The 461,373-nt window shown below is 57.5% G+C and carries 427 protein-coding genes, 7 tRNA genes and 9 pseudogenes (2 of these 443 running past the window's edge); 235 read left to right on the top strand and 208 right to left on the bottom strand.

What is annotated here, in order from left to right:
- Positions 1-22: the end of a DUF2474 domain-containing protein gene (locus tag HF675_RS10020; protein WP_370446954.1), read on the top strand. The gene continues 134 nt to the left of window position 1, outside the view; 22 of the gene's 156 nt are visible here — the last part of the coding sequence; its start codon lies beyond the left edge, outside the window; the stop codon is at positions 20-22.
- Between the two features lie 30 nt (positions 23-52).
- Here the strand turns inward: HF675_RS10020 and HF675_RS10015 are convergent, their stop codons facing one another.
- The 18 genes from HF675_RS10015 to HF675_RS09935 all read right to left on the bottom strand — a co-directional run bounded on the left by HF675_RS10015 (position 53) and on the right by HF675_RS09935 (position 22,103).
- Positions 53-322, bottom strand: coding sequence for a hypothetical protein (locus tag HF675_RS10015; protein ID WP_105231521.1), 270 nt, complete (start codon positions 320-322; stop codon positions 53-55).
- Positions 322-546, bottom strand: coding sequence for a hypothetical protein (locus tag HF675_RS10010; protein ID WP_105231522.1), 225 nt, complete (start codon positions 544-546; stop codon positions 322-324). The genes HF675_RS10015 and HF675_RS10010 overlap by 1 nt, the downstream gene beginning before the upstream one ends.
- A gap of 173 nt (positions 547-719) precedes the next feature.
- On the bottom strand, positions 720-1,397 hold the full coding sequence (narI, locus tag HF675_RS10005) for a respiratory nitrate reductase subunit gamma (RefSeq protein WP_105231523.1): 678 nt from the start codon (positions 1,395-1,397) through the stop codon (positions 720-722).
- A gap of 2 nt (positions 1,398-1,399) precedes the next feature.
- Complete coding sequence (gene narJ, locus HF675_RS10000; protein ID WP_187044533.1) at positions 1,400-2,125, bottom strand: nitrate reductase molybdenum cofactor assembly chaperone; 726 nt, start codon at positions 2,123-2,125, stop codon at positions 1,400-1,402.
- Complete coding sequence (gene narH, locus HF675_RS09995; protein WP_105231525.1) at positions 2,122-3,666, bottom strand: nitrate reductase subunit beta; 1,545 nt, start codon at positions 3,664-3,666, stop codon at positions 2,122-2,124. Before narH ends, narJ begins: the two co-directional genes overlap by 4 nt.
- Entirely contained in the window at positions 3,663-7,424 is a 3,762-nt protein-coding gene (locus HF675_RS09990; protein ID WP_187044532.1) for a nitrate reductase subunit alpha, read from the bottom strand. The genes narH and HF675_RS09990 overlap by 4 nt, the downstream gene beginning before the upstream one ends.
- A gap of 334 nt (positions 7,425-7,758) precedes the next feature.
- Positions 7,759-9,591: a carbohydrate-binding protein CenC gene (locus HF675_RS09985; protein ID WP_255427348.1), complete on the bottom strand. Its 1,833-nt coding sequence runs from the start codon at positions 9,589-9,591 to the stop codon at positions 7,759-7,761.
- Entirely contained in the window at positions 9,588-10,331 is a 744-nt protein-coding gene (locus tag HF675_RS09980; RefSeq protein ID WP_187044531.1) for a glycosyltransferase family 2 protein, read from the bottom strand. The genes HF675_RS09985 and HF675_RS09980 overlap by 4 nt, the downstream gene beginning before the upstream one ends.
- A 7-nt stretch (positions 10,332-10,338) precedes the next feature.
- Entirely contained in the window at positions 10,339-11,394 is a 1,056-nt protein-coding gene (locus HF675_RS09975) for a glycosyltransferase family 4 protein (RefSeq protein WP_187044530.1), read from the bottom strand.
- 1 nt (position 11,395) lies between these two features.
- Positions 11,396-12,301 carry a glycosyltransferase family A protein gene (locus HF675_RS09970; protein ID WP_105231529.1) on the bottom strand — a complete coding sequence of 302 codons (906 nt, stop codon included), beginning with the start codon at positions 12,299-12,301 and terminating at the stop codon, positions 11,396-11,398.
- Positions 12,302-12,385: 84 nt separating this feature from the next.
- Positions 12,386-13,234, bottom strand: a complete 849-nt coding sequence (locus HF675_RS09965) for an ATP-grasp fold amidoligase family protein (RefSeq protein ID WP_105231530.1) — start codon at positions 13,232-13,234, stop codon at positions 12,386-12,388.
- Positions 13,227-14,510 (bottom strand): flippase, encoded by a 1,284-nt coding sequence (locus tag HF675_RS09960; protein WP_187044529.1) that lies wholly within the window; start codon positions 14,508-14,510, stop codon positions 13,227-13,229. Before HF675_RS09960 ends, HF675_RS09965 begins: the two co-directional genes overlap by 8 nt.
- A 4-nt stretch (positions 14,511-14,514) precedes the next feature.
- Positions 14,515-16,701 (bottom strand): polysaccharide biosynthesis tyrosine autokinase, encoded by a 2,187-nt coding sequence (locus tag HF675_RS09955; protein WP_187044528.1) that lies wholly within the window; start codon positions 16,699-16,701, stop codon positions 14,515-14,517.
- Positions 16,702-16,722: 21 nt separating this feature from the next.
- Complete coding sequence (locus HF675_RS23790) at positions 16,723-16,851, bottom strand: hypothetical protein (protein WP_255427347.1); 129 nt, start codon at positions 16,849-16,851, stop codon at positions 16,723-16,725.
- A 20-nt stretch (positions 16,852-16,871) separates the two neighbouring features.
- Entirely contained in the window at positions 16,872-17,921 is a 1,050-nt protein-coding gene (gene wecA / locus HF675_RS09950; protein WP_187044527.1) for a UDP-N-acetylglucosamine--undecaprenyl-phosphate N-acetylglucosaminephosphotransferase, read from the bottom strand.
- Between the two features lie 74 nt (positions 17,922-17,995).
- On the bottom strand, positions 17,996-18,958 hold the full coding sequence (locus HF675_RS09945) for an NAD(P)-dependent oxidoreductase (RefSeq protein WP_105231534.1): 963 nt from the start codon (positions 18,956-18,958) through the stop codon (positions 17,996-17,998).
- Positions 18,959-19,132: 174 nt separating this feature from the next.
- Positions 19,133-20,035, bottom strand: coding sequence for a helix-turn-helix domain-containing protein (locus tag HF675_RS09940; RefSeq protein ID WP_187044526.1), 903 nt, complete (start codon positions 20,033-20,035; stop codon positions 19,133-19,135).
- Between the two features lie 673 nt (positions 20,036-20,708).
- A complete protein-coding gene (locus tag HF675_RS09935) occupies positions 20,709-22,103 on the bottom strand; it encodes a NarK family nitrate/nitrite MFS transporter (protein WP_105231536.1) in 1,395 nt (464 codons plus the stop codon).
- A gap of 354 nt (positions 22,104-22,457) precedes the next feature.
- Here HF675_RS09935 and narX point away from each other — a divergent pair, with 354 nt between their 5' ends.
- Positions 22,458-24,224 carry a nitrate/nitrite two-component system sensor histidine kinase NarX gene (gene narX, locus HF675_RS09930; RefSeq protein WP_187044525.1) on the top strand — a complete coding sequence of 589 codons (1,767 nt, stop codon included), beginning with the start codon at positions 22,458-22,460 and terminating at the stop codon, positions 24,222-24,224.
- A 53-nt stretch (positions 24,225-24,277) separates the two neighbouring features.
- Complete coding sequence (gene narL, locus HF675_RS09925) at positions 24,278-24,937, top strand: two-component system response regulator NarL (protein ID WP_111736911.1); 660 nt, start codon at positions 24,278-24,280, stop codon at positions 24,935-24,937.
- Here the strand turns inward: narL and HF675_RS09920 are convergent.
- The gene (locus tag HF675_RS09920) at positions 24,930-26,414 is read right to left on the bottom strand and encodes a YchO/YchP family invasin (protein WP_105231539.1); all 1,485 of its coding nucleotides are present in this window, start codon (positions 26,412-26,414) and stop codon (positions 24,930-24,932) included. The genes narL and HF675_RS09920 overlap by 8 nt on opposite strands.
- A 254-nt stretch (positions 26,415-26,668) precedes the next feature.
- On the opposite strand from HF675_RS09920, the gene HF675_RS09915 reads away from it, so the two are divergent.
- The gene (locus HF675_RS09915; protein ID WP_105231540.1) at positions 26,669-27,958 is read left to right on the top strand and encodes an acyltransferase; all 1,290 of its coding nucleotides are present in this window, start codon (positions 26,669-26,671) and stop codon (positions 27,956-27,958) included.
- 201 nt (positions 27,959-28,159) lie between these two features.
- Positions 28,160-29,413, top strand: a complete 1,254-nt coding sequence (locus HF675_RS09910) for an EpsG family protein (protein WP_105231541.1) — start codon at positions 28,160-28,162, stop codon at positions 29,411-29,413.
- A gap of 16 nt (positions 29,414-29,429) precedes the next feature.
- Here the strand turns inward: HF675_RS09910 and HF675_RS09905 are convergent, their stop codons facing one another.
- The 7 genes from HF675_RS09905 to putP all read right to left on the bottom strand — a co-directional run bounded on the left by HF675_RS09905 (position 29,430) and on the right by putP (position 42,342).
- Entirely contained in the window at positions 29,430-32,078 is a 2,649-nt protein-coding gene (locus tag HF675_RS09905) for a nitrate reductase (RefSeq protein ID WP_187044524.1), read from the bottom strand.
- Positions 32,075-36,217, bottom strand: coding sequence for a nitrite reductase large subunit NirB (gene nirB / locus HF675_RS09900; RefSeq protein ID WP_187044523.1), 4,143 nt, complete (start codon positions 36,215-36,217; stop codon positions 32,075-32,077). The genes HF675_RS09905 and nirB overlap by 4 nt, the downstream gene beginning before the upstream one ends.
- Positions 36,218-36,226: 9 nt before the next feature.
- Positions 36,227-37,015 carry an ABC transporter ATP-binding protein gene (locus HF675_RS09895; protein WP_187044522.1) on the bottom strand — a complete coding sequence of 263 codons (789 nt, stop codon included), beginning with the start codon at positions 37,013-37,015 and terminating at the stop codon, positions 36,227-36,229.
- 10 nt (positions 37,016-37,025) lie between these two features.
- Positions 37,026-37,928 carry a nitrate ABC transporter permease gene (gene ntrB / locus HF675_RS09890; RefSeq protein WP_105231545.1) on the bottom strand — a complete coding sequence of 301 codons (903 nt, stop codon included), beginning with the start codon at positions 37,926-37,928 and terminating at the stop codon, positions 37,026-37,028.
- A complete protein-coding gene (locus tag HF675_RS09885; RefSeq protein ID WP_187044521.1) occupies positions 37,925-39,202 on the bottom strand; it encodes a CmpA/NrtA family ABC transporter substrate-binding protein in 1,278 nt (425 codons plus the stop codon). Before HF675_RS09885 ends, ntrB begins: the two co-directional genes overlap by 4 nt.
- 269 nt (positions 39,203-39,471) lie before the next feature.
- Positions 39,472-40,725: a nitrate regulatory protein gene (locus HF675_RS09880; RefSeq protein WP_160030736.1), complete on the bottom strand. Its 1,254-nt coding sequence runs from the start codon at positions 40,723-40,725 to the stop codon at positions 39,472-39,474.
- 132 nt (positions 40,726-40,857) lie between these two features.
- Entirely contained in the window at positions 40,858-42,342 is a 1,485-nt protein-coding gene (gene putP / locus HF675_RS09875; protein ID WP_105231548.1) for a sodium/proline symporter PutP, read from the bottom strand.
- A gap of 595 nt (positions 42,343-42,937) precedes the next feature.
- Between putP and putA the strand changes: the two genes are divergently transcribed.
- Complete coding sequence (gene putA, locus HF675_RS09870) at positions 42,938-46,909, top strand: trifunctional transcriptional regulator/proline dehydrogenase/L-glutamate gamma-semialdehyde dehydrogenase (RefSeq protein WP_105231549.1); 3,972 nt, start codon at positions 42,938-42,940, stop codon at positions 46,907-46,909.
- A 122-nt stretch (positions 46,910-47,031) separates the two neighbouring features.
- On the opposite strand, the gene HF675_RS09865 is transcribed toward putA, so the two are convergent.
- The 11 genes from HF675_RS09865 to HF675_RS09815 all read right to left on the bottom strand — a co-directional run bounded on the left by HF675_RS09865 (position 47,032) and on the right by HF675_RS09815 (position 56,741).
- A complete protein-coding gene (locus HF675_RS09865) occupies positions 47,032-47,310 on the bottom strand; it encodes a hypothetical protein (RefSeq protein WP_232251560.1) in 279 nt (92 codons plus the stop codon).
- A 140-nt stretch (positions 47,311-47,450) separates the two neighbouring features.
- Positions 47,451-48,488 (bottom strand): hypothetical protein, encoded by a 1,038-nt coding sequence (locus HF675_RS09860; RefSeq protein WP_187044520.1) that lies wholly within the window; start codon positions 48,486-48,488, stop codon positions 47,451-47,453.
- A 284-nt stretch (positions 48,489-48,772) separates the two neighbouring features.
- Positions 48,773-49,528, bottom strand: coding sequence for a sulfite exporter TauE/SafE family protein (locus tag HF675_RS09855; protein WP_187044519.1), 756 nt, complete (start codon positions 49,526-49,528; stop codon positions 48,773-48,775).
- A gap of 36 nt (positions 49,529-49,564) precedes the next feature.
- Entirely contained in the window at positions 49,565-50,614 is a 1,050-nt protein-coding gene (gene zapE / locus HF675_RS09850; RefSeq protein ID WP_187044518.1) for a cell division protein ZapE, read from the bottom strand.
- 175 nt (positions 50,615-50,789) lie between these two features.
- On the bottom strand, positions 50,790-51,542 hold the full coding sequence (tcyN, locus tag HF675_RS09845; RefSeq protein ID WP_015672792.1) for an L-cystine ABC transporter ATP-binding protein TcyN: 753 nt from the start codon (positions 51,540-51,542) through the stop codon (positions 50,790-50,792).
- 4 nt (positions 51,543-51,546) lie between these two features.
- The gene (gene tcyL, locus HF675_RS09840; RefSeq protein WP_054306766.1) at positions 51,547-52,209 is read right to left on the bottom strand and encodes a cystine ABC transporter permease; all 663 of its coding nucleotides are present in this window, start codon (positions 52,207-52,209) and stop codon (positions 51,547-51,549) included.
- Entirely contained in the window at positions 52,209-53,009 is an 801-nt protein-coding gene (gene tcyJ, locus HF675_RS09835; RefSeq protein ID WP_105231555.1) for a cystine ABC transporter substrate-binding protein, read from the bottom strand. The genes tcyL and tcyJ overlap by 1 nt, the downstream gene beginning before the upstream one ends.
- Before the next feature lie 120 nt (positions 53,010-53,129).
- Positions 53,130-54,119 carry a D-cysteine desulfhydrase gene (locus HF675_RS09830; RefSeq protein ID WP_187044517.1) on the bottom strand — a complete coding sequence of 330 codons (990 nt, stop codon included), beginning with the start codon at positions 54,117-54,119 and terminating at the stop codon, positions 53,130-53,132.
- A 122-nt stretch (positions 54,120-54,241) separates the two neighbouring features.
- Positions 54,242-54,748 carry a flagella biosynthesis regulatory protein FliZ gene (gene fliZ / locus HF675_RS09825; protein WP_105231557.1) on the bottom strand — a complete coding sequence of 169 codons (507 nt, stop codon included), beginning with the start codon at positions 54,746-54,748 and terminating at the stop codon, positions 54,242-54,244.
- A gap of 25 nt (positions 54,749-54,773) precedes the next feature.
- The gene (locus HF675_RS09820; RefSeq protein ID WP_111736899.1) at positions 54,774-55,493 is read right to left on the bottom strand and encodes an RNA polymerase sigma factor FliA; all 720 of its coding nucleotides are present in this window, start codon (positions 55,491-55,493) and stop codon (positions 54,774-54,776) included.
- A 186-nt stretch (positions 55,494-55,679) separates the two neighbouring features.
- Positions 55,680-56,741 (bottom strand): FliC/FljB family flagellin, encoded by a 1,062-nt coding sequence (locus tag HF675_RS09815; RefSeq protein ID WP_105231559.1) that lies wholly within the window; start codon positions 56,739-56,741, stop codon positions 55,680-55,682.
- A gap of 286 nt (positions 56,742-57,027) precedes the next feature.
- On the opposite strand from HF675_RS09815, the gene fliD reads away from it, so the two are divergent.
- The 4 genes from fliD (at position 57,028) to HF675_RS09795 (ending at position 60,367) form a co-directional block, all read left to right on the top strand.
- Positions 57,028-58,425 carry a flagellar filament capping protein FliD gene (gene fliD / locus HF675_RS09810; protein ID WP_111736898.1) on the top strand — a complete coding sequence of 466 codons (1,398 nt, stop codon included), beginning with the start codon at positions 57,028-57,030 and terminating at the stop codon, positions 58,423-58,425.
- 30 nt (positions 58,426-58,455) lie between these two features.
- A complete protein-coding gene (gene fliS / locus HF675_RS09805) occupies positions 58,456-58,866 on the top strand; it encodes a flagellar export chaperone FliS (protein ID WP_105231561.1) in 411 nt (136 codons plus the stop codon).
- Positions 58,866-59,234: a flagella biosynthesis regulatory protein FliT gene (gene fliT, locus HF675_RS09800; RefSeq protein ID WP_105231562.1), complete on the top strand. Its 369-nt coding sequence runs from the start codon at positions 58,866-58,868 to the stop codon at positions 59,232-59,234. Before fliS ends, fliT begins: the two co-directional genes overlap by 1 nt.
- 302 nt (positions 59,235-59,536) lie before the next feature.
- Complete coding sequence (locus tag HF675_RS09795; RefSeq protein ID WP_105231563.1) at positions 59,537-60,367, top strand: helix-turn-helix transcriptional regulator; 831 nt, start codon at positions 59,537-59,539, stop codon at positions 60,365-60,367.
- Positions 60,368-60,413: 46 nt separating this feature from the next.
- Here the strand turns inward: HF675_RS09795 and lpxO are convergent, their stop codons facing one another.
- Positions 60,414-61,322: a lipid A hydroxylase LpxO gene (gene lpxO / locus HF675_RS09790; protein WP_187044516.1), complete on the bottom strand. Its 909-nt coding sequence runs from the start codon at positions 61,320-61,322 to the stop codon at positions 60,414-60,416.
- A 501-nt stretch (positions 61,323-61,823) separates the two neighbouring features.
- On the opposite strand from lpxO, the gene HF675_RS09785 reads away from it, so the two are divergent.
- Entirely contained in the window at positions 61,824-62,276 is a 453-nt protein-coding gene (locus HF675_RS09785) for a GNAT family N-acetyltransferase (protein ID WP_187044515.1), read from the top strand.
- Positions 62,277-62,346: 70 nt separating this feature from the next.
- Here the strand turns inward: HF675_RS09785 and HF675_RS09780 are convergent, their stop codons facing one another.
- A complete protein-coding gene (locus HF675_RS09780) occupies positions 62,347-62,796 on the bottom strand; it encodes a PaaI family thioesterase (RefSeq protein WP_105231566.1) in 450 nt (149 codons plus the stop codon).
- Between the two features lie 348 nt (positions 62,797-63,144).
- Positions 63,145-63,459: a flagellar hook-basal body complex protein FliE gene (gene fliE / locus HF675_RS09775; protein ID WP_187044514.1), complete on the bottom strand. Its 315-nt coding sequence runs from the start codon at positions 63,457-63,459 to the stop codon at positions 63,145-63,147.
- Positions 63,460-63,729: 270 nt separating this feature from the next.
- Here fliE and fliF point away from each other — a divergent pair, with 270 nt between their 5' ends.
- From fliF to fliR, 13 genes are all read left to right on the top strand, one after another.
- Positions 63,730-65,412 (top strand): flagellar basal-body MS-ring/collar protein FliF, encoded by a 1,683-nt coding sequence (gene fliF, locus HF675_RS09770; protein WP_187044513.1) that lies wholly within the window; start codon positions 63,730-63,732, stop codon positions 65,410-65,412.
- A complete protein-coding gene (gene fliG / locus HF675_RS09765; RefSeq protein WP_105231569.1) occupies positions 65,409-66,401 on the top strand; it encodes a flagellar motor switch protein FliG in 993 nt (330 codons plus the stop codon). Before fliF ends, fliG begins: the two co-directional genes overlap by 4 nt.
- Positions 66,394-67,098 carry a flagellar assembly protein FliH gene (fliH, locus tag HF675_RS09760; RefSeq protein WP_105231570.1) on the top strand — a complete coding sequence of 235 codons (705 nt, stop codon included), beginning with the start codon at positions 66,394-66,396 and terminating at the stop codon, positions 67,096-67,098. Before fliG ends, fliH begins: the two co-directional genes overlap by 8 nt.
- Entirely contained in the window at positions 67,095-68,459 is a 1,365-nt protein-coding gene (gene fliI / locus HF675_RS09755) for a flagellar protein export ATPase FliI (RefSeq protein WP_187044512.1), read from the top strand. The genes fliH and fliI overlap by 4 nt, the downstream gene beginning before the upstream one ends.
- Positions 68,460-68,479: 20 nt before the next feature.
- Positions 68,480-68,926: a flagellar export protein FliJ gene (gene fliJ / locus HF675_RS09750; RefSeq protein WP_105231572.1), complete on the top strand. Its 447-nt coding sequence runs from the start codon at positions 68,480-68,482 to the stop codon at positions 68,924-68,926.
- A complete protein-coding gene (locus HF675_RS09745; RefSeq protein ID WP_187044511.1) occupies positions 68,923-70,101 on the top strand; it encodes a flagellar hook-length control protein FliK in 1,179 nt (392 codons plus the stop codon). Before fliJ ends, HF675_RS09745 begins: the two co-directional genes overlap by 4 nt.
- Before the next feature lie 162 nt (positions 70,102-70,263).
- Positions 70,264-70,752, top strand: coding sequence for a flagellar basal body-associated protein FliL (gene fliL / locus HF675_RS09740; RefSeq protein ID WP_187044510.1), 489 nt, complete (start codon positions 70,264-70,266; stop codon positions 70,750-70,752).
- 6 nt (positions 70,753-70,758) lie between these two features.
- Positions 70,759-71,763 carry a flagellar motor switch protein FliM gene (gene fliM / locus HF675_RS09735; protein WP_015672814.1) on the top strand — a complete coding sequence of 335 codons (1,005 nt, stop codon included), beginning with the start codon at positions 70,759-70,761 and terminating at the stop codon, positions 71,761-71,763.
- Complete coding sequence (fliN, locus tag HF675_RS09730; RefSeq protein ID WP_105231574.1) at positions 71,756-72,172, top strand: flagellar motor switch protein FliN; 417 nt, start codon at positions 71,756-71,758, stop codon at positions 72,170-72,172. Before fliM ends, fliN begins: the two co-directional genes overlap by 8 nt.
- Entirely contained in the window at positions 72,169-72,564 is a 396-nt protein-coding gene (fliO, locus tag HF675_RS09725) for a flagellar biosynthetic protein FliO (protein WP_111736889.1), read from the top strand. The genes fliN and fliO overlap by 4 nt, the downstream gene beginning before the upstream one ends.
- On the top strand, positions 72,561-73,349 hold the full coding sequence (fliP, locus tag HF675_RS09720; protein WP_232251561.1) for a flagellar type III secretion system pore protein FliP: 789 nt from the start codon (positions 72,561-72,563) through the stop codon (positions 73,347-73,349). Before fliO ends, fliP begins: the two co-directional genes overlap by 4 nt.
- Positions 73,350-73,397: 48 nt before the next feature.
- Positions 73,398-73,667, top strand: coding sequence for a flagellar biosynthesis protein FliQ (fliQ, locus tag HF675_RS09715; protein WP_105231576.1), 270 nt, complete (start codon positions 73,398-73,400; stop codon positions 73,665-73,667).
- 2 nt (positions 73,668-73,669) lie between these two features.
- Positions 73,670-74,452 carry a flagellar biosynthetic protein FliR gene (fliR, locus tag HF675_RS09710; RefSeq protein ID WP_105231577.1) on the top strand — a complete coding sequence of 261 codons (783 nt, stop codon included), beginning with the start codon at positions 73,670-73,672 and terminating at the stop codon, positions 74,450-74,452.
- Between the two features lie 181 nt (positions 74,453-74,633).
- On the opposite strand, the gene flgL is transcribed toward fliR, so the two are convergent.
- From flgL to flgB, 11 genes are all read right to left on the bottom strand, one after another.
- The gene (flgL, locus tag HF675_RS09705; protein WP_105231578.1) at positions 74,634-75,599 is read right to left on the bottom strand and encodes a flagellar hook-associated protein FlgL; all 966 of its coding nucleotides are present in this window, start codon (positions 75,597-75,599) and stop codon (positions 74,634-74,636) included.
- A gap of 16 nt (positions 75,600-75,615) precedes the next feature.
- Positions 75,616-77,265, bottom strand: coding sequence for a flagellar hook-associated protein FlgK (gene flgK / locus HF675_RS09700; protein ID WP_187044509.1), 1,650 nt, complete (start codon positions 77,263-77,265; stop codon positions 75,616-75,618).
- 237 nt (positions 77,266-77,502) lie between these two features.
- Positions 77,503-78,450, bottom strand: a complete 948-nt coding sequence (gene flgJ / locus HF675_RS09695) for a flagellar assembly peptidoglycan hydrolase FlgJ (RefSeq protein WP_187044508.1) — start codon at positions 78,448-78,450, stop codon at positions 77,503-77,505.
- Entirely contained in the window at positions 78,450-79,550 is a 1,101-nt protein-coding gene (locus tag HF675_RS09690) for a flagellar basal body P-ring protein FlgI (protein ID WP_187044507.1), read from the bottom strand. The genes flgJ and HF675_RS09690 overlap by 1 nt, the downstream gene beginning before the upstream one ends.
- 9 nt (positions 79,551-79,559) lie before the next feature.
- A complete protein-coding gene (flgH, locus tag HF675_RS09685; RefSeq protein ID WP_187044722.1) occupies positions 79,560-80,264 on the bottom strand; it encodes a flagellar basal body L-ring protein FlgH in 705 nt (234 codons plus the stop codon).
- Between the two features lie 87 nt (positions 80,265-80,351).
- Positions 80,352-81,134: a flagellar basal-body rod protein FlgG gene (gene flgG / locus HF675_RS09680; protein ID WP_004961475.1), complete on the bottom strand. Its 783-nt coding sequence runs from the start codon at positions 81,132-81,134 to the stop codon at positions 80,352-80,354.
- A gap of 10 nt (positions 81,135-81,144) precedes the next feature.
- Positions 81,145-81,900 (bottom strand): flagellar basal body rod protein FlgF, encoded by a 756-nt coding sequence (locus HF675_RS09675; RefSeq protein WP_187044506.1) that lies wholly within the window; start codon positions 81,898-81,900, stop codon positions 81,145-81,147.
- A 24-nt stretch (positions 81,901-81,924) separates the two neighbouring features.
- Entirely contained in the window at positions 81,925-83,163 is a 1,239-nt protein-coding gene (gene flgE / locus HF675_RS09670; protein WP_105231584.1) for a flagellar hook protein FlgE, read from the bottom strand.
- A 63-nt stretch (positions 83,164-83,226) separates the two neighbouring features.
- Positions 83,227-83,916 carry a flagellar hook assembly protein FlgD gene (gene flgD / locus HF675_RS09665; protein ID WP_187044505.1) on the bottom strand — a complete coding sequence of 230 codons (690 nt, stop codon included), beginning with the start codon at positions 83,914-83,916 and terminating at the stop codon, positions 83,227-83,229.
- 12 nt (positions 83,917-83,928) lie between these two features.
- Positions 83,929-84,333 carry a flagellar basal body rod protein FlgC gene (gene flgC / locus HF675_RS09660; RefSeq protein ID WP_111736883.1) on the bottom strand — a complete coding sequence of 135 codons (405 nt, stop codon included), beginning with the start codon at positions 84,331-84,333 and terminating at the stop codon, positions 83,929-83,931.
- Positions 84,334-84,338: 5 nt separating this feature from the next.
- A complete protein-coding gene (flgB, locus tag HF675_RS09655) occupies positions 84,339-84,749 on the bottom strand; it encodes a flagellar basal body rod protein FlgB (RefSeq protein WP_111736882.1) in 411 nt (136 codons plus the stop codon).
- A 186-nt stretch (positions 84,750-84,935) separates the two neighbouring features.
- On the opposite strand from flgB, the gene flgA reads away from it, so the two are divergent.
- The 5 genes from flgA (at position 84,936) to HF675_RS09630 (ending at position 87,398) form a co-directional block, all read left to right on the top strand.
- A complete protein-coding gene (flgA, locus tag HF675_RS09650) occupies positions 84,936-85,586 on the top strand; it encodes a flagellar basal body P-ring formation chaperone FlgA (protein WP_187044504.1) in 651 nt (216 codons plus the stop codon).
- Positions 85,587-85,713: 127 nt separating this feature from the next.
- The gene (flgM, locus tag HF675_RS09645; protein WP_105231589.1) at positions 85,714-86,025 is read left to right on the top strand and encodes a flagellar biosynthesis anti-sigma factor FlgM; all 312 of its coding nucleotides are present in this window, start codon (positions 85,714-85,716) and stop codon (positions 86,023-86,025) included.
- Positions 86,026-86,055: 30 nt separating this feature from the next.
- A complete protein-coding gene (locus tag HF675_RS09640; protein ID WP_187044503.1) occupies positions 86,056-86,490 on the top strand; it encodes a flagella synthesis protein FlgN in 435 nt (144 codons plus the stop codon).
- A gap of 238 nt (positions 86,491-86,728) precedes the next feature.
- Positions 86,729-87,115, top strand: coding sequence for a type II toxin-antitoxin system RelE/ParE family toxin (locus HF675_RS09635; protein WP_105231591.1), 387 nt, complete (start codon positions 86,729-86,731; stop codon positions 87,113-87,115).
- Positions 87,096-87,398: a DNA-binding transcriptional regulator gene (locus tag HF675_RS09630; RefSeq protein ID WP_105231592.1), complete on the top strand. Its 303-nt coding sequence runs from the start codon at positions 87,096-87,098 to the stop codon at positions 87,396-87,398. The genes HF675_RS09635 and HF675_RS09630 overlap by 20 nt, the downstream gene beginning before the upstream one ends.
- Positions 87,399-87,402: 4 nt before the next feature.
- Here the strand turns inward: HF675_RS09630 and HF675_RS09625 are convergent, their stop codons facing one another.
- From HF675_RS09625 to flhD, 15 genes are all read right to left on the bottom strand, one after another.
- Positions 87,403-87,807, bottom strand: coding sequence for a flagellar protein FlhE (locus HF675_RS09625; RefSeq protein ID WP_111736877.1), 405 nt, complete (start codon positions 87,805-87,807; stop codon positions 87,403-87,405).
- Entirely contained in the window at positions 87,807-89,888 is a 2,082-nt protein-coding gene (gene flhA / locus HF675_RS09620) for a flagellar biosynthesis protein FlhA (protein WP_187044502.1), read from the bottom strand. Before flhA ends, HF675_RS09625 begins: the two co-directional genes overlap by 1 nt.
- Complete coding sequence (gene flhB / locus HF675_RS09615) at positions 89,881-91,032, bottom strand: flagellar biosynthesis protein FlhB (RefSeq protein ID WP_105231595.1); 1,152 nt, start codon at positions 91,030-91,032, stop codon at positions 89,881-89,883. Before flhB ends, flhA begins: the two co-directional genes overlap by 8 nt.
- 207 nt (positions 91,033-91,239) lie before the next feature.
- Positions 91,240-91,884 (bottom strand): protein phosphatase CheZ, encoded by a 645-nt coding sequence (gene cheZ / locus HF675_RS09610; protein ID WP_105231596.1) that lies wholly within the window; start codon positions 91,882-91,884, stop codon positions 91,240-91,242.
- 12 nt (positions 91,885-91,896) lie between these two features.
- Positions 91,897-92,286, bottom strand: coding sequence for a chemotaxis response regulator CheY (cheY, locus tag HF675_RS09605; RefSeq protein WP_105231597.1), 390 nt, complete (start codon positions 92,284-92,286; stop codon positions 91,897-91,899).
- Positions 92,287-92,395: 109 nt separating this feature from the next.
- Positions 92,396-93,445 carry a chemotaxis response regulator protein-glutamate methylesterase gene (locus tag HF675_RS09600; protein ID WP_187044501.1) on the bottom strand — a complete coding sequence of 350 codons (1,050 nt, stop codon included), beginning with the start codon at positions 93,443-93,445 and terminating at the stop codon, positions 92,396-92,398.
- On the bottom strand, positions 93,445-94,305 hold the full coding sequence (gene cheR, locus HF675_RS09595; protein ID WP_187044500.1) for a protein-glutamate O-methyltransferase CheR: 861 nt from the start codon (positions 94,303-94,305) through the stop codon (positions 93,445-93,447). The genes HF675_RS09600 and cheR overlap by 1 nt, the downstream gene beginning before the upstream one ends.
- Positions 94,306-94,333: 28 nt before the next feature.
- The gene (locus tag HF675_RS09590; protein WP_187044499.1) at positions 94,334-95,938 is read right to left on the bottom strand and encodes a methyl-accepting chemotaxis protein; all 1,605 of its coding nucleotides are present in this window, start codon (positions 95,936-95,938) and stop codon (positions 94,334-94,336) included.
- A 103-nt stretch (positions 95,939-96,041) separates the two neighbouring features.
- Complete coding sequence (locus HF675_RS09585) at positions 96,042-97,709, bottom strand: methyl-accepting chemotaxis protein (protein WP_187044498.1); 1,668 nt, start codon at positions 97,707-97,709, stop codon at positions 96,042-96,044.
- Positions 97,710-97,878: 169 nt separating this feature from the next.
- Complete coding sequence (gene cheW / locus HF675_RS09580) at positions 97,879-98,379, bottom strand: chemotaxis protein CheW (RefSeq protein WP_105233410.1); 501 nt, start codon at positions 98,377-98,379, stop codon at positions 97,879-97,881.
- Positions 98,380-98,409: 30 nt separating this feature from the next.
- Complete coding sequence (gene cheA, locus HF675_RS09575; RefSeq protein WP_187044497.1) at positions 98,410-100,383, bottom strand: chemotaxis protein CheA; 1,974 nt, start codon at positions 100,381-100,383, stop codon at positions 98,410-98,412.
- The gene (gene motB / locus HF675_RS09570) at positions 100,380-101,408 is read right to left on the bottom strand and encodes a flagellar motor protein MotB (protein WP_187044496.1); all 1,029 of its coding nucleotides are present in this window, start codon (positions 101,406-101,408) and stop codon (positions 100,380-100,382) included. The genes cheA and motB overlap by 4 nt, the downstream gene beginning before the upstream one ends.
- Positions 101,405-102,295, bottom strand: coding sequence for a flagellar motor stator protein MotA (motA, locus tag HF675_RS09565; RefSeq protein ID WP_187044495.1), 891 nt, complete (start codon positions 102,293-102,295; stop codon positions 101,405-101,407). Before motA ends, motB begins: the two co-directional genes overlap by 4 nt.
- Positions 102,296-102,442: 147 nt before the next feature.
- On the bottom strand, positions 102,443-103,024 hold the full coding sequence (gene flhC, locus HF675_RS09560; protein WP_187044494.1) for a flagellar transcriptional regulator FlhC: 582 nt from the start codon (positions 103,022-103,024) through the stop codon (positions 102,443-102,445).
- Between the two features lie 2 nt (positions 103,025-103,026).
- The gene (gene flhD, locus HF675_RS09555; protein ID WP_172606272.1) at positions 103,027-103,377 is read right to left on the bottom strand and encodes a flagellar transcriptional regulator FlhD; all 351 of its coding nucleotides are present in this window, start codon (positions 103,375-103,377) and stop codon (positions 103,027-103,029) included.
- A gap of 1,438 nt (positions 103,378-104,815) precedes the next feature.
- On the opposite strand from flhD, the gene ydgT reads away from it, so the two are divergent.
- The 33 genes from ydgT to HF675_RS09390 all read left to right on the top strand — a co-directional run bounded on the left by ydgT (position 104,816) and on the right by HF675_RS09390 (position 144,231).
- Positions 104,816-105,031 carry a transcription modulator YdgT gene (ydgT, locus tag HF675_RS09550; protein ID WP_105231607.1) on the top strand — a complete coding sequence of 72 codons (216 nt, stop codon included), beginning with the start codon at positions 104,816-104,818 and terminating at the stop codon, positions 105,029-105,031.
- A gap of 157 nt (positions 105,032-105,188) precedes the next feature.
- Positions 105,189-105,608 (top strand): universal stress protein UspC, encoded by a 420-nt coding sequence (gene uspC / locus HF675_RS09545; RefSeq protein ID WP_105231608.1) that lies wholly within the window; start codon positions 105,189-105,191, stop codon positions 105,606-105,608.
- An 89-nt stretch (positions 105,609-105,697) separates the two neighbouring features.
- A complete protein-coding gene (locus HF675_RS09540) occupies positions 105,698-106,732 on the top strand; it encodes an NADP-dependent oxidoreductase (protein ID WP_187044493.1) in 1,035 nt (344 codons plus the stop codon).
- A gap of 1,439 nt (positions 106,733-108,171) precedes the next feature.
- Complete coding sequence (gene tagV, locus HF675_RS09535) at positions 108,172-108,675, top strand: type VI secretion system accessory protein TagV (RefSeq protein WP_105231610.1); 504 nt, start codon at positions 108,172-108,174, stop codon at positions 108,673-108,675.
- A gap of 26 nt (positions 108,676-108,701) precedes the next feature.
- Complete coding sequence (gene tssJ / locus HF675_RS09530; RefSeq protein ID WP_187044492.1) at positions 108,702-109,229, top strand: type VI secretion system lipoprotein TssJ; 528 nt, start codon at positions 108,702-108,704, stop codon at positions 109,227-109,229.
- Between the two features lie 42 nt (positions 109,230-109,271).
- Positions 109,272-110,618: a type VI secretion system baseplate subunit TssK gene (gene tssK / locus HF675_RS09525; protein ID WP_111736869.1), complete on the top strand. Its 1,347-nt coding sequence runs from the start codon at positions 109,272-109,274 to the stop codon at positions 110,616-110,618.
- A gap of 3 nt (positions 110,619-110,621) precedes the next feature.
- Positions 110,622-111,845 (top strand): DotU family type VI secretion system protein, encoded by a 1,224-nt coding sequence (locus HF675_RS09520; protein ID WP_187044491.1) that lies wholly within the window; start codon positions 110,622-110,624, stop codon positions 111,843-111,845.
- The gene (tssM, locus tag HF675_RS09515) at positions 111,845-115,492 is read left to right on the top strand and encodes a type VI secretion system membrane subunit TssM (protein WP_187044490.1); all 3,648 of its coding nucleotides are present in this window, start codon (positions 111,845-111,847) and stop codon (positions 115,490-115,492) included. Before HF675_RS09520 ends, tssM begins: the two co-directional genes overlap by 1 nt.
- A 22-nt stretch (positions 115,493-115,514) precedes the next feature.
- Positions 115,515-116,234, top strand: a complete 720-nt coding sequence (tagF, locus tag HF675_RS09510) for a type VI secretion system-associated protein TagF (RefSeq protein ID WP_187044489.1) — start codon at positions 115,515-115,517, stop codon at positions 116,232-116,234.
- Between the two features lie 29 nt (positions 116,235-116,263).
- On the top strand, positions 116,264-117,289 hold the full coding sequence (gene tssA / locus HF675_RS09505) for a type VI secretion system protein TssA (protein ID WP_187044488.1): 1,026 nt from the start codon (positions 116,264-116,266) through the stop codon (positions 117,287-117,289).
- 130 nt (positions 117,290-117,419) lie between these two features.
- The gene (gene tssB, locus HF675_RS09500) at positions 117,420-117,959 is read left to right on the top strand and encodes a type VI secretion system contractile sheath small subunit (protein WP_105231617.1); all 540 of its coding nucleotides are present in this window, start codon (positions 117,420-117,422) and stop codon (positions 117,957-117,959) included.
- A gap of 3 nt (positions 117,960-117,962) precedes the next feature.
- Positions 117,963-119,468 carry a type VI secretion system contractile sheath large subunit gene (gene tssC / locus HF675_RS09495; protein ID WP_105231618.1) on the top strand — a complete coding sequence of 502 codons (1,506 nt, stop codon included), beginning with the start codon at positions 117,963-117,965 and terminating at the stop codon, positions 119,466-119,468.
- 23 nt (positions 119,469-119,491) lie between these two features.
- Complete coding sequence (locus HF675_RS09490; protein WP_105231619.1) at positions 119,492-120,031, top strand: type VI secretion system amidase effector protein Tae4; 540 nt, start codon at positions 119,492-119,494, stop codon at positions 120,029-120,031.
- A complete protein-coding gene (locus HF675_RS09485; RefSeq protein ID WP_105231620.1) occupies positions 120,028-120,471 on the top strand; it encodes a T6SS amidase immunity protein Tai4 family protein in 444 nt (147 codons plus the stop codon). The genes HF675_RS09490 and HF675_RS09485 overlap by 4 nt, the downstream gene beginning before the upstream one ends.
- 189 nt (positions 120,472-120,660) lie before the next feature.
- Positions 120,661-121,143 carry a type VI secretion system tube protein Hcp gene (locus HF675_RS09480; RefSeq protein ID WP_015672867.1) on the top strand — a complete coding sequence of 161 codons (483 nt, stop codon included), beginning with the start codon at positions 120,661-120,663 and terminating at the stop codon, positions 121,141-121,143.
- Positions 121,144-121,222: 79 nt separating this feature from the next.
- Positions 121,223-122,050 carry a peptidoglycan-binding protein gene (locus tag HF675_RS09475; protein ID WP_187044487.1) on the top strand — a complete coding sequence of 276 codons (828 nt, stop codon included), beginning with the start codon at positions 121,223-121,225 and terminating at the stop codon, positions 122,048-122,050.
- 12 nt (positions 122,051-122,062) lie between these two features.
- Positions 122,063-122,857, top strand: a complete 795-nt coding sequence (locus HF675_RS09470) for a lysozyme inhibitor LprI family protein (RefSeq protein WP_187044486.1) — start codon at positions 122,063-122,065, stop codon at positions 122,855-122,857.
- A 29-nt stretch (positions 122,858-122,886) separates the two neighbouring features.
- Positions 122,887-123,264 carry a T6SS amidase immunity protein Tai4 family protein gene (locus tag HF675_RS09465; RefSeq protein ID WP_105231623.1) on the top strand — a complete coding sequence of 126 codons (378 nt, stop codon included), beginning with the start codon at positions 122,887-122,889 and terminating at the stop codon, positions 123,262-123,264.
- Between the two features lie 63 nt (positions 123,265-123,327).
- Entirely contained in the window at positions 123,328-123,708 is a 381-nt protein-coding gene (locus HF675_RS09460) for a T6SS amidase immunity protein Tai4 family protein (protein WP_187044485.1), read from the top strand.
- A 390-nt stretch (positions 123,709-124,098) separates the two neighbouring features.
- Positions 124,099-124,452 (top strand): hypothetical protein, encoded by a 354-nt coding sequence (locus HF675_RS09455; protein WP_160030670.1) that lies wholly within the window; start codon positions 124,099-124,101, stop codon positions 124,450-124,452.
- Between the two features lie 78 nt (positions 124,453-124,530).
- A complete protein-coding gene (gene tagH / locus HF675_RS09450; RefSeq protein ID WP_187044484.1) occupies positions 124,531-126,402 on the top strand; it encodes a type VI secretion system-associated FHA domain protein TagH in 1,872 nt (623 codons plus the stop codon).
- Positions 126,402-127,175, top strand: a complete 774-nt coding sequence (locus HF675_RS09445) for a PP2C family serine/threonine-protein phosphatase (protein WP_105231628.1) — start codon at positions 126,402-126,404, stop codon at positions 127,173-127,175. The genes tagH and HF675_RS09445 overlap by 1 nt, the downstream gene beginning before the upstream one ends.
- Positions 127,176-127,201: 26 nt before the next feature.
- A complete protein-coding gene (locus HF675_RS09440) occupies positions 127,202-128,203 on the top strand; it encodes a type VI secretion system-associated protein (protein ID WP_105231629.1) in 1,002 nt (333 codons plus the stop codon).
- A gap of 17 nt (positions 128,204-128,220) precedes the next feature.
- Positions 128,221-129,042 carry a type VI secretion system accessory protein TagJ gene (locus tag HF675_RS09435; RefSeq protein ID WP_105231630.1) on the top strand — a complete coding sequence of 274 codons (822 nt, stop codon included), beginning with the start codon at positions 128,221-128,223 and terminating at the stop codon, positions 129,040-129,042.
- Between the two features lies 1 nt (position 129,043).
- Positions 129,044-129,622, top strand: coding sequence for a type VI secretion system baseplate subunit TssE (locus tag HF675_RS09430; RefSeq protein WP_105231631.1), 579 nt, complete (start codon positions 129,044-129,046; stop codon positions 129,620-129,622).
- Between the two features lie 4 nt (positions 129,623-129,626).
- Positions 129,627-131,513, top strand: coding sequence for a type VI secretion system baseplate subunit TssF (tssF, locus tag HF675_RS09425; RefSeq protein WP_105231632.1), 1,887 nt, complete (start codon positions 129,627-129,629; stop codon positions 131,511-131,513).
- Complete coding sequence (gene tssG / locus HF675_RS09420) at positions 131,510-132,580, top strand: type VI secretion system baseplate subunit TssG (RefSeq protein WP_187044483.1); 1,071 nt, start codon at positions 131,510-131,512, stop codon at positions 132,578-132,580. Before tssF ends, tssG begins: the two co-directional genes overlap by 4 nt.
- An 84-nt stretch (positions 132,581-132,664) precedes the next feature.
- The gene (tssH, locus tag HF675_RS09415) at positions 132,665-135,373 is read left to right on the top strand and encodes a type VI secretion system ATPase TssH (protein WP_105231634.1); all 2,709 of its coding nucleotides are present in this window, start codon (positions 132,665-132,667) and stop codon (positions 135,371-135,373) included.
- 46 nt (positions 135,374-135,419) lie between these two features.
- Positions 135,420-136,856 carry a serine/threonine-protein kinase gene (locus HF675_RS09410; RefSeq protein ID WP_105231635.1) on the top strand — a complete coding sequence of 479 codons (1,437 nt, stop codon included), beginning with the start codon at positions 135,420-135,422 and terminating at the stop codon, positions 136,854-136,856.
- Positions 136,857-136,975: 119 nt separating this feature from the next.
- Positions 136,976-138,913 carry a type VI secretion system Vgr family protein gene (locus HF675_RS09405; RefSeq protein WP_187044482.1) on the top strand — a complete coding sequence of 646 codons (1,938 nt, stop codon included), beginning with the start codon at positions 136,976-136,978 and terminating at the stop codon, positions 138,911-138,913.
- The gene (locus HF675_RS09400; RefSeq protein WP_105231637.1) at positions 138,910-139,347 is read left to right on the top strand and encodes a DcrB-related protein; all 438 of its coding nucleotides are present in this window, start codon (positions 138,910-138,912) and stop codon (positions 139,345-139,347) included. Before HF675_RS09405 ends, HF675_RS09400 begins: the two co-directional genes overlap by 4 nt.
- Before the next feature lie 3 nt (positions 139,348-139,350).
- A complete protein-coding gene (locus HF675_RS09395) occupies positions 139,351-143,946 on the top strand; it encodes an RHS repeat-associated core domain-containing protein (RefSeq protein ID WP_187044481.1) in 4,596 nt (1,531 codons plus the stop codon).
- 3 nt (positions 143,947-143,949) lie between these two features.
- The gene (locus HF675_RS09390) at positions 143,950-144,231 is read left to right on the top strand and encodes a hypothetical protein (RefSeq protein WP_071823838.1); all 282 of its coding nucleotides are present in this window, start codon (positions 143,950-143,952) and stop codon (positions 144,229-144,231) included.
- An 824-nt stretch (positions 144,232-145,055) separates the two neighbouring features.
- Here the strand turns inward: HF675_RS09390 and HF675_RS09385 are convergent.
- Positions 145,056-146,206, bottom strand: a protein-coding gene (locus tag HF675_RS09385; protein ID WP_187044480.1) for an IS3 family transposase whose coding sequence is annotated in 2 segments (ribosomal slippage) — positions 145,056-145,948 and positions 145,948-146,206 — 1,152 coding nt in all. Because the reading frame shifts where the segments join, the coding sequence is not laid out codon by codon here.
- A gap of 103 nt (positions 146,207-146,309) precedes the next feature.
- Between HF675_RS09385 and HF675_RS09380 the strand changes: the two genes are divergently transcribed.
- The 14 genes and pseudogenes from HF675_RS09380 (at position 146,310) to HF675_RS09330 (ending at position 152,523) form a co-directional block, all read left to right on the top strand.
- Complete coding sequence (locus HF675_RS09380) at positions 146,310-146,702, top strand: Imm50 family immunity protein (RefSeq protein WP_187044479.1); 393 nt, start codon at positions 146,310-146,312, stop codon at positions 146,700-146,702.
- 607 nt (positions 146,703-147,309) lie between these two features.
- Positions 147,310-147,711 (top strand): hypothetical protein, encoded by a 402-nt coding sequence (locus tag HF675_RS09375; RefSeq protein WP_187044478.1) that lies wholly within the window; start codon positions 147,310-147,312, stop codon positions 147,709-147,711.
- Between the two features lie 535 nt (positions 147,712-148,246).
- The gene (locus HF675_RS23960) at positions 148,247-148,546 is read left to right on the top strand and encodes an RHS domain-containing protein (protein WP_370569835.1); all 300 of its coding nucleotides are present in this window, start codon (positions 148,247-148,249) and stop codon (positions 148,544-148,546) included.
- Between the two features lie 77 nt (positions 148,547-148,623).
- Positions 148,624-148,686 (top strand): annotated as a pseudogene (locus tag HF675_RS23955) (hypothetical protein); the annotation flags it as partial.
- 6 nt (positions 148,687-148,692) lie between these two features.
- Entirely contained in the window at positions 148,693-149,142 is a 450-nt protein-coding gene (locus HF675_RS23950) for a hypothetical protein (RefSeq protein ID WP_370569834.1), read from the top strand.
- Positions 149,061-149,585 (top strand): hypothetical protein, encoded by a 525-nt coding sequence (locus HF675_RS09365; protein ID WP_187044477.1) that lies wholly within the window; start codon positions 149,061-149,063, stop codon positions 149,583-149,585. Before HF675_RS23950 ends, HF675_RS09365 begins: the two co-directional genes overlap by 82 nt.
- A gap of 157 nt (positions 149,586-149,742) precedes the next feature.
- A pseudogene (locus HF675_RS23945) lies at positions 149,743-149,895 on the top strand (RHS repeat-associated core domain-containing protein); the annotation flags it as partial.
- Complete coding sequence (locus HF675_RS09360) at positions 149,869-150,309, top strand: hypothetical protein (RefSeq protein ID WP_370569833.1); 441 nt, start codon at positions 149,869-149,871, stop codon at positions 150,307-150,309. The pseudogene HF675_RS23945 and the gene HF675_RS09360, both read left to right, overlap by 27 nt.
- A 1-nt stretch (position 150,310) precedes the next feature.
- Complete coding sequence (locus HF675_RS09355) at positions 150,311-150,649, top strand: hypothetical protein (RefSeq protein WP_187044476.1); 339 nt, start codon at positions 150,311-150,313, stop codon at positions 150,647-150,649.
- A 2-nt stretch (positions 150,650-150,651) separates the two neighbouring features.
- Positions 150,652-151,089: an NADAR family protein gene (locus tag HF675_RS09350; protein ID WP_187044475.1), complete on the top strand. Its 438-nt coding sequence runs from the start codon at positions 150,652-150,654 to the stop codon at positions 151,087-151,089.
- A gap of 125 nt (positions 151,090-151,214) precedes the next feature.
- Positions 151,215-151,466, top strand: a complete 252-nt coding sequence (locus HF675_RS23940; RefSeq protein WP_187044719.1) for a hypothetical protein — start codon at positions 151,215-151,217, stop codon at positions 151,464-151,466.
- Positions 151,375-151,698 (top strand): annotated as a pseudogene (locus tag HF675_RS09340) (ADP-ribosylglycohydrolase family protein); the annotation flags it as partial. The gene HF675_RS23940 and the pseudogene HF675_RS09340, both read left to right, overlap by 92 nt.
- A 47-nt stretch (positions 151,699-151,745) precedes the next feature.
- On the top strand, positions 151,746-152,021 hold the full coding sequence (locus HF675_RS09335; RefSeq protein WP_187044474.1) for a hypothetical protein: 276 nt from the start codon (positions 151,746-151,748) through the stop codon (positions 152,019-152,021).
- 124 nt (positions 152,022-152,145) lie between these two features.
- The gene (locus HF675_RS09330) at positions 152,146-152,523 is read left to right on the top strand and encodes a DUF6508 domain-containing protein (protein ID WP_105231644.1); all 378 of its coding nucleotides are present in this window, start codon (positions 152,146-152,148) and stop codon (positions 152,521-152,523) included.
- A 20-nt stretch (positions 152,524-152,543) separates the two neighbouring features.
- Here the strand turns inward: HF675_RS09330 and kynA are convergent, their stop codons facing one another.
- The 3 genes from kynA to HF675_RS09315 form a co-directional block, all read right to left on the bottom strand.
- Positions 152,544-153,386: a tryptophan 2,3-dioxygenase gene (gene kynA, locus HF675_RS09325; RefSeq protein WP_105231645.1), complete on the bottom strand. Its 843-nt coding sequence runs from the start codon at positions 153,384-153,386 to the stop codon at positions 152,544-152,546.
- Positions 153,387-153,613: 227 nt separating this feature from the next.
- Positions 153,614-154,006, bottom strand: a complete 393-nt coding sequence (locus HF675_RS09320) for a DUF4440 domain-containing protein (RefSeq protein ID WP_160031446.1) — start codon at positions 154,004-154,006, stop codon at positions 153,614-153,616.
- Positions 154,006-155,385, bottom strand: coding sequence for an MFS transporter (locus HF675_RS09315; protein WP_187044473.1), 1,380 nt, complete (start codon positions 155,383-155,385; stop codon positions 154,006-154,008). Before HF675_RS09315 ends, HF675_RS09320 begins: the two co-directional genes overlap by 1 nt.
- 125 nt (positions 155,386-155,510) lie before the next feature.
- On the opposite strand from HF675_RS09315, the gene HF675_RS09310 reads away from it, so the two are divergent.
- From HF675_RS09310 to HF675_RS09295, 4 genes are all read left to right on the top strand, one after another.
- Entirely contained in the window at positions 155,511-156,425 is a 915-nt protein-coding gene (locus HF675_RS09310; protein WP_187044472.1) for a LysR family transcriptional regulator, read from the top strand.
- A 126-nt stretch (positions 156,426-156,551) separates the two neighbouring features.
- Positions 156,552-156,995: a universal stress protein gene (locus HF675_RS09305; protein WP_105231649.1), complete on the top strand. Its 444-nt coding sequence runs from the start codon at positions 156,552-156,554 to the stop codon at positions 156,993-156,995.
- Positions 156,992-157,420, top strand: coding sequence for a universal stress protein (locus HF675_RS09300; protein ID WP_105231650.1), 429 nt, complete (start codon positions 156,992-156,994; stop codon positions 157,418-157,420). Before HF675_RS09305 ends, HF675_RS09300 begins: the two co-directional genes overlap by 4 nt.
- A gap of 110 nt (positions 157,421-157,530) precedes the next feature.
- A complete protein-coding gene (locus HF675_RS09295; protein ID WP_160030649.1) occupies positions 157,531-158,661 on the top strand; it encodes an MFS transporter in 1,131 nt (376 codons plus the stop codon).
- Here HF675_RS09295 and HF675_RS09290 read toward each other — a convergent pair.
- The 5 genes from HF675_RS09290 to HF675_RS09270 form a co-directional block, all read right to left on the bottom strand.
- Entirely contained in the window at positions 158,653-159,408 is a 756-nt protein-coding gene (locus HF675_RS09290) for a DUF4105 domain-containing protein (protein ID WP_187044471.1), read from the bottom strand. The genes HF675_RS09295 and HF675_RS09290 overlap by 9 nt on opposite strands.
- Positions 159,408-160,691, bottom strand: a complete 1,284-nt coding sequence (locus HF675_RS09285; protein ID WP_111736848.1) for an MFS transporter — start codon at positions 160,689-160,691, stop codon at positions 159,408-159,410. The genes HF675_RS09290 and HF675_RS09285 overlap by 1 nt, the downstream gene beginning before the upstream one ends.
- 2 nt (positions 160,692-160,693) lie before the next feature.
- On the bottom strand, positions 160,694-161,965 hold the full coding sequence (locus HF675_RS09280) for an MASE1 domain-containing protein (RefSeq protein ID WP_187044470.1): 1,272 nt from the start codon (positions 161,963-161,965) through the stop codon (positions 160,694-160,696).
- A gap of 213 nt (positions 161,966-162,178) precedes the next feature.
- Positions 162,179-162,541 carry a DUF596 domain-containing protein gene (locus HF675_RS09275; protein WP_187044469.1) on the bottom strand — a complete coding sequence of 121 codons (363 nt, stop codon included), beginning with the start codon at positions 162,539-162,541 and terminating at the stop codon, positions 162,179-162,181.
- 8 nt (positions 162,542-162,549) lie between these two features.
- The gene (locus HF675_RS09270; protein WP_255427346.1) at positions 162,550-163,101 is read right to left on the bottom strand and encodes a hypothetical protein; all 552 of its coding nucleotides are present in this window, start codon (positions 163,099-163,101) and stop codon (positions 162,550-162,552) included.
- Positions 163,102-163,455: 354 nt separating this feature from the next.
- Between HF675_RS09270 and fdhD the strand changes: the two genes are divergently transcribed.
- Both fdhD and HF675_RS09260 read left to right on the top strand, forming a co-directional pair.
- Positions 163,456-164,244: a formate dehydrogenase accessory sulfurtransferase FdhD gene (gene fdhD / locus HF675_RS09265; RefSeq protein WP_238404473.1), complete on the top strand. Its 789-nt coding sequence runs from the start codon at positions 163,456-163,458 to the stop codon at positions 164,242-164,244.
- A gap of 225 nt (positions 164,245-164,469) precedes the next feature.
- Positions 164,470-165,387: a bestrophin family protein gene (locus tag HF675_RS09260; RefSeq protein WP_105231656.1), complete on the top strand. Its 918-nt coding sequence runs from the start codon at positions 164,470-164,472 to the stop codon at positions 165,385-165,387.
- Positions 165,388-165,455: 68 nt separating this feature from the next.
- Here HF675_RS09260 and HF675_RS09255 read toward each other — a convergent pair whose 3' ends face one another.
- Entirely contained in the window at positions 165,456-167,771 is a 2,316-nt protein-coding gene (locus HF675_RS09255; RefSeq protein ID WP_187044468.1) for an FdhF/YdeP family oxidoreductase, read from the bottom strand.
- Between the two features lie 308 nt (positions 167,772-168,079).
- Between HF675_RS09255 and HF675_RS09250 the strand changes: the two genes are divergently transcribed.
- Positions 168,080-169,045: a Dyp-type peroxidase gene (locus HF675_RS09250; RefSeq protein ID WP_111736843.1), complete on the top strand. Its 966-nt coding sequence runs from the start codon at positions 168,080-168,082 to the stop codon at positions 169,043-169,045.
- Positions 169,046-169,080: 35 nt separating this feature from the next.
- On the opposite strand, the gene HF675_RS09245 is transcribed toward HF675_RS09250, so the two are convergent.
- Positions 169,081-169,914: an IclR family transcriptional regulator C-terminal domain-containing protein gene (locus HF675_RS09245; RefSeq protein WP_105231659.1), complete on the bottom strand. Its 834-nt coding sequence runs from the start codon at positions 169,912-169,914 to the stop codon at positions 169,081-169,083.
- 241 nt (positions 169,915-170,155) lie between these two features.
- On the opposite strand from HF675_RS09245, the gene HF675_RS09240 reads away from it, so the two are divergent.
- The 11 genes from HF675_RS09240 to benD all read left to right on the top strand — a co-directional run bounded on the left by HF675_RS09240 (position 170,156) and on the right by benD (position 179,716).
- Entirely contained in the window at positions 170,156-170,842 is a 687-nt protein-coding gene (locus HF675_RS09240; RefSeq protein WP_187044467.1) for a 3-oxoacid CoA-transferase subunit A, read from the top strand.
- Between the two features lie 9 nt (positions 170,843-170,851).
- A complete protein-coding gene (locus tag HF675_RS09235; protein ID WP_111736841.1) occupies positions 170,852-171,532 on the top strand; it encodes a 3-oxoacid CoA-transferase subunit B in 681 nt (226 codons plus the stop codon).
- Positions 171,510-172,712 (top strand): 3-oxoadipyl-CoA thiolase, encoded by a 1,203-nt coding sequence (gene pcaF / locus HF675_RS09230; protein ID WP_105231662.1) that lies wholly within the window; start codon positions 171,510-171,512, stop codon positions 172,710-172,712. Before HF675_RS09235 ends, pcaF (HF675_RS09230) begins: the two co-directional genes overlap by 23 nt.
- Positions 172,712-173,470 (top strand): 3-oxoadipate enol-lactonase, encoded by a 759-nt coding sequence (gene pcaD, locus HF675_RS09225; protein ID WP_187044466.1) that lies wholly within the window; start codon positions 172,712-172,714, stop codon positions 173,468-173,470. The genes pcaF (HF675_RS09230) and pcaD overlap by 1 nt, the downstream gene beginning before the upstream one ends.
- 3 nt (positions 173,471-173,473) lie before the next feature.
- Positions 173,474-174,589, top strand: a complete 1,116-nt coding sequence (locus HF675_RS09220) for a muconate cycloisomerase family protein (protein WP_187044465.1) — start codon at positions 173,474-173,476, stop codon at positions 174,587-174,589.
- A gap of 13 nt (positions 174,590-174,602) precedes the next feature.
- Positions 174,603-174,893 (top strand): muconolactone Delta-isomerase, encoded by a 291-nt coding sequence (catC, locus tag HF675_RS09215; RefSeq protein ID WP_105231665.1) that lies wholly within the window; start codon positions 174,603-174,605, stop codon positions 174,891-174,893.
- Positions 174,894-175,028: 135 nt separating this feature from the next.
- Positions 175,029-175,958 carry a catechol 1,2-dioxygenase gene (gene catA / locus HF675_RS09210; protein WP_105231666.1) on the top strand — a complete coding sequence of 310 codons (930 nt, stop codon included), beginning with the start codon at positions 175,029-175,031 and terminating at the stop codon, positions 175,956-175,958.
- A gap of 89 nt (positions 175,959-176,047) precedes the next feature.
- Positions 176,048-177,409 (top strand): Rieske 2Fe-2S domain-containing protein, encoded by a 1,362-nt coding sequence (locus tag HF675_RS09205; protein ID WP_105233414.1) that lies wholly within the window; start codon positions 176,048-176,050, stop codon positions 177,407-177,409.
- Positions 177,406-177,891 carry a benzoate 1,2-dioxygenase small subunit gene (gene benB, locus HF675_RS09200; RefSeq protein ID WP_111736838.1) on the top strand — a complete coding sequence of 162 codons (486 nt, stop codon included), beginning with the start codon at positions 177,406-177,408 and terminating at the stop codon, positions 177,889-177,891. Before HF675_RS09205 ends, benB begins: the two co-directional genes overlap by 4 nt.
- A 12-nt stretch (positions 177,892-177,903) precedes the next feature.
- The gene (benC, locus tag HF675_RS09195; protein WP_187044716.1) at positions 177,904-178,923 is read left to right on the top strand and encodes a benzoate 1,2-dioxygenase electron transfer component BenC; all 1,020 of its coding nucleotides are present in this window, start codon (positions 177,904-177,906) and stop codon (positions 178,921-178,923) included.
- 10 nt (positions 178,924-178,933) lie between these two features.
- Complete coding sequence (benD, locus tag HF675_RS09190; RefSeq protein ID WP_111736837.1) at positions 178,934-179,716, top strand: benzoate diol dehydrogenase BenD; 783 nt, start codon at positions 178,934-178,936, stop codon at positions 179,714-179,716.
- Between the two features lie 39 nt (positions 179,717-179,755).
- Here benD and arsC read toward each other — a convergent pair whose 3' ends face one another.
- From arsC to HF675_RS09175, 3 genes are all read right to left on the bottom strand, one after another.
- Positions 179,756-180,181: a glutaredoxin-dependent arsenate reductase gene (gene arsC, locus HF675_RS09185; RefSeq protein WP_187044464.1), complete on the bottom strand. Its 426-nt coding sequence runs from the start codon at positions 180,179-180,181 to the stop codon at positions 179,756-179,758.
- 12 nt (positions 180,182-180,193) lie between these two features.
- Complete coding sequence (locus HF675_RS09180; RefSeq protein WP_111736835.1) at positions 180,194-181,483, bottom strand: arsenic transporter; 1,290 nt, start codon at positions 181,481-181,483, stop codon at positions 180,194-180,196.
- A 65-nt stretch (positions 181,484-181,548) separates the two neighbouring features.
- Positions 181,549-181,884, bottom strand: coding sequence for a metalloregulator ArsR/SmtB family transcription factor (locus HF675_RS09175; RefSeq protein ID WP_111736834.1), 336 nt, complete (start codon positions 181,882-181,884; stop codon positions 181,549-181,551).
- A gap of 213 nt (positions 181,885-182,097) precedes the next feature.
- Between HF675_RS09175 and HF675_RS09170 the strand changes: the two genes are divergently transcribed.
- From HF675_RS09170 to HF675_RS09160, 3 genes are all read left to right on the top strand, one after another.
- Positions 182,098-182,277: a hypothetical protein gene (locus HF675_RS09170; protein WP_105231673.1), complete on the top strand. Its 180-nt coding sequence runs from the start codon at positions 182,098-182,100 to the stop codon at positions 182,275-182,277.
- A gap of 153 nt (positions 182,278-182,430) precedes the next feature.
- A complete protein-coding gene (locus HF675_RS09165; RefSeq protein WP_105231674.1) occupies positions 182,431-183,030 on the top strand; it encodes a hypothetical protein in 600 nt (199 codons plus the stop codon).
- 2 nt (positions 183,031-183,032) lie between these two features.
- On the top strand, positions 183,033-183,806 hold the full coding sequence (locus HF675_RS09160; RefSeq protein WP_187044463.1) for a DUF3307 domain-containing protein: 774 nt from the start codon (positions 183,033-183,035) through the stop codon (positions 183,804-183,806).
- Between the two features lie 11 nt (positions 183,807-183,817).
- Here the strand turns inward: HF675_RS09160 and mgtA are convergent, their stop codons facing one another.
- Entirely contained in the window at positions 183,818-186,517 is a 2,700-nt protein-coding gene (gene mgtA, locus HF675_RS09155) for a magnesium-translocating P-type ATPase (RefSeq protein ID WP_105231676.1), read from the bottom strand.
- Positions 186,518-187,134: 617 nt separating this feature from the next.
- Positions 187,135-188,001, bottom strand: a complete 867-nt coding sequence (locus HF675_RS09150; RefSeq protein WP_187044462.1) for a LysR substrate-binding domain-containing protein — start codon at positions 187,999-188,001, stop codon at positions 187,135-187,137.
- Between the two features lie 104 nt (positions 188,002-188,105).
- On the opposite strand from HF675_RS09150, the gene HF675_RS09145 reads away from it, so the two are divergent.
- Complete coding sequence (locus HF675_RS09145; protein ID WP_187044461.1) at positions 188,106-189,521, top strand: pyridoxal-dependent decarboxylase; 1,416 nt, start codon at positions 188,106-188,108, stop codon at positions 189,519-189,521.
- Here HF675_RS09145 and HF675_RS09140 read toward each other — a convergent pair.
- Complete coding sequence (locus HF675_RS09140; RefSeq protein ID WP_187044460.1) at positions 189,508-190,245, bottom strand: GNAT family N-acetyltransferase; 738 nt, start codon at positions 190,243-190,245, stop codon at positions 189,508-189,510. The genes HF675_RS09145 and HF675_RS09140 overlap by 14 nt on opposite strands.
- Positions 190,246-190,967: 722 nt before the next feature.
- Here HF675_RS09140 and rcsA point away from each other — a divergent pair.
- The gene (gene rcsA / locus HF675_RS09135) at positions 190,968-191,600 is read left to right on the top strand and encodes a transcriptional regulator RcsA (protein ID WP_105231680.1); all 633 of its coding nucleotides are present in this window, start codon (positions 190,968-190,970) and stop codon (positions 191,598-191,600) included.
- Between the two features lie 236 nt (positions 191,601-191,836).
- Here the strand turns inward: rcsA and dsrB are convergent, their stop codons facing one another.
- Entirely contained in the window at positions 191,837-192,037 is a 201-nt protein-coding gene (gene dsrB / locus HF675_RS09130; RefSeq protein WP_105231681.1) for a protein DsrB, read from the bottom strand.
- A gap of 485 nt (positions 192,038-192,522) precedes the next feature.
- Between dsrB and HF675_RS09125 the strand changes: the two genes are divergently transcribed.
- The gene (locus HF675_RS09125) at positions 192,523-193,227 is read left to right on the top strand and encodes a hypothetical protein (protein WP_105231720.1); all 705 of its coding nucleotides are present in this window, start codon (positions 192,523-192,525) and stop codon (positions 193,225-193,227) included.
- Positions 193,224-193,655: a hypothetical protein gene (locus tag HF675_RS09120; RefSeq protein ID WP_187044459.1), complete on the top strand. Its 432-nt coding sequence runs from the start codon at positions 193,224-193,226 to the stop codon at positions 193,653-193,655. Before HF675_RS09125 ends, HF675_RS09120 begins: the two co-directional genes overlap by 4 nt.
- 178 nt (positions 193,656-193,833) lie before the next feature.
- Here the strand turns inward: HF675_RS09120 and cspE are convergent, their stop codons facing one another.
- On the bottom strand, positions 193,834-194,046 hold the full coding sequence (cspE, locus tag HF675_RS09115; protein ID WP_015672942.1) for a transcription antiterminator/RNA stability regulator CspE: 213 nt from the start codon (positions 194,044-194,046) through the stop codon (positions 193,834-193,836).
- A gap of 809 nt (positions 194,047-194,855) precedes the next feature.
- Between cspE and HF675_RS09110 the strand changes: the two genes are divergently transcribed.
- Both HF675_RS09110 and HF675_RS09105 read left to right on the top strand, forming a co-directional pair.
- Entirely contained in the window at positions 194,856-195,065 is a 210-nt protein-coding gene (locus HF675_RS09110; RefSeq protein ID WP_105231722.1) for a hypothetical protein, read from the top strand.
- A gap of 161 nt (positions 195,066-195,226) precedes the next feature.
- The gene (locus HF675_RS09105) at positions 195,227-196,231 is read left to right on the top strand and encodes an NAD(P)H-quinone oxidoreductase (protein WP_187044458.1); all 1,005 of its coding nucleotides are present in this window, start codon (positions 195,227-195,229) and stop codon (positions 196,229-196,231) included.
- A 31-nt stretch (positions 196,232-196,262) separates the two neighbouring features.
- Here HF675_RS09105 and HF675_RS09100 read toward each other — a convergent pair whose 3' ends face one another.
- The 4 genes from HF675_RS09100 to HF675_RS09085 form a co-directional block, all read right to left on the bottom strand.
- A complete protein-coding gene (locus HF675_RS09100) occupies positions 196,263-197,345 on the bottom strand; it encodes an endonuclease/exonuclease/phosphatase family protein (protein ID WP_105231724.1) in 1,083 nt (360 codons plus the stop codon).
- 221 nt (positions 197,346-197,566) lie between these two features.
- Positions 197,567-197,971 carry a YidB family protein gene (locus tag HF675_RS09095; RefSeq protein WP_187044457.1) on the bottom strand — a complete coding sequence of 135 codons (405 nt, stop codon included), beginning with the start codon at positions 197,969-197,971 and terminating at the stop codon, positions 197,567-197,569.
- Between the two features lie 102 nt (positions 197,972-198,073).
- Entirely contained in the window at positions 198,074-198,322 is a 249-nt protein-coding gene (locus HF675_RS09090) for a GlsB/YeaQ/YmgE family stress response membrane protein (protein WP_054307869.1), read from the bottom strand.
- Between the two features lie 15 nt (positions 198,323-198,337).
- Positions 198,338-198,535 (bottom strand): DUF883 family protein, encoded by a 198-nt coding sequence (locus HF675_RS09085; RefSeq protein ID WP_105231726.1) that lies wholly within the window; start codon positions 198,533-198,535, stop codon positions 198,338-198,340.
- 341 nt (positions 198,536-198,876) lie between these two features.
- Between HF675_RS09085 and HF675_RS09080 the strand changes: the two genes are divergently transcribed.
- Positions 198,877-199,797, top strand: a complete 921-nt coding sequence (locus HF675_RS09080) for a Kdo(2)-lipid IV(A) acyltransferase (protein ID WP_187044456.1) — start codon at positions 198,877-198,879, stop codon at positions 199,795-199,797.
- Here the strand turns inward: HF675_RS09080 and HF675_RS09075 are convergent.
- Both HF675_RS09075 and HF675_RS09070 read right to left on the bottom strand, forming a co-directional pair.
- Complete coding sequence (locus HF675_RS09075) at positions 199,794-200,711, bottom strand: LysR family transcriptional regulator (protein ID WP_105233421.1); 918 nt, start codon at positions 200,709-200,711, stop codon at positions 199,794-199,796. The genes HF675_RS09080 and HF675_RS09075 overlap by 4 nt on opposite strands.
- Positions 200,712-200,770: 59 nt before the next feature.
- Entirely contained in the window at positions 200,771-201,544 is a 774-nt protein-coding gene (locus HF675_RS09070; protein WP_187044455.1) for an SDR family oxidoreductase, read from the bottom strand.
- A 253-nt stretch (positions 201,545-201,797) separates the two neighbouring features.
- On the opposite strand from HF675_RS09070, the gene HF675_RS09065 reads away from it, so the two are divergent.
- Positions 201,798-202,217 carry a VOC family protein gene (locus HF675_RS09065; protein WP_105231729.1) on the top strand — a complete coding sequence of 140 codons (420 nt, stop codon included), beginning with the start codon at positions 201,798-201,800 and terminating at the stop codon, positions 202,215-202,217.
- A gap of 22 nt (positions 202,218-202,239) precedes the next feature.
- On the opposite strand, the gene HF675_RS09060 is transcribed toward HF675_RS09065, so the two are convergent.
- Positions 202,240-202,434 (bottom strand): hypothetical protein, encoded by a 195-nt coding sequence (locus HF675_RS09060; RefSeq protein WP_105231730.1) that lies wholly within the window; start codon positions 202,432-202,434, stop codon positions 202,240-202,242.
- A 146-nt stretch (positions 202,435-202,580) separates the two neighbouring features.
- On the opposite strand from HF675_RS09060, the gene HF675_RS09055 reads away from it, so the two are divergent.
- Positions 202,581-204,119 carry a GGDEF domain-containing protein gene (locus HF675_RS09055; protein WP_105231731.1) on the top strand — a complete coding sequence of 513 codons (1,539 nt, stop codon included), beginning with the start codon at positions 202,581-202,583 and terminating at the stop codon, positions 204,117-204,119.
- Between the two features lie 56 nt (positions 204,120-204,175).
- Here HF675_RS09055 and paaZ read toward each other — a convergent pair whose 3' ends face one another.
- On the bottom strand, positions 204,176-206,254 hold the full coding sequence (gene paaZ, locus HF675_RS09050; protein WP_105231732.1) for a phenylacetic acid degradation bifunctional protein PaaZ: 2,079 nt from the start codon (positions 206,252-206,254) through the stop codon (positions 204,176-204,178).
- Positions 206,255-206,573: 319 nt separating this feature from the next.
- On the opposite strand from paaZ, the gene paaA reads away from it, so the two are divergent.
- The 13 genes from paaA (at position 206,574) to paaY (ending at position 217,883) form a co-directional block, all read left to right on the top strand.
- Positions 206,574-207,512 carry a 1,2-phenylacetyl-CoA epoxidase subunit PaaA gene (gene paaA, locus HF675_RS09045; protein ID WP_111736826.1) on the top strand — a complete coding sequence of 313 codons (939 nt, stop codon included), beginning with the start codon at positions 206,574-206,576 and terminating at the stop codon, positions 207,510-207,512.
- A gap of 15 nt (positions 207,513-207,527) precedes the next feature.
- Entirely contained in the window at positions 207,528-207,815 is a 288-nt protein-coding gene (gene paaB / locus HF675_RS09040; RefSeq protein ID WP_105231734.1) for a 1,2-phenylacetyl-CoA epoxidase subunit PaaB, read from the top strand.
- 7 nt (positions 207,816-207,822) lie between these two features.
- Positions 207,823-208,581 carry a 1,2-phenylacetyl-CoA epoxidase subunit PaaC gene (gene paaC / locus HF675_RS09035; RefSeq protein ID WP_105231735.1) on the top strand — a complete coding sequence of 253 codons (759 nt, stop codon included), beginning with the start codon at positions 207,823-207,825 and terminating at the stop codon, positions 208,579-208,581.
- A gap of 11 nt (positions 208,582-208,592) precedes the next feature.
- Positions 208,593-209,090, top strand: coding sequence for a 1,2-phenylacetyl-CoA epoxidase subunit PaaD (gene paaD, locus HF675_RS09030; RefSeq protein WP_187044454.1), 498 nt, complete (start codon positions 208,593-208,595; stop codon positions 209,088-209,090).
- A gap of 14 nt (positions 209,091-209,104) precedes the next feature.
- Positions 209,105-210,163, top strand: a complete 1,059-nt coding sequence (gene paaE, locus HF675_RS09025) for a 1,2-phenylacetyl-CoA epoxidase subunit PaaE (RefSeq protein WP_105231737.1) — start codon at positions 209,105-209,107, stop codon at positions 210,161-210,163.
- A gap of 9 nt (positions 210,164-210,172) precedes the next feature.
- Positions 210,173-210,946 (top strand): 2,3-dehydroadipyl-CoA hydratase PaaF, encoded by a 774-nt coding sequence (gene paaF / locus HF675_RS09020; RefSeq protein WP_105231738.1) that lies wholly within the window; start codon positions 210,173-210,175, stop codon positions 210,944-210,946.
- Positions 210,947-210,949: 3 nt separating this feature from the next.
- Complete coding sequence (gene paaG, locus HF675_RS09015; RefSeq protein ID WP_105231739.1) at positions 210,950-211,741, top strand: 2-(1,2-epoxy-1,2-dihydrophenyl)acetyl-CoA isomerase PaaG; 792 nt, start codon at positions 210,950-210,952, stop codon at positions 211,739-211,741.
- A 2-nt stretch (positions 211,742-211,743) separates the two neighbouring features.
- Positions 211,744-213,279, top strand: a complete 1,536-nt coding sequence (locus HF675_RS09010) for a 3-hydroxyacyl-CoA dehydrogenase (protein ID WP_105231740.1) — start codon at positions 211,744-211,746, stop codon at positions 213,277-213,279.
- A complete protein-coding gene (gene paaI, locus HF675_RS09005; RefSeq protein ID WP_105231741.1) occupies positions 213,276-213,716 on the top strand; it encodes a hydroxyphenylacetyl-CoA thioesterase PaaI in 441 nt (146 codons plus the stop codon). The genes HF675_RS09010 and paaI overlap by 4 nt, the downstream gene beginning before the upstream one ends.
- Entirely contained in the window at positions 213,713-214,924 is a 1,212-nt protein-coding gene (gene pcaF, locus HF675_RS09000) for a 3-oxoadipyl-CoA thiolase (protein ID WP_105231742.1), read from the top strand. The genes paaI and pcaF (HF675_RS09000) overlap by 4 nt, the downstream gene beginning before the upstream one ends.
- Before the next feature lie 10 nt (positions 214,925-214,934).
- The gene (paaK, locus tag HF675_RS08995; RefSeq protein ID WP_187044453.1) at positions 214,935-216,242 is read left to right on the top strand and encodes a phenylacetate--CoA ligase PaaK; all 1,308 of its coding nucleotides are present in this window, start codon (positions 214,935-214,937) and stop codon (positions 216,240-216,242) included.
- Positions 216,243-216,333: 91 nt separating this feature from the next.
- On the top strand, positions 216,334-217,275 hold the full coding sequence (gene paaX, locus HF675_RS08990) for a phenylacetic acid degradation operon negative regulatory protein PaaX (RefSeq protein ID WP_105231744.1): 942 nt from the start codon (positions 216,334-216,336) through the stop codon (positions 217,273-217,275).
- 11 nt (positions 217,276-217,286) lie between these two features.
- On the top strand, positions 217,287-217,883 hold the full coding sequence (gene paaY / locus HF675_RS08985; RefSeq protein WP_105231745.1) for a phenylacetic acid degradation protein PaaY: 597 nt from the start codon (positions 217,287-217,289) through the stop codon (positions 217,881-217,883).
- A 45-nt stretch (positions 217,884-217,928) separates the two neighbouring features.
- Here paaY and HF675_RS08980 read toward each other — a convergent pair whose 3' ends face one another.
- A complete protein-coding gene (locus HF675_RS08980) occupies positions 217,929-218,336 on the bottom strand; it encodes a putative T6SS immunity periplasmic lipoprotein (protein ID WP_187044452.1) in 408 nt (135 codons plus the stop codon).
- Between the two features lie 192 nt (positions 218,337-218,528).
- Between HF675_RS08980 and HF675_RS08975 the strand changes: the two genes are divergently transcribed.
- Entirely contained in the window at positions 218,529-219,227 is a 699-nt protein-coding gene (locus tag HF675_RS08975) for a hypothetical protein (protein ID WP_187044451.1), read from the top strand.
- Positions 219,224-219,652 (top strand): hypothetical protein, encoded by a 429-nt coding sequence (locus HF675_RS08970; protein ID WP_105231748.1) that lies wholly within the window; start codon positions 219,224-219,226, stop codon positions 219,650-219,652. The genes HF675_RS08975 and HF675_RS08970 overlap by 4 nt, the downstream gene beginning before the upstream one ends.
- 56 nt (positions 219,653-219,708) lie before the next feature.
- Here the strand turns inward: HF675_RS08970 and HF675_RS08965 are convergent, their stop codons facing one another.
- The 4 genes from HF675_RS08965 to HF675_RS08950 form a co-directional block, all read right to left on the bottom strand.
- A complete protein-coding gene (locus HF675_RS08965) occupies positions 219,709-221,112 on the bottom strand; it encodes an amino acid permease (protein ID WP_111736820.1) in 1,404 nt (467 codons plus the stop codon).
- 16 nt (positions 221,113-221,128) lie between these two features.
- A complete protein-coding gene (locus HF675_RS08960) occupies positions 221,129-222,319 on the bottom strand; it encodes an amino acid aminotransferase (RefSeq protein WP_160030610.1) in 1,191 nt (396 codons plus the stop codon).
- A gap of 102 nt (positions 222,320-222,421) precedes the next feature.
- Complete coding sequence (locus tag HF675_RS08955; RefSeq protein ID WP_187044450.1) at positions 222,422-222,793, bottom strand: RidA family protein; 372 nt, start codon at positions 222,791-222,793, stop codon at positions 222,422-222,424.
- A complete protein-coding gene (locus HF675_RS08950; protein ID WP_187044449.1) occupies positions 222,790-223,593 on the bottom strand; it encodes an alpha/beta hydrolase in 804 nt (267 codons plus the stop codon). The genes HF675_RS08955 and HF675_RS08950 overlap by 4 nt, the downstream gene beginning before the upstream one ends.
- A gap of 376 nt (positions 223,594-223,969) precedes the next feature.
- Here HF675_RS08950 and mtfA point away from each other — a divergent pair, with 376 nt between their 5' ends.
- The 3 genes from mtfA (at position 223,970) to HF675_RS08935 (ending at position 225,725) form a co-directional block, all read left to right on the top strand.
- A complete protein-coding gene (mtfA, locus tag HF675_RS08945) occupies positions 223,970-224,758 on the top strand; it encodes a DgsA anti-repressor MtfA (protein WP_187044448.1) in 789 nt (262 codons plus the stop codon).
- A 102-nt stretch (positions 224,759-224,860) separates the two neighbouring features.
- Positions 224,861-224,936, top strand: a tRNA-Asn gene (locus HF675_RS08940).
- Positions 224,937-225,173: 237 nt separating this feature from the next.
- A complete protein-coding gene (locus HF675_RS08935) occupies positions 225,174-225,725 on the top strand; it encodes an NADPH-dependent FMN reductase (protein WP_187044447.1) in 552 nt (183 codons plus the stop codon).
- Positions 225,726-225,841: 116 nt separating this feature from the next.
- Here HF675_RS08935 and HF675_RS08930 read toward each other — a convergent pair whose 3' ends face one another.
- Both HF675_RS08930 and nac read right to left on the bottom strand, forming a co-directional pair.
- Positions 225,842-226,144: an autotransporter domain-containing protein gene (locus tag HF675_RS08930; protein WP_255427357.1), complete on the bottom strand. Its 303-nt coding sequence runs from the start codon at positions 226,142-226,144 to the stop codon at positions 225,842-225,844.
- A 167-nt stretch (positions 226,145-226,311) separates the two neighbouring features.
- Positions 226,312-227,235 (bottom strand): nitrogen assimilation transcriptional regulator NAC, encoded by a 924-nt coding sequence (nac, locus tag HF675_RS08925; RefSeq protein WP_105231756.1) that lies wholly within the window; start codon positions 227,233-227,235, stop codon positions 226,312-226,314.
- 318 nt (positions 227,236-227,553) lie between these two features.
- On the opposite strand from nac, the gene HF675_RS08920 reads away from it, so the two are divergent.
- Positions 227,554-227,629 (top strand) — tRNA-Asn (locus HF675_RS08920).
- A gap of 281 nt (positions 227,630-227,910) precedes the next feature.
- Positions 227,911-228,561 (top strand): hypothetical protein, encoded by a 651-nt coding sequence (locus HF675_RS08915; protein WP_187044445.1) that lies wholly within the window; start codon positions 227,911-227,913, stop codon positions 228,559-228,561.
- Between the two features lie 450 nt (positions 228,562-229,011).
- On the opposite strand, the gene HF675_RS08910 is transcribed toward HF675_RS08915, so the two are convergent.
- The 3 genes from HF675_RS08910 to HF675_RS08900 are packed head-to-tail and all read right to left on the bottom strand — an operon-like array spanning position 229,012 to position 232,199.
- The gene (locus HF675_RS08910) at positions 229,012-229,968 is read right to left on the bottom strand and encodes an ABC transporter substrate-binding protein (protein WP_255427345.1); all 957 of its coding nucleotides are present in this window, start codon (positions 229,966-229,968) and stop codon (positions 229,012-229,014) included.
- Between the two features lie 45 nt (positions 229,969-230,013).
- Positions 230,014-231,597: a rhodanese homology domain-containing protein gene (locus HF675_RS08905; protein WP_187044444.1), complete on the bottom strand. Its 1,584-nt coding sequence runs from the start codon at positions 231,595-231,597 to the stop codon at positions 230,014-230,016.
- Positions 231,598-231,599: 2 nt separating this feature from the next.
- The gene (locus tag HF675_RS08900) at positions 231,600-232,199 is read right to left on the bottom strand and encodes a cysteine dioxygenase (RefSeq protein WP_105231760.1); all 600 of its coding nucleotides are present in this window, start codon (positions 232,197-232,199) and stop codon (positions 231,600-231,602) included.
- Between the two features lie 110 nt (positions 232,200-232,309).
- Between HF675_RS08900 and HF675_RS08895 the strand changes: the two genes are divergently transcribed.
- From HF675_RS08895 to HF675_RS08860, 8 genes are all read left to right on the top strand, one after another.
- Positions 232,310-233,197 carry a LysR family transcriptional regulator gene (locus HF675_RS08895; RefSeq protein WP_187044443.1) on the top strand — a complete coding sequence of 296 codons (888 nt, stop codon included), beginning with the start codon at positions 232,310-232,312 and terminating at the stop codon, positions 233,195-233,197.
- Between the two features lie 172 nt (positions 233,198-233,369).
- Entirely contained in the window at positions 233,370-234,452 is a 1,083-nt protein-coding gene (locus tag HF675_RS08890) for an LLM class flavin-dependent oxidoreductase (RefSeq protein ID WP_105231762.1), read from the top strand.
- A 24-nt stretch (positions 234,453-234,476) separates the two neighbouring features.
- Positions 234,477-235,670, top strand: coding sequence for an acyl-CoA dehydrogenase family protein (locus HF675_RS08885; RefSeq protein ID WP_187044442.1), 1,194 nt, complete (start codon positions 234,477-234,479; stop codon positions 235,668-235,670).
- Positions 235,657-236,625 (top strand): ABC transporter substrate-binding protein, encoded by a 969-nt coding sequence (locus HF675_RS08880; RefSeq protein WP_187044441.1) that lies wholly within the window; start codon positions 235,657-235,659, stop codon positions 236,623-236,625. Before HF675_RS08885 ends, HF675_RS08880 begins: the two co-directional genes overlap by 14 nt.
- Positions 236,622-237,671 carry an ABC transporter substrate-binding protein gene (locus HF675_RS08875; RefSeq protein ID WP_105231765.1) on the top strand — a complete coding sequence of 350 codons (1,050 nt, stop codon included), beginning with the start codon at positions 236,622-236,624 and terminating at the stop codon, positions 237,669-237,671. The genes HF675_RS08880 and HF675_RS08875 overlap by 4 nt, the downstream gene beginning before the upstream one ends.
- The gene (locus HF675_RS08870; protein ID WP_187044440.1) at positions 237,652-238,650 is read left to right on the top strand and encodes an ABC transporter permease; all 999 of its coding nucleotides are present in this window, start codon (positions 237,652-237,654) and stop codon (positions 238,648-238,650) included. Before HF675_RS08875 ends, HF675_RS08870 begins: the two co-directional genes overlap by 20 nt.
- Positions 238,644-239,432, top strand: a complete 789-nt coding sequence (locus tag HF675_RS08865) for an ABC transporter ATP-binding protein (RefSeq protein ID WP_187044439.1) — start codon at positions 238,644-238,646, stop codon at positions 239,430-239,432. Before HF675_RS08870 ends, HF675_RS08865 begins: the two co-directional genes overlap by 7 nt.
- 54 nt (positions 239,433-239,486) lie before the next feature.
- Positions 239,487-240,284, top strand: coding sequence for a class II aldolase/adducin family protein (locus tag HF675_RS08860; RefSeq protein WP_187044438.1), 798 nt, complete (start codon positions 239,487-239,489; stop codon positions 240,282-240,284).
- 40 nt (positions 240,285-240,324) lie between these two features.
- Here HF675_RS08860 and HF675_RS08855 read toward each other — a convergent pair whose 3' ends face one another.
- On the bottom strand, positions 240,325-241,416 hold the full coding sequence (locus HF675_RS08855) for a LacI family DNA-binding transcriptional regulator (RefSeq protein WP_111736809.1): 1,092 nt from the start codon (positions 241,414-241,416) through the stop codon (positions 240,325-240,327).
- Positions 241,417-241,615: 199 nt separating this feature from the next.
- Between HF675_RS08855 and HF675_RS08850 the strand changes: the two genes are divergently transcribed.
- The 5 genes from HF675_RS08850 (at position 241,616) to HF675_RS08830 (ending at position 246,336) form a co-directional block, all read left to right on the top strand.
- The gene (locus HF675_RS08850) at positions 241,616-242,437 is read left to right on the top strand and encodes an ABC transporter substrate-binding protein (RefSeq protein ID WP_105231770.1); all 822 of its coding nucleotides are present in this window, start codon (positions 241,616-241,618) and stop codon (positions 242,435-242,437) included.
- A gap of 73 nt (positions 242,438-242,510) precedes the next feature.
- Positions 242,511-243,329 carry an amino acid ABC transporter permease gene (locus tag HF675_RS08845; RefSeq protein ID WP_187044437.1) on the top strand — a complete coding sequence of 273 codons (819 nt, stop codon included), beginning with the start codon at positions 242,511-242,513 and terminating at the stop codon, positions 243,327-243,329.
- 2 nt (positions 243,330-243,331) lie between these two features.
- Positions 243,332-244,108 (top strand): amino acid ABC transporter ATP-binding protein, encoded by a 777-nt coding sequence (locus tag HF675_RS08840; RefSeq protein ID WP_105231771.1) that lies wholly within the window; start codon positions 243,332-243,334, stop codon positions 244,106-244,108.
- On the top strand, positions 244,109-245,182 hold the full coding sequence (locus HF675_RS08835) for a Gfo/Idh/MocA family oxidoreductase (RefSeq protein ID WP_105231772.1): 1,074 nt from the start codon (positions 244,109-244,111) through the stop codon (positions 245,180-245,182). It begins immediately after the preceding gene.
- Positions 245,183-245,220: 38 nt separating this feature from the next.
- A complete protein-coding gene (locus HF675_RS08830) occupies positions 245,221-246,336 on the top strand; it encodes an FAD-binding oxidoreductase (RefSeq protein WP_105231773.1) in 1,116 nt (371 codons plus the stop codon).
- A 130-nt stretch (positions 246,337-246,466) separates the two neighbouring features.
- Here the strand turns inward: HF675_RS08830 and HF675_RS08825 are convergent, their stop codons facing one another.
- From HF675_RS08825 to HF675_RS08775, 11 genes are all read right to left on the bottom strand, one after another.
- Positions 246,467-247,072, bottom strand: a complete 606-nt coding sequence (locus tag HF675_RS08825) for a LuxR C-terminal-related transcriptional regulator (RefSeq protein ID WP_187044436.1) — start codon at positions 247,070-247,072, stop codon at positions 246,467-246,469.
- Positions 247,069-248,703: a Wzy polymerase domain-containing protein gene (locus HF675_RS08820; protein WP_370569832.1), complete on the bottom strand. Its 1,635-nt coding sequence runs from the start codon at positions 248,701-248,703 to the stop codon at positions 247,069-247,071. Before HF675_RS08820 ends, HF675_RS08825 begins: the two co-directional genes overlap by 4 nt.
- A gap of 413 nt (positions 248,704-249,116) precedes the next feature.
- Complete coding sequence (locus HF675_RS08815) at positions 249,117-250,154, bottom strand: fimbrial protein (RefSeq protein ID WP_105231776.1); 1,038 nt, start codon at positions 250,152-250,154, stop codon at positions 249,117-249,119.
- Between the two features lie 79 nt (positions 250,155-250,233).
- Positions 250,234-251,238 (bottom strand): fimbrial protein, encoded by a 1,005-nt coding sequence (locus tag HF675_RS08810; protein ID WP_158684823.1) that lies wholly within the window; start codon positions 251,236-251,238, stop codon positions 250,234-250,236.
- A 79-nt stretch (positions 251,239-251,317) separates the two neighbouring features.
- Positions 251,318-251,839, bottom strand: coding sequence for a fimbrial protein (locus tag HF675_RS08805; protein WP_105231778.1), 522 nt, complete (start codon positions 251,837-251,839; stop codon positions 251,318-251,320).
- Between the two features lie 32 nt (positions 251,840-251,871).
- Positions 251,872-252,393 carry a fimbrial protein gene (locus HF675_RS08800; protein ID WP_111736801.1) on the bottom strand — a complete coding sequence of 174 codons (522 nt, stop codon included), beginning with the start codon at positions 252,391-252,393 and terminating at the stop codon, positions 251,872-251,874.
- 90 nt (positions 252,394-252,483) lie between these two features.
- Entirely contained in the window at positions 252,484-253,116 is a 633-nt protein-coding gene (locus tag HF675_RS08795) for a fimbrial protein (protein WP_222618810.1), read from the bottom strand.
- A 21-nt stretch (positions 253,117-253,137) separates the two neighbouring features.
- A complete protein-coding gene (locus HF675_RS08790) occupies positions 253,138-253,893 on the bottom strand; it encodes a fimbria/pilus periplasmic chaperone (protein WP_105233427.1) in 756 nt (251 codons plus the stop codon).
- 55 nt (positions 253,894-253,948) lie between these two features.
- Positions 253,949-256,480: an outer membrane usher protein gene (locus tag HF675_RS08785; RefSeq protein WP_187044435.1), complete on the bottom strand. Its 2,532-nt coding sequence runs from the start codon at positions 256,478-256,480 to the stop codon at positions 253,949-253,951.
- A gap of 39 nt (positions 256,481-256,519) precedes the next feature.
- The gene (locus HF675_RS08780) at positions 256,520-257,065 is read right to left on the bottom strand and encodes a fimbrial protein (RefSeq protein ID WP_187044434.1); all 546 of its coding nucleotides are present in this window, start codon (positions 257,063-257,065) and stop codon (positions 256,520-256,522) included.
- Positions 257,066-257,143: 78 nt separating this feature from the next.
- The gene (locus HF675_RS08775; RefSeq protein WP_105231781.1) at positions 257,144-257,665 is read right to left on the bottom strand and encodes a fimbrial protein; all 522 of its coding nucleotides are present in this window, start codon (positions 257,663-257,665) and stop codon (positions 257,144-257,146) included.
- Between the two features lie 503 nt (positions 257,666-258,168).
- Here HF675_RS08775 and HF675_RS08770 point away from each other — a divergent pair.
- Positions 258,169-259,074 carry a transcriptional regulator gene (locus HF675_RS08770; RefSeq protein ID WP_187044433.1) on the top strand — a complete coding sequence of 302 codons (906 nt, stop codon included), beginning with the start codon at positions 258,169-258,171 and terminating at the stop codon, positions 259,072-259,074.
- A 1-nt stretch (position 259,075) separates the two neighbouring features.
- Positions 259,076-259,549: a FidL-like protein gene (locus tag HF675_RS08765; RefSeq protein WP_105231783.1), complete on the top strand. Its 474-nt coding sequence runs from the start codon at positions 259,076-259,078 to the stop codon at positions 259,547-259,549.
- A gap of 53 nt (positions 259,550-259,602) precedes the next feature.
- On the opposite strand, the gene HF675_RS08760 is transcribed toward HF675_RS08765, so the two are convergent.
- The 9 genes from HF675_RS08760 to HF675_RS08720 all read right to left on the bottom strand — a co-directional run bounded on the left by HF675_RS08760 (position 259,603) and on the right by HF675_RS08720 (position 269,991).
- Complete coding sequence (locus tag HF675_RS08760) at positions 259,603-260,862, bottom strand: DUF2254 domain-containing protein (protein WP_187044432.1); 1,260 nt, start codon at positions 260,860-260,862, stop codon at positions 259,603-259,605.
- Between the two features lie 186 nt (positions 260,863-261,048).
- Positions 261,049-262,482, bottom strand: a complete 1,434-nt coding sequence (locus tag HF675_RS08755; protein ID WP_111736798.1) for a 6-phospho-beta-glucosidase — start codon at positions 262,480-262,482, stop codon at positions 261,049-261,051.
- A 12-nt stretch (positions 262,483-262,494) separates the two neighbouring features.
- The gene (locus HF675_RS08750; RefSeq protein ID WP_105231786.1) at positions 262,495-264,390 is read right to left on the bottom strand and encodes a glucose PTS transporter subunit IIA; all 1,896 of its coding nucleotides are present in this window, start codon (positions 264,388-264,390) and stop codon (positions 262,495-262,497) included.
- A 242-nt stretch (positions 264,391-264,632) separates the two neighbouring features.
- Positions 264,633-265,553 (bottom strand): LacI family DNA-binding transcriptional regulator, encoded by a 921-nt coding sequence (locus HF675_RS08745; RefSeq protein WP_105231787.1) that lies wholly within the window; start codon positions 265,551-265,553, stop codon positions 264,633-264,635.
- Between the two features lie 205 nt (positions 265,554-265,758).
- Positions 265,759-266,082 (bottom strand): PTS lactose/cellobiose transporter subunit IIA, encoded by a 324-nt coding sequence (locus HF675_RS08740; RefSeq protein WP_105231788.1) that lies wholly within the window; start codon positions 266,080-266,082, stop codon positions 265,759-265,761.
- On the bottom strand, positions 266,082-267,473 hold the full coding sequence (locus HF675_RS08735) for a glycoside hydrolase family 1 protein (protein ID WP_187044431.1): 1,392 nt from the start codon (positions 267,471-267,473) through the stop codon (positions 266,082-266,084). Before HF675_RS08735 ends, HF675_RS08740 begins: the two co-directional genes overlap by 1 nt.
- A gap of 14 nt (positions 267,474-267,487) precedes the next feature.
- Positions 267,488-268,810, bottom strand: coding sequence for a PTS sugar transporter subunit IIC (locus tag HF675_RS08730; RefSeq protein WP_187044430.1), 1,323 nt, complete (start codon positions 268,808-268,810; stop codon positions 267,488-267,490).
- Positions 268,807-269,130, bottom strand: coding sequence for a PTS sugar transporter subunit IIB (locus HF675_RS08725; RefSeq protein ID WP_054307116.1), 324 nt, complete (start codon positions 269,128-269,130; stop codon positions 268,807-268,809). Before HF675_RS08725 ends, HF675_RS08730 begins: the two co-directional genes overlap by 4 nt.
- A 231-nt stretch (positions 269,131-269,361) precedes the next feature.
- Positions 269,362-269,991: a hypothetical protein gene (locus HF675_RS08720; protein WP_105233431.1), complete on the bottom strand. Its 630-nt coding sequence runs from the start codon at positions 269,989-269,991 to the stop codon at positions 269,362-269,364.
- A gap of 76 nt (positions 269,992-270,067) precedes the next feature.
- Between HF675_RS08720 and HF675_RS08715 the strand changes: the two genes are divergently transcribed.
- Positions 270,068-271,024 carry a LysR family transcriptional regulator gene (locus HF675_RS08715; protein WP_187044429.1) on the top strand — a complete coding sequence of 319 codons (957 nt, stop codon included), beginning with the start codon at positions 270,068-270,070 and terminating at the stop codon, positions 271,022-271,024.
- Here HF675_RS08715 and alkB read toward each other — a convergent pair.
- The 10 genes from alkB to citC form a co-directional block, all read right to left on the bottom strand.
- Complete coding sequence (gene alkB, locus HF675_RS08710; RefSeq protein WP_105233433.1) at positions 271,002-271,649, bottom strand: DNA oxidative demethylase AlkB; 648 nt, start codon at positions 271,647-271,649, stop codon at positions 271,002-271,004. The two genes, HF675_RS08715 and alkB, sit on opposite strands and share 23 nt — an antisense overlap.
- 115 nt (positions 271,650-271,764) lie before the next feature.
- Positions 271,765-272,460 (bottom strand): 4'-phosphopantetheinyl transferase, encoded by a 696-nt coding sequence (locus HF675_RS08705; RefSeq protein WP_187044428.1) that lies wholly within the window; start codon positions 272,458-272,460, stop codon positions 271,765-271,767.
- A 96-nt stretch (positions 272,461-272,556) separates the two neighbouring features.
- Positions 272,557-273,786, bottom strand: a complete 1,230-nt coding sequence (agp, locus tag HF675_RS08700; RefSeq protein WP_187044427.1) for a bifunctional glucose-1-phosphatase/inositol phosphatase — start codon at positions 273,784-273,786, stop codon at positions 272,557-272,559.
- A 141-nt stretch (positions 273,787-273,927) separates the two neighbouring features.
- The gene (locus HF675_RS08695; RefSeq protein WP_111736792.1) at positions 273,928-275,391 is read right to left on the bottom strand and encodes an anion permease; all 1,464 of its coding nucleotides are present in this window, start codon (positions 275,389-275,391) and stop codon (positions 273,928-273,930) included.
- Positions 275,392-275,416: 25 nt separating this feature from the next.
- Positions 275,417-276,307 carry a triphosphoribosyl-dephospho-CoA synthase CitG gene (gene citG, locus HF675_RS08690; RefSeq protein WP_187044426.1) on the bottom strand — a complete coding sequence of 297 codons (891 nt, stop codon included), beginning with the start codon at positions 276,305-276,307 and terminating at the stop codon, positions 275,417-275,419.
- Complete coding sequence (citX, locus tag HF675_RS08685) at positions 276,285-276,833, bottom strand: citrate lyase holo-[acyl-carrier protein] synthase (RefSeq protein WP_187044425.1); 549 nt, start codon at positions 276,831-276,833, stop codon at positions 276,285-276,287. The genes citG and citX overlap by 23 nt, the downstream gene beginning before the upstream one ends.
- A gap of 3 nt (positions 276,834-276,836) precedes the next feature.
- Positions 276,837-278,342 carry a citrate lyase subunit alpha gene (gene citF, locus HF675_RS08680; protein WP_105231796.1) on the bottom strand — a complete coding sequence of 502 codons (1,506 nt, stop codon included), beginning with the start codon at positions 278,340-278,342 and terminating at the stop codon, positions 276,837-276,839.
- Complete coding sequence (locus tag HF675_RS08675) at positions 278,339-279,259, bottom strand: aldolase/citrate lyase family protein (protein WP_187044424.1); 921 nt, start codon at positions 279,257-279,259, stop codon at positions 278,339-278,341. Before HF675_RS08675 ends, citF begins: the two co-directional genes overlap by 4 nt.
- Positions 279,243-279,551: a citrate lyase acyl carrier protein gene (gene citD / locus HF675_RS08670; RefSeq protein ID WP_187044713.1), complete on the bottom strand. Its 309-nt coding sequence runs from the start codon at positions 279,549-279,551 to the stop codon at positions 279,243-279,245. Before citD ends, HF675_RS08675 begins: the two co-directional genes overlap by 17 nt.
- Positions 279,551-280,621 (bottom strand): [citrate (pro-3S)-lyase] ligase, encoded by a 1,071-nt coding sequence (gene citC / locus HF675_RS08665; RefSeq protein ID WP_187044423.1) that lies wholly within the window; start codon positions 280,619-280,621, stop codon positions 279,551-279,553. Before citC ends, citD begins: the two co-directional genes overlap by 1 nt.
- A gap of 306 nt (positions 280,622-280,927) precedes the next feature.
- On the opposite strand from citC, the gene dpiA reads away from it, so the two are divergent.
- Positions 280,928-281,614 (top strand): two-component response regulator DpiA, encoded by a 687-nt coding sequence (gene dpiA, locus HF675_RS08660; protein ID WP_105231799.1) that lies wholly within the window; start codon positions 280,928-280,930, stop codon positions 281,612-281,614.
- Positions 281,615-281,776: 162 nt separating this feature from the next.
- Positions 281,777-281,852, top strand: a tRNA-Asn gene (locus HF675_RS08655).
- Positions 281,853-282,175: 323 nt separating this feature from the next.
- Here HF675_RS08655 and HF675_RS08650 read toward each other — a convergent pair.
- The 4 genes from HF675_RS08650 to HF675_RS08635 all read right to left on the bottom strand — a co-directional run bounded on the left by HF675_RS08650 (position 282,176) and on the right by HF675_RS08635 (position 284,670).
- Positions 282,176-282,478: a hypothetical protein gene (locus HF675_RS08650; protein ID WP_187044422.1), complete on the bottom strand. Its 303-nt coding sequence runs from the start codon at positions 282,476-282,478 to the stop codon at positions 282,176-282,178.
- A gap of 142 nt (positions 282,479-282,620) precedes the next feature.
- Complete coding sequence (locus HF675_RS08645; RefSeq protein WP_255427344.1) at positions 282,621-282,992, bottom strand: hypothetical protein; 372 nt, start codon at positions 282,990-282,992, stop codon at positions 282,621-282,623.
- Between the two features lie 212 nt (positions 282,993-283,204).
- Positions 283,205-283,648 (bottom strand): cupin domain-containing protein, encoded by a 444-nt coding sequence (locus HF675_RS08640; protein ID WP_187044421.1) that lies wholly within the window; start codon positions 283,646-283,648, stop codon positions 283,205-283,207.
- Between the two features lie 251 nt (positions 283,649-283,899).
- Positions 283,900-284,670: an IclR family transcriptional regulator gene (locus tag HF675_RS08635; protein ID WP_105231810.1), complete on the bottom strand. Its 771-nt coding sequence runs from the start codon at positions 284,668-284,670 to the stop codon at positions 283,900-283,902.
- Between the two features lie 223 nt (positions 284,671-284,893).
- On the opposite strand from HF675_RS08635, the gene HF675_RS08630 reads away from it, so the two are divergent.
- From HF675_RS08630 to HF675_RS08605, 6 genes are read left to right on the top strand one after another with little or no spacing between them, the layout of a single operon-like run.
- Positions 284,894-285,943 (top strand): 2-dehydro-3-deoxygalactonokinase, encoded by a 1,050-nt coding sequence (locus HF675_RS08630; protein ID WP_187044420.1) that lies wholly within the window; start codon positions 284,894-284,896, stop codon positions 285,941-285,943.
- Positions 285,940-286,566, top strand: coding sequence for a 2-dehydro-3-deoxy-6-phosphogalactonate aldolase (locus HF675_RS08625; RefSeq protein ID WP_187044419.1), 627 nt, complete (start codon positions 285,940-285,942; stop codon positions 286,564-286,566). The genes HF675_RS08630 and HF675_RS08625 overlap by 4 nt, the downstream gene beginning before the upstream one ends.
- Positions 286,567-286,576: 10 nt before the next feature.
- Positions 286,577-288,013 carry an amidohydrolase family protein gene (locus tag HF675_RS08620; RefSeq protein ID WP_187044418.1) on the top strand — a complete coding sequence of 479 codons (1,437 nt, stop codon included), beginning with the start codon at positions 286,577-286,579 and terminating at the stop codon, positions 288,011-288,013.
- Positions 288,014-288,027: 14 nt separating this feature from the next.
- Positions 288,028-288,426, top strand: a complete 399-nt coding sequence (locus HF675_RS08615) for a RidA family protein (RefSeq protein WP_187044711.1) — start codon at positions 288,028-288,030, stop codon at positions 288,424-288,426.
- Between the two features lie 28 nt (positions 288,427-288,454).
- Positions 288,455-289,939, top strand: coding sequence for a sodium:solute symporter family protein (locus HF675_RS08610; RefSeq protein WP_187044417.1), 1,485 nt, complete (start codon positions 288,455-288,457; stop codon positions 289,937-289,939).
- Complete coding sequence (locus HF675_RS08605; protein WP_187044416.1) at positions 289,936-291,162, top strand: amino acid deaminase; 1,227 nt, start codon at positions 289,936-289,938, stop codon at positions 291,160-291,162. Before HF675_RS08610 ends, HF675_RS08605 begins: the two co-directional genes overlap by 4 nt.
- 58 nt (positions 291,163-291,220) lie before the next feature.
- On the opposite strand, the gene HF675_RS08600 is transcribed toward HF675_RS08605, so the two are convergent.
- The gene (locus tag HF675_RS08600) at positions 291,221-291,388 is read right to left on the bottom strand and encodes a hypothetical protein (protein WP_158684826.1); all 168 of its coding nucleotides are present in this window, start codon (positions 291,386-291,388) and stop codon (positions 291,221-291,223) included.
- A gap of 118 nt (positions 291,389-291,506) precedes the next feature.
- The gene (locus HF675_RS08595; RefSeq protein WP_187044415.1) at positions 291,507-292,082 is read right to left on the bottom strand and encodes a hypothetical protein; all 576 of its coding nucleotides are present in this window, start codon (positions 292,080-292,082) and stop codon (positions 291,507-291,509) included.
- A 131-nt stretch (positions 292,083-292,213) separates the two neighbouring features.
- On the opposite strand from HF675_RS08595, the gene HF675_RS08590 reads away from it, so the two are divergent.
- Both HF675_RS08590 and HF675_RS08585 read left to right on the top strand, forming a co-directional pair.
- Positions 292,214-293,116: a LysR substrate-binding domain-containing protein gene (locus tag HF675_RS08590; RefSeq protein ID WP_187044414.1), complete on the top strand. Its 903-nt coding sequence runs from the start codon at positions 292,214-292,216 to the stop codon at positions 293,114-293,116.
- Between the two features lie 68 nt (positions 293,117-293,184).
- Positions 293,185-293,541, top strand: a complete 357-nt coding sequence (locus tag HF675_RS08585; protein ID WP_105231819.1) for a DUF805 domain-containing protein — start codon at positions 293,185-293,187, stop codon at positions 293,539-293,541.
- Here the strand turns inward: HF675_RS08585 and HF675_RS08580 are convergent.
- On the bottom strand, positions 293,538-294,974 hold the full coding sequence (locus HF675_RS08580) for an EmmdR/YeeO family multidrug/toxin efflux MATE transporter (RefSeq protein ID WP_105233436.1): 1,437 nt from the start codon (positions 294,972-294,974) through the stop codon (positions 293,538-293,540). The genes HF675_RS08585 and HF675_RS08580 overlap by 4 nt on opposite strands.
- Positions 294,975-295,181: 207 nt before the next feature.
- Between HF675_RS08580 and HF675_RS08575 the strand changes: the two genes are divergently transcribed.
- Entirely contained in the window at positions 295,182-296,642 is a 1,461-nt protein-coding gene (locus HF675_RS08575) for an AMP nucleosidase (RefSeq protein ID WP_187044413.1), read from the top strand.
- Between the two features lie 45 nt (positions 296,643-296,687).
- Here the strand turns inward: HF675_RS08575 and HF675_RS08570 are convergent, their stop codons facing one another.
- The 3 genes from HF675_RS08570 to HF675_RS08560 all read right to left on the bottom strand — a co-directional run bounded on the left by HF675_RS08570 (position 296,688) and on the right by HF675_RS08560 (position 300,049).
- Entirely contained in the window at positions 296,688-298,088 is a 1,401-nt protein-coding gene (locus HF675_RS08570) for an MFS transporter (RefSeq protein ID WP_105231821.1), read from the bottom strand.
- A gap of 197 nt (positions 298,089-298,285) precedes the next feature.
- Positions 298,286-299,473, bottom strand: coding sequence for a sugar transporter (locus tag HF675_RS08565; protein WP_187044412.1), 1,188 nt, complete (start codon positions 299,471-299,473; stop codon positions 298,286-298,288).
- A gap of 171 nt (positions 299,474-299,644) precedes the next feature.
- The gene (locus tag HF675_RS08560) at positions 299,645-300,049 is read right to left on the bottom strand and encodes a hypothetical protein (protein WP_145961109.1); all 405 of its coding nucleotides are present in this window, start codon (positions 300,047-300,049) and stop codon (positions 299,645-299,647) included.
- Positions 300,050-300,529: 480 nt separating this feature from the next.
- Between HF675_RS08560 and HF675_RS08555 the strand changes: the two genes are divergently transcribed.
- Positions 300,530-300,605: transfer RNA gene (locus HF675_RS08555), tRNA-Asn, on the top strand.
- Between the two features lie 161 nt (positions 300,606-300,766).
- A complete protein-coding gene (locus HF675_RS08550; protein WP_049097176.1) occupies positions 300,767-302,035 on the top strand; it encodes an integrase arm-type DNA-binding domain-containing protein in 1,269 nt (422 codons plus the stop codon).
- Positions 302,036-302,195: 160 nt separating this feature from the next.
- On the opposite strand, the gene HF675_RS08545 is transcribed toward HF675_RS08550, so the two are convergent.
- Both HF675_RS08545 and HF675_RS08540 read right to left on the bottom strand, forming a co-directional pair.
- Positions 302,196-302,918 (bottom strand): sulfite exporter TauE/SafE family protein, encoded by a 723-nt coding sequence (locus tag HF675_RS08545; RefSeq protein WP_032105408.1) that lies wholly within the window; start codon positions 302,916-302,918, stop codon positions 302,196-302,198.
- Positions 302,919-302,929: 11 nt separating this feature from the next.
- Positions 302,930-303,826, bottom strand: coding sequence for an oxidoreductase (locus tag HF675_RS08540; protein WP_049097175.1), 897 nt, complete (start codon positions 303,824-303,826; stop codon positions 302,930-302,932).
- Positions 303,827-303,902: 76 nt separating this feature from the next.
- Here HF675_RS08540 and HF675_RS08535 point away from each other — a divergent pair, with 76 nt between their 5' ends.
- From HF675_RS08535 to HF675_RS08525, 3 genes are all read left to right on the top strand, one after another.
- Positions 303,903-304,787, top strand: a complete 885-nt coding sequence (locus HF675_RS08535; RefSeq protein ID WP_004899254.1) for a MurR/RpiR family transcriptional regulator — start codon at positions 303,903-303,905, stop codon at positions 304,785-304,787.
- A complete protein-coding gene (locus HF675_RS08530; RefSeq protein WP_049097172.1) occupies positions 304,787-305,644 on the top strand; it encodes a DMT family transporter in 858 nt (285 codons plus the stop codon). Before HF675_RS08535 ends, HF675_RS08530 begins: the two co-directional genes overlap by 1 nt.
- 235 nt (positions 305,645-305,879) lie before the next feature.
- Complete coding sequence (locus HF675_RS08525; protein ID WP_049097170.1) at positions 305,880-308,654, top strand: winged helix-turn-helix domain-containing protein; 2,775 nt, start codon at positions 305,880-305,882, stop codon at positions 308,652-308,654.
- Here the strand turns inward: HF675_RS08525 and HF675_RS08520 are convergent.
- Complete coding sequence (locus tag HF675_RS08520; RefSeq protein ID WP_187044411.1) at positions 308,631-309,818, bottom strand: MFS transporter; 1,188 nt, start codon at positions 309,816-309,818, stop codon at positions 308,631-308,633. The two genes, HF675_RS08525 and HF675_RS08520, sit on opposite strands and share 24 nt — an antisense overlap.
- Positions 309,819-309,990: 172 nt before the next feature.
- On the opposite strand from HF675_RS08520, the gene HF675_RS08515 reads away from it, so the two are divergent.
- Both HF675_RS08515 and HF675_RS08510 read left to right on the top strand, forming a co-directional pair.
- Complete coding sequence (locus HF675_RS08515) at positions 309,991-310,797, top strand: SDR family NAD(P)-dependent oxidoreductase (RefSeq protein WP_064360569.1); 807 nt, start codon at positions 309,991-309,993, stop codon at positions 310,795-310,797.
- Between the two features lie 235 nt (positions 310,798-311,032).
- Positions 311,033-311,951, top strand: a pseudogene (locus HF675_RS08510) (hypothetical protein).
- A 572-nt stretch (positions 311,952-312,523) separates the two neighbouring features.
- Here HF675_RS08510 and HF675_RS08505 read toward each other — a convergent pair.
- From HF675_RS08505 to HF675_RS08490, 4 genes are all read right to left on the bottom strand, one after another.
- The gene (locus HF675_RS08505) at positions 312,524-312,880 is read right to left on the bottom strand and encodes a helix-turn-helix domain-containing protein (protein ID WP_049097167.1); all 357 of its coding nucleotides are present in this window, start codon (positions 312,878-312,880) and stop codon (positions 312,524-312,526) included.
- Between the two features lie 112 nt (positions 312,881-312,992).
- Positions 312,993-313,856 carry an HlyD family secretion protein gene (locus tag HF675_RS08500; protein WP_004899294.1) on the bottom strand — a complete coding sequence of 288 codons (864 nt, stop codon included), beginning with the start codon at positions 313,854-313,856 and terminating at the stop codon, positions 312,993-312,995.
- Positions 313,853-314,068: a DUF1656 domain-containing protein gene (locus tag HF675_RS08495; RefSeq protein ID WP_004899298.1), complete on the bottom strand. Its 216-nt coding sequence runs from the start codon at positions 314,066-314,068 to the stop codon at positions 313,853-313,855. The genes HF675_RS08500 and HF675_RS08495 overlap by 4 nt, the downstream gene beginning before the upstream one ends.
- Complete coding sequence (locus HF675_RS08490; protein ID WP_049097165.1) at positions 314,058-316,097, bottom strand: FUSC family protein; 2,040 nt, start codon at positions 316,095-316,097, stop codon at positions 314,058-314,060. The genes HF675_RS08495 and HF675_RS08490 overlap by 11 nt, the downstream gene beginning before the upstream one ends.
- Positions 316,098-316,173: 76 nt before the next feature.
- Between HF675_RS08490 and HF675_RS08485 the strand changes: the two genes are divergently transcribed.
- The 20 genes from HF675_RS08485 (at position 316,174) to HF675_RS08390 (ending at position 333,346) form a co-directional block, all read left to right on the top strand.
- The gene (locus HF675_RS08485) at positions 316,174-316,980 is read left to right on the top strand and encodes a helix-turn-helix domain-containing protein (RefSeq protein ID WP_049096918.1); all 807 of its coding nucleotides are present in this window, start codon (positions 316,174-316,176) and stop codon (positions 316,978-316,980) included.
- A gap of 603 nt (positions 316,981-317,583) precedes the next feature.
- Positions 317,584-317,769: an AlpA family transcriptional regulator gene (locus HF675_RS08480; RefSeq protein ID WP_032936812.1), complete on the top strand. Its 186-nt coding sequence runs from the start codon at positions 317,584-317,586 to the stop codon at positions 317,767-317,769.
- A gap of 61 nt (positions 317,770-317,830) precedes the next feature.
- Positions 317,831-318,415 carry a DUF2857 domain-containing protein gene (locus HF675_RS08475; protein WP_032936811.1) on the top strand — a complete coding sequence of 195 codons (585 nt, stop codon included), beginning with the start codon at positions 317,831-317,833 and terminating at the stop codon, positions 318,413-318,415.
- Positions 318,405-318,614 carry a TraR/DksA family transcriptional regulator gene (locus HF675_RS08470; RefSeq protein ID WP_048211278.1) on the top strand — a complete coding sequence of 70 codons (210 nt, stop codon included), beginning with the start codon at positions 318,405-318,407 and terminating at the stop codon, positions 318,612-318,614. The genes HF675_RS08475 and HF675_RS08470 overlap by 11 nt, the downstream gene beginning before the upstream one ends.
- 396 nt (positions 318,615-319,010) lie before the next feature.
- Positions 319,011-319,244, top strand: coding sequence for a hypothetical protein (locus HF675_RS08465; protein ID WP_049096916.1), 234 nt, complete (start codon positions 319,011-319,013; stop codon positions 319,242-319,244).
- A 71-nt stretch (positions 319,245-319,315) separates the two neighbouring features.
- The gene (locus HF675_RS08460) at positions 319,316-319,978 is read left to right on the top strand and encodes a lytic transglycosylase domain-containing protein (protein ID WP_049096915.1); all 663 of its coding nucleotides are present in this window, start codon (positions 319,316-319,318) and stop codon (positions 319,976-319,978) included.
- Positions 319,975-320,253, top strand: coding sequence for a TrbC/VirB2 family protein (locus HF675_RS08455; RefSeq protein ID WP_049096914.1), 279 nt, complete (start codon positions 319,975-319,977; stop codon positions 320,251-320,253). Before HF675_RS08460 ends, HF675_RS08455 begins: the two co-directional genes overlap by 4 nt.
- An 11-nt stretch (positions 320,254-320,264) precedes the next feature.
- On the top strand, positions 320,265-323,012 hold the full coding sequence (locus HF675_RS08450) for a VirB3 family type IV secretion system protein (protein WP_120763963.1): 2,748 nt from the start codon (positions 320,265-320,267) through the stop codon (positions 323,010-323,012).
- A gap of 22 nt (positions 323,013-323,034) precedes the next feature.
- Positions 323,035-323,763 carry a type IV secretion system protein gene (locus HF675_RS08445; protein ID WP_090049478.1) on the top strand — a complete coding sequence of 243 codons (729 nt, stop codon included), beginning with the start codon at positions 323,035-323,037 and terminating at the stop codon, positions 323,761-323,763.
- A gap of 11 nt (positions 323,764-323,774) precedes the next feature.
- Positions 323,775-324,050, top strand: coding sequence for an EexN family lipoprotein (locus tag HF675_RS08440; RefSeq protein WP_090049480.1), 276 nt, complete (start codon positions 323,775-323,777; stop codon positions 324,048-324,050).
- Positions 324,051-324,121: 71 nt separating this feature from the next.
- Entirely contained in the window at positions 324,122-325,153 is a 1,032-nt protein-coding gene (locus HF675_RS08435) for a type IV secretion system protein (RefSeq protein ID WP_049096909.1), read from the top strand.
- Between the two features lie 89 nt (positions 325,154-325,242).
- On the top strand, positions 325,243-325,383 hold the full coding sequence (locus tag HF675_RS08430; protein WP_032936799.1) for a hypothetical protein: 141 nt from the start codon (positions 325,243-325,245) through the stop codon (positions 325,381-325,383).
- Positions 325,376-326,059, top strand: a complete 684-nt coding sequence (locus tag HF675_RS08425) for a virB8 family protein (RefSeq protein WP_049096908.1) — start codon at positions 325,376-325,378, stop codon at positions 326,057-326,059. Before HF675_RS08430 ends, HF675_RS08425 begins: the two co-directional genes overlap by 8 nt.
- The gene (gene virB9 / locus HF675_RS08420; RefSeq protein WP_064360579.1) at positions 326,059-326,946 is read left to right on the top strand and encodes a P-type conjugative transfer protein VirB9; all 888 of its coding nucleotides are present in this window, start codon (positions 326,059-326,061) and stop codon (positions 326,944-326,946) included. Before HF675_RS08425 ends, virB9 begins: the two co-directional genes overlap by 1 nt.
- Positions 326,943-328,250, top strand: coding sequence for a VirB10/TraB/TrbI family type IV secretion system protein (gene virB10, locus HF675_RS08415; RefSeq protein ID WP_049096906.1), 1,308 nt, complete (start codon positions 326,943-326,945; stop codon positions 328,248-328,250). Before virB9 ends, virB10 begins: the two co-directional genes overlap by 4 nt.
- A complete protein-coding gene (virB11, locus tag HF675_RS08410) occupies positions 328,240-329,259 on the top strand; it encodes a P-type DNA transfer ATPase VirB11 (protein WP_187044410.1) in 1,020 nt (339 codons plus the stop codon). The genes virB10 and virB11 overlap by 11 nt, the downstream gene beginning before the upstream one ends.
- Positions 329,260-329,319: 60 nt before the next feature.
- Entirely contained in the window at positions 329,320-329,622 is a 303-nt protein-coding gene (locus HF675_RS08405; RefSeq protein WP_075208278.1) for a TrbM/KikA/MpfK family conjugal transfer protein, read from the top strand.
- Between the two features lie 698 nt (positions 329,623-330,320).
- Positions 330,321-332,195 carry a type IV secretory system conjugative DNA transfer family protein gene (locus HF675_RS08400; protein ID WP_129639793.1) on the top strand — a complete coding sequence of 625 codons (1,875 nt, stop codon included), beginning with the start codon at positions 330,321-330,323 and terminating at the stop codon, positions 332,193-332,195.
- A 10-nt stretch (positions 332,196-332,205) separates the two neighbouring features.
- A complete protein-coding gene (gene mobC / locus HF675_RS08395; RefSeq protein ID WP_129639792.1) occupies positions 332,206-332,952 on the top strand; it encodes a MobC family replication-relaxation protein in 747 nt (248 codons plus the stop codon).
- Between the two features lie 106 nt (positions 332,953-333,058).
- A complete protein-coding gene (locus HF675_RS08390) occupies positions 333,059-333,346 on the top strand; it encodes a hypothetical protein (protein ID WP_129639791.1) in 288 nt (95 codons plus the stop codon).
- Positions 333,347-333,643: 297 nt separating this feature from the next.
- On the opposite strand, the gene HF675_RS08385 is transcribed toward HF675_RS08390, so the two are convergent.
- Positions 333,644-334,246, bottom strand: a complete 603-nt coding sequence (locus HF675_RS08385; protein WP_129639790.1) for a hypothetical protein — start codon at positions 334,244-334,246, stop codon at positions 333,644-333,646.
- 32 nt (positions 334,247-334,278) lie between these two features.
- Positions 334,279-336,270: a DEAD/DEAH box helicase gene (locus HF675_RS08380; protein WP_129639789.1), complete on the bottom strand. Its 1,992-nt coding sequence runs from the start codon at positions 336,268-336,270 to the stop codon at positions 334,279-334,281.
- A 40-nt stretch (positions 336,271-336,310) separates the two neighbouring features.
- Here HF675_RS08380 and HF675_RS08375 point away from each other — a divergent pair.
- Positions 336,311-337,352, top strand: a pseudogene (locus HF675_RS08375) (IS3 family transposase).
- A gap of 484 nt (positions 337,353-337,836) precedes the next feature.
- Here the strand turns inward: HF675_RS08375 and HF675_RS08370 are convergent.
- The 3 genes from HF675_RS08370 to HF675_RS08360 form a co-directional block, all read right to left on the bottom strand.
- Positions 337,837-338,781 carry an ArdC family protein gene (locus HF675_RS08370; RefSeq protein ID WP_129639788.1) on the bottom strand — a complete coding sequence of 315 codons (945 nt, stop codon included), beginning with the start codon at positions 338,779-338,781 and terminating at the stop codon, positions 337,837-337,839.
- Positions 338,782-339,428: 647 nt separating this feature from the next.
- Positions 339,429-340,652: a hypothetical protein gene (locus tag HF675_RS08365; RefSeq protein WP_227013031.1), complete on the bottom strand. Its 1,224-nt coding sequence runs from the start codon at positions 340,650-340,652 to the stop codon at positions 339,429-339,431.
- A gap of 38 nt (positions 340,653-340,690) precedes the next feature.
- Positions 340,691-342,973 carry a hypothetical protein gene (locus tag HF675_RS08360; protein ID WP_129639787.1) on the bottom strand — a complete coding sequence of 761 codons (2,283 nt, stop codon included), beginning with the start codon at positions 342,971-342,973 and terminating at the stop codon, positions 340,691-340,693.
- Positions 342,974-343,164: 191 nt separating this feature from the next.
- Between HF675_RS08360 and HF675_RS08355 the strand changes: the two are divergent.
- Positions 343,165-344,332 (top strand): annotated as a pseudogene (locus HF675_RS08355) (IS3 family transposase).
- Positions 344,333-344,403: 71 nt separating this feature from the next.
- Here HF675_RS08355 and HF675_RS08350 read toward each other — a convergent pair.
- From HF675_RS08350 to HF675_RS08340, 3 genes are read right to left on the bottom strand one after another with little or no spacing between them, the layout of a single operon-like run.
- Complete coding sequence (locus HF675_RS08350) at positions 344,404-347,145, bottom strand: AAA family ATPase (protein WP_227013032.1); 2,742 nt, start codon at positions 347,143-347,145, stop codon at positions 344,404-344,406.
- Complete coding sequence (locus HF675_RS08345; RefSeq protein ID WP_107759093.1) at positions 347,138-347,683, bottom strand: hypothetical protein; 546 nt, start codon at positions 347,681-347,683, stop codon at positions 347,138-347,140. The genes HF675_RS08350 and HF675_RS08345 overlap by 8 nt, the downstream gene beginning before the upstream one ends.
- Complete coding sequence (locus tag HF675_RS08340) at positions 347,676-350,063, bottom strand: ABC-three component system protein (RefSeq protein WP_129639785.1); 2,388 nt, start codon at positions 350,061-350,063, stop codon at positions 347,676-347,678. The genes HF675_RS08345 and HF675_RS08340 overlap by 8 nt, the downstream gene beginning before the upstream one ends.
- Positions 350,064-351,085: 1,022 nt before the next feature.
- Here HF675_RS08340 and HF675_RS08335 point away from each other — a divergent pair.
- Positions 351,086-351,547 carry a hypothetical protein gene (locus tag HF675_RS08335; RefSeq protein WP_129639784.1) on the top strand — a complete coding sequence of 154 codons (462 nt, stop codon included), beginning with the start codon at positions 351,086-351,088 and terminating at the stop codon, positions 351,545-351,547.
- Between the two features lie 452 nt (positions 351,548-351,999).
- Here the strand turns inward: HF675_RS08335 and HF675_RS08330 are convergent, their stop codons facing one another.
- The 4 genes and pseudogenes from HF675_RS08330 to HF675_RS08315 all read right to left on the bottom strand — a co-directional run.
- Positions 352,000-353,178, bottom strand: a complete 1,179-nt coding sequence (locus HF675_RS08330; protein ID WP_129639783.1) for a DUF3800 domain-containing protein — start codon at positions 353,176-353,178, stop codon at positions 352,000-352,002.
- A 62-nt stretch (positions 353,179-353,240) separates the two neighbouring features.
- Complete coding sequence (locus HF675_RS08325; RefSeq protein ID WP_107759087.1) at positions 353,241-354,668, bottom strand: hypothetical protein; 1,428 nt, start codon at positions 354,666-354,668, stop codon at positions 353,241-353,243.
- 79 nt (positions 354,669-354,747) lie between these two features.
- Positions 354,748-354,966, bottom strand: a complete 219-nt coding sequence (locus HF675_RS08320; RefSeq protein ID WP_107759086.1) for a hypothetical protein — start codon at positions 354,964-354,966, stop codon at positions 354,748-354,750.
- 47 nt (positions 354,967-355,013) lie between these two features.
- A pseudogene (locus HF675_RS08315) lies at positions 355,014-355,214 on the bottom strand (tyrosine-type recombinase/integrase); the annotation flags it as partial.
- Positions 355,215-355,284: 70 nt separating this feature from the next.
- Here HF675_RS08315 and HF675_RS23935 point away from each other — a divergent pair.
- Positions 355,285-355,467, top strand: a complete 183-nt coding sequence (locus tag HF675_RS23935; RefSeq protein ID WP_370569842.1) for a hypothetical protein — start codon at positions 355,285-355,287, stop codon at positions 355,465-355,467.
- Here the strand turns inward: HF675_RS23935 and mgrA are convergent.
- From mgrA to HF675_RS08295, 4 genes are all read right to left on the bottom strand, one after another.
- Positions 355,436-356,470 carry an L-glyceraldehyde 3-phosphate reductase gene (mgrA, locus tag HF675_RS08310; protein WP_105231824.1) on the bottom strand — a complete coding sequence of 345 codons (1,035 nt, stop codon included), beginning with the start codon at positions 356,468-356,470 and terminating at the stop codon, positions 355,436-355,438. The genes HF675_RS23935 and mgrA overlap by 32 nt on opposite strands.
- A 153-nt stretch (positions 356,471-356,623) precedes the next feature.
- On the bottom strand, positions 356,624-356,941 hold the full coding sequence (gene tmaR, locus HF675_RS08305; protein ID WP_105231825.1) for a PTS system regulator TmaR: 318 nt from the start codon (positions 356,939-356,941) through the stop codon (positions 356,624-356,626).
- A gap of 162 nt (positions 356,942-357,103) precedes the next feature.
- Positions 357,104-358,168, bottom strand: coding sequence for an FUSC family protein (locus HF675_RS08300; protein ID WP_105231826.1), 1,065 nt, complete (start codon positions 358,166-358,168; stop codon positions 357,104-357,106).
- 131 nt (positions 358,169-358,299) lie between these two features.
- Positions 358,300-359,067 (bottom strand): N-acetylmuramoyl-L-alanine amidase, encoded by a 768-nt coding sequence (locus HF675_RS08295; protein ID WP_187044409.1) that lies wholly within the window; start codon positions 359,065-359,067, stop codon positions 358,300-358,302.
- 177 nt (positions 359,068-359,244) lie between these two features.
- Between HF675_RS08295 and HF675_RS08290 the strand changes: the two genes are divergently transcribed.
- Positions 359,245-359,991 carry a S24 family peptidase gene (locus HF675_RS08290; protein ID WP_105231828.1) on the top strand — a complete coding sequence of 249 codons (747 nt, stop codon included), beginning with the start codon at positions 359,245-359,247 and terminating at the stop codon, positions 359,989-359,991.
- A 6-nt stretch (positions 359,992-359,997) separates the two neighbouring features.
- Here the strand turns inward: HF675_RS08290 and HF675_RS08285 are convergent, their stop codons facing one another.
- The gene (locus HF675_RS08285) at positions 359,998-361,107 is read right to left on the bottom strand and encodes an SDR family oxidoreductase (protein WP_187044408.1); all 1,110 of its coding nucleotides are present in this window, start codon (positions 361,105-361,107) and stop codon (positions 359,998-360,000) included.
- 254 nt (positions 361,108-361,361) lie between these two features.
- Between HF675_RS08285 and HF675_RS08280 the strand changes: the two genes are divergently transcribed.
- The 6 genes and pseudogenes from HF675_RS08280 to sbcB all read left to right on the top strand — a co-directional run bounded on the left by HF675_RS08280 (position 361,362) and on the right by sbcB (position 365,717).
- Positions 361,362-361,520: a hypothetical protein gene (locus HF675_RS08280; protein WP_172606270.1), complete on the top strand. Its 159-nt coding sequence runs from the start codon at positions 361,362-361,364 to the stop codon at positions 361,518-361,520.
- Positions 361,521-361,677: 157 nt separating this feature from the next.
- Positions 361,678-361,920: pseudogene (locus HF675_RS08275) on the top strand (DinI family protein).
- A gap of 77 nt (positions 361,921-361,997) precedes the next feature.
- A complete protein-coding gene (locus HF675_RS08270; RefSeq protein WP_187044407.1) occupies positions 361,998-363,035 on the top strand; it encodes a hypothetical protein in 1,038 nt (345 codons plus the stop codon).
- 12 nt (positions 363,036-363,047) lie between these two features.
- On the top strand, positions 363,048-363,458 hold the full coding sequence (locus tag HF675_RS08265; protein ID WP_111736761.1) for a hypothetical protein: 411 nt from the start codon (positions 363,048-363,050) through the stop codon (positions 363,456-363,458).
- Positions 363,459-363,525: 67 nt separating this feature from the next.
- Positions 363,526-363,978 carry a hypothetical protein gene (locus HF675_RS08260; RefSeq protein WP_255427343.1) on the top strand — a complete coding sequence of 151 codons (453 nt, stop codon included), beginning with the start codon at positions 363,526-363,528 and terminating at the stop codon, positions 363,976-363,978.
- 308 nt (positions 363,979-364,286) lie between these two features.
- Complete coding sequence (sbcB, locus tag HF675_RS08255; protein WP_160030564.1) at positions 364,287-365,717, top strand: exodeoxyribonuclease I; 1,431 nt, start codon at positions 364,287-364,289, stop codon at positions 365,715-365,717.
- Positions 365,718-365,750: 33 nt separating this feature from the next.
- On the opposite strand, the gene HF675_RS08250 is transcribed toward sbcB, so the two are convergent.
- Positions 365,751-366,203 (bottom strand): universal stress protein, encoded by a 453-nt coding sequence (locus tag HF675_RS08250; protein ID WP_187044406.1) that lies wholly within the window; start codon positions 366,201-366,203, stop codon positions 365,751-365,753.
- 9 nt (positions 366,204-366,212) lie between these two features.
- The gene (locus HF675_RS08245) at positions 366,213-367,001 is read right to left on the bottom strand and encodes an IclR family transcriptional regulator (RefSeq protein ID WP_105231835.1); all 789 of its coding nucleotides are present in this window, start codon (positions 366,999-367,001) and stop codon (positions 366,213-366,215) included.
- A 164-nt stretch (positions 367,002-367,165) separates the two neighbouring features.
- On the opposite strand from HF675_RS08245, the gene HF675_RS08240 reads away from it, so the two are divergent.
- Together HF675_RS08240 and HF675_RS08235 are read left to right on the top strand one after the other, a co-directional pair.
- Positions 367,166-368,770: an MFS transporter gene (locus tag HF675_RS08240; RefSeq protein WP_187044405.1), complete on the top strand. Its 1,605-nt coding sequence runs from the start codon at positions 367,166-367,168 to the stop codon at positions 368,768-368,770.
- Between the two features lie 2 nt (positions 368,771-368,772).
- On the top strand, positions 368,773-369,801 hold the full coding sequence (locus tag HF675_RS08235; RefSeq protein WP_105231837.1) for an HlyD family secretion protein: 1,029 nt from the start codon (positions 368,773-368,775) through the stop codon (positions 369,799-369,801).
- A 79-nt stretch (positions 369,802-369,880) separates the two neighbouring features.
- Here the strand turns inward: HF675_RS08235 and HF675_RS08230 are convergent, their stop codons facing one another.
- A complete protein-coding gene (locus HF675_RS08230; RefSeq protein WP_105231838.1) occupies positions 369,881-371,248 on the bottom strand; it encodes an APC family permease in 1,368 nt (455 codons plus the stop codon).
- 897 nt (positions 371,249-372,145) lie between these two features.
- On the opposite strand from HF675_RS08230, the gene puuR reads away from it, so the two are divergent.
- Positions 372,146-372,703, top strand: coding sequence for an HTH-type transcriptional regulator PuuR (gene puuR / locus HF675_RS08225; RefSeq protein WP_160030558.1), 558 nt, complete (start codon positions 372,146-372,148; stop codon positions 372,701-372,703).
- A 275-nt stretch (positions 372,704-372,978) separates the two neighbouring features.
- Entirely contained in the window at positions 372,979-374,970 is a 1,992-nt protein-coding gene (locus HF675_RS08220) for a ligand-gated channel protein (protein WP_187044404.1), read from the top strand.
- A 77-nt stretch (positions 374,971-375,047) separates the two neighbouring features.
- Here HF675_RS08220 and HF675_RS08215 read toward each other — a convergent pair whose 3' ends face one another.
- The 6 genes from HF675_RS08215 to yieE form a co-directional block, all read right to left on the bottom strand.
- The gene (locus HF675_RS08215) at positions 375,048-375,455 is read right to left on the bottom strand and encodes a hypothetical protein (RefSeq protein ID WP_105231841.1); all 408 of its coding nucleotides are present in this window, start codon (positions 375,453-375,455) and stop codon (positions 375,048-375,050) included.
- 17 nt (positions 375,456-375,472) lie between these two features.
- Positions 375,473-376,471: a hypothetical protein gene (locus HF675_RS08210; protein WP_187044403.1), complete on the bottom strand. Its 999-nt coding sequence runs from the start codon at positions 376,469-376,471 to the stop codon at positions 375,473-375,475.
- A gap of 178 nt (positions 376,472-376,649) precedes the next feature.
- Positions 376,650-377,438, bottom strand: coding sequence for an ABC transporter ATP-binding protein (locus tag HF675_RS08205; RefSeq protein WP_187044402.1), 789 nt, complete (start codon positions 377,436-377,438; stop codon positions 376,650-376,652).
- Positions 377,438-378,520, bottom strand: coding sequence for an iron ABC transporter permease (locus HF675_RS08200; protein WP_105231843.1), 1,083 nt, complete (start codon positions 378,518-378,520; stop codon positions 377,438-377,440). Before HF675_RS08200 ends, HF675_RS08205 begins: the two co-directional genes overlap by 1 nt.
- A gap of 244 nt (positions 378,521-378,764) precedes the next feature.
- Positions 378,765-380,237 (bottom strand): amino acid permease, encoded by a 1,473-nt coding sequence (locus HF675_RS08195; protein ID WP_105231844.1) that lies wholly within the window; start codon positions 380,235-380,237, stop codon positions 378,765-378,767.
- A gap of 168 nt (positions 380,238-380,405) precedes the next feature.
- The gene (gene yieE / locus HF675_RS08190; protein WP_105231845.1) at positions 380,406-381,284 is read right to left on the bottom strand and encodes a DNA-binding transcriptional regulator YeiE; all 879 of its coding nucleotides are present in this window, start codon (positions 381,282-381,284) and stop codon (positions 380,406-380,408) included.
- A gap of 220 nt (positions 381,285-381,504) precedes the next feature.
- Between yieE and HF675_RS08185 the strand changes: the two genes are divergently transcribed.
- Together HF675_RS08185 and nfo are read left to right on the top strand one after the other, a co-directional pair.
- Positions 381,505-382,581: a YeiH family putative sulfate export transporter gene (locus HF675_RS08185; protein ID WP_187044401.1), complete on the top strand. Its 1,077-nt coding sequence runs from the start codon at positions 381,505-381,507 to the stop codon at positions 382,579-382,581.
- A 158-nt stretch (positions 382,582-382,739) separates the two neighbouring features.
- A complete protein-coding gene (gene nfo, locus HF675_RS08180; RefSeq protein WP_105231848.1) occupies positions 382,740-383,579 on the top strand; it encodes a deoxyribonuclease IV in 840 nt (279 codons plus the stop codon).
- A gap of 65 nt (positions 383,580-383,644) precedes the next feature.
- On the opposite strand, the gene fruA is transcribed toward nfo, so the two are convergent.
- From fruA to fruB, 3 genes are read right to left on the bottom strand one after another with little or no spacing between them, the layout of a single operon-like run.
- On the bottom strand, positions 383,645-385,336 hold the full coding sequence (gene fruA / locus HF675_RS08175; protein WP_187044400.1) for a PTS fructose transporter subunit IIBC: 1,692 nt from the start codon (positions 385,334-385,336) through the stop codon (positions 383,645-383,647).
- Positions 385,337-385,347: 11 nt separating this feature from the next.
- Positions 385,348-386,289, bottom strand: coding sequence for a 1-phosphofructokinase (gene fruK / locus HF675_RS08170; RefSeq protein WP_111736755.1), 942 nt, complete (start codon positions 386,287-386,289; stop codon positions 385,348-385,350).
- Entirely contained in the window at positions 386,286-387,419 is a 1,134-nt protein-coding gene (gene fruB, locus HF675_RS08165) for a fused PTS fructose transporter subunit IIA/HPr protein (protein WP_187044399.1), read from the bottom strand. The genes fruK and fruB overlap by 4 nt, the downstream gene beginning before the upstream one ends.
- 247 nt (positions 387,420-387,666) lie before the next feature.
- Between fruB and HF675_RS08160 the strand changes: the two genes are divergently transcribed.
- The 3 genes from HF675_RS08160 to torA all read left to right on the top strand — a co-directional run bounded on the left by HF675_RS08160 (position 387,667) and on the right by torA (position 391,993).
- Positions 387,667-388,089: an NUDIX hydrolase gene (locus tag HF675_RS08160; RefSeq protein ID WP_111736753.1), complete on the top strand. Its 423-nt coding sequence runs from the start codon at positions 387,667-387,669 to the stop codon at positions 388,087-388,089.
- A gap of 255 nt (positions 388,090-388,344) precedes the next feature.
- The gene (locus tag HF675_RS08155) at positions 388,345-389,499 is read left to right on the top strand and encodes a NapC/NirT family cytochrome c (protein WP_187044398.1); all 1,155 of its coding nucleotides are present in this window, start codon (positions 388,345-388,347) and stop codon (positions 389,497-389,499) included.
- 13 nt (positions 389,500-389,512) lie between these two features.
- The gene (gene torA, locus HF675_RS08150; protein ID WP_187044397.1) at positions 389,513-391,993 is read left to right on the top strand and encodes a trimethylamine-N-oxide reductase TorA; all 2,481 of its coding nucleotides are present in this window, start codon (positions 389,513-389,515) and stop codon (positions 391,991-391,993) included.
- Between the two features lie 76 nt (positions 391,994-392,069).
- Here the strand turns inward: torA and HF675_RS08145 are convergent, their stop codons facing one another.
- A complete protein-coding gene (locus tag HF675_RS08145) occupies positions 392,070-392,324 on the bottom strand; it encodes a YkgJ family cysteine cluster protein (protein ID WP_105231855.1) in 255 nt (84 codons plus the stop codon).
- A gap of 299 nt (positions 392,325-392,623) precedes the next feature.
- Between HF675_RS08145 and mtr the strand changes: the two genes are divergently transcribed.
- Both mtr and yeiP read left to right on the top strand, forming a co-directional pair.
- On the top strand, positions 392,624-393,865 hold the full coding sequence (gene mtr / locus HF675_RS08140) for a tryptophan permease (RefSeq protein ID WP_105231856.1): 1,242 nt from the start codon (positions 392,624-392,626) through the stop codon (positions 393,863-393,865).
- A 131-nt stretch (positions 393,866-393,996) separates the two neighbouring features.
- Positions 393,997-394,569, top strand: a complete 573-nt coding sequence (gene yeiP, locus HF675_RS08135; RefSeq protein ID WP_111736748.1) for an elongation factor P-like protein YeiP — start codon at positions 393,997-393,999, stop codon at positions 394,567-394,569.
- A 137-nt stretch (positions 394,570-394,706) separates the two neighbouring features.
- Here yeiP and uxuA read toward each other — a convergent pair whose 3' ends face one another.
- Positions 394,707-395,900: a mannonate dehydratase gene (uxuA, locus tag HF675_RS08130; RefSeq protein ID WP_111736747.1), complete on the bottom strand. Its 1,194-nt coding sequence runs from the start codon at positions 395,898-395,900 to the stop codon at positions 394,707-394,709.
- Positions 395,901-396,231: 331 nt separating this feature from the next.
- Between uxuA and HF675_RS08125 the strand changes: the two genes are divergently transcribed.
- Positions 396,232-397,710, top strand: coding sequence for a mannitol dehydrogenase family protein (locus HF675_RS08125; protein ID WP_187044396.1), 1,479 nt, complete (start codon positions 396,232-396,234; stop codon positions 397,708-397,710).
- A 45-nt stretch (positions 397,711-397,755) separates the two neighbouring features.
- On the opposite strand, the gene HF675_RS08120 is transcribed toward HF675_RS08125, so the two are convergent.
- Positions 397,756-398,067, bottom strand: a complete 312-nt coding sequence (locus tag HF675_RS08120) for a type 1 fimbrial protein (RefSeq protein WP_105231860.1) — start codon at positions 398,065-398,067, stop codon at positions 397,756-397,758.
- Between the two features lie 320 nt (positions 398,068-398,387).
- On the opposite strand from HF675_RS08120, the gene HF675_RS08115 reads away from it, so the two are divergent.
- The 6 genes from HF675_RS08115 (at position 398,388) to HF675_RS08090 (ending at position 405,526) form a co-directional block, all read left to right on the top strand.
- The gene (locus HF675_RS08115) at positions 398,388-399,362 is read left to right on the top strand and encodes a GTP-binding protein (protein WP_111736745.1); all 975 of its coding nucleotides are present in this window, start codon (positions 398,388-398,390) and stop codon (positions 399,360-399,362) included.
- A 48-nt stretch (positions 399,363-399,410) separates the two neighbouring features.
- A complete protein-coding gene (locus HF675_RS08110) occupies positions 399,411-400,121 on the top strand; it encodes a phosphatase PAP2 family protein (RefSeq protein ID WP_105231862.1) in 711 nt (236 codons plus the stop codon).
- A 411-nt stretch (positions 400,122-400,532) separates the two neighbouring features.
- A complete protein-coding gene (mepS, locus tag HF675_RS08105) occupies positions 400,533-401,111 on the top strand; it encodes a bifunctional murein DD-endopeptidase/murein LD-carboxypeptidase (protein ID WP_105231863.1) in 579 nt (192 codons plus the stop codon).
- Positions 401,112-401,292: 181 nt separating this feature from the next.
- A complete protein-coding gene (locus HF675_RS08100; protein WP_187044395.1) occupies positions 401,293-401,946 on the top strand; it encodes a TetR family transcriptional regulator in 654 nt (217 codons plus the stop codon).
- Between the two features lie 100 nt (positions 401,947-402,046).
- On the top strand, positions 402,047-403,639 hold the full coding sequence (locus tag HF675_RS08095; protein WP_105231865.1) for a cyclic di-GMP phosphodiesterase: 1,593 nt from the start codon (positions 402,047-402,049) through the stop codon (positions 403,637-403,639).
- A gap of 84 nt (positions 403,640-403,723) precedes the next feature.
- Positions 403,724-405,526, top strand: a complete 1,803-nt coding sequence (locus HF675_RS08090) for an extracellular solute-binding protein (protein ID WP_187044394.1) — start codon at positions 403,724-403,726, stop codon at positions 405,524-405,526.
- Between the two features lie 158 nt (positions 405,527-405,684).
- On the opposite strand, the gene HF675_RS08085 is transcribed toward HF675_RS08090, so the two are convergent.
- The 3 genes from HF675_RS08085 to rsuA form a co-directional block, all read right to left on the bottom strand.
- Positions 405,685-406,029: a YejG family protein gene (locus tag HF675_RS08085; protein WP_105231867.1), complete on the bottom strand. Its 345-nt coding sequence runs from the start codon at positions 406,027-406,029 to the stop codon at positions 405,685-405,687.
- A gap of 648 nt (positions 406,030-406,677) precedes the next feature.
- Positions 406,678-407,889, bottom strand: a complete 1,212-nt coding sequence (locus HF675_RS08080) for a Bcr/CflA family multidrug efflux MFS transporter (RefSeq protein WP_187044393.1) — start codon at positions 407,887-407,889, stop codon at positions 406,678-406,680.
- Between the two features lie 33 nt (positions 407,890-407,922).
- Complete coding sequence (gene rsuA, locus HF675_RS08075; RefSeq protein WP_105231868.1) at positions 407,923-408,639, bottom strand: 16S rRNA pseudouridine(516) synthase RsuA; 717 nt, start codon at positions 408,637-408,639, stop codon at positions 407,923-407,925.
- A gap of 257 nt (positions 408,640-408,896) precedes the next feature.
- On the opposite strand from rsuA, the gene HF675_RS08070 reads away from it, so the two are divergent.
- Both HF675_RS08070 and rplY read left to right on the top strand, forming a co-directional pair.
- On the top strand, positions 408,897-410,654 hold the full coding sequence (locus HF675_RS08070) for a DEAD/DEAH box helicase (protein ID WP_111738035.1): 1,758 nt from the start codon (positions 408,897-408,899) through the stop codon (positions 410,652-410,654).
- Between the two features lie 163 nt (positions 410,655-410,817).
- Positions 410,818-411,102 carry a 50S ribosomal protein L25 gene (gene rplY / locus HF675_RS08065; protein WP_105231870.1) on the top strand — a complete coding sequence of 95 codons (285 nt, stop codon included), beginning with the start codon at positions 410,818-410,820 and terminating at the stop codon, positions 411,100-411,102.
- Between the two features lie 89 nt (positions 411,103-411,191).
- Here rplY and yejK read toward each other — a convergent pair whose 3' ends face one another.
- Entirely contained in the window at positions 411,192-412,199 is a 1,008-nt protein-coding gene (yejK, locus tag HF675_RS08060; RefSeq protein WP_015673075.1) for a nucleoid-associated protein YejK, read from the bottom strand.
- A gap of 190 nt (positions 412,200-412,389) precedes the next feature.
- On the opposite strand from yejK, the gene HF675_RS08055 reads away from it, so the two are divergent.
- From HF675_RS08055 to HF675_RS08045, 3 genes are all read left to right on the top strand, one after another.
- Complete coding sequence (locus tag HF675_RS08055) at positions 412,390-412,617, top strand: YejL family protein (RefSeq protein ID WP_105231871.1); 228 nt, start codon at positions 412,390-412,392, stop codon at positions 412,615-412,617.
- A gap of 10 nt (positions 412,618-412,627) precedes the next feature.
- A complete protein-coding gene (gene yejM / locus HF675_RS08050) occupies positions 412,628-414,406 on the top strand; it encodes an LPS biosynthesis-modulating metalloenzyme YejM (RefSeq protein WP_105231872.1) in 1,779 nt (592 codons plus the stop codon).
- A gap of 77 nt (positions 414,407-414,483) precedes the next feature.
- Positions 414,484-414,560: transfer RNA gene (locus tag HF675_RS08045), tRNA-Pro, on the top strand.
- 388 nt (positions 414,561-414,948) lie between these two features.
- On the opposite strand, the gene HF675_RS08040 is transcribed toward HF675_RS08045, so the two are convergent.
- The 4 genes from HF675_RS08040 to HF675_RS08025 form a co-directional block, all read right to left on the bottom strand.
- Positions 414,949-415,263, bottom strand: a complete 315-nt coding sequence (locus HF675_RS08040; protein ID WP_187044392.1) for a DUF1493 family protein — start codon at positions 415,261-415,263, stop codon at positions 414,949-414,951.
- Positions 415,256-415,717, bottom strand: a complete 462-nt coding sequence (locus tag HF675_RS08035) for an STM2901 family protein (protein ID WP_187044391.1) — start codon at positions 415,715-415,717, stop codon at positions 415,256-415,258. The genes HF675_RS08040 and HF675_RS08035 overlap by 8 nt, the downstream gene beginning before the upstream one ends.
- A gap of 62 nt (positions 415,718-415,779) precedes the next feature.
- Positions 415,780-416,181 (bottom strand): hypothetical protein, encoded by a 402-nt coding sequence (locus tag HF675_RS08030; RefSeq protein WP_187044390.1) that lies wholly within the window; start codon positions 416,179-416,181, stop codon positions 415,780-415,782.
- Positions 416,182-416,349: 168 nt separating this feature from the next.
- A complete protein-coding gene (locus HF675_RS08025; RefSeq protein WP_255427342.1) occupies positions 416,350-417,306 on the bottom strand; it encodes a tyrosine-type recombinase/integrase in 957 nt (318 codons plus the stop codon).
- Positions 417,307-417,619: 313 nt separating this feature from the next.
- Between HF675_RS08025 and HF675_RS08020 the strand changes: the two genes are divergently transcribed.
- A complete protein-coding gene (locus HF675_RS08020; protein WP_111736742.1) occupies positions 417,620-418,258 on the top strand; it encodes a hypothetical protein in 639 nt (212 codons plus the stop codon).
- Positions 418,259-418,598: 340 nt separating this feature from the next.
- Complete coding sequence (locus HF675_RS08015; protein WP_187044388.1) at positions 418,599-419,144, top strand: AAA family ATPase; 546 nt, start codon at positions 418,599-418,601, stop codon at positions 419,142-419,144.
- 450 nt (positions 419,145-419,594) lie between these two features.
- On the opposite strand, the gene HF675_RS08010 is transcribed toward HF675_RS08015, so the two are convergent.
- Both HF675_RS08010 and HF675_RS08005 read right to left on the bottom strand, forming a co-directional pair.
- Positions 419,595-419,670: transfer RNA gene (locus HF675_RS08010), tRNA-Thr, on the bottom strand.
- Positions 419,671-419,840: 170 nt separating this feature from the next.
- Positions 419,841-420,761 carry a LysR family transcriptional regulator gene (locus HF675_RS08005; protein ID WP_105231876.1) on the bottom strand — a complete coding sequence of 307 codons (921 nt, stop codon included), beginning with the start codon at positions 420,759-420,761 and terminating at the stop codon, positions 419,841-419,843.
- 171 nt (positions 420,762-420,932) lie between these two features.
- Between HF675_RS08005 and HF675_RS08000 the strand changes: the two genes are divergently transcribed.
- Positions 420,933-422,348 carry a M20 family metallopeptidase gene (locus HF675_RS08000; RefSeq protein ID WP_105231877.1) on the top strand — a complete coding sequence of 472 codons (1,416 nt, stop codon included), beginning with the start codon at positions 420,933-420,935 and terminating at the stop codon, positions 422,346-422,348.
- Complete coding sequence (locus HF675_RS07995; RefSeq protein WP_105231878.1) at positions 422,345-423,634, top strand: MFS transporter; 1,290 nt, start codon at positions 422,345-422,347, stop codon at positions 423,632-423,634. The genes HF675_RS08000 and HF675_RS07995 overlap by 4 nt, the downstream gene beginning before the upstream one ends.
- A 75-nt stretch (positions 423,635-423,709) precedes the next feature.
- On the opposite strand, the gene HF675_RS07990 is transcribed toward HF675_RS07995, so the two are convergent.
- On the bottom strand, positions 423,710-424,837 hold the full coding sequence (locus HF675_RS07990) for a hybrid-cluster NAD(P)-dependent oxidoreductase (RefSeq protein WP_105231879.1): 1,128 nt from the start codon (positions 424,835-424,837) through the stop codon (positions 423,710-423,712).
- 344 nt (positions 424,838-425,181) lie between these two features.
- On the opposite strand from HF675_RS07990, the gene HF675_RS07985 reads away from it, so the two are divergent.
- On the top strand, positions 425,182-426,504 hold the full coding sequence (locus HF675_RS07985; protein WP_105233441.1) for an aromatic ring-hydroxylating dioxygenase subunit alpha: 1,323 nt from the start codon (positions 425,182-425,184) through the stop codon (positions 426,502-426,504).
- Positions 426,505-426,592: 88 nt separating this feature from the next.
- On the opposite strand, the gene HF675_RS07980 is transcribed toward HF675_RS07985, so the two are convergent.
- Genes HF675_RS07980 through HF675_RS07955 form a run of 6 tightly spaced genes read right to left on the bottom strand, consistent with a single transcriptional unit; the run spans position 426,593 to position 434,282 of the window.
- Positions 426,593-427,396 carry an electron transfer flavoprotein subunit beta gene (locus tag HF675_RS07980; protein WP_105231880.1) on the bottom strand — a complete coding sequence of 268 codons (804 nt, stop codon included), beginning with the start codon at positions 427,394-427,396 and terminating at the stop codon, positions 426,593-426,595.
- Positions 427,386-428,624, bottom strand: coding sequence for an electron transfer flavoprotein subunit alpha/FixB family protein (locus HF675_RS07975; RefSeq protein ID WP_187044387.1), 1,239 nt, complete (start codon positions 428,622-428,624; stop codon positions 427,386-427,388). The genes HF675_RS07980 and HF675_RS07975 overlap by 11 nt, the downstream gene beginning before the upstream one ends.
- Complete coding sequence (locus tag HF675_RS07970; protein ID WP_187044709.1) at positions 428,624-430,582, bottom strand: (Fe-S)-binding protein; 1,959 nt, start codon at positions 430,580-430,582, stop codon at positions 428,624-428,626. Before HF675_RS07970 ends, HF675_RS07975 begins: the two co-directional genes overlap by 1 nt.
- A 40-nt stretch (positions 430,583-430,622) precedes the next feature.
- Positions 430,623-432,686: a dimethylglycine demethylation protein DgcA gene (gene dgcA / locus HF675_RS07965; RefSeq protein ID WP_105231882.1), complete on the bottom strand. Its 2,064-nt coding sequence runs from the start codon at positions 432,684-432,686 to the stop codon at positions 430,623-430,625.
- Between the two features lie 56 nt (positions 432,687-432,742).
- On the bottom strand, positions 432,743-433,273 hold the full coding sequence (locus tag HF675_RS07960) for a 4-vinyl reductase (RefSeq protein ID WP_187044386.1): 531 nt from the start codon (positions 433,271-433,273) through the stop codon (positions 432,743-432,745).
- Positions 433,274-433,304: 31 nt separating this feature from the next.
- Positions 433,305-434,282 carry a dipeptidase gene (locus tag HF675_RS07955; RefSeq protein WP_187044385.1) on the bottom strand — a complete coding sequence of 326 codons (978 nt, stop codon included), beginning with the start codon at positions 434,280-434,282 and terminating at the stop codon, positions 433,305-433,307.
- Between the two features lie 117 nt (positions 434,283-434,399).
- Between HF675_RS07955 and HF675_RS07950 the strand changes: the two are divergent.
- Positions 434,400-434,501, top strand: a pseudogene (locus tag HF675_RS07950) (hypothetical protein); the annotation flags it as partial.
- Positions 434,502-434,652: 151 nt separating this feature from the next.
- On the opposite strand, the gene HF675_RS07945 reads toward HF675_RS07950, so the two are convergent.
- Positions 434,653-435,807 carry a GlxA family transcriptional regulator gene (locus tag HF675_RS07945; protein ID WP_105231885.1) on the bottom strand — a complete coding sequence of 385 codons (1,155 nt, stop codon included), beginning with the start codon at positions 435,805-435,807 and terminating at the stop codon, positions 434,653-434,655.
- 290 nt (positions 435,808-436,097) lie between these two features.
- A complete protein-coding gene (locus HF675_RS07940; RefSeq protein WP_105231886.1) occupies positions 436,098-437,474 on the bottom strand; it encodes an L-serine ammonia-lyase in 1,377 nt (458 codons plus the stop codon).
- Positions 437,475-437,757: 283 nt separating this feature from the next.
- On the opposite strand from HF675_RS07940, the gene HF675_RS07935 reads away from it, so the two are divergent.
- The 10 genes from HF675_RS07935 (at position 437,758) to purU (ending at position 450,944) form a co-directional block, all read left to right on the top strand.
- Positions 437,758-439,413 carry a BCCT family transporter gene (locus HF675_RS07935; protein ID WP_105231887.1) on the top strand — a complete coding sequence of 552 codons (1,656 nt, stop codon included), beginning with the start codon at positions 437,758-437,760 and terminating at the stop codon, positions 439,411-439,413.
- Between the two features lie 35 nt (positions 439,414-439,448).
- Positions 439,449-441,335 (top strand): DUF294 nucleotidyltransferase-like domain-containing protein, encoded by a 1,887-nt coding sequence (locus tag HF675_RS07930; RefSeq protein ID WP_187044384.1) that lies wholly within the window; start codon positions 439,449-439,451, stop codon positions 441,333-441,335.
- Positions 441,336-441,342: 7 nt separating this feature from the next.
- On the top strand, positions 441,343-442,101 hold the full coding sequence (locus HF675_RS07925; RefSeq protein WP_105231889.1) for a 3'-5' exonuclease: 759 nt from the start codon (positions 441,343-441,345) through the stop codon (positions 442,099-442,101).
- Positions 442,102-442,197: 96 nt separating this feature from the next.
- Complete coding sequence (locus HF675_RS07920) at positions 442,198-443,289, top strand: GlxA family transcriptional regulator (protein WP_187044383.1); 1,092 nt, start codon at positions 442,198-442,200, stop codon at positions 443,287-443,289.
- 147 nt (positions 443,290-443,436) lie between these two features.
- Positions 443,437-444,753 carry a serine hydroxymethyltransferase gene (gene glyA / locus HF675_RS07915; protein WP_105231891.1) on the top strand — a complete coding sequence of 439 codons (1,317 nt, stop codon included), beginning with the start codon at positions 443,437-443,439 and terminating at the stop codon, positions 444,751-444,753.
- Positions 444,754-444,771: 18 nt separating this feature from the next.
- Positions 444,772-446,022, top strand: coding sequence for a sarcosine oxidase subunit beta family protein (locus HF675_RS07910; protein ID WP_105231892.1), 1,251 nt, complete (start codon positions 444,772-444,774; stop codon positions 446,020-446,022).
- Between the two features lie 14 nt (positions 446,023-446,036).
- The gene (locus HF675_RS07905) at positions 446,037-446,408 is read left to right on the top strand and encodes a sarcosine oxidase subunit delta (RefSeq protein ID WP_105231893.1); all 372 of its coding nucleotides are present in this window, start codon (positions 446,037-446,039) and stop codon (positions 446,406-446,408) included.
- Positions 446,405-449,431, top strand: a complete 3,027-nt coding sequence (locus tag HF675_RS07900; RefSeq protein WP_187044382.1) for a sarcosine oxidase subunit alpha family protein — start codon at positions 446,405-446,407, stop codon at positions 449,429-449,431. The genes HF675_RS07905 and HF675_RS07900 overlap by 4 nt, the downstream gene beginning before the upstream one ends.
- The gene (locus HF675_RS07895) at positions 449,424-450,068 is read left to right on the top strand and encodes a sarcosine oxidase subunit gamma (RefSeq protein WP_187044381.1); all 645 of its coding nucleotides are present in this window, start codon (positions 449,424-449,426) and stop codon (positions 450,066-450,068) included. Before HF675_RS07900 ends, HF675_RS07895 begins: the two co-directional genes overlap by 8 nt.
- 12 nt (positions 450,069-450,080) lie before the next feature.
- Entirely contained in the window at positions 450,081-450,944 is an 864-nt protein-coding gene (gene purU, locus HF675_RS07890) for a formyltetrahydrofolate deformylase (protein WP_187044380.1), read from the top strand.
- Positions 450,945-451,038: 94 nt separating this feature from the next.
- On the opposite strand, the gene HF675_RS07885 is transcribed toward purU, so the two are convergent.
- The 3 genes from HF675_RS07885 to HF675_RS07875 all read right to left on the bottom strand — a co-directional run bounded on the left by HF675_RS07885 (position 451,039) and on the right by HF675_RS07875 (position 453,210).
- A tRNA-Ser gene (locus HF675_RS07885) sits at positions 451,039-451,126 on the bottom strand.
- 244 nt (positions 451,127-451,370) lie between these two features.
- Positions 451,371-451,700, bottom strand: coding sequence for an osmotically-inducible lipoprotein OsmE (gene osmE / locus HF675_RS07880; RefSeq protein ID WP_105231897.1), 330 nt, complete (start codon positions 451,698-451,700; stop codon positions 451,371-451,373).
- 115 nt (positions 451,701-451,815) lie between these two features.
- A complete protein-coding gene (locus HF675_RS07875) occupies positions 451,816-453,210 on the bottom strand; it encodes a PepSY domain-containing protein (protein ID WP_187044379.1) in 1,395 nt (464 codons plus the stop codon).
- Between the two features lie 157 nt (positions 453,211-453,367).
- Between HF675_RS07875 and HF675_RS07870 the strand changes: the two genes are divergently transcribed.
- Positions 453,368-453,811, top strand: a complete 444-nt coding sequence (locus HF675_RS07870) for a DUF2946 domain-containing protein (protein WP_105233445.1) — start codon at positions 453,368-453,370, stop codon at positions 453,809-453,811.
- Between the two features lie 87 nt (positions 453,812-453,898).
- Here HF675_RS07870 and HF675_RS07865 read toward each other — a convergent pair whose 3' ends face one another.
- Both HF675_RS07865 and HF675_RS07860 read right to left on the bottom strand, forming a co-directional pair.
- Positions 453,899-454,315, bottom strand: coding sequence for a VOC family protein (locus tag HF675_RS07865; RefSeq protein WP_187044378.1), 417 nt, complete (start codon positions 454,313-454,315; stop codon positions 453,899-453,901).
- Positions 454,316-454,444: 129 nt separating this feature from the next.
- Positions 454,445-455,545, bottom strand: a complete 1,101-nt coding sequence (locus HF675_RS07860) for a porin OmpC (protein WP_187044377.1) — start codon at positions 455,543-455,545, stop codon at positions 454,445-454,447.
- 715 nt (positions 455,546-456,260) lie between these two features.
- On the opposite strand from HF675_RS07860, the gene HF675_RS07855 reads away from it, so the two are divergent.
- The 4 genes from HF675_RS07855 to rcsB are packed head-to-tail and all read left to right on the top strand — an operon-like array spanning position 456,261 to position 461,252.
- Positions 456,261-456,665, top strand: a complete 405-nt coding sequence (locus HF675_RS07855) for a DUF4186 domain-containing protein (protein ID WP_187044376.1) — start codon at positions 456,261-456,263, stop codon at positions 456,663-456,665.
- 54 nt (positions 456,666-456,719) lie between these two features.
- Positions 456,720-457,874 (top strand): MFS transporter, encoded by a 1,155-nt coding sequence (locus tag HF675_RS07850; protein ID WP_187044375.1) that lies wholly within the window; start codon positions 456,720-456,722, stop codon positions 457,872-457,874.
- 20 nt (positions 457,875-457,894) lie between these two features.
- Complete coding sequence (rcsD, locus tag HF675_RS07845) at positions 457,895-460,609, top strand: phosphotransferase RcsD (protein WP_187044374.1); 2,715 nt, start codon at positions 457,895-457,897, stop codon at positions 460,607-460,609.
- Positions 460,602-461,252 (top strand): response regulator transcription factor RcsB, encoded by a 651-nt coding sequence (rcsB, locus tag HF675_RS07840; protein WP_105231904.1) that lies wholly within the window; start codon positions 460,602-460,604, stop codon positions 461,250-461,252. Before rcsD ends, rcsB begins: the two co-directional genes overlap by 8 nt.
- Positions 461,253-461,306: 54 nt before the next feature.
- Here rcsB and rcsC read toward each other — a convergent pair whose 3' ends face one another.
- A protein-coding gene (gene rcsC, locus HF675_RS07835) for a two-component system sensor histidine kinase RcsC (RefSeq protein WP_187044373.1) crosses the window boundary here: on the bottom strand, positions 461,307-461,373 show its end. 2,813 nt of this gene lie beyond the right edge of the window; only the last 67 of its 2,880 coding nucleotides appear in the window; its start codon lies beyond the right edge, outside the window; it ends in the stop codon at positions 461,307-461,309.

Here is a 461,373-nt window from a genome sequence, read left to right as displayed (position 1 = left end):
AGCGGGGATGAAGTCGCACTGACCCCCGCCATCATCTCCCGCGCCGCCGGCACTATTTACCGGCGGCGCCGTTCGGAAAGTAAAACGACACCACCAGCGTCACCAACGGCAATGCGCCGATTTTCAGCAGTTCGAACATCTGCCGCAGCGGCTGGTTGTCATCCCAGTAGGCATGGGCGGCAAATACGCCGGCGCTAATCACAAACAGACCGCTCAATACTTGCCTAGCCAGGCGCAACCGCTCCATTTCGTCAAATGTCGCCGTGGCGTCAAGGTACAGCGCGCCGACGTCCACCAGCTTCTCCCGCCGTTGCGCACACATTAAAACAGCCCCTGCACCTTGCCGATCACTTCCAGTTCACCGCCGTCGGTGTCGCGCACCACGGCAAGCGTGGTGCCGTCCTGCCTTAACCAATGATGGTCGGCAAGCGCCAGTAACGAAAAGGCTTTCACAATCACCTCGGTTTTGGCTAATCCATGACGTGCGGCCATGGCGTTTAAACTGTCATCAATCTCATTGGAAACCAGTAACGGCAAACGACGCATATTCCACCTCCTGTGGCCTTGGCTAAGGTGGGAAGACTGTAACGCCATTGACGTCGCTGTTCAATTAGTGAACTGCGTAACGCTTCGCAGAAGCGACAGGTTTTTCTCGGAAAATCATCGGGAAACAGCAAAGGGAAAAAAATCCGCGCTGGCAGACAGCGCGGATGGCAGGATTAACGACGGCTGCGCACCAACTGATAACGGCGGGTCAGATACTCGACCGGCGCGCTCCAGATATGCACCAGACGGCAGAACGGGAACAGCACGAACAGCGTCATCCCCAGCACCATATGCAGGCGGAAGATCAGCGCCACGCCGTCAAGGTGCTGCGACGCGCCGCCCTGGAAGGTCACCACCGCCTGCGCCCAGCCCACCAGCTTCATCATCTCGCTGCCGTCCATATGCTGGGCGGAGAACGGAATGGTCAGCAGCCCCAGACAGACCTGCACCACCAGCAGCGTCAGGATCAGAATATCGGCGACGCTGCTGGTTGCCCGCACCCGCGGGTTGGTCAGACGCCGCTTCAGCAGCAGCGCGCCGCCCACCAACGTCATCAGGCCGCAGATGCCGCCGGCGATCATCGCCAGCTTCTGCTTCACGTCGATCGGCAAAAATGCCTGATACATCCAGTGCGGCGTCAACATGCCGAACAGGTGGCCGAAGAAAATTCCCAGGATGCCGATGTGAAACAGGTTGGAGGCCAGCCGCATCCCCTTTTTATCCAGCATCTGGCTGGAGCCGGCGCGCCAGCTGTACTGGCCGTAATCGTAGCGCAGCCAACTGCCGACCAGAAAAATCGTCCCCGCCAGATACGGATAAATATCGAAGAAAAACTGATTGAGAAATTGCATGATTAGCGTCCTTTGGTTCCGGTTAACGCATCCGACAGATCGAGATACTGCGGCGCCACCGCACCGGCGAAGCGCCGCTGGTGTGCGGTTTGCTGCGCGGAAGCGCAGCCCTGCGGTTCGCCGAGAAACTTAATCTGTTCCTCTTCCCATACCGCATCCAACGCCTGCGGCGTATCATCGCGCGCCTCTGCGGCCACCTGCTGCTGCAGCGCCTGCGCCTGAATATCGCTGCCGGACAGCGCCAGCAGAATGTCGAACAGCACGCCGTATGCGCTGCTGCGCTGATGCAGGCGTGCGCCCAGCAGCGCCAGAATCGGCGCGATGTCCTGCAACCCCTCGCGCGCCGCCTCATGGCTGCGGCTGGCGAGATACTCCAGATACAGCGGCAGAAAATCCGGCAGTTCGCGGCTGTCGATCTGCAACCCGTCGGCGCGATACTGCGCCATCAGGTCGACCATCGCCTGCCCGCGGTCGCGCGATTCGCCGTGCACATGCTCAAACAGCAGCAGCGAGGTGGCGCGGCCGCGGTCAAACAGCTCGCAATAGTCGGCCTGCGTGTCCAGCAGCGGGCGGGCGCACAACTCGCGGATAAACTGCATCAGCAGCGCGCTGTAGTGCAGATCCAGCTCGCAGGCCGGCTCCAGCGCCGCCAGCAGCTCATCCTGATGATCCCACAACGCCTGATCGGGATAGTCCAGCAGGCGGGCGATAATCCGTAATGTCATCATGAGGCATCCTCCGGACGCGCAGTTTTCTGCGACACGTCAATCGCATCGATACGGCGGCTGTTGAACAGGTTGAACTTACCGTCGCTGCCGTGGCAGCCGTCGCCGAAGCTGAAGCCGCAGCCTTTGCTTTCCGGGAAGGCCTCGCGCGCCAGCTCACGATGGCTGGACGGCACCACAAAGCGGTCTTCGTAGTTGGCGATCGCCAGATAGCGGTACATTTCCTGCGCCTGCGCTTCGCTCAGGCCCACCTGTTCCAGCGCGCTGGTGTCCACCACGCCGTCCACGCTTTCGGCGCGCTTGTAGTGGCGCATCGCCAGCATACGCTTCAGCGCCAGCAGCACCGGCGCGGTATCGCCGGCGGTCAGCAGGTTCGCCAGGTACTGCACCGGGATACGCAGGCTGTCGACGTCCGGCAGTACGCCGTTGTGCGCCAGCTCGCCGGCATCCGCCGCCGACTGAATCGGCGATAACGGCGGCACGTACCACACCATCGGTAAGGTGCGGTATTCCGGGTGCAGCGGCAGCGCCAGCTTCCAGTCCATCGCCATTTTGTACACCGGCGACTGCTGCGCGGCGTCGATCACGCTCTGCGGCACGCCGTCCGCCAGCGCCTGGGCAATCACCGCCGGATCGTGCGGGTCGAGGAATATATCCAGCTGGCTCTGATACAGATCCTGCTCATTTTCCGTCGCCGCCGCCTGTTCGATACGGTCGGCGTCATACAGCAGCACGCCCAGGTAGCGGATACGCCCGACGCAGGTTTCCGAACAGACGGTCGGCTGGCCGGCCTCGATGCGCGGGTAGCAGAAAATACATTTCTCCGACTTGCCGCTTTTCCAGTTAAAGTAGATTTTCTTGTACGGGCAGCCGGTCAGACACATGCGCCAGCCGCGGCACTTGTCCTGGTCAATCAGCACAATGCCGTCTTCGCCGCGCTTATAGATAGCACCGCTCGGGCAGGTCGCCACGCACGCCGGATTCAGACAGTGCTCGCACAGGCGCGGCAGATACATCATGAAGGTGTTTTCAAACTGGCCGTACATCGCCTTTTGCATATTGGCGAAGTTTTTATCCTGCGAGCGCTTTTCAAACTCGCCGCCGAGGATCTCTTCCCAGTTCGGGCCGTTCTCGATCTTCTTCATGCGCTGGCCGGTGATCAACGAGCGCGGCCGGGCGATCGGCTGCTGCTTGCCCTGCGGCGCGGTATGCAGATGCTGGTAGTCGTAATCAAACGGTTCGTAGTAATCATCCAGCGCCGGCACGTGCGGGTTGGCGAAAATCTTCGACAGCACGCCGACGCGGCTGCCCATGCGCGGCTCCAGTTTGCCGTTGATTTTGCGGATCCAGCCGCCTTTCCATTTGTCCTGATCTTCCCAGGCGTGCGGATAGCCGACGCCCGGCTTACTTTCCACGTTGTTGAACCACGCGTATTCCATACCTTCGCGGCTGGTCCAGACGTTCTTACAGGTGACCGAACAGGTATGACAACCGATGCATTTGTCCAGATTCAGCACCATGCCGACTTGCGAACGAATTTTCATTTGGCTTTCTCCTGCTGGCTGCCCTGGGTGTCGTCGTTACCTTCGCCATCCAACCAATCGATACGGTTCATCTTGCGCACTACCACAAACTCATCGCGGTTGGAGCCGACGGTGCCGTAGTAGTTAAAGCCATAGCTCAGCTGCGCATAGCCGCCGATCATATGCGTCGGTTTCGGGCAGACGCGGGTGACCGAGTTGTGGATACCGCCGCGCTGGCTGGTGATCTCTGACCCCGGAATATTAACGATGCGCTCCTGCGCGTGGTACATCATGGTCATACCGGCCGGAATGCGCTGGCTGACCACCGCACGGGCGGTCAGCGCGCCGTTGGCGTTGAACGCCTCAATCCAGTCGTTATCGGCAATGCCCAGATCGGCGGCGTCCTCCTCGCTCATCCAGACGATCGGCCCGCCGCGCGACAGCGTCAGCATCAGCAGGTTGTCGCTGTAGGTGGAGTGGATACCCCATTTCTGGTGCGGCGTCAGGAAATTCAGCGCCTTCTCTTTATTGCCGTTCGGCTGCCGGTTAAGCAGCGGCTGCGCGGCGCGGGTGTCGATCGGCGGACGGTAGACCAACAGGCTCTCGCCAAAGGCGCGCATCCACTCGTGATCCTGATAAAGCTGCTGACGGCCGCTGAGGGTGCGCCACGGGATCAGCTCATGCACGTTGGTGTAGCAGGCGTTGTAGGAGACGTGCTCGTCTTCCAGACCGGACCAGGTCGGGCTGGAGATAATCTTGCGCGGCTGGGCCTGAATATCACGGAAGCGAATCTTTTCATCTTCCTTGTTCAGCGCCAGATGCGTGTGATCCCGGCCGGTGACGTTGCTGAGCGCCTGCCAGGCTTTTACCGCCACCTGGCCGTTGGTCTCCGGCGCCAGCGACAAAATCACTTCCGCCGCGTCAATCGCACTATCGATCTTCGGCCGGCCGGCCGCCGGGCCGTCGGTCTTCACGTAGTTCAGCTGTTTCAGGAAATCGATCTCCGTCTGGGTGTTCCAGCTGATGCCCTTACCGCCGTTGCCGAGCTTGTCCAGCAGCGGGCCTAGCGAGGTAAAGCGCTCATAGGTAGCCGGATAGTCACGCTCAACCACCATGATGTGCGGCGCGGTTTTGCCCGGAATAAGGTCGCATTCGCCTTTTTTCCAGTCCTGTACGCCCAGCGGCTGCGCCAGCTCGGCGGCGGAGTCATGCTGGATCGGCAGCGTCACCACGTCGGTTTCCTGCCCCAGGTGGCCGACGCACACCTCAGAGAAGGCCTTGGCGATGCCCTTGTAAATTTCCCAGTCGCTCTTCGACTCCCAGGCCGGATCGACCGCCGCCGACAGCGGATGAATAAACGGATGCATATCCGAGGTATTCATGTCGTCTTTTTCATACCAGGTGGCGGTCGGCAGCACGATATCGGAATAGAGGCAGGTGCTGGACATGCGGAAATCGAGCGTCACCACCAGATCCAGCTTGCCTTCGCCGCCCTGATCCTGCCACTCCACGTCCTGCGCTTTAACGCCGCCCTGCTGTCCCAAATCCTTGCCCTGAATACCGTTTTCCGTCCCCAGCAGGTACTTCAGCAGGTATTCATGGCCTTTACCGGAGGATCCCAGCAGATTGGAGCGCCAGACGAACAGGTTGCGCGGGAAGTTCTGCGGGTTGTCCGGTTGCTCGGCGGCAAAACGCAGCGCCCCCTGCTTCAGGCTGTCGACGGTGTAATCCAACGGCGATTGTCCGGCCGCGGCCGCCTGCGCCGCAATCCGCAACGGGTTGGTGTTCAACTGTGGCGCGGACGGCAACCAGCCCATACGTTCGGCGCGCACGTTGAGATCGATCAGGCTGCCGCTGAAGCGGGATTTATCCGCCAGCGGCGACAGCAGTTCCTCGGTAGCGACGGTTTCATAACGCCACTGGCTGGAGTGGTTGTAGAAGAATGAGGTGCCGTTCATCTGGCGCGGCGGTCGCTGCCAGTCGAGGCCGAAGGCCAGCGGCAGCCAGCCGGTCTGCGGCCGCAGCTTCTCCTGGCCGACGTAGTGCGCCCAGCCGCCGCCGCTCTGGCCGACGCAGCCGCAGAAGATCAGCATATTGATCAGACCGCGGTAGTTCATATCCATGTGATACCAGTGGTTCATACCGGCACCGACGATGATCATGGAACGACCGTGGGTTTTCTCGGCGTTCTCGGCAAATTCGCGCGCGATGCGGATGATGTGATGGCGGGAAACGCCGGTAATCTGCTCCGCCCACGCAGGGGAATAGGCCTTGATGTCGTCATAGCCGGCGGCGCAGTTGGCGTCGTCCAGCCCGCGATCGAGGCCGTAGTTCGCCAGCGTCAGATCGTAGACGCTGGCCACCAGCGCCTCGCTGCCGTCCGCCAGCTGCAGACGTTTCACCGGCAGCTTATGGCGCAGCACCTGCTCCAGCGCCACGCTGTTGAAGTGTTCGCTTTCCGCGCCGCCAAAATACGGGAAACCGACCTCGGCCACCTCATCGTGTGACCCCAGCAGGCTCAGCTGCAGCTCAACCTCCTGCTGCGCCTGGCCGGCGCGCTGCTCCAGGTTCCATTTACCCTGCTCGCCCCAGCGGAAACCGATCGCCCCCTGCGGCGCCACCAGTTGGCCGCTCTTTTCATCCAGCGCGACGGTTTTCCACTGCGGATTGTTGTCCTGCCCCAGCGCGTCCACCAGATCGCTGGCGCGCAGCATGCGGCCGGCGGCGTAATAACCCTCGTCGCGCGGCTCCAGCAGCACCAGCATCGGCATATCGGTATAGCGGCGTACGTAATCGCGGAAATAGCCGACCTGACGATCCAGATGAAACTCTTTCAGCATCACATGGCCCATCGCAAGCGCCATGGCGCTGTCGGTGCCCTGCTTCGGATTCAGCCACTGGTCGCAGAGTTTCGCCACTTCGGCGTAATCCGGCGTCACCGCCACGGTTTTGGTGCCCTTGTAGCGCACCTCGGTAAAGAAGTGGGCGTCCGGCGTGCGGGTCTGCGGCACGTTGGAACCCCAGGCGATAATGTAGGAGGAGTTATACCAGTCGGCGGATTCCGGCACGTCGGTCTGCTCACCCCAGGTCATCGGCGACGCGGGAGGTAAATCGCAGTACCAGTCGTAGAAGCTCAGACAGGTGCCGCCGATCAGCGACAGGTAACGCGCGCCGGACGCGTAGGACACCATCGACATCGCCGGGATCGGCGAAAAACCGATAATACGGTCTGGGCCGAAGGTTTTTGCGGTATAGACGTTGGAGGCGGCAATCAGTTCGTTCACCTCCTGCCAGCTGGAACGCACAAAGCCGCCGCGGCCGCGGGCGATTTTATAGCTCTTGGCCTTGTCCGGATCGCTGACGATAGCGCCCCAGGCCTCGACCGGATCGCTGTGCTGCGCCTTGGCTTCACGCCACAGTTTCAGCAGGCGTTTGCGCATCAGCGGATATTTCAGGCGGTTGGCGCTGTACAGATACCAGGAGTAGCTGGCGCCGCGCGGGCAGCCGCGCGGTTCGTGGTTCGGCAAGTCGGGGCGGGTGCGCGGATAGTCGGTCTGCTGGGTTTCCCAGGTGACCAGGCCATTTTTCACGTAGATCTTCCAGCTGCACGAACCGGTGCAGTTGACGCCGTGGGTCGAACGCACGATTTTGTCGTGCTGCCAGCGGCTGCGGTAGCCGTCTTCCCAATCTCGGTTGCTGTCAAGCGTCTGGCCATGTTCGCCAGAGAACGGTTCCGCCAGCTGTTTAAAATAGCGGAACCGGTCTAAAAATTTGCTCATCCGGAGTTCTCCTGAAGGCTCTTATCGTTATTTTCCCTCACTGCCCGGCGCCTGCGCCGGGGTTCGGGTCTGGGGTCATCATGATGGACCGTCATTGCTCAATCTGCGGCCAAGGCTACTGATGCAATGGCGGCGGCAAATTGATTGCGATCAACACAACATGATGGGAAAAACGCGGGCAGGCGCGGCAATACCCCTTTTGGATAACGCCAGAAAACTCAATTTGATATTGATTTATAACAAGAAATTAAAAACGTCGCCGCCGGTGCATATCTTGCGCATTGCTGCCGGCTATTTGGGGGTACTCCTGCGCCGCAGCGGCGGCAAACCGGATTCAGCGATGCAGCCACCGATGGGTGCTGCCCAGTGGCGGCAGTGGTATCTCCAGCTCGCGGCGTGTCTGATGACGCCAGCCATCCGGCAACTGCAGACGCAGCGTCACCGGGCGCGCCTCCGGATTGGCGACCAGCAGCAGCGCACGGTCGCCACGCACGAAGATTCGCGCCGCCGCTGCGGATCCCGGCAATTTCAGCGTTACACCGTCACCCGTAAGCAAGTAAGGGCTGAAACCGTTAACCTGACGAGCCACACGGGCGATACCGCGCCACTGCGTCTCAAACGCCGCGCGGTCAAAATGGCCACGCCGCTGCTGATAAAACAGGTCGTTATAGGAATAAAACAGCAGCCCGCGCGCGCCGCCGATCAGCGCCAGCCAGGCCTGGGTGCGGACTTCATCTTCCGTCGGCGCCCGCGCAGAACGCCGGTCATCATAGGCGGCATGATCCATAATCTGAATCACCATCCAGGCGCCCTTCACCCCGCGCGCCGCGCGCACGGTTTGCTGCGTATCATGCAGGGTGCGGCGCAGGTGAGGCTCCGAACCGACCGGATAGGGATCGGTCGCCAAAATATCCGCACTGTTGAAATAGTCATCCAGCGTGGCGGTTTTATTCAGCACCTGAAACGTCGGGTGGTGGCGGTCAAGCCGCTGCACCTGCTGGTGCCTGGCCGCAATCTGCGGCAGAAACTCCAGCCCCAGCTCATCATTGATATACCAGGCCAGTAAATTAGGCTGGTTTTTCAGCCGGTTAATCTGGGCGGCGGCCAACGCCGCATAGCTGCCGCGCGTCGCCGGCGCAAAACGGCTGCCGGCATAGAGATCTTTGATGGCGTAGATAACCTGCAGCCCGTGACGCCGGCTGCGGTGAAAAAAAGCGTCGGCGTCCTTGCCAACGCCATAACGGTAATTGAGCACGCTGTTGAAACCGGCGGCGGCGATACGCGCCAGATCGTCATCGCCGCTGCGGGTGGTGTAAATCCCCAGCGGAAATATCCGTTCGCCGCGGCGACGGGTAAACCCCTGCCTGTCAATCGCCACCGTCGGCGTCGGCTGACCGATATCCAGTGCGATCTCACTGCTGCGGCTGCGCCCCGTCGGCGCTTCGGTCACCTGCTGACGCAGGCGATATTCCCCCGGCGGCAACGGCGGCGGCGTATAACCCAGCCAATAGCGCTCGGCGATATAGCGCCGCTGGTTCGTCTGGTCGACAACTTTGCGCTGCCGATCGAGCAGCACGCTGCTGACCGTCACCCACTGTGGATGCGGCGTTTCAATCAGCGTGCGACCGCCCGCCGGATAGAGCGCCGCCTGCGGCGACAGCACGCAGGCATACGCATCGTCGAACCACGCCGTCCCGGTGGTGCCACGGCGCAGATACAGCCCCAGCGTCACCCGCGCCGCCCGCCGGGGCACGCGATACAAGGCCGAGATATGCCGCCAACCGCTGTTGCCGACGATTCCCGTCGGGTAGCGCCCCTCCAGAAAACGCCCCTGTGCATCAAAACTCTGGATATACACGCTGGCGCCGCGATCCTGCGGCGCCCCCTGCAGCCCGCGCCCTTTCAGCCAGGCGCCAAACGCGATAGCCTGTCCGGGCTGCGCCGCGACCGTCTGGCTGAAGGTGTGGTAACGGGCGGCATCCTGATTGTGATAGCGCAGGCTGGCCCTGCCGCCGTGCGCCGCGCTATCCTCTCCGGCACCTTCGCCGCGCCAGCCCTGCAGCCCCTGTTCGAAACCGGGGTTTTGCAGTAGATTCGGCGCACACTCCTGCGGCGGCATCCCCTGCAGCAGCGCGGCGGCGGCAATCGCCGGCATCAAACCGCTCATTGCCGCTTCATCGCCGCATTCAACAGGTAAGCAAAAAACAGGTAACAAGATTTCTGGTACGACAGCCCCAGATACTGACGGTAGATTTTCCACTGCCAGTCCGCCGCCTGCAGCTTATTGCCGGACAGCGAGTGGTCGGAAACCCGGTAAAATGCCAGCGGTTCCGGCACGCAGTACGCCAGGCCGTTGTATGCCCGTTCCAGCACCGCCAGCCACATCAGGTAATCTTCATGCCCCACCGGCTGCTGATAGACCTTACCGGTGCGCCGCTGATTGTAGATACCGGTCAGGTTGCCGATGCGGTTGCTCCTGAGCATCGCCGGGTAGTCGATAACCTCCGCCGCGCCGCGGTAGTTCTTCACCTGATGCAGATCCTGCTCAAAGGTGTAATAGTGCGAGCACACCACGTCGTAGCGGCCGGACTGCAAAATCTCCACCTGCCGCGCCAGCTTGTTACCCAGCCACACGTCATCGCTGTCGCAAAACGCCAGGTAGTCGCCGCGGGCCATATCGATACCGATATTGCGCGTGGCCGCCACCCCCAGGTTGCGCGGGTTGCGAATATAGGTCACACGCTCATTCCTCAGCGCCGCCACAATGTCCGCCGTCTCATCGGTGGAGGCGTCGTCAATCACATACAGCTGAAAGTCGGTAAAGCTCTGGTTGAGCACGCCCAGAATCGATGCCTTGACGGATGCCGCTGCGTTATAGGCCGGCATAATAACTGATACTTTTTCCATATGTTCCTCACGTGATAATCCGTTGCCACAAGGGGTAAATACGTTCCGGCGTAAAGCGCTGCGCCTGCCGCCACGAAGCGTGCGCAAAGCGTAGCCGCAGTGCGTTATCCGCCATCAGCGCCAGCACCCGTTCGCAGAACTGCAGGCTGTCGCCGTCCGGCACCAGATAGCCGTTCACCCCGGACTCAATCAGTTCCGCCGGCCCGGTTTGACAGTCATAAGCCACCAGCGGCAGGCCAAAACTCAGCGCTTCAATCAGCACCATCGGCAACCCCTCGTAACGGGAGGTCATCAGATACAGACTGGCCTGACGGTAATAGCGCGCCACGTCCGGCGTCGCCGGCAGCAAAGAGACCTGACGCTCCAACCCCGCCTGCGCAATCTGCCGTTGCAGCGCCGGCCGCGCCGGGCCATCACCGACGATCAACAGCTGCCATGACGGCGCCTGACGGGCGATCTGCCGCCAGGCGTCAATCAACCGGTCAAAGCCTTTCTGTTCGGTGAGCCGGCCGATGGCCAAGGCGACGTTGCGCCGTTGACCGCAGTCGGGCGGCTGCGGCGTAAACGGCGAAACGTTCTCGATCACCAGGCATTTATCCTGCCGGATCCAGCGGCCGATCCGCGCCCGATCTCGGTGCGTCAGCAAAATCACCCGGTCGCCCAAGGCATAAATCAGCAGTTTCAGCCAGCGCATCGGCCACGGATACTGCTGAAAACTGACGTGTTCACTGAGCAGCAGCCGGCTATCGGGACACAGCAGGCGCAAATACGGCGTCATCACCACCGACAAACGCCCCATCGAGACGACAATGATGGCGTCGTAACGCCCGCGCCGCAGCGCCCACGCCAGCCGCCATGGCCAACACGGTGCCCGGCTGCCGATCGGGCGCAGCGTCACCGACTGCGACAGCGGAAAAAACGCCCGCTCGCCGCCGAAAGAGAACAGCGTGACCCGCATGTCGTCGCTGTCAGCCAGCGCATTGGCCAAGCCGCTGGCGACGCGTTCGGTTCCGCCTTTCCCGGCGATATTCTCAATAACAATGGCAATATTGCGTGACGTCATTTCACCTCCGAAAACCGTTGCGGGCATGGCGCAGCAGACGACCGCCCAGCGGAAAAAGACCTAACCGCGTCAGGCAGTCGCCGTACAGCTTGATCAGTTTGAATTTGCCGCTCAGCGAGTGCTGAAGAGTGCGCGAAGAGTAATAACTGAACGCCTGCTGATTCTCGCTGTAGAGGGAAGCCAGCAGATGTTTGCAGGCGAAGCCGCTGATATGCTGCGCGCTTGAGGACAGGAACGCGTCGATAAACAGATCGCTGGCTTCCAGGTTCAGTCGCGTGCTCATCCGACTGGCGCGGCCAACGTCCAGATACACTCCTCCGCCGGCATCGTGGGCAATCTGCGCCCCCAGATTGGTGGCGTTGACCAGAAAACCCCAGTCCTGGTGCTTATACAGAAATTCGGGAAACAAAAAGCGTCGATCGCTTTTTTTACGCATGCTGATGGTGGAAGAACGGATGTCGCCCATCTCCAGGAACAGGAAATCTTCCCCGGCGCTGCCGCTCTGATACTGGAAGGTATAGTCGCGCACCGATACGCCGCTCACCTCGGCGTAATTACCAAAAATAATGTCAATACTGACGTCTTCGTGGTATTTCAGACGGCGGATAATATAGTTGGTGGTGAAGTAGTCGTCGGCGTCGAGAAAAAACACCACCTCCGCCTCCGCCAGCCGCACGCCCAGATTGCGCGATACCGCCGCATTGCTCTTTTGCTTCTTCTCATGCAGCATTACCTGACTGTGGGCGCAGGCAATTTGCCGCACCTGAGCGATATCAATCGCATCCGAGCCGTCATCCACCAGAATCACCTGGTAGTCGAATCCCCGACAGGCGGCAAAAATGCGGGAGAGCGTCTTCGGTAAAAATCCTGCGCTGTTATAAATTGGCATAACAATTGAGAAATCCATTTCTTACCTCAAGGATAATGGTGGGTAATCGCGTTTATCTGCGGTAACGGAGGGCATGGAGCAATGTCGGCGGCATGCCCTCCGTTACTCGGTAAAGTAGCCGCCCCATTCCTGCTCGATGCGCTCCGGCATCAGGCGGGATAAACCTGCGCCGGGCGTAAACGTCAGCTCGCCGAAGTAGACCCGCTCCCCCACCTGATAAAAATCGACCCGCAGATAGGAAAACTGCTGCGCCGTCAGGCGCGCCAGGCGCAGCATGTCCGCCAATTGCGACGGTGCGGCCAGAGGCTGCTCGGCGTTAGGCAGGACAAGGCGAATTTCCGTACGGTTCCAGTTTTCATCGAAAACATCCCGCCGGTGTTCGCCAAAGCGCTGGTAATCCACCTGAATAAAAATGCGAATCACGCCATCGCGGTTGAAGCAGTGAAACTTGAGATCGTGCGGCACCTCGCCGTTTTCCAGCAGCAGCCGTTCGACCATGATGCATGGCTCAATATCGCGGTAGTGCCGCTCACGGCTTTGCTGATAAAAATTGGCGCGCATCCAGCACCGGGTTTGATCGTAGAGTTCGGCGTAGCTGACCTGTTCCTTATCAAACACCAGCCGGTTATAACCGCTACCGTGGTTGGCCTTGAGCACGAACTGGCGTGGCAGACGGCGAAATACGTCATAACTCAGTTCCGCGCCGTGCGCGTACAGTTCAATCAGATAGGCGTCACCCCAAAGCCCGGCGATAAACTCGCGCACTTTGTATTTATCCGACAGCATGGTGTAAACGCTGCGCGGATAAATCTTGCGCCGCATCAACTTCTCGCTATAGCCGCGCGGGTGCGCCAGACGCGGCCACCGCTTAAAGTACATCGCATATTTCACCTGATGGTGCAGCGCATCGGGCAAACACCGAACGATCCCTTTCAATAAACGATTAAGCATGCCGCCTCCTTAGCGTGCGAATAAAACGTGGCAGAGCGTAATAACAGGTCAGTTGCAAACGGACGATCCGTCCGCCGCGGAAAAAAGCGTTTAACACAAACAGTGAGAAAAATTCAGCCAGCAGCGTCGACAGCGCCGCGCCGGGCAACCCGTAACGCGGGATCAGCATGGCGTTCATCACCACGTTGGCCAACGCCACCAGCGGCATCTTCAGCGCAATAAAACGGTAACCGGCCAACAGCACCATGCTGCGATACGCCACCGTCCCCAGCACCGAAAACAGCGCGGTCAGGGTACTCATCGCCAAAACATCGGCGGCCGGGCGGAATGCCTCGCCATACAGCCACGTCACCAGCGGCGTGGCGTAGCCGCCCAGTATCAGCAGCGCCGGCAGAGAAATCAGCAGCGCCAGCAGGCACAGCAGACGGATACGGTATTCCCGTTCCGGACCGGCGGCGCAGCGGGCAATCCCCGGCATCAGCGACGTCACCAGCGCCAGAGGAATAAAGATCCAGCCCTGGCCCAGCGTTACGGCGGCGCTGTACCAGCCTACCGCCTGCGGCCCGAGCAGATTGCCGAGCATGATTTGATCGATGCGGGTATAGATGACGATCGACAGCCCGGCAGCGGCCAGCGGCAGACCGACACGCAGCAGGTAGCGGCCATAGCGCCGCGTCGCGCGCGCGTTAAACGGCGCCGGCGGTGAGCCGCGACGAAACAGCCACAGACGCGTCAGGTAAGGCAGCGCGCTGGCGATAAGATACGGCACGGCAAACCACACCAGCGGCAGCGCCGCGCCGATCAACGCCAGCCGCAGGACGATCGCCAGCGCTAACGCCAGGTTGTTAATCAGCGTATTGCGCTTCGCCTGCAGTCGGGCATCGTAGTAAATCTTGTAAACGTCCTGGACGGAAAAATAGGCGCTTGCCAGCAGCAGCGTGCTCATCCAGGTTTGCGGCGCCGGATGGTGATAAAAACTCCATAACCACAGCGGCAGCGCCAGCAGTAAAAACAGCCGCCGCCGCAGCTGCATAGAGGCCATCATCAGCCGGACGCCGCTGTCAGGGCGGCGGGCAACGCGGTTGAAGATCACGCTGTCGGCGCCCAGCTGCACCAGCGGCACCACAATAGCGATCGTCGCCAGCAGATAGTTCAGCGCGCCGAACTGCGCCGGCCCCAGATAACGCGCCACATAGACGGAAACGAACACGCCCGACAGGCTGAGCGATACCCGCTCCAGCATCAGCCAGAACGCATTGTGCAAAATCGCCTTCATAGGGCTAGGTCCTGTGCACCGTGTCGCCCTCTTCCCGGTGGCTGGGGTAGGCAAAGTTGTAATAACCGACATCGGTAACGGCCTTTTTCACCACGCCGTTGAGAATCACGCCTTTGACGGATACGCCGTTCTGTTCAAAGCGGCGCAGGCTGGCTTCAACCTGTTTTATGCTGTTAACCGCGAAACGCACCACCATCAAAGAGGTTCCCGCATGATGGCCAATAATCGCCGCATCGGTGACTGCCAGGATCGGCGGCGTATCAATCAGCACGATGTCGTAACGCTGTCCTGCCCAGCGCAAAAAGTCCGTAAAACGCGGGTGCATCAGCAGTTCGGAAGGGTTTGGCGGCACCTGACCGCGCGGGACAAAATCCAGATTGGCCTGCGCCGTGGTGCGCACCGCCAGGCTCGGCTCAGTGCGGCCGACCAGCACGTCGGACAACCCGTGCCGTGCGTCGTTGCTCAGCCAGCGATGCAAAAACCCCTTGCGCATATCGCCGTCAATCAGCAGTACCTGCTGGCCGGCCTGAGCCAGCACCGCCGCCAGATTAATGCTGGCGAAACTTTTCCCGCTGGCCGGACTGGCGCCGGACACCATCAGGATATTGTTGCTCGCCTCCATCATCACGAAGTGCAGACTGGTGCGCAGACTGCGGAGCGCTTCAACGGCCAGATCCTCCGGCTGTTCCAGCGCCAGGATCGGCAGCCGCTCACCGCCGGAGCGCGTCAGCAACAGCTGCTGACTGCGGTTGCGCTTCGTCTGCCATAATGACAGCGGCACCGTGGCATACACATTGATACCGCGCTTTTCCAACACGGCGCTATCGTCAATGCCCCGGTGAAAAGCACCGCGCAACAGAACCACCGCGGCGGCAATCGTCCCGCCGCTCAATAGCGACAGTATGACGATCAGCATTTTTTGCGGTTTTACCGGCTTAATCGTCGTTTCCGCCGCATCGATAATGCGGATGTTCCCCACCGTACCCGCCTTGCTGATGCTCAACTCCTGCTGTTTGTTCATCAGTTGCATATACACCTGCTGATCAACCTGTACATCACGCGTCAGGCGCAGCACCTCCTGCTGGGTTTTCGGCAGGTTCTGCACCTGTTTGCCCAGACGCTTTTTTTCCTGCTCCAGCGTGGCGCGTTTTTCCAGCAGGGCGCGATATGCCGGGTGCGCGCGGGTATACAGCTTGGAAATCTCCGATTCTTTGAAGGTCAGTTCATTAAGCTGCGCCTCCAGCTGCACCAGCGTATCCAGCACCGACTTGGCCTCCAGCGACAGGTCCACCGAATTATTCTGCCGGCGGAACTGATTGAGCTGGTTTTCCGCCTGGGTCAGCGAAGATTGGGTCTGCGGCAGCTGACGCGCCAAAAACGCCAGCATGCGCTGCGCCTCTTCGGTTTTGCGGTCGACATTCTGTTGCAGATAGTTTTCGGTGATGCTCTGCAGAATCCGTCTGGCGTACTGCGGATCTTCATTCTCCAGTTTGAAGGTCATGATGCCGCTCTCTTTACCCGCCAGGGTGATGCTCAGATTGCGGCGCAGATCGTCGATGGCCTGCTGACGCGCCAGCTTTACCACGCTAAACGTCGCGCCCGGCTCGGCGGACAGCGTCGTCACGCGCAGACGCCATGCGCCGTCCTGCAGCATCTCCCCCGCCCGGCCGCGCAGCAGCGTCCGCCCGTCCTGGCTCAACGTAAAGCGCTGGTTCTCCCGCACGCTCAGGGTCAGGACTTTCCCCAACATGTCCGTCGGCACCGCCAATTCGGCAATCGCCAACTGTGGGACCGGCCGGCCAAGCAAACGCGCTACGCCTTTGCCCACCAGCGGGAAAGCATCCGCGCTGACCCGCACCGTCAGTCCCAGGCTGTCCACGGTTTTCCCCAGCACGTAGCGGGAGTTAACCAGCGCAATCTCATCCTGCGTAGCGGAAAACTGCTCGCCGGCATTGTCCAGCGATTGGCGCAGCAGCGACGCGCCGGTGGTCGGCTGCTCCACCTGCGCCATCGCCGTCGCCTCATAGATCGGCGTCGCCAGCAGCGCGTACAGCAGTCCCAGCAACGCCGCCAAGATGGTCGCCAGCGCCAGACGCCAACGGTTATCCCACAGCAGGCCGATCAGGCGCTCCCACTCCAGTTTCTCTTCCACATCGGCCACCGCACCGGGTTGTGCACTATTTTTTATCATCGCTGCTCCTTGCATCGACCATTACCTTTTACCAATTACGCAGCCGCAGCGCGGCCCAGCTTCACCGGTGATATAGTGAAATGCGGCGAAAGTGGCATCCACCGACGGATCCTCTACAGCCCGCGCCAGGCGGATAAAATCAAAATTCATGCAAGCATCCTGCTACAAAATTAACGGTCGGCTGCCGGCGAGCCGGCGGCCATTGTTGTCCGCCGAGGTTCACGTACCAGCAGGAAATAGCCGCCGGAACACAGCATAAATGCCGCCAGCATCAGGCTTTCCTGCCACGCCATCAGCTCGCCGGACAGGCCGACAACGGCCAGAGCCAAAGCCAGCAGACCGCTTACCGCCAATGCCTGGCGGGCGCTAAGACCACGGCGCATCAAAATATGGTGCAGATGATCGCGACCGGCTCGAAACGGGCTCTGACGCCGGGCGATACGACGCAGCATGACGCTCACCATATCCATCAACGGCATGGCAATCAGCCACAGCGCGCCGACCGGACGCATCACCGCACCGTCGCCCTGCGTCGCGCTCAACAACAGCCACAACACGGTAAATCCCATCACCATGCTGCCGGCATCGCCCATAAAGATTCGGTTGCGGCGCCCAAAAAAACCCAGGTTAAACAACAAGTAGGCCGCCAGGGTGACAATCAGACTCAGGCACCAGAACGCCGTGTCCAGACGGCCGCCCAGAGCGAACAGCACCGCCAGTCCGGCCAGCGTCACGCAGGACTGTATGCCCAACTGACCGTCAATACCGTCGACCATGTTGTAAGCGTTAATCGCGCCCCACACCGCCAGCGGCGTCACCAGCAAGGCGCCGTAGCCAAGCTGCAACGCTTCGCCGCCCCATAGGCTGCCCAGCGAAGAGAGCCGCATGCCGGCCGCCAGCATCATCACCAGCGCCAGCCCGCCCTGTACCGCCATACGCGGCGCGACCGACAGCTCAAAGCGGTCATCCAGCACGCCCAGCAGCAGCAGCGCCGTCACGCAGCACAGGTAGACCGCCATATGAGGCACGCCGTCCGGCTGCCAGAGCGAGAACAGAGCCACCGACAGATAAATCGCGATGCCTCCGCACAGCGGAATATGGCCCTGATGCTGTTTGCGGGCGCTGGGCTTATCGACCAGCGCCAGTTTCAGCGCCACTCCCCTGGCGATCGCCATCAGCAGCAACGCCAGAAAAAATATCACTCCCAGTTGATAAACCATTTCTCCCCCCTTGCTCCCTGAAATGACGCCGCCTGCCGTCCTCCGATTTCCTGGTGCGTCAGCGCACCATGGCATCAGCGCGCGCGAAACTCATGCCTGATGGTTTTGGCAATCGCATCCTCCAAAGGCACCGGTGCAACAAAATCAGTGCGCACATCGCTTTTGAACTGCGTTCTGGCGCAAAACTTCTGCACGCGGATGCGGCTGACGGGAAACTGACGCCGGGTGACTTTACTCACCAAATCCAGAGCGCCGGCGCCGCACAATCCCAGCCAATAAGGGATGCGTAACGTTTTGCTATTTTTGCCCAGCGAAGCCGACACCGTGGTCACCAGCTGATTCATGGTCAAATCGGGTTTATCGACATAATTGCAGATCTGATAGGCGGGCTGTTGATCGAGCGCGTGTTCCAGCCGGGCGGCGATATTCTCGACATACGCCATCGACTTGAAATTATTCCCGCTGCCAATCATGACAAATCGCCCGCCGGCAATTTGGCGCAGCAGGTTATACACATTGCCGCGGTTGCCTTCGCCAAAGACCACCGTCGGCCGGATTATCGTCAATTTGTTTTGCTTATCCGCCTTGCGCCAGGCTTCATAAACATATTCCGCTTCCAGTTTGGATTTGCCGTAGTGGTTAAAAGGATCAAAGGCGCCGTCTTCGCCGGTTTCCTGCTGGACAAAGCCATATACCGCCACCGAAGAGGTAAAAATGATCTGACGAATACCCAGCGCCGCAGCCTGTTGGCAAAGGTGGCGTGCGCCCTCCACATTCACTTGATAATAAAGCGAACTGGGCTGCACGTTATCCTTGTGCTCCGCCGCCAGATTGATCGCCACGTCACAACCGTCCAGCGCGGAGCGCAGGGTTTGCGGTTGCGTGATATCGCCGTATTGATAAAGTTCGGGGTAATCCTCACTCGGATTTTTATCAATAATGCGCAGCGTGAGATCGCTGCGCGAACGCAGACGTTTGACTAACCGTGTGCCAATAAAGCCGGAGCCACCGATAATAGCTACTTTACGCTCATCCATAATATTCACTCAGCCTGTTATCGTTATTTCCGCCAGTGATTCTGGCAGAAAGCCAATAGCGATTAACTATCGGACACAGACTGAACAAATTAACTTCCCCTTTCAAATAACAAAAAATAAAATAGCAGTCGTCACGCCATGTAAAACAGGATTAAAAGTGAAATTTCTCTTTGTCTAATTCTCTCTTTCGCGAGAAAAAAATGAGTTCATCAGATTGTCCGGCAGGGTAAGCTGAATTTCGCTGCTCTCCTTTATTTCATCATAACGATATTGCTGCCGGAACCGCCCCTTCTTGGGATCAATGCATTCAATCGTCACCTGCAAGGACTTATTTCCCTGATACATGCACAGCAGCGAGCGCGACGAAGGTGCATCAGGATTATCGGCATTGCTGAACTTTAACGTCAGCATCACCCGCGTCGGGCTGTATATACGGCTTCCTTCCGCGAGCGGACGCGCCTGACTTCCCAGGTAAAAGAAAACATTTGCGATAACCGCGAATAACGCCAGCACGGACACCAGTTTGACGCCGCGGGTAATCAACAGGGAAAAAGTCCCCGTTTGTCTCTTTTGCGGTTTAAACGGCTGCGTATGCCAAAGCGGATGCTGAGCCGCTATTTTTTCTTGATTCATCTCAGAATCGCGCTCGGCGCTTATTGCCATATCCTCAGAAAAACTCCCCCGACCAACACTTTCAGATGATTCCTGTTGAATATCCTCTTCCACCAAAGATTCGTGCTCTAAAATAGCTTCATCATCATGGCTGTCATCGCTCAAGAAATTAAATATTGCACGGTTTTCAACCCTGTAACCTAAGCGAGGGATGGTTCTGATAATGGTATGATCGCTATCGCCGATCTTCTGGCGAATGGATTTAATGGTCTGATTTATCGTTGAATCAGAGCAGTAAGTACCTTTCCATATGCTTTCTATAATCTCTGCCCGAGTCACCAGTTCGGGGGAGTTGGCAACCAACAGTGAGAGTATTTGATACTCCTTCCAACGTAGGCGGGTGCTTTTCCTGGAAGGGATCAATACATTGAGATTCCTAATCGTTATTCTTTTATCGAGATCCACGTTAATTTCCTTAATGAGCCCACTCCTGCACGCGTGATATAGAAATAAGAAAAAACGACAAAGAAATCAAATCTAAACTTAACAAGTTGGCGAATTTATATTTTTACCCATATGAAAAGTCAATTTCACTCATGCTATTTATACATATCCATATAATTTAAATGCCTTTTTAACCCCTGGTGGAAAACTGTTTCCCTGCGCAATCACCCGGCACAACACCGCACCCAACCAGATGAATTAAAAAAGAAAAGCAGACCAACACAAACAAAAAACAGACAATGAAATCATAAAATTTCATCATAAAATCAATCAAGTGAAAACAATAAGCATTCGGCATTTCGACCTAATCCTATTGTAAAGCAATCGTGAAAAGTGGCATGAAAGAAGAATGAGACTAATCTCATTGAATGAGTGCCGGACAATTAATTTAAAATGGGAAATTCTGGGGAGTTTTTACTATTTATATTACAGGGAAGGAAGCATGGAAATCATTAGAATAAATAATCTGACACCCAATCCATTATTAAATAACATAATTAACCATTGGGTGTTGGCGCATGTTTTCTTAGGAAGAATACCCATCCTGTTATTTAATATTATTGATATTACAGGGCTTAATCATATTGTTGCAGGTATCTCTCCTAGCGCGGAGATACCTGCAGGGAAAGGCGTATTATCCGCGCGGCTTACGCCCGTATACCAGCCAGGTAATCACCACGCAGAGAATATAAAACACCAGGAATACCTTCATCGCCCCGGCTGGCGAGCCGGTCATTGCCAATGAGGTGCCAAAGGCTTTGGGGATAAAGAATCCGCCCACCGCGCCAATAGCGGAAATAAAACCCAGCGCGGCGGCAGAGTCGGTCACCGCTTCGCGCTGTGCCTCTTCATCGCTGCCGCCGGCGGCCTTGACGCGGTCGACGGTAATTTTACGGAAAATCACTGCGATCATCTGGAAGGTGGAGCCGCTCCCCAGCCCTGCCGTCAGGAACAGCAGCATAAAGACGCCGTAAAAGGCGATAAAGGAACCGGATGAACCGGCGTCCGGCAGCGTCAGGAACAGCAGCCCGGCAAATACCGCCATCAGTACAAAGTTGATCAGCGTCACGCGGATGCCGCCAAAGCGATCCGACAACGCACCGCCGACCGGACGCGCCAGCGCGCCAAGGAACGGGCCAAAGAAGGCATAGTGCAGGATCACCACATCCGGAAACTGGGTTTTCGACAGCATGGCGAACCCGGCGGAAAAACCGATAAAAGAACCGAAGGTGGACAGATACAACAGGCTGAGCAACCACAGGTGCCCGCGCTTCAGGACCGGCAACTGCTGGCGCAACGACGCCTTGGATGCCGCCAGGTCGTTCATGCCGAACCAGGCCGCCAAGGTGGCGACCAGCAGAAACGGCACCCATATCCAGGCGGCGTTTTCCAGCCATAGCTGGCTGCCGTCCGGCTGCTGATGGCCGCTGCCGCCAAACAGCGTAAACATCCCCAGCGTAATCGCCAGCGGAGCCGCCAGTTGCATCACGCTGACGCCGAGATTGCCCAGGCCGCCGTTCAACCCCAGCGCACCGCCCTGCTTCGCTTTAGGGAAGAAGAAGCTGATATTCGCCATGCTGGAGGCGAAGTTGGCGCCGCCGAAGCCGCACAGCAGCGCGATAATCACAAAGATGTGGAAAGGCGTAGCGGGATCCTGCACCACCATCCCCAGCCACAGGCAGGGGACGATCAGCAGACAGGTGCTGATCGCCGTCCAGCGCCGGCCGCCGAAAATCGGTATCACGAAGGAGTAAGGCACGCGCATAATCGCGCCGGATACCGAAGGTAACGCCGTCAGCATAAACAGCTGATCGGTGGTGAAGTTAAAACCGACCTTGTTCAGATTGACGGCAACGGCGCTGAACAGCATCCAGACGCAGAACCCCAGAAGCAGACAGGGAATCGAGATCCACAGGTTGCGGTTGGCGATACGCTGCCCACGCTGCTGCCAAAACTCGCTGTCCTCGGGCCGCCAGTCCTGAATAACCGCGCCCGTTTTTTTGTTTGATGACGTTGCTATGTGCGACATAAATAACCTCGAAAGCACGCTGATAATTGCGCTCACCCTAGAGCTCCCCCCTTAGTGCAAAGTTGACATAAATCAAGCCGGGTGCAGGTAGCCGTCGCCGCAAAATGCCCCCAACTCTATTAGGGAGTAAACGCCAAATCGTTTAAATGGTTTTTATATTCAACCAGATAGCCATCGCTCAACACGCAGGAAAGCCGGTGTGCCGGAGGCGGGGAAACTAATGGTTACTTCGTTATAGGTATGGGGTTATCTGCAGGGATAATGAAAAATAGCGCCAAATTGTTATCGGAACGGCTCGCCCGTCTTCCGATTGTTCCTCACTTCGCCGTCGTTGTTTTCAGGAATCTGCGCCGTATGAAATCATTACTGGCTCCGCTCTCCATCGTTAATCAGGTCGCCGTGCTGATGCTGCTGCTGGCGCTGCTTGGCATCGGCGGCATGAGCATCTCCGCCTGGATGGCGCAAAGCATTCAGGGCAATGCGCATGCCATCAACAAGGCGGGATCGCTGCGTATGCAGAGCTATCGTCTGCTGGCATCGTTACCGCTGGATGCGCGCAGCGAGAAGCTGATTGCTGAACTGAACCGCGATGCCGACAGCGAGGATTTACAACGTTCGGTGGCGCAGGAAGGCCTTACGCCGCAATTTTATGCGCTGCGCGACTACTGGCAGCACACGCTGCAGCCCCGCCTGCGCCAGGCGCAGCACCCCGCCGACGCCGACGCGCAGGTGGCGCACTTCGTCGGCCTGCTGGACGCGCTGGTATCGGATATCGACCGTCAGACCGAACGCCGGCTGCTGGCGGCAACGCTGGTGCAGTGGGTGTTTATCGCCCTGACGCTGCTGCTGCTGGCCGGCACCATCTGCTACCTGCGCCGCCGCCTGCTGCACCCCTGGCGTCAGCTGGTCACCATGGCGATGGCGGTCGGACGCGGCGATTTCAGCCGGCGCTTCCCCCAGCGCGGGCGGCAGGATGAAATGGCCTCGCTCGGCGGCGCCTTGAACGGCATGTCGGATGAACTGTCCACCATGTACGCACGTCTGGAACAGCGCGTGGCGGAAAAAACCGCCGATCTGCAGCAGAAAAACCAGGTTTTGCGCTTTCTTTATCACGCCAGCCGCCAGTTGCATACCAGCGATCCGATGTGCAGCCGGCTGATGCCGGTGCTCAGCCAGCTGCAAACCCTGACGCCGCTGCGCGCCATGCAGGTCAGACTGTACGAAAACAACAGCCAGGAGCAGTTCCAGCAGCTCAGCAGCCATGAGCCGCTGCGCCCGGAGCACTGCCACAATCCGGCCTGCCGCGCCTGCCTGAGTGACGACGACATAGTGGATGAAGGCCCGACGCTCAGCTGGAGCCTGAGCGATAAACTGGGTAACTACGGCCTCCTGCTGGCGCAAAGCCGGCAGCCATTAAGCGATGAACACCAACAACTGGTCAGTACGCTGGTCGAACAGCTTACCAGCGTATTGGCGATTGAGCGGCAGGTCGACCATCAGCAGCAATTGATTCTGATGGAAGAGCGCGCCGCCATCGCCCGCGAGCTGCACGATTCGATCGCCCAATCCCTGTCGTGTCTGAAGATGCAGACCAGCTGTCTGCAGATGCAGGGAGCGGGCCTGCCGGCCGACAGTCTGACGCTGGTGCAGCAGATGCGCGAGGAGCTGAATACCGCCTACCGCCAACTGCGCGAACTGCTGACCACGTTCCGTCTGCAGCTGAGCGAGCCAGGCCTGCTGGCGGCGCTGCAGAGCACGGTGCGGGAGTTCAACACACGCCTCGGCATCGACATCGCGCTGGATTATCAGCTCGGGCCACGCACCGTCCCGGCTTACCAGGCAATCCACCTGCTGCAAATCGCCCGCGAAGCCCTCAGCAATATTCACAAACACGCCAAGGCGACGGAAGTCCGCATTCAGGTGACCAACCGTCAGGGGGAAGTGACGCTGACCGTCAGCGATAACGGCTGCGGACTGCCGCCCAACAGCGAACGCCCCGACCATTACGGGCTGATAATTATGCGCGATCGCGCCAAAAACCTGCACGGCCGCTGTGAGATCGTCTCCGGAGACGCAGGCGGAACAACGGTCAGCGTGGTATTCCGCCCGGAGATCCCCTGATATATCAGGGAATAGCGCCGGTCGCCGGCCATTGAACATTTACAGGAGAAGTTATGACCACCGAAACTGAAGGTGCCGCCACCATACTGCTGATTGACGATCACCCCATGCTGCGCAACGGCGTCAAACAGTTAATCAGCATGGATTCCCGCTTGCAGGTCATCGCCGAAGCCAGTAACGGCGCGCAGGGCGTTGAGCTGGCGGAACAGTTTGACCCGGATCTGATCCTGCTGGATTTGAATATGCCCGGCATGAACGGGCTGGAAACCCTCGACCAGCTGCGGCTGACCGCCCTGTCCGGCCGGGTGGTGGTGTTCAGCGTCTCCAATCACGAAGACGACGTCGTCAGCGCGCTCAAACGCGGCGCCGACGGCTATTTGCTGAAAGATATGGAGCCGGAAGTCCTGCTGAAGGCGCTGCATCAGGCCGCCGCCGGTCAGATGGTGCTGAGCGAAACCCTAACGCCGATCCTGGCCGCCAGCCTGCGCGACAACCGTCCGGCCGCCGAACGCGATATCCAGCAGTTGACCCCGCGCGAGCGCGATATTCTGAAGCTGATCGCCCAGGGGTTACCGAACAAACTGATCGCCCGCAAACTGATGATCACCGAAAGCACGGTGAAAGTGCACGTCAAACACCTGTTGAAAAAGATGAAGCTAAAATCCCGCGTCGAGGCCGCCGTATGGGTGCTGCAGGGAAAAACCGTCAGTTAAGCGCCGGCACCTGCGGCGTCTGCAGCATTTTCGGCTCGGACAGTTCGTCTTCCCGGCCGCCGCCGGCGCTCAGCGGCGGCGTCAGCTGCAGCGTGATCCAGTTGGAAGTCACGCGCTGCTGTTTTTCATCTTCCAGCGTCACCGACAGCCGGTAACGGTTTTCCGCTCCCGGCGTATCGTCCCAGGCCGGCATAATCACGCTCCAGCCGTGCGGATCGGTATTGTTGCGCGGCGGCGTCAGACTCAGGGTTTGGGTATCACCCTGCCAGCTGACGCGGGTAATCTTGTTGCTGGCGCGAATATCCACCACCAGCTGCAGCGTTTCACCCGGCTGCAGGTTCCACGGCGGCGTCGCCAAAAACACCTGCAGCGTCTTGCGTTGTTTAAACTCCAGCACCGGCACACTGTTGCGTTCGATCGGATCGTAGCGGCTGCCGCGCAGCGACTTGGCCTGCGCCACGTATTCCGGCGAGATCTGCTTCGACAACGGCACGCCGAAACGGTAATTGACCGACAGCTCCACCCTGTCTTGCGTTTCACCGCCGTCGCCCAGCTTGTGCTGCGCCTTCAGCGTCATCAGCGGCACCGGCGTATAGTTCAGCCCCAGCTGCATGGCGCGCGGATCGCGCTGTTTATTGCCGCTGCCGAACAGGTCGACATTGTCGCCGAGATACTGCTCATAGCTCAGCGTAGCGCCAAGCTGGCGGTAAAACGGCAGATAACCCTGGGTGGTAATATCATAGCCGCGCGCCGGACGGCTGAGGAAAACACCGTCGCTTTGCTGCTCACGCATCGCCGAAAGCGGCTGATAGTAATTGGCGGAAAAACGCAGGTAATCCCCCCAAGCTTCGGCGCCGACGCTGGCGCGGTTGCGCTGGTTCTCCAGATCGCTGTCAAACACCGTGTTGTAGCCCAGCAGCCAGTCGCCGCTGACCCAGCGCTGACCCAGCCCCAGATTGGCCAATGAACTGTCGGTGCGCTGCTGGAAACCGAGCTGGCTGTAGGTCAGCAGACCGTTAACATCGTACAGCGGGCTGAACAGTTGCCCTTTACTGCCGGAAAAGTCGCCGTCCGAAGTCAGCGCCAGCGAGACATTCGCCGTTCCCAGCGGCGACAGCAGTTCCTGCGCCTGCTGCTGCAGCAGACCGGTCGCCTGGCCGATGGCGTAGTTCTCCGCCTGGGTGCGCAGCTGCTCCCTCGACACCTTATTCAGGTTACTCTCACCAAAGGATTTGGCCTTGGTCGCCCACTCTTTTTCCCGCGCGCTTTCCAGCAGCGTGCTGCCGCCCAGCTCCGGCAGGTCGGCGGCGGCGTTTTTATTCCGGTTCACCACGGAGTCGGGCGCCGGCGGCGACTCTGCCGCAACAGGCAAGATGGGAAGCAGAGGAACTAACAGACACAGCAGCGAAACCCGGCGGGCCGCACTGCCGTCAGCGATAGGTCTAACTTTGCGGAAATGTTGAATCAAAACTGCCATTAAACTCGCACCACGTCCCCGTCCACGGGAGAGGGTAAACTCAATTTTTGCTACGGTTACTCCGAACCGCAGACAGCCAAAGATGTATTCACTATAGCACAGGCCCGCGCCCGTTATCCGTGAGTCGCCGGGGTAAACGACGATACCGCAGCATAGTCCGTAGCCCCCAGAAAACAATCAGATAAAACTCAATCGGCAATGGCATGAAACCTGCTATGCTTCGAACCACTTTGACGTGCAGAGCAGGAGGCTGAGTGAGCCAGAAACAACCAAGTAAAGAGCGCTTTATCGGCCTGGAGTGGCTGAGATTTCTGCTGGGGTGCTATGTGATGGTGTACCACACCGCCCACCAGTACCCGCAAATCCGTAGTATTCCCATGCTGCCGGAATTCACCAGCATGGGCTTTTTCGCCACCAGTACCTTCTTTATCCTGTCGGGTTTTCTGCTGAGTCACGTCTATTTCAACGGCAATCAAATGCGCGAACCGGCACGCACTTTCTGGGCCAAACGCTTCTTTAACCTGTATCCGATTCATATTGCGGCCTTGCTGATTGCCATCCTGACGGTCACGCTGATGCAGTGGTGGGCGATCCCGCCGGAAGGCCCCGCCGCCAGCCTGCGCTTTGTGATTTACGACACCAATGAAGAGCTGGGGCGGACCAACCCGGAAATGTTCCGTCACTATATGACCAACCCGCAGCTGGCGTTTAACACGCTGCTGCAACTGCTGATGCTGCAGGCCTGGAACCCCTACTTCCTGACCTTTAACGCCCCGCTGTGGTCACTGTCTACCCTGTTCTTCTTTTACCTGCTGTTCCCGCTGCTGGCGCCGCGTCTGCTGGCCGTACGCAATAAAAAGCTGTGGTTTGTGCTGCTGTGGGGGCTGTATCTGCTGCCGGCTATATGGGTGATCTGGCAGCAGCAATATGGCATGCCGTATACCGGCCTGTTGCAGCGCGGCCCGCTGTTCCGTCTGCCGGAGTTTCTGGCCGGCATCGTCTGTTACGCCATCTTCCGTCAGCGACGCGCCGATGCGGTGCCGCACGGCGCCGTCTGGCGCTGGGGCTGCGTCGCCTTTATCGCCGCCTGCTTTGTCATCGCCACCTTCCTGTTCACCCACGGCGGTGCCAAATACTGGTACTTCCTGCTGCATAACGGCCTGCTGCTGCCGGCGCAGTGCGCGCTGGTCTATCTGAGCGCGCTGGCCCGCACCCCGGCCAGCCGCTGGGTACAGCACTGGTCGCCACGGCTGGGGGCCGCTTCGCTGTCGATCTTCGCGCTGCACGTGCCGCTGTTTAACCTGTTCCGCACCGTTGAACAGTGGCTGCGCGGCGATCCGCTGGGCTGTTTCAGCAGTTGGAGCGCCTGTATCGCCGCCGCCGGCGAGGTGAAACTGTCGATTACCGGCTATCTGCTGTATCTGTTGCTGAGCGTGATGCTGTGCCTGCTGTTCCAGGAACGTTTCGTCGTGCCGCTGCGCAACGCGCTGACCCGCCGCTTCCTGCCGGCCAAGCGCCAGCCGGCCGGCAACGGCGGCGCATAAGCGCGGCGCGCTCGCCTTTTGCCGATTTATTCGCCCCATTTCACTGAATTTCATCTCTCCCGTTTTCCTTCTTCACCCCGCAGCCAACCGGCAGCGGGGTGAAACCTGCGTCATTTCACCAAAACTCACATGCGCGCGGGAAGCGACGAATGTTAGCCTGCACTACGCATTCAGGGACATTCGGGCAACGGAGAACCGCTTATGCCAAACTCATCCGCCGCGGCCGCAGGCATGCCGGAAACGCGCTTTCCCGCGCTGGGGTGGCTGTTGCCGCCGCTGGCTTTGTGCGTCTGGTTCGCGCCTTATATCTCGCTGGTGGCGGGCTGCGGGCTGATCGCCGCCGTGATGCTGCTGCGCCAGCGGCCCAGCCGCAGCCTGAGCCTGGCCGCCTTTCTGATCCTGACGCTGATATCAGCGGTGCCGCTGGCGACCAAAACGCTGGAGCCGCGGATGAACGACAAGGTGAATTACTACCTTGAGATGCTGCAGGCCAGCGGCTACGGCCTGACGGAGTGGCTGACGCAGTTTTCCGGTGCGGACTTTCTCTCGCACCTGCTGTTCAAGCTGAGCGCCATGCTGTTCGGCAGCGGCAACGCCGCCTTCGCCGCTTTCTTTATTGTCAGTTTCTCGCTGCTGGCCCTGGGCGTCTATCGTCTGACGCGGGTCTACTTTGCCGTCATCCTGTTTCTGTTCTGCTGTCAGTACAATTTTCAGGGGCTGTACGGCAATCTGCTGCGTCAGGGGCTGGCGCTGTCCTTTCTGGTGCTGGCGGCGGCAGAGCAGCGACGCGCGCCAATGCTGCTGTGGATTATCCTGGCCTCTCTGAGCCACTTTTCGTCCTACCTGTTTCTGCCTTTCCTGCTGCTGCCGGCGCGCTGGCGCACTATCGGCACCCTGCCGGCGCTGGCGGCGTTCGCCGCCTGCTACCTGGGCGGCGCGCTGCTGATGCCTAAACTGCTGGCGCTGGTCGGCAACGACTTTCTGGCGACGCGCGCCGAGGCCTACGTCAGCGGCAGCTTCGGCAATAATCCGCTGCGGAAAATTCAGATAACGCTGCTGTATATCGCCGTGGTGGAGGCGCTGTATCAGTTTTCCCGCTTTTACTTCCGCCACCGCGACCACCCGGCGCTGCAGAGCGCCTACGCGGTGCGGCTGATGTTTCTCTATACCTGCGCCATCTTCTTCGCCACCAGCAGTTTTGAAGAGGTCGCTAACCGCTACTCGTTCAATATGATGATTTTCGTGCTGATCTTCATCGTCATTATCTGCGGGCAGTTGAAAGACGCCGTCAGCCGGGTGCTGCTGACGCTGCTGTGTTTCAGCCTCGGCGTCGCTTCCTATCTGTACATCAATCTGATTGGCGTACAGCAGTTTTGGTACGGCGATCTGCAGGCGCTGCTGACCGACAGCCTGCCGGCGGTGTTCGCCAAGCTACAGATCAGCGGTGCGCTGTAGCCAAAACGCCCGGCCTTCAGGCCACCTGCCGGCCGGCGTGCTGCGCCAGCAGCTTCTTCAATTCCGGCAGACAGGAGCCGCAGTTGGTGCCGCACCGCAGCGCTTCGCCCAACGCTTCGGTGCTGCCGCAGCCCTGAGCGATCGCCGCCATAATCTGCGGCTCCCCGACGCCAAAACAGCTGCACACCGTCCGACCCTGCGCCGCCTGCCCCGGCGCGGCGCGACCGGCCAGCAGCGCCAGCCGCGGCGGCCCCGACGGCGGCGCCTGCTCAAAGGCCGCCAGGATTGCCGCCCGATCGAGCGCCAGCGCCTGCCGGCGCACGTAAAACGCCAGCTGTACCTCGCCCCGCCGCCAGCCGATCAGGTGATAGCCGTGCTGCGACAGCGACGCGCTCTGTAGCGTCAGCCCCTCCAGGCCAAAGTGCTGTTGCAGCCAGGCTTCCCAATCCGCCACCGGCTGCTGGCCGGCCATAATAAAATGCGTCGCCTGCGTCTGCGTGACCCGGCTCCAGTAGATGCCTGCCGGCGGCGTCGCCGCGCCGCGCAAAAAGATCTCTGCCTGCCAGCAGGCAGGCCAGCGGCTGACGCGTACCGGCGCATGCTTGCTCTCCGGCTGGCCGGACAGCGCGTCGACCACCGGCGGGATCAGGCTGTCCACCCGCCCCTGCGCGGTGAAACGGTCATTCCAGTGCATCGGTACGAAGACGCTGCCGCGCCGCTGGTCCGTCGTCAGCTGCGCACGCGCGATCATCCAACCGTGGCGCGTGGCAAGGCGCGTCAGCTCGCCGTCGGCAATGTCCAGCGCCGCCGCATCCTGCGGGTGCAGCGCGCAGAATGGCTCGCTGATATGGCGCATCAGTCGCGCCGTTTTGCCGGTACGCGTCATGGTGTGCCACTGGTCACGAATGCGTCCGGTATTCAATACCAACGGGTAGCGCAGCGTCGGCGCATGCTGCGGCAGACGCGGAGCGATCGGCAGCAGCCGCGCTTTGCCGTCGGGGTGGAAGAAACGCCCGTCGGCAAACAGCCGCTGACACCCCGTCGGGTATTGCGCGTTCACCGGCCACTGCAGCGGCGTCATCTGCCGCCAGGCCTGGCGGTCAAGCCCGGCCAGCCCGCTGATATCAAACGCCCGCGTCCCCTGATTCTCAAAACCGGACAGCGCCGCATGCTCGCTGAAGATCTCGGCCGGATGGCGGTAGTCGAACGCCGCGCCGTAGCCCATGCGCTGCGCCACCTGGCTGAGGATCCACCAGTCGGCGCGCGCTTCGCCCGGCGGCGGCAGAAAAGCGCGCTGGCGGGAAATGCAGCGCTCCGAATTGGTCACGCTGCCCTCTTTCTCCCCCCATGCCAGCGCCGGCAGGCGGATATGCGCCAGCGCGGCGGTATCGGTGTCGGCCATCACCTCGGACACCACCACCAGCGGGCACTCTTTCAGCGCCTGACGCACCCGATCGGCGTCCGGCAACGACACCACCGGGTTGGTGCCCATAATCCATACCGCCTTCACCGTACCGTCGGCCACCGCGCGGAACAGATCCACCGCGTTCAACCCCGGCCGGCGCGCAATGTTCGGCGCCTGCCAGAAACGCCGTACGCGGTCGACCTCTTCCTCGCCAAAGCCCATGTGTGCCGCCAGCTGGTTAGCCAGCCCGCCCACTTCGCGCCCGCCCATGGCATTCGGCTGACCGGTCAGCGAAAACGGCCCGCAGCCCGCCCTGCCGATGCGACCGCCGGCCAGGTGCAGGTTGATAATGGCGTTGCATTTATCCGCTCCGCTCGACGACTGGTTCACCCCCATGGAATACAGCGTCAGCCAGTTTTTCGCCTCCGCCAGCAGGTGGAAGAAAGCCGTCACCTGCGCCAGCGGCAGCTGACAGTATTGCGCCACCCGCTGTGGCGTCCACGCTTGCGCCGCCTGCAGCGCCGCCGATGCGCCTTCGGTGTGGCATTGTAAAAATGTCTCATCCAGCAAGCCCTGCTGCGCCAGCCAGTGCAGCGCGCCGTTAAACAGCGCGGCGTCACTGCCGGGACGCAGCGCCAGATGCAGATCGGCGTCGTCACAGCTGGCGGTGGCGCGCGGGTCGATCACCACCACCTTCATCGCCGGCCGCTGCTGACGGGCGCGCATCAGGCGCTGGTAGAGGATCGGATGCGCCCAGGCGGCGTTGGATCCGCACAGGATCGCCACATCCGTCAGTTCAACGTCCTGATAGCTGCAGGGCACCGCATCGCCGCCGAAGGCGCGTTTGTAGCCCACCACCGCCGACGCCATGCACAGACGCGAATTGGTGTCGATATTGGCCGCGCCGATAAAACCTTTCATCAGCTTATTGGCGACATAGTAATCCTCCGTCAGCAGCTGGCCGGACGCGTAAAACGCCACCGCCTGCGGCCCGTGCTGCGCAATGATCTGCGCAAAGCGCCGGGCGACCGTCTCCAGCGCCTGGGGCCAATCGACCTGATGACCGTCAACCTGCGGCTGCAGCAGCCGCCCCTGCAGATCCAGCGTTTCCGCCAGCGCGCTGCCCTTGACGCACAGCCGGCCGCCGTTGGCCGGGTGCGCCGCGTCGCCGCTGACGCTGATACCGTCGCCCTGCGTCGTCACCGCCACGCCGCAGCCGACGCCGCAATACGGGCAGGTGGTGCAGTGCAGCGCGCTCATAACGCCGCCCCCGCCATCTCCTGCGCCTGTGGCTGCAGCGGGCCAGGCTCGCCGTACACCCACACCCGCTCCTGATCCACCCGCACCGGCCAGACCTCGAGGCGCACATTGCTGTCCTCCAGGCTGACGCCGTCACGCAGGCGGAAGCGCTGCTTGTACAGCGGCGAGATCACCACCGGCTCGCCCGCCGCGTCACCCAGCAGACCGCGCGCCAGTACGTTGGCCGAACTGCCCGGCTCGCGGTTGGCCAGCGCGTACACGCCGGCGCCCGGCAGGTGAAACAGCGCCACCTGCCGTCCGGCCACCCGGGCGGCGATGCCGCTGTGCAGCGGAATATCGCCCAGCGCACACACGTCTTCCCACTGCGCCCCAGGTTCCCGCGCCGGCTGCACCTCAATCACCTGAGCGCGCACCTCGGCCGGGCGGCGCTGTCCGCGCTCCGGCTGCCACACTACCGCCTCGTCCGGCTGGTCACTGTTGACGAACGCGCGGAACTGGCGCAGTTTCTCCGGGCTGGCCAGCGTGGTTTGCCATTCGCACTGGTAGCTGGCGATCACCGTCTGCATCTCGTTTTCCAGTTCCGCGGCGATGCCGAGGCTGTCCTCCAGCACCACCTGCCGCAGATAGTCCAGCCCGCCCTCCAGATTATCCATCCAGGTGCTGGTGCGCTGCAGCCGGTCAGCGGTGCGGATATAGAACATCAGGAAACGGTCGATGGTGCGGATCAGCGTAGCGCTGTCCAGATCGCTGGCAAACAGATCGGCATGGCGCGGTTTCATGCCGCCGTTGCCGCACAGGTAGAGGTTCCAGCCCTTGTCGGTGGCGATCACCCCCACGTCTTTGCTCTGCGCTTCGGCGCATTCACGCGTGCAGCCCGATACCGCCATCTTGATTTTGTGCGGCGAACGCAGCCCCTTGTAGCGGTTCTCCAGCTCAATCGCCAGCCCGGTGGAATCCTGCACGCCATAGCGGCACCAGCTGGAACCGACGCAGGATTTCACCGTGCGCAACGATTTGCCGTAGGCGTGGCCGGTTTCAAAACCGGCCTCCACCAGCTGTTGCCAGATCTCCGGCAGTTGCTCCAGGCGCGCGCCGAACATATCCACCCGCTGGCCGCCGGTTATTTTGGTATACAGCTGATAGCGCTGGGCGATCTGCCCGATGGCGATCAGCCCCTGCGGCGTGATTTCGCCGGCCGGTACCCGCGGCACGACCGAATAAGTGCCGTCCTTTTGAATATTGGCGAAGAAGCGATCGTTGGTGTCCTGCAGCGGCAGGTGCTGCGGCTCCAGCAGGTATTCATTCCAGCAGGAGGCCAGAATCGACGCCGCCAGCGGCTTGCAGATTTCGCAGCCGTGGCCGCGGCCATGTTTTGCCATCAGTTCGTCGAAGCTGCGGATATTACCGACCCGCACCAGGTGGTACAGCTCTTGGCGGGAATAGGCGAAATGTTCGCAGACGTCTTTTTTCACCTCGACGCCGCGCTGCGCCAGTTCATGCTCCAGCACCTGTTTCACCAGCGCCGCGCAGCCGCCGCAGCCGGTGCCCGCCTTGGTGCAGTTTTTCACCGCCGCCAGATCGCCGCAGCCCTGTTCCACCGCCGCGCCGATATCGCCCTTGCTGACGTTGTGGCAGGAGCAGATCTGCGCGCCGGCCGGCAATGCGGCCACCCCCAGCCCTTTTGGCGCCCCGCCGGCGGCGGCCGGCAGGATCAGGCTTTCCGGCGCCGCCGGCAGCGGCAGATCGTTCAGCATCATCTGCAACAGCGTGCTGTATTCGGCGCTGTCGCCCACCAGCACCGCCCCCAGCAGTTTTTTGCCGTCGGCGGAGACCACCAGTTTTTTGTAGACCTCCGCCGGTCCGTCAACCCAGCTGTAGCTCTGACTGCCGGCGCTACGGCCGTGGGCGTCGCCGATTGACGCCACCTCCACCCCCAGCAGTTTCAGCTTGGTGCTCATATCCGCACCGCAAAACTGCGCGACGCCGCCGGCCAGCGTATCCGCCAGCGTGCGCGCCATCTGATAGCCCGGTGCCACCAGACCAAAAATCTGCCCGTTCCACAGCGCGCACTCGCCGATGGCGAAAATCGCCGCATCGCTGGTGCGGCACTGGTCATCAATCACGATGCCGCCGCGTTCACCCAGCGCCAGATCGGCATCCCGCGCCAGCTGGTCGCGCGGGCGGATGCCGGCGGAAAACAGGATCAGGTCGGCCTCCAGCCGCCCGCCGTCGGCAAAGTGCATGCTGTGACGGTGTAACAAACCGTCCTCTATCGCCCGGGTTTCCTTGCCGGTATGCACATTAACCCCCAGCGCCTCGATTTTTTTACGCAGCATGGCGGCGCCGCCGTCATCCAACTGTACGCCCATCAGACGCGGCGCGAATTCCACCACGTGGGTTTCCAGCCCCAGCTGACGCAACGCGTTGGCCGCCTCCAGCCCCAGCAGGCCGCCGCCCACCACCACGCCGACCCGGGCGCTCTCCGCGCTGGCCGCAATGGCCGCCAGATCGTCCAGCGTGCGGTACACCAGACAGTCCGGCCGCTGGTTACCGGGGATCGGCGGCACAAACGGATAAGAACCGGTAGCCAGCACCAGTTGGTCATAGGCGGTTTCCCGCCCTTCGCTATCCGTGACGCACTTGCGCTGACGGTCGATGGCGCATACCCGCAAGCCCAGCCGCAGTTCAATGCCGTAGCGGTCAAAAAAGCCATCTTCCACCACCGACAGCGACTGCGCGCTGCGGCCGGCAAAGAATTCGGACAGGTGCACGCGGTCATACGCCGCCACCGGTTCTTCGCCAAACACCACAATGTGGTAGCGCTGATGCAGCTCGCGCGCCACCAGCTGTTCCAGGAAGTGATGTCCCACCATGCCGTGACCGGCGACCAACAATACGGGTTTGTGCATATCGCTTTTCCTCTCGTTCGCCGTCACTGCGGCTTCACACTCTGTCCTGCCGAACAGCAGCGCCGCCGGATCCGTCACCGGGCGGCCCAGCCGTTGCAGATAAAATTGCGCGTCGCCGGCGTCGCCATACAGCAGCACGCCGTGCAGTACGCCGTCGCGCAGCAGCAGGCGGCGGTAGTGCTGCGCCTGCGGATCTTCGGCGTAATGAACCTCATCGCCCTCTGCCGGCTGTACCTCGCCGGCGCACAGCATGTCGATGCCGCTGACCTTTAAGCGAGTGTTCAGCGGCGCGGGCCGGAAGGGTTCACTCGCCTGCCCGGCTAGCCGCTGCGCCAGCAGCGTCGCCTGCTGCCAGCACGGCGCCACCAGACCGAAGGTGGTTTCCCCCAGCTGGCTGCACTCGCCCACGGCGTAGATCGCCGGATCGTCGGTCTGCTGGTGCTCGTCCACCATGATGCCGCGCTGACAGGCCAGCCCGGCCTGCTGCGCCAGCGCGATGGCCGGCCGCACGCCGGCGGCAATGACCGCCAGATCGCAGGCCAGTTCGCGCCCGTCGCTCAGTCTGGCGCCCTGCAGTTCGCCGTCGCCGTAAAAGGCGCTGACCTGCGTCGCCAGATGGCTGTCGATGCCGCGTGCCGCCAGGTTGTTCTGCAACATGCCCGCCGCGCGCGCATCCAACTGACGCTCCATCAGCCACTCGCCCCGGTGCACCACCGCGCTGCGCACGCCGCGGGCGGCCAGCGCCGCCGCCGCCTCAATCCCCAGCACGCCGCCGCCCACCACCAGCGCCCGCGCCCCCGGACGGCAGCGGCCGAGCATCGCCTCGACGTCATCCAGCGTGCGGAAGCCGTACACGCCGGGCAGTTCAATCCCCGGCGTCGGCGGCAGCCACGGCCGCGAACCGGTGGCGAACACCAGCAGGTCATAGGCGACGCTGCCCGCGCGGGTGATAACCCGCCGCGTCTGCCGATCCAGCGCCAGCGCCGTTTCGCCATGCCGCAGCGCGACGCCATGCTGGCGATACCACGCCAGCGGATGCAGCAGCGCGTCGTCGAAGGATTTCTCGCCCGCCAGCAGCGGCGACAGCAGAATACGGTTGTAGTTGCCGCGCGGCTCCTCGCCGATCACCGTGATGGCATAGCGCTGCGGCGCCAGCCGGCACAGCGTCTCCACCAGCCGCATGCCCGCCATGCCGTTGCCGATCACCACCAGGCGTTGCTGCGTTGCCATACTCATCTCCTACGCCGCCTTGGCGTGCTTTTCGTACAAAAACGTCAGCACCTGCTGGCGGTAACGGTGATAGGCCGGGTCATCCGCCAGCGCGACGCGAGAGCGCGGGCGCTCCAGCGCTACCTGCAGAACTTCACCGACCGTGGCGGCCGGGCCGTTGGTCATCATCATCACCCGGTCAGACAGCAGCACCGCTTCGTCGACATCGTGGGTGATCAGCACGATGGTGGTATGCAGCCGCCGCTGAATATCCATCACCGCATCCTGCAGATGAGCGCGGGTCAGCGCGTCCAGCGCGCCGAACGGCTCATCCATCAGCAGGACTTTGGGCTTCATCGCCAGCGCGCGGGCAATGCCGACGCGCTGCTTCATACCGCCGGAAATTTCATGCGGCCGTTTATGCAGCGCATGGCTCATATGCACCAGCGCCAGGTTATGTTCGATCCAGTCGCGCATTTCAGCGCGGGTCATCTGGCCGCGGAACACCTGATGCACCGCCAGCGCCACGTTCTCGTAGGTGGTGAGCCACGGCAGCAGCGAGTGGTTCTGGAACACCACCCCACGCTCCGGGCCGGGGCCGTCGATCTGGCGGTTATCGCACAGCAGCACGCCGTCGCTCGGCAGCGTCAGCCCGGCAATCAGGTTCAGCAGCGTGGATTTGCCGCAGCCGGAGTGGCCGATCAGGCTGACGGTTTCACCCGGCTGAATATCGATGCTGACCTGATGCAGGGCGACAAACTCGCCCTGCGGCGTATCAAAGCGCTGGCTGACGTTCTGGATCTGGATAATCGGTTTCATCGCGGGCTCCTTAATGGCTCTGATAACTAAAACGCTTTGCCAACCACATCAGCCCCTGCTCGAGCAGCAGGCCGACGACGCCAATCACCAGAATGGCGACGATGATGTTTTCGACGTTGAGGTTGTTCCACTCATTCCAGATCCAAAAGCCGATGCCGACGCCGCCGGTCAGCATCTCCGCCGCGACGATCACCAGCCAGGCGATGCCGATCGACAGCCGCACGCCGGTCAACACATACGGCAGCACCGCCGGAAACAGGATCTTGCGCATCACCGTCCACTCCGACAGTTTCAACACCCGCGCCACATTGAGGTAATCCGCCGGGATACGCGTGACGCCCTCGGCGGTATTGAGGATCATCGGCCAGATAGAGCAGATGAAAATGGTCCAGGTCGACGCCGGTTCGGAACGCTGGAACAGCAGCAGGCCGATCGGCAGCCAGGCCAGCGGGCTGACCGGACGCAGCAGGGAGATAATCGGCCCCAGCATATGCGCCATAAAGGCGAAGCGGCCGACCAGAAAGCCGACGGGAATGCCCACCAGCGCCGCCAGCGCAAAGCCGCCCGCCACGCGCTGCAGCGACGCCAGCACGTTCCAGCCCAGTCCCTGATCGTTCGGCCCGGCGTAATAAAACGGGTCGGCAAACAGCGTCAGCGCCGCCTGCCAGGTAGCCAGCGGCGTCGGGATGCCCTCGCTGTTTTGCGCGACAATCTGCCAGACGGCGATCGCCAGCAGCAGGCCCAGCAACGCCGGCAGCGCACGCCGCAGCAGCGGCTGCCAGCGCAGGCGGCGGCGCGGCGGTGTCTTGGTTTCCGGAACCGGGGCAGCCGCAGTCTGCACCTCTTTCAACGGGACAATCTGCGCGCTCACCGGCTCGGCGGCGGCGTCGATACGTTCAGCCAGATTTTTCATTGCCTACCTCTCACGTCACGTTTAACAGCAAAACTGTTGGCGTACGCCGCCGGGTTGCTGCCGTCCCAGCGTTTGCCATCGATCAGGGTGCTGGCGCGCATCGCGCTGGCCGGCAGGCTGACGCCGCCGACCGCCGTCGCCGCCTGCCGGTAGATATCGATACGGTTAATGCGCGTGGCGACCGCCAGGTAGTCCGGTTCGGCCTTCAACAGCCCCCAGCGTTGCTGCTGGGTCAGGAACCACATGCCGTCGGACAGATACGGGAAACTCACCTCGCCGTCGCGGAAAAAACGCATGGCATGCGCGTCCTGCCAGCGTTTGCCCAGGCCGTTCTGGTAGTCGCCCAGCATGCGCCCGGTAAGAAACGCCGCGCTGGTGTTGATGTAGGCACGCCCCGCCAGCCGGTTGGCGCTTGCCACACGGTTGGCGTCGGAGGCGTCGATCCAGCGCGCGGCATCCAGCACCGCCGCCGTCAGGGCGCGCGCGCTGTTCGGGTGGGCGCGCACCCAGTCGTCGGTGGTGCCCAGTACCTTTTCCGGATGATCCGGCCAGATTTCCTGCGTGGTGACGGCGGTAAAGCCGATGTTTTCGGCAATCGCACGCTGGTTCCACGGCTCGCCGACGCAAAAACCGCTCATATTGCCGATCTTCATGTTCACCACCATCTGCGGCGGCGGCACCACCAGATTGCGCACGTCGTTGTAGGGGTGAATGCCGGCGTGGGCCAGCCAGTAATTCAGCCACATGGCGTGAGTACCGGTGGGGAAGGTCTGCGCGAAGCTGTAGGCGCCCTTTTCCTCGCGGTCGATCAGCGTTTTCAACGCGGCGGCGTCACGCACGCCGGCCTGTTTCAGCTGGTTGGCCAGGGTGATGGCCTGGCCGTTATTGTTCAGCGTCATCAACACCGCCATATCGCGCTGCGGGCCGGCGGCGCCCAGCTGCAGGCCGTAAATCATGCCGTACAGCGCATGGGCGGCGTCCAGCTCGCCGGACAGCAGCTTGTCGCGCACCGCTGCCCAGCTGGCCTCTTTGCTGGGAATAATTTCGATGCCGTATTTCTCATCAAACTTTTTCACCGCCGCCATCACCACCGAGGCGCAGTCGGTGAGCGGAATAAAGCCGACGCGCAGCCGTTTTTTCTCCGGCGCGTCCGACCCTGCCGCCCAGGCGACATTGAACAGACCCGGCGCCATCATGCTGCCGCCCAACGCCGCGCTGCCGAGCAGAAAGCGGCGGCGCGACAGCGCCATTCCCGGCGATTTGGTGTGCGTCATCAACAGCTCCTCATCTGGGTGCGAAAAACAAAAAAGGCGTCCCGTCGGCGCGCTTCACCCACGGTGAAACGCACAGAAAGGACGCCTTTATCCAAATTAATCAGGTCATCAACCGCCGTTGGCTGATAACGCATAAAACAATGCAGTTTACGTGCCAATGTTTGTCAGTGCCGGCTGGCGCGGGCCAACGCGCACGGCGACCACGCGGTATGGCGGCGATTGCACAACGGCGAGGCATCGCCTGCACTGAGGCCGTGCAAATCCCTCGGCTATTTCCCCGGCAGGATATCCGCCACCGCCAGCATGGCGCGGGCAATATCAATCAGACGCTTATTCTGGTCCATCGCCATTTTGCGCAGCAGCTGGTAGGCGCTCTCTTCCGTCAGACCGCGATACTGAATCAGCAGGCTTTTGGCGCGATCGATTTCCCGCCGCTCCTGCAGGGTGGCGCGCGTCGCCGCCAGTTCCTCCGACAGCGTTTGCAGGCGCTGCGACTGCTGCCGGATCATCGCCATCAGCGAACGCCCCAACTGCGGATTAACGCCGTCGTCGAGCAGTGCGTCGCCGTCGGCCGCTGCGCTGACAAACACCGTATAGCCCTGCTCCGGCGCGGGCCACGTCGGCTCCTGCTGCGTCAGCGCCCGCTGCGCCGCGGCCAGGCTGGCGCGGCAGCCGTCCATCAGCGCAACCTCCAGGCGATCCTCAATCTGTTTCATCGCATCAATGCGCGCCGAGGTGATATCAAACCAGCGCAGGCTGAGATCGCCGCCGGGCTGCCGCTGGGTGCAGGCAACGCGCCGCAGGCGTTCAAACTCGCGATCGTCCTGCTGCTGCAGCCGCCGCCACTGCGCCAGCGACGCGGGGTCGGCAAACTCGGCGAAGGTGTGAAAACAGCGATCCTGTCCGTCCATCAGCTGCGGCAGCCGCTGCTGCGCCGCGTCGTCAAACTGCCCGGCGGCAAAGCCCGCCGCCCCCAGCGCCCGCTCCTGCCCGGCCAGCTCTTTACCCTGCATAAAGCTGAACATGGCGATCAGCCGGCGCGCCATGGCCGGTTCCAGGCAGGCATCCGTCGCTTCATACACCAGCGCCAGCAGGCTGTGAATGATCGCGTTAAAATGCTGCATCGCCTCGGCGGGCGTCAGGCTGCGCGCATCCGCCTGCTGACGCAGCGCCGGCAAAGCGGTGAGATGCTGCAGCGCGCCGGCGATACGGCCGAACAGCCGGCCGGCGGCCGCCAGCGGCGCGGTGGTGGCATCCATCTGCGCCAGCAGACGTTGCACCGCCCGCTCGGCCTGCGCCACATCGTCGCGCCGCGCCGCCAGCCGATCGCCGAACAGCGCACCCTGCGAGCAGAGATAAATATTTACCGTGCCCCGCTCGCGCTGCAGCATATGGATCAGTTGGCTCACCTGTCCCACCAGCTGCCCCATGTGCAGCAGCTGTTGCAGTACGGCGATCTCACAGCGTTTCGACGCCAGCAGGAAATCGGCGGCGCTGGGCGGAAAGGCGGAATTGCGGCTCATGGTGCAGGCTCCGTTCAGCTAGAATAGGCGGAAACCTGCAAAAGCCGTGCCGGGGCGTCATCGCCGGATACGGCATAAAAAAGGCCTCCACAGTGGGAGGCCGTTGGTCATCCATGCTGTCGTCAGCAGGCGTTACACGGTTTTAAATTCCGCTTCCGCCTGGTCGAAACGTTTGGTCATGGTGGCTGAAGGCTTGCGGCCCATCAGGCTGACCAGCACGATCGCAATGCTGGCGAACAGGAAGCCAGGGATGATTTCATACAGATCCAGCCAGCCGTACTGTTTCCACACCAGTACCGTGATCGCACCCACCAACATGCCGACCAGCGCGCCGTTGCGCGTCATGCGCGACCAGGTGACGGAGAGCAGCACCACCGGCCCGAAGGCGGCGCCGAAGCCGGCCCAGGCGTAGCTCACCAGCCCTAGCACCCGGTTTTCCGGGTTGGCGGCCAAGGCAATGGCGATCAATGCCACCACCAGCACCATAACGCGGCCGACCCACACCAACTCACGCTGGCTGGCGCCTTTGCGCAGGAAGGCTTTGTAGAAATCTTCGGTAATAGCGCTGGAGCACACCAGCAGCTGGCAGCTCAGGGTGCTCATTACCGCCGCCAGAATTGCCGACATCAGGATACCGGCCACCCACGGGTTGAACAGGATCATCGCCAGTTCGATAAACACCCGCTCGCCGTTTTCCGATACGTTGCCCGCCTGCGCCGGGTTATTGGCGAAGTAGGCGATGCCGAAGAAGCCGACCGCGATGGTGCCCGCCAGGCACAGGATCATCCAGGCCATGCTGATGCGGCGCGCGCTGCGGATGGTGCGGTGAGAGTCCGCCGCCATAAAACGCGCCAGAATGTGCGGCTGACCGAAGTAGCCCAGCCCCCAGCCGAGCAGTGACAGGATCGCCACCAGATTCAGCCCTTTGAGCATATCCAGGTTGGCCGGGTTCTTCGCCTCAATCACCATCATGGAGGTATCAATGCCGCCGACGGCCAGGATCACGAACACCGGCGTCAGGATCAGCGCAAAGATCATCAGGCCGGCCTGCACGGTGTCGGTCCAGCTCACCGCCAGGAACCCGCCGATAAAGGTGTACAGAATGGTCGCCGCCGCGCCGGCCCACAGCGCGGTTTCATAACTCATGCCGAAGGTGCTTTCAAACAGGCGTGCGCCGGCAACGATGCCGGAAGCGCAGTAGATGGTGAAGAATACCAGGATCACCACCGCCGAAATTATCCGCAGCAGTTTGCTGTTGTCTTCAAAGCGGCTGGTGAAGTAGTCCGGCAGCGTCAGCGCGTTGTTGTTGGCTTCGGTATGCACCCGCAGCCGGCCCGCCACCAGTTTCCAGTTCAGATAAGCGCCGATCGCCAGGCCGATGGCGATCCAGCTTTCGGAAATGCCCGACATGAAAATCGCGCCCGGCAACCCCATCAGCAGCCAGCCGCTCATATCGGATGCGCCAGCGGAGAGCGCGGTCACCACGCTGCCCAGGCTACGGCCACCAAGGATGTAATCATCGAAGTTGTTGGTCGCCCGGTAGGCGAGTAAGCCGATCAGCACCATCCCGAAGATATACACCAGGAAGGTCACCAGCATAGGTGTGCTTATTGTCATTCAACTCTCCACTTTCATTTTCCCCTTCATCCTTCGCCGGCAACGCCGTGAATTCTTTCGGGTGTTTTAATTCGCGCTGTAGTGCGGTGTCTGTCGCCTGCCGACGCGTCGGAACGAAACGCCGTCGGCGCAGTGCGTAGTCAATCTCGTTTTTGCCCGGTATTGTCAGACCGCTGGCTATCCTAGATGACCTTTTTGCCATTCAACAACACTTTTAACAACAAAGTTACACAAAGTTCACCCTGCGTCACATTTAACCAGGTTATCGGTTGCACTCCCCCTACGCACCCGTAGTTGCACCCCGGCAGAATAAACCATAAAAATTCAGGGGTGACCGGTTATACTGCATATTCCCCGGCAGACACTGAATAACGAGCAAAAACCATGCCGTTTCCTGCGGCCAAAAAATCGAGTTAACTCACACTTCGTTAATCAGCCTGATTTAACAAGGTTGCACAAAGTTGCAACATGCAGGATATTGTCTGCCTTCAGACATACACAACATATTTCACGAGCCTATCCCCGCAGGCTAAAAGCGGCCCGGAATTTGTATAGCCTGCCGGGATAGGTTCTAAACACACAGGAGCTGGATGGTATGGGCACGACCACAATGGGCGTCAAGCTTGACGAGGCAACGCGCGATCGCATTAAAAACGCTGCACAACGCATCGATCGCACGCCGCACTGGTTAATCAAGCAAGCCATTTTTAATTATCTCGAACGTCTTGAGAGCGGTTCCGATATCCCTGAAATTCCTGCAGTTAATGCCGCCAGCAGTGGCGACGCGGACGACATTATGCCGCAACCGCAGGAAGAGTCCCACCAGCCGTTCCTGGAATTTGCCGAACACATCCTGCCGCAGTCGGTCACGCGCGCCGCCATTACCGCCGCTTACCGCCGCCCGGAGCAGGAAGCGGTGCCGATGTTGCTCGAACAGGCGCGATTACCGGCCGATCTTGCACAGGCCACCCACAAGATGGCCTACGGTATCGCCGAGAAGCTGCGGAACCAAAAGAGTGCACACGGACGCGCCGGCATGGTGCAAGGCCTGCTGCAGGAGTTCTCGCTTTCGTCACAGGAAGGCGTGGCGTTGATGTGTCTGGCGGAAGCGCTGCTGCGCATTCCGGACAAACCGACCCGCGACGCGCTGATCCGCGACAAAATCAGCACCGGCAACTGGCACTCCCACCTGGGACGCAGCCCGTCGCTGTTCGTCAACGCCGCCACCTGGGGGCTGCTGTTCACCGGCAAACTGGTGTCCACCCATAACGAAGCCAACCTGTCGCGCTCGCTGAACCGCATTATCGGCAAGAGCGGCGAGCCGCTGATCCGCAAAGGCGTCGATATGGCGATGCGCCTGATGGGTGAGCAGTTCGTCACCGGTGAAACTATCGCCGAAGCGCTGGCCAACGCGCGCAAGCTGGAAGACAAAGGCTTCCGTTATTCTTACGACATGCTGGGCGAAGCCGCGCTGACCGAGGCTGACGCACAGGCCTATATGGTCTCCTACCAGCAGGCGATCCACGCCATCGGCAAAGCCTCCAACGGCCGCGGCATTTATGAAGGCCCGGGGATCTCGATCAAGCTGTCCGCCCTGCACCCGCGCTACAGCCGCGCGCAGTACGAGCGGGTAATGGAGGAGCTGTATCCGCAGCTGCTGTCGCTGACCCTGCTGGCGCGTCAGTACGATATCGGCATCAATATCGACGCCGAAGAGGCCGACCGTCTGGAGATCTCGCTCGATCTGCTGGAAAAACTCTGCTTCGAACCGCAATTGGCCGGCTGGAACGGCATCGGCTTCGTTATTCAGGCCTATCAGAAGCGCTGCCCGTTTGCCATTGACGCGGTGATCGACATCGCGCAGCGCAGCCGTCGCCGCCTGATGATCCGTCTGGTGAAAGGCGCCTACTGGGACAGCGAAATCAAACGCGCCCAGATGGACGGCCTGGAAGGCTACCCGGTCTACACCCGCAAGATCTACACCGACGTCTCCTACCTGGCCTGCGCACGCAAGCTGCTGTCGGTGCCGAACCTGATTTACCCGCAGTTCGCCACCCATAACGCCCACACGCTGAGCGCGATTTATCATATGGCGGGCAACAACTACTATCCGGGGCAGTACGAGTTCCAGTGCCTGCACGGGATGGGCGAGCCGCTCTACGAGCAGGTGGTGGGCAAAATCGCCGACGGTAAACTGAACCGTCCGTGCCGCATCTACGCACCGGTCGGCACCCATGAAACGCTGCTGGCCTATCTGGTGCGTCGTCTGCTGGAAAACGGCGCCAACACCTCGTTCGTCAACCGTATTGCCGACACCACGCTGTCCCTCGACGAGCTGGTGGCCGACCCGGTGCTGGCGGTGGAAGCGCTGGCCGCCAGCGAAGGTCAGATTGGCCTGCCGCATCCTAAAATTCCGTTGCCGCGCGATCTGTACGGCGAAAAACGCGTTAACTCCAGCGGTCTGGACCTGTCGAACGAACAGCGTCTGGCTTCCCTGTCCAGCGCCCTGCTCACCAGCGCCGCGCAAGAGTGGCGCGCCGATCCGATTATCGACGCCGACGCCGATCAGGGCGTGGAACAACCGGTGATTAACCCGGCCGAACCGAGCGATATCGTCGGTTACGTGCGTGAAGCCACCGAAGGCGAAGTCAGCCGCGCGCTGGACGCCGCCGCCGCCGCCGGCCCTATCTGGTTCGCCACCCCGCCGGAAGAGCGCGCCGCGGTGCTGGAACGCGCCGCCGAGCTGATGGACAGCCAGCTGCAGAATCTGATTGGCATTCTGGTACGCGAAGCGGGCAAAACCTTTAACAACGCCATCGCCGAAGTGCGTGAAGCGGTCGACTTCCTGCATTACTACGCCGGCCAGGTGCGCGACGATTTTGCCAACGACAGCCACCGTCCGCTGGGGCCGGTGGTCTGTATCAGCCCGTGGAACTTCCCGCTGGCGATCTTCACCGGGCAAATCGCCGCGGCGCTGGCCGCCGGCAATAGCGTGCTGGCCAAACCGGCGGAACAGACGCCGCTGGTGGCGGCGCAGGCGGTGCGCATTCTGCTGGAGGCCGGCATTCCGCACGGCGTGCTGCAATTGCTGCCGGGCCTGGGGGAAACCGTCGGCGCGCAGCTGGTTAATGACGAGCGCGTGCGCGGCGTGATGTTCACCGGCTCCACCGCGGTGGCCGGCATTCTGCAGCGCAGCATCGCCGGACGTCTGGATCCGCAGGGGCGGCCGACGCCGCTGATCGCCGAAACCGGCGGCCTGAACGCGATGATCGTCGACTCCTCCGCCCTGACCGAGCAGGTGGTCACCGACGTGGTGGCTTCCGCGTTCGACAGCGCCGGCCAGCGCTGCTCCGCGCTGCGCGTGCTGTGCATTCAGGAAGACGTGGCGGAACACACGCTGCAGATGCTGCGCGGCGCGATGGCGGAGTGCCGCATGGGCAACCCGGAACGTCTGTCCACCGATATCGGCCCGGTGATCGACGCCGAAGCCAAAACCGGCATCGACCGCCACATTCAGACCATGCGTTCCAAAGGCCGCAACGTGTATCAGGCGGCGCAGAACAACGCGCAGGATGAGAAAGAGTGGCCGCGCGGCACCTTCGTCAAGCCGACGCTGATCGAGCTGGAGAGCTTCGACGAGCTGCAAAAAGAGATCTTCGGCCCGGTGCTGCACGTGGTGCGCTACCGTCGCGCCAACCTGGAAGCGCTGGTCGATCAGATCAACGCCGCCGGTTACGGCCTGACGCTGGGCATTCACACCCGTATTGATGAAACCATCTCACGGGTGACCGAGCGCGCCAAGGTGGGCAACCTGTACGTTAACCGCAATATGGTCGGCGCGGTGGTCGGCGTTCAGCCGTTCGGCGGCGAAGGCCTGTCCGGCACCGGTCCGAAAGCCGGCGGCCCGCTGTACCTCTATCGCCTGCTGGCTAACCGTCCGGAAGACGCGGTGCAACGCACGCTGGACCGTCAGGATGCCGAGCGCCCGATGGAAGCCAGCGCACGTCCGGCCCTGCTGGCGCCGCATCAGGCGCTGGAGAAATGGGCGGTGGCGGAGAACCTGCGCGATCTGGCGCAGCTGGCGCAGCGCTATGCCGAGCTAGGCCAGGGCGGTACCGTACGTCCGCTGCCTGGCCCGACCGGCGAACGCAACACCTATGCCCTGCTGCCGCGCGAGCGCGTGCTGTGTCTGGCGGATAACGACGCCGACGCGCTGACGCAGCTGGCTGCCGTATTGGCGGTCGGCAGCCAGGCGCTGTGGCCGGAAGCGGAGCTGCAGCGCACGCTGTACCGCCGCCTGCCAAACGAGGTGCAGGCGCGCATCGCCTTCACTAAAGACTGGCAGAGCGATAAGGTGGAGTTCGACGCCGCCATGCATCACGGCGACGCCGATCAGCTGCGTATCCTGTGCGAGCAGATCGCCCAGCGCAGCGGCGCCATCGTCTCCGTGCAGGGCTTCGCCTACGGCGAAACCAATATCCTGCTGGAGCGCCTGCTGATTGAACGCTCGCTGAGCGTCAACACCGCCGCCGCCGGCGGTAACGCCAGCCTGATGACTATCGGCTGATTAGTTACCACTCGGTAAGACAAGCCCCGCCTTTGGCGGGGTTTGTCTTGATGGTAGTATCGTTTGACGCCCGGGATACCCAAACCTCAGGTAACGCGTTATGACGCTCTCTTAATTCAAGCTTAGGCATTAGGATCGACGCCCGCGAGTTTGGCAATCGCCAACATGACGCCGCCAACCGCAATCGTGTTCATCCAGATAAAATGCATCCAGTAGTATACTGTGATCCATCCCGTCAGTTCGCGAGGCAGGGACTGCATAAAGGCATAAGCATCTGCGGGTGCAAAGGTATCTTTCCCGATTTTTATTTTTTTATCTTTTAGCAACTGATAAAAAAACACGGTCGGGAAATAGCTGCCAAAGTAGCCAAAATATACCGCAAGTTGATTAAAATCGTTCATATATAAACCCTCCCTTTCGTATACAGCAACGAGGCGTTCATACTTTTTGCGGTTTATCCCGAAAAAAATCATGGTAAGGAAACCGACAAAGCAAGCTAGGAAAAATATTATTGCTCCGACATATCCCAACATCAAAAACATTAGCCACCCACTATTTTATAGATAAAATCACCGCCAAATTCGCCAATCGCGCTACCCACGGCTCCACCAGCCAGACTTCCACCAGAAGCTCCGACTATCGCACAGGCCAGACCCGCGCCGCCAGCCATGGGGGCACTGATCACTCCCAGCGCGACACAGACACCACCGCCGGCCAACGCCCCCCAGGTGCCACCAAAGGCTCCTAAAAAAGCACCGCCGATGAATGAGCTATACCCTTTTAACGCGACACGACCACATTCGTTTTCACGGTCGACCGTACAGGAATTATAGATATCATTGGTGGTACTGGTCGCAGCAACGCCCAACCCCACCCAGCCGGCGTTGCGCATAAACCTGATGGCTCTGCTGGTGCCGTCCAGGTAGGTCGAATAGCCATGAATCGCGCCAACGCCCACCGTCGCCCATTCATGCACGATGGAGCGGCTTGATAAATTTAAGGCCCTTTTCATGCTTTCATACGGATGCAAATTCAGGATTTTGCGCGGCAGACGATTAAAAATAGGCTTATCCAACATCGTCTTCAGTTCGTTGAACAAGTGGTTACGCTCGACAAAAAACTGCTGGCTAATCAATGTTCCTTGCGTACGAAACTGGTTCTGGTAGGTGCTCTCAATCTTCTTGAGAATCTCCTCAATACGACTGAAATAACGCTTTCCGGCATCGCTGGCCGTTCCCAACCCCATGCTGCTGCCATTGAGGACGGTTGCGATAGTCTCATAATGACGATGAAGAAAGTTTGCCTGTTCCGCATCCACCTGCGACATCGCCTGATTAACCTGATTTTTCGCCTGGCGTAACTGCTGTAGGGCTGGCCCTTGTCGGGCGTTGTTCGGGTCGGCAACGATCAGGATATGTCCGGGTTTCACCCAGGGCGTATCGGCATTAAGCTGCATAAAATAACGGGCGGCTTCGCTGCGTGGGTTTCTGAACAGAATATTGCCTTGTGAAGAGAGCGTACCCGGCGTTTCAACGACGCAATAACCGGGCTCAATACGTTGACGGGGAGGAAAGGCCATTAATAAGACTCCTTGTCATAATGACGCCATAGGGGGTATGTGAGTGACGTACCTTAAACGATCTCTGTCCAAGGTTCCAACGATTACAATGGGCATATATCACAGAATACAAAGCACAGAAAACACCAAGGAAAACAGCTGCGTGTTACGGTTTCAGCTACTGACAGCCCCCGTAATCAAGGAGAGTATGGCGGTAGAACGAATACCTGTGCGGGAGCGAGTTCTAACCATCAGGCGGCTTTATTTTCAGCCCCGCCCTTATTGGTATGGAACATGGTCAGTATTCACAGCGAGGTGGTCAGATAGCGGAAGATCAGCATACTGCCCGACGCCAGCAGGATCACATTAATCAGCTTCAGGAACTGTTCGCGCGACATGTTCAGCGTGAAATAGCGGCCAAGCGTAATGCCGAGCAGCATGCCCGGCGCCAGGGCTAACGCCAGCAGCAGCAGATCGGCATCAAAATAGACCCCGGCCAGTGCAAAGATCGCCACGCGGGTCAGCGTGCTCAGGCCGATCAGCGTGGTTTGCGTAATGCGCATCGCCTCTTTGCTTTCAATCCGTCCGCTGAGGTAAATCGCGTAAATAAAGCCGCCGCTGCCGAACAGCGCGCTGAACACCCCGCCGAGCAGGCCAAACGGAACGGAAGCTCTGGCAGAGAAACGGCGATCCGGCTTCAGCCCGCTTAATGCGTAGGCGGCATACAGCACCACGAAAATCCCCAACGCCAGCAGCAGAATGTCAGGCCGGGTTCTCAGCAGAATGAGCGCGCCGATCAGGCTGCCGGCGATCATCAGCGGCACCAGCCGTTTTAATTCCGGCCATTGTGCATTGCGCCCGTCGCGGCTCACATTGACCATCGCCGCGCACATATCCAACAGCGCCAGCAACGGCACGATTTTCGCTACCGGGATATACAGCGCCATCACCGGGCTGGCGATCAGCGCAGTGCCGAAGCCGGCAATGCCGAAGATGACATAAGCCACCAGTAGTGCACCGGCCAATACCAGATAGTGGGAAAGCTGCAGTGCGTCTTGCATGTCAGTATCCGCCTAATTGTATGATCGTGGCCGGCGCTATACCGCGGGCAGGTAGTGTTTCAGCTGGCTCAGGCGGCTGCGGGTGCGCTGGATATCATCCAGTTCGACGCCGTCGGTCATCACCGCCAGCGGATAGTCGCTGATCACATACAGCCGGCAATTCTGGTCGTAGAGCACGTCAATCACGTTGATAAAACGCTGCTGCGCCGCCGGAGACTGGGTCGCCAGCGCCGGAACATCCTCAATAATCCAGCAGCGGCAGCGCTCGCATAACGCCAGATAGTCCATCACCGCCGTAGGCGCCGCGCACAGCGCGGCAAAGGAAAAGTGCAGAACATCCCCGGCGGGAGAAAGCACCGTCAGGGTACGGTAACCGACCTCAAGGGCATGCGGCAGGCCGTCAGGCTCCGGCAGCCCGCACTCCCGGCGCTGCGCGGCATTGCCGGGACACAGATAGACGCCCCGGCAAAACGGCGTGCTGTCATTCGCGCCCAGCGAACGGTAGTCCTGGCCGCCGGCCAATGCGAAGATCTCCATATGCTGTTTTATCAGGGCGATCGAAGGCACAAACCGTTGGTGATAAAGGGGATTGGCTAACAATTCATCCGGTGGATAGTTGGAAGTCACCACCAGCAGGATTTTCTGGTGAAAAATAAAGTCCAGCAGGGGTTTGATTAACATTGCATCGCCAATATCGTGCAAATGAAATTCATCGAAACACAATAACCGGCAGTCGCCCAACTGAGCGCTTAATACCTCGGCTATCGGCTGCCCTTGGGTATCCTGCGCGGCAAGTCGTTGATGCAACTCGCGGAAAAAATGATGAAAGTGTACGCGGCGTTTATCTTTTATCGGCGCCGCGTCATAAAAAGCGTCAAGAATAAACGTTTTTCCCCGCCCTACTTTTCCCCAAATATAAACGCCGTCGCGGTGAGCGTGACCGTTCTGCGGATTCAGGTTGGCAGCAATCAGCGCGTTTAAGCTGGAAATAACCTGTCGTTGATCGGAATCAAGCGTAAATTTATTCGCCCTGGCTTTGGTTTCCATGATTGCCGGGAAATCAAAAGGCGTCCCAATGCTCGTCATAGCATTGCTCCATGCATAACGGGCGGAATTGTCATCGCAATACCGGCCCTGTCGGTAATGTTATTTTTAGTTAAGTGAAGGATAGAGCCTGCGTCCGCGCTTTGTTCCGCAGAATATATATTGTGTGATTGAATTCACAGCACGAAGCCGGGCGTATCAGCGCCCGGCGCTCTATTTACTGGTTGATAAACTTATCGAGGAACTGACGGGTGCGCTGGTGCTGAGGGTCGGCAAACAGCGCCTTCGCCGGCCCCTGTTCGACAATACGGCCGTTGTCCATAAAGATGGCGCGGTCGGCGACGTCGCGGGCAAAGCTCATCTCGTGGGTGACGATCACCATGGTGCGCTTCTCTTCCGCCAGCGCGCGGATGGTGTTGAGCACCTCGCCCACCAGCTCCGGGTCCAGCGCCGAGGTGGGTTCGTCAAACAGGATCACTTCGGGCTGCATCGCCAACGCGCGGGCGATCGCCACCCGCTGCTGCTGGCCGCCGGACAGCCGCTTCGGATAGGCCTGCTCTTTACCGCTCAGCCCGACCTTCGCCAGCAGTTCGCGGGCGCGCTGCTCAGCCTTGGCGCGCTCCTCACCCTTCACAATCACCGGCCCTTCGATGATGTTCTCCAGCACCGAACGGTGCGGGAACAGATTGAAGTTCTGAAACACAAACCCCACCTGCTGACGCAGCTCGCGCACCTGGCTCTTTTGCTTACCGAGCGAACGCGCGCTGTCGATCTCGATATCACCCACGCGGATGGTGCCGGAATCCGGCACTTCCAGCAGGTTGATGCAGCGCAGCAGCGTAGTCTTCCCCGAGCCGCTCGGCCCGATGATCGCCACCACTTCGCCGGAGTTCACCTCGAGATCGATACCGTGCAGCACCGTATGGCCATTGAACTTTTTCACCACGTCCTTTACTTCGATGGCGCTCATGGGCTTATTCCTTATCCTGACGGTTAACGTGCGATTCCAGACGGTTCTGCAGCGCAGACAGCAGCGTCGCCATCAGCCAGTAGATCAGCGATGCCGCCAGATACATGGTGAACACCTCCAGCGTGCGCGAGGTGATCAGCTGCGCCTGGCGGAACAGCTCCGGCACCTGAATGGTCGCCGCCAGCGAGGTGTCTTTCACCAGCCCGATAAAGCTGTTGCCCAGCGGCGGCAGCGCGGTACGCGCCGCCTGCGGCAGAATCACCCGGCGCAGGGTCTGCCACGGCGACATGCCGATACTGGCGGCGGCTTCCCACTGCCCTTTATCGATCGAGGAGATCGCAGCGCGCAGGGTTTCCGACGTGTAGGCCGCCGTGTTGAGCGACAGGCCGATCAGTGCCGCCGGGAACGGGTCAAACTCAATGCCGAACTGCGGCAGGCCGTAATAAATCATAAACAGCTGGGCAATCAGCGGCGTGCCGCGGAACAGTGACACGTAAATACGCGACAACCACGACAGCGGCCAGAAATGCGAAAGGCGCATCAGCGCCAGCAGAAAACCGAGAATCAGCCCCAGCGCCATGCCGCCGAGGCTCAGTTGCAGCGTAAGTATGGCGCCCTTCAATAAAAACGGCGCTGAATCCAGCGCCAGTTGGATACTCTCTTGCATTATTTCGTTACGTCCGCGCCAAACCATTTGTCAGAGATCTTCGCCAGCGTGCCGTCTTTCTGCATCTCGGCAATCGCCTGGTTAATGGCGTTCAGCAACTCCGGGTTATTTTTGCGCACCGCCACGCCGGACTCCTGACGGGAGAACGCCGGGCCGGCGACCGCCAGCGTGTTACCGGTTTTCTTCACCAGATCCAGCGCCGCCAGACGATCCACCAGAATCGCGTTGATGCGGCCTACGCGCAGATCCTGATATTTGGTCGGATCGTCGTCATAGGTGCGCACGTCAACGCCCTGCACGTTTTCGCGCAGCCATTGCTCGTAGTTGGTGCCGAGGCCAACGCCGACCTTTTTACCCTTCAGGTCTTGCGGCTTGCTGATTTGCCCTTCGTTGCCCTTCTTCACCAGCGCCTGAATACCGGACACGGTGTACGGCGTAGAGAAATCATATTTTTTCTTACGCTCGTCGGAAATAGTGACCTGATTGATCACCACGTCGATACGTTTGGAATCCAGCGACGCCAGCATACCGTCCCATTTGGTCGGGCTCAGTTTGGCTTTAACGCCCAGATGCTGCGCCAGCGCGTTGGCGAAGTCCACTTCGAAGCCGGTCAGCTTGCCGTCTTCCCCCTGGAAACTGAACGGTGGATAGGTGCCTTCCAGGCCCACTTTCAGCGTACCGTTGTGTTTTACCTGATCCAGCAGATTGTCTGCCGCGAAGGTGTTTGCACTCAGGCCGGTGGTCAGCGCCACCGCCATCATCCCCAGAACCAGCTGGCGTCGAACGTTAGAAAAGAGCATAGCTACCCCGTATAGAATGTTATCTTTTTTGATTTCAGGACTTTAACAGCCTGCATGGCGGTATAAAGGAATATTACCTAATAAATATAGTTCAGAATGGAATATCACTACACCCCCGGCCTACACCTGCGGGTGATAAGCGAACAGCGCCGGCGCACCGCCGGTATGCACAAACAGGATCGGGCCGTCATCGCGGAAGCGCCCTTGGGCAATACCGTCGATCAGTCCGGCCATCGCCTTGCCGGTATACACCGGGTCGAGCAATAGGCCTTCCTGCTGCGCCAGCAGTTGCACCGCCGCCATCCCTTCGTCATTCGGCATACCGTACTGCGGCGCGAAATAGTCATCCCACAGCGTAATCGGCGCCAGCGCCTGTTCCAGCCCCAGCGAACGGGCCAGCGCCTGCTGAATCTGTTCGACTTTCGGCAGCTGTTCTCCGGCGCGGCGTGAAACGGTGACGCCAATCAGTTCGCTCTCCGGCAGCAGTTGCTGCAGCCCGACTGCCAGACCGGCGTGGGTGCCGGCGCTGCCGGAGGCCACCACCACGGAGCTGAAGGCAACGTCCTTGCCCTGGCTGGCGATTTCCAGCGCGCACTGCACATAGCCCAGCGCGCCAAGCGCGTTGGAGCCACCCACCGGCACCACGTAAGGCCGGACCCCCTGCGCTTCCAGGCGCGTCGCCAGCGCCTCCAACTGCTGCTGCGGCGCGTGCAGTTCATCGCACATCACAACTTCCACGTTGAACAGATCCAGCAGCAGGCGGTTGCCGTTGGTCAGGTAGTTTTCAGCTTGAGTATTGATGGGATTTTCCAGCAACGCCACGCAGTGCAGGCCAAGTTTGGCGGCGACGGCGGCGGTCTGGCGGACGTGGTTGGACTGGATGGCGCCGGCGGTCACCAGCGTGTCGGCTCCCTGCTCGAGTGCATCGGCGGCCAAAAACTCCAGTTTTCTCAGTTTGTTGCCGCCCAACGCCATCGGCGTGACGTCGTCACGTTTAACGTATATTTCACGGCCAAGGTAGTCAGAAAGGCGGGACAGTTTCTCCAGCGGCGTGGCGGAGCCAACCAAATCGAGGCGCGGGAATTGCGCCAGTTGCTGTTGCAGATTCACAGCTTACTCCCAGTAAAGCGGTATTAACGTCTGACAGCTAGGTGTAACAGAAGTGACGTCAATAATCACTTATTATCGATCGCGGGAGCGCCGACGGCCGCCCCGGGGCGACCGTCACAGGCTTAGTAACTCTTCTGCCAGGCGAGGTACTGGTCGTATTTGCGCAGGGCAATGCGATAGTTGTTATGTCCGGCGCTGGGCAGGTCGTCAATCAGGTGATGGCAGCAGCCGTTGCTGAGTTTCTCCGCCGGATAATTGCGCGCGCACAGCATTTCGTCCAGCCGCCGCAGGCGCACCACATATTCACGCACGGTGCTGTGGCTCATTTCGGTCTGTTCGAACAGATATTGTTTGAACGCCATAATGTCGAAGTAGCTCGGGTGGCTGTTGCAGGAGATTTCGCTGCAGAAACGGCATAGTGCGGTCAGCTCCTGCTGCACGCTCTGCCACACCTGTTCATCGATCGGCTGGTCCATGCGGGCGATGGCTTCTTTGTTGATGATTTTACCGCGAAACACCAGCGCCATGCGGTCCAGCTGTTTACCGCACTGACCGCAGTGGGTCTGAGTGTGTTTGTAATCTTTTACATAACGGCTCAGCGGCCGCTTTTTCAATACTGTTCCAGACATTAATGAGGGCTCCTGTTATCGCCGATCAATCATTAGCCAAACGGGCGCGCAAGCGTTTGATCGCCTGGCTGTGTAATTGACTGACGCGTGATTCGCCAACGTCCAGCACCGCGCCAATCTCCTTCAGGTTCAACTCCTCCTGGTAATACAGCGTCAGCACCATTTTCTCGCGCTCCGGCAGAGCCTCGATGGCGCCAATCACCCGCTGACGCAGGCTCCCCTCCAGCAGCTGCTGCAGCGGATTGGCCTCCTCATGCCCGTCCAGCATCAGTTCGGCGCTTTCGCCCTGCTCCTCCCGCCACTCGTCGTAAGAGAACAGCTGGCTGTTATTGGTATCCAGCAGGATCTGACGATAATCGCTGAGCGAGATATCCAACGCCTGCGCCACTTCCTGTTCGGCGGGCGGGCGCCCCAGTTGCTGCTCCAGCTGCTGCATCGCCTGCGCCACCTCGCGCGCGTGACGCCGCACGCTGCGCGGCACCCAGTCGCGGCTGCGCAGTTCATCGAGCATCGCGCCGCGAATGCGCTGCACCGCATAGGTGGTGAAAGCCGTTCCCTGCAGGGCGTCGTAACGTTCGACGGCGTTCAACAGCCCGATACCGCCGGCCTGCAGCAGATCGTCAAGCTCCACGCTGGCCGGCAGCCTGACCTGCAGACGCAGCGCCTCATGGCGCACCAGCGGAACGTAGCGCAGCCAGAGAGAGTTTTTGTCCATCACGCCTTCGGCGGTATACAGATCGCTCACTATGTCTAAAACCTGCGGGTAAAGGAGTCAGCGCTATTATCCGCAGCGGCGGTAATGACAATCGACGGAACAGCCGCAGAAAACGGGCCTTATTTGCCCCATGCGGCAACGCACCGGTACGCAAGGATAAAAAAACCCCGCCGAGGCAGGCGGGGTGGTAAGCGACGGTTAATCGGAGAGAGGTGATTAACGCAGCAGAGACAGCACGTTCTGAGTTGACTGGTTAGCCTGCGCCAGTACGGACGTCCCCGCCTGCTGCAGGATGTTGGCGCGGCTCATGTTGGACACTTCGGTCGCGTAATCGGCATCCTGAATACGGGACTGGGAAGCAGACAGGTTGTTGACGGTGCTGTTCAGGTTGTTGATGACAGAATCGAAACGGTTCTGTACCGCACCCAGGGAAGAACGCAGCTTATCAACCTGAGACAGGGCTTTATCCAGGGTATCCAGCGGCGTTTTCATGGTGACGGCGGTACCGCCTTCGGTGACTTTACCGTCTTTATCCACGGTCGCTGACGCGTAAGTTTTCTCGCCGGTGGTCGCATCGGTGGTTTCAACGAACATGCTGTCTTTACCGTCCGCATCTTTACCGGTGATCAGCGTTTTACCTGCCGCCAGGCCGCTCTTCGCCGTATCCGGGTCATAGCTGACATCTTCACCGGTAGACGCCTTGATGGTCGTGCCCTTGGCGACTTCGCTGCCTGCGGTCGGGCCTTTGACGGTCACGTCGAAGCCTTCCAGACCCAGCTGCTTGGCGTCGATTTTTTGCAGATCGATATTGATGGTTTCGCCGTCGTTCGCACCAACCTGAATGGTCAGAGACTGATCTTTACTCAGCACTTTCACGCCGTTGAAGTCAGTTTGTTCAGAGATGCGGTTAACTTCTGACAGACGCTGGGTGATTTCGTCCTGGATGGATTTCAGATCGCTGTCAGAGTTAGAGCCGTTCTGCGCCTGTACGGTCAGACGACGGATGTTCTGCAGGTTGTCGTTCACTTCGTTCAGCGCGCCTTCGGTGGTCTGCGCCAGGGAGATACCGTCGTTGGCGTTGCGGGACGCCTGAGTCAGGCCTTTGATGTTGGCGCTGAAGCGGTTGGAGATCGCCTGGCCGGCCGCATCGTCCTTCGCGCTGTTGATGCGCAGACCGGAAGACAGACGCTCGATCGCGGTACCCAGAGAAGACTGAGATTTGTTCAGGTTGTTTTGCGCCATCAGCGACAGGCTGTTGGTGTTAATTACTTGTGCCATAGTGTGAGTTTCCTTACGAATCAGTATGAATGCACGGGGTCATTCATATTCACAATTAAAGGTTCGGGCTGTTGCCCACGGCGTCAATCACCGTCCACTCAGGTATCGGCGTTGCCCTTGCAACCTTTAGATTTTTTTTATTTTTTTTTCATGCCTGGCCAATGACGCAAATAACACGCTTTTTCCCTCTTCTATTGCCCTATCGGTTTTTGCTTTTTTGCATAAACTTTTCCACCGCTGGGCCGATAACGCAATAAGCGAATACATCAACCAAGGAGCACGACCCATGGCATCGATCAGTTCATTAGGCATCAGTACCGGCATGGATCTGAATGGATTACTGGACAAATTAAGCCAGGCGGAGCAGCAGCGTCTGACGCCCTACACCACACAGCAAAGCAGCTACAACGCCAAACTGACCGCTTACGGCACGCTGAAGGGCGCGCTGGAGAAGTTCGACAACCTGAGTAAAGAGCTGGCTAAACCCGAGTTTTTCACCAATACCACCGCCAGCAAGCACGATCAGTTTAATGTCACCACCAACGCCAAAGCGGTGCCGGGCAACTACACCATCACCGTCGACCAGCTGGCGCAGCCGCAAACGCTGACTACCGACGCCAAGATTGCCAGTCAGACGGAGAAGCTGGGCACAACCGGCGCCGGCGACCGCTCCCTCACCCTGACCACCGGCAACCCGCCGAAAGCGGTGAACATCCCGCTCAGCGACGACCAGACCTCGCTGGTGGAGATGCGTGACGCCATCAACGGCGCCAAGGCGGGCGTCAACGCCAGCATCATGCGCGTCGGTGATAATGAGTACAAACTGGCCATCAGCGCCAGCACCCCGGGCGCAGAGAGCAAAATCTCCGTGCAGGTGAATAACGACGACAAACTGGGCGCGGTACTGAACTACGACGGCGTCAGCGGCAAAGGCGCGCTGCAGGAAACGGTGAAAGGCCAGGATGCCAAAGTCACCATCAACGGCACGCAGATTCAGCGCAGCACCAACGCTATCTCCGATGCGCTGCAGGGCGTGACGCTGGATCTGAAAACCCTCACCAAGCCCGGCGAATCGCAGAATCTGGTGATTGAAGCCGATAAAGGCGGCTCCGCCGATAAGATCAAAGAGTGGGCCGACAGTTACAACTCCCTGCTGGATACCTTTAACTCGCTGACCAAGTACACGCCGGTAAAAAGCGGCGAGGCGCAGTCAAACAGCAACGGCGCGCTGCTGGGCGACAACACCCTGCGCGGCATTCAGTCATCGATCAAAAACGCGCTGAGCGCCGCGCAGGACAACCCGGAGCTGAAGGGGCTCGGCAACCTGGGCATCAAGACCGATATCAAAACCGGCAAGTTGGAAGTCGACAGTGAAAAACTGAAAAAAGCGATTGAGGAAAAGCCGGATCAGGTGGCGAACTTTTTTGCCGGCAACGGCAAAGACAGCGGCATGGCGACGGAGATTCATAACGAAATCCAGAACTATATCAAGGCCGGCGGCATTATTGAGAACTCTACCAAGAGCATCAACAGCAGCCTTGACCGGCTGAATACGCAAATCACCCGCGTGACGGAAAGTATTCAGAACACCATCGACCGCTATAAACAACAGTTCGTACAGCTGGACACCATGATGTCGAAACTGAACGGCACCAGTAACTACTTAACTCAGCAGTTCTCTTAACACAGATTAACCACAGGTAAATAAAACAGCATGTATAACCGTAGCGGAACACAGGCCTACGCACAGGTCGGTTTAGAAAGCGGCGTCATGAGCGCCAGTCCGCATCAGTTAATCGTAATGCTATTCGACGGGGCGCAAAATGCCCTGTCGCGCGCGCGCATACTGATGGAACAAGGCAATATCACCGGTAAAGGCCAGGCGTTGTCCAAGGCGATAAACATTATCGACAACGGCCTGAAAAGCGGGCTCGACCACCAGCAGGGCGGCGAGATCGCCGCGCAGCTCGACGCGCTGTACGACTATATGAAACGCCGTCTGCTGCAGGCTAATCTGCATAACGACCCGCAGGCGCTCGACGAAGTGGCGAAGCTGCTGGAAAATATCGCCGACGCCTGGCGACAGATTGGCCCCAATTATCAACCCGCGCAGGACGCCATTTAATGGAACGCCAACAGCAACTGTTATCCGTCTATCAGCACATTGCCGGCCTCAGCGCACAAATGCTCGCGCTGGCGCAAAACGGCGACTGGGATCGCCTGGTGGAACTTGAGCTGACCTACGTCACCGCGGTGGAAAAAACCGCAGACTTTTCTGACGTGATGGCTTCATCCATGGCGCTGCAGGAACTGCTGCGCCATAAGCTGCAGCAGATTCTGGATAATGAAACCCAACTGCGCGCCTTATTGCAGCAGCGCCTGACAGAGCTAAAGTCTTTAATCGATCGGTCAACGCGGCAAAGCGCCGTTAACGCCGCCTACGGGCAATTCCACGACCGCGCCCTGCTGTTAGGGGAGCCGCAGAACCCATAATCGCCCTACCCGATTCCCGCCGCAGGCCGCAGCGTTGATAACGCTTTAACGTCCGGCACGGTTTTCGTTTATCCTGTTTACTTTATTCACGGTGGCAACGGTTTCTTTGGCAGACGCCGTTTAGCCGGCGGGAAAAACAATGGATAAATATCATCCCGACATGGACGTTTTCTGTTCAGCAGGAAATTAATTTTTGGCAGGAAATAAGCAGAACTGCGCGTCACCGCGTATGGAAAAAAGTTGCTCCAATGGGCGGCAACGCGTAAAGATATTCTCAGAGACTGGCTGCGAAGCGAATATCGATGGAACGCACAATTAATCTTTGTCCCGGGATCGGTAGCTCGGCGCATATTATTCAACATACTGAATTATTACTCCCTTCAGTGTATTTCGAACAACCTCACCTGTACCTGATCCAGGAGGGGTGCAAACGCATCCGTTGGCAACAGCAGGAAGTGGTGGCGAACGCCGGCGATCTGCTGCTGATTGATGGCGGACAGACCGTTGACATTATTAACAGTATTTCCGATAAGGGCCGCTTCAGCTGCCATTTGATCACCTGCGATCCGTTGCTGTTCAGCGCTTCGCCTGCGCCGGTTGATTTATCTGCAGCCAGCGCGTTTTCCGGCGTCCGGACGCTGCCGGATATCCCCTGCGGATTTATTCACAGCTTTGAAACCACGCACCTGGCACTCACGTTACACCACAGTTTTCCTCAGGCGATCACCCGCCATAAACTGCTGGAAATTTTGCTCTGGCTGGCGCAATACGGCATCAAATTTGTCCACGGCGAAGTCAAAGATCTGACGCAGCGCGTACGCCGCTGCCTGGCGACCGATCCGCACAGCATCTGGAGCGCGGCAAAGGTGGCCGCCAGTTTATCGATGAGCGAAGTGGTGCTGCGGCGTAAGCTGTCAGCAGAAAATACCGCTCTGCGCAACCTGATGATCGACGTGCGCATGAGCAGCGCGCTGGCGTTGCTGCAATCCACCGACTGGCCGATCTCCGCCATTGCCCAACACGTCGGCTATGAGAGCGCCTCCCGCTTTGCCGAGCGTTTCCGCAAACGCTTCGGTTTCGCCCCCACCGCCATCCGCGGGCATCAGCGCGTTATGGAGGCGGCGACCGGCTGAGAACATCACGCCATTTGCCCTAGGACAGGGCAAGTGGCGTGATGGCTTAACTCAGGCTCGGGATAATAATGGCGGCAAAGACGGCGGCAATAACCAGCCATTTCAGCAGATAATAGCCGCGACGGTGGCGTTTTTTCAGCCGTTGCCCTGCATCGCGGATTGCATTGACGTATTTGAAAATACGGTTAATAAAACCGGTGCGATCCTGTTCGTCATTAGGCGAACTGGCCGCCGACATCAGCGTCTTGCCGACCCAGTGGTTCACCGCCTGCGCCCAGCCCCATTTCATCGGCCGCTCGATATCGCAAAACAGGATGATGCGCGTCTGATCCGTGCCGTTTTGCGCCCAGTGCACGTAGGTTTCGTCAAAAATCACCGCCTGACCGTCACGCCAGCTGTGGCGCTGGCGATCCACTTCAATAAAACAGCGGTCGTCATTCGGCGTCACCAGCCCCAGGTGATAGCGCACCGATCCGGCATAAGGATCCCGGTGCTTGCCCAGATGGCTGCCGGCGGGCAACTCGGCAAACATCGCCGCCTTAACCGACGGGATCTGGTTTAGCAACGCCACGGTGTTGGGACACAGTTCCAACGCCGAAGGATGGGTATCGCTATACCATTTAAGGTAAAAACGCTTCCAGCCGCGCTTGAAAAAGGTATTGAACCCGGCGTCGTTGTGGCTTTGCGCCGCCTTGATATGGTCCTGCAAACGCAGGGCTTCCTCGCGAATCACCTGCCAGCTGTCAGTCAGGTGCTGCAGCTCGGGAAAAGTCTGCGGCGCAAAGTAAGGCTGTTTGGCCGGCAGGCAGGAGAAACCGGTCATAAACATGTTGATCGGCCCCATAAAGGTGGAGTGATCGAAAAGTTGTCTGCTAACTTTTTGTTTTTCCTGCCCGCGGGAGTGGGCGTAAATAAAGCTGATAATAAAAATGCCGATGATAATTACTGCAACCATAGAATCCGTCCTATAGAGTCGTTCTGTCAAAATCGCAGGAATTATAATTTCACGCCCAAAAAAATTTAATTATTTTGTGCCTTTTAGTTAAATGAATGTTAAACAAATAGTTTTTAGCCGCTAATCTCACGTCGACGGCGGGCCAGTTAACGGCGGAGAAGGCAAGCGGCCATGTCGCCATGGCCGCGTAAACGGTTACTGTGTAATCATGAGATAAATTAATACAATCAGAATAGCTATTATCACAAAACTTATTCTACGCCATCCGGCTTCACTTTTTAAACTCATACTGTTCCCTGTGTTAACTGCATCAAATAATAACGCCGATATTTTAATTCATTACATTTTAAATAACCATCGCCTGTCGTTTTTTTTCTTCGCGAATATTTAATAAGTCGATGAAAATCACCTTGCAGCCAAAAATATCGTGTTTTAATTCCATGCATAACAATTTTCAATTAGAATGCCATTTCAAATAACACATTAATCCTGCTGCTTACTATGAAAATAATATCCGTACGGGAACACCCGGAGTTAGCCGAAACCGCCATCGCCTATTTTCAACGCCAGTGGGCCACGCCAGAAACGATAATGATGTACCGCGATGCCATTATCCATGCCATCAACGCTGAAAATCCGCTGCCGCAGTGGTATCTGCTGATGCAGAATCAGGAAGTTATCGGCTGTGCAGGGTTAATCACCAATGATTTTATCAGCCGTGGCGAGCTTTATCCCTGGCTATGCGCGCTGTTTATTGAAGAACAGCATCGCGGCCAGGGGCACGCCACCCGGCTGATTCAGCATATCGCGGCGCAGACCAGGGCGCTGGGGTTTACTCAATTGCACCTGTGCAGCGACCTGACAGGCTTTTACGAAAAACTGCAGTTCGTTTCCAACGGCATCGGCTACCATCCGTGGGGAGAAAGCTCGCGTATTTATACGCTGAAATTATAGTTCAACTTGATTAATCAACATATTATGACGCCGGCTCACTCTATGCCGCCGGCCGGCGCCAGAAAATCACCTACCCCTGCCAGGGAATCGGCATCCTGCCGTACTTACCCAGTTTGAATGTCGCGCTGCCTGTTGCAATCAGATCGCCCTCGGCATTATGCAAAAAACCCTCGGTAAACACGATGGAACCTGTCTTGCGCACTATTTTGCCAATGCCTTTGATCTTTCCCGGCTGCGCCGGACTGATAAAACTGGTTTTTGATTCAATCGTTACCGCCAGCAGCGGCGTCGGCAGCGTAATATAGACCGCCGGCCCCATCGCATCATCCAGCATTGCCGACAGGATCCCTCCCTGAATACAACCCAGCGGATTGGTCAACACCTGTTCTGCGTCGTACTCCACCTGAACTTTCATCGCATCATCATCATAGTGGACGAATTTCCATCCCAACATCTTTGAGACCTGCGACAGAATAACGTCACCTTTAACTACGCGTAAAAAGTAGGGATCGTTCTGCATGGCAACCACCTCCAGTTATGAAAGAGTACTCTGGAAAATACATAAAAATTATTTCACTTTCATACTTAGGATAGTTGAGCAAAAAACAATCACCAGTTTCTTTTTAACACGTTCGAATCATCCAGAATGGCCATAAAAAACAGTAAGGGGCACAGGCAACTTCGGTGCGTTCAAGAAAAACGGCTTATGCCATAAATGCGTGAGTTAACCCAAAGAAAAGATGTGCGCAGTGGGGCCAAGCGACTATTTCCGCCACCGAGTGGCGGCGCCGACCAGCGGACGGTTTATTATCTGGGACTCTCACCTTTCCTGCCATGGCATCACCCATCTGTCAGCCGTCTTATCCCGCTACACCTGCATATTCATAATATCCTGATACGCCGCCACCAGCTTGTTGCGCACCTGAATACCCAACTGCATCGACACCGATGATTTCTGCAGATCCACCATCACATCATTCAGACTGATGCCCGGCACGCCCCGCTCAAAATCCTGCGCCTGTTTGCGCGCCGCCTGCTGGTTATCGCTGATTTTACCCAGCGCGGCCTTCAGCTCACCGGCGAAGCTGACGCCCTTCGCCGGCTGCGCCGCGCCTGAGCCGCCGGCCTGCAGCGCCGTTGCCTGCAACTGCTGCAGCACGCCTTCAATCCCCTGAATCGCCATTCCGTTCCCCTGTTAGTGGTTATCGTCACCGGGTTGCTGTACGCCCGACACAATTTTGATGATGCACACCCTAGCACAGGCTTTTGCCGCTAAAGCGGTTAATTAACTGCAAAAAACGCGGCTTATCGGGCCATCAAAATCATCGTCCGGGGCAAATAATGGCATGCCCAAAATGGGGACAGTTTTAACCCGTCAAGTTATGTGCATCATGGAGTCTGTTTTGTCACCACACAACGCTAAGCATTTTGTTCAGCCAGGTAAGGGGCCAGCATGAGCGCCTCAATCACCAGCGGTGAAAACCGTGAAAATGGCCTTCAGGCCCAGTGGAACCGCCTGCGCGCCAATCCTAAAATCCCGTTGCTGATTGCAGCCTCCGCTGCGATAGCCATCGTGGTGGCGCTGTTGTTATGGGTGAAAAGTCCGGATTACCGCGTGTTGTACAGCAACCTGAACGACCGGGACGGCGGCGCGATCGTCACGCAGCTCACGCAGATGAACATCCCCTACCGCTTTGCCGATAACGGCGCGGCGCTGATGGTTCCCGCCGATAAGGTGCACGAAACCCGTCTGCGTCTGGCGCAGCAAGGGCTGCCGAAAGGCGGCGCCGTCGGTTTTGAACTGCTCGATCAGGAAAAATTCGGCATCAGCCAGTTCAGCGAACAGATTAATTACCAGCGGGCGCTGGAGGGCGAACTGTCGCGCACCATCGAATCGCTGGGGCCGGTGCAGAATGCGCGGGTGCATCTGGCGCTGCCCAAGCCGTCGCTGTTTGTGCGTGAGCAAAAATCCCCTTCCGCCTCGGTCACTCTGACGCTGCAACCGGGCCGGGCACTGGATGACGGCCAAATCAACGCCATCGTCTATATGGTCGCCAGCAGCGTGGCCGGCCTGCCGCCGGGCAACGTGACGGTGGTCGATCAGGCCGGCCGGCTGCTGACGCAGTCCGACGGCAGCGGGCGCGATCTTAACGCCGCGCAGCTGAAATACGCCGGCGAAGTGGAAAGCCGCTACCAGCGCCGCATTGAAGCGATTCTGGCGCCGATCGTCGGCAGCGCCAACGTACGGGCGCAGGTAACCGCACAGATTGATTTCGCTACCCGTGAACAGACCGATGAACAGTACCAGCCCAACCCAACGCCGGAGAAGGCCGCCATCCGCTCGCGTCAGCTGAGCCAGAGCGACCAGATCGGCGGCCCGCAGGTGGGCGGCGTGCCGGGCGCACTCTCCAATCAGCCAAGCGCAGCGCCTGCTGCGCCGATTGAAACGCCGCCGGCCAATAACGCCGATGCCCAGACCAAGGCGCAAACCAATGCTGGCAACAACGCCGTCAGCGGGCCGCAAAACAGCCGCCGCGATGAAACCACCAACTACGAAGTCGACCGCACCATCCGCCATACCCAGCACCAGGCCGGTACGGTACAGCGCCTGTCCGTGGCCGTGGTGGTCAACACCCTCGGCACGGATAAAGACGGTAAGCCAGTCATGATGGACAAAGCGCAGCTGGCGCAGGTGGAATCGCTGGTGCGCGAGGCGATGGGCTACTCCAGCGCGCGCGGCGACTCATTGAACGTGGTCAACTCGCCGTTCAGTGATGTAGAGGTCGGCGGCGGCGAACTGCCGTTCTGGCAGTCGCAGCACTTTATCGATCAACTGCTGAACGCCGGCCGCTATCTGCTGATCGCGCTGATTGCCTGGCTGCTGTGGCGCAAACTGGTGCGTCCGCAGTGGCAAAACCGTCAGGCGCAACAGCAGGCCACCGCCGCAGCCACAGCCGCACCGGCCCACGCCGCCGAAGGCGGCAGCAACCCCAGCAATGAGGAACTGGTGCAGCGCAGGCGTTCACAGCAGCGCGTCAGCGCCGAAGTTCAGAGCCAGCGCATCCGCGATTTGGCGGATAAAGATCCGCGCATCATCGCCCTGGTAATCCGCCAATGGATGAGTAACGAATTATGAGTCTGACAGGTACAGAAAAAAGCGCCATCCTGCTGATGACGCTGGGAGAAGACCGCGCCGCCGAGGTATTCAAACACCTCTCGTCGCGCGAAGTGCAACAGCTGAGCGGCACCATGGCCAGCATGCGGCAGGTATCGCACAAACAGCTGGGCGATATTCTGACGGAGTTTGAGGACGATGCCGAGCAGTATGCCGCGCTCAGCGTCAATGCCAGCGACTATCTGCGTTCGGTATTGGTAAAGGCGTTGGGCGAAGAGCGCGCCTCCAGCCTGCTGGAAGATATTCTCGAATCGCGGGAAACCACCTCCGGGATGGAAACGCTCAACTTTATGGAGCCGCAGAGCGCTGCCGACCTGATCCGCGACGAACACCCGCAGATTATCGCCACCATTCTGGTGCATCTGAAACGCGGCCAGGCGGCGGATATTCTGGCGCAGTTCGAGGAACGCCTGCGCAACGACGTGATGCTGCGAATCGCCACCTTCGGCGGCGTGCAGCCGGCGGCGCTGGCGGAGCTGACCGAAGTACTCAACAACCTGCTCGACGGCCAGAACCTCAAGCGCAGCAAAATGGGCGGGGTGCGCACCGCCGCCGAAATCATCAACCTGATGAAGACCCATCAGGAAGAGGCGGTGATCGACGCGATGCGCGACTACGACGGCGAGCTGGCGCAGAAGATCATCGACGAGATGTTCCTGTTCGAAAACCTGGTGGAAGTCGACGATCGCAGCATCCAGCGCCTGCTGCAGGACGTGGAAAGCGAGTCGCTGCTGATCGCCCTGAAAGGCGCGGAGCAGCCGCTACGCGAGAAGTTTCTCAAGAATATGTCGCAGCGCGCCGCCGACATTCTGCGCGACGATCTGGCCAACCGTGGTCCGGTACGGATGTCGCAGGTGGAAAACGAACAGAAGGCAATTTTGCTGATCGTCCGTCGTCTGGCGGAAAGCGGCGAAATGATTATCGGCGGCGGCGAGGATACCTATGTCTGACAGCAGCTCCCCACTCGCCTGGCAGCCGTGGCAGCTTAACGATTTAGCGACGCCGATGCCGCCGGAGGAGGACGCGACGGAAGCCGCGCCGATGCCGGCGGACACGACGCCTGATGAGGCGGAAAGCGAGCGGCAGCATCTGGCAGCGCTGCGCCTGCAGGCGCAGCAGCAGGGCCATCAGCTGGGCCATGACGAAGGTCGGCAACAGGGCTATCAGGAAGGCTATCAGCAAGGCCTTGCTGAAGGGCGCCAGCAGGGCATCGAACAGGGCGAACAGCAGCAGCAGCCGCTGACCGAACAGTGGCGGCAGATGGTCGGCGAATTCCAGCATACGCTGGATGCGCTGGACAGCGTGATCGCCGCACGCCTGATGCAGCTGGCGCTTACTGCCGCCAAACAGGTGCTCGGCCAGCCGCCGGTCTGCGACGGCACCGCCCTGCTGGCGCAGATCCAACAGCTGATTCAGCAAGAACCGATGTTCAGCGGCAAGCCGCAGCTGCGTGTGCATCCCGATGATTATCCGCGCGTGGAGCAGCAGCTCGGCGTAACCCTGAGCCTACACGGCTGGCGGCTGCTGGCCGACGGCGATCTGCACCCCGGCGGCTGCAAAGTCAGCGCTGAGGAAGGCGATCTCGACGCCAGCCTGGCCACCCGCTGGCACGAAATCTGCCGCCTGGCGGCGCCGGGGGACGTATGACGACGCCCCGCCTCAGCCGCTGGCTCAGCGCGCTGGATACGCTGGAGCAGCGCATTCAACATGCGCCGCCGGTGCGCCGTTACGGCCGCCTGACCCGCGCCACCGGGCTGGTTCTGGAAGCCACCGGCCTGCAGATGCCGCTCGGCGCCACCTGCCTGATAGAGCGGCACTGCGCCGGCGAGATCCAGGAAGTGGAAAGCGAAGTGGTCGGTTTTAACGGCCAGCACCTGTTTCTGATGCCGCTGGAAGATGTGGAAGGCATCGTGCCCGGCGCGCGGGTGTACGCCCGTCTGGCGCCGGAGGGGCAAAGCGCCGGCAAACAGCTGCCGCTCGGCCCCGCCCTGCTCGGCCGGGTATTGGACGGCGGCGCCAAACCGCTCGACGGTCTGCCGGTGCCGGAGACCGGCTATCGCGCGCCGCTGGCCACCGCGCCGTTCAACCCACTGCAGCGCACACCGATCGAACAGGTGCTGGACGTCGGCGTGCGCACCATCAACGGCCTGCTGACCGTCGGCCGCGGCCAGCGCATGGGGCTGTTTGCCGGCTCCGGGGTGGGTAAAAGCGTGCTGCTCGGCATGATGGCGCGCTATACCCAGGCCGATGTGATCGTGGTCGGGCTGATCGGCGAGCGCGGCCGGGAGGTGAAAGACTTTATCGAAAATATTCTCGGCGCCGAAGGCCGCGCCCGTTCGGTGGTTATCGCCGCGCCGGCCGACGTGTCGCCGCTGCTGCGGATGCAGGGTGCCGCCTACGCCACGCGCATTGCCGAAGATTTCCGCGATCGCGGTCAGCACGTGCTGCTGATTATGGACTCCCTGACCCGCTACGCCATGGCGCAGCGGGAAATCGCGCTGGCGATCGGCGAACCGCCGGCTACCAAAGGCTACCCGCCGTCGGTGTTCGCCAAGCTGCCGGCGCTGGTGGAACGCGCGGGCAACGGCATCAGCGGCGGCGGTTCCATCACCGCCTTTTATACCGTCCTGACCGAAGGCGACGACCAGCAGGATCCGATTGCCGATTCGGCGCGCGCCATTCTCGACGGCCATGTGGTGCTGTCGCGCCGGCTGGCGGAATCCGGCCACTATCCGGCCATCGACATCGAAGCGTCCATCAGCCGTGCGATGACCGCGCTGATCGACCAGGAGCACTACCGTCGGGTGCGCGATTTCAAACAGATGCTGGCCAGCTACCAGCGTAACCGCGACCTGATCAGCGTCGGCGCCTATTCGGCCGGCAGCGATCCGCTGCTGGACAAGGCGATGGCGCTGTATCCGCAGATGGAGGCCTATCTGCAGCAGGGCATTTTCGAACGCAGCGGCTATGACGAAGCCTGCCAGCAACTGCAACAGCTGATCGTTTAACCACACGGGAGCCAGGCACGATGAAATCAGACTCGCCACTGCTGACGCTGCGCGACCTGGCGCAAGAGGCGGTGGAACAGGCCACTCAGCAGCTGGGCCAGGCGCGTCAGGCGCAGCAGGCGGCGGAGCAGCAGCTTTCCATGCTGCTTAATTACCAGGATGAATACCGGCAAAAACTCAACGCCACGCTGAGCCACGGCATGGGTTCCGCCAGCTGGCAAAACTATCAGCAGTTTATCGCCACGCTGGAACAGGCCATCAGCCAGCATCGCCAGCAGTTACAACAGTGGAGCCAGAAAGTGGAACAGGCGATGAAACAGTGGCAGGACAAACGGCAGCGGCTGAACGCCTTCGACACCCTGCATACGCGCGCGCTGCACGCCGAACAGCAGCGGGAAAATAAACGTGACCAAAAACTGATGGATGAGTTTGCTCAACGTCGTTCACACAGGAACAGTAACCTATGAACCTCACCCTTCTGCCCGGCCTCACGCCGGCAGGCGACGCCGCAACCGACGGCCTGGTGCCGGCTGCCGATAACGATGCGCTGTCATCGGCGTTCGCGCAGCTGCTCGGCGAGCGTTTTCGCCCCGCCGGACAGCGCTCGGGCGTGCCGCAGCCTTTGGCCGCCGATGCGGAGCCGACGCCGGGCGATGGTGCGCTCAGCCAACTGCTGAACGTCCCGGAACAGTTCGAAACGCTGGCGAACCTCACCGCACGAGCGCCGGCCGACGCGGCGGTGGCGCAGGATGATACGTCGGAACCCCCGACCGTATCCGCACTGAAAACCCATGACGCGCCGGATGCCGCTACCTTACAGGCGCTGTTGGCTATGCTGCCGGCGATTGCGGCACCGCAGCCGGATGAACAACGCGCCGTCCCAGCGCCCGCGGATAACCGCCCCCCCGGCAGGCCGTCCGCCCCGGCGGTCTCATTGATCGGCGCATTGCATGACGATGCCGCGCCGTCTGCCGAGCGCGTCGCTACGCCGGTAACGCCTCGTCAGACGCCGGCAGCGCAAAATAGCGAGGCCGACGCCGCGCCGCTGGCGATCAAAACGGACCTCTTCACCGCCGATCGCGTACCGCTGAGTACCGATAGCGCATCGTCGCCGGCGCCGCAGCACGCCATGACGCCAGCCCCGCAGTTCACCGCATCACAGCCCGCAGCGGCGGTAGCGGCTCCGGCCGCGCCGCTGCTGAACGCGCCGCTCGGCAGCCCAGAATGGCAGCAGGCATTAAGCCAGCAGGTGCTGATGTTCCACCGCGGCGGCCAGCAAAGCGCCGAACTGCGCCTGCATCCTCAGGAACTGGGGTCGCTGCAGATTACGCTGAAGCTGGACGATCAGCAGGCGCAGCTGCACATCGCCTCGGCGCACGGTCAGGTGCGCGCCGCGGCGGAAGCCGCCATACCGCATCTGCGCCATGCGCTGGCGGAAAGCGGCATCAATCTGGGCCAGAGCAGCGTTGGCGGCGACGCGACGCCGCAACAGTCGCAGCAGCAGGCCTCACAGGAGCACGGCCGGTCGCCTTCCTACCGTGAGCAGCACGGCGGTGCGGATCTGCCGGCGGAAGCGACGGCCGCTCCGCCAACCCTGCAGGCGCTGGCGCGGGCGGTTGACGGCGTCGATATCTTCGCCTGACGCAGCGCGGCAAACGCCGAAGCTGACACGTTTTTCCCCGTCTATTCAGGCTATTGCATGCCGGGATAGACGGGATAATAACGCCATCTTTATCTCCCCTATTTGTCAGGGGGACGCACGGGCGAGCTCTGCGCGTGCCAATAACAGGAATTTGATTAAGTAATGTCACAAAATACCCTGCCAACGGCGCCGAAAAAGCGCCCGCTATTGGTCATCCTGTTGCTGCTGATCACCGTCGCCGCCTGCGGTGCGGCGGGTTACAGCTGGTGGCTGCTGCAACAAAAAGGCCACGGCGACGGCACCGCCGCAGCCAAACCGCAGCCGCCGGCGGCGCCGGTATTTATGCCGCTCGACACCTTTACCGTCAATCTGCTGACGCCGGACAACAACCCCGACCGCGTGCTTTACATCGGCCTGACGCTGCGGCTGCCGGATGAGGCGACGCGCCGCCGGATGAACGATTTTCTGCCGGAGGTGCGCAGCCGTCTGCTGATACTGCTGTCCCGTCAGGAAGCCGCGCAGCTGGCCAACGAACAGGGAAAACAGCAGCTGGTGGCGCAGATCAAAGAAGTGCTCAGCCCGCCGCTGGTTAACGGCCAACCCAATCAGGTGGTCAGCGATGTGCTGTTCACCGCCTTCATCCTGCGGTAATCCACTATGGGCGACAGTATCCTTTCTCAGGCGGAGATCGACGCATTACTCAACGGCGACAGCTCAGGCGATGAACCTGCGGCGATGGTCGGCAACGAGAGCGAGGTCAAGCCTTACGATCCCAATACCCAACGCCGGGTGGTGCGTGAACGTCTGCAGGCGCTGGAAATCATTAACGAACGTTTTGCCCGTCAGTTCCGCATGGGGCTGTTTAACCTGCTGCGCCGCAGCCCGGACATTACCGTCGGCCCGATCAAGATCCAGCCGTATCACGAATTCGCCCGCAACCTGCCGGTGCCGACCAACCTGAATCTGGTGCATCTGAATCCGCTGCGCGGCACCGCGCTGTTCGTGTTCGCCCCCAGCCTGGTGTTTATCGCCGTCGATAACCTGTTCGGCGGCGACGGCCGCTTCCCGACCAAAGTGGAAGGCCGCGAGTTTACCCCGACCGAACAGCGGGTGATCCGGCGCATGCTGCGGCTGGCGCTGGACGCCTACGGCGACGCCTGGAGCGCGATTTATAAGGTGGACGTGGAATACGTCCGCGCCGAGATGCAGGTGAAATTCACCAATATCACCACCTCGCCGAACGATATCGTGGTCACCACGCCGTTCCAGGTGGAGATCGGCGCGCTGACCGGCGAATTCAACATCTGCATCCCCTTCTCGATGATTGAGCCGCTGCGCGAACTGCTGACTAATCCGCCGCTGGAGAATTCACGTCAGGAGGACAACCGCTGGCGCGAAACGCTGGCGAAGCAGGTGCAACACTCTGAACTGGAGCTGATCGCCAACTTTGTCGACATCCCGATGCGGCTGTCGAAGGTGCTGAAGCTGCAGCCCGGCGATGTCTTGCCGATCGACAAACCGGAACGCCTGATCGCTCATGTCGACGGCGTGCCGGTGCTGACCAGCCAATACGGCACCCTGAACGGGCAATATGCCCTGCGTGTTGAACATTTGATTAACCCTATTTTGCATGCTCTGAGTGAGGAACGGCCCAATGAGTGACCCGAAACAACCGTCTGGCGAAGAAAAGGAATCCGCCGACTCCCTGTGGGCTGACGCGTTTAACGAACAACAGGCGGCGGAAAAGCCGGGCGTCACCACCGAAGGCGTGTTCAAAACGCTGGAGGCGCAGGATGCCATCGGCAGTCTGCAGGACATCGACCTGATTCTGGATATTCCTGTCAAACTGACGGTGGAGCTAGGCCGCACCAAAATGACCATCAAAGAGCTGCTGCGCCTGTCGCAGGGTTCCGTGGTGGCGCTGGACGGGCTGGCCGGCGAGCCGCTGGATATTCTGATCAACGGTTATCTGATCGCCCAGGGCGAAGTGGTGGTGGTGGCCGATAAGTTCGGCGTCCGCATCACCGATATCATCACCCCGTCCGAACGCATGCGGCGCCTGAGCCGATGAGCGCGACCGTGCAGACCCACACCAGCCAGCCTGCCGAACCAGTCTTGCCGGCCGGTTCGGTGCTGACTCAGGTCAGCAGCGCGCTCGGCGGCGTGCTGCTGCTGATCGTGCTGGCGGGCTGGCTGTTTCGCCGCCTGGGTTTTACGCCGCAAAAACGCCGCGGCGCGCTGCTGAATCTGCGCGCCAGCTGCCAGGTCGGCCAGCGCGAACGCGTGGTGGTGGTGGAAGTGGACAACACCTGGCTGGTGCTGGGCGTCACCGCGCAGCACATCACCCCGCTGCATACCCTGAGCGCGCCGCCGGCCGCGCCTGATGCCGCCAGCGCCACGCCGCCGGCGGATTTTCGCCAGTTGATACGCAATGTCCTGCAACGCCCGGAAAAATCGGCATGAATGCACCCCAACGCCCTTCCTGCGCGTCGCCGACGCGCCTCACCCGTCTGAGCCGCTGCTGTGCGCCGGCGCTCACCGCCCTGCTGCTGATCAGCCCGCCGGCGCTGGCGCAACTGCCGGGCCTTATCAGCCAGCCGCTCGCCGGCGGCGGCCAGAGCTGGTCGCTGTCGGTGCAGACGCTGGTGCTACTGACTTCGCTGACTTTCCTGCCGGCGATGCTGCTGATGATGACCAGCTTTACCCGCATCATTATCGTGCTCGGCCTGCTGCGCAACGCGCTGGGCACCCCCACCGCGCCGCCGAATCAGGTGATGCTGGGACTGACGCTGTTTCTGACCTTCTTTATTATGTCGCCGGTATTCGACAAGGTGTATCAGGACGCCTACCTGCCGTTCAGCCAGGACAAGATCGCGCTCGACGCCGCCATGGAAAAAGGCGCGCAGCCGCTGCGCGAATTTATGCTGCGCCAGACGCGGGAGAGCGATCTGGCGCTGTATGCCCGGCTGGCCAATCAGCCGCCGCTGGCCGGCCCGGAAGCGGTGCCGATGCGCATCCTGCTGCCGGCGTACGTCACCAGCGAGTTAAAAACCGCCTTCCAGATTGGCTTTACGGTGTTTATCCCCTTTCTGATTATCGATCTGGTGGTGGCCAGCGTGTTGATGGCGCTGGGGATGATGATGGTGCCGCCGGCCACCATCTCGCTGCCGTTCAAACTGATGCTGTTTGTGCTGGTCGACGGCTGGCAGCTGCTGCTGGGTTCGCTGGCGCAGAGCTTTTATTCCTGACCCCGTCCCCTCCGGCGCTCAGCGCCGCACTATGCGGAGAGAAACGCAATGACTCCTGAATCGGTAATGGCGCTGGGCGTCGAAGCGATGAAAGTCGCGCTGGCGCTGGCCGCCCCGCTGCTGCTGGCGGCGCTGGTCAGCGGCCTGGTGGTCAGCCTCATGCAGGCGGCGACCCAGATCAACGAAATGACGCTGTCTTTTATCCCGAAAATCCTGGCGGTGGTCGCCACCATCATTATCGCCGGCCCGTGGATGCTCAACCTGCTGCTGGACTATATGCGCACGCTGTTTGGCAATCTGCCCAACATTATCGGTTAACCATGCTCAACCTCGACAGCTCGCAGTTCACCCTCTGGCTCAGCCACTATTTCTGGCCGCTGCTGCGTATTCTGGCGCTGATCGCCACCGCCCCGCTGCTGAGCGAAAAGCAAATCAGTAAAAAAGTGAAGCTGGGGCTGGGCGGGCTGATCGTCATGCTGATTGCGCCGACGCTGCCGGCCAGCGAGATACCGATTTTCTCCGCCGCCGGCCTGTGGCTGGCGCTGCAGCAAATCCTGATCGGCGTGGCGCTCGGCCTGACCATGCAGTTCGCCTTTGCCGCGGTGCGCACCGCCGGCGAAGTGATCGGCATGCAGATGGGCCTGTCGTTCGCCACCTTCTTCGATCCCTCCGGCGGGCCGAATATGCCGGTGCTGGCGCGCTTGCTCAATCTGCTGGCGATGCTGCTGTTTTTATCCTTCGACGGTCATCTGTGGCTGATCTCGCTGCTGGCGGACAGTTTCCACACCTTGCCGATCGGCACTCGGCCCCTTAACGGCAACGGCTTCCTGGCGCTGACTCAGGCCGGTTCGCTGATCTTTATCAACGGCGTGATGCTGGCGCTGCCGCTGATCTGCCTGCTGCTGACGCTGAACCTGTCGCTGGGGCTGCTCAACCGCGTCACGCCGCAGCTGTCGGTATTCGTGATCGGCTTCCCCGTCACCATGACCATCGGCATCCTGACGCTCGGCATGATGATGCCGATGCTGGCGCCGTTTTGTGAACATCTGTTCGGCGAAGTGTTTAACCGGCTGGCGGATGTGCTCAGCGGCATGCGCAGTTAGCCCGCCGATTCCGCGCATAAAAAAAGCCCGTTGCTCCAAACCTTAGTGGGAAAAAGAGCAACGGGCCAAACGACTGCGCCCGGTTTGTAAGGGAATGGTCGCCCCGCGTCAGCACGGGACGTTCCCTTTCGCGCAGCCAAATCGGCATGCGCCGCCAACCGGCGGCGCACAATGGTCAGCGTTAGCGATTCATCTGAAACAACGACATGCCCTGCATATCGCCGAAGGTCTTATACGAAGCCTGCAGCGCGGCCTGCTGCTGGAAATAAGACGAGATAGCCTCGACAACGTCCACGTCGACCAGCGCGCTCATCTGGACCTGATTGTTCGTATCACGGACTTTGCCGATATTATCCAGCGTCTCAATTTCCTGCATCTGCGTACCCAGCTTGGAATTGACCGTCAGCACGTTGTTGTAAGCGTTATCCAGACCGCGCTGCGCCTTGTCCAAATCCGCCTGTACCTGTTGACGCGTCGCGTCGTCGGCGTCCTGCAGCGGGGTATTGAGCGCCTTGAGCGCCAGATCGATACTGTCAAACACGTTGCTCACCGGCGCGCTGCCGTCCGGCTCCGGCTTCGGGTTGCTGGTCAGCGACATAAAGATCGCATCACCGGTATAGCCGACGGTCATGGTGCGGTTGGCGTCAACCTTCTGCTCAATCGCCCGGCTGCTGCCCTGATACACCACCTTGCCGTCGTCCTGCTGGACAAACGGCGGCTGGTCGTCCTTAAAACCGCCGAACATATAGCGGCCGTTGCCGTCCGAGTTGTTCGCCTGGCCCAGCAGCTGATCTTTCAGCCCCTGCAGCTGAGTCGCCAGCGAGGCGCGGTCGTTATCGCTCAGCACGCCGTCGCCGGCGTTAACCAGCAGGCCTTTCATATCCTTGATGCTGCCGGCGGCGCTGGCGGTCACTTTCTCCGCCATGGTGATACTTTGCAGGGCGAACTGACGCGCCAGCGCATACTGGCTGTTTTCCGACTGGGACTGCGTCAGCATCACCGCCTGCGAGGCCGCCAGCGGATCGTCGGACGGCGTCAACACCCGGGTGCCGCTGGACAGATGCTGGGCGGACTTCATCCACAAAGACTGCCGGTCGGTCAGGCTCTGCATGTTTTGCTGATACATCATGCTGGTGCTCATACGCATAGTCTGGGTTCCTCAATCAACGGATGGACAGGAGAGCATCGAACATCGAGCTGGCGGTCTGAATCACCTGCGCGTTCGCCATGTAATACTGCTGGAAACGCAGCAGTTCGCCGTACTCCTCGTCCAGGTTGACGCCGGATACCGACTGCTGTTGTTCCGTCAGCTGCTTGACGATATTGCCCTGCGCAACGCTGTTGGTTTTTGCCGTGGCGGTCTGGTTGCCGACGTTGCTGACCAGGCTGGCATAGGCGCCGCTCAGCGTGGCCTTGCCGTCCACCAGCTTTTGCGTCTGCAGGCCGCTCAGCTTTTTCACGTTGTCGTTATCGCCGCTACCGCCGTCCTCGCTGCCGGCGGCGGCCAGCTTGCCGGCGTCGCTAATCACCACCTTCAGGTTGCCGGCCACATCGCTGACGGGCTTGACGGTGAAGCTGTCGTTCTTATTGGCCGTGCCGTCGATGCCGACCCGCAGTCCTTCAAATTCCAGCGTCGGTTTACCGTCAGCGTCGGTGCCGGGGGTGGCGTTCACTTTGACGTTGTCCGACAGGCGCGTCACCTGCCAGTTGCTGCCGTCAAACTCGACGCGGTAATCGCTGGCCTGCACTTTGCCGGTATCGGTATAGCTCACGCTCAGTTCGGCGTCGCCGCTGTTGCGACTGTTTCCCACCACCCGGCCGCCGCTGAAGCTGAAGAAATCGCCGCCCGGTTCGCCATGAATATCAAAACCGGCGCGGTGCTGCTGGTTAAAGCTGTCGGCCAGCGCCAGCACCATCTGCCCCAGCTGGTTGCGTGCCCCGTCCAGCGCCTCACTGCGGAACTTCAGCACGCCGCTGACGCTGCCGCCGGTAATCTGCCCGGTCGGGATCTCGCTGGCGCCGTTACCGCGGTTATAGCCCAGCGTCAGCCGCGCCGGATCCTCGCTGGAGGGAACAGCCTCCACCTGATAGGTATTACTGCCCTGCACCAGCGTCAGGCCGTTGGCGAAAGAGACGGTGTACGTGTCGCCGTCCTGCTGCGTCACCTGCACATTGACGATTTGGTTCAGCTCGGTCACCAGTTGGTCGCGCTGATCGAGCAGAGCGTTGGGTTCGCTGCCGCTGCTGCCGCGCAGGCGGGTGATTTCATCATTCAGTCGGGCAATCTGCTGGCTGTAGTTATTAATTTGTACCGCGCTTTCGCTCAGTTGCTGATTGACGCCGGCATCCAGATCGCGCAGATATTTATCGGCATTACCGATCTGGTTCACCAGGCCGTTGGCCTTGCCCAGCACGGTGTTGCGCGACGCGTCATCACCGGCGTTATTGACCACGTTCTGCAGGCTGGTGAAAAAATCCTGCATATTGGTCGACACGTTGTTGGTTTTGTCCGCCAGCAGGTTATCTATCTGCGAAATTTTTTCATAATAGGCGCTGTGGGCGCCGGCCTGGCTCTGCGCGCCACGCAGCTGATTGGTGATGAACTGGTTATATTCACGGTTCACGCTGGTGACCGTGACGCCGTTGCCGATAAAGCCGGCCATGGTGCCCATACCGCCGTTCTGCGCCAGAATGGCGGTCTGACGGTTGTAGCCGGCCACGTTGTAGTTGGAAATATTATTACTGACGGTGCTCAGCGCCACCTGCGCCGCATTCAGGCCGCTCATCGCGGTATTGATTAAGCTATTGGACATAGAGATTCCTTGTGCTGCGGCGCCGGAGGCCCACAGGGTTTCATCAGGTTGCTGAACGACGCCGCCCAGCCTGTCTGGGTTATCGGCCGGGCGGCGAAGAACTTGAGGGAAAACTCACGGCGGCGCGGCATGTGGAAAATACGTGACAGGGTTGGTGAATCGCTATTAAAAGCCTATTGCCAGGATACTTTGCCGGCAGACGTGACATTTAATCTGACACATCGCCGGGCATGGTGATCAGAACAGATCCTGCAAATCGTGGCTGTAGGCCTTCGCCACCTGCTCACCGGCGCTTCTCATCTGCGCAATCACGCTGACCAGTTTGCGGGCATAGTGCGGATCGGTGGCATAACCCGCCTGCTGCAGCGCATGCGCCGCCTGTTCCGGCGTGCGGGCGGCGGCGACGCCGGCGTAACGCGGGTTGCCGGTCAGCAGTTTGACGTAGTCGGCGATCGCCTCCACGTAGGAGCCGTACACGCGGAAACGCGCCTTGATCTTCTTCGCCGCCCCCTGTTCAAACTCGGTAGTGGTAATTTCCGTCACCGGCCCGCGCCAGCCGCTGCCCGCCTTGATGCCAAACAGGTTATGGCTCGGCGAACCGTCGGCGGCCGGGATTTCACGCCGTCCCCAGCCGGATTCCAGCGCCGCCTGCGCCACGATCAGCTGATGGGGAATACCGCTCTGCTGGCTGGCAAGGCGCGCCGGCGTTGACAGCCGGGCGACAAAGTTGCCGTTGTTCAGCGGTGCAGAATTCCCCGGCACCGACGGCATTGGCGGCAGCGCGCGCCGCACCAGTTGCTCCAACGCCTGACGCGGCAGAGCCTGCAGCCTGTCGCCGTCCAACGCCATCGGCACCGTGCCGGCCGTTTCGCTCGGTGGCCTGCCGGCGCTGCCGAGCTGGCGCACCATCATATCCGCCAGCCCCAGCCCCTTCTGCGACATCTGCTGGGCGATCTGCTGATCGTACAGCGAGGTATACAGCCGGGTCTGGTCGCTGCTCAGCATGCCGTCTTTCGGCAGCGCCGCGCGCATGCTTTTCAGCATCATCTGCACGAACATGCCCTCCACCTGGCGGGCCACCTGCTTCAGGTTGCCCTGCGGGTCAGCGGCGGCGGCGCTTTTCAGCCCGTTCAGCGCCTGGGCGTCGTAGGCCGCGCCGGCCATACTGGTGACGTCTCTGCTCATCAGATAATTTCCAGTTTGGCGCGCAGGCAGCCGGCGCTCTGCATCGCCTGCAGGATGGACATCAGGTCGATCGGCGTCGCACCCAGCGCATTCAGCGCGCGGACTACGTTATTCAGATTGGCGCTGGCGTTGACCTTCTGCAGCGAACCGCCCTGCTGCTGCAGCGAGATCTGGGTATTCGGCGTCACCACCGTCTGACCGCCGCCGAACGGCGTATCCGGCTGGCTGACGCTGTTTTGCCGATCCACCACCACCGACAGGTTGCCTTGCGCCACCGCGCAGGAATCCAGCACCACATCACGGTTCATCACCACCGAGCCGGTGCGCGAATTGATGATCACCTTGGCGTCGATCGCGCCGACACGCACATTGATATTCTGAATATCCGCCAGAAAACGCACCTGAGAGCTGTTGCCCTGCGGCACCAGTACCTTGATGGTGCGCGCGTCCAGCGGCGTCGCGGTGCCGTAGCCGCGCTGGCGGTTAATCGCGTCGCTGATCTGCTGCGCCAGCGTAAAGTCTTCATTGTTCAGCTGCAGATTGATTTCGCCGCCCTGACCGAAGGTGGTCGGCAGCTCGCGTTCGATGGTGGCGCCGTTGCTGATGCGCCCGCCCGCCAGGTGGTTGACCTGTACGCTGCTGCCGCCGGCCGCCGCGCCGGCGCCGCCGACCAGCACGTTGCCCTGCGCCAGCGCGTATACCTGGTTATCCACCCCTTTCAGCGGCGTCATCAGCAGCGTGCCGCCACGCAGGCTTTTGGCGTTGCCCATCGAGGAGACCACCACGTCGATATTTTGCCCGACGCGCGAGAACGGCGGCAGCTTGGCCGTCACCATCACCGCCGCCACGTTTTTCAGCTGCATATTGGTGCCCGGCGGCACGGTGATGCCCAGCTGCGACAACATATTGCTCAGGCTTTGGGTGGTGAACGGCGTCTGCATGGTCTGGTCGCCGGAACCGTCCAGCCCCACCACCAGTCCGTAGCCGATCAGCGCATTGTCGCGCACGCCCTGCACCGTCACCAGATCGCGGATCCGCTCCGCCGCGGCCGGCAGGCTGAGGCTCGCCAGCAGCGCGGCAATCAGTAATTTCTTCAGCATCGCGATTCCTTAGTACGGGGAGAGATTGAGGAAGAAGCGCTGCAGCCAGCCCATGGTCTGCGCTTCGTTGATATAACCGTTACCGACGTACTCAATGCGGGCGTCCGCCACCTGGGTCGAGGTCACGGAGTTATTGCCGCTGATGGTGCGCGGGTTCACCACGCCGGAGAAACGAATAAATTCGGTGCCCTGATTGATGGCGATCTGCTTTTCCCCCACCACGTGCAGGTTGCCGTTGGTCAGCAGCTGGTTGACGGTTACGGTAATGGTGCCGTTAAAGGTGTTGTTGGCGTTCGCCCCCCCTTTGCCGCCGAAGCTGCTGTCGCCGGACATTTCCATATCGGCGCGCGCGTTGCCGAACAGCCCGCTGAGGTAGCGCGGTGCGGTGGCGACGCCGAATTTGCTGGCGCCGTTGCGGCTGGCGTTGGCTGACGAGCTCTTGCTGGCGCTGACGTTTTCCTGCAGCACGATGGTCAGGGTATCGCCGATATTGCGCGGCCGCCGGTCTTCAAACAGCGGCTGATAGCCGTAGTTCATCGGCTGTACCGTCTGAAAAATCGAGCCGTTCGGCACCGGCGCGGTGGCCGGCGCCGGCTGCGCGCTGGTGGCCCCGTCGACCAGCGGTTTGTGCGGTATGTAGGCGCAGCCGCTGAGCGCCAACAGCGCCGTGGCGGCCAGCGCGCGTTTGCCCTGCGATGGCCGGCGCGCCGTCAAAAGAGTGGTTAGCACAACAAATATCGCCTTTGTTTACGAGAGAGTTAAGCGGGCGCAGCAGGCTGCGCCCTGATGCGTCCGCATCGGTTACAGCTGCGTCAGTTTCTGCAGCATCTGATCGGAGGTGGACACCGCCTTACTGTTGATTTCATACGCGCGCTGTACCTGAATCATGTTTACCAACTCTTCCGCCACATTGACGTTGGAGGTTTCCACATAGCCCTGATACAGCAGCCCGGCGCCGTTCAGCCCCGGCGTGCTCTCATTCGGCGCGCCGGAGCTTTCAGTTTCCTGGTACAGGTTTTCACCGACGCTCTCCAGACCGCTGTCGTTGATAAAGGTGGTCAGCGTCAGCTGGCCGACCTGCTGCGCCGCCGTCTGCCCCTGCTGGGTCACGCTGACGATGCCGTCGCGCCCCACGGTAATGCTCAGCGCGTTGGCAGGAATGGTGATCGCCGGCTGTACCTGGAAACCGCTGGCGGTCACCAACTGGCCGTTCTGGTCAATCTGGAACGAGCCGTCGCGGGTGTAGGCCTGACTGCCGTCCGGCAGCATTACCTGAAAATAGCCCTGTCCCTTGATCGCCACGTCTTTACTGTTGTTGGTCTGTGACAGATTGCCCTGACTGTGCAGGCGCTCGGTGGCCACCGGCCGCACGCCGGTGCCGATCTGCAGGCCCGACGGCAGCGTGGTCTGCTCGGAGGACTGTGCCCCCGGCTGGCGCATGGTCTGGTACAGCAGGTCTTCAAATACCGCACGCTGGCGCTTGAAGCCGTTGGTGCTGACGTTCGCCAGGTTGTTGGCGATCACGTCCATATTGGTCTGCTGCGCGTCCAGACCGGTTTTGGCAATCCATAATGATGGGATCATGTTGTTTTCCTTAGCTCACTGACAGCAGCGAGTTGGCGCGTTGTGCATTCTCATCCACGCTGTGGATGACCTTCATCTGCATTTCGAAGCGGCGGGCGTTGGCGATCATATCGACCATGGTTTCCGTCGGGTTGACGTTGCTGCCTTCCAGCACGCCGGGCATCACCCGCACCTGCGGGTCGTTCGCCAGCTGGTTGCCGCGCTGCTGCCGGCTTGCCGGCGTCAGATGGAACAGCCCGTCATCGCCGCGCGCCACCTCAGCAGCCTCCGCCTTGACCAGCTTCAGCCGGCCGATCTGCGCGATGGTGTTCGGCGGGTCGCCCGGATTGAGCGCCGAGATGGTGCCGTCGGCGGCGATGGTGATCTCAGACTGCGGCGGCACCTCGATTGGCCCGCCGTCGCCCAGCAGCGGCCGCCCCTGCACCGTCAGCTGCCCTTCGGCGGAAATCTGGATATTGCCGTTGCGGGTGTAGGCTTCGCCGCCATCGGCCAGCCGCAGCGCCAGAAAACCATCCTGCTGCAGCGCGACGTCCAGCGGGCGCGCGGTGTAGTTCAGCGCCCCTTGGCGCATATCGGCGCCCGGCGTCGAGGCGGCGACCAGCGTACGCGTCGGCAGGCTCGGCCCGTCGACCGGCACCGCGCGCAGCGCCGCCAGCTGGGCGCGAAAGCCCGGCGTCGAAACGTTGGCCAGATTGTTGGCGGTGATCGCCTGCTGGTCCAGCGTCTGACGCGCCGCCCCCATCGCGGTATAAATCGCGTGATCCATAGCTTGGTTCCTTTAACCCCGCCGTCAGCGCAGGCTGACCAACGTCTGCAGGATGGAGTCCTGCGTCTTGATGGTCTGCGCGTTCGACTGATAGTTGCGCTGTGCGACGATCATATTGACCAGTTCCTGGCTCAGATCGACATTGGAGGACTCCAGTGCGCCGCTGGTCAGCTTGCCGAAGCCGCCGCCGCCCGCCACGCCGACGCGCGCCTGACCGGAGGCGCCGGTTTCCTGCCACACGTTATCGCCCTGTGACGCCAGCCCTTCCGGATTGGAGAAGTTAGCCAGCACGATCTGCCCCAGCACCTGTTTTTGCTGGTTGGAGTACAGGCCGACCACGGTGCCGTCCTGCTCAATCTGGAAGTTGGTGTATTCGCCGGCGCTGTAGCCGTCCTGCGACACTTTACTCACCGAGTCGCTGCCGACGTTCTGCTGCATGCTGCCGGCAAAGCTGAGGGTGAAGTCCTGCGCCGGCGCGCCGTCTTTGGCCGACATCGGGATCGTCAGGCTGAACGCCGTGGCGCTCGGGTTGCCGTCGGCGTCCAGGGTTTCAGTCAGGGTGCCGCTGGTGTTGAAGTTCAGGCTGCCGGCCTTGTCGGCCGGAGCGCCGTCAACGCTGCCGTCCTGGGTGTAGACATCCCATTTGTTGTCGGCGGTTTTGACGAAATAGGCGTTAATGTTGTGCGCATTGCCCAGCGAGTCGTAGGTGGTAATAACGTTGACGTAGTTATAGGAGTCCGTTTTGCTTGGATCGAAGGTCGTATTTTCCGGCACCTTGTGGGTGGACTTCAGGTTGGCCACCATCGCGCCGGAAGTGGATGCTCTGGCGTTCATCATCCCTTCAGGAATGCTCAGCGGCTGCGGATCCGCCCCCTGCTGAATGGTTGGCGGCGTACCAGCTGCCGGGTAGCCGGTCAGCTGCAGGCCTTGCATATTCACCAGGTTACGGTTTTCATCCAGTTTGAACTGGCCGTTGCGGCTGTAAAAGATGCCGCCGTCGCTGTCCTGCAGGCGGAAGAAACCACTTTCGGTAATGGCGATATCCAGCGCGCGGTTGGTGCTGGTCGGCGTGCCGCCGTTAAAATTTTGCGTAATACCCGCCACTTTTACCCCCAGCCCGACCTGCGAGCCGGCGAACATATCGGCAAAGGATACGCTGCCGGATTTAAACCCGGCGGTGGCGGAGTTGGCGATATTGTTGCCGATAACGTCAAGGTTGGTCGCCGCCGCATTAAGGCCGCTGACTGCCTGAGAAAAAGCCATGTGTAGTCTCCAAAAAACAAATAGGTAAGTTAAAACAGCCGTCGCTGAATCTGGCGCTGCGTGTTATAGGATCTGGCGCACATCTTCCAGCGTGGCGCTGCCCGCCAGGCCGAGATCCAGTTTGGCGCCGTCTGCGCCGCGGGTGACGCCGTTCACCATGGCGAAGCGCAGCGGGTTCGCCACCAACTGTTCACCGTTGCCCTTGGCGTTGATGGCGACGGTATAGGCGCCGTCCGGCGCGTTGCTGCCGTCTTCCAGCTTGCCGTCCCAGGTAAAGGCGTGCACGCCGGCGCCCAGGCTGCCGATCTCGATGGTGCGCACCGCCTTACCGGTGGCGTCACTGATGGTGGCGGTAACGCTGCTGGCGGCGCGTTCCAGCTCGACGCCGAACGGCGTGGTGCTGACCTGACCCTCTTTACTGCCCACCAGGATGTCTTTGCCCGGCACCATTACGCCGTGGCCGATCAGCGCGCTGGCCTGCAGTGACTGGTTGCTGTTGATCTGGCCGGAAATCGATCCCAGCGTGGTGTTGAGTTTTTCGATGCCGCTGACGGTGTTGATCTGCGCCAACTGGGTCGTCAGTTCGTTGTTCTGCATCGGGTTGGTCGGGTCCTGGTTTTTCAACTGCGCCACCAGCAGGGTCAGGAAACTGTTTTGCAGATCCTGGCTGCTGTTGCCGGCCGCGCCGCTTCTGGCGTTGGCGCCGGCGACGGTGTTGTCCAGTGGTTCATTGGTGGTTGCGGCAATGCCCATAAAAAGCTCCGGTTATTGGCCCAGCGTGAGGGTTTTCATCATCATCGACTTGGTGGTATTCAACACCTCGACGTTGGCCTGATAGCTGCGCGAGGCCGAGATGGTGTTGACCATTTCACCGACCACATCGACGTTGGGCATCTTGACGTAGCCGCGGGCGTCCGCCAGCGGGTTGCCCGGCTGATACACCCTGCGCGCCGGCGCCGGGTCCTCCACCACCTGCGCGACGCGTACGCCGCCGGTAGGCTGGCCGGACGCTGAGGCCACCTCGAACACCACCTGTTTGGCGCGGTACGGCTGGCCGTCCGGCCCGGTGACGCTGTCGGCGTTGGCCATGTTGCTGGCACTGACGTTCAGCCGCTGCGACTGCGCGCTCAGCGCCGAACCGGAAATATCAAAAATGTTCAGTAGTGACATACGCCTTATCCTTGAATCACCGACAGCATGCCTTTGATCTGACCGGTAAGCAGCGTCAGATCGGCTTGGTATTTCAGGCTGTTATCGGCAAAGTTGGTGCGTTCGCGATCCATATCCACCGTGTTGCCGTCGCTCGCCGGCTGGTCCGGCACCCGGTATAACAGCTCCAGCTGCGGCGGCTGCAGGTTCTGCGCCGGAATATGACGCGCCGAGGTCAGGCTGAGCGCCACGCCGCTGCCGCCGGGGCGGCCCTGCGCCATCACCTTGTTCAGTTGGCTGGCAAAATCAATATCCCGGGCCTGATAACCCGGCGTGTCGGCGTTGGCGATATTGCCCGCCAGGATCTCCTGGCGCTGCGCGCGCAGGTTCAGCGCCTCCTGCCCGAAACGCAGGCTGGCGTCCAGTTTGTCGAGCATGCTCCCTCACGAGGTTAGAATTTGGAGCCGACAGCATAAACGCCGCCATTGCCAACCTATCGCCAGAATAAACGTCAAATGCGTCGCTATTTGCCCGCTTAACCGGCGCGGACTCCGGGTACACTGGACGCCATCAGACAGGTCGCCGCGGCGGCGCGTGCGACGCTAACCTCCGGGAGGCCGGGATTGCGATTATTACTCATACTGCTGGCGCTGCTGCCGGGCCTGCCGGCCTATGCCGACGATCTCGCCGGGCAAATCGACCGTTTTATCCAGGCGCAGTTTGCCAACAGCCCGGTGACGGTCAACGTCGAGGTGCGCACGCCGAAGGCGCAATGGCCCGCCTGCGCCACACCGCAGCTGGCGCTGACGCAAAGCGTCCGCCTCTGGGGCGCCGTCACCCTGTCCGCCCGCTGCGGCAATGAACGTCGCTTTATCCAGACGCAGGTTGCAGCGACCGGCCGCTATCTGGTGGCCGCACGCGCGATCCGCGCCGGCCATGCGCTGACGGCGGCAGACGTAAAAGTCATGCGCGGGCGGCTGGATACGCTGCCGCCGCGTGCACTCAGCGACGCTCGCCGCGCCCTCGGCGCCGTCAGCCTGCGCAATATCGGCCGTGCGCAGCCGCTAACCGCCCCGATGCTGCGCCGCCCCTGGCTGGTGAAAGCCGGCCAGCCGGTGCAGGTACGGGTACAGGGCGAAAGTTTTACTATCAGCGGCAACGGTAAGGCGATGAACAACGCCGCCGCCGATGACAACGTGCGGGTGAGAATGACCTCCGGGCGGATCGTCAGCGGCCATGTCGGCGAAGATGGCGAAGTGCGTATCACGTTATAAAGAACGCGATTAAAGGTTTGCGCCGGCCTGCCGATAGTTACACTATCAACGACAGCGGCCGAGCGCGCCGCCCAGAGTAATAACGACTTCCGTCGCCGCAGACGCGCGATGTAGATGGAGATGGGACATGAGTATCGATCGCACCCAACGGCTGCAGGCCATTACCGCCGTGCAGCCCCGAGAAACCTCGGCGGAAACGCCGCTGAAACCGCGTAAAAACGCCCAGGCGGAAAACGGCCAGAGCGGTACGCAGGTCAGGCTCAGCGACGCGCAGGCGCAGCTGATGCAGCCCGGCAGCCAGGATATCGACATGAACCGGGTTGAGGCGATCAAGCAGGCGATTCGCAGCGGCGATCTCACTATGGACGCCGGCAAGATTGCCGACGCGCTGCTGCAGGAAATGCAAAACGACAGCCAGTGGACATCCGGACCGCGCTGAACGTACAGAGAGAAAAGGTAAACAATCACCATGGAAAGTCTGGCACTGCACCTGGACAAGCTACTGGAAACGCTCAGCGAGTTGGAGAGCGTGCTGGCGGAAGAACACGCCCTGCTGTGCGCCGGCACGCTGCCGGGGCCTGCGCTGCAGCGCGTTACCGATGACAAAAGCCAGCTGCTGGCGACGGTCAATCATCTGGAACAGCAGCGACAGCTGTTGGAAAACGGCGGCGGCCCGAAAGCGCCCTATGCCGGCCATGACGGGCTGACTGCGCGCTGGCGGCAGGTTCAGCAGCAAAGCCAGCAATTACGTGAGAAAAATCAGCATAACGGCCTGCTGCTCAGCCGCCATATCGACCACAACGCTCAGGCACTGGCGGTGCTGAACAAACAGAATAAAAACCTGTACGGGCCGGACGGACAGTCGCGCGGCGGCAGCCTGCTGGGGCGCAAAATCGGCGTTTAAATCCAAATCCCTCTTCGCGTCGTCCGGCTGCCCCATAACGCCGGACGAGGTTTACCATTTTGCGCAGCCGTGCGCATTCCTTTGATAAATGCTGCTATATCGTCATTTTTAAATTCATCACGCCCCGCATAATCCCTCTATTCCTCTGTGCCTCCCCCGTTTGACGCGGCATGATGAGCGCGTTGTTAAACCGCTTGAAATATACCCACCAAGGGTATAGATTTCACAGGGAGCGTGAATGACGGATATCTACCTGACCAAAACGTTTCAGGCTTTTGCCGCGCGTGAACGCATCAGCGACGCCACCGTGATCAAAGCCGCCAGAGAAATACGGCATGAAAACTACGAGGCCAACCTCGGCGGCTGCGTGTACAAAAAACGGGTCGCGAAACACGGCGGGGGAAAACGCGGCGGCTACCGCCTGTTAATCGCCTTCCGTGAGGAGAACCGGCTGTTTTTTATGCGCGGGTTCGCCAAAAGCGAGAGGGAGAACCTGAGCCGCGACGAACTGGCTGCATTAAAGTGCCTGGCGGCTCTGTATCTGGATTTCTCGCCTTATAGACTTTATCAGTTGGTTAACAACAAGGAATTAAAGAGGCTGTGTGATGAGCAAAATTCTGTCTGAGATCCACCAGGAAGTGCAGGGACTGCACCAAACGGGCTTCGTCGACGATGTGACAATGCGCACCTTCGATATGCTCTGTTTACACCCGGTTAAACACTACTCGCCCGCCGACATCCGCGCCCTGCGTGAACGTGAAAACGTCAGTCAGCCGGTGTTCGCCCTGCACCTCAACGTCAGTAAAAAAGCGGTGCAAAAGTGGGAGCGCGGCGAGGCAAAACCCAACTCCGCGGCGATGAAGCTGCTGTCGCTGGTTGAACGCAGCGGACTGGCGATCCTCGCCTGAGACATTACTGATAATTGACAATCACCTGGTTGCTGAGCACCCGCAGCGGAGGAAACAGCGCGCCGCGCGTCTGCACAACATAGCTGAAGCGCAGCTCGCTGGCCGCCGGCGCGTCCTGCAACGCCAGCGTAGTGCCGCTGGCGCCTGCGAGCGGTACGCAACGTCCCGGTATGCACAGCTGCACCTGTAAACCAGCCGGCGGCGGTGATGTCAGCAGATAACGCCAGCTGACGCTGACGATGCGCGCCTCATCGCTCGGCAAGACATTCGGCGGCCGCAGCGCGGACGACTGCGTGCTGATACCACCGTGGCTCAGCGTCGCCCCCAGCCCGTCCGCCGCCCAGGAGCCGGAGACCGCCTGCGCCGCCTGAACGCCGAACAACCACAGCAGCAGCCACAGACGCCTCATCAGACGCCGCCGATGGTGGCGGTCATGCGAATTTGGCGCTCATCATTGATTTCCAGATTCGACAGCACCACCAGCTGCGGCAGACCGCGGCGCAGAAAGCGCGACAGCAGCGGCCGCAGCGCGTGATTGACCAGCAACACCGGCGGCGCACTGTGCATTTCCTGACGCTGCAGCGCCTGCTGCGCCTGTTCCAACAGCCTTTCGGCCAGCCCCGGCTCCAGCCCGCCGCCGTTCTGCAGCGCCTGCAGCAACAGACGCTCCAACTGGGTATCCAGGCCAATCACCTGAATTTCACCGTTGCCCGGGAACCACTGCTGGGTTATCGCCCTTCCCAGCGCGACGCGCACCACGGCGGTCAATTCATACGGATCGCTCTGCGTCGGCGCATGCTCTACCAGCGTTTCAATAATGGTGCGCATATCGCGAATCGAAATACGTTCCGCCAGCAGATTTTGCAGCACCTTGTGCAGCGTGGTCAGCGAGACCACGCCGGGCACAAAGTCCTCGGTGAGCTTCGGCATATCCTGCGTCACGCGGTCCAGCAGTTGCTGCGCCTCCTGACGGCCAAACAGGTCGCTGGCGAACTGGCCGATCAGATGATTCAGGTGGGTAGCCACCACGGTGCTGGCCTCCACCACCGTGAAGCCCTGAATTTGCGCCTGCTCACGCAGCGCGCTGTCGATCCACACCGCTTCCAGACCAAAGGCCGGATCGACGGTTTTCTCGCCGGGCAGTTCCCCCGCCGCATTGCCGGGGTTAATCGCCAGCCAGCGCCCCGGATGCGCTTCACCGCTGCCGATTTCCACGCCCTTCATCAGAATACGGTAGCGGGCCGGCGGCAGCTCAAGATTGTCGCGGATATGCACCACCGGCGGCAGGTAGCCCATCTCCTGGGCGAATTTTTTGCGGATGCTGCGGATACGCCCCAGCAGCTCGCCATCCTGCTGGAAGTCCACCATCGGGATCAGCCGGTAGCCCACTTCCATGCCCAGCGGATCTTCCAACTGAACGTCCGACCAGCTGGCCTCCAGCGCCTGCGGGTTGTCCTGCGGCGCGGCCGGTGCTTCCGCCTGACGCGGCGCCTGCTGCTCACGGCCGCGCAGCCACCAGGCCAGCCCCAGCAGCCCGGCGGTAAACAGCAGGAACACCAGATTCGGCATGCCCGGCACCAACCCCAACAGCCCCAGCACCCCGGCGCTGAGCAGCATCACGCGCGGGTTGTTGAACAGCTGGCCGACCATCTGCTCGCCAACGTCCTGATCGGTCGCCACGCGGGTGACGATCACGCCTGCGGCGGTAGAGATCACCAGCGCCGGAATCTGCGCCACCAGCCCGTCGCCGATGGTCAGCAGCGTGTAGCTCTCCGCCGCCGCCCCCAACGGCATACCGTGCTGCACCACGCCGACCAACAGGCCGCCGACCACGTTCAGCACCATAATCATTAGGCCGGCAATCGCATCGCCGCGCACAAATTTACTGGCGCCGTCCATCGAGCCGTAGAAATCCGCCTCCTGCGTCACCTCGGCGCGGCGTTTTTTCGCCTCTTCTTCGCCAATCAGTCCGGCGTTCAGGTCGGCGTCGATCGCCATCTGCTTGCCCGGCATGCCGTCGAGCACAAAACGCGCGCCCACTTCGGCAATCCGCCCGGCCCCCTTGGTGATCACCATAAAGTTAATCAGCACCAGAATAATAAACACCACGATGCCGATGGCGAAGTTGCCGCCGACCAGGAAGTGGCCGAAGGCTTCCACCACCCGTCCCGCCGCCGCAGAGCCGGTATGCCCTTCCATCAGAATGATGCGGGTCGAGGCCACGTTCAGCGACAGGCGCAGCAGGGTCGAGAACAGCAAAATGGTGGGAAATGCGGCGAACTCCAGCGTGCGCTGGGTAAACATCGCCACCAACAGCACCATAATCGACAGTGCGATATTGAAGGTGAACAGCAGATCGAGGATAAACGACGGCAGCGGCAGCACCATCATCGACAGAATCAGCAGAATCAGCACCGGGCCGGCAAGCACCTGCCACTGCGTATCTTTAAAATTCCCCGGCAAACGAAGCAGGGAGGCCAAATTAGCCATCAGCGTTACTTTCTCCAGCAAAATCCAGTGCGTCCGGCACCGGTAAATGTTCAGGTTTTTTCGGGATCAGCCCCCCTTCCCGCTGCCAGCGGCGTAGCTGGTACACCCAGGCCAACACTTCGGCGACCGCGGCATACAGGGTAGTGGGAATATGTTGGCCAATCTCGCTGTGACGGTACAGCGCGCGCGCCAGCGGCGGCGCCTCCAGCAGCGGGATACGGTGTTCTCCCGCCAGTTCGCGGATGCGCAGCGCAATCTCGCCGGCGCCTTTCGCCAGCACCTTCGGCGCGCTCATCTTTTTATCGTTGTACTGCAGCGCCACCGCGTAGTGCGTCGGGTTGGTGACGATCACGTCCGCCTTCGGCACGTCCGCCATCATGCGGCGGCGGGCGGCGGCGCGCTGCTGCTGGCGAATCCGCCCCTTCACGTGCGGATCGCCCTCCTGCTCCTTAAACTCGTCGCGAATATCCTGCTTGGTCATCTTCAGCTTTTTGAAGTGGCTCCACAGCTGATAAAACACGTCGAACGCCACCATCGGCACCAGGCCAAGCACCACCAGCAGGCCGCAGAACACCACCATCTGCAGCGCGTTGGCCATCGCATCCAGCGGCTGCTGCGTCACCAGATGCAGCATCGCCGCCCAGTTGTGCCACAGATACAGACCGGTCACCCAGCCCACCAGCAGCGCTTTAAGCACGCCCTTCAGCAGCTCCGCCAGCACCTGGCTGGAAAAGATGCGTTTCAGGCCGGACAGCGGGTTCAGCCGTTTGAGATCGAACTTGAGTGATTTGGCACTGAACAGCAGCCCTCCCAGCAGCATCGGCGCGGTCAGCGCCACCAGCACCAGCCCCGCCAGCACCGGCAACAGCGCCCACACCGCCTGACGCAGCAACGTGGCCAGCTGGCGCAGCATCTGCTTATCGTTATTCACCATGGCGTGATCGAAATGCAGGCCGCCGGCCAGCATCTGCGACAGCTCTCGGGCCATATTGCTGCCCCCCAGCCACAGACACGCCAACCCCACGATCAGCATCAGCATGGACGTCAGTTCGCGCGAACGCGGGATCTGCCCCTCTTTCCGCGCTTTTTCCAACCGATGGGGCGTGGGGGCCTCGCTTTTTTCCAGATCGCTGTCTTCAGCCACTGCCTGTTCACCGTGCCGGAAAGGAATAAAATTGCGGTCAGCATGACAAAAAAATGCGGAGTTTATTGATGGAACAGCGCGGGAAAAGGTGAGTTATTTCGGGGATGGGGAACGACCGGACGCGGAGATTACGGTCAGTTTTTCCGCCGCAGAGCATCGATTACACAAAAAATATCACCGGACGCGGCGACCCGCGCCCGGTATCCCTCAGAAACCGAGGCTGTCGAGCAGGTCGTCCACCTGCTCCTGATTGGCGATCACGCCGACGCCGTTCTGATCGAGCTGCGGACCGTTGAGTAAACTGTCATTCGGCCGCTTATCTTTAACCGGCTGCTCCGGAATATTCTCCATCAGCACCATCAGCAGCTGTTTTTCGATCTCCTGCACCACGCTCATCATGCGTTTGATGACCTGACCGGTCAGATCCTGGAAGTCCTGCGCCATCATGATTTCCAGCAGCTGCGCGTTGGTAAAGGCGGTGTGCTCCGGCACCTGCGCCAGGTACTGACGGGTATCGCTGACCAGCACGCGCGCCTCCGCCAGCTCGATCGGATTGGCGAACCACTCATCCCAACGCCCCTGCAGCGCCTTCGCGCCGGTTTCCAGCTCCGCCTGGCGCGGTTGCGCCGCTTCAACGCAGTTCAGGGCGCGTTCCGCCGCCTGCGCCGTCATGGTCACGACATAGTCCAGCCGGTCGCGCGCATCCGGTATCGCCTCCGCCGCCTGGGCGATCGCCTGGTCAAGTCCCAGCTCGCGCATGCTGTCGCGCAGCATCCGCGTCAACTGGCCGATACGGGCGATAATCTCCCCCGCGCTCGCCGCATCGCTGGCAGGCATCGGAATATTTGTCATGGCGCTTTCTCCTTACATGCCCAGTTTTTCGAAGATCTTATTGAGCTTCTCTTCCAGCGTCGCCGCCGTGAACGGCTTCACCACATAGCCGCTGGCGCCGGCCTGCGCCGCCGCAATAATGTTCTCTTTCTTGGCCTCGGCGGTCACCATCAGCACCGGCAGTTTCGCCAACTGTCCGTCGGCGCGAATCGCCTGCAGCAGCTCCAGGCCGTCCATGTTCGGCATGTTCCAGTCGGAGACCACAAAGTCAAAACCGCCGGCCTGCAGTTTGCCCAGCGCGTCGGCGCCGTCCTCCGCCTCTTCCACATTATTGAAGCCCAGCTCTTTCAGTAAGTTCCTGACGATGCGACGCATGGTTGAGAAGTCGTCCACCACGAGAAATCTGAGATTTTTATCTGCCATAGTTAGTCCTAAGGTTTAATGCTCATTATTGAGCCAATTGCAGCAACAGCCGCGCCGCCGCTACTCCGGCGACGCCGGCTAAATCCGTTCGCCCCCGACGCAGGCGGCGTCAGATACGCAGCGCCTGCCCTCCGGCGATTTGCGCCAGCATGCGCTGGCTTATCCGTTCCAGTTCCACCACTTCGCTGACGCCGCCGCCGGCGATAGCCTCGCGCGGCATACCGAACACCACGCAGCTGTTTTCATCCTGCGCCAGGGTATAGGCGCCGGCGCGGTGCATTTCCAGCATGCCGGCGGCGCCGTCGTTCCCCATGCCGGTCAGGATCACCCCGACCGCATTGCGCCCGGCGAACTGCGCCACCGAGCGGAACAGCACGTCCACCGCCGGCCGGTGCCGGTTGACCGGCGGTCCGTCATGCAGCTTCACCTGATAGTTGGCGCCGCTGCGCGCCAGCTCCAGGTGACGATCACCCGGCGCGATGTAAGCGTGCCCCGGCAGCACGCGCTCGCCGTCTTCCGCCTCTTTCACCGTAATCTGGCACAGTTTGTTCAGACGCTCGGCAAAGGAGCGGGTGAACCCCGGCGGCATATGCTGCGTGATCAGCAGCGCCGGACTGGTGGCCGGTAACGGCTGCAGCACCTGACGAATCGCCTCGGTGCCGCCGGTGGAGGCGCCGATGGCGATCAGCTTTTCGCTGCTGAGCAGCGGCGTATGGCTGAGGATCGGCGGCGCGGCGGCGCGCGTACGCGACGGCAGGCGCGCACGGGCGGCGGTGCGAATCTTTTCGGCGATCAGCTCGCTGTACGCCAGCATGCCTTCGCGGATGCCCAACTGCGGCTTGGTGACGAAATCAATCGCCCCCAATTCCAGCGCCCGCAGGGTAATTTCCGAGCCTTTGCCGGTCAGCGATGACACCATCACCACCGGCATCGGCCGCAGACGCATCAGCTTTTCAAGGAATTCCAATCCGTCCATGCGCGGCATTTCGACGTCCAGCGTCAGCACCTGCGGATTAAATTTTTTGATGAGATCGCGCGCCACCAACGGATCCGGCGCGGTCGCCACCATTTCCATATCCGCGTGGCTGTTGACAATTTCACACATCAGCTGCCGCATCAGGGCGGAGTCATCTACGCTTAACACTCTGATTTTACTCATTACCTCTCCTTGGTCAGGCCATACACGGTCTGCCCGCGCAAGTAGACATCCCGGCTGATCTGGCTGAAGTTTTCGGAATGACCGGCAAACAGCAGCCCGCCAGGCTTCAATAGGGGAACAAACCGACGCAGAATCTTTTCCTGCGTCGCCTTATCGAAATAGATCATCACGTTGCGGCAAAAAATAGCGTCGAACTGCCCCGGCAGATCCCACTGCGGCGCCAGCAGGTTCAGCGGCTGAAAGTGCACCTGCGCCGCCAGCTCCGGCCGGATACGCACCAGCCCCTGATGCGGCCCGGTGCCGCGTAAAAAGTAGCGCTGCATCTGCCCCGCCGTCAGCGTGCGCAGGTCCTCCTGCCGGTAGATGCCCGCCTGCGCCTTCTCCAGCACCTGCGTATCAATATCGCTGGCCCATACCTGAAAGCCGCCGCCCCGTTGCCCCAACGTTTCGCTCAGGGTGATGGCGATGGAATACGGCTCTTCGCCGGTCGAGGCGGCGGTACTCCAGACGCAGTAGCCGTTCGGGCGCGTGCGGGCATGTTCGGCCAGAATAGGAAAGTGGTGAGCCTCACGAAAAAACGCCGTCAGGTTGGTGGTCAGCGCATTGATAAACGCCTGCCATTCGGCGCAGTTGACGTCGCTCTCCAACTGCGCCAGATAGCTGCCGAAATCATTGATGCCCAGCAGGCGCAGGCGGCGCACCAGGCGGTTGTACACCATTTCCCGTTTATGCTCCGCCAGCACGATGCCGGCGCGCTGATAAATCAGCTGGCTGATACGGCGAAAATGCACGTCGGACAGCGGCAGACGCTGCGCCATCTGCGCCAGCGGCGTCGCCGCGCCATGGGGTAAAGGCTTCATCGCGTCTTACCCGGAAAAGAACTCGGTTTTATGCTGTTTGACAATCTGGCGTCTCCTTTTGCCTCTGTAACCACTCTGCGGCCGGCACGCTGACGTGCGCGTCCGCCAGACGAAATACCGACACCGCATCCGCCAGGGCGATCGCCTGCTCTTCCAGACCGCTGGCGGCAGAGGCCGCCTCGACCACCAGCGCCGCATTCTGCTGTGTCACCTGATCCATTTGCGTCACCGCCTGCGTCACCTGTTCAATGCCGCGGCTTTGCTCATCGGACGCGGACGTAATTTCCCCCATGATGTCGGTAACCCGCGTTACCGAACGCACGATGTCCTGCATGGTGGCGCCGGAGTGTTCCACCAGCGTCGACCCCTGCTGCACCCGCGCCACCGACTCATCGATCAAATCTTTAATCTCTTTCGCCGCCTGCGCGCTGCGCTGCGCCAGACTGCGCACCTCACCGGCCACCACGGCGAAACCGCGCCCCTGTTCGCCGGCGCGCGCCGCCTCCACCGCCGCGTTAAGCGCCAGGATATTGGTCTGGAAGGCAATAGCGTCGATGACGCCAGTAATGGCGCCGATTTTCTGCGAACTGCCGGAGATAGCGCACATGGTATCGACCACCTCGCCCGCCAGCTCGCCGCCTTTGGCGGCGATGGTCGACGCATCGCGCGCCAGTTGCGTGGCCTGGCGCGCATTGTCGGCGTTCTGTTTCACCGTTGAGGTCAATTGCTCCATGCTGGCGGCGGTTTCTTCCAGCGAGGCGGCCTGCTGCTCGGTGCGGGAAGAGAGATCGTTATTGCCTGCCGCAATCTCCTGCAGCCCGATCAGCATGGCTTGTGTCCCGTCCTGCACTGCGCCGACGGTATTGGCCAGCGACTGCTGCATCTGCCGCAGCCCGGCGAATAGCGCGCTGATTTCATTGTTGCCTTTCACCTCCACCGGCATCGCCAGATCGCCGGCGGCGATGCGTTCAAAATGGCGGCGCATGGTTTTCAGCGGCCCCAGCAGCACGGTCTGCTGCCACCAAATGGCGCTGCCGGCGACGACGAACAGCATCAGCACCGCGCCCGCCAGCATCCAGCCGCCCAAGGCGTAGGCCCGCTGATTGGCCTGCTGCGCCTGCGCCATCTCGCCCCTCAACTGCTGCAGGTAATGCGTGAACTCCGTGTCAAACTGCGCCTGTATTTGCTGCGTGGGCTGCGCCATAAAAGCCTGCAGGTTGCCGCTCTCCAACAAACCGATCAGCTCCAGCAGCGCTGCGCGCAACCGCTGATAGCGGGCCGTCAGGCGGCGTTCACTCTCGCCGGCGGGCGCAAGCGTCTGAAACTGACCAAAACCCTGCTCGGCGCTCTGCAGCGAACGGCGGGCGTCATCCATCAGGGGGTTCACCTGCTCCTGCGGCAGCTGCAGCGCAGCACGGGTGCCGGCGCGGTTCAGGCTATTGCGCGCCTGCAGCAATGCAATCCGGCTCATCGTCAACACGTCACGCTGTTGACTTCCCTGCGTTATCACCTCAAAGCTGCGGCTGTCGGCGCGGAAGGCGCTGAACGACAGACCGGTGCTGATCAGCTGCATCAGACAAAAACAGAACATCAGCAGATACAGGCTGATGGAAATACGGACTCGGTTAAACATGATGAATCTCCTTTCATCCGGACGCGGCCAGCCGACGACGGAACAGAGGCGCTTTCTCCGCAACCGCCGCGCTACAGCATGCGGCGGTTACGGCACCTCAGAGTCAGAACGTTTCCCAGTTATCCTGCGTCTCGCCGACGCTGGCTTTACGCGGCGTAATGCTCGGGACAGCCGCCTTGCTGATGACCGGCGCGTTGACGGCTTCCTGACCGTTGTTATGCAGGCGGAACACCGCGACGGAGCGCGTCAGCAGGCTGACCTGCTCCTCCAGCGCCGCGGCCGCAGAGGCCGACTCTTCCACCAGTGAGGCGTTCTGTTGCGTGACGCGGTCCATTTCCGCCACCGCCTGGCCGACCTGGTCGATCCCACGGCTCTGCTCGTCGGACGCGGAGGCGATTTCTCCCATAATGTCGGTGACCCGCGTCACCGCATTGACGATATCGCCCATGGTTTCGCCGGCGCTTTCCACCAGTACCGATCCCATATCGACACGGCTGACCGAGTCATCAATCAGTCCTTTAATTTCTTTTGCCGCCTGCGCGCTGCGCTGCGCCAGATTGCGCACTTCGCCGGCCACCACGGCAAAACCGCGCCCCTGTTCACCAGCGCGCGCCGCTTCCACCGCCGCGTTAAGCGCCAGAATATTGGTCTGGAAGGCAATGCCGTCGATCACGCTGGTAATATCAGCGATTTTCTGCGAACTGCCGGCGATATCGTGCATAGTCTGCACGACGTCGGCGACTACCTTGCCGCCCTTCTGCGCGGTTTCAGAGGCGCTCAGCGCCAGTTGGCTGGCCTGGCGCGCATTTTCCGCATTCTGTTTCACCGTGGCGGTCAGTTGCTCCATGCTGGCGGCAGTTTCTTCCAGCGAAGCCGCCTGCTGTTCAGTGCGGGAGGAGAGATCGTTATTACCGGCGGCGATTTCCGACGCGCCGCTGTAGATAGCGTCGGCCCCCTGACGCACGCCGCTGACGGTGTTAGTCAGTTCGGCCTGCATATGCTGCAGGCTGGCGGCCAGCACGCCCATCTCGTTGCGGCTGCCGACGTCGATCGACCGGGTCAGATCGCCGGCAGCAATGTGTTTGATATGTTCGATAATGCGGTTAAGCGGACGTACCAGAATATGATGAATACCGCTCCATACCAGCACGATCGCCGCCAGCACCACCAGCAGCACGGTCACCAATGTCCAGAGCGCCGAACTATAAGAGCGTTCGTTGGCCTCTACCGCATCGTGATACAGCTCGCCGTTTTTCATCAGATACGCGACATAGACCTGTTCGAAGGCATCCTGGTAGCTTTGAGTCGGTTGGTCGAAGAAGGCGTTGATTTTGCCGGCGTCCAGCAGTTGGATCAGCTCCGACAGCGCGCCGTATAAAATGTGATACTGCTGCTTAAGCTTTTCAGCAGCCTGCCGGTCCTGTCGCTCGCCAAGCGGGACTTTTTCGTAAGCGGCGTAACGCTGCTGCGCCTCGCCGAGCGCGCTGCGGGCCGATGCCAGTAAATCCTGCACGCTGGCGCCGCTGCCGATTTTATTGGCATCCATCATGTAGCGGATGCCCGCGCGGTTCAGCGTATTGCGGGCCTGCAACAGGCTTACCCAGCTGCCGTTCAGTTCGGACTGCTGCTGTCGGATAGTCTGCAATACGGTGAAGTTTTCCTTATCGCTCTTGAGCGAGGAGAAGAACAGTCCGCCGGAAATCAGCTGCAACGCACCAAACAACACCAGCACCAACAGCAGGCTGGTCACGACTTTCATACGATTAAACATGTGTCCCCTTCTTGGAATGCCACTCGGATAAATCCCAAAACGTTATCTGTCTGGGTTATCGGCGGCGCCGAAGAGAACTTTATGGTTGCGGGTAACTATTTTGTGTGAGTCGGTTACCGCCGTTGCACCGCTCGGAGACGGCGGCACAACGGCGACGGCCATCTGTGAATCAGGCGCTTTTCACCACGCTGTCGACCAGCGACATCTCTTCGCTGCTCAGCAGTTTTTCAATATCCACCAGGATCAGCATCCGTTCACCCAGCGCCCCCAGCCCGGTGAGGTATTCAGTCGCCAGCGTGACGGCAAATTCCGGCGCCGGCCGGATCTGCTCGGCGGTCAGCGACAGTACGTCGGACACGCCGTCCACCACAATACCTACCACCCGCTGGCTGAGGTTGAGCACAATCACCACGGTGTTTTCATCGTAAGAGACGTCCTGCTGGGCAAACTTCACCCGCAGATCGATAATCGGCACGATCACGCCGCGCAGGTTGGTCACCCCTTTAATAAACGCCGGCGTATTGGCGATGCGCGTCACCTGGTCATAACCACGGATCTCTTGCACCTTCAGAATATCAATGCCGTACTCTTCATTACCCAGCGTAAAAATCAGGAACTCCTGCCCTACGGTTTCACCAGCCATTTTGCTGACGCTTGCCAATCCAGCCATATTCATGCCCTATCCAAGTCGGTTAACGAGTTACGCCGCCGCCTCCGGCAGCAGCTTTTCACGGTTCAGCGTCTGCAGCGCCGACACATCGACGATCAGCGCCACGCTGCCGTCACCCAAAATGGTCGCTGCGGAAATGCCCGGCACCTTGCGGTAGTTGCTTTCCAGGTTTTTCACCACCACCTGATGCTGGCCGATCAACTGATCCACCAGCAGCGCGTAGCGCCGGCCGGCGCTTTGCAGTATCACCACGATGCCCTGCGTCGCTTCGGTTTTCGCGCCGGCAACGTCGAAGATGCGGTACAGCTCAACCAACGGCAGGTATTCGCCGCGCACCTGCAGCACCCGCTCGCCGCCGGCCAGCGGATGCAGATCTTCCGCCTGCGGCTGCAGCGACTCCATCACCGCGTTCAGCGGCAGGATAAACACCTCGTCATTCACCTTGACCGACATCCCGTCCAGGATCGCCAGCGTCAGCGGCAGCAAAATACGGATAGAGGTTCCCTTGGCCGCCTGCGAATGAATTTCTACATGGCCGCCCATCTCCTGAATGTTTCTCTTCACTACGTCCATGCCGACGCCGCGGCCGGAGACGTCGGTCACCTGTTCCGCAGTGGAAAAGCCCGGCGCGAAGATCAGCATACCAACCTCTTCGTCGCTCATGCTGTCGCTGACCGCCAGTCCCTGCGCGGCCGCCTTGGCCAGGATTTTTTCCCGGTTCAGCCCGGCGCCGTCGTCAGTCACCTCAATGCAGATATTGCCGCCCTGATGCTCCGCCGACAGAATCAGGTTGCCGACCTCCGGCTTGCCCGCAGCCAGACGCACCTGCGGGTCTTCAATCCCGTGGTCCAGGCTGTTGCGCACCAGGTGGGTCAACGGATCGATAATGCGCTCTATCAGGCTCTTATCCAGTTCGGTGGAGCTGCCCTGTAACGTCAGCTCTACCTGCTTGTTCAGCTTGCCGGCCAGGTCCCGCACCAGCCGCGGGAAGCGGCTGAACACGTACTCCATCGGCATCATGCGGATCGACATCACCGACTCCTGCAAGTCACGCGCGTTGCGCTCCAACTGGCTCATGCTGTTGAGCAGGTCGCCGTGCGCGACCGGATCCAGCGTGCCGGAACGCTGCGCCAGCATCGACTGGGTGATCACCAACTCGCCGACCAGGTTGATCAACTGGTCCACCTTCTCGACCGCCACGCGGATGCTGCTGGACTCCGTCGCCGCTTTGCTGCGCGGCTTCGGCGCGTCTGCCGCCGGCGCCGCCGTTTGCACCGCCGGTGGAACAGGCCCGGCCACTTTTGCCGCCTCAGCCGGCGGGGCTGCGGTCGCAGCGAAGGCAATCTGCTCAGGCTCCAGCACAAAGCAGAGCACCGCGCTGATATCCTCTTCGCTGACGGACGTCAGCAGCGTCACCGACAGGCTGTTTTCACCCTGCTGCGGATCGCGCACTTCGCCGAGGTTACCCAGTTCTTCCAGCAACAGCGGGATTTCGTTCGGTTTCAGATCGGTCAGTGAAATATGCAGCCCGCCGGCTCCGGCTGACGCGGACGGCGGCATCGCCGGGGCGGCCACCTCAGGCTCCGCTGCCGGCAGTGCGGGAGCGCCCTGTTGCGCTTCCAGCGCCAACTGCCGCAGCGCCTGACAGATATAGGCAAAGCTGTCGGCATCGGGTTGTTGTGACGTTTTATAGGCGTCCAGTTGCTCCTGCATAATGTCTTTGGTTTCCAGAAACAGGTTGATAATCTCGGTGCTCAGGCTCATTTCCTGGCGCCGCGCGCTGTCCAGCAGGTTTTCCAACAGATGGGTGGTTTCCTGCAGAATGCTAAAACCGAAGGTGGCCGCACCGCCTTTAATCGAATGGGCCGCGCGGAAAATGGCGTTCAGCGGTTCGATATCCGGCGCCAGCGGATCCAGCTCCAGCAGGTGCTGTTCCATATCGGCCAGCAGCTCGTCTGCTTCATCGAAAAAGGTCTGATAAAAAGCGCTAATATCCATACTCACGGGATCACCTCTACTGTGAGACGCTGTGGGTTAGTCGATGGGCCTGCCGCCGGCGCCGGTGAGACGTCCGTCGTCGGCGCCTCCGGCGCTGACGGCTGAACCGCCGCTTCTCCAGCCGGCGTCTTTTGTGTCGACGCGGCAACAGGCTGCGGCGCCAGTTGCTTCAGCGCCTGCGGCCGGCTGATTTCCGCCGCCTCGCTTTTGGCGTTTTCATGCTCGATGCCCTGCTGCGTTTGTTTATTCAGCACCAGGATCGTGATGCGCCGGTTCATCGAATCATCCGCCCCGTGCTGCTTCAAACTCATGGTGGCGGCCATGCCCACCACGCGCAGCACTTTGCCTTCCGCCAGCCCGCCGGCAATCAGCTCTCGCCGTGAGGCGTTGGCGCGATCGGCGGACAGTTCCCAGTTGCTGTAATAGCGCTCGCCGGTGGCGTACGGCAGATCGTCAGTATGGCCAGACAGGCTGATTTTATTGGGTAAGTCATTCAGGATCGGCGCAATTGCCCGCAGAATATCGCGCATATAATTCTCCACCTGCGCGCTGCCGGTTTTGAACATCGGCCGGTTCTTGCCGTCGATAATCTGGATGCGCAACCCTTCATCCATCAGGTTAATCAGCAGGTGCGGCCGCAGCGCCCTGAGGCGCGGGTCGGACTCAATCAGCTGATCCAGCCGCTCGCGCAACTTATTGAACCTCCGCGCTTCCGCCTGCTGTTCGGCGTTCGGCTGTTTTTTTACCAGCCCGTCCTGCCGGGTGGGATCCTCGCCGCCGCCGGGAATCGGGCTGCTTTCGGCACTGCTTTTGTTGCCGCCGGTCAGCGCCACTTTCAGCGGCGTACGGAAATATTCGGCGATTTGCGTTAACTCCTGCGGACTGGCAATGGCCAACAGCCACATCACCAAAAAGAACGCCATCATCGCCGTCATAAAGTCGGCATAGGCGATTTTCCAGGAACCACCGTGATGCGCGTTATGGTGCGCCTTACGCTTGCGAACCAGGACGACCGGGTGATTCTGCTTCATGCCTGCTCTTCTTCCGCTGCCTGCTGCGCCGGCGCCCTCACCTGACGCACATGTTCTTCCAGTTCCACAAAGGACGGCCGCTCCGTGGTGTACAGGGTTTTACGGCCGAATTCGACGGCAATTTGCGGCGCGTAGCCGTTCAGGCTGGAGAGCAGCGCCACCTTGATGCACTGCATCATTTTGACGTTCTCCGCGCTCTTTTGCCGCAGCAGGGTGGCAAGCGGAGAAATAAAACCGTAAGCCAGCAGGATCCCAAGGAAAGTCCCCACCATCGCATTGGCGATCAGCGCCCCCAGCTCCGCCGCCGGCCGGTCAGCCGAGGCCAGCGCGTGCACCACGCCCATCACGGCGGCGACGATGCCGAACGCCGGCAGTGAATCGCCGACCATTGCCAGACTGCCGGCCGGCACCTCGCTTTCCTGCTCGAAGGTTTCAATCTCTTCATCCATCAGCGCCTCAATTTCAAACGCGTTCATATTGCCGCTCACCATCAGCCGTAAATAGTCGGTAATAAATTCCACCAAATGGTTATCGGCAAGAATGCGCGGATAATTAGAGAAAATTTCACTCTCCTGCGGGTTATCAATATCGAACTCCAGCGACAGCATCCCCTGCTGGCGTGATTTGGACAGCAGGCGAAACAGCAACGCCATCAAATCCATATACAGCGCTTTGTTGTATTTTGAGCGGCGCATCAGCGTAGGTATGGCGCGCAGCGTGGCCTTGATCGCTTTACCGTTGTTGCCGACGATAAATGCGCCAACGCCGGCGCCGCCGATAATCAGGAACTCCGCCGGCTGATACAGCGCGCCGAGGTGGCCACCCACGATCATATAGCCGCCAAATACCGTGGCCAGAACCACTACGTAACCCAAAATAACTAACACACGCATTCCTTAATTAAACGAGGTGGATGGAGGACGGGAGCAATGCCAAACGCCATCGTAGCGGCGCAACAGCCTGCGCCGACGGGAGCCGCCGGCTCCCCTACGTATGGGTGATAAATTGATGCCGTAAGCCGGAGGAACCCCGGCTTACATTGCGCGTTTAACCGGCTCGTCCAACAGTTGTGGAATAATATCGGCCAGTTGCGGCGAAAGTTTACGTCTTTTTACGGCGCGGGATGGGGGTTGGCATAAACTGCAGACGAAATTGCTCAGCGGCTGATGCGCATGAGTGATAAACGTACCGCCGCAGCAGCTGCAGGCGGAAAGCTGCAGCATATCGCTGTCGACAAAGCGCACCAGCGTCCAGGCGCGGGTCAGCGCCAGCAACGGCGGCTCGCCCGGCTGCTGGGGACACTGTTCCAGATATAAACGGTAGGCTTTGATCACCGCCTCAACGCCCGTGCATTGCCCGCTTTTGAGCAAGAAACAATAGGCGTTATAGAACATCGACGAGTGAATGTTATGTTCCCAGGTCATAAACCAGTCGGTAGAGAACGGCAGCATGCCTTTCGGCGGCGGACTGCCGCGCAGTTCCTTGTACAGCTTGATTAATCTGCCGCGGCTGAGCTGCGTCTCGCTTTCCAGCATCTGCAGCCGTGCTCCCAGAGCGATCAACTCCATGGCAAGCTGGATATCCTTGGCTTCCTTGACAATACTCTTATCCGCCATCTTCAAGCCCTTTTCTTCATCGCGCCGTCCTGCTTACCGGAGAGCTCTTGCAATAAATGGCTTGAGAGCAAAATCCCGGTGTGGATCTGCTGCAGGTCATCAACACGCGACTCTTTTGTCAGCTGTGTGATGGTTTGATGATCGTTAAAACGGAAATGGCACACCAGCTGGTTGGTCTCCGCCAGCTTGACCATTTGCGGTAACGTTAATTGCGACAGGGCGTCGGCCATATCCTCATCAATCCCCAGACGGAACATTGCCGATGCTTTTTCATCATTAATCAAACGCTGTGCTAAAAGTAAGTACGACAAATTGATGTCGTATATATGCTTAAGTAATTCAGACGTACCCATATTTCCCATCCCGACAGACTATGTTTAAAAACATACGCTGGGTGATAATTTTATCGCCCGTGACTTGGGTTTTCTCGAAGTTGGCAAATGAATCCTGATTATCATCCGTGAAAAGAGAGTGCCGATTTCACGCTCCCGGAACGTCATTCAGTAAATAATTCGCTCTCAAATCCATGTGAATAGGTATGCAACACCCTGCTCCGCTGGTTGCGAAATCACGGTGAAGCTTTTTTACAAGTTAATAAGATTATTCCTAAACAACAGCAACTCTACCCCCGATCCGTTAGCACACACAACGCAAGCATACGGCAATTTTAAATACAATGTGACGTAGATCACAAAAATGCAGCCTTTTTAACTCAAATATCAGGTTGGCAGCATTTTTTTTGCACATATCAACGCGCAAAAAAGCGCCACAAGTAAAAAAACGTCTGAAAAGAGATATTTATCAGCCAAAAAAATAGCTTTTTTAGATCAATTCGAACAAAAGCGTCACCAAACCAAAATCACAGAACAAAAATCTGCACATCTCGGATAAATACAGAGTAAATAGCTAGTTAACAGCAATCTAACCATCAGCACGCTAACAATTAGCCGCATCAACTATAAGGTTGTTTGTAGGTAAGATATCGCAAAAAGTGCAGATTTCAGTGAATCACTATTCGACAATAGCGAATAGTCTTGGCAAAGCGCCGGGCTAGTGCGGGACAAAAGCCAAGAGATGTAACAAAGCATATCCACCGACGCGGGCCATCTGCATAAAATAAATGTATAGAGCGCGTTAATCTAACCATCGGCAGGATGGTTTAATCCTTTAATTGTTTTTTTATATTTCCGCAAAAAAACAATCTGAAAAACTGCGCCAGATTAATACGTTCGCGGAGTTTTGTATTTTCCCGTCTTTTATGCCAGGTGTATATTTCCTTTATCCCTGCCATTCATCGCTCAAAACCAACGGCTCAGACACTCGCCTGTTTATCGTTTTCCCGCCGATGTGCCAGGCCAGTGTTCGACACCAAATGTCCCCCGAATAGCCGGACGTTTTCTCACTCGGGGTTATCGCGGCCCCCAAGCAACGCAAAACAGGTTGCCGGCGCATCCCGCCCATCGGCACAGATACGCCACACTTCCCCGCCGCCTTCCGGAAATATTCAACACGCCATGACTGACATAAATCTGAAAATGCAGCCTGAACGCTGCCGGCCAGCTTAAGACTAGGCTGAATTCATAAAAAATCGGGCGTTGCCGCATTGCTGACAACGCACGGGCATATTACTATTCTGGCGCTTATGCGCACTTGGCGCGTTATTTTTCACCGGTGCTCGTTTTTCACCATAGTTTCTACTTTTTAGTCTGTCGTCCATACACGGCAACGGTGCAATCACTCTACATATGTGATTTTTCCTAATCACAACTATTAACAGGCTATATTTAAATCATGACAACTACCCTAGAATACCTGATGACATTTCGTAAATGCTCCAGCCTGGACAGCCTGGAAAAGGTTTACGACAAGCTACACTACTCGATTGATAATGATACAGAAATGAGCAACATGTACCGTGCGGCAGACCACCGGCGCGCCGAGTTGGTTTCAGGTAAACTGTTTGACCTGGGAAAAATTCCTAAAACATTATGGGCCCGCGTGCTTTAATTTTTTCCTGCGAATCATAACGTGCGCAACCACCGTTATCTTTAATTGCTCAATAAAGGCTTTTTGGAAAATTTATTGTCGCGCGTGATGCAAAACACGGTTATTTCCCTCATCAGCTTCTACGATTATTTATCGGGACAATAGATGGAGAGGAAATATGGGATATCAAAAGGTGCTGGTTGCCGTCGCCGTGGCCGCCGACAGTCAATTATTAGTGCAAAAAGCGGTCTCCATCGTCCGTCCCTACAGCGGACAGCTCACGTTGTTAAGCATGGTGGCGAACCCTGAGCTTTATAATAGCTTCGCCGGCCCGATGCTCGGCGATCTGCGCAACCTGATGGAAGAAGAGACCCGATTGTTCCTGGAACAACTCCGCCAGCAGGCCGGCTATCCGATCGCCGACTTACTGGTGGTGCAGGGAGAACTGGGGGACGGCCTCAGCTACGCCTGCCAGCAGCGCAGTTTTGATCTGGTTATCTGCGGCAATCACAGCGGCCATCTGATGAACAAGCTGAGCTGTTCAGCCGCGCGGTTTATCGATACCAGCCGGACAGATGTGCTGATCGTCCCGCTCTGACCCGGCGCGGCGCGGAGCACTTTCCGTTGGTTGTTCCCCATCGCTTCTGACTAGACTAGGGGCTGGTACCCGCAGCTCAGGAGCGTTTTATGTCTCAACAACCACAAAACAATCGCCGGATCGTGCTTGCTTCACGGCCGCACGGCGAACCCACCCCGGAAAATTTACGTCTGGAAACGACCGACGTACCGCAGCCCGCCGCAGGCCAGGCGTTACTGCGCACTGTTTATCTGTCGCTCGACCCTTATATGCGCGGCCGGATGAGCGATGCCCCTTCTTATGCTCCCCCGGTAGAAGTTGACGACGTCATGGTCGCCGGCGCCGTGTCGCGCGTCGTCACCTCACAACATCCGGATTTTAAACCCGGCGACTGGGTGCTGGGCGCCACGGGTTGGCAGGACTACTCACTTACCGACGGCAGCAACGTGCGCAATCTTGGCGCACACCTGGAACACCCCTCACGCCTGCTCGGGGTATTAGGCATGCCCGGTTTTACCGCCTATATGGGATTACTGGACATCGGCCAGCCGCAGCCCGGCGAAACCGTGGTGGTTGCCGCCGCCAGTGGGGCGGTCGGTTCGGTGGTCGGCCAAGTGGCGAAACTGAAAGGCTGCCGCGTGGTCGGCATCGCCGGCGGCGCAGAAAAATGCCGCTATGTGAAGGATGAGCTGCAGTTCGATGATTGCATCGATCATCGCGCCGACGATTTTGCCGAACGGCTCGCCCAGGCTTGCCCAAATGGCATTGACGTTTATTTTGAAAATGTCGGCGGCGCGGTGTTCGACGCGGTAATGCCTTTACTGAACGCCAGGGCGCGCATTCCCGTCTGCGGCATTATCGCCCAATATAATGCCACTGACCTGCCCAACGGACCGGATCGCCTGCCAATGCTGCAGGCGCTGATCCTGCGTAAACGCATTCGCATGCAAGGTTTTATCATTTTTGACGACTATGCGCCGCGCTTCACTGAGTTCCTGCAGCAAATGGAAACCTGGGTCAATCAGGGCCACATAAAATTCCGCGAAGATATCATCGACGGCCTGGAGAACGCCCCGCAGGCCTTTATCGGCCTGCTCAGAGGGAAAAACTTCGGCAAACTGGTTATTCGCGTCGCAGAAGAGTAATCAATATCATGCCGCTGGGGGCGCTCGCCCCCAGCATGGGTAAACCTAAGATTTAGCTCAACCCATTAACTTTTTTACCAGAAAAAACCTAGAATCATGCGTTCAGCCCACCATGGCATGAGTGCTTTACAATCAAAAATCGCCATCCCCCCCCCCGCCACCAATGAGATTTATCTGAAATAATATTCGATTAATTTATGTATTTCTCTATATTTATCATGTGAATGGTAAGGATAGAAAATCAGCGAAAAGTTAATTTTCGTTAAAAAATAGTTTTAATTAAGAGGGTTAAGAGACACCTGACTCATAAGCTTTTGGTATTACCAATTCACCAAACCATACACATGGAAAATGGGATGCATTTTAACTCGCTGTTTATATTGCATAAAAATAAAAAATTGCGTAAGTTAGCTTCACCAAAATGGGTTACTCGCGGTCATTTTGCAAATGCCTGTGGCTATTGTAAACTGCAGCCAGACCCGTGGATGTGTAAAGATTGTTAAATATTCGGATAATAAAACGCTCTATTTGTGACAGATACGCCCTCGGGATCGCGCGTTAATCCCGTGCGGTAGCCATGCCTGAACGGCAAAAATAGTATGTGTCTGCTTATCATTAAACATGGCGCGAATTGAGGCACACGGCGCTGCCAGACGCCAGTCTGAGCGGCACCTGCAACGTTCAATCGCTCGCTAATCATTAAGCAAAAATCATCACATTATCCGCTGTTTTCCAGCTTAATAACGCGTAACCGTCGCATGCAACAAGGCTCGCTATTCCCCGGTCCCTGCGCCCGAACGGATGTGCGCCTGATGCCATGCATACGCATAATCATTTGTTTTAGGGAACGTTACCTTTTATTTCCCTGTCGTTTACATAATTTCTTGTGACGTAGCCTGATATCTATAAAACCTAAAACGGGACTGTTTTGAGCGGTGCTGCGTGGCAGCGCGCTGATATCCACAGGAAGCCTTACACACACAATGAAAGCTACCACTACCATGTTGTTACGCTACGGCGTCTCTCCTTGTCTGGGCCACCAGCAGGAACATTATCTTCTGGGAAGCCGCCGTTTTTACCTGGGTAAAAACGGCGGCTTCTCCGTGCCTGCTGCCCACACCACCGCAGGGAAAACGCGACGACCAGGCGCTGCCGTTTCACGGCGGGATGCCGGCAGCCGTTTTTCCCGCCGGCCTCGTCCTGCCCTGCCGCGTTACTCCCCACCCCTGACAGAAATGCATCCGCACTGGCGCCATCGCGCAGGCCTAAGCCCTTTGCCGCACCGGCACTCGGCGGCGCCAGTCCAGAACCATTTCCCTATGGCAACGCGCGTCGTACCCCGTCATCCACATCGCCAATGCGCAGCCGCAGTGACGATGAACGTTGATTAATCACCGCGCTTCTAGCCGACAGACAACAAAAGATATAAAGAGGATATTGTGAAAATACGGATTACGATGACACTGCTTTCCGCCCTGATCCTTGCCGGTTGTTCGACGCCGCCGCCGCCGCCGGTCATCAGTTCAGATACCCTGGTCACCAGCGAAATCAACGGCGTGAAGCTGCAGCACCGTATGGCGATCGCCGCACCGAAACAGTTCAAACCGATTAATGAAGAGTACCGCAGCCTGTACGCCGCCAGCGTCATGACCCAGCCGGGTTACGGTGGCGCCACCGTTACGCGCCTCGACAACGCCGCTTCCTTCTACGCGCTCGGCGAAGTGGAAAACGACTGGCTGGCCATCTCCGCCGTACGCGGCGGCGACCTGATGGGTTATATCCAGAACAACGCCGGCGTGCCCGAAAACAAATACAAATCAACCTTGCGAAAAGACCGACCGCGCCGTGCACGTGCCGCCGCCAAACCGCAAAACTGCGTTCAGGTCGGCAGCGACGGCAAAGCCTGTAAAGACGCCAAATCGGCCACCTGGATCCTTGAGTAGTCCCCTTTCGCTGGGAGTCATTGATAATGAAATCATCATTCGCCCCGCGTGCGTGGGGTTTTAGCCTGCTGATGCTGGGCGCGCTGCTGCTCAGCGGCTGTATGTCTTCGGCAAAAAGCGTGCCGTCGCGCTACAGCCTGACGTTTGACGCAGTCCCGCAGGTCAATGCCACCGCCGGCCAGCGCCCCGCGCCGATCAAGGTGCGCGTGCTGCTGCTGCGTTCAGACGCGGAATTTATGGATGCCGACTTCTTCAGCCTGCAAAACGACGCCAAAAGCGTACTGGGCAACAGCCTGCTGGACAGCGACCAGTTTTTCCTGACGCCTGGCCAAAATGGTAAAAAACTGAACGGCCAAAGCACTCTGGAAACGCGCTATATCGGCGTAATCGCCGAATACCAGAATCTGGACGGCAAAGCCTGGCGCATTTCACTGCCGCTGCCCGCCCCGACCGAAACCAATTTCTATAAGGTCTGGCAATTCTCGCCGGATGAGCTGCAAGCGCACGTTGTGGCCGATGTTAACGGTCTGCGCATCGTCAAAGACGAAGACTGATTATTTGGGGCGGGCGCGCCCGCCCTCTACATAGGTGTGATGATGAAAGATGCTCATAAAGTGGTCTGGAGTGAAGGGATGTTTCTGCGTCCCCACCATTTCCAGCAGGCGGAAAACTACCTCGAAAGTTACGTGCGTAACTGGGGACAGGCGCATAACGGGTGTTTCTGGGGCTTTTTGACCCTTGAGCTGGATCAGACCCTGCTGCGTCAGGGGAAAATTGCCCTGACCGCCGCCAGCGGCATTATGCCGGACGGCACGCCATTCCGTTTCAACGGCGCACAGCAGGCACCGGCCCCGTTGGCCATTGCCGAGAACAAAACCGGCGAAAATGTTGTACTGGCATTGCCGACGTACCGCGCCGGCCGTGAAGACGTTATCTTCCAGGAGTCGCCGGACGCGCTGGCGCGCTATCTGGCTTACGAAAATGAGGTGGACGATCTCAATGCGGTCTCCGTCGGCAGCGCAGCGCTGCAGTTCGGCAACCTGCGCCTGCGCCTGATGCTGGAAAGCGATCTGAACGCCGAATGGACCGCCATGACCGTCACCCGCGTGCTGGAAAAACGCGGCGACAACAGCCTGCGCCTGGAGCCAGACCTGATTCCGCCGACGCTCAACTGCCAGAGCAGCCCGGCACTGAAAACTTTTATCAACGATCTGCAGGGCCTGCTGCAGCAACGCAGCCAGCAGATGAGCCAGCGTCTGCTGCAGCCGGGCCGCGGCGGCAGCTCCGAAATGGTCGATTTTATGCTGCTGCAGCTGGTGAACCGCTATCTCGGCCAGGTCAGCCATGCCTGGCACCTGGAACATCTGCACCCGGAACGCCTGTTTGCCGAATGGCTGCAGTTCGCCACCGAGCTGTCCAGCTTTTCACCGCAGCGCACGCCGGAAGGCCGCCTGCCGGTGTACGATCACGACAACCCGGCGCTGTGCTTCGGTAAACTGATGCTGCTGTTGCGCCAGGGGCTGTCGGTGGTGCTGGAAGACAATGCTATTCAGCTGACGCTGGTCGAACGCTCGCACGGGCTGAACGTGGCGACGGTGCAGGACACCAAAATGATGCGCGACTTCGGCTTTGTACTGGCGGTACGCGCCGACGTCGCCGCCGACGTGCTGCTGACCCACTTCCCGGCGCAGATGAAAATTGCCCCGGTGACGCGCATCCGCGATCTGGTGCAGCTACAGCTGCCGGGCATCGGCCTGCGCACCATGCCAGCCGCGCCGCGTCAGATTCCGTACCACGCCGGCTATACCTACTTCGAGCTGGAGAAAGGCGGCGATCTGTGGAAACAGATGGAAAAGTCCAGCGCCTTCGCCCTGCATCTGGCAGGGGAATTCCCGGGTCTGGATATGGAATTCTGGGCTATTCGCAGCCATACGGACCGATAAGCTATGACACAGGAAAACATCCAGGCCGCGCAGTGGGATAACCCGTTGGTGGCCGCCGCCAATCCGCTGCTGAATGCGATCTCGCAAATCCGGCAGTCGGCGACGCACGCCAATCCGGCGCAGCTGCGTCAGCAATTGATCGATGAAGTTCGCCGTTTTGAAGTCCGCGGCCAACGCGCAAATCTGCCGTATGAAGTGATTATCGGCGCGCGCTACTGCCTGTGCACCGCGCTGGATGAAGCCGCCGCCCTCACCCCTTGGGGCAGCAACAGCGTCTGGTCGGGCAGCGGCCTGCTGGTCACCTTCCATAACGAGACCTGGGGCGGCGAAAAGTTTTTCCAACTGCTGGCCAAGCTGTCGCAGAGCCCACGCGAGCACATTAACCTGCTGGAGCTGGTCAACTACTGCCTGCTGCTGGGCTTTGAAGGCCGCTACCGGGTGATGGAAAACGGCCGTTCGCAGCTGGAAACCATGAAACAGCGCCTGCTGCAGCTGATTCGCTCGGTGCGCGGTGGCTATGCTCCGCCGCTGTCGCCGAACGCGGTCGATATGCCGGTGCAGCAAAAACTGTGGCGACCGCTGGTGCCGCTGTGGGCCTGCGCGGCGCTGACCGGTTTCCTCGCCTCGCTGCTGTTTATCGTACTGAACTGGCGTCTGGGCGATGCCACCAGCCCGGTGCTGGCCTCCATCTACCAGACCAACCTGCCGCAGGTGACGATCGGCAACCCGGCGCCGGCCGCGCCGCCGGTGCTGAGCCTGAAAAGCTTCCTGCGTAAGGAGATCGCCGAAGGCCTGGTCGTAGTGCGTGATGAAGCGCAGCAAAGCGTGGTGATCCTCAAAGGCGATGGACTGTTCAACTCTGCCGCCACCAGCGTACGCCCGGCGTATATCCCGGTCATCGACCGCATCGCCAAGGCGATGAACGGCGTCAGCGGCAAAATCCTGGTGACCGGCTATAGCGACAGCCAGCCGATCCGCAGCGCCCGTTTCGCCTCGAACTGGGAACTTTCGCTGGCGCGCGCAGAAGCCGTCAGCGAACGGCTGCAAAAACATCTTGATAACCCTCAGCGGGTGAAAGCGGAAGGCCGCGGCGAAAGCAACCCGGTCGCGCCGAACAACAGTAAAGAGAACCGCGCATTGAACCGCCGGGTTGAAATTACGCTGTTGGTTGCGCCAGAGAATACTCAGGCGGAAATCAACGGACTGCAGCAAGGAAACGGAAAGTAATGCTTAGTACGTTATTCTCCATCATCACCAGCCGCCTGTTATGGGGTTTTGCCGGCATCAGCGCCATGGCGTTCATCATCTGGATGATCGGCCCGCTGGTGGCCATCGGCGATTACCGTCCGCTGGAGCCGGAACTGAACCGCATCATTACTATCGCGGTGATCTATCTGATTTGGGTGCTGTGCCGCATTGTACCGCGCATCTACAGCGCCTGGTTCAACCGTAAGCTGCTCAGCAACCTGCGCGCCAGTGAGCAGGCGCCGGCCGACGACGCCGACGCCAAGGCGGAGCCGCAGCAGGATCAACTGCTGGCGCAGCGCTTTGACGAAGCCGCCCAACTGCTGAAAAAAGCGCGTTTTGCCCCCGGCCAGGGGGATAAACACCGCTGGATGACCCGCTTCAGCCGCCAGTATCTGTATCAGTTGCCCTGGTATGTGATTATCGGCGCGCCGGGCGCAGGGAAAACCACCGCGCTGGTGAATTCCGGCCTGCACTTCCCGCTGGCGGATCGCTTCGGCAAATCGGCGCTGCGCGGCGTCGGCGGCACCCGCAACTGCGACTGGTGGTTCACCAACGATGCCGTGCTGCTGGACACCGCCGGCCGTTACACCACTCAGGAAAGCCAGCGGGAAGAAGACGCCGGCGAATGGAAAAGCTTCGTCAACCTGCTGAAGAAATACCGCACCCGCCAGCCGATCAACGGCGTGATGGTGACCATCAGCGTCGCCGACCTGATGACGGAAAGCGCCGAAGCACGCAATGCGCAGGCCAGCGCCCTGCGCAAACGGCTGATTGAACTGCACGAACAGCTGGGCATCCACTTCCCGGTGTATGTGATGGTGACCAAAACCGACCTGCTCAACGGTTTTATGGCCTACTTCAGCGGCTTTGACAAAGCGCAGCGCGACCAGATCTGGGGATTCACCTTCCCGTATGAGCGCTCGCGCCAGCCCGACTTCAACCTCAGCGGCGAATTTGAGCAGCAGTATACGCTGCTGCAACAGCGTCTCGACGCGGCACTGCCGGATACGCTGCTGGTGGAACACGATGCCCGCCAGCGCTCGGAAAGTTACCTGTTCCCGCAGGAATTCGCCGCACTGCGACCGTTGCTGGCGCAGTACCTGGACGTGGTGTTCGCCACCTCCAGCTTTGAAACGCGCTTCACGCCGCGCGGTATTTACTTTACCAGCGGCACCCAGGAAGGCCTGCCGTTCGACCGGGTGATGGGCGAACTGAACCGCTATCTGCAACTGCCGTCAGCCGGCAACGGCCAGCGCAACGGCGCGCAGACCTCCTGGGACAGCGTCAACGACGATGCACCAATCCCGGCGGCCAAAGGGCAAAGCTTCTTCCTGAAAGAGACGCTGGAAACGGTGATCTTCCAGGAGTCCGGGCTGGCCGGCAGCAACCGCTGGTGGGAGTACCGCAACCGTGCGCTGCACTGGGCCGGTTACATCGCTCTGGCGGTGGTGCTGGCGATTCTGGGGATTTTCTGGTTCACCAGCTACGGCAATAACAAGGCCTATCTGGCCGAAGTCTCCGCCAAGGCGCCGTCGGTGGAGCGTCAGGGCCAGGGGCTGACCCAGCTGAACTCCGGCGATATGTTCGCCCTGCTGCCGTTCCTGAACAGCGTGCTGCATCTGCCGGACAGCCAGAACTTTTCGCTGGACGATCCGCCGTTCACCTACCGCATGGGGCTGTATCGCGGCGATCAGGTCAGCGACGCCAGCAACGCGCTGTATCAGAAAACGCTGCAAGAGCTGCTGCTGCCGCAGGTGGCGCAACAGATCGCCACTACCCTGCGCAACGATAACCACAGCGACGCCGATTTCAGCTACGAAGCGCTGAAGGCTTACCAGATGCTGTATCTGCCGAAGCAGTACGACGGCAAATTCCTGCGCGCCTGGGTAATGCTCAACCTGCAGCGCAATCTGCCGCAGGGCAGCACCCAAAAACAGCTGCAGCAGTTGGAATGGCACCTGAGCCAGCTGCTCGACGGCCAGATTCAGGCTTCGCCTTACGCCAAGGATGAGGCGCTGGTTAGTCAGGCGCAGGCCGCCATCAACCGCGCTCCGCTGTCGCAGCGCGTGTATGGTCGTCTGAAGCGTCTGTTGCTGAATCAGACCGAGATTAAACCGGTTCGTCTGGTGGATCTCGCCGGCCCGCAAACCGAGCTGGCGTTCTCGCGCAAAAGCGGCAAGCCAATCACCGACGGCATCCCCGGCCTGTTTACGCCACAGGGATATTGGAAAGCGTTCGACAGCAATATCGACAAAGTGACCGATACGCTGCGCCAAGAAGATGTCTGGGTGCTGAACACCCAGACGCCGGAGCAGAAAAGCGCCGATCTGACGAAAACCGTACGTCAGCTCTATATGCAGGATTTTATCGCCGTCTGGGATGAACTGCTGGGCGATATTCAGCTGGCCCACATTGGCAACCTGACGCAACGCATCAGCAGCGCACGCCTGCTGTCCGGCAACCCGTCGCCGATGCGCAACCTGCTGGTCAACGTCGGTAAAAACGTCACGCTGCGGGAAGAGAAAGAGGGTAAGGAAGCACGCTCGCTGGCGAATAAAGCCGGCGAATCCATCAACCAGAGCGCCAACCGTACGCTGGAAGCCCTGTTCACCAACCGCCCGAGCAACGCCGACGGCGACGTCTCCGCCCAGCCGGAACAGGTGGTGATGGCGCACTTCGCACCGCTGCTGGAACTGGCCCAGGGCCAGGGCGAAGGCAGCAAAGCGATTGTGTTTGACGGCGTTCTGAAACAGGTCGACGAGCTGTACAGCTATCTGACGGCAGTTCAGGGCGCAGCCAACAGCGGCATGTCGGCGCCGCCGAGCGACGTGATCCCACGCCTGCAGGCGGAATCCGGCCGTTTGCCGACGCCGTTTAAACAGATGCTGTTATCGCTGGCGATCGGCGCCAGCAGCGATACCCAACGCAAGGAGATGGAGAACGTAAAAAAGCGCATCAGCTTTGAGGTCGGCAGCTTCTGCCGACAGGCGATAGCTGGCCGCTATCCCCTCTCCTCGCGTTCAAAACGTGACGTCACGCCGGATGACCTGGCGCGCATGTTCGCGCCCAACAGCGGGCTGATGGACAGCTTCTTCCGTGAAAACCTGCAGGGCAAAGTGGACACGACCCGCGCCAACTGGCGTTTCACCCCGGGCGTCGATGGCAAAACGCTGCCGGGCGGCGAAGGTATCTTGCGTTCGTTCCAGCAGGCGCAGCGTATTCGCGACGCCTTCTTTGCCAACGGCACCGCTACGCCGTCGTACCGCGTGACGGTGCGTCCGGTGCGGATGGATAACGATATTCTCAATATGACGCTGGATATTGACGGGCAGCTGTTCAAATACAGCCATGGTCCGCTGGTGCCGCTGGTGGTCAGTTGGCCGGGCACCCGTAATACCAATCAGGTGCACCTGCAGCTGGCGCTGGCGAACGGCACCACCGCCAGCCTGCTGACCAGCGGCCCCTGGGCGCTGAATCGCATGGTCGATATGGCGAGCCTGTCGGCCGGCGGCAGCAGCCTGAGCCGTCAGGCGACGTTTAACCTCGACGGCCACCGCGTCACGCTGGAATTCACCGCCAACAGTATCCGCAATCCGTTCCAGCTGCCGGCATTCTCTTGCCCGTAGCCCCGAAAGGACATTCATCACCATGAGCAACGACCAAAGCCCGACAGCGAGCATCGGCTGGTATGGAAAGATTCCCACCGCCGGTGATTTTTTACAGCGCCGCCTGCCCGACTTAGTGGTCAGCAACTGGGCCCAGTGGTTTCACAACGGTTTAGTCAACCAGAAACAAAACTTGCCCGATAACGCCAGCAACCCGTTCAGCAATGCGCCGGTGTGGAATTTTGTGATTCCCGCAACGCTCGGCAGCCAATATATCCAGATGGGCTGCCTGCTGCCGGCGCGCGACCGCGTGGGGCGCCACTACCCGATCTGCGCCATCCGTCTGTTTACGCCGGAAGAGTGGCATATCCAGCAGTTGAATATGGCGGCGGAATGGTATCGGCAACTGGGCCACACCCTGCTCAACGGCGTGCGCAACAGTTTTTCCGCCGAGCAGATCGACCAGAGCCTGCTGAACATACCGGCGCTGCCGACACCGCCGGAAGAGAGCGAGTCCGAAATCCTGTCGATTATCGGCTTTCGCCATCCGGATCTGCCGGGGCTTGGCTGGCAACAGGCCGCCGACTGTTTCGACCCGGCGCAGTACACCAGCTTTTGGTGGACCAATCAGGCCGATGGTCATCCGCTTTATACCCATGTACACAGCGGTAACCTGACGGTGCAGCTGTTCTCGCTGCTGTTTGAGCCTAACGGCTGGGCGCGTCCCGGCCGCGGCGGGCAATATCCGCAAATGTTTGATTAACAGCGTTTTCATTTATCTAGAGACTGTGTATGGCTATCGAAACCCTGCTGACCCCGATTAACGCGGATTCTCCCTGCGGCGACAATCTGGAATATGACGCTGACTTTTTAGCGATGGAGCAGGCCTGTGCCGGCAAGGCTGAGCAGCAGTTCGGCGACACCATTATTCCGGCTGAAGCGCCAGATTGGGTGCAGGTGGAGCGCCTGGCGACCGCACTGCTGGAACGCACCAAGGATCTGCGGGTAATGCTGCCGCTGACGCGCGCCTGGACACAGCTGCGCGGCCTGCAAGGCTATGCCGACGGCCTGACGCTGATTCATCAGGCGCTGGATCGCTACTGGGAACCGTTGCTGCCGCAGCTGGAATTTGACGGCGAAGCCGACCCGCTGTTCCGCATTAACGTGCTGGCGGATCTCGGCGACAAGTCCGCCCTGGCCGGCTGTGTACGATCCGCCTGGCTGCTGAAAAGCGCCGCCGGCGAGATTATGCTGCGCGATGCCTGCTCGCTGCTGGACGGCAGCAAGCAGGAGTGCCCTACCTTCCCCGGCGGCCGCGCCCGCCTGCAGGATGAGCTGGGCCAGCCGGAACAGCCGGCGGTGGCACTGGTGCGCACTATCCTTCTGCAACTGGCCGCCATTCGCGACATCGTGACGCGCCACTTGGGCGAAAGCGCGCTGCCGGAAATGCACACCCTGCTGAAAATGTTCAACGTGATTGCGCAGGCCGGCGGCACCACGGCGCCGGACGTCGCAACGCCGGAAGCACACGACGAGCAGCACGCCGAGCAAGCCGTCAGCGCTGTACCAGCCGCAGCGGCGGCGCTCAACTGGCGCAGCGCGCAGATTCAGTCGCGAGACGATGCCCAACTAATGCTGGAAAAAGTAAAAAGCTATTTTCAGCTGAATGAACCGAGCCATCCGGCGCCGCTGATGATTGACCGCGTGCAGCGCCTGATCGCTCTGGACTTTATGCAAATCGTCCGCGACCTGGCGCCCGATGGTCTTACCCAACTGGAAACCATTCTTGGGCGCACTGATAACGACGACAACCACTGAAACTGAACCCCGGCTTGTCGTTTTTCGTTTCGACCACTATCGTTGCCTGTAGTAACAGAAACAGGCCAGAATTTGAACGACGCCGTTACCGATGGCAATCGTTCCTAATCGTCATTAGATGGAGTAACTCATGGCAAACTCGAAATCCCGCAGCGGACAGAAGTTCATCGCCCGCAACCGCGCGCCGCGCGTCCAGATTGAATATGATGTCGAAATCTACGGCGCAGAACGCAAAATTCAGCTGCCGTTTGTAATGGGTGTGATGGCGGATTTGGTCGGTAAACCGGTAGACCCGCAGCCGAGCGTCGACGAACGCAAGTTCCTCGATATCGATATCGACAACTTCGACGAACGCATGAAGTCGTTGAAGCCGCGCGTGGCCTATCAGGTAGATAATACCCTGACCGGTGAAGGGAAGCTGAACATCGATCTGTCCTTTGAAAGCATGGACGACTTCTCCCCTGCCGCCATCGCCCGCAAGGTTGATTCGCTGGGCGGCCTGCTGGAAGCACGCACCCAACTTTCCAACCTGCTTTCCTACATGGACGGTAAAAACGGCGCCGAAGAGCTGATCTCCCAGATTCTGCAAAACCCGGAGCTGTTGAAATCTCTGACTAACGCGCCGAAACCGGCAGAGAAAAAAGACGACAATAACGAGCGTGAGGATTAATTGATGAGCAACTCGCCTCAGCAACAACAAGCGTTACAGACTAACGAAACCTTATCCAACGACGAGTTCAGCGCACTGTTGAACAAAGAGTTTCGTCCGAAGACCGATCAGGCGAAAGAAGCCGTCGCCAACGCGGTGAAAACGCTGGCGCAGCAGGCGCTGGAAAACACCGTGACCGTTTCCTCTGACGCCTATCGCACCATTCAGGCGTTGATCGCGGAGATTGATGAAAAGCTGTCGCAGCAAATCAACAAAATCATTCACCATGAAGATTTCCAGAAGCTGGAAGGCGCCTGGCATGGCCTGCATTATCTGGTTAACAACTCGGAAACCGATGAGCTGCTGAAAATTCGCTTTATGAGCATCTCGAAGAAAGAGCTGGGCCGCACGCTGAAGCGCCACAAGGGCGTGGGCTGGGACCAAAGCCCTATCTTCAAGAAAATCTATGAAGAAGAGTATGGCCAGTTCGGCGGCGAACCGTTCGGCTGCCTGGTGGGCGACTACTACTTCGACCATAGCCCGCAGGACGTTGAACTGCTGGGTGAAATGGCCAAGATCAGCGCCGCGTCCCACTGCCCGTTCATCGCCGGCACCGCGCCAAGCGTGATGCAGATGGAATCCTGGCAGGAGCTGTCCAACCCGCGCGACCTGACCAAAATCTTCCAGAATACCGAATATGCCGCCTGGCGCAGCCTGCGCGAGTCGGAAGACGCGCGCTACCTGGGCCTGGTGATGCCGCGCTTCCTGGCGCGCCTGCCTTACGGCATCCGCACCAATCCGGTTGATGAGTTCGACTTCGAAGAAGATACCGACGGCGCAACGCACGGCAACTACACCTGGACCAACGCCGCCTACGCGATGGCGACCAACATCAACCGCTCCTTTAAAGAGTACGGCTGGTGCACCGCGATCCGCGGGGTGGAATCCGGCGGCGCCGTAGAGAACCTGCCGTGCCACACCTTCCCGAGCGACGACGGCGGCGTGGATATGAAGTGCCCGACCGAGATCGCCATCAGCGACCGTCGCGAGGCGGAACTGGCGAAAAACGGCTTTATGCCGCTGGTGCACCGCAAAAACTCCGACTTTGCCGCCTTTATCGGCGCACAGTCACTGCAGAAGCCGGCGGAATATTACGACGCCGACGCCTCAGCCAACGCCCAGCTGTCTGCACGCCTGCCGTACCTGTTCGCCTGCTGCCGTTTCGCGCACTACCTGAAGTGCATCGTGCGCGACAAAATCGGTTCCTTCCGCGAACGCGACGATATGGAACGCTGGCTGAACGACTGGATCATGAACTACGTGGACGGCGATCCGGCCAACTCCTCGCAGGAAACCAAGTCCCGCAAACCGCTGGCTGCGGCGGAAGTTCAGGTGGAAGAGATCGAAGATAACCCGGGCTACTACAGCGCCAAGTTCTTCCTGCGTCCGCATTACCAGCTGGAAGGCCTGACCGTTTCCCTGCGTCTGGTGTCGAAACTGCCTTCGCTGAAGAAGAATGACGCGTCCTGATGCGCCGATGACAGGCTGCGGTAATGCGCAGCCTGATTAAAATAAGGATATTGTCTATGGGCACGAGGCCACGTTTTCTTGCAGCATGGGCTGCTGCAAAAAATATTTATGATCCCAATGATCCGTTGGGAAAAGTAAAAAATACTATCGGCGGTGCTGTAAAACGCAATTTCGATATCCCTGTAAATAAAGGCGGATGGGAAAATAGTTGTGCAGTAAGAATGAGTTACGTTCTTAACTACACGGGCCACCCCGTCCCCAGGATAAGTCAGTTAACCGTCTCTGGCGCAGATAAGAAATGGTATTTTTTTCGAGTCAGGGACTTGATTGCCTACCTTAACACTACATGGGGAAAGCCAGATTTAATAATGAGTTACCCGCAATTGCCTGTAGCTCAACTGGCTAATAGGAAAGGGTTAATTCTATTCGAAATTACGGGCTGGAGTAACGCCGGCGGACACGCAACCTTTTGGAATGGTTCTCAGTGTTCCGATCATTGTTATTTTAATGAGGCTAGTGCTCAGTACTCGACCACACATGCTAACTTCTGGGAATTACCATGAGTAAGTTGATAATAACCAGTCTCACTACGGTCTTAGTAAGTCTTTCCCTGCAATCATTTGCTAAAGATGCCCAGGACCCGGTAGCATTTATCAAGCAAATGCCTTATCAGCAGGCGGTCAAAGAACTGGCATTATCCCGTTGCTTATCTCAGGTTTCTGATTCAGACAAAACTTTTTCTATTGACGCTGCTAGAACGGCTAATGCAATAAGAGACTGGATACCGTTTGATATAGAGTCTGGAGATGATAGAATCAACGCGCTTATTGATAAATTCAAGTCAAGAACCAATGAATTTCATAGCGAGTCTGAAACTAACAGTCAGGGTGTTACCCTGAACTGCCTGCGGTTATATCACAGCCATGAATTAGATGGTTTGTCCCGCACGTTAATCGTCGGCAATCCAACTCACTCATGGGAAACAGATAACCCGCATAAATAATTATTGAGTTATTACTATTTAGAATAGTATCTCGATAAACAATACCGATAGTTTTCGGTATTTCATAAGGTGCATGGCACAAGGAGCGTTAAATGGTAGTGCATTGCCAACTTTCCAATTCCTGCTGCTATTACCTGATTTTTCAACGCAACGTTAATATTATTAACCCTTAAAAAGAGTGAATAAACTATGGCTATTGATATGTTCCTGAAAGTTGAAGGCGCCAGCGGTGAATCTAAAGATTCCAACCACAAAGGCTGGACCGACATTACTTCTTTCTCCTGGGGCGCGTCCCAACCGGGCAACATGAGCGTGGGCGGCGGCGGCGGTGCCGGTAAAGTGTGCTTTAACGACCTGCACGTTAACGCGCTGGTTGATAAATCCACCCCGGCTCTGCTGAAGCACTGCTCCAGCGGTAAGCACCTGACCAAAATCGAACTGTCCGTCTGTAAAGCCGGCGGTACTCAGGTTGAGTATGTAAAAATCACCCTGGACGACGTACTGGTTACCGCTGTGCAGTACACCGGTTCAGGCGGTGAAGACACCGTCGGCGTAACCTACTCCTTCCAGGCGGCTAAAGTTAAACAGCAGTACTGGGAGCAGAGCGATAAAGGTGGTAAAGGCGCAGAAAGCAGCGCAGGTTGGAACATCAAAGAAAACCGCGAAGCTTAATCTCAATATAACCTCCCCCTTGGGGGAGGTTTATTCTTGTCCAACTTAAATTTATCTATTAACTTAAAAATAAATAACAATGAAAGCTATCAGGAAAGGTGATAAAGGATCTCATGTAAAATCCCTACAAGAGATGCTTATCGGACAAGGTGCGAATATTTATGCTGATGGTATTTTTGGCGGAAAAACAGAATTCGCAGTCAAGAAGTTTCAGCTTAAAAAAGGTTTACATATCGATGGAATTGCTGGCCGAAAAACTTTTTCAGCTTTAGGCAAACCATCAGTAGTACGGGCACCACAACCCCCCATTGGAGGGAAGTCCGGGCGTCAAGGGACGCGAGCAATGACCACATCACAAAGTGGACTAAGGTTTATATTCAATATTGAATCGTGGCGAGGCGTAAGTAACCATCTTCACTGGCCAGGTGGCGCAAGTGGAGTAACCCTTGGCCCAGGTTATGATATGAAAACGCGTTCTGTTAACTCTATAAAGAACACAATGATCGCCATAGGATTAGATAGTACAACAGCAGATAAGATCAGTAAGGCCTCTGGTTTAAAACACCAAGACGCCAGGATTTTTTCACAAGAAAACCATAATTTGGTTGCTTTAACTGCTGCGCAAGAAACCTCATTACTTAAATTTATCATCCCCGCGTATGAAAAATTAGTGAAAAGTAAAATTCATGTACCCTTAACCCAACAAGAGTTTGATGCGTTAGTTTGCTTTTCCTATAACCCCGGAGGGAGATTTAATAATGTTGCTTCATTAATCAATCAAAATAGAATATCTGACGCAATGACAGAAATAAAAAGAGCAATAACCTCTGCCGGAAAGGTAATGAAAGGTCTTATCAATAGAAGAAATTACGAAGTTGATCTATATCTAAATGGAAATTATCGATAAGGATAATACCTAATGAATTCATTAGAATTACTAGCCTGCGGATTTATACTTTCTTTCAGCGTATGTGCTGCGGACAAAAACAATAATACGTCAATAGTCTCCCCTATTGAAGGTCAATGGCAAGTTAACCAGGCAAATATCAATAACGATGCCACACGTACGCTTAGTTATCAGTTTAACGATCCGCGACTAGTCGGTAGAGTCATTACTATTAGCAATAATAAAATCCAAACAAACTTGCCAGAAGGCAGTAACTGTCTCACCCCAAAACTTGCTGAAAAGACAATCAGCCTTGACCAATATATTACCGACACGATGGGCGGCGAACACACCATCACGGCTAAAAGCTATGAATTAAACGAGGATGGTAACAAGCATGTTTTGGCCCAAGAAATAACTTGTGCCTCAGGCTCATTCGGCCCTGCCGACAACGCCATGAATGCCCGCATTGCCGTACTCAACGCAAATAAATTACTGGTCAATTGGTATGATGGTTCGTTATTGCAGCTTAACAGGTTGCCTGCAAACCCTAAACCCGTTGCCTCATTCGAGTGCTCTAATGCTAAAAGCAACGTTGAGAAAGCGATATGTTCGGATTTTAATTTAGCCGCTTATGATAAAAGTGTCGCTCGTGCCTGGTTGCTGGCTAAAAAACAATCCAACAATATCGGTGATAAAAACTTATCCACATCATTGATGAAATCACAAAAATCATGGTTACAGCAAAGAGATAAGTGCATGAATGACAAAAATTGTCTGACTGAAGCAATGTCGACTCGTATTGACTCACTTTCATCATATTGGTAAGGCTAAATATAACGTCTGAACATTTTGTTATGAAAACAAAAATAAGCCGCTTTCTATTTATCTGTTTTTTATTTTCTTCAAGTGCATCATTTGCAAATGATATGAAAATAGAAAACCTACCACAAAATAAAATATATGACAATTGGCTAATCAGTCGTTGCATCGGTGAATTTACTGACTCAGAAAGCACCCGGCAAGATGCATTCCGCTCTGCCAGTGCTTATCTTGAATTTAGTCAACTACCGATCGAGGCCTTTGACAGCAGCGAAGTGCTGATACATCAGTACCTGCAAAAAAAGAGTAGCGGTTCAGTGCCTGGAAGCTATAACACATTGGCCTGTCTTTCATTACCAACATCAGAACAAGCCAAAAGTATTTTCAAGAAATACGCAGTCATCAGTAAATAAAATAAACACTTTACGGTGGCGGTCAGCATGGGAAATGACAACGTAAAACATGGAAAGATAGTTATGAAAAATAATAAATTATCGTTTCTTAGTTGCCTTAGCCTGGCCTGTTTCTTCACCTCTTTATCTGTTTATGCTGCACCGCGATCTTACCACGGTGATGCAGTGAGCTATCTGAAGAATTACGCTATCAGCGTTTGTATTGCCAAAGGCTATTCGGCAGCAGAGGTTAAAAACGACGCGGCCGCAGCGGCAAGAGGCTATAGTGAGTTTGGCGAATACTCACTTGAGGCACATAGCGCGGTGCGCAGTCTGGCTCAACGGTTTCTTGCCAGGCATTATGACAGTATGTCCGGCGAATCGATGACGCTAACTAAGTGCATTGACCTCTATCACAGCCGGGAACTTGATAGCATCATCGAAAAATATAAAGACAAAAATTAATGGATTGGTAATGAACAATGACGTCACTATCTCCACCTTTAACTACTCATATGGATTTGTATTTTCATATTTTACCATCTCCATAGCGTTGTTTGTTTTACTTTTCCATTTAAATAAATACGTCACAAAAAAGCATAGCCATTCACTTTTTATTTTATCGACAGTTATTGTTGTTATTTGCGGAGCCGTGCAGTTCATTGTTTTTGGTGACGGCAATTACTTCTTTAGTCTTTTCTACCCCGTTGAACTTATCAAATACCAAGTCGTGCAGTACGGTGGGTTATTTTTTACCATCGCCTACTCTGTTCTACTGCCACGAAACACGTATTACAAGAAGCTAAAGAGTGATAGTAAAAAAAACCAACATAAAAACAAAAGACAAGGCTAACAATGACAACACCATTATCAACTTACCCTTACTCCTACGGATTCCCTGTTAGCTATTTTTTTATTTCCATTGCAGTACTGCTGGGACTCTACTTTTTACGAAAAAAAACCATACGCCTGCACTGGTTTCCGTTATTTATTGCGCACTTTGGCGTAACAATCGTCTGCATTGCGTTGCAAAGCGCCATCTGTCTTGATGGCGAAGCTATTTTTGACCACATTTACCCGGCTATCGACTTCCCCGATTACCCTGAAGTCTGGTACGGCAGCATATTCTTTATGGTCGCCTATTTTCTGTTACTGCCCCCTGTCACTAACTTTGAAGGCACGTCCGAAACACGGCAACCAAAACAGTAACAACCTCTTTATTCATCACTACCCGCAGCCATGGGCGTGAAAACAGTTTGCATCAAACCTAATCAGCAGGAATGCCTTATGCGATTTTCTATTGTAAAAAACAAAAATGGCCAAAACCCGCCGCAAAGCAGTTGCGACTTCCTGCCGCCGGGCGGCACCATCGGCCGCAGCGTGGACAACAACCTGGTTCTGCCGGATGAAGAACGCGCGATTTCCCGCCTGCAGGCCATTGTGCATATTTCCGCTGACGGCGAGTGCCGCATCACCAACCGTGGCAACGTCACCCGCGTCCTGCTGAACGACATTCCGCTGGAGCGCGGCCGTCAGGTGGAGCTGCAGGATGGCGATATCCTCGGTATCGATGATTATCAGATCCAGGTCAACGATCTGAATCAGCAGGCCGCGCCGGTGCAGCCGGCAGCCGCTGCGCAACCGGTGCCTCAGGCACCGGTGGCCGATGCCGCGCCGGCCGCCAAGGCAAACGGCGCCGCGCCGATCCCCAACGAAATCTGGGACAGCCTGGTGGAAGAGTTCACACCGGCAAGCGCCGCCGCGGCCGTACCGCCGAAAGCGGAGCCAACAGCGCAGCCCGACCATAACCCGCTGCTCGATCGGCCACAGCGCGAACTGAACCCCAGCGACCCGCTGGGCCAACTGGACGGCGATGTCGATCTGCACCAGCTGCAGCAAAAACAGACTGACCCGGCCGAACTGTTCAAAACCGACAGCACCTTCGAGCGCGACAATATCCTGACCGATACCACGCCGAGCACGCTGCTGGCGGAAAACCAGCCGAAACCGGCCAAACCGGAAACGTCAAAACGCCCGCAAGCGGCGGTGACGGAGAGCGGCAATAAAGATGAAGAGCTGGATCCGCTGGCGCTGTTCGGCGGTTCTTCCGCGCCCAGCACGCCTGGCGCATCAAACAGCAACGATCCGCTGGGGCTGCTGATGGGCGGCGCCGTACCGCTGACACAGCCGGAAGCAGCACCAAGCGTGGCCGCACCTCAAACGCCGGCAGCCCCGGTTGAACCGGCAAAGCCTCAGCCTGCACCGCAGCCGCAGGCAGCGCCAAAGGCCAAGCCGCAACCGCAACCGCAACCGCAACTACAACCGCAACAACAGGCTCAGCCAACACCAGCGCCGAAGCCACAGCCGCAGGCCGCCGCACCGCAGGAGCCGCCACGCGCGCAGCCGGAACCGCTCGTGCCGCCTGAAGCCGCGCCGCATGTGGAACCCCAGCAGCGTTCTCGCCCGGGCAACCGGCTGGGTATCGATCCTATCGCCTATCAGAACGCCCGCGCTCAAGGCTCGGCGGCGTCTAACGGCGACGTGCTGGAAGGCCCGCTGCTCAAAGCGTTGCTGCAGGGCATCGGCCTGGACGACCTACAGCCGCAGCCACATTTTGATGAGCAGCAGGTGCGTCAGGTCGGTCGCCTGCTGAGCCTGTTCTCTCAAGGCACCGTCGCCCTGCTCTCTTCGCGCTCTATCCTCAAGCGCGGCGTGAAGGCAGAGATGACCATGATTCTCGACGAGGCCAATAACCCGTTCAAACTGCTGCCGTCCGGTAAAACCGTGCTGATGCAGATGTTCGGCAGCCAGATGCCGGGCTTTATGCCACCGGAGCAGGCGGTGCGCGATGCGCTGATCGATCTGCAGGCGCACCAGTTGGGGATGATCGCCGGCATTCGCGCCATCATCGCCGCCATGCTGCAGTCCTTTAACCCGGACCGTCTGGAAGAAGAAGCGCGTAAAGAAGGCTCCGCGCCGCGGCTGGCGCTGCCTTCCAACCGTAAAGCGGCACTGTGGGACTATTTTGTAAAAAATTACCAGCAGACCTCGGGCGAGATCGAAGATGACTTCCATACGCTGTTTGGTGAAGCCTTCCTGCATGCCTATGATGTTGAAGTGAATCAGTACAAAGACTCCCAAACCAAACCGGACGTGTAATGAATATCACCATAGCCTCTACCTCTAATCAGGGCGGCCGCGCCTCAAATCAGGATCAGACCGGCGAAGTGGTTGGCAACCGTGCAGCCTGTTTCGTGGTGTGCGACGGCATCGCCGGTTTTCCCGGCGGCGAAGTCGCCGCCAAACTGGCGCGCGACACCATCCTGGACAATTTTAACGGCGAAAAACATCTGGATGCGCAGAGCATCCGCCAGCATATCTCGCAGGCGAATGCGGCCATCCACCAGCAGCAGAATCAGTCCGAAGAGTACAGCAAGATGGGCACCACGCTGGTCAGCCTGTTTATCGACCGGGATTACCAGCTGGCCTACTGGGCCCACGCCGGCGACAGTCGCCTGTACCTGTTCCGTCGCGGCTACCTGCACGCGGTTACCACCGACCACAGCCTGATCCAGCAGATGCAGGACGCCGGTTACCAGACCAGCGGCATCAACAGCAACCTGCTGTACTTTGCGCTGGGGCTGAGTGAAGAGCGCGACGCTACCTACAGCGACGTACTGCAGTTAGAGGACGGCGACGTTTTCCTGCTGTGCACCGACGGCTTCTGGCACAGCTTTACCCAGGCCGAACTGGAGCAATCGCTGCATATGGTCAACTCCCCCAGCGAGTGGATCGCCCTGATGCAGCAAGCATGGAAGAAAGACAACAACAGCGATAACTACAGCGCTATCGCCGTATGGATTGGTTCACCGCAAGAGACCACGCTGCTGCATTCGCTGGCGGATGCAGAACGTTTCCTCACGCGCGACTGAACCGCATAACACAGCTAAGGTTAACGATGAAATATTGGATGCCCGGTGTGATCGCCCTGATGGCGGTACCCGCCGTTCACGCGGCAAATTACCGGCTGGTGTATTCTCCCAGCCAGAAACTCGAAGTCTTTATCGACAACGTCAAAAACAACAAACCGGAAAGCTGGTGTGCGCCAAGCATCCCGCTGCGTATTGTTTCCGCTAACGCAAAGGACGCCGCCATCCTGGACGGCTTCCTGCCGCGGGTCGGCAGCCTGCTGGCGAAACAGTGCCCCAAAGTCAGCCAGTTGCCGTGGACGCTGACCGATAAGGCCGGCAACACGCTGGCAGCCGGCGATGCGCTGAAAAACCAGCGCTGGAAGCCGCAGGTTAAAACGGCGCCGCAGGCGCAGCCGGAAACAACGCCGGAAGCACAGCAGGCAACCGCCATGCCGCCGGCCGCGGTCGCCGTCAGTTCACCGCAGGCCGATGCCGCGCCGGCGCAGGTGTTCGAGCTGCCGAAAGGCTGCAAGTTCCGCACTTACTGGCAAGGCAACGACGCCGGCAGCGCGATGTTCGTACCTGCCGGCGGTAACCTCACCTGCCAAAGCGACGGCTGGCTGAGCGGCAGCGATAAAGTCCAGCTGCAGAGCAATGGCAAAAGCAGCTCGCCGACCATCAGCTTCCTGCAGGGCTACCCGCTGATGAATATTGACGTGGCCGGCCAGACGCTGACCGTGGTCAGCGCCAACCGCCAGCGCATGGTGCTGGCCAATCCGCAGGTTGCCGGCAGCTATTTGGTGCTGCCGTTTGACGCCGCTCAGCACGCCTGGTTCTTCAGCGGCACGCTGATTGCCGAGTTCCCCCGCCAGCAGGCCGCCGATGCCGATCGGGTGAAACAGCGCGTCGCCAAAGTGCGTGAAACCTGGCTGCCGCTGCTCAGCGCCTATCGCGAGCCGCTCAGCGTACGGCTGGTGGATCAGCTGGCCGCCGACCGGGTTGACCCGGCCAGCGGCAGTTATCTGACCGTCCAGAACGCCGCCCACTGATTAAGAGGTATTTTGTTGTGAAATCATTAACCGACGTATTGCAAGGCGGCTCCGTCAGCGCAGCCACCCAGGCGGTGGAAGCCGATATCAAAGCGCGCCCGGCCGACGCCGATCTGCGCGCCGCGCTGGTGCAGCTGCTGTGCCTGAGCGGCAACTGGCAGCGCGCCAAAGCGCAGCTGAAATCCTGGCAGGCGCTGAAACCGATGGCGCAGCCGACCACCCTGCTGCTGTTGCAGTCGGTCGAGGCCGAACTGCAGCGCCAGGCGGTGTTTGCCGGCCAGGCCGCACCGGCGCTGCTGAAGCAGGATCAGCCTTGGATCGGACAGATGGTCAAGGCCCTGCAGCTGGACGTCGCCGGCGACGCCGCACAGGCGCAGGCGCTGCGCGACCAGGCGCTGGAAGACGCGCCGGCCAGCGGCGGCAGCCTGCTGCTGGCGGACGGCGATGATGAAAAAACCGTCGCCTTCGACTGGCTGACCGACGGCGACGGCCGCCTCGGCCCGGTGTGTGAACTGGCGCTCAACGGCGTCTACTACTGGCTGCCGTTCTCCGCCATCGCCGAAATCCAGTTCCAGGCGCCGCAAAGCGCCATCGATCTGGTCTGGAGCCACGCGCTGGTGCGCCTGACCGACGGCCGCGAGCAGGTATGTCAGCTGCCGGCGCGCTATCCGCTGGCGGCAGACAGCGACGACGCCCTGCTGCTCGGCAAGCGCACCGAATGGCAGCCGCTCGGCGACAGCCCGCACTATCTCGGTTACGGCCTGAAAACCTGGCTGAGCGACAGCGACGAGTTTCCGCTGCACAGCCTGCGCCAGTTGAGCTTCGATCAGGACGCCTGAGATGAACGACAAGCACCTATGGGGCGCTCATAACGGCGACGATCTGCGCCGGCAGGGCTATCGCCAGCGGCAGGACAGCGAGCGCCTGACGTCACGCGACAAGATGCAGCCGGTGCTGCTCGACCTGCTGACCGATGATGAACCGCATAAAAAACAGGAAGCGCAGATCCGCAATCTGGTGTCGCACAGCGAACTGCGGCGGCGCGTGCTGCGCGATTTGCAGTGGCTGTTTAACTGCGTCAACAGCGAATCCAATCTCGACCTCGGCGATTTTCCTCAGGTGCGCCGCTCCACGGTGAATTACGGCGTCGCCTCGCTGGCGGGCAAACGAATGTCGGACATTGAATGGCAGGATATCCAGCGCGCGCTGACCGAATCGATCCTGAATTTCGAGCCGCGCATTCTGCCTGAAGGCCTGCAGGTGCGCTGCATCTCCGACACCGGCTCACTGGAGCTGCACAACGTGTTATCGATTGAAATCAAGGGCCGCCTGTGGTGCGTGCCCTATCCGCTGGAGTTTCTGTTCAGAACCGACGTCGACCTGGAAAACGGTCACTTCGATCTGAAAGACATAGGGTAAGGCGATGGACAGTAAACTGTTAGAGTATTACAACCGCGAACTGGCCTATCTGCGCGAGATGGGCGCGGAGTTCGCCGAACAGTACCCGAAGGTCGCCGGGCGTCTCGGCATGCGCGGCATCGACGTGGCGGATCCTTATATCGAGCGTCTGATGGAGGGCTTCGCCTTCCTGACCTCGCGCGTACAGCTGAAAATGGACGCGGAATTCCCGCGTTTCTCGCAGCGGCTGCTGGAAATTATCTATCCGAACTATCTGTCGCCGACGCCGTCGATGGCGATTGCCGAACTGCAGCCAGACAGCAGCAAAGGCGACATCAGCAACGGTTTTACCGTACCGCGCGGCACCATGATGGACAGCCAGACGCTGAAAAAGAACGGCATCACCTGTAGCTATACCACCGCCCACGACGTCACGCTGCAGCCGGTGCGGCTGGCCAGCGTGGAACTGGGCGGCATTCCGGCCGATATTCCGTTTTCCTCCCTCGGGTTGCAAAACCGCGGCTGCGTCAGCGCGCTGCGCATCCGGCTGGAGTGCTATGACACCGTCACGCTGAACAGTCTGGATCTCGACAACCTGATGTTCTACCTCTCCGGGCCGGATATGCAGGCGCAGCAACTGCTGGAGCTGCTGATGCAGCACAGCGTCGGCATGCTGTGCCAGACGGTGGAAGCGCAGCCGCAGCGGCGCGTGCTGGCGGATGACGCGCTGCGTCAGGAAGGCTTCGCCCCGGAACAGGCGCTGCTGCCGAACGACCTGCGCAACTTCGACGGCTACCGTCTGCTGCAGGAATACTTCGCCTTCCCGGCGCGCTTCCAGTTCTTCAGCATCAGCGGGCTGCAGCCGCTGCTGCGCAGCGTGCGTGAAGGCAAGAAAACGCTGCGCCAGTTTGAGATTGTGGTACTGCTGGACCGCCACGACGCCGCGCTGGAGCGGGTGATTGACGTCAGCCATCTGGCGCTGCACTGCACGCCGGTGATTAACCTGTTCCCAAAGGTGGCCGAACGCATCACCCTCAACGAAAAAAATCACGAATACCATCTGGTGGTCGATAATATCCGTCCGCTGGATTATGAAGTGTTCTCGGTGCAAAGGCTGGGCGGCAGCGCCAGCGAGAAACGCTATGAGCAGGAGTTCCGGCCGTTTTACAGCACGCTGAGCGAAGACGACGGCAACTACGGCGCCTACTTCTCGCTGCGGCGCGAACAGCGCACCCTTTCCTCTCACGCCCGGCGCTACGGCACCCGCACCGGCTATGTCGGTTCCGAAGTGTTCGTCTCGCTGGTGGATGAGCGCCAGTCGCCCTGGCACAGCGATCTCAAATACCTGACGGCCGACGTGCTGTGCACCAGCCGCGATCTGCCGTTGATGCTGATGCAGCAGGACCAGGGCAACTTCGTGATGCCGGACTCTATCCCAATCAAGCGGGTGTTCCTGCGCAAAGGGCCGACGCCGCCGCGGCCGGCGCTGGCGGAAGGCATGATCACCTGGCGGCTGATCAGCCAGCTGCAGCTTAACTACCTGAGCCTGATGGACGGCGATCCGGAACAGGGCGCCGCCAGCCTGCGTCAGCTGCTCGGCCTGTACGGCAACCTGAGCGAGCCGGCAATCGCCAAACAGATTCAGGGCGTGCGCAGCTGCAACCTGCGGCCGGTGTACCGCCGGGTGCCGGAGCCGGGGCCGATCGTGTTCGCCCGCGGCATCGCCATCGACCTGACCGTTGACGATCAGGCGTTCTCCGGCAACAGCCCTTATCTGCTCGGCAGCGTGCTGGAACGGCTGTTCTCACGGCTGGTGGCGATGAACACCTTTACCGAAATGACGCTGTCCAGTCAGCAGCGCGGTGAAATCGCCCATTGGCAGGCGCGCATGGGCAAAAGGACGCTGATATGAGTGAAAGCGTAACCGAACTGCCGGCCGGCGACGCGCCGCAGATCAACGCGCTGCACCGCCTGCCGGACGACTTCTGGCTGCGGCTGCGCGCCGCGCCTTACCGTTACGATCTGTTCCAGCTGCTGCGCCGGCTGGACGCTCAGGGCGGCCAGGCTTATCTGCTGGGGCGCGCCCCGCTGCCGCGCCATGAAATGCTGCGTCTGGGGCAGGAGCCGTCGCTCTCTTTCGCACCGTCGACGCTGGCCAAGGTCACGCCGCGCAGCGGCAGCCCGCTGCATGAGGTGTCGATCCTCAGCTTCGGCCTGTTCGGCCCCAACGGCCCGCTGCCGCTGCACCTGACCGAATACGCGCGCGAACGGATTTACCACCATCAGGACACCACCCTGACGGCCTTCGCCGACCTGTTTCATCACCGCCTGACGCTGCTGTTTTACCGCGCCTGGGCCGATGCGCAGCCGACGGTGTCGCTCGACCGGCCCGACAACGGCAGCTTTAATGACTACCTGTCGAGCCTGATCGGCAACGGCCAGCCGGCGCAGCGCCAGCGCGACAGCATCAATGCGCACGCCAAGCATTTTATGGCCGGTCATCTGATTCGCCACAGCCGCGACCCGGAAGGCCTGAGCAAAATTTTACGCGGCTATTTCCAGGTGCCGGTGCGCATCGTGGAGAACGTGCCGCACTGGCTGCGCGTCGACCCGCGAGAACAGGCGCGGCTTAAGGCCGGGCGCGGCGCACCGCGGCTGGGCGAGTCGGCGTTTCTCGGCGTGGCGGTGCGCGACGTGCAGCACAAGTTCCGCATCGAGCTAGGCCCGATGTCGCAGCAGGAATACGACCGTTTCCTGCCCGGCGCCGAACTATGCGAACAGCTGCGCGACTGGGTGCGCCAGTATCTGGGCATCGAATTTGTCTGGGAAGTCCGGCTGATTCTGGCAAAAGAACAGCTGATCGGCACCCAGCTCGGCGGCGCTCAGCGGCTGGGGCTCAGCAGCTGGATGGCCGCCGAACGGCGTCAGCACGACGCCGGCGATCTGACTTTCAGCCCGGAACCGCTGGAAGATATTTAGCAGGGCGCGCACTGCCGCGTCCGTCAATTACATCGATATGTTTAAAACGCAGGCAGGACTTGCCCTGCCCCTACGAGGAAAACCATGTCAGAAATCAGCCGCTCGGTACTCTTTGGCAAACTGGATAGCCTGCTTTTCACCTCCCTGGAAAGCGCCACGGCTTTTTGTAAGCTGCGTGGCAACCCTTATGTTGAACTGGCGCACTGGCTGCATCAGCTGATGCAGGCGCAGGATGGCGATCTGCAGCAGATTATCCGCCACTTCGCCCTCGACGAAGACCAACTGACGCGCGATATCGTCGACGCTCTGGATCGCCTGCCGCGCGGCGCCAGCGCCATCTCCGATCTGTCCGAACATATCGACAGCGCGGTCGAGCGCGCCTGGGTCTACGGCTCGCTGAAGTTCGGCGCGCACGCCATCCGTGGCGGCCATTTACTGCTGGGGATCCTGAAAACCTACAGCCTGCGCCATCTGCTGAAAGCCATTTCTGGCCAGTTCGAACGCATCAACGCCGATCTGCTGATGGACCAGTTTGCCGCCATTGTCGGCAATTCGTCGGAAAACGCTCAGGCACAAAGCGCCGCCGGCGAACCGGCCGCCGTGTCCGTACCGGGCCAGTCCGGCGGCAGCGTGTTGGCGCAATATGCGCAGGATATGACGGCGCGCGCGCGCAACGGCGAAATCGATCCGGTCAGCGGCCGTGACGAAGAGATCCGCCAGATCGTCGATATCCTGATGCGCCGCCGACAGAACAACCCGCTGCTGACCGGCGAGGCCGGCGTCGGTAAAACCGCCGTGGTGGAAGGCCTGGCGCTGCGCATCGTCGCCGGCGACGTACCGCCGCAGCTGCGCGACGTGCAGCTGTACCTGCTGGATATCGGCATGCTGCAGGCCGGCGCCGGCATGAAGGGCGAGTTCGAAAAACGCCTGCAGACGGTGATTGACGAAGTCCAGTCCAGCCCGACGCCGATTATTCTGTTTATCGATGAAATTCATACGCTGGTCGGCGCCGGCGGCGCGCAAGGCACCGGCGACGCCGCCAACCTGCTGAAGCCGGCGCTGGCGCGCGGTCAGCTGCGCACCATCGGCGCGACCACCTGGGCGGAATACAAAAAATACATCGAGAAGGACCCGGCGCTGACCCGCCGCTTCCAGGTGGTGCAGGTGCACGAGCCGGACGAAGAGAAAGCGCTGCTGATGCTGCGCAGCACCGTCAGCCCGCTGGAACAGCACCACCGCGTGCTGCTGCTCGACGAAGCGGTCGACGCCGCGGTGCGTCTCTCCCACCGCTATATCCCGGCGCGTCAGCTGCCGGATAAGGCCGTGGCGCTGCTGGATACCGCCTGCGCCCGCGTCGCGGTCAGCCAGCACGCCGAGCCGGCTCAGGTGGAAGATTGCCGCCACCGCATCGACGCGCTGCAGATTGAACTGGATATCGCCCGCCGCGAAACCAAGGTCGGCATCGGCGATCCGCAGCGCCCGGCGGCGATCGAAGCGCAGCTGAGCGAGCTGCAGCAGCAGCTGACGCAACTGACCGAGCGCTGGCAGGAAGAACTGGGGCTGATTGCGCAAATCATCGATCTGCGCGCCCGACTGCATCAGCAGGAAGCGGAACCGGACGACGACGCCACAACCGACAGCGACGCGGAAACGCCGGCGGAAACCGCCGAGGCGGCTGAAGCCGCAGAACCGGCGCCGTCGGCAGATGAACTGCGCGCCCAACTGGCCGTGCTGCAACAGCAGCTGGCTACGCTGCAGGGCGAAGCGCCGCTGATCTTCGCCGCGGTGGACGCCAATATCGTCGCCGCCGTGGTCGCCGACTGGACCGGCATCCCGCTGGGCCGCATGGTGAAAAACGAAATCGAAGCGGTGCTGCAGCTGTCCGACACCCTGAACGAGCGGGTCATCGGTCAGCGCCACGCGCTGGACCTGATCGCCCGCCGCGTACGCACCTCGCGCGCCCGGCTGGACGACCCGAACAAACCGGTCGGCGTCTTCCTGCTGGCCGGCCCGTCCGGCGTCGGCAAGACCGAAACCGCGCTGGCGCTGGCGGAAACGCTGTACGGCGGCGAGCAGAACGTTATCACCATCAATATGAGCGAGTTCCAGGAATCGCACACCGTATCGACGCTGAAAGGCGCGCCTCCGGGCTACGTCGGCTACGGCGAAGGCGGCGTGCTGACCGAAGCGGTGCGCCGCCGTCCTTACAGCGTGGTGCTGCTGGACGAAATTGAAAAAGCGCACCCGGACGTGCACGAAATCTTCTTCCAGGTGTTCGATAAAGGCTGGATGGAGGACGGCGAGGGCCGCCATATCGATTTCCGCAACACCATTATTATTCTGACCTCCAACGTCGGCACCGACTTAATCGCCGGCCTGTGCAGCGACCCTGACCTGATGCCGGAGCCGGAAGCGCTGAGCGGCGCACTGCGTCAGCCTCTGCTGGAGGTGTTCCCGGCGGCGCTGCTCGGCCGTCTGCTGGTGGTGCCTTACTACCCGCTGACCGACGCCACGCTGGGCAACATCGTGCGTCTGCAACTGGGCCGCGTCCAACGCCGGATGGCAGAAAACCACGACATTACCACCACCTTCGACGACGCGGTGATCGAACAGATCGTCAGCCGCTGCACCGAGGTGGAATCCGGCGGGCGTATGGTCGACGCCATCCTGACCAACACCCTGCTGCCGCAGATCAGCCATACCCTGCTGTCGGCCAGCGCCAACGACCAGCGCTACCGCCAGCTGCATATCGCACTGCAAAACAACGAGTTTATTTGTCAATTTCAGGCTTAACGCCCCGGCCGCCGCGGCGGCCAGTTGATCACAGAGAGTAGTCACTATGTCCGGAAACGGGATCAAAAAACCGAACTCAAACAGCCTGCCGATCGGCTATCGGTTCAACGAGTTTGAGATCAAGGAAGTGATCGGCGAAGGCGGCTTCGGCATCGTCTATCGCGCCTACGACCACCAGCTTGAACGCACCATCGCCATTAAAGAGTACATGCCGACCCAGTTGGCCCAACGCAATGACGATCTGACCCTCAGCCTGCGTGGCGAACGTTTCAGCAAAACCTTTCAGGCCGGCCTGAACAGCTTTATTCAGGAGGCGCGCCTGCTGGCCCGTTTCTCCCACCCGGGGCTGCTGCACGTGCTGCGCTTCTGGGAAGAGAACGGCACCGCCTATATGGGCACCCAGTTCTACAGCGGCACCACGCTGAAAAACTTCCGCCTGCAACAGCCGGCGATGATTGACGAGGCGTGGATCCGCCGGCTGCTGCCGCCGCTGTTCAGCGCGATCGACACCATCCATCAGGAAGGCTACCTGCACCGCGATATCTCGCTGGATAATATCCAAATCCAGGAGAATCAGCTGCCGGTGCTGCTGGACTTCGGCTCGGCCCGTAAAGAGATCGGCAACCTGTCCGACGAAACGGAAATCATGCTGAAGCCGGGCTACGCGCCCATCGAGCAATACACCGAAAACAGCGACGGCGAGCAGGGTCCGTGGACAGATATCTATGCGCTCGGCGCGGTGCTGCATACCCTGATCGTCGGCAACCCGCCGCCGGTCAGCGTGGTGCGCAGCATTGAAGACAGCTACCAGCCGTTGAGCGAACGCCGCCCCGAAGGCTACTCGCCGGAGCTGCTGCGCGTAATCGACCAGACGCTGGCGCTGAAACCGGAAGAACGGCCGCAAACCATCGATGAAATGGCCGAGCTGCTGCACCTGCCGGTGGCCGACGAAGCGGAAATCATCAGCACGCCGGCCGCCGCGCCGGAACCCCCGCTGCCGGCCAGCACTCCGGCGACCGGCACTGCCGCCGCCGGCAGCATAACCGTCGGCGGTATGACGTTCTCCCGGCCGATGATGATCGGGGCGGGCGTTGCCGCGCTGCTGGTGATTGGCATCATCTCCTGGCTCAGCAGCTCTCCGGACGACGCCGCGCCGACCGCAGCGGCGGAAAACGGCGCGCCGGCCGACAAGACGCTGTCACCGCAGCAAAGTGCGCCGCAGCTGGACAGCGCTGCGCAGGAAGCCGCACCGCCGCCTGCGCCGGTGGCGATGGTCTATTTCAAACTGCGCCCGGGTGAAAAAGTGACGCTGGACGGCAAAGTCCAGTCGCTGCAGCCAAGCACTAACGGCTTCGCCAGCCTGGATCTGGCGCCGGGCACCTATCAGCTGGAAATCCACCGTAACGACGATAGATTGCGCCGCCAACAGCTGACGATCGAGCATGCCGGCACCTGGCTGGTCGCGCCGACCGACGCCGGTTAATTGTCCCCTATTCCGGCGCCGTCAGACGGCGCCGTTTTACCTCCACGCGATTGACATCACTACCCCGGTCCAAGGCCACGCCGCCGTAACGAGGAGTGTCATTCACCAAGGATGTTTCTATGTTAGACCGCATCACAGCTTATACGCCGCTTGGCCCTGAACAACTGCTGTTTCGTTCTCTGGAAGGCACCGAAGCCCTGTCCACACCGTTTGATTTCCGCATCGAACTGCTGAGCACCGACGCACGTCTGGACCGCAAGGCGCTGCTCGGCCAGCCGCTGACGCTGGAAATCCCGATCCCCGGCCTGCTGCGCCCGCCCCGCTATCTCAACGGCAAGATCACCGCCATCGCCGTCAGCAGCGAAGAGATCAGCGGCACCCGCTATTCGGTGTACGCCCTGCGCGTACAGCCCGACCTGTGGCCGATGCTCAAGGATCGCAACTTCCGCATCTTCCAGGAACAGACCGTTCCGGACATCGTCAAAGCGCTGCTGGCCGAACAGAACATTCAGCTGGAAGACCAGCTGACCGGCGAGTATCGCCAGTGGGGCTACTGCGTGCAGTACAGTGAATCCACCTTTAACTTCATCAGCCGCCTGATGGAGCTGGAAGGCATTTACTACTACTTCAAGCACGAGCAGGACAAACACACCATGGTGCTGGCCGATAACCCGCACCATCACCAGCCGTTCCCCGGCTATGAAACCATTCCGTACCACGTCACGCCGTCCGGCGGCGTCACCAGTGAAGAAGGCATCAGCCAGTGGACGCTGGCCGATCAGGTGACCCCCGGCATCTACAGCGTGGACGATTACGACTTCCGCAAGCCCAACGCCTGGCTGTTCCAGGCGCGGCAGAACCCGGCTTCGCCGGCCCCCGGCCAGATTGACGTCTATGACTGGCCCGGCCGCTATACCGAGCATCAGCAGGGCGAGTTCTACGCACGCGTGCGTCAGGAATCCTGGCAGGCCGAGCATCAGCAGGTGACCGGCACCGCTACCGCGCTGGGCATCGCCCCCGGCAACACCTTTACGCTGATCAAAGCGCCTTATATGTCCGATAACGGCGAATACCTGACGCTCTCCGCCCGCTATACCCTGCGCGAAAACAGCTACGCCAGCGGCGATACGCAGGGCAGCCTGCACCGCATCGACTTCACCGTCATCCCGGCCGATGTGCAGTTCCGCCCGGCGCAGAGCGCGTCGTGGCCGAAAACCCACGGCCCGCAGACCGCCCGCGTGGTCGGCCCGCAGGGCGAGTCGATCTGGACCGACAAATACGGCCGCATCAAGGTGAAGTTCCACTGGGACCGGTTGGCCAAAGGCGACGACACCAGCTCCTGCTGGGTGCGCGTCTCCAGCGCCTGGGCCGGCCAGGGCTTCGGCGGCGTGCAGATCCCGCGCGTCAACGACGAGGTGGTGATCGACTTTATCAACGGTGACCCGGACCGGCCAATCGTCATCGGCCGCGTGTACAACGAAGCCAGCATGCCGCCGTGGGCGCTGCCGGCCGCCGCCACCCAGATGGGCTTTATGAGCCGCTCCAAAGACGGCACGCCGGACAACGCCAACGCCCTGCGCTTTGAGGACAAGGCCGGCTCCGAGCAGGTGTGGATCCAGGCCGAACGCAATATGGATACCAACGTCAAGAATGATGAGAGCCACTCCGTCGGCGGCCACCACAACTTTATCGTCACTAAAAACCATGAAAGCCAGGTTAACGGCGAATACCGCCAGTCGACCCAGTACAACCGCAGTGAACTGGTGGGCGGTGACTATGCGATGAAGACGCAGCAGCAGATCATGCTGAGCTCCGGCGAAGGCATCACGCTGGTAAGCGGCGACAGCAAGCTGACGCTTAATCCGAACGGCACCGTCTCGATTCAGTGCACCCAGTTTGAAATCAACGCCAGCGCGCAGGGCGAAATCAACACCGGCGGCACGCTGGATCTCAACATCAAAAAACCGGCCAAAGGTAAAACGCCGACGCCAACCCCGGCGGAGATCACGCAGGAAGTCGCCAAGGTGTTCAACAGCTCTTCGGAGGGCAACGCATGACGCAGCAGACCCGTTACGCCCTGTCCGAAGGCACCCTGACGCTGCCGGAAGCGGCGCAGGATACCAGCGTCACCATCCTCAAACTGCCGCAGGCGCGCGCCACGCTGGTGGTCACCCGCGCCTATGACGTCAAACCGGGACAGGAAGAAGCCTACCTGCAGCAGCAGTTGGCCAAGGTGAAGCGCGATATGAAAAAATTCAGCGCCCGCGCCGTGGAAGACAGCAGCTTCGGCCCGCTGCCGGCACGGGCGGTCAGCGTGCGTTTTGAAAACCAGGGCATCGCCATCGAGCAGCAACTGCTGGTCGTACGCCTGGAAAGCCACCTGATGGTGCTGACCTTCAGCACCAGCGCCGCCTTCGCCGCCGAGGCGCAGGCCACCTGGGAACAGATCCGCCAGGGATTTATTCCGGCCGGCAACGCAGCGGAGGCGTAAGCGATGTCTGATTTAACCGCCGCGAGTCTCGGCGACCCGCTGGTGCACAGCTCGCTGCTGGCCGACTTTGTCAGCGGCCTGGTTGAGGGCGCCATCTATGCCGGCATCTACGCCGGCGCCACCGCGCTGATCTCCTCCGGGCTCGGCGCACCGGTCGGTTTCGCCCTAGTCGCCGGCGCCATGGTGTCCGGCATTCCGGAGAAAATCGGCACCGCCGCCGGCGCGCTGGTGGATACGCTGATCGGCACCGGCCCGCCCGACGCCTTTATCACCAGCGGCTCCGACAACGTCCATATGAACGGCAAACCGGCGGCCCGCGCCGCCGGCACCGTCGACCACGATTTTCTCAACAGTCCCGACGTTGGCGCTGAAGAAGGCCCGGGCCTGATCGACAGCGCCCTGGCGGTGGCCGGCGGCATCATCTCCAGCGTGATGCATCCCGGCCCGCTGATCGACAAGATCGCCAGCATCGACGGCGAATCGGTGAAAAACTGGCTCGGCGACGTCTGGGACGACATCACCCAGCCCACCGTCGAGAGCGCCAGCCCGTACGCCACCCCGGCCAACAAAGACACCGTCGCCTGCACCAAGGGCCATATGGCGGAGAACGTCAACTTCCTGGCCGAAGGCTCGAAGAAGGTGCTGATCAACGGCCACCCAGCCGCACGCAACGGCGACCGCAGCACCTGCGAAGCCAAGATCGAGGTGGCGGACAACCCGCGCGTACGCATTGGCGGCGACGGCATCGTGGTGCGCGATATCCGCAGCGGTAAAAACGCGCTGGCCTACTTTGCCGGCGGCCTGATTGGCGGCCTGGGCAAGCAGGGCCTGGCGCTCAGTCAGTCGCTGTTCCGCCGCGTAATGCCCCGTCTGGCGCTGAAGGATGCCGGCTGCGCTCTGGCCGCCGTGGCCGCCGCCGATCTGGCGGGCAACGCCGCCGGCGCTGCCGTGGGTACAACGCTGGTGGCCGCCACCCAGACCGGCCATCCGGTGCATATCCCCACCGGCGCCAAAATCCTCGCCGGCGAGGAGGAGCTTGACTTCACCCTCCCCGACCGCATCCCGCTTTACTGGCAGCGCCTGTACAACAGCCGCAACCGCGCCGCCGGCATGCTCGGCGTCGGCTGGATGCTGCCGTTCGAAACCCGCCTGCTGCGCATGCTGGACGACAACGGCCAGCCGCAGTTTATCCTGCGCGACGCCTCCGGCCGCGAGACCGGCCTCGGCAACGTCACCCCCGGCGACGTCATTCGCTTTACCGAAGACGGCTTTACCCTCTACTGCTCGCTGCAGGGCGTGATGCTGCTGCAGACCGCCGAGGGCGAACACCAGCTGTACGAGCCGGATCCTGCCCGCGTCGGCGAATGGCGCATCGCGCGCATTTATGACCGCCACGAGAACTGCCACCACTTCGCCTGGAACAGCGCCGGCCAGCTGGTCACCATCTCCAGCGACAACCAGGCGCTGGAGGTCGAGCTCAGCTACGACGCGCGCAACGGCCGTCTGCTTGCGGTGCATCAGCACGTCGGACAGGAAAAACGCCTGCTGGTGCAGTATGACTACAACCCGCAGGGGCAGCTGATTGCGGTGCGCGACGCCGACGCCATCGTCACCCGCCGTTACGGCTGGGATGACGCCAGCGGCCTGCTGGCCTGGCACAGCTACGCCACCGATCTGCGCGTCAGCTACCGCTGGCAGCGCGCGGCGGACGGCGACCACTGGCGCGTCAGCGAGTATCTGGTGCTGGACGCGCAGCTGCAGTGTCTGGAGCACTGGCTGCTGGAGGCGGACGAAGCCGCACGCCGCGCCAGCGTCACCTGCCTGTCCGGCGGCACCACCGAACACCGCTGGGACAGCCTGCTGCGCATTACCGACTATACCGACAGCTACGGCGCCCGCTGGCGCTTCCGCTGGGCCGCCCTGCGCGAGAACCTCAGCGCCGTCATCACCCCCGACGACCAGCGCTGGGAGCTGGGCTATGACGAGCGCGGCAACCTGATACTGGTGCGCGACCCGCTCGGCAACACCACCCAGACCACCTGGCACCCCGCCTGGGCGCTGCCGTTAAAAGAGGTGCTGCCCGACGGCGCCTGCTGGCAATACCGCTACAACCCGTTCGGCGACGTGGTGGAGATGACCGACCCGCTCGGCAACGTCAGCCGCTTTACCTGGAACGACCAGGGCGACCTGCTGACCCGCACCGACCCGCTCGGCAATACCCAGCAGTTCTGGTGGAACGCCCTCGGCCAGCTGACCCGCGACGAAGACTGCTCCGGCCACCAGAGCCGCCGCGAGTATGACGACGCCGGCAATCTGCTCCGCACCTGCGATGCCGAAGGCAACGCCACCCGCTACCGCTGGAGCGCCGCCGGACGTCTGCAGGCGCTGGTGCGTCCCGACGGCCGGGAAACCCGCTACGACTACGACCACGCCGGTCTGCCCTGCCGCGAGAACATCGACGCCTTCTCCGAACGCCGCGTCGAGCGCAACGTGCGCGGCCAGATAACCTGCGCCGTCGACCCGGCCGGCATCGAGACACGCTATCAGTACGACCGCTTCGGCCGTCTCACCGCGCTGGTCAACCCCAACAACGAGCGCTGGCAGTTTGACTACGACGCCGGCCACCGCCTGCTGGCCCAGAGCGACTTTGCCGGCCGACGCAGGCAGTACCGTTACAACCCGCTGGGACAGGTCAGCGCCATAACCGAGTACCCGCTGGCGCAGGACGGCGACGCGGCGCAGCCGCTCCACACCCGTCTGAGCTATGACGCGCTGGGCCGCCTGACCGCCAAAGAGACCGCCGACAGCCGCACCGAATACCACTACCAGGCGCGAACGCTGGAAGTACGGCGCACCCCGCTGGCGCTGTGGCAGCAGGCGCAGGCGCGCGGCGAGCAGCCCGACTGGCCGGAGACGCTGCGCTTTAGCCGCGACGCCGCCGGCAACCTGTGCGCCGAAGAGAACCACAGCGGCCGCTGGCAGCACAGCCATGACCCGCTCGGCAACCTGAGTGCCACCCAGATGCCCGACGGCAGCACCCTGACTCAGCTGCGCTACGGCAGCGGCCATCTGCTGCAGACCGCCCTGCTGGCCGCCGGCCAGCGGCACGACATCGCAGGCTGGCAGCGCGACAAGCTGCACCGGGAAGTCGCCTGCACCCTCGGCGCCGTCACTCAGGAGACCCGTTACGATAGTGTCGGACGCATCACCCTGCGCCGCGCCAGCAGCGAACGCAGCCACCCGCTGGTGTTCGAACGCCGCTACCAGTGGGACCGTCAGGACCTGGTGGTGCAGCAGAAGCTGATTGAGAACGACAACCTCACCGACGGGCCGCAGTTCCAGCAGCGCCGCTTCGGCTATGACGCCCGTGGGCAGTTGACCCACAGCATCCTGCCGCAGCGCGAGGAGCGTTTTTACTACGACGCCGCCGGCAACCGCAGCGATGGCCCGGCCGTCACCGTCTGGCGCAACCTGCTGCAGCGCCTGAACGGCCACCGCTGGGGCTATGACGGCTTCGGCCGGCTCAGCTGGCGCCGCGACGGCAATACCGGCGTCGAGCAGCGTTTTCAGTACGACGCCGAACACCGCCTGACCGCCGTCACCTTCGACGGCGACAGCCGCCATCAGCGCGCCGAATACCGTTACGACGCGCTCGGACGCCGCACCCGGAAAACCCTCTACCCGCACCACGGCGAGCCGCAGACCACCCTGTTCCACTGGAACGGCCTGCAGATGGTGGGCGAGCACAGTCCCGACCAGCCACAGCGCAGCACCCAGTATCTGTACAAGGAAGACAGCTACGAGCCGCTGGCCCGCGTCGACCGCCACGGCGACAGCAGCGAGGTGTACTGGTACCACAGCGAACTCAACGGCCTGCCGGAGCGCATGACCGACGCGCAGGGTAAAGTCGTCTGGCACGGCCGTTTCTCCGCCTGGGGCGCCACCGACGCCGAGAGCGGCACGCTCGCCACGGCGCAGAATCTGCGCTATCAGGGCCAGTATCTGGACAGGGAAACCGGGCTTCACTACAATCTGTTCCGCTACTACGATCCGAACTGCGGCAGGTTTACCCAGTCAGATCCGATCGGACTGGCGGGCGGGGAGAATACCTACGCGTATACCCCGGATCCGATTAGCTGGGTGGATCCGTTGGGGTTGATAAAGTGCCACACACCTCCTAAAGGCAGAAAAGTTAATCGAACAATTTACAGATTTGAAGAACCAGACAGAATAAATACTACTTGGACCACACATAAATGGAATATTATGGCTTCTCATAGATATACTGATGAAGGTTTAGGTGGTGTATATGGCGCAAACTCACGTAAAACCGCGTTATCTGAGGTGACTCACTGGAATGTTGACCTATCTCGTAGGATTTTAATAAGTAAAAAAGTTCAATTAAACAATGTGCTAGACTTAACTCGTTCTAACGTAAGAGATAAGTTAGGGGTTTCCTTAGGCGATCTTACTAGTAATGACTATACTATTACACATCAAATTGGTCATTGGGCGAAAACACAAGGTTATGATGGTATACTTGCACCGTCAGCAAGAAATCCTACTGGTTCTAATTTAATATCATTTTTGGGATTTTAGATAATGTCTTCATTAGAGTTTTATTACGCAGGCGATGAAAAATGGAAAAGGTATGCTGACTTTTACGCCGAAGATTATTTAGACGACAATGCTCGTATGATTGCCAAAAGGTTGAACGGAAACCTTGACTTGGCTGTTGTTATTTATGGTAAAAGAGGAGTAAAAGAATCTCTATGGTGGATCGAACAAAGTGTCCCTGCATTAGAAGGACTAAAACCTATTGATTGCCTTAAAAAACCTGAACTAATAAAACGTCTTCGCGAATGTGTAATGAGAATGCCATAATTTACCTCTCCCTTATAGAAGAAATCCAACTAGAGCTGGATATTCCCATGAGGAAAATATGAGTGGAAATTAGTAACTTCTGTCTTTGTTAAAAGCGAGCGATTTAACATTTTAACATAACCAGTTATTAAATGGAAAACAAACAATAAAATTGTGACAGTAAAAATCGATTTCTATATGGAACCTATTTTGTTCTCCACGAAAAGTCAGTTTCTTTCCGGCACAACTCAAGAAATAACTAGTCATGAGGTGATATTTGACGAAGATAAAGCCAATGCTTTGTTGTTTAGTCAACCCCCACCCGCTGAATATATTATTTGGGGTGATTTTTTCCGAAGAAATATCAGAAACCCTATTAAATGAAAAGTATCAAGAATCACAATAGGCAATAAATAACCACACACTAAAGGCTAAGGAAAGCTAACTAAAGGAACACATTAGAAAAAGAAAGGAATTTTTAAAAAAAAGACCGGCTTACCTGTAAATAACAAACACGATGACTTAAAAAAGAATTTAGCGATGAGACAATATATATTCTCAATATGACATCAGCTCAGAGATACTTATTAGGTGAGGAAAAAGTATCTATTCTTAAATCAATTTTTGATATATTCAAAACTGGATGTTTACCTTGTGACGTAAAGAAAGAAAAAAAAGAAATAGTAATATTCAACCCCATAAAACTAAAAGATTAAAAATCATTATCTGCCCGCCGCGCCAGCGTCACCTGCCTGTCCGGCGGCACCACCGAACACCGCTGGGACAGCCTGCTGCGCATTACCGACTATACCGACTGATCCTACCCACGTAATGTGGACACGGCCCTAAGCGAGGTTTTGGTTTTCAAACTGTTCCGGGCTAAGACCGCCACAGGCACTGTGACGACGCCAGCGATTGTAATCGCACTCGATATAATTAAACACTGCCGTTCGCATTATTTCCCGGCTGGCAAAGTCCTCCCCGTGGATACATTCCACCTTCAGTGAGTGAAAGAAGCTTTCCGCACAGGCATTGTCGTAACAACAACCTTTAGCGCTCATACTGCCCTGCAGATTATGCCGTTTCAGTAAGCTCTGGTAATCCGTTGAACAGCACTGGCCACCTCGGTCTGTGTGCACGATGACATTTTCCGGGCGTTTGCGCCGCCATAACGCCATCTGCAGTGCATCGCAGGCAAGCTGTGCCGTCATCCGTGAGGACATCGACCAGCCAATGACTGACCGCGACCACAGGTCAATCACCACCGCCAGATACAGCCAGCCTTCACCGGTGTGCAGATACGTGATGTCACCCACCCACTTTTGATTCGGACCGCTGGCGTAAAAGTCCTGCTTCAACAGATTCTCGGATAGTGGCAGACCATGCTCACGGTAACTAACCGGGCTGAACCGGCGCGAGGCTTTCGCCCGCAGCCCCTGACGACGCAGACTGGCGGCGATAGTCTTGATGTTGTACTCCGGCAGTTCATCAGCAAGACGAGGCGCTCCATAACGCTGTTTTGCCTTGGCAAAGGTCTGTCGAACCGCATCATCGCAGACAAGTCGGAACTGTTGACGCCGGTTTATCTGGTGACGACGCTGACGCCAGGCATACCAGCCACTGCGGGCGACGTGCAGTACCCGGCACATGGCTTTGATACTGAACTCAGCCTGATGCTTTTCGATAAAGACATACTTCATTTCCGGCGCTTGGCGAAGTATGTCGCGGCCTTTTGGAGAATGGCCAGTTCCTCGTCCCGTTCAGCCAGTTGGCGTTTGAGGCGGGCATTCTCAGCGGCGAGTTCGCTCTCACGTTCAGAGGACGTTGCCTGTTGCTGCCGCTTGCTACGCCAGGTGTAAATTTGCGACTCATAAAGGCTGAGTTCGCGGGCGGCTGCAGCCACACCAATGCGTTCAGCCAGTCTCAGGGCTTCGTCGCAGAATTCAGGTGTATGTTGCTTGCGTGGCTTTTTAGTGGTTGATGCTGGTTTTGTCATGTGAGTCACCTCTTGCTTGAGAGTTTACTCACTTAGTCGCGTGTCTACTATTGCTGGGTAAGATCACATATGATCACTATGAATTTCTTCGAGGATTATAATTATGTGGTTTGATTACGCCCATGGAAAAGAAAATATTAAATTCATGTTTAACAATGAGTTATCTTTAGATGAATCTGAACTTGAAAGCTTTCTATTTTATGACCTTTCAAAAATAAGAATATGTTTCAACACGAGGAATATCCCCAAAAAAACGCCAGACAAATGGAAAAAATTAGAATTTAATGGACTATCTATAAAATTAACACTTGTAGGTATAAAAGAACTAAACCTGCAAGGTAAACGAATTGGTTTTACATGCACACCAGAAATAAAAAAACCAGATAATAAAATAGTTTTTACCGTCAATAACGACGAGGGGAGGTATTTATTATGTTCTGCCGAATTCATTGTCATAAATTCAATTGAACCATATTTAGATGAACGATGGAAATGATATAATTCTTCAATACTGGGGAGTATTTTAACTTCCCATTTTCTTATCGTTTTATTTTATTTATCTCTCTAAAAAACATTCCCGATCCTTCATTGTTTAATCTCTGTTCATTAAATTAAACTAGCGTATCTTTAATCCCCCCTGAGCACTCTCTGCTGGAAGCAGACGATACCACACGTTTCGTCAGTATCATCTGCCTACCTATCTAATCGCATACCCTGGATCCGATTAGTTGGGTGGATCCACTGGGAATGGCTAGGTGTGCTCCCAAAATTAATGCTAAACATGTTTTTCATGGTGAAAGTTTGAACATCCAGATGGTCATTCTGAATGCAGGTTTACCAAACATACTAAAACATCATGACTCTGGTCATGTTCACTCCATTAACCGTAAAAGTTAAGGGGTTATTTTACATGGTAGATAATGAGAGAATAATAAATTTCCCAGTTCCAGATTGGAATAGGATAGTTTCTGATAGGTTTGATAGTATCATAACTTGCGTTTGCTATCAGTATGACTTCGATATCGATTTTTATGGGCCGTACGGATTTGATTCACCTGTAGCCAAAGAAATTATCAATGACTTCATCAAAGGCGCAAGTTTTTATGACGCCACTGACAAGCGTTTATGCAAAGCCAATAGCATTAATAGAAAAGGATTGTATATCTTCCCACAGGATGTGGACGATAGACAAAGAAATTGAAAATTACGCTATAACCTCTAAAAAAAACGAGCTGAGAAAGAAAAGAGGTTTAGCTGTAAATGATACATCTGAAAAGCCTATTTTATTTAACATAACAGATGAAAGAAAAATTCCCGACAGTGTTATATCTTACTTAATTTGTGAAGATATCCCATTATTTATTGTTAATCATTACATGCCTGAGGCAGGAAGTAGTATTTTGTTTTTCACTGAAAAATTAGCTGAGAACTTTTTAAACCATGCAAAAAAAAGAGGCATTGTGGTTTATACGGTGGAAACAATAAACTCATTAAAATCATGGTAGCATCCTATTCAAAAGTAAAAACACTTGGGAACAGGAAATGTCACTTGTGAAAATAGAATAGTTACAAGCAAAAAAGATCCTCGCTGGACATTTTCTGCTATTCAACCAAATAGGTAGGCAACGCAAATATAGCATTTAGTCAAAAGTTCTTGGGTAATAAAATTATGACAGTAAAAACCGATTTCTATATGGAACCTATTTTGTTCCCCACGAAAAGTCAGTTTCTTTCCGGCACAACTCAAGAAATAGCTAGTCATGAGGTGATATTTGACGAAGATAAAACCAAGACTTTGTTGTTTAGTCAATTCCCACCCACTGAATATATGATTTGGGGTGATTGTTTCCGAAGAAATATCAGAAATCCTATTAAATAAAAAGTATCAAGAATCACAAGAAGCTATAAAGAACCACACACCAAAGGCTAAGGAAAGCGAACTAAAGGAACACGTTAGAAAAAGGGCGCCGTACCCGGAAAACCCTCTACCCGCACCACGGCGAGCCGCAGACCACCCTGTTCCACTGGAACGGCCTGCAGATGGTCGGCGAGCACAGTCCCGACCAGCCGCAGCGCAGCACCCAGTATCTGTACAAGGAAGACAGCTACGAGCCACTGGCCCGCGTCGACCGCCACGGCGACAGCAGTGAAATTTACTGGTACCACAGCGAACTCAACGGCCTGCCGGAGCGTATGACCGACGCGCAGGGCAAGGTCGTCTGGCACGGCCGTTTCTCCGCCTGGGGCGCCACCGACGCCGAGAGCGGCACCCTCGCCACGGCGCAGAATCTGCGCTATCAGGGCCAGTACCTGGACAGAGACAAATCAGCCAACGGCTGATTTGAACAGCGCTTCAGCGCTGGCCCCGAAGGGGCGAGCCTCATGTATGAGGCGAGTATTCCGGGCTTCACTACAATCTGTTCCGCTACTACGATCCGAACTGCGGCAGGTTTACCCAGTCAGATCCGATTGGACTGGCGGGTGGGGTGAATGTATATCAATACACTCCTAATCCATTAACATGGGTAGATCCTTTAGGTTGGAGTTGCACACCTAAATTTAGTAGTAATTTCGAGAAAAAACTTAAAAAACATGCTCAGGACATATATGAAACATCGAGAAAACTAGGTGTTCCCGTAGCAAAAGGAGACAAAGATGGGATGAAAAATTTCATTCTTAACATTGTCGAAGATAATACTAACCTAGCAAATCCTAATTTCAAGTGGAATACAATTGACTCTACAAGAGCCTATATCAAAGGTGATGCTATAGTATTAGTTAACAACTCAAGCAATGAAATATTGACATTCCTTCACAAAGAACGCACGTCATCATATTTACAAGAGATAATAAAATGGAAAAAAGCAATTATCACCATTCATTTTTTAAAAAAATATCAAACAACCTCTATGGAAAAGAAATATTACAAACCATAGAGGTAAAGGATGAGGACGGAGATGTTATTGACAATGTTATATTCATTGAAACCAAAGATAATGGGGTGGTCGGATTTTACATTAACGGTTCCAATCCATTAATTAGCACGAATAAAATTGATGAATTTGATTCATTTAACCTGTATGCTTTATATGAAAAATTAACAAGTACTGAAAAAAACATCCCCAGTCATTTTGAAGTGGATTATTTAGAAGTATTCTTTCACCCTGAGTACAATGAGTTGCTCGCCATTTATTTAACCTCTCATGACTTTTTATCATCTTTACTGATTGTGTTTTTAACTGATGAAATTAATATATTTTCAGATATCAATAAAGATGAAATAATTAACGTAATAAAAGATAATTTAATTCAGTTCAAAGATTCAAAACTTCTATCCTTCCATAAGGAAAAAGGTAACGAAAGCTGGATTGAAAGTTGACTACCTGCTGGGACACCAAAAACGGCACGCTCGCCGCAGTACAGAACCTGCGCTATCAGGGCCAGTATCTGGACAGGGACAAATCAGCCTAAGGCTGATTTGAACAGCGCTTCAGCGCTGGCCCCGAAGGGGCGAGCCTCATTGATGAGGCGAGTATTCCGGGCTTCACTACAATCTGTTCCGCTACTACGATCCGAACTGCAGCAGGTTTACCCAGTCAGATCCGATCGGGCTGGCGGGTGGGGAGAATACTTATATTTATGCGCCTAACCCACAGTCTTGGGTGGACCCATATGGATTAAGCTGCAAGCCATCTGCACATGAAAATAAAGGAAATATTGTATACCGAGCACTTACTAAACATGATGCAGAACGTATTGCCGCAGGTAAATCAATACAAGGTAAAGCAATGGATGGAACTTGGATTGCGGCTGAACATGTTGCTAACCAACCCTTATCGCTCAATTCCGCTGCTGCTGGAGGACCATGGAAAAATAGCCCATGGATATCAACCACAAAAAACATGGATATAGCTAAGGCATATGACAGTGGTTTTGGAATAGTTCAAGTTGATTTAAATAAAGTCAATGCACTACAAGTTCAAGTATGGGAACATGCTCCTAGAACTACTGGGATTGATGGTTTAGCCTATCATCGGTTAATTTGGGCACAGGAAGTTACTATATTGCAAGAAATCCCATATTCAGCAATTAAGGTTATATAATATGTTAGTAAACAAAGACAATGCGTTAGAAATATTAAAATCCGATGTGACGGACTTTCTATACCCTTTGAAAATGGGTGGTGAGTTCAACATAGGCAAATACAAAAAACTTATTTTCACTCTGGATGACATAACTAGACTTTATAAAACAGAGAATTTAATCCCCAAGAAATTATTAAGCGAAATTTATCTTACCGCAGAAGGAATAAGTAACGAGCCTCCTCACATAAAAAACTTCGATCTTGGTTCCATGGCAGAAGAGATAATGGAAAAATATTATATGTTATTATCAGGGAAATCCGTAGATGATCCTAAACCAGAAGTAGGGAGAATAATATAACAATGACAATAAGATTCTATAAAACCAACGAGCCATATGGTTTTCTCTCTAATTTTTCCAGACACGATTTCACACTTGACGGAGAGGAATGGGACACTGCAGAGCATTATTTTCAATCAAGGAAGTTTTCTAAACAAAGCATTAAGGACAGAATACGCTCAGCAAAGTCGCCAATGGATGCCGCACTAATTGGCAGAGATAGAAACAATACTTTAGCTGGTGACTGGGAAATAATAAAAGACGATGTCATGAGAGTGGCCGTTTTTGCGAAGTTTAGCCAGAATGTTTTTCTAAAGGAAGCTTTACTATCAACCGGCAATAGTATTCTTATCGAGCATACTAAGAATGATTCTTATTGGGGGGATGGTGGAAATGGAACAGGGAGAAACATGCTAGGAATTATTCTTATGGAGGTGAGAGAATTATTGAGGAATAAATAATTTTTTATGAGGTAAGGATACGTGTACAAAAGGAAAATTCAACACTATCCTCCTCTAGATAAAAATGGCTTCATTCTACTGTATGCAAAGAGCGCTGGCAGTTTGACTACGACGCCGGCCACCGCCTGCTGGCCCAGAGCGACTTTGCCGGCTGCCGCAGGCAGTACCGTTACAACCCGCTGGGACAGGTCAGCACCATAACCGAGTACCCGCTGGCGCAGGACGGCGACGCGGCGCAGCCGCTCCACACCCGTCTGAGCTATGACGCGCTGGGCCGCCTGACCGCCAAAGAGACCGCCGACAGCCGCACCGAATACCGCTACCAGGCGCGCACGCTGGAAGTACGGCGTACCTCGTTCCAGTGGCTATGTCATTGATACTCTCGAAGCCGCCATGTGGGCCGTATGGAATACTGATAATTTCCGTGATGCTATTTTACTGGCTGCAAATCTCGGTGATGATGCAGACAGCGTGGCAGCAACCGCTGGGCAACTGGCCGGGGCGCTTTATGGCTATTCGGGTATTCCTGATGAATGGCTTGCCAAACTGGCTCAACGAGAAAGAATCTCGCAATTAGCCGAGAGCCTATTTGAGTTATCGCCGAATTGAAACCAGCATAATCACGCTAAAAGGGTAATAATAAATGGAGGTAAAAAGTGAGTTTTAAAACGTTACACTCTCAACCTTGGGACTTCACGGTATACCTAACCGAAACCGGGGAATATATTATTAAAGTTATGTTTTCAGAAGGTGATTGCAAAGTAGACATTGAGCGATATTATGATTTAACTACTGAGATTGGCCCATTAAAAACAAACGATTTTATATTCAATGAATTATCCCACGCGATAAGAAATAATCCATCATATTATAAAGATAAGGAAATTAACCCAGGAGAAATAAAAAAACGTCTTCACAGAAAATTCGGTTGATATCTTCGCTTACGAAGAACACGACATTGTCGCCGATCCGGCAGAACCGTGCTTATACTGAAAAAAAGTGGTTAAACTCCTTATAAACAATAAACATCCCATTAAAAACACGGACATCTCCCCCATGACCCCCATCCCCCCACTGAGTAAAGAAGACATCGACGCCGTGCTGGACAGCGCTGCGGGCGTTACGCCGCCGCCGGACGCCCAATGGCGATTTGACGATGTACCTCATGAGCCTCTGCTGCGCCATATTCAGGCCCTGAGCCACAGCCAGTTTCTCTTTGTCTACGACTGGACGAATGAGTTTTCCCGCGGGGGCGATCCGCGTTTCACCTGCCGGCGCACGCTGGCGCAGGCCGACCTGACGCTGCTGCGCAAACTAATGACCGCCCATCTCCGCATGGATCGCTTCTGCGAAAATCACCTTGCCAGCCTTATCATCTGCGGATACTGGCAGGCCTGTCTGGATCGCCTGCAAGAATTGCGCCGGGCAATGTAACCCGCCGGCGCCCTGCCCCATCAGTTGCCGATCTCGGTGCGCACATCCAGCAACTCCGGGAAGAAGGTCAGCTCCAGCGCCCTTTTGAGGAAACTGACGCCGCTGGAGCCGCCGGTGCCGCTCTTAAAGCCGATAATCCTCTCCACCGTTTTCATATGCCGGAAGCGCCACAGGTGGAAACTCTCCTCAATATCCACCAGCTTCTCCGCCATTTCATAGGCTTCCCAGTAAGTCTGCGGATTGTCATAAATGATTTTAAACACCGGCAATAAATCGGGGTTGCGCTGGTAAGGCTGCGTCCAGTCCCGCTCCACGCAGGCCTGCGGCACCGGCAGCCCTTTGCGCGCCAGGTACAGCAGAAACTCATCGTACAGGCTCGGCGCGTCCAAAATCGCTTTCAACGCGGCGTATTTCCCCTCGTCGTTGCGGAACACCTCCAGCATCGCCGCATTCTTATTCCCCAGCAAAAACTCAATCGAACGGTACTGATGCGACTGAAAACCGGACGAATTGCCCAGCACATTGCGAAACTCGACGTACTCCGACGGGGTTAAGGTTTCCAGCACCGCCCACTGTTCGAACAGCAGACGCTGGATCTGCTTCACCCGCGCCAGGATCTTGAAGCAGTGGCTGAGTTTATCCTGTTGTACCAGCTGGCGCGCGCCCTGCAGCTCGTGCAGCATCAGCTTCATCCACAGTTCGGAGGTCTGATGCTGCACCACAAACAGCATTTCATCATGGTGCTGCGGGTTGGACAGCGGGTGCTGGCAGTCCAGCAGCTGGTCCAGGCACAGATAGTCGCCGTAGCTCATACGCTTGGAAAAATCGGTAACAACCGTGCTCTCTATTTCCCGTTGATTCATCTGTTCTCTCCGCGCAGTTTCAAATATGAAACAGGGTTCCGATTACTAAACTGAGAGAAAACAATAGCCCATACGTGCAACAACTGCTTAACAATAAACGAGAGTTACCTCGCAAAATGTACGCCAGCTACCGGCGTCCGGTGTTCACTTTTCTTGACGCTTTCGGCTACGCCGCCCGCTCCATACCCGCCGTGGCTCAAACCATCGGCGTTACGCGGGCAGCGCGCTTACAGGGGAAGCATGGTTTCATGCAGATGGCGCCATACCACCCGATTATCCGCCCCCAATTCAAACACCACGGTCGAAAAGCGCAGCGTCGCCTCCTGGCCCGGCAGTTGCTGCCGCTCCTGATAGGTCACGGTCGCCCCGGCGGCGCTCTCTGCAATCAGCTGCATGTTGTCAATTTCAATCTCCAGCCCCGGCCGCGCGCCGCACTGGGCGCGGAAAAATGTAGTCAGCGAGGGGAAATCAAGCAGTGCGCCGCCCGGCGTCACCATCGAATAATCCAGGCTGAAACGCGCCAATAAATCGTCACACATGGCCACCGGACTGTCGCCATCGCCAAGCCAGCGGCGAATCAGCGTATGGGCATCTAAAACTTCCTGAAAATAACGGTTCATCATTTCTCCTGATTAAGCATAAGAATAACGCTGCGATTGGCGATCCGCAGGCAGAGCAGAACGGGGATGACGGTGCTGACCGCCGCCAGGACAAAACATAGGTGGTAAGCCCGCGCTGCCGGCATACCGGTCATATTGAGTAATACGTTAAGCAATAAGCTGATTAGCGTGACGCCGAAACAGAAGCTGAGCTGGCGGTTAATGTTCCACAGCGCGCTGGCATCCGCCAGTTCAGTATCGTCTACCTGTATAAACGCCGAACTCTGCGCGGTGCTGCTGCACAGACTGCCGCCAAACCCCATCAACGCGTAGGCGGAGGCCGCCAGCACCACGTCATCGCCGCTGCCAATCAGCGACAGTAAGCCGATACCGCTCCCCTGCACCAGACAGCCGATGATAAACAGCGGGCGCGGCCCAAGCTGATTAAACGTTTTGCCCGTAAGGGAGATAGCGGCAAGCGCGGCGATCGCCCACGGGAGCATCATCACCCCCACCAGCGTGGCGTGCATACCCAGCTGATTTTGCAGATACAGCATCGCAACCAGGCTGACGCCGGTAAAAATGCCGGGAATCAGCTGATAAATCAGCATCGCGGTTCGCAGCATCGGCTCCTGCATCAGGCGCAGGTTAAGCAGCGGCTGCGTTTTGCGTAATGAAGCGCGCACATAACCGCCCATCAGCGCCAGACCGGCAAGCAGTAGCATCGCCCCCACGCCCAGACGGCCAGACTCCCCCATGTTGGTCAGCCCTAACAGGATCAGGCTCAGCGCCAGGCAACCCGAGATAAGGCCGCTGAAGTCCAGCCGTTCGGCCGCGCCGGCCTCGGCGTCGGGCTTCAGCCAGCAGGCGGCGAGAATTAATGCGGCGAACGCCAGGGGCAGGCTGGCCAAAAATACCCAGCGCCAGCTAACGTTGTCGACCAGCGCCCCGCCGATAGCCGGAGAGAGCGCCGGCGCCATCAGCGCCACCAGCATCACGACGGCAGAGAGCCTGGCCCGCTCATGGCTGCGGTACAGGGCGTAGGTCATGGTCTGGCCGACCGGGATCAGCAGCCCCCCGCCCAGCCCCTGCAGCACGCGCCAGGCTATCAGCTGTCCAATATTGCCGGCGGCGGCTACGCCGCAGGTGCCGATAATGAACCCCCCCAGCGAGAGCATCAACAGGCGCTTTGATCCCATCCGTTTTGCCAGCCAGCTGCTCAGGGGAATAACCAGCGTCAGTCCCAGAATATAGCCGTTGCTCACCCACGCCAGCTGACTGACCGGCGCATCAAGCTGCCGACCGATATCCGGATAGGCAACGTTGGCGATAAACATGTTGACCAGATCGATAAAAAATCCCAGCAGATAGACGCTGGCGACACGCACCCGGTAATTCATAGGTTTTCCATAAAAAACAGCACAGTGCGCGTAGTATAAAATCATAAAAAAAAAGATAAATCGGCGCCTGGCGGTTACACTGTCAAAATTATTTTGACAATTATTCACCCACGCGAGGAAAACCCATGTTGAATATGCAGCGCCTGGAGATATTTGTGGCGGTGGTGGAAGCCGGCAGCTTTACCGGCGCGGCGCAGACGCTGGGGCTGACCAAGGCGGTGGTGAGTTTTAATATCAAGCAGCTGGAGGAAAGGCTGGGCGTCTCCCTGCTCACCCGCAGCACCCGGAAAGTTGCCGTCACGGATGCCGGCGAGCGTTTTTATCTGCGCTGTCTGCAGCTGCTGCAGGATGCAGAAAAAATTCTGGACGATGTGCGCAGCGACCATCGCGGCCTGCACGGCATACTGCGCATCACCACCACGCCGGAATATGGCGCCAACGTCGTGGTGCCCGCGCTCTCGGCGTTTGCCGCTCTGCATCCGCAGCTGCGCATTCAACACGTCTCCTCGTCAAAAAACGACGATCTGATCGCCGGGCGTTTTGACGTGGCGATACGCCTTGGCCAGCTGGCGGACTCGACGCACCATGCAAAACTGTTGGAGTGGTTTGATATTTTCCCTGTAGCCTCAACGGATTACTTGACGACGCATCATGACGGGACAATCGCGGACCTGCAGCAATTGCAAAACGCGCGCTGGATCGCCCATAGCCGTCTGGCCACGCCGCTGAGTTGGCAGGTGGTGACGCCGGCCGGCGACAGCGTGCTGTTCCGGGCCAGCACCCCTGCCACAATCATGGCAGACAGCGCGGCGGCACTGCTGGCGTTTGCCCGCAGCGGCGCGGGCGTAGCGTTACTGCCCGCCTGGCTGGTGCGGGAAGATATCGCCAGCGGCGCCTTAACCCGGCTGCTGCCCGACCACCGTTTTCCCAGACAGGGCATCTACGCTCTCTATCCCAATACCCGCCATGTCTCCGAGAAGGTGCGGGCGTTTATCGATTTTCTGCAACGCCGTATTGACGCTCCCGATGCCCCCCTTTAGCGCTGCGTTTGCAACGGTCGCCGGGCCGCAGGTAATTTCTGTACTAAACTAATTACATACCCCGCCAACAGCGGATGGATGCGTGGGACCGCTCTCTGCATTGGGTCAGAACCCCAAGGAGGCGCCATGAGCTACCAACATATCGTGATTGCCGTCGACCTTAACGGCGACAACCGGCAACTGTTAGCAAGAGGTGCGGCGCTGGCCGACGCCTGTGATGCCAAGCTGTCATTAATTCACGTCGATATTCACCACGCGCCCTACTACTCGGCGTTGGGCCTGCAGACCTACCACTACAGCGGCGAGGTGCCCGCCGAAGTCACCGCCAGCAAGCAGCTAGCCGCCATTGCCCAGCAATCGTCTTATCCGATACCGGATTCGATCGTCGTGTCGGGCGAACTGCTGCCGGAACTGAGAAAAGAAATCGACGCGCGCGGTATCGATCTGATTATTTTCGGCCACCATCACGACGTGTGGAGCAACCTGTTCTCCACTACGCGGCAGGCGATTAATCATCTCGACGTCGATGTCCTCGTTGTACCGTTAGTGACCAATCAGGAGGCCTTATGAGCAGCTACCAGCATATCGCCGTCGCCACCTCACTGCTGGATGAGGAACGCCTGCTTATCGACAAAGGCATCGCCCTCGCCTCGGCGCTCGGGGCGAAGCTGTCGCTGATTTATGTCGATGAGCATCACGCCTCTTACTATTCGGAACTGGGCCGCCCGGTGGCGAACTTCTCCGAAACCCAGTTTGAGGAGAAGATCAGAACGGAGATGCAGCCGCTGCTGCAGGCCGCCTCCTATCCGATCGCGGAAGTTATTATCAGACGCGGCGAGCTGGCTTATGAGCTGAAATACGCCGCCGCAGAAAAAGGCATCGATCTGTTTATCTTCGGCCACCATCAGGATCTCTGGGGCAACCTGTTCTCTTCCGCCAGAAACGCCATTAATACCCTGCATACGGATATTCTGGTGGTTCCCATCAGGAAATAACCGCGCGCCGCGCCGGTGCATCGCCGGCGCGCCTTTCTCCGCACTTGCTATACTTTTCACACCTCACACCGTCACCCCTGGCCGCTCTCTGCAGAAAGGATCGATCGTCCATGCAACAGGCGCACCGTAACATTCTGTCCGTCATTTTTTCCGTGTCGGTCTTCAGCCTGACCTACGGGCTCAGCGCACCGCTTATCGCGCTGCAGCTGGCGGATAACGCCTATGGCGAGACCACTATCGGGCTTAACGCCGCCATGCACGCCCTTGGGGTATTCGCCGTCGCCCCGTTCCTGCCGCGGCTGTTCCGCCGCTTCAGCCCGCTGGCGCTGATGTGCGCCTCGCTCAGCGCCATCGCGCTGCTGTTTCTGCTGTTTCCCTGGCTGCCGCTGCCGGCATGGTTTGTGTTGCGCTTCGGGCTGGGCATATTTACCGAAATCATTATGGTGCTGACCGAAACCTGGCTGAATGACGCCACCGTCGAGCAGGCCAGAGGGAAAACCATGGCGCTGTATACCGCCGGGATGTCGCTGGGGTTCGCTTCCGGTCCGCTGATCCTGACGATGATGGGCAGCGACAGCGCCGGGCCGTTTGTGGTTGGCGCGCTGATCGCCCTGGCCGCCGTGCCATTGATCGCCAGAGCCGGTATGGTGCGGCAGCCAGGCGAAGAGCTGACGCCGATCGGGCTGCGGCAGAGCCTGCAGCTGGCCCTGCTGGCGATCGTCGCCACCGCGCTCAACGCCGCGATTGAAGTGGCGGGAATGAATTTTCTGTCACTGTACGCCATCAGCCTGGGGTGGAGTGAATCACGGGCGACGCTGCTGATCTCGGTGCTGATGTTTGGCGCCATCGTACTGCAGCTGCCGCTGGGCTGGCTGGCGGACAAAGTGGATCGCCGCCGCCTGATGACGCTGCTGGCGGCAATTTCAGCCCTCGGCGCGCTGGTGTGGCCACTGCTGCTGACCACGCCGCTGCTGGCCTACTGCCTGCTGTTTGTCTGGGGCGGGGTCTTTGTCGGCATCTATACCGTCGCCATCACCTGGGTAGGTTCACGGTTTCGCGGCGCGCAGTTGGCGGGCATCTATGCCGCCATGTCGGTCGCCTGGGGCGCCGGCGCCCTGCTCGGCCCGCTGCTGGGAGGCGCAGCGATGGAAGCCGCTACCCATGGTTTGCCGTATATGACCGCGCTGCTGTGCGCGCTGTTTACCGTGCTGTCGCTCAGCCGCCGGACGGCATCACGTTGAGCGCCCGCGGCGGATCGCCCGGGAAAACTCGCCGTCAATCAGCGCGCCGGGCGGACGCTGCAACCGGCTGCGACGCCTTAGATCGGCAAACGGCAGCCGGCTGTCCAGCAGCCCCATGCGGTAACAGTAACGGTCGGCAAAGCCGCTGAGCAGCAGCCGCCAGTCATACTTGACCGCCGGCGATACCACCCGGCCGTGACGCAGAATATTGGTGGTGCAGTTATTGCACAGTGTGTGATACCACTCCGGCTGTGCATTCACCTGCTCAATACGCAGCAGGTAATCACGCAGCAGCAGCCGACGTTGCTCGGCCGTCAGCGTTAATCCATACAGCCAGACCCGTTCGTGGCGCACATCGCTGCGCACGCCGATCAGATCGCGCTCGTCGGCCACGACATAGATCACCGGGTAGTTGCGCCAAAATCCCCCCATGGCCGACCACGGCTGATCCTCCCTGCGACGGGTCTCAATCGAGATCGCCAGCCACTCCCCGTTACTAAAGCCAAAACTGAGAAATACGTGGGCAATGGCGTTGCCGCCCCAGTAAGAAAGCACCAGATCGGTGGCGTTCAGTTCACTCAGGCGAAAGCTGCGATCGTCCCACGCCGGCAGCGGTTCAGCAACGCTGCGGTAGCGAAAATTGCGTACGTTGCGAATCTGAAAGCGGTCATTATCCAGCCAGACCACGCCGGCCAGCCGGGCGTATTCCGCCAGCCAGGGCGCACCGTTTTCTACCGGGCGAAGCATCAGGAAGCGTCATCCTGACGCCGCCGGCGTCGCCATGACAGGCGCGCCGGATGCACAATGGCATGCAGCGCCCGGGCATAGTCCAGCGCCAGGCCGGGCGTCCAGGCCATGGTGGTGGCGCGCTTGCGCAACTGGGCGGCAATCCACAGTTCGGGAATAAAAAACAGGCGTAAAAACGTCAGCCAGCCGCCGCGGGCAAAAACGCCGTCCAACGCCGCCTCCAGCCCGTAGGCCACGCTGCTGGAACAGTTACGCCAGGTCAGGTTGTACACCTCCGCCTGGCGATAGCTGGCCCAGTAGCGCCGTAGCCCTTCGGGATTAAAGTCGTGGAAGACAATCTTGCGGTCGGACTCACACCACGCCGCCGACTCGCTGGCGTAGCTCTGCTGGTACTGCCCGGCGACGTTGTTCTCCTGAATTGCCTTCAGGGTGTTGAAAAATTCCGACGGCGAGCGGTCGATATCCACCGCCGGATAGAGGCTGATATACAGTTCCGGCGGCATTTCCAACGCCGCATGGCCGGTAGAAATCACGCCGTTGGCGTCAACCGCAGCGATATAGCGGTTAAACACCGGCCGGCGGATCGGTTTACTGGCTGCCGAGCCTTCCGGCGTCCAGATATGCACCACCAGCGAGCCGTCATAGGGCAACGGATCTGATTCCTGCGGCGGCGCTGCCGTTTCCGGCAGCAGCCCGCCCGGTGCCAGCAAATTAAACACCGCCGCGCCGTCGCGCAGGCGGAATGCACGCCAGGCCAGCCGCAGGCACTGCAGGCCGCCGGCCATCATAATCGCGCCAAGAAACTGCGAAACGGTGCCATGATGGTGCGTCGGGTACGGGAAGAAAAGAAACAGCGCGAACAGCAGTTGCGCAACGCCGGCGGCAAACGCCCGCCGCCAGCCGTGATAGCGCACCACCCAGGCCGAGGCCATCACAAACAGCCCGGTAATAAAGAAGGCAAAACCAAAAATGACCGCCAGTAACAGATTACTGCTGTTACGCCCGGATAAAATCAGCAGCGCAACAAAACAAAAAATGCCGCCTTTAAAATAGAGCACCGCCTTTTGCGCACCGACGCCGCCAGGGGCCAGCATCAGCGTCGCCAGGCTCTCAATCAGCAGCAGAATGCCAAAGATATGCAGAGGGAAATAGCGAATGCCCTGCAAACCGTCAATAAATATGGAGACGCCCAACCCGCCCCACAACAGCCCGATTACCGCCAGCAGCGGGGCATTCCTTCTTACGAAATCAGCACCGGATAGCAACAAGGCAAGCTGTAACATATTTACGCCCCCTGCGGTGAGTGAATAAAGACTTTGCTGTGCGGCTCTTCGCTCCAGTAGCCGACAATCACCACGCCAGCAGGCCCGCGCAGGCCGAGCAAACGGTTTTCGCTGACCGCAATCCGGTTTGACGGCGGCAGCGCCAGATGGAAGCGGAAGGTTTCACTGTTGCCCCCCTGCTGCAACACCTGCTGCCAACGCTGCTGCATGGCGCTGCTGTCCTCTGCCGACAGCAGCGCAAACAATTGTTCGACATTGCTTATCGCGGCCAGTTGTTGGCTCAGCGGGGTATGGATGTTTTCATCCCACGTCAGCCGCCCGCTCTGCGGCTCCAGATGGTAGGCCGCCTTCCCCTGTCCGGGGCCGGCCATGCGTTCCTCCGCCTCTGACGCGCTTACCGCCGCACGCTTTTGCACATAGACAAAACTCAGCAGCAGCGCCGTGGCGGACAGGTAACACTGCGCCAGCAGCAACGATTCACCGTCGCGCAGCCCGGGGATAAAAAATGGGCCATAGCGCTGCCAGGAGTAATAAATCACGATGATGCTAAAACACAGGAAGGAAAATGCACCGAACCGGTTGCCGCTCATCACCGGAATCGCAATCATCAGCATCACCGGCAGGCAGGCCAGGGCAAACTGTAGCGCCGTTCCGTGCGCTCCGCCGATCGGCTGATGAAAAACGTACCAGGCACTCAGGCATAGCAGCAACCACAGCACACCGCCGGACAGCAGTTGACGAACGCTTAATGGCCCGGAACGCCAGCGCAGCCCCATCAGGATGGTGGTCAGCAAAATGGTGCCGACCACATTGGACGCCCACCACGTCCAAGCGGCCTGCACAAAATCAACCTCGTGCCTTAACGCCAGCCAGCCACCGCCCAGCAGACCGGAGAGCACGCTGGTGCCCAACGTCGCCAGCAGCCAGACGCCCACGCTGCGCAGTTGATCTTGCGGTGAGGAAAAATGCCTGACGCACCACGCCACCGCCAGGCTGTTACTCAGGGAGATCGCGGATAGAATCAGGGAGGTTTCCAGCGTATGCCGCAACGTGGCATCCAGCAGCACCCGGGTAAGGAACAGCACCAGAAACAGCATCGGCCAATAACCCCGGCCGAAGATCAGAAATGCGCTGACCGCTACCCCGGCAGGGAACCAGACGGCGGCGACCCGGCTGACGGGCGCATCCATATACAAAGAGATATAGCCGGTAAGAAAATAGAGCGCGCACCAGAACAGTAAAGCCAGCAACGAGCGCCCGGACAGGTAAGACACGTCGTGCCTCCAAAAGCAAAATCAGCGTGACTTAAGAATAGTGCAGCATGGGGCAAATGGTAGGAAGGCACCCCGTTCGTAAAGCCGTAATCCGGTATACAGGCGAATACATTCCTGTAACGAGAGCACGTTTTTGTCTGATGGCTGGGTGATATCAGGCAACATGAACGGTAGCAGCAAAAAACGGCTCCGCAGAGCCGTTCTCATTAGCATTTAGGTCCAGTCCTCATCACCATTTTCATGGAGCCAAACAATACCACCAGGACAATCATCTTCATAAAACCAAACATCTTCATGCTTGGCTTTCCACTCATCTTCTGTTTTAGGAAAGGCCGACTTATATTGAGCTATTAGCTCCTCAGCACTCCCGTTCAAAAACTCCCCACACTTACCTAATTTAATCTTATTATCTTGCATTAGTCGAAGAACAATCTCAAAAAACAGTAATTTCTTTTCTTCATACGTCAAGTTTTCCCTATTAAAATTTTCGGGTATCATTGCCGACCATACCGTACCAATTGATGCTCCCTCCAACTCCGAGCTAAACAGTCTATATTCTTCATCGCTATATAACATAATCGCCCTCAACGGAATTTAATTCCCATTCTTTTCTTCACTTTTCCCTGCAATGCTTTTAATTGTTCATTACCAATTATATCAACAGTCCAGCGGGCCTTAGTTTCTTCTTTACTGCTAGATACACTTCTTAACGTTACTTTTTCTCCTGTCCTCTCGTTTAGCACTGCAGTCCAAATCATCCCGTTTTTCACCTCCAGCAATGGATTACTACCAGCCAGTGATTGCACATAATCGAAGATCTCCTGTTTTGACAAACCTTCTGTAGCAAACACTTTTGTATTACCTTGTTTATTACTCCCGCCTTCTCCTAAAATCTGCTCAAACTGTTTCCCAAACATATTTAATTTACTCTCTGCCTGTTTGGGATCAAACACCTTCACCAACTGGTCGGTATTTGTTTTCTGGATATCGCGCAGATAATCAACGGTTTTCGTCGACAGACCGCCCCCAGCCGTCGACTCTCCTTTGATAAACTCAGCAACAGGTTGGGTGTTAAATGCCTTATTTTTAAAGGACTCATCGGTGACTTTCACCACCTGCTGCGCCAGCTTCTTCACGCTATCCTGGGTTTTCCCTACGATCAACGTGCTGCCGGCAGTAACAGCGCCTGTACCTATAATAGCATCCGGCGCAACAATATCCGCCGCATAGATCCCCGCCTGATTAAGACACAAAGTAAGAAGCGATGATGACAGCGTACTGCTTGATGATTTTATTCAGATTATAAAAAATAAAACTGCTGATGCCGGATAATAACAATCCGCCAATATTTTCGGGAATCCCCACCGTCATCCGTGTATAATAAAACCTCGACCGTTTAGTCGCGTCGTTATCTGAATCACAGCCGGCAAGAAGATATGATGAATAAACATTTAATAACAAATGCGCCTGAAAATAACACCGATACGTGCATGGTTAAACGCCCGGTCTGGCAGCGCGATAATCTGCAACAGGCGGAAGAAGACTGGCTGGCGGAAGAGGTGCCGGTCGCGCTGGTGTATAACGGCATTTCCCACGTGGTGATGATGGCAACGCCAAAGGATCTGCCGGCCTTTGCCATCGGTTTTTCCCTGTCGGAAGGCATTATCACCTCAGCCGACGAGATCTATGATATTCAGCAGTACCCTGCCTGCAACGGTATAGAAGTGCATATCGAACTCTCCAGCCGGCGCTTTATGCAGCTGAAAGAGCGCCGCCGCAGCATGACCGGGCGCACAGGCTGCGGCGTTTGCGGCGTGGAGCAGTTGCAGGAAGTCACCCGCCCCATCGCCCCGCTGCCGTTCAGCCAACGTTTTGATTTAACACAGCTTGATGCCGGGCTGGCGCAGCTGAAAAGCTATCAGACCGTCGGGCAGCTGACCGGCTGCACCCACGCCGCCGCCTGGCTGCAGCCGGACGGTAACCTGAGCGGCGGCTATGAAGACGTCGGCCGTCACGTGGCGCTGGATAAGCTGCTGGGATACCGCAGCCAGCAGGGCTGGCAGGCCGGCGCGGTGCTGGTTTCCAGCCGCGCCAGCTATGAAATGGTGCAAAAAACCGCGATGTGCGGCATTGAAATTCTGTTCGCCGTCTCCGCCGCCACCAGCCTGGCGGTTGAGGTGGCCGAGCGCTGCAATCTAACCCTGGTCGGCTTCAGCAAGCCGGGGCGCGCCACCGTCTATACGCATCCGCAGCGTCTGTGGCGCTCCGGCAGCGCATAGGCTCGCTGTTTCCGGCCCCCGACAGGGCCGGTTTTATTTTGTTTCGGAGAAAAACATGACCTCTGGCGTAATAAATTAATCAGGAAGCTTTCCGTCATCCGGATGGATAATAAAAATCCGTTGTTGATTAAATAGCTTATTCTCAATGACGCCACCATCCGTTAAAATACAACCTATTATTCATCCCATAAAATATTTCAGTAAAAATCAGGAAATATTGACCTTATGATCATTCGTCCAAACCAGCACTGGTTTTTGCGCCTGTTTGACTGGCGCGGCTCGGTGCTGTCAAAAATAACTTTTCGTCTGGGCTTAAATGTCCTGATGTCGATTATCGCCATTGTCTTTTATCAATGGTATGAGCAATTCGGCATTCATTTAACCGTTGCCCCTTTCAGTTTGCTTGGGATCGCCATCGCCATTTTTCTCGGCTTCCGCAACAACGCCGGCTACAGCCGCTTCGTCGAGGCGCGCATGCTGTGGGGCACGCTGCTGATCGCCGAACGCACCCTGCTGCGCCAGTTGCAAAACCTGCTGCCGGAAGAGAAAGCGCTGCATCGCCATATCGCCCGGTATCTGATCGCCTTCGCCTGGAGCCTGAAGCACCAGCTGCGCCACACCGATGCGACCGCCGATTTGTACCGCATTCTGCCGAAGCCGGCGTTTGCAGAAGTGAACGCCAGCCCGATGCCGACCAACCGTATCCTGCTGCTGCTCGGCCATGAAATCGGCCGGCTGCGTCAGGCCGGCCGGCTCAGCGACATCACCTACAGGATGCTGGATAATAAACTCGACGAACTCGCCCACGTACTCGGCGGCTGCGAACGCATCGCCAATACGCCGGTGCCGTTTGCCTATACCCTGATCCTGCAGCGTACCGTGTACCTGTTTTGCTCCCTGCTGCCCTTCGCGCTGGTGGCCGACCTGCACTACATGACGCCGTTCGTCTCGGTATTTATTTCCTACACCTTCCTGTCCTGGGACTCGCTGGCCGAAGAGCTGGAGGACCCGTTCGGCACCACCGCCAACGATCTGCCGCTCAGCGCCATCTGTAACGGTATTGAACGCAGCCTGATGGAAATGAACGATCAGCAGCCGCTGCCGGCGCTGCATAAGCCGGATCGCCACTTCAACCTGACCTGAGCCGCCAACGATAAAAAAGCCTGTCGAAACAGGCTTTTTTATCATCCGCCGACGGCGCGGAAAACAGGTTATGCAATCCGCTGAGTTGATCTGCTCATGGTGCGGGTAATTTTTACCGGAACGGATTTTGAGGTAGGCGTACCGGTACCGTCGCCGATGCTGTTCATCGGCACCAGCGGGTTGGTTTCCGGGTAATAGGCGGCCAGGTTGCCACGGGGAATGGCGTAGCTCACCAGTTTGAAGCCGCTGACCGCTCGCTGCACGCCGTCGTTCCAGATGGTTTCAATATCCACCAGATCGCCGGCCTGATAGCCGGCCGCGGCGATATCCTCCGGGTTCATAAACAGCACTTCGCGCTGGCCGTAAACGCCGCGGTAACGGTCATCCAGGCCGTAAATGGTGGTGTTGTACTGGTCATGGGAGCGTAACGTCTGCAGTACGAACGGCACGTCCTGCTGCGTCGCCAACTGCGGGAACAGCGTGGCCGGCAGCGGCGCATAGCTGAACTGCGCCTTGCCAGACGTCGTCGGGAAGCGCAGCTCGGCGGCCGCATTGCCCAGGTAAAAGCCCCCCGGCTGCTCGCACTTGTGGTTAAAGTCGCTAAAGCCCGGAATGGTGGCGGCAATATGGTCGCGGATCTTGTTGTAATCTCCGGCCAGTTCCAGCCAGTTGATGGTCGGCGTATTGCCGAACGCCGCGTTGGCGATGCCGGCGACGATCGCCGTTTCAGAGCGCTGGCTGTCAGACAGCGGTTTACCAATACCTTCGGAGGCGTGCACCATGCTGAAGGAGTCTTCCACCGTGATGAACTGTTTGCCACCGGCCTGAACATCCTGCTCGGTGCGCCCCAGCGCCGGCAGAATCAGCGCGTCTTTTTTGCCGGTCACCAGGTGGCTGCGGTTAAGTTTAGTGCTGATATGCACGGTCAAATCGCAGTTGCGCAGCGCCTCTTCCGTACGGCGGCTATCGGGAGCCGCCGCGGCCAGGTTGCCGCCCAGCGCGATCAATACCTTAACCTCGCCGCGCAGCATGGCGCTCAGCGCATCCACCGTATTGTGGCCGTGGGCGCGTGGCGGCTCGAAGCCAAAGTGCGCGCCCAGGCTGTCCAGAAAGGCGGCCGGCGGCTGCTCATCGATGCCCATGGTGCGGTTGCCCTGCACGTTGCTGTGGCCGCGCACCGGGCACAGACCGGCGCCCGGTTTGCCCAGTTGGCCGAACAGCAGCTGCATGTTGACGATCTCACGCACCGTCGCCAGCGAATGTTTATGTTGGGTAATGCCCATCGCCCAGGTGCAAATCACCCGTTCTGCGTGCTGATAAATCTCTGCCGCCTCGCGGATTTGCGCCTCGCTCAGGCCGGACTGCCGCTCAATAAACGCCCAACTGGTGGTCACCACTTCCTGCAGATAGCGCTCCACGCCCTCGGTATGGTCGGCGATAAACTGCGTGTCGAACAGACCGGGTTCCCCGGCGGCGATGCGCGCGTGGTGGGTTTCCGCCAGCGCTTTCACCATGCCGCGCACCACCGCCATATCGCCACCCAGGTTCGGCTGGTAATAGCGGTGGCTGATTTCGCCGGCCATCGGCGTCACCACTTCCAACGGTTTTTGCGGGTCGGCAAAGCGTTCCAGCCCGCGCTCGCGCAGCGTATTGAAGGTGACGATGCGCGCGCCGTGTTCTGCGGCATGGCGCAGGCTGTGCAGCATGCGCGGGTGGTTGGTACCGGGGTTTTGGCCGAAGACAAAGATGCCGTCCGCCTGGTCGAAATCCTCCAGGCGGATGGTGCCCTTGCCAACGCCCAGGCTTTGCCGCATGCCGAAGCCGCTGGCTTCGTGGCACATGTTGGAACAGTCGGGGAAATTATTGGTGCCCAGCACCCGGCCGAACAGTTGATACAGCCACGAGGCTTCATTGCTGGCGCGTCCGGAGGTGTACAGCTCCAGCTGGTTCGGATTCTCCATCCCCTTGATGTGTTTGCCAATCAGGGCAAAAGCGTCATCCCAGCTGATGGGTTCATAATGATCGGTGGCGACGTTATAGCGCATCGGCTCAGTCACCCGGCCCTGATACTCCAGAAAATAATCGCTTTCCAGATAAAGGCGGCTGACGCGGTGCGCGGCGAAAAATTCGCGATCGACGTGACGCCGCGTCGCTTCCCAGGTCACCGCTTTGGCGCCGTTCTCACAAAAGCTGAAGGTGCTTTTATTATCGTCACCCCAGGCGCAGCCCGGGCAGTCAAACCCTTTGGATTTATTCATCCGCATCAGGTTGACCATGTTCTTCAGTGCTTGTTTACTGTCAAAAACAAACCGCGTGGTGGCCTCCAATGAGCCCCAACCGCCCGCGGCCGCTTTATACGGCTTTATTTTTGATTTGAATTTCATAATTGTCTCGATGTCTTTTTAATAAATAACCGGCCGCTGGCTAATCAATTTTTTATTTGTGTCCGGCTATTTTCTGCGATGTAAAATCATTTTACCTCTGTATAACATACCGTCAAATTGGTTAACTTTATGGCGCAATAGATACGGTCTATCACACACAATATTGACCTATCTCACTGTATTTAAAGGAAACAATCTGAAGCTCATGATGTGGGGAAATATCCAATCGATATCGTGACGATTTTGGCGCTCGCTACTTTTTACTTCTAAAATATCAGTGGCATTCTCACTTTTACGGCAAAGGACTCATGAACAACCATAATTATGATTCACAAGCAGTTTTTAGCCCGATAACGCGCAGCGCCATTTTTATTGTCGCCACCCTTAACCCCGCCCCTGAACACTACGATACGGTACGCGACTGGTGCGCCGACATCGCTGCGCTGGTGCGTTCGGTCGGGAAAAGAGCGCCGGCCGGAAAATTATCCTGCGTCTGCGGCTTCGGCTCCGGCGCCTGGAATACGCTGTTCGGCCAGCCGCGCCCCGCGCAACTGCACCCGTTCCGCGAAATAGGCGCCGGCGGACGCGTCGCCGTCGCCACGCCGGGGGATATTCTGCTGCATATTCGCGCCGATGATATGGATCTCTGTTTTGAACTGGCGACCCAGTTGCTGGACAAACTGGGCGACGCCGTCAGCGTGGTTGATGAAGTGCACGGCTTCCGCTATTTCGATCAACGCGCGATGATCGGCTTCGTCGACGGTACGGAAAACCCGGAAGGCCGAGAAGCCGTTGATTTTACGGTGATTGGCGAAGAAGACGCCGAGTTTAGCGGCGGCAGTTACGCGCTGGTGCAAAAGTATCTGCACGATATGACGGGCTGGAACGCCCTGAGCGTGGAGCAGCAGGAAGGTATTATCGGCCGCCATAAACAGTCCAATATTGAACTGGACGACGATGTGAAACCCTCCTCCTCCCACAGTTCCCTCACCACCCTTGAAGATGAACACGGCAACGAGGTGAAAATCCTGCGTGACAACATGCCGTTCGGCCGCCCGGGCATGCGTGAATTCGGCACCTATTTTATCGGCTATGCGCGCTCGCCGGAACCGATTGAACAGATGCTGGAAAACATGTTTATCGGCCGGCCGGAGGGCAATTACGACCGGCTGCTCGACTTCAGCCACGCGGTGACCGGCAGCCTGTTCTTTATTCCGTCGGCGACGCTGTTGGAGCAGTTATCAACGCGCACGCTCCCCGTCAACCTGCACTGATTCCGGTAACGGCGTACGCCATAAAAAGTTAACCTCTACAGCAGCAGCGCCAGCTCCATCGCCGTGCGCTGCAGCAGCGGCAACACGCGCTCACGCAGCTCCTGCGCCGACACCTGCGAGGCATTGACGCCGACGTTCATCGCCGCCACCACGCCGCCTTTGCGCGAATGCATTGGCACCGCGATGGAACGCAGGCCAATCTCCAACTGCTGGTCGTTAATCGCATAGCCCTGGCGCCGCACCCGGGCCAGCTGTTCGCGCAGCTGCGCCTCGCTGACGACGGTATGCGCCGTCAGCGGCTCCAGCGTCACCCGCGACAAATACGCCTCCAGCTGCGCTTCATCCAGCGCGCTGAGCAGCACCAGCCCCATCGACGTGGCATAGGCCGGCAGGCGGCTGCCGCGCCCGAGATCGATAGTCATAATGCGCTTTACCGAGGCGCGGGCGATATACAGGATATTGTCGCCGTCCAGCGTCGCCACCGAACAGGACTGATTAAGCTGCTTGCTCAGGTAATCCAGTGAATTCTGCGCCGCCTTCGCCAGTTCCGAAGAGGACAGATAGGCGTGCCCCAGGGTCAACACCCGCGGCAGCAGCCGGTAGTGGCGGCCGTCGGGGCAGTGCACAAACCCCAGCGCCTTCAGCGTGTACAGGCAGCGCCGCACCGCCGCGCGCGGAATGCCGGTAATCTGGCTGATTTCCGACACCGACATCTGCGAATACTGCGGCTTGAAAGCCTGCAGCACTTCCAGCCCGCGCGCCAGCGACGCCATAAAGTTGGGGTCGCCCTTATATTTATCATTGCTCAGCTCGCCGATCTCCTGCAGCCGCTGCAGTTCGCCGTCGCCTAATTCCGGCATATCGCTCATTCCGCCTCTCCTTTTCGTTAATAATCATGCAAATAGCGTCTTACGTCAGCGTATGCAACCACCTGCTACAGCAAATGGGTGAATTAGTTAGCTGCATCACAAAATTAACATCAAAATAACAAACCGTCCGATAATCGCACAAAGATCTGATATTCGCACTTGCTGGTGATTTTTTCCTCCCCTAAGTTGAATTCAAGCCAGGCCATATGGCGTTAAAGAATCAGCCTACCAAGGAGAAGAAATGATTAATAAAAGCGTGCAGTCCACCGACGCCGCCGTTGCCGATATTCCCGACGGCGCCAGCGTGATGGTGGGCGGCTTCGGTCCGGCAGGCCAGCCTTATGCCCTGCTGGACGCCCTGATCCGCCGACGCCCGCGCAACCTGACGGTAATCAGCAACAACGCCGGCAACGGCGATTTCGGGCTGGCGGCGCTGCTGAAAGCCGGCTGCGTACGCAAAATCATCTGCTCATTCCCGCGCCAGTCCGACTCCTGGGTGTTTGACGACCTCTACCGGCGCGGGGAGCTGGAGCTGGAGCTGATCCCGCAGGGCAACCTGGCGGCGCGCATTCAGGCAGGCGGCGCCGGCCTCGGCGGTATCTATACCCCGACCGGCTACGGCACCCAGTTGGCGGCAGATAAAGAGGTGCGCGAAATCGACGGCCGGCACTATGTGTTCGAACTGCCGCTGAAGGCCGATTTTGCCCTGATCCGGGCCGAGCGCGCCGACCGCTGGGGCAATCTGGTCTATAACCAGACCAGCCGCAACTTCGGCCCGATCATGGCGATGGCCGCCGGCTGCACCATTGCCGAGGTCAATCATCTGGTGCCCCTGGGTGAGCTGGATGCCGAAGCGGTGATCACGCCGGGGATTTTCGTGCGGCGCGTGGTCAGCGCACCGTCCACCCCACAACGGCTTTCGGCCTGAGGAACCATCATGTCAAAACTGACGCATCAACAGCTGGCCGAACGTATCGCGCGTGATATTCCGGAAGGGGCCTACGTCAATCTGGGCATCGGCATGCCGACCCAGATCGCCAACTATCTGCCCGCCGATAAAGAGATCTTTTTACACAGTGAAAACGGCATCCTCGGCATGGGGCCGGCGCCGGCGGCCGGAGAAGAAGACCCCGAACTGATTAACGCCGGCAAGCAGCCGGTGACGCTGCTGCCGGGCGGCTGTTTTTTCCACCACGGCGACTCCTTCGCCATGATGCGCGGCGGCCATCTGGATATCTGCGTGCTGGGGGCCTATCAGGTGTCGGAACGGGGCGATCTGGCCAACTGGAGCACCGGCGCGCCGGGGGCAATCCCGGCGGTCGGCGGCGCGATGGATTTGGCGATCGGCGCGCGTCAGGTGTATGTGATGACCGAACACCTGACCAAAAAAGGCGAGTGCAAAATCGTCAGAGAGTGCAGCTATCCGCTGACCGGCGTCGGCTGCATTACCCGCATCTACAGCGACCTGGCGGTGATCGACGTCACCGACCACGGGCTGGTGGTGCGCGAGATTTTTGCCGGCCTGACGCCACGCCAACTCCAGGAGGTCACCCCGGTTGAGCTGACTTTTGCCCTGCAACACGGAGAACAACACGATGACTCACGCTTATCTGTGTGACGCGGTGCGCACCCCGTTCGGCAAGCTGAACGGCACCCTGGCCGGGATCCGCGCCGACGATCTGGCGGCGCTGCCGCTGCAGGCGCTGCAGCAACGCCACCCGCAGCTGGACTGGAGCGCGCTGGACGATGTGCTGCTCGGCTGCGCCAATCAGGCCGGCGAGGACAACCGCAACGTGGCGCGCATGGCGCTGCTGCTGGCCGGGTTGCCGGTTTCCGTACCCGGCTGCACCGTCAACCGTCTGTGCGGCTCCAGCCTGGATGCGACGGCGATGGCGGCGCGCGTGATTAAAAGCGGTGAAGGCGACCTGCTGATCGCCGGCGGCGTCGAGAGCATGTCGCGTGCGCCGTTCGTTATGGGCAAAGCGGAAAGCGCCTTCAGCCGCGCCATGCGGCTGGAAGACACCACCATGGGCTGGCGCTTTATCAACCCGCAGATGAAAGCGCTGTACGGCGTCGACTCCATGCCGCAAACCGCCGAAAACGTGGCGGAGCAGTTCCGCATCAGCCGGCAGGATCAGGACGCCTTCGCCCTGCGCAGCCAGCAGCGCGCCGCCGCCGCGCAGGAAAGCGGCTTCTTCGCCAGCCAGTTGATCGCGGTAACCATTCCGCAGAAAAAAGGCGAGGCGCTGAGCTTCAGCCGCGATGAACACCCGCGCGCCACCAGCCGTGCGGCGCTGGAAAAACTCAAGCCGGTGGTGCATCCGCAAGGCAGCGTCACCGCCGGTAACGCCTCCGGGCTGAACGACGGCGCCTGCGCACTGCTGCTGGCCAGCGAACGCGGTATGCGCCGGCACGGCCTGCAGCCGCTGGCGCGCATCGTCGCCAGCGCGGTCACCGGCATCGAGCCGTCGATTATGGGTTTCGGCCCGGCGCAGGCGGTGCGTAAAGTGCTGGCAAGCGCCGGCCTGCGCCTCGAACAGATGGACGTGATTGAGCTGAATGAGGCCTTCGCCGCGCAGGCACTGGCGGTGACCCGCGCCCTGTCGCTGCCGGACGATGCGCCGCAGGTTAACCCACACGGCGGCGCCATCGCTCTCGGCCACCCGCTGGGCGCCTCCGGCGGCCGGCTGGTGATGAATGCCGCCTATCAGCTGCAGCAAAGCGGCGGACGCTACGGATTGTGCACCATGTGCATCGGCGTCGGTCAGGGCATCGCCATGATTATCGAGAGGGTGTGATGGAGATTGAATACCGCCTTGACGGCCCGGCCGGCGCACCGCTGCTGGTGCTGTCCAATTCGCTGGGTACTACATTGGATCTGTGGCAGCCGCAGATGGCGCTCTTTACCGCCCATTTCCGCGTGCTGCGCTATAACCAGCGCGGCCACGGCGGAACGCCGCTGCCCGCCGCCCCGCTGACGCTGGAGATCCTTGGCCGCGACGTCGTCGCCCTGCTCGACAGGCTGGACGTTGAACGCGCCCATTTCTGCGGCATTTCGATGGGCGGGCTGACCGGCCTGTGGCTCAACCGCTATCAGCCGCAGCGCCTGCAGCGGCTGGTGGTGGCCAACAGCGCCGCGCGCATCGGCAGCGCCGAAGGCTGGCATCAGCGCGCGCAGACGGTGCGCCGTGACGGCCTGGCGGAGATTGCCGCCGCATCGCCGGCGCGCTGGTTCAGCGAGGAATTCCAACGCCGCGAACCGCAGCAGGTGGCGGCGCTGGCCTCGCAGTTGGCGCAGGGCAACGCCGCCGGTTATGCCGCCTGCTGCGACGCGCTGGCGCAGGCGGATCTGCGGGCCGAAGTCCGCCACATGCCGCAGCCGATGCTGGCGATCGCCGGAGAGCTGGATCCGGTCACCACGCCGGACGACGCACGCTTCCTGTTGGCGAACGCGCCGCAGGCGGAACTGGCGACCCTGCCCGCCTCGCACATCAGCAATATTGCGTGTCCGGCGCTGTTCGCCCACCGCGTACTCGACTTTCTGACAGAGGTATAACCCATGACGCTGTGTATTGAACGCATTGAAAGCTGGCTGCTGGATATTCCCACCATCCGGCCGCACAAACTGTCGATGGCGACCATGGGCTGCCAGACGCTGACCATCGTTCGCCTCACCTGTGCGGGCGGCCTGGTCGGCTGGGGCGAAGCCACCACCATCGGCGGCCTGAGCTACGGCCCGGAAAGCCCGGAAGGGATCAAGTCCGCCATCGATACCTATCTGGCGCCGCTGCTGACCGGCCAGCAGTTTGACGGCCTGACGCCGCTGGTCAATCTGATGAACGCCAGCGTCAAAGGCAATACCTTTGCCAAATCGGCGCTGGAGACCGCGTTTCTCGACGCGCAGGGCAAAGCGCTGCATCAGCCGCTCAGCACCCTGCTCGGCGGCGCGCAGAGCCGGCAGCTGCCGGTGTTGTGGACGCTGGCCAGCGGCGACACCGAGCACGATATCGCCGAGGGGCAGCGCCTGCTGGCGGAAGGCCGCCATAACGCCTTTAAACTCAAGATCGGCGCCAGACCGCTGGCCGACGACCTGCGACACACCGCGGCGATCGTCCGGGCGCTGGGGGCCGACGCCAGTATCCGGGTTGACGTCAATCAGGCCTGGGACGCCGCCAGCGCGGTGCGCGGCATGGCTGCGCTGCAGGAGATCGGCATCGATCTGGTGGAGCAGCCGGTGGCGCTGTGGGACCGCGCCGCGCTGACGCAGCTGAGTCAACGGTTCACCCTGCCGATTCTGGCCGATGAAGCGGTAGCCGACGCCCATGACGGCTACGCGCTGGCCGCCGGCGGTTTCCGCGGCGCCTATGCGCTGAAAATCGCCAAGGCCGGCGGCCCGGCGCAGGCGCTGAAACTGGCGCACGTCGCCGATGCGGCCGGCATCGCGCTGTACGGCGGCACCATGCTGGAAGGCAGCATCGGCAGCGTGGCGTCGCTGCACGCTTGGTCAACGCTGAAGCTGGCCTGGGGAACGGAAATGTTCGGTCCGCTGCTGCTAAAAGACGACATCATCGCCGAACCGCTGAATTTCGCCGACGGACAGGTCACGCTGCCGGACGGCCCGGGCCTCGGCATTGAGGTCGATGAAGACAAACTGCGTTTTTATCAGCGCACCTAGAGGAGCCTGCCTGATGTTGTTCAAAGTTGAAATGTCCGTGCAACTGCCGTCCGATATGCCGGCCGCCGTCGCCGATGAGATCAAACTGCGTGAAAAGCGCTATGCGCAAGAGCTGCAGACGCAGGGAAAATGGCGCCACCTTTGGCGCGTGGCGGGAAAATACGCCAACGTCAGTATCTTTGACGTGGAAAGTAATAGCGAACTGCACGATATCTTATCGGCGCTGCCGCTGTTCCCGTATATGGAAATGCATATTGAGGCCTTGTGCCGGCATCCGTCATCCATTTACGACGACGATAAATAAAGCAGAAATAATTCATCTCCACGGGTTAGCCGGTTATTTTCGGCGCCGTAAACCCGAGCTCAGCCCGAATAATTGCGATGCGCCGCTGCCGGCCATCGCCGTTATTTACGGCTCTATTATAATGAGGAGTCTGCAATGTCCGTATCCTTCAATCAGTCTGAAGACGTCAGCAAGCTGCTGGATATCAGCAGCGGTTTAACCGGAAACGACGGCGATCCGCGTTTTAAAGCCATCACCCGCCAGCTGCTGGGTAATATCTGTCAGTTGATCGACGACTTTGATATTAGCGCCGAAGAGTTTTGGCGGGCGATTAACTATCTGCATCAGCTCGGCGGCCGTCAGGAAGCGGCGCTGCTGGCGGCCGGCCTGGGGCTGGAGCACTATCTGGATATGCGTGAGGACGCGCGAGAACGCCAGCAGGGTCTGAACGGCGGCACGCCGCGTACCATCGAAGGGCCGCTGTATGTCGCCAATGCGCCGCTGAGCGACGGCTACGCACGGATGGACGACGGTACGGACAGCGGCGAAGTCATGTGGCTGCACGGCCAGGTCAGCGACCAGCACGGCCGCCCGCTGGCCGGCGCCATCGTCGATATCTGGCACGCCAATACGCTGGGCAACTATTCGTTCTTCGATAAGTCGCAGAGCAATTACAACCTGCGTCGCCGGGTGCAAACCGACGCCGACGGCCGCTACGCGGTGCGCAGTATTTTGCCCTCCGGTTACGGCTGCCCGCCGGACGGCCCGACGCAGGCCTGGCTCGATCGCCTTGGCCGCCACGGCAACCGGCCGGCGCATATCCACTTTTTTGTTTCCGCTCCCGGCCACAAGCACCTCACCACTCAGATCAACCTGAACGGCGACCGCTACCTGTGGGACGATTTTGCCTTCGCTACCCGCGATGAACTGATCGCCGATCCGATCAAAATCAGTGATCCGGCGCTGGCCGCACAGCGCGATCTGCCCGGCGAACATACCGAAATCCGCTTTGATTTCATGATTTACGCCGCCGGCGACAGCGCAGAGGAACAGCGAATTAAACGCCCGCGCGCGCTGGAAAGTTAAACCGGAAAAAGAACAACAATAATACCTGCGCCATGGGGAATAAATTTCCCCAGGGCACCCTACGCAACGTGATTAACGAGGTCATTAGTATGAACTCATCAACAACTGCTATTTATTCCACGCTGGAACAGAAAATAAAAAATGCATTGCGGGTAGATAAAGAGCAAGGCGTCTACCAGTGTCACCGCGGCATATTTACCGACCCGGCGATATTTGAACTGGAAATGAAGGCTATTTTTGAAGGCAACTGGGTATATATGGCGCACGAAAGCCAGGTCGCCGAGCCGGGCGACTATTATACCCTGACGATGGGCCGCCAGCCGGTGATCATTACCCGCGACAAGCAGGGAGAACTGCATGCGATGATCAACAGCTGCTCGCACCGTGGTGCGATGCTGGCCAGCCGCAAAAAGGGCAACAAAGCCACCTTTACCTGTCCGTTTCACGGCTGGACGTTTAACAACGCCGGCAATCTGCTCAAGGCCAAAGACGAAAAGAGCGGCGGCTATCCCCCGTGCTTCAAACAGGCCGGCTCGCACGATCTCAAGCACCTGCCGCGCTTTGCCTCTTACCGAGGGTTTCTGTTCGGCAGCCTGAGCGACAAGGTGCTGCCGCTGGAGGAATACCTGGGCGATACCCGGCAGGTGTTGGACCTGATTGTCGATCAGGCGGAAGACGGCATCGAACTGCTGACCGGCGCCTCCTCGTATACCTATGACGGCAACTGGAAGCTGCAGATGGAAAACGGCGTCGACGGCTATCACGTCAGCGTGGTGCACTGGAACTATGTCTCGACCATGTCGCGCCGCAGCCACGACGCCAGCAGTACCCAGACGCTGGACGCCACCTGCTGGTCGAAAAGCACCGGCGGCGTCTACGGCTTCGAACATGGTCATATGCTGCTGTGGACCCGGGCGCTGAACCCGGAGGTGCGGCCGGTATTCAAACACTTCCGCCGCCTGAGCGACCGCTTCGGCGAGACGCGCGCCGATTTTATGGTCAACCATACCCGCAACCTGTGCATTTACCCCAACCTCTACCTGATGGATCAGTTCTCCACCCAGCTTCGCGTGATGCGCCCCATCGCGGTGGATAAAACCGAGGTCACCACTTTCTGCTTCGCGCCGAAGGGAGAAAGCGCCGAGGATCGCGCCCTGCGCATCCGCCAGTATGAGGACTTCTTTAACGTCAGCGGCATGGGCACGCCGGACGATCTGGAAGAGTTCCGCGCCTGCCAGCAGGGCTATCTCGCCGGCAACATGCCCTGGAGCGATATCAGCCGCGGGGCCACGCGCTGGCTGGAAGGCCCCGACGACAACGCGCAGGCGATGGCGATCCGGCCGCTGATGAGCGGCGTGCGCGCCGAGGATGAAGCGCTGTATGTCCCCCACCACCATCACTGGCAGCAGACCCTGCTGCGCAGCCTGAACGACACCGAGGTGCAGTCATGAGCCAGCAACAACGTATTGAGCAGTTTTTATACCGCGAGGCGCGGCTGCTGGATGACCGCCAGTGGGATGAGTGGCTGGCGTGCTACAGCCCGCAGGTCGAGTACTGGATGCCCTCCTGGGGCGAGGATGACCGGCTCACCCGCGATCCGCAGCGCGAAGTATCGCTGATTTACTACCCGAACCGCGAAGGGCTGGAAGACCGCGTCTACCGCATCAAGACCGAGCGTTCAGCGGCCAGCACGCCGGAACCGCGCACCACCCACCATATCAGCAACGTGGAGCTGATCGGCGAAACGGCGGATGCAGTGGACGTACGCTACAACTGGAGCACCTACAGCCACCGCTATCAGAAAACCGATCTGTTTTTCGGCAGTTGCCGCTGCCGCATCGCGCTTGGCGGCGAACAGCCGCAGATCCTGAGCAAAACGATCCGTCTCAATAACGACTACATCAGTCATGTGATTGATATTTACCATGTTTAATGGGAGGCGATGATGAGCTATACCGTTGCGCTTAACTTTGAGGACGGCGTCAGCCGTTTTATCCAGTGCAATCCCGATGAGACCGTGCTCGACGCCGCCTATCGCCAGCAGGTCAATCTGCCGATGGACTGCGCCGACGGCGTCTGCGGCAGCTGTAAATGCCATTGCGAACAGGGCGACTACCAGTTGGGCGATGACTACCTGGATGACGCCCTCTCCGCAGAGGAAGCCGGACAACGCCAGGTGCTGACCTGCCAGATGGTGCCGCAGTCCGACTGCGTGATCGACGTGCCGATGGCCTCCACGCAGTGTAAAACCGGCTGCGAAACCTTTTCCGCCAGCGTGGTAAGCGCCACCGCGCTGTCGGACAGCGCGATTGAGTTCAGCCTGCAGTTGGATGACGCCCACGGCGGCGTCGCCTTTTTGCCCGGCCAGTACGTCAACATTGAAGTGCCGGGCAGCGACGCCCGCCGCGCCTATTCGTTCAGCTCCCTGCCCAACGCGCCCCGGCTGTCGTTCCTGCTGCGCAACGTGCCGGGCGGCATGATGAGCAGCTACCTGAGCGGCCGGGCGCGCCCCGGCGATAAAGTGCGTCTGCACGGCCCGCAGGGCAGCTTTTATCTGCGCAGCGTGACGCGGCCGCTGCTGTTCCTCGCCGGCGGCACCGGGTTGGCGCCCTTTCTGTCGATGCTGGAGCAACTGACGCAGGACGACGTCCGGCAGCCGGTGCGGCTGATCTATGGCGTCACCCACGACTGCGATCTGGTGAAGCTGGAACAGCTGGACAGTTATCGCGCACGGCTGAGCGATTTCAGTTACCTGACCTGCGTCGCCAGCGACGCCTCGCAGGCGGCGCGCAAAGGCTATGTCACCCAGCATCTTGATGACAGCCAGCTGCACGACGGCGATGTGGACGTCTACCTGTGCGGCCCGCCGCCGATGGTCGAGGCGGTGCTGCACGACTTCCGTCAGCGCGCCTTCACGCCGGCCAGTTTCCACTATGAAAAATTCGCCCCCAGCCAGACGGCGTAAGGAGTCGCTGATGCTACAGCAACGTTTTAGCAACAAGGTAATGGTCATCACCGGCGCGGCGCAGGGGATCGGCAAAGCGGTCGCTGAACAGGCCGCGCGGGAAGGCGCGAAGTTGGCGCTGATCGACCGCGCGCCCTATCTGCAGGAGGCGGCCGCTGCGCTGCGGGAGCTAGGCTGCGACGCGCTGGCGATTCATGCCGATCTGGAACGCTGGGAGGAGACGCAGGCGGCCATCGATGAGGCGCAGCAACGCTTCGGCCGGCTGGATATACTGGTGAACAACGTCGGCGGCACCATCTGGGCGCGGCCGTTCGCCGAGTATGCGCCGGCGCAGATTGAGGCGGAGATTCAGCGTTCGCTGTTTCCTACGCTGTGGGGCTGCCGCGCCGTGCTGCCGCACATGCTGGCGCAGGGCGGCGGCGCGATCGTCAATGTCTCTTCGGTCGCCACCCGCGGCGTCAACCGGGTGCCCTATTCGGCCGCCAAAGGCGGGGTGAATGCGCTCACCCGGTCGCTGGCGTTTGAGTACGCCGACGCCGGCATCCGCATCAACGCCACCGCGCCGGGCGGCACCGAAGCGCCGCCGCGCCTGACGCCGCGCAACCGGGACACGCCGACACCGCAGGAGGAGGCGTGGTATCAGCAGGTGGTCGATCAGACCCTAAACAGCAGCCTGATGCACCGCTACGGCACGGTAAACGAACAGGCCGCCGCCATTTTATTCCTTGCCAGCGACGCGGCCAGCTATATTAACGGCACCGTGCTGCCGGTGGCCGGCGGCGATTTAGGCTGACAGACCCGGCAGAGCGGGCCTCCGCTCTGCCGTCCCGCTCTAACGCCGCCGCCGCCCGTGCTCATCAACCACCCTTTCTCCGTCTTCCTTGATAAACTCGCCTTGCTGTGCGTCCGGTAAGATATCCAGCACCACCTCCGACGGCCGGCACAGCCGGGTGCCGAGCGACGTCACCACGATCGGCCGGTTAATCAGTATCGGCTGCTGCAGCATAACATCGATCAGCTGTTCATCACGCCAGTGCGTCTGCGCCAGTTGCAGCCGTTCATACGGCTCGACGTTCTTGCGCAGCAATGCCCGCACCGGGATGCCCATATCGGCAATCAGCCGGCACAGTTCGTCACGGCTCGGCGGTGTTTCCAGATACAGTACGATCGTCGGTTCGACGCCGCTGTTGCGGATCAGCGCCAGCGTATTGCGCGACGTGCCGCAGGCCGGATTATGGTAGATAGTAATCGTTTTCATGGTTGCCCCTTTTTACGATGAGACCGACAAACGCAGCGCCAGGGCGGCTAAGGTCACGAATAACACCGGCAGCGTCATGACAATACCTACGCGGAAATAGTAACCCCAGGTGATATTGATATTCTTGCGCGCCAGCACATGCAGCCAGAGCAGCGTCGCCAGGCTGCCAATCGGCGTAATCTTCGGCCCCAGATCGCTGCCGATCACGTTGGCGTAGATCATCGCCTCTTTAATCACGCCGCCAGCGCTGCTGCCGTCAATCGACAGCGCGCCGATCAGCACCGTCGGCATATTGTTCATCACCGAAGACAGGAAAGCGGTGATAAAACCGGTGCCCAACGTCGCCGCCCACAGCCCCTGTTCCGCCAGGCGGTTCAGCACTGCCGACAGCAGATCGGTCAGCCCGGCGTTGCGCAAGCCGTATACCACCAGATACATCCCCAGCGAGAAAATCACAATCTGCCACGGCGCGCCACGCAGCACCTTGCCGATAGCGATCGTCCGGCCGCTTTTCGCCACCAGCAACAGCACCAGCGCGCTCACCGCCGCCACCAGACTGACCGGCACGCCCAGCGGCTCCAGCACAAAAAAACCGACCAGCAACAGCAGCAATACGCCCCAGCCGGCGCGGAAAGTCGACACATCGCGAATGGCCTCATGCGGCGCCTTCAGCAGCGCCACATCGTAACGGGCCGGAATATCCTTGCGGAAAAACAGGTGCAGCATCGCCAGCGTGGCGATAATGGCGGCGATATTCACCGGCACCATCACCGCCGCATAGTCATTAAAACCAAGCTGGAAGAAGTCTGCCGAGACGATGTTCACCAGATTGGAAACCACCAGCGGCAGGCTGGCCGTGTCGGCAATAAAGCCGGCGGCCATGACAAACGCCAGCGTCGCCGCCGGACCAAACCCCAGCGCCAGCAGCATGGCAATCACTATCGGCGTCAGGATCAGCGCCGCGCCGTCATTGGCGAACAGCGCCGCCACCGTAGCCCCCAGCAGCACGATATAGCTGAACAGCCGCCGCCCTTGTCCTTTACCCCAACGCGCAACGTGCAGCGCCGCCCACTCAAAAAAGCCGGACTCATCCAGCAGCAGGCTGATGATAATCACCGCGATAAAGGTGGCGGTAGCATTCCAGACGATGTGCCACACCACCGGAATATCGCCAAGCTGCACCACCCCGCTCAGCAGCGCCAGAACGGCGCCCAACGAGGCGCTCCAGCCGATGCCCAGCCCCCGCGGCTGCCAGATAACCAATACGATGGTCAGGATAAAAATCGCGCCCGCCAGCCACATACGTACTCCTTGTCTCTTGGATTTCATATTCGAAATTTCAAATATGAAAAGTTAAAATTTTTACGTTAGCGGCACACCGTCCGCCCGTCCGCGGCGGCGCGTTTTGCCAGATTGCTCACCTGCTCCTGCTGACTAAGGTAAGCCTGCTCGATAATGCCCGCCGCCCAGGCCGGCATATGCGGCGAAAGCCGGTAATAGACCCACTTGCCCTCACGGCGGTCCAGTAGCAGGCCGCTTGCGCGCAGCATCGCCAGATGACGGGAGATTTTAGGCTGCGGCAGCGTTAAAACCGCCGCCAGTTCACACACGCACAGCTCTTCAGCCTGCCGCAACAGCAGCACCATCGTCAGTCGGGTTTCGTCCGACAGGTTTTTAAACAGTTGTAATGGCGTCAGCATCATTCCGCAGGCTCCTTATCCCATTGCCCGGCCAATCTTAACCCTGCACGACACGCTGTCAACGACATATATGGAAATTCATATGTTATTGAGCGGCCGCGCCGCACATCGTGAAAGTTTCAGCTATCGAATCGATACGGTAAAGCCGCTGTTCATGTTCTAAGCAGCACTCTACAATCGCCGCACTGACAACCAGACATCGCCAAGGGGGGCGCCATGTACAATTTTTCACGTTATCAGGCCAAAGAATTGGCATTAGCCTATATGAGCGGCAAACAGCACGATCTCTCGCCGCAGGCATTCCTGCAGCAGCTTAAGCAGACGGAAAAGTCATTCGAACATCTGCTCAAGTATGGCGCAGAACAGCCGCGTGAAGTGATGATGAAAAGCTTCTGAACCTTGGTACGCCTGGATTTACTCATATTTCCCATACATAAAATTCGTCTCTGGATACGAATATTATAAGAATTCGTATCTGAGTACGAATAATTGACAAATTCGCCTTCAGATGCGAATTTAAATGTCCGTTCGTTTTCTGGACAGCCTACTATGAAAGCGCAAATCAGCGTTATCACCGGCGATCTCGTCAACTCACGACGTGTTGACACCCCACGTTACATCGCGCAGTTACGCACCGAACTCACGGCGCTTCAACAGGCCGGCCTGCTGACGCAGTTTGAAATTTTTCGCGGCGACGCCTTTCAGGCCGTGGGCCAGCCCGAGTCCGGCCTGTGGCTGGCCGTCTACCTGCGTACCGCCTTAAAAGCGCAACATGATGCCGCGCTCTGGGACGCGCGCATCGCCGTCGGCCTGGGCAAACGCCGGGGCCGGGGCGACGGTTACGGCAGCGCCTTCCTCAATTCCGGCAACGCGCTGGACCTGATGACAAAAAATTGCAGGCTGGCTCTGAAAATTGACAATGAACGCGCCAATGCCATTGTCAGCGATCTGCTACCGATGCTAGATCATACCCTCAGCCGTTTGTCACAGGCAGAAGCGCAGGTCGTCCAGGCACGCATGCTGACAACGACCAACGCGCAAGCGGCCGCCGCGGTGCGCAAGGCAGCGTCAACCGTCTCCGCAACGCTCAAACGCGCGGCCTATGATGAAATTATCCGGTTCATTGATGCAATTAACAGGATCATTTAAGTATGGCTTTAACCTATGCGCCACTGTTGATCTGGCTGCTGGTGCTCCATCTGCTGGCGGACTTCCCTTTGCAACCGCGCGCCTGGGTGCAGGATAAGGCTCAATACCGCCACCGGTCGCGTTTTTTACTGCTGCACGCCCTGCTGCACGGCGTCGTGGCGGCCTGGGCCGTTGCCGGCTTCGGTCTGCTGCACGGCGGCGTCTCGTCGGCGGATGTGCTGCTGGCGCTGCTGGTGGTCGGCATCAGTCACTACGTGATTGATCTGGCCAAGGTGACGCTGATGGTGCCGATGAAGCCGGCGGCAAGCTTCCTGCTGGATCAGGGCCTGCATCTGCTGGTGATTATTCTGCTGTGGCTGGCAATCGTGCCGCATGTCGCTACGCTGTTCGAGGCGTTATGGCAGCGTTTCGACGGCTGGCGCGTCGGCCTGGCGGCGCTGGGATACGGGCTGATTTATATGCCGATGGGGCTGCTGATCGGGCAGTTGCTGGCAAGCTGGACGCCGCAGATGCAGCCGAACGCCAAGACGGACAACGATTCTTTGCTGCGCGCCGGCAAACAGATCGGCTATCTGGAAAGAACGCTGATCCTGACCTTTGTGCTGCTGGGGCATATTCCGGCCATTGGCTTTCTGCTGGCGGCCAAATCTATTTTCCGCTTTGGCGATCTGCGACAGAGCGACGATAAAATGCGTACCGAGTATGTGATGCTCGGTACGCTGTTTTCTTTCACCCTGACGATTATGCTGGGGCTGCTGATTACCCTGTTATGGTAACCGACCGCCGCTTACAGCCAGACGCCAAACCGGCGGATATAGAAGCGCTTCATCAGCTGCGCGACCACGCAGTAGCTGACCAGCGTCGCCGCCAGCCACGGGAAATACTCCCACGGTAACGGCTGCAACCCCACCCAGGCGCCGAGCGGCGAGAACGGAATATAGATGCCAATCGCCATGATCAGCCCGGTCATCAGCAGCACCGGCAGTGCCGCCGTACTCTGGATAAACGGAATCTTCTGGGTACGCAGCATATGCACCACCAGCGTTTGCGACAGCAGCCCTTCAATAAACCAGCCCGACTGGAACAGCGCCTGATGCTCAACGCTGTTGGCGGCAAACACAAACCACATCAGCGCATAGGTGGTCATATCAAAAATCGACGACGTCGGGCCAATCCAGATCATAAAGCGTCCGATATTTTTGGCATCCCATTTGCGCGGCTTACGCAGAAACTCCTTATCCATTTTGTCCCACGGTAGCGACAGCTGTGAGATGTCATACATCAGGTTCTGAATCAGCAGATGAATCGCCAACATCGGCAGGAACGGGATAAACGCGCTGGCGACCAGTACCGAGAACACATTGCCGAAGTTGGAGCTGGCAGTCATATTCAGATATTTGATGATATTGCCAAAAGTCTCGCGCCCCTTGATGACCCCTTCCTCCAACACCATCAGGTCTTTTTCCAACAGGATGATATCCGCCGACTCCTTGGCAATATCGGTGCCGCTGTCTACCGAAATACCCACGTCGGCATCGCGCAGCGCCGGGGCGTCATTGATGCCGTCGCCGAGAAAACCGACGGTGTGGCCATTCGCCTGCAGCATTTTCAGTACGCGGGACTTTTGCAGCGGCGTCAGCTTGGTGAACACGGTGCGCAGCTCCACCTCCTGCGCCAGCTGACGATCGTCCATCAGCTCGATTTGCGGCCCGGAAAGCGGCACCCCCGGCTCCAGCCCGACATCGCGACAGATTTTGCAGGTAATCACTGGGTTATCGCCGGTCAGCACCTTCACCGCCACGCCATGTTCCTGCAGCGCGCCGATCGCCGCCTGCGCGCTTTCTTTCGGCGGATCCAGGAATGTCAGCAGCCCCCGGATCACCAGATCGCGCTCATCCTCCACGCTGAGCGGCAGCGTGCAGCCCTGTACGCCCAGTTCGCGCGTCGCCAGCAGCAGCACGCGGAAGCCGTCCTCATTATATTGATTGGCCAGCGCCAGCAGCGCCGCACGACGCGTCTCATCCAACGTAACCCGGCAGTCGCCCTCCTGCACATGGCTGGCGATAGCAAGCATCTCCTCCACCGCCCCTTTGCAGATCAGCAACTGTTGCTGCCGTTCGTCCTGCACCACGATCGACAGGCGGCGGCGGATAAAATCAAACGGCAGTTCGTCCACCTTGCTGTAACGCCCCAGGGCCTCTATGCCCGTCTTACCGCGGCCAAAACGCACGATTGCCTGATCCATCAGGTTCTTCATGCCGCTCTGGTGAAAGCTGTTCAGCCAGGCCAGATGCAGCACCTGGCTATCCGAAGCGCCGCTGGCGTCCAGGTGATGCTCGAGAATGATGCGATCCTGCGTCAAGGTGCCGGTTTTATCGGTACACAGCACGTCCATCGCGCCAAAGTTCTGGATGGCGTTAAGCCGTTTAACCACCACCTTACGCCGTGACATGGCAATAGCGCCTTTTGCCAGGTTGGAGCTGACAATCATCGGCAACATTTCCGGCGTCAGGCCGACGGCGACCGCCAGCGCAAACAGCGCCGCCTCCCCCCAGTCGCCCTTGGTAAAACCGTTAATCAGCAGCACTACCGGCACCATCACCAGCATAAAGCGGATCAGCAGCCAGCTGACGCTGTTGACCCCACGATCAAACGCCGTCTGCGCCCGGCTGCCGACGATCGATTTTGCCAGCGAACCAAAATAGGTTTGTCCGCCGGTGGCCACCACCACCGCGCTGGCGGTGCCGCTGGCGACGTTGGTGCCCATCAGGCAAACATTGGCCATCTCAAGCAGCTCGCTTTCGCTGGCGGCCTCGGCATCGCAGGACTTCTGGCTGACGCTTCCCAGCGTGTCATATTTTTCAATCGGAATCGCTTCCCCCGTCAGAATAGCCTGGCTGATAAACAGATCGCGCGAGCTGAGCAGCCGCACGTCCGCCGGCACCATATCGCCGGCCGACAGCTGGATAATATCCCCCGGCACCAGCTCACGCAGCGGAATTTCCACCACCAGCGATTGGGCGCTGAAGCTGCTGCGCCGCAGCACCGTCGCGGTGGTGCGCACCATACTTTTCAGCGCCTCCGCCGCTTTATTGGTGCGGTACTCTTGCCAGAAGCGCAGCAAACCGCTCAGCGCCACCATAATCAAGATGATGCTGACACCGGTCAGATCGGTTTCGTCACCCTGCTGGGCCGGTAGCCAGTAGTCGGTAAAGAAACTGATCGCCGCCAACACCATCAGCACAAAAATAAACGGGTTATTGAAAGCGCTGACCAACTGCCACAGCGCATGCGGCGCTTTTTCATGAGCGACCTGATTTGCCCCGTAATAGGCGAGCCGCTCCTGCGCATCGTCCTGCGTCAAACCAAGACGATTACAGTTAAGCTGCGCCAGCGTCTGGTCAATGCTGTTTGTCGCCTCTTGCGCGATGGCATACGACTCATGCCCCTGCGGACGGCGATGAGTTTTGTTGCTGAAATAAGTCATAATGCTATGCTCTTATTTTTATTCTGCGCACAAGGGTTCCTCCGCCGAAAATAAATTAACGACGTTACGCAGAAAGAATTTTATTTAATAAGACTTACCCGACGTGAATGTTATTCCGCCGGTAATGCAGACAATAAAAATCCGGGATGATCGTCCATGACGCCTCCTTATCACCCAGCGGGTGAAGCACATTGATCAGAATGAACCGGCCGGGCTGCGCAGAGCATGGCCGGACGCACGCCGAGCGATGCTCAGCGCAGGTGCGAAAGGAGGCCTGGAGGGAACAGGCTGAAGCGGAAAAGTGCCATATCGATATCCGAATTCAATCATCCACGACGCGCAGGCGGTGGATACGGCGTTATTATTCGGGAATGCACAACGCAGGAATACTGGGAAGATGCTGCCCGCCAAAGTCGGCAAGCAACATATCAGAAGAAGATAGTTCAGCTTGCCTTGTTTATTTTATCGCAACTAAAACTGTCCAATTAATTTCTCCTGATAGATTTTGCACGAAGTATAATAATGCGGAATTATTAAGTAAAGCAGGTTTTATTAAACGAAGCGTCAACCTGACGGCGAAATAATTACCGGCGCCGATAATCTGCCGGAAACGGCCGTCACAGCTGTTGCTGCAGCCACGCCAGCAGCCGTTGCACGGCAGGGTTATCATTGGCCTGCGGCCAGACCAGGTAGTAATCGACGCCTTCCGGCCGCCAGGCATCAGCCAACGCAACCAGCCTGCCGGCGGCAAGCATATCCCTGGCCAGCAGGGTCTTCACCAATGCAATACCAAATCCCTGCTCTGCGGCGCGCAGCAGCAGCCCCGCATCATTGAACAGCGCCAGCGTTTGCCCGCACGCCTCCCTTCCCCTTGCCTGAAACCATGTACGCCACGGCGTCACATCATGCTCCAGTAACGGCAGTTCTTCGCCACCTTGCAACAGCGCCGCTTGCCAGCGCTGCGCCAGGTCAGGAGCCGCAACCGGAATAACGTCACCATCAGCAATCCGCTGCGCCTGCACGCCGCGCCATTCGCCAGCGCCGATGCGAACCGCCGCGTCAAATCCTTGGTGGGCCAAATCCTGCACCGTCAGGGAGGCGTCAATATCCAACACGATATCCGGATGCGCCGCCTGAAACGCGGGCAGACGCGGCAGCAGCCAATAATGGGCAAATGACGGCAATACGCTGATGCGCAACCCCTGACCGGCAGCAACGGCGCGCGCCCGCAAGACCCCTTGCTCTAGCGCTTGCATCGCCGGCTCTGCGGCCGCCAACAGCTCGCGACCGGCACCGTTTAGGCGTACGCCGCGACCGCGACGTTCAAATAACCGGTATCCCAGCGCCTGTTCCAGCTGCCGAATCTGCTGACTGACGGCCCCATGCGTCAGATGAACCTGTAGCGCCGCAGCGCGCAAATTTTCCAACTGCGCGGCGATAATAAAGGTCGGCAAACACTGCAGAGGCAAGCGGTCAAATTTCACTGGTTAGCCTTTCTATCCAAAAGCGTCATTCTTTCTCGATTTTCACCGGCTGACAACCTGTTTACTCTACGCTTAACACTCTCCACTCTGACCCGGAGCCGATAATGCACCCAACGCTGCAACAAGATTTAACCCGCTTTCCACTGATCCTTGATCACACCCGCCGGCTGGCAGAAACCTTTCTGGCCGGCCTGAATGAACGCCCCGTCTGCCCGCCGGCGGCAGCGCAGCAACTCAAGCCCGGCGACGATCGCTTATCTGCAGAGGGCGTAGGCGCCCAGGCTGCGCTGGAGCACTTTTGGCAACATTATGCCGACGGCCTTTCCGCCAGCGCCGGACCACGTTACTTTGGTTTTGTCACCGGCGGCGCCACGCCCGCCGCGCTGGCCGGCGACTGGCTGGTTAGCGTTTTCGACCAAAACAGCCTGCTCAGCCATGACACGGTAGCCGCCGCCATCGAGCTGGCAGCGATTGAACAGCTAAAAAGTTTACTCGGCCTGCCGAAGACATTCAGCGGCAGCCTGGTCAGCGGCGCAACGATGGCCAATTTTTGCGGACTGGCGATTGGCCGCCAATGGCTGGGCGCCCAGCGCGGCATCAACGTGGCGCAGCAGGGCGTGGCGGCGCTGGGCGCGGTGCAGGTGTTGGCCGCCAGCCCCCACTCCAGCAGTGAGAAAGCGCTCGGCATGCTGGGCATCGGCCGTGATGCTCTGGTGCCTATCGCCCCCCTGCCGGATTCGGAAGCCATCGACCCCGATGCGCTGGCGCGCCATCTGGCCGCACACCCGGCCACGCCGACCATCGTACTGGCCAGCGCCGGTACGGTGAATACCACGGCGTTCGACAATATTTCCCGTCTGCTGGCGCTGCGCGAACGCTACGGGTTCTGGTTGCATGTCGATGCGGCATTCGGCGGCGTCGCCGCCTGCTCCCCCGCCTACGCCCCATTACTGGAAGGCTGGCAACAGGCGGATTCCATCACCGTCGATGCCCATAAATGGCTGAACGTGCCCTATGACAGCGCCATCCAGTTTACCCGTCATTTGGCGTTGCAGATGCAGGTGTTCCAGAACGTGTCGGCTTATATGGAAGCGCCGGCCCTGCGCCCGGATCATTACCTGCACCTGACGCCCGAAAACTCAAGGCGCTTTCGCGCGCTGCCGCTGTGGATGGCGCTGAAAGCCTATGGCCGCGATGGTATACGCGATATGGTTGAACGCAATATCTTGCTGGCTAAACAGTTGGGCGATGGCCTGACGGCCAGTGAGGGATTCTGTCTGCTGGCGCCGGTCAACCTTAACGTGGTGTGTTTCGCACTGACGGGAATCAGCAGCGACGCAGAAGCGGAGCGCGATAACTTTTTGGCGCGGCTCGATCGGCACGGCATTATACGCTGTACCGCCACCCACTATCAGGGCCAGCCGGCGATCCGCGCCGCGCTGGTTAACTGGATGACCGAAGAAAGCGATATCGCACTGGCGCTGGATTCGTTGCGGGCATGCCGGTTTACAGCGAACTGACTACGGCAGAATGGTCTGCATGCCACGTGGAAAACGCCTGCAGCCGCTGCCTTTGCCGGCCATCATCGTCAATGTTGCCGGCAGCGAGCCAGGCGTTAAAGGCAGCACGACGCTGCGGCCACTCATGGTCCAGCATTGACAGCCAGTCGGTATCCCGGTTGCGCCCCTTAACCACCACGGCCTGGCGGAAGGTGCCTTCCAAGCTAAAGCCAAAGCGTAGTGCCGCCGCACGCGACGGCGCATTAAGCTGGTCGCATTTCCACTCGCAGCGGCGATAGCCCAGATCGTCAAAGACGTGACGCAGCATCAGAAAAATCGCTTCGCTGCCGCTCGCCTGGCGCTGCATCCGCGGCGACCAGTTGATCATGCCCAGTTCAACCACGCCATTGGCCCGGTCAATACGCATAAAAGCGCAGGTGCCAAGCGCTCTGCCGCTGCGCTGATCGATCACCGTCATGGTTTTTCGATCGCCGGCCTGAGCCTGGCTTTGCAGATAACGGGTAAATTCATCCGGCGTTTGCGGACGTTCATAGGGAAGGTAAGTCCAGTCGCGCCCATCTTCAGCCAGTTGATAGGCTTGAAACAGCGCTGCGGCATCGCGCTGGATATCCAGCGGCTCCAGCCGGCAAAAACGCCCGGACAGCGTCTGTGCTCCCGGTTCTCCGGCTGGCTGCCACGCGGGTAACGCATCGCCGACACATTGACCAAACAGGTTATTCCCCATCGTCGTTGACCTCTCCCAGTAAATTGGTTAGCTCAAGCAAACTAAGCGGAACGCCCATAGGACGCAAGCGCTACGCAGAAAATTTCGCCGGCAATAGTTCAGAAAAACCAATAGGTAGGTATTCCCTCGTCACTTTTCCATTAACGAATCATCAACAAAGCGCTAATTCTTTGTTCCATATCGCATTGCGGAACGAAAAATACACCGAAAATATTAAAAAAATGTGACAAGCAAAGAAGCGCAATGATACAAAATGAAAAGATTACCATTCTCAACAATACGATGAGCCATGCTAACATAGTGAATTATAGGAATTTTCCCCTACAAACAACGATCGGGAAGGCAAAATGCGCATAAAAAATGGACGGTTATCAGTCAAAAAAACAACACATGAATTTTTTTTAAGAATTTTCCTAGCAATCTGAAATTTAAAATCGTGACATGATAAACAGACTCAATGAACAGGCGAGCGGTGCTTAAGATGCCTTAGGCTGTAGAGCATGTGTGGTGCTCTGGAGGCATTGGTGAAGCCTTGTGCTGACTTAAGCCAAACTTATGAATTCATCTGTTTGATAAGGTTAGTCAGAAAATATCATTGAGCCGTTTCGCTTTTGTTGGTAGAACATTCTTAATTAGTGATATTTTGATTTTTTTGCCTTTTTGGCTTTCAGGCTTTTTCTCATTATTACCGCGGTAAAACGGATTTAAGTGGGGGTGCAACTATGCCAACGATCATCATGGACTCATGCAGCTATACGCGATTGGGTCTAACGGATTACCTGACATCGAACGGTGTGAAAAAACGGCAAATAAACGCCGCGACCGACATTGATAATCTGCACGAAAAGTGCACACGTTTGAAACCCAGTCTGGTATTTATTAACGAAGACTGTTTCATCCATGAGAGCAACGCAACGGAACGCATTAAACGGGTGATCTCACTACATCCGGATACGCTGTTCTTCATCTTTATGGCCATCACCAATGTGCATTTTGACGATTACTTATATGTTCGTAAAAATGTCATCATCTCGTCAAAATCCATCAAACCGGAGACGATGAACCAGCTGTTGAGCCACTACCTGGAACGCAAGCCGGCAACCCGCTCTGAAAAAACCGCTCTCGATCAAACGCCGGTCACGCTAAGCCAAACCGAATCGAATATGTTGCGTATGTGGATGTCTGGGCAAGGTACAATCCAGATCTCCGACCAGATGCAAATTAAAGCAAAAACGGTCTCTTCTCATAAAGGGAATATCAAGCGCAAGATTAAAACGCATAATAAACAGATCATCTATCACGTGGTGCGTTTAACCGATACGCTGACCAGCGGAATATTTGTTAATAGCCGCTAATGGCGAGAATATCACCGCAACAATCGGCGATAAGCAGGTTTAAATAACCATCAGATTACGTATAGCAACGTATTTCGCCACTAAATATGAAACGCCTGACTGCGACATTTTTTGCCGCAGCGGGTTATTCATTTTTATCGCCGCCTGTGCTGACATACGGATACGCAAGTTATCATTACGCAGAGTGAAAATAACCGACAAAACTACTTTCCGGCCAGCACAACTGGTCAGCGCAGCTAATATTTTTCCGGATTGCGCGGCTCAACGAAGGTGCCGTCACGGCTGTCGATTTCATTGAAGAACCACACGCCAGCCGGGTAATCCTCCAGCGCCACCAGATACATCGTCCCCTCATTAAAAACTTCCACCGCCAGAATGGTTCCCTCGCGCCGTGGGCCGCCGTCGGTCTTCACCGTTACCGCATCGTTGACTTTCATCGCTAACTCTCCTCATTCGTTGCTCTCAGTGTATAACACCGTGCGCCACTGCCTGGCATCCGGCCACTATTTTATCTGTCGCCGTGACTTTTCGCATTCTTAACACTCTGCCAGCAGAATCTTACACCGCCGGCAGGTAGTCTGTATCACGGTATCTCCCCCCAGAGAGGTGCCTGCAAATGAAGAAGTAACAAGGAACTTTTGCCCGCCGGCACCGGCGGGCTTTTTTTCATCGGCAAATCTCATTTTCAAACCCGGCAACGCCCACATTAATCATAATAAAAACAAATAGTTCTACAACACCTTAAATGATTATCGTAGCGCAACGGATACATACTGGTGCAGATATACAGGCAGCAGATATGTTGCTACGGTGCAGTCAAAAAATTGTGATGTCGTCGTATAAAATTGAGATGTGAGGGAATTGATAAGCACCATTCCATCCGGTTACATTGAACGTACAATGGAATAAAAGGATGCCAAGGATGAGCAAAAGGTCAGACATCATTGATGGTTCGCAAGCCCCTTTCCAAAATAGAGGCTTAGTTTATACGGAAGTACTTGGATGGGTGGATCTTGGACATGCACAAGGTACAGATATTCGTTATCTCCTGAATAAAATTGCGCAAGGAGAAGCATCGGGGAAAGAGTTTTACGATGTCACGTATTCTCAGGGCATGACATCACGATGGGGCCTTGTTCGCTCAGGGAAGGTAATGACGTGGCAGGTCAAACATGGCCGCCACGATTATGAACAGAAAAGCATCGCTCTGGCGATGATGATGTCGATGGCATTAAGATTTGAGTCGTTCCAAAGCTCATTTCCTAATAATCTGGTGACCGACAGCGGATTCAGTGGTGAAGATCTGGTCTCTGACCTGTTAGGGTTTTATCGCGTAGTATCTGTCCATAACCCTTTCCACCTGTTACGTCCAGTCAGTAAAGCAAAAGCCCTAAGGCGCTGGGATCATTATGGCAAAATCGGCAATTGGAAAAACAAGACGTTTCTGCCCCTCCTGTTCCCCGATCCAGAAAAATTCCCTAACGCTAAACCGTATAAAAGCGTTCTTCCCTCGTTTATGCGTACGGTCGTTCCTTATAGCGATTTTCAGTCTGGGAACGTGATGCTTCCCCAGCATGATAAAACCTTTATAGTTTTAGGTGCCGACAACAACAGGAGTGGTCTGTGAGAAAAAGTGTAGCTGTAGCGATGGGCGTAATATTAGCCGCCGGTATGGTACTGACAGCGGTCTTGCCATACGTGAAGATGGAATTTGCCAGCAGCGCCCACTATACCGAACAAGATACGCGGGAGTATGAATATTACACACCGGACCTGCTAAAAAAAATACCAAAAATTTCAAAAAATTATGAGTTTAATTATAGCAATATCAGTGGTCCGCAGGCGTTTGTATTTGGTATACAGTTCAACGGCACAACCGATACCAGCAAGATTCGCGACTACCTGACTTCTGAAGGTTATGAGCCACAGAAGCAATGCCAGACAGAAGCTGAATGCTGGCGCTCTCCACACAGCAAAGATGTCGTATCTTTTTATCAATCAACGGAATTAAATTTAGTGAGTGTCGAAATTTATCGCAGTGAGTATACCGAGTAACCACGGTGAAGCAGGGGTTGGATTCGACTTCCCAAGTTTACAGGCTTGGCCTGCAGGCGATCGATTGGTTATGCGAAGCGCCACTAGAGAGGTGCTCATCATCCAACAAAAAATCTTTTCCACCAAACACAAAAAAACCCGCCTTGGCGGGTTTTTAGTTAATCAGCGTGGATGCCGATTAGATAGCGGTAACGTTAGCCGCAGATGGACCTTTAGCGCCGTTCTCGATAGAGAACTGAACGTCCTGGCCTTCAGCCAGAGTTTTGAAGCCGTTACCCTGGATTGCAGAGAAGTGTACGAACACGTCTTTGCTGCCGTCTGCAGGAGTGATGAAACCAAAACCTTTAGACTCGTTGAACCACTTCACTTGACCTTTGATCATGTTGGACATGTCGATTTCCTTTAATAAAATATGTTAGCCGCCATCGGCAGCGTTAAATAGCCGGTTATCAGTTACTTATGGAGGCACCGGAAAGGAAATTCGTCAAAGAAGGCTATCAGGGATAACGCTCTAAAATTGAACTACTTTACTCAAAATGTCGTGCATAAATAGGTCTGTACCACAGGCCAACTGCATTAACGCACGATGGGCATTTAATAGCAACTCTTTTCGTCATTGACGACGCCAAAGAACATCATTTGTTCATATTTCACGCCTTATGCGCGTTTTTAGCGCACTGTTCGTTATTTTTACAGATATATTGCCGACGACTGCTTTCAGAGTTATCCCTATATCGTCTCACCGAACAAGACCATAAAATAATAATAAGTTCACCACTCCTCCTGGTGATGGACACTACAAGCTGTGTTGTAAATTTTATGCGCCTCCCTATAGGCGCTTTTTTTTATCCCCGTATCCCGGCCCCGCGCTTCAGGAATCTTCTCATTGCTGTTCAGAGTGACTTCCGTCACAAATATGCCCCTTCCAGGGCACTTTACCGAGGTCACGTTATGGCGACTGAATACTTACTACTCTTGGCCGGTTTGGCTGGCGTCTCAGGCTTTGCGATGTATAAACACTTCAAAAACGTTAGAAAAAGCAGTTTGGTGCGTCCAAACGACCGTTAATCGATGAATAACCGGGGAAACGCCCCGGTTTGCCTCCCCCGCCGACGGTAACATTACCGTCACACCGTCGTCACAATAAAGCCATATTATAGTGAGCGCCCTATCCTTATCGGTTTATTCCAGGGATCGTCTATGGCTACAATAAAAGCAGTTAACCATCAGCAGGCGGAAACGTTAATCCGCTCCGGCACGGCGAAAAAAATTGAGCTGGCGTACGATATCGGCAGCGATGATTTCTTTCAGCTCGCCAGTTTATGGTGCGATCGCGGCGCCAAAATCACCAAGGGAAAAGAACACTTCGTTGTTTCATTGAAAGGATTCCGCATTCCTCCCAATGATTAATCCTACGCCGCCTTCCGGCGGCGCTTTCCTCGCCTCAGGCGTCCATCGCCCTTTCTTCTACATCCACCGCGCCGGCTTGCGGTAACATTCTTATCATGATGTAACGTAACGCTTATCTACACTGAGAGAGTAGCGTCACCCCATTCAATAAGGAGAACCGCATGACCGTCACACACCTGCCCGAGCAGATGCGCGTTATTGAGATTACCGCCGCCGGCGGCCCGGAAATGCTGCAGCCCGCCCAGCGCCCGCTGCCTGTGCTGGCGCAGGGCGAAATACTGGTGAAGGTTGCCGCCGCAGGGGTTAACCGCCCGGATGTGCTGCAGCGGCGTGGACACTATGCGCCGCCGCCGGGCGCATCCGATATCCCGGGATTGGAAATCGCCGGGGAAGTGGTCGCCGTCGGCGAGGGCGTCCAGCACTATGCGCTCGGCGACAGCGTCTGCGCCCTGATCGCCGGCGGCGGCTATGCCGAATACTGCAAGGTGCATGAAAGCAATGCGCTGCCGGTTCCCAAAGGCTTCAGCATGGCTGAAGCCGCTGCCATTCCGGAGACCTTCTTCACCGTCTGGGTGAACGTCTTTCAGCGCGGCCACCTGCAGGCCGGTGAAACTGTTCTGCTCCACGGCGGCACTTCCGGGATCGGCACGGTCGCCACCCTGCTGGCCAAAGCGTTTTGCGCCCATGTGATCACCACCGTCGGTTCAGAAGAAAAACGGGCGGCCAGCCTGGCGCTCGGCGCCGATGTGGCGATCAACTACCGCACGGAAGACTTCGTCGAACAGACGATGAAAGCGACCAACGGTAAGGGCGCCAACGTGATTGTCGATCTGATCGCCGGAGAGTACCTGGCGAAAAACTATCAGGCGGCGGCGATGGAGGGGCGCATTGTGCAAATCGGCACCCAAAACGGCGTGGTGAAAGAGCTCAACCTGATGCCGCTGCTGCTGAAGCGCCTGACGCATACCGGCTCCACCTTACGCGCGCGCAGCGTGCAGGATAAAGCGCAAATCGCCGCCGACCTGCAGCAAAAAGTCTGGCCGCTGCTGGAGCGCGGCGCCATCAAACCGCAAATCTTTCAGACCTTCCCGCTGGCGCAGGCGGACGAAGCGCACCGGCTAATGGAATCCAGCGCGCACATCGGCAAGATTATGCTCACCCTATAACCCTTGCCCCGCCCTGAGGTGGGGCAAGGCATCAGGCGCCGGGGGCGTGGACGTCCGCCGGCGTGGCGTCGGTGCTGGCCAGTTTCTCCTGAGCCAGCGCCTCATCCTCGCTCTCCCGCTGCAGGCTCTCTTGCTGTGCGCCCTTCTTCGGCGAGTACACCAGTTCGGCCATGATCGGGAAGTGGTCAGAGCCAATCGAGGGCAGGCGACGCAGGCTGCCCAGCACAAAATCATCGCTGTGAAAAACGTGGTCCAGCGGCCAGCGTAAAAACGGATAGCCGGCATGGAAGGTGCTGTACATGCCGCGACCGCGGCGCGGATCAAGCAGCCCACTGATTTTCAGGAATAACCGCGTGGTGGTGGACCAGGCGACATCGTTCAGATCGCCGGTGACGATCACCGGCGTTTTGGCATCGACCACGCTTTTTCCCACCAGCACCAGTTCTGCATCGCGGTCTTCCGATTCATCATTCTCCGTCGGGCTGGGCGGCATCGGGTGTACGCAGTGCAAGCGCACCTGCGGCCCGTTATCCAGTTGTACCAGCATATGCATCGACGGAATCTCCTTATCCACCAGATACTGAATCTCTGCGTCGACAAGCGGCAGGCGCGAATAGACGTGCATGCCGTATAGGTTGTCCTGCGGGCATTTCAGCGTATAGGGATAATCCTGTTCCAGCGGCGCCAGCTGTTGCTCCCACCAGCCGTCGGTTTCCACCGCCACCAGCACGTCCGGCCGCTCTGACGCCGCCAGCGCCAGCAGCTTTTCCGCATGGCGGTTCGGCGTCAGCACATTGGCGACCAGTATGCGCACGCGCGGCTTTTTCTCATAACCGGTAAAATCCAGCACCTGCGGCTTGCTCAGCGGCGTATAAGGATAAATCCAGCGCGCCTGATAAATCACACAGGCCAGATTGACTACCGCCAGGCCCCAAACCCACGGCGATGACCAGGGCAGCAGCGTCACATTCAGCAACAGCGTCAATAACGCCAGCGCCAGTATCTGCAAACGGGGGAAATCCCATACGCGGACCCACCAGGCCGGATGCGTTGAAATCGGCGCAATAGTCACCAACGCCAGTAAACACGTCAGTATTGAGATAATCCCTGTCACGCAACGTTCCTCTTTTTTAGTTAATCGTCGGCGGATTTACGCACCGACCTGCCGCACACATCTATGCGGCAGCCAAAAGGTTGCCACAAACGACCTTGTTTCCGCCAGCGGCGGTGCAAGGAATATTTTGCGTATAAAGCGAGGAAATTCTGTAAACCGTCTGCGGCGCAGACGCGGATGGCAGGAGAGAAACATGCCCCGGCAAACCGGGGCATCAAGGCTTAGCTGAACAGTTTACCGACGTAGTTGGCCAGTTCGTCCTGTTTCACTTCACCGTTTGGCGAGGCTTTATCCGCCAGCGTCGGCAGCAGCTGCGCCACGGTTTCAGACGTCTGGTTGCTGTCAACGCCCAATTTGGCGGCCAGCTGCGCAATCGCATCGCTGCCCAGCGCCTGCTGAACGTGGTCGCCGCTGATGGCCTGGTTTTCACCGTTGCCCAGCCAGGAACCGACAATATCGCCCAGCTGTCCCTGCTGCAGTTTGTTCAGGATTGCCTGCAAACCACCCTGCTGCTCAACCCACTGCAGAATGGCCGCGATATCGATCCCGCCTTTACCGCCATTACCCAATGCATTACCCAGCACGTTGCCTAAAACATTGCCTAATGCGCCATCTAACAAACCCATAGTATTCCCCTTCTCAGATCGCCGGCCATACGCCGGGCGATCGTCACCTGTAATTAAACGAAAAAGGGCCGCCGTGGGCGACCCTCATTGATCAGCACCGGATTAGCTTCTGATCTTTCTGTAGACAAAAAGCACCACCAGGGCACCGATCACGGCAACCACAAAGCTGCCCAGGTTAAAGCCATCGACGCGGCCCATACCGAAGAAGGTACTGATCCAACCGCCGACAACTGCACCGATAATACCCAGGATGATGGTCATGATAAAACCGCCGCCATCTTTGCCCGGCATAATCCACTTAGCCAGAATACCGGCGATTAAACCAAAAATAATCCAAGAAATGATGCCCATTTATACTCTCCCTATTTACTTTTTGCCTAAAAGGAAACCGACGACCAGTCCAACAACGGCGCCGGCGCCAACCCCAGCCCACGGGTTGTCTTTTACATAACGACAAGAACAATCGACAGCGTCCTTCACACAGGCGCGCACTTCACATGCGCACCCTCTGGCGCTGCCGCATGCCGATTCTACACGATCTTTACTGTCATTTTTAACAAACATTTCAATTCCTTAGCATAACATAATCTGGAAGCCCCGCATCACACCGCGTGTGAGCGCGTCTTTCCGCCTTATGTTTCACCTGCTCCGCCGCCCGCATACGCCGCCGGCAGCGACAGGGTGCCCAACGAAACGACGCGTTTGCACTTTATTACTATAGTCAAAAATCAGCGCGTTACCTATTTCACATCATCTGAATCGTCGGGCGGATTCACGCGCCCCTGACGTCAGGCGTGCAATGGCATTAAAGGGAAAAAGTCGATCGGTTGATTCAAATTATATTATTATCATTCACCAAATCCATCTTTGAGAAAAAACACGTAACAGCAGGAAGTTGAAAGCAAATGTTATTAAGCCCAACTTTTGAGCGCTCTTTCTTGCGCCCTCGATACTGGCTGCTTTGGATCGGTCTCGGCATACTCTATTTGTTAGTTCTTCTCCCCTACCCGCTTATTTATCGCCTCGGCCATCTGCTCGGCAGAATCGCCAAACGCTTTATGCCGCGTCGGGTAAAAATAGCCCGACGGAATCTGGAACTGTGCTTCCCCGACATGCCCGCAGCGGAACGCGAAGCCCTGGTGACCCACAACTTTGAGTCGGTCGGCATGGGTCTGTTTGAGGTCGGCATGGCCTGGTTCTGGCCCGACTGGCGGATTTCCCGCTGGTTTGCCGTCAGCGGCCTGGAAAATATGCAAAAAGCGCGCGAAAACGGCAGGGGCGTCCTGCTGATCGGCATGCATTTCCTGACGCTGGAACTGGGCGCACGCATCTTCGGCATGCAGAACCCGGGCATCGGCGTGCATCGCCCGCATAACAACAAGCTGATGGAGTATGTACAGACCTGGGGCCGCCTGCGCTCCAACAAATACATGATCGACCGTAAGGACGTAAAAGGCATGATTCGCTGTCTGAAACAGGGCGAAATCATCTGGTACGCGCCGGACCATGACTATGGCCGGCAGAGCAGCGTGTTTGTGCCGTTTTTTGCCGTGCCGAACGCCGCCACCACCACCGGCACCTATCTGCTGGCGCGCATGGGCCGGCCCGCCATCGTACCTTTCGTGCCGCGCCGTCTGCCGCACGCCAAAGGTTATGAGCTGATTATTCAGCCGCCGCTGGACAATTTTCCGCTGGATGACGACACCAAAGCGGCCGCCTACATGAATAAAGTGGTAGAGGAGCAGGTTTTACTCGCCCCTGACCAGTACATGTGGCTGCACCGCCGTTTCAAGACGCGCCCCGCAGGCGAAGCGTCCCTTTACTAGTTTGCTGATTGCGCCGTTTCACAAAAAGGCGCAATCAGCCGGCTAAACCAGTCCGCAAAGGCGCTGAAACGCGCCGTGCGCTGGCGACGGTGCGGATACAGCAGCGCAAGATTCATCGCAGGCGCGCGCGCCTGCGGTAAGACTTCCACCAACTGTCCGGCATCCAGATAGTGCTGCACGTCAAAACGCGGGATTTGAATCAGCCCCATCCCTGCCAGACAGCAGCCGATGTAGTTTTCTGCATTATTCACCGTCACCCGGCTGGGCAGCGCTTTCTCCTGCGCCGCGCCATCCTGTCGCCACTGCCAGACGTTCGCGGTCATCAAATTCGGCTGAGCATAGCCCACCACCCAATGCGCAGTCAGCTGTTCGGTTCGCAGCGGAACGCCCTGCCGCTGCAGATACGCCGGGCTGGCGCAGTTGATCATGCCCAGTTGCCCCAGGCTCTGGCCGATCAGGCTACTGTCGTGCAGCTCGCCGACCCGCACAACGCAGTCCACGCCTTCCTGCACCAGATCGATATGGCGATCGCTGGAACTGAGAAACAGTTGAATATCGGGGTAACGGGTAAAGAAGTCCGGCAGCGCCGGCACGATGATGCGCCGCGCAATGCGGCTGGGCACATCCACCGTCAGACGGCCGCCGATCGACGCATCCGGCGGCAGAAAAAGCCGATCCAGCGCCGCCATCTCATCCAGCAACATGCGCGCGCGTTCCAGCAGGCGCTCGCCGTCGCTGGTCAGCTGCACCCGCCGCGTGGTGCGGTGGAACAGCCGGGCGCCCATCTCGCTTTCCAACTGTTGGATCGCCGAGGACACCGTAGTTTTCGGCATCAGCATGATTTCCGATGCGCGCACAAAACTGCCCACTTCGGCGACCTGGATAAATACCCGCAGTCTCCCTATTTTATCCACCGGCGCCTCACGCTGCGGCTGCGGCGTCACGCCGCAGCCAGGTTGAACGATATCGTCAATTAACGGGTAGTATAGCCGCCGTTGGCGAACAGCGTTTGCCCGGTGATCCACCAACCGTCGGTCACCAGGAATTTCACGATCGGCGCAATATCTTCAATATCGGTCAGGCCGGTTTTGGAGAACTTGCTCAATGCCGCCGCGCTGCGGTGATAGGCTACCGCTTCCTCGCTTTCTTGCCCGTAGAAGAACGGCGTATCCATAGGGCCAGGACCGATGGCATTGACGCTGATTCCCCGCTCGCCGAACTCTTTCGAGGCGGCGCGGGTGAAGTGCTCTACCGGCGCCTTACTGCCGGGATACACCGCATAAAACGGCGTATAGGCCGCCAGCAGCGAACTGACAATGGTGACAATCCGGCCGTTATCCGCCAGATGTTTCCCCGCCTGCTGAATAAAGAAGAACGCCGCCTTGGCATTCACGTCAAAGCTGGTGTCGTAATCCGCCTCGGTCACTTCGGCGATCGGCTTTTTAATCACCAACCCGGCGGTATTGATCGCGATATCCACCTTGCCGAACGCGCTCACCGCCTCTTCAAACAGCCGGGCGACGTTGTCCGGCCGGGAAAGGTCGCCCTGTACGGCGATCGCCTGCGCGCCTGCGGCCTTGACCGCCGCCAGCGTCTCTTCCGCCGCCGGGCGGCTGCTGTCGCTGTTATAGTGCACCACGACCGCCGCCGCGCCGTTTTGCGCCAGATCGCGCGCCACCAGGCCGCCCAGGTTCTTCGCCCCGCCGGCGATCAGGACCACTTTGCCATCAAGAGATTGACTTCCCATAACCATAAACTCCTTTAGTGAAGGTGCCGTTGAGTATAGGAAGTCTTATCGCGCAGATAATCAGCGAAAATCGGGATGCACTGTCCCGCTTTTTCGTTTAATCATGGCAAATGCGCAGAGCGTGATCCCCCGCCCGATCTTCTCCCTGCCAGCCGCTACACTAACCAATCACGCTCTGCAACAGTTGCCGGGCGTAACCATTTTATCAGCGCCCTCAGGCGGTGGGGGCTGAAGATAATCCGAGGGCAATACCATGCAGATTCAACCCTATCTGTTCTTTAACGGTAACTGCGAACAGGCGATTAATTTTTATGTCGAGCAACTGGGCGCCAGGCTGGAAATGCTGATGCGCTATAAAGATCTGCCCGCCGAGGCGAAACAGGACGACATGCCGGAGGTAGACCCGCAGGCGGTAATGCACGCGCACCTGCTGATTGGCGACGGCGCGCTGATGGCTTCCGACGGCTGCCCGCAGGAAGACGGCGACAACGGCGCGCACCGGGGCTACTCGCTGTCGCTGAACCCCAGCAGCGTGGAGCAAGGTAAAGAAATTTTTAACAAACTGGCGCAGGGCGGCACTGTCACCATGCCTTTTCAGCCTACGTTCTGGGCCAAAGGTTTCGGCATGCTGACCGACCAGTTCGGCGTCAACTGGATGATTAACGTGGAATAAGCCCATAGGCCTGCAGCGGGCGTCAGCGCGAGTGATGCCAGCTGTAGGCCGCCATGGCGAACAGCACAAACAGCAGCGTAAACAGCAGCAGCGCCAGCCGCCAGTAAGGCGATTGCCGCCGGCGCACGGCGATAGCCATCATCACGGCCAGCGCTCCCAGCGTCAGCGGATAATAGACCGACAACGTCAACAGCGTAATGATAATGTAGTCCGACACCTTGTCCCCCTTCCTGTATTAATCAGTTAACTTGTACTAAATTTATTCCTTCCACGTCCGCCCGTTCATTCGGCCGGCGGGCAGGTTTCAACGCGCATCGCCCAACGTTTTGTTCGCATTAATCACTACCCGAAAATCAGGATGATATGACGCCACCGTCCTCAGAGTCAGCAAAGTCCAGAACTTCGCCGTTGCTGTTTCAAGCCGCCGTGTTCGTGGTGATCGTCGTCGTTACGCTGATCGTGTTTAACGTCTGGCAGAGCTGGCATGCCCGCAAACTCGATCTGCAAAGTGCGGATAACGGCACCTCTAATCTGGCGCGCTCGCTGGCGCAGCATGCCTACGACACCTTCAAGCAGGTGGATAACGGCCTGCTGGATTTGAAAGAACGCGCCGAACACGACGGATTTGGCGCTCCGCAACAGCGTCGCCTGCAAAAAGTGATGCATGACCAGGTCACCAATTCGCCGCAGCTGCACGGCAGCTTTATCTTTGACGCGCAGGGGCGCTGGGTGGTGACCTCGTTCGGCCTGACCGGCGCCCACGCCAATAACGGCGACCGCGCCTATTTCCAATATCATAAGAACCACAACAATAATAACTTCTATATTGGCAAAGTAATCCGCAGCCGCTCCACCGACGATCTGGTGATCCCCATCTCACGCCGGCTTAACCACCCGGACGGCAGCTTTGCCGGCGTGGTGCTGTCGACGCTGTATGTCGATTATTTCCGCAACTTTTACGATGACTTCGCCCTTGAGGACAACGATGCGCTCAGCCTGCTGCTGGCGGACGGCACCATTTTGTACCGCCGCCCTTACGCGCCGAATAACATCGGCAAGAACGTCGCCCTCGGGGTGCTGTTCCGGCAGATTCTGCCGTATTCGGCGTTCGGCAACGCCACGCTGGTGTCGCAGTTTGACGGCGTGGAGCGTATTTACGGCTACTCCCGCGTACCGCATTACCCGCTGGTGATCGCCGCCGGGCTGTCGAAACACGATGTACTGAGCAGTTGGCGCAAGGACACCGGCCTGTTCGCCCTCGGCGGCGGCATACTGCTGGCGATATTGCTGGCGCTGGGCATGGCGCTGATCCGGCAAATCAACCACAGCCTGCAGACGGAGGCGGAACTGGTGCGCACCCGCGATCAGCTTACGCAGATGAACCAGACGCTGGAGGAGCTGGCGCTGCTGGACGGCCTGACCGGGCTAGCCAACCGCCGCCGCTTCGATATGGCGCTGGCCAACCATATCAATCACGCCGTACGCTATCAGCGCGATCTGGCGCTGCTGATCCTGGATATCGACTATTTCAAACAGTACAACGACATCTACGGCCACGTCGCCGGCGACCGCTGCCTGCAGCAGATCGGCCGGCTGCTGAAAGAGATGCCTAACCGCGTCGGCGATCTGATCGCGCGCTACGGCGGTGAAGAGCTGACGATCATCCTGCCGGATACCGATCTGGCAGAGGCGATGAGCTGCGCCAAACGGGTGCTGGCGCATGTGCGTCGGCTGCAAATCCCTCACGAAGGCAGCCCGCTGGGCCTGATTACCGTCAGCATCGGCGTCGCCATTCAGGCTCCCGGCGACGCCGACAGCACGCCGGTCGCGCTGATCAAACAGGCGGATGCGGCGCTCTATCAGGCCAAGAAAAACGGTAAGAACCAGGTGTGTCACGCCTGAGGCGGCGCCAATAACAACGGGGCCACAACGGCCCCGCGTAAGGAGAGAAGCGGCGCTTACTGCGCCTCTTGCTGCGGGAAGTCGCCCTGCTGCCGCGCCACCAGCGTTAAAATGCTGTACAGCGCCACCGCCTGCTGATGCTGATTCAGCACCTGCACATCCCACACCACCACGCCGTGCGGCCTATCCTCCGCACTTTTCTGCGGCTTGCGGATCTTTTTCTTGCAGGTCAGCCGCACCTGAATGGTGTCGCCGATCTTCACCGGCTCGATAAAGCGCAGATTTTCCATGCCGTAGTTGGCGATCACCGGCCCGACGCCCGGGTCGACAAACAGCCCCGCCGCCGCGGAAACCACAAAGTAGCCATGGGCCACGCGCTCGCCGAACAGCGACTCCGCCGCGCCGAGTTTATCCATATGGGCATAGAAATGGTCACCGCTCAGACAGGCGAAATTGACGATATCCGCCTCGGTGACCGTACGCCGCGCGGTCAGCAGGCTTTCGCCGATCGGCAGCTGTTCAAAATACTTGCGGAACGGATGAACCGGCGATTCCAGCGCCTCGGCGCCGCGCACCCACTCTTGGCCGATCGCCGCCAGCATGCTCGGGCTGCCCTGCAGCGCGGTACGCTGCATATAGTGCTTCACCGCCCGCAGGCCGCCCAGCTCCTCGCCGCCGCCGGCGCGTCCCGGCCCGCCGTGCATCAGCATCGGCAGCGGCGAGCCGTGGCCGGTGGACTCTTCCGCCGCCGCACGGTCCAGCACCAGCATCCGTCCATGGGCGCAGGCGGCGGCGCGGATAAAGCGCGTCGCCACGGCGGCATCGGCGGTGACCAGCGAGCCGGCCAGGCTGCCTTGCCCCAGCAGCGCCAGCTCAATCGCCTGCTCGCCGCTGTCGTACGGCATCAGCGTAGCGACCGGGCCAAAGGCCTCAATATCGTGCACCGCGCTGTTACGCAGCGGCTCGGCGCAGTACAACAGAGTTGGCGGGTAGAATGCGCCCTGGCGATCGTCATCGCCCTGCGCGCTGAATGACTGCAGGCTGGCGCCGCATAGCGGTTCACAACCGTTGTGCAGCAGCAGTTCAACTTTCTGCTGCACATCATCCCGCTGCTCCAGGCTGACCAGCGCCCCCATCCTGACCTGCTCCAGCCGCGGGTCGCCAACCTTCACCGCGGCCAGGCGCTGCAACAGCGCCTGTTTCACCGCCTCAACCTGCGTCGCCGGCACCATCACCCGGCGGATGGCGGTACATTTCTGCCCCGCCTTGCTGGTCATCTCACGGCAGACTTCTTTAATAAACAGCGCAAACTCCGGCATCTCCGGCGTCACGTCCTCTCCCAGCACGCAGCAGTTCAGCGAGTCGGCCTCCATGGTGAACGAAATCGATTTTTCCAGCAGCCGCGGGTGGGCGCGCAGTTGCCGGCCGGTCTGCGCCGAGCCGGTAAAGGTCACCGCATCCTGATAGTCCAGATGGTCAAACAGATCGCCGACGCCGCCGCAAATCAGCTGCAGCGCCCCGTCCGGCACCAGACCGCTGTCGATAATCAGCTGCACCATCGCCTGCGTCAGCTGCGCGCTGGCGGTGGCGGGTTTCACAATCGCCGGCATACCGGCCAGCCAGGTCGGAGCCAGTTTTTCCAGCATGCCCCAGCAGGGAAAGTTGAAGGCGTTGATATGCAGCGCCACGCCGGGGCGCGAGGTCAACACGTGACGCGCCATAAACTGGCCCTGTTTCGATAACGGAATCGGCTCGTCTTCCGGCCACAGCGTGTCGTCCGGCAGCTCGCGCCCGGCCAGGCCGGCGTAGGCAAACAGCGTAGCGATGCCGCCTTCAATATCCACCCAGCCGTCGCTGCGCGTCGCGCCGGTCTGGTAGGAGATCTCATACAGCGTCTCTTTATGCGCCAGCAGATACTTCGCCACCGCCTTCATCATCTGCGCGCGCTGCTGGAAGGTCATCGCCGCCAGCGCTCGGCCGCCCTGCTCCCGCGCATAGTTCAGGCTGTCGGCCAGCGGCAGCCCCTCAGAGCAAACCTGATACAACGGCTCGCCGGTGAGCGCGTGACGGATCTCGCGAGCCGGCCCCTGGCCGTATAGCCAACGCCCCGAGAGGTAACTGTTCAACTGCTGCATGCGGCTTCTCCTGAATTCATAAAGTGACGTCATAAAGCGTAATTACGTATCACATATTTTCCAGTCATCGCCAAGTTAAAATTTAACAAAAAACAAACAACGGGAGTGTAAAGCTGGCCGTACGTCAGCAGCCGTGCGAATTTACGGCACAAAAAGCAAATATAAATCAATAAAATAAGAAAATTAGTTGTGAGGGCCGTCGCAAAACCCTAATAACCTTGTTTGATCTTTAGGTTATCAACTTGTAGCTTTATGGTTATTAAAGTGATTCACATTTTTATTGTTCACTTTAAAAATACGAATCATCAATGAGGTAACCATGACCACCGACGCACAACATCAGCAGCATTTCGACGCCAAGCTGGCCGCCGATATCTCCATCGAGGCCAAAGACTGGATGCCGGACGCCTACCGGCAAAACCTGATCCGTCAGATCGGCCAGCACGCGCATTCGGAAGTGATTGGCATGCTGCCGGAAGCCAACTGGCTGACCCGCGCCCCGACCCTGCGGCGCAAAGCGGTGCTGCTGGCCAAGGTGCAAGACGAAGCCGGCCACGGCCTCTACCTGTACAGCGCCGCCGAAACGCTGGGCTGTTCGCGTCAGGACATCTACCAAAAGATGCTCGACGGCAAGATGAAATACTCCTCCATTTTTAACTACCCGACGCTGAACTGGGCCGACGTCGGCGTGATCGGCTGGCTGGTCGACGGCGCGGCCATCGTCAATCAGGTGGCGCTGTGCCGCGCCTCTTACGGCCCGTATGCCCGTTCAATGGTGAAAATCTGTAAAGAGGAGAGCTTCCACCAGCGTCAGGGCTATGAGGCGGTGATGGCGCTGGCGCACGGCAGCGAACAGCAAAAGGCCATGCTGCAGGACGCCATTAACCGTTTCTGGTGGCCGGTGCTGATGATGTTCGGCCCCAGCGACAACGACTCTCCGCACAGCGCGCAGAGCATGGCATGGAAAATCAAACGCCACAGCAACGACGAGCTGCGGCAGAAGTTTGTCGACAACACCGTTCCACAGCTGGAAGCGCTGGGCATGACCGCCCCCGATGCGGATCTGGCCTGGGATGAGGCCAGCGGCCACTACCGCTTCGGCAACATCGACTGGAGCGAGCTGTTCCAGGTGATCAAGGGCCAGGGCCAGTGCAACCACGAACGCCTGCAGGCCAAGCGTCAGGCTTGGGAAAACGGCGCCTGGGTGCGCGAAGGCGCCATGGCGCATGCCGAAAAAAACCGCACGCGAGCGGCTTAACAAGAGGATTCTTCCATGACTCACGCCGAATGGCCGCTGTATGAAGTATTTATCCGCAGCAAACAAGGGCTGGCGCATCGTCACGTCGGCAGCCTGCATGCCGCCGACGACCGGATGGCGCTGGAAAATGCCCGCGACGCCTACACCCGGCGTAACGAAGGCTGTTCCATCTGGGTGGTGCAGTCCTGCCACCTGATCGCCTCGCAGGCCGAAGACCGCGACGCCTTTTTCGATCCGTCGGAGGACAAAATCTACCGCCACCCGACGTTTTACACCATTCCCGACGGCATCAAGAACATGTGAGGCGGCCATGACGCAACGCGATCCCCGTATTACCTATCTTTTGCGTCAGGGCGATACGCCGCTGATTCTGGCGCAGCGCCTGTGCGCCTGGTGCGGCCACGCGCCGGAGCTGGAGATCGATCTGGCGCTGGCGAATATCGGCCTCGATCTGCTCGGCCAGGCGCGCAATATCCTCAGCTACGCCGCGACGCTGATCGGCCCCGAATGCAGTGAAGACCAGTTGGCCTTCGGTCGCGACGAGCGCGAATTCCATAACCTGCTGCTGGCCGAACAGCCAAACGGCGGCTTCAACGATACACTGGTGCGCCAGTTCCTGCTGGATGCCTACCACCTGCTGCTGCAGCGCGAACTCAGCCGCAGCCGCGATCCGCAGCTGGCGGCCATCGCCGCCAAATCGCTGAAAGAAGCGGAATACCATCTGCGCTTCAGCCAGGGCTGGATGATCCGCCTCGGCGACGGCAGCGAAACCAGCCATCAAAAAATTCAGCAGTCGCTGGATGCGCTGTGGCGCTTTACCGCCGAACTGTTCCACGCCGATGACACCGAGCTGATGCTGGCCGAGCAGGGCATCGCCGCCGATCCGCGTCAGCTGCAGGCGCCGTGGCAGGAACTGGTGAACGATACGCTGCGCCAGGCGACGCTGACGCTGCCGGAGCAGCCGGCGTTCCGCCTCGGCGGCAAACAGGGCCAGCACAGCGAGCACCTCGGTTTTATCCTCGCCGAGATGCAATTCCTGCAGCGCGCCTACCCCAACTGCAACTGGTAGCGAGGTGACTGATGATCCTCCCCCACTTGGAGCCCGCCGAAATCCCGCAGATCTGGCACTGCCTACAGCAGATCAGCGACCCGGAACTGCCGGCGCTGTCGATTACCGATCTGGGCATGGTGCGCAAGGTGGAGCGCGACGGCGACGGCTGGCGCATTATCTTTACGCCAACCTATTCCGGCTGCCCCGCCAGCGAATTTTTGCAGGACGCGATCAAACAGCGGCTGGCCGCCGCCGGTTTCAGCCCGGTGACGGTCGCTACCCAGCTCGATCCCGCCTGGACCACCGACTGGATGAACGCCGACGCGCGCGCCAGGCTGCGCGCCTACGGCGTCGCGCCGCCGCAGGGCCATACCTGCGATAGACCGGACAGCCACGGCCCGGTGCAGTGCCCGCGCTGCGGCAGTGACAATACCGAGAAAATCAGCGAGTTCGGCTCCACCGCCTGCAAAGCGCTCTACCGCTGCTGCGCCTGCCGCGAGCCGTTCGATTATTTCAAATGCATCTAGGAGCGCAGAACATCATGACGGTTTTTCATCGCCTGAATGTCGCCGCTATTGAACGCGAAACGCCGGACGCCGTCGCCATTACCCTGCGCGTGCCCGACGAACTGAAAAGCGCCTACCGCTATACCCCCGGCCAGCACCTGACGCTGAAAGCCAGCCTCGACGGCGAAGAGCTGCGCCGCTGCTACTCCATCTGCAGCGCGCCGCAGGACGGGCTGTTGCAAATCGGCGTCAAGGCCATTCATCAGGGGCGTTTTTCCTCATTTGTCAATCAACGGCTCAAGGTCGGCGACGCGCTGGAGGTGATGGTGCCGCAGGGGCGCTTCGGCTACCAGCCGCAGGCGGAGCGCCACGGCAACTATCTGGCCATCGCCGCCGGCTCCGGCATCACGCCGATGCTGTCGATTATTAAAGCCACGCTGCTGCTGGAACCGGACAGCCAGTTCACGCTGATCTACGGCAACCGCAGCAGTCGCTCGGTGATGTTCAAAGAAGCGCTGTCCGATCTGAAAAACCGCTACCCGCAACGCTTCCAGCCGCTGTACCTGTTCAGCCAGGAGAGTCTGGACAGCCCGCTGCTCAGCGGCCGCATTGACCGCGAACGCCTGCAGGCCATCGGCGCCACGCTGCTCGACTACCGCGACTATCAACATGCGTTTATCTGCGGCCCGGAAGCGATGATGGACGACGCCCACAGCGTACTGGAGCAGGCCGGCATGCCGGCCGGGCGCATCCACAGCGAACGCTTCAACACCAGCGGCGTCAGCGCCAGACCGGCCGATGCCGCCAGCCGCAACGCCACCCGGGTGGCGATTCAGCTCGACGGTCGCCGGCAGGAGATCGACGTTACGGCGCAGGACGACAGCATTCTCGACGCCGCGCTGCGTCAGGGGGCGGACCTGCCCTACGCCTGTAAAGGCGGGGTCTGCGCCACCTGCAAATGCAAGCTTACCGCCGGCGAAGTCGAGATGGGCGTCAACTACAGCCTCGAGCCGGACCAGCTGGCCGCCGGTTACATCCTCAGCTGTCAGTCGTGGCCGAAAGGCGACGGAGTGACGCTGGATTTCGACGTTTAGGAGCCGCCGATGACTACCCCCTGGATATTGCACGAGCGGCAGGGTCGCGTTCTTACCCTGACGCTGCACCGCCCGGAGGCGCGTAACGCGCTCAGCACCCCCTGCCTGCAACAGCTGATCGAACGGCTGGAACAGGCCGAGGCCGACGACGACACCGGCGCGGTGGTGATCGCCGGCGGCGCGCGTTTTTTTGCCGCCGGCGCCGACCTGCGTGAACTGCAGCAGCAAGATCTGCCCGCCACCCTGCGTGACCCGCGCCCGCTGCTGTGGCAGCAATTGGCCCAGTTCAGCAAGCCGCTGCTGGCGGCGGTCAACGGCTATGCGCTCGGCGCCGGCTGCGAGCTGGCGCTGGCCTGCGACATCGTCATCTGCGGCGAAAGCGCCCGCTTCGGCCTGCCGGAAATCACCCTCGGCCTGATGCCGGGCGCCGGCGGCACTCAGCGGCTGATTCGCTGCGTCGGCAAATCCCGCGCCAGCCAGATGGTGCTGAGCGGCGAGGCCATTGATGCCCGCCTGGCGCTGCAGAGCGGACTGGCGAGCGAGGTATGCGTCGACGCGCTGACGCTGGAGCGCACGCAGCAGGTGGCTGCACGTATCGCGCAACAGGCGCCGCTGGCGTTGCGCGCCGCCAAACAGGCGCTGCGCCAGGCGGAGGAAACCGGGCTGACGCAGGGGCTGGCCATGGAGCGCCAGCAGTTTGCCGCGCTGGCCGCCACCGAAGACCGCCGTGAAGGCATTGCCGCCTTCTTCGAAAAACGTACCCCACACTATAAAGGGCGCTGATCCATGGACAACAACCTGATTCTCACTCACCTCGACGCCGGCGTACTGACCATCACGCTGAACCGCCCCGACCGGTTGAACAGCTTTAACGATGAGATGCACCACCAATTGGCGGAAGCGCTGACCCTCGCCGAACGCGACGAGGCGGTGCGCTGCGTCCTGCTGACCGGCGCCGGACGCGGCTTCTGCGCCGGGCAGGATCTGAACGATCGCACCGTCAACGCCGACCAGCAGGCGCCGGACCTCGGCCTGTCGGTCGAGCGTTTCTATAACCCGCTGATCCGCCGTCTGACCGCGCTGCCCAAACCGATCGTCTGCGCGGTGAACGGCGTAGCCGCCGGCGCCGGCGCGGCGCTGGCGATGGCCTGCGATATCGTTATCGCCGCCGACAACGCCAATTTTATCCAATCTTTCTGCAAACTCGGGCTGGTGCCGGACTCCGGCGGCAGCTGGTTCCTGCCGCGTCTGGCAGGCCACGCGCGCGCAATGGGCATGGCGATGCTCGGCGATAAAATCAGCGCCCGTCAGGCGCAGGAGTGGGGCATGATCTGGCAGGTGGTGGACGGCAGCGAACTGGAGGCCCATACCCGGGCGCTGGCGCGCCATCTGGCGACCCAGCCGACCTACGGCCTGGGGCTGATCAAAAAAGCCATCTACAGCGCCGCCACCAACACGCTGGACCAACAGTTGGATCTGGAGCGCGACCTGCAGCGCCTTGGCGGCCGCAGCGACGACTATCGCGAAGGCGTCAGCGCATTCTTCGCCAAACGCCCACCGGTCTTCAGCGGAAAATAATCATGAACGCAATTCCCCTTACCTCACCCGTTGCGGTGATTGGCGCGGGCACCATGGGCATCGGCATCGCGCAGGTGGCCGCCGCCGCCGGGCATCCGGTCACCGTGTTCGATATTGACCGCGCCGCCGCCGAGCGCGCCTACGAGACACTGAGCCAGCGCCTGATGCGCCGGGTCGAGGCCGGCAAGGCGGATCGCCGCGCCAGCGAACAGCTGCTGGCCCGCATCCGCATCGCCGAGGCGCTGGAAGAACTGGCCGACAGCGCGCTGGTGATCGAGGCCGTAGCGGAAAAGCTGGCGGTCAAACAGAGCCTGTTCCGCGAGTTGGAAGCGATTTGTCCGGCCGACACGGTGTTCGCCAGCAACACCTCGTCGCTGTCGATTACCGCTATCGCCGCCGCGCTGCGCCACCCGCAACGCATGGCCGGCATGCACTTTTTCAATCCGGCGCCGCTGATGCAGCTGGTAGAGATCGTCACCGGGCTGGAAACCAGCGCCGCGACGTGCGATCGCCTGAGCCAGCTGGCGCAGCAATGGGGCAAACGACCGGTTGTGTGCCGTTCGACGCCGGGCTTTATCGTCAACCGCGTCGCCCGGCCGTTCTATGCCGAAACGCTGCGGGCGCTGGAGGAGCAGCTCGCCGATGCGGCGACGCTGGATGCCGTGCTGCGCGACGCCGGCGGCTTCGCCATGGGGCCGCTGCAGCTGACCGATCTGATCGGCCAGGACGTTAACTTCGCCGTTACCCAATCGGTGTTCGACGCTTTCTTCAACGACACGCGCTTCACCCCGTCGCTGTTGCAGCAGGAACGGGTGGCCGCCGGCCATCTGGGGCGCAAAAGCGGCCGTGGTTTTTACCGCTATGGCGACGATGTCGATGCACCGCAGGCCAGCTACGCCGCTGCCGCTAACGCCGGCCCGGCTGCTCGGGTCACGCTGCACGGCGACTGGTCGCCGCTGGCGGATTTCGCCGCGCTGCTGACGGAAAATGCGGCGTCGGTCAAACAACCCGGCCAGACCAGCCCGCTGGCGATGATCGATGATGTTACCTTTATGTTAACAAATGGTAAATCAGCCAGTCAGGTCGCCGAAGACATCGGCACGCCGGTGGTGCTGTTCGATCTGTCAGCCGACTACCGGCAGGCAAATACCCTGGCGATCGGCTGCGCGGCGCAAAACAACCCTCAGGACAACGCCAAAGTGATTCAATGCTTGCAGTCGCTGGGCAAACGGGTCATCACACTGCCGGATTATCCCGGTCTGCTGGTGATGCGCACCGTCGCCATGCTGGTCAACGAGGCACTGGACGTGGTCAACAAAGGCATCGCCAGCGCGGCCGATACCGATAACGCCATGCGTTTCGGGGTTAACTATCCGCGCGGGCCGCTGGCCTGGGGACAGGCGCTGGGCTGGAAACAGATCCTCGCCACGCTGGAAAACCTGCAGCGCTTCTACCTTGAAGAACGCTACCGCCCGATGCCGCTGCTGCGCCGCTGCGCCGCCGGTCACGCCCTTCCCCCTTCAGGAGCCGAACAATGAACGCCAATACGCCGCGCGCGCTGGCGCAACGCTGCGCCGAACATATGTTTCAACAAGATAGCTGCGCCCAGGCGATGGGCATGCGTCTGGATGCGGTCGACTGCGGTTTTGCGCAGGTCAGTATGGAGGTCGGCCCGCAGATGCTGAACGGCCACCGCACCTGCCACGGCGGCCAGCTGTTCAGCCTGGCCGATACCGCCTTCGCCTACGCCTGCAACAGTCAGGGGCTGGCGGCGGTCGCCGCCGGCTGCAGCATCGACTTTATCCGCCCAGCGCTGGCCGGCGACCGGCTGATCGCCAGCGCCGAAGTGCGCCATCAGGGAAAAACCACCGGGCTGTACGACGTGGAAATTATCAACCAACAGGGGAAAACCGTGGCCTGGTTCCGCGGCCGCGCCCATCGCCTTGGCCATCAGGTCCTGGAGGAACAGCCATGAACCACGCCTTCATCTGCGACGGCGTACGCACGCCGATTGGCCGCTACGGCGGTGCGCTGGCGACGGTGCGCGCCGACGATCTGGCCGCCCTGCCGCTGCGGGCGCTGATGGCGCGCCACCCGCAGGCCGACTGGACGCAGGTTGACGATGTGATCCTCGGCTGCGCCAACCAGGCCGGGGAAGATAACCGCAACCTGGCGCGCATGGCGCTGCTGCTGGCCGGACTGCCGCAGAGCGTTTCCGGCACCACCATCAATCGTCTGTGCGGCTCCGGCCTGGACGCGCTGGCAATGGCCGCCCGCAGCATCAAGGCCGGCGAAGCCCAGTGGGTGCTGGCCGGCGGTGCAGAGTCGATGACCCGTGCGCCGCTGGTGATGGGCAAGGCCGACAGCGCCTTTAGCCGTCAGGCGCAGCTGTTCGACACCACCATCGGCTGGCGTTTCGTCAACCCGCTGATGCAGCAGCAGTTCGGCACCGACTCGATGCCGGAAACCGCCGAAAACGTCGCCGCACAGTTCAACATCAGCCGCGCCGATCAGGACGCCTTCGCCCTGCGCAGCCAGCAGCGCGCCGCCAGGGCGCAGGCCGCCGGCATTTTGGCGCAGGAAATCGTGCCGGTCAGCATTGCGGGGAAAAAAGGTGCGCTTATCCAGGTCAGTGACGATGAGCACCCGCGCCCTGAAACCTCGCTGGCGCAGCTGCAGGCGTTGAAAACCCCGTTCCGCCAGCCCGGCACCGTGACCGCCGGCAACGCGTCCGGGGTTAACGACGGCGCGGCGGCGCTGATCGTCGCCTCGGAGGCAATGGCGCAACAGCAGGGGCTGACGCCGCGCGCGCGCATTGTCGCCACCGCCGCCTGCGGCGTGGAGCCGCGTCTGATGGGCATCGGCCCGCTGCCGGCCGCCCGCCGGGTGCTGGAAATCGCCGGGCTGAGCCTGGCGCAAATGGACGTGATTGAGCTTAACGAGGCGTTCGCCGCCCAGGCGCTGGCGGTGCTGCGCCAGCTCGGCCTGCCGGACGACGCCGAGCAGGTCAACCCCAACGGCGGCGCCATCGCACTCGGACACCCGCTGGGCATGAGCGGCGCCAGAATGGCGCTGGCCGCCATGCACGAACTGGAACGGCGGGACGGCCGCTATGCGCTGTGCACCATGTGCATCGGCGTCGGTCAGGGCATCGCCATGATTATTGAACGCGTCCAACACTGAGGCCAAAATAATGACAACCAATCCCCAGCCCCTCGACACCATTGAATTCGCCTCGCGCGATGAGATTGAAGCACTGCAGCTACGGCGCCTGAAGTGGACCCTGAACCACGCCTACCAAAACGTGCCGATGTATAAACGCAAATTCGATCAGGCCGGCGTCCACCCTGACGATTTACGCCAGCTGAGCGATCTGGCGCTGTTCCCCTACACCACCAAACAGGATCTGCGCGATAACTACCCGTTCGACACTTTCGCCGTGCCGATGGAACAGGTGGTGCGCATCCACGCCTCCTCCGGCACCACCGGGCGGCCGACGGTGGTGGGCTATACCCAGCGCGATATCGACAACTGGGCCGACATCGTCGCCCGCAGCCTGCGCGCCGCCGGCGCCACGCCGCGGGATAAGGTGCACGTCGCCTACGGTTACGGCCTGTTTACCGGCGGGCTGGGCGCCCACTACGGCGCAGAGCGGCTGGGGGCGACGGTGATCCCGATGTCCGGCGGCCAGACGGAAAAGCAGGCGCAGCTGATTCTCGACTTTAAGCCCGACGTGATTATGGTCACCCCGTCCTACTGCCTGACGCTGATTGACGAGCTGGAGCGCAAGTTGGGCGGCGACGCGCGCGGCTGCTCGCTGCGTATCGGCGTGTTCGGCGCCGAGCCGTGGACCGAAGCGCTGCGCCATGAAATAGAAAGCCGCATGGGCATCAAGGCGCTGGATATTTACGGCCTGTCAGAAGTGATGGGGCCAGGCGTGGCGATGGAGTGCGCCGAAAGCGGCGGCGGCCCCACCATCTGGGAAGACCACTTTCTGCCGGAAATTATCGACCCGGACAGCGGCGCGGCGCTGGCGGACGGCGAGCACGGCGAACTGGTGTTCACCACGCTGACCAAAGAGGCGCTGCCGGTGATCCGCTACCGCACCCGCGATCTGACCCGCCTGCTGCCGGGCGACGCGCGCCAGATGCGGCGCATGGGCAAAATCACCGGTCGTTCCGACGATATGCTGATCATCCGCGGCGTCAACGTCTTCCCGTCGCAGCTTGAAGAGCAGATTATGCAGTTCGAGCAGCTGTCGCCACATTATCAGCTGCAGGTCAGCCGCGCCGGCCACCTGGATACGCTCGCGGTGCGGGTGGAACTCAAAGAGTCGGCGCTCAGTCTCAGCCACCAGCAGCGCTGCGATATCTGCCATCAGCTGCGCCACCATATCAAATCGATCGTCGGCGTCAGCACCGACGTCAGCATCGCCAACTGCGGCGATATTCCGCGCTCGGAAGGCAAGGCGCAGCGGGTGGTCGACCTGCGTCCCCGCTGACGCCGCCGACGCCAGGGATGGCGCCGCCGCTGGCAGCCGCCGGGGGATATGGTAATGTGGTGAGTCACCGTAGCCTAACTCGTGGAAAAATATGGAACAAAAACTGGATGACTTTATCCACCATGCTTTAGAGGCTCAGCCGATTAGCGGCACGTCGCTGATTATTTCCCTGTATGGCGATGCGCTGAGCCATCGCGGCGGCGAAGTGTGGCTGGGCAGCCTGAGCGCCCTGCTGGAATCGATGGGGTTTGGCGATCGCTTTGTGCGCACCTCGGTATTCCGGCTGCAAAAAGAGGGCTGGCTCGACGTGGAGAAAATCGGCCGCCGCAGCTATTACCGTGTAACCGAACAGGGCATGCGCCAGTTTCGCCACGCCGAATCCAAAATTTACCTGAGTGAACAGCCGGAATGGGACGGCAAGTGGGAGCTGTTGCTGCTGGAAACGGCGGAAAAAAGCGAGCGCGCGCGGCTGAAGAAGGAGCTGGGCTGGCTGGGGTTCGGCCAGTTGGCCAGTAACCTGATGGCGGCGCCGACGCACGCGCAGACCGACGTCACCGCCCTGCTCGGCGAGCTGAACGCCAGCGAACAGGTGATCTACTTCCGCGCCGACTACCCCTACGCCCGCTCCGAAACCACCCTGCGCCAGCGGGTGGCCGACTGCTGGGCGCTGGAGCAGGTCGCCGGTTATTACCATGAGTTTATCGTCTCTTTTCGCCCGCTGATGGCGCTGCTGCGCGAGGCGGACGACGCGGTGCTGACGCCCCGGCGCTGCTTCCAGATCAAGCTATTATTAATTCACTTCTTCCGCCGCGTGGTGCTGAAAGACCCGCTGCTGCCGGATGCGCTGCTGCCCGCCCAGTGGGAGGGACAAATCGCCCGCAACCTGTGCATCAATATTTATCAGCGCGTCGACCGCGCCGCGACGGAGTATGTCAGCGCGCTGGCGGAAACCACCATCGGCGCCCTGCCGGCGCCCGCCGCCGGCTATTACCGGCGCTTTGGCGGCCTGCCGCGCGATAACGTCACCTATTGAGGAGTAGCCACATGCCTGTGTATCAAATTGACGGCCTGACGCCGGTGGTCGACCCCAGCAGCTATGTTCACCCGACGGCGGTGCTGATCGGCGATGTGATTATCGGCAAAGGGGTGTATATCGGCCCCAACGCCAGCCTGCGCGGCGACTTTGGCCGGCTGGTGATTGAGGACGGCGCCAATATTCAGGACAACTGCGTGATGCACGGTTTCCCGCAGCAGGACACGGTGGTGGAACAGGATGGTCATATCGGCCACGGCGCCATCCTGCACGGCTGCCGCATCGGCCGCAACGCGATGGTCGGCATGAATGCGGTGGTGATGGACGGCGCGGTCGTCGGTGAAAACACCATCGTCGGCGCCTGTTCGTTTATCAAGGCCGCGGCGGTGTTCGACGCCAATAAGCTGGTGCTCGGCAGCCCGGCGCGGGTGCTGCGCGAGCTGAGCGAACAGGAGCTGGCCTGGAAACGCGTCGGCACCCAGGAGTATCAGGATCTGGTGACGCGCTGCAAAACCACCCTGCGGGAAGTCGCGCCGCTGAGCGAAGCCGAGCCAGACCGCCAGCGCCTGACCTTCGGCGATCGTCTGGTGCCGAAAAGCCAGCTGTAATCCGCCGGCGGGGTTAACGCTGACCCTGCCGCCACGGACGCCCCGTCACCCTGCCCTGGCCACCTTGAGCACGCCCTGCTCGCGGTACAGTCTGAACGACGCCGAGTAGCTGTTCCCACCGGGTTGCCGCATGTCCTTAAAGAAGGTCTCCACCTGGATGCCGTATCGGCCCCCCGCGTTAAACGGATAACCGAAATCAGGAATACAGCGGCCGGAAAGTACAGGAATAGGCGCCACGCTGGCGTCTGCAGCCAAGTATTTGCGGAAAATGCGGCCCTCAGCATCAACGATTTGTAATCCGTTCAGGTATTCATTTTTCCCTGCCGGGATAGACACGCACAGACGGTTATCTTTAATAGTCACGTCGGCAGGCTGGATATCCAGCAGCCTGGACTCGCAGGCGACCAGCAGCACAGCGCTACAGACCACAATGGTTAATTTGATATTTAGCACAATGGTGAGTCCTTATCCGAATTTATAAATTTTCCACATTATTTTCAGATAATGTATTTAATTTTTTTATTTATCTGAGAAATAATGAGAGCGAGTCGATATTCAGGTTCAACGAAAGAGAAAATATATTGCCATGCGTTAGCCTAGCCGTATATTAAAACCTATCTATCAAACAGGAAGATAGGATTAAGGATGAGTAAAAAAAAGGACATCATTGATGGACGGGATTACGGTAGATCCAACGGATTGATTTACACCGAAGTTCTTGGATGGATTGATTTAGGTCATGCGCGGGGCAATGACATCAGGGGATTGATGCGAAAAATTAACGCTGGTGAATCTTCCGGACAGGATGAATACAATGTTACGTATTCACAATCGATGACCGATCCCACCTACACCATTAAAATGGGTAAATTCATTACCTGGCGCATTAAGAGGGGGCGTTCATATAATGAACGACAAAGTATTGCTCTCGCGATGATGACAACACTAGCGCGAAAGTTTGAAGCATTCCAATCATCATTCCCCATCAACCTAGTGACGGACAGCGGTTTTAGTGGTGAAGATCTGGTTTCCGACTTACTGGGTTTCTATCGCGTGATGTCTATTCACAACCCATTTCCACTGCTGCGCCCTGTCAGTAAAGCAGAAGCTCTAAAACGTTGGGATCACTATGGTCCGATTGGATCGTTCAAAAACACCTGTTTCTTGCCAATATTATTCCCTGACCCGGTCAGATACCCCCATGCCAAACCACGTCTGGGAGAATTGCCCCCTTTTATGAAGACAATCCGGCCTTATAGCGATTTCAAATCTGGCAACGTTGTAGTAGCGTCTCGCAATGGCTCATTTATCGACAGAGCACGAGGGGGAATCTTGCCATTATGAAAAAGTCGTCGAAAATCGTTGGCATCGTGGCAGTGCTGATTGTCGCGGGGTTGCTCTATTCCTGGCCGTTAATCCAGATGGAGTTTGCCGGCAGTGCACACTATACCGAGCAGGATAAGCGAGAGTATGCATTTTATACCCCAGATATCCTGAAAAAAATGCCACGAATCTCCCCCCGTTATGACTTTGACTTCGCCAACATTACAGGTCCTTCAACGCATGTGTACGCCGTAAACTTTTACGCGACTGAGGATACCAGCAAAATTGATAATTACCTGACATCCATTGGCTACCAGCGTCAGGATAACTGTAATATTGACAATGAATGCTGGAAAGGCAAAGACCCCGTGGAAACGGTCATGGTCATGAAACTGAAAAGTGAAAAAGGTGTCGTTGTGCAAGTAGTCTATGATTTCACATCATAATTTTCCGGTATCTTAACGGACACTTCGCGCCTCCTGCAGGAGGCGCTTCCGCCCCGCTACTCCATGCCCGGCGTCGGCCTCACCGCGTGGGCCGCCGGCCGGCGGCGCAGGCGATACAGATAGATGCCCGCCAGCAGCAGGGTAAACGGGATGCCGAACCACAGCGTCATATGGAAAAAGTCGGTAAAGGCGGTGGAGATCATCAGCGCCAGCATCAGCCCCGCCCCGAGCAACGTGGTATAGGGGAAGCCCCACATGCGGAACTTCAGATGCGTCCCGCCGTGATGGCGACGGAAAAACAGGTGAGTGATAAAAATCATCAGCCAGGTGAAACAGGCGCCGAACACCGATATCGACATCATCGCGGCGAAAGACTGTTCCGGCGCCACCAGGCTCAGCACAATCGACACTACAATGCCGATGCATGACATCGCCAGCGCGTTGAGCGGGATTCCGCGCTTGCTGACCCGCCCCAGCGCCGCCGGCGCCTGCCCGGCGCGCGCCAGCGAAAACATCATGCGGGTAGTGATATACAGCTGGCTGTTCATCGCCGACAGGGCGGCAATCAGCACGACAAAGTTGAAGATACCGCCGGCCGCCGGCAGGTGGATGACGTTCATCGCCACCAGAAACGGGCTTTCCCCGGTACCGGACTGGCGCCAGGGCACAATCGCCAGCATCAGCGCAATCGACAGCATATAGAAGATAAACAGCCGTAAGATGGTGCCCTTAAAGGCGCTGCGTACCGCCACCACCGGATTTTTCGCCTCGCCGGCGGCAACCGCAATCATCTCAATGCTCAGGTAGCTGAAGATCGACACGATCACCGCAAACCACATGCCGCTCAGGCCAAACGGGAAAAAGCCGCCGCCGGCGGTAAAGTTGTGCAGGCCAAAGTGCGGGTTGGCGGAAAAGATCAGGATGCCGACGCCGATGGCGATAAACGCGCCAATCGCCAGCACCTTGATGGCCGACAGCGCATACTCCACCTGGCCGAAAGACTTCACGCCGACCAGATTAATGACGACCACCGCGGCGGAGAACAGCAGCACCCACGGCCAGGCCGGCGTATCCGGGAACCAGAACTGCATATACATGCCGATGGCGGTCACCTCGGTGCCCACCGCCAGCACCACGCACGACCAGTAGGAGTAACGCACTAAAAAACCGCACAGCGGGCTGAGGTAAAACTCCGCGTAATCGCCGAACGAACCGGAGGTCGGGTGCTGCGAGGTCATCTCCGCCAGACAGCCCATCAGCAGCAGCGCCACCACGCCGCCAATCAGGTAGCTCAGCAGTACGCTCGGCCCGGCCATCTGTATCGCGTAAGCGCTGCCGAGAAACAGGCCGGTGCCTATCGCGCCGCCGATGGCCAGCATCGACATCTGCCCGGCCGTCAGCTGCTTTTTCAGCCCGCCCTGCCGCCGGGCGATTTCATCAAAACGCGCCTGATCTTTCATCGTTAATCCACCTTGTTCACACGCTGCGGGAAACGGCCAGAATGGCGTCGGCGACATAGTCGATATTGTTCAGGTTCAGGCCCGGCAGGCACATGCGGCCGGGCGCCACCAGGTAGATGGCGTAGCGCTGCCGCAGCGTCTCCAACTGCTGCGGATTGAGGCCGGTATAGCTGAACATGCCGCGCTGGTCGCGAATGCGCCGGTAGTCCAGCGCCGAACCGCCCTGCTCAAGCCCGCTGGCCAGCCGCAGGCGCATCTGACGGATGCGATCGCGCATGGCGTCAAGCTCGCTGCGCCACAGGTGACGCAGTGCATCATCCGTCAGAATGGTTTCCATAATTCGGCCGCCGTGGGTCGGCGGGCAGGAGTAGCTGCGGCGGATCAGGGTTTTCAGCGCGCCTTGCGCATTCGACGCCGTCTGCGCATCGCCGCAGCACAGCGTCAACGCCCCCAGCCGCAGGCCGTACAGCGCCGCGTTTTTGGAAAATGAGTTGGCGATCAGGCAGTCCAGCCCGGCCCGATGCGCCGCGCGCAGCGCATAGGCGTCCTGCTCCAGCCCGTCGCCGAATCCCTGATAGGCGATGTCAAACAGCGGCAGCAGGCGACGCTGCTGCATCACCTCAATCACCGTGCGCCACTGCGCCGGCGTCAGATCGGTGCCGGTCGGGTTATGGCAGCAGGGATGCAATAACACCACCGCCCCGGCCGGCAGGCCGTTGAAGCACTCCAGCATCGCCTCAAAGCGCAGCTCGCCGGCGATATCGTCAAAATAGGGATAGCTGTGCGTTTGCAGGCCGGCGCCGGCGAAAATCGCCCCGTGGTTGGCCCAGGTCGGGTCTGACAGCCAGATCTCCTCGCGGGAAAGATAATCACGCAGAAAATCCGCCGCCAGCTTTAGCGCCCCGGAACCACCGACCGTCTGCACCGTCGCCAGTCCGCATGCGGAGACCTCCTCGCCCAGCAGCAGACGCTGTACCTGCGCGGCAAAGGCCGCGCTGCCTTCAATCGGCGGATAACCGTGCGGATGACCCTGCGTCAGTAAGCGTTGCTCCGCCTGTCGCACCGCCTGCATCAGCGGGATATTGCCCTGTTCGTCGTAATACAGGCCGATACCTAAATTAACCTTTTGCGGATTATCATCCCGTAAATAGGCCTCCATTAACGACATAATAGGATCGGCGGCGGAAGGTTGCAGATGTGCGAACATAGTTATCCTTAGCCCATCATTAATGGGCCGGCAGGTAAATGGAATAAATAACGCCGCCAAATAAAAATGGCACGGCGTTAATAAGCAGATTATTTAAATAACTTAATCGCAGGCGCTGACGGTAATTTCTATTTTCATTCCCGGCACCACCAGTTTATCGACAATGACCGTCGAACGGTTGGGATAAGGCGGATTAAAATAGCGTTTATATATTTCATCGAGCAGTTTGACGTCATTCACGTCGGTCAGATAAATAATCACCTGCAGCACGTTATCGCTGTGGCTGTTGGCGGCGCGCAGCGTTTGCGCCAGATTATCGAACGTCAGCGCTATCTGCCGCTCCGCCGCGCCGGTTTCAATCGTGCCGTCCGCACGCACCGGGCCGTGGGCGGTAAACAGCATGCCGCCGCCGCGTGTCGCCCATGAAAAGGGCTGCCCGATATCCGGCAGCCCGGTGTCGACGATGGTTCTCATCGGCCATCTTCCCCCTGTTGCAGTAGATGAATCAACGCCCCGTCGGCGGCAAACAGCACGTCCAGCACGTTGTAATGATTGGCGCCGTCCACCGCCTGCAGCCCGACCGACAAGCCCTGCTGACGCAGCGCCTGGCAGTAGTGTTCGCTTTGGCCGATCAGCTCCGGCAGCTCCTGCGCGCCGTAGAACAGCGTCATCGGCGTAAGCCGTGCGGGAATATGCCGCGCCGGGCTGAGCGCGGCGATTTCGGCCGCCGTCAGCTGCAGGCGGTGGTTGACGTAGGTAGACAGCAGCGGCTCCAGCTCAAAGATACCGCTGATCGGGAATACCGCATCCGCCAGCGGATGCTGCTGCCAGCGGGCAACCAGCTGCCCGCCGGCCGAATGCCCGGCCAGATAGACCGGCCCGCACGGCGGTCGCTGCGCCAGCCGGCGTTGGATCTCGCTCAGCGCCGCGCCGATTTCCCCGTCGATATCCGTCAGCGTCGCCTGCGGCGCATGGCTATATTCCACCAACACCACATCCAGCCCCAACGCCAGAGGCAGCGTAGCGATAAAGGCAAAATCTTCTTTATTACAAAATTGCCAGTAACCTCCGTGAATAAATATCAACGTGCCGACAACCGAATGGGGAGAATATAGCCAATCAATGGTTTGACGCGGCAATTCTCCATAGGGAATATCACCGTCAAAATTGAATCTTTGATAAATCTCGCGGCTGCGGTGCTGAAATGAAGCCAGAATTTCCGCCTCATTATCCACCGTAGTGCCATTATCATAACTCCCCGGCATTAGTTTCATATATTGAACTTTGTTTATTATTTAATATATGGATTAACTATTAGCAACCGGTCAAAATGTTGTCAAGAAGTGAACAAACGCAATGCGCGTCCGGTAGAATAAAATAAATGATTGCGCGATAAAGTTTTACCGGTGAAACTTTTTTCCGCAAATCAGCCAATAAATACCTGCGACATCGCGTCGTCATCATATTGCTTAACTGTGATTGCGGTCGCTGACTAAAACAGCGCTAAGTGTTTGAATGGTCACTATACGCATTTTTGCCCTGGCGGCGATGCCTCTCGCTTAAAACACTTGCTATCACGGCTGATTTTGCGGCATTTTTACTCAAGCAAGCCTGACGCTACCGAACCTATAAGCATTGATGAGTGCCCTGATGATTAGATGGCCATGGAAAACCACGCCCTCCCCGGCGCTGACGCCCGCCCAATGGCAGGAAGCGCTGGCGATTCCGTTGCTGATGCCGCTTGATGACGATGAATGCCACCGACTGGCGGCGCTTGCCGAGAAACTGCTGCAGCAAAAGCGCATCGTGCCGCTGCAGGGGCTGCCGCTGACGCCGCTGATGCAGATGCGCATTGCCCTGCTGTTCGCCCTGCCGGTGCTGGAGCTGGGCGTCGACGTTCTGGACGGCTTCAATGAAATCCTGCTGTATCCTTCCCCGTTTGTGGTGGAAGAAGAGTGGCAGGACGATCTGGGGCTGGTGCACTCCGGGCCGGTGGTGCAGTCCGGGCAGAGCTGGGAGCAAGGCCCCATCGTGCTGAACTGGCAGGACGTGCAGGACTCGTTCGATCTGTCCGGCTTTAACCTGGTGATCCACGAAGCGACGCATAAGCTGGATATGCGCAACGGCGGCGTCGCCAACGGCGTACCACCGATGCCGCTGCGCGAGGTGGCGGCCTGGGAGCACGAACTGCACGGCGCGATGGACGCCATTCAGGACGAGATCGATCTGGTCGGCGAGGAAGCCGCCAGCATCGACGCCTATGCCGCCAGCGATCCCGCCGAGTGCTTTGCGGTGCTGTCGGAATATTTCTTCAGCGCGCCGGATCTGCTGGCCCAGCGTTTCCCCACGCTATACCCGCAGTTCTGCCGCTTCTACCGCCAGGATCCGCTGGCGCGGCTGCAGCGCTGGCAGAGCGAACACGGCGGCGGCGAGGCCTAACTACGCCCGCCCTGCTCAGTTGCTGAGCAGTTGAATCAAAAGCGCTAAATTAGCGTTGACACACCCGGAGCGGCTGGATATGATGCGCCCCGTTCACACGATTCCTCTGTAGTTCAGTCGGTAGAACGGCGGACTGTTAATCCGTATGTCACTGGTTCGAGTCCAGTCAGAGGAGCCATATTTAGAGAAGCCCGCTTAAGGAAACTTAAGCGGGCTTTTTGCTTTCCGGAAACTCTCCCGCCACGCAAGCAACCGCTGCGCATTATGCGCCGTAAATCAGCCGCTCTGCTATGCTGTATCCCGCAACCACCGTTGCCGACCAATCGGTGCGTCTGGGCAAGACTGCCGCAGTATGTTGAGCCAGTCCGCCGCGATTCGATGTGATACCCGTAACCGGGTTGGGAGATGCAGTTTTATGAGCAACACATTTCATGTGTTGGGAATTTCAGGCAGCCTGCGCGCCGCCTCGTTAAACACCCGCTTTCTGCAGGCAATGGACCGATTACGGCCTGAGAACGTCAGCTTTACCCGCTACACGCACCTGGATGCGATCCCGCTGTTTAATGCCGATCGCGAAGATCATCCCTGTCCGACCCTGACGCACTGGCGCAGCGCCCTGGCCCGCGCCGATCTGGTGCTGCTGGTCAGCCCGGAATACGCGCATGGCGTGACCGGCGTGATGAAAAATGCGCTGGACTGGATCGTCGGCAGCGGTGAACTGCTCGATAAACCGCTGGCTTTTCCCAATCTCTCCCCGCGCGCGCGGCTGGCGCATTCGCAACTGGCGGAAACGCTGCAGATTATGGGCTGTCGTCAGCTTACTACCTGCAGCCCGCAGGCCACGCTGGCAGCACCGTATGTCTTGCCGGACGCCGATGAACAAACGCTGGCCGCCCACCCGGAAATCGGGCCTCGGCTTCAGGCGCTGTGGCGCAATATTGCAGAGGAACTCTCGGCGTTACGCTGAGGTACGCAGGAAAAGATAAAACGACAGGTAGGGGTCTGGGCCTGTGGGATCTCGACGCGGGGGATAGACATGACCTGCGGATTGCCGGACAACGGCAATCCGCAGGGTATTTTTGCTTAGAACGAGACCGTCAGCTGCGCGTTAACCGAGTTGGCCTGCAGCTGCGAGCCATACTGCCCCTGATAGGACACCCCAACCCGCGTCGAACGCGTCAGCGGCACGTCCAGACCGACGCCCACCACCGCCACGTCCTTATCCACCGGCGCGCCCTTGGTGGCAAAGCTGTCGCCGGTGGCGAATACCATCCGCGACAAAGTGTCCATTGTCGCGTAAGCGTGCTGCCACCGTGCCGTGTGACATAACCCGCCACTCACTCCTCTTGCCGCTGACCAAACCAACAACGGCACGAATACCTGCATATAGGCCACGCCGACAGTGCCAACCAGCGTCAGTGCCACTGCCAACCGAGGTCAAAAAGAAGGCTGGCATAGGGACGGGGAATGCGCCACACGGGCGCAATAATTCAGAAAAGGCGTGCGAAAATCTCTCATACGGCGAGAGATTGAGGTGAAAAGTCAGCCTCGCGTTACTGCACCAGCGTCAGCGCGCGTTTCGGCTGGCCCGGTGCGGCAATCATCGCCAAGAGTTGCGCTTTCACCGCCTGCGCCGCTTCAGACAGCGGCTGCTGAACGGACACGCACAGCGCCAGCGGCAATGCCAGCGACGGATTGCTGATACGCGCCATCCAGGCTCTGGCCGGGCCGGTCAGCGCCCGCGCGGCGGACTCCGGCAAAATGGTCGCCCCCAGCCCGCCGGCGATGGCGGCGCTGAGCATGGTCGGCGATTCGATCTCGCCGACGACATTCAACGCCAGTTTGCGCACCGCCATCGCGTCTTCAATCTGATCGCGCACGCTGTCTCCTCGGTGCGGTAAAAACAGATTCAGCCGCGCCAGCGCCCGCAGATCGATATAGTCGCCGGGATTAGGCACCGAACGTGACGCCACCAGATACAGATCCTCTTTCGCCAGTACCGTGGTATTAAACCCCTGCGGCGCCTTGGTGCCATAAATAACCGCCATATCCAGCGCGCAGTTGGCCACCTGATCGGTCAGCGCCGGGCCGGTATCCTCATGCAGGCGCAGCAGAATGCCGGGGTGCGCATCGCGCATCGCCTGCAGCAGCGGCATCGCCAGCTGCGCGGCGGCGCAGCCGGAGGCGACGCCAAGGGCAACCTGCCCGCTGACCGCCAGCCCGATGTTGCTGACGGCGGCCTGAGTCTGCTCACACATGCGCAAAATCGTCTGCGCATGGGCATAGAGAATGTTGCCCGCTTCGGTCGGCATGACGCCGCGCTTACTGCGAATCAGCAGTTGCTGCTGAAGTTCGCCTTCCAGCGTCGCCAGCTGCTGGCTTAACGCCGGTTGCGCAATATGCAGCACTTCCGCTGCCTGCGTCAGGCTGCCGATATCGACGATTTTGACAAAGTATTTAAGACGTCTGAAATTCATGGAGCCCCCGTTATGCGCAAAAAACAACGCTAACCCCACAGCAAGATCCGGGCCATAATCGGGGGAAAAAGCCAATGACGCCGCCAACAGGCTAAAAAGGCAGGGAAAACCGGCGCACTCCGGCCGCCGCCGCCCGCCGCCGAAGGCCGGCTACGCCGGCGCGCTGCACCAAAAAGAAGCAGCGCCGCCCGCAGAAACACACCCAATCACTCAATAATGCAGCAGGTTGGGTATTCTTACAGCAAACGCGTCAAAATGCGTTTTTTCATGCTTTACAAGCCCCTGCCGCCTCGCTATTATTCGCCCCGTTCACACGATTCCTCTGTAGTTCAGTCGGTAGAACGGCGGACTGTTAATCCGTATGTCACTGGTTCGAGTCCAGTCAGAGGAGCCATATTTAGAAAAGCCCGCTTAAGGCAACTTAAGCGGGCTTTTTGCTTTTCTATATATAGACTATCCCCTTCAGTCAGCCTACGCGCTTTATCATTCACCCGGTCAATTGCTCAATCGTAAACGGTGATTGATTCATTGTTACCGGTATTTCCAGGGTCAATTAATTGCCATATTGATAGTTCATTTATTTTCAGTGCGTGAAAAAATTACAAATTAAAATTGGAGTTGTTTTTATTTTATTTTTGTTTTAGTCTAACGAAAATAGATAAGAAGGGAATCTTAATGAGTACTTACAAAGAGATAGCAAAACGCATCGCGAAGATTATTGTTTCTCCCGAAACGGCAATTGGTTTTGTGCATGGTGTATTATCCGTACCTCAAGACTTAGGTTATCTGGCCTATGGTTATCTGAATACAGAATCCAGATATAACAGAGACACGGAACGCATCAGGTTAATTAAGGCGGTTCGCTTTGGCATTCTTCAGAATGAAAGCTTTATAAACACAATAGAAACCATATTAAAAAAATTCAATCAATACGTACCGAAAAACAAAAGAGATAACATTTACGCTAAAATCGGATCGTCTATAGTGGGTCGTACAGTCACCAACTCCATAATATCAAAAAAAATAGCAATATCTATAGCTCAACGTAGTACTCTTATGATCGCTCTGCGAGGTGGCATTGTCGGCAATACGCTCTTAGCAGGAGGCATGGCAGAACGTAGCATTTATACGTCTCAAAGGCTTCAACGCACTGAACCAAAAATATATAACGCGTTGCGCCCAAAAAATTATGACTTCCTTTATTTTCTTGTTGAGCCGGCTTTACATCCTTTTGTTGAAGCATTAAGAGTGAGAAGAACGCAGGGAGAAGGAGCATTCAATCAGATTCTAGAGCTTGTAGAGAAAGAGGTTAATTATGGGAAATGATAAAAAAGGAAAGTTACCAATCGGAAAACGCATATTCCATAGTTTTCTGGAGTACTCTGTTTCTTTACTTGGCGGAGTATTAGTTTTTTTATGTATCTATTGGTTCTTCCACTTTGAAACATGGCATGAAAGATTTATATATATTGCTGTTAGTATAGCCGTTGTATATCTTATTGTTAAGCTTCTACCCGAAAGACCAGAAGAGTAAAGTTTTAATCGTTTAGTTTTATGAGCGCTCAACGTGGGCTGAGTTATATTTTAGAACTCAGCCCACGTTGAGCGGCTGTTTCACGGTTGAGTATTCTGCAAGCAGCGCATGCGGCATACTTACAATTCAATCAGCGAGCGTGAAAACACCTCCCGGTGCATTGTGATGTCCTCCGCCGTATCGGAAAGATGGGCGGCCAAACCCGGAAACAGGCATCGCCACCACTGAGTCCCATCCGCTGTTCATTTAACCAAGCTAAACTCCTTATCGATCAGGTCATTAACCGTCACGCGATTTGGCAGAATCTTTAACTGATAAAACAAATCGGCCACGGGCTGCAGCACCTGAATGTCCTGTTGATTGACGCTATGCGCGCCCTTTGACGTCCGACCCGCAATGTGCCGGGCGGTTTTCAGCGGTAAACGCGTCAATTGAGCGTAAACCTTGGCGTATTCCTCCGGATGATCGATCGCCCACTGCCGTGCTCTGGCGACGCGTTCGGCAAAATCTTTGATGGCCGCTCGCTTGTCCGCATCGGCCAATGAGCGCGTCGTGGCGGTCAGGAAACCGAGCGACGGCGTTAATCCCTGACCATCGCGCAGCAGGCGCGCGCCGCTTTGCTCCGCAACGCCCAAATAGGGATCAAAAACCGCCCAGGCCGCCACCCTGCCGGTGCTAAACGCCGCGCTGGCATCGGTGGGCATCACAAACTGAACCTTCACATCTTCCCGCTTCAGCCCGGCCTCCTGTAATGCCGCATACAGCAAGTTTTGCGAGATGCTGCCACGCGCGGAGGAAACCACCACCGTTTGCCCTTTCAACTGCTGAACGCTGTGCAACGGCGAATCCTTCGGCACAATAATCCCGTTAGACTGGCCATAGCCGACGTTGGTTTGAATCAGCTTAAAATCCACCCCGCCCGCCGCCGCCATTAATACCGGCAGATCCCCGGCATAGGACGTATCTACGGCGGCCGCGCGCTGCGCTTCAAACAGCGGCGCCGCCCCCTGGAAATTGGCCCATTGATACTGATAAGGCGCATCTCTCATCACGCCGGCGGCCTCCACCAGGCTACGCAGCCCGCGGGCCTGATCGCCCAGCACCAGTTTGGCGTCGCCGATCGCCCCCTGTGCCAGCGGCGCCGTCAATAACATGGCGCCCAGCCCCACAACCCTAAGTAAAACAGAAAACTGCGCCATACTTTTCCTCTTTATCAGTGACGGTGATGCGTATTGTCCGATGGGTCAGAGCACGTTAAAGCCATGGGTTGCATCACGCGCCAGCTGTTCCACCAATCCGAACTCCCAGTCCAGATACGCTTGCATCGCGTCACGCGGATTGTCGGTGCCTTCATACGGGCGGCGATAGCGATCGATGCGCGGCGCGGCCAACCGCCCTTCGCCCTTTTCCAACGGCCGGTTTTCAGCTATCCACGCCTGGGTGCCGCCGGCAAGCAGCTGCACCGGCTTGCCGGTCAGCGCGGCCACTTCCGGCACGGCATAGCGCGCCAGCAGGCTGCTGCCGCAGGTCACAACATAGCGTTCCGCCGGCGGCAGTTTTTCCAGCGCCAACGGCAACTGTGAACGGATGACCCAATACGCACCGGGAATATGGCGCGCCACATAGTTGGCGCTGGTGGTGAAATCCAGCAGCACCGTGCCTTCCTGCGCCAGCAGTGCGGCCAACTGCGCCGGGGTGATGTCATCCGTCGGCGGCGACGGCGGTAGCTGCGCCGCCGGGCCGCCCTGCTCGGTAAAGTCGGCGGCGGACAGCAGCCCGTCCACCACCGCCGCCTCCCAGCCCATCTGTGCCAACCAGGAGGCGCTCATGTTGGCGCGCACGCCGTCATCATCCACCAGCACCACGCGGGCGCCGCGCACGCTGGCATAGTGATCTGTTTCCTGCACCAGTTGCCCGCCCGGCGCGCTATCACTGCCCGGCACATGCCCGGCGTGATACTCCTCGGGGCTGCGCACATCAAACAGATAGGTGGTGCGCGTCGTATCCTGCCGCCACAACCCAAACGTCTCGCGATCGATACGCACGACACCGGCCGCGTCCGCCACCCGCCGGGCCTGTTGCTGAGCCTGCGCCCGATTCTCCACGCCGTCCGGGTAGCGGCGCTGCTGTTGGCTTTCCAGCGCAAACCCCGCCAGCTCCCAGCCGATCGTACCATTGCGCAGCGCCGCTACCGGGTTGCTGATGCCGGCATTGATTAACGACTGGGTACCGATAATGCTGCGGGTACGCCCGGCGCAGTTAACAATCACCTGCGTATTGGGATCCGGCGCCAACGCGTTGATCCGCAACACCAGCTCCGCCCCCGGCACGCTGGTGCCGGTGGGGATACTCATGGTTTGGTATTCATCAAAACGGCGCGCATCGACGATCACCACATCGGCATGCTGATCGATCAGCGCCTTAACCTGCTGCGCGGTCAGCGATGGCGTATGCCTGCGGCTTTCCACCAGCTCGCCAAAGGCCTTGCTTGGCGTATTGACGTCCTGGAAAAGCTCGCCGCCACCGGCTTGCCAGCCCGCCAGACCGCCGGCCAGCAGAGCGACGTCGCCATAGCCGAACTGCCGTAACCGCGCTGCCGCCTGTTCGGCCCGCCCGTCACCGTTGTCGTAAACGGTAATGGGGGTGCCACGGCGCGGAATGCGCCGGTAGGCCTCCAGCTCCAGCTTGCTCAGCGGAATATTGACGGCAAACAGCGGGTGGCTTTGCGCAAATTCAGCCTCTTCGCGCACATCGATCAACGCCAACTCCTGGCGGGCCAACAACGCGGCGCGCAGGGTGGAAAAATCACGGTAAACAAAGGCAGACATACTTATACTTCCTTAGAAAGATCCCAGATATTAGGCAGTTGGGTGTTCGAGTAGCCGGAGATAAAAGGCTTCACCGCGCCACTTTCGCCATACACCGCCCGCTTGACGGCACCGATATTGCCGCCGTACACATGAATGCTGATTGATACGCGATCGTTAAACGCATTACTGACCTGGTGAATATCGCCCTCCTGCTCGGACAGTTTCACCACCTGCCCGGCGGTTAACCGCTCGGCGCCGCCTTCGGGCCGAGGCACGCCCTGGCCGTCGAGCACGTAACGCTGGTTGATTTCGGCGCCGCGCAGCATGCCAATCAGTCCCCACACGCGGTGATCATGGATCGGCGTAACCTGCCCCGGCCCCCAAACGAAGCTGACGATGGAAAAGCGCTGGGCGGAATCAACGTGCAGCAGGTACTGCTGGTAATGCTGAGGGTGTGGGCGGGCGTACTCCTCGGCCAGCCAGTCATCCTGGCTGACCAGTTCGGACAGCCATTGCGCCGCCTGTTCCAGCCGCGCCGTATCGCCCAGCGGCTGTTGATGCAGTCGGGCCAATTGTTCGATGAACCCGCGTAAACGGTCTAAGCGTAATGGCACTGTCATAGGGTTTTCCTGTCTGAAGCCGTGCCTATCACGCTAACAAAGAAGTTTTTATTATCTAAATGCATTTTTGTAATAAACTAAAATGCATAATTCACATAAAGAGAGTTTTCATGCGTACAGACGACATTGACGCACTGCTGGCGGTGGTGCAATTCGCTTCTCTTAGCCAGGCCGCGGAATACCTTGGCATTAGCCAATCCGCCATGACCCGCCGTCTGCAAAGCTTTGAACAGAGCCTGGGCGCCACGCTGCTGGATCGCCAAACCAAACCGCTTAAACTGACGGCCATCGGCCATCGCGTCTATGAGCAGTGCCTGACGATCAAACGCGAAACCAAGCGGTTGGAAAGTTTGCTTAATCAGGATGCGGAACCGCGCGGCCCGCTGCGCCTGGGAATTCCGCAGAGCCTGAGTGAAATTGCCTTACGCCCGGCGCTGCTGGCCCTCGGCGAACATTACCCGCAACTGCGCCCGCAGGTGGTCTGCGGTTGGGGCGGGCAGCTGATAAAGCGCCTGGAAAACGTTGAGTTGGACAGCCTGCTCGCCATGGGGCCGGCTCAGCAAACCTTTGATGACAGTCTGACGGCCAAGGCGCTGTGCCCGCTGGAGGTTGTGGTGATCGCCGGCAAAAACCTTAATCTCAACGCCAGCCGTCTCGGCCGTTGCGCACACCACGGCTGGGTATTGAACCCCGACGGTTGCGGCCTGCGCGCCGGCTTAAACCGCGACCTGCAGTCGCAGGGGCTCGGGCTGAAAATCAACGTGGAAACCGCCGGCGCGCAGTTGCAAATCAGCCTGGTGGCCCAGGGGTTGGGGCTCGGGCTGGTGCCCCGGGCCGCATTAACCCATAGCCCGCATCAGGACGAGATCGCCATTGTTGAGCTGACCGACTTCCAGCCGAAGGTCCAGCTGTGGCAGGTCAGCAGCCCGGGACTGGGCAACCTGCAGCGGCCCACTACCTTTTTTGCCGAGAAGATCGTGCAGTCGCTTCGCGATTAATGAGATTAAAAATAACAAGTTAGAGTTATAATTAACTTTTCGCATATTAAGATATGATAAAAATGCATTTAGATCATTAGAGCATCGCGTATAGGGTATAAAAACAACGCTGCTATCGCCAAACCTTTGGCCGGCAGCCCAACCCTATCACGCATCCTGGCAAGGAGTTCTAATGAGCGTCCAATTTTTAGGCATGATCGGCCACCGCCTGTCTTCGGAAATCATCCCCCCGGCAGGCCCGATATTTGACCGCGACTACATTGTGCGCTTTGCGCAGACCCACGAGGCCGCCGGTTTTGACCGCCTGCTGGTCGGGCATTGGTCCGATCAGCCCGACGGTTTTTTAGTCACGGCGCTGGCCGGGCTATCCACGCAAAAAATCAACTTCTTACTGGCACACCGTCCGGGCTTTGTCTCGCCGACCCTGGCGGCGCGCAAATTCGCCACGCTGGAACATCTGCTGAACGGCCGCCTGGCGGTGCATATCATTAGCGGCGGCAACGACGCCGAGCAGCGCCGCGACGGCGACTACCTCGATCACGATCGGCGCTATGCCCGCACCGATGCGTTTTTAGACGTTGTGCGTCAGGTCTGGACTCAGGAACGACCGTTTGACGCCGCTAACGATTTTTACCAGGTCGAGCAGGCCTTTTCGGCAATAAAACCGCTGCAACAACCCCATATCCCGATCTTTTTCGGCGGCTCATCAGACGCAGCAATCGCCGTGGCCGGCAAGCACGCCGACGTGTTTGCCCTGTGGGGCGAATCGCTGGCGCAAACCCAGGAAACCATCCAGCGTGTACGGGCCGAAGCGGCCAAACACCAGCGCCACATCGACTTCAGCGTGTCATTCCGGCCGATTATCGCCGACACCGAAACGCAGGCCTGGGAAAAGGCCGAAGAGATCCTGCATGTCGCCACCGAACATGCCGCGCAAACCGGCGTGAGCCATAAGAACAAGCCCAACAGCGTGGGCGCGCAACGCCTGCAGCAAACCGTGGCGCAGGGCGACGTGGTGGATAAACGTCTGTGGACCGGCATCGCCAGACTGGTCGGCGGCGGGCACAATTCCACTGCGCTGGTGGGCACGCCGGAGCAGGTGGCCGATGCGCTGCTTGATTACTACGATCTGGGCGTGCGCAACTTCCTGATCCGCGGCTTCGATCCCCTGAATGACGCGCAGGAATACGGTAAAGCACTGTTGCCGATCGCCCGTGCCAAAATCGCCCAACGCAACGCCAAACAAAGCGCCTGATGGCCTACGGAAGAGGCACCACGTATGAGCTCCGTTCAGTCTATCCCTCTCCTTGCGCGGCGACAGCGCATACCGGCGCCGCTCGCGCAGATCGCCGAGCAACTGGCGCAGCAGGCCGCAGCGCTGGATCGCAGCGGCGAGTTCCCGCACGCCAATCTGGCCCTGCTGCATGAATATGGGCTGCTGGGCCTGGCCTGTGAGCAGCGTTATGGCGGCGCCGACGCCAACCTGCCCACTCTGCAGCAGGTTGTCAGCGCCATCGCACAGGGCGAACCGTCAACGGCGCTGATCGTCTGCATGCAGTACCTGCACCACCTGCGCCTGGCCGCCAATCCCAAGTGGCCGGAAGCGCTGCGCAGCGCAATCAGCCAAAGCGCGGTTCAACACGGGGCGCTCATCAACAGCCTGCGGGTCGAGCCGGAACTGGGTTCCCCGGCGCGCGGCGGCCTGCCCCGCACCGTGGCGACCCGCACCTCGGCCGGCTGGCGGCTCAACGGCCACAAGCTCTATACCACCGGCATTGACGGGCTGAGCTGGCTGGCCATCTGGGCGCGCAGCGATGATGCCAACCCGCAGGTGGGCACCTGGCTGGTGCCGCGCAACAGCCCGGGCATCACCATTAAACGCAGTTGGGATCATCTGGGCATGCGCGCCAGCGGCAGCCATGAGGTGATCCTGCACGATGTGACGGTGCCGTTGAGCCATGCGGCGGATATTTACCCGGCCGATCGGCCGCCGCCGCCGGATACGGCGCAGATCCGGGCCGCCGCCAATGCGCACGCCGCCCTGCTGCCGGCCATCTATGACGGCGTTGCACAGGCGGCGCGCCGCTGGCTGATCGCCTGGCTGCAACAACGGACGCCGGCCAGTCTGGGCGCACCGTTAGCCAGCCTGGCCCGCGTACAGGAAACCGTTGGGCAAATCGACGGCCTGCTGCTGGTCAATCAGAGCCTGCTGCGTCAGGCTGCGGCGCAGGCATTCAGCACGGAACAAGCCAATCTGGCGAAAGTGACCATCACCGAAAATGCGATAGCGGCGGTGGAAAAAGCGCTGACGCAGAGCGGCAACCACGGCCTGACGCGCCATAACCCGCTGGAACGCCACTACCGTAACGTACTCTGCGGACGGGTACATACCCCACAAAACGACAGCGCATGGATCAAAGCCGGCCAGGCTGCGTTAAGACCACAGGACGATAATCAACATGTTGCGTATTAAATCCCCCCTGGGCGCCCTATTGCTGCTCGGCCTGGCAGGCCTGCCGCTGCTCGCCGACGCACGTATCACCTTGCATATCGCCGATCAAAAAGGCGGGATGCGTTCACAGCTGGAAGCGGCCAACGAACTCGCCAACCTGCCTTACGATATCAAATGGGCCGAGTTCCCCGCCGCCGCCCCGCTTGCCGAAGCGCTGAACGCCGGCGCGGTCGACGCCGGCATTATCGGCGATGCGCCATTGCTGTTTGCCCTTGCGCAGGGCGCACCGGTGAAAGCGGTCGCCGTGGATAAAAGCAATCCGGCGGGCACCGCGGTGCTGGTGGGCGAGAACTCGCCGCTGAAAAGCGGCCAGGATCTGAAAGGAAAGCGCATCGCCACCGGTAAAGGTTCGATCGGCCACTTCGTGGCGCTGAAGGCGCTGCAACAGGCCGGCCTGACGACCGCGGACGTACAGCTGGTCTTTTTAGGCCCCGTGGATGCCAAGATCGCGCTGCTCAGCGGCTCGGTCGACGCCTGGGCCACCTGGGAGCCTTACACCACCCAACTGGTTAAAACCGGGCAAGGGCATGTGCTGGTCAGCGGTAGCGGTCTGCTGCCGGGAAATACCTTCCTGGCGGCCACCGATGCCACGCTGCGCGATAGCGCCAAACGCCAGGCGCTGCAGGATTATCTCCGCCGCCTGGCCAATGCGGAGCGCTGGGCCTACGCCAACCTCAACAGCTACGGCAAAACGCTGGGAAAAATTATCCGTTTCCCGCCCGATATCGCCCGCGAGCAGTTCGCCAACCGCCAACTACGCTGGCAACCGATTGACGCACAGACCGTGCGCCAACAGCAGGCCACGGCCGATTTCTATCAGGCTAACGGGCTGATCCGGCAACCGCTTGACGTTACTCATACCTTTGATAAGGGCTTTAGCGTGCCGCCGCAAACGCCACAGGAAGGTCAGCCATGAAACACCTTGCCCAGTATTCACGCCGCAGATTTCTCAGTTTGGGAGGCAGCCTGCTGGCAGCCCCCGCGTTGGCCGCCCTATCGCCGACGCTGTTCGCCCATGATATGACCGCCATGCATCAGGAGGGCGGCAACGCACTGCGCCTGCCCGCGCCTTATAAGTTGAAACTCGCCATCAACCAGAGCGCGGTATGTATTGCTCCCGTCACCGTGGCGGAGCAGCAGCACTTCTTCAGCAAGTACAATTTGGACGTTGAATTTGTCAACTTCGGCAACTCGACCGATCTGCTGTTGGAAGCGATCGCCACCGGCAAAGCCGACGCCGGCATCGGCATGGCGCTGCGCTGGCTGAAGGCGCTGGAGCAAGGTTTTGACGTCAAGCTCACCGCCGGCACCCACGGCGGCTGCCTGAATCTGCTGACCGCCAAAAATGCGCCCTTTACCAGCCTGGACAAGCTGAAAGGACAAACCATCGGCGTGACCGATATGGCCGGCCCGGACAAGAACTTTTTTGCCATCCTGCTCAAACGCCATGGCGTAGACCCGATCGCCGACGTGCAGTGGAAGGTTTATCCCGCCGATTTATTGAGCGTCGCGTTGGATAAGCAGGAAATTGCCGCCATCAGCGGCAGCGAACCCTTTAGCTACCGCTTATTGGCGAGCGGCAAATACCAACTGCTGGCAAGCAATATGACCGGGGAATACGCCAATCTCAGCTGCTGCGTGGTTGGCGTCAGCGGATCGCTGGCGCGTAAACACAAGGCCGCAGCGGCGGCGTTAACCCAGGCGCTGCTGGATGCCCACAGCTACGCGGCAGAGCACCCGGAAAGCGTTGCCGACGCCTTTATGGCCCACGCGTTAAACACCAATGTCAAAGAAGTGGCCGGCATTATCCATGGCCAGGCCCACGGGCATCACGCAGTGGGGGAAGCCTTCGTCAAAGAGCTGACCCAATACGTCAGCGATTTACAGCGGGTACAGGTAATTAAACCCGGTACCGATGCCCACCAATTTGCGGAGAGCATCTATGCCAACGTATTTGCTTGATAGCACTCTGAAAAGAGAGAAAACCGCCGGCGAACGGATCTGGCTTACCGGCCTGCTGGCCGCCGCCGCGTGGCTGGCGGCCGGGCTTATCACCACCTATTGGCCTGACGCCAGCCGCCAATGGCCATACAGCCGGGCCTGGTCCTGTCTGCAGCTGACGCTCGGGGTGGCGTTGCTGGCCCTGGCGCTTGGCTATCGGCGCTGGCGCGGCCGCGGGCAGCGCTTACAGCGCGCCGGGCAGTGGCTGATCGCGCTGCCGCTGTTTTTCAGCCTGTGGGAGCTGCTCACGGCGAAAACCGGGCTGCTGCCGGTGCCGTTTTTCGCCCCGCCGCAGGCGCTGATTGAGGTTTACCTCACCGACTGGCCGCGCCTGCTGAACAGCCTGTATCACTCGCTATCGTTACTGTTGCTGGGGGTCGCGATCGGCACCCTGAGCGGCTTTGTCAGCGGCGTGGCAATCGGCTGGTCGCAGCGCATCGGCTATTGGCTGCACCCGATACTGCGCATTCTCGGGCCGGTGCCCTCAACCGCCTTGCTGCCGCTGTGCCTGTTTATTTTCCCCAGCAGCTTTGCCGCCAGCGTGTTCCTGATCGCGCTGGCGACCTGGTTCCCGGTTACCGTGCTCACCTGGTCGGGCGTCGCCAACATCGATAAAGCCTACTACGAGGTGGCGCGCACCCTCGGTGCCAGCCAGCGCTTTTTAATTTTCCACGTGGCGATCCCCGCCGCCCTGCCCAGCGTGTTTGTCGGCTTGTTTATGGGGCTGGGGGCGTCGTTTTCAGTGCTGATCGTTGCTGAGATGGTCGGAGTGAAAGCAGGCATCGGCTTTTATCTGCAGTGGGCGCAGGGCTGGGCGGCCTATCCCAATATGTACGCAGCGCTGCTTGTGATGGCCTTTCTGTGTTCAGGGCTGATCGGCCTGCTGTTTTTCGTCCGCGATCGGCTGCTCGGTTGGCAAAAAGGAGTGATGAAATGGTAGCGCAAGCCGCACAGGCCCGGATAAACGCCAGAGGGACGGCGGTTGACGTGCGCAACGTCAGCCACCGCTTCACCCTGGGGCAACGGGAAATAGCCGTGCTGGATAACATCAGCCTGAACGTTGCCCCCGGTGAAAGCGTCGCCCTGCTCGGCCCTTCCGGCTGCGGGAAATCCACGTTGCTGCGCCTGCTGGCCGGGCTGGAACCGCTGCAGACCGGCCAACTGCTTGCTGACGGCCGCCCGCTCGGCGCCCCCAGCCCCGAGCGCATTCTGGTTTTCCAGGATCCCACGCTCTACCCCTGGCGGACGGTGCGGCAGAACGTGCTGCTCGGGCCGCAGGCGCAGGGGCTGAGCGGCCAGGAGCAACGGGCCGACAGCCTGATTAGCCGTATCGGCCTTAACGAGTTCGCCAACGCCTACCCGAAGCAACTCTCCGGCGGCATGGCCCAGCGCGCCGCGCTGGTGCGCGCGCTGCTCAACGAGCCGCGCCTACTGTTGCTCGACGAGCCGCTGGGAAAACTGGACTCGCTGACCCGCATCAGTATGCAGCGCGAATTGATTAACCTGTGGCAAAGCCAGGGCTACACCAGCCTGCTGGTCACGCACGATATTGAAGAAGCGCTGCTGTTGTGCGATCGGGTGATCGTGCTGTCGCCGCGTCCGAGCCGGATTCTGGCGCAGTTTACGGTGCCGCTCGCCTACCCGCGCCACCGGGACGCCCCGCTGCTGATTAAACACCGGCAGGACATTCTGAAAATTCTCGGCCAGGAGATCGATTGGTAACTTTACTGCCAATCGCGGCCAACACCGATCAAACCACCGCTAACGGGAGTTGTTATGTCTTTACTGTCTGTCCCTACCCCCCCGATCGACCCGGTAAAAAACGGCGTCAGCCAGGAAGAGTGGCAGGTGCGCGTCAAATTGGCAGCCGCCTATCAGTTGGCTGCCCTGTATAACTGGACCGATCATATTTATACCCATTTCTCGGCGCGCGTACCGGGGGTGGAAGAGCACTTCCTGATTAACGCCTACGGCCTGTTATTCAGTGAAATCACCGCCTCCAATCTGGTGAAAATCGACCTGGACGGCAATATCCTTGCCGACCCTACCGGGCTTGGCATTAATCAGGCCGGCTTTGTGATCCACAGCGCCATACACCGCGCCCGGCCCGATCTGCAAGCCGTGCTGCACACCCACACCAAAGACGGCGCGGCGGTCTCGGCGCAAAAAGAGGGTCTGTTGCCGCTGTCGCAACATGCGCTGGCTTACTATTCGCGTATGACCTATCACGAATACGAAGGCGTGGCGCTCGATCTGGATGAGCAGGAACGGCTGGTGAACGATCTGGGCCACAGCAACGTGATGATTTTACGCAACCACGGCCTGCTGGCCGGCGGCGTGAGCATCGAACACGCGTTCCGCGAGCTGCACGGTCTGGAGCGCGCCTGCAACATTCAGGTGGCGGCGCTCGCCGGCGGGCGGGACAATTTACACTACGCGCCGCCGGCCGCGATCGAAAAGGTTAAGGCGCAGTCTGCGCGTTTTAGCAGCGGCACGGATGAGATCACGCAAAAACACTGGGCGGCGGCCATCCGCCAGTTGGAAGCCAGCGGTTTATCCCGCTTTAACCAGTAACTTTTGGCGCTCTTTCTCCGTCAGCCATGAGACATCGCCGTCAACGGCCCGCGTTCCCGCTCTTGTCGGCGCAAGGCACAACAGAGCCGCGCACCAGCAGTCTGGCGGTAAACTCAACCCGATCGGTCAGCGGTTCCTGCCGTATCTGGGCGATCACATGCCGGGCGGCTTCTCGCCCCATTTCATACACCGGCTGCGCCACCACGCTCAAGGGTGGCGTGACGATCTCGGTCCACGGGAAATTATCGTACATGATAAACGACAGATCGTCGGGTATGCGCAATCCCCGCTGCGTCAACTCACGCAGCAGCGACATGGCGATAAGGCTATCGGAGGCCACCAGCGCCGTCGGCGGAGAAGCGCTCTCCCACAGCTCCGCCACAATGCGCGCAATCGAAGCGTCATCCACCGCATTCGCCTTGATCAGCGACGTGTCAAACGGCACGCCGGCTTCAAGAAACGCTTTCTCCATCCCCGCCAGACGCTGCGCTACCGGCGTCGGGCCTAAATCTTCAGGATAGCGCCAGGGTTCCTCACAGCGCATGCTCGTCACATAGGCAATACGCCGGTGGCCGCCATCCAGCATCAGCCGGGTCGCTTCCTGCGCGGTATCGGTAAAATCCACCGAGATGGTGGCAACGCCAAGGCCATGAACCGCCCGGTCAAACAGCACCAGCGCTTTACCGTCGGCGATAATCTGCGCCAGGTGCTGATTATCATTGGCGGCGGAACTGCACGGCACGACGATGATGCCGTCCACGCGTTTTTCCATCATCACGCGCACGGCCTCCTGCTCTTCCTCAAGCTGCTCATCGCTGTTGCTTAACAGCAGATGATAGCCGGACTGTCGGGCGACATCGGCAATGCCGCGCAGCGCCAGGCCAAAGTGCGGGTTTTCGATATCGCCGACGATGACGCCTATCGTATTGGAACGCCCCGTATTCATACTGCGCGCCAGCTCGTTCGGCCGGTAGCCGAGCTTTAACGCCGCCTGATGCACCAGCTTATGCACCTCTTCACTCACTGCGCCATAGCCGCCCAGGGCGCGGGCGGCCTGCGCCTTGGAGACGTTGGCTTCCCGGGCGACATCAGCCACGGTCGGCGATTTGGTTTTAGGCATCCTGTTTGTCATAAGTATTCCGAATCACAAGTTAATAACGTGAAGATTGACGCTGCGTAAACGGTGTGCATATTATCATAATAACTGATTGAGACCGGTCTCACAACGATGAGACGGCTTAACAGACACCTGCGCCGATGCTGACAATACAACACCATAATCCCGTCACTTCGGCAGTCTCTGATGTTTAAACAATAATGACGGATGAGCTATGAAATCGCACAAATACCTGCACAACATGACGGCCATACTCCTTGGCTCAGCAGTTCTCCTTAGCGCGCCATACGGCGCTCTGGCCGCCGATAATGATAATCCCTACGGGCTGATCCAGCCCGGCCACCTGCGGATAGCCAGCCTCGGCGATGCCAAACCCTATACGTTCACCGATAAAAACGGCCAGTTCACCGGCTTTGACGTGGAGTTTTTCACCAACGTGGCGCACCGGATTGGGATCAATCAGGTCGATTTTATCGGCCAGGATTTTTCCGCCATTCTGCCCGCCGTAGCCAACGGCCAGTACGATGCCGGCGTCGCCGCTATTGGCATTACCCCGGCCCGGGCAAAGACCGTCGATTTCTCTACCGGTTATCTGGCGGGCTACCTCACCGTACTGACCCGTAAAGATTCGGGGGTGAAGGATGTCGCCTCGCTGGCGAAAAAACGCCTTGGCGTCGTCCAGGGGACACTGCAGGAAAGCTATGCCGTCAAGCACTTTACTCAGACCGACGTCGTGCGTTTTCCCGATAACAATGCCGCCGTCTCGGCGGTGAACAACGGCACCCTGGATGCCATGTTCCTCGATTACGAAGCCGCAAAAAGCTACAGCGATCGTTTTCATCTGGTTAACGCCGCCAATGTTCCCTCGTTTGATGCCCCCGCCGGCATCGCGATCGCCAAGAACAAGCCCGCCTTCAAGGCCGCGCTGGATCAGGCGATCAACGACGCCATGAAAGATGGCACCTGGAAGACCCTGTATCAGAAGTGGTTCCCGGGTTCACCGATGCCGAAGCAGTATCTGCCCGACGGGCAGTAACTCCGCGAACGTTCACGTTCTGAATGCCACCGGGGGTGAGCCGCGCTCACCCTGAAGAAAATGAGGCACGGTTATGGACCTGTTAACCATTCTCTCGCGCACCTTCTTTGATATCCCGTCGATGCTGGAGGTACTGCCGCAGCTGATCGGCACCGGGCTGATAAATACCATCATCATCTCACTGTCGGCGACGGTGCTGGGCACGCTGTTTGGCTTACTGCTGGCCCTGATGGGGATCTCGCCGTCGCGCTGGCTTCGTCTGCCGGCCCGCATTTATACCGACCTGTTCCGCGGGCTGCCGGCGATTCTGACCATCCTGGTGATTGGCCAGGGCCTGGCCCGCTTTAGCTACCAGCTTTTCGGCCCGACGCCCTATCCGCTCGGTATTTTTGCCCTCAGCCTGATCGCCAGCGCTTATATGGGAGAAATATTCCGCTCCGGTATTCAGAGCGTAGAAAAAGGACAAATGGAAGCTTGCCGGGCGCTGGGCATGAGCTACGGCCGCGCCATGAGGCTGGTGATTATTCCTCAGGGGATACGCCGGGTACTGCCGGCCATTGTGAATCAGTTTATCGCGATTATTAAAGACTCATCCCTGGTCTATCTGCTTGGGCTGATGACCGACCAGCGCGAGCTGTTTCGCGTCAGCCAGGATGCGGCCGTTCTGACCGGCAACCTTTCGCCGCTGATGCTGGCCGGCCTGTTTTATCTCGCCATCACCGTTCCGCTGACCCATATGGTGAATTATGTGGATGTGCGCTTCCGCACCGGCCGCCGCCGTTTAACAGCGCCGAAAAGCGGTCTGAAAGAGGTCGATGAAGTTCAACACCACGCCGACACCACGCTGAAAAACGGTTCGGCTAACACGCTTATCACCGAGAGAGGTCAGTAACCATGAGCCAGTCAGTGATTCATGAAACCCACCCGACGCCGCAGCCCACCTACCACGGGGCCGGGCTGGAACTGCGGGAGCTTACGCTGGCCTATGGGCCGCTGGAGGTGTTGCGCAAGGTCTCGCTACGCGTCGAACCCGGCACCACCACCTGCATTATCGGCCCGTCCGGCTCCGGCAAGTCGACGCTGCTGCGGGGGATTAACCGCCTGCATGAACCAAAGTCAGGGGACGTGCTGCTGTCGGGCAAATCGGTGCTGCAGGACAAGCCGGATGCGCTGCGGTTGCGTATCGGCATGGTGTTTCAGCATTTCAACCTGTTCCCGGACCATAGCGCGCTGGAGAACGTGGCGCTGGCGCCGTGGAAAGTCAAAGGGCTGCCGAAATCCCAGGCGATGTCGATTGCACAACGGCGGCTGGATGAGGTCGGTCTGGGCCAGCGCACCGATCACCGGCCGCGGGATCTCTCCGGGGGCCAGCAGCAGCGCGTGGCCATTGCCCGGGCGTTGGCGATGGATCCTGAAGTGATGTTATTTGATGAAGCCACCTCAGCGCTTGACCCGGAGCTGGTAAAGGGCGTTCTGACGCTGATGGCGGATCTGTGCCGCTGCGGCATGACGATGGTGGTGGTTACGCATGAGATGGGTTTTGCCCGCAGGGTTGCCGATCAGGTGGTGTTTATGGATGAAGGCGAAATCGTTGAGTACGGCTCGCCGGAAAATATCTTTGAACGCCCGCGGTCGGCCCGCCTGCAGCGTTTTTTATCGGAGGTACTGTAAATGGCATACAAAAGCATCGCCACCGGCCTGATTCGGACAGCGCTGGTCGGTTTTGGCATTTCCGGGCAGGTCTTTCACGCGCCCTTGCTGGCCGCCAATACGCGGTTCCGGCTGGACGCTATCGTCACCGCTAATGAGGAGCGCATCGGCAAGGCGCGGCAGCGTTATCCGCAGGCGCGCCTGCTCGCCAACTGGCAGGCGTTATTACGGCATATCGATAGCGGTGAGCTGGAGATTGACCTGATCGTGCTGGGGACGCCGCCCGCGCTGCACGCCGAACAGGCGCGCGACGCCACGGCGCGCGGCATTCACCTGGTGGTCGATAAACCGTTTGCCGCCAATGCCGCGCAGGCCGAGCAGATGCTCGCCGACGCCCGGCGTGCGAATACGCTGCTGACCGTGTTTCATAACCGCCGCTGGGACGGCGATTTCCTGACGCTGCAAAAGCTGCTGAGTGAGGACGCGGTTGGCGCCGTCCGCACCTTTGAGTCCCGCTTTGAGTGGTGGCGTCCGCAGGGGTTCGGCAACTGGCGCGACCGGACTCCGCTGGCCGAAGGCGGCGGCCTGCTGCTTGACCTCGGCAGCCACCTTATCGATCAGGCGATTCAGCTGTTTGGCCCGGTACGGCAGGCCTCCGCCGAATTGGTTCGCTACGGCCGCCAATCGGACAGCGATGACGATGCGTTTGTCTCACTGCTGCATGAGAACGGCGTACGTTCCCGCCTGTGGATGAACGGCCAGGCGGCGCAGAACGGACCGCGCTTTCACCTGCTGGGCAGCCGGGGCGGCTATACCTGCTGGGGCCTGGATAACCAGGAGCCGTCGCTCGCCGCCGGTCTGTTACCAAGCGACTCGCAATATGGCGTCACGCCGGAGCCGGACTGGGGGACGCTGAGCAATGGCGAAACGCGCCATGCCGTACCGCATCAGCGCGGGAATTACCCCGCGTTTTATCAGCAGCTGGCCGGCGCCCTGCTGGACGGCGGCCCTTCCCCGGTTGATGCCGGAGAAGCGCTGACGGTACTCCGGCTGATCGACGATCTCCATCAACGCTTTGCCGTCCGCTGCGCCTGAACGGCGTGAATTTTATCTTTGCAGAAAAGGAAACAGACATGCCTGTGAAATCTGAACGTAAAACGGTTGTGGTGCTTGGCGGCGGCGTGCTGGGCGTCTCCACCGCCCTGCAGCTGGTGAAAAAAGGCGCACAGGTGACGCTGGTCACCGAAGCCGCGCTGTGCTCCGGCGCTTCCGGCCGCTCGCTATCATGGTTAAATTCGGCCGGGGAACGCTCGGCGGAATATCACGCGCTGCGGATGATGGGCATCGATCGTTACCGGACGCTGTTCGCGGAGGATCCTGCCCGCGACTGGCTGCGCTTTGACGGCGGGCTGTTCTGGGCAGCCAACGACACGGCGGGTACGCTGGCCCGGCACGCCTATGAAAAGGCGCACGGTTACGATTCGCATGTGGTTGACGCGCACGGTATCGCGGAGATTGACAGCGCGGTGAATCCGGCTGCGCCGGCTGAGTGCGCCATCGTCAATCCGGGAGAAGGCTGGGTTAGCCTGCCCGACTTAATCCGCCATCTTCATCAGCAGTTTCAGGCACTTGGCGGGGAGGTGATCGAGCATGCCGGCAAAGCGGAGGTTATGACCGATAAGGGGCGGGCCTGCGGTATCCATTGCCAGAAAGGCACCTTTCGTGCCGATGCGGTCCTGGTGGCCTGCGGGCCGTGGACGCCGGATGTCGTCGCGCCGCTGGGCGTCGCTATTCCCAATGGTTCGCCGGTTTCGATGCTGGCGATCAGCCAGCCCGTCGCGCAGAGCATCAAGCTGGTGATGAATACGCCGCGCGCGGCGGTGCGCCCGAACCCGGGGAGCACCATTGCCGTGGATCACGATTGGTATGAAGAGCAGATCGTTCCACAGCCTGATGGCGGCTACACCATTGCCGAAAGCGTGGTCGATCAACTGATGGAGGAAGCCGGCGCACTCATCGGTCGCGGCGCCCCGCTGCACGCTCAGAGTTGGAAGCTGGGGCTTAAACCTATCCCGGGCGATGGCGAGCCGGTACTCGGCGAACTGCAGAAAGTGCCCGGATGTTTCGTCGCCTTTACCCACTCCGGCGCCACGCTGGCGCTGATCGTCGGCGAACTGCTGGCCGACGAGATTGTTGACGGTAAGCAACACCCGATGCTGGCGACATTCCGCGCCGAACGTTTCCACTGACGATCAACCCGCCTTCACCGGCGGGGAATCAGAAATGCGTCCAGCGTCAGATTATGCGTATGACACCAAACCACCGGGCGGTAAACAGCCGGAGGGTTTGGTGTTTGCCTTTTCTCGCCAACGGCCAACGTTACGCCACAGGCTGGTGCTTCAGGCCGCCGTTCTGCAGCCAGTGATAAAGGTCCGACGTGCTCTTCAGGTGCATCTTGCGCATCATCGAGCGTTTGTACAGGCTGACGGTTTTTACGCTGATTTGTAAGCGCTCTGCAATGTCGTACGGCGTTTCCCCACGGCCAAGGCGGTGCACGATATCACGCTCGCGCTGCGTTAACGCATGCTTGTCACACCAATAACAGCGGTGCGCAAAATCGTACCGCATCTCACAGGCTTCCAGTGCGGCGTCAACCTGGCACATAATTTTTTCCAGTGGGTCGCGGCGGTACAGGCGGCCGGTTTCCCGCTGGCAGGCCGGCAGCATCAGCATCGGCACCTCCGGCCGATCGCGCAGGGTCAGGTACGCCGTAGACAGTCGATAGTCCGGACGCGGCAGCCGGCAGAACTGGCCGGCCACACCTTCGCCGGCGGCAATAATCACCAGATCGGCCGGTGAAGCCGTACTGTATAAATGGCAGACTCCGACGCTGCGGGCGCTAAAATGCTGCTCCAGCGCCAACCTTAAGCCTGCGGCAAAAAAAAGATTGGAGTCGTCGATATAAATGGAGAGTGTCCGGGTCATTGTGTTCCCTCATCAGATGCCACGGGTTGAAAACGCGCGTCCATAGGAAACAGCAGCGCTGCCTCGCGGCGTTGCTGTTCTGCCGGCACATCTTGTTGCTGATACTGCAAAATCTGGATGAATGTGGCGTACACGTTGGCATCGATGCGATGCTTCAAATAACGCTCCGCCCAAGATGCATACTGCTGTAAACGCCGTTCATCCCCCGTCTGGTTAAACGTCAGCAGGGAAGACATTTGCCGGTCAAACTGACGGCGATCGCGATACGCCCAGTAGGTAAACGGCGACATGGCGTCCACATCCTCCATCTGCCTGAAACCGCCCCTTTCCGCCTGCGTCAGCGTATAGCCGCCGCTTAACGCGCCCGCCATCATCACCAGGGTCACCACCGCCAGCAGCTGCGTTCCCCAGGCGATCGGCGCGCGTAAGCGCGGTGACAAACGCCGTCGGCGCATAACCGGCATGGCCCGTCGCTCCAGCATCGCCAGCAGGATTAAAAACGCTATCCAGTGCGGAAACGACAGATAAAAGGGATATTCCGTCTGAGTGTGCAGCAGCAGCGGCAACAGCACGAGAAACAGCGCGATGCCTTCCGCACGTCTTTCCCCCTGCGCCAAACGCAGCGTGTGCCGCAGCAGGACGATGCCGCCGGCGATGAGCAGCGAGACGCCGGCCAGGGCGATTACACCGCCTTCCACCCACCACAGCAGCAGCTCGTTATGCGGATGACGGGCAATTTCCGTCACCACGGTCGGCATCGCCTGATGTACGCGGAAGTGTTGAAAGCTGTACTCAAAACCGCCGTATCCCCAGCCTGACCACGGTTTCTCTGCAATCATCGCCAGCGTGTCGCGCAGCATGGTGTAACGCGCATGGTTGGAGGCGGTATGACTGACATAGCGCAATCCCTGTTCCGTCAACAGCCCCTGCCACAGGGCCAACAGCGCCAGCCCCGCACCCAGCGTGATTAACAGTGCCGCAATCCGGCTACGCCGCGGCGCAATGCGCCACTGCGTCAGTAGCATCAACGCCGCCGCCACGCCTCCCGCCAGCCAGCCGGTGCGCGACTGAACCCAGACCAGCACCGCCGGCAACAGTAACAGCAGCGCGGCCAGCAGCCCGCTGCGCCAGCGTTCAGTAACCAAACCGGGCTGGCCAAACTGCGGCTGTAGCCACAGCATCAGCGTCAACGCCACGCCCATGGCGATAAAGCTGCCCAGCACGTTCGGCTGTTGGAAAATACCGTAGGGGCGACCGCCGGGCACATAATCCATCCACGCCTGCGCCACACCCGGCCAGAACAGCTGAAACAGCGTCAGCGCCGCCTGCAGCGCCACTGCGCACAGCATCATATGCAGCAGAAAACGACGAAAACGCAGCGGCATGCGGTATTGCGACAAGATCAAGTAAAACAGCAGGCCTCCCGCCAGCCCCGCCAGGCGCCAGCCGGCATGCGCCAGCCATTCCGGCTGCGTATAAGTCAGCGGAATAAACAGCAGCGCCGCGCCGCCAATAAACAACCTGCTGACCGATGTTAACGTCAGGTATTTATGCTTAGGCAGGCATTGCCAAATAACCAGCGTTACCGCAGCCATCGCCATCCAGGCAAGACTATTTAGCGGTAAATTCAAACCAATTCCGCCACCGTTTGGCAGGTAAATTTGCATGACAATGATGAACCACAGGCAAAAAATCATTGCTGGCAGCCGCTGATAGGCCAAAAAAGAGGTAGAACAATGTTCTAAATACAAGCGCGCCATCCTCAAATAACTTCCGAAAAAATAATCAATAGCTCACCTAAAAAAACAAACCCCACTGAACAGTGAGCATTAATAATAAAAGGTGGCAACAACACTACCTGCCACGGCAACGTTTACTGACCTCCGCCAGCAGGAATTATCCGGACAAATAATATTTTACAAGTCAATATTGATAGGGTACGTATTATGTAACTCCCCTCGCATCCCCTGCCGACAAACACGGACGGCAGTGTGTCAATTCACAATATGACATAGCTATTTTGTGTGCTTTCATTCACATTTCATTAAAGAGACTGAATAACCAGCGTGGCCGAAGCATTAAATACACCGCCTTTTAATTCAGCCTGAGGGTTTCTTACCGGCATCAAGGTGATGTTTGCACGCCCCAAACCGTCTTCCAACCGAATGGGAAATGCCCCCATTGGTTTGACCAACCTCTCATTGTTTTTTAGCGCAAAGCCTAACTCAGCATTGTCAGAACGGATTAAATCCGATGAAAACATTGACGTATCCGCCACCAATTTAATTTTAACATTCTGTGTCAGGCTGCTGTTGCAGTTAAAGGACAACGTAATATCTTTACTATACCCTTCGCCTTTTTTGTCAGAACTGGAAGCAGGGATCAGCGCAGTTTGCAACATGCCGAAGTTAACGTTAATGACATTTCCTTGATTAATAGAGCACTCTGACGGCACCGGGATTACCTGCCCCCCGGGCCGCGTCCGCGCCTGTACCAGCGGCTTACTGGGTCGGGATGGCCGGGGTACAGAAATATCATTGGTATACATGACCCGATAAACAGAGAACAGTTCGGTATTTGAGGGGACGACAACGGCACCACCAATAATATTCCGCCTCAACATTAAATAAATATATCCCTGACTGGTCGTAGAGAACATCATCCCACGGGTTCCCTGCCCGACAGGAGGAACCGTAAAAGCTTTCAACCCAGGAGGGGCTAAGGGAAAATACTCATAGGCCGCACTCCCCGTCTCGGCACTGGAAATGCGAATGTCTACGTCCTCATTTAATTTAAAGTAACCAGGGTTAAGATCAGACGGCGCCAAGCCGCTTCCCATATCGACATAGTGCGACATCATAAGACCGGAGCCTTCCATGTTCCGGTTACAAACAGCAGGAAACCTGTCGGGAACCGTTGAGTAGCGCATCCGTGCCGAAGCGCCTTTCTTATTACTGGAAAACGACGCAGAGGACATCGTCACCACCGCAATATTAACCGGATCCCCCCAGCAGGTATTATCCGGCTCCGCATGGGAGCATAGCGAAAACACCGCTAGCAAAATGAATAAAAAATGCCTCATTTAAGTCTACCCTCAGAAAAGTAAGGCACTCATCATCAACTCAATATCAAGCATGTCGACGAAATCACATTCAGCACGTTCAAATAGACAGAATAACTAACGTAGCCGAAGCGTTAAACCTACCGCCTTTTAGCTCACGATAAGCATCTTTTACCGGCGATAAAGTAATATTCTCATTATCCACTCCGTTTTCCAATCGGGCAGAAAATGACTCCATGGGTCTGATCAAAACTCCGTTATGTTTTAGCGCGAACCCCAGTTGATAATTATCAGAGCGGATAAGATCTGAGGAGAAGTCCGCGCTGTCTGCCACCAGCCGTACCTGAATATCCTGCGTTAGGCTGGTAGTACAGCTAAAATGCAACGCAATATCTTTGCGGTACCCCTCATCATCGCTGCGACTTGGAACCAAATTCGTTTGTAACGTATGAAAATTAGCTTCAATGGTGTTCCCCTGATTAATCGAACACTCCGGCGTCACCGGTATTACCTGCCCGCCGCCTTTGGTGCGTGCCTGAACTATCGGCCGGCTTGGGCGCGGCGGGTAAGGTAGCCGATCCATAACCCGGTAGGCTGAAAAAAGCTCGGTATCTGACGGTACGACAATAGCGCCGCCAATAACATCTCGCCTTAATTTTAGTTCCACGAGCCCACTACCAGCCACACTGAACCCAGAAACCTTTATATTCTCCCCATATGACTTGGGAGACGTCAAGCCAGCCAATCCATCAGACGGTACCAAAGGGAAGTATTTGCTTATTGAGCCACTCCTTATCCTAATATCCACATCATCAGTTAATTTAAAATAACCAGTACTCATTTCAGAGGGTACAAGCGTCGGCCCCATGTCAACATAATGGGTCATGAATACATAATTTTCGCTTCTATTACAAACCCCATCAAACTCTATAGGGTCCGTTTGATACCTCATTGTTGCTGCAGCCCCTTTTTTATTACTGGTAAAAGGCGCGGAGGCTATATCCACCACGGCAATATTCACCGGGTCGCCCCAGCAGGTATTATCCGGCTCAGCGTGGGCGGATAACGCCGCCAGGGTTGATAACAATACGACCAATAATCTCATGCTCTGCATGTCCCTGTCCTTTTTATACCGCGCTCCCATCTGTCATAAGCGCGTGATATGAAATATCCCCACGTCCCGCTCAGGGATAATCAATCATCAGCGTCAGCGCTGCGCTAAAGCTGCCGAGCGTAATCGTATGGTTCTTCAGCGCGTCAGGCTCAGCCTGCACGTAACCCATCAGGTTAAAGGTATTGCTGCCGTCATGCAGTTGGTGGCGGTAAACCTTATTGATCGGCAACGGCTTCCCTTCGCTAGATTCCAGCCCGATAACCACGCCTTTTGCCAGACTGCCGCCCGCCAGCTGCAGCAGGCCGGGCAACGGGCCGCTTTCAGCCCCTTTCAGGGTGATTTCCACCTGATCACCCAGCTTGGTGTCGCACTGCGTCAAACGGATGGCAAACGCCTTACCGGCCGTGCGCTGGTTAAGGTACAGGTATTTATCCACCACGTTGCCGAAGTCGAGCTCGATCTCCGCATCATCAGGCTCCAGCATGCAAGGCTCCGCCACCAGTGAGCCGTGGAAATACAAATTCTCTTTGGCCTGCAGCGCAGCACATGGAATGAGCAGGCTTAATAACAGCGCAACGCACTGGGTACGCATGGCAGCTCCTTTTCGCCAATTCTTCGTAAACATTATTGGTACTCGACCAGCAGCGTGGCAGAGGCGTCAAACGCCCCTTCCGGCAGCTCGGCACCCGCTTTTTTTACCGGCACAGCCTGCAACTTCAGCGTCGGGACAGGCGTAATCCGCACCGGCTTATTCAGCTCCAGCGGTTTACCATCCAGCAGCATGTGAATGCCCAGATCGGTCACGGAGCTCTGGATCGCGGCTTTATCAAACGCCGTTGCCTGGCCGTGCACCTCCAGCCAGAGATCCCATTTCAGCTGGCTTTCATCGCACTTCAGCGGCGCTTCAACCTGCTTTAAGTAATTCTTACCGTCCACCCGGTTGATCCCGATCTCGCCAAACGGCACGTCGATCACCTTGTTGTTATTAATCTGGCACGGCGGCGGCTCAACCAGCGTGCCATAAATTTTGATTTCCGTGCCGCCGCTGCCGCCCGGCACAGCCAGAGCGGGGGAAAAAATCGGCGCCAGCAGGCATCCCCCCATCGCCAGCCAAAACCCCCTGCTGCGGCTTAAATAACTGTGCATATACCCTCTCCATAGGCTTGAGAAAATAGCCTGCGTCCTTTTGCCATCGGCTTTTAATCACTGGCTATGCGCTGACGGCGTTTGTACCGCTCAGTCATAATTCAGACTGAAATTAACCTGGCTGCGATACGCGCCGGCCTGCAGCGGCGCAGCGGTGCGCTCCGGCATCACCCGGTAAGTCAGAACGTCCTGACCCGGCGTCAGAAACTGCGGCTTACCGCGGAAACCCAGGCGAATATCCCGCCCTTTCGCATCAAGCATGCGCAGGCCTAAACCGGAAACGCCCTGCACTTTAATCAGCTGTGCATTGTCAGCATCCGCCGACGCGATAAAACGCACGCTGACCACCGGCTGGTTGGCGTCCCAGCTCAACATGCCGCCGCGCTCGTCCCGGCTGCTGCCGGTGGTGCGAATGCAGTCGCGCAGCCGCAGTTGGAAAGCGACCGGTTCGCCACGGTCGCCGGCCTTTTGCAGGCGTCCGGTGCCGGTATTGCCCAGCGATACCGCCTGCTCGGCAGAATTCATCTCCAACCGACAGGCGCTTTCCGTCAACACGCCGTGCACGTGCAGCACGCCGTTGGCGCCTTCCACCTGCCAGTTATCCGCCGCCGCGGCGATGCCCGGAGCCAGTCCCGCCGTGCAAAGCAACAGTGCGGCGAGCGGTAGAACCTGACGTGTCGGGCATAAACGGGCTTTACCCGACAGACTGCGTTTGATGGTCATTCCCTTGTCCCCCTTACCGGTTTAGCTGCGGTGATTTTCCGCCACGGCCTGGCAGTCATTGCCGGCGCAGCGGAAAGTCAGCTGCGGACGACCGCCGTAATCGTTGATATAGGTCAGCACCGGCGCGCTGCCCAGCGCCGCCGCGCTGACCGACATCTCGGCCGCACCCAGCGGCGGCACCATAAAGGGTTCAAAACCAGCCGCGCTCTTGCCGTTCTTCTGGCTGCTAGCGTCCACCAACGTGACGTAATATGGCGTCGGGTTATTCACCGTGTAGCGATCGCCGTGCCTGGTCAGCGTCAGCTTCTCCTGCCAGGGCTTGGTCAGCGCCTCCACGTCCTGCATAATCGCGTGCGGGCGGTAAAACAGTTTGACCCGCGTCTGCAGGGCGATCTGCAGCGTATTGGGCTTATCGCTCTTGGGCGGAATTTCACGCAGGTTGAAATAGAACAGCGTTTCCCGGTCCTGCGGCAGCTGTTTAACGCCCGGCAGCGCCTGGATTTTCACCTGGCTCGGCTTACCGGCCTCGATGCGCTGCACCGGCGGCAGCACCACCAGCGGATCGCTGATCTTGTTGCCCTGCTCGTCCTCAATCCACCCCTGCGCCAGATAGGGCAGTTGCTGGTTCTGATTGCTGACGTTCAGGCTGACGGATTTCGCGCCGCCGTCGAATACCACCCGGGTGCGATCCAGAGCGATGGCGGCATTGGCCTGCTGCATCGCCGCCGCGCCGCTAAACAGGCAGGCGGACATCATCAGCAAAGTACTTGGTTTCATTCCTTTATTACTCCATTCAATCATCATAAAAACCGTCATAGACCGAAAGTCCGCGCTACTTCTCCGCGTTGACCGCCTGTTCCAGCGGCTGGCACGGTAGCAACAGGTTGTTGAAACCGTCTTTCGGCAGCGGATCCGGCAACGAAATGGCGCACTGCGCGTCACCGTTCCAGAACACCCGCATTTTTTCGCCCGCCTTGATGCCGCTAAGGTAAACCTTGCCGCCGTCGTTAACGATGCCGGTCTCCTGCTTGCGCAGATTAAACACCGTAGCGCCGAACGGCGGCGCATCGCCATTCGCCAGGCGAATGACCGCCATGGCCTTTTCACCGGCAATCACATTAAAACGCCGGAAACCGATCGCCCCTTCCGTCAGGGTCGCCTGCACCACCGAATTGCTGGCATCCGCATTGTCCGCCAGCTTGTTCAGATCGATACTGGCCTTGTTGCGGTAGTAGCTGTTAATGTCGGTCACCACCGCTTTACCGAACATATTGCTGCAGCTGGTGCTGCCGTAGCCACGCACCGGCACATCCGCCACGCCGCCGGTATCCAGCATCAGCCGCGTACCGCCCATCGTGCCGACGCGGTGCAGCGCGCCGCCTTCCATCGTCAGCGTGACCCCGCCCTGAGCGGACAAACCGAGCGCGGTATATTGCCCTTCCTGGTAGCTGATATTGCCGCTCAGCTGCGCGGCATCGGCTTCATGGTTTATATAACCGCTGACCGAGGCGCCGCTGCGCGTCTTGCCGACGCTGACCTGATAGTTATTGTGTTCATCAATGCGGTCGTAATAGCTCAGGCTGTTGCTGTTATCCCCTTTCGCCAAGGCGGCGTTGTAGCTCAGGCTGCCGCTGTTGCCCCAGGGAATCGACAGCGACAGGTGGGCGCCGTCATCTTTGACGCCGTCATAGGTATTGCGGTAAGCCGACAGCGACAGGCTCAAATTACGCATCGACCACAGATCGAAATAGTGCGATACCGTCAGGTTGTAGCGGTCGTTCGCCGCCCGATCCCAGTAGGTCTGGTGGTTGTAGCTGATAAAGGTGCTGACCCCCAGATCGCGGAACTGCTTGTTAAAGCTGAGGGTATACATCTCTTTACTGCTGCCGATCTGATAGCCGTAGTAACGCGCATCCAGATATTCGCTCATGGTCATAAAGTTCTTTTCCGAGAAACGATAGCCGGCGAAGGTGATATTGCTGTCGTACTCATCAAAGTTTTTTGAGTAGTTCACCCGATATGAACCGCCGCTGAACGTCCCCTCCTGCGGGATATGCGCACGCGACTGAATCACGTCGAACGAAATCGCCCCCAACACCCACAGATCGCGGCCGACCCCCAGCGACAGCGCGTTATAATCGCCGCCGAGGATGCTGCCGCCAAACAGCGACCAGCCGTTGCTGATGCCCCAGGAAAACTCGCCGCTGGCAAACATCGGCCCGCGCGTGCGATGCCGCCAGTCAGAGGGCTTGCCCGCCGCCAGTTTGTAACGCACGCTGCCCGGTCGGGTCAGGTACGGAATGCTGGCGGTGTCCATCTGGAACTTTTGCACGCTGCCGTCCTGCTCTTCCACCCGCACGTCCAGCTTGCCCGACACCGCGTCATTAATGTCCTGAATGCGGAACGGCCCCGCCGCCACCTGCGTTTCATACAGCACGCGCCCCTGCTGGCTGACGGTGACCTTGGCGTTGGTTTTCGCCACGCCGACCACCTCCGGCGCATAGCCGCGCAGGTTGGGCGGTAACATATTGTCGTCGGATCGCAGGTTGGCGCCGGTATAGCGGAAGCTGTCGAACACGTTCGAATCCAGGTAGTCTTCCCCCACCGTCAGGCGCGAGCGCCAGGACGGCAGGGCGCGGAACGCGTAGTAACGGCTCCAGTCCAGCTTCTTTTCCGTCCCCTGAGCGCTCCCGCTCTGGTGGCTGATATTGCCCTGCCAGTCGGCACGCAAACGCCAGGCGCCGATGTTCAGGCCGGCGGTGCCGTTGCCGCTGAAGTCGTAATCGCGCGCGCCGTCCCGCTGCTGGCGGGTGCCCTGCGCATTGACGTTGTAGTCAAACAACAGCCCGGCAATACCGTCATCCCACAGTGAAGGCGGGTCCCAATCCTCGGAGGTATATTCCAGGTAAGCCTGCGGCATGTTTAGATAGAGCGACGCCGCCGACAGATCGCCGGTGGCCTCCATTCCCTTCAGGCTATGCATATCCAGGCATTCGCCGTTGTGCCACCACGTCAGTTTCTTGCTGATGTCCTCTTTCAGCCCCAGTTGCGCCACCTGCGTCGGGGAAAGACAGGCCTGACTGCCCTTATCGTCATCGTCAGGCGCATAGAACATAACCTGCTGTTCCGGTAATTCATGTTTATTCAGCCGAATCGTCATGTTATATGCACCCGGCATAATATATCCGCGACGCGAAAATTGGCTGAGGTCAATATTATTTCGGTCATTCAAATCCAACACATCGGTGTTAAATTCAATTGCGTCGCCTGCCAGTACATAACCAGGCAACCCGTTAATGGCTAACGCAATTAATATCCCTATCGTTTTCGGGCGAAAGAGTGCCCCAGCAGAAAACCAATCCATATCTGCAGACCTTTCGTAATATAAACTTATGACGACGAATCAGTAATAATCGAGCTTGAATCTGATGGTTGAAAAATAATCGCCGGTACGCAGCGTTTTTTTATCCCCAATCAGCCTGATGAAATAATTCAGCTGCATATTTCCCGAGTGAATGTCGCTCTTTGGCATCGCTACGCCAGGCGCGGCAACATTGCCTTGTTCGTCGCTGATTTGGATGGCCAGACCCCGTGCCTCGCCCTGCAGGCCGAACCCGTTGCCTTCCGTCGGCCCGTCAAACGTGATTTGAAAATATTGCCAGTCAGGCAGCCTTGAGGTGTATCTTTCCAGCGAACAGTTAACGAGGAGCACGCTAAAAGGAATGGCGCTACCCTGCCCCTGACTGACAATCTGACTGACGGGAACCGTCCCCATATCGACCGTTTGATCGCGTTCTCCGGCCGCAATCGCGCAGGCGCTGTCAATAATCGCCCCGCCCATATGCACCGTTCCCCGGCCGGATAAACCGGCAAACGCGACAGGGCCCATGGCCAGCATGCCCAACAACAATAAAAGAACCACAGTTATCCAGGGTTTCAACCAACGCATCACGTTTCCACCACACAATCCTTTATGGGATAACATGCGGGTATCGCTACCCGCATGTGTTCATTTACGTACTGGCTATTACTGGTAAGACATGGTGAAGTCAGCAACGCTGGTGAAATCACCCGGGACCACGGCTGCAGACGCGCCGTCACCCTGCAGGTAAGCGCCGAAACGCAGAATGTTTTTACCTTCGGTCAGCTTGTGTGCGGCAGTCGCAGTGCCCAGTTTGATTGGTTTACCTTCGGTATCCACCAGCGCGATGCTGGCGCCTTTCGCGGTGCCGTTGATTTCCAGGCGGCCGTCGCTGTTTTCAACGCCGGTAAAGGTCAGAGAAACGGTGCTCTTATCTTTTTCCAGCTCGCAGTTTTCCAGCAGTACCTGGAACTCTTTCTTGACGGATTTACCGCCGTCTTTCAGTACCACTTTAGAGATCTGCCCCAGGTCGACAGTTTGATCGACGGTTTCTGGCGAGATGGAACATGGCGCATCAATAATCGCTCCTTTGAAATTAACCACCCCTTGCCCCTGATTGCCTGCGTGCGCCATGGTTGAAGCACCGAATACCAATACGCTGGCCATCATGATTTTGTTTAATTTCATTTGTTAAATTCCTTATTAAATTCCAATGTAATGTCATGGTTGTGCATTATTAATGCGCATTGTCATGCCTCCCTGCCTTCTCTGCATATCGCCTCATTTTTACGCAATGAAAGTGATATGCATTTAGAATCAACCTATAAACAGAAGAATTTTCTCATTCCATTATTAGAGAATTTTTACCTCTGAATGTCAGGAAACAGACTCCCATCAAACAGGTATACAGGTCTGCCGTGACAGCGATGACAATGATAGACACACCGACAACAACCAGCAAAACATGCCTTAAACAAGTAAATATATAGTTTTTTTACACTACAAAAACATAAACACATAGATTTTAATAATGGACACTAAGTTTTTATTTATGCCATAGAGTTTTTTTAACCAGGCTAAAGTTTAGCTGGATTATATTAAGTGAAAATATTTACCATAGTGACTTGACGGTCATTTGCCGAGTGTATAACCCTATAAACATTATTATAACTAGGAATCATCCTATCCTTATGAAATACATAATAAATCTGATTATCGTTTATACACCATCGGAAAAAACGCTCGCTTTACATAACGACCCGTCGCAAAAAGTGAATCTGTCGAATCCGGCTAATCGCTTACTGCTGGAGTTAATCAGGTACAATGGAAAAACGCTGGAGCGAGAAACGTTATTGCATAACGTATGGGAGGAGTATGGTTTTACCGGTTCCAACAGCAACTTAAACACCTATATCAGCGAACTGCGGAAATCATTTTCCAGCCTCAGTGAAAACATAAAAATCATCACCACCGTCCCTAAGGTCGGCTTTCGTCTGGAAGCAGAAATAGAACCGGCATTACACCCTGATGCACATGCGGAAACGCGTGCCGACGCCGAGGTGGTCGCTCAACGCACCACCTCACCGCCACAGGAAGAGCGGGAAATGAGTGAGGATGAAAGAAACAACGCTGATCGACAGTACAGCGGCGTTAATAATAAAGCGGCTCCCGTAGAGGCATCAACACACACGCCGCCGGCAGTGCCAAACAGCTCCCGCCAGCGCAGCTATAAACTCGGTGTGGTCATGGCCATGGCATTCGCGTTAATCGCCTGGCTGGGGTATGCGTATTTTCACACGCCGCGACTGTTGAAGATTGTATCGGAGCCCTATTCCTATCTTTTCACCCTTGGCGGTTGCGAGGTGTACTCGCTGGACTATAAAAACGCCTACAGCAAAAAAACGCTGATCGCCATGGCCAGACAGGATATTGCCCGGGAAAAACTGGACTGCCAACACATCAAAAACGTGCTCTTTTATAAAAAAATGTGGGCCGAGGATAAATTCAACGAAGTCACCTTTATGGGCATCTGTTCGGTCACCACCACGGAAAAATACGAACGTTGTTTCACCATCAAAAATTTTGCAGGGAACTAGCATGAAGAAACTGGTCTGTTTTATGGTTAGCCTGATAGCGCTGTTATCGGTTCCCTCTATTCCTGCCAATGCCGCCACGGCGCTGCTGCATTGTGAAGCCGAAATGCTGATCCGTAAAAACGTGACGGAAAACGATCCCATTTCACTGCATGCAAATGCACACTACTTCTTCGACCCGGCAGGGAAAGGCTATGTGGATATTATCGGCACCGTACAAAATAAACGGCAAGCCGCCCATCTGGACAGGATCATTTACTTCACTTACGCCCGCGCCGCGCGCGATGGTTTTTACACCGTGAAATTTACCCACAGCCGGCCCAAACCGCTCGACAATACGCCGCAGGCAATGCTGGATTATTTTTATGAGATCGGCAAGGAAACGCCCGGTTACCCGGTGGATATCTCAAAACTGAACGAGAACCTGATCCTGTTCAGCCATTTGTCCTTCCCCACCATGCTGTGCCAGAAGATCTGAATCTCCTTCGCGGCCGGGCTGACCGGCCGCTGCCTGCAACGGGGAGAAGCGGTTCAGTGATTGTCTAACCCCGATTGGCGTATCCATGCATGGAGTCTGGCGCAATCTTGCTGCGACACCATCTGTTTTTCAGCCAGTTGCGGAATGATGGCGACATATCTGCGCACGTCCGCAGCAAACACGGCCGTATTCATCCGATCGAGCGCCTGTAATCCTTTGAGCAAACGGAGTTGTACCTCAATCAGCGCTGCGCCGTCGCGAGCTATGGGATTCACAATGTCATCGAAGAGATCTGCCGTCACGATCGGTTTGACCCACACGTTGTGATAGATCACCGCGTCAGATTCCGGCTTGTTTCTGCCCCATACCGCCAACAGTCTCACCGCGCGGCCGATAACATCAATCGCCGTGCCAGGATCGTTAACGGCCGGTGACAACGCGCGAGAGGCGATCTCCGCCAACACAGCAAGGCCAAAGCGAGGATCCTGATCAAACGAGCGCTCCGCTCCGATGGTGATGGCAGCCAATAGTGCTGCCGTCTCGAGGTCAGTATCTGGTGCAACGATCCAGCCCACAGGATGCCCCGGATGCACAAAGGCGCCGGTCTGGCAGGCCAAATAAAGCTCCCCTTCAATTTCTTGCAGCCGGTCATCCAGCATCTGCATATCAATATGCTGAATATACCCAATTTCTGTCGGATAGAGCGCGATGGCATCCGCAGGAGAGTGCTGAGGGGATAACCACGCTTTGCCCCCCATGTAAGGGATGTTAACGCGATTTTCCAGCGCATTGCGCGCCGCCTCTTCCACCCGCGACGTCGTTTCCCCTACGCGCCCCAATAATGAAAGATGCTGGATCCAGCGCAAGAGCGTGATAACGATTAATGCAATGACCAGCAGCGTAACAACGAATAATACAACCCGCCCCCGCTCCCCATAGGCGCCCATACTCAGCGCCACAATCCCGACCAGGCTGAACAGGAAGGAGCCGATAAAGGTCGCCAGGACGTTTTGCGTGGTGCTGTCTTCCATCACCAGCCGCGTCGCGCGCGGCGTCACGCTGGTGGTTGCCGAGCTGTAGGCGGACACCATGATATTTAATGAAAATGTCGTTACCGCCAGCATGCTGGACGCCAGAATATTGAGGATATTATCTACCGCATCGGCGCCGACCATGCCGCCGATGCTGGCAGGAATAAATGGTTTAATGACGATGGAAACTAACGCTGAAATGACGGCCAGAAGCGCGAATAAGCATGCGCGAAACCAGAGTTTGCGCGTTAACTGGCTAAACAGCCAATGCCATTTTGACATGGTAAACAATCCGTTGTGAGCACATGCTAATCACTATAGCCCAGACTGTTTCATCTGCACCACGTTTCGCGCCGGCCAGAATCCCGTCGTTTTATGCCGTTATCACCACCGGGAGATAAAAAAACCTGCCGCCGGGGCAGGTTTTTCAGTATGACGTCCGCTACCAATAGCGAGGTGGCTCCACGATTAAAGGGTTTCACCGTTAGAGGCAATCACCCCCTGATACCAGTAGAACGACTTCTTGCGCGAACGTGACTGATCGCCGGTGCCGTCATCATGTTTGTTCACATAGATAAAGCCATAGCGTTTGCTGTACTGGCCGGTGGTAAAGGAAACGCAGTCGATGCAGCCCCACGGCGTATAGCCCAGCAGCTCCACCCCGTCATAGCTGACGGCCTTGCCCATTTCGGCGATATGCGACTTCAGGTAGTCGATGCGGTAATCATCATTGATGCTGCCGTCGTCTTCCACCTTGTCGTAGGCGCCGAAGCCGTTTTCGACGATAAACAGCGGCTTCTGATAACGCTCATACAGCTCGCACAGCGCATAGCGCAGGCCGACCGGGTCAATCTGCCAGCCCCAGTCGGAGGCTTTGACGTGCGGATTCGGTACGCTGCCCTCAAAGCCGGAAATGGCGTCACCCTCGCCGCCGGCGGCCTGCACCGCGTTGGTCATGTAGTAGCTGAAGCCCAGATAGTCGCAGCAGCCTTCGCGCAGAATCTGCTCGTCGCCCGCTTCCATCCTGATGTTGAAGCCGCGTCGCTGCCACTCGTTCAGTACGTAGGACGGATAATAGCCGCGCAGCTGCACATCGGTGAAGACATAGCGTTCGCGCATGGATTCCTGCGCATACATCACATCTTCCGGCTTACAGGAGAACGGATACAGCGGCACCATCGCCAGCATGCAGCCGATCTTCATCGCCGGGTTGATGCGGTGGCCGATTTTCACCGCCAGCGCGCTGGCGACAAACTGGTGGTGCAGCACCTGATACATGGTCTCTTCAGGATTATCATGTTCGGTGTACACCACGCCGGAGCAGCAATAGCCGAACAGCGGCGCGCGCCAGTTGCGCTGGTTATTGATCTCGTTGAAGGTCATCCAGTACTTCACCTTGTGTTTGTAACGTTCAAACACCACCTCGGCGAAGCGGACAAAGAAATCGACTACCTGACGGTTGGTCCAGCCGCCATACTGCTGCACCAGATGCAGCGGCATTTCGAAATGCGACAGGGTGATGACCGGCTCAATATTGTGCTTGAGCATCTCGTCGAACATGTCGTCGTAGAAACGCAGCCCCTCTTCATTCGGCTCAGCCTCATCGCCCTTGGGGAAAATGCGCGTCCAGGCAATCGAGGTGCGGAAGCATTTGAACCCCATCTCGGCGAACAGTTTGATGTCATCTTTGTAGTGATGATAGAAATCCACCGCCTCATGGTTCGGGTAATATTTGCCCGGCACCACTTCCTGGGTGATCTCGCGTGGCACGCCGTGCGCGCCGCCGGTCAGCACATCACAAATGCTCGGGCCTTTGCCGCCCTGATCCCAACCACCTTCAACCTGGTGTGCGGCAACCGCGCCGCCCCAAAGAAAATCCTGCGGAAATACGCTTTTCATCATCGCTCCTGTTTGTTACCCAATCTGCATAACCGGCTGCCCGCAGGCAACCTCTCTGTTTACGTCCAGCAGGCGCACCGCAAACTCATCGCTGTTCAGCACCACAAACGGCGTGGTCACGTCATACCCCGCCGCTTCTATCGCCTGCTGCTCAAAGCGGATCAGCGGGTCGCCCGCTTTCACCTGCTGGCCCACCGCCACCAGCGTGTCAAAATGCTGCCCCTGCAGCTTGACCGTATCCAGCCCGACGTGGATCAGCAATTCGGCGCCGTTGGCGCAGGTCAGCCCGACCGCATGCCGGCTGTCGATCACCGAGGAGACCACCGCGTCGCAGGGCGCCAGGATCTGACCGTCCACCGGGCGGATCGCCACGCCTTCGCCCAGCAATTTCTGCGCAAAGCTGGGATCGTTCACCTGCTCCAACGGCACATAATGCCCCGCCGCCGGGGACAGCAGCGTCACCGCCTGCGGCTGCGCCGCCGGCTCATCAGCCGCAGGCGTTTCTGGCGTCTTTGGTGCCGCAGGCGCCGCGCCGCCCGCCGCCAACGGCGGATCGTCAAAGCCCACCGCGTACACCATCGCCATGGTGCTGATTATCGCCGTAGCAACGCCCGCCAGTTCGCCGATAAACGACATCGGGTTCTCCGGGCTGATAGCGTTTACCACGGTCAGCAGGCTGGGTAATCCAGCATAAGCATAGTAGTAACTGCCGAAGAAGCTGGTGACCAAAGCGCCCAGCGCGCCGCCGATACAGCCGCAGATAAACGGCTTTTTCAGGCGCAGGGTCACACCGTACAGCGCTGGTTCAGTAATGCCGAACACGCCAGTGACGCCGGCGGAAAGCGCGGTAGTTTTAAACTGCGGGTTGCGTGATTTAAAGCCGACGGCCAATGCCGCCGCCATCTGCGCCACCACCGCAATGGTCTGGAAAGCCTGAAAAGAGTCGCGGCCGTGCGCATCAAAGTTGGCCATCACCACCGGCGTAATCCCCCAGTGCACGCCGAAGATCACCACCATTTGCCATACGCCGCCGATCAGCGCGGCGGCCAGCGCCGGCGCGGTGTCAAACAGCCAGTTGTAGCCGCCGGCAATGGCGAACGCCGCCGAACTGGTGATCGGGCCGATCAGCAACAGCGTAAACGGCACCATAATCAGCATGCAGACCAGCGGGGTAAATAATTCGTTGACGACGTCGGGGATCGCGCGGCGGGCATATTTTTCCACGTATGACAGGCACCAGATCATAAAGATCGGCGGCAGCACCGACGAGGTGTACACCGTTTCCGCCAGCGGCAGGCCGAGGAAGTGGATCGCTTCGCCCTGCGCGATACGCGCGGCGATGGCGCCCCACTCAGGATTAATCAGCGCGCAGCTGCACAGCACCGCGATAAAGGTGTTACAGCGGAAAAAGCGCGACGCGGTAATGGCAATCAGCACCGGCAGAAAGGCAAACGGCGTCCAGGACATAAAGTTGAGCACCTCGAAGGTGCCGCCGTTCGCCAGCTGCGGCGCAAAATGTCTGGCGACGATCAGGCCGCCCTGCAGGATGCCCGCCGCCGCCAGCACAAACACGATCGGCGCGAAAATCGCCGACATGGAGCCGATGACCGCGTCCAGCAGCCGGACTTTCGCGCCTTCGGTTTTTAGCTGGCTCTGATCGACCAGGCCGGAAAAAGCGTCAAACACCTCCGCCACATGTACGCCGATCACCACCTGAAACTGTCCGCCGCTCTGCACCACCATGATGACGCCCGGCAGCTGTTTAATCCGCTCCGCCGCCTGCGGCGGCGTCTCCTTCAGCACCAGCCGCAGACGGGTGGCGCAACGGGTAAAACTGACCAGATTATCCTGCCCGCCGACCTCCGCCAGAATATCGCCGGCCAACTGGGCATAGTTTCTTATTTTCGTCATTATTTTAATACCTTATCGTAAAGGTTATGACTTCCGCCTACGTGTTTCTCAAAAATGAAACCGGTTGCAGAATAAGTGGGAGGCTTCTTTTCTGCAACCGGTTTCAGTGAGAAGTGTGTCAGGGATAACAGTTTGCGGCGCGCGGCCATGAGCGACGGCGGCAGAGCGGCGTCGCTGCGGGAGACACAAAAAAATAGCGGGGAGAAACGGCCGCCCGCCAGAACGACGGGGGCTGCGGCGCGTCAGCGCGCCGTCAGGCTGCCGCGCAGTAAACCAGGCTCTTCTGCGCCGCTCAGCAGCGCCAGCGCACGCTGCGCCAGCGCATCCAGCGAATACTCAATCGACGGCACCGTCGGCGCGCCGGGCCACTGCAGCGAACCGTCCAGACTGAACACCATCACCTGCGCCGGCACCTGACGCTGATACTGCGCCAGCACCGTCAGCGCCTCCTGCGCCTGACAGTCGTCGGTCACCAGCAGCGCATTAAACGGCATCGTGCTGTTGAGCAGGCGCTGCAGCGCAATGCGCGTCACCGCTTCGTCTTCCACCACCAGCTGGCGGTTATAGGGGATAAGGTGCGTTTCCAGCGCGTGGCAATAGCCCTGCAGCACCTGTTCGGCGGCGTCGCCGGCGGCAAAGTTAATCAGGGCGATCTGCCGCCGCTGCTGGCTAGCGAGGTAATGCACCGCGGTTTCTGCCGCAAACTGGTGGTCAAAACCCACGCTTTTCGCCGTGGACGCGGTGACGCAGTCCAGACACACCGTGCTGTCCGGCAGCGGCGGCAGCGCAAAACGCGCGCCGACCACGATCAGCGCATCGCACCAGCCGCTGCTCAGCTCCGCCGCCGCGGCCGCCAGCGCGGCGGCGTCGTTGGCGAAACGCAGCAGCAGATGCTTCTGCTGACGGCTCAGCTGCTTCTCCAGCGCCTGGAGATAACCGGTCGCCTGCTGAATATGTTCCGTGGCGCAAATCACGCCGATACAGCCGGTGCTCTGGCTGGTGAGCGACTGGGCGACGGCGTTCGGACGATAGTTCAACGTTTCCACCGCCCGCAGCACCGCCTGCCGGCTCTCTTCCTTTACCCCGCGACTGCCGCTCAGCACCCGGGACACCGTGGCTTTCGATACCTGCGCCAGGCGGGAAACATCATTGATATTGGCCATAACTGCGGGTCTTCCTGCTGATAGAGAAAAACGGGCCGGCGGCCCGCTACAGACGACTGATAAAGCCAACTATTAGGGAGAGCGTGACGATGGGGTCGTAGCGGCGTAAGCCGCCGAAGCGCCCCTCGTTACGCTAGGCCCGGGTATCACGAATCATCAGACGACGTTGTCATCAACCTCAAACGGGCCGGCGGCCCGCTAGTGATTATCCCTGAGCCGATGGCCGTTGTCGTTGATAAAGTTCGACCATTTCGGCAATCAGTTCCCGCGCCAGTATCGCATTCATCAGATGATCCTGCGCATGCACCATAATCAGCGTCATCGGCGTTTTGCCCTCACCGCCGTCCTGCTCAATCAGCCGGGTCTGCACCCGGTGTGCGGCGCGGGAAAACTCATCGGCCTGCTGCAGCTGCGTCTGCGCCAGTGCAAAATCGCCGTCACGCGCCGCCTGCAGCGCGCTGAAACACAGGCTGCGCGTCTGGCCGGCATTAACGATAATCTCCATCACCGTACTTTCCAAATCGTCCATCAGCGTTGCTCCTCAAAACCGTTGGCGGCGGCGGTTGCGGCGAACCATTCGCCGCTTTTCTTGATAGTGCGCTGCTGGCTCGCCAGATCCAGCTGCACAAAGCCATAGCGGTTCTTGTAGGCGTTGCTCCATGACCAGTTATCGATAAAGGTCCACATATGGTAGCCCAGGCAGCGGCTGCCCTCGCTGATGCCCCGGTGCACCCACTGCAGATGCTCGCGGATAAAATCGATGCGGTAGTCGTCCTGAATCTGCCCGTTCTGCTCAAAACGCCGTTCATCCTCCACGCCCATGCCGTTCTCGGAAATAAAGCAGCGTGGGTTGCCGTAGTTTTCCCGCAGGTTGGTCAGAATATCGTAGATGCCCTTTTCGTAAATCTCCCAGCCGCGGTACGGATTCATCTTGCGGCCTGGCATCGCATAGTGGCTGAAAAACCACTCCGGCATAAACGGACTGTCCGGATTGACCAGGCTGTCGCGGCACTGAATGCGGCGCGGCTGGTAATAGTTGATGCCCAGCAGATCCACCACGCCCTGCGCCAGCAATGCGGCGTCCTCCGCCTGGCATGGCGGCAGTTGGTCATGCTGACGCAGCAGCGCCACCAGCTCCTGCGGGTAGCTGCCGCGCAGCGCCGGGTCGAGGAAACTGCGGTTAAACATCAGATCGGCAACATGCGCCGCCTGCACATCGGCCGGGTTGGCGGAGCGCGGATAGGAAGGCGTCAGATTGAGGATGATGCCGATCTCCCCGTCCTGCCCGCGGGCGCGGTAGTTCCGCACCGCCAGCGCGTGCGCCAGCATGGTGTGGTAGGCCACCGTCGCGGCGCGCCTGAAGTCCACCACGTTCGGGTAGTGGAAGTCATACAGATAGCCGCCCTCCACCGGCACAATCGGCTCGTTAAAGGTAAACCAGTGCTTGACCCGGTCGCCGAACAGGCGGAAACAGACATCGGCAAACTCGGCATAGGCCTGCACCACTTCACGGCTTTCCCAGCCGCCCTGCTGCTGCATCGCCAGCGGCATATCAAAGTGAAACAGGTTGATAAACGGCGTAATGCCCTGCGCCAACATCTCGTCAATCACCTGGTTATAAAACGCCACCGCCTGCGGATTAACCTCGCCGCGCCCCTGCGGGATCAGCCGCGCCCAGGAAATGGAGGTGCGGAAACTGTTGTGGTTCAGCCGTTTCAGCAACGCGATGTCATCGCGCCAGCAGCGGTAGAAATCCGAGGTTTGCTGCGGGCCGACCTGCTGGTGAAAACGCTCCGGCTGCAGCCGGAACCACTCGTCCCAGATGGTGGCGCTTTTGCCGAAACTGAGGCTCTCGCCTTCACTCTGCGGCGCCGAGCTGGCGCTGCCCCACCAGAAATCTTGCGGGAATGCATATTTCATCACGACCCCTTACGTCAGGAATTAACGGCGGCTTCTCCGCCCTGTGGTTGTTGTTTTTCCTGCTCCTGCTTGAGCAGCGTGCGCTCATAAGCCTTCAGGAACGGGTAATACATCAGCGCCGACAGCACCATGCAGAACAGGCACATCAGCAGCGGGCTTACCGCCCAGTTCGCCGCCCATGAGGCGCCAATCGGCGCCGGCGTGGTCCACGGCGTCAGCGACACCACCTGCGCTACCCAGCCCAGTTTGGTGGCGATATAGGCGAAGGTGGCGTTAATCATCGGCACCAGAATAAACGGCAGGAAAAACACCGGATTCATGATGATCGGCGCACCGAACAGAATCGGCTCGTTGATATTGAACACGCTGGGCACCACGCCCATCTTGCCGATACTGCGCAGATGCGCCGCCCGGCTGCGCAGCAGTAAAAACGCCAGCGGCAACGTAGAGCCGACGCCACCGATCAGCAGGTAGTGGTCCCAGAAGCCCTGCAGGTAGATATGCGGCAGCGGCGCGCCCGCCGCCAGAGCGGTCTGGTTCAGCGCCAGGTTGGTCATCCAGAACGGGTTCATGATGCCGGTGACGATCAGCGCGCCGTGAATACCGGCGAACCACAGCAGTTGGCAGATAAACACGGAAATCAGGATCGCCGGCAGCGAGTCCGAGGCGGACACCAGTGGCTGCAGCAGATGCATAATCGCCTGGGGAATGATCATGCCGGTGTAGCTCTGCACCAGCAGATTAAGCGGATGCAGGGTGGCGACGATCGCCACCACCGGGATCAGGATCTCAAACGATCGCGCGACGCCAGTCGGCACCTCCTGCGGCAACCGGATGGTGATATTGTGCCGCTTCAGCCAGGCGTACAGTTCACCGGCATACAGCGCGGTAACGATAGCGGTGAAAATCCCCTCGCCGGAGAAATACTGCGTATCGATCACGCCGTCGCGGTACGGCGCCGCCACCAGTAAAAACGCCATCAGCGCCAGCAGGCCGGTCATGATCGGGTCCAGTTTATGGTGCCGCCCCAGACTGGCGCCGATCCCCACCGAGATAAAGAAAGTCATCACCCCCATGCTGAGGTGAAACGGCAGCATCAGCTGTTCACGGTATTGCAGTGAAAAATTCAGCCAGCCGCGGGCGAACGCCCAGCTGCTGTCGGCGGAGAACGGCGGAAAGATAAACACCAGCATAAATGAGCCGATGATCATAAACGGCAGCGCGGAGACAAAGCCGTCGCGGATGGCAATCACATGGCGTTGCTGGCCGACGCTGCCGGCCAGCGGCGTCACCTTCTGCTCGATAAGGTTGACCATCGCCTGATAGAGAGAGGTCATGCCGGCTCTCCCTGCTGCGCGATCAGCGCCAGGGCGAAATCCAGCACCTTATCGCCGCGCTGCATGCCGTAATCCATCATATCGATCGCCGCGACCGGAATGCCCTGCTCCGCCGCGCGCGCAGACAGCGCCGGCAGCATATATTTCACCTGCGGCCCCAGCAGCACCACCTGATAGCGGCTGAACTGCTCATCAAATTCCCCCGCGCTATAGGCGGCAATCTCCACCGGCAGATCGCGGCTGGCGGCCTCCGCCGTCATTTTCTTTACCAGCAGACTGGTCGACATCCCCGCAGAACAGCAAAGCATAATTTTCTTCATTGTTATTACCCCAGTGATGGTTGGATGCATTTCTCACCGCCATTGGAAACGATATGGAAACCGGTTTCCAACACCAATAAAAAGGAATGAGAGCGTTCTCAAGCATCAGGAATAAAATAAGGGAAACGGCGTGAGGCGGCTCACAAGTTACGCAAGCGGCAGGCATGGCGGCATAAAAAACCCGCAGCACGTGCTACGGGGCAGAAAAATTACCGGCGAAATGTCGCGCCGTTATCTGAGATCGTAATAAACCACCAGTTGGCCTTTTTTCATTTTCAGCGCGCTGATGGTCACCTCACCCAGCTCAGCCAGCGAGCGCACGTGGGTGCCGCCGCAGCCGTAGGCCGGCAGATCGCCGAAGCCGACCTGGCGAACGCCGTTTTCCTGCCGCTGACGGCGCGGTAAATCGGCGGCGATCAGGCGCGTCAGCGCCTCCTGCAGCCATGCCTGCTCCAGCGCTTTCACACCGTCGCCGGGCATAAAGGTAATGCGCCCTTCCCCCGGCCAGTGATGCGCCTTCACCGGGCGCCAGCCCTGCGTTTCCCCCAGATAGCCGATCAGATGGCCGGCGGAGTGCCAGCGCGCATGCAGTACCCGCAGCCGGCCGTCGACCTCGATATCGATGGCGCCCGGCGGCTGCGGGCGCGCCACCACGTGCAGAATATCCTCACCGCGCGGCACCAGCCGCAGCAGCGGTTCGCCGTTCAGAGTGCCGCCGTCGGCCGGCTGTCCGCCGCCCTGCGGATGAAACAGCGTAGCATCCAGCTCCAGCGCATAGTTGCCGTCCTCCAGCGGCTGGCAGGCCAGCACCTGCGCCTGCAACTGCAGTGCATCGCTGTGATAGTAATGTCGTTCTGTCATCGTTTATTCCCCGGTTAATTGACCCTGCACCCAGTATATTCATGTCATAATCAGAGGATAATCCGTTATCAGAAGAATGGACTTTTGCGCTGTGATCACAAATCAAGCCACCGCATTACTGGCCGAGATGGCCGTATTCGTCCAGGTGGCGGAAAGCGGCAGTTTCTCCGCCGCCGCCCGCCAGTTAGGCGCTTCCCCCTCGGCCGTCAGCCGCAGCGTCAGCAAGCTGGAACGGGCGCTGGCGCTGCGCCTGCTGCACCGCACCACCCGTAAGCTGCGCCTGAGCGAGCAGGGAGAAACCGCCCTGCAATACTGCCGGCAGATGCTGGCGGCGGCCGACGCGGTGCTCAGCCTCAGCGGACAAAACGACGCCGAGCCGGAAGGGCTGGTCAGCATCAGCGTGCCGAAAGCGGTCGGCCGCTTTGTGCTGCACCCGCATATGCCGGCATTTTTGCAACGCTACCCCAAGGTGGACGTGCGCCTGCGGCTGGAAGACCGCTATATGGATTTGATTGACGACGGCGTGGATCTGGCGCTGCGCATCACCGACAGCCCGTCGCCGGGGCTGATCGGCCGTAAACTGATGAATATTGAGCACCTGCTGTGCGCCACGCCGCACTATCTGGCGCAGCACGGTACGCCGCAGCAGCCGCAGGCGCTGACGCAGCACAGCTGCATCTATCTGGGAGAGACGCCGAACGACGCGCGCTGGCGCTTCCGCCGGGCAGGCAAAACGCAGATGGTCAACGTGCGCGGGCGCTATGCCGCCAACCACACCGGCGTGCGGCTGGATGCGGTCAGACAGCATATCGGCATCGGCAGCCTGCCGTACTTTACCGCCCGACAGGCGCTGGCGGACGGTGAACTGGTGCAGGTGCTGCCGGACTGGGAGTTTCTCAGTAACTATCGCGGCGGGCTGTGGCTGCTGTATGCGCCGACGCCGCACCTGCCTGCCAGGCTGCGGGTGTTTATCGACCATCTGGTCGCCTGCCTGGCGCAGCAGCCGCAGCTTACAGCGCCTTGCGCAAAGTGATGTTGATGCGGTGCGATCCCACCAGCGAGTGGTAGCCCTCCTTCACCGGTAAAATACCGTGGAAACACAGGCGCGACGGACCGCCCCACACCACCACGTCGCCGTGCGCCAGCGGAATACGCCGCGCCCGGTCGCTGCGCTGCAGGCCGCCGAACTGAAACACCGCCGGCAGCCCGAGCGACACCGATACGATCGGCGCGCCGAAATCGCGCTCGTCTTTATCCTGATGCAGCGACAGCTTGCTGCCGGGGTCGTAACGGTTAATCAGGCAGGAGTCCGGCGTAAAGTGGCCAAAGCCGGCCTGCAGCGCAGCCTCGTCCGCCAGCGCCAGCAGAATGGGCGGGATCGCCGGCCAGCGGCGGCCGCTGCCCGCGTCGCGTTCGGCGTAGCGGTAGCCGCGGCTGTCGCTGGTCCAGCCGTTGCCGCACCAGCTCATCGCCACCGACATGGTATAGCCGCCGGGCGTGGTCAGATGCCGCCACGGCACCTGCGCCACCACGCCGCGCACCGCCGCCAGCAGCTCGGGGCCGTGGTCGCGGACAAATCCGTGCAGCACCACCGCGCCGGGCGCTATCTCCTCACGCCACGGCGCCGGCAGCGCGTCTTCAAAAAGGTCGATCGTCATCGCCAACACCTGTTTATTTAAACAGTGTTTATTTAAACAGTGTTTATTGTAGCGGCGAAAATACGCTTGTCCAGCGCCGCCGCAACCGGCGGCGAAATGCATTTAGTTGATTGATTTAAAAGAAAATAAATGTTGTTACGTTGTCACCATCAAGCGTAAAGCGTCCGCCAAAACGCCGCCCGGCCGGGCACTGCGGCGTTAAATCCTGCAGCAGCGCCAGCGTAAAGGTCTGCGCCTGCGGATCCAATGCGACGATCTGCGCATCGAGAAAATCAAAGTAGCGCTGCACCTGCGGATAAAGCGCCTTGAACAAGCTCTCTTTGGCGGAGAACGTCAGCGTCAGCGACAGGTTGAACGGCAGCGGCTGTTGCCGCAGCCACGCCTGCTCTGCCGGATTGACGATCCCACTCCACAGTTGCTCGGCGCGCTGCATCGGCATCTGCGTTTCCACATCCAGCCCGACGCCGCCGCTATCGGCCGCCGGCGCGACGGCGCACAGCGCGGTATCCGCGTTGTGGCTCAGCGCGCCGACGATACCGTCAGGCCAGACCGGCGCGCGATCGGCGCCGCGCGCCACCACCCGTTGCGGATGCCCCAACGCCTCCAGCGCCTGGCGCGCCAGCAGACGCCCGGCCAGATACTCCGCGCGGCGCTTCGTCACCGCCGCGGACAGATGGTCGGGGAACGGCAGCGCCGCCTGTTGCCACAGTGCGTCATGGTAGGCCGTCAGGCTGAAACGGCCGCGGATAACCCGGCCGGGAAAGTCGCTGACCGGCAGCCAGCAGATATCGGTAAGAAACGTAGTGAGCACGGCGGTTCCGCAGTTTAGGATCGACGGGGAGCAGTGTAATGCGAGTGACGGGCGGGCGTACAGCCCCTCTCTCGCCGGAGAAAGGGGCGATGGCCGTTACAACATTGTTTTCATCGCTTTTTCAAAGTCGCTCCAGCTGCAGAAGCCGTCTTTATCGGTCGGGCAGCCTTCCAGCGCCATCGTCACCCGCTGCGGCGGATGCTGCAGCGTCAGCTTATCGGCGTTGCGCAGCTGCTCGGTGGACTGATAGACATACTCAATCTTCAGCAGGTCGCGATCGCCCTGCTTATCGTGCCAGCGCTGGAACACCAGCTTGCCGCCGATCGGCGTTTTTTCATACTGCTGCGGCAGCTGATAAGGTTTGAACTGCATCGCCGACAGCAGAGAGGCGATATTGGAATCATGCCCCACCAGCACCGTCAGTTTGGGCGCCTCGCCCTTCTCCTTACCGATCAGCGCCGAGCTGATGTAGGTCAGCAGCGGCTTGGCGACGTTCTGCGCCACCACCGTCGAAGTGAACAGCGAATCCTGATAGCCGTCTTTCAGCTGCGCCAACTGCCGCCACTGCTCCGGCGTGGTCACCTTGCCCCACGCCACCTGATCGGCCGGGAAGCCCTCGTAATACTGCAGCATAAAGGCGTCCACCAGCGAGTTGCCCACCCGCAGCGGGCCGGCGACGCCCGGCTCTTTACCCGGCACCGCGCTCATGGTGCTGGTTTCTGCGGTCAGGTCGCACTGCTTGTCGGTTTTACAGGCGCTGGAGTCGGCGTAGTCGGTGATTTTCGCCAGCTGCCGGTAGGCGGCATCCAGCTGCAGCGAGTGCAGTTTGTCGTTCATCGCCTTCAGCGCCTGCTGGTTAAACTGCTTGCTGTTATCGGTAATAATCGGGTTAAAGGTCGGGTCCATAGTCCCCATTTTATCCTGATGATGCACCGCCACGTCACAGCCCGGGAACGCGCCGTTGGTAAAGAACTGCGCGGTGGCCACCGTGCGCTGCAGGCTGTTGGCGTACACGTAGACGCTGCCCGGTGTCGGACAGCCCTGCTGCGGCAGCAGGCCGGCCTGCTTCAGCCAGGCGTTGAAATAGTGCCCCATATACACTTCCAGCACCCCGCCCTTGGTGGTCAGCTCACCGCCCGGTGTATCCCACTGCGGCCAGGCCTGCGGCGTTGAGTTAGCCAGCACGCTGCCGTTGTTGGCCAGCGGCGCGCGCAGGTTGTGGCGGCTCATCACCAGCACCTGCTCCAGCTGATAGTCGGCGGTTTCCGCCAACGCCGAGGCGGAAAACAGCAGCGGCAGGCAGAGCAGCATCTTGTTTTTTTTCATCGCGAAGGGTCCCTGTTGTGTGTGTTTTTAATCAGTTAGCCTGACCGGACATCATGGCGGGGTTCGGCAAAAAAAGGTGTGAGGAGGGTCACGCGCGGCGCAATACAGCGGCGGCCCGCTAACGGGCCGCCGGCATCACGCTTAATACCACAGGCTGAGGATCGGCCAGCCGATCAGCAGCAAGGCGGCGATATACAGCACGCCGAGGATCGCCCCCAGCCGCCAGTAGTCTTTCGACTTCACATAGCCGCAGCCGTAGATGATCACCCCCGGCCCGGTGGCGTACGGCGTCAGCACGCCCATCAGGCCGATCGACAGCACCAGCAGAATCGACAGCTGCTCCATCGGCACGCCCGGCAGCCCTTTGCCCACCGCCAGAATCACCGGCAGCATGGTGGCGGTATGGGCCGACAGACTGGCAAACAGATAGTGGGCGAAGTAGAACACCAGCACCAGCGCCACCACGGTCATCGTCGGCGAGAAGTCGCTCAGGTGGGTGCTCATGGTGGTGGCGAACCAGTCAATAAAGCCGGAGCGCGTCAGGCCGTTGGCCATCACCACCAGCGTCGCCAGATTCACCAGCGTATTCCAGGCGCTGGAGTATTGGGTGATCGCCTTCCACGACACCACGTGCAGCGCCAGCATCAGCGACACCGCCAGCAGGCACACCGCCGTGGCGTTCACCACTTTACCGCCGAACACCCACAGGCACAGGCTCAACAGCACCAGGCCGATCAGCGTGTACTCCTGACGGCTCAGTTTGCCCATCTCCGCCAGCGCGCCGTCGGCCCAGCCGGCCACCTCGCTGCTGTGGGTGACGCCCGGTTTATACAGGTAATAGGAGAGCAGCGGCGCGACAATCAGCAGCACCAGCCCCACCGGCAGAAACGCCATAAACCACTGCATCCAGCTGATATGTACGCCGGCGATTTTGCTGACAAACTCAATCCCCAGTACGTTCGGCGCCGCGCCGGTGACGAACATCGACGAGCTGAGGCTGGTGCCGACCACCATCATCCACATCAGGTAGCCGCCGATGCGCCGCGACGACGGATCATTCGGGAACGAGTCAAACAGCGGCGGCAGGTTTTTCACCACCGGGAACACCGTGCCGCCGGTGCGCGCAGTGTTGGACGGAGTAAACGGCGCCAGCAGGATATCGATAATCACCACCGCATAGCCGAGCGTCAGCGTCCGCTTGCCCATAAACTTCACCAGAAACAGCGCGATGCGCCGCCCCAGCCCCGTGACCTCGTAACCGAGCGCAAAGATGAATGCGCCGAACACCAGCCACACCGTGGTGCTGGAAAAGCCGGCCAGCCCCCACTTCAGCGCCTCTTTGCCGGCCTTAAAGCCCGGCCCGGCCAGTTCCTGCGGGCTGAACAGCACCCAGGGCGCAGCCAGCACGCCCACCGTTACCGCAATAAAGCTGATGGCGGTCGCCGGGATCGGCTCCAGGATCATGCCGATAATCATGGCGACAAAAATGGCGAAATAGCGCCACGCCTGCGGCGGCATACCGGCAGGCGCCGGTATCAGCAGCAGGATCGCCAGCACCACCAGCGGCGCCAGCGCCTTGGCGAATTTTTGTTTCAACGGACTCATAGAGGTTCTCCTGAACGCAGCATTATTATTCCTGTAAGGCCGGTGGCGATATCTGCGCCAGCAGCCAGGTGACTATCAGCAGGTCGGCGCAGCCGCCGGGGCTGAGATGACGGGCCGTGCACTCGGCGTCAAACTGGCGCAGCCGCGCGATACCGTCTCTGCCGCCGGCGCCGCCCTGTGCCAGCAACTGCGCCGCGCGCTGCTGCAGCCAGCGCAGCCCGGCCATGCCGCCGCGCGCGGCGACATTGGTATCGCCGTTGTGCGCCATCAGCCACAGCAGGCAGTCCTGCAGCGCGCTCTGCGCGTTATCGCCCTGCCGCAGCCGCCGCAGATAGCGTGGTAATGCGCCGTGCAGCACCAGCGGGAAGCCGGCTTCGGCCTCGCCGCGCGCGCCGCTCAGGCCAAACCGGCGGTACAGCCGCTGGCCGGCGCTCTGCCCGGCGTTGTTGCGCTGCAGCTCGCGCACCGTCAGCCCCTGGCAGATAGCCGCCACCTCCGCGCACAGCGCAGCGGGCGTCGGCGACGACAAACGGCCGAACGCGCAGCACAGCAGCCCGAGCGCAAACACGCTGCCCTTGTGGGTGTTGACCCCGCCGGTGACGTGGAACATATGGTTTTCGCAGGCCAGACCAAGCGGCCGCAGCCGCGCCAGCACGCGATCGGCCGGCAGCGCCGCGTCCTGCCGCCCCTGACGGATAAAGCGCGGCAGCCAGACGCCGATGGCGCGCGCGCTGCGATAGAAATGGCCGATATGCATATCCTGATGCGCCCCGTTGTTGTCGCGGTCGACCAGTCCGGGCTTCGGCGTCAGGTTGACCTCGGTCAGCAAGGCGCGATAGGCATACAGGGCAAAGCGCCGTTCAGCCGCAGACAGCGGCGGCGGACTGACGGAACTAGCGGGCAGCGAGTGCAGCATTGAGCGTCTCCTCCATGGCGGCCAGCAGCCGTTCAACGTCGTGGCGGCGCTGCCGCGCACAGACGCGCGCCGGCCGATCGCACAGCAGACAGCGCCGGGCAGGCAGCCCGCCATCGTCGCGCGACAGAATGCGCCCCTGCGCGTCCAGCACGTCGATATCCCACAGCCGCCCGGCGGGATGCATATCCTCCAGCCGGATGCAGCACTGTTTCACCTGCCGTGCCGCCGCCTGCAGCGACAAAAAACCTTCGCCGCCGCTGGGCAGCCCCTGCACCTCGGCGCGCAGGCAGCGCCACCCCTGCCGCCGTTGCTCGGCGCGCAGCGCCTGCCAGCCGAGATTGAAGATGCGCCGCGTCAGCGGGCTGTCTTTCAGCGCGCCCGGCGCCAGCGGCGTCAGCACCACCAGCGTCGCCGGATGGCGCGTCAGCCAGGCCTGCTGACGGTCGCGCCGCCGCTCGCGGGCGGCGAGCAGTTCCGTCAGGCCGACGGCGCGGTTGGCGGCCTGTTCGGGGGGGAGGATCGTCATACGCTACTCCGCCACCTGACGCACCACGTCAATCACCGAACCGTCGCGGTAGCGCACTACCGCCACCACCTTGTCGCTGAAGGCGATCGGCTGCGGTTCACCGGTCAGCGTCAGAGCGCGCTGGCGCAGCCAGCCGATATCAACCACCGCCAGCCCGGCGTCGCGCAGCCGCTGCGCCAGTTCCGGGCGCGCCGGGTTGACGGCAATGCCGTGATCGGTAACCAGAATGTCGATGCTGGATCCCGGCGTGACGCAGGTGGTCACCTCATCCACCAGCGTCGGGATGCGCCCGCGCACCAGCGGCGCAACGATAATCGCCAACCGCGCGGCGGCGGCGGTGTCGCAGTGGCCGCCGGAAGCGCCGCGCAGCACGCCGTCGGAACCGGTCAGCACGTTGACGTTGAACCCGGCGTCAATTTCCAGCGCGCTCAGCACCACCACGTCGAGCCGATCCACCGCCGCCCCTTTCGAGGTCAGGTTGGCGTACTGATTGGCGCTGATTTCGATATGCTGCGGGTTGCGCGCCAGCGAGCCGGCCGCGGCGCGGTCAAAGCTCTGCACGTCCAGCAGTTTGCCGATCAGCCCCTTCTCGTGCAGATCCACCATGGTGGAGGTGATGCCGCCGAGCGCAAAACCGGCGCGCACGCCGCGGGCGCGCATCTTGTCTTCCAAAAAGCGCGTCACCGCCAGCGACGCGCCGCCGGTGCCGGTCTGCAGCGAAAAACCCTCGCTGAAGTAGCCGGAGGCGGCGATCACCTCGGCGGCGCGGCGGGCGATCAGCAGTTCGCGCGGGTTGGAGGTCATGCGGGTGGCGTCGGCGCCGATCTTGTCGGCATCCCCGACCCGCTCCAGCTGTACGATCAGATCGACCCGATCCTGCGCCAGGCTGGCGGGATGATGCGGGTACGGCACCAGCGCCTCGGTCAGCAGCACCACGGTATCGGCGTGCTGCGCATCCACTTTGGCGTAGCCGAGCGAACCGCAGCAGGCGTCGCCGCTGTAGCCGTTGGCGTTGCCGAACTCATCGCAGGCCGGCACGCCGAGAAAGGCGACGTCGATATGCAGCTCGCCGGACTCAATCAGGTTGACCCGCCCGCCGTGGGAATGAATCTGCACCGGCTGTGCCAGCAGGCCGCGAGAAATCTCTTCCGCCAGCGGGCCGCGCAGGCCGGAGGTGTAAACACGGCTGACCACGCCGTGGCGGATATGCTCCACCAGCGGCGCATGGCACTCGCTGAGCGAACTGGAAGCCAGCGTCAGGTTGCGAAAGCCCATCGCCGCCAGCGTGTCCATCACCTGATTCAGCGTCAGATCGCCGCCGCGAAACGCGTGGTGGAACGAAATGGTCATGCCGTCCTGCAGGCCGCTGCGGCGCACCGCCTCCTGCAGCGAGTCGCAGCGCTTTCTGTCGCGCGGTTTGGCCGCCTGCTGATTGGCTTTTGAACTCTCCTGATAGACGGCCAGGCCGGCCAGCTGCTGCAGATCGATCGGACCTTGTTGACGTTTCATTGCGCCTCCCCGCTGTGCGTTGCTTCTTCACGAATGCCGGACAACGCCGCGCGTTGCAGCACCAGACGCGCCCGCTCAATCACCGGGCTGTCGACCATCTTGCCGTTCAGCGACACCACGCCGCGCCCTTCACGCTCCGCCGCTTCGGCGGCATTCACCACCCGCTCGGCGTGCGCCACCTCTTTGGCGCTCGGCGCGTACAGGTTGTGCAGCAGCTCTATCTGCCGCGGATTGATCAGCGACTTGCCGTCAAAGCCCAGCTGCTTGATCAGTGCCGCCTCCTGCAGGAAACCGGCCTCGTTGTTGGCATCGGAATAGACGGTATCGAACGCCTGAATGCCGGCCGCTCTCGCCGCCTGCAGAATCGAGCAGCGGGCGAACAGCAGCTCAATCCCCTCCGGCGAACGTTCGGTGCGCAGGTTGCGTACGTAATCTTCCGCGCCGAGCGCGATGCCGATCAGGCGCGGCGACGCCTGAGCGATGGCAGCGGCGTGGGTGATGCCCGCCGCCGACTCAATCGCCGCCAGTAGCCCGGTGCTGCCCTGCGGACGACCGCACGCGCGCTCGATGGCGCTGATTTCACGCTCCATATCCAGCACGTCCTGCGCGCCGTCGGTTTTCGGCAGCCGCACCACGTCGGCGCCGCCGCGCACCACCGCCTGCAGATCCGCCAGGCCGTAGGCGGAATCCAGCGCGTTGACCCGCACGATGGTTTCCACCTCCTGATACAGCGGGTGCTGCAGCGCGTGGTACACCAGACGGCGCGCCGCGTCTTTTTCCCGCAGGATCACCGAATCTTCCAGATCGAACATCAGCGCGTCGGCCTGATAGATAAAGGCGTTGCTGACCATTGCCGCGTTGGCCCCCGGCACAAACAGCATGCTGCGGCGCGGACGGGATTTACTCAGCGTTTTCATCGCTCACCTCCCAGGGCAGTTGGCCGTCGTCGCTGGCGCGCATCAGCGCGGTTTCCAGCCGGGCGCACAGCACGCAGTCCAGCGCGCCTTTGTCGTCGACCATCACCTGTACCGGCTCGACGCCGTACTGGTTCAGCACCTGCAGCAGCGTGTTGCGGATCGCCGCGCCGAACTGTTTTTCCACGCTGCTGGCAATCAGCAGGTCATGCTGCGGGCCGTCGCAGGGCGCGATGCGCACCATCACATCGCTGGATTCCAGCGTGCCGGCCATTGCTTCTCGGATTATCTTCATCATTCACCTGATTGTGCGGACTCAAATTCCGGCGACGCCGCGTTAGACTGGCGTCGTGCCTGCAGATCCTGCAGGTAGTAAAGGGTGTCTTCCGGCACCAGCGGCGCGGCGGCGTGGAAATCGCCGGCGGCCAGCAGTTTGCGAACCCAGGAGGCGGAGATGGCGGTGCCCTGATACTGCAGCCGTTCAATCTCCACCAGCTGGATCGGCGGGCTGGACAGCGCCGGCGTTTCCAGCCAGTGGCGCATATCGCGGTTATATTTCGCCGTGACGGCGCAGAAAGGCTCATTGCCGACAAACCGGTGGGTAATGCCCAGCGCCGGCGCCAGATACTGGCGGAAGATTTTTAAATCGATTTCGGTGTAGCAGTCGTCGGCCACCCCCTGCTCCTTGATGAAGTAACAGGGGAAGGTGGCGCGCGAGATCACATACTGCGAACCTTCGTGTACCGTCAGGTTGGCGATGTCGCGGCTGCCCTGCATCACCAGCCGGCGCCGGTCTTCATAGGGAAAACGCGAGGTGTCTTCACGCACCAGAAACAGGTGCAGCCAGTCGCACTGTGCGGCGGCGCGGCGGATCAGATACTGGTGACCGCGGGTGAACGGGTTGGCATTCATCACGATACTGCCGATCACCTCGCCCGGCCGGCGCTGCGTTGCCAGCCGCGCCGCATAGCGCTGCAGGCGGCACGGACTGTCCTCCATCAGCACCACAATGCCCGGCACATCGGCGATCGGGTAAAAGCCGCACTGGCGGAACAGGCCTTCGTTTTGCGTTTTGGTATAGATAAACAGCTGACTGTGATGGCGTTCGTACGCCAGGTTGACCAGCTCGGTCGCCAGCGACAGCGCCAGCCCTTCGCCGCGTAGCTGCGGGCTGATGGCAACACATTTAATAATATTGCCGGCGATGCCGCCGCAGGCCATCAATTTATCGTTCTGCGTAACGGTAATAAACACTTCCACCGTCGTATCAATATTCAGGTCATTGGCACGCAGAAATGCGCGAATATCGGCAATGGCCTGATGTTCCGTTCTGTAGACTCGATTAAATATGGCGCCCGCCAACATAACTCGCTCGCTAATATAACAATTCAAATACAAACACCGGGTAAAGTTAACAATCAGGTAAAATAACACCTTAAAAACCACCACCTTACGCCGGAGATAACAATAAAGAGGTAAGCTAAAAATTATGGTAAAGGGAATTATTGCGGCAATAATTGACCTAATTCACAAAGCGTTGGCGATTAATAAGTTATTTAATGGTTTTTATTTACTTAATTATTTTTATCGTTTTTATTGATCTGGCACGGCGCTCCAATGCCAGAAGATCCATTACCTTCAGCTTAAGCGTTATTTCATCAGGGGGAGCATATGGAATGGCTGAATATCTTAATCGTTGAGGACGAAACGCCGCTGGCGGAGATGCACGCCGAGTTTATCAGGCAGCACGGCAACTGCCGGCAGATGTGGCTGGCGGGCAATCTGGCGCAGGCGCGCGCAATGTGCGAACGCTTTAAACCCGATCTGATCCTGCTGGATAACTTTCTGCCCGACGGCCGCGGCATTGAGCTGCTGCGCGAGCTGACGCTGCAGGGCTACGGCGGCGGCATTGTATTTATCACCGCCGCCAGCGATATGGATACGGTAGCCGAAGCGCTGCGCTACGGCGTGTTCGACTATCTGATTAAACCGCTGGCCTACGACCGGCTGGCGCAGACCCTGCAACGCTTCAGCCAGCGGCGGCAGGCGCTGAAGGGCAAAACCCGCGTCAGCCAGCAGCGCATTGACGAGATGTTCAATACCTATGCCCGCAGCGAGCGGCAGGCGACGCTGCCGGCGGGCATCGACGCGCTGACGCTGACCAAGGTGCGCGAGCTGTTCGCCGACCCGGCCATCCGCCACACCGCCGAAAGCGTGGCGCAGCAGCTGGGGCTGAGCCGCACCACCGCCCGCCGCTACCTGGAGTTTTGCAGTGCGCACCAGCAGCTGACGGCGGAGATGGTATACGGCAAGGTCGGCCGGCCACAGCGGATTTATCGCGGCGTCGCCGCATCCTGACGGCTGCGCCCCGATACAGGGCCGGCATTTTGGCGGTGAAATGCGCTAAATCTGCAAAAAACTCAAGCAATTGCGCATTCTGTAAGCAAACGGTCACAGAATGCGTATTCCCCCTTTGACATGCCCGCAGCGGCTCGCTATGATTCGCCCCGTTCACACGATTCCTCTGTAGTTCAGTCGGTAGAACGGCGGACTGTTAATCCGTATGTCACTGGTTCGAGTCCAGTCAGAGGAGCCATATTTAGAGAAGCCCGCTTAAGGAAACTTAAGCGGGCTTTTTGCTTTGGGGGATCGACTAGACGGTGGTGGATATAGTGGAACGGTGTGGACCGGAGAAAATGGTAAGAGTTGCACTCCTGGCCCGAAGAATCACCGGGCGTACTGTGGTTATCTATCAATGAAACGTCTATTCCTCCCTATAATAGGAGCGGTTCCTTCCCCCGAAACAGGGCAATAGCCAGCTCCCATCCTCTGTACCATTATTATTCTCCTCCTGAGTGATAACAGACTTGCCAAATCCGTAGACTATTCCCTTGAAAATACTTTTCATTTCTAACTCAATTACGTAAACAGCAATGAGGAAAGCCCTAAAATCATTACGATACTCATTATCAGCTGAGTCAAGACAACAAAAAATGCAAGAGCACCAAGCACTGTGATTTTTCTACGAAGGATGAACGTAATACCGGAAAGAACAGCGCCGAACAGAACCGTTTTAAGTATGTAAGACAACGGCACTATTGCCGTATGGCCTGTATGTATGCCTGCCAGACCAATAAGACCGATAAACAGGCCTCCGCAAAAAAAATATCCCCAGAACGTCATTGGCAAACTTAGTTGTCCCGTTACCAATTTTTTCAACACAATTGCATCCCTTTTATAATGTAGTGTGTTTAAGTTTTCACACCTAATCATCTTTACTGTAAACTTGCACTTCAGCCAAACTTTCGTTTATTCAGCAAAGTTCCTGTCTCACCTTCTCTCATGATGAGAAGAAAAATTATAGTCACTTTGCTTTATCTGCGGCTTTACGCCTTATTTCAATCATACGCACATAAAAGTCATGAAGTTCCCCATCCTGTTTGGCAACTATTTCAGGAGATAATGGTTTACGCTCTTCTTTCCATTTTAGATTCTCTTTATTGCACTGCTCGTACGCAGTGTCAACTATCTCAACTGCGGGTTTATCTGTGTTAATAAACGGGATGGTTTGGTCATTGAGGCAACTTGATAGAGGAGTACCGTATTGCTCGGCTGATACGCCACTCACGAATGCCCCTAGTAGCCAACACATATACTGAAGATTTCTTCTCATTTTATCCTGCTTTTCAATACACCAAAACGTAGCAATTACGAAACTAACATCGTCGCGAGCCATCTGCTCCTTGAGCACAGTAATTTACTGCAATTTTAGCTAAGTCGTCTATCGACTATACAAAGGGCTTCGAACCGAAGCTCTGACAATCTTTGCTGCCTATTCCGGGATTAGAGCCTGCGGATGCATGATATGCTTGGAATGATACGGGGAAGACATACGTCCACTTCTGACACTTTCCCATCCTCGACGTCAAATATCAACTGCCTCCCCGCTCACCTCTCCCCCGCCGGCACCGACAGCGGCACGCCCTTCTTGCCGGCGTAAAACACAATCAGCACCGCGCCCTCTTGGGTGGTATAGCCGCGATGGGCAATATCTACCACTTCGGGCAACACCTCGCCGGCGGTGACCTGCCGCTTTTCCCCGCTGGATTTCTTCTCTATCGTCACCACGCCGCTCTGTACATAGGCGGCATTCGGGATCGGATGCTGATGCCAGTCCAGGCTGCTGTTGGGAGCAATGGTGATCTTCAGCACCGAAAGCTGCGGAGTGCCCTGCGGATAGGCGGAATATCGCGTACCGTCCCAGGAACGCTCCGATTCCAGCAGCGTTTCGCTGTCGACGCCGCGCTTATCGCCGTGCGCCTGAGCAAAAAAGGTGGGAAGGGATAACATCGCCGCGGTGCACATTACCAAGGTGTGTTTAGGCCAACGCATAGCGCAATCCTTATGTTATACAACCTGATAAATAACGCATGAAGCGCCGGCGGGCCTTCAGCGCATCCGGGAAACACTGCCCCGGCTTTACACAGTATGTACAAATATTGCGCTAACGGTAGTTTCTGCCGCCTGTACTGCGGCCATCAACATCATTCAGCACGTCCTGCCGGGCGTTCTCGTTAACCATGCCGACCCTTCGCAAACGGCACGGCGTTAACCGTGCCGCAAGCATCCGCAGCGGGAAAAACCTATTTCCCCAGGTAGCCTAGACGGCGGGAAATCAGTGAGCAGACCTGCTCCAGCTCCTGGTTAACCCGCTCGATTTTACGCTGCATACGGTGCGTCGGCCCCGCGACGCTCAGCGCGCCGACCACGCTGCCGGTATAGTTGAAGATCGGGTGCGCCACGCAGGTCAGCCCCTCTTCGTTCTCTTCGTTATCGAGGGAGTAGCCTTTCAGGCGAATATCCGCCAGCACCTCATACAGCGCCACGCGGTCAACCAGCGTTTTCTCGGTAAACGCCGTCAGCGGTTTGCTCAGCACGCGGTCGATTTCTTCCTGCGGCTGGAAGGCCAGCAGCGCCTTGCCAATCCCGGTGCAGTAGGCCGGCAGACGCGCACCCAGCTGTGCGTTGGTCTGGATGGAGAGCGTCCCTTCGCTTTTGTACAGGTAGACCACGTGGCCGTCGTTGTAGACGCCCAGAAAACAGGTTTCTTCAGTTTTGGCGGAAAGCTTCTTCAGGTACGGAATGGAAACCTCAACCAGGTTCACATTCATTAATCCTTTTATCCCCAGTTCCAGACTTTTCAGATCCAGATGATAGCGCTCCGTCGCGCTGTCCAGCATCACATACTGCCGCTCCTTGAGGGTTTCCAGGATGCGGAATCCGGTCGTTTTCGCTATCTGGGTACGCTTTACCAACGCCGCCAGCGATATGCCTTCGGGATGGTCTCCTATTTCTTCCAACAGCGTTAAAACCTTATCAATGCTGGAAGAGTTCGTGCTCTCGCCACCTGACATCCCGTTACTCCCATTCGAAAAATTTCCGTTATTGTAGCCGTAATGCTACATCCTACAAAATTCGTTTGTTTTCAGTACATTGACATCCGCACCTGACTTTCGCCGCCTGCTGTTTGTGACCCCCTTCACCAATCAGCAAAAAACGGAATGACATTCCTATTTATAAAAAATAGTCTAAATAAAAGGAATGACGTTCCGAAATTTTAGCCACTAAGGAAGCGACATGTTCATCGTCACCATTGATTCCGGTACCACCAATACCCGGGTGCGTATCTGGCAGGATAAAAGGATCATCGCCGACGCCTGTGCAGCGGTCGGGGTGCGCGACAGCGCCAAAAGCGGCAATCTGGCAACGCTCACCGCCGGGATTAAAGACGCCTTGGATCGTGCGCTGGCGCAGGCTGAAAACTGTACGCTCGATCGCTGCGCGATCGTGGCGTCCGGCATGATCACCGCCGATGTCGGGCTCTGCCCGCTCCCCCACCTGAGCGCACCGGTCGGCGTTGAACAGCTGGCGAACGGCGCGGTGGCGCGGCATATTCCGGCCATTGCGCCGCAGCCGATCTGGTTTATTCCCGGCGTAAAAAACGCCCTGCCGCAGGTTAACCTCGCCAACCTCGATATGATGGATGTGATGCGCGGTGAAGAGGCGGAAACCTTCGGCCTGCTGGCGTTACACGCCGTGCACGGCCCTGCGGTGATCGTGCTGCCCGGCTCACACTCAAAGTTCGTCAAAATCGACCGTCAGCAGCGTATTGCCGCCTGCGCCACCACCATGGCCGGCGAGTTACTGGATGTGCTGACCCACCACACCCTGCTGGCCGGTTCGCTGGACCGGCAGTTCGCCGCCCGTCTGGAGCTCGACTATCTGCTGCAGGGCGCCGAAGCCTGCCGGCGTACCGGCCTGTCGCGCGCCTGCTTCTCGGTACGGCTGCTGGATCTGTTTACCGACGCCACCCACGACCAAAAGGCCAGCTATTTACTGGGCGTCACGCTCTGCGCCGATATTCAGGCGATGAAACAGAGCCGGGCGCTGGCGATGACGCCGGATACCCGCGTGGTCATCAGCGGCAAACCAATCCTGCAGCAGGCGCTGGCCGCGCTGATCGCCACCGATCCCTTTTTCACCGCCGACGCGCTGCTGGTGGATGAGGATCCCGCCCGGCCGCTGTCCAGCATCGGCGCCATCGCCGTTATGGAAATCATCATGCGTCAGGCGACACCGCACAGTGCGGCGCCGTCTGACGTCGTCGCATCCGGAGATCCGTTATGAAAATGAACCTTACGCTGCCGCTGGTCGCCATTCTGCGTGGCATTACGCCCGATGAAATTGACGATCATCTTCCCGTACTGATTGAGGCCGGTTTTCAGGCGATTGAAATCCCGCTGAACTCGCCGGCGTGGCAAACCAGCATTGCGCACGCGGCCAAACGCTATGGCGGACAAACGCTGATCGGCGCCGGCACGGTGGTGAATGTCGCCGACGTTGACCAGCTGGCGGCGGCAGGTTGCCAGTTTATTGTGACGCCGGCGACGCAGCCTGCGGTAATCCGCCGGGCGCTGCACCACGCGATGCCGGCGCTGCCGGGGTGCGCGACGCCGACGGAGGCCTTCAGCGCCATCGAGGCCGGCGCCCGGCAAATCAAACTGTTCCCCGCCGGCCAGTTCGGCCCCGGCTATGTGCGTGCGCTGAAATCCGTGCTGCCTGCCGATATTGCCCTCTACGCCGTCGGCGGCGTCACGCCGGACACGCTCGGCGCCTACCTGCAGGCAGGCTGCAGCGGCGCCGGACTCGGCAACGACTTATACCGGGCCGGACAAACGCCGGAACGCACCGCGGCGCAGGCGCGGGCCTTTGTGGCGGCATACCGCTCCCATCCCCATCAGAACGCTTAAAGGTATCACTATGAAACATCACTACCTGTTTAAAAACGCCACCGTGATTGACGGCTCCGGCGGCGCCGGTTACGTCGCCGACGTAGCCGTCAGCGACGACCGCATCACCCGTATCGCGCCGGTTATTAATGACGATGCGGACGTCACGCTGGAGTGTCGCGGCCGGGTACTGTCGCCCGGATTCATCGACGTCCACACCCATGACGATCTGATCGTGATCAAGCACCCGGAATATGTTGAGAAAACCTCGCAGGGCGTCACCAGCATCATCGTCGGCAACTGCGGCATCAGCGCCGCCTGCGCGGTGATGAAAGACGACGTGCCCGACCCGCTCAACCTGCTGGGAGAACTGGCGGAGTTTCGTTACCCGGATCTGGCCAGCTATCGCCGCAAAGTGGACGAGGTCACGCCGTCGGTGAACGTCGCCACGCTTATCGGCCACACCACGCTGCGCAACAACTTTGTGGCGTCACTGAACGAGCCGGCGCAAAGCGCCAGTATCGACGATATGCGCGCCGCCCTGCGGCAGGCGCTGCAACAGGGGGCGCTGGGGCTGAGTACCGGCCTGTCCTACGGCAACGCCGTTAACGCCTCAACGGAAGAGATCTGCGCGCTGGCGGAGCTGCTGGCCGAACATCAGGGCATCTACACCACGCATATGCGCACCGAATATGACGGGATCATCGACGCCATGCATGAGGCATTTCACGTCGGCCGTCACGCCCGGGTGCCGGTGCAGATCTCCCACCATAAGTGCGCGGGCGCCAAAAACTGGGGGCGCACGGTAGAAACGCTGGCGCTGATAGAGAAGTATCAGCAACGCCAGGATATCAGCTGCGATCTCTACCCGTACCGCGCCGGCTCCTCCAACCTCGATCCGCAGCAGGTTACGGCGGACTACGACATTTTGATCACCTGGTCCACGCCGCACCCGGAAATGGCGGGCAAAACCCTGCTGGAGATCGCCGCCGCCTGGGATAGCGATATTCACCACGCCGCCCAGCGGCTGATGCCCGCCGGCGCCATCTATTTCCAGATGGATGAAGCCGATGTGCGCCGCGTACTGGCTCACCCCAGCGCCATGGTCGGCTCCGACGGCCTGCCGTGCGATCCCAACCCCCATCCGCGCCTGTGGGGCACCTTCCCGCGGGTATTGGGCCACTACAGCCGCGATGAACGGCTGTTCCCGCTGACGACCGCGGTGCACAAGATGACCGGCATGTCCGCACAGCGCTTCGGCATGCGGCAGCGCGGGCTGATCCGGGAAGGATACTTTGCCGATCTGGTGGTGTTCGACCCGGCGCGCATCAACGACGCCGCCACCTTTCAGCAGCCGAAACAGCGGGCCGAGGGCATTGAACAGGTGTTCGTCAACGGCGTACTGACCTACAGCCAACAACAGATGACCGGCCGGCGCGCCGGGAAATTCCTGAGCAGAAACCATTAACCCGAAAAGAGGACATCATGATTAAACGTTACGGAATTACCGGCTCCACCGGCACCGGCGGCCAGAACCTGCCGTTCGCCAAAGCGGTCAGCGCAGACGGCTGGCTGTACGTCTCCGGCCAGACGCCGATGGTCGACGGGGAGATTATCGACGGCGGCATCGTCGCCCAGTCCACCCAGGCGATTCAAAACTGCCTCGACATCATGAGCGAGGCGGGCTTCGGCAAGGAAGACATCGTGCATATGAAGGTCTTTCTGACCGACGCGCGCTACTTCCAGTCCTTCAATAAGGTCTTCCGCCATTTCTTTGCCGAGCATCCGCCCGCGCGCGTGTGCTGCGTGGCCGATCTGGTCGTCGACTGCATGGTCGAGGTCGACATCACCTGTTTTAACGCCAAATACAAGCAGAACTAACGGCATTATCACTACGTAAGGGAATATTATGGAACACAACAATTTCCTGATCTGGTTTTTACTCTATGCCTTCGTCATGATGGCGATCGGCTGGTACGTCACCCGCCACCAGAAAACGGGGGAAGACTTTATCCTCGGCGGCAGAAAGCTGCCGATGCTGCTGACCCTGGGCTCCACCGTCGGCACCATGGTCGGCACCGGCTCCAGCATCGGCGCGGTGAGCTTTGGCTATACCAACGGCTGGGCCGGCATGCTGTACGGCATCGGCGGCGCAACCGGTATCCTCCTTACCGCCTGGCTGTTCGGGCCGGTCAGGAAACTGCGCTTTATGACCATGAGCGAGGAGATCTGCTACTACACCGGCGGCAGTCGCATCGTGAAGAACCTGGTGGCCCTGCTGATTTTCCTCGCTTCAATCGGCTGGCTGGGCGCACATATCCTCGGCGGCGGGCTGTATCTGGCCTGGGCGGCGGATATCGATATCACCGTAGCCAAGATCATTATCGCCGTCGGCTTTATCTTCTATGTCGGCATCGGCGGGTATAAAGCCGTCTCCTGGATCGACACGCTGCAATCCATCGTGCTGTTCCTCGGCTTTATCGTGCTGGCCGCGCTGTCCGTCAGCTACGTCGGCGGCTGGGACACCCTGGTCGCCAACACCGATCCGCAGGCCTTTACGCTGTTCGGCATCGGCAAGCTCGGCCTGTGGCCGGCGCTCTCTCTGGCGATCGTCATCGGCATTGGCGTACTGGCGACGCCGTCTTACCGTCAGCGCATCTACTCCGCCGCCTCGACGCGCTCCATCCGCCAGTCTTTCGTGATTACCGGCGTGCTGTACATGGGCTTTTCATTCCTGCCGGCAATTATCGGCATGGCAACGCACGTGATGAACCCCGAGCTGGAGAACCCCAGCTTTGCCTTCCTGTTCGCCACCAACGCCCTGCCGGCCGTGCTGGCCATGGTGGTGCTGATCGCCGGCATGTCTGCCAACCTGTCATCCGGCAGTTCGGATGCAATTGCCGGGGTTTCCATCATTCTGCGTGATATTTACACCATGGTGACAGGGAAAATGCCGCCGCCGGAGAAAGCCATCAATCTGTCGCGCATTTTCCTGCTGCTGGTGATTCTGCTGGCGCTGATTTTCGCCCTGACGTCGAATGACATCATTGGCTATATCACCAAAATGATTTCAATGATTATGTCGGGCATGTGCGTCACCGTGCTGCTGGGTAAATTCTGGCTGCGCTTCAACTGGCAGGGCTGCATTGCCGCGCTGCTGGGCGGCAGCCTGACCTCGCTGACCGTGATTCTGATCCCGGCCTGGTCACAGGCGCTCGGCAACCCGGTGATCCCGGCGCTGCTCGTCAGCCTGGTGGCCGCCGTTGCCGTCACCCTGCTCACCCCGAAAAATAAACTGTCACGCGAAGAGGTGCTACAAATGATCACCGACGAACGGGAAGCCACCCACACCGACACCAAACCAATCGGACCGCTGGCGGGAGAAAGCAAATGACGGCCGTCAATAGCGCAAAGCATAAATCGGCGCCGATGCATGTTTCCGCCGCCGGCATCAGCAATCTGCTGCATGAAGATGTCTGCCTGCCGGCCGCCGTGATTCAGGCCGGCGCGCTGGAAAATAATATCCGCTGGATGCAGCGTTATGCCGATAAGCGCGGGGTTTCACTCGCGCCGCACGGCAAAACCACCATGACGCCGTGGATTTTTCGCCGGCAGCAGGAGGCCGGCGCCTGGGCAATTGGCGTCGGCAGCGCCTGGCAGGCACATGCCGCCATGGCTGCGGGCATCGAGCGGGTGCTGATGGCGAACCAGCTGGTGGGCAAAGCCAATATGCAACTGGTGTCGCAGTTGAAACAGCGCTATCCGCGCTGTGATTTTCTGTGCTGCGTCGACAGTGTGGACAATGCCGCCTCGCTTGCCGCCTTTTTCCACGCTCAGGGACAAACGCTGGACGTGCTGGTGGAGCTGGGCGTGCCGGGCGGCCGCTGCGGCTGCCGCAGCACGGCGGAGGCGCTGGCGCTGGCGGCCAAGATCGCGGCGCTGCCGGGCCTGCGGCTGCGCGGGCTGGAGCTGTATGAAGGCGTGCTGCACGGCGACGATCCGCAGCCGCAGATAGAAGCCTTACTCAGCGCGGCGGCGGCGCTGGCCTGCAATATGGCGGTGTATGTCGACGGGGAGTTTATTCTGACCGGTGCAGGCACCGTGTGGTATGACGTGGTATGCAACGTCTGGCTGACGGCAAAAAAGCCGCCGCACTGCCGCATTGTGATTCGCCCCGGCTGTTATATCACCCATGACAACGGCATCTATCAGCAGGCGCAGGATGCGCTGCTGGCGCGCGACCGCATCGCCTGCGATCTCGGCGGCGATCTCAGCGCCGCTCTGCAGCTGGTGGCCATGGTGCAATCGGTGCCGGAGGCCCGGCTGGCGATTGTTAATTTTGGCAAGCGTGACTGCGCCTTTGACGCCGGGCTGCCGCAGCCGGTCGCCCATTACCGGGCGGGTAAGGCGCTGCCGTTCAGGCCCGGCGCCTATACCAGCAGCGAGGTCATGGACCAGCACTGTATGCTGAGGCTGGCGCCTGACAGCGATGTGCAGGTCGGCGATATCCTGATCTTCGGCACCTCCCATCCCTGCCTGACCTTTGATAAATGGAAAACGCTGTTGCTGGTCGATGACGACTACAACGTGCAGGCGGAGCTAGATACCGCCTTTTAATCAGGCAGTCACGCACAGCTCATTCCAGTAGCTGTAGCGCATCGCGCGGCGGTAGCGATTATTTTCCATAATGACGCAGCAGCGAAGGATGGAACTCAAAACCGTACAGCTGGCTGGTGGCCAGCATGGTTTCCAACAGTGCGGCGCTGTCGCCGGGCTGCTTCGTCTGCTGCGGTTCGGCCTGTACCCCACGGCTGAACCGCAAAAAAGCCAGTAAACGCTTCATGCTCCCCTCCTCAGTCAATGATTGACGCCTGAGAGAAGTAAAACGCTTACCGGCCCGGAAAGGAAATATGCATTTTTGCGTTGCTTAGCTGAAAACCGGGTTAACCGCTGCGCCGGTGTCAGCTTTCACGGTCGCGTTCGACAATGCGCACCAGCAGCGCGCCAAACAGAACCATATCCACCAGCAGCGCCAAAGCGAAGTTAAACCCGCCCGCCGCCTGCCACTGCAGCCACTGCGTCGCCGCCAGCGCCGCGCCGCAGATCAGCGCCAGCGCGGCGCGCCCCCAAACAGGATGTCGCCCCGGCGGCGCGCTAGCGCGATGGCGCTGGTAGACCGCGCCCAGACCGGCGCCGGTCAGCCAGGCGCCCGGCAGCAGCATCGTCCATTCCAGCCGTCCGTGCAGCGCCAGCAGGATCCATAGCAACCCTGCGGCAGCGATCAATAAGCCATAGCGCGCCACCACCAGCGGCGACGGCTGCGCCAGCGGACGGTAACGCCCCAGCGCCACACCGCAGGCAAAGGCCAGCGCCAGGCTGAGCGGCAGCGCAACACCGGGCAGCGGCTGCGCCCAGCCATACTGCCGGAACAATAGCAGCGCCGCAGATAGCAGTACGCTCAGCACGATCGCCCGGAGCACCGCACCCGGCGGCGTGATCGCGCCTGCGTCCGGCTGTTTGGCTAACGGTATCATCATCGTCCTCCTGCATCATACGCAATAATCATGAGATAAACTCACCCTCAGTGAGCAACTGCAATAAGCTTATCTCGCGTATAATCAGGTAATCAAAGTCATAGATTTCATTCATAGATGAGAATAACTCAGCCATGAGAAAACCACGCTTACCGCCGCTGGGCGCCGTACGCGCCTTCCATGCCGTTGCGGGCTGCCTGAGCTTTAAGCTGGCCGCCGAACAGTTGGGCGTCAGCGCCACCGCCGTCAGCCATCAGATCAAACTGCTGGAGTCGATGTTGGAATGCCGGGTCTGTGAACGCAGCGCCCAGGGCGTCAGCCTAACCCATGCCGGGGAATTGTTATACGGCGCAACGCAAAGCGCCTTCAGCGCGCTGGAGACCGCCACCGCGCAGATTATGCAGGCCGCTCAGCCGCCGGCGCTGACGGTCACCACCACCTCCAATTTTCTCACCCACTGGCTGGTGCCGCGCCTGGCCGATTTTAAAGCGCAGCTGCCGGCCATTGATTTACGTCTGCACACCAGCGTTGAGCGGGTGGATTTAACCCAGCGCACCGTCGATGCCGCCATCCGCTACCGCGAAACGCCGGAAACTCACCTGCACAGTACCCTGCTGTATGAAGACCGCTTTATCCTGGTGGCCAGCCCGTCGATCGGCATCAAAACGAAGGAAGATCTACACACCGCCACGCTGTTTCACGTGGAGCAGCGGCACGTTCCCGCCGACTCGCCCACCTGGCAAAACTGGCAGCGGCGCTACGGGCCTGACGGGCTGGACTGCAACGGCGGGTTGATTTTCAGCGATGAAACGCACGCGCTGCAGGCGGCGGTGGCTGGACAAGGCGTGGTCATCGCCAGCCGGCTGCTGGCGAACGATCTGCTACAGCGAGGCGTGCTGACCGCACCGTTTGACGAGTCGCTGCCCGGCGCGCGCTATTATCTGGTAACAACGGAGGAAGCGGCGCAGCGGGCGGATATTATCGCGCTGCGGCACTGGTTATTGCAGCAAATGGCGGGGCAACCTGCAGATAAATGATAAACGCTTGCCCTTCCCCTTCATGATCTATAAGTTATTAACTTATTGATATATAAAATATATCCATCATGGAGGATGCTATCATTTACCTGTTAAATGTGATCTATCAGGGATATCGACAGTCGTTCAGCATCAAAGGCCGGGACAGCCGCGCATTCTATATCACGCTGGTGGTATTTCAGCACCTGTGGTTTGTGCTTTACCTGGCTGTCAAGGTGGTGATGAATTACCCGCTTTCATGGATCGTGGTCATTATCTTTGTGCTGCCGCTGCTGGCCAGCAATATCCGCCGCCTGCATGACGGCGGCTACAGCGGCACCTGGTGTTTCTGCTGGTTTGTGATGCCGCACCTGGCGCTGATTGGCACCATGTTTCTGTCGTCGCTCAATAACAACAATCCCTACACCCGCTACCCGCAAAATTAATCCCGGGACGCATTTTCCTTATTGCGCGGGTACTTCCACAGCCAGCGGCCGCTAACCATACGCCAGTAGAACAGCGCGCCGCGTACCGCCCAGTCCATAAACATCCCCAGCCAGACGCCGGTCACCCCCATGCCCAGCACGATCCCCAGCGTATAGCCGGCTACCACCCGACAGCCCCACATGCCCAGCATCGACACCCACATGGCAAAACGCGCGTCGCGCGCGCCCTTCAGCCCGGCGGGCAGCACCCAGGAGGCGGCCCAAATCGGCATAAAGGCGGCGTTCAGCCAGATCAGCACCTTCACCACCTCTTTCACATCATCCTGCTGGGTATAGAACGCGGCAAACAGCCCGGCGAACGGCGCGCTGCCCCAGGCCAGCAGCGTCAGGCCAAGGGTCGACAGCCAGAAAATATGCCGCAGCTGCCTCTCCGCCTGGCCAATTTGCCCCTTGCCCAGCCGCCGTCCCACGATAATGGTCGACGCCGAGCCCAGCGCATTGCCCGGCAGGTTAATCAGCGAGGCGATCGAGAAAGCGATAAAGTTACCGGCGATCACGCTGGTGCCCATGCCGGCCACAAACATCTGCGTCAGCAATTTGCCGCCGTTAAACAGCACTGACTCAATGCTGGCGGGAATGCCGATGCCCAGCACCTCTTTCAGGATCGACAGCTGCAACCGGCTGAAATAGCTCTTCAGGGTAATGTGCAGCGACGGATTAAAGCCGATCGCCAGCACATAAATAATCGCCACGGCGCCAATATAACGTGACAGGGTCAGCCCCAGTCCGGCCCCGATGAAGCCCAGACCGTCCCAGCCCGGAATGCCATATATCAGCGCGCTGCTGATAATAATATTGAGGATGTTCATGCCGCCATTGATCAGCAACGGAATTTTGGTGTTGCCCGCGCCGCGCAGTGCACCGCTGCCGATCAGCGCAATCGCCGCCGCCGGGTAGCTCCACACGGTGGTCTGCAGATAGGAGAGCGCCAGCGCCTTTACCTCCGGCGTGGCGGCGCCGGCAATCACATCAATAATCTGCTCGCCAGCCAGGTGGATCGCCGCCGCCAGCAGCAGCGCCACCACCGTCATCAGCACCAGCGACTGACGCGCCGCCGCGCGCGCCCGCTGGTGATCCAGTTTGCCCAGGCTGAACGCCACCACCACCGTGGTGCCAAGATCCACCGCGGCGAAAAAGGCGATGATCACCATGTTGAAGCTGTCCGCCAGCCCAACCCCGGCCATTGCCTCCTTGCCCAGCCAGCTCACCAGAAACGTACTCAATACGCCCATCAGCAGGACGCAGGTGTTTTCCAGCAAGATCGGCACCGCCAGCGGCACGATCTCGCGCCGAAACAGCACGCGGTAACTTTTCCGTTTGGGGTACCACGGCGTGGCGATCACCCGTTGACGAAGCTGCGCAAATAAGTTCAACATTGCTCCATGGCATAAAACGAAACTCTGTTTTAAATCATGTTTGATCCCTGCCGATCCTGCAAAGTTTTTTGTGCTGATTGCGCATGCCGGGCGCTGGCGGGCTGGCACCCTGCGCCACGGCGCTGATATGGATTTGTAACATATTGAGAATATGCTACTTTCTAACAATACCCGCAGTCGGACATCAACACGTTCAGAGGTACTATGGCTCATAGCAAAACAGGCAGTCACCACGCGGTCGCAGACGCGCTGGATCAGTTGGAAGCCCTCTACCAGGGTGCGGTCGAAGCGCTGCGTACGGCGATCGGCGATTTTATTGATAACGGCACGCTGCCGGACGCGCAGGCGCGGGCCGCCGGGCTGTTTGTCTACCCGGAGCTGCGCGTCAGCTGGCACGGCACCGCCCCCAGCGAAAAGAAAACCCGCGCCTATGGCCGCTTCACCCATCCCGGCCGCTACACCACCAGCGTGGCGCGGCCGGCGCTATTCCGCCACTACCTGGAAGACCAACTGACGCTGCTGGTGGAAGAATACGGCGCCGCCATCGAGGTGGCGCCCTCGCAGCGTGAAATCCCCTATCCGTATGTGATAGACGGCTCTACGCTGGAGCTGGAGCGTTCGATGAGCGCCGGGCTGGCGCAACATTTTCCGGTGCCGGAGCTGGCGCAGATCGGCGATGACACCGCCGACGGTCTGTCGCAGGCCAGCGACACCTTCCCGCTGTCGCACTTCGACGCGCTGCGCGCCGACTTCTCTCTGGCGCGCCTGCGCCACTACACCGGCACGCCGGTGGAACACTTCCAGCAGTTTGTGCTGTTCACCAACTACACCCGCTATGTGGACGAATTTGTCCGCTGGGCCTGCAGCGAGATCGCCGATCCGGACAGCCCGTATCAGGCGCTCTCCTGCGCCGGCGGTATCTACATCACCGCCGATACTCTGTCGCCGGAGCAGGCCGTGTCCGATCTGGCATGGAAAAACAACCAGATGCCGGCCTACCACCTGATTGGCGCCAACGGTCAGGGCATTACGCTGATTAATATCGGCGTCGGCCCTTCCAACGCCAAAACCATCTGCGACCATCTGGCGGTGCTGCGGCCGAACGCCTGGCTGATGATCGGCCACTGCGGCGGCCTGCGTGAAAGCCAGTCGATTGGCGATTACGTACTGGCGCACGCCTACCTGCGCGACGACCACGTGCTGGATGCGGTACTGCCGCCGGATATCCCGATCCCCAGCATCGCCGAAGTACAGCGGGCGCTGTACGACGCCACCAAGCAGGTCAGCGGCATGCCGGGGGAAGAGGTCAAACAGCGGCTGCGCACCGGCACGGTGGTCACCACCGATGACCGCAACTGGGAGCTGCGCTACGCCGCCTCGGCGCTGCGCTTTAACCTCAGCCGCGCGGTGGCGGTCGATATGGAAAGCGCCACCATCGCCGCACAGGGCTACCGCTTCCGCGTGCCTTACGGCACGCTGCTGTGCGTTTCCGACAAGCCGCTGCACGGCGAGATCAAACTGCCGGGGCAGGCCAACCGCTTTTATGAGGGGGCGATCTCCGAGCACCTGCAGATCGGCATCCGCGCCATCGACCTGCTGCGCGCCGAAGGCGAACGGCTGCACTCCCGCAAGCTGCGCACCTTTAACGAGCCACCGTTCCGCTGACGGTAAACGGCCCGGAAAATCCGGGCCGTTTGTTTTTATCTGCGCTTAAATCGCTTCCAGGTCGCGGCCACGGGTCTTCGGCCCGAAAATACCAATCACCCCCATCACCATCAACATGCTGAAGACGATAAAGCCGATGACGCCGGCCGACCCGCCGTACTGCAGGATCACGCCGATAATAATGCTGCTGAACGCCGTCGATAAGCGGCTGAAGGAGTAGCAAAAACCCACCGCGCGGGCGCGGATAAAGGTGGGGAACACTTCCGACTGATAAGAGTGGTAACTGTAGGTCAGCCAGGCGTTCGACCAGGTGATGAAAATACCGCACAGCACCAGCCACAGCGGGTTGCTCTGCCAGGCGAACAGCGAGCCGAAAATAACCGTCACCAGGCAGGAAAGAACGATTTGCCACTTGTTTTCCATCCGGTCGGCAAAGCGGCTGCAGATTAACGAGCCCAGCGGATAGGCCAGCGTGATAAAAAACGCATACAGCAGGCTGTGGGTCACCGAGGCGCCTTTGCCGGACAGCAGCGCCGGCAGCCAGTTGCCAAAGCCGAAAAAGCCGATCGCCTGGAAGAAGTTCATCACTACCAGCATCAGCGTACGGCCGCGGTAGCGCGGCGACCAGATATCGCGAAAACGCCCCTGTCGCCCCTCTTCCGCCGCCGGCGCGTCGCGCTGCGGAAACGGCGGCGCATTCGTCACGCCGCAGCGCTGCTCCATGCCCGCCATAACCTGACGTGCCTCGCCATAGCGTTGCTGCTGCACCAGCCAGCGCGCCGACTCCGGCAGGCCTTTACGCACCAGCCAAATCACCAGCGAGGCCAGCGCGCCGATAATCACCACGTAGCGCCAGCCGGTCAGCCCGAAAATGGTCTGCGGCACCAGCCACCATGACATCAGCGCCACCGCCGGCACCGATAAAAACTGGATAAAGAAAGCAAAGGCGAACGCGCGGGTGCGTAAATGCGCCGGGATCCATTCGGTGAGATAGGTGTCGATGGTTACCAGCTCGATGCCCAGGCCGACGCCGACCAGAAAGCGCATCAGCAATATCCATTCCGCCTGATTTTGCAGCGCCAGCAGCAGCGAAAATGCGCCGTACCAGGCCAGTGCAAACATAAAGGTCGCCCGCCGCCCGAAGCGGTCGGCATACGGGCTCAGCAGGCTGGCGCCGACAAACAGGCCAAGAAAAGTCACCGAGGCAAACGCCGCCTGATCGGAGACGCCGAACACGCCGTCGGCGCCGAGATGGAAAATGCCTTCGGCGATCATTGCGCCACTGATATAGCCGGTCTGAAACAGATCGTACAGCTCAAAAAAACCGCCTAACGACAACAGGGTAATAAAGCGCCATAGCCCGGCCGAGGCGGGCAGCGCATCGATTCTGGCCGACAGGTCCTGCTCATGAATCGGCGATTGCGCATCGGCCCGCCGGTTATCCATCACAAAAGTATCACTCACCCGCAACCTCTCGATAACATTGACATAGGCTGTCTATGCTAATGATTCGCGGACGGAGTTAAATTTTTAATTAGCAGGCTAAAGAAGTTAATTAAGCATAAAAAACTGCGGGGATGCGGTTTGGCTGGGGGAAAATTTAACCGGCTGACGAAGGGGGTTCGCCAGCCGGTCTATGCGGCTCAGGCGCGATGATGCTGCAGGCGCTCGCTGCGGTAGAAGTTCAGCACGCACCACCCCAGCGCAATCAGCGCCAGCGGCGCGCCGACCAGGCCGACGTTCGGCATGCCGAGATGCAGGCTGACCTGGTTGCCCAGCAGCGCCCCGCCGCCGATGCCCAGGTTGTACAAACCGGAGTAAATCGACATCGCCACGTCGGTGGCGTCCGGCGCCAGGCTCAGCACCTTCGCCTGCATCGACAGGCCGATAGCCATAATCGCCATCCCCCAGAACGCGCACAGCAGCGTCAGGTGCAGCTCACTGTCGGCGGCCGGCAGCAGCAGCAGCAGGCACACCGCCAGCAGACCGATCGCGCTGATAAACAGCCCGGACGGGAAGCGTTCGCTGTAGCGGCTGAACAGCAGGCTGCCGATAATGCCGGTCGCGCCGAACAGCAGCAGCATCAGCGTGGTGAAGTTATCGCTCAGGCCGGCCACCCGCTGGATAAACGGCTCGATATAGCTGTAAGCGGTAAAGTGCGCCGTCACCACAATGATGGTCAGCATATACAGGCTGACCAGCGCCGGGCGCTTGAACAGTACCGGTACGCTGGCCAGCGAGCCGGAGTGCTCGCTCTTCAGCACCGGCAGCAGCCGCCACAGCATCAGCAGCGCCAGCGTCGCCGCCACCGCGATGCCGATAAAGGTCATCCGCCAGCCCAGCAGCTGCCCGACGACGCGCCCCAGCGGCAAGCCGAGCACCATCGCCAGCGCGGTGCCGCCCGCCAGCATGCTCAGCGCCTGCGCTTTTTTGCCCGCCGGCGCCACGCGGATCGCCAGCGAAGCGGTAATCGACCAGAACACCGAGTGCGCCAGCGCCACGCCGGCGCGGGAAATCACCAGCGTGGTGAAGTTCCAGGCAACCGCCGTCAGCACATGGCTGGCGATAAACAGGATAAATACGCCAATCAGCAATTTACGCCGTTCGATTTTGCTGGTCAGCAGCATGCACACCAGCGAGGCGGCGGCGACAATCCAGGCGTAAATCGTAATGATCAGCCCCACCTGCTCGGTCTGCATGGCAAAACTTTGTGCTATATCGCTCAGTAAACCAACCGGAATAAACTCGGTGGTATTAAAGATAAAGGCGGAAACGGCAAGCACGACAACGCGCAGCCAGGCTGTGCGGCGGGAAGCGGCGACTTCGTTCATGAGTAAACAGATCCAGAACAGGTGGGTAGCAATGGGGATATTTTATCCAATTGCCGGAAAAAACGCGACACTCATCACACTTTTATGCCGATTTTTTTACTTACGCCGTCTATTCGGCGCAGGAGAGAAGGATGACGTCCGGCAGCGAACGTCATCCAACCGCGCCGTCCGTCAGATGTTTTCCACCCGCTCAACCAGCGCCTGAGTTAACGCCGTACGAATGTCATTGCAGGCTTTGCCGATGCGGTATTGATAGCCGGAGTCCAGAATGCCGTTGATCTCACGGCTCAGATTGGCGCGCACCTGCGTATAGAGTTTGGCCTGCGTCAGAATCTGATTTAATTCGGTGTTTTTGCTCTGATAGGCCGCCGGCGAAACCTGCTGCAACGCATTCAGTTCTTTCATGCAGGTATACAGGGCGGCGTCGTTGCCCACATTCACTGCCGGCCGGGTTGATAACATGGAGGATGTTTCCGTGGCTTGCGCCTGCTCCGCCTTGGCGACGGAACGGTTGCCAGCCTGCTGACAACCCGCCAGTAACGCGCAAAACGTTACTACTGCGATGGTTCTTTTCATAACTTTCCAAATCCCAGAAATGCGGCAACGGCAAACTATATACGCCGTCAGACGTGCTGTTATAGGTATCAAACCGCTAGGCAAGCGCGTAGCGGCTTGTTTATCAGGGATATTCCCAAACAAGCCGTCATGCTAACACAGAAAAATCCCAACAAACAGTAAGGTGAAATGAAAAGTATTAATATAAAAATGGCTATCGTTTTTTTGTTAACTCTCTGGAAAGTAGCTAAAAGTCAGCAGGTCACCGGTCAGGCCGCCGCCTGCCGCTCCGCCATCGCCTGATAACCGCGCCTTCGTTAACGGCAACACGCCAGGCGATGGCAATAACAAGGTTTCTGCACGCAAAAACCGCACGGTTCAACATTAAGATGCTGAAAAATGGCGCAAATTGTTTATTAAGCCAGCGAACGCACCGTTTAACCCTCCTGACGCTTTGACAAAGCCCTTCCGGCTCGTTACTATGCGCCCCGTTCACACGATTCCTCTGTAGTTCAGTCGGTAGAACGGCGGACTGTTAATCCGTATGTCACTGGTTCGAGTCCAGTCAGAGGAGCCAATTTCCTGTTTGCATGCATCTTTGCGAATCCTTATCTGATATTGATTCAAGAGGTTAGCGTGAAAACTCTTCCCGGTGCATTTTGATTTTACCCTCCGCATCGGGAAAAATTGGTGGTCAAATCTGGGGTCAGGTTAGTTCGATGACGGAGTGACCCCCAAATGTCCCTTAACGACTCAAAAATCCGCAACTTAAAACCATCCGCAAAACCCTTCAAAGTTTCTGATTCTCACGGTCTGTACCTTCTTATCAAACCAGGCGGCTCACGTCACTGGTATCTTAAATATCGTATAAACGGCAAAGAATCCCGCATTGCACTGGGTGCCTATCCTGCCGTCTCCCTGTCTGATGCCCGCCAGCAGCGCGAAGGTATCCGTAAGATGCTGGCGCTGAACATCAACCCGGCACTGCAGAGGGCTGCTGAACGCAGAGCCTGCACACCAGAGAAGGTGTTTAAAACAGTGGCGCTGGCATGGCATAAAAACAATAAAAAGTGGTCGCAGAACACCGCTGACCGTCTGCTTGCCAGCATGAACAACCATATCTTTCCTGTAATTGGTCATCTGTCCGTCACGGAGCTTAAACCCCATCATTTCATTGACCTGCTGAAAGGCATTGAGGAAAAGGGCCTGCTGGAAGTCGCGTCCCGCACGCGGCAGCACCTCAGTAACATCATGCGCCATGCGGTCCATCAGGGATTTATCGACACCAACCCGGCAGCAAATCTTGATGGCGTGACGGCTCCCCCCATGAGACACCACTATCCCGCCCTGCCGCTGGAGCGGCTGCCTGAACTGATTGAACACATTGAAGCATATCATCAGGGCCGTGAACTGACCCGGCTTGCTGTCCTGCTGACGCTGCATCTGTTCATTCGCTCCAGTGAGCTGCGCTTTGCACGCTGGTCAGAAATTGATTTCATAAACAGAATTTGGACGATACCCGCCACACGCGAAGCCATTGTGGGTGTGCGTTATTCAGGGCGCGGTGCAAAAATGCGCACTGCTCATATCGTGCCCCTCTCACAGCAGGCTATAGCTATTCTGAAACGGATTAAGGAAATATCCGGGGCTTACGAACTGGTCTTCCCCGGCGACCATAACCCGTACAGGCCGATGTGCGAAAACGCGGTTAATAAAGCACTGCGCCTTATGGGATTCGACACGAAACAGGACATCTGCGGACATGGCTTTCGGGCAATGGCATGCAGTGCCCTGATGGAGTCTGGCTTATGGTCGCAAGATGCAGTGGAACGCCAGATGAGTCACCAGGAGCGCAACACCGTGCGTCTGGCTTACATTCATAAGGCTGAGCATCTGGAAGCCCGCAAGGCGATGATGCAGTGGTGGTCAGATTATATCGATACATGCCGGGTCGCATACGTACCACCTTTTAACACAGGGCGGGATAAAAACAACGAAGCTGCATGACCAATAACAAAAAGCTGTATCAGCATACCCTGGTACGGCTTTATTCATTTCTGATGGCTTGCCAACCCCTCCACCCCGACCCGACCCGTCGCTGCCTGTAGAAAGCTGTTACACAACAACAACAACAACACGCTTGCGCCGTCAGCCCTGGCGTGCCATTTCATTTGAGAGCAAGGATCATCCCTACTGCCCCAGCGACGAGAACGGCATCAATGAGAAGCTCGAACGTATGCGTCTGGAGTTTCTGGACGAGACGTTTCGCAATCATCGAACCGACGAACAATGCGATGCCGATGGCAAGTCCATGTGTGAGGACAGGCTGCGCGAGTGCGCCCGATATACCGAACGTAGCTAGCTTACCAGCGTAGAGCAGGATTGCGCTTGCCGCCTCTGATCCCAAAAATACGCCTCCACTCATTCCGTACCCGGTAAATACCGGCACGCTGAGCGGCCCGGTGGACAGCACGAATCCGGTCATAAACCCGACAATCGCCCCGGCCAAACTCATGTGCCAGAGATTCAAGTGGAGGTTCGATCGTCTGATGAGACGGCGCAGCGGGATCATCGCAAGGAAGAAAGCTGCTAGGAATACCTCCACTGTGCCAGGAGAAATCGTAAGTAACGTGTGCGCCCCGAGAACAGCCGCAGGAACTCCCGCCAACGAATAGGCAAACACCGGTCGCCAACGAATCTCATGCCACCAGACAATCACCCGTCCGATGTTGCCGAAAAGGGAGGCGATCGCCATAACAGGCACAGCAATCCGTGGCCCGTACGTGGCGACGAGGACGGGCAGCATGATTAACGACGAGCCAGTGCCGACGACACCGCTGAGTACTCCGGCACCGAGAGCGACGAAGAAGAGAAGTAAGAGTGCAATCATCGGCTTTAAGATCAACCAGGGCCATCGCTCGCAGCCGCAAGAAGCGGCACCAGGATGTCGCTGATCGGCGTTGGAATGCTGTGAACCCGGCCGCGACGCGCAATGACGCCGTTGCGGATATCCCATTCAAGCGGTCGGCCAGCTTCTCGATCCGTGAGGATGGAGGTGCTCATGTCTGCAGGAGCCGCCCGGAACTTATCGAGGATCTCCTGCGGCACTTCGTCTCCGAGTTCAGCGCCCTCTGCACGTGCCACGGCCAGGCATTCCTGCAGATAAGCCAGCGTAAGCCTGGCGATATCAGCACGGCCAAACATGCCTGAGCGGCGGTGCGTGAGTGCCATGAGTCCAGCCACCGCATTCTGCATCAGCTTGCGCCAGGCCAGGGAGCTGAAATTCGCGGCCAGATCTACGGAGCACCACGTGCCTTGCAGCGCTGCGGCCACTACACGGGAAGCTGGTGCGTCTGGCACGCTGAGGCGCGCCTCACCACGCAAGCGTACCGAGCCATCGGACTGCGCTTGCGCAGGGAACCACACGACAGCGGGAACAATCTGTCCGGGCAGAGAGTACGTAGCGAGCCTGTCCAACTGTTCGACCCCATTCTGGAGCACGCATATAACCGTCTCCGGGCCAGTCAACGCCCTGAGCCATTCTGCTGCCGCGTCGATTTGTGTGGACTTGACTGCCAGAAAGATAAGATCAACCGTGCGAGTGATTTGTGCCGGATTCGTCTGTACCGGACCGGGTACGGTGATAAAGCGGTTGCCATCTTGCAAGGTCAGGCGATCGCGGGGAGTACGTCCACACAGCAATGGTGTGCGGTCGACTTCGTGTAACGCCGCCGCGACTGTTGTGCCGATGGCACCTGGACCTAAAACAGCAACAACTGTATTGATTTCAGTGTTCATGAATGCGGACTCCTTGCAACAGAATCTAATTACGTGGTGGTTGTGCCCTTCCCAAAGGACATGTAATATATTACATATGAATAAAGAAAATGGTAATAGAATTTCAGAAGGTGAGCAGCGGTTACAGCAATGGCTTGGCAGCATTCACGCCCGAAGCGGCGACCTCGCTGCAAGTGAGGCTAAAGTTGTCGATCTCCTGCTTGTCGATCCTTTATTTGTCGGTACAAGCACGGCAGCACAGGTTGCCACCCGTGCTGGTGTATCACCGCCGACAGTAATACGCGCTGCACGAGCGATCGGGTTCACCGGGTTCACTGAACTTAAGATAGAGATTGCCCGGGCTCGTGGCACTGCCCAATTCTTTGCCCCGCCTGAAGTTCTTACAGCGGATGCGACGCTGGCATCAGTGCTGGAAACATCAATTCGTGCTGGTGTAGACGCACTGACTGCGCTCAGCGGTGCTATCGAAATCTCCGCACTTGATGAGGCGGTCGATTTAATCCAGAGCGCACGCCAGGTATTTGCATTTGGTGCTGGTCCCTCTGCGACGGTTGCCGCTGATGCGGTCTTTCGTTTGCGGACGGCGGGTGTGATAACCGTCAGTATCCAGGATTATTTATCAGCGATGATTGCTGCTCGTCTACTCGGTCCAGGCGATGTCATCATCGTCGTCAGTTCAACAGGGCGCACATCATCCACACTCTCCATCGCTGATGCAGCATCCTCGGCAGGAGCATCGCTTATTGCAATAACTAACCAGTACGATACCCCACTGGCAACACTCGCCAACGTTTCGCTCGTTGTTGGCGGAATGCCACTCCCGGCACAGATGGCCGCTGCCGGGAGTCGACTGGCCCAGCTCGTCGTTATTGATACGCTGGTCGCTGCTCTCACTCTGCGGGATAAAGAACAAAGTCGCCGGGCTGAACGGGCGGGTATTGATTTGCCCGATATGTCCTGATGCAGTTCAGCACGGTAGCAATGATTCTTACTGCTGCGGTAGCTCATGCAGTATGGAATATAGCCTCAAAATACAAGAGGGAAGACACTCTTGTGTTCGTCTGGGCGTACAGCTGTGCCTCAGCATTGCTGTGGCTCCCGTTCAGCCTCATTCTGATAGTTGAGGGACAACAGGAACTCGACTGGAGACTCGCTGTCGGCGCAGTTATCTCGTCTGCACTTCATATCGCTTATTCTCTAATCTTGCAGGCTGGCTACGAGCGCGCCGAACTGGGTGTTGTTTATCCGATTGCCCGAGGAAGTGGACCAGTTCTGACGATACTGTTTGCAACCCTTCTCATGGGAGAACGGCTTTCACCAGGCGCTTTACTCGGCGCTTTTATCGTTATCGCTGGTATTTTCGTTGTCACCGGCAATCCGTTCAGGAGCGGAAGCCGACCACTACAGGGAATGCTTTGGGGGGCAGCGACAGGCACCGCCATCGCTGGCTATACACTCTGGGACGGTTATTCGGTAATCTCTCTGCACTTGGATCCAGTGCGCTACTACGCCAGCACACTCCTGCTACAGAGTCTGATTCTTACCCCTGGTGCGATGCGGCGACGAAATCGCATTCCAACTGCTGTACGTGTGGATATCATCCCAATCCTTATCATTGCTGTATGCTCTCCCCTTGCCTACATCCTTGTACTGACAGCCATGCAGAGCATGCCACTGGCACTCGTCGCTCCTCTCAGGGAAACATCCATTATTGTCGGCTCCCTTCTTTCGTACTGGCTGTTTCGTGAAAATCATCTGGCACGCCGGATTGCCGGTGCAGTGGTGGTGCTGACCGGCATCGCAATAATTAGCCTTTGATCGCTTCGTTGGATGCCAATCGTCGTCTTATTGTCAGCGTGGATCGTTCGTCGAAGTTCAGTTTTCATCACCAGTTTGATCGCAAAGCTATGCCACATAGCACTATTGGCTTTATAATCATTAACGGTAAAAGTGGTATTGAATAGTGATACTCCGATGCAACACATTCAACATGTAGCCTGATTCTGATAACCGCTTTCGTTAGAAATGGCTTACTCCATAGCGAGAGTTCGTGATGCTCAAAACAGAAGATCTCAACACTATGATATCAATTGATGAGATTCACTTTGCTGACTGGCAAATCTGGCCACAGCTAAGGATTCTGTTACATCGGGGTAAGCCAGTAAGAATTTCTGCCAGAGCTTTTGATGTTCTGGTTGTTCTGGTGAGTGCCAGAGGTAAAGCGGTAAGTAAAGAATCTTTACTTACGCAAGTGTGGGGAAATGAAATCGTCGAAGAAAATAATCTTCAGGCACAAATTTCAGCTATACGCCGCATACTGGGACATGACCGCCATCTACTGGTTACTGAATTTGGTTGTGGTTATCGCTTTAATATCAACAAATCGCCAACTGAACCTCTCTCTAAATCAAAAATACCTGAGCCCGCTATTACCCCTTTTCTAGCGTCGATTCTGGGGCGTGATAAAGCTGTGCAGGAATTATGCGCCTTATTGGATCAATACCGTCTGGTGACGATTACAGGCTCAGGGGGCGTGGGTAAGACTCGTCTGGCATGGGAAGTCGTCAGTCTTACACACACGCATTTTCCTGATGGAATATGTGTGGCTGAACTGGCTCATATCACCGAAGCATCCAGCTTGCTATCCGTTATTTCACAAGCGCTCCATCTTCCATTAGCTGCCATTCATAATGATGCCGATTTACGGCAACAGCTTGCACGGCGTCGATGTTTACTGCTGATTGATAACTGTGAACATGTAATTAATGAACTTGAACCAGTGATTACGTTGCTCCTGCACCTGGCTCCCCATATCAAACTGTTGTTGACTAGCCAGGTAGCGTTGCAGGTTGCCGGCGAGCAACAATATCTACTACCACCATTACAAGTTCCTGAGAGCGAAGAGGCTGATACCCACGAGTTACTGACTTTTTCCAGTGTCCGCCTCTTTATCGAACGCGGGCAGGCAAATCGACATGATTACCATCCATCAGCCAGCGAACTGTCTTTGATTGGCGAGTTATGCCGTCATCTTGACGGTCTGCCGTTGGCGATTGAACTTGCGGCCTCCCGTCTGCCAGTCATGAGTGTCAAAGAGATCTATAGCCGACTGGAAGACCGTTTCCAGCTATTGAGCAATACGCACAGATCTCTGGAGCCCAGACATCAGAAAATACTGACCGCGCTGGAGTGGACTTATCAGTTGCTCAACACACGTGAACAACGATTATTTTGCTCTCTGGGGATCTATACCGATATGTTCAGTGCGAAATCAGTAAGCGACCTTCTGCTGATTAAAGACAAGCATCGCTGGCAGGTTGTTGACGATCTGCAAAGATTACTGTCTTTATCCCTGATTCAGGTCAGTACTCAGGTACCAGAGACCCGTTTCCGCCTGCTGGAAACCATGCGCCAGTTCGCATGCGATAAACTCAGGCAACAGGGTGAATATACTGTTCTTGAGGCCCGTTTTGCCGGTTATTATAAAGTTCTGGTAGAAGAGGCCCAAGGTGATTGGTTTATGCTGCCAACGGGACAGTGGCGTGAACGTTATAGCCATATGCTTAATGATTTGCGGAGTGTATTACAGCAAACGTTGACTGAGGGGGCCGATCCTTCTAAGGGGCTTAAGATATTACAAGCGATGACCCCTTTTTGGATTGAATATTCACTATACGATGAATGTCAGCGCCATATTTATCCTCTGCTTTATGAAAATACTTCGCAGGTAGTATTAACGCTACGCCAGAGAATGAATCTCAGCGCTGTAGCAGGTAAGGCGTCAACCTGGGCAAAAGGCCCTACGCCTGAAACACATTCAGCCTGGAAAACCGCGCTGACAATTGCAGAAAAGCTCGACGACAAAGAAATACGTTTACAGGCTCATTACGGATTATGGTTGTATTATCTGCGTACTGGCGAGTTGGATAAAGCGCTTGAGCATGCGCAATCTATGTGCGAGCTAGCACGGTCCATTACCGACGAGGAGGCGATGGCAACCGGGCTGCGTATTCTCGGTGTATCCCTGCATTTTTTGGGCCGTCATGATGTCGGGCGTGATTATCTCCAGCAATCTCTTGATTGGTATGAACATGGTGAATTAAGCCACTCTTTCCGTTTTGGTCTTGATCAAGCGAGCGCCGGTCAGGCCTTTCTGTCTCGTTTACTCTGGTTACAGGGTGAGTATAAGGCCGCGAAACAGATGGCATGGCGCGGTGTTAAAAAAGCCGCTCGTTTGCAGCATGTCTGTTCTCTTTGCTGTGCACTGGCTGAAGGCGCTTGTATGACAGCAGCACTGGATCGTAATCCGCGTTGGGTTATAAAGGCCGCAAACTGGCTTATTCATCTGGCAAAAAGGCATGATTTATATTTCTGGAAGACATACGGCGAGCTGTTTCTTGTTTGGGCCAAACAGTTCAGTCATACCGATGTTAGTCAAACTACACTGTTTAGCTCGTTGCGGGCGATGGGATTAGACTGGCAATATTCCCCCTTGTTGTCAGAAATTGATACCGGGGTATCACTGAGAGCCACCCGCCAAGATCATGAAAACTGGTGCACGCCAGAGCTGATGCGTCTTTCTGCCACTCAATTACCTCCTCAGAAGCAACGCCTGCTGTTGGAGAAGGCCCTGGACAAAGCGCGTCAGCAACAGGCTCATGGCTGGGCCCTCCGTATTGCTTATTCATTGGCGACATTGCAGGCTGAAGCCGGGGAAAAATGGGCTGCTAAACAATTGATACAGGACGCTTTACATGATGTTGATGACTCAGACAATGCGACGGATGTAAGAAGTGCTATTGCGCTATGTGCCCGAATAGGGACCTGAATATTTACGTTTTACGGCTATTAACATCCCCATGATCACGAGTCCGCCCCCTGCTGAAGAAATCAGCGCCCAGCTATGAGTTGTCTCCCATAACCAGGTGGCAGTCAGTGAGCCACATGCTCCGCCAATAAACATAACGCACATAAATAATGTATTAAGACGGTTTCTGGCATCCGGACGCAAAGAATAAATCGTGTGCTGATTAGCTATCAGTACACATTGCTCACCCGCATCCAGTAGTAGAATGCCCACCACCATACCCACAATACTGTTCCATCTCCAAAAAACAGTCCAGGCTAGCAGCATGAGTATCACACCAAAAACAACCATTCGGAATGGTCCCTGACGATCGCTGAAACTTCCCGCCAGAGGCGCACACAGAATACCGATTAACCCCAAAGCAGCCAGGGCGCCGGTTATCCCTGCACCGTAATCGTAGCGATGAGCTAACCAGAAAGGGAGCACGGTCCACAGCACGCTGAAGGAGGCAAACAGCATTGCTTGTGTAAGAGTTGCACCACGCACCTGCGGCTCGTTTTTCCACAGCAGTCCTAATAAACGTAATACCGCCAGATAGTTAAACTTTGGCGTTGACAACGACTGAGTAGGCAAAATGCGTAAGATGAAAAATATAGCCAGCAATGTCATGATCGCGCCGGATAAAAAGACGCCACGCCAGCCGAAATACTGACCAATAAGGCCTCCGATAGCCCGGCCAGCAAGGATACCTGCCAGGACACCGCTCATCACCGTACCAACGGTTTTACCTCGTGCAGAAGTTCTTGAGAGCGAGGCGGCAAGCGGCACTATCTGTTGAGCTACTGTTGCAGCCATCCCGGTAAGGAAGGAGAAGAACACCAACACTGTCGCCGTTGGGGATAACATCATGCCGATCATTGCCAGGAAAAGCACCTGCGCTTGACGCAGGATAAGCCGCTGACGTTCAATATAATCGCCCAGGGGGATCAGAAAGAATAAGCCCACCGCATAGCCTACCTGGGTGACCATGGGGATCAAAGAAACAGCTCCCCATTCATTGGGAAATGATCCGGCAATTAAATTCAGGACAGATTGATTAAAATAAATATTAGCCACAACAATACAACAAATAATCCCCAGCATAAGAATCCTGGTAGAAGAAAGCTCGTGATTGTCCGAACGCATTGACCACTCCTGGCACTAAACTCAATATTGTCTGGAGTATAAGCAAAGGCGACACCCAACTCTTTGACCGCTTTTTTCAGACATCTGAATTCTGATGCACAAGCTCCTGAAAAAGAGATTTGTTACTAATACTGCTCATGTTATTGACTGTGCTTAACTTGAGGAGCAACAAATGGATTTAAAACTGACTGGAAAAGTGGCTCTGGTAACTGGAGCCCGTACCGGAATTGGTTTCAGCATTTGTGAAGAATTGGCCGTGAATGGTGTGCATTTAGTCATGGTGGCCAGACGAGAACCTGAGCTGATTCTTGCTGCGAAAAAAATTTCAGAGAAATACGGTGTTTCGGTGCTGCCTATTGCCGGGGATGTGACTGATCCCAAACTACCTTCTTTAGTGGTTGAACAAGCGGAAAAAGTTTTTCAGCGTATTGATTTACTGGTGAACAATGCCGGAAGAGCCCATGCGGGCACGCTGTTAACCACTTCGGAAGAAGACTGGCAGATAATGACTGAGACCAAATTCTCCGCCATGCGACGTTTTTGTAAGGTAATCATCCCCGGGATGCAGAGACGAAACTGGGGGCGTATTGTCAATATCTCATCCATTGGCGGTATCTACCCTAATCCGCAACTTACCGTCTCACACGCACTGAGCGCCGCTATCAACAACCTGACCCGTAGTTTAGCACTTAGCGTGGCTCCGGATGGCATTCTGGTCAATGCGATCGGAGTGGGTGCTGTCGCGACGGATAACTGGGCGCAGAACATGCTACCGAATGTTCGCAATCGTCGTCCTGAACTGGCTGACAGAACAGACGAAGAGGTAATGGCATTACTGGGTAAAGAGAAAACGCCTGTGGGCCGCTTTGGACTTCCTGAAGATATTGCTGCAATTGCTGCGTTCCTACTTTCTGGGAGGAATCAGTTTGTTACTGGACAGACAATTGAAGCATCAGGCGGAGCAGACAGATTTATGTAATGTCTTCCATTCAACTTAAATAATGTTTGAGAATTGAATTAGTTTAACCTGATATTTGTTCTTCTTTTCAATCACTGCGAAATATGAGGCCGGATATGGGGGGCTGAAACGCTAAGAAGCCCCCGCGCCAATATAATCCAAATATTATAACGTAATAAATCCCGCACCATGAAATTAATTTCACTGGAAAATTCATGGTATTTTTTTAAAAAAATAGAAATAGAGGCAAACCACTATGTCAAAAAAACAAACACTATCAAATACAAACTATAGTTCGCCTGACTGGCTGACTATCCGTGAAGCAGTCGAAGTGATAAATAAAAAAGGACTGAAAATTAAAAAAAAGTGACATTTACAAGCATGCATTACATGGCAGCATTCATCTCTCTATTTACTTTCAGTCGCCAATTACATTACGAAAAATACAGAGGTCGGGCTACAAAGTAAGGCTCAGACCATGTGATATGTCATCAATAAATCGTTTATGCCTTCTTGACAAAAAAGCGTTTATTGAAGGACATAATTTTATTGTTAGCACTACTGGCAAATATATCATCCCCACAGAGAGAGTTATTGACACTCTATTGATTGGATATGAATATGTTCTAGTACAAAAATTACTTGCCCAATCTCTTAAAATACCATTACCTGTAACAGGAGCTATTGATTTTAATCATGGCATAACAGTTAGCTTACAAGGAGAACCATTTCAACTATTCGATAAAATGACATGGGAAGAAAGAATAACACAAAAAATTATGCAACTCCCTAAAAACATTTCACCATATGTACATAAAGAGATATTCTCAAAGAGGATAAATAATTACCTGGGGAAAGAGTATTTCCCGGCTCATATTTTACCTCGGGATGCCTGGTTTGTTATTCGACACACTGAACTTGATAAAGTCATTGACATCATAACCAATAGCAGAGTGCCCCCATTATCTGCAACGCGAATATCAACACCACTATCTCGTTTTTTCTGGCTGGTCTGTAAAAACAATGAAGTCATCCGTCCATTAATTAGTAAACCGTACAAACTACTATCTATTTTCGAACAATGGGCATCTGACGAAGGCATTACCGACAGGCTCAGTGGTGATACGTTAAAAACTGCACTCGTACGCGGTTCCCCCACATCAATGTCGGATTGACGCAAGTGAATTTTACCAAACCCAAATGTCCGTATTAAGGACCCTAAAATCAGTAATACGGACATAATTAGTTTTTTTGACTCTTTTTTCCTTGTCACCTCAAGGGATATTATATTTCTGCATTACGGGTATAAATACATATCATCAATTACCAAGCATTAGAAATGTAAAAACAAAATAGTACTTAAATGCTCACAACCCCACACATACATAAAGCCACTCCTTATTCAAGGAGGATTTAGCCGACCTGCATAGGTTCGATCGAATCCAAAATGCGAAAAATAGATTAACCTTAATTTATCCAACCATTAAATACACACATGGGTTCGTAATTATATTCCAATTAATTAATCCAAAATTTACTCACCAATACATTACACATGCAAAAACACGAAAACATACATTGCACAGAAAGACTTAGATTCATTTACAATGAAATAAATGAGTGATTTCATTTCGCTCAACAAATATATAACTGAGGTACTAAGGCCATGATTACTAGATGAACCCGTCCATAATCCAGATAGTTACTAAAGATTTAAAAACTCATCCTTATGATACGAGTAATTACCTTACTCCCTAGTAGACTTGCTTTTAATATTTACGGCCTTTTTTCTATACCGGTGCGGGGGGACATTATACCTTTTCCGAAATGCCCTGGTTAATGATTGCTGAGAGTCAAAGCCAAATCGCATCGCGATGTTTATCAAAGGTTCATTTGTTGTGATAACAGCCTCTAAAATAAGACATAATTTTTTCTCTCTGATAAAACCTCCCAGGCTCTGCCCTGTTTCAGAAAAAAACAGTCTCTGCAAATGCCATTTTGAATATCCGGACCTGATAGCCACATCATCAATTTTTAGTGGCATCTCTATATTTTTGTTTATCCAGATAATTAAGTCATTTACAAAATCTTTTCTGTTTTTCATAACCGAAACCTTAGAATTACTCTACTAGAAATACATTTTCATCAGGCATATAGATCAAGAGCTGACAATCCCTAAGTTCTGCATAAATCCTCAATAGAAACCATACTTTTTATTATGGTGTGATGGATATACTCGCAGACAGTCCAGCCACCAATTCAACTCCCTCCGGCAATCTGTCAATATGAATCCGAACCGGGATACGCTGCGCGAGCCGCACCCAGCTAAAGGTTGGCTCGACATTAGGCAGGCCAAGCCCCCCGGTCTCGTCATTGTTATCATCTATTCCGCGTCCGATACTCTCAACATGACCCGTGATCACCGGCTTAAATCCCATCAGCGTAATGTGTGCAGTATTTCCCGTGCGGATATGTTGCAACTTAGTCTCTTCAAAATAGCCAACCACCCAAAAACTATTGGCATCAATGATGGAAACTTTAGTTTCTCCCGCTGTGGCATAGTCACCAGGGCGAAGCCGCAAATGTGTGACATAGCCCGTAACCGGTGACCGAACAATAGCATGCGATAAGTTAAGCTCTGCAAGGTCCAGCGCAGCCAGTGCACCGTGGTAATTAGCCGCAGCGACGCTGGCTGCGCTGGCTGTTTGTTGTAAATCCTCGCTGGAAATCACCCCTTTAATCTGAGAGCGTCGCCTCGCCGCATCCTGGCGCATCAGCATTTCATGACGTTTCGCCTCAACATCAGCCTGGGCGCTGACCACTGCCAACCTCAACCAGTGCGGGTCAATGGAATAGAGCACATCGCCCCGATTAACCCACTGATTATCGCGGACGGCCACATTCAGAACCGGTCCAGAGACATCCGGCGCAATCTGGACCACATCCGCACGAACCCGACCATCGCGGGTCCAGGGGGTTTGCACATAATGTTTCCAGAGAATAAAAGCCAAAAGCGTAGCAACCGCCACAGCGCTGAGCGTCAGCAAATAGCGGCCCAGTAGAGAAAGTAACGATTTCATTTTAAAAACCCCAGTTCGGTCAGTCCCTGCAATAACAGGTAAAAAGTAATAATAAAGATGGAAAAATCGATCATCGGGCGAAACGGCAAGCGACGGTAACCCTTGCTTAGCGAGAAAAGCTGCACGAGTAATAGCGTACAGGTGAGCGCGACGAGGGAAATTAACAGTAGACCGGGTACAAAAACGCCCTCAATATTGAAATCATTGATCATCGACAGGCTCCATTTCCTGAGTGCTTAATGCGCAGTACAGATCAACCAGTTGATTAACATGATGCCGCGATAGTTCATCTGCTACGGACAGGCTACGCTCAGTCAGGCTGACAATCCGTTCAAGTAAGGTGTTAATATCCGTCGAGTGTGTAAGACAATTGAGAACCTCTTTTATTTCTTTGTCTGCATGCGCATCCCATCGGCGTAATCGCATTACACACAGGCCTATACGCAGGGTGTGCAAAAGATGATTCAATGCCTGTTCTGATGACTGTCCGCTGCGCGGCAAACGTGGCAGTATCAACGCAGCCCGATCGATCATCAGGTTGATCCAGAGAGTTTCATCAGTATTCAACACACCTTTCACGCTGCGGTTAATATCGCGCTGGCATAATTTAAGCAGGCGATTTATTGCCGCATCTGCCTGCACAGTCTGCAGAAAGCCCATGCTGAATACCGCAAAGCCAGTTGCAGAAAATAATGCGATAGAGGTATTCACCGCCACGGCAAAATCCCCGCTGTAATGAGCACCCAGCTCGCACAAAATAGGCAGCGTCAGTGTGATCCCCATCGCCATAAACGTGGTGGGCGGCCTTGCCTGGAGCGATCCGGCAAGCAGATATACCGGAGCTAGAACCACTACCAGCACGATAAAATCACTGACTTGCGGTAGGAGAAAGAAGCTGTAAATCAGGCTTATCACAACTCCCCAGAGGGAACCAATGATGTATTTCACAATATGCGGGGCAGGCGTATCGAAGCTGCCAAACAGTGTGCAACAAACGCCAAGGATAGATACTGCCGTACCGCCATCAGGCCATGCCGAGAAAATCCACACCATGCAGCCGCTCAAAATGATGGTGAAAGCGCCCAATGCGGTGCGGGCAGCAGTAAGAGGATCGCGGTGGAATACATACCCTTTCACGGTATTCATTTCTGAGTGCGCAGGCATCTGATTCGCGTGATGAATGGCATCCGAAAGACGATAGCACTGCTGCACGAGGACAATGGCCTCTGTCAGGTAGCGCATAAAACTTACATGCAGTGCTTCTACAAACGTCAACTCATGTACGACATAGCGCTGCAGTAATTTTTCACTGCGTTTTTTGAGCTCTTCCCCCTCGCTTTTAAATTTTCCTTCATCTTTGCAGGCCAGCCAGACCTCAACATCATCCATTAAAATTTGCACATCGAAAGGTATCTTCGCTATCAGCGCTAAACGGTCACGTAACTCACAGTTAACAATGACTAATCGCGCAAGCCTGTCATGAAGCCTTTTTCTCGCTTGCCGGACCGGTACAGAGAACGCAAAATCATAAGGGATATGATGGCTGATGCCCTGCAGGAACTGCAATGCCAGTGCCATATGCAGCGGCGAGGAAACAGGATCGGGTTTGCCTGTTAAAGTCTCTGCGATACGCTGTCGCGCCGCGAGCAGCGTCTGCGATAATTTACTGTTGAACTGGCCTGAGATGCGCGCGGGCAATACATAGCGATGGATAAGTGCCGCGCAGAAGATACCGATCATGATTTCCTGTACCCGAGTGATAGCGATTTCAAAAATCGCGCCAGGATCGGATACAGCAGGGAAGCCAATCAGACTCGCAGTGTAACCAGCAAGGACAAAACCATAGGCCCGGGGCGTACGTTCCAGCAAGGACAAATAGAGGCAGAATGTAATCCAGCCTGCCAGTATCACGCTGCAAAATACGGGGGAATTCACGAACGTGGGTACAATTAATACCGTCATGCCAGCGCCAATTACCGTTCCCACCAGACGATACAAACTTCTGCTTAGCGATGCTCCGACGGAGGTTTGGGAAACAATATATACGGTGATAATTGCCCAGGAAGGCCGCTCCAGGCCAATTGATAATGCAATATAGTATGCGAGCATCGCAGCGGTAAAACTCTTCGCCGAATAGAGCAGAGCGTTCGCATCATTCAGTAGTGAAGGAGAAGCCATACCGTGAAGACGATGGCATATCGTGTGTAAAAAAATGAAAGTAACTCGCGTTAATTTTTTCATGCCGGAAATTATTACCGGCTTGCATATCTACTTAAATACTCTATTCTGTCAAAAAATACCTAAATGTTGCCAATCTATGTTACCCCCACTTGCCAATACGCTGTTCGATCCGGATACCACCTCCTGCCCCGCAGTCGCGCGTCATTTGGATTTTGTCGATTACGCGGCCGAAGTGCCTGTGCATACGCACCGCAAAGGGCAATTGATTATTGCCCTCTATGGAGCGGTCATTTGTCGCGCCGAAAATGATATCTGGATCGTGCCGCCTGATTGTGCCGTCTGGATCCCTGGGGGAGTGCCGCACAGCGCAAAAGCTACTTGGAATGCGCATCTCAACTATCTTTTTATCGAGCCTGGAGCCGCCGAGCTGCCGGAGCGATGCTGCACTCTGGCCATTTCTGGTCTGATCAAAGAACTCATTGCCCGTTTAACCCACGAGGGCGTCGGATACCCACCAGAAAGCCATCTAGCCAGACTGACCAGAGTAACACTTGATGAATTAGCCACCATGCCTCAGCAGAAACTGAGCCTCCCTGTGTCGTCGCATCCTAAAATCCGCGCCATGGCCGATGCTCTGGTCAGTCAACCTGATGACCGAAGCACATTCAAAACATGGGCAAAAAGACTGGCGCTTAGCGAGCGTTCTCTCGCGCGTTTAATGCTGCGCGAAACCGGGTTGACGTTCGGACGCTGGCGTCAGCAACTGCAACTGATAATTGCTCTCCGGGAACTGGCTAGCGGCGTTTCGGTTCAGAATGTTGCAGCTAATCTGGGGTATGAATCGGTTAATGCGTTTATCACCATGTTCAAAAAAACCATGGGCAGTACACCCGCACACTATTTTGCCGAACGGAAAACAAGCGCACACTTAACCGATATTTAGCGACATCAGGTTTTCCAAGAAACCAGAGGTGAGTCATAGAGCTGCCATATCCGTCTCCCTATGCGGGGGATCACACTACAGAATCTTTACCGCATGGAACCTCCAGCCAGGACTATATTGCCTCAGCCGCCTTAACGATAAAAAGAATCAAAGGACGGTATTATATCTGTTGGATCGGTCTATACATGATCGGGAAGCACAATCAATTCAGCATTGTGTTAAGGAAGTAGTTGAGCATATATGTTTCGACCACACAGAACACTTCTATGGCGATGCTTCATAGCGCATTACCGCCACAGTGGTAACGCCCCCCCCCCTGACTGAAATTCACAATGAATGTATTTAACCGCATCTTTTTATTGTCCTCATTATCACGCTAAGTCATGACACCATTGCAGCAGCGAAACGCTGAAAACTACACAGCAGCACAACTATCCTTCTCCACATCCTTATACAACTAATAACTTATTATTTATTCACTACAAAACCGTACTAAGGATCTTCCCATCAGTAATAAGGTGCTATCGGCTTTTCCTAAGCTTACTGCTGTGTTCTTTTATTTTCTCTGGACATGCACCAGTCATTCCACAATAGGAGAATACAATGACATCACATCAGTTGTTACGTTTAAAACAGGTCGAAGAAAAAACCGGTTTGAAACGCTCTCAAATTTACTTGTATATGAAAAATGGTTCGTTCCCACGTTCAATAAAAATTGGCCCGGCCAGTGTGGCCTGGCTCGAATCGGAAATTGATGAATGGATCAACCTTAAGTTAGCCGGACGTTAGATCAGTTAAAAATGTCCGTTTATTTGCTCAACTTTTCCATATGGATTGAGGAGATAACAGAATGATTCCATTAATTAATTACACCATCTTAACTGATGCATTGCACGCTCTGAAAGAAGGCAATATTCGTCACTGTAAATCCCTCGGATTTACTTTCGACGAAATGAATGCTCTTAATCAGTTATCACTCGATGAACTGTTTACGGTCAGCCGGGCGGCAGTTCCCTTTGTTTCGGTCAGTGTCCGCCATGATGTTCTGCATCATTTACTGGCGCAGGCCCGCCAGGAATACCAGCATCAACAGGAGATTAACCGTGCTATCCGCCTGGGTGGCTCTATCTCGTTGCTCAACCACTATTTTGGCCTGACATCAAATGAAGTCTGCCTTCGTCGCCGGTTGCTGAGTGTCAGCGTGCCGTATGGGCGGACGCCTGAACCAGATGAAGAGACAGATGCCGAAATCTGGAGGCAATGGCAAAAATGTCGGGTGGATAACCTTGAATCCTCCGACGCGCTGGCCGCCATGATGCAGGTGACGGAAAAGCTATTGCCGGACGCCGAAGGTCTGTCTCTCACCACCATCTGGAAGCGCATCACACTCTGCGAAAAGGAAGCCGCCAACAGGAGGGCATCAAATGCCGGATGAGATCGACCGCGATCAGGAGTTCAATGAACAACGACTGGAAGAGATGATTGAACAGAGCCGTTTCAAACCAGGAACAACACCATCATTATTCCACTGCCGTTTATGCGGTAAACCTATTCCTGAAAAACGACGGCAGGCACTACCAGGCGTAACAACCTGTACGGAATGTCAGGATAAACTTGAACGCCGTCGTTGTTAAATGTGAACCAAAAGACGTATGAGTAATAAATGCTCATACGTCTTTATCTGTATCAGAAAGTAAAAATAAATCCCCATAATTTACTTCAACTTCCTTTCCTGCTCTCCAATTTCTTTATTTATCCATCCGACTAACTCTTTCATTTTTGTTTTGAGTTTATCGTTTATGACTCGATCCAGCCCCCTCATGCTGAACACGCCATTACAGAATGGTTGCCCTAATGGACGTTAATTCGTCCGGGCCGGGTATTGCTCTTTAATAATACGGAACGGGCTGTCACAAAACCACAATTCAGGGTGCCGCTGAATGTTCTCGCTGACCCGTTAAAACCGGAATGCAGAATCGGGACGTGATCGAAAAATATTATTTTCTACCATTTTATTAAAAGGGCTCATCATGAGAAAACCCGATTATTATGCATATGTTGCCCAGGAAAGTCAGCCGGATACTCAGGGCGAGAAAAATACGTACTGGACAAAAGTCGGCGTTGCCTTTGCTCACCACGGTAAAGCCGGTCTGAATATTGTCCTGACGCCCGGTATTGCCGTCTCCGGCAAACTAGTCCTGCTGGAACCTCGCGAGGAAAACAGTCCGCAGCAGAGTACGGCTCCTGTCGAAACCGCGCAGTAATCCCTTTGATTCTGACTCCACAGCATGCAGCGTCTGCAGACCCTGCATGCTGTCTGCTTTCTGAGGCCATCATGCTTTCCACCACTGCCTTTCTGGCGGCGGCCATGCAGTGCGCCGCCAGCATTCATCCGTCCACGGCACTCGACGTGGCGCGGGTGGAATCCGGTTTTAACCCGTATGCCATTGCCGAGATTGTCCCGAACTCCGGAGAATCTTCCGGCGATAAACACGTTAATTCTCACCAGCCAGCCAGTCGGGGAGAGGCAGAGCATATTCTCCGCAGCCTAATGGCTCAGGGCCGCCGTTACTCTGTTGGACTGATGCAAATCACCAGCACCAATTTCCGCCATTACGGCGTCACGGCCAGCGACCTACTTAACCCTTGCATCAATCTGTCGGTATTTGAGCGCATTCTCGCCGACTGTTACCGGCGCGGCGGCACCCTGAAACGAGCACTCAGTTGTTACTACTCCGGCAACTTTGAAACCGGACAGCGACCGGAATCCGCCTTTAACCAGACCAGCTACGTACAGCGCATTGGCTATGTCGTCCCGTCCACGCGGGAAGACCGGCACCGTGCCCCTGACCGGAGTGTACAGCCCTCTGTCCGTTATCCCGCCGTTGTGCTGCGCGGCGAGCCTGCCGGTGCCACTGCGCCGATCCTGACTTCTCTGCATTATCCCGGTGCCGTCATTCGCGGCGCTATCCCTGTTATCCCTGATGAGGATAAATGATCATGCGTAAACGCCGTTACTCCGTTGTTGCTTCCGTGCTGCTGCCTGCCCCACTGCTGGCGGCGGACAGCGGATTTAACAAGGCCAATGAGACACTGAGCAATACTTCGACCGGCCTGCTGGGACTGGCCGCCGTCACCATCACGCTGGCGACCATGTGGGTGGGCTACAAGGTGCTTTTCGACGGCAAGAGCCTGCACGATATGCGTAACGTCATCATCGGCGCGATCCTGATTGTCGGCGCGTCCGGCTTCGGTGCCTACTGGGTGTCATAAGCGAGGTAACGATGGCTACGCTGAATAAAGCACTCACGCGGCCTGCCGCCATTATGGGTATTCCTCTTGTGCCGTTCGTTCTCGTCAGCGGGGCCATCGTCCTGCTGGCGGTCTATGTCAGCTATTACCTGGCACTGTTGCTGATCCCGGCCTGGGCGGAAATGAAAAATAAAGCCCGGAAGGATATTCATTATTTCAGTCTGCTCTGGCTGGCATTTAAAACCCGTGGGCGACTTTTCACCAGTAAGCATTTTGGCGCGAATGCCCTTCTGGCAAACCAGTACGATAATGTTGATGTGTCGGAGTTTATTCAGAAAATGAAATTAAACGAGCGTATTACGCTGGATAAATATATTCCGTATTCCTCCCATATTCACCCTTACGTCATCAGAAACCGTCACCGTGATTTGGTTGCCACCTGGGAACTGGGCGGTACAGTCTTTGAATGTGAAGACGAACATCACCTGACCCTGATGGCCACGCATCTGAACAATATTATCCGCTCGTATGAAGGTCTGCCGGTAACATTTTATATTCACCGGCTCCGTGAAAAATACCATGATGCTTTTGAAGCCTGTTCGGGCATACCCTTTTCTGATGACGTGACCCGGCGGTATTACCAGCCGGTAAAAGAAAAACCGTTCTGGCGGCACCGGCTGTTTTTCACCGTCTGCTACGCGCCGTTCTCTGCGATTGAGAAAAAAACCATGAAAGCGCAGTCGCACGGTAAACGCCAGCCAGCTCTGGATGACGCGCTCAAAATCATGCAGGAATACCGTGAAGCACTGGAATCTTCATTATCCCGCTATATGGCAACGCCGCTGGGGATATATGAAGAAAACGGGCGGGTATATTCCTCACAACTGGCGTTCTTCCACCGCCTGATCACCGGCCAGTGGCAGAAAGTGGCCGTAACGCGCTCGCCGTTTTATGAAACGTTAAGCACGCCGGACGTGTTTTTCACCACCGACACCGGTGAATGCCAGACGGTCAGCGGTTCCCGCTTCTTCCGCAGTCTGGAGATTAAGGATTATTCCCCGGAAACCCACACCGGCATGCTGGATGCGCTGCTGTACGCCGAAAGCGAGTATGTTCTGACGCAGTCCTTTACCTGCATGGCACGGGATGAGGCACAGCATCATATCCGGCTGGCGGAAAAACGGCTTAACTCCACGGACGACGACGCGACTTCCCAGCGCGAAGAGCTGATTGTCCTGCGCGACCTGCTCCAGTCCGGACATGTGTCATGCGGTAAATTCCACTTTTCCCTGCTGGTCTCCTCAGACAGTGCCGGACAGGTGGTGAAGGACACTAACGTTCTGGCCCAGCCCTTCGCCGATTTGGGTATTATGACGACGCTTTCCACCCTGTCACTGCCAGCTGCATATCTGGCGCAACTGCCGGGCGTCTATATGCTGCGTCCCCGACTGGTGGCCGTCAGCAGCCAGAATTTCGCCGATATGGCCTGCCTGCATAACTTCCATCCCCACAAACGTAGCGGCAATCCGTGGGGGGAAGCCATCGCCATCCTCACATCTCCCGGCGGTGGCGGGTATTACCTGAACCTGCACGACAGCCAGGCCGGACGGGATGACACTGGTGAGAAAACGCCGGGGAATACGGCGATTATCGGGAAAACCGGCTCCGGCAAAACCCTGCTGATGACCGTCATGCAACAACTGATGCAGAAATACCGTAACCCGGCGTCGTTTGCGCCTTCTGCCACCCTCAAACGGCTGACCACGGTGTATTTCGATAAGGACCGGGCGGCGGAGATGGCGATCCGCCAGGCGGGCGGGCGTTATTTCCGTATCCGTACCGGCGAGCCCACCGGCTTCAACCCGTTTGCGCTGGAGCCAACCCGCCGGAACATCAGTTTTATCAAACGGCTGGTGCGCATGCTGTGCCGCCGCAACGGTAAGCCGCTCGATCCGCGCGATGAGGAGCGGATCAGTGCCGCCGTTGACACCATCATGCTGGACTATCCGCCGGAGTACCGCCGGTTCGGGATCACCCGGCTACTGGAAGTGCTGCCGGAGCCGCCGACCACAGACGCCCGCACCAACGGGCTGCGTATTCGCCTGAAACAGTGGGCGCAGGGGGGCGAGTTCGGCTGGGTGTTTGATAACGAGGCCGATACATTCACCATCAGCGATGTCGATAACTTTGGTATCGACGGCACCGAATTTCTGGATGATGACGATATTCGCGGCCCCGTGACCTTTTACCTGCTGTATCGCGTGACCAGCCTGCTGGACGGTCGCCGCCTGGTGATGTTTATGGATGAGTTCTGGCGCTGGCTGGCCGATGTCGAATTTTCCCGCTTCTCGCTCAATATGCTGAAAGTCATCCGCAAGCTGAACGGTATCTTCGTTCCGGCAACACAGTCACCGGATGAAATCGTCAAACATCCCATAGCCCCGGCGATTATTGAGCAGTGCGGTACCCAGATTTTCCTCGCCAACCCGAAAGCCAGCCATGCGGATTACGTGGAAAAAATGAAAGTACCGGAAAGTGTTTATGACACGGTCAGGAATCTGGATCCGGGCGAGCATTATATGGTCATCCTGAAAACACCGCTTCGGGCCGGGGAAACCCGCCCGTTTATGGCGATGGCGAAAATGGATCTGTCCGGACTGGGTAAATTCACCCGGCTTCTCAGCGGCAGTGAGGACAACCTGAAAATATTCGATGCCATTTATCAGGACGGTATGCGACCTGATGAATGGAAAGATACGTTTCTTGACCGGGCAATCTGAAAGCCAACCGGAGGTAATATCAATGCGTTCCAGGAATCACCTTCTGGCATTATCGTTATTTTTCTCAGCACAGACGTTCAGCGCCGGAATACCGGTTTTCGACGCCGTGCAGAATACCGAATCCATTAACCAGTGGATGCAGAAACTACAGCAATGGGAAGATACGGTTACCCATTATAAAAGTGAACTTGATGCATATAAGAAACAACTGGCTACCGCAACCGGCGTGCGGGATATTCAGGGTTTTCTCAGTGATGCCCGAAGCCTGAAAACCGATATTGATAATCTCCGTAAGAATGATATTTCACTGGATGATCTGCTGACCACGCAGAACAGTTCATATTCTGCTGAACTGCAAAACCTTTACAGTAAATACAAATCGTTCAGCGTATGCAGCCCGGAACAGGAAGGAATAAAATCCCAGTCTCTGGCCGACAGTTGTAAACAGATGATCCTCAATCAGGCAATGGCGATTGAGAATACCACTGACGTTGAAAACAGGATCAACAGCACACTCAGCGACATATCAGACTTATCTGACCGTATATCGAATGCGCAAGACTCGAAAGAGTCTCAGGATCTGGCTAACGCCATCGCGGCGAAAAGCGTACAGTTAAATGCGCTGACGAATCAGTGGGAGATGTCTGTCAGACAGGCTGAACAGCGAACGACATTGCTGGAACAGCAAAGACAGAAAGCCTTTGAACAGCAGCAGCTAACGGCACCTGTTGCTGACCTTAATAATTTATAAGGAGGTTATCCGTGCTCAGATCCTTATTCACCTTATGCATACTCTCAGGCGTTATCGTGCTCTCCGGCTGCAAGGAAACCAAATCCGAAGCCTGGTATAAACAGCATCCTGACGAAACTTATGCGGTTTATACGCAATGCCTGAAGGATGGCGAGGCAAGCGATAACTGCGAATTTGCCCACCGGGCAGCACTTATGTTTGCACAGGAAGGCCAGCCCGGGGTTAAGGAGAAATTTGAGGCGATATTTCAGCAGGAAGCTGAAAAACGAAATGCTGTGACACAGTAATTTTTCCTTCAGCAAAACAGGGAATTCTCCCTGTTTTTTATTTCCTTTCTTTATATATCAGGTGAGGCACCATGTCCGGTGGTATTTTTGTTGGTATGGACAAAAACATCATGAATGGACTGAATGCCGTACTGGAAGGCCAGTCTTCCACTTACGGCACGATGATCAGCGTCATCATTGTCAGCTCTTTTACCTTATTTATACTGTTTCGCGGTTATCAGACGCTGGCTGGCAAACTCCGGACCCCGGTTGAAGATATCGCCTGGGATGTGGGGCGAATGCTGCTTATCACCACCTTTGTGTTAAACCGGGATGGCTGGCTGGATATGGCGGTAGCGGCTATCCAGGGACTTAAAGACGGTATCAGCGGCGATGATAACGTCTGGGCGCTGCTCGATACTGTCTGGGAAAAGGCACAGGCGCTGGGGCAAAAGTTATTTAATATGGACACCTCAACTTACGTCAAACTGAATGGCGGCCTTGCCGAAGTTCTGGTATGGGGCGGCTCTATTGTCCTGCTGATGGCAGCCACCTTTGTCAACCTGCTCGCCGAAATCACCATCCTGTTAATGACGACCACCGCGCCGCTCTTTATTTTCTGCCTGCTGTACGGTTTTCTTAAGCCGATGTTTGATAACTGGCTGAAAACGATTTTCGCGGCAATATTAACGGTCATGTTTTCCGCCTTATCCATCCGTATCGCCATTAATTACCTGAATAAAATACTGGATGCCGCAGCAAAAACATCCGCTGAAACCAATATGGTCACGCTGGCAGCGCAGTGCCTGCTGGCCGGGATAGCGGCGGGTGTGGTGGTCTGGTTCTCCGCGAAGCTCGCCAGCGCACTCAGCGGGGCCGCCGTACAGGCGGTGCTGCAGGGTGCAGCCATGAGTGGCCTGAGCGGACTGGCGAATAAATCCGCCAGTCTTGCCGGGCCGGGTGTAAAGGGAGGTGCCCGCCTGGCTGCGAAAGGCGGCATGGCCGTCGCCGCGGCGACAGGCAGGCTCACCGGCGCAGGCGTGGGTAAAACCGTGAGCGCCTGGCAGAAACGCGCCGCCGCCATCGAAAGTATGAAACGCCTGAACCGGCAGCGTTACCGTTAATCCTCCCGGCTGTTAATTTCCTTTCCCCGTCACGCCGTGCCCAGCGCCACCGGTGCGGCATTCCTGCATCCATACGATAAGAGGCTTCCATGAAATTCAGCATCTTTCTTCTGATGCTGTGCGCGCTCACGGGCTGCGCACGGCATCAGGGCGACCTCCCGCCGGTATCCGGCGAACCCGAGCCGGTGAATTCCCCCGCCATCATTCAGGAGCTGACTCACCATGTCTGATATTCAGAACATTGTTAATGTTTCCCGCTCTTTTGAATCCATCCTGCTGGAAAAGGAAGAGCGTTCCCGAAGAACCGCCTGGCGGGTGGCCGCTGCCGGACTGATTCTGGCTGCAATGGCGATTGCGGCCATTATTATTCTGCTGCCGCTGAAAACTACCGACACTGAATTATGGTCAGTGGATAAACAGACCGGGCGCTATGAATATATGACCCGTGTGAAGGAGCGGGATATCTCGTCTGAAAAAGCACTGGCGCACTCTCTGGCAGCACACTATGTCAGACTTCGCGAGGGGTATAATTATTTCTCCCTCCAGCGTGATTATGACGACGTACAGTTATTTAACAGCGACAGCGTGAACCGGGACTATCTGGACGGGTTTAACGGTGACCAGGCACCGGACGTTATTTTTAATAAGGCGGAATATGTTGTCTATATCGACATTATTTCCAATGTTCATACGCCTGCCACCGGGCCGGATAATCTGGCAACCCTGCGTATCAAGCGCACTATCCGCCGTATTGCTGATAATTCCGTGAAAACGGATGTGTGGAATATCCGTCTCACATACCGCTACGTCCCGCACCGGCAACTGACCGACAGCCAGCGCGAAGTGAACCCGCTGGGCTTTATCGTCACCAGCTACCAGCGCGACAAAGAGCTGAGGGGGGAATGATGCTGAAATACATTCTGCTCCTCACGGGTTTACTGGCGTCATGCGTGGCATGGAGCGCGGCGACACCGCGCGGCAGCGCGTATGACAGCCGGATGCAGAACGTCACGTACAACAGCCAGAACGCCACGGTCGCCAGTACCCGACCCGGCTACGTCACCATGCTGGTGTTTGATGATGATGAAACCGTTATCGATGCGCAGGCGGGTTTCCCCAGAGGCTGGACCGTGACGAAAAGCGATAACCGGGTGGGCGTCAGCCCGAACCCGATTACCCAGCCGGTCACGGACGCCAGCGGCAACAACGTCAGTCAGGTGTTTCTGCCGACGGCAAAAGACTGGAAAACCAACCTGTTCGTGGTGACATCGAAGCGCGATTACAGCCTGGAGCTGAACGTGCTGGATAAAGACTCGCCCGCCCAGGCCTTTGTTATCCGCTACCACTATCCCGATGAGCAGCGGAAAAAGTCAGCGGCCACCAGCGCCACCCTCCAGCAACGACAGCAGGAAACACTGGACCGGCAGCGGATAGCGGCGGCATTCGGGCAGACAACCACGCCGCGCAACTGGCGCTATACAAAACGGGTGGCCGCCGGTTCCGCCGCCATCGCCCCGGACTTTACCTGGGATGACGGTCGTTTTGCGTATATCGGTTTTTCTCCTGCGAAAACCCTGCCTTCCGTTTTCCGGGTGGTTAACGGCCAGAAGCAGGCGGTCACGCCCGGAACGGTTAAACGGGGCAACTACACCGTGATGGTGGTTCCGGCATCGCCGCAACTGGTTCTGCGTTACGGCAGCTCGGTGGTGGGGATCGAAAACGACGGATTCGGGCGTATCCCGCTGACCAACAGTGACACCGTTTCGCCGTCCGTTACGCTGGAGGAAAAATGACCGACAAATCTTTCCCGGACGAACCGGAAAAAACCACCGCAGAACGGGAAGCAGAAGCCCGCGAACGCGCCCGCGCGGCAATGGCATATCAGGAACCGGAGCAGAAAACGCCGCCCGGTCAGCCGGAAGTGACCCGCTTTCGTAAAGCTTCTGGTCGCCGCACGCTGATCGTCAGCCTGCTGAGTCTGGTACTGGTCATCGCGCTGGCATCCGGTGGCGATCGTCTTCTCAGCGCCCTGAAAAGGGGTGCTGAGAAAGAATCTGACACTGCGCCACCGCCCGCCTCCGGGACGGTGCAGCAGGAGCGTAAGAATCTGGGCATGGACAGTAACCCGTTTGGCCTGTTCGGCCCAGGGAGGCAGGAAAGCGCAGGCACTGCCAGTCAGAGCGCCCCGGCCACTCCAGCTCTGCCGCCCGGGCCGCCCGCTCTGAACAAGGCGGCAGCACTGGCAGGCGGGCTGAACAGCGGCAGTACAGGGTCAGGCGACGATATGCGCACGCCCCGAAGCGGATCGCGCAGCAACGCGGAAACGTCGGGCAGCCCGTCAGCCTCAACGGCGTACACATCCTGTCAGTCGGTACTGGTCAGTGGCGAAGATGGGCGCCTGCGTTGCCCGGATAGGGTCACACCGGCAGCCAGCAGTAACAGCGACAATCCAGGCCTCGCCAGCGTTACCGGCGTGAAGCGGCTTGGCCTCAATCCCGATCTCTATATCCCGGTGGATCGCTATATTCCGTGTTCGATGATGCGGCGCTTCGTATCCGATGTTGGCGGTCAAATCTCCTGCCTGATCGGTGAGAATGTCTGGAGCGCCAGTAACCATGTGAAGCTGATCCCGGCAGGAACGGTCGCCCGTGGCGTCTACCGCACCGGGGCACTGCAACACGGACGCAGCCGGATGTTTGTGCTGTGGACGGAGCTGCGCACGCCGGAGCCCGGCAGCCTGCAAATCCCGCTCACCGATACGCAGGCCACCGGCCCGCTCGGTGAGGCGGGGATCGCGGGCTGGATCGACAGCCATTTCTGGGAGCGTTTCGGCAATGCCCTGATGCTCAGTACCGTGCAGGACGTGGCGGTGGCGGCATCAGATGCCGCACCGGGTAAAGACCGTAATACCGACTATACCGAAAACACCCGCGCTGCCACGGCGGAAATGGCGAAAACGACGCTGGAAAACAGCATCAGTATCCCGCCCACCATGTACCTGAACCAGGGTGATGTGATCGGCATCATGACCGGCACGGATATTGATTTTTCCTCTGTTTATCAACTTCGACTGAAAAAGAAATGGTATGAACGCTGAAAACCTGTCACTGGATTTTATGAAAAACCGGCTGTTTGGTGATTTTCTCGCGCAGGATGGCCTGACAGAAATTGCTGTTAACCGACCGGGTGAGCTGCATACAAAAATTCGGGGAAAATGGCAAAAACAGGCATCTCCCATCACGTTACGTCAGTGTCATGCTTTTGCCAGAGCGCTGGCGTCCTGGCATGACGATAATATCGACGATACATCACCCATCCTTTCAGCAACATTAGGATCCGGCGAACGTATTCAGGCGATTATTCCCCCGGCCTGCGAGCGTAATACGGTGTCCATTACGCTTCGCAAACCCTCGTTTGAGCAGAAAACACATCAGTCATGGATTGATGCGGGATTTTATCAGCACGTGGCTGGTCAGGAAAATACGGAAAGTCAGGATAATGCACTGATCCGGTTATATCACAGCGGGGATATTCCCCGTTTTATGGAAAAGGCGGTGGAATACGGCAAAACGATTTTTATTGTGGGTGAAACCGGCTCCGGCAAAACCACCTATATGAAAACGCTGCTGTATTATATTCCGCTACATCTCCGTCTGGTAACGATTGAGGATAATCCCGAAATCCGTTTTTATCACCATGCCAATTATGTTCATCTTTTTTACCCGGCGGATGCCGGGGATAACGCCATTGTCACACCCGGCAGGCTGATCCGTGCTAATTATCGTATGAACCCTGACCGGATATTACTGGCGGAAATTCGTGGACGGGAGGCGTGGGATGCGCTGAAAATTGTCGGCTCCGGGCATGAAGGGTTAATAACCTCCCTGCATGCGGGCAGCCCGGAAGAATGTATTGAAGGCATCATTGACCGCTGCTATGAAAACCCGGACTGCCGGAACATTCCTTTTGATGTGCTGTTACGCAAGGTACTTAAAAGCATCGATGTCATCGTCAGCATTGATATACACGGCGATGTGCGACGGATGCGTGACATTTACTTTAAGCCAGTTCATTTAAATGGCATGAAAGAGACATTCAGACATTAACTCCGGCAAATAACATTACTCAAGATACGTAACCTTTCATTAATCATAATGGTAACTGAAATGAAAAAAACAATATTATCCGTATTATTACTCTGCGTTATGGCGTCATGTCCAACATCTGTACTGGCTGCTGATGCCTGCAAAGTGGTGTTATGTATGTACGGTAAAGCAACCGGGAATGGCGGCAGCAGTGAATGTCACACCGCTGAACGGGCATTTTTTAATATCGCAAAAAAGAACAGGCATGGTTTTCTACCTGACCATACGGCTGATGCCAGAAAATCGTTTTTACTTGAATGTGACTCGGCAGACCCGGCGGCTATCAGTCGGGTCATCAGTAAATATGGCCGCGTTCGTGGTTAATACTGGCGAGACGGGCACAGAGCGTGACGGTTTTCAGGTTTTTACGGCTTCTGTTTTTCGCGGATTAAGGAGCGAAGAAACAGGGGCCGTAAAAATGAGGCAGCGGACAGAAATATTTTCGCGGGTTAAGGAGCGAAAATAATTCAGGCACCGCCCCTCACCTGCAAACAGCCGCGCCCACGCGGATTTTGCAGGCCGGGGGGAGCCGGATAAATTTCGCCGCCCCAGCGAGCGAAAAGCTGTCGCCCACGACAGCGATTTATCTGGGGGGCACAGCCCCGCACACCGTCGCGGCTAAGTCTCCGGCCAAAAGCCGGTAGCGTGGCGCGACCACCCTCTTTAAAGGTCAGCTTCCCTTTTATTCCCGCTGCGAGGAACGAGCAAAGGGAAGAAAAAGGCGAAAGCGACCGTCTTAAAGGGGGTGGTCGCGCGTAGCGGGCGACGGTGTGCCGCCGTTGACGTTGGGGGTTTGGCGCGGCGTCCAGCCACGACATTACCCCCATGCGACATATCATAAGGGCGTCCAGCCCGCATGTACTGGCGCACGCCGTGTCGTGCAGGGAAGCATGCTTTCCGGCACATGGTCGCATAGCGGCCACCTTCTTTACCCCATACGCTCGCCCCGCCTTTTCGCCCAACACCGTGGGGCGAACTGATGGGGCGATGTCATGGGGCGAACTGCTGACGAAGGAGGCATCGTGATTTTGAATAAGCTGGTCGTTTCACTGTCGCCGATAGTGAATGGCGCGCTGAGCTTCATTGCTTTTATGCAACAGCATCAGCTGATGCTGGCGCTGTTATCGGGGCTGACGATGCCGTTTTTCGCGTCAATGAAAAGCGATGAACGGCAAAAAGCCCCGTTGTGGCAAAAGCTGATTATTGTTTTTTCCATGCTGTGTTTTCTTTCCGGTACGATGGCCCCGGTTGTTATCTGGATTTTTCAGTGGCTTTATAAAGGCCGTGTAGTCGCCAGCATTTCCGTTCTGGCATGGCCGGTGCTGATTGCCTTTACCGTAACGGGTTTTATTTTGCATATTTTGCTACGCAGAGTATTAACACCTGAATTAGACAGAATAAAGAAACACCTCGTCAGAAAAACAACGCTTGAACGGGAATTGCGCACCGATGTCCGCACGGTAAAATCACTGCTGCCGGAAACGCTGCATTATGACCCGCTGGATTATATCGACCTGAACAAAGGGTTATTTATCGGCATGGACCGCGATATTCAGCCAATGTACCTGCCGTTAAACGACTGGCAAAAACAACACGCGGATATTATCGGCACAACAGGAGCTGGTAAGGGCGTTGCCACCGGCATATTACTATATCAAAGCATTCTGGCCGGTGAAGGCGTATTTGTGATGGACCCCAAGGATGATGAATGGGCACCCCACCTTTACCGAAAAGCTTGTGAAGATGCCGGGAAGCCCTTTGCCTTAATTGACCTGCGAAACCCCCAATACCAGTTAAACCTGATTGAAGCGATCACCGCCGATGAACTCGAAGAGCTTTTTGTTGCCGGTTTCAGTCTGGCAGAGAAAGGTCAGGAATCTGACTTTTATCGCATTGACGACCGGAAAGCAGCACGAATAGCCGCGCAGTATGTCACCCGAAATACTGCCTCAACCATTCGGGATGTTTATAACGGCGACTACGTTCAGGGTATTGCAGATAAGATAAAGGCCTTTTTCGGGAAAATTGAAGAGCTGGCCCTACTCAATGCTATCAATGCCCCCACCGGATTTTCGCTTAATACGATATTTGAGGAAGGCGGTTGCTGCTATGTGATTGGCTCAATGCGCAACAGCAAAATCATTACCGCGCAGCGCATGTTGCTGGTTCGACTATACCAACTGGCAGAAAGGCGCGAGCGTGTGAAGGACGTGCCCCGCCCCATTGCTATTTATCTTTCCGAACTGAAATACCATTTATCCAGGCCCGCGCTGGAAGGTTTAGGCGCGGCACGCGATAAAGGCGTGCACATTATTATGGACCATCAGTCGATTGCCGATTTAAAAGACTGCCCGGCAGATTTGAAAGGTGATGCCGTTGTCGGCGCGGTCGTTGAGAACGCTAAATTCAAACTGGTTTATCGGGTCATGGATCCGGACACCGCTGAATGGGTGGCAAGGATGTCCGGCACCATATTAGTCGATGATGAGGTCCGCAAAGCCAAAACCGATGCCGTACTGACAGAGACTATCGACGATGAACGCACCATCAGGCAGGCGGAGCGTTTCTTTACCGACAGCAATATGATCCTGAACCTACCCGATTTTGTCAGCTTCATCTTTACGACAAAAACACTCCCGTCTGCTTCGCTGATTTCGCCCATCAGGGTGAGAAAACGCGAGCTGGAAATCTGTGCCGTATCGCCCTCGATTGCCGCCACCGCCGCAACGGTAAACATCACCCTGGATTTTAGCGAGGAGGAAACTTCCCCCGGACCAGCATTAACGCCGGATATCACCACAACGCGGCCTGATCTTTTTTTTGATGAGGTGGGCGAAAAAAACACGACAACACCAAATGCCGATAAAGAAGAAAACCCGTCATTGCTGGATTTTTAAAGGGGGAATGATGCTTATCACCGCATACAGCGAACGCCAGACGCGGCACCGCGAAAAAATACAACGACTTCTGAATTTTCTGAAAGAAGATACGTACAGTGACTTTAAAACGCTGATGCTGCTATTCGGCTTCAGAGACCATAAATCGCTATATTCCCTGCTTTCAAAAGTCGAGGGCATGGGGTTAATACAAAAGCATGTCCTGGTATCGCGCACGATGAAGATTTCATTGTGGGGCATAACCAGTGACGGACTGGCCGTTGTATTAACACCCGACGATGCGCTTTTCCCGGCGCGGTTTGAGCCTTCAAAAATCACCGGCTGGACCTTGGAACATCACCTTGATAATCAGGCAGCCCGGATCATCCTTGAGCAAAAAGGCGCATCCGGGTGGATAAATGGCGACCGCACAACCTTCCTCAGCCGGTATCAGGTCGGTCATCGCCCGGACGGGCTGATCACCCTGTCCGGCGGCACCGTGATCGCCATTGAGACCGAGCGTCGTCTGAAAACCAAAGCCCGATACCAGTCAATCATCGCCAGCCATTTACTGGCCCGCACCCGTAAAGACTGGATTTACGTTTTTTATATTGTGCCGGATCCGCAGAAAAAGCGCGGCCTTGAACGGCTCTTTGACAGCATCCGGCACGTCATCGTTAACCATCAGCACATCCCGTTGGAAACCCGCCACCGAAATGTCTTCCGCATCTACACGCTCGACGAGCTAAAACAGCTTGATGTAGGCCACTGCATATAGTTCTTCTGTATCACTTACAGTCCCAACCCACCCAACCAGCAGCGCAACAACCTGAAATAATCCCCCTCGAAATACTCCCCAATATCAGAACAGACAGGACACCAGAATGAACAGAGAAACTGACCGACTTGCGGACGTACTGACCGAAATGAGCGCAAAAGCGCTGGTGACTTGGATGACGCATTCCGCTTTGCAGGACATACCGCGCGAAGCATTACTGGTTCGCGGCCACGATTTTGTGTATGCCCTACATGCAAATTTTGTGCTGCTGCGTGATGTTCTGTCAGAAACGATGGAAGATATTGAGCAGCAGAGCCATGACCTCGAAGAAAGACTGAATAGCCTGGAACAACGCCTTCAGACGCTTCAGAAAGATACTGATAATTTATATTAGCTCACCTTTGACCTAGCACAACTACGACATAGGGCCAAACCTAATCTGACAGGCAGCTTTGTGCCAAGAGCGGAAATTGATGACCAAGTTTAAGTACCTCATCGGTGTGAATGAAAATGGAAATTATCTGGCTGCCGGTGAACGTGATAATTTCATAGAAATCCCGCTGCATTCAGGTTAGAGGAAAATTCTACTTATGCCTGCATTGTTCTTTCGGGGGGGTACCCCTGCACCAGAAAATTAACAAATATAGCTAATTCAATCGGTGACAGGATAATGCCCCTCCCTCTGTATATTCTAACAATTAATAAACTTACAATCTGTTTTTATGTTCAGCAAGTCTAAAAAATCTTCCTCTGATATTTTTCGTCTCAATCCAATTTTAAAAGTAGAATTGCTACCATAAAATAAGTCGTAGTGATGCAAGGGATGTATGTCTTTTTTACCATGTTTTTCATAGTTAATCCTATCATAGTCATACCTTAAATATCCATCTTCCATCATGAGTAACTCTCTCAAAAAACTCCAATAACTCTCATTACAACTATCCTCTTGATATAAGGATATTTTCTCAATAAATTCCAAGCTACAGCCACTATAAAAACTCGGCTCATTTATTAATGATATAACCTCAGATGTAATTCGATTATCAACTTCCATCTCGTTTCTAAATTTGAATGAGTAGCATTCATTTTTCTTAATGTAAAATGGGAACATAATTGAGAAATATTTATCAGATTTCACAAAAAATATTCTACTCATTTTATCAATTCTAACTATAATCTTACCCTTAGCGTTGCTTTCTTTAATTGTCGGATTGATAAGCATATACTTAATACTATTCATCAATAGTTCTATTATCTGGATTTTATTTTTAATCGGCTTAAAAAATCTATCCATATAAGATTCATCTATATCAAATGAGTACTCAATCATCTGCAGTAGTACTTTTTGTTATCGTTAATAAATTCAACAATCCCATCCTCATCAAAATCGTCTTTATAACTTTCAGGTAAAGACTGGATGAATTTCTTCCAATATTTCTTTTCAATCCCTTCTCTTGTTAAAATATCATTAATAAAATCATAGAAGGAGACGTTAGATTGACTTTTAACCTTAACAATACGCTTCTGTATTCTTTCTTTTTCTTCCCTACTTGGCTCTTTTGTTTTAATTACATCTTGTGTATTAATTATATCTAAACCATCAAGTTGGCATTGGATTTTTTCATACTTTTCAACCAACAAATAAGACTGAAGAAATGAACGGGTTAACATTGTGTAAAGACTATTCCTATATGTATAATTATCTTTAATTTCCTTTGTCACACAAATAACAAAAGGGAATTCCAATCCTTTGACATTATTAACATTTGAAATAAACAATTGATTGGGTATTTTTTTCTTAGTCTCTACTGCTTTATTAACATCCCATTTAAGCTCAGTTCTAATTTTAAACTCTAAACGATCTATATAATCATAGATGTAATTATCTTTATCTAACATGATTATAGCAATATCATTTGATTCTACCGTCGGATTATCATTTTTAATACGCTTTAAAATATCAATAACTTGTGACTCATTTATATGTTTCATGATATTCATGTTCGATATTTTTGTCTCTTCTAAATCCTCAAACCTCCGAATAGAATCACGAGAGAGTGTCACTTCTTTGTTTGCTTTATTGATAGTATAACCACTACTTTCCCACTCACTATCTTCTAACCAATTGAGTTTGTTTTCCTCAAAAAGCCCCATTCCAATAGCATGTGCAAACATTAAAATCCGAGGTGCCGTTCGGTAACATTTGTTAAGTACATAGTCGACATTTTCAACTTCTTTCTTGATGTTATTTTCAAAAATATCCTGAAAAATATCACCAGCTACGTATACCTTGTGTCTAGTAATCTTTTCACACAACTCAAAAAATACTTCAGGAAAGTCTTGTTTTTCATCAATTAAAATATAATCAAATGCATATTCTAAGTCTTCAATTTTATTAATTTCAATTAATGCCTTAGAAAAAATCTCATGGTAACTAGTGTTTTTGCTCCACCTTGAAAAAGAAATGCCATAAAAATCACAGATATAACTATATAACCCAGAGTCTTTATCTTGCTTAGAACCCCACGCTCTATCAACCCACAACTCATTATTCCATTTGATTTGTTTTTCGACTTTCATAAAGTCAAAAAACGTTGGAATCCTATCTTTCAGTGTATGAGATAATGCTTTATTATGACACGTAAAGAAAATTTTAATCTTATCTTCCGATGCATATATTTCTTTTAGTTTATGCATTAAAAGCTCGGTTTTACCAGTGCCAGATAAACCTTGGATTGATATTCTTTTATTTGGTAGTTGCTTGTATATAAATCGAGTTTGCTCACCATCAAATAAAATTATATTATGTTTTACTTTTTCAAGAAGCGTTGTTGGAGTTTCAACTCCGACCTTATCTATATTATTTATACTACCCGTAATTAATGATATCAAAAGCTCACACTTCCTATAGTCAGCCTCATCAAGTTGATTCTCTTTCAAAATTTCTGAGCAATCAAAGTCGTTATCTAGCGTAACCTGGCTCGTGAAACCTTCTTTTAATTTTCGAGCTCTTCCTATATGTTTTTGATATCTATATTTATCAGATATAGAGTTAACATCCTCCATAAAATCTTCGTAATATTCATCAAATTCATCTTCATCATTTTTTAAATCAATGAATATTATTTTGTGCTTTGGTGAAAGTATTACTATAGTATTTTCTGAATAAGAGTAGCTATATTTGTTTTCACCTAATGGAGCTGTTATTAAGTATAACTGTTCAGTTGGGTTTTGTTCAGCATACTCCTCGATATTTTGAATAACATTTGTATTCAATTCACTCTTTTCTATATGATTATAAAATAAACTATTTGGCATGCTGCTAGTCACCTGATTATGTTAATAGTAACCACCGTAAGTGGTGGATAAACCTATAAGTTATTATCTAACAATTTTAGGGAACTTCCAACCAAGTGTGTGCAGAAAGATGGGCATTTCTGAGGCCACCTTTTACAACTGGAAGAAGAAATTTTCCGGTCTGGGTGTGACAGAATTGCGCCGTCTGCGGCAACTGGAAGATGAAAATCAGCGGCTGAAGAAATTGGTGGCCGCTCTGAGTCTGGACAAGGAGATGCTGCAGGAGGTGCTGAAGCAAAAGTTCTGAGGCCGGCTCAGAAGCGCCAGGCGGTACATTTTCTGCGTGAGGCTTATCGCATCAGTGTCCGTCGAGGATGCGGGTTGCTGATACTGAGCAGAACTGTCTATCACTGGCAGAGTCGGCGTGATGATCGGGCAATAACCCTGCGCATCAGGGAAATTGCGGAAACACGAATACGCTACGTCCGCGCATTCATGTCCTGCTGCGACGGGAAGGCTGGCTGATAAACTATAAGAAAACACACCGGATTTACTGTCTGGAAGGCCTGAATCTGCGCAGGAAACGTCCCCGCAGACATATCAGTGCGGCACACCGTCAGCAGCGTCCGCCCGTGACGCACATCGATCAGTGCTGGAGTATGGACTTCGTGTCGGATCGTCTGTTTAACGGACGGCACTTCCGGGCGCTGACTGTAGTGGATAATTTTAGTCGGGAATGTCTGGCGATCCATGAAGGAAAATCACTGAAGGGTGAGGTTGTGGTCAGTGTAATGGATGCACTCAATAGGTATCACGGCAGTGAGTTTATCTCGAAAAGTCTGGATAAATGGGCGTATGAACACGGTGTCACGATGGACTTCTCCCGACCCGGCAAGCCGACAGATAACCCGTATATTGAGTCATTTAACGGTAGTCTGCGGGATGAGTGTCTGAACATTCACTGGTTTTTGTCACTGGAAGATGCACAGGACAAACTCGACAACTGGCGCAGGGAATATAATCATGAGAGAACCCATTCATCATTAAATGACATGACTCCGGCGGAATTTATCCGAAGTATCCAGAAAGATGAAGATCTCTGATTTAGCACTGTACTGATTTTGGGCCAGGGTCATACCCGAGCTCGTTACAGCTTGTCGTTGAGGAGGAACATCTTAAAAATATAAAGCTGCCGCATTGGGTTGGGCTTGTGTAAGTCGATGCTAACGTCTAACCATTTAACTTCCGCTTCTCGCTGTGGGTTCAACGGGCCGATGCAACACTAGGTTTACTTTCAGAATGAGCTGGAATCAATGATTTCGTCAGGCCTGCTTTTAGCTCTAAACTGACTGTCATATTTGGTTGTGTGCTGTACGAGAAAGCTGTACAGCGATATGAGCTATTGCAATTAATCACATGGAGTAACTACACATCAATCCCTTCTTGGGGTTGTTTTAATTCCACTGCAGGAACATGACTGTTCGGTGCTCGCCCTGTCTGCGCTCCGCCTCACTCATGTCCCTACAGCGTTACTGTTTTAAAAGCCCCCTACACGCAAAGCCCCATTCCTTTGCAGTGCATTCCCACTCAAAGCTTATCCATCAAATAACGATGCGCTTTGGATGCCGCGCTGGCGGCCTTGAAAATATAGCGCTTGTCGTTCTTCAGTGCTTTCAGCCAGGAAGCGATATAGCTTTCATGCTGCACCTCTCCAACGATCCCCAGATCCGCCACCAGGAACGCGCTTCCCAGTTCGGCGATCAACTCCTCAAACGCATACCCCTCACTGCCAAACTTCCCTTTCATTTCACGGTTCAGCCGACTTTTTGCCCCGCTCCAGTGAATCAGCTCATGCAGGCCGGTGGCGTAGAAATTGGCAGCGTCGGTAAAAAGACAACGTTCCGGTAAACGGATTTCATCGGTTGACGGTGCAAAAAAGGCGTTTTGTCCCTTCTCAATGATGGTTGCACCACTGTTACGGAAAAGCGCTTCCGCACGCGGTAACGGCTCAAAGATCTCTGCCGGACAAACGGCTTCGTCACTCAGAGGCAAACCATCAATTTGCTCAACATTAAACACGGTGAACGTCTTCAGCATCGGGATATAGTCAGTTTCTCCGTCGTCATTTTCCTTTTCCAGCGTGGTATAGAAAATGGCGGTAGTGCCGTGTTCTCCCTTGCGCACCTGCCCGCCTTCCGCTTTTGCCTGCTTGTAGGTCATCCAGCGCGAATCACTGAATCCCTGTTTTGAGGCACTGCACCATAGCAACATGATATTCATTCCACTGTAAGCAGCACCAGTCGCGTAGTTTGAAGGTAATCCTGACATGCCTGGTACGCGCTGCCACGGGCAGGACCACGGCTTAACACCTGTTTCAAGGGCAGAAATGATGCTGTCAGTGACTGTCTGATAAATATCGGTTTCGGTTCTGGAAAACTTCGTTTTTGAGGAGCCTGACTGCTCCAGCGGGGATACGCTGGTCGCCGTTGCGGTGCTAGGGGCGCTAGTCTGGTTATGCAGGGAAATAGTCATGGTTTTTTCTCCGTCAGTGGTGTGATTTCCGTCTTCGTATCGCCTGACGGTTCGCTTTTCCGGCATCGTTCCATCCCGCAAGGGCGCAGCATGCGTGCTATTTACCCTTGCGGGATGGGTTGTGTTGGGAAACGATTAGCCGGAAGCTGATACGGGAACGGAAATCACATGGGAGAAAAACCAGATTCTAAATACCCATTCGTAGCGCCCCTTGCTCCGTATCGGTGAAAGAGGTTAAGGCTAGAGATTTGTAGTGGTTTGATTGGCTTAGGGATAAGGTCTAGCTAAAAAGTAAAATAAAAAGCAGGGGTGTTAACTCTTACAGAGCCTGCGACATGTAGCAGCTGTAGCAAATGTATGAATAGTAGTTTTTTGAAAAAAAACATCTAACCCTATAATTTTATAATCAATATACTCTAGACTTATTTTAACATTCTTAATTTGCTCGAGAAGTAATTATTTTGAGTTTCAGTTCCATATTGGATATGAATGACAACAAATAAAAAATGTGATTTATTTCAAACCCTGGACAAGAAGATCGCCCCTCAAATTCCAGTTTGTATTTTTTTAAATATAATGATGTTTGTTTCGATAAAAACTATCCATTCTCAGCTCTTATCGGAATTGAATCGCCAATTTAATTTCAACTATTTTTGGATATCTTTAAAGAAAATAGAGCACCTCTCAATAATCGATGGCAACATTTCATCTATTAAATCATTTCTAAAAGTATGTTTGGAGTAAGGCCGAGGTACTATTATACAAGACAACTCCTGTAATGTGATAACTGAGCTTGGAAAAACTGCATCTGAACCAGCTAAAATTAAAGCCTCACGACCTAAATGTATTACTGAGTCAATACAATCTGCACACATTGCTGCGCTCTCATAATCCACTGTTTTTTTCTCAGAGTTGAATAGAGGCACTTTCTTTATTTCAAGTACCCAAGGATTTTTCTTCGAAGCTCTGACACACTCAATTTTAATTCTTTTGCAACAAGGGCACACCCATCGCTCATCATATCTATTCCAATATTTCCCCCTAGTAGAGGAAAGGTGGGAAATCTCATTTGATGTTGGCTCACGTTTAGCGATAAAACTTTTTTTCATCCTCCAAGAGTTAGTTGCTCCTTTAAAAACTTCAGTGTTATACAGTAAACTTTCAGGCCAATACTGATCAAACTCTAACAATCCATTAATCCTAAAAAAATGCCTGGCTAAAGTTTCTGTCTGTTTAGCGGTTTTTTCTGATGGTTGATACCAGTCTTGTTTTTCGGCAGCTATAGTTGCAAATTTTCTAGCCATATCCATGCGAATATTAAATACAGGCTCTACCCTCTCCCACATTTTTTTTGCGGCCTCAGCATTTATTTGATGTTCGCGATTACTGGCAACATGAATAAATTCCGATATCTCCGTTGGTGAAAATGAAAAAAATCGATGGCATTTAACTAAGCGCTTAGCATCAGCATCGGCTTTATTACAGTCAGAACATATTATCGTATTGTCATAGGCTGATAAAGAAAATGCTGTCTTTATGGCAAATCGTTCAGAGAGAGCATCCGCAACAATAGTTTTCTTCTTTGTTGATAATTCCTCAAAGAGGGACTTTACGACCTCTTTCATATGGTCATGATGTTCATGTAGTTGGCAGCTTAAAAAATTATTTTTATTCAGCCTCACTATTTCTGATTTTTTCCTTCTGCAGCAGGGGCAAATCCACTCTACCGGGGTCATAACCCACCATTTATTAAGATGTGCCCCATCTGCTTTAAAAAGGGAAACTAAACGCTTTGTTGACAATGTGAATTCTGAATCAAGACCCGTAAGGTCTCGCTGTGCAAGAGAGAGTTTAAATATTTCCCAATCCATTTTAGACCTCAATCATTACTAATAATCATGCTAAGATTTTACTCGTCAACATCGTCGAAAATACTTCGTCCTGAAGACAAATTTGTACTCTGGGCTTCTTCTGTTTCTAATTCTTCGTAATCCACTGCCTCGGATTGCTTCTGCTTCAACATATCTTTCTTAGCTTCGATTTCACGGATGAATTGTTCAGATTTTTGCCATTCATCTTCATCATAAAAATCCGCACAATAAAGTTCATTATTCTCGTCACGAAATCGCTCCAAAAGGCGTATGACATCGTAGAATGCTTCGTCTACATCATCATCTGTACCCCAGGAATCCTCTATATCTTGGATTATTTCATTCATGTTAGAGTAAAACCCGACTTTTTGGACTGAAAGCCTGGCTGCATTCTCTTCTTGCGAGAGTAAAACTCCGACAAAGTCGGCATCGATGAAACAATCTGAATGGTTTACTGTGGCAAGAACGCTCAGCCTGTCCAGTACTTTTATTCTGAGCTCATCACCCAGTAGACCATTTGCATTCAGCCTACCCAATATTGTAAGGCTATTATCGTATCTTCTCGCAGAGTTTATTAAATCAAGCAAATTAGCCTTTGTCTTGTTGTTATTGAAATAAAGTCCCAAGAATTCAGGTGAACACCTGCTTGCCAAAAATGAGAGTATTGGCTTACTGATGGAGGCTCTGTTGCCACTAGGATCGATGATGTCCAGAACGCTGTTGAACATACTATGTGGCACAACCAGTTTTATCCCCTCAATCCCCATATCCCCACAACTGATTTCCTCGATTAATCTTTCCTTTGTGACTCCGGAAAGGTAGATATCGATGAGTTCTGGATTACCCGAAACATCAGTTGCGAAAGCATCGCGAATGGTTGGATGGCGGAATTTCCAGTAGTGTTCGTCTTGTGTTTTGCTAATTCTGATGAGTGAATCATCTAATGCTGACAATGCAGCTTTTACGTCGCCAAGATTTGATTGCATGGACGTGATGATATTGGTTGTCTGAGGGTTTTCTAACCGCAGTGGGATTGGTAGTTCCCCTCCATTAGCAAATACGAGGGCTAAGGCCGCTCTTTCAGCGGGTGCAAGCCCACCAATAATGTCTGCCATGATCCCCGTGGGATTTGAGAAAAAATCAACGACCCCAACTTCGTTAGGCACAAGCTTATTCGTGAACTGTGGATTGGCGAATCTCCGGGCAATTTCCGGAAGAAATTTGGGCACTGTTACTACTGACGGTAGAAAACTCTTAATTGCCCTTCGAAATGCTTTAGTCTGTTTCCCAAGCTTCAGGTGGTTGTACAGGATCATGGCTTTTTCAGGATCGGAGAGTTTCTCAACTTCAATTGTGACTCGGCTGTCTTTAAACAACTCGAATTTATTTGTATTTAAGCGATTCTGGGCTGCACGGAAGATATAGCTGCGCGAAGTGAAAATCACTCGCGCTCCCTTATGTATAGCAGCTTTCAACTTAGGGAGCCTTTGATTCCACTCTTGGACTCGGTTAAAGTCACAATGATTAGATCCAAAAGCATCGTCAACCCAAAAAAATTGTCCTGGATCGTCTGGGTTCCATTGCCTATCCAAATCTTCCGGCGAACTTAAAATCAGCGTTTGCAACCCCCACTCATCAGCCGCTGAGAGCGCTAACAAATTAGCTATCATAGTCTTACCACTTGCAGGTTCACCTATAAGCATCACGAATCCGTGATCCCTGAGAGCGTGTGCACAACGTCGGTATGCCTCTGTGGGGACGAAGCATGCAAGATCTGGTGCAATCGAATCGAGAACACTTTTTGCTTGCCGGAATGCCTGATTTGTAATTATCTGGGAAAGGTCACCAAGACCATATATTCGGGGTACCATACGCCTAAGACTTGGGTGTAAGGATATGCTGTGGTTTATCCATTCGGCACCGTAAATCCTTGCGAACTTTGCACCAGCTTTCCGCATGTCCTCTTCCATCAAGGCGGCTGTTTCAGCGGAAACTGAACAATTAGTGAATAAAAGGTATACATCGGCCAGCCCTTTACTCACAAGCCGCTCAATCTTAGGAAGTTCATCACTAACAACTCCCTTTGAAAGCTTCATATCTTGCTTGCTGGAATGTTTACATTGAGTAGTAAAACTAATGCTGATGTCATCGCCGAAACCAGTTCCAGACCAAGTGCCATAGAAAGCCCCATCGCGGCCGCCATCAACGCCGTCAGAGAATACTTGAAATGTCTGCCCAAAGGTCTCTTTCAAGATACATGATACGAGATCCTCGAAAGCCTTCCATCCAAGTTTGTGGAGGTCGAACTGGATTGATTGCATTGTTTTTTTAGAATTTCGGATTTAATAGATACTTATTTTAAAGTGTATGTTGGGGATGTCTAGGGATTGATTACAAGAAGCGAGTAAGGTAAGTGTTTACCTAAACAAGAACTGCTGTTTGTTGTGGTTTACTGAATTTGGCCACCTGAACAGAGGTGATATGCTCATCTCAGAACAAAACAGGTGTCCCAATGAAAAGAAGAAATTTCAGCGCAGAGTTTAAACGCGAATCCGCTCAACTGGTCGTTGACCAGAACTACACCGTGGCAGATGCAGCCAGCGCTATGGATGTCGGCCTTTCCACAATGACGCGATGGGTGAAGCAGTTGCGCGATGAGCGGCAGGGAAAAATACCTAAAACCTCTTCCATTACTCCGGAACAAATTGAAATACGTGAGCTGAAGAAAAAGCTACAACGTATTGAAATGGAGAATGAAATATTAAAAAAGGCTACCGAGCTCTTGATGTCAGACTCCCTGAACAGTTCTCGATAATCGGGAAACTCAGGGCGCGTTATCCTGTAGCCACTCTCTGCCATGTGTTCGGGGTTCATCGCAGCAGCTACAAATACTGGAAAAACCGCCCTGAAAAACCAGACGACAGACGGACTGTATTACGAAGCCAGGTGCTTGAGTTACATAGCATCAGCCACGGTTCGGCCGGGGCAAGGAGCATCGCCACCATGGCAACCCAGAGAGGCTATCAGATGGGGCGCTGGCTTGCTGGCAGACTAATGAAAGAACTGGGCTGGTCAGCTGCCAGCAACCCACTCACCGGTATAAACGTGGCGGTCATGAGCACATCGCTATCCCGAATTACCTTGAAAGACAGTTCGCAGTGACAGAACCAAATCAGGTATGGTGCGGCCACGTAACGTATATCTGGACAGGCAAACGCTGGGCATACCTCGCCGTTGTTCTCGACCTGTTCGCGAGAAAGCCAGTGGGCTGGGTAATGTCGTTCTCACCAGACAGCAGACTCACCATGAAAGCGCTGGAAATGGCGCGGGAAACGCGCGGCAAGCCGGCCGGCGTGATGTTCCACAGCGTTCAGGGTAGTCATTATACGAGCCGGCAGTACCAGCAGTTACTGTGGCGATACCGGATCAAGCAGAGTATGAGCAGGCGTGGAAACTGCTGGGATAATAGCCCAATGAAACGCTTCTTCCGGAGCCTGAAGAATGAGTGGGTGCCGGTGACAGGTTATATTAACTTTAGCGAAGCAACTCATGCGATCACAGACTATATCGTTGGGTATTACAGCTCGCTAAGATCGCATGAATATAACGGTGGGTTACCCCCAAACGAATCGGAAAACCGATACTGGAAAAACTCTAAAGCGGTGGCCAGTTTTTGTTGACCATTACACTGTTAAACCCGCGGCGATTCATTCGGGCCTGCACCTCACAGGCCAGACGTTTACGCTCAGTGTTAATACTGCTCAATGTCAAAAGAGACGCCCTGACGAGGGTTACCATTCATGGTGATAATGCTCAGCAATGCACGATCGCCTGAGAGGGCCGAGAATTTTTGTCTCAGGTGGCGCCTCAGCGGGTCGCTTGCCGTCGTTAACACTAACCCAAGCCCCTTCTCCTGCATCGTCAGCATCCTGAAAATGTCCGTCATAGCCACGCGGTTCATATCATCCAGGTGAGCGACAGGCTCATCAAGGAAGAAGGTGCCCCCCAAGGTCCTTGCTCTGGCAAGATACAGGGACAGTGCAAGATCCTGCCGCTGCCCCTGACTGAAATAATCCTGCGTAATAAGTTCATCATCCGCTTTGTCACCTGTCAGTGCCCGCCATCTCAGCTTGCCGTCCTTTGCCACTTTCAGTCCATCGTAAACTTCATTGGCATGCATTCGTGAAAACATCTCCGAAGCAGGTTCGATGAGATTCTTAAGACTGAGGCTGGTCAGACGTTCGATTTCGGATGCTAGCTCATCACGGGCCTGCTCACCTTCCCGCTTTCTGCGTGTGTGTTCACCTATCCTGCGCTCCAGCGTCTCAATGCTGGTGCGAAGCGATCCCGCGCGACTAATAGTTCTGTGCAGATCCACGGCCCTCTGAGCCAGTACATATAGCGTCTCTAAGTGATTCAGGCGGTTCTGCATGCCTGCATGCGCCTCTTCACACTGGAGCAGATTCGCTTTTGTCAGGTCTGCAGCACTGACTTTTCTCCACTGAGTTTGGATGAACTGAAGGTCCGCAAGAACGGCAACAAGCTGTTCTTCTGCGGCCGTTATTTGTTGCAGGCTTTTAGAGACGTCTTCCCCGGTCTGCTTCAGCCCCATTTCGGATACCTGCTGCGCCAGCCGCGCCGTCCGGAGGGCGATGTCAGTATCATCCTTTATCTCCGCCAGCGAAGACTGCACAGACTGGCACCGGTCGTAGACGGATAATTCGACCACTGCGTCTGTATCCGTCTTTAGAAATGCTTCCGCGGCAAGTAGCCTCTCCCTGAACGCCGCATAACGTGCAGACAGCTCCAAGTGAGCAATAAACTGAGATAACTGTTCGGGTGACGATGAGGTTATTCCTCTCTCCTCAAAAAAGACACCATTGCAATGCGCCCTAAATGCCTCACTGAGCTTGCTCTCCGCTACGGCAAGGGATGCTGAAAAGGCGTCTGCATCACGCAATAAGCCTTCCTTTTCCCTGAGCGTCTCTTCCATGCCCGCATAATCACTGCGCATTTGCTCAAGCTGCACATTCAGCGCCTGTGCTTCAGGGGAAAGCCTGTCGCGGGCCGTACGTAACGCAGTTAATAAACGTTCATTTTTAACCCAGTCATGCGTGCAGAGCGGGCAACAGTTCCCCTGTACCTGACTGACAAGCTGCAATCCCAGTGCGTGCAGTTCAGCGGTCTGATCATCCAGCTCCCTGACCGAGGATGTCATCCGCTTAAGTTCATCCGCTGCCTGTTGTGCTTTAACACGTAACGCAACCACCTCATCCCGCGACACGCGCCTGATACGAGACTGCCATTCCTCACGAGCCTCTCCTGAAACATACACGCTGCGTGCCACCTCAAGGTAGCGACTCAGTTCTTCGTGATAGCCCTGCAACGCGCCTGACGGGATACCCTTTTCAAAATAGTTTTCAAGCAGCTGCGTATCCGTGAAACGGAGATTTGCGCTGACGCCCGCCTGCTGCATTATCTGAGCATAATCCTGCGCCGGGGAGCCTTGCGCAGCCATCCATTTCAGCCGCGTTTCCAGTTCCCGAACCTGACCGTCGTCACGCCGTTTTTGCTCCCCGGCATGCTGATGCCTCTGGTTGGCATCCTGCCATGCGCTGCGATGCACAAGGATTCGGGTGCGTAACTGCTGCTCCTCTCCGGATGCATGCTCAAAGGCTTCCCACCGGGCTGACACATCAAGACAGACGGCTCCGTAACTTTCCGTCTCACGTCTGTATTTCGCAATATCCGTTTGCGCACGCTTAAGGAAAGTTTCATGATTTGAACTGTCCTGCCCAGAATCCAAGCTGACGGCAAGCTGCGAAATCAGCTCAGCCGCATCTGATGCAGGTTCATTTGCTTTTTCAGCCTCATTGACGGCGCGGAGCTCTTCCCGGAGACGGTCTAGCCGCTGTGTCAGTTGGCTGACACCGGGCAGATACTGGAGATAACTGTTGATGGACTGCTGTAGGGGTATGAGATGTCCGTACCCCAGAATGTTGGCAAAGACCTGTGAACGCTGTTCGGCTTGCGATTCATCCACCAGCAGGGATAAGGCATTAGAATAAAGCCACCGGCTATTGCGAAGCCAGGCCTGCTTTGTCAGAACCGCCTGGGGACGGTTCTTGCCCGCACCAATTTCCTCCGGAGAGAGCAGGCTAAGAAGAGACAGGGTGTTGCATTGAGTGATGACCTGTCCGTCGGACTTCTCCAGTCCCTTCAGCGTGCGCGTTAGCCGGTACTGCTGCCCGCTAATAATGCAGTCTGCGGCAACAAAGGTTTCTCCATCCCCCCACTTACAGGTCAGCGAACTTTCTGAAACGTCAGGTAATATGCCCGTCAGTAACCACTCCACCGCCTGACAAAGCGTGCTTTTTCCCGTACCATTTGCGGCATAAATAACGGTCAGTCCCGTGTTAAGCGGAATGGTCACCTCTCCGGGTATTCCCCTAAACCGGCTGATCGTCACGTTTAATATCTGAAGATTATACATCGCTGCTCTCCCACTTACTTCCATGGTTCAGGGCGATAGCACGCGGGGAATTTCCCGACTCAAATTCAGCCAGAAGCGCTTGCGTGCTGCCTGTGACCCTAAGGTCTACGGCAGAGATTCCCCGCTGCTCCAGCGGGGCAAGCCCCAGCATTGTGACGCGACCGGTGCGTTTCCACTCCCCATTTTCCATCCACACGAAATGCTTTCTGACCAAACGGGTATTCTGCTCAACTTCTGTAATCAGGCCGTCAGGGACACCGTGAACTGACGGCATCGCATATACTACGCTTGCATCGATGACCCTGCCCTTGCCTTCACGAGCCCGGGCCATCGCGTCCGCAATCTTCTCGCTGACGATCAATTCTCTTTCCATCTGGTCAGGCTTCGCGTTTAGAGGCCACAGCAGCATGCAGGCATATTCGGATTCCCAGTAAAGACTGCCTTCAGACATACCCGTAAGGTATTCCACCGGCAATGTTTTCCTGAAGAATCCGGCAAAGGCCGCTTTTGCTTCAAATTCAGCAATCAGACTATCCATTTTTTACCGTCCATATACTGCTCAGATAGCACTCAAGCTCAGCCGGATCGTCATTTCGCGTCCGGCTGAGCAGAGGATTAAGGGGGAAAAGCCAGGCTCTGCGCGTTGAACGTGGCGCAGCGAAGGAGTCAGCCTCCGCCGCGGGTTCAGCAATATTGGCGCGAGTCAGATCCTGTCGGATTGAACGACCATGTGAAGGCAGGTCCTCTTCCACATCAGCAAACACGCTCAGGTCGCAATGCTCCCCCCCATCCTGTATCCACCGGGTCAGTATGGCGTCAACCTGCGTGTCACTCATTTCATCAGGTAACCATCCCATCACGGACTCAGGTGTCCCCACACCGTTCCATAAAAGATGACCCGTCACGGCATGATTACCGTTCCAGCTGACGCTGGGGTGCATTGAAAGGTAGCTTAGCGCTCTGATCACTTTACGCATGCCCCGGCGCTGTTGAAGGAATGTGTTCACCTGCGGATAGACATAGGACCTGGGCCCGCTCAGTGCATAATGAACAAAATAGCCGGCATAGGGGGGGTTACATGTCACCAGCGCGTGCCGAAATGCATTCACCCCCTCCTGTACAAGGAATTGCGGGGGATCAGTGAAGGGATCCAGCAGCACCCGCTGAAGCTCAAGCTGTATACCATCGCCTACCTCGTAAAAACACCCATTGTGCCATTGCCACATGTAACAGGATGTCGCGGTAAATTCATCACCCGCCGAATTAAACCTAAGGCAAAACATCGCAGAGGTCACGCTCTTATCCCGGATTAACAGGGCCGGTATCGGCCCGTTATCGGCGTGCAAAAGATCATCACCTGCACTGGCTGGGTAAATGCCTGAGGCATAACGTATGCCGTCCGTAATCTCCACCTGTGACTGATGGCAGAAAATGACCCCTAGAAAACGCTTCTGACGTAGGCTCTCAAAACGGCGGATTTGTGCGTTAAAATGCTCCTGTGTCAGCGCACAGGATGATGAGACCAGAAGGACGTTGGGTCGCCGGTGACCGTCATCAGCAATGCTCAGAGAGAGACGGTCATCCAGTACCGTGCCGGAAGAACCGGCCGGAGTGTAATAATCGGTGTTCAGAACGGGCCAGAGATTCACATCATTAAACGCCAGGCGAAGCGCGCGCCCTGCATAACTCAGAGCGGCATTGCAGTCGCAGGTTTCCAGTAAAATAAACCGGTGAATATCGCCCACACCGGACTTTACCCAGCACCAGCCCGCCTGATACTGAGCCCTTCCCGGGTAAAGGCCCTCGCTGTCAGCAGAAAGCCAGCCGTCGTTTTTCCAGGCGTTTAGCACGGTACCGGGCACGATGCCGCAGCCTGCCTGTAAAATAACGGTGCCCTGACATTCACTGATAAGCGCATCAATGGAGCACTGGTCAGCAGGGTCAAAAGCATTCGCGGGGCAGACCAGCATGACCGGATAGTTTCCGGCCACCTCGGGCATTTTATCTTTTAGGAATTCGCCCAGCATACGCACAGAAAGTCTTTCGCCCGCCGGAAAAATAAATGCGTTCAGCCGGCCTGCGGATAACAGGTTTTCATTTCCGTAATGGGTATAAACGTTTTCTGCATGCATGGCGCGTACATCCGCCGCAATAGCGCCCTCTGGATAAACCTCCCGGAAAAAATCCAGAACGCTCTTTTGAGAAAAATACACTTCACGGCGAAAATAGATGCCCATGAGGTTGTCGGACGCACGCACAAGTGGCGAGAGCGATTCACGGGTGTAAAGCTCAATATTCAGTCGCTCAAACTGCGGATGCACCATGTCATATAATGCCTGTCCGGTTTTTTCCTTAAGCAGCGGGGATTTTCTGAGCAACGCATATTTGTCGCGGACGGCAACCAGTGCTTTGAGGTAATCCGTTTTTCGGCCGATAAGATCGGCCAGCGCAGTAGGGTTTCGCTGGAAATACTGCTGTGTTTCGCCGTTAACGTTATCAGAAACTACGAGAATATAGCGAAATGGGAGACCGTCAGGAGGAAGCAAATCACTTATCACCAGACTGCGCAGGCAGATTTTTATCCACTCATCGCGAACTTCTGGCATGGTAAACGCTTTCGAACTGTACCGTTTACATTGCACGATGCCCGCAATCACTCGGTCTTTCATCAGCTGAACGTCGATACCGTTATCGGATCCATCGTTTATCCGAAAGGCCGTGTCATACCAGTCCCAGGTCGCCTCAACCTTTTTCTCATCAAATAAATCCCGGACGATTAATTCGAATGCTCTGGGGTCAAGCGTGCCAAAAGGCAACTGTCCGCAGTCATGAGCATAAATATCCCGGGCGTTGTTGTGAGCCAGCGCTCTCTCTCGATCATCGTCTTCATCGCTGTAAATACGAATACTGGCGTCCATTCACCATCCCTCAGACAACGTAGTCACTATTTTTGTGTCATTTTAAGATACTTTACTCCCACTTAAGCCGGGCACAAAGCCTGAAATGCTAAGAATTTCATCGCCATCAGTAACGGGGGTATTTACCGCACGCCATGTTTTAATGCCTGGCAGGGCTATCCCGAAGGGATGAGCTCCAGATTCAAAAATACACTTGCTGAGGCCTGCTGAATCAGAGGGGAATGTGCGTAAGCGTTATTTTCAGGAATTTCAGGCGCGTGGCTGGCAGGTCCTTGCGAGATTCGCAGTTGCCCAATGTTAAATCAATACGTTGGAGCGAATTCGGGTTAAAACCTGTGAGAGCCCGGGCGGCGCGACTGACCTTTCAGCTTCTACCTCCAGGCAAATAAGGCCGGCGAGAACGACTCACGAATCCAGCTCACAGGGGAATAAGTCATCAGAAATCGTTAATTTGTTATTCGTTATTGCACCCTCTTTTATCAGCAAAGACGTTCGTTTAAATTGAGAGCCTGAAACCGTATTTAGTCAGCACGCATTGAATCACCATTGTGATTACCAATCACTTATTAATCGCAAACAGCAATACTTAAGCAACAAATGATAGCCGGAGAGTGCGGGATGACGGATTAAAAACATCAAAACTATTAACTTCAGATAAAATTAATTTCTTTGATTTTCTAAATATAGAATAACACCACTTTTTTTATTAATGAGTCACAAAGAATATTTTTTATTTTCCTGCATAACCAGATTACCTCTAAGCAGGACATTATCCGTATAGTCTGGAACGATAATTATCCGCGTATACGCGTCAATAATCACCACTAACTGGTATATAAACTGCGGGCGATGCTGGAACGTCACGATTTGCCCGCCAGACTCATCTTTACAATCCCCAATCATGGGCTCAAACTGAATGAACCCCTGTTGCACTCCCTGGCAGGGGTCTAAACCGTTATGACCGACGACGGGAATAAAAGCCTGCCGTCATCCGCGAGCTTCCCTCTGCATGCTAAAATTCAATGACGCGTATGTTCTCTCACCATTCGCTTTGCCATCATCTGCTGTGGCTGCTTATGGCCCTTGTGCTGGGCGTGAGCATTCACAATATTATCCGCATCCTGCCCGTGGTCGCGTCAACGGATATACCTATCCTTCCCGTGCCCATTTCAGGCCATCACACAGTTAGGATTTCACCATGCCGAGACTCTCTCTTTAATGAAAAAAATGCCTGGTCTCCATTTTTTGTTGATGAAATGACGCACGAAGACCCGCGATTACCCGACGCACCGATCAGTGCCCTGCTTTTCAGCGTCAGAGGGCTCCTCTATGAGGACAAGAACACAAAATGTCTGATTATCCTTGCATCCGGCGCCGCACAGTTTATCGTTGCCGAAGGCGATGGACTTCTGGACAGCGAGGAGGCTGTCGCCCGTATTTTCTCTGACCGCGTGACCATTATAAAAAGGGGGGTTACGGATTGACCTGCTCCCCGCTGTTAGACACATTTGAGTCATTTAAGATGGCTCAAAAAGTGGTTGGTCCGGTTTACCGGGATGCTTACAAAGAAACCGGAAATCTCAAAAGTGCCTGGAACTAAAGCTGGGATACTTACAGGGTCAGTTTAGGGATCGGAAATGTTTGTACGTTAAGCACATTTTTTAACCAATCCAGATACGTAAGGGATTGATTTAGCGTCAGTGGCTATCGCTTTTAGGTTATCCGATTAAGACAAAATCCCCTCAAAACGCTGTATAGCGCGGGAGTACACTCTATTGCTACAGGTAAGCCTGTTCAAAAAACAGGCTTACCGTGCAATAATTCTACATATCCAAACTGACCCCTAGTAATACCACCCCATTGGCGCTTAAACTCACTGCAAGCCCGGACAACACTCCCACAACTGAAAAGTCTATGGGTACGGTACAGATGAGTGTTAATTGTTGTTTTGAGGCTGACATCCCTGACGTTGTTTCTCTAATAAATTATGAATAGTCTTGGTAAAGCCACTTCTGAATGCCGGAGTATATAACTCTCTTGCTTCTGAATTAAGTAATTCAAGATTATGAAAATCAATTTCTCTTTTTAATTCAGTTCCATGATAAAAAGATATATGCGGGATCGCCGGGACATCGAGCCTTGGAGAATGAATGAGTAACGGGCCAAGGTTCCTGGATGCTTTTACCACATCATCAACATTCCCTCTCAAGAAGCGATTGACAGCTGAAACAATTACATCAGCAGCTTGTAATCCTGATGATTTCGATGAATTACCGAAAATACTATACTGTTTTAGAATCTTACCAAACTGAAAGGGAAAAGAAGCATCTGCAACAGAAGAATGGTTTACACCAAATACTTTCATGCGTCGTTCCACTTCATCTTCAGGCATTCCAATACCAGCATCACTCACGCCAAAGTTTCTCTTGAACACCTCCATTTCTTCTGGCAAGTGTGGAATACCACGTGGCTCTCTGTAATAATCCAATTCAACAGTTTCAGGCATAAACTTTGAATAAAGCCATTCAAAGCTCAGAGGTGCGTTGTTTTTCCTGTCAAAAACCCATTCAAAGCGGGATAATTCTCGCGGATTACGGCGCAGATAAAAGGTAATGGTTTTATCCAGCATATGTGAAATCAAATACGACTGAATAACAACCTGATTATATTCCTGAATGCTTAAAGAATTGATGAGATTTTTTGTTTCTTCAAAAGAATGGTTAACCTCGGAAAACTCATCAGGCGTAAGGCCACCCCTGATTTTTTCAATATATCTAAGTCTGCCATCAATCTGTTGTTTCATGTGGAGACGGGTTAACTCATCATCTAATGATGTACGATTGACGGTCATCGCATGAAACGTGCAATCCAGTTTCAGTAAAGCGGTGATAAAATCGGCAAAGCAATCATGAGAAGGGTCTGGCCTTTTGAGATGTTTAATCTCCTCAGAAGAAGGCACGTTCAGTTTCGACTTAAGCTCCATTAATGCAGCACTGACTTTTTTTTCATTCTTATGGGGTACAGTTAACGCTCCAACTGTACCCCATGCTTTATCAATGGTGGCTAGATCGTTACTTGAACTGAATATCCCTGACTCATCAATATATATTTTCATTATAAATCCCTTTTAAATAACGTTATAAGACAGTCAAAAAAATATGATAGTTACAGTCATTCTTACTTACCGAGTGACTTTAGCATCTCATTCTTTTTGTTCAGCAGTTCTTGACAGAAAACTTCATACTTTTCATCATCTAAGAACTCATCTATTACCTGAATGATTCTCTCATTATTAGTTGAGTTTAAATGTTTCTTGATGACTGCCTGCTCGAAATCCCGCCACCACCTACCCTCATCAGACATCGCAGCCTGATCGGGCAAGCCATTAAACCGTTCTTTATTCTGATAAATTTTATCAATATCGAGAAGCGCAACAAAGTTAGGCTTTAAATGCAGAATATGTGAGTTCTTATAAAATTCAAAACGCTGGATTGCTCTTTTGGTGTGATCATCATTTTCAACTATAAAAATTGCTTGCTTCTTACTTTCAGTAAGTAACTCCATTAATCTCTCAGACTGGTACAGACCTCCTAACGCAATGGCCTTCAAATCCGCGACATTAATTTTTTCCTGCAAAGCTTTATTGCTAATGAAGCAGTCGATAAAAAGCTCATCTACCTTCCCCTCAACAAACAACGTTATTTCATCTGACGTAACGCTGTTCTTTCTTTCTTCATTGGCACTTTTCAGTATTTTTGCAACGCCAGGAATAGATGTGGCCCTTGGGAAAAGAGGAAGCCACCCTTTACTGTTGCTCCAGATGACTGGAAGCGTTGTATTTGGGGTGTTATGGTCAAACGCCAGTAAGCCACCCAGCTGAGAAAATCCCAGTGTGGATGTCGATACGACCCTGTTATATTTTTTTATGATTTCCAGTGATGCATTACGCTCCGATACCGGCATATCTTTATAAAATACGCCGTCAAGATTAGCCACAGTATCTTTTGAACAATATTCCAGAGCCGTAACAACGGTGGCGCCTGTTTCTTCAATTACATGTTTTATTCCATCTTCATAACCTGCAACCGTCAGAACAAATAAATTACGGGATTTTGTTAATGAATACACCTCTTCAGCAACCCGCTTAACTTCATGAGCAATGGTTTTTCCTGATCCAATGACATCATCGACCAATACGATATTTTCAATCTTGGACAGGTCTAGTTTATCTTCATCATCATTTGACACGAAATCCTTTTCTGATAAACCTACCGTTGTCCTGTAATGATAAGCTATCAATGAGCCACTTTTGGCCGTGTTTCCTATTGCTGCAAAAAGGGTATTATATTTCTCCATCGGAGAACCTTTTTCCGATATTTTCCTTATTAATTTTGTGTGTGCAACTTCCAAAGCCGACCTGATGCTGTAGGAATCAAGAATATCAATATTGTTGAGAATTCTGACAGCTAGGGGATAATGTTCAGCATCGAACTGCATAACCCATTTGATTGCATGATCCAGTGAAACCTTGACGGGCCATGAATCTATTATTTTTTCGATTTGTCCGACTAAAACGTTTAAGTTATTAGGTAATGCGTTGATCATTATAATTCCTGTATTTTAATTGAATGTACCAGGCTACAAAGCTCATTATATATCAGGCCTGCTGCGCAGAGTTAAGCACTCACTTCAGCGAACATGGATACCCTGCCCACCTTGACTTTTCGTCCGCCGCCGCCTCCCACTCTTTAAACAGCAGGTCGATTGTGCTCTGTACTATCGTGCTTACTATAACGTCGTCCTCTGCATCCCGGAAGTATTCGTCCCTTATTTCAATCTCGGCCTTGAGTCGGGCTATTTCATCGGCCAGCTCGTCGTCAGTCATCCCTGCATATTTTGCCATCTGCGCTCCTTTTCCTTTCGTATTTATCCTCACACACCATTAATTCTTCAGCGCGTGGCGATCAGCGCCCGCGCGTCCTCCGGAGTCATCGAGAACCGCACGCCGAGCTGGCGCGTCACGTCCAGCGCCATCACCCGGCAGTACCACTCGGTGCTTTTCTCATCCTCATGGCCCATCAGCGCCTGGATCACCTTCTTTGGCACGCCGTGCTGCACCAAGTGCATAGCAAACGAATCCCTGAACGTTCTCGTGCACAATGAGGTAACGATCACCACCTATGGTAGAGCGCTCAAATTAGTTTTGCGAACCCCGCAACTATTGGTGGTCATTTTGGTGGTCTTGACAGAAAGGGAATTCAGGTTTAGCTTGCTTATTAGCCAGTTAATGGCAAAGGCGATCCCAGTCAGAGGAGCCATATTTAGAAAAGCCCGCTTAAGGCAACTTAAGCGGGCTTTTTGCTATCCGGCGTTTAGCGATCGGACGATGCCTGCCAGAGATTAAGCTGGCCGTCGGCCACGTGCTCATCAATCTGCTGCAGCTCCGCCGCGCTGAACGTGAGGTTGTTCAGCGCCTGGCAGTTTTCCTCCAGCTGCTCCGGCCGGCTGGCGCCAATCAGCACCGAGGTAACTCGATTGTCCTTTAACAGCCAGCTCAGCGCCATCTGCGCCAGCGTTTGCCCGCGCTGCTGCGCCAGCTGGTTCAGCAGCTGAATGCTTTGCAGGTTCTGCGCGGACAGCATGCTCTCTTTCAGCGAACCGCCCTGCTCGCGCTTCATGCGCGAATCCTCCGGAATGCCGTGCAGATACTTATTGGTCAGCAGCCCCTGTGCCAGCGGCGTAAAGGCGATGCAGCCCGTCCCCTGCTGTTCCAGCGCATCCAGCAGGCCGCTGCTTTCGACCCAGCGGTTCAGAATGCTGTACGAGGGCTGATGGATCAGCAGCGGTATTTTCCATTCCCGCAGCAGCGCCGCCATTTTGACGGTACGGTCGGTGGAATAGGAAGAAATCCCCACGTACAGCGCCTTGCCGCTCTGCACCGCCTGCGCCAGCGCCGCGGCGGTTTCTTCCATCGGCGTATGTTCATCCACCCGGTGCGAATAAAAGATATCAACGTAATCCAGCCCCATGCGCTTCAGGCTCTGGTCGAGGCTGGCCAGCAGGTATTTGCGTGAGCTGCCGCTGCCGTAAGGGCCGGGCCACATATCGTAACCCGCCTTGGTGGAAATAATCAGCTGATCGCGATACGGCAGAAAGTCCTGCTGCAACAGCCGGCCGAAATGGCTTTCTGCCGAGCCCGGCGGTGGACCGTAGTTGTTTGCCAGATCGAAGTGGGTAATTCCCAGATCAAACGCTTTACGCAGCAGCGCCCGCTGGGAAGAGAGACTGTGACCATCGCTAAAGTTGTGCCACAGTCCCAACGACAGCGCAGGCAGCTGTAGCCCGCTGTTGCCGCAGTAACGGTATTGCATCTGGTCATATCGGGAAGCATTTGCACAATAAGTCATGAGTGATCCCTACGCATTGTTTAATATTAAAACATTGTTTCAATATCAGACTAAAGCGTGGTTCACCGGCTGGCAACGGGTAAAGCACATAACTTTGAGGCAGGTAAAATAAAGCAGGCCAGATCGTAGATCTGGCCTGTGGGGAACGTTGGGTTACTTCACTTCGCCCATGGCTTTCAGCTTTTTAGACAGCTCGCGACGCTCTTTCGACAGATCGGCATTTTTGATGATGTAGTCATCAACGCGATCTTCATAGTCGCTGCGCATATTGGCGATGATGGCCTGAATGTCTTCGATGCTCATGCCCGGCTTGATGTACTCGCTCAGGTTGTCCAGCAGCAGTACACGCTTCTGGTTATCACGGATTTTCTTTTCGTTATCGACGATTTCGCGCTGCAGCTTGTTTTTACGGCGGAACATACGCACAAACTCCAAAACATCCTGGAAACTCGGCTTAGTTGCATTATCCATCTTTATACCCTTGCTTTAGTAATACACAGATTCATTTGCTTACGGCCACAATGTTCTCAAGATACAGGTTTGTGGCGGTGCGGCACAACTCCCAATACCGCTATCTTACCCACTTTAGCGTCGCGGCCAAAACCCGAAGCGCACGCTTAATGATCTCACACACTATTCCGCGCTGTCGGCGGTACAGACTTTAAGCAGATCGCCCAGTTCTTCCAACTGCTGCGCCAGCTGCATACTGAGCCACACATAGCCGTAAATCGGCGCTTCAACGTGCTGCCCGCCGGCTTCCTGCATCAGGGTTTTCAGTTCGGCGGAGATCTCCCCCAGCTCGCCAATGGTTTGCTGTGGCAGACCGGGGCCGCCGTGCTCCATCATCGCCGCCAGCGCCTCTAGCGAATGCAGCGTCAGCAGTTGAGCACTGCGCAGCTTTTTAGCGTTCAGCATAATAAAGTGCGTTTCACGCGATGCCCAATAGGCATCGGCCAGCAGTTCCAGCGTGCACACCAGATTGCGGCTCAGGGTCTGCACCGCTTCAAACACTTCGACGGAGATATGGCTTTCCTTACTGCTGGGGGCAATCAGGCTGCGCAGCTTCACCACCTGATTCAGCAGGCGCTTCAGGCGCAGCTCCAGCCGCGGCCTCTCCACCACGTTCGGCGACAAATAGGCGCCATAAACCTGCCCGGCGGTGCGAAAACACTCCGCCATCTGCATCCGCCACAGAATATAGGCGCGCTGCGGATAAATGCTGGTGAACAGCAGCGCCAGTATCGAACCGAAGATGACATCGCCGCTGCGCCACAGCGCGGTTTGCATATCGCCGCTGCCTTCGCCGCACACCACCGCCAGCGTAATGCCGATCAGCAGCGCCATATAGGGCCGTTTACCCAGGGTAAAGTAGCCGCAGACGAACATCACCACCCCGCACCACAGCAGCATCAGTGGCAATGAATAGATTGCCAGATACAACGCCACCAGCCCGGAGGCGGCGCCGAACACCGTGCCGGCAATGCGCTGCAGCGCCCGCTGCGACACATTGCCCCAAAACGATATCGGCCCCATCACCACCACCAGCGTAATCAGCGGCCAGGTGCCTTCCGGAACCTCCAGCAGGCGGATCAGTAAAAAGGTGAGAATAAAGGCCAGCCCGATGCGCACACCGTGCACAATGCGGTAATGACGGTATATCAGGTGTTCAAATGAGGAAATGCCACGATCCAGACGCACGGTGAGCCCACTTACTGATAACGGAAAACCCTCAGTGTAGCGGAGCCAGCACAAAAATGGATAACCGGGAATGTAGAAGAATATGTGCCGCAGCGGGAAACCGGGCGCAGCCGCTACGCCCGGCTTAGCTATTATGCAACGTATTTATCCACCAGCGCCTGCAGGATCGCCGCGGTTTCCGCATCCATTACGCCGTCATATTTCTGCGGACGGAAATGCAGCTGAAACGCCCGCACCAGCTGGCGGTAGCCTTCGTCATCGCCGGCGGCGCTGACGTCATAACCATATTTGGCAAACAGCGCCAGCAGTTGCTGCCGGTCAGGCAGCCCCTGGTTGCAATAGTAGTGCTGATAGCGCTGACGCGTTTCTTCCTCATACCAGGCGCCGACGCCGGCCTGATACAGCTGATGCCACGGGAACTGCGGACCGGGGTCGCTCTTGCGGCCGGGCGCAATGTCCGAATGCGCCACCACGTTGACCGGAGAAATGTCCGGGTAGCGCTGCAGAATATTGCACGTCAGCTGGATCACCGCCTCAATCTGCTGCGGCTCAAACGGTGGGAACGTGATATCTTCGCCGTCGCCGCTGGCCAGATTAACGATCTCAATGCCGATCGAGGTGTCGTTCAGGCTGTTGCGCGCGCCCCACTGGCTGACGCCGGCGTGCCAGGCGCGCTCCTGCTCATCCACCAGGTTAAAGATGCGCAGCCCGTCGAACCCGGCCGCCTGATAGCTGGGATCCTGCGGATCCGGCACCAAATAGTGCGCGCTGACGGCGTTGCCGGTCAGCGAGGTGACCGAGTCGGCAAAATTTTGCGCGGTATAATGCAGCACCAGAAAGCGCACGCGGCGGTTAAAGCTGGCCACCGAACGGTAGCTGTTGTAATCGATAGTGAACATCGCAGATTCCCTCTTTGCGTTAGCTGTCCAAAGGTATTCGCATAGCATCATGATACGCGAAGGCTGGGTGGTATGAACATCACCACGCTTTATTTTTAGCTAAACGCTAAATTTTTAGCAAGAATTTTTAGCGGATAAAATATTTACCTTTTTGCTAAAGAGTGCGATTATCCGCCCATGGAAACCAAAGAAATAAGACGCAATAATTTGCGCGACCTGATGGCCCGCTACGCACGCAACGGCACCAACCAGAACGAGTTCGCCGCCCTGGTGGAGTCTTCCGCGCCCACGCTGAGCCAAATTATCGGGGACAAATCTTCACGCAATCTTGGCGACAACCTCGCCAGGCGAATTGAAGCCAGGCTGAATTTACCCAAGGGCTGGTTCGATGTTTTCCATGAAAAGCAGCTGGCCAAACCCTTTGATAACGTCGATACGGCGTCAGACTTTCAGCCTGCCCGCCTGAAGCCGGTGGTGTGGGAAGACACCAATCAGGACAAGGAAGAGTTTGTGGAGATCCCCCTGCTGGATATCGATTTCTCTGCGGGCGACGGCTGCTATGAAATCGTCGACCGCGAAGAATTTTCGCTGATTTTCCGCCGCTACTATCTGCACAAGATGGGCGTACCGGTGAATGCCGCGCGGATTATCCGCATCTCCGGCTCCAGCATGGAACCGCGCCTGCAGGACGGTGACGTGGTCGGCATCAATACCGACGATTTACGCATCCGTGAAGGCAAAACCTACGCCATCCGCCACGGCAATCTCCTGCGTGTCAAAGTGCTGCTGGAGCAGCCGGACGGCGGCGTGATTATCCGCTCGCTGAACCGTGAGGAGTACCAGGATGAGTACCTCAGCTATCAGCAGCGTAAAGATCAGCTGGTGGTGCTCGGCCGGGTGTTCTGGTCATCCTCATCCTGGTAAGCGCGCTTATTTGAAGTCCACCGCCATCTGCTGCGGAATCGACTGGCCGCGGGTGCTGGCCACGCAGTGTGCAAGATAGTCGGTAAAACGCGGCGGCTGCGGCATCCCCAGCTTCAGCAGTTTATCATTGCTAAAACGCACGTTGAGCATGGCGAACGAGCCGTACAGGCGCATCGCTTTCAGCATCAGCCGTTCGTTGCACGGGCCGAAGATATCCTTAAGTTGACGGCGCATCTTCACCAGCGCCTCATAGCTGACCTGCGCATAGTGTTCGCCAACCGGCGCCTGCTCCAAAGCGCTGGCCATGGCGCGGTCGATATCGGCAAAGCTGACGCTGCGCTCCGCCCCGGCGGAGATATGGTACACATCGTTCTCCAGCCGTTCGCCGTTCAGCAACATCACCAACGCATCGGCGCAGTAATCCGCCGGGATCACGTCAATTTTGTCCTGTAGCGAACACATAAATTTGCGCAGCATCAGCGCCATGCTGAATACCCAAAAAATGCTGCTGGATGGCTGGCAACCAAGGCGCGTGTGGCCGACGACGATCGACGGCCGGGCAATAACCAACGGCAGCTGCGGCAGTTGCTGACGCATCAGCTGTTCAATGGCAGATTTGGAACGGGTGTATTCCACCAGATGCTCGGCGTCTTCGGCGAACTCGCCGCTTTCTGCCACCAGCGTGCCCGGTTCCGGCGTACAGGACATGGCGGTGCCGACGTGTAAAAAACGCTGCAGCCCTTCCACCTGCGCCATTCTGCTGGCCAGTGCCAGCGTACCCTCAACGTTAACTTTCCAGATCAGCGGGTTATTGCCAAATGACGCCACCGCCGCACAGTTAATCACGTGCGTCACATTATTCAAGCGCACATCGCTCAGGAAACTTTCCGCGTCGGCCAAATCCCCCAACAAAATACTTTCCGGTGTAATTCTATCTAATATTTCAGGCGTCAGGTTAAACTTGGCCATATTATTTTTAATCCGAGCCAGCCCCTGTTCTTTATTTTCAGCGCGTACCAGCAGCAGATAGTTTATCTGCTGGTTTTCAATTAATAATTTTTCCAGAACCGCACCACCCAGAAAGCCGGTAGCGCCCGTCAGCAACAAAGTTTTCATTTCGTTTTACTCGTAGAAGGATAGAATAAAACGGATTTTAAATGGCAATAATTAAACGCATCATCAATCAACTATGCGGAGAGAAAACAAATATCGCCGTTAAGGCTTCATTAAGGTTTGAACTGAAATCCATACAATATCTTTAGTTACACTCTTATATTCACACTCAAGATATTTAATCGGTTCGTTGAAGGATTATTTATATTATCTCTGTCTTAATACGCGTGATTTTTCCCTTTTATTTCGGAACCACTATGAGTTACAACCAAAAAGTCTGGTCAGCGGTACTCTTGATGTGCGCCCTGTTCTGGACAGCAATCATCGGCACGTTCTGCACGTTGAATGACCATCATCACCAGCCAGGAAGCTATGCCGAGCAAAAAAACAGCGTTGCCAAGCATCCGACATGTTAAGAATAATGCATTGAAATTAAACCTATTTCATCATCCGCTCTTTTCCTGGCTCTCTTTTATCTACGCATAGAAGTATGTGCACTCTGCTCTGCTTGACGGAAAGACACTTTACGGATAAGAATACTGTACACAATCACAGTAACCTAAAGATGATGATATGTTTGTAGAGCTGATTTTTGACCAACGTAATGTGCAGGGATTGCCGGGCGCGGCCGGGATTATCAAGGACGAACTGACAAGGCGGGTGCACAAGATTTTTCCCGATGCCGAAGTGAGGGTAAAACCCATGTAGGCCAACGGCCTGAATACGGATGTCAGCAAGAGCGACAAAGAAAAACTGAACCGCCTGCTGGAAGAGATGTTTGAAGAAGCCGATCAGTGGCTGGTTAGCGACCTGTAGCCGTTGAAATATTAGGTAAGGTTAGTTTAAGGTACATAGGCTAAAAGTCCCTATCGACTATGACAAGGAGTCACCCCATGGCCTTACCTCCCCGTCAACGGATTGAACCTGGTTACTGCGTTGTTGAAACCCCTGGTTCGCTCACTTCGCAGGCAAACATGCTGTTCAGAAACCCAAACAGCGAAGCCGCCCGCTATTACCTGCAGCTTAATGCCGATACTCCATGGGTGAAGCCGGGACATATTCTGATCGTTGCCGATCCGCACAACCCCCACCAAGGCCCAGCCCTACACCATTTACGCCGGGCCAAAAACCAGGTGAATAAAGCGATGGCGCAGGTGGATGCCGAACAAGCGACATTTCTGCAGCGCAATTACGACACTCTCGCCACCATACTTAATGGCAGCAGCACCGGATTAGGCATCGCCAGTGATTCAGGGAAACGCTACTTTGAACGAATTGATGAAATATTGCGGAAAGTAGAAACTACGTATCAGAACCAGTTCCGCACCCAAGGTACGCTAATCGGTCAGCAGTTTTTTGTCGAACGGAATCGCCTGTTTGGGGAGCTCAAAGTGATGCTGGATAAACCTGTATTCAGCCGACTAACGCGCAAAATCCTGAATCTGCGTCCGTATGACAGCATCAAAAGCGCCCTGAATTTGTCAAGCCGCTCAATTGTCCATGAGTGGTCTACGGTTGGCGTGGGCGCGATTAGAGGTTATTCGACTTATCTGGATGGAACCAGCAGAGCCATTAAATTTATGAAGAATGCTGGATGGGTGGGTTTGGCAATATCAGCGACCAGCACGACCAATGACGTGTATCATGCCTGTACAACCGGCCGCGAGAATGAATGCGGTCATGTTGCCTTCAAAGAATACGGCGCCTTTGTTGGCGGAGTAGGATTAGGTTCAGCTGGAGGTACCTGGGGAGCTCTGGCTGGGGGTGGAGTTTGTGTTGCCTTAGGAATTATCAGTGCCCCTATGGCCGGTAGTGCCGGCGTAGCATGTGCCATCATAGGCAGTGGTATTGGAGCATACGCTGGGACCACCGCAGGTGAAGCTATTGGTAGAGGTGTAGGACGCGGCATGGCCGATATCTTGTTTAAGTAACATAGGTAAATTATGAGTGATGCAGTTAGAAATTTTGGTACAATAATAGCCTTCCTAGGGATGTTGCTCTTTATTTTTAGCATTGCCTATTTTTCTTACATAAAAAAAGATTATAACAACACGATTTCAAAATATTTATCACATGGTTTGTTTATGAGGCGATTTGATATGCTTGCCGCTTCCGCGGGATATTTTGGCAGCATGATCGTTACCATATTTTTTTGGCAGCTTCTGACCCGAAAGCGCATTCAACTGTCCAAAAATGAGTACCTTGGGAATGAATCTTACGATTTTGTCAATGCTTTACCAGAGAGTGAAACACGTTGGATTAAACGCTACTTTCACCTCTTTTTAATCTGGTCATTTTCAATGCTCTTGGGAGGGGTGCTGATGTATCTACCCGACTGGCTACCTATCTCGTGACGGAGACTAAAACCATTATTGCTATCTGGTAGGAGGGCTGTTAACGGCTATATGGGCAGAAAGTATAGTGATTACGCTGCCGATATTGTTTAAAAATAATGATGAGATATCGCCAATGAGTTTCTATTTAATGCTTTTCGGGACAGTGCTTGGTTTCTCTGGTACTACTTTTTTCATATTTATTATGGTGTACTTCGGTTTCACAAAGAAAAGATATGAGGATATTTTATCCCGGTATTTATCCAGTGGTATTATCATGCCGGATGTTTACGTTGTTTATTCCAAGGGCGGTTTTTTTACAAGCCTATTTGTCGTTGGATTTTTCAGGAAGCTTCTCAAAAATAAAACTATTAAGTTGGGGAGGGGTACCAAAATGCCAAAAATCTCCTATGAATATGTGCAATCATTACCCGAACCTTTGAAGGCATGGATAAATAGGTATTATAGTATGCATATGGTAGCGGCCACTTTAATTTCCGTTGGTTTTACCCTTATGTTTATTGATAGTCTTGCCTCATAGCCTTCAAAAATCCCATGAGTCGTTTTCAATACTTGGAGGAGGTCTACTCATGCACATACCCGAATGGTTTCATATTCCATAGCACGATGAACCTCTCAGGCACGTCAAAGGCCCTCCTACCAATGTTCGGGCGCTGCCCCATACAACCTATCGATAATTCCTTTTAGACTGAACCTGCGCAGCAAAACCGGCCGCATTCCCCTTCTGGACTGCCCGAAGATGGTTTACCATGTAGCAAACGCAGCGGATCAAGGGTGAAACACCTTTAAATCTGTCAATCAGATGACAAACGCGGACAAGCTCAGACAGTGAAAAACAACAGCAGACAGAATACGTTTTACATCCACGACTATGAGACCTTTGGCAAAAGTCCGTCGCTGGATCGTCCAGCCCAGTTTGCCGGCGTGCGCACTGATATGGACTTCAATATCATCGAAGAGCCGCTGGTGATCTACTGCACCCCGGCGGATGACTACCTGCCGGATCCGGAAGCGGTGATGATTACCGGCATTACGCCGCAGGAAGCGCTGGCCAAAGGCGTTTGCGAAGCCGAGTTTGCCCGTCAGATCAACGAAGCCTTCAGCGTTCCCGGCACCTGTATCCTCGGCTACAACAATATTCGTTTCGATGATGAGGTCAGCCGCAATATTTTTTACCGCAACTTCCACGATCCTTACGCCTACAGCTGGCAAAACGGTAATTCACGCTGGGATCTGCTGGATGTGATGCGCGCCTGTTACGCCCTGCGGCCAGAGGGAATTGTCTGGCCGGAAAATGACGAGGGCTTCCCCAGCTTCCGTCTGGAGCACCTGACCCGCGCCAACGGCGTCGAGCATGAACAGGCACACGACGCGATGTCAGACGTGTATGCCACCATTGCCATGGCCAAGCTGCTGAAGCAGGCGCAGCCGCGCCTGTTCGACTACCTGCTGCAGCACCGCAACAAGCACAAGCTGAATGCGTTGATCGACATTGCCGAGATGACGCCGCTGGTGCACGTTTCCGGCATGTTCGGCGCGGCACGCAGCAACACCAGCTGGATCGCGCCGCTGGCCTGGCACCCGGAGAATAAAAATGCGGTGATCGTCTGCGATCTGGCCGGCGACATCTCCCCGCTGCTGGATCTGAATGCCGATCAGTTGCGCGAACGCTTATATACCCGCCGCGACCAGCTGGCGGCCGATCAGCCGCCGGCGCCGATCAAACTGGTGCATATCAATAAATGCCCGGTGCTGGCGCCGGCCAAAACCCTGCTGCCGGAAAATGCCGAACGGCTGGGCATCGATCGTCAGGCCTGCCTGGATAACCTGCAGATTCTGCGTCAGCACCCGGAAGTCCGCGAGAAAGTGGTAGCGCTGTATGCCGAAGCGGAGCCCTTCACCCCGGCCGACGACGTCGACGCCAAACTGTACGATGGTTTCTTCAGCGATGCCGATAAAGCGGCGATGAAAATCATTTTGCAAACCAAGCCGCAAAACCTGCCGGCGCTGGATCTGGCCTTTGGCGACGGCCGCATGAAGGAGTTGCTGTTCCGCTACCGCGCACGCAACTATCCAAACACGCTGGACGATGCCGAACAACAACGCTGGCTGCAGCACCGTCGGGAAGTGCTCAACGCCGAGCGGGTGCAGGCCTATATTCTGCAGTTGGAAGCGCTGTATAACCTGCATGAAGGCGACAACGCCAAAATGGCGCAGCTAAAAGCGCTGTTTGATTATGGTAAGCAGCTGGTCGGGTAAGGCAGGAGTGCGGTGGGCCTGGCCCACCGCAGGTTATTCGTCAATGCGCACGTCGATCAGCACCGGGCAAGGCGCATGTTCAATCACCGCCACGCTGCACGAACCTTTCAACAGGCGGTTAAAGGATGACATCTGGCGACGCCCCATCACGATCATCGCCGCCTTCTGCGCCTTCGCTTCCGCGACAATCGCTTCCGCCGGCTCGCCGACCAGCACCTTGCCGCTGGCACTGACACCGGCCTCGCTCAGCACCGCCAGCGCCTGCCGTACCACCGTTTCGGCCGCCTGCTGCTCGTCATTGGCATAGGCAAAGTCAGCCGGGTCTTCGCCGCCTTCTTCATCGCCGTTCACAACCAGCGCGTAACCCGCATCGATGCAGCATACCGCCAGCGCCTGCGCCTGCAGCGCCCGCGCCTGTTCGGCGGCCAGGGCCAGCACATATTGCGTCGCGTCCGAATTATCCATCGCCACCAACAACGTTTTCATCTCAGGCTCCTATTCATCACGCAGCGCCGCCTTGCCGATTTCATCGATCAGCGCCTCTTTGCACTTCAGAATTTCAGTCCGGTAATGCGCCTCATTTTTCTGCAGGCGCGGGCCGGGGATCAACAGACTGATGGAGAAACGCCCCAGGATGGTGTCGATCGCCACCGCCATGGTGGAAATGCCTTCCAGCGTCTCACCGCGATCGTAAGCCAGCCCAGTTCGGCGAATCTCCGCCAGACGCGTCATCAGCGCGGGAAAATCACGCACCGTTAAATCAGTAATCGCCGGGTAGGCCTCACCCAGCAGCGTGCGGGCCGCATCGTCGTTATCCAGCGCCAGCAGCGCCCGGCCGCCGGAGGTGCTGTACAGCGGCAGGTTCATACCCAACCGCGGCACCACGCGCAGCTCGCGCTCGGCAACAATATAGTGCACCACCGCCAGCTGCAGGCCGTTGGCCCGCGCCAGCGACACGGTTTCCCCGGTCGCATCGCTCAGCGCCTGCAGCCAGGGCTGGGCGATCGCCACCACGTCGGTATGCACGTTGGTAATCAGACGCAGCAGCGCCGGCCCCAGACGTACCCCGCCGACGCTGCCGTGGCTGCGTACCAGTTGAGCATCGTCCAGCGCGCCGACAATACGCTGCACCGTAGAACGCGGCAGATCGACCCGCTGGGCGATCTCGCCCAGACTCATACCGTTTGGCTTTTCGCCCAACGCGTTGAGGATCTTCGCTGCGCGAGCGATGACCTGAATACCCCTCGTCCTTTCGTCGTCGCGGGCTATTGGCGATTCAGACATAACACTTTCCCTTTTCGTGCGGTTCACGTCCATTGTAACACTCATACTTTGACGCGCGCACTGTACCACATTGCAATACAATGCATCACAATATAATATAAATCGCGACTTGTATCACAATACAGTACACCGCATCGATTAATTCCCCTCTCTGGAGTACTCATATGACAACCCAGCCTGCGGCCGCGCCGCCGCCGCACCCTTTTACCCTGCGTTTAGCGCTGGGGTTAGTCGGCGTGCTGATTGCCGCGTTGACGTCCGGATTGAACGATCGTATCTCCAGTCTGGCGCTGGCGGATATCCGCGCGGCGATCGGTATTGATTATGACACGGGCAGTTGGATCACCTCCGCCTATCAGGCCGCCGAAGTGGCGGCGATGATGGTAGCGCCCTGGCTGGCCGTCACCTTTTCCCTGCGGCGCTTCGCCCTGATCGTCATCACCGGCTTCGCTGCGGTGGGCATACTGCAGCCCTTCGCCACCGGCGCCGCGCCGTTTATTACCCTGCGGGTGATTCAGGGACTGTTCGGCGGCGCACTGCCACCGCTGCTGATGACGGTGGCGCTGCGCTTTCTGCCGCCCAAAATTAAACTCTACGGTCTGGCCGCCTATGCGCTGACCGCCACCTTCGGGCCTAACGTCGCCGCATCGCTGACAGCGCTGTGGACCGACAGCGTCGGCTGGCAGTTCGCCTTTTGGCAGGCCGTGCCGCTGTGTCTGATCGCCGCGCCGCTGATAGGCTGGGGACTGCCGCAGGACCCGCTGCGGCTGGAGCGGCTGAAGCAGGCCGATCTGTTCGGCATGCTGACCGGCTGCAGCGGCATTGCACTGCTGATCCTGGCGCTCACCCAGGGGGAACGGCTGGACTGGCTGAATTCGCCGTTGATCGGCGCCATGCTGCTGGCCTCCGCCGCGCTGCTGGTCGTTTTCCTGATTAACGAGTGGTTCCATCCGCTACCGCTGTTCAAGCTGCAGATGCTGGAACGCAGAAACCTGGCTTTCGGCCTGCTGGCGCTCGCCGCGGTGCTGACGCTGTCGCTGTCCGGCTCGTCACTGCCGTCCGCCTATTTCGCACAGGTGGAAGGGTTCCGCACCACCCAGTTTGCGCCGCTGGCGCTGGCCGTCGGCCTGCCGCAGCTGATTATCGCGCCGTTTATCGCCATGCTGCTGAACTGGCGCTGGGTCGACAGCCGCTGGATGCTGGCCTTGGGCGCCGGCGCGATGATGCTCTCCTGCCTGCTGGGCATGCAGCTGACCGCCGAATGGGCGCGGCAGAACTTCTGGCTGATCCAGACGCTGCAGGCGTTCGGCCAACCGATGATGATCTTGCCGATCCTGATGGGCTCAACCAGCGTGGTGGCGCCGCCGGAAGGGCCGTTCGCCTCCGCCATGTTCAATACCGTGCGCGGTTTTTCCAGCGTGGCGGCCGGCGTATTCGTTACCCACTTCCTCAACCGGCGCGAGCAGTTCCATTCACACATTCTGGTCGACCAACTGGGCAACCGCCCATGGCTGATGACCGCCGCCACCGGTGACAGCGCCGGCTACAGTACGCCGCTGCTGCCCGACGGCACCGTCAGTTCGGCGGAAAACCTCGGCCATTTTTCAACGCTGGTGAAACATCAGGCGCTGATCCTCGGCATCAGCGATGCCTATTTACTGATCATCGGCTGCGCGCTGTTGCTGGTACTGCTGACCCTCTGGCTGCCAAAACGCGTCTATCCGCCACAAACGCTGTTACCTTTAGCTCCTAAAACATCGAGACCATAACTATGAGTTTTACACCTGCCAAACGGACATTCATCCTGGCGCTGCTACTGCTGTTGTTGCTGGCCTGCGCCTTTGCCATCTGGTCATTCAGCAACCGTCACGACTACAGCACCACCGATGCAGTGGTCACCGCCGACTATACGCTGGTGGCCCCCAAGGTGTCCGGCTATATCCGCAGCGTCAACGTCGAGGACAACCAACAGGTTAAAGCCGGCGATGTACTGGCGACGATCGATGACCGCGATTACCGCGTCGCGCTGGAAACCGCCGAAGCCAGCCTGCAGCTCAGTCAGGCCAAGCTGGCCAGCATTCAGGCCCAGCTGGAACAGCAGCAGGCCAATATCGCCCAGGCCGAAGCGGCCGTCAGCGCCAGCCAGGCAACGCTGAACTACGCCGGTCAAAATGCCGAGCGCTACCGCCGCCTGCTGAAAAGCCATGCCATTTCTGCCGATGAACAGCTGAAGTCCGCCTCCTCGATGCAGAGCGCCGCCGCACAGGTTAAGCAGAATCAGGCCGCCGTCGTATCCGCACGCAAGCAAGTCGGCGTACTGCAGGCCAGCCGGCAGCAGGCAACCGCCGATATCGCCGCCGCGCAGGCCAGCGTCGATCAGGCACGTCTGAACCTCTCCTATACCCGCATCGTGGCGCCTATCGACGGCATGATCGGACAGCGGGCGGTGCGTCAAGGTGCCTGGGTCAGCGCCGGTACGCGGCTGCTGGCGGTCGTGCCGCTTGAGCAGAGCTATGTGCTGGCCAATTTCCTGGAAACCCAACTGTCTAACGTCAGCCGCGGCCAGCCGGTCACCATCAGCGTCGATGCCCTGCCCGGCGTCACCCTGCGCGGCCACGTCGACAGCATCGCACCGGCCACCGGCGCCACCTTTGCCGCCATCAGCGCCGACAACGCCACCGGCAACTACACCAAAGTGGTGCAGCGCCTGCCGGTGAAAATCCAGCTGGAACCGAACCAGCGCGACGTCGCGCGCCTGCGCGTCGGCATGTCGGTAATCCCGCGGCTGGAAATGCGCTGATTTCATCCGCCAATCTGCGGGCACAAAAAAGGGCTGAACACTGTTCAGCCCTTTTTTATTCAGCGGTAACGCTTACCGTTTACGCCACGTCTTCACTCGCCTGCGGCACCGGCAGACGGAAGCTGCGGGTGACAAACGCCAGATAGATCAGGCCGATAGCGCCCCAAACCAGGCCCAGCGTCATCGAGCTGCTTTCCAGGTTCAGCCACAGCGCACCGACGGTCAACGCGCCCAGCACCGGCAGAATCAGATAGTTCACGGTATTTTTAACTCCGTGGTTCATCTTATCGCGGATGTAGAACTGCGAGATCACCGACAGGTTAACGAAGGTGAAGGCCACCAGCGCGCCGAAGTTGATCAGCGCCGTCGCGGTCACCAGGTCAAACGACACCGCAGACAGGGCGATCGCCCCCACCAGCAGCACGTTCATCGCCGGGGTACGCCATTTCGGATGCACATAGCCAAAGAAACGCTCCGGGAACACGCCATCGCGGCCCATCACATACATCAGGCGGGATACGCCGGCGTGCGCCGCCATACCGGATGCCAGAACGGTCACGCAGGAGAACACCAGAATCACCGACTGGAAGAACTTGCCGGCCACGTACAGCATGATTTCAGGCTGGGACGCGTCCGGATCCTTGAAGCGGGAGATGTCCGGGAAGTACAGCTGCACAAAGTAAGACACCACGATAAAGATCACGCCGCCAATCAGCGCCGTCAGGAAGATGGCCTTCGGGATCACCTTCTCTGCGTCTTTGGTTTCTTCAGACAGCGAGCTGATGCCGTCAAAGCCGAGGAATGAGAAGCACAGAATGGTCGCGCCGGTAATCATCGGCACCACGTGCGCATTGTCGGACCAGAACGGACGGCTGCTCACCAGCGTACCGGCGCCTTCGCCGTGATACACGCCGTTGATCACCAGCCCCAGGAACACCACCATGATCGCCACCTGCACCACCACGATAATGGAGTTCAGGTTCGCCACCAGCTTGATGCCGCGCAGGTTGAACAGCGTCATCAGCGCCACCAGCGCCACGACAAAGATCCACGACGGCACGCCCGGGAAGATCGCTTCCAGGTAAATTTTGGCCAACAGGATGTTGATCATCGGCATGAACAGGTAATCAAGCAGCGATGACCAGCCCACCATAAAGCCGACGTGCGGGCCAATCGCCTTCTGCGCATAGGTATAAGCAGAACCGGCCGATGGGAACTTCTTCACCAGTTTGCCGTAGCTGAGCGCAGTGAACAAAATCGCCAGCAGCGCGAAGGCGTAGGCGGTGGCGACGTGACCGTCGGTCAGGCCGGAAACAATGCCAAAGGTATCAAAGATGGTCATCGGCTGCAGATAAGCCAGGCCCATCATGACCACAGGTACCAGAGTAAGGGTTTTACGCAGTTGAGTGCGCTGTGCCGGAGCGGCGCTGACGATGTTATCGGACATTGTTCAGCCCCCCCTTACCTTCAGACTTGCGGAGAGTAGACACGCTAAGACTCAAGGTTGCGGGGAAACTTCGCAACAGGCGACTTAATTCTAAAAGAGGGGTAAGGGGAGCCGGGATATGCATCAAGGAAACCTTGGCTGCTGGTCCGTAATCGCCGCGGGTGCAGCGGAAACCGGCGGGCACCGGTGCTGTATTGAAAAATTGCCCCATCTTTCTTTTCCTCATGAGTCACGACCAATGAAGTTTTTGGTTGATCGTGCACAAAACTGTTTATCTATCCGGCTCGGAGTCCGGCCTCGCTTGTGTATGAAACGCTCGGTTTACAAAACTAGATGCAAAAAAATAACCGACGCTTTAAAACGTCGGCTATCTCTGCATTACGGGTATTTTGCATCAGAAAACCTCTGGATGACAAGATCCAGAAGCCCTCCAACTGCAAATTATTTTTGGCGATCGCACTAAAATCCTTCGTTTAGATGGATATTTCAGCGGCTGACATCACCTTAAGTTATTTCTTAGGTTTTACCTTACACCCTTTCAATCATTTTTCAACACCCAATCGCCGACGACGGTGCGTAGCTGCGCGGCAAATTGCCCGTCCCGCGCTCCGCGCTCAAAATAACGGCCGCACAGAGAAACATACTATTAACATAGCAAGGGAGCGAATGTTACAATGGCGCATGATTTTTCATCAGCTGCACCAATAAAACCGTTAACGTCGTTTTCATCTATATTCTTGCCGTCTTATCGGAGACAAGCATGGGCAATATATTTTCCATCCTTTCCTCCGTATGATGGATACATCTGATATCCGGGATATCACAATCGTGCGGCGCATTTCCGCCGTATAACGGTTTTATCTCTGCCTGTCGCAGCCACCAGAAGGAAGTACCGCTATGAGCGAAATCCCCCTGGCGCCAGGAAAGCGCCTGTCGCAAATCCGTCAGCAGTTAGGCCTGTCGCAGCGGCGGGTCGCCGAGCTGTCCGGCCTGACCCACAGCGCCATCAGCACCATTGAGCAGGACAAGGTCAGCCCGGCGATCAGCACGCTGCAAAAACTGCTGAAGGTCTATGACCTGTCGCTGTCCGAGTTCTTTGCCGAACCGGAGCGGCCGGATGAGCCCAAAGTGGTGATCGAGGCGGAAGACCTGATCGAAATCGGCAGCCAGGGCGTTTCGATGAAACTGGTGCATAACGGCAGCCCGACGCGTAACCTGGCGATGATGCTGGAAACCTATCAGCCCGGCTCCACCACCGGGGAAAAAATCAAGCATCAGGGTGAAGAGATTGGCACCGTACTGGAGGGCGAAATTATTCTGACGATTAATGGCCAGAGCTACCCGCTCAGCGCCGGCCAGAGTTACGCCATCAACACCGGCATCCCGCACAGCTTCAGCAATACTTCGGCCCGCGAGTGCCGTATCATCAGCGCCCATACCCCTACCACCTTCTAAATCTCTGCCCTGCCTGCGCCCTCTTCTGCTGAAGAGGGCCGCCGTATTGCTGCCTACGTCTCTGCGCCACGCACTGCACCGTATCAAAAACCCTGATCAAATATACAAATGATACGGATTATCATTTGCATTTACATTCTCTATTATTTCCTTACAATAGCCTCACGTTTTCACGCGGGCCATTGAATTCCCCGGAATTTAATGGGTTTTCATTTGTACTTACTCTTTTGGCAGACAACGTTGTTCTGCCGCTCTGGGCCAGGAATTGCTATTTCATGGAAAAGCCAAGCTATAACAAACTCACCGCATTCATTATCGCCGCGCTCACCAGCCAGGCCGCCCTCGCCGCCGATCCGGAAAGCGCGCAAGACACCATGGTGGTCACCGCTTCTGGTTTCCAACAGAAGATCCAGGATTCCGCCGCCTCCATCTCGGTGATCCCACGTCAGCAGATCGAAAATAAAGCCTATCGCGACGTGACCGACGCACTGAAAGACGTGCCGGGCGTGGTGGTCACCGGCGGCGGCAGCAGCAGCGATATCAGCATCCGCGGCATGTCGTCCAAATACACCCTGATTCTGATCGACGGCAAACGCGTGGATACCCGCGGCACCCGCCCTAACAGCGACAACGCCGGGATTGAGCAGGGCTGGCTGCCGCCGCTGGAAGCCATCGAACGCATCGAAGTGGTGCGCGGGCCGATGTCCTCGCTGTACGGCTCCGACGCGATGGGCGGCGTGATTAACATCATCACCCGTAAAACCTCCACCACGCAGGGCTGGCGCGGCTCGGTGCACGCCGACGCCACCTTCCAGGAAAACCGCGACTCCGGCGACCTGTACCAGACCAACGCCTACGCCTCCGGCCCGCTGATTGAAGGCCTGCTCGGCCTGCGCGTCAACGGCCTGCTGTCCCACCGCGCCGAAGACAAAATCGTCAACGGCTATAATGAACAGCGCATGCGCAGCGGTACCGCTGTCTTCAGCCTGACGCCGGATGAGCAGAATGAGTTTGAGTTTGAAGTCGGCCGCTCGCTGCAGGACCGCAACAGCACGCCGGGCAAATCCACGGCGACGGAAAGCTGCCGCAAAGGCAGCTGTAAACCCAACCAGCCAAGCGACAGCCTGTATACCCGCACCAACTACTCGCTGACGCACAACGGCTATTACGATATCGGCAATACCACCAGCTATATCCAGCGTGAAGAGACCAACAACCCGGGCCGCAACATGAAGATGTACAACACCATCTTCAATACCCAGAATCAGTTCGCGCTGGGTGACCATATGCTGAATATCGGCGGCCAGTACCGCTATGAAAAACTGAGCGACAGCGGCAACCAGCTGGAATCTGCGCAGGGCGTCAACCAGCTGACCCGTTGGAGCTGGGCGCTGTTCGCCGAAGATGAATGGGCAATGACCAATGATTTCAGCCTGACCAGCGGCATCCGTATGGACCGCGACCAAAACTACGGCAGCCACTGGACGCCGCGCCTGTACGGCGTCTGGCATCTGGCCGAGCAGTGGACGCTGAAGGGCGGCGTTTCCGCCGGCTACCGCTCGCCGGATCTGCGCCAGTCGTCAGCCAGCTGGGGCCAGGCCACCGGCGGCGGGTCGAGCAAAGGCATGATTGTCGGCAACCCGGACCTGAAGCCGGAAAAGAGCCTGAGCGAAGAGATCGCCCTGCTGTGGGATAACCAGCAAAATCTGAACGCCGGGATTACCCTGTTCAACACCGACTTCAAAGACAAGATCACCGAAGTCAGACGCTGCGAGGATGAGCCGGGCTGCTCTCTCGGCGGCACCGATTACGACTTTATCAGCGACCGCGTCAACGTCGACAAGGCCAATATGCGCGGTGTAGAAGCCACCGCCGGCTGGAAGATCGCCAAAGACTGGCAGCTGACCGCCAACTATACCTATACCGAATCGGAACAGAAAAGCGGCCAGTTCCAGGGCCAGCCGCTGAACCAGATGCCGAAACATATGTTCAACACCGTGCTGGACTGGCAGGCGGCGCACGATCTCGATGTGTGGACCCGCGTCAACTTCCGCAGTAAAACCTCGGAGTACCTGAGCCGCACCTCGATGGCCAAAAGCACGCCGTCCTATACCTTTGTCGACGTCGGCGTCAGCTATCAGGCGGCGAAAAACCTGCAGCTGACCGGCGGGGTATATAACATCCTCGATAAAACCGTGGATTACGAGCACTACAACACCACGCTGGACGGCCGTCGCTATACCGTAGGGATGAGCTATAACTTCTGATGGTAATATCAGGCTCGGCAACGGGCCTTTTTATCGCGTATTGATCTCCCTTGTCCCATCAGAGAGGAACAAAAATATCAGTCGGGGGAAAAACTAACCAAGGCGGCGCAAATCGCCGCCAGTACGAAAAACAGCATGCTTGACAACCAGAGGTAATACAACTTATGCACCCAACCAGTTAGAGCCGTAGGTTGAGACTTGATAAAACGATAAGCGGCCAAAGGTATGTTTCCACCATCATCCATACGAACACTATTTCCCGCCAATAAACGTTTAAAGTATAAAGCCATAGGAAAACAACCAAAAAAACCAGCCAGTGAAAAGAAAGCGTAAAGGCCAGGGAAAGAAAAACCATTAGCCTTGTATAGCTCAATCAGCTCCGTATATTTTTTCTTTTTGATACCAAAATAAAAAAATGAACAGATAAACAGCGCGATAGCCAACCACGCAAAAATAGCACCTACTGATTTAGCGTCAAGCTCCATATTGCCACCTTAATTATTTAGAAAAGCAAATCACCCATTGCTTCCCCAGCTTTACCACCAGCATAACCTGCAACTAAAGAGCCAATAGCAGCACATGCAAAGCCTCCGACACCTGCGGCGGGAGCGCTGATCGCACCTAAAGCAATACACACCCCCGTTCCAGCAAAAGCCCCGGCGGTTCCTCCGCCAATAGAACCAATGGTACTGAGTCCGAATTTCGAATATTCCCGAACAGCTACCTTCGGACATTCTTCTTTACGTCCAACGGTACAGGAGTGAGTTACTTCATTAGTTGTATTCGCAAAAGAAAGCCCAATCCCGACATATCCCCCGGCTTTTAAAAATTTAGCCGCTCGAGCTGCGCTATCGAGGTACGTTGAATAACCCTTTATCGCACCGACACCTACCGTTGACCACTCATGCACTATTGATTTACTTGATAAATTAAGTGCTCTCTTCATGCTTTCATAAGGCATTATCTTTACTGCCCTTCGGGTCAGCTGTTGCAGAACTGGTTTATTAATTAATCCTTTCAATTCATTAAATAAAGCCGCCCGTTCGACATAGAATTGTTGACTAACAAGGGTTCCCTGAGAACGGTATTGGTTCTGATAGCTTATTTCAATTTTCCTCAGAGCGTTTTCAATATGAGAAAAATATTTATTCCCAGCATCACTGACTGTTCCAAAAAGTTTATCTCCAACGCTTGTCAATGCAGCAATAACTCCATAGTTTTTTTGTAAAAACCCAGACTCATCACAACTTAATTCATTGATATTTCTATTTACATGCTGTTTTGCCAATCGTAAAAGCCGTAGTGTATTCTGTGGGATATCTCTGGCGGGGTCAGCAACAATTAAAACTTGCCCTGGTTTCAGCCATGGAGAATCTGCATTTAGCTGCATGAATAGCTTCGATGCTGAAGACATACGATGGCGAAATAGCATATTTGTCTGGAAGGATAATGTCCCTGCCTGCTCGACAATACAGTATCCCGGGGCTAAAAAACGCGACATATCATACCTCCTTGTAATGGATAATTACTAAAAGTATACATGGCTAGTAACACACCAGCCACCGATCACAGCAACCATTTAATCCCTGTATTACCCATGGTTAATCTATAAAGAATAATACTATTTAATATCATAATCCCGGAGCCAGTATAACCTTTAATGGTCACTTTCAAGATAATCAAATCACCGGCGCCTTCACCAACCCATCAATCAATACCTGCGGCGTTCCCTGCGAGCAGCGCTCGATACGCCCGCGCACGCCGTACACCTGCGCCAGACTTTGCGGGGTGATCACCGCCTCCGGCACGCCATCGGCAATCAGGTCGCCGTCCTTCAGCATCAGCACATGGTCGCCGTGACGCAGCGCGATATTGATATCGTGTACCACCACCACCGTGACGATATTACGCTTGCGGGTTTCACGCCGCACCAGATCCATCACGTGGAACTGGTAGTTCAGATCGAGCGCGCTCAGCGGTTCATCCAGCAGCAGCAGCGAAGGCTGACGGATCAGCGACTGCGCCAGCCCCACCAGCTGTTTCTGCCCGCCGGAGAGTTGGTCCAGATAACTCAGGGCCAGATGGGCGATCCCCAACTGTTCCAGCAGCGCCATCACCTCGGCTTCGCTGCCGGCATTGCTGCGGCCGCCGGACGCGCGCTGGGCGACGATAATCGACTCCAGTACGTGCAGATGCACCCCGGCCGGCAGTGACTGCGGCAGATACACCACCTGTTCGGCGCGACGGGCGAACGGCATCGCCATCAGATCGTTATCATCCAGCCACAGCTTGCCCTGCGCCGGGTTCAGGCCGGCCAGCGAACGCAGCAGGGTCGATTTGCCGCTGCCGTTCGGCCCCAGCAGCACGGTAATATCGCCGCGCGCCAGACGCGGCACCGACAGGTCGTTAATCACCGGGCGTTTGGGATAGCCGGCGGAAAAATGCTCAATGCGCAGCCCCTGGCTCATCAGACGTTCCCCCGGTGACGCAGAATAATGCTGAGGAAGAACGGCACCCCCACCAGCGAGGTCACGATGCCGACCGGAATAATGATGCCCGGCACCAGGTTTTTCGACGCCACCGAGGCCATCGACAGCACCAGCGCGCCGATCAGCGCGCTGGCCGGTAAATAGAAGCGGTGATCTTCACCAAAAATCAGGCGCGCGATATGCGGCGCCACCAGGCCGATAAAGCCGATCGGCCCGACAAACGCCACCGCCAGCGCGGAGAGAATGCTGATGCGCAGCAACGTGGTCAGTCGCAGACGGCGTACGTCAATGCCGAAGCTGACGGCGCGGTCTTCACCCAGACGCAGCGCGGTCAGTTTCCAAGAGCTCATCATCGACAGCGGCAGCAGTACGGCGAACACCGCCAGCAGGATGCCCAGCTTTTCCCATGAGGCGCGCGCCAGGCTGCCCATGGTCCAGAACACCAGCCCCTGCAGCGTATCCTCGCTGGCGATAAACTGCATCATCGACACCAGCGCGTTAAAGGTAAACACCAGCGCAATGCCGAACAGCACCACGCCGGAGGTCGCCACCCGCGTCCAGCGGGTGATGCCGTCCAGCATCAGCGCCGCCAGCAGCGCAAAGATAAAAGCGTTGGCCGAAATAAACCACTGGTCCGGGATCCCCGGCAGGCCGATGCCGAGCACGATCGCCAGCGCCGCGCCGAAGGCCGCCGCCGATGACACGCCAAGGGTAAAGGGACTCGCCAACGGGTTGTTCAAAATGGTCTGCATCTCCGCCCCCGCCAGCCCCAGCGCCAGGCCGACCACCACCGCCATCAGCGCATAAGGCATGCGGATGTCCCAGACGATCACCCGCGTGCCGGCGTCGGCGCTGGCCGGATGAATCAGCGTCTGCCACAGGCTGGATAAGGACAGGCCGGACGGCCCCATGGTGAAATCCAGTACCAGCGAAGCCACTATCGCGATTCCCAGCACGCCCATAATCAATAAACGGTGGCGGAGGATATGCTGATAACGCCCCATAACCTGGACGCCGGATTTGCCGCTCGCGTCGGGTAAAGGATCGGTGGTTACGCTCATGATTTCGGGTACCTGTTACGACGACATCACCGCCCGCGGCGGCGATAAAAGAATCTGGAAAGCATCATTTCGGGGATGCTGCGGACGTCAACAATAGAGCAAACGATAATACTTATCAATCACGTCGATGACTATGCCGCGTGAGGAGGAATTTGTAACGATGTATGCATCAGAAAAGGAAAAATGTCAGGCGGGACAAAGAGTAAAAGAACGCGGCGCATAACGCCGCGTTCCGCAACAACCCTTATTTAAACGTCGGGAATTCCATATCGCGGTACTTCACGAAACGGCTGCCGCGCACCAGCTTATAGCCGAACCAGATGATCAGGAACAGCGGAATGCCGATATAGGTGGCGGTAACGCCGTACCAGTCGATCTTGTCTTCCAGGAAGGCCTGATAGTTCTGCCCCAGCGTGATGATCAGGCACAGAATAAAGGCAAAGACCGGGCCCAGCGGGAAGAAACCGGAACGATACGGCAGCGCATTCAGATCATGCCCCTGCAGCATATAGCCGCGGCGGAAACGATAGTGGCTGATGGCGATCCCCAGCCAGGCGATAAAGCCGGTCATACCGGAGGTATTAAGCAGCCACAGGTATACCGACTGGTTGCCGAACATTGAGCTCAGGAAGCACAGCGCGGCCACCACCGTGGTGGCATACAGCGCGTTGCGCGGCACGCCGCCTTTCGACAGTTTACCGAAAATGCGCGGCGCCTTGCCCTCACGCGCCAGGGTAAACAGCATACGCGTCGAGGCGTACATGCCGGAGTTGCCCGCCGACAGCACCGCCGTCAGGATTACCGCATTCATCACCGCCGCCGCCGACAGCAGGCCGGCATGCTGGAACACCAGCGTGAATGGGCTGACGCTGATGTCTTTGACATCGTTACGCAACAGGCTCGGATCGGTATAAGGAATAATCAGGCTGATGATCAGGATCGCAAAGATATAGAACAGCAGAATACGCCAGAACACCTGACGCACCGCCCGCGGGATGTTTTTCCCCGGATCTTCCGACTCACCGGCAGCGATGCCGATAAGCTCAGTCCCCTGGAATGAGAAACCGACAATCATCGCCACGCCGATCATCGCCGAGAAACCGCCGGCAAACGGCGCGTCGCCGATGCTCCAGTTCTGCCAGCCGGCATGCTCACCGCCTTTCAGAATGCCGACAATCATCAGAATGCCGATGATAATAAAGATAATTACGGTGGTGACCTTGATCAGTGAGAACCAGTATTCCGCTTCGCCGAACCCTTTTACTGAAATGTAGTTCAGCAGGAACATGACGCCGAGGAACAGCGCGCTCCAGATCCAGCCCGGCGTATCGGGGAACCAGTAGCTCATCACCAGCTGCGCGGCCACCAGGTCGACCGCGATGGTCACCGCCCAGTTGTACCAGTAGTTCCAGCCCAGAGCGAAGCCGAAGCCCTCTTCCACATATTTGGCGCCATAGGTGGAAAACGAACCGGCCACCGGCATAAACGCCGCCAGTTCGCCCAGGCTGGTCATCAGGAAGTAGACCATCAGGCCGATCAGCGCATAGGACAGCAACGCCCCGCCGGGGCCGGCCTGTGAAACGGTAGCGCCGGAGGCGACAAACAGACCGGTACCGATAGAGCCGCCGATGGCAATCATGGTTAAGTGCCGCGCTTTTAACTCGCGGCGGAGTCCGGGTTCTTGCTGCCCCGATGTTTTTATATCCTGCTGAGCCATTCTTACCCTATCTGCTCGTCCAAAAATTGAGGGCGGATTGTAGCAAATACCCGCCGGCGCACTAGTAACATTCCAGTGATATAAGATAGCTTCATAATTCAGAGGCAATTATTAGCAACACCCCTAATACCCTGACTTCCTGTCAGTTATGTGACGCAACACAGATTTTTATGCTTCGGCAGGCGGCAAACAGTAGCTGAGAAAACGCTGCAGCGCGTTGGAGATATGCTTCTGGCGATGATGGATCAGATACAGGGTACGGATCATCGGCGGCAGCGGCACCGGCAGTTCCACCAACGCGCCGCTCGCCAGCTGTTCGGCGATCACCCGGCGTGACAGACAGCTGATACCGATGCCATGACGCACCGCATGTTTGATGGCCTCAGAGTTGCCCAGCTCCATCACCAGTTGGAAATGCGGCAGATGCGCCAGCAGCAGATGGTCCAGCACTTCACGCGTTCCCGAACCGCGTTCGCGCAGGATCCACGGCGCTTCGGCCAGTGCCGTCAGGGTCAGCGGCTGCCGGGTCAGCGGGTTGTCGGGCGCGGCAAACACCACCAGCTCATCCTCCAGCCAGGGCTGAGTCACCAGTTCCGGCATATGGCACGGCCCTTCGATCAGCCCCAGGTCAACGCGAAAATCCGCCACCGCGCTAATCACGTCCTGACTGTTGCCGACGTTCAGCTCCAGCGGCGTGGCCGGAAAATCCTGCCGGTAGCGCGCCATCATCGCCGGCAGCATATAGTTGCCGATGGTGCTGCTGGCGGCAATGCGCAGCGCCCCGCCGTCGTGGCGAAACAGTTGCTCAATCTCACCCGCCTGTTCCAGCAGCGCCAGCGCCTTGGGATACAGTAGACGGCCGTGCTCATTCAATACCAGCCGCTTGCCTACCCGGTCGAACAGCTGCACGCCGAGTTGCCCTTCCAGATCGGCCAGCGCGGCGCTCACCGCCGACTGGGACAGCGCCAAGACCTGCGATGCCTGCGTTGTGGAACCGCTTTTCAGCACTTCGGTGAAGACGGCCAACTGACGTAAAGTGATATGCATAACGGTCCCGATAAATATTAATTAAGCATTGGGCGGCACGGCCAGCACTATAACAGTGCTGCACAATAGCCAGGTAAAAGTCTTATACCTGTTTCTAGTTTACACACTGCCCTCTCCTTCTACCACTTATTCAGATTGATTATAACCATATAATCAATTTCTCTTTTATAGCGCCACGCCCTACTCTTGTCCGCAGAGAATCAGAGAAAGGACCTGAGCAATGGCGACTGAAACAACAACAACCTATCCTGAACGGCGCTTCCCGTTATTGGGCCTGCCGCGTCTGGTGCCCGGACTGGCACTGACCGCCACGTTAACCGCGCTCGCCGTCTGGGCGGGCGACGTACCCTGGATAGCCGGGCTGGGCCTCGGCGCGCTGACGCTGGCCATTCTGTTTGGCATCGTGATAGGCAATACGCTGTATCCCTGGCTGCAACCCAGCTGCCACGCCGGCGTACAGCTGGCGAAACAGCGCCTGCTGCGTCTGGGCATTATCCTGTACGGCTTTCGTTTAACCTTTCAGCAAATCGCCGACGTCGGCGCCACCGGCATTCTGATCGACGCGCTGACGCTGAGCAGCACCTTTCTGCTGGCCTGCTGGCTGGGTAAAAAGGTGTTCGGCATCGACAGCCAGACCGCCATGCTGATCGGCGCCGGCAGCAGCATCTGCGGCGCGGCGGCGGTGATGGCCACCGAACCGGTGCTGAAAGCCGAATCCAGCAAGGTAGCCGTTGCGGTATCCACCGTGGTGGTGTTCGGCACGCTGGCGATCTTCGCCTACCCGTGGCTGTATCATTTAAATCTGCAGTACCAGTGGCTGCCGTTCAGCCAGGAAACCTTCGGTATCTATACCGGCTCGACTATTCATGAAGTAGCGCAGGTGGTGGCCGCCGGTCACGCCATCGGCCCGGACGCCGAAAACGCCGCGGTAATCGCCAAGATGATCCGCGTAATGATGCTGGCCCCGTTCCTGCTGCTGCTGTCAGGCTATATCAGCCGCAGCAGCGGCGCCGGAAAAGCGGAAAAATCCGCCATCACCATCCCGTGGTTCGCCGTGCTGTTTATCGCCGTTGCCGGGTTCAACTCCTTCAACCTGCTGCCGGCCGCGCTGGTGCAGCAGTTGATTACCGCCGACACCTGGATGCTGGCAATGGCGATGGCGGCGCTGGGCCTCACCACCCATATCAGCGCCGTACGTCAGGCGGGGGTCAAACCGATTCTGCTGGCAACCCTGCTGTTTATCTGGCTGATTGTCGGCGGCGGCGTGATTAACCAGGCCGTGCAGCATCTGTTCTAATCGCCTCCCGGCAGGTCCGTAATTCGGGCCTGCCCCCTTCCTGCCATTCAAACCGCCGTCCATCAATGCCATAATGGCAGTGCGACACCCTCGCCGGTTCGACCGCTTCGCTCAGGAGACGGCAGGAACTGGCGCGGGGTTAACACAGGAGATTGCAAATGAAGTTTGTCGGTGCACATGTCAGCGCGTCAGGCGGCGTGGATCAGGCGGTTATCCGCGCACACGAATTAGAGGCGACCGCGTTCGCCCTGTTCACCAAAAATCAGCGTCAATGGAAAGCAGCACCGTTGTCTGCCGAAGTTATTGATAAATTTAAGAGCGCCTGCGCGCGTTATGGCTATGGCCCGGGGCAAATTCTGCCGCACGACAGCTATCTGATTAATCTGGGGCACCCGCTGACCGAAGCGCTGGAGAAGTCCCGCGCGGCCTTTCTCGACGAAATGCAGCGCTGCGAACAGCTGGGGCTGACGCTGCTGAACTTCCACCCCGGCAGCCATCTGATGCAGATTGATGAAGACAAGTGTCTGGCGCGCATCGCCGAATCCATCAATATCGTGCTGGATCAGACTGAAGGCGTGACCGCGGTGATTGAAAATACCGCCGGCCAGGGCAGTAACCTGGGGTTTAAATTCGAGCATCTGGCGGCGATCATCGACGGCGTGGAAGACAAAAGCCGCGTCGGCGTCTGTATTGACACCTGCCACGCCTTTGCCGCCGGCTATGACCTGCGCAGCGAAGAAGCGTGTGAACACACCTTTAAGCAGTTGGGAGAGGTGGTCGGCTTCAACTATCTGCGCGGTATGCACCTGAACGATGCGAAAAGCGAGTTCAACAGCCGCGTTGACCGCCACCACAGTCTGGGAGAAGGCAATATCGGCAAAACGGTGTTCAGCTATATCATGCGCGATGCGCGCTTCGATAATATTCCGCTGATCCTTGAAACCGTCAATCCCGATATCTGGGCGGAAGAGATTGCCTGGCTGAAAGCCCAGCAGTAACCGGCCGCAGCGATAAAAAAACCGGAAGCCAAAGGCTTCCGGTTTTTTATGGCCGCAGATCTGACTCAGGCTTCCGCTTTCACCGCCACGTCGGCGCGTTTGACCAGCGCGTAGGAAATACCCGCCAGCAGCGTGCCGGCAACGATCGCCAGCAGATACATCAGCACCGGTGAAATCGCGCCCGGGATCAGCAGGACAAACAGGCCGCCGTGCGGCGCCATCAGCTTGGCGCCGAACATCATGGACAGCGCGCCGGTCAGCGCACCGCCGGCGATGCAGCACGGCAGGACGCGCATCGGGTCACGCGCCGCAAACGGAATCGCCCCTTCACTGATAAAGCACAGCCCCAGCACCAGCGCCGCCTTGCCGCCTTCCTGCTGCGACTTGTCGAATTTACGCCGCGCCAGCAAGGTCGCCAGCCCCATTGCCAGCGGCGGTACCATGCCCGCCGCCATAATGGCCGCCATCGGCGCATAGACCGAGGAACTGAGCAGCGCCACGCCAAACGCGTAGGCCGCCTTGTTGACCGGGCCGCCCATATCGGTGCACATCATGGCGCCCAGAATCGCCCCCAGCAGCACCGCGTTCGCCGTACCCAGCGACTGCAGCCAGTGGGTCAGGCCTTCCATGATTCTCGCGACCGGCGTACCGACCACATAGATCATCACCAGACCGGTGATCAGGCTGGCAAACAGCGGAATGATCAGGATCGGTTTCAGCGCTTCCATACTCGGCGGCAGACGCAGCTTGCCGCTGATGGCTTTGGCGACATAGCCCGCCAGGAAACCGGCGATAATCCCGCCGAGGAAGCCGGCGTTGGTGCTCACCGCCAGCATGCCGCCGATCAGGCCCGGCGTCAGGCCCGGACGGTCAGCAATGGAGAAGGCAATATAGCCGGCCAGTACCGGCACCATCAGCGCCAGCGCCGAACCGCCGCCAATCTGCATCAGCGCCGCCGCCAGCGTGCCTGGCTCTTCAAACGCCTTGATGCCGAACATAAAGGACAGCGCAATACACAGGCCGCCCGCCACCACCATCGGCAGCATATAGGAGACCCCGGTCAACAGGTGGCGATACGGCCCGTTGCCCTCTTTCTTCTGCGCACCGGTAGACTGGGCGGCGCCGCCTTTCTGCGGCTGAAACACTTCCGCTTCCGCCAGCGCCTTGTCCAGCTCCTGCGCGGTTTTCTTCAGCGCCAGCCCGGTAGAGGTGCGGTACATCGGCTTGCCGGCGAACTTGTCCAAATCCACTTCGATATCAGCGGCTACCAGCACCAGATCCGCCTCGGCCACCTCTTCCGGCGTAATGGCATTGCCGGCGCCGACGGAGCCGCGGGTTTCCACTTTCACCCACCAGCCACGTTTCTTCGCTTCGCTTTCAATCGCCTCGGCGGCCATAAAGGTGTGCGCCACGCCGGTCGGACAGGCGGTCACCGCCACGATACGTTTTTGTCCGCTGGCCTGCGCCGCAACCGGCGCGGCGGCCGGCGCCTGATACGGCGCCGCGTCGCGTTTGGCCTGCGCCAGGAAGGCGTCGGCATCACGCACCGCGTGTTCAACATCGCCCAGATACACGGCCTTGCCGCTCAGCGCTTCGTCCGCCGGCACGGCCGCCCCGGCGACCACCACCAGTTCGGCCTCCGCCGGCGCATCAACCAACTGCAGGCCGGCTTTGGCCGCCGCAGCGCTGAGCATGCGTTGCGCCAGGTGCCCGCGCGCCTGCCCCTGTGAACTGTCAATTATCAGCAGCGTTTTCATTCTGCCTCCTGCTATTGATTAAAAGGTTTCAGGTCGACGCGCGCCATCATCGCGGCCAACTGCGGACGATCGGTGATGCCTACGTTGCTCTGGCTCACGGCCAGGGCGGCGACCGCGGTCGCCAGGCGCAGGGTGTGCTCGCTGGATTCGCGCATCAGCAGGCCGTAGATCAGCCCGCCAACCATCGAATCGCCGGCACCGACGGTGCTGACCACTTCGCAGGACGGCGGCTTGGCGATCCATTCGCCGGAAGCGTTCACCCACAGCGCGCCTTCGGCGCCGAGAGAAATCACCACGTGAGCGATGCCCTGATCGCGCAGCGCATGCGCCGCCTCCACCACATCCTTCAGCGTCGGCAGCGGGCGGCCGGCCCAGATTTCCAGCTCGCGGCGGTTAGGCTTCACCAGCCACGGCGACGCTTTCAGCCCGGCGACCAGCGCCTCGCGGCTGCTGTCGAAAATAATGCACGGACACTGGGCGCGCAGGCGGGTCATCCAATCGGTAAAGGCTTCCGGCGCCACGCCGGCCGGCAGGCTGCCGCTGACCGCCACCATATCGAACTGGCCGAGCCAGCTCAGGGAATCCGTCACAAAACGTTCCCAGTCCTGCGGCGTCACCTCAAAGCCGGAAAAGTTAAAGTCGGTCACTTCGCCGTCTTTTTCCGTCAGCTTGACGTTAATGCGGGTGCGGCCCGGCACCACCTGAAAACGGTTGGCGATGCCCAAATCGCTGAACAGCAGTTGGAAGCCGTCCTGATTATCTTTGCCGAGGAACCCGCCGACGGTCACGTCGATGCCCAGATCCTTCAGCACCTTGGCTACGTTAATGCCTTTGCCGGCGGCGTGCAGACCGGCGGTTTTCACCCGGTTGACTTCGCCGCGCTCAATCTCGGGGCAAAAGCCCACCAGATCGTAAGCCGGGTTTAACGTAATGGTTGCGACTCTTCTGCTCATGCCACACCCTCGCCCAGTCCGCTGCCGATGGCTTCACCAATCGCCGTCAGCGCCGCTTCAGCATCTTCTCCGCTGGCGGTAAAGCGCAGGTGGTGACCTTTCTTCACCCCCAGCGCCACCACTTTCATCAGGCTGCGTCCATTGGCCGGTTTACCGCTGCCGTCCAGATTAGTGACGGTAATATCGCAGTTAAACTGTTTGATCACGTTCACCAAGGCGGTGCCCGGACGGGCATGCAGACCGTGTTCGTTACGAATCACATATTCGGCGGTCAGCACTTCGCTCTGTTCCTCCACCTCACTGGTCAACAACGCCAGCACGCCGGCGGCATCCGCCTTCAGCAGACGTTCAGCTTTTTGCGCCAGCAGCAGATCGCTGAGGTAGTTCAGCACCGTCAGCGGCTGCTCATCGGCGACCGCCACGGTCAGCAGCAGCGCTACCGGCTCGCCGTCTTCGGTAAACGCCTGTGCCGGGCGGCTGACCGTCGCCGCGCTACTCAGGTTGCCTTCGTTGCTGTCGCTCAGCCAGATGCCCTGCCCCAGATTCAGCGGCTTGCGGGTAATCACATCGCTGACGAAGTTTGCGTCCACCGCGCCAATCTTTTGCAGACGACCGGCGTTCAGCGCCTGCAGCGTCATCAGGCTGTCGGCGCTGACGTCCAGCGCAATCAGCGAAGCGTCAAACTGGAATTCAGCCGCCTGTTTCTCGCCCATCAGCAGGCTGCGCAGCTCTTCCGCGCTGGTGGTCTGCGCCAGCTGCTGCGCAACGTTGTCATCGCTCAGCACATGGGTCAACTGACGCAGCAGTGCCAGGTGCTCATCGGAACGGGCGGCGATGCCGATCACCACATAGGCGGTCTGACCTTCACCCCACTCAATGCCCTGCGGATACTGAAAGACCTGTACGCCGGTGTTCAGCACCAGATCGCGCGTGTCGGTGGTGCCGTGCGGAATGGCAATGCCGTTACCCAGGTAGGTGGAGGTTTGCAGCTCGCGCTGCAGCATGCCGTCGACATAGGCGGCGCTGACGCAGCCGGCCTCGGTCAGTGCGGCCGCCACCTGCCGGATGGCATCCTGTTTGCCGCCGGCGGCGGCGCCCAAGTGGATGTCTTGCTGTGACAACTGGAACATGGTTCTCCTCTCCTGCTGAATTGAATCGTTTCAGCTTTATTGAGAAAAAGGAGCGTTATCTATCGAAAAACAATCGGTCTGATAACGCTGAAACGTTTCAATCAATATGTGAGGAGCACTAGCTGAAAGCAAGCTTTGCCGCGTTTGATATGATAGATTTTTGAGCTTACGCACATTTTTCCCTCGCTCCGCACGCGCGAACGGGCGGAAAAGGCAAATTGCTGAAGTTTAGCTGAAGGAGAAAAGCATGGCGGTGTTAACGGGCATCGGGGTGATTATCGTCAACCCACAGGGGGAAGTCTTGGTGGGCAAACGCTGCGGCAGACACGCGCCCTACTGGTCGATTCCCGGCGGCCATCTGGAGGCCGGCGAAAGCTTCGAACGCTGCGCCCAACGCGAAGTGGCGGAAGAAACCGGGCTGCATATCGCTACACCGCAGTTTGTCGGCGTATGCAATAACCTGCAAACCTGGCGCGAAGAAGGCAAACACACCGTATCCATCTGCCTGGTCACCGCACACCCCGGCGGCGAAGCGGTGCTGAAAGAGCCGGAAAAGTGTGCCGAATGGCGCTGGTGCCGGCCGGAGGCGCTGCCCGAGCCCCACTTTGAAGCCAGCCGCATGGCGATCTACCTCTGGCAGCACCAGCTGGCCTACCACGCCCCACGCTGATCGCCGAACATCACGCTTTGGCAACAAATCCGTGATACCCGCGCCATCTGTTTCGTCACCGTTGTTCACAACAGCGTGATATATCAGCGATATATCGCGCTGCTTTTTCCTGAAAGTGTCACTTTTACCGCTAATAACCCTAATGTGTTAGGTGACTTTAATGATAACCTTTATAATCTCGCGGTTATAACGGCCGAAAGAGCCGGTTTTCAACGCGTTTTTATCGGGCATTTCATCATTATAAGCGGGTTTACTATGAGCAAAAAACTGACGAACAATGAAAAGCGACGCCGGTGGGGATGGTTATGGCTGTTACTGCTTGGCATTGTGCTGGGCGCGGCGCTGCTGGCCGCCACCGCCACCGTGTTCCATAAAACCAGCGACAGCGAATTTTGCGTCTCCTGCCACAGCATGCAGCAGCCCCTGGCGGAATATCAGGGTAGCGTACACTTCCAGAACCCTAAAGGCATCCGCGCCGAATGCGCCGACTGCCACGTGCCACATCAACCCATCGACTATTTATGGACCAAGATCCGCGCGGTCAAAGATATTTATGGTGAAATGACCGGGGTGATCGATACGCCGGAGAAATACGAGGCGCATAAACTGGCGATGGCGCAGTCGGTCTGGAAGACGTTGAAGGACAATGATTCCGCCACCTGCCGCTCCTGCCACAGCTTTGACGCCATGGACATCACGGCGCAACGCCCGGAAGCGCGTCTGCAGCATCCGGTCGCCATCAAACAGGGCGAAACCTGTATCGACTGCCATAAAGGCGTCGCCCACATTCTGCCCGATATGAGCGGCACCACCCAGGCTGGCGCAGCCGAACTGGCGCAGGCTGCAGCGGCAAGTTCGCCAAGCGCCACCACGCTGTACACCATCGCCACCGAGCCGTTCTTCCTGCAGCCGCAGGATAGCCACAACGCCGGCAACCTGATGCCGTCCACCGAGGTGCACGTGATCAAACAGGACGGCGACAAGGTGCTGGCCCAGGTCGACGGCTGGCAGCAGGACGGCGTCAGCGAGGTATTTTATGCCGCGCAAGGCAAACGCATCCTCAGCGTATTGCTGGGTGAAGAGGCGCGTAAACAGCTGAAAACTAGCGATACCCTGACCGATGCGGAAACCGGCCTGGTTTGGCATCAGGTTTCCCTGCAGGTCTGGCTGCCGCGCAAGCAGCTGATTGATGACCAGCAAAAAATCTGGCGCTACAGCGCGGAGATGATGTCGGCCAACTGCACCGGCTGCCACGGTCTGACCGCCCTTGACCGCTTCAACGCCAACCAGTGGATCGGCGTAATCAAAGGCATGGCGCCGCGTACCTCATTGACGCAGGAACAATTGCGCGTGCTGACCCAGTACGTACAGAAACACGCCAGCGATATGCCACCGGCGGCCAAGTCTTAAGGGAGATACGAAGATGAGCAAATATTTACAACAGCCGTTAACCCTCAGCCGCCGCCGCTTTCTGACCGGTGTCACCGCGCTGGCCGCCGCCCCGCTGCTGGCGGGCCTGTGGCCAAAATCCGCGCTGGCGCAGGCCATCAGTCAGGCTCTGCCGCAATTTACGGCGCTGCGTCAGGCGCAGAAAGGCATTCTGACCGGCGCCCACTGGGGCGCCTTTGAGGCCATCGTGCAGGACGGCAAAATGGTCGGCGTCCAGCCGGTAAAAGACGACCCTTACCCGAACGAGCTGATCGCCATGGCGCCCTATCAGGTGCATGCGGAAAACCGCGTGAAATACCCGATGGTGCGCAAAAGCTGGCTGGAAGGCGGCCCCGGCAGCCGCACCGATCTGCGCGGCCATGACGAGTGGGTGCGCGTCAGCTGGGAGAAGGCGATTGAGCTGGTGTGCGGCGAAATCACCCGCCTGCAAAAAGATCACGGCCCGCAGTCGATCTACGCCGGCTCCTACGGCTGGAAGAGCGTCGGCATGCTGCACAACAGCCGTACGCTGCTGCAGCGGCTGATGAACCTGACCGGCGGCTTCCTCGGCTATGCCGGCGACTATTCTACCGGTGCAGCGCAGGTGATCATGTCGCACGTGGTCGGCTCGATGGAAGTTTACGAGCAGCAGACCACCTGGCCGAACGTGGTGGAGCACAGCCAGCTGGTGATTCTGTGGGGCTGCAACCCGATGGTGACGCTGAAAAACAGCTGGAACGTGCCGGACCATTACGGCCAGACCGGTTTTGCCGCGCTGAAGCAGAAAGGCACCCGCGTCATCAGTATCGACCCGGTGCACAGCGACAGCGCCAAATTCGTCAATGCGCAGTGGATCGCCCCACGTCCCTATACCGACGGCGCGATGTTGCTCGGCATCGCCCACACCCTGCTGACGGAAAAGCTGCATAACGCCGACTTCCTGAACACCTATACCGTTGGCTTTGACAAATTCAGCGCCTACCTGCTGGGCGATGACGACGGCGTCGCTAAAACTGCCGACTGGGCCGCCGATATCTGCGGCGTGGAAGCCGAGGCGCTGCGCCAACTGGCGCGCGATATGGCCGGCCACCGCACCATGATCATGGGCGGCTGGGGCATTCAGCGCCAGCACCACGGCGAACAGCAGCACTGGCTGCTGGTGACCGTGGCGGCAATGCTCGGCCAGATCGGCCTGCCGGGCGGCGGCTTCGGCTTCAGCTATCACTACTCCTCCGGCGGCAGCCCAACGGCCAAAGGCGGCATCGTCGCCGGGATTTCCGCCGGCAACGCCCCGCGCAACTCGCCGACGCCGATTCCGGTGGCGCGCATCGCCGACTGCCTGGCCAATCCGGGCAAAACCATTCAGTTCAACGGCGCAGACGTCACCTATCCGGAAGTGAAGATGGTGTATGTGGCGGGCGGCAACACCTTCCACCAGCATCAGGACACCAACAATCTGATCAAGGCCTGGCAGCGGCCGGACACCATCGTGGTCAACGAACCGTACTGGACCGCCACCGCCAAATATGCCGATATCGTACTGCCGGCCACCACCAGCTATGAGCGCAACGACCTGGAAATGGGCGGCGACTATTCGCAGCTGTATGTGTTCCCGATGCACCAGTGCGTACCGCCGCAGCACGAGGCGCGCAGTGATTTTGATATCTTCGCCGCCATGGCGGCCAAGCTGGGCGTGCAGGAAGCCTTTACCGAAGGCAAAGACGAAACCCAGTGGCTGAAAGGCATGTATGACGATATGAAACAGCAGGCGCGCAACGCCCGCGTCGCCCTGCCGCCGTTCGATATGTTCTGGCAGTCCAACAACTATGTGCGCTTCCCGGTGCCGGAGGCCAACACCCAGTGGGTGCGCTTTGCCGACTACCGGGAAAACCCGCTGCTGAACCCGCTCGGCACGCCGTCCGGCAAGATAGAGATCTACTCCGACGCCATCGCCAAAATGCACTATCAGGACTGCCGCGGCATGCCGAGCTGGATGCCGCCGCACGAATGGTATCGCGGGCCGGAAGCGGAAAAATACCCGCTGTCGCTGAATACCGCGCACCCGGCCAACCGCCTGCATTCGCAGCTCGATAATACGCCGCTGCGCCTGAAACTTGCCGTGGCCGACCGCGAAGCGATCATGATCAACCCGCAGGACGCCAAGGCGCGCGGCATCAGCGAGGGCGATCTGGTGCGCGCCTTTAACGACCGCGGCCAGATCCTGGTCGGCGCGCGGGTCAGCGAAGACGTGCGTCCGGGTGCGGTGCGCATCAGCGAAGGAGCCTGGTTCGATCCGGCCGATCCGTCGCAGCCTGGCTCCCTCTGCAAGAACGGCAACGTCAACTGTCTGACGTTCGATATCGGCACCTCCAGCCTGGCGCAGGGCAACTGCGGCCAGATGGCGCAGCTGGAAATCGAGAAGTATCAGGGAGAACCGCCGAAAAACACCGCGCATGCGGTGCCGGCCGGCGCCTGATGCGGCATTAGAGGGCAGAGAATCACGGGGCGCTGGTGACGGCGCCCCGTTTTTTATCTGCCGCACACTGAACATGTTAAGGGGCGGTGTCCGCCTCCAGGCGAGTAAGATAGATCAGCGCCTCATCCCGGCTGTCGGCGCACATCTCGCGGCTGGGCTGCAGACCGGCGCAGACTTTCGGGCGCAATGGCGAGTGGAACAACCCGCAGCGCAGGCGCTCATCCAAATGGATACAAGGAGTATTGGCCGGCTTGCCATCCGGCATGCCCGGTATCGGGCTGGATATGGAAGGCGCGGTACAACAGGCCCCACAATCAATACGGCATTCCATACGCAACTCCCAGTAACGGTAAAGGCGCGACGATACCAGAAGCGCCCCGGCAGCGATACAGCCCCCTGAGTTTTATTGCGCGGATGGCGGCGGCGCGCTGCGTCGGCATCCGGTAACCACTGCGGGCACAATGCGATGTCAGCGCCGCTGACTCGGTTCGGTATGCAAGATAGCGCCAGGTTGCCCGCCAATCATGCACTCTTTATGCGTAATAAGCCCTTTACATGCACCTCACCACCGCGTACCATCACGCTAGTACAAAAGAACCAGCGCGCTAAACGGCCACACCAGGAGCCAGTATGTCTGCGGACAGTATCCAGAAAATTTCCCGCCCCTCAGTACTTGGCGGCGCCATGATCATTGCCGGCACCGCCGTCGGCGCCGGTATGTTCTCCATCCCTATTGTAACTTCCGGCGTATGGTTCAGCGGTTCGGTCGCGCTGCTGATTTATACCTGGGCCTGTATGCTGATTTCCGGCCTGATGATCCTGGAAGCCACGCTGCACTACCCGGCCGGCGCCAGCTTCCATACCGTGGTCAAAGATCTGCTCGGCAACGTCTGGAGCGGTATCAACGGCCTGTCGATCGCCTTCGTGCTGTATATTCTGACCTACGCCTATATTTCCGCCGGCGGCTCGATTATCGCCCATACGCTGGGGAACAGCGTCGGCGCGGGCCAGACCGGCGCCGGCCTGGTGTTTGCCGTGCTGGTGGCCTTTATCGTCTGGCTGTCGACACGCGCCGTCGACCGGCTCAGCACCATTCTTATCGGCGGCATGGTGATTACCTTCGCGCTGTCGGTCGGCAATATGTTCACTCAGGTACAGCCGGCGGTGCTGTTCGATCTGCATAACAGCGACGCCAGCTACATGCCGTATGCGCTGGCCGCGCTGCCCTATCTGCTGACATCGTTCGGCTATCACGGCAACGTGCCGGGGCTGGTGAAGTATTACCATAAAGACAGCCGCGCGGTGGTGCGCAGCCTGGTGTACGGCACGCTGCTGGCGCTGGCGATTTACATCCTGTGGCAATATGTGATTCAGGGCAATATCGCGCGCGACGCCTTTAAACAGGTGATCGCCGAAGGCGGCAATATCGGCAGCCTGCTGAAGCAGATGGGCAACAGCAGCAGCCAGACCGTCAGCCAGCTGCTGAACGTGTTCTCCTATATGGCGCTGGCCAGTTCATTCCTCGGCGTATCGCTCGGCCTGTTTGACTATATTGCCGACTTTTTCAAATTCAGCGACGACGGCTGCGGACGGGCCAAAAGCGCGCTGGTGACCTTCGCGCCGCCAACGCTGGCGGCCCTGCTGTTCCCGAACGGTTTCCTGTACGCCATCGGCTTTGCCGGCCTGGCGGCGACGGTGTGGGCGGTGATCGTGCCGGCGCTGATGGCGCGCGCCAGCCGCCGCCGCTTCGCGCAGTCAGACTATCGTGCGCCCGGCGGCCGCGGCATGATTGCCTTTATTATTCTGTTCGGCCTGATTAACGCCGTCGCACACTGTCTGGCGCTGCTGGGCATGCTGCCTGAATTTAAATAACCCTGCCGGCGGGACGGCGCGCCGCCCCGCCTTTTCACCGTTTTATTTTAGCGCGCGATACTTGCCTGCAAGCCGCGGCGCGAGTAACTTGTCGCAACTTCCCAAGACTCCTCACAAACAGGTTTATTTTTATGGCAAGAGCTAACGAAATTAAACGCGGCATGGCGATCAACCACAACGGTAAATTGCTGCTGGTGAAAGATATCGACGTACAAAGCCCGAGCGCACGCGGTGCCAGCACGCTGTACAAAATGCGCTTCTCCGACGTGCGCACCGGGCTGAAAGTAGAAGAACGCTTCAAAGGCGACGATATCCTCGACACCATCTCGCTGTCGCGCCGTAAGGTGACCTTCTCTTACATCGACGGTGAAGAGTATGTGTTTATGGACGAAGAAGATTACACGCCGTATATCTTCAAAAAAGAGCAGATAGAAGACGAACTGCTGTTTATTCCGGAAGGCGGCCTGCCGGGGATGCAGGTACTGACGCTGGACGGCCAGGTGCTGGCGTTGGAACTGCCGCAGACCGTGGATATGGAAATCATCGACACCGCGCCGGGCATCAAGGGCGCTTCCGCCAGCGCGCGCAACAAACCGGCGACCATGGCTACCGGCCTGGTGATCCACGTGCCGGAGTATCTGAGCAACGGCGACAAGATCAGAATTCATATTGCCGAGCGCCGCTATATGAGCCGTGCCGACTAAAAACCCTGCGTCTTTCAAGCCGCAGCGTCGTTGGCTACGTCCGCTCCCCCCAGTCACTTACTGATGTAAGCTCCCGGGGATTCACGGACTTGCCGCCTGGCTGCGACTTGAAATCCATTGGGTTTTCCCCCGACCTTTTACGGCAAGAGGTCCGGGAAAAAGCGTCGTTTGAGCGCCAACTCCACGCCGCGAATTTCCGCCAGCCCTTTCAGGCGACCAATGGCCGAATAGCCGGGGTTGGTTTTCTTACGCAAATCATCCAACATCTGATGACCATGATCCGGACGCATCGGAATCGGCCGGCGGTCGCCGGCGCGCAGCCGCCGCTGCTCTTCGCTCAGGATCGCCTCAATCACCGCCACCATATCGACATCCCCCTGCAGGTGCGCGCCCTCGTGGAAGGTTTTCGGGTTCTCTTCGCGGCAGGTGGCGCGCAGGTGGGTGAAGTGAATGCGATCGCCGAAGGTTTCAATCATCTTGACCAGATCGTTATCGGCGCGCACGCCGTAAGAGCCGGTACACATGGTGAAGCCGTTATGGAGGCTGTCGACGCACGCTTTCAGCCACTGCATATCCTCAATGGTAGAGACGATGCGCGGCAGGCCGAGGATCGGACGCGGCGGATCGTCCGGGTGCACCGCCAGACGAATGCCCACCTCTTCCGCCACCGGCACGATCGCCTGCAGGAAGACGGCCATATTCTGCCGCAGCTGCGCCTTATCAATACCGTCATACTCGGCCAGACGCGCGCGGAACTGCTCAAGCGTGTAGCCCTCCTCCGCCCCCGGTAAACCGGCGATAATATTACCGGTCAGTTTGGCGATGTCCGCCTCGCTCATCGCGGCGAAATACGCCTGCGCCTGCGTCTGTTCCTCGGCGCTGTAATCCTGTTCCGCGCCGGCGCGCTGCAGAATATGCAGATCGAAGGCGGCGAAAGCGATCTGATCGAAACGCAGCGCCTTGGAGCCGTCCGGCAATTGATACGCCAGATCGGTGCGCGTCCAGTCAAGGATCGGCATAAAGTTGTAGCACACGGTATCGATACCGCAGGCCGCCAGATTACGCAGCGACTGCTGATAGTTGGCAATGTAGCGTGCAGCATCGCCGCGCTGGGTTTTAATATCCTCATGCACCGGGATACTTTCCACCACCGACCAGACCAGCCCCTTCTCCGCCAGCAGCGCCTGACGCGCCTTGATCTCGTCGACCGGCCACACCTCCCCGTTGGCAATATGGTGCAACGCCGTCACCACGCCGCTGGCGCCTGCCTGACGCACATCATCCAGAGAAACCGGGTCATTCGGCCCGTACCAACGCCACGTTTGTTCCATACCGTATCCTTATTGCGCTTGCCGATCGCCGGTGGTGAGGCAGATCGCATATTTTAGAGAATGTTGTTATACCAACTTGCGATAGATGTCATTCATCTTTAACTTACTCTTTCGTAGCCGGCTGTCAAAATGCAAACTTCGTTTGATTGATCCATCTCACGCTTCCCAGTTTATTTGCCATGACAGCGGCGTAATGACTAACGTTGCAGCGGCGGCTATGGCACTCTGGATGCAATGCCGTCCGCACGCAGCCTCACCGATAACGCACGGCCAACTGGTCTGATAGCTTTAGCGCTGCCGGCCAGCCTTTTACTTTGCTACGGAGCTTTGCATGAACACGATCGCCAACCAGCCGCTTCCCGCCGATGTCCAACAGCCGACCTACGACCGCAGCGCCCTGCGCAGCCGCATCGTGCATATCGGCTTCGGCGCATTTCACCGCGCTCATCAGGCATTACTGACCGACCGGGTGCTTAACCGTCAGGGCGGCGACTGGGGGCTGTGTGAAATCAGCCAGTTCAGCGGCGACAAGCTGTTTGAAACGCTGCGCCGGCAGGATCACCGTTATACGGTGCTGGAAAAAGGCGCTGCCGGTAATCAGGCGATCGTCATCGGCGCGGTGCATGAAAGCGTCCACCGTAAACTGGAAGGCGTGGAGGCGGTGCTGGAAAAACTCGCCGAACCGCAGGTGGCGATCGTGTCCATGACCATCACCGAAAAAGGCTACTGCATCGAACCCGGCAGCGGACGACTGGATCTGCAGCATCAGGCGATTCGCGACGATCTGGCCAACCCCGGCCAGCCGAGCAGCGTGCCGGGACTGCTGGTTGAAGCCCTGCGCCTGCGCCGTCAGCGCGGCCTGCCGCCATTTACCGTATTGTCCTGCGATAATATTCCGGAAAACGGCCGCGTCGTGCGCCATGCGGTGATCGATCTGGCGCAGGCGCGCGATGCCGACCTGGCGGAATGGATCGCGGAGCAGGTCACCTTCCCCAGCACCATGGTCGATCGCATCGTGCCGGCGGCCACGCCGGAAACGCTGGATGAAATTGCAACCGCGTTGGGCGGCGTCAACGACGAGTGCGCCATCGCCTGCGAGCCGTTTATTCAGTGGGTGGTGGAAGACAATTTCGTCGCCGGCCGCCCCGAGTGGGAGGTCGCCGGCGCACAACTGGTGGACGATGTGCTGCCGTTCGAACAGATGAAGCTGCGTATGCTGAACGGCAGCCACTCCTTCCTCGCCTACCTCGGCTATCTTGGCGGGTATCAACATATCAATGACTGTATGACCGACGCCAGCTACCGTCAGGCCGCCCGCCGGCTGATGCTGGCGGAACAGGCGCCGACGCTCAGCGTCAGCGGTATCGATCTCGCCGCCTATGCCGACCAGCTGATCGAACGTTACAGCAACCCGGCGCTGCAGCACCGCACCTGGCAGATCGCCATGGACGGCTCGCAAAAACTGCCACAGCGTATGCTGGATTCCGTGCGCTGGCACCTGGCGCACGGCGGCGATTATACCGGCCTGGCGCTGGGCGTTGCAGGCTGGATGCGCTATGTCGGCGGCATTGACGACGCCGGGCAACCGATAGACATTCGCGACCCGATGCTGAGCACCCTGCAGCAGGTGGTCGGCAGCACGCCGGACGACGAACGCCGGGTACAGGCGCTGCTGGCGTTAAACGCCATTTTCGGCGAGGCCTTGCCGGAGAGCCAGGCATTTGTCGAAGCGGTGACGCAGGCCTATCTGTCGCTGCGCGATCGCGGCGCGCGCCAGACGGTGCAAGCGTGGGTCAGTAAAGGGGAATAAGAACAATCGGCCATGCCGGGCGACTGCTCCCGGCATGGCCGGACGTTAACGATAGTCCACCGTCATCATGGCGAGTTGCTGCTGCTGGTCCACCCAGCGAATTTCTGTAGTGCCTAAATTCCGCGGCAGTTCTTTGCGTGTAGTATCGAAGTTTGGCAGGGTGTGCTGCAGGCTTTGATAGTCGCGCCCGTTACGATAACATTCCGTCCGCGCCGCCGTTGCCGTAATATTCAGCTCGCAAGGGCTTTCCACCACTGCACCAATAAAATGGACGGTGCCGCCGAGCGCACCGACATCGCCGGCCGCCATCCATAAACACAATGCGCCTACGGCAGTGACAAACCTATGGGTATTCATGGCCACCTCATATTTTTATTAAGCCAATTTAAACATAGGAGATATCCTTGGGAATAATCTCAAGAACAGACGTGAACTTTGTCGACTGCTTGCTCAATTAACAGAAGAAAAACAAGCTAATAACAACAAAAAACACACTGACTGTAATGATTTTCCTTAGGAAATTTCTTGTATCGCAAGATGGATTTTGAAACCAGAAAGGCGCATTTTTATCTGCAATATTTGTGATTCAGCACACGTGCCCGGGATGGCCGCCGATAATCCCATCAATAATGTTCAATAATTGTACTGTTAAATAAATTAACATCAGGAATCTATTTATGACGAAAACCAACCTGATCACCGGCTTCCTCGGCAGCGGCAAAACCACCACCATTCGTCATCTGTTGGCGAATAAGCCGGAAAATGAACGCTGGGCGGTATTGGTCAATGAGTTTGGAGAAATCGGAATTGATGGTGCGCTGCTGGCCGATTCCGGCGCCGTGCTGAAAGAGATCCCCGGTGGCTGTATGTGCTGTGTCAACGGGCTGCCGATGCAGGTCGGGCTGAACATGTTGCTGCAGCAGGCTAAACCCGATCGGCTGCTGATTGAACCCACCGGGCTCGGCCACCCGAAGCAGATCCTGTCGCTGCTGACGCAGGAAACCTACGGCGGCTGGATCGATCTGCGCGCCACGGTTTGTCTGCTGGATCCGCGCCAGCTACGGGAAACGCGCTACCGCGATAATGAAAACTTCCGCGATCAGCTGGCAGCCGCCGACCTGATTATGGCGAACAAACGCGACGTCTGGCAGGACGCCGATCGCGACGCGCTGCAAAGCTGGCAGGAAAATGCCGCCGCCGGCCGGCCGGTATACCAGATTGAGCGCGGGCAGATGGACGTCGCGCTGCTCGACCTGCCGCGCACCAACCACGCGGAATTACCCGATGGACAACATCACCATGCGCACGCCGCGACGCAGGGGCTGGCCGCATTGCGTCTGCCGTCCAACGCGCGCTGGCGCCGGGCGCTGAACCAGGGGCAAGGCTACACCGCCTGCGGCTGGATTTTTGACGGCGATACCGAGTTTGACACCATCGGCATGATGGAGTGGATCCGACTGGCACCGGTTGACCGCGCCAAAGGCGTAGTGCGCATCGCTGAAGGCACGCTGGTGATCAACCGTCAGGGGCAGGATCTGAGTATTGAAACCCGCCCCGCGCCGCCGCTGGATAGCCGCATTGAGTTGATTCACAGCGAGGATGCCGACTGGAATGCGCTGCAATCGGCTTTGTTTAAGATTCGTTTAGGCTGACGGCTTTACCGTTATTATCGTTTTCTGACTATCGACACAGGTTATTTCATGACGCGCCGTAATCTTCCCCGTATTCTGCTCCTTAATATCCTGGGCATCGCCTTATTTTTGTCCTGGTATTTACCTGCCAACCACGGGCTGTGGTTTAAAATGGATTCGGCCATTTTCTTCTTCTTTAACCAGCACCTGGCCAGCGACCCAACGTTTTTGCACCTGGTCGCCATTACCAATAACCGCGCCTTTGACGGCATTTCACTGATCGCCATGGGGCTGCTGTATCTCCATTTTTATCTGAAACAGGACGCCAGCGGCCGCCGTCGTTTGCTGGTGACCGGCGTGGTGATGCTGCTGACTGCGGTAGTGCTGAACCAGTTAGGGCACCTGCTGCCGGTAAAACACCCCAGTCCGACTCTGACCTTTGACAATATCAATCGCGTCAGCGAGCTGACCGGCATCCCGACCAAAGATGCCTCCAGCGACAGTTTTCCCGGCGACCACGGCATGATGCTGATTATTTTCGCCTGCTTTATGCTGCGTTACTTTAGCGTCTGGGCCTTTATGGTCGCCCTGGCGATCGTTGTGGTATTTTCGCTGCCGCGGGTGATGATCGGCGCGCACTGGTTCACCGATATTGCGGTCGGTTCGCTGTCCGTGGTGCTGGTCGGCGCCAGTTGGTGGCTGATGACGCCGGCCAGCGACGCCCTGATTGACGGGTTAAATCGCCTGTTGCCCGGCAAACACCGCCCGGGCCGGTCATAAGTCAACGTTATCTTCCCCCGCAACGCATCCGCTGTGGGGGAAATCCCCCTCAAATCGTCCGCATCGTTGCCCCCGCCTCCGACCTTATTTCGCCCCGTCGTTACTCGTTAAAATCGCCTGAGCAGGTTTGGTTTTTTTTATCTGAAGTTTTACATTATGTTACATCGCGAACTCACACAAAAAAGTCAGAGAAAAAGGCTCGCAATCCCCTATATCTTCCGGTAATCTCTTTAACGTTTGCGCCCGTTTTATCACTTTTCGGTATTAAAACCGTGAAAAGTGTGCGTTACAGCACATTTTTTTGCCGTTTTCCGATGGCTGATAAACCGGGATGCGGCTCAGCCTCGTTCAGTTTGGCATTTTTCAGGTAGCGACATTCGTCGTTAAGGACTTCAAGGGAATTCGAGAACAATGGTCAAATCTCAACCTTTTCTGAGATACATGTTGCGGTTGGTACCCGCAATGGCGGCAGCGGTCCTGCTCTCCGCATGTAGTTCGACTCACACGGCCAATCCGGATAGCGCGCAAACTGAGATGCGTGCAGTTAATGACAAAGACGGTCTTTTACTGCAAGCCTCTCAGGATGAATTCGAGGCCATGGTGCGTAATGTTGACATCAAGTCAAAAATTCTGGACCAGTATGCCGACTGGAAAGGCGTTCGCTACCGTCTGGGCGGCGAAAGCAAACGCGGCATCGACTGCTCTGCCTTTGTGCAACGCACCTTCCGCGAGCAGTTCGGCATGGATCTGCCGCGCTCGACCTATCAGCAGGAAGATATGGGCAAGAGAGTGCAGCGTAGCAAGCTGCGTCCGGGCGACCTGGTACTGTTCCGTTCCGGTTCCACCGGTCGCCATGTCGGCATCTATCTGGGTAACGATCAGTTCGTTCATGCGTCGACCAGCAATGGCGTGATGATTTCCAAACTGTCCAACGTTTACTGGAACAAGCGCTACCACGAAGCGCGGCGGGTGTTGACCAACAACAGCTGACCTAAAAGAAGTCCTGAATACCAAACTGAACGCTGTAACGCCGCCCTCCGGGCGGCGTTTTTATTCCTGCCGCCGCGGTGAAATTTGCACTTTTGTCCGCCGGATTTTACAGTGGCGGCTGACCTCCCGCGCACGACGCCAGCAATAGCCCGCCGCGACGGCATACTTTACGGAGCCTATTTTGAGCACACCTCGCGAAACATCCGCAAAAAACACCCGCAAAAATGACCCCGAAGGGCTGAAGCAACGTATTTTCGCCAGTGCGCTGGCGGAGTTCTCCGAGGCAGGCCTGAAGGGCGCGCGCCTGGAGCGCATTGCCGAGCTGGCTGACACCACCAAACGCATGGTGGTTTATCACTTCAAGAATAAAGAGTCGCTGTATATCGCCGTGCTGGAATACGCCTATGCGCATATCCGCCAGGATGAGATGGCGCTCAATCTGGCGACGCTGCCGCCGCAGGCCGCCATGCAGCGCCTGATTGAGGCCAACTTCGACTATCACATCGCCCATCCGGCATTTATCCGCCTGGTCAGCCTGGAAAACATGCAGCGCGGTCAGTACGCCCGCCAGTCGGAAAAGTTGAAATTACTCAATATCAGCGCGCTGCAGACGCTGGAGGATATTTTACAGCGGGGTAAACGGTCGGGATTATTCTCCGAAAAAATGAACGCGCGCGATGTGCACCGTATTATCAGCGCCCTGTGTTTTCACCACGCCGCCAACCAATATACGTTCGATACCTTATTTGAAGGCAACCGCACGGCGGAAGAAAAATTGGCCCACTACCGACAAATGACGGTGGAAGTGGTGATGCGTTATTTACAGTGCGAATAAATAAACCGCACGACGCCCCACTCCTTTGTGCTCAAAGCGGCGCGAATAAGATATAGTAAAAGCAGAACAAATTATTACGCCGTGCTCAGGGGGCTGGCTCATGGGTTTAAAAAAGGCATTTACCCGCCATCTATCACATCGTCGGCGTAGTCTGGTTAAAAGTTGTATGGTGGCTCTGGTCTTTTTTATCCTTTTCAGCTCGGTAACGCTGTCCCTGATCTATCACCAGCGCGCGCAATTTCATCACGAACTGGCACAGCGCACGCAACGGTTCACCATTAATTATTTAAATACCCTGACCGGCGTGATGCGCAATATACTGCCGCTGACCCAGGAAAGTTGTCGGTCGGCGCAGCCGAATATCGGCTATCGCGCCGCTTTTACCCCCGATGTTCGCACTTTTCTGCTGATCAAAAACGGCGTCGCTTATTGTTCATCCGCCACCGGCGATATGAGGCTCGGCCTGAAAGCCATTTCACCGGAAATTAACTGGCATCAGCCGCTGGATATGAAATTGCAGTCAGGCACGCCAATGATCCCGTACCGGCCGGCGGTGATGATCTGGCTGCGTAAACCCGGCAGCAGCGCCGACGGCGTCCTCGCCACGCTGGATATCGATATGCTGCCCTACTTACTCAGTGCCCCCGGCTCCAAAAGATCCGGCGTGGCCGTGATTATGGGCACCCGCGCCTTAACCACCTTCTCTACCGATCTGATCCCGCTGAACCGTTTGCCAGATTATCAGTCCGACCGATTATCCATCCCCGGCTATCCGCTGGCGCTGCTGTTCTATAATCAGAAGCTCACCAGCAACGATATCCGCCTGACGTTGCTTGCCGGGTTGATCCTGTCCCTGTTGATCGGTGTGCTGTGCTATTACGCCATGCTGCTGCGGCAAAGCCCGGAACGCGCGCTGATACGCGGCATAAAGCGCAATGAATTCTTCATTGAATATCAGCCGGTATTCCATACCGCCAGCAATGCCGTTTCCGGTCTGGAGGCGCTACTGCGCTGGCAACACCCGACAGAGGGACGCATCCCGCCGGATCTGTTTATTCCCTATGCCGAAAGCGAAAACCTGATCGTGCCGCTGACGCGCCACCTGTTCAAACTGATTGCCGACGATGCCGCCAGGCTGGCCCAGGCGCTGCCACCGGGCGCCAAACTGGGGATGAATATCGCGCCTTCGCATCTGCGCGCTCCGAGCTTCCATCAGGATGTGCTGGAGCTATTAACCCAGTTGCCGCAGCACGACCTTACGCTGGTATTCGAAATCACCGAGCGCGATATGGTGGAGGAAGACTGCGCACAGCAAGAGTTTGACTGGCTACACCGCCAGGGGATCGAAATCGCGATTGATGATTTCGGCACCGGCCACAGCGCGCTGATCTATCTGCAACGCTTTAGCATGGACTACCTGAAAATCGACCGCGGATTCGTCAATACCATCGGCCGGGAGACCGTCACCGCGCCGGTGCTGGATGCGGTGTTGGCGCTGGCGGATAAACTGAAGATGCGTACGGTGGCCGAAGGGGTGGAAACCACCGAACAGGTTCGTTTCCTGCAGCAGCGCGGAGTGAGTTTCATGCAGGGATACTACTTTAGCAAGCCGTTGAAAATAGATGATTTTGTTGATTTTTGTCAAACGAACTCGGTCTATAATAGCCTGACCGGCGAAACCACCGGTCCCTGAGTTTTTTACGCCCAGCGCCTCAGCCGCCGGTAAGACGCGGATACGCCGGGTACCCAATGGATACAGCAGGAGCCTACCGTAAAAATGTCCATGCGCGTTTTTGCTGCTCTGGTGCTTTCAGCCCTGAGTTTAGGTGTACACGCCGAACAGCTTAATGAGAGCTACGCTTTCGCGTTGCTCGGCGATCCCAAATACTCAAACGATTTCAGCCACTACGACTACGTCAATCCGGCGGCGCCCAAGGGCGGCGATATCCGGTTGGCGGCCATCGGCGGCTATGACAGCTTCAACCGCTACGCCAGCCGCGGCGTACCGGGTCAACGCACCGGCGAGCTGTACGATCCGCTGTTCGCCACCTCGGATGACGAACCGGGGAGCTACTACCCGCTGATTGCCGAATCGGCGCGTTATCCGCAGGATATGCGCTGGATGGAGCTGAATATCAACGCCCTTGCCCGTTTTCAGGACGGCAGCCCGATTACCGCCGCCGACGTGGCGTTCAGCTTCAATAAGTTTATGACTGAAGGCGTGCCGCAGTTCCGGGCTTATTACCGGGGCATTACCGTCAAAGCGATCTCCCGCCTGACGGTGCGCATTGAACAGTCCAGACCGGATCGCGTGCAGATGCTCAGCCTGCTCGGCCTGAAAGTGCTGCCGCAGAGCTTCTGGCAAAACCATAAGCTCAGCGAACCGCTCAGCACGCCGCCGCTCGGCAGCGGGCCGTATAAAATCAGCGGCTATCGGCTCGGCCAATCTATCACCTATCAGCGCGTGCGTAATTACTGGGCCGCAGGTTTGCCGATCAACCGTGGCCGTTTCAATTTCGATACTATCCGCTACGAGTACTACCCGGACGAGCAGGCAGCGCTGGAGGCCTTTAAGGCCGGTGCCTATGATTTCCGCAGTGAAAGTTCGCCCAAAAGCTGGGCCAGCCAGTATCAGGGCGACAATTTCACCCGCGGCTATATCGTCAAACGCGACGACGTCAGTCAGGCGGCGCAAAACGCACGCTGGCTGGCGTTCAATATTCAGCGGCCGCCCTTTAACGACCGTCGGGTGCGTGAAGCCATTACGCTGGCCTTCGACTTCGACTGGATGAATAAAACCCTCTACAACAATGCCTACCAACGCGCCGACAGCTATTTTCAGAACACGCCTTATGCGGCCAAAGACTACCCGAACGCCGAAGAACTGGCGCTGCTGGCGCCGCTGAAGGGCAAAGTGCCGCCGGAAGTGTTTACCGGTATTTATCAGCCGCCGCGCTCGGACGGCAGCGGCAACGATCGGCAAAACCTGCTTAAAGCGGCCCAGCTGTTGAAAGAGGCCGGCTGGGAACCCGGCGACCAGCGGCTGGTTAATGCCCAAGGTCAACCGCTGACCTTTGAACTGCTGCTGCCAGACAACAGCACATTCCAGTATGTACAGCCGTTCCAGCGCAACCTGCAGCGGCTGGGCATCAGTATGAAGCTGCGCAACGTCAGTGCAACCCAGTACGCCCAGCGCCTGCGCAAGCGCGATTACGATATGGTTGCGATAGTCTATCCGGCCATGCCGTATCCCAACGCCGATTTACCGTTTTATTGGAGCAGCGGCAGGCTTGATGCCGGCCATAACGCCTCCGGCGTCAGCGATCCGGCGGTCGATACACTGATCGCGCAGATCGTTAAAAACCAAAATAACGCGAAAGCGCTGCTGCCGCTCGGTCGCGCGCTGGATCGGGTGCTGACCTGGAACCATTATATGCTGCCGATGTGGTACTCCAGCCACGTTCGCTACGCCTTCTGGGATAAGTTTTCCTCCCCGGCGATCCGCCCTGCCAACGCTATCGGTCTTGATGACTGGTGGTTCGACGTAAATAAAGCCGCGCGTTTACCGGCGCAGCGGTAAGGCCCGGGCCAACGCTGACTTGGGGCGTCCTGACGGGCGTTCCTGCACATGGCAGGCGCGTTAAACGCATGCCGGTGCAAAACAGGTGCGGTGCAGGGGAACGGAATCAGTCTGCCGCAGCCAGTATGCGGCAACGGCTGTGGAGAAAGTCAGCGGGGTCAGAAAGGATATTGCGCGCTCATCGGTTCGGCGATCGCCGCACCGACATTTTTCAGGCGACAGATGGTGGCGCTCTCGTCCCGGCTGTGAACGAACAGACAAGGCTCCCCTTCCCATTCCACCACGGCGCAGTCGACCTGAATTTCCTGCAGGGAAAGTTTAAGCTGTTGCATCACGCGCCAGGCTTCATTGCCATCGTGACTGAGCAGTTTCAGGCCAATCAGGTTGTTATCTTCGTCGATACCGTTCAACGGCAGCGGCTCAACCTTAACGCCGGTGAACCCCGATAGCCAACGGTAACTTTGCGGCAAGCGATGCACTACCGAAAGTTGGATACTGTCCACATGAAATCCCTAGTTTGAAAAGTTGAAACATTTTTTTTACATCACCGGGTAACTAAGTTATAGCCGCTCAATACTGACTCTGCTGCGAATTGCCCGCTTTCATCAGCATATTGTGTCACAAACTATTAACAGAAACCGGCACTTGCTGATTTGTCGCTGTTTTTACCCTTGACGGGCGTGCCTCTTGGCTTATTTTGCGACTCAGCTCGCATTTTTGCGTTATATGTAACCCTTTCCGCTCACAATCTCAACTCTTTTTTATTGCATTGCGATTACCTTTACACCGCCATAATTTTACATGCATTAAACATTTTTTCATCTCCGCGCCACGCCGACTCCTAGCTAACCTTTTGATTAACAAACCAACAAAAAACAAACTGCCTCTTCGCCACCGCCGTATTCCCAGCGATTTATCACGTCAGAATCGTGGCCGGATAGACAGCCAGTTTTAACAACAGGTCGCGCCGCGCCACCCGCCCAACAAGTTAGCAAGCTTATATTTAGCAACAAATTAAACGTTGCTTGCTGAGGGAGATTATGATGATGCGTAAAAATGGCGCCGGCAGGACGATAAGCCGAAGCGGCATATTGGTGGGGTGCGTGGTGCGGCGGCAATAGCGGGAACCGGGATGGCGGTTCCCGCTTATTTTATCCGCGAGAGGAGGATGCCGCGCCAGCGCGAGGCCGGCTGGCATAGAGATACAGCAACATGGCGATGATGCTGCACAGCGCCATTGACGACACCATCGGCCAGGCGCTTTTACCCGGCATCAGTGATAACAGCGCGCCGACCAGCGCACCGATGCTAAAGCGCAGCGTACCGGCCAGCGAAGAAGCGGTGCCTGCCATGTGCGGAAAATCGTCAAGAATCACCGCCATCGCATTGGAAGAGATCATCGCGATACAGCCCAGATAGACCGCCACGCCAATCACCAGCGCCCAGAACCCCAGGCCGGCCGCGCTGACTATCAGCAGCCACAGCCCCATGGTCAGTTGTACGCTCAGCCCCAGCCGGAACATCTTCACCGCGCCGACGCGCCGCACATTACGGCTGTTCACCAAGGTGGTCAGGAACAGAAACACGATATTCAGCGCAAAGTAGTAGCCAAAATGCTGCGGTGATACGTGGTTCAGCTCGATATACACAAACGGGCCGGCGCTGAGGAACGAAAACATGCCGGCAAAGGAGAACGCGCTGGCCAGCATATAGCTCAGCACCCGCCGATGGCGGAACAGCGACGCAAAATTCCCCAGCGTGGTGCGCAGGTGAAACTTTTGCCGCCGCTCTCTGGGCAAGGTTTCTTTGATAAACAGCGCCACCAGCAGCGAGCCGATCAGCGCCGCGGCGCCCATGGTCCAGAAAATCGCGTGCCAGTTGAACCACAGCAGCAGCGCCCCGCCGATCATCGGCGCCAGCAGCGGCGCGATGGTCATCACCAGGATCACGAAGGACATCATGCGCGAGAATTCATCCTTGGTGAACATATCGCGCATCAGGGCGTTGATCACCACGCTGGCCGCCGCCGCCGACAGCCCGTGCAAAAAGCGCAGGTTAATCAGCTGCTCCACCGACTGCGCCATCGCGCAGGCGCAGCCGGCCAGGGCAAAAATCAGCGTTCCCCACAGAATCACCGGCTTACGCCCGATGCTGTCCGACATCGGCCCGTAGAACAGCTGGCCGACGGCAAAGCCGAGCATATAGGCGCTGAGCGTCATCTGCACGCTGCCGGATGCAACGCCGAACTCCTGGGCGATCACCGGCATGCTGGGCAAATACATATCGATGGCCAGCGGCATCAACATGGAAAGCAGACCCAGAATAAAAATCAAACCGAGATGAGATGTCCGGTTATGTTGCACCTTCAACGACTCCTTAGTCAGCCGCGCTTATCATTAGTTTTGCTGCAAGTGTGGCGCGCCCACGCTGGCAATCTCTTCTTCCGTCAGCGGGCGGTATTCGCCCGGTTCCAGATCCTCATCCAGCGTAATCGCGCCGATCCGCTCGCGATGCAGCTCCACCACCCGGTTGCCCACGGCGGCAAACATGCGTTTGACCTGATGATAGCGCCCTTCGCTGATGGTCAGCCGCACCAGACATTCTTCCAGCTGTTCCAGCTGCGCCGGGCGGGTCAGATCTTTTTCATTATGCAGTTGCACCCCTTCTGCGAAGCGCTGTGCGGTGTCCGCCGCCAGCGGCTGCTCCAGCGTCACCAGATAGGTTTTCTCGCAATGGTGACGCGGCGAGGTGATGCGGTGCGACCACTGGCCGTCATCGGTCATCAGCACCAGTCCGGTGGTATCAATATCCAATCGTCCTGCGGCATGCAGTTTGTAGGCGACCGGCTCGTCGAGGAAATACAGCACCGTCGGATGGTCCGGATCGTCGGTGGAACACACGTAGCCCTGCGGTTTGTTAAGCATGAAATAGCGCGGGCCGTTCATTTGCTCCAGCACGTTGCCGTCAAACGTCACCGTCATCTCCGGGGTCAGCTTCAGCGCCCCGCTTTTTACTACTTCGCCGTCAACCGTGACGCGTTTCGCACGGAGTTCACGCGCCACCAGCGCACGGCTGATACCTAACTGCTGAGATAAAAACTTGTCCAGTCGCATTGAGTCTGCTTTGCCTGTCGTTGTCAGATCGCTTCGATCGTATTGCTAAAAAATATGACGTCCCGCCCTTGCACCAGGTGCAATAGCCGGTTCGAAGAGGGTGAATCAGTAACATCGCGTGGGGAAACAGCGATTGCTGTCCGCTGATTATAGCCACGGAAAGGTTGCCGTAACAGGGCAATTTTGTTGCAGGTCGCAACCCATGCCGGCAAACGGTACTATAAGCGCAATTTTTTTGCGGCCAGAGACGTTACAACATGGCATTTACCCTACGCCCCTATCAGCTGGAAGCGGTCAACGCCACCATCAGCCACTTCCGCCAACGCCCGGAGCCGGCGCTGATTGTCCTGCCTACCGGCGCCGGCAAAAGCCTGGTGATCGCCGAGCTGGCGAAGCGGGCGCGCGGCCGGGTGCTGGTACTGGCGCACGTCAAAGAGCTGGTGGCGCAGAACCACGCCAAATACTGCGCTTACGGGCTGGAAGCGGATATCTTCGCCGCCGGGCTGCAGCAAAAGCAGAGCGGTGGCAAGGTGGTGTTCGGCAGCGTACAGTCCGTCGCACGCAACCTGCCGCTGTTTGACGGTGCGTTTTCCCTGCTGATTATCGACGAGTGTCACCGCATCAGCGACAACGACGACAGCCAGTATCAACAGATCATCACGCATCTGCAGCAGCGTAACCCGCAGCTGCGCCTGTTGGGGCTGACCGCAACGCCCTACCGGCTGGGCAAAGGCTGGATTTATCAATACCACTACCACGGCTTTACCCGCGGCGATGGCAGCAGCCTGTTCCGTGACTGTATTTACGAGCTGCCGCTGCGCTACATGATCAAGAACGGCTATCTGGTGCCGCCGGAGCGGCTCGATATGCCGATTGTGCAGTATGACTTCAGCCGGCTGCAGGCCAACAGCAGCGGTTTGTTCAGCGAGGCGGACCTGAACCGCGAGCTGAAGCGTCAGGATCGTATTACGCCGCACATTATCAGCCAGATCGTGGAATATGCCGAAACGCGCAAAGGGGTGATGATTTTTGCCTCCACCGTTGAACACGCGCGTGAAATCCACGGCCTGCTGCCGCCGGGCGAAGCAGCGCTGGTCAGTGCGGAAACGCCGCCGGCGGAGCGCGACGCGCTGATCGAGGCGTTCAAACAGCAGCAGCTGCGCTATCTGGTTAACGTCGCGGTGCTGACCACCGGCTTTGACGCGCCGCACGTGGATTTGATCGCCATTTTGCGCCCGACCGAATCCGTCAGCCTGTACCAGCAGATCGTCGGCCGCGGCCTGCGGCTGGCACCGGGCAAGGAAGATTGTCTGATCCTCGATTACGCCGGCAACCCGCACGATCTGTTCACCCCGGAGGTGGGTGTACGCAAGCCGCACGGCGACAGCCAGCCGGTGCAGGTCTTTTGCCCCGGCTGCGGCTTCGCCAACCTGTTCTGGGGCAAATGCACCGAAAGCGGCGAGATTATCGAACACTACGGCCGCCGCTGTCAGGGCTGGCTGGAGGATGATGACGGCAACCGCGAGCAGTGCGACTACCGCTTCCGCTTTAAAAGCTGCCCGCACTGCGGCGCGGAAAATGATATCGCCGCCCGCCGCTGCCATCAGTGCCAGGAGGTACTGGTGGATCCTGACGATATGCTCAAGGCCGCGCTCAAGCTGAAAGACGCGCTGGTGCTGCGCTGCGGCGGCATGGAGCTAAGCAGCGGCCGCGATGATAAGGGCGAATGGCTGAAAGCCATCTACTACGATGAGGACGGCGCCAGCGCCAGCGAACGCTTCAGGCTGCAGACGCCGGCGCAGCGCAAAGCTTTTGAGATGCTGTTTCTGCGGCCGCACCAGCGGGCGCCCGGCGTGCCGTTCAACTGGCAGCAGGCGGCCGACGTGCTTAATCAGCAGGCGCTGCTGCGCCACCCCGACTTTGTGGTGGCGCGCAAACGCGGCCAGTTCTGGCAAATCCGGGAAAAAGTGTTTGATTATCAAGGCCGCTTCCGCCGCGCCGACGCCCTGTACTGATGCGCGCCCTGCCCGCCGCCGCGGGCAGGTTTTCGTTGCCCTGGCGGCGGCTTTCCGTTAAAATGCCGCCCGCTTTACCTGGGTCCGCCCGGGTGGGTCGAATTATCGAACCTGTTACTGGGTCGCCTGTAGCAGGGTACATTTTCTTTTAAGAGAAAAAATAATGTTCACTATCAATGCAGAAGTACGTAAAGAGCAGGGTAAGGGTGCGAGCCGCCGCCTGCGCGCAGCCAGCAAATTCCCAGCTATCATTTACGGTGGCGAAGAGGCTGCAATCGCTATCGAACTGGACCATGATTCTGTAAAGAACATGGAAGCTAAGCCAGAATTCTACGATGAAGCTATCGTGCTGGTTATCGACGGCAAAGAAACTAAAGTGAAAGTTCAGGCAGTGCAACGTCACCCGTTCAAGCCTAAACTGGCTCACATCGACTTCGTTCGCGCTTAATCGCACAACGTTATCGAGCTTTAGTATTTCGGGACGCCGAAGTAAAAAACGCCGCAATCGCGGCGTTTTTTATTGTCTGTTATCCGGCCTTATTTCCCGCCGTTCAAACGACGCTGCAGCTGGTCACGCAGGTTCGGCGGCGTGCCGCGAATGGTCAGCGTATCGGTCGCCGCATCCCAGAAGATGCGCTCGCCCATCAGCATGGCGTCAAAGTTGATACTGATGCCGCCGCCGCTGCCGGCAAATTTGGTCAGCTGGCGCAGCGTACCGCGATCGGCCGGGAAGCTCTCTTCCAGCTCATAACCCTGCTCGCTGGAAAACTGCAGGAAATCTTTTTCTCCCACCGGCGCGATTTCCGCCGACAGCGCCTGCAGCTCAATCTCCTCACCCGCCTGCAGCTGTTCGTTACAGTAGCTGTACACCTGCTGACGCACGTTCTGACGCTCATTTTTATCCAGTTGTCCCTCGGCGCAGTAATCGTCCACCGCCTGCAGCAGACCGCGGTTTTGCGCTTTGGTATCCAGCCCTTCGGACGCCGCCAGGAAATCCATAAAGAAATCGGAGACCTTACGCCCCACCCGCCCTTTCAGGAAGGTCAGGTAACGTGTGGATTCCGGGTTGGTTTCCCATTCGGTCAGATCGACGCGCGCCACGATATCGGCATGGTTAATGTCCAGATAATGCGTGGTGCTGATATCCAGCTCTTCATTAACGCGCATGCTGTTGCAGCTGTTCAACACCGCAATCAGCAGATATTCCACCGCCAGATAGCGGTACTGACCAAACAGCACCACGCTGCTTTCCGCAAACGGATATTTGGCCAGCTCATCGCGCAGCCGACCGGTCGCCGCACGGCTGAAGGCGAGGAAATCTTCGTCGCCTTTGCGGCAGGTGCGCAGCGCCTGCGCCAGTTCGCTCTCTTCATTGAACAGGCCATAAGCTTTGCTCTTGGCGCTGTATACGCGGTGCAGCTCCGCCATCATCTCTTCCACCGCCGCGTTGGCCGGCAGCAGGGAATCGCGCAGCACCACATCCAGCGTTTGTTCGTCGCGCTTTACCAACTGGTGCAGAGCGATCTGGTCAATATCCAGACTCATGATAAATCCTCCCGTTCTTTGAGCGCGTATTCAAACACTGAAGGCCCGGTGCTGCAACTCGAAAGATGGCGTTCGGCAACGCATTGCCGCAGCGTCAGGCAGAAAGATAAACTGAATTGATAAAAGAGCGGAAAATCACGGCTCTATACGGTAAGATATGGGACTTTGTCAGGTTTTGAGCTCAATTTTTATGCCACAATCATCGCGTTATAGTGACGAACACGTTGAACAACTGCTCGCTGAGCTGGTCAATGTTCTGGAAAAACACCATACTCCCACCGATCTGTCTTTGATGGTGTTGGGTAACATGGTAACCAACTTGATTAACACCAGCGTCTCTCCCGCACAGCGGCAAACGCTGGCAAAATCGTTTGCTGAGGCCCTGCAGGCTTCAATTCATGAAGATAAAGCGCATTAATACTTAATTTATGGTGACAAACCGTCAGCGTTATCGTGAAAAAGTCTCCCAGATGATCAGCTGGGGGCACTGGTTCGCCTTGTTCAATATTCTGCTCAGCATTGGGTTGGGCAGCCGCTACCTGTTTGTCACCGACTGGCCGGCCTCGCTGCTCGGCCGCGTCTATGCCATGGTCAGCGTGTTGGGACACTTCAGCTTTATCGTGTTCGCCAGCTATCTGCTGATCATCTTCCCGCTCACCTTCGTGGTGATGTCGCAGCGACTATTGCGCTTTATCTCCGCCACGCTGGCGACCGCCGGGCTGACGCTGCTGCTGGTCGACAGCGAGGTCTTCACCCGCTTCCACCTGCACCTCAACCCCGTGGTGTGGGAACTGGTGGTCAACCCGGACCAGAGCGAACTGGCGCGCGACTGGCAGCTGATGTTTATCTGCGTGCCGGTCATTTTCCTGATCGAGATGCTGTTCGGCACCTGGAGCTGGCAGAAGCTGCGCAGCCTGAACCGACGCAGCTTCGGCAAACCGTTGGCGGCACTGTTTATCGTCTCCTTTTTTGCCTCGCACCTGATTTATATCTGGGCGGACGCCAATTTCTATCGCCCTATCACCATGCAGCGCGCCAACCTGCCGCTGTCATACCCGATGACCGCGCGCAAGTTTCTGGAGAAGCATGGTCTGCTCGACCCGCAAGAGTTTGAGCGACGGCTGGTGCAGCAGGGCGATCCGGAAGCGGCAACGGTCGAGTATCCGCTTAACGATCTGAGCTACCGTGATAACGGCAGCGGCTACAACCTGCTGATGATTGTGGTGAACGGTATCCGCAATCAGGATGTGGCGCAGGATATGCCGGCCCTCACCCGCTTCGCGCAGGAAAATGTACGCTTCACCGATCATTACAGTTCAGGCAACCGCGCTGACACCGGCCTGATGGGGCTGTTCTACGGCATTTCTCCGACCTATCTGGACGGCATTCTGGCCTCGCGCAAGCCTTCGGCGTTGATTAACGCGCTCGGCGCGCAGGGCTATCAGTTCGGCCTGTTCTCCTCAGACGGCTTTAATGCGCCGCTGTATCGTCAGGCGTTGCTGACCGACTTCTCGCTGCCTGCCCCGCAGGCGCAAAGCGATGCCGCCACCACGCAGCAGTGGCAGCATTGGCTGACCGCTCAGGGCGGCGCTATGCCATGGTTCTCGTACCTCAACTTCCGCGGCGGCGACGCGCAGGACGCGACTCCGACAGCGCCTGACGACTTTATGCAACGCTACCGCAGCGGCGCGCAGGATGTCGATGCGCAAATCGCCCAGGTGCTGAACACGCTGAAAGCCCGCGGCATGCTGGAGAAAACCGTGGTGGTCATCACCGCCGAGCATGGCGTAGAGTTCAACGACAGCGGTAAGGATCAATGGGGCGCGGGCAGCAGCTTCAGCCCGCTGCAACTGCAGGTGCCATTGGTGATCCACTGGCCGGGTACGCCGGCGCAGACCATCAATAAGATGACCAGTCACAACGACGTGATGCGCACCTTGATGCAACGCTTGCTGCACGTAAAAACCGCTGCCAACGACTATTCCCAGGGCGAAGATCTGTTTACCGCCCAGCGCCGCCATAATTGGGTGACGACCGGCGACAGCAAGCAGTTGGTGATTACCACGCCGGAACAGACCATCGTGCTGGATAATAACGGCAGCTACCGTTCATACGATAAGAACGACCGTGAGATAAAAGATGAAAAACCGCAGCTGGCCCTGCTGCTGCAGGTTCTGACCGATGTAAAACGCTTTATCGCCAACTAAGTTGCTTAAAACTATAGCAATCGGGCGTCAGCGATCTTGCATTGCCATCGGGAAGAGGTAGACTGATTGCATCGCGTCGGCATGTAGCGCAGCCTGGTAGCGCACCGTCATGGGGTGTCGGGGGTCGGAGGTTCGAATCCTCTCATGCCGACCAAACATTCCAGATAGGTCAAGGGGTTAATCGAAAGGTTAGCCCCTTTACTTTATGCACAACACTGCACATGTGCAACAGTCAAATGCACACGCTTTTCCAAGCCTCCCTGCTCTTCGAATCAACTCATGACGGTTAACGGGAAACGTCACAAGCTCCGTTCCCTCTCTCACCTGTCGCTCTGCTCCAGCTTCGTCCTATTCGCTAATGCTCATAGGCAGCTACCAGGCTGCGCTACATGCCGACACACTAACGCAATGTGAACGCATAGAGTTAACCCATTGAAGATAAAATAAATATCACCCTCTAGAACGCCCTCGGAAGGCCGTAGAAAGGTTTAATAGGTTAAGGCATAGTTGCACAACCCGGTAATGAAGCTTTCAGGGAGAGGCTAATCATAGAGCCACCGGCCAGCCTTGGCAGACTCAATCAGCATATCGACAGTTAACGCCGCCGGCTTATGACGATCTGTTTGCATATGTTTGGGGAGAATCGCATTGGGTAAGAGCCAAAGCCCCGAGTTTGGAAAGTATTTGCGAAACTCAAAACGAGTCATATCAACATGCAGTTTATCTGCGTACTCTTCCAGAAAATCATAAGCATCTTCAGGGAGTACACTCTTTTTACCTGTACTCAGCGACGCATCATTCGTCATTTCCCAGAAGTGTTTTCTGAGTAACTCGTGGACGTCATTAATTTCATTCATTCCCGCCCCCCCCTTTCCCAACGATAAGCTCATAACGATGGATGACATTACGTGTTACTATAGCTAAATCATAGGCTGTCAGAACTGCACCAATCCAAGGAAGCCAGCGGCCAACATAGGCACCAATACTTGTGGTGTAAGCCCACTCGCCACGCCTTAACTTGGCCCATGTAATGGTTTTTTTAGCTTTCTTAAACCTTTGTTGAATTAGCGTACGTGAGGCTATAGATAATGGGCTGGTTCCTGATGTACCTTTACCAGAGGCCTTACCGATCTTCCCCTTTACAGGAATCACGGGCAGGCTGACCAACATTGAGGCGATAGCCAGTAAGTCAACCATCCCGCTGAACTGTTTCTGAAACTCATCGAGAATCAGCCACAGGAGAAGTTCATCTTTGTCGAGGCTCATTCCGTTGAAAAAATACTTCCCACCCAACTCTTCAACCGTATCCATCTTTCCACATCCTTGTTTATAAATTCACCTTTATAGTAATGGCAATCTCTTGTTCAAGGCAATCAAAGAGATGCCCCCAAAATCCCAAAAACGATAAAAATCACAGCGATAAGCCCTACAGATCTATTCCGGGTCTCGATGAGAGAAAGGATAGAGGATACGCCAAGCAACAAGCTAAGCGCACCTAAGAAATTCAGAACAGTTATCGAATGAAATGAAGGGTTTACATACACACCAAAACACAACACCGATACTGCCATCAGCACAGCTTTTAATGCATTCCACCTTAATAGGGCTTGAATCTCTTTTTCCGCCCCGCTGGATTTAGCCAGCATTGCAACATTCATCCACACAGAGGGCAACGAGTACAGCACACACAGCCCTGACAACAAATACAGAACAACATCAATCATTATCAACCTGACCAGATTAAAGAAGGGGACTAAAGATTCAGGATCAGACATCCCCCCATACGCCGTCAAATAGGTTGAATAGATCGATAACGGAAAACCGATCGTTAAAATCGATCATGTTGCTACAGATACAACAAAGGCGGGGATAACGCCCGACCTTTGACTATCAATCAGTTACTCCATTAAAGCCGCTACGCTACTCGCCTTGATATGGCTGTATCAGGCTAACATAGTGATGTCCTTATGCCCTGAGATACATTGCAGCTGTATCGTATTGAGGCCTTTCTCTGCATATCGGGTGATGCAGGTATGGCGCAGGGAATGGAAGCATACACCTTCAATCCTTGACTCCCTGCAAGCCCTTCTGAATGCCTGACTCACTGAGTAAGGACGTAAGGTAAACAACTTGGTATGCCTATACCGTTCCTCTTCCTTCCCTTCACACAGAGATTTAAGCAAGTCTAACGCAGCAGAAGAGAGAGGCACATCCCGTGCTTCTGCGTTCTTCGTCTGATGCTCGGACAAATGGATCACCCTTTGCCTAAAGTCAATCATGGCAGGCGTTAACGCTAATATCTCCCCTCTACGCATAGCCGTCTCCCATGCAAGAATGATGATAGCTTTAGCCTCACTCATCCCCTGTAATCCACCAGACAGCTTACTCCTACAGGTTTCCACCCTCTCCAATATCATCTGGTATTGCATTTTATCCCTCGGCTTACCTGCTTCCGGCAGCCGTACAGGCTTCACTACGTCATGACAGGCAACACCTTTCTCTGAGGCAGCCCAACGCAGAAACCTTGAAAGGAGTTGTAGTTCAAGGCGTACCGTGCCGTTAGCCGCTTGCTTCAAGCGCTCTATCTTGTACGTAGCAACGTTCTCACTAGTCATTTTCTCCAAAGGAGTAGAACCAAAGAACCTATCAAGATTCACCAACCGGTTACGGATAGAGTCATAGCCTCCCCTTGGTTTCCCGTTCTTGGTTAACACCTCTTCCAGATAAACCGGGGACAGCGCCTTAATGGTGCTTTCTGATTTCTTAAACTTCTCTTCACAATCAGATGACCACTTTTCAGCCTCTTCTATTGTGAAGAATGTCTTGGTTTGGGTGGGATGCCCTTTGATTCTTATTTGAGCATTCCACTTGCCTGAAGGGAGTTTTCGGATGGTAGCCATGTGCATTAATCCTGCTGTGTACATGACCTATCTGTTTGAATATACTAACCATTACACGCTCTTTATGAGTCATGGGGTGTCGGGGGTCGGAGGTTCGAATCCTCTCATGCCGACCAAACATTCCTTTAAAAACCAACCTTTTATGGTTGGTTTTTTTATGCGTGAATTTTCAGCGGTGTAAAACTGGTGTAGAAACAGACCCCCAGCATGCTTATCGGGCCACTAATCATGAGTAACATACCTAACCTGTGATCATTGAATGCCTATGCTTTATTGGCTATGTTATGCACAGGACAATTTACAAGGAAAAGTGATGGATGCAAAAATGATAGCGCTGGGTATCATCGATGGAATCGAATCTGTTCCTGAAGGTATTGCTCTCAGTGTGCGTAGGACCTGGGAAGGATCTGGCCTTGCTGGCTCAGATTTAAAACGGCGTAATCAGTTAGAGACTGAAAGGTTTTTCAGGGTTATAAAAATGGGGTATGGCATAGAAGCTCCCCTGCGCGAACTAATCAGTATCATTATCAATGACTGCTACAAGCATATGGATCAGCAAACCCAGAATACCCTTAACCAAAAAGTAACCCACGCTAAAGGGTTCGCCGGCGGCCGAATTGGCACCCAAGGAGCCCTAACGTTTTACATAGCCCACAATATTTTCAAGAAAGTTGCTGCTGGCTTCATGTTCCGCAAAGTAGTTCAAGCCGGATTATTCTTCAGCATAAACACGATAATGCTCCAAGGATTTATCGAGCAGGCAGCGGTCGCATCAAGACATTTACGCAACAAATACCCAGCTACATACCACAAACTAACGCCCCGTAATTTGGATATGCTTTATTTCTTAGCCCAAGAGTACCTGGAGCCATTCGTTGCATATGCAAACATCCACTCGAAAATGTTCTGCGCAGGTGTAAATCATGAGCTCACTCAGATCCTTGGGAAGTAAGTTAGGGAAAGCGGTGGGAATATCGGCGTTGTATGCAATTGAGATAACCGTAGCCACAGTGTGTTCTATTGCCGCGTTCGGTTCCTTATTCTGGTTCGGCGAGTGGTGGAAGGGCCTACTGGCGGCCGGTGGGTTCTTTGCAATTACCGTAATTGTGTTCGCCATATGCGGTTACGCCAGAGGCGAACGATAAGAAATCCCCCCTCTTCCCAATCATTTCTGCCCGGCATAGCCGGGCTTTTCATATCTATACCAAGACAGAAACGATCATTCAAACCGATCGTTTTTTGATAATTAATCCGCCAGATCGATTACTCTCCCATTCCTCAAGGAAATACAGATGACTAATCAAAGAATTATTCTGACCGGTGGCCCGGGATCGGGCAAAAGCACACTGATTGACGCCCTGACCCGGCGCGGCTATGCATGCACCACGGAATCAGGCAGAGCCATTATTCAGGAACAAGTCGCCAGTGGCGGTAATGCGCTGCCCTGGGAAGAGCGCCAGGCGTTTGCCGAACTGATGCTGAGCCGGGAGATACGTGCATGGCACAGCGCCGGCAATGCCGACGCCCCATACTTTTTCGACCGCGGTATCCCTGACGTGGCGGGCTATCTAACGCTTTGCCAGCTTCCCGTACCTGCTCATCTGGAGCAGGCGATAGCGCACTTTCGCTATGCCGAGCGTGTGTTTATCGCCCCGCCGTGGCGTGAAATTTATGCTCAGGATGCAGAGCGCAAGCAGTCGTTCACCGAGGCGGAGATGACATACCGGGTAATGCGTGCAACCTATCAACAATACGGTTACCGGCTGCTGGAACTGCCGCGCGCGTCGGTCGCTGAAAGAGTAAGTTTCGTGCTCGCCGCCCTGCGACATTCAGACTGAGATTAACGCTATACCTGCCCCTTCTGCATGATCTCATCACCACACAACCGCATCCCTTTCCTGCTGTTAACCTTCCAGATTTCCCTTTTCCTGCCATCTTCTACGGGTTTCTCTGCTATACCTTTTAAAGTGAACCCTAACGCCCTATGCAAGGAGGTCTGATGCTACGTTCAATCCCGCTATTATTAGCGCTGCTGATGCTGGCGGCCTGTTCATCCGGAGAAGGGCCGCCGCCGGAAGATAACGGTGGCCCACCGGTATCTCACTGTAGCGACGCACAATGCGCACCTTCCGTCGGCCCTCAGACTTATTGATCCTATGGCAACGCGGAATTTATTATCGTGCGTTTTATCGACCTTGTTCCGACACATAGACATAGAATAAATCCCCTACCCCGTTTCTCCGTCGGCAAAACGCAAAAAAGCCACCTCATTGAGGTGGCTTTTTAATTGGTGCCGGCTACCGGAGTCGAACTGGTGACCTACTGATTACAAGTCAGTTGCTCTACCTACTGAGCTAAGCCGGCGAATTCTGTCGGAAAACGTTCCGTTTCCGTGCTGCGCAATATAATACAGCGCCCTGCCGACAAGCAAGCCTAATCAACGGGCTATTGCACCAGTTGTTTAAAAAACACGCGGCCGACGGCATTGCCGGGGAAAAGGCGTTTTTTTACCCGGTTTCCATTACGTTATCCATCTATAGCGCATAGCGCCGGCGTACGGCGCTATCCTCCTGGTTCAGCGTGTCGCTGACAAATTCAACAAACAGCTGCAGCGCGGCGCTGCGCTGCCGGCCCGGCGGCAGCTGTAACTGCAGCGTACGCTGGCTGAGCTGGTCAACGCCAAAAGATTTGATGGTGATGGGCTGTTGCAACAGCGGCAATACGGTGAATTGGCTGCAAATAGACACCGCGCGCGGTGAAACCTGCAAAAAATTGAACAACGCGGCAAAGTTATCGCAGGTCAAAACCGGCTCAATAAAGGTGCCGCTCATCTGGCAGCAGATATCAAACAGCTGGCGTATGGTGGTGCTCGGCTCCGGCAAACACACCGGATACTGACACAGGTCGGTCAGCGCCACCTGCTGATTCGCCAACGGATGATCGCTGTGCATCAGCAGCAATACCGGCGCCGCCCACGAGGCAAGCACGTCCACCCCCTGCTCGGGGTGCAGGCTGAACTGCAGCGCCAGATCGCATTCGCCGTTGCGCACCAGACGCGCCAGGGTTTTGCTGTCCGCCACCGTCAGCACAAAAGTCACCGCCGGATTCTGCTGACGAAAACGGGCCATCAATTGCGGCAGCAGCGAAAAGGCCAGGCCGTTGGAACACGCCACGCGCAGCGCCGTGCGCCGCACCGCTTTCAGCCCCTTAATTTCCGCCATCGCCTGTTCAATATTCAGCAAGCTCTTGCGCAGGTGATTCTCAAAAATCTGCCCGGCTTCGGTCAGCACCATACCGCGCGCATGGCGCTCAAACAACGGCGCCCCCACCTGCGCTTCCAGGCGCTGAATCTTGCGGCTGATGGCCGATACCGCCACAAACAACTGTTCGCTGGCGGCACTCAGCGAACCGCTGCTGGCCACCGCCAGAAAAAAACGCACTTCACTACTGATCATCCCGGGGCCTCCTGGCGGCGCATGCTTCACAACAGGGCAAACAAGCCTTGTTATAACAGCAAAGCTTGTTTGTTAAATAGACAATTGTGGCAAACCTCAATTTTAGCTTAGATACCCGCATAACAACGAAAACCAACACAACATCAACAACAAACACAACGGGAAGCAACCATGACGGGTGAACAGGTGGTACAACAGGCAAACGCCTATTTTGACAGCGGGGCTTTTCGGCAGGTGCTGGCGCGCCGTATTGCCCTGCAAACGGAAAGCCAGCGGCAGGATCGCGATGCGCTGCTGATGCAATACCTGCAGCAGGAGATCATGCCGCCGCTGCGCGCGCTCGGCTTTGAACTTCATCTGTGCGATAACCCGGAAGCGGCCAACCGACCGTTTCTGATCGCCGTACGCATCGAGGATCCTGCGCTGCCGACCCTGCTGAGCTACGGCCACGGCGACGTCGTCTTCGGCGATGATGACAACTGGCGCAGCGATCTCTCCCCGTGGCAGTTGCATGAGGAAGGCGATCGCTGGTACGGGCGCGGCAGCGCCGATAACAAAGGGCAGCACAGCATCAACCTCGCCGCTCTGGAACAGGTGTTTCAGGCGCGCGGCGGCAGGCTGGGTTTTAACTGCAAACTGATCTTCGAAATGGGGGAAGAGATCAGCTCTCCGGGACTGGCGGAGATCTGCCGCCGTCAGCGAGATCTGCTGCAGGCCGATCTGTTTATCGCCTCCGACGGCCCGCGGCTGAACGCCATGCAGCCGACGCTGTTCCTCGGCTCACGCGGCTGCGTCAATTTCCGCCTGAGCATTCGCGCGCGGGATAACGCCTACCATTCCGGCAACTGGGGCGGCCTGCTCAGCAACCCCGGCATCCAGCTTGCCAACGCCCTCGCCTCGCTGGTCAATCAGCACGGTCAGCTGCAGGTCGCCGCATTACAGCCGCCGGCGCTGGATGACGCCATGCGCGCTATTTTGCGCGAGCTGGATGTCGGCGGCCAACCCCACGACCCGCAGATTGATGAAAACTGGGGTGAAACAGGATTAACGCCCAGCGAGCGGCTCTACGGCTGGAATACGCTGGAAGTACTGGCCTACCAGACCGGCAATCCGCAACGGCCGATGAATGCCATCCCTGCCAGCGCCACGGCGGTCTGCCAGCTGCGCTTTGTGGTCGGCACCGACTGGCAGCGGCTGGTCGAGCACCTGCAGGCCCACCTGCAAGCGCACGGCTTTGGCAATGTCGAGGTGGAGTGGCTGCGCGGCTCCCCCGCCACCCGCCTCGATCCTCAGGATCCGCTGGTACACTGGGCGCTTGATATCATGCAGCGCACCAGCGGTAAAAAACCGGCGTTGCTGCCTAACCTCGGCGGTTCGCTGCCTAACGACGTGTTCGCCGATATTCTGGGGCTGCCCACGCTGTGGGTGCCGCATTCCTATCCGGCCTGCGGCCAGCACGGCGTAAATGAGCATATGCTGCAATCTATCGCCCGTGAGGGGTTGCAGATTATGACGCGTCTGTTCTGGGATCTCGGCGAGAACGGTGGTGACGTGCTGGCGCAGCGCCGGCGGGAGGCGACACGATGAGTACGTCCGCCCACACGCCGGTTGCCGGCAATAAGCCGCATCTCTACAAAACGCTGTTCGCCACCTGCATCGGCAACGCCCTGGAATGGTTCGATATCGCCGTTTACGGCTTTTTCGCCAACTATATCGCCCATGCCTTCTTTCCCACCGAAGATCCCGCCGTCTCAATGCTGCTGACCTTCGGCAGCTTCGGCGTCTCCTTTCTGATCCGCCCGCTGGGCGCCGTAGTGCTGGGCGCCTACGCCGACCGCGTCGGACGTAAAAAAGCCCTGCTGGCGTCAATCAGCCTGATGATGCTCGGCGGCGTTATCATCACCTTTATGCCGTCTTACGCCACCATCGGGCTGGCGGCACCGCTGATGATCCTGCTCGCCCGTCTGATCCAGGGTTTCTCCGCCGGCGGCGAGTTCGGCAGCTCAACCGCGTTTCTGGTAGAACACTTCCCCGAACGCAAGGCGTTTATCGCCAGCTGGCAGTTTGCTACCCAGGGGGCCAGTACTCTGCTGGCCTCGGCGTTTGGTCTGGGCATGACCTACTGGTTGAGCGAAGCGCAGATTCAGGAATGGGGCTGGCGCATTCCCTTCGCCTTCGGCCTGTTGATTGGCCCGGTAGGGCTGTATATTCGCCGTCACGTCCATGAGCCGGCCAGCTTCAAACAGCATGTGAAAGCCAGAGCGCCGCTCAAGACGCTGCTGGGCAGTCAAAAACGACTGCTGCTGTTGGCTATCGGGCTGATGGTGATCTCCACCGCCATCAACTACATGCTCAACTATGTGCCGACCTACGCCACCAAGAACCTGCATCTGCCGGGGTCGGTGGCCTTCAGCGCAACGCTGCTGGCCGGCGTAATCCTGACGGTGGTGACGCCGCTGGTAGGGCTATGGGCGGAAAAAGTCGGCCGGCTGCCGTTGATGTGGGGTTCGCTGCTGTTGCTGGTGGTCAGCATCTACCCGGCGTTCCGTCTGGTGGTCAACCACACCACGCCGCTGACCCTGATGCTGCTGGTCGGCTGGATGGCGCTGCTGAAATCGGTGTATTTCTCCACGGTGCCGTCGGTGATGGCGGATCTGTTCCCGATGGAAACCCGCGCCAGCGGTATGGCGATCGGCTATAACGTGGCGGTGACGGTGTTCGGCGGCTTTGCGCCGCTGATTTGCACCTTGCTGATCAGCATGACCGGCACCAGCCTGGCGCCAAGCTACTACCTGATGATGGTGGCGCTGCTGAGCGGCTGGGCGTTGCTGAGCAGCCAACACCAGCTGCGCGGCGTCGCGCGCGCATCATAAATCACACCCCGGGCTGACCGCCCGGGTTTTTCCCGTCAGCCAAGAGAAACTGCGCCCTCCGTGGCCGCATCTGCCTTAATACTCCACCACCACGTCCCCCGTCGGCACGCTGCAGCAGGAGAGAATATAGCCCTCTTCGACATCCTCATCGGTAATGCCGCCGTTATGCGCCATCTCGACCGCGCCCTCCAGCCGCTTCACCTTGCAGGTGCCGCAGATGCCCATGCCGCAGGCTTTGGGGATGTGCAGCCCCAGTTTGGCGGCGGCGGCGTGTACGGTTTCCCCCGGCGCGATCTGTACGCTCTTGCCCGTGCTGGCGAAGAACACCTGAATCAGGTCGGAACGCGGTATCGCTTCGGCCTCTTCGGCCGCCTGTTCGGCATCCTGCTGCGCCTGCTCTTTTACCGGCTCCGGCGTCGCGCCGAACGATTCCTCGTGATAGCGACGCATATCAAACCCGGCTTCCTGCAGCATGTTGCGCACCGCCTTCATATAAGGCGCCGGACCGCAGCAGTAGACTTCGCGCTCCATAAAATCGGGGGCCATCATTTCCAGCATCGCGTGATTAAAGAAGCCGCGATAGCCGCCCCAGTTCTGGCCTGACTCATAGCGTTCGCAAATCAGGTTCAGCTTAAAGTTGGCGATGCGCGCGGCCATATTCTCCAGATCGCGCTGGAAAATAATGTCTCGCGGCGTACGCGCGCTGTGAACAAACACCATATCGACGTCGGCGTTGGTATCAAAATACCAGCGCGCCATCGACATCACCGGCGTAATGCCGACGCCCCCCGACAGAAACAGCACCCGGTCGCTCGGGTTATCGATACAGTTAAACTGGCCAACCGGACCATGCACCGCCAGCTCCATCCCCTCGCTCATGTTGTCATGCAGCCAGTTGGACACCTTACCCCCCGGCACCCGTTTGACCGTGATCGAGAAACTGTAGGGCACCGACGGCGAGCTGGAAATGGTGTAGGAACGGAACACCTGCTCGCTGTCGATCTCCAGCTCCAGAGTGACGAACTGGCCGGGCTTAAAGAAGAACATGATCGGCTGCTCGGCCATAAAGCAGTAGGTTTTTACATCCCAGGTTTCCTGAATCACTTTGACGCAACGCACAGCATGACGACCGTTGATCCAAGTCTGGGTGGTTACGGGCTCAAAAGCGCCGCTATTTACTACCGAAATAGTCTGGTTGGTCATAGGGAATGCTTCCTGTGGGCCAGGTGTCGATGGATAGCACGCGATGATTCGGCGCGGCCGCAATACGGACTGAATTTTCAGTTCAACCCCCCTTTGCCATTTACTTATTCACGACATCGAGATATCTGAAAAAACCACCGGACAACAATACTTTCCCTCGACGTCTCTAACGGAGGGGATCGATGTCGCAGCCAGAACATTCCTTATTCTCGACCGGGTGCAGCATCTGATCCAACAGTGACCCATTTCTCCAATGGGGTGACCGGGAACGGGGCGTTGTTGCAACCAGGATGCGTCCGCGCGCGGGCGCGAAACACTTTGATCTGAATGAGAAGAGCAACATCATGAGTCATAACGATCTGCTGAATATCACCTGCGCCAGCATTACCGATGCGCGCGAACAGATGGCCGACTTGCTCAAAAGGCGCCAGCCGAACTATTCGCTGCCGCAGCCGCTGTATAACGATCCGGCCCTATTCCGCATTGATATGGAGGAAGTGTTTCAGAAAGAGTGGCTGTTCGTTGGCATGACCAGCGAAATCCCGAAAAAGGGCGACTACTTCACCCTTGAAATCGGCCAGAACCCGGTGCTGGTGGTGCGCGACGCCGACGGCGCGGTCAACGCTTTCCACAATACCTGCCGCCACCGCGGCTCGCGCATCTGTCAGCAGCCACGCGGCAAGGTAGCGAACCTGGTCTGCCCGTACCACCAGTGGACCTACGATCTGAAGGGCAACCTGCTGTTTGCCGGCACCCATATGGGGGACGGCTTCGAGCCGCGTCAGCACGGCCTGAAGCCGGCGTTTTGCCGCACCGCCGGTGGTTTTATCTTTGTCTGCATCGCGGAGCAGCAGCCGGAATCCGACTTCGATGACTTCCTGGCGACGCTCGAAGAATATATGGCGCCGTACGACGTGGAGAACACCAAGCTGGCGACCGAATCCGAGATGTATGAAAAGGCCAACTGGAAGCTGGTGCTGGAAAATAACCGCGAATGCTACCACTGCGCAGGCAGCCACCCGGAACTGCTCAACACCCTGCTGGAGTGGGACGACACCAACGATCCGCGCGCCACGCCGGAGTTTATCGACTACTACAACCAGCAGGCCGAACGGTGGGATCAGGAAGGGATCCCGCATCGCCACCAAAGCTTTGGCCAGCGCAACCGCATCGTGCGTATGCCGCTGAAACCGGGGGCCAACGTGATGACCATCGACGGCAGCGAAGGCTGCACCAAACTGCTCGGCCGCATTCAGAGCCGCCAGTTGGGATCGATGCGCATCCTGCACCTGCCCAACTCCTGGAACCACATGCAGAGCGATCACTTTATCGTGTTCCGGGTGCTGCCGATCTCGGCCCAGGAGTCACTGGTGACCACCAAATGGTTTGTGCATAAGGATGCGGTGCCGGGCGTCGATTACGATCCGGAGCGCCTGCGCCAGGTCTGGGATGCCACCAACGATCAGGATCGCGTTCTGGGTGAAGAGAACCAGCGCGGCATTAACTCCATCGGCTATCAGCCCGGTCCTTACTCCGAAACCTACGAGTTCGGCGTGATCAACTTCCTGGAGTGGTACAGCGATACCGTGCTGAAAAATCTGGGCGAGACGGATAACAGCGAGCACTACCCGATCGGCGTGCCCGACGTCGAACGACAATATGGCTGATTCCCCTTTGCCCCGGCCCTCTCGCCTGAGAGGGCCGGGCAACGGTACGATCTTTTCTTGGTATAAAAAACAACCTGAACAACACGCCTCACCGGCCGCCGCGCACCACGCCTTCCTCCAACAGCAGATCGAATATCGCCTGCGCCATCTCAGGCGCCGGCTTATCGCGCAGGATACGGCCGCCGTCGCCCTGCGACTTCGCGGTCGCCGCCTTGAAACGATCGGCGGCGGTTTTCGCCTTCACCACCTGCAGGCGCTTCGGCCGCTTGCGGGCCGGCGCTTCGCTCCACTGCGCTCTGACCTCATCGGGACAGGCAATGCCTGCCGGCGTGCTTTCCAGCCGCGCCCGGCTGGCGGGGCCAAATGCGCTCTGGCGCGGCGCCGGCGCCGCCATATCAACGCTGGCGATAAACGGCAGCGGCACCCTGAGCGCCCGGCGCTGGCCGCGCGGCAACGCCTGCAGCAGCTGCGCCTCGCCGCCATCGACAGCGACAATATCGGCAATGCCGGTCACCACCGGCATGCCCAGCGCCTCCCCCAGCAGGTAAGGCAGCATACCGGACGATTCGCCGCTCTCGGCCCGTACGCCGGTCAGGATAATATCCGGTTTGTCCTGGCTCAGATAACGGCACAGCGCTGGCACCACATCCGCATTCTCCTCCTGATCCAGAACCCGCAGGACGTCCAGCCCCATCCCTGCATAGCTGCGCAGCGCCTCGGCATGAGGATCGCCCGCATGAAGCACCTCCAGCCCGTCAGACGCCAGCGTCATCCCCAGCTCGACGGCCCGGGCGTCCTGCCCGGCGCGGCGCTCGCGCGCAGAGCCGGGGTGCTTGCCAATCGATACCAGCGCGGTCACGCGCAGGTCTGCATGATGCTTTTCAGGCTGCATGTTCAAACTCCCCCTGATGGTGCTCCCTGACCAGCCGGATCAGCTGGGCCATAATCTCGCTGCTGTCGCCAATCACGCTGAGCGCGGCGCGCTTTACCATATCGCAGCCGGCATCGGTGTTAATGGCGATCACCTTGTCGCACTGCCCGATGCCCTGCAAATGCTGAATGGCGCCGGAAATGCCCACCGCCACATAAACCCGGGCGGTGACCCAGGTGCCGGTAGCGCCAACCTGACGCTGGCGCGGCATATGGCCATCGTCCACCGCCACCCGGCTGGCGCCTTCCGTCGCGCCGAGCGCTTCGGCGCACTGGTGAAACAGCGTCCAGTCCTGCACGCCGTTGCCCGCCGAAAGGATAAACTCCGCCTCTGCCAGCGCCACCGCGTTGGGATCCACCGCCACCTGCCCGTCATCACGAATGCGCGCCGCCACGCTTACCGTCTGGTGCAACTGCACCGGCAATGCCTCGTGGCGGGTTTCGTCAACCGGTTCGGCGCACTCCGATGCCAGCAGCAGCATACGCGGCGTGGCGCGGATAATATCGGTGCTGCCGCCGGCGCCGCGGCAGACGCTCTGTGCGGCATCAACCCGCCAGGCCTGCGTCGCCGGCCGTTCGCCAAGACGCGCCGCCAGCCGGCATCCCAGCTCAAAGCCGCCGGCTACGCTGTCCGGCAGCAGCCAGTGACGTGGTGCAAACTGGCTGTCGACCTCGTTCAGGGCGGCGACCCGCAGCTCCGGCGCATACGCCTGATAGCCGTCGCCGTTCAGTTCCAACAGCCGGTCGACGCCGGCGGTATCAAACGCCTGTTCGCGGTGATCGCCGAACACCACGGCCAGCACCGCTCCGGCGCCGCCGATTTCGCGAATCAGCGCATGGGCCTGACCCAACACATCCCGGTCGTGATCGCTCAGCCGGCCACCCACCATATCGGGCACTACCGCAATGTAGTATTCCACCTGCTCCACCCGGTGCAGCGGCAGCGCCGTCGTCTGCAGCGCGCTGACCGTCCGCGGCCCGGCGCGGCCGACCGGCGCGCCGACATTCATCCGGTCAATGCGGCGGAGGCCGTTCGGGCCGATAAAACCTACGGCGTGCGGGTTGCGGCGAATCAGCCCGGACGGGCCACGTGATTCGCCCGCCGGCATCATCATGGCCGCATGCTGCGGGTGCAGGCGGTTGCGCGCAATCCATTCGGCGCGCGGGTCTCTGCGCAGAATCTCGCTCATCAGGCTACCTCCATCGCAGGTTGTTCACTCTTGCGCCTGGCCGCCGGCGGTGCGCTCGGCTCCACCAGCGCCTCGGCCACCAGTTCGGCAATATCCTTCACCACCGGACGCGGCTCCACCACGCCTTCAAGCATCGCGGTGCACTGCTGACAGCCTACGGCGACCAGTTCGGCGCCGGTGGCGCGGGCATCCTCCATGCGCATATCGGCAATCCGCCTCTCGCCGGGGATATCGGTAATCGGCGCGCCGCCGCCACCGCCGCAGCAGCGGGAACGAAAGCCGGAACGTTCCATCTCGGCCGGCTGAATACCCAGTTCCGCCAGCAGCTCGCGGGGGGCTTCATATTCGCCGTTATAGCGCCCCAGATAGCAGGGGTCGTGCCAGGTCACGCTGCCGCCCTTGTAGTCATTCAGGGTCAGCAGCTGCGCCTTCACCAGCTCATTGATAAAGGTGGTATGGTGCAGCACTTCGTAATCCGGCTTCTCGCCTTCGGGGCTGAATTCCGGGTACTCATTGCGCAGGCAGTGAAAAGCGTGCGGATCGGTGGTGACGATGCGGTTGAAGCGGTATTTGCCCAGGGTGGCGAGATTACGCTTCGCCAGCCGTTGGAAGGTGGCGTCATCCCCCAGACGGCGCGCCACGTCGCCGCAGTCCAGTTCTTCGTCCCCCAGCACGGCAAAGTCCACTCCCGCCGCCTTCAGGATCTTCACAAAGGCGCGCAGAATGCGCTGGCTGCGCATATCGAATGCGCCGTCGGAGACCCAGAACAGCACGTCCGCCTGCTTCACCTCTTTCATCACCCGCAGGTTCTGATCCGCCGCCCAGTGGGTGCGGCTGCGCGGGTTAAAACCGTTCGGGTTGTCGGTCACGATCAGGTTATCCAGCACTTCGGCCCCCTTATTCGGGGTGCTGCCTTTCTCCAGCGTCAGGAAGCGGCGCATATCAACGATGGCGTCCACGTGCTCGATCATCATCGGGCACTCCTCAACGCAGGCGCGGCAGGTGGTGCAGGACCACAGCGTCTCCGGACTGATCAGCCCGGAGACGATAGGCTGATGCGGAGCGCCGCACGCCTTGCCGACCTCGATGCCCGGGTAGGGGCTGCCGGCAAAGCGGGCGTCCGAGCCGCCGGCCAGGCCAACCACCATGTCCTGAATCAGTTTCTTGGGGTTCAGCGGCTGCCCGGCGGCAAACGCCGGACACACCGCCTCACAGCGGCCGCACTGCACACAGGCGTCGAAACCGAGCAGCTGGTTCCAGGTAAAATCGGCGGGCTTCTCCACCCCCAGCTTCGGCGCAGCCAAATCCACCGCTTTCAGCGCGGTGGAACGTCCGCCGCCAAAGCGCTCCGGCCGCCGGTGAAATGCCAGGTGCAGCGCGCCGGCAAAAGCGTGCTTCATCGGCCCGCCCCAGGCCATGCCGAACAGCAGTTCCCCCAGCCCCCAGACGATCCCGCCGGCCAGCAGCGCCGCCAAGAGCCAGCCGCCGCTGCCTTCAGGCAGGATGCCCGCCGCGGGCAGCGTGGCGATAAAAAAGCTGGCCGCGAAGACCAGCAGGCTTTTCGGCAGCCGCATCCACGGCCCCTTCGACAGCCGCGCCGGCGGATGGCGACGGCGGCGATAGACAAACAGCGCCCCGGTCAGCATCAGCGCCAACGCACCTAACAGCGCGCCAGCCAGCCAACGGCTATGGATGCCGAACAGGTGAACCGCCAGGATCAAAAGCATCGACAGCACAAAGCCGCCCGCGGTCGCCACGTGGGTGTTCGACATCACCTTATCCCGCGCCACCACATGGTGCAGATCCACCAGATAGCGGCGCGGCATCGCCATCAGCCCGGCCAGCAGGGCCACTTTTTCCGGCCGGCCGGCGCGCCAGAGGCGGATCCGCCGGATCATACCGACCGCCGCCAGCAGCAATGCCATCACCAGCAACACGGGGAGTAATCTGTCGAGTATCATGGTGTCCTCTCTCGCAATAAGCCGGGTGGGCGTTGGGTTACAGATCCTTGCACAGGCGCAGTGCGTCGTAGATCGCCGCATGGACATTGCGCTGCGACACACAGTCCCCCAGCCGCCAGAGGATCATGCCCTCGCCCGTCTCTGCCAGTACCGGCTGCGCCTGAGCGGCAAACAGCGCCTCGTTATCGATCTGCCCCTGATTGCGCGATTCCGCCTTCAGCTGGTAGTACAGCTCTTCGTTTGGCCGGGTGCCGTTTTCGACCACCACCTGGTCCACCACCCGCTCCTCTTTCTGGCCGGTGTACTCGTTTTCCAGCACCGCCACCAGCTTGTCGCCTTCGCGGTATACCGCCTCCAGCGCTAGATCCGAGGTCATGATCACCGCCTTTTCATACAGGCTGCGATAATAGGTCGGGAAGGTGGTGCCGCCGATGCCGACGCCGGGCTTGATATCATCGGTCACCAGTTCCACCAGCGCCCCTTTGGCGGTCAGGTAGTCGGCGGTCGACATGCCGGTGAATTCACAGATGGTGTCGTAAATCAGCACGTTTTTACCCGGCTCGACGGCGCCGGTCAGGATGTCCCAGCTGGACACCACCCGCCCGTCGTCCGCGCCCCACTCCGGGTTTTGCTCCAGGAACGGACGACCGCCGGTCGCCAGAATGCAGACATCCGGCCGCAGATCGCGCACCGTGGCGGCATCCGCTTCGGTATTCAACTGAATCGCCACTCCCAGCCGCTGCAGCTCCATCGCCAGCCAGCGGGTAATACCCGCCATCTGATCGCGCTGCGGCGCTCTGGCGGCGATCGATATCTGCCCGCCCAGCTCCGCGCCGCGTTCCAGCAGCGTGACCTGATGACCGCGCTCGGCCGCCACCCGCGCCGCCTCCATCCCGCCGGGACCGCCGCCGACCACCACCACCTTGCGCTGCGGGCCGTCGCTCTTGGTAATACTATGCGGCAGCCCCATATACTCGCGCGAGGTCGCCGCGTTCTGGATGCACAGCACGTCCAGCCCCATATACTGGCGGTCGATGCAGTAATTGGCGCCCACGCACTGGCGAATCTGGTCAACCTGATTCAGTTTGATCTTGGCGATCAGGTGCGGATCGGCGATATGGGCCCGGGTCATGCCGACAAAATCAACATAGCCCTGCTCCAGAATGCGCTGCGCCTGGTTCGGATCCTTGATGTTCTGAGCGTGGATCACCGGCACCGACACCACGTCTTTGATCCCGGCCGCCAGGTGCAGGAACGGCTCCGGCGGGTAGCTCATATTCGGAATAACGTTGGCCAGCGTGTTATGGGTATCGCAGCCCGAGCCGACCACGCCAAAGTAGTCCACCATGCCGGTTCCGTCGTAGTAGGCAGCGATCTGCTTCATATCCTCATGGCTCAGGCCGTCAGGGTGGAACTCATCACCGGTGATGCGCATGCCCACCACAAAATCCGGGCCTACCGCTTCGCGCACCGCCTTCAGCACTTCCATACCGAAACGCATGCGGTTTTCAAAGCTGCCGCCCCACTCGTCGGTACGCTTGTTGACCCGCGGCGACCAGAACTGATCGATCATGTGCTGATGCACGGCGGAAAGCTCCACGCCGTCGAGGCCGCCCTCTTTGGCGCGCACCGCCGCCCGGGCGAAATCGCCGATCACCCGCCGGATCTCTTCCACCTCGATGGTTTTGCAGGTCGCGCGGTGCACCGGCTCGCGAATGCCCGACGGCGACATCAGGTTGGGCCAGTTTTCACCGTCCCAGCGTGAGCGACGCCCCATATGGGAAATCTGGATCATGATCCTGCCGCCGTGTTTGTGCACCGCATCGGCCAGGTTCTGGAAATGAGGGATGATGCGGTCGGTCGACAGGTTCACCGAACTCCACCAGCTCTGCGGGCTGTCGATCGACACCACGCTGGAGCCGCCGCAGATACAGAGGCCGCAGCCTCCTTTCGCTTTCTCTTCGTAATATTTGACATAGCGATCGGTGGTCATGCCGCCGTCGGTGGCATACACCTCGGCGTGGGCGGTACTGACGATGCGGTTACGGATGGTCAGCTTATTGATATTCAACGGCTGGAACAGGAGATCAAACTGGGACATGGCAACACCCTGATTCAATGCTTAAACCCAGGCCGCCCGCAGGCGGCCATCGCGTATTACAGCGGCGTTACCTCAAACACGCCGTAGTCACTTCCCTCTTCGGCAGCGCTCCGGGTCTGGACCGCCCGGGTTCTGACCGCATAGCCCAGGCTCTGGGCTACCTGATCCATGGCGCCGGCGAACCAGCCGGTAAACATGTAATCGACTTTGCGGTTGACCTTGCCGTACTGATAAACAAACGCGGAGTGTTCCAGACGGATACGGGCCGTGCCCTGCTCCAGATTGAGCGCCTCGATGATAAACAGCCCCCAGCCGCGCTGGGAGAGCCGTTTCATATAGTGCTCAAACACCGCAGCGCCGCTGATGCCGTGGGCTTCCGCCTCCTTTTCACACCAGTAGTAGGCGGATTTGTAACCCGCCTTATACAGGATCGCCGCATAGCGTTCTGCGCCAATCTCTTCTTCAATCGCCATATGGTTGTTGACGAAAAAGTGACGCGGTACGTACAGCATCGGCAGCGCATCGCTGGTCCAGACGCCGGTTTCATCGTCCACCGCAATCGGCAGTTCAGGTGCATGTGAGCTCATGGTTTCTCCCGGACAATCTTCATCTTGGCGGTTATTCGCCCCATACCTCAGCCAGAACGCGGACCCAGTTCTCGCCCATAATCTTGCGCACTTGATGTTCGCTGAATCCGTGACGCAGCAGGGCCTCGGTCAGATTGGGGAATTCACCGAGGGTGCGGATCCCTTCAGGGTTGATGATCTTGCCGAAGCTGGTCAGATGGCGGGCGTAACCTTTGTCATGGGTAAGCCACTCGAAAAAGGCCTGATCCTGGCCCTGGGTGAAGTCGGTGCCGATACCGATCTGATCTTCTCCCACCAGGTTGAAGATGTATTCGATGGCCTCGACATAGTCGTCGATGGTGGAGTGAATGCCGTTTTTCAGGAACGGCGTAAACATGGTGACGCCGACAAAGCCCCCGTGATCGGCAATAAACTTCAGCTCCGCATCGGACTTATTGCGCGGATGATCCTTCAGGCCGGAAGGCAGACAGTGCGAATAGCAGACCGGCTTTTCCGACGCCAGAATCACCTCTTCAGAGGTTTTGGCGCCGACGTGGGAGAGATCGCACATGACGCCGGCGCGGTTCATTTCCGCCACCACTTCCCGACCATAGCCGGACAGCCCGCCGTCGCGCTCATAGCAGCCGGTGCCCACCAGGTTCTGGGTGTTGTAGGCCATCTGCACCACCCCAACGCCAAGATCCTTGAATATCTGCACGTAGCCGAGCTGATCCTCAAAGGCATTAGCATTCTGGAACCCCATCAGCACGCCGGTCTTGCCCGCCGCTTTGGCGCGGCGAATATCGTCGGTGGTGCGCACCTTTATCACCAGATCCGAATTCTGCTCGAGCAGCGCGTTCATCGCGACGATATTGTCCACGGTGCTCTGAAACCCTTCCCAGACCGACACCGTACAGTTCGCCGCGGTCAGGCCGCCGCGCCGCATATCCTCAAACAGCTCGCGATCCCACTTCGCAATCACCAGACCATCGATAATAATGGCGTCGTTGTGCAACTGTTCTGCGTCCATCTTTTCACCCCCTGTCTGTAACGGCCAGAGCGGCCCTGATGTTCGACAGCATAGGGTTAACCCCACAAAGAAAGTGTTCTGAAAACGTCACCTGACTGACCCAGAGCGCAGCCGGCGCCGAGCTATCTGGATTTTGAGGGTGTCAATGAACCGGAGATCGCCCGCGAAGGCGACGCCATCATCCTGCGGCCGGTAAAGCCGAGCTGGGGTTCGTTCCTGTAGGAAGAGAAAGCAGATGCGGACGTTATGACGGAACGTGGAGGACGCGTCGAGCCATAGGCCACGCCCACATGCTGGAAGACTGGGCTACATAGCCGCCGCCCGCCCGTTGCGGGCAGGCGGCAGCAGAATAAGCATGATGTTCAGCACTTCAGGGCGGCGAGCTCCAACCCAGCGTCACCGAACCGTAGGTCGGCTCAAAGCGAGCCTCGCTCAGGGCGCGCACCGCCACCGCCGACGCCACGCGCTCCTTCTTGCCGTTCAGGCCGGGCAGCGCAGTGGTCACCAACTGCGGCAGGGTTTCGCTCAGCACCTGGCTGCGTATACCGCGTCGCTCCTCGCGCGGCGGAATGCCAATATGCTCGCGGTAGCATTTGCTAAAGTGCGGCGTCGAGACAAAACCGCAGGCCAGCGCGATTTCGATAATCGACATCGAAGTCTGCTTCAGCAGTTGCCGCGCCCGGAACAGGCGGAGTTTCATATAGTAACGGGAGGGCGAGCATTGCAGATACTTCTGAAACAGACGTTCAAGCTGGCGCCGGGACAGCCCCACATAGGTGGCCAGCTCGTCCAGATCGATCGGCTCTTCGATATTGGCCTCCATCAGCGACACCGCCTCCACCAGGTTCGGCTGCGCGGTCCCCAGAACGTGGCGCAGCGGGATGCGCTGGTAGTCCGACTCGTTGCGCACCCGATCGCAGATAAACATCTCCGAGATCGCCGCCGTCAGCTGATAGCCAAAATCGCGCTTGATCATGCTGAGCATCATATCCATCGGCACCGTGCCGCCGCTGCAGGTCATGCGGTCGCGCTCGATAACGAACAATTGATTGGTACATCGCACTTTGGGATAGGCTTCCTGCATCGAGGCGATACACTCCCAATGCGCGCTGCAGTGGTAACCGTCCAGCAGCCCGGCTTCCGCCAGCAGATAAGGGCCGGTACAGACGCCGCCAATCAGAATTTGCTTGCGCGCCATCGCCTGCAGCCAGCTCACCTGTCGTCGGCTGTAGCTGCGGGTAATATTGACGCCGCCGACCACGATCAGCACATCCAGCGCGCTGGAATCGGCCATGGAGCAATCCGGCGTAATGTGAATGCCGTCGCTGGCCATCACCACGCCGCCATCCTCGCTGATGGTATGCCAGTCATACAGCTCGCGGCCGCTTAACTGGTTCGCCATGCGCAGCGGCTCAACCGCCGTCGCCAGCGCCATCATGGTGAAATTGTTCACCAGTAAAAAACCAACGGTATGCGTCTTATTGTTATTGATAGAATCCCGGGATGATGCATTTGTTTCAGACATATGCTCTTGCCTCTGTGGTCTCTCGTCAGGAGAGGGAACAAACGGGTCTGATACTTCTTCACTTCCACAGAAAACAATAAGGCAACAAATGTGCCACTTCCTTTTTACATTTAAAATGTATGCGCAATATCTCGATAATCATTCATCGATAGTGATTTAGCGCCGCTGTTGCGATTAAAAAAACAGAGGTGGCACGGTTTATGCTGATCGGATAAGGCCGGGGTAATCCCCTGCCACCCCATGCTTTTTTGGTGCATCTGCCCAATAAACGGGCAGACATCAGGCAACCTTCAGCACTCTATCGCGTTCACCGCCAGACCGCCGCGCGACGTCTCCTTATACTTGTCCTGCATATCCCGTCCGGTATCGCGCATGGTGCGGATCACTTTATCGAGCGAAACAAAGTGCTGTCCGTCTCCCCGCAGCGCCATCTGCGCGGCGTTGATCGCTTTCATCGCGGCGATGGCATTGCGCTCAATGCAGGGCACCTGCACCAACCCGGCCACCGGATCGCAGGTCAGCCCCAGGTTATGCTCCAGCGCAATCTCCGCCGCATTTTCCACCTGCTCCGGCGTACCGCCCAGCACCTCGGTCAGCCCGGCGGCGGCCATGGCGCAGGCTGAGCCGACCTCGCCCTGGCAGCCCACCTCTGCGCCGGAAATCGAGGCATTTTTCTTACACAGCGCCCCTACCGCCGCCGCTGCCAGCAGAAAGTCCACCACGTCCTGCTCCCGCGTCTGCTCGCTGAAGCGCATGTAATACATCAACACCGCCGGCACGATACCGGCCGCACCGTTGGTGGGCGCTGTCACCATACGCCCCCCTGCGGCGTTCTCCTCATTGACCGCCAGCGCATAGAGATTGACCCAGTCCATCGCCGACAGCGTGGTGCCAATCACATTCGCCCCTGTCGCCCGCTGCAGGGAACGATACAGCCCGGGAGCACGGCGCTTGACGTTCAGCCCGCCCGGCAGGACGCCCTCATTCTCCAGCCCCTGGGCAATACAATCCTGCATCGCCTGCCAGAGGGCGGCGATACCGGCGCGGATTTCGGCTTCATCGCGCCATACCTTTTCATTTTCCAGCATCAGCTCACTGATTCTTAACCCCTGCCGCCGGCAGTGCGCCAGCAGTTCCGCGCAGGTGTTAAAGTCGTAAGGCAGTTCCACCTGCGGCACCAGATGCGCGCTCGCGGTGGCCTCGCTCTCATCCAGCACAAAACCGCCCCCTACCGAATAGTAGGTGTTCTCATACGCCACGCCCTGCGAGTTGAAGGCGGTCAAACGCATGGCGTTGGGATGATATGCCAGCACTTCATCAACGAAATGCAGATCGCGGTTCCAGTCAAACTCCACGCCAGCCCCGCCGGCCAGGGTCAGAAAGCCGGTTTCGCACACCGCTCGGATCGCGGGGTCGATAGTGCGGGGATCGACCGTTTCCGGCGACTCGCCCATCAGCCCCATCAGCGTCGCCTTATCGGTACCGTGCCCCACGCCGGTGGCGCTCAGGGAGCCAAACAACGCCACCCTGACGCGCGTCACCGCATCCCGCACGCCCTGCTCGCTTAACTGCCGGACAAAGCGCTGCGCGGCACGCATCGGCCCTACGGTATGTGAACTGGAGGGGCCGACCCCAATCTTGAACAGATCAAAGACGCTGATACTCATTACCTTCTCCCGAGAGCCTGAAATGTCAGCGTCCATTATCGCTGCGGACGCAGGTCAGGAAATGCCGATTCACGACGTTTTCAAGCGTCACACCGACCGAAAATCACCGCCGCTCCTCGTCTGAGCCGCATGTCGCAAATCGACCCCGTCAAGACGTTGACAGGCATTTCACACCGCCATCCCGTCGCTATCATCCGTCTTGGACGGGCTGACTAACCAGAGGCCGTGTCCAGCCCCACGCAGAGTTCAGGCAATCACCAACCATTCCCTAGGAGGAATCACTATGCCGGATTCAAAAGATCCGATGGTACCCGATGGTGAGGTTAACCCGTACGATACCGACTATCAGGTGGGCCAGGACAATATCGTGGTCAGCGTCGGCCCTTTCGGGCTGGATATTCATAACCGCGTCTTCGTCATCTCCGGAGTGGCGATCGTTATCTTTGTCGTCTTGACGCTGGCGTTTCACAGCCAGATGGAACCCATCTTCAGCAGCGTGCTTAAATGGCTGACCACCAACCTGAGCTGGTTCTTTCTGAGCGTCGGCAATATCTTCGTGATTCTCTGTCTGGTGCTGGTGTTTTCCCCGCTCGGCAAGGTGCGGCTGGGCGGCACCCTGGCCAGACCGGACTACAACTATCTGGCCTGGTTCTCCATGCTGTTCGCCGCCGGTATGGGGATTGGCCTGATGTTCTACGGCGTTTCGGAACCGCTGTCGCACTTCTCCAGCGCGCTTGGCGGCGTCAGTATCGAAAACGGCGTACGCAGCGACACCGCGCCGCTGGCCGCCGCCGCGGGCGACCCGGATGCCGCCCGCCAACTGGCGATGGCCACCACCATCTTCCACTGGGCGCTGCACCCCTGGGCCATCTATGCGATGCTGGCGCTGGGGCTGGCGCTGTTCTCCTTTAACAAAGGGCTGCCTCTGACCATGCGCTCGGTGTTCTATCCGCTGCTGGGGGATGCGGTCTGGGGCTGGCCCGGGCATATCATCGATATTCTGGCGGTGCTGGCCACGCTGTTTGGCCTGGCGACCTCGCTGGGACTGGGCGCTTCCCAGGCCGCTTCCGGGCTGAACTACCTGTTCGGCATCCCGATGGGCGAAACCACGCAGATCCTGTTGGTGATCGGCATTACCGCCATTACCCTGCTGTCGGTGGTGGCGGGGCTGGAGAAAGGCGTACGCCGCCTGTCGGAAATCAATATGATGCTGGCGGCGCTGCTGCTGCTGTTCGTTATCATCGTCGGCCCGACCCTGGCGCTGCTGACCGGCTTCTTCTCTAATCTGGCCTCCTACCTGCAGTACCTGCCGGCGCTCTCCAACCCCTTCGGCCGTGAAGACGGCAACTTCGTCGCCAGCTGGACCGCCTTCTACTGGGCCTGGTGGATCTCCTGGTCGCCGTTTGTCGGCATGTTTATCGCCCGCGTTTCCCGTGGCCGGACCGTGCGCGAATTTATTATCTCGGTGCTGATTGTCCCGTCGCTGGCCTGTGTGATGTGGATGACCATCCTCGGCAATACCGCCATCCATCAGTTTTTTGACCTGGGACACAAGGCCGTTGCCGAAGCGGAACTGCCGCTGCAGCTGTTTACCATGCTCGACACGCTGCCGCTGGCGCAGATTACTTCACTGATCGGCATTCTGCTGGTGGTGGTGTTTTTCGTCACCTCGTCGGACTCCGGCTCGCTGGTGATCGATATCATCTCGGCGGGCGGAAAAGTCAACGCGCCCACGCCGCAGCGAGTGTTCTGGTGCAGCTTCCAGGGCGTCGTCGCGATAGCGCTGCTGCTGGGCGGCGGACTGGTGGCGCTGCAGACCATGGTGCTGACCACCGGGCTGCCGTTCGCCATCGTGCTGCTGATTGCGGCGGTCTCGGTGCTGAAAGGTCTGGCAACGGAACCTCGGCTGCGTACTAACGCCAGCGCGGAACGCAGCTGAGCCGTTCCAGTATTCCGGCTGCCACGGAGGTCACCATGCAGGCCGAACATCAGGACATGATCGACTTTCTGCGGCGCTATCCGCCCTTCGACGCGCTGCCCGTTGAAGCGCTGGCTCTGGCGGCCACCAATATCGAAGTCAGCTACTTCAAGGCGGGCAGCCACATATTGTCCTTCGGCCAGCAGGTGGACGCCTGGTATGTGCTCCGCAGCGGCGCCGTCGAGGTCTACCGACGCAACGGCGATCTCTACAATCGCCTCAGCGCGGGAGGATATTTCGGCCAGTTCGGCCTGCTGCGCGAAAGCAGCGTGCGCTTTCCGGTGACCGCACTGGAAGACACGCTGGCCTGGCTGATACCCGCGCCGGTATTCCACCAGCTGTTTGCGCAGTATGAGGCATTCGCCGACATCGTGGAGGTGGAAGACCGCACCCGGCTGCGCCACACCGTGGCTCGCACCGAGGACGCCAACGAACTGCTCACCTCAAGCATCGATACGCTGATTGGCCGTCAGCCGGTCACCATCGAAACCTCCGGCACCGTGCGCGAGGCCGCCATCACAATGAGCACGGAAGGGGTCTCTTCGTTACTGGTGATGCACCCCGGCGTGCCGGAGGGCGCAATGGGCAACGCCGCCCGTATGGCCGGCATGCTCACCGACCGCGACCTGCGCACCCGGGTCGTCGCCAAAGGGTTGAGCGTTGATACGCCGGTCAGCGAGATCATGACGCCAGAGCTGATTTACGGCGAACATCATCAGATGGTGTTCGAAGCCATGCTGACCATGATGCGTCACAATGTGCATCATCTGCCGGTGCTCAGACAGGGTCAGCCCATCGGCGTGATATCGCAGTCGGATATCCTGCGCTATGAATCTCAGAACAGCCTGTTCGTAGTCAGCCGCATCTTCCACGCCAACAGCGTCGCCGAACTGAGCGCCCTGAGCGGCGAAGTGCGCGCCTGCTTCAGGCGCATCGTGCGTGAAGACGCCAACTCGAAGATGATCGGCAGCGCCATGGCGGTCATCGGCCGCAGTTTTACCCAGCGCCTGCTGGAGCTGGCGGAACAGCAGCTGGGGCCGCCGCCGGTGCCCTACTGTTTTCTGGCGCTGGGATCGATGGCGCGTCAGGAGCAGCTGATCGTCACCGACCAGGACAATGCGCTGGTGCTCGACAACAGTTTCGATCCGCTACGCCACGACGGCTGGTTCCTTGAGCTGGCGACCTTCGTCAGCGACGGCCTGGCGGCCTGCGGCTACCGCTACTGCAGCGGCGGAATTATGGCCACCACCGCCAAATGGCGCCAGCCGCTCGCCGTGTGGGAGCGCTACTTCGCCGACTGGATCGGCAAACCCACGCCGCAAACTCTGCTCGACAGCGCTATCTTTTTCGACCTCGACGGCGTCTGGGGCAACACCGAGTGGGCGGAACATCTGAATCAGAGCATTACGCAGCAGACGCGCCATAACGCCCGCTTTCTGGCCTGCATGGCGCGCAACGCGCTGCTGCGCACGCCGCCGCTCGGCTTTTTTAAGGGGTTTGTGATGGAGCCTTCCGGCCAGCACAGCCGCTCCATCAATATGAAACGGCGCGGCACCGCCCCGCTGGCGGATCTGATCCGCGTGCATGCGCTGGCGATCGGCTCCCGCGCCCGTAACTCCTTTGAACGCCTGCAGGAGATTATCGAGGCGGATATTCTGCCGCACGGGCGCGGCCAGGATCTGCGTGACGCGCTGGAGTTTATCTCGATGGTGCGCATCCGCCATCAGGCGCTGGATCTGGATGCCGAACGCCAGCCGGATAACAATATCGAGCCGGAAAACCTGTCGGATTTCGAACGCAAAAACCTCAAGGATGCCTTCCAGATCCTGAGCAATGCCCAGAAATTCCTGAAATACCGCTATCAGGCCGGACGAATACGCTGAGGTCGCCATGTTCTATATCGGCAAGCACCCGTTCAACACGACGTCGCGGCAACCCATCGCCGAATGCGCCCCCCCGGTATGGCCGGAGCGGATGGCTGAGCTGGCGCACCAGGCGCGTCATCCGGCGCTGCGGGCATTTTACCAGGCTGGCGCCATAGCACCCGACACGGCGATCGCCCAGGCGCCGCTGCTGGCGATGGATTTTGAAACCACCGGCACCGACGCCCGCCGCGACGATATCGTCAGCATCGGGCTGGTGCCCATGACGCTGCAGCGCATTCACCTGCGGCACGGCCGCCATTGGCTGCTGAAACCACGGGCGGTGCTGCGCGACGAGTCGGTGGTGATCCACGGTATTACCCATTCCGAAGTGGAAAAGGCGCCGGACCTGAACGCGCTGTTTATCACGCTGCTCGAACTGATGGCCGGTAAAGTGCTGGTGGTACACCACCGCGGCATCGAGCGGCAGTTTCTCGATGCCGCCCTGCAGCGGCGCATCGGGGAAGGGATTACCTTTCCCTGTATCGATACCCTGGCGCTGGAAGCGCGCCAGCACCGTCATCGCCCCGTCAGCCTGGCGGCGCGGCTGTTCAGTCGCCGGCCGCGGGTTTCGCTGCGCCTGCCCGAAAGCCGCACCCGCTATAATCTGCCCCGCTACCCGGCGCACAATGCCCTCACCGACGCCCTGGCCTGCGCCGAATTGCTTCAGGCTCAGGTCGCCCACCATTTTTCTGCGGATACGCCGGTCGAGGCACTGTGGTGCTGAGCCGATACCAGGACGGCGGCACAATGCGGTCACCGTCCCCGCCGTTACCTTGCTAAGCTGTGGCAGTCAGCCTGCTACCCCCACGAGGAATCTCTGATGACCGATGCGTCGCCCTTGCTAACGGTAGGTTTCGTTCTGCTGCAGCGCTTTACGCTGCTGCCGTTTGCCGCTTTCGTCGATTGTCTGCGGCTGGCCGCCGATGAGGGAGATCGCAGCCGCCAGCTGCGCTGCCACTGGACCTTTATGACCGGCGACGGCCAACCGGCGCTCTCCAGCTGCGGCGCCGCCGTTGCGCCCTGCCAGCCTTTTGCGGATCCGACGCGCTTTGACTATTTGGTGGTAATCGGCGGCGTGCAGGATGCGCAAGACCACACCGACCGCGTAGCGCTGGACTACATTCGCCGCGCCGCCGCAGCCAGCGTGCCGCTGGTGGGCGTCTGTACCGGCGTGTTTGCGCTGATTCAGGCCGGCGTGATGCCCGGGCGGCGCTGCTGCGTCAGCTGGTATCACCATGGCGATCTGACCCGGCGCTTTCCGCAGGTGACGCCGGTGGCCGACCGGCTGTTCGTCGACGACGGCGATCTGATCACCTGCGCCGGCGGCAGCGCGGCGGCGGATCTGGCCGCTTATCTGGTGGAACGCCATCTGGGCCGCGCCTGGGCGATGAAAAGCCTGCATATTATGCTGATTGACGAAGGGCGGCGCGGCGAGCATCCCCAGCCGCAGCCCGTGGTGTTTGAACGGGTGGCGGATCGGGCGCTGCGCCGGGCAATCGATATTATTTCCCAGCACCTGGGCGAATCGCTGTCGATTGACGATCTGGCACGACGGGTAGGCACTTCACGGCGCAATATCGAGCGCAAGTTTCGCGATGAACTCGGCGTCACCCCGCAGCGCTTTATGCGTAACCTGCGACTGCGCTACGGCCTGTGGTTGCTGCACTATACCCCGCGCACCGTCACCGATATCGGCGAGCAGTGCGGCTTTTCCGATACCGCTCACTTTTCGCGTCAGTTCCGTGAAACCTTCGGCTACTCTCCGTCGCGGGCGCGCAAAACCGGCCATGAACAGGCGGTCGATCCCTTCTTTCTGCATATCGGCCAGCCCGAAAGCGCTCAGCGTCGCCACGAGCCAGCGGCCGTTTTGCGATTGAACGCAAAAATACAAAACGACGCTACCAACAAATAAGCATAAATAACAGTGAGTTAAATACATATGTCGCGATTGTGACATAAAGTTGTCGCATCTGTTCAATCTTCAGGGGTACGCCCCGATCTATCTTGGCTGACGGTAGGCGGATGGTGCCGCCGCAGCGCTAACCCTGAGGATAAGCAGATGAATGCCGATGATTTGAACAAGACCGACCCGCAGCTCTTCGCCGCCGTCGTTGGCGAAATGGTGCGTCAGGAAAACCATATCGAACTGATCGCTTCCGAAAACTACGCCAGCTCTCAGGTGATGGCGGTTCAGGGAAGCCAGTTAACCAACAAATATGCTGAAGGTTATCCGGGCAAGCGCTACTACGGCGGCTGTGAACACGTCGACGTGGTGGAGCGGCTGGCTATCGAGCGCGCCTGTCTGCTGTTCGGCGCCGACTACGCCAACGTGCAGCCGCACTCCGGCGCTCAGGCGAACGCTGCGGCGTTTATGGCGCTGGTGAAGCCGGGGGACACCATCCTGGGGATGAGCCTGGCCCACGGCGGCCACCTGACCCACGGCGCGGCGCCTAACGTTTCCGGCAAACACTACAATGCGGTGCAGTATGGCCTCGACCCGGAAAGCGGCGAGATCAATTACGATGAGGTGCGGAGACTGGCGCTTGAACACCAGCCGAAGCTGATTATCGCCGGTTTCTCCGCCTACGCCCGGGTGGTGAACTGGCGCCGTTTCCGCGAGATCGCCGATGAAGTCGGCGCCTGGCTGCTGGTGGACATGGCCCACGTCGCCGGGCTGGTGGCGGCCCGCTGCTACCCCAACCCGCTGCCCCACGCCCACGTGGTCACTACCACCACCCATAAAACGCTGCGCGGCCCGCGCGGCGGCATGATCCTCTCCGCCTGCGGCGATGAGGAGCTGTACAAAAAACTGAATGCCGCAGTCTTCCCCGGGCAGCAGGGCGGCCCGCTGATGCACGTGATCGCCGCCAAGGCGGTGGCGCTGCGCGAAGCGATGAGCGAAGAGTTTGTCCGCTATCAGGCGCGGGTTATCGACAATGCCCGGGCGATGGCGGGGGTGTTCATCCGGCGCGGGTACGATCTGGTCTCCGGCGGCACCGACAACCATCTGTTCCTGGTCTCACTGATTCGCCAGGGCATTACCGGCAAAGAGGCGGATGCCGCGCTGGGGCGCGCCCATATCACCGTCAATAAAAACGCCGTGCCCAACGATCCCCACAGCCCCTTCGTCACATCGGGACTGCGTATCGGCACCCCGGCGATCACCACCCGCGGCTTTGATCTGCGCGAGTGCGAAATGCTGGCGCATTGGATCTGCGACATTCTGGATACCCTGGCTCGCGGTAAAGAAGGCACTCACGAAGAGAGCAGCAATATCGAGGCCTGGGTACGCTCCAACGTGGCGGAGCTGTGCGCCCGCTACCCGGTTTACGGCGACCCTCAGGGCATGACGCTGCCCCGCCCCGCTTTCGCCTAACAGACAGGAAGAGACGCTATGCAACATTATTCAGGTTTGAGTCTGCTGCGCCATGGCCTCAACCACCATGAAGACTGGCCGCGGATGTGGCGCAGCCCCGTGCCGAAGAAATCTTATGACGTAATTATCATCGGCGGCGGCGGCCACGGGTTGGGCACCGCTTACTACCTGGCGAAAGAGTTCGGCATCACCAATGTGGCGGTGGTGGAAAAAGGCTGGCTGGGGGGCGGCAATACCGCCCGTAACACCACCATCGTGCGCTCCAACTATCTGTGGGACGAGGCCGCAGCGCTGTTTGAACACTCAATGAAACTGTGGGAAGGCCTGTCGCAGGATCTCAACTACAACGTGATGTTCTCCCAACGCGGCGTGCTCAATCTGGGGCATACCCTCCAGGATATGCGCGACATCCGCCGCCGGGTAAACGCCAACCGCCTGAACGGCATCGACGGCGAGGTGCTGGACGCCCGCCAGGTGCAGGATTTGGTGCCGATGCTCGACTGTTCGAAAAACGCCCGCTATCCGGTGCTGGGCGCCTCCTGGCAGCCTCGCGGCGGCGTGGCGCGCCATGATGCGGTCGCCTGGGGCTTTGCGCGCGCGGCGGACGCCCTGGGGGTGGATATCCTGCAGCAGACCGAGGTCACCGGCTTTATGATGCGTGACGGCCAGGTCTACGGCGTGCACACCACCCGCGGCGATATCGAAGCCCGCACCGTCGGCTGCGTGGCGGCGGGCAACTCCGGGGTGCTGGCCGGCATGGCCGGGCTGAAGCTGCCGCTGGAATCCCACCCGCTGCAGGCGCTGGTGTCCGAACCGCTGAAACCGGTGCTGGATACCGTGGTGATGTCAAACCACGTGCACGGCTACATCAGCCAGTCGGATAAAGGCGATCTGGTGATCGGCGCCGGTATCGACGGCTACAACGGCTACGGCCAGCGCGGCAGTTACTCCACCATCGAGCATACGCTGCAGGCGATCGTCGAGATGTTCCCGGCGTTCTCGCGGGTGCGCATGAACCGGCAATGGGGCGGCATCGTCGATACCACGCCGGACGCCAGCCCGATTCTGTCGGCCACCAAAGTCAAAGGGCTGTGGTTTAACTGCGGCTGGGGAACCGGCGGCTTTAAAGCCACGCCGGGTTCGGCCCACGTCTTCGCCGCCAGCCTGGCGGCAGGCAAGCCGCACCCGCTGGCGGCCCCGTTCTCGATCGATCGATTCAATACCGGCGCATTGGTGGACGAACACGGCGCCGCCGGCGTTGCCCACTGAGAGGAGGAAGCAAGATGCTGCATATCTGGTGCCCCTGGTGTGGCGAACACCGGGAAGAAGAAGAGTTCCACCCCAAAGGCCAGGCGCATATCGTGCGCCCGGCGGATCCCGACGCCTGTAGCGACGAAGAGTGGGGAGAGTATCTGTTTTTCCGCGATAACCCACGCGGCATTCACCGGGAACTTTGGGTGCATGCCGCCGGCTGCCGCAAATTCTTTAACATGGTGCGCAATACGGTGAGCTACGAAATTCTGGAAACCTACCGGATTGGCGAACAGCCGAAAACCGGCGCCGGGGCCGATGTGGTGCCCCTGCCGCGCCGCGACGACAGCAAAACTGAAACCGTGACCCCTGATGAGCGGATCCAGGCCGGAGGTGGCGTATGAAACAGGTGAATCGTCTGGCCGACGGCGGCCGTATTGACCGCAGCCGACCGCTGAGTTTTCGTTTTAACGGCCAGACCCTGCAGGGGTTTGCCGGCGATACCCTGGCCTCGGCGCTGCTGGCCAACGGCGTGGATATCGTCAACCGCAGCTTTAAGTACGGGCGCCCGCGCGGCATTGTCGCCGCCGGCGCCGAAGAACCCAATGCCGTGGTGCAATTGGGCAGCAGCGAAGCCAGCCAGGTGCCGAACGTGCGCGCCACCCAGCAGGCGCTGTATGACGGACTGACGGCGGGCAGTACCAACGGCTGGCCCAGCACCGAACGCGACCTGATGGGCGCCGTGGGTAAAATGCTCGGGCGTTTTATGCCGCCCGGCTTTTACTATAAGACCTTTATGAAGCCGGCCTCGATGTGGATGACCTGGGAGAAGTATATCCGCAAGGGCGCCGGACTGGGACGCAGCCCCGTGGCGCGCGATCCGGATCGCTACGATCATCTTAACCAGCACTGCGATGTGCTGATCATCGGCGCCGGCCCGGCCGGTCTGGCTGCGGCGCTGGCCGCCGGCCGCAGCGGCGTACGGGTAATGCTGGCGGATGAGCAGGAAGAGATGGGCGGTTCGCTGCTCGACAGCCGTGAGCCGTTAAACGGCCGCGACGCCGCACACTGGGTGGCGGAAACCCTGAACGCGCTGGCGGCGCTGGATAATGTACAGCTGCTGCCGCGCACCACCGCCACCGGCCGTCATGACCACAACTTCGTCACCCTGCTGGAGCGACGCACCGACCATCTGGACGAAACCGCGCCGGACCATCAGGCGCGTCTGCGCCTGCACCGGGTACGGGCCAAACGCATTGTGCTGGCCAGCGGCGCCCACGAGCGGCCGCTGGTCTACGCGGGCAACGATATTCCGGGCAACTTCATCGCCGGCGCCCTCTCCACCTATATTCACCGCTACGGCGTGGCGCCGGGCCAGCGTCTGGTGCTGTCGACCAGCAACGACCACGCCTACTGCGCCGCGCTGGACTGGCTGGACAGCGGCCGGGAAGTGGCGGCGATTGTCGATGCCAGAGATAACCCGCAGGGCGAACTGGTGGCCCAGGCGCGCGCCAGAGGCATTCGTATCATCAGCGGCAGCGCCGTGATTGAGGCCCAGGGCGGCTCCAGAGTTAACCGCGTGCGGGTCGCCCGCATCGACCACGCCGGCTTCCGGGTGGTGGATCGGGTGGACACCCTGGAGTGCGATACCGTGGCAAGTTCTGGCGGCTACAGCCCGGTGATTCACCTGGCCGTGCACACCGGCGCGCGGCCGGTCTGGCGCGATGAGGTGCCGGGATTTGTCGCGCCGCAGGTGGACGGTATGATCGCCGCCGGCGCAGTGACCGGCGCGTTCGCTACCGGAAAAGTCCTGCAAGACGGCGCGGCGGCGGGTGCTCAGGCTGCCGCAGAAACCGGCGGCGAGCCAGTGGAAATTGCGCTGCCTGAAGTGGCAAACCGCAACGACGGCGCAGCGCTGGCGCTCTATCAGGTGCCGCACGATCGACCCACCTCGCGGGCGCCGAAGCAGTTTGTCGACCTGCAAAATGACGTCACCGCCGCCGCCATTGAGCTGGCGATACGCGAAGGCTTTGAGTCCATCGAACATATCAAGCGCTACACCGTGATGGGTTTCGGCACCGATCAGGGCAAACTGGGCAATATCAACGGCATGGCCATCGCCGCCCGCTGTCTGGGGCGCACCATCCCGGAAGTCGGCACCACCGTGTTCCGTCCCAACTATACGCCCGTCGCCTTTGGCGCCGTAGCGGGACGCCACTGTGCCGAACTGTTCGAGCCGGAGCGCCATACCGCGCTGCATCAGTGGCATCTTGATCGGGGGGCGGAATTTGAAGAGGTCGGCCAGTGGAAGCGCCCGTGGTATTTCCCGCAGCGCGTCAACGGACGCAGCGAAACGCTGGAAGAAGCCGTAGCCAGGGAGTGCCGCGCCGTACGCAGCGGCGTGGGGATCCTCGATGCCTCTACCCTCGGCAAGATCGATATTCAGGGGCCGGACGCCCGTACTTTCCTGGAGCGTATCTACACCAACAAGTGGGCGAAGCTGGGCTTTGGCCGGGTGCGCTACGGCCTGATGTGCAAGGACGACGGCATGGTGATGGATGACGGCACCACCAGTTGCCTGGGGGCTAACCACTTCCTGATGACCACCAGCACCGGCGGCGCGGCGGCAGTGCTGGAGTGGCTGGAGCTGTGGCACCAGACCGAATGGCCGGAGCTGCAGGTGTTTTTCACCTCGGTGACCGACCACTGGGCCACTCTCTCCCTGTCCGGGCCGGAATCCCGCCGCCTGCTGGAAGAAGTGTGCGATATCGATCTGTCGCGCGAAGCCTTTAAGTTTATGGACTGGCGCGCCGGCACGGTGGCCGGCGTTCCGGCGCGGGTGTTCCGCATCTCGTTTACCGGCGAACTCGCCTATGAAGTTAACGTGCAGGCCAACTACGCGCGCCACGTCTGGGAAGCGCTGTTCGAGCACGGAGAAAAGTATGGCCTGACGCCTTACGGCACCGAAACGATGCACGTTCTGCGCGCCGAGAAAGGCTTTATTATCGCCGGCCAGGACACCGACGGCTCCATGACGCCGGAAGATCTCGGCATGCAGTGGTGCGTAGGCTATGACAAAAGCTTTTCCTGGGTGGGCAAGCGGGCGCTGACGCGCGTCGATACCCGGCGCACCGACCGTAAGCAGTTGGTCGGCCTGCGGCCTAAAGATCCGAAAGTGGTGCTGGAAGAAGGCGCACAGATTGTACTGGATCCCAACCATCCGATCCCGATGCCGATGGTGGGCCACGTCACCTCCAGCTACTACAGCCCAACCCTGGACAGCGGTTTCGCGCTGGCGGTGGTGAAAGACGGCCACCAGAAAATGGGCCATACCGTCTGGCTGCCGATGGTCGACGGCCAGGTCCATGAGGCCGAAATTGTCAGCCCGATCTTCGTCGATCCCAAAGGAGAGCGCCAAAATGTCTGATGCCGTAAAGATAAGCACCTTTAACAGCCACCCCGAGGCGCAGGTGACGCGCGAGTCGCCGCTGGCGTTGTCTTACCGCAACACGGGCCGCCCGGAGGCCGATGAGCGCAGCGGCGTGACGCTGCGGGAACGGCCGTTCTGCGGGCATCTGATTCTGCGCGGCGGCGCCATCGTCCTCGATCAGGCGCTGCGCGACGTGCTGGGGATCGGGCTTCCGGGCCAGCCGCTGGGGCTGGTCAGTGAAAACGGCGGCGAGATCAGCACCCAGTGGCTGTCGCCGGACGAATGGCTGCTGATCGTGCCGGAAGGCAGCGAGTTTGAGGTGGAAAACCGGCTGCGGGCGGCGCTGGGCGATGCCCACTACGCCATCACCAACGTCAGCGGCGGCCAGACGCTGTTGGAACTGCGGGGGGAAAAAGTTCGCGAGCTGCTGACGAAGTCGGTGGTCTACGACGTGCACCCGGACAATTTCCCTGCGGGCAAGGCGGTGACCACCGTCTTCGCCAAAACCACCGCGGTACTGCGCCGGCCCGACGATGTTCGCTGGGAACTGGTGGTCAGACGCAGCTTCGCGGATTACCTCTGGCGCTGGCTGCTGGACGCCGGAGAAGAGTACGGCATCGGCGCGATCCCCTGACGGAGAACAGAAATGAGTCGTAATAATGACTGCTGGATTATGACCGCCCAGTGTCCGGGGCGGCTCGGCACGGTAGATGCCGTGACCGGTTTCCTACGGGAAAACGGCTGCTACATTACCGAGCAGAACTCGTTTGACGATCGCGAATCCGGGCGCTTCTTTATCCGCACCGAGTTTCGGCCGCCGTCCGGTTTTGACAGCCAGGCCTTCGAGGCGCGCTTCGAAAAGCGGGCGGCGGGGTTCGAGATGACCTTCGGGCTGACCGCTCCCGGGCATCGGGTGCCGGTGGTGATTATGGTCTCGCGTACCGATCACTGCCTGAACGACCTGCTGTACCGCTACCGTACCGGCCAGCTGCCGGTGGAGGTGTGCGCCGTGATCTCCAACCACCGCGATCTGGAACCGCTGGTGACATGGCACGGCCTGCCCTACCACTACCTGCCGGTCACCGCCGACACCCGACCGCAGCAGGAAGCGCAGGTGTGGAAAATCATTGAGGAGACCGGCGCCGAGCTGGTGATTCTGGCGCGCTATATGCAGGTGCTGTCGGACACGATGTGCCGCCGGCTGGCGGGCAAGGCGATCAATATCCACCATTCGCTGCTGCCGGGCTTTAAGGGCGCCAAACCCTACCATCAGGCCTGGGCCAAAGGGGTCAAACTGGTGGGCGCCACGGCGCATTACATCAATGAGGAACTGGACGAAGGGCCGATCATCGCCCAGAGCGTAGAGCCGGTAACCCATACCGACTACCCGGAAGATCTGATTGAAAAAGGACGCGATATCGAACGCGTGACCCTGGCGCGCGCCGTCAGCTGGCACGTGGAACGGCGGGTATTTCTCTATGAGAACCGCACGGTGGTGTTCCCGCGCTGAACATGAAACAAGAGGCCCCACAGGGCCTCTTCTCTTTTCTGCCCACGGCACAACGAAAAAACCCCAGGCTGATTAAAGCCTGGGGTTTCGAATTTGGCGGAAGGACAGAGATTCGAACTCTGGGAGCTGTTACACTCGACGGTTTTCAAGACCGCTGCCTTAAACCACTCAGCCATCCTTCCAATGGGCGCAGATATTAACGGTACCGTTATGAAATGTCTAGCGTTGCCATACAAAAAAATAGGCATTTCGGCGCGTTTGCTCAAACTTCAGACCAAGAGTGGTTAAAAAGTGCAAACCACGCCGAAAACAGCGCAATATCTCATCAGCCTGACCTATTTTTTCTACCGCACGGCGGTGGATTTTCCGCTGGCCCCAACAACAAAAAGGCCGGACAGTCGTCCGGCCTTTGGCATCTGGCGCCGATTACTTCGGCTGCGAGTCATAGTCTGAACAGCTTTGATAGCCTTTGTTCATTACATGACCGGTATCGTTGTAGCTGACAAAATAGGTTTGCGCCTTGCCATCACGCGGCGCGACGGCATAAGTATCACAGGTGCCCTGCGCATGAACCAGCGTCGCAGAGGTTGACGGCGGCCCGGCAATCGCACGCACCTGCTCCTTGGTCATCCCGACTTTCACATCACTGACCACCGGCTCTTTCACATAGCTCGCCGCCCGGTCATAAGCGGTACAGCCGGCAAGAATGGAAAGTGCTGCTGTAGTACAAACGGCTAAAACCAACTTCTTCGTCATAGCTTGTCCTCTTAGAGTGCGTTTATTGTATTCTAAGTCTAGATGGCGAAAGGCTTTTCCACAAATTCCGCTTTAACTCTTGGTGCTATTTCAATCCGGCGATTCATCAGCAGCGTTAATCGGCTTGCCGCCAGCGCAGCCAACCGTAACGCAGCGCATCAGCCAGCAAGAACAACACGATGCTGGCCCCAAGAACCGGCAGGCTGTAACCCAGCAGCAGCGTCGCCAGTAAAATCAACGCCAGCGGCCCTTTTGGCGTGCGACGCAGCAGCATCAGCGGCGAACGCGGCGCGCGTTCCGCCGCCCGCGTCGGCCGGTTGCGCCACCACATCAGATACCCCATGATCACCATCGCCACTAGCCCGGCGGCAAAGACCACCAGCACCAGCTCATTCACCAGACCGAACAGAATGCCCATGTGCAGATCGATGCCCCAGCGCGTCAACTTGGCCGCCAGCGGGAAACTGGCGAAATGCACGCTGTCGACAACCATCATGGTATGCGGGTCTACCGCCACCGCATCGACCTGCGTCGGCCAGCTGCGGTCGATTTCGCTGACCGACCAGGCCTGGCCCGCCCCCTGCGGCTGACGAATCTCTACTTTATTGGCGTCAATGCCCGCGATGCGCGCCCGCTGCAATACCCGGTCATACATAGCGGCATCCGCCACAGGCGCCATCTCGCCTGACGCCATGGCGTGACCGCGGTGCTCCGCATGTTCATCCATCGCCTCATGGGATGCGCCGTGCAAGGCGGTAGACAGCGACGGCGTCGCCCAGCCAAACTGATGACGTAATACACTGATATTATCGCCGGCCCAGTTCGACCAGGTCAGGCCGGTAATCGAGAAAAACAGCAGCCCCAGCGACAACAGCACGCCCAGTTGGCGGTGCAGAGCGCGCACGCCGCGCTGACGCCGCGCCGCGCGTTTGCGCGCTCCCCACAGGATCAGGCCACCCAGCGCCGCCACCCACAGCCAGGATGCCGCCAGCTCGCTGTAGTTACGGCCAAGTTCCCCCAGCAACAGGCTGCGGTGCAGCTGGTCCAGCCAGGTGCGCAGCGGCAGCACGCCGCTGGTGCCGTACACCGCCAGCGCGCCGTGGGTCTGCAGCGTGACGGGATCGACAAACACCGCCAGACGTTCGCCAGACGTCAAGCCGCCGACGTTAAACAGCACCCGCGTGTTCTCGCCGGCTGCCGGCGATGGACGTACGGCGGAGAGCTGCGCCTCCGTCGGCGCCACCGCCTGTGCGGCCGCAATCTGCCGCTGTAGCGTCTGCGGCTGTCCGCTGCTGTGGTGATACAACTGTTCGGCGTACCAATAAGATTCCAGCTGCGGCGTCAGGGCATAAAAAATTCCGCTTAATGCGGCAATAAGTAAAAAGGGACCGACAAATACGCCAATATAGAAATGCAGACGCATCATCAACGGAATAAACCAGCTGCGAGTCGTTACCCGCTGCCGCATATTTCGGGCAGCCGAAGGTAACGCGTTTACGCGTTCAGTCATTATTATTTTCCACAGGTGAATTTAATACCTGCGGAATTTATCCGATCTATATTTAATTAACAAATGATTTTCTTGCGGTGTTGGTAATTTGTGAATGATGTTACACTGGCGCCGGCACAGCATGCCGCCTTTTCCATTCCTCAAGGGCCGATTACTGGTGAAACTGTCAAAGCACTCAATACGCACGCTGGCCTGGCTGGGCCTGTTTGCCATGCTGATGGTATTTGCCGGGCCGTTAATCTCCGCGCAGCTGGTAAAAAACTCACAATATAACAGTGAGATGGGCATGAACATGCCGATGGGCGAGCATATGATGATGATGCATCATCAGACGGGCGACGCCCCCGCCGCACGGCAGCACGCCTCCGGTATGACGGATGACGGCAGCGGCGACCTTTGCGGTTACTGCAGCCTGTTCCATCATAATCCACCGTTGCACTTTACGCTGCCGCCCTTCCTGCACGCGCCGTTTTCCGCCGGTAAGGCTATTGCCGTTATTATTCCAGAACCGGTTATCAGTGAATTATTCCTGCCTTACCAAACGCGCGCGCCGCCAAAAAATATTAACGCCAATAATATTATTTCCACATTTATACTTTAATTTATTAAGGTAGGGGGTAGCGTATTTATTAATTAGACTTCCCCTACCCCATTCAGTGATTTTTATTAATCGTTTTCACCATCGTATTTAATAATTTCCCCACAGTCCGGGCGTCACTAATTCCAACAGATGGCCATCCGGGTCACGGAAATAAATACTTTCCCCGCCGCGCGGCCAGCTCATGCGCCCTTCGATTTCCACCCCGTGCTGGTTTAAGCGTTGCTCCCACTGCGGCAGCTGCGCCTTACTGACCGCGAACCCCAGATGATAGGGGCCGCTGCCGTCGTGAGGCGGTATGTAGCCCGCCTCTTCACGGAAGCCTTCCTGTGCGTCACCTTTGACAAACAGCAGCAGCACGTTCTGACCGCCAACGTTGTAAGCACGAAAGCGTGCTTTCGCCACCATCGCCGGCAGCTGTAATACGGTTTCATAAAAATGGCTGGCGCACGGCATATCGCTGACATACAGCGCCGTTTCGATAATGCGTTCAATCGTGAGCGGCATAGGGCCTCCTGAGCAATGACTACTCAGCAAGCCTAGCCAGCGTGGATAAGACAGGCTAGCAATCCGTGCCCAACCGGCAGGCAAAAAAAACGCGGCCCGGAGGCCGCGTTATGCAAAACAACTTGAGGCTTAGAACTGGTAAACCAGACCCAGCGCTACTACGTCGTCGGTGTTAATTTTCGCCGCACGAGTGAAGTCGTTGTCGTCCATCAGGTTGATTTTGTAATCAACATAGGTGGACATGTTTTTGTTGAAGTAGTAGGTCGCGCCCACGTCAACATACTTCATCAGGTCCTGATCGCCGTAGCCGCGATCGATGTCCTTGCCTTTAGACTGCAGGTAAGCCACGGAAGGACGCAGACCGAAATCGAACTGGTACTGAGCAACCAGTTCAATGTTCTGCGCTTTGTTGGCGTAGCCGTAAGCAGTGCTGCTGCCGCTGTTACCAAAGCGGGTTGCGTTGTAAGACTGGGTGTACATCGCCGCCAGGTAGACGTTGTTGGCGTCATACTTCAGGCCGCCGCTGTACGCTTCAGCCTTGTCGCCATGACCAAACGCAAGACGGTTCTGCTCATTGGTACGGTCAGAAGAGAAGTAAGCCGCCGCCGCGCTGATGCCGTAGCCCAGATCGTAGGTGGCAGACATGCCGTAACCGTCGCCGTTTTGCGCCAGCACGTCGCGACCGTTGTTGGACTCGGTAGCGCTGTCGTTTTTACCCTGGTACTGCAGGGCGAAGTTCAGGCCGTCAACCAGACCGAAGAAGTCATTGTTACGGTAGGTCAGCACGCCGCTAGAACGTTGGAACAGGAAGTTGTCCGCGCCGTAGGTGTCGCCGCCGAATTCCGGCAGCACGTCGGTCCAGGCGCCGATGTCGTACAGAACGCCGTAGTTACGGCCGTAGTCCAGTGAGCCGTAGTCGCCGAAACGCAGACCGGCGAAGCCGACACGGGTGTAGGAATCGTTTTCGTTTTCAGTCTTGTTCAGCTGAACCTGATATTCCCACTCACCGTAACCGGTCAGCTGGTCGCTGATCTGAGTTTCGCCACGCAGGCCGAAACGCAGGTAAGACTGGTCGCCATCAGTGCCATTGTCGTCAGAGAAATAGTGAAGACCATCGATTTTACCGAACAAATCCAGTTTATTACCGTCTTTGTTGTAGATTTCCGCTGCGCCTGCGGTGCCGGCAACCAGCATCGCAGGGACAATCAGGGAGAGTACTCGAAGTTTCATCGTTATTATCCTCGTTAATTATGTCGAGCTACGGCCACTGCCCTTTTGAGCATTATTAGCACGACTGTGCATTACCATTCTGGTAACACGGGTTATATTAATCCAGAAAGAAAATGATACCAAGTGTCCAAGAGTGTTTCTATCGAGCAAGTAAAGGTTGCAAAATGTAAATACCGGCGAACTTTCACAAAAATTTACCGACAAACAAAATAGCGCATCTAAAGACAAAAAATGAATTTAATTTAATAAATTCACTAAGTTATACAAAACCTTAAACTAATGTAGAATTCCATACAAAAATAGCGATCAATAAGCACATACTGTCAAAATATTCCCCTCAAACAGCCACTATAATTCACTCGCTATCATCATTATTTTCATTATTACCTTCATTATCGTAATGATAACCCCTGTACTTTACAGCCGGCCCCCGGGCCGGTTTTTTATTGTCTTTTTACCGCCGACCATACGCCTGCTGGCAAACTATCCGACCAGAAATAATCACTTACAGAAATAATCCCTGATTTAAACTTCCGCACTTATCGCTAAACGTTTTATTTATTTTGGTCTACACATTGATAGCTGGAAAATAAATAAACACTTTCGGCGTAATTATTGACCAGTAAGATAATAAATATCACCGCCGGCCAGCGTTCGTCGCCCGTCATAAAATCTGTTATTCTTGCCGGGTGATTATTGCTTACGGCAACCCCATATGCACTCTCAACTCGAAACCCGATGGCAGCGGCTACAGACCTCGCCATTCCGCGCCAAATTCCGCCTGAACGATAAAGATCGGCTCTACCTGGAAAAGAAAGGCCTCCCCGTGATCCTCAGCCACGCACGCGATTTCATCGACCAGCGTCTGGCCGACGCCCAGCCCAAAAACGACGGTAAACAGACGCCGATGCGCGGCCACCCGGCGTTTGTCGCCCAACACGCCACCGCTACCTGCTGTCGCGGCTGCCTGGCGAAATGGCATGCCATTCCCGCCGGCCAGGCGCTGAACGAACAACAGCGGCGCTACATCGTGCAGTTAATTGCCCTGTGGCTGGTGCGCAAAGCCGGCGCGCAGGCCGACGAGTGCGCAAATGTTTTCGACCCCGATCGCGCTTTGTGATAAAAACACACCACAACTTAAGCCACCATTTCCTAACAGATCCTTGATGCCCACATGACATCCACTTTGTGCACCGAACAACAACAGCCCGGCGTTCCCGAACAGATAGCCACCCGCATCGCCTTTTTTGTCTCCGGCCTCGGCATGGCGGCCTGGGCGCCGCTGGTGCCTTTCGCCAAACTTCGTCTGAACCTGGATGATGGTTCGCTGGGACTGTTGCTGCTGTGCATCGGCGCCGGGTCGCTGCTGGCCATGCCGCTGACCGGGTTGCTGACCGGCAAGCTCGGCTGCCGGCGCGTTATCCTGCTGGCCGGGCTGGCATTGTGCGTCGTTCTGCCGCTGCTGGTGCTGATGGATTCGACGCCGGGCATGGGACTGGCGCTGCTGCTGTTCGGCGCCGCCATCGGCATGATTGACGTCGCAATGAACATCCAGGCGGTGATTGTCGAACGCGCCAGCGGCCGGGCGATGATGTCCGGTTTTCACGGCTTCTTCAGCATCGGCGGGATCGCCGGCGCCGGCGGCGTCAGCCTGTTAATGTGGCTGGGGCTTAGCCCGCTCTCTGCCGTGCTGACCACGGTGCTGGCCATCGCGCTGCTGCTCGCTCTGGCTCAGAAGAACCTGCTGCGCGACAGCGACGCACAAGACGACGGTCCGCTGTTTGTGCTGCCGCGCGGCTGGGTGATGTTTCTCGGCACGCTGTGCTTTATTATGTTTCTGGCGGAAGGCTCCATGCTGGACTGGAGCGCCCTGTTTCTGACGACGCTGCGCGGGGTCGAACACAGCCAGGCCGGACTGGGCTATGCGCTGTTTTCCATCGCCATGACCATCGGCAGGCTGAACGGCGACCGGGTGGTCAACGCCCTGGGACGCTATAAGATATTGCTGCTCGGCAGCCTGTGCGCCGCATTGGGGCTGACGCTGGCGGTGGCCTGCGACAACGCCGTTATTGCCCTGCTGGGCTTTATGCTGGTGGGGCTGGGCGCTTCCAACGTGGTGCCGATTTTATTCAGCGCGGCGGGTAACCAGCGTGATATGCCGGCCAATCTGGCGATCGCGTCGGTAACGACCCTCGGCTATGCCGGTATTCTGGCCGGGCCGGCGCTGATCGGATTTATCGCTCAGGTCTCCAGCCTGACCGTGGCCTTCGGCTGCGTCACCGCGCTGCTGCTGGCGGTAGCCGCCAGCGCCAAAGCCGTTACCCGTTAACTCAGGACGCTGCGTCAACTATGCAAAATCAACAACTGACCATCAGTTCCGGCAATATCATCCGCTGTTTTCTGGTGTTTATTGTGCTGCTGTTTGTCAGCCTCGGCCTGTATGGCTACAACTATACCAACGCCTATCTGAGCGATAAAAAATCGGCGCTGAACACCATCGTCAAAAGCCTGCAAAAGCGCGTGGATACCTACCGCTACGTCACCGAACAGGTTTATGAACGCTTCGGCAATACGCCGATGCTGCAAGCCGCGCCGTCGGTGATGGAAACGCGTCTGCGCCCGGACGTCTACTACGTCGATAAGCCGTATAAAAAAACCGACGCGGTGATTTTCGGCAATCACGACGCCAACACGCTGGCGATGATGGCCCATATCTCCGACTATCTGGATAACCGCTGGGGCGCAAACACCGAAAACTACGCGATGTACTACCTGAACGGGCAGGATAACAGCCTGAGCCTGGTGACCACCCAATCGCTGAAAGATCTGACGTCACGCTTCCGGGATAGCTACCTGACCAACTCGGCCGAGGATCGCCGCACCGAAATGCTGCAGCAGGCCAATATGCTGGACGAACGCGAGAGTTTCTCCACCCTGCGCAAACAGCGTTTCCAGAACGCCTATTCGTTCTCTATCCGCACCACCTTTAACCAACCGGGCCATCTGGCGACGGTGATCGCCTTCGATCTGCCGATCAACGACATTATTCCGTTCAATATGGCTCGCGCCAACTTCGAGCTACAGCCGGTCGACGACGGTATCGATCCGGCGGGCAGCGAAGACGACACTACGACCAGCATGCCCAACACCCCGCAGGTGACGCTGTCAGGCAGTTGGGTCGAGTTCAGCGCCAGCCTGCCCAACGCGCCGCTGAACATGGTGTACCGCGTATCGGTGCTCAGCCTGGCCATCGACCTGCTGCGCAACAACATGTGGCTGCTGGTGACCAATCTGGTGCTGTTCATGCTGTCGCTGATCGCCATCTATTTTATCCGTCACCAGTATGTCCAACCGAGCGAAACGCTGGCCGACGAGCTGGACGCCGAGCGGGCGCTGAATCAGGAGATTATCGCCAGCCTGCCTTCGGGACTGCTGGTGTATGACTTCGCCAGCAATACGGTGATCGCCAGCAACAAGATTGCCGAGCACCTGCTGCCGCATCTCAGCCTGCAGAAAATCGCCCATATGGCGCAGCAGCATCACGGCGTAATCCAGGCCACGGTCAACAACGAAGTGTATGAGATACGCATCTTCCGCAGCCAGCTGACGCCGGAAACCTATCTGTTCCTGCTGAACGATCAGGACAAAGAGGTGATGGTCAACAAACGCCTGCAGCAGGCACGCCGCGAATACGATAAAAACGTGCAGGCGCGCAAGCTGATGCTGCATAACCTCGGCATTGAGCTGAACCAGCCGATGCAGCAGATTCACGACATGGCCGACCGGCTGCGCACCCAGGCGGACCCGCAGCAGCAACAGCAGCTGGTGAACCAACTGTTTGATGAGTCGGCGTCGGTACTGGCGCTGATCGACAATATCACCCTGCTTACCCGCCTGGAAACGCAGGACTGGCAGCCGGCCAGCCAGCCGTTCAGCCCGGCCGCGCTGGTGGATGAACTGCTTAGAGAGGTGCTGCCGGCGCTCAACCGTAAAGGTCTGGCGCTGTTCAACCACTATCAGCTCGACGTCAACCAAACGTATATCGGCGATGCCAACGCCCTGCGCAAGGCGCTGTCGCTGCTTATCCGCTACGCCATTATCACCACTGCCTACGGCAAGATTTCCGTCGTCGTTAACCACGAGCCGGAACGTCCGGAGCAGCTGGTGTTCCATATCAACGACACCGGCGCAGGCATCTCCAACGAAGAGATCAGCAACCTGAACTATCCGTTCCTCAGCCAGACGCTGGTTGACCGCTTCGACCACGGTTCCGGCCTGACGTTTTTCCTCTGCAACCAGCTGTGTAAAAAACTTAACGGCCAGTTGGATATCCGCAGCAAGGTGGATATCGGCACGCGTTACACCATTCGCGTACCGATGGCGCTGGAGCGCCAGGACGAGGAAGAGCAGGAGAAATTGCTGGACGGCGTCACCGCCCTGCTGGAAGTGACCTCCGACGAGATCCGCGGCATCGTCACCCGTCTGCTGCATGCCTACGGCGCTGACTGCATCATTGCCGACGACCGGAAAATCAAGCGCGACTACGACGTGCTGCTGACCGATAATCCGCAGCGGGCCGATGACTATACCCTGTTGCTCAGCAGCGACGAGAACGGCTGGCAGCAGCTGAACAAACGCTATATTCGCGTCAACTACAACCTCGGCAGCGCGATGATCGATGCCATTCTGCTGCTGATTGAACAGCAGATGGCGGCGCTGGATCAGCCGAAAAACCCGCCTGAAATCGGCGCAGATGATATCCAACTGTATGAAAAACAGCTGAAATCAAGTGATTACTATGGCTTGTTTATCGACACAGTACCCGATGACATCAAAAAACTGTATACTGAGGCGGGCAGCGGTGATTTCGAGGCGCTGTCTCAAACTGCTCACCGCCTGAAGGGGGTGTTTGCCATGTTAAACTTGCTTCCCGGCAAGCAACTGTGTGAATCGCTAGAACAGCACATCGCTGACGGTGATGCGCTTAAGATCGAGAACAACATCAGTCAGATTGATTTTTTCGTCAGTAGACTGCTGCAGCAAGGTAACCAACTACATGAATAACCTGAACGTAATTATTGCTGATGACCATCCTATCGTACTGTTTGGCATCCGGAAGTCACTCGAGCAAATTGAATGGGTGAATGTCGTTGGGGAATTTGAAGACTCAACAGCGCTGATCAACAGTCTGTCCAAACTGGACGCCAATGTACTGATCACCGACCTGTCCATGCCCGGCGACAAATACGGCGATGGCATTACGCTGATTAAATACATCAAACGCCATTATCCGCAACTGTCGATCATCGTCCTGACCATGAACAACAACCCGGCCATTCTCAGCGCGGTGCTGGATTTGGACATCGAAGGCATCGTACTGAAACAGGGCGCGCCGACCGATCTGCCGAAAGCACTGGCGGCGCTGCAGAAAGGCAAGAAGTTTACGCCGGAAAGCGTGTCGAAACTGCTGGAGAAAATCAGCGCCAGCGGCTATGGCGACAAACGTCTGTCGCCGAAAGAGAGCGAAGTGCTGCGCCTGTTCGCCGAAGGCTTCCTGGTGACCGAAATCGCCAAGAAATTGAACCGCAGCATCAAAACCATCAGCAGCCAGAAGAAATCGGCAATGATGAAGCTGGGCGTCGACAACGACATCGCCCTGCTCAACTACCTCTCTTCCGTCAGTATGACACAGTTGGATAAAGACTAATCCATCCTGAAACGGGGCCTGAAGGCCCCGTTTTTTTATCCCCGCAAACCTGCCCTACTCCGCATCTTCGCGCGCCGTATCCTGATTCTGCTTGCGCACGATGGCGGAATAGACCGCCAGC

Origin of the sequence: Serratia sp. JUb9, from assembly GCF_014298095.1 — a bacterium.
Taxonomy (GTDB): domain Bacteria; phylum Pseudomonadota; class Gammaproteobacteria; order Enterobacterales; family Enterobacteriaceae; genus Serratia_B; species Serratia_B rhizosphaerae.
This window is presented reverse-complemented; position numbering and strand designations above follow the sequence as displayed.

Bases quoted from the DNA above. Each gene is read 5' to 3' on its own strand.
- HF675_RS09365 (WP_187044477.1), top strand. From the start codon at position 149,061: ATGGAAAAAAGCAATTATCACCATTCATTTTTTAAAAAAATATCAAAC.
- HF675_RS09245 (WP_105231659.1), bottom strand. From the start codon at position 169,914: ATGAGCGATATGCCGGAATTAGGCGACGGCGAACTGCAGCGGCTGCAG.
- HF675_RS08765 (WP_105231783.1), top strand. From the start codon at position 259,076: ATGAAGAAACTGGTCTGTTTTATGGTTAGCCTGATAGCGCTGTTATCG.
- HF675_RS09440 (WP_105231629.1), top strand. From the start codon at position 127,202: ATGAAATATTGGATGCCCGGTGTGATCGCCCTGATGGCGGTACCCGCC.
- HF675_RS08640 (WP_187044421.1), bottom strand. From the start codon at position 283,648: ATGCGTTGGCCTAAACACACCTTGGTAATGTGCACCGCGGCGATGTTA.
- narH (WP_105231525.1), bottom strand. From the start codon at position 3,666: ATGAAAATTCGTTCGCAAGTCGGCATGGTGCTGAATCTGGACAAATGC.
- puuR (WP_160030558.1), top strand. From the start codon at position 372,146: ATGAGCGAAATCCCCCTGGCGCCAGGAAAGCGCCTGTCGCAAATCCGT.
- HF675_RS08840 (WP_105231771.1), top strand. From the start codon at position 243,332: ATGAGCCAGTCAGTGATTCATGAAACCCACCCGACGCCGCAGCCCACC.
- HF675_RS08830 (WP_105231773.1), top strand. From the start codon at position 245,221: ATGCCTGTGAAATCTGAACGTAAAACGGTTGTGGTGCTTGGCGGCGGC.
- tmaR (WP_105231825.1), bottom strand. From the start codon at position 356,941: ATGGATAATGCAACTAAGCCGAGTTTCCAGGATGTTTTGGAGTTTGTG.
- HF675_RS08770 (WP_187044433.1), top strand. From the start codon at position 258,169: ATGAAATACATAATAAATCTGATTATCGTTTATACACCATCGGAAAAA.
- HF675_RS09320 (WP_160031446.1), bottom strand. From the start codon at position 154,006: ATGAACCGTTATTTTCAGGAAGTTTTAGATGCCCATACGCTGATTCGC.
- HF675_RS08285 (WP_187044408.1), bottom strand. From the start codon at position 361,107: ATGAAAACTTTGTTGCTGACGGGCGCTACCGGCTTTCTGGGTGGTGCG.
- HF675_RS09520 (WP_187044491.1), top strand. From the start codon at position 110,622: ATGACACAGGAAAACATCCAGGCCGCGCAGTGGGATAACCCGTTGGTG.
- HF675_RS08795 (WP_222618810.1), bottom strand. From the start codon at position 253,116: ATGACCATCAAACGCAGTCTGTCGGGTAAAGCCCGTTTATGCCCGACA.
- HF675_RS07855 (WP_187044376.1), top strand. From the start codon at position 456,261: ATGCACTCTCAACTCGAAACCCGATGGCAGCGGCTACAGACCTCGCCA.
- catA (WP_105231666.1), top strand. From the start codon at position 175,029: ATGTCCGTATCCTTCAATCAGTCTGAAGACGTCAGCAAGCTGCTGGAT.
- HF675_RS08740 (WP_105231788.1), bottom strand. From the start codon at position 266,082: ATGGACGATTTGGAAAGTACGGTGATGGAGATTATCGTTAATGCCGGC.
- HF675_RS08350 (WP_227013032.1), bottom strand. From the start codon at position 347,145: ATGTATAATCTTCAGATATTAAACGTGACGATCAGCCGGTTTAGGGGA.
- HF675_RS08475 (WP_032936811.1), top strand. From the start codon at position 317,831: ATGATTCCATTAATTAATTACACCATCTTAACTGATGCATTGCACGCT.
- HF675_RS08195 (WP_105231844.1), bottom strand. From the start codon at position 380,237: ATGGCTCAGCAGGATATAAAAACATCGGGGCAGCAAGAACCCGGACTC.
- HF675_RS09880 (WP_160030736.1), bottom strand. From the start codon at position 40,725: ATGAGCCGCAATTCCGCCTTTCCGCCCAGCGCCGCCGATTTCCTGCTG.
- HF675_RS09785 (WP_187044515.1), top strand. From the start codon at position 61,824: ATGAAAATAATATCCGTACGGGAACACCCGGAGTTAGCCGAAACCGCC.
- HF675_RS08245 (WP_105231835.1), bottom strand. From the start codon at position 367,001: ATGTCTGAATCGCCAATAGCCCGCGACGACGAAAGGACGAGGGGTATT.
- HF675_RS09300 (WP_105231650.1), top strand. From the start codon at position 156,992: ATGAGCAGCTACCAGCATATCGCCGTCGCCACCTCACTGCTGGATGAG.
- HF675_RS09255 (WP_187044468.1), bottom strand. From the start codon at position 167,771: ATGAAATTCAAATCAAAAATAAAGCCGTATAAAGCGGCCGCGGGCGGT.
- nac (WP_105231756.1), bottom strand. From the start codon at position 227,235: ATGAATTTCAGACGTCTTAAATACTTTGTCAAAATCGTCGATATCGGC.
- HF675_RS09635 (WP_105231591.1), top strand. From the start codon at position 86,729: ATGACGGATATCTACCTGACCAAAACGTTTCAGGCTTTTGCCGCGCGT.
- HF675_RS08730 (WP_187044430.1), bottom strand. From the start codon at position 268,810: ATGACCTCTCTCTATCAGGCGATGGTCAACCTTATCGAGCAGAAGGTG.
- HF675_RS08570 (WP_105231821.1), bottom strand. From the start codon at position 298,088: ATGGATAACCGGCGGGCCGATGCGCAATCGCCGATTCATGAGCAGGAC.
- HF675_RS08480 (WP_032936812.1), top strand. From the start codon at position 317,584: ATGACATCACATCAGTTGTTACGTTTAAAACAGGTCGAAGAAAAAACC.
- benD (WP_111736837.1), top strand. From the start codon at position 178,934: ATGCTACAGCAACGTTTTAGCAACAAGGTAATGGTCATCACCGGCGCG.
- tssB (WP_105231617.1), top strand. From the start codon at position 117,420: ATGGCAAACTCGAAATCCCGCAGCGGACAGAAGTTCATCGCCCGCAAC.
- HF675_RS08500 (WP_004899294.1), bottom strand. From the start codon at position 313,856: ATGAAATCGTTACTTTCTCTACTGGGCCGCTATTTGCTGACGCTCAGC.
- HF675_RS09110 (WP_105231722.1), top strand. From the start codon at position 194,856: ATGGCTACAATAAAAGCAGTTAACCATCAGCAGGCGGAAACGTTAATC.
- HF675_RS09935 (WP_105231536.1), bottom strand. From the start codon at position 22,103: ATGTCGCACATAGCAACGTCATCAAACAAAAAAACGGGCGCGGTTATT.
- HF675_RS08110 (WP_105231862.1), top strand. From the start codon at position 399,411: ATGACGCGCCGTAATCTTCCCCGTATTCTGCTCCTTAATATCCTGGGC.
- HF675_RS08970 (WP_105231748.1), top strand. From the start codon at position 219,224: ATGAAAAAGTCGTCGAAAATCGTTGGCATCGTGGCAGTGCTGATTGTC.
- HF675_RS09780 (WP_105231566.1), bottom strand. From the start codon at position 62,796: ATGCAGAACGATCCCTACTTTTTACGCGTAGTTAAAGGTGACGTTATT.
- fliZ (WP_105231557.1), bottom strand. From the start codon at position 54,748: ATGTCTGGAACAGTATTGAAAAAGCGGCCGCTGAGCCGTTATGTAAAA.
- ntrB (WP_105231545.1), bottom strand. From the start codon at position 37,928: ATGAAAAATCTGGCTGAACGTATCGACGCCGCCGCCGAGCCGGTGAGC.
- HF675_RS09905 (WP_187044524.1), bottom strand. From the start codon at position 32,078: ATGAGCGCGCTGCACTGCACCACCTGCCCGTATTGCGGCGTCGGCTGC.
- HF675_RS09395 (WP_187044481.1), top strand. From the start codon at position 139,351: ATGTCTGATTTAACCGCCGCGAGTCTCGGCGACCCGCTGGTGCACAGC.
- HF675_RS09065 (WP_105231729.1), top strand. From the start codon at position 201,798: ATGCAGATTCAACCCTATCTGTTCTTTAACGGTAACTGCGAACAGGCG.
- rcsA (WP_105231680.1), top strand. From the start codon at position 190,968: ATGCCAACGATCATCATGGACTCATGCAGCTATACGCGATTGGGTCTA.
- HF675_RS08155 (WP_187044398.1), top strand. From the start codon at position 388,345: ATGAGCAAAAAACTGACGAACAATGAAAAGCGACGCCGGTGGGGATGG.
- HF675_RS09470 (WP_187044486.1), top strand. From the start codon at position 122,063: ATGAATTCATTAGAATTACTAGCCTGCGGATTTATACTTTCTTTCAGC.
- tssG (WP_187044483.1), top strand. From the start codon at position 131,510: ATGAGTGAAAGCGTAACCGAACTGCCGGCCGGCGACGCGCCGCAGATC.
- HF675_RS08200 (WP_105231843.1), bottom strand. From the start codon at position 378,520: ATGAGCGTAACCACCGATCCTTTACCCGACGCGAGCGGCAAATCCGGC.
- HF675_RS08590 (WP_187044414.1), top strand. From the start codon at position 292,214: ATGAGAAAACCACGCTTACCGCCGCTGGGCGCCGTACGCGCCTTCCAT.
- HF675_RS09205 (WP_105233414.1), top strand. From the start codon at position 176,048: ATGAACTCATCAACAACTGCTATTTATTCCACGCTGGAACAGAAAATA.
- paaG (WP_105231739.1), top strand. From the start codon at position 210,950: ATGGACAACAACCTGATTCTCACTCACCTCGACGCCGGCGTACTGACC.
- HF675_RS09815 (WP_105231559.1), bottom strand. From the start codon at position 56,741: ATGGCACAAGTAATTAACACCAACAGCCTGTCGCTGATGGCGCAAAAC.
- HF675_RS08675 (WP_187044424.1), bottom strand. From the start codon at position 279,259: ATGAAAACGCTGAGTAAATCCCGTCCGCGCCGCAGCATGCTGTTTGTG.
- glyA (WP_105231891.1), top strand. From the start codon at position 443,437: ATGAATGCCGATGATTTGAACAAGACCGACCCGCAGCTCTTCGCCGCC.
- rcsB (WP_105231904.1), top strand. From the start codon at position 460,602: ATGAATAACCTGAACGTAATTATTGCTGATGACCATCCTATCGTACTG.
- fliS (WP_105231561.1), top strand. From the start codon at position 58,456: ATGTATAACCGTAGCGGAACACAGGCCTACGCACAGGTCGGTTTAGAA.
- HF675_RS08715 (WP_187044429.1), top strand. From the start codon at position 270,068: ATGGACTTTTGCGCTGTGATCACAAATCAAGCCACCGCATTACTGGCC.
- HF675_RS08625 (WP_187044419.1), top strand. From the start codon at position 285,940: ATGAAAATGAACCTTACGCTGCCGCTGGTCGCCATTCTGCGTGGCATT.
- HF675_RS08915 (WP_187044445.1), top strand. From the start codon at position 227,911: ATGAGTACTTACAAAGAGATAGCAAAACGCATCGCGAAGATTATTGTT.
- HF675_RS07930 (WP_187044384.1), top strand. From the start codon at position 439,449: ATGCAGGCCGAACATCAGGACATGATCGACTTTCTGCGGCGCTATCCG.
- HF675_RS08405 (WP_075208278.1), top strand. From the start codon at position 329,320: ATGAAAAAAACAATATTATCCGTATTATTACTCTGCGTTATGGCGTCA.
- cheR (WP_187044500.1), bottom strand. From the start codon at position 94,305: ATGAAGCCTTTACCCCATGGCGCGGCGACGCCGCTGGCGCAGATGGCG.
- citF (WP_105231796.1), bottom strand. From the start codon at position 278,342: ATGAAACGTCAACAAGGTCCGATCGATCTGCAGCAGCTGGCCGGCCTG.
- fliH (WP_105231570.1), top strand. From the start codon at position 66,394: ATGTCTGACAGCAGCTCCCCACTCGCCTGGCAGCCGTGGCAGCTTAAC.
- fliM (WP_015672814.1), top strand. From the start codon at position 70,759: ATGGGCGACAGTATCCTTTCTCAGGCGGAGATCGACGCATTACTCAAC.
- flhC (WP_187044494.1), bottom strand. From the start codon at position 103,024: ATGGCGGATAAGAGTATTGTCAAGGAAGCCAAGGATATCCAGCTTGCC.
- HF675_RS08520 (WP_187044411.1), bottom strand. From the start codon at position 309,818: ATGCGTTCGGACAATCACGAGCTTTCTTCTACCAGGATTCTTATGCTG.
- HF675_RS08695 (WP_111736792.1), bottom strand. From the start codon at position 275,391: ATGAGTCCGTTGAAACAAAAATTCGCCAAGGCGCTGGCGCCGCTGGTG.
- narI (WP_105231523.1), bottom strand. From the start codon at position 1,397: ATGCAATTTCTCAATCAGTTTTTCTTCGATATTTATCCGTATCTGGCG.
- HF675_RS08865 (WP_187044439.1), top strand. From the start codon at position 238,644: ATGGTAGCGCAAGCCGCACAGGCCCGGATAAACGCCAGAGGGACGGCG.
- HF675_RS08850 (WP_105231770.1), top strand. From the start codon at position 241,616: ATGAAATCGCACAAATACCTGCACAACATGACGGCCATACTCCTTGGC.
- HF675_RS09445 (WP_105231628.1), top strand. From the start codon at position 126,402: ATGAATATCACCATAGCCTCTACCTCTAATCAGGGCGGCCGCGCCTCA.
- paaA (WP_111736826.1), top strand. From the start codon at position 206,574: ATGACCACCGACGCACAACATCAGCAGCATTTCGACGCCAAGCTGGCC.
- HF675_RS08585 (WP_105231819.1), top strand. From the start codon at position 293,185: ATGGAGGATGCTATCATTTACCTGTTAAATGTGATCTATCAGGGATAT.
- catC (WP_105231665.1), top strand. From the start codon at position 174,603: ATGTTGTTCAAAGTTGAAATGTCCGTGCAACTGCCGTCCGATATGCCG.
- HF675_RS08785 (WP_187044435.1), bottom strand. From the start codon at position 256,480: ATGGATTGGTTTTCTGCTGGGGCACTCTTTCGCCCGAAAACGATAGGG.
- torA (WP_187044397.1), top strand. From the start codon at position 389,513: ATGAGCAAATATTTACAACAGCCGTTAACCCTCAGCCGCCGCCGCTTT.
- HF675_RS09375 (WP_187044478.1), top strand. From the start codon at position 147,310: ATGACGCCACTGACAAGCGTTTATGCAAAGCCAATAGCATTAATAGAA.
- tagH (WP_187044484.1), top strand. From the start codon at position 124,531: ATGCGATTTTCTATTGTAAAAAACAAAAATGGCCAAAACCCGCCGCAA.
- HF675_RS08430 (WP_032936799.1), top strand. From the start codon at position 325,243: ATGAAATTCAGCATCTTTCTTCTGATGCTGTGCGCGCTCACGGGCTGC.
- tssM (WP_187044490.1), top strand. From the start codon at position 111,845: ATGCTTAGTACGTTATTCTCCATCATCACCAGCCGCCTGTTATGGGGT.
- rplY (WP_105231870.1), top strand. From the start codon at position 410,818: ATGTTCACTATCAATGCAGAAGTACGTAAAGAGCAGGGTAAGGGTGCG.
- HF675_RS08295 (WP_187044409.1), bottom strand. From the start codon at position 359,067: ATGTTCACTATCGATTACAACAGCTACCGTTCGGTGGCCAGCTTTAAC.
- paaK (WP_187044453.1), top strand. From the start codon at position 214,935: ATGACAACCAATCCCCAGCCCCTCGACACCATTGAATTCGCCTCGCGC.
- HF675_RS09690 (WP_187044507.1), bottom strand. From the start codon at position 79,550: ATGCTGAAGAAATTACTGATTGCCGCGCTGCTGGCGAGCCTCAGCCTG.
- HF675_RS09980 (WP_187044531.1), bottom strand. From the start codon at position 10,331: ATGGAAAAAGTATCAGTTATTATGCCGGCCTATAACGCAGCGGCATCC.
- paaD (WP_187044454.1), top strand. From the start codon at position 208,593: ATGATCCTCCCCCACTTGGAGCCCGCCGAAATCCCGCAGATCTGGCAC.
- fliD (WP_111736898.1), top strand. From the start codon at position 57,028: ATGGCATCGATCAGTTCATTAGGCATCAGTACCGGCATGGATCTGAAT.
- HF675_RS08000 (WP_105231877.1), top strand. From the start codon at position 420,933: ATGACGGGTGAACAGGTGGTACAACAGGCAAACGCCTATTTTGACAGC.
- HF675_RS07960 (WP_187044386.1), bottom strand. From the start codon at position 433,273: ATGAGCTCACATGCACCTGAACTGCCGATTGCGGTGGACGATGAAACC.
- HF675_RS08385 (WP_129639790.1), bottom strand. From the start codon at position 334,246: ATGGATAGATTTTTTAAGCCGATTAAAAATAAAATCCAGATAATAGAA.
- HF675_RS09170 (WP_105231673.1), top strand. From the start codon at position 182,098: ATGTACAATTTTTCACGTTATCAGGCCAAAGAATTGGCATTAGCCTAT.
- HF675_RS09080 (WP_187044456.1), top strand. From the start codon at position 198,877: ATGTTATTAAGCCCAACTTTTGAGCGCTCTTTCTTGCGCCCTCGATAC.
- flgB (WP_111736882.1), bottom strand. From the start codon at position 84,749: ATGCTCGACAAACTGGACGCCAGCCTGCGTTTCGGGCAGGAGGCGCTG.
- citG (WP_187044426.1), bottom strand. From the start codon at position 276,307: ATGCTGCACTCGCTGCCCGCTAGTTCCGTCAGTCCGCCGCCGCTGTCT.
- HF675_RS09955 (WP_187044528.1), bottom strand. From the start codon at position 16,701: ATGATAAAAAATAGTGCACAACCCGGTGCGGTGGCCGATGTGGAAGAG.
- fliJ (WP_105231572.1), top strand. From the start codon at position 68,480: ATGAAATCAGACTCGCCACTGCTGACGCTGCGCGACCTGGCGCAAGAG.
- HF675_RS08015 (WP_187044388.1), top strand. From the start codon at position 418,599: ATGACTAATCAAAGAATTATTCTGACCGGTGGCCCGGGATCGGGCAAA.
- benB (WP_111736838.1), top strand. From the start codon at position 177,406: ATGAGCCAGCAACAACGTATTGAGCAGTTTTTATACCGCGAGGCGCGG.
- HF675_RS09430 (WP_105231631.1), top strand. From the start codon at position 129,044: ATGAACGACAAGCACCTATGGGGCGCTCATAACGGCGACGATCTGCGC.
- HF675_RS08460 (WP_049096915.1), top strand. From the start codon at position 319,316: ATGCTTTCCACCACTGCCTTTCTGGCGGCGGCCATGCAGTGCGCCGCC.
- pcaF (WP_105231662.1), top strand. From the start codon at position 171,510: ATGACTCACGCTTATCTGTGTGACGCGGTGCGCACCCCGTTCGGCAAG.
- HF675_RS08215 (WP_105231841.1), bottom strand. From the start codon at position 375,455: ATGGAGCTTGACGCTAAATCAGTAGGTGCTATTTTTGCGTGGTTGGCT.
- HF675_RS08435 (WP_049096909.1), top strand. From the start codon at position 324,122: ATGTCCGGTGGTATTTTTGTTGGTATGGACAAAAACATCATGAATGGA.
- HF675_RS09180 (WP_111736835.1), bottom strand. From the start codon at position 181,483: ATGTGGCTGGCGGGCGCGATTTTTATCCTGACCATCGTATTGGTTATC.
- HF675_RS08220 (WP_187044404.1), top strand. From the start codon at position 372,979: ATGGAAAAGCCAAGCTATAACAAACTCACCGCATTCATTATCGCCGCG.
- fruK (WP_111736755.1), bottom strand. From the start codon at position 386,289: ATGAGCAGAAGAGTCGCAACCATTACGTTAAACCCGGCTTACGATCTG.
- HF675_RS08535 (WP_004899254.1), top strand. From the start codon at position 303,903: ATGAATAAAGAAAATGGTAATAGAATTTCAGAAGGTGAGCAGCGGTTA.
- HF675_RS08370 (WP_129639788.1), bottom strand. From the start codon at position 338,781: ATGACTATTTCCCTGCATAACCAGACTAGCGCCCCTAGCACCGCAACG.
- HF675_RS08845 (WP_187044437.1), top strand. From the start codon at position 242,511: ATGGACCTGTTAACCATTCTCTCGCGCACCTTCTTTGATATCCCGTCG.
- mtfA (WP_187044448.1), top strand. From the start codon at position 223,970: ATGATTAGATGGCCATGGAAAACCACGCCCTCCCCGGCGCTGACGCCC.
- HF675_RS08635 (WP_105231810.1), bottom strand. From the start codon at position 284,670: ATGTCAGGTGGCGAGAGCACGAACTCTTCCAGCATTGATAAGGTTTTA.
- HF675_RS08390 (WP_129639791.1), top strand. From the start codon at position 333,059: ATGAACAGAGAAACTGACCGACTTGCGGACGTACTGACCGAAATGAGC.
- HF675_RS08495 (WP_004899298.1), bottom strand. From the start codon at position 314,068: ATGATCAATGATTTCAATATTGAGGGCGTTTTTGTACCCGGTCTACTG.
- ydgT (WP_105231607.1), top strand. From the start codon at position 104,816: ATGACAACTACCCTAGAATACCTGATGACATTTCGTAAATGCTCCAGC.
- HF675_RS08365 (WP_227013031.1), bottom strand. From the start codon at position 340,652: ATGGATTGGGAAATATTTAAACTCTCTCTTGCACAGCGAGACCTTACG.
- HF675_RS08465 (WP_049096916.1), top strand. From the start codon at position 319,011: ATGAGAAAACCCGATTATTATGCATATGTTGCCCAGGAAAGTCAGCCG.
- HF675_RS08885 (WP_187044442.1), top strand. From the start codon at position 234,477: ATGAGCTCCGTTCAGTCTATCCCTCTCCTTGCGCGGCGACAGCGCATA.
- HF675_RS08160 (WP_111736753.1), top strand. From the start codon at position 387,667: ATGGCGGTGTTAACGGGCATCGGGGTGATTATCGTCAACCCACAGGGG.
- fliG (WP_105231569.1), top strand. From the start codon at position 65,409: ATGAGTCTGACAGGTACAGAAAAAAGCGCCATCCTGCTGATGACGCTG.
- HF675_RS09235 (WP_111736841.1), top strand. From the start codon at position 170,852: ATGTCAAAACTGACGCATCAACAGCTGGCCGAACGTATCGCGCGTGAT.
- HF675_RS07875 (WP_187044379.1), bottom strand. From the start codon at position 453,210: ATGACTGAACGCGTAAACGCGTTACCTTCGGCTGCCCGAAATATGCGG.
- flhD (WP_172606272.1), bottom strand. From the start codon at position 103,377: ATGGGTACGTCTGAATTACTTAAGCATATATACGACATCAATTTGTCG.
- HF675_RS08750 (WP_105231786.1), bottom strand. From the start codon at position 264,390: ATGACGAAAATAAGAAACTATGCCCAGTTGGCCGGCGATATTCTGGCG.
- HF675_RS09240 (WP_187044467.1), top strand. From the start codon at position 170,156: ATGATTAATAAAAGCGTGCAGTCCACCGACGCCGCCGTTGCCGATATT.
- HF675_RS08070 (WP_111738035.1), top strand. From the start codon at position 408,897: ATGGCATTTACCCTACGCCCCTATCAGCTGGAAGCGGTCAACGCCACC.
- HF675_RS07980 (WP_105231880.1), bottom strand. From the start codon at position 427,396: ATGCAGCCTGAAAAGCATCATGCAGACCTGCGCGTGACCGCGCTGGTA.
- HF675_RS07895 (WP_187044381.1), top strand. From the start codon at position 449,424: ATGTCTGATGCCGTAAAGATAAGCACCTTTAACAGCCACCCCGAGGCG.
- HF675_RS08270 (WP_187044407.1), top strand. From the start codon at position 361,998: ATGGCCTTACCTCCCCGTCAACGGATTGAACCTGGTTACTGCGTTGTT.
- HF675_RS09490 (WP_105231619.1), top strand. From the start codon at position 119,492: ATGCGCAGCCTGATTAAAATAAGGATATTGTCTATGGGCACGAGGCCA.
- HF675_RS08090 (WP_187044394.1), top strand. From the start codon at position 403,724: ATGTCCATGCGCGTTTTTGCTGCTCTGGTGCTTTCAGCCCTGAGTTTA.
- HF675_RS08875 (WP_105231765.1), top strand. From the start codon at position 236,622: ATGAAACACCTTGCCCAGTATTCACGCCGCAGATTTCTCAGTTTGGGA.
- HF675_RS07990 (WP_105231879.1), bottom strand. From the start codon at position 424,837: ATGACCAACCAGACTATTTCGGTAGTAAATAGCGGCGCTTTTGAGCCC.
- HF675_RS09485 (WP_105231620.1), top strand. From the start codon at position 120,028: ATGAGTAAGTTGATAATAACCAGTCTCACTACGGTCTTAGTAAGTCTT.
- HF675_RS08185 (WP_187044401.1), top strand. From the start codon at position 381,505: ATGGCGACTGAAACAACAACAACCTATCCTGAACGGCGCTTCCCGTTA.
- HF675_RS09055 (WP_105231731.1), top strand. From the start codon at position 202,581: ATGACGCCACCGTCCTCAGAGTCAGCAAAGTCCAGAACTTCGCCGTTG.
- HF675_RS09275 (WP_187044469.1), bottom strand. From the start codon at position 162,541: ATGTTATATAGCGATGAAGAATATAGACTGTTTAGCTCGGAGTTGGAG.
- citC (WP_187044423.1), bottom strand. From the start codon at position 280,621: ATGTTGGCGGGCGCCATATTTAATCGAGTCTACAGAACGGAACATCAG.
- citD (WP_187044713.1), bottom strand. From the start codon at position 279,551: ATGAAGATAATCCGAGAAGCAATGGCCGGCACGCTGGAATCCAGCGAT.
- HF675_RS08575 (WP_187044413.1), top strand. From the start codon at position 295,182: ATGGCTCATAGCAAAACAGGCAGTCACCACGCGGTCGCAGACGCGCTG.
- HF675_RS08055 (WP_105231871.1), top strand. From the start codon at position 412,390: ATGCCACAATCATCGCGTTATAGTGACGAACACGTTGAACAACTGCTC.
- HF675_RS09960 (WP_187044529.1), bottom strand. From the start codon at position 14,510: ATGAAGGCGATTTTGCACAATGCGTTCTGGCTGATGCTGGAGCGGGTA.
- HF675_RS09105 (WP_187044458.1), top strand. From the start codon at position 195,227: ATGACCGTCACACACCTGCCCGAGCAGATGCGCGTTATTGAGATTACC.
- yeiP (WP_111736748.1), top strand. From the start codon at position 393,997: ATGGCAAGAGCTAACGAAATTAAACGCGGCATGGCGATCAACCACAAC.
- virB11 (WP_187044410.1), top strand. From the start codon at position 328,240: ATGAACGCTGAAAACCTGTCACTGGATTTTATGAAAAACCGGCTGTTT.
- paaY (WP_105231745.1), top strand. From the start codon at position 217,287: ATGCCTGTGTATCAAATTGACGGCCTGACGCCGGTGGTCGACCCCAGC.
- HF675_RS09285 (WP_111736848.1), bottom strand. From the start codon at position 160,691: ATGTTACAGCTTGCCTTGTTGCTATCCGGTGCTGATTTCGTAAGAAGG.
- HF675_RS08725 (WP_054307116.1), bottom strand. From the start codon at position 269,130: ATGAAGAAAATTATGCTTTGCTGTTCTGCGGGGATGTCGACCAGTCTG.
- HF675_RS07945 (WP_105231885.1), bottom strand. From the start codon at position 435,807: ATGTCTGAAACAAATGCATCATCCCGGGATTCTATCAATAACAATAAG.
- HF675_RS09400 (WP_105231637.1), top strand. From the start codon at position 138,910: ATGACGCAGCAGACCCGTTACGCCCTGTCCGAAGGCACCCTGACGCTG.
- mepS (WP_105231863.1), top strand. From the start codon at position 400,533: ATGGTCAAATCTCAACCTTTTCTGAGATACATGTTGCGGTTGGTACCC.
- HF675_RS08905 (WP_187044444.1), bottom strand. From the start codon at position 231,597: ATGTCTGCCTTTGTTTACCGTGATTTTTCCACCCTGCGCGCCGCGTTG.
- agp (WP_187044427.1), bottom strand. From the start codon at position 273,786: ATGAAAAAAAACAAGATGCTGCTCTGCCTGCCGCTGCTGTTTTCCGCC.
- HF675_RS09140 (WP_187044460.1), bottom strand. From the start codon at position 190,245: ATGGGGAATAACCTGTTTGGTCAATGTGTCGGCGATGCGTTACCCGCG.
- paaB (WP_105231734.1), top strand. From the start codon at position 207,528: ATGACTCACGCCGAATGGCCGCTGTATGAAGTATTTATCCGCAGCAAA.
- HF675_RS08890 (WP_105231762.1), top strand. From the start codon at position 233,370: ATGAGCGTCCAATTTTTAGGCATGATCGGCCACCGCCTGTCTTCGGAA.
- HF675_RS08425 (WP_049096908.1), top strand. From the start codon at position 325,376: ATGTCTGATATTCAGAACATTGTTAATGTTTCCCGCTCTTTTGAATCC.
- HF675_RS09480 (WP_015672867.1), top strand. From the start codon at position 120,661: ATGGCTATTGATATGTTCCTGAAAGTTGAAGGCGCCAGCGGTGAATCT.
- HF675_RS08975 (WP_187044451.1), top strand. From the start codon at position 218,529: ATGAGTAAAAAAAAGGACATCATTGATGGACGGGATTACGGTAGATCC.
- kynA (WP_105231645.1), bottom strand. From the start codon at position 153,386: ATGAATCAACGGGAAATAGAGAGCACGGTTGTTACCGATTTTTCCAAG.
- HF675_RS09630 (WP_105231592.1), top strand. From the start codon at position 87,096: ATGAGCAAAATTCTGTCTGAGATCCACCAGGAAGTGCAGGGACTGCAC.
- HF675_RS09455 (WP_160030670.1), top strand. From the start codon at position 124,099: ATGACAACACCATTATCAACTTACCCTTACTCCTACGGATTCCCTGTT.
- HF675_RS08470 (WP_048211278.1), top strand. From the start codon at position 318,405: ATGCCGGATGAGATCGACCGCGATCAGGAGTTCAATGAACAACGACTG.
- mobC (WP_129639792.1), top strand. From the start codon at position 332,206: ATGCTTATCACCGCATACAGCGAACGCCAGACGCGGCACCGCGAAAAA.
- flgD (WP_187044505.1), bottom strand. From the start codon at position 83,916: ATGGGCATTGCCGCAACCACCAATGAACCACTGGACAACACCGTCGCC.
- HF675_RS09965 (WP_105231530.1), bottom strand. From the start codon at position 13,234: ATGCTTAATCGTTTATTGAAAGGGATCGTTCGGTGTTTGCCCGATGCG.
- HF675_RS09855 (WP_187044519.1), bottom strand. From the start codon at position 49,528: ATGCAAGACGCACTGCAGCTTTCCCACTATCTGGTATTGGCCGGTGCA.
- HF675_RS08620 (WP_187044418.1), top strand. From the start codon at position 286,577: ATGAAACATCACTACCTGTTTAAAAACGCCACCGTGATTGACGGCTCC.
- HF675_RS07985 (WP_105233441.1), top strand. From the start codon at position 425,182: ATGAGTCATAACGATCTGCTGAATATCACCTGCGCCAGCATTACCGAT.
- narX (WP_187044525.1), top strand. From the start codon at position 22,458: ATGAAATCATTACTGGCTCCGCTCTCCATCGTTAATCAGGTCGCCGTG.
- HF675_RS08250 (WP_187044406.1), bottom strand. From the start codon at position 366,203: ATGAAAACGTTGTTGGTGGCGATGGATAATTCGGACGCGACGCAATAT.
- HF675_RS09220 (WP_187044465.1), top strand. From the start codon at position 173,474: ATGACGCTGTGTATTGAACGCATTGAAAGCTGGCTGCTGGATATTCCC.
- uspC (WP_105231608.1), top strand. From the start codon at position 105,189: ATGGGATATCAAAAGGTGCTGGTTGCCGTCGCCGTGGCCGCCGACAGT.
- HF675_RS07920 (WP_187044383.1), top strand. From the start codon at position 442,198: ATGACCGATGCGTCGCCCTTGCTAACGGTAGGTTTCGTTCTGCTGCAG.
- HF675_RS08265 (WP_111736761.1), top strand. From the start codon at position 363,048: ATGAGTGATGCAGTTAGAAATTTTGGTACAATAATAGCCTTCCTAGGG.
- mgtA (WP_105231676.1), bottom strand. From the start codon at position 186,517: ATGACTTATTTCAGCAACAAAACTCATCGCCGTCCGCAGGGGCATGAG.
- HF675_RS09355 (WP_187044476.1), top strand. From the start codon at position 150,311: ATGTTAGTAAACAAAGACAATGCGTTAGAAATATTAAAATCCGATGTG.
- HF675_RS08325 (WP_107759087.1), bottom strand. From the start codon at position 354,668: ATGATCAACGCATTACCTAATAACTTAAACGTTTTAGTCGGACAAATC.
- HF675_RS08895 (WP_187044443.1), top strand. From the start codon at position 232,310: ATGCGTACAGACGACATTGACGCACTGCTGGCGGTGGTGCAATTCGCT.
- HF675_RS08880 (WP_187044441.1), top strand. From the start codon at position 235,657: ATGTTGCGTATTAAATCCCCCCTGGGCGCCCTATTGCTGCTCGGCCTG.
- HF675_RS09405 (WP_187044482.1), top strand. From the start codon at position 136,976: ATGTTAGACCGCATCACAGCTTATACGCCGCTTGGCCCTGAACAACTG.
- HF675_RS08115 (WP_111736745.1), top strand. From the start codon at position 398,388: ATGACGAAAACCAACCTGATCACCGGCTTCCTCGGCAGCGGCAAAACC.
- flgE (WP_105231584.1), bottom strand. From the start codon at position 83,163: ATGGCTTTTTCTCAGGCAGTCAGCGGCCTTAATGCGGCGGCGACCAAC.
- yieE (WP_105231845.1), bottom strand. From the start codon at position 381,284: ATGCATATCACTTTACGTCAGTTGGCCGTCTTCACCGAAGTGCTGAAA.
- virB9 (WP_064360579.1), top strand. From the start codon at position 326,059: ATGCTGAAATACATTCTGCTCCTCACGGGTTTACTGGCGTCATGCGTG.
- HF675_RS09540 (WP_187044493.1), top strand. From the start codon at position 105,698: ATGTCTCAACAACCACAAAACAATCGCCGGATCGTGCTTGCTTCACGG.
- HF675_RS09465 (WP_105231623.1), top strand. From the start codon at position 122,887: ATGAAAACAAAAATAAGCCGCTTTCTATTTATCTGTTTTTTATTTTCT.
- fliE (WP_187044514.1), bottom strand. From the start codon at position 63,459: ATGGCGATTCAGGGGATTGAAGGCGTGCTGCAGCAGTTGCAGGCAACG.
- HF675_RS08030 (WP_187044390.1), bottom strand. From the start codon at position 416,181: ATGTCTGATCCTGAATCTTTAGTCCCCTTCTTTAATCTGGTCAGGTTG.
- HF675_RS08205 (WP_187044402.1), bottom strand. From the start codon at position 377,438: ATGAGCCAGGGGCTGCGCATTGAGCATTTTTCCGCCGGCTATCCCAAA.
- HF675_RS08545 (WP_032105408.1), bottom strand. From the start codon at position 302,918: ATGATTGCACTCTTACTTCTCTTCTTCGTCGCTCTCGGTGCCGGAGTA.
- HF675_RS09475 (WP_187044487.1), top strand. From the start codon at position 121,223: ATGAAAGCTATCAGGAAAGGTGATAAAGGATCTCATGTAAAATCCCTA.
- HF675_RS08360 (WP_129639787.1), bottom strand. From the start codon at position 342,973: ATGCAATCAATCCAGTTCGACCTCCACAAACTTGGATGGAAGGCTTTC.
- HF675_RS08755 (WP_111736798.1), bottom strand. From the start codon at position 262,482: ATGATGAAAAGCGTATTTCCGCAGGATTTTCTTTGGGGCGGCGCGGTT.
- HF675_RS09010 (WP_105231740.1), top strand. From the start codon at position 211,744: ATGAACGCAATTCCCCTTACCTCACCCGTTGCGGTGATTGGCGCGGGC.
- dpiA (WP_105231799.1), top strand. From the start codon at position 280,928: ATGGAATGGCTGAATATCTTAATCGTTGAGGACGAAACGCCGCTGGCG.
- HF675_RS09895 (WP_187044522.1), bottom strand. From the start codon at position 37,015: ATGAAACCGATTATCCAGATCCAGAACGTCAGCCAGCGCTTTGATACG.
- HF675_RS08760 (WP_187044432.1), bottom strand. From the start codon at position 260,862: ATGTCAAAATGGCATTGGCTGTTTAGCCAGTTAACGCGCAAACTCTGG.
- HF675_RS08530 (WP_049097172.1), top strand. From the start codon at position 304,787: ATGCAGTTCAGCACGGTAGCAATGATTCTTACTGCTGCGGTAGCTCAT.
- HF675_RS08235 (WP_105231837.1), top strand. From the start codon at position 368,773: ATGAGTTTTACACCTGCCAAACGGACATTCATCCTGGCGCTGCTACTG.
- HF675_RS08345 (WP_107759093.1), bottom strand. From the start codon at position 347,683: ATGGATAGTCTGATTGCTGAATTTGAAGCAAAAGCGGCCTTTGCCGGA.
- HF675_RS07955 (WP_187044385.1), bottom strand. From the start codon at position 434,282: ATGGACGCAGAACAGTTGCACAACGACGCCATTATTATCGATGGTCTG.
- HF675_RS09975 (WP_187044530.1), bottom strand. From the start codon at position 11,394: ATGACGTCACGCAATATTGCCATTGTTATTGAGAATATCGCCGGGAAA.
- HF675_RS09330 (WP_105231644.1), top strand. From the start codon at position 152,146: ATGACCCCCATCCCCCCACTGAGTAAAGAAGACATCGACGCCGTGCTG.
- HF675_RS08870 (WP_187044440.1), top strand. From the start codon at position 237,652: ATGCCAACGTATTTGCTTGATAGCACTCTGAAAAGAGAGAAAACCGCC.
- HF675_RS08605 (WP_187044416.1), top strand. From the start codon at position 289,936: ATGACGGCCGTCAATAGCGCAAAGCATAAATCGGCGCCGATGCATGTT.
- HF675_RS07935 (WP_105231887.1), top strand. From the start codon at position 437,758: ATGCCGGATTCAAAAGATCCGATGGTACCCGATGGTGAGGTTAACCCG.
- HF675_RS08810 (WP_158684823.1), bottom strand. From the start codon at position 251,238: ATGAGATTATTGGTCGTATTGTTATCAACCCTGGCGGCGTTATCCGCC.
- HF675_RS08540 (WP_049097175.1), bottom strand. From the start codon at position 303,826: ATGAACACTGAAATCAATACAGTTGTTGCTGTTTTAGGTCCAGGTGCC.
- motB (WP_187044496.1), bottom strand. From the start codon at position 101,408: ATGAAGCAGAATCACCCGGTCGTCCTGGTTCGCAAGCGTAAGGCGCAC.
- HF675_RS08020 (WP_111736742.1), top strand. From the start codon at position 417,620: ATGGATGCAAAAATGATAGCGCTGGGTATCATCGATGGAATCGAATCT.
- HF675_RS09600 (WP_187044501.1), bottom strand. From the start codon at position 93,445: ATGAGTAAAATCAGAGTGTTAAGCGTAGATGACTCCGCCCTGATGCGG.
- cheZ (WP_105231596.1), bottom strand. From the start codon at position 91,884: ATGACAAATATTCCGATGCCTGCCAGCGATGCGGCGAGCGCGGGGGAG.
- osmE (WP_105231897.1), bottom strand. From the start codon at position 451,700: ATGACGAAGAAGTTGGTTTTAGCCGTTTGTACTACAGCAGCACTTTCC.
- HF675_RS07975 (WP_187044387.1), bottom strand. From the start codon at position 428,624: ATGAGCGAGATTCTGCGCAGAGACCCGCGCGCCGAATGGATTGCGCGC.
- fruB (WP_187044399.1), bottom strand. From the start codon at position 387,419: ATGTTCCAGTTGTCACAGCAAGACATCCACTTGGGCGCCGCCGCCGGC.
- HF675_RS08320 (WP_107759086.1), bottom strand. From the start codon at position 354,966: ATGGCAAAATATGCAGGGATGACTGACGACGAGCTGGCCGATGAAATA.
- HF675_RS09315 (WP_187044473.1), bottom strand. From the start codon at position 155,385: ATGAATTACCGGGTGCGTGTCGCCAGCGTCTATCTGCTGGGATTTTTT.
- HF675_RS07900 (WP_187044382.1), top strand. From the start codon at position 446,405: ATGAAACAGGTGAATCGTCTGGCCGACGGCGGCCGTATTGACCGCAGC.
- HF675_RS09590 (WP_187044499.1), bottom strand. From the start codon at position 95,938: ATGTTTAACCGAGTCCGTATTTCCATCAGCCTGTATCTGCTGATGTTC.
- HF675_RS08720 (WP_105233431.1), bottom strand. From the start codon at position 269,991: ATGACAGAACGACATTACTATCACAGCGATGCACTGCAGTTGCAGGCG.
- HF675_RS08935 (WP_187044447.1), top strand. From the start codon at position 225,174: ATGAGCAACACATTTCATGTGTTGGGAATTTCAGGCAGCCTGCGCGCC.
- tcyN (WP_015672792.1), bottom strand. From the start codon at position 51,542: ATGAGCGCCATCGAAGTAAAGGACGTGGTGAAAAAGTTCAATGGCCAT.
- HF675_RS08490 (WP_049097165.1), bottom strand. From the start codon at position 316,097: ATGAAAAAATTAACGCGAGTTACTTTCATTTTTTTACACACGATATGC.
- pcaF (WP_105231742.1), top strand. From the start codon at position 213,713: ATGAACCACGCCTTCATCTGCGACGGCGTACGCACGCCGATTGGCCGC.
- HF675_RS09910 (WP_105231541.1), top strand. From the start codon at position 28,160: ATGCCAAACTCATCCGCCGCGGCCGCAGGCATGCCGGAAACGCGCTTT.
- HF675_RS09160 (WP_187044463.1), top strand. From the start codon at position 183,033: ATGGCTTTAACCTATGCGCCACTGTTGATCTGGCTGCTGGTGCTCCAT.
- wecA (WP_187044527.1), bottom strand. From the start codon at position 17,921: ATGGTTTATCAACTGGGAGTGATATTTTTTCTGGCGTTGCTGCTGATG.
- HF675_RS08515 (WP_064360569.1), top strand. From the start codon at position 309,991: ATGGATTTAAAACTGACTGGAAAAGTGGCTCTGGTAACTGGAGCCCGT.
- HF675_RS08335 (WP_129639784.1), top strand. From the start codon at position 351,086: ATGACGCGTATGTTCTCTCACCATTCGCTTTGCCATCATCTGCTGTGG.
- HF675_RS08505 (WP_049097167.1), bottom strand. From the start codon at position 312,880: ATGAAAAACAGAAAAGATTTTGTAAATGACTTAATTATCTGGATAAAC.
- HF675_RS09625 (WP_111736877.1), bottom strand. From the start codon at position 87,807: ATGAGGCGTCTGTGGCTGCTGCTGTGGTTGTTCGGCGTTCAGGCGGCG.
- virB10 (WP_049096906.1), top strand. From the start codon at position 326,943: ATGACCGACAAATCTTTCCCGGACGAACCGGAAAAAACCACCGCAGAA.
- tssA (WP_187044488.1), top strand. From the start codon at position 116,264: ATGGCTATCGAAACCCTGCTGACCCCGATTAACGCGGATTCTCCCTGC.
- HF675_RS08805 (WP_105231778.1), bottom strand. From the start codon at position 251,839: ATGCGTACCCAGTGCGTTGCGCTGTTATTAAGCCTGCTCATTCCATGT.
- HF675_RS08330 (WP_129639783.1), bottom strand. From the start codon at position 353,178: ATGAAAATATATATTGATGAGTCAGGGATATTCAGTTCAAGTAACGAT.
- flgL (WP_105231578.1), bottom strand. From the start codon at position 75,599: ATGCGTATGAGCACCAGCATGATGTATCAGCAAAACATGCAGAGCCTG.
- rcsD (WP_187044374.1), top strand. From the start codon at position 457,895: ATGCAAAATCAACAACTGACCATCAGTTCCGGCAATATCATCCGCTGT.
- HF675_RS09310 (WP_187044472.1), top strand. From the start codon at position 155,511: ATGTTGAATATGCAGCGCCTGGAGATATTTGTGGCGGTGGTGGAAGCC.
- HF675_RS08145 (WP_105231855.1), bottom strand. From the start codon at position 392,324: ATGGAATGCCGTATTGATTGTGGGGCCTGTTGTACCGCGCCTTCCATA.
- paaC (WP_105231735.1), top strand. From the start codon at position 207,823: ATGACGCAACGCGATCCCCGTATTACCTATCTTTTGCGTCAGGGCGAT.
- HF675_RS23960 (WP_370569835.1), top strand. From the start codon at position 148,247: ATGGTCGGCGAGCACAGTCCCGACCAGCCGCAGCGCAGCACCCAGTAT.
- paaZ (WP_105231732.1), bottom strand. From the start codon at position 206,254: ATGCAGCAGTTGAACAGTTACCTCTCGGGGCGTTGGCTATACGGCCAG.
- cheY (WP_105231597.1), bottom strand. From the start codon at position 92,286: ATGGCAGATAAAAATCTCAGATTTCTCGTGGTGGACGACTTCTCAACC.
- HF675_RS09390 (WP_071823838.1), top strand. From the start codon at position 143,950: ATGTCTTCATTAGAGTTTTATTACGCAGGCGATGAAAAATGGAAAAGG.
- nfo (WP_105231848.1), top strand. From the start codon at position 382,740: ATGAAGTTTGTCGGTGCACATGTCAGCGCGTCAGGCGGCGTGGATCAG.
- tcyL (WP_054306766.1), bottom strand. From the start codon at position 52,209: ATGCAAGAGAGTATCCAACTGGCGCTGGATTCAGCGCCGTTTTTATTG.
- HF675_RS09970 (WP_105231529.1), bottom strand. From the start codon at position 12,301: ATGGATTTCTCAATTGTTATGCCAATTTATAACAGCGCAGGATTTTTA.
- fliN (WP_105231574.1), top strand. From the start codon at position 71,756: ATGAGTGACCCGAAACAACCGTCTGGCGAAGAAAAGGAATCCGCCGAC.
- HF675_RS09640 (WP_187044503.1), top strand. From the start codon at position 86,056: ATGGAAAGTCTGGCACTGCACCTGGACAAGCTACTGGAAACGCTCAGC.
- mtr (WP_105231856.1), top strand. From the start codon at position 392,624: ATGTCTGCGGACAGTATCCAGAAAATTTCCCGCCCCTCAGTACTTGGC.
- narL (WP_111736911.1), top strand. From the start codon at position 24,278: ATGACCACCGAAACTGAAGGTGCCGCCACCATACTGCTGATTGACGAT.
- putP (WP_105231548.1), bottom strand. From the start codon at position 42,342: ATGACAATAAGCACACCTATGCTGGTGACCTTCCTGGTGTATATCTTC.
- HF675_RS07995 (WP_105231878.1), top strand. From the start codon at position 422,345: ATGAGTACGTCCGCCCACACGCCGGTTGCCGGCAATAAGCCGCATCTC.
- mgrA (WP_105231824.1), bottom strand. From the start codon at position 356,470: ATGACTTATTGTGCAAATGCTTCCCGATATGACCAGATGCAATACCGT.
- uxuA (WP_111736747.1), bottom strand. From the start codon at position 395,900: ATGGAACAAACGTGGCGTTGGTACGGGCCGAATGACCCGGTTTCTCTG.
- fdhD (WP_238404473.1), top strand. From the start codon at position 163,456: ATGGTTAAACGCCCGGTCTGGCAGCGCGATAATCTGCAACAGGCGGAA.
- fliT (WP_105231562.1), top strand. From the start codon at position 58,866: ATGGAACGCCAACAGCAACTGTTATCCGTCTATCAGCACATTGCCGGC.
- HF675_RS08790 (WP_105233427.1), bottom strand. From the start codon at position 253,893: ATGAAACCAAGTACTTTGCTGATGATGTCCGCCTGCCTGTTTAGCGGC.
- HF675_RS23790 (WP_255427347.1), bottom strand. From the start codon at position 16,851: ATGAATTTTGATTTTATCCGCCTGGCGCGGGCTGTAGAGGATCCGTCG.
- nirB (WP_187044523.1), bottom strand. From the start codon at position 36,217: ATGGCAACGCAGCAACGCCTGGTGGTGATCGGCAACGGCATGGCGGGC.
- HF675_RS08450 (WP_120763963.1), top strand. From the start codon at position 320,265: ATGGCTACGCTGAATAAAGCACTCACGCGGCCTGCCGCCATTATGGGT.
- HF675_RS08745 (WP_105231787.1), bottom strand. From the start codon at position 265,553: ATGGCCAATATCAATGATGTTTCCCGCCTGGCGCAGGTATCGAAAGCC.
- HF675_RS08610 (WP_187044417.1), top strand. From the start codon at position 288,455: ATGGAACACAACAATTTCCTGATCTGGTTTTTACTCTATGCCTTCGTC.
- yejM (WP_105231872.1), top strand. From the start codon at position 412,628: ATGGTGACAAACCGTCAGCGTTATCGTGAAAAAGTCTCCCAGATGATC.
- HF675_RS09175 (WP_111736834.1), bottom strand. From the start codon at position 181,884: ATGATGCTGACGCCATTACAACTGTTTAAAAACCTGTCGGACGAAACC.
- HF675_RS09990 (WP_187044532.1), bottom strand. From the start codon at position 7,424: ATGAGCAAATTTTTAGACCGGTTCCGCTATTTTAAACAGCTGGCGGAA.
- HF675_RS08095 (WP_105231865.1), top strand. From the start codon at position 402,047: ATGGGTTTAAAAAAGGCATTTACCCGCCATCTATCACATCGTCGGCGT.
- HF675_RS08485 (WP_049096918.1), top strand. From the start codon at position 316,174: ATGTTACCCCCACTTGCCAATACGCTGTTCGATCCGGATACCACCTCC.
- HF675_RS07910 (WP_105231892.1), top strand. From the start codon at position 444,772: ATGCAACATTATTCAGGTTTGAGTCTGCTGCGCCATGGCCTCAACCAC.
- HF675_RS08230 (WP_105231838.1), bottom strand. From the start codon at position 371,248: ATGTCCGATAACATCGTCAGCGCCGCTCCGGCACAGCGCACTCAACTG.
- HF675_RS08735 (WP_187044431.1), bottom strand. From the start codon at position 267,473: ATGAAATATGCATTCCCGCAAGATTTCTGGTGGGGCAGCGCCAGCTCG.
- HF675_RS09305 (WP_105231649.1), top strand. From the start codon at position 156,552: ATGAGCTACCAACATATCGTGATTGCCGTCGACCTTAACGGCGACAAC.
- HF675_RS08860 (WP_187044438.1), top strand. From the start codon at position 239,487: ATGTCTTTACTGTCTGTCCCTACCCCCCCGATCGACCCGGTAAAAAAC.
- HF675_RS07905 (WP_105231893.1), top strand. From the start codon at position 446,037: ATGCTGCATATCTGGTGCCCCTGGTGTGGCGAACACCGGGAAGAAGAA.
- tssF (WP_105231632.1), top strand. From the start codon at position 129,627: ATGGACAGTAAACTGTTAGAGTATTACAACCGCGAACTGGCCTATCTG.
- fliO (WP_111736889.1), top strand. From the start codon at position 72,169: ATGAGCGCGACCGTGCAGACCCACACCAGCCAGCCTGCCGAACCAGTC.
- HF675_RS07940 (WP_105231886.1), bottom strand. From the start codon at position 437,474: ATGAGTATCAGCGTCTTTGATCTGTTCAAGATTGGGGTCGGCCCCTCC.
- fliI (WP_187044512.1), top strand. From the start codon at position 67,095: ATGACGACGCCCCGCCTCAGCCGCTGGCTCAGCGCGCTGGATACGCTG.
- HF675_RS08240 (WP_187044405.1), top strand. From the start codon at position 367,166: ATGACAACCCAGCCTGCGGCCGCGCCGCCGCCGCACCCTTTTACCCTG.
- HF675_RS09985 (WP_255427348.1), bottom strand. From the start codon at position 9,591: ATGAGCGGTTTGATGCCGGCGATTGCCGCCGCCGCGCTGCTGCAGGGG.
- fliQ (WP_105231576.1), top strand. From the start codon at position 73,398: ATGACTCCTGAATCGGTAATGGCGCTGGGCGTCGAAGCGATGAAAGTC.
- HF675_RS07850 (WP_187044375.1), top strand. From the start codon at position 456,720: ATGACATCCACTTTGTGCACCGAACAACAACAGCCCGGCGTTCCCGAA.
- HF675_RS09085 (WP_105231726.1), bottom strand. From the start codon at position 198,535: ATGTTTGTTAAAAATGACAGTAAAGATCGTGTAGAATCGGCATGCGGC.
- HF675_RS08595 (WP_187044415.1), bottom strand. From the start codon at position 292,082: ATGATGATACCGTTAGCCAAACAGCCGGACGCAGGCGCGATCACGCCG.
- HF675_RS09410 (WP_105231635.1), top strand. From the start codon at position 135,420: ATGTCCGGAAACGGGATCAAAAAACCGAACTCAAACAGCCTGCCGATC.
- HF675_RS08960 (WP_160030610.1), bottom strand. From the start codon at position 222,319: ATGTTCGCACATCTGCAACCTTCCGCCGCCGATCCTATTATGTCGTTA.
- HF675_RS08290 (WP_105231828.1), top strand. From the start codon at position 359,245: ATGGAAACCAAAGAAATAAGACGCAATAATTTGCGCGACCTGATGGCC.
- HF675_RS07860 (WP_187044377.1), bottom strand. From the start codon at position 455,545: ATGAAACTTCGAGTACTCTCCCTGATTGTCCCTGCGATGCTGGTTGCC.
- HF675_RS08455 (WP_049096914.1), top strand. From the start codon at position 319,975: ATGATCATGCGTAAACGCCGTTACTCCGTTGTTGCTTCCGTGCTGCTG.
- HF675_RS09090 (WP_054307869.1), bottom strand. From the start codon at position 198,322: ATGGGCATCATTTCTTGGATTATTTTTGGTTTAATCGCCGGTATTCTG.
- HF675_RS08035 (WP_187044391.1), bottom strand. From the start codon at position 415,717: ATGGATACGGTTGAAGAGTTGGGTGGGAAGTATTTTTTCAACGGAATG.
- flgK (WP_187044509.1), bottom strand. From the start codon at position 77,265: ATGTCCAATAGCTTAATCAATACCGCGATGAGCGGCCTGAATGCGGCG.
- tcyJ (WP_105231555.1), bottom strand. From the start codon at position 53,009: ATGCTCTTTTCTAACGTTCGACGCCAGCTGGTTCTGGGGATGATGGCG.
- HF675_RS08525 (WP_049097170.1), top strand. From the start codon at position 305,880: ATGCTCAAAACAGAAGATCTCAACACTATGATATCAATTGATGAGATT.
- HF675_RS09675 (WP_187044506.1), bottom strand. From the start codon at position 81,900: ATGGATCACGCGATTTATACCGCGATGGGGGCGGCGCGTCAGACGCTG.
- dsrB (WP_105231681.1), bottom strand. From the start codon at position 192,037: ATGAAAGTCAACGATGCGGTAACGGTGAAGACCGACGGCGGCCCACGG.
- HF675_RS08565 (WP_187044412.1), bottom strand. From the start codon at position 299,473: ATGAACGAAGTCGCCGCTTCCCGCCGCACAGCCTGGCTGCGCGTTGTC.
- HF675_RS09885 (WP_187044521.1), bottom strand. From the start codon at position 39,202: ATGACGCACACCAAATCGCCGGGAATGGCGCTGTCGCGCCGCCGCTTT.
- HF675_RS08005 (WP_105231876.1), bottom strand. From the start codon at position 420,761: ATGATCAGTAGTGAAGTGCGTTTTTTTCTGGCGGTGGCCAGCAGCGGT.
- lpxO (WP_187044516.1), bottom strand. From the start codon at position 61,322: ATGGTTGCAGTAATTATCATCGGCATTTTTATTATCAGCTTTATTTAC.
- zapE (WP_187044518.1), bottom strand. From the start codon at position 50,614: ATGACGAGCATTGGGACGCCTTTTGATTTCCCGGCAATCATGGAAACC.
- HF675_RS09460 (WP_187044485.1), top strand. From the start codon at position 123,328: ATGAAAAATAATAAATTATCGTTTCTTAGTTGCCTTAGCCTGGCCTGT.
- HF675_RS08950 (WP_187044449.1), bottom strand. From the start codon at position 223,593: ATGAAACTAATGCCGGGGAGTTATGATAATGGCACTACGGTGGATAAT.
- pcaD (WP_187044466.1), top strand. From the start codon at position 172,712: ATGGAGATTGAATACCGCCTTGACGGCCCGGCCGGCGCACCGCTGCTG.
- HF675_RS08125 (WP_187044396.1), top strand. From the start codon at position 396,232: ATGAACACGATCGCCAACCAGCCGCTTCCCGCCGATGTCCAACAGCCG.
- arsC (WP_187044464.1), bottom strand. From the start codon at position 180,181: ATGAAAACGATTACTATCTACCATAATCCGGCCTGCGGCACGTCGCGC.
- HF675_RS08800 (WP_111736801.1), bottom strand. From the start codon at position 252,393: ATGCACAGTTATTTAAGCCGCAGCAGGGGGTTTTGGCTGGCGATGGGG.
- HF675_RS08210 (WP_187044403.1), bottom strand. From the start codon at position 376,471: ATGTCGCGTTTTTTAGCCCCGGGATACTGTATTGTCGAGCAGGCAGGG.
- HF675_RS09860 (WP_187044520.1), bottom strand. From the start codon at position 48,488: ATGGCCTTTCCTCCCCGTCAACGTATTGAGCCCGGTTATTGCGTCGTT.
- HF675_RS09380 (WP_187044479.1), top strand. From the start codon at position 146,310: ATGTGGTTTGATTACGCCCATGGAAAAGAAAATATTAAATTCATGTTT.
- HF675_RS09145 (WP_187044461.1), top strand. From the start codon at position 188,106: ATGCACCCAACGCTGCAACAAGATTTAACCCGCTTTCCACTGATCCTT.
- HF675_RS09165 (WP_105231674.1), top strand. From the start codon at position 182,431: ATGAAAGCGCAAATCAGCGTTATCACCGGCGATCTCGTCAACTCACGA.
- HF675_RS07925 (WP_105231889.1), top strand. From the start codon at position 441,343: ATGTTCTATATCGGCAAGCACCCGTTCAACACGACGTCGCGGCAACCC.
- HF675_RS09250 (WP_111736843.1), top strand. From the start codon at position 168,080: ATGAACAACCATAATTATGATTCACAAGCAGTTTTTAGCCCGATAACG.
- HF675_RS09920 (WP_105231539.1), bottom strand. From the start codon at position 26,414: ATGGCAGTTTTGATTCAACATTTCCGCAAAGTTAGACCTATCGCTGAC.
- benC (WP_187044716.1), top strand. From the start codon at position 177,904: ATGAGCTATACCGTTGCGCTTAACTTTGAGGACGGCGTCAGCCGTTTT.
- HF675_RS09095 (WP_187044457.1), bottom strand. From the start codon at position 197,971: ATGGGTTTGTTAGATGGCGCATTAGGCAATGTTTTAGGCAACGTGCTG.
- flgM (WP_105231589.1), top strand. From the start codon at position 85,714: ATGAGTATCGATCGCACCCAACGGCTGCAGGCCATTACCGCCGTGCAG.
- fliF (WP_187044513.1), top strand. From the start codon at position 63,730: ATGAGCGCCTCAATCACCAGCGGTGAAAACCGTGAAAATGGCCTTCAG.
- HF675_RS08645 (WP_255427344.1), bottom strand. From the start codon at position 282,992: ATGGCTCGCGACGATGTTAGTTTCGTAATTGCTACGTTTTGGTGTATT.
- fruA (WP_187044400.1), bottom strand. From the start codon at position 385,336: ATGAAAACGCTGCTGATAATTGACAGTTCACAGGGGCAGGCGCGCGGG.
- HF675_RS07865 (WP_187044378.1), bottom strand. From the start codon at position 454,315: ATGCCGCTCACGATTGAACGCATTATCGAAACGGCGCTGTATGTCAGC.
- HF675_RS09865 (WP_232251560.1), bottom strand. From the start codon at position 47,310: ATGAACGATTTTAATCAACTTGCGGTATATTTTGGCTACTTTGGCAGC.
- HF675_RS09745 (WP_187044511.1), top strand. From the start codon at position 68,923: ATGAACCTCACCCTTCTGCCCGGCCTCACGCCGGCAGGCGACGCCGCA.
- HF675_RS08280 (WP_172606270.1), top strand. From the start codon at position 361,362: ATGAGTTACAACCAAAAAGTCTGGTCAGCGGTACTCTTGATGTGCGCC.
- paaI (WP_105231741.1), top strand. From the start codon at position 213,276: ATGAACGCCAATACGCCGCGCGCGCTGGCGCAACGCTGCGCCGAACAT.
- fliR (WP_105231577.1), top strand. From the start codon at position 73,670: ATGCTCAACCTCGACAGCTCGCAGTTCACCCTCTGGCTCAGCCACTAT.
- HF675_RS09795 (WP_105231563.1), top strand. From the start codon at position 59,537: ATGGAACGCACAATTAATCTTTGTCCCGGGATCGGTAGCTCGGCGCAT.
- HF675_RS10015 (WP_105231521.1), bottom strand. From the start codon at position 322: ATGTGTGCGCAACGGCGGGAGAAGCTGGTGGACGTCGGCGCGCTGTAC.
- HF675_RS09260 (WP_105231656.1), top strand. From the start codon at position 164,470: ATGATCATTCGTCCAAACCAGCACTGGTTTTTGCGCCTGTTTGACTGG.
- HF675_RS08025 (WP_255427342.1), bottom strand. From the start codon at position 417,306: ATGGCTACCATCCGAAAACTCCCTTCAGGCAAGTGGAATGCTCAAATA.
- fliL (WP_187044510.1), top strand. From the start codon at position 70,264: ATGTCACAAAATACCCTGCCAACGGCGCCGAAAAAGCGCCCGCTATTG.
- HF675_RS08930 (WP_255427357.1), bottom strand. From the start codon at position 226,144: ATGCAGGTATTCGTGCCGTTGTTGGTTTGGTCAGCGGCAAGAGGAGTG.
- HF675_RS09585 (WP_187044498.1), bottom strand. From the start codon at position 97,709: ATGTTTAATCGTATGAAAGTCGTGACCAGCCTGCTGTTGGTGCTGGTG.
- HF675_RS08825 (WP_187044436.1), bottom strand. From the start codon at position 247,072: ATGACCCGGACACTCTCCATTTATATCGACGACTCCAATCTTTTTTTT.
- paaX (WP_105231744.1), top strand. From the start codon at position 216,334: ATGGAACAAAAACTGGATGACTTTATCCACCATGCTTTAGAGGCTCAG.
- paaE (WP_105231737.1), top strand. From the start codon at position 209,105: ATGACGGTTTTTCATCGCCTGAATGTCGCCGCTATTGAACGCGAAACG.
- flhA (WP_187044502.1), bottom strand. From the start codon at position 89,888: ATGGCTAATTTGGCCTCCCTGCTTCGTTTGCCGGGGAATTTTAAAGAT.
- citX (WP_187044425.1), bottom strand. From the start codon at position 276,833: ATGACGATCCTCCCCCCCGAACAGGCCGCCAACCGCGCCGTCGGCCTG.
- tssC (WP_105231618.1), top strand. From the start codon at position 117,963: ATGAGCAACTCGCCTCAGCAACAACAAGCGTTACAGACTAACGAAACC.
- cspE (WP_015672942.1), bottom strand. From the start codon at position 194,046: ATGTCCAACATGATCAAAGGTCAAGTGAAGTGGTTCAACGAGTCTAAA.
- HF675_RS08855 (WP_111736809.1), bottom strand. From the start codon at position 241,416: ATGACAAACAGGATGCCTAAAACCAAATCGCCGACCGTGGCTGATGTC.
- HF675_RS08965 (WP_111736820.1), bottom strand. From the start codon at position 221,112: ATGAAAGATCAGGCGCGTTTTGATGAAATCGCCCGGCGGCAGGGCGGG.
- HF675_RS09125 (WP_105231720.1), top strand. From the start codon at position 192,523: ATGAGCAAAAGGTCAGACATCATTGATGGTTCGCAAGCCCCTTTCCAA.
- tssK (WP_111736869.1), top strand. From the start codon at position 109,272: ATGAAAGATGCTCATAAAGTGGTCTGGAGTGAAGGGATGTTTCTGCGT.
- tssH (WP_105231634.1), top strand. From the start codon at position 132,665: ATGTCAGAAATCAGCCGCTCGGTACTCTTTGGCAAACTGGATAGCCTG.
- dgcA (WP_105231882.1), bottom strand. From the start codon at position 432,686: ATGTCCCAGTTTGATCTCCTGTTCCAGCCGTTGAATATCAATAAGCTG.
- HF675_RS08445 (WP_090049478.1), top strand. From the start codon at position 323,035: ATGCGTTCCAGGAATCACCTTCTGGCATTATCGTTATTTTTCTCAGCA.
- narJ (WP_187044533.1), bottom strand. From the start codon at position 2,125: ATGATGACATTACGGATTATCGCCCGCCTGCTGGACTATCCCGATCAG.
- yejK (WP_015673075.1), bottom strand. From the start codon at position 412,199: ATGAGTCTGGATATTGACCAGATCGCTCTGCACCAGTTGGTAAAGCGC.
- HF675_RS08955 (WP_187044450.1), bottom strand. From the start codon at position 222,793: ATGAGAACCATCGTCGACACCGGGCTGCCGGATATCGGGCAGCCCTTT.
- flgC (WP_111736883.1), bottom strand. From the start codon at position 84,333: ATGTCACTACTGAACATTTTTGATATTTCCGGTTCGGCGCTGAGCGCG.
- HF675_RS08600 (WP_158684826.1), bottom strand. From the start codon at position 291,388: ATGAAGCGTTTACTGGCTTTTTTGCGGTTCAGCCGTGGGGTACAGGCC.
- HF675_RS08780 (WP_187044434.1), bottom strand. From the start codon at position 257,065: ATGCGTTGGTTGAAACCCTGGATAACTGTGGTTCTTTTATTGTTGTTG.
- tagF (WP_187044489.1), top strand. From the start codon at position 115,515: ATGAGCAACGACCAAAGCCCGACAGCGAGCATCGGCTGGTATGGAAAG.
- HF675_RS08835 (WP_105231772.1), top strand. From the start codon at position 244,109: ATGGCATACAAAAGCATCGCCACCGGCCTGATTCGGACAGCGCTGGTC.
- HF675_RS08560 (WP_145961109.1), bottom strand. From the start codon at position 300,049: ATGAAAAGAACCATCGCAGTAGTAACGTTTTGCGCGTTACTGGCGGGT.
- HF675_RS09350 (WP_187044475.1), top strand. From the start codon at position 150,652: ATGACAATAAGATTCTATAAAACCAACGAGCCATATGGTTTTCTCTCT.
- HF675_RS08775 (WP_105231781.1), bottom strand. From the start codon at position 257,665: ATGAAATTAAACAAAATCATGATGGCCAGCGTATTGGTATTCGGTGCT.
- HF675_RS08340 (WP_129639785.1), bottom strand. From the start codon at position 350,063: ATGGACGCCAGTATTCGTATTTACAGCGATGAAGACGATGATCGAGAG.
- HF675_RS08380 (WP_129639789.1), bottom strand. From the start codon at position 336,270: ATGCCAAATAGTTTATTTTATAATCATATAGAAAAGAGTGAATTGAAT.
- fliP (WP_232251561.1), top strand. From the start codon at position 72,561: ATGAATGCACCCCAACGCCCTTCCTGCGCGTCGCCGACGCGCCTCACC.
- cheW (WP_105233410.1), bottom strand. From the start codon at position 98,379: ATGGCTGGATTGGCAAGCGTCAGCAAAATGGCTGGTGAAACCGTAGGG.
- HF675_RS08815 (WP_105231776.1), bottom strand. From the start codon at position 250,154: ATGAGGCATTTTTTATTCATTTTGCTAGCGGTGTTTTCGCTATGCTCC.
- paaF (WP_105231738.1), top strand. From the start codon at position 210,173: ATGACTACCCCCTGGATATTGCACGAGCGGCAGGGTCGCGTTCTTACC.
- HF675_RS09290 (WP_187044471.1), bottom strand. From the start codon at position 159,408: ATGCTTCGCCCGGTAGAAAACGGTGCGCCCTGGCTGGCGGAATACGCC.
- rsuA (WP_105231868.1), bottom strand. From the start codon at position 408,639: ATGCGACTGGACAAGTTTTTATCTCAGCAGTTAGGTATCAGCCGTGCG.
- alkB (WP_105233433.1), bottom strand. From the start codon at position 271,649: ATGACGATCGACCTTTTTGAAGACGCGCTGCCGGCGCCGTGGCGTGAG.
- HF675_RS08900 (WP_105231760.1), bottom strand. From the start codon at position 232,199: ATGACAGTGCCATTACGCTTAGACCGTTTACGCGGGTTCATCGAACAA.
- putA (WP_105231549.1), top strand. From the start codon at position 42,938: ATGGGCACGACCACAATGGGCGTCAAGCTTGACGAGGCAACGCGCGAT.
- HF675_RS09295 (WP_160030649.1), top strand. From the start codon at position 157,531: ATGCAACAGGCGCACCGTAACATTCTGTCCGTCATTTTTTCCGTGTCG.
- HF675_RS08910 (WP_255427345.1), bottom strand. From the start codon at position 229,968: ATGGCGCAGTTTTCTGTTTTACTTAGGGTTGTGGGGCTGGGCGCCATG.
- HF675_RS10010 (WP_105231522.1), bottom strand. From the start codon at position 546: ATGCGTCGTTTGCCGTTACTGGTTTCCAATGAGATTGATGACAGTTTA.
- flgG (WP_004961475.1), bottom strand. From the start codon at position 81,134: ATGATCCCATCATTATGGATTGCCAAAACCGGTCTGGACGCGCAGCAG.
- HF675_RS08120 (WP_105231860.1), bottom strand. From the start codon at position 398,067: ATGAATACCCATAGGTTTGTCACTGCCGTAGGCGCATTGTGTTTATGG.
- HF675_RS08040 (WP_187044392.1), bottom strand. From the start codon at position 415,263: ATGAATGAAATTAATGACGTCCACGAGTTACTCAGAAAACACTTCTGG.
- purU (WP_187044380.1), top strand. From the start codon at position 450,081: ATGAGTCGTAATAATGACTGCTGGATTATGACCGCCCAGTGTCCGGGG.
- HF675_RS09070 (WP_187044455.1), bottom strand. From the start codon at position 201,544: ATGGGAAGTCAATCTCTTGATGGCAAAGTGGTCCTGATCGCCGGCGGG.
- HF675_RS09945 (WP_105231534.1), bottom strand. From the start codon at position 18,958: ATGGATGAGCGTAAAGTAGCTATTATCGGTGGCTCCGGCTTTATTGGC.
- flgJ (WP_187044508.1), bottom strand. From the start codon at position 78,450: ATGAGCAGAGACGTCACCAGTATGGCCGGCGCGGCCTACGACGCCCAG.
- HF675_RS08550 (WP_049097176.1), top strand. From the start codon at position 300,767: ATGTCCCTTAACGACTCAAAAATCCGCAACTTAAAACCATCCGCAAAA.
- HF675_RS08630 (WP_187044420.1), top strand. From the start codon at position 284,894: ATGTTCATCGTCACCATTGATTCCGGTACCACCAATACCCGGGTGCGT.
- tssJ (WP_187044492.1), top strand. From the start codon at position 108,702: ATGAAATCATCATTCGCCCCGCGTGCGTGGGGTTTTAGCCTGCTGATG.